This window comes from Bacillus thuringiensis, assembly GCF_022095615.2.
Classification (GTDB): domain Bacteria; phylum Bacillota; class Bacilli; order Bacillales; family Bacillaceae_G; genus Bacillus_A; species Bacillus_A cereus_AG.
Genome location: NZ_CP155559.1, coordinates 1,690,310 through 2,151,682 on the forward strand (window position 1 = coordinate 1,690,310; position 461,373 = coordinate 2,151,682).

Sequence of the window (461,373 nt, forward strand, 5' to 3'; positions counted from 1 at the left end):
CGATGTAACCAGGGAAGCCTAGATGATCGGGGCGCTGTATTAGCAATACTTCATTATTCCGTTGAATCATACACATCGTGTAAATACGGTGCTCTATATCTTTCCAATTGTTGCTCATATGAATCTCTCCTCTTATAAAATCTTATAGTTTTTAACTATAGTCATTTATGACAAAAAATACAATAATAATACAAAATTATACAAACTTAAATTGACTATTACTAATTTTCAGAACTATAATTAGTCTGTTACATAAAAATATTGTACTTGAGAGGGGAATATATTCTATGAAAAATAGAATAATTGCAGCAGGAGTAATCGCAGCTAGTATATTATCTTATTCATCTAGTAGTTTCGCGCAAACACAAAAATTTCCAGATGTCCCAGCTAAACATTGGGCAGAAGATTCTATTTACTATTTAGTAGAGAAAGGTGCAGTTAAAGGTAACGATAAAGGAATGTTCGAGCCTGAAAAAGAAATCACTCGTGCAGAAGCAGCTACAATGATGGCTCAAATCTTAAACTTACCAATCGATAAAAATGCTAAACCATCTTTCGGTGATTCTCAAAACGAATGGTATACTCCATTCATCGCAGCTGTAGAAAAAGCTGGTGTTGTTAAAGGGAAAGGCCCAGGCGTATTTGATCCAACTGGGAAAATTGACCGAGTTTCAATGGCCTCTCTTATTGTAGAAGCTTACAAATTAGATTCTAAAGTAAATGGTACTCCAGCAACTAAATTCAGTGATTTAGAAAAAAGTTGGGGTAAAGCAAAAGCGAACATCTTAGTTGAATTAGGGATTTCTGTTGGGACTGGTGACAGATGGGATCCTGAAAAAATTCTAACTAAAGCAGAGGCAGCTCAATTTATTAAAAAGGCAGATTCTCTTAAAATAGGTAACCCTTTAGTAGAAAAGGTGGTTATTATTGATCCTGGTCATGGAGGATTTGATCCAGGGAATCCAGGACAAGGTGTAGAAGAAAGTGCAATTGTATTTGATACATCTTTAAGATTACAGAAGTTGTTAGAAAAAAATACACCTTTAAAAGCTTTGTTAACACGTGAAGAGAACGGAAATCCAGGAAGTAATAAAAATGAATCTCTTGCGAATCGAGTGAAATTTGGTCAAGAGAACAATGGAGATATATTTGTAAGCATTCATGCAAATTCTTCTGAAAAGCATGATGGTCATGGAACGGAAACATATTATTATAAAAAATCCAAGCGTGGAGAAGAGACACAGATTGAAAAGGATAGCGAAGTATTAGCGAAGAAAATTCAAAAAAGAGTAGTAGAAGCACTACATACAAGAGATAGAACTATAAAAGACGATCATTCACTTTATGTAGTGAATAATAATACAGTACCAGCAGTTTTAACAGAGCTTGCCTTTATTGATAATAATATAGATAATGGTAAATTAGCTACTGAATCAGGAAGACAAATCGCTGCTGAGGCAGTTTATGCTGGGATTTTAGATTATTATGAATGGAAAGGTTTCGATGTTTCCAAATATCGTTTAGCTAAATAATATTGATTGCTAGGCCCATCGTCTATATAGAGGTGGGCTTTTTATGTAAGTTTTTGTAATTTTATATCAAGATAAAAAGATATATCGTATTATACTAATTATGAATAAAATAATGGTAGATTAGTTTATTTTTATCACGTATACTTTTACTGTTGACTAATTAAGAGTTTGTTAGTTTAATAGGGAAAATTATACGATAAAGGGAGGCAAGTTAACACGGGACAAGCATATACATAACGTGTTAAAAAAATATGAAAAAAGTTATTTCTAATGTGTTAGCAGTGACAGTCGCACTTCAAGTAGTGATGGCTCCAGCAACTTCGTTTGCATCTACAAAAGAATTTCCAGACGTTCCGAAAGATCATTGGGCACTTGAAGCGATTACTGATTTAACGTCAAAAGGGGTTATTGCAGGTTACGATAATGGTAAATTTGGCTTTGGAGATGTTGTAACTCGTGAGCAAGTAGCAGCATTAATGTATCGCGCATTAAAACCAGAAGCAAAAACCGATTATAAAAATCCATACTCTGATATTAGTGCGGGAACGACGATGTTCCAAAAAGAAATTTTGGCATTAACAGATATGGGGATTTTTGTAGGTGATGGTAAAGGAACATTTAGACCGAAAGAATCGTTAACTCGTGCTGAGATGTCTGTTATTTTGCAAAAAGCATTTAAACTAGAAGTAAAAGCACCACATACATTTAATGATATAGATGCAGCGCATTGGTGGGCAAAAGAAGCAATTAGTGCATTGCAATCCAATGGTGTAGCGGCAGGGAATAATTTTGGAGGATTTGATCCATCAGGTGTATTAACACGTGAAAGCTATGCACAATTATTATATAAAGCGATGCAAATTAAAAATGATGTTCCTGTTGAACAGCCATCATATATTAATCTAGATGTGACATTACCATCTAACATAACGGCACAAGAGATTGATAATTTCATTAAAAAATGGCATCCTGACAGTCCGCTTATTGGAACGGGTAAAGATTTTATTCAAGCACAAAATGAGTATGGTGTGAGCGCATTATACTTAGCTGCACATGCAATCTTAGAATCTGGTTACGGGAAATCAGAAATTGCATATCGTAAACATAATTTATTTGGCTTAAAAGCATTTGATTGGGATCCATTTGCATATGCAAAATATTTACCATCGTACGGGCAAAGTATTTCATACAATGCTGATTATGTAAGAAAGAACTACTTAGAAGAAGGCGCTCCTCATTTCAATGGTTACACATTACCTGCTATGAATGTTAAGTATGCAACAGATAAAGCATGGGCTGGAAAAATCGCTAATATTATGGAACGTATTAAGCCTTTCAATAACAAAGATTATCAAAATGTAAAACGATTAGCGAAAAATCCTAATACATTAAATGTAAATGCACTAGGCGAAGCGATTCCATATAAAGATTATACAAAAGATGCAAAAGCTACAGTTCAATCGGTAGGATCTTACTACCAAGTTCCATTCCCGTTTAACAATCCAATTAAGAGTGTACCAAATGTTACACAAAATGAAGTTGGAAAATTAGAAAATGGTACGAAAGTAAACGTATATCGTGAAGATCCAAACGGCTGGGTAGAATTTTCACTTGAAAATACTCAAGAAAAGTATTGGACATTGAAGAAGAACTTAAAATTATAGACAAAAAAGGTGTTTTCATTTATGAAAACACCTTTTTATATTTTTACCAATAATTTAACAGATTCATATATAATTAAAAGTATTGGAGATTGAATTTTCTGTTTTATATTCAGTTTTGACTTAATTTGAAAAGAGGATTGAGGTATGCAAGGAGAAATACGAACAGAGAAAAATGAAAGTTATGTCGGTAAATTGTTATTACCAGTTAAAGCGTCATCACATTTTAAATTTTTATGGATTGGGCAATTGCTTTCGGCTTTAGGTAGTTCGATAACGATGGTCATACTGCCAGTCGTTGTATATTCATTGACTGGTTCAACAGTTGTAATGGGAATGACTATGGCAATGTACATGCTTCCTAATATTCTTGCGTTACCGTTTGCTGGATTAGTCGTAGATCGAATGGATCGGGTGAAAGTAATGTTATTTACAGATATAATTCGCTGCGTATTAATGCTATTACTTGCAACACTTATATTTATGGACGTTTTAACAATTCCACTTCTATATGTACTCGTAGCATTGTATGGGCTTATGGAAGGGATATTTCAGCCGGCATATGCGGCTGTAAGAGCGAAAGTATTCGTACCGGATATTCGAAATGCAGCTAATGCATTAACTCAAATGAGTAATCAAGGTATACGACTAATTGGGCCGGCTCTTGGAGGATTGATCGTTTCAGTTGCATCTGCCGGAATAGGATTTGGACTAGATGCAGTAACGTATTTGTTATCATTTTTATGTTTATTATTTTTAAGAGAAATAAAGTTTGGAAAAGTAAAAAACATTGAAAAAAGAAAGATTGATTACAAACAAGAGTTTATGGAAGGTGTTTTCGTTTTAAAAAGTCATCCGTGGCTATGGATTACAATTTTAGTCTTTTCTTTCATCAATATTTGTTATGCCGGCATTATCGTCGTATTAATTCCATGGTTATTTAATGTTCATCATCATTTTGAAGCATACGTGTATGGAATAGGAATGGCATCTTCTGGTGTTGGAGCTGTAATTGCTGCATTAATATTTGGCGGGAAGGAACGGTGGCATAAGCGGGGATTACTTGCCTATGGTGGTGTTTTAATAAGTGGTTGTGCGCTTTTAATAATGCCGTTTATTACTTGGGCACCTGCATTAATTGCATTAATGGCAATTGAAGGGTTCGGTATGATGATATTTGGACTCATTTGGGAAACAAGTTTACAAGAACTCGTACCAGAAGAAGCATTTGGAAGAGTGGCAAGCCTTGATATGCTAGGTTCATTTGCTTTATTGCCACTCGGCTATGTGGTTGTAGGATGGTTAGCTACTGTCATAGGTGGCGAGGTAACGATTATAACACTAGCTATTTTAGTACTTGTAACGATTGGAATAGCATTGGCTGTACCAAGTATTAGGCGGTTCGATTAATTATGTAGGTTAAAAGGGGGGAGGGTATATGAATATAGAAAACCTACATGATTTACTAGTACATGAGTTGGGATGTAAATACATTTTGGGAGAAAAGGTATTTGAAGCAAAAAATTTCACAGTCTATATCGCTACCCATAGAGAAAATAGGCTAGCATATAACCAACTCGTATTAATAAAGCATCTTTATAATGAAAAGCCCTCCGTACATATTTGGCGTAAGAAAATTAGTATGGAAGCAACAGAACTGGAAATTACAAAAGAAGTGGCAGAAGCAATTCAATCTGGTTTTGTAAAAAAAGAGTAGGCCCTAATCAAATTAGAGCTTACTCTTCATTAAATACAAATGTTTGTTTCATTTTTTTACTTTCATTTACTGGATGGCCGTTGTAAGAGAAGTTCTTTTCTTCCCAAGTTATGACGACTTTGAAATTATGGCTGTTAAAGTCTAATGGGAATACGATGTAATCAAAGCTTGTATCACTTTTCGAAACGTTGTTATTTAAAGCGGTAGCATTAAAAGTAGCTTTAGAGGTAGGGGTGTTATCAAGTATTTCCACAGCTACGTTTGATACATCATTACCGATGTTTTTTACGAGTAAACTATATGTATCGTATACACCTTGTTTTGGCTGCAATGCTTGCTTGTTTACGTTATGAGAATTATCAATTTCGATATACCATTGTTTAGACTTTGATGCGATTGGTAGTGATTGAAATGTGTATGCACTAGCTTGTATTGGTAGTGCTAAACAGATTAGTGCAAAGAGAGAAAATATTTTTCGTTTCATTTTTAGAGAACTCCCATTCTTTAATGAATATATTTGTTATTATCTTCTCTTTTTGAGATGATATACCATATAATGTGAAATGCTATTTGTGACACCCATGAATGTAAGTTGCATTTTACATGCAACAATTGGTTTTAATATTCCGTTGAACACATCTTATATTGTAGGTGCGGTTATTACGGTTATATTAACTGCTGTATTCTTTATGAAAGCTGTGTAGAGATTTTCTACACAACTTTTCTAATGTGAGAATTTTCCAATAATATGTTAAAATAGTATTGTCATACAACAAGGGGGATTTGTTTTATGGAAAATGGACATCTTGTTAAAATAGATTTAACGAAAAGAATAGAATCAAAGTCTAAGTATAATAAGAAACTTGAAAAATATCAGAGACGCTTATTAGCACTTCAGCAAATTGTAAAAGAAGAAAAAATTGCAGTTATGCTCGTTATGGAAGGTTGGGATGCGGCTGGGAAAGGCGGGGCGATTAAGAGAGTGACGGAACACCTTGATCCGCGTGGGTTTCAAGTAAATCCAATTGGAGCACCAGCACTTCATGAAAAACGGTACCATTACTTGCAACGTTTCTGGCGAAAACTTCCTCAGTACGGGCAAATTACTATTTTTGATCGCTCATGGTACGGCCGTGTGTTAGTTGAGCGTGTTGAAGGTTTTGCTACAAAGGAAGAGTGGACGAGAGCGTATGATGAGATTAATGATTTTGAAAAATTACTAACAGATGATCATTATATAATCGGAAAGTTTTTCTATCATATTAGTAAAGATGAACAATTAAAGAGGTTTAAAGATAGAGAGAAAAATCCTTTGAAAAGATGGAAAATTACAGACGAAGATTGGCGTAATCGTAACAAATGGGACGAGTATGTAGAAGCAACGGAAGACATGTTTGAAAATACAAATAAGCCAAATGCAAAGTGGCATATTATCGAAAGTAACGATAAATTATATGCTCGTGTGAAAACGTTAAAAGTGATGATTTCGTTAATTGAGGAGTATCTCTTAAAACATAATATAGAACTACCTTCGTATTATTATGAAATAAAAGAAGGTAAGACAGAAGGCTTTGAAGCGAATCAAGTTGTAGTTGTAAAATAGTACAGAGTTTACATGTGAAATATAAAGTCGAGCTACCCTGTAATTTTGAACAATAAAATTACAGGGTGTTTTTTTATTTAGAAACATTTTACAATTAACAGAATAAGTTATATAATCAATAATCATATTAACAATGTTAATGTGATTATTGATTATATATTATGTGGGGGTTTTATTTTGAAGGGAAGAGATGTTGTTTTAGGTTTATTGATGGAAAAAGAATTGTCTGGTTATGATATTAAAATTGTGTTCGAAGACGTATTTACTCATTTTTTTGATGGGAGTTTTGGAATGATTTATCCAACGTTACGACAGTTGGAAAAAGAGGGGAAAATCAAGAAAGAGGTTATTATGCAAGAAGGGAAACCAAATAAGAAAATGTACTTTATTACAGATGAAGGGCGTGAAGAGTTTTATCAATACATGCAAACAGATGTAGAGAAAGATGTTTTACGTTCAGATTTTTTAATGAGGATGTATTTCGGTAATTATAGCGATGATAAGGCGATAAAAAAATGGATTGCGGACGAAATTGAAAGGAAAGAGCTATACATTGCGGATCTTCGTTTGAAATATGAAAAGTGGAGAGAAGGTATTACTTTTGTTGAGGAAATTTCACTCGATATAGGTATCGCATCGTATAGTGCTCAAGTAGAGACGTTGAAAAGAAAACTAGAGCAACTAGAAGCAAAAGAACACAATAAAATGGAAGAATGAAAAATCTGTTCATAATAAATAAAGGGGTAGATGAACATGGAGCAATCAAAGGGTATTAAGGTTGTCTTTTTAATGTGTCTAGGTATATTTCTTTGTATGATTGATACGACAATTATGAATATAGCTTTACCCGCGATACAAACGAGTGTAAATACGTCATTAGAAAAGATGTCTTGGGTATTAAATGTATATACGATGACGATTGCGGTACTCGCCATTCCACTAGGGCGGATAGCTGATATTTTTGGGAAAGCAAAGATGTATATTCTTGGTTTGATAATTTTTGGTGGTGGATCAATACTTTGCGCTTTTGCTAATACGGGCGATTTCCTTATCTTTTCTCGCTTTATACAAAGTGTAGGTGCAGCGATTTTATTTCCGACTAGTATGGTAATTGGTGTATCAGCAATGCCATTAGCTAAGAGGGATGTTGCACTTGCAATTCTAGGAGTATCACAAGGATTATCAGCTGCGATGGGACCAGTAATAGGTGGAATTATTACACAAAATTTCGGTTGGAGATGGGTGTTCTTCGTTAATGTTCCAATTTGTATTCTTGGAATCATTTTATGCTGCATTATGTTACAAATAAAAAATGAAGAACGTATTATCTCAAAAATAGATTGGATAGGACTGCTATTAAGTAGCACAGCAATTTTTTCTTTTACTCTCATATTAGTAAAAGGCAATACATGGGGATGGCAAAGTAATATAGCTGTGTCTTGTTATGCAATTAGCACTATTTCTCTTATTCTATTTGTTCTAGTGGAACGAAAGATTCATAATCCAATGGTGAATTTAAATTTATTTAAAGATCGAATATTTGTTGGAGCATCTATCGTTGTAATATTAAGTAATTTATTTTTAATTGGAGTAACTGTATTACTTCCAACGTTCTTGACGAAAATACAAGGTCGAACGGAAATCGAAGCAGCTTTTTTAGTGACACCTATTTCAGCAATGATATTTTTAGTCTCACCAGTTGCAGCAACTTTAATTAATAAACTTGGAAAAGTAACTATTATTTTGTCAGGCTTTCTTATTATGGGGCTATCTTATTATTGGTTGCAAATGATTGATGTTAATTCAACAAATATAGAAATAATTATTCCATGTATGATATTAGGTGTTGGGTATGGTTTAGTAGTAGGTCCAATTACAGTTTTAAGTGCTTCTTCGTTTGAAGGGGAATTATTAACTGCTTCTCAAAGTGTTGTCTCGATGTTACGACAAGTTGGAATTGTATTAGCAGTTGCAATATTTGTATCTAACTTAACGCACAACATAACTGTAAATAAAGAGAAGGTATATCGTTATGCAGAAAAAAAAGTGCGTAATATTCATGTGAGTAGTGCTCAGCAAGCTGAGATATTACAAATAACAAAAGGAAAAATAGAGAACCAAAGTATAGAAACAAATGTAGAAAAAGATCAAAATGAAGCATTTGTAGAATTAAATAAAGAGAAAAAAGATGAATTAATTCACCAAAAGGTGGATGAAGTATTAAGAGAAGTTCCAGTAGAATATAGAGATGTAAAAAGAGAAGAAGTTATGAGTCAAGTGACAAATGAAGTTGAAAAACAAGAAGAAAGTATAAAGAAAGAAGTACTCGCATTTTCGAATGATGTGAATCATTATGCTAAGAATCAGATGGCTATGAGTTTTACAGATTTATATAAAGTGAGTGTGCCAATTATTTTAGTTTTTGCTTTAGTAAGTTTGTTATTTTGGGAAGGAAAGACTTTGAGTAAAAAGAGAGGGGAAAGAGTTATAGGGGGAGTCTAAGGGAAATAATCTAAAGGTGAGTTATATTCAAATGATGGAATGCTAGCTGTGATAAAATTAGTATAATTATTTTGGGAACCCCTCGGTAATGGGAAAAACATAAACCGTGGGGTTCTTTACATGTATAAATAAATTTCAGCATTTTAAATTTGGGGATTTTGTTGTTCTATAGTACATTAACAAGAGGGTTTCATTTCAAAGGGAGGATGAGGAATTGTTAGATAAGGTGGGGGCTTTAGAGAGTAATCATATATATACAGAAGAAGAACAACAAAAATTATACAAAAGAACATTACTAATCGTAAGCATTTCACAAATGTTCGGCGGGGCAGGGTTAGCTGCTGGAATTACAGTAGGTGCACTACTTGCGCAGCAAATGCTTGGGACAGATGCATATGCAGGATTACCGGCTGCTATGTTTACATTGGGATCGGCGGTAGCAGCTTTCTTTGTTGGAAAGTTATCGCAAAAACATGGTCGTCGCATAGGACTTGCAGCAGGTTTTATAGTAGGTGGACTAGGGGCTATTGGAGTTGTATTAGCAGCTTTAACAAATAGTATTATTCTTTTACTAGTTTCTTTACTCATATATGGCGCGGGCACAGCTACGAATCTACAAGCGCGTTACGCTGGAACGGATTTAGCGAATAAGAAGCAAAGAGCAACCGCTGTTAGTATTACGATGGTAATGACGACTTTTGGTGCAGTCGCAGGTCCAAATTTAGTAGGTGTAATGGGAAGGTTTGCTCATTCAATTGGAATTCCTGAACTTGCTGGCCCATTCATATTATCAGCAGCGGCGTTTATACTGGCGGGTCTTGTCCTTTTTGTTATGCTACGCCCAGATCCGTTACTTATTGCTAATATGATAGAAACATATAAACAAGAGCATACATATAAAGGGCAACCAGTAACAGAAGAAGCGAAAGAAAATAAAAGAGGCATTACGGTTGGAGCTATCGTAATGATACTTACACAAATCGTGATGGTTGCGATTATGACGATGACTCCAGTTCATATGGGGCATCACGGTCATGCTTTAAGTGCAGTAGGACTTGTAATTGGTTTTCATGTAGGTGCAATGTATCTTCCATCTCTCGTTACGGGAATGTTAATTGATAAAATTGGAAGAACTACGATGAGTATAGCTGGCGGAGTAATTTTACTAGCAGCTGGTAGTATAGCTGCAATCGCGCCAAGTGATTCTTTAGTATTATTAATTGTTGCTTTGTCTTTACTTGGATTAGGATGGAACCTCGGTTTAATAAGTGGTACGGCTCAAATTGTTGATGCAACTATACCTTCCACACGTGCAAAAACACAAGGGAAGATAGATGTGTTTATTGCGCTAGCGGGAGCTTCAGGCGGAGCGATGTCAGGTATGGTAGTGGCGAATTCTAGCTATGCGGCATTGTCATTAGCTGGAGGAGTTTTAGCTTTCATGCTTATTCCTGTTGTGATATGGGCTCGGACAGGTAAATAAAATTAAGATAAAAAAAGCTGCGTTCAAAGGGAGGTAACCAATCTTTGAATGCAGCTTTTTTGTAGTTAGTTGTATAAAAGAAAAATTTTAGTTTAAATCCCACTCCACAATAAGCCCTAAATGCGTAAGACCACCACCAAACCCGTATAGTAAAAGTGTGTCTCCATTATTTAATTTTCCTTTTTTTCTAGCTAAATCTAGAGCGAGTGGAATAGAGACAGAAGATGTATTCCCCATATATTCCACACTCGTTAATGTTTTTTGTATTGGAATTTGAGATTTTTCACAAATAGATTCAATCATGCGTAAGTTAGCGCTATGAGGAATGAACCAGTCTATATCATCCTTTTGCATATTAGCGGTATGTAATAGTTCTTTTATACCTGCTGGCACCGTACGTGTTGCCCATTTATATACTTCTCTCCCATTTTGCACGATTTTTTCATTTGTTTGCAGTCGGGTGTCATTCATAGTAGTAGATAAATTTGTTCTGTATAGATGAATTCCGCCGTCACCGTTTGTGCCCATATGATACGCGATAAAGCTTGGTTTGTTTTCATCTTTTTCTAATAAAATGGCTCCAGCACCATCACCGAATAAAATACATGTCGTTCTATCGGTGTAATCAGTAACTTTTGATAATGTCTCTGTCGCTACGACAAGTACTTTTTTATGTGATCCAGAAGTAATCAAGCTATTACCGATGTGCAAGCCATATGTGAAACCAGCGCAAGTGGCATTTAAATCAAATGCCATTGTATGAGGTATGTTGAAGTATTGTTGTATTTGGCAAGCAACACTAGGGAAAACGTAGTCAGCAGTCGTTGTAGCGACGATGATACAGTCGATATCTTCTAAGTTCTTTTTAAATGTTGTACATAAATTTTCAATCGCGTTAATGGCTAAGTGTGAGGAGTATTCGTCTTTGCTCGCAATTCGTCTTTCCTTCATTCCTGTTCTTTGTACAATCCACTCATCATTCGTATCAATCATTTTCTCTAAATCGTTATTAGATAATATTTGATTTGGAACATACGTACCAATTGCAGTAATACGAGATTTAGAATGCATAGGAACATCTCCTAACTTATTTTTATAACCTGATACTAATATCAGGTTATAAAAATGTCAATAAAGATTTTTTGTTTGTAAAAATCATTATATTTTAATAAAACGAAAAGGAATTTGAGGAGTGATGTCCAAATAATATACGGAAAGCTTCGAAAATTGATTATGAAGGGGTTTGAGATTCTTGAAAAGAATCGTATATGTATTGTCTCTAGTTTTAATTTGCAGCCTTACTTATTTTATTTTACCAGAGAAGTCTTACGCTTGTGAGTGTGTGAAAGCATCACCAGAAGAGAAGTTACAAAACAATGATGTAGTGTTTGAAGGTAAGGTATTAGAGGTTCAAGAGAAGGACGGAAAAATGAAAACATTATTTGAAGTGAAGAGAATTTGGAAAGGGACAAGCTCTTCGCAAGTGATTGTATATACAAGTTTTAATAGTTGTACATTTCCTTTTTCAGAGGGAGGAGAGTACTTAGTCTTTTCTTCTTATAGAGGAGAGGAAAACTTAGAGACATCTATGTGTAGTGGAACGAAGAGATTAGATGAGGCAGGAGCGGACAAAGTTGCTTTAAGTCAAATTGCAAAAGAATCTGTTCCGACGAAGAAAGTCGATTTAAAAGGTGGCATGTTGAACGGCCTAAGCTGGTGGCAAGTTGTTACTCTTTCTGTAGGTCTTTTACTGATAGTAGTTCTTGTGATTTTTAGTGTAAGAAGAACGCGCAAAAAATGACGATTAAAGTAAATATATAAGGATTTTCTTTCTGTTTCTATAGGTGGTTTAATCTTGTGAAAGCGAATTACTTATGCTACACTTTATGTAACTTAAAATGAACGGAGGGGCTTCCTTTGATCTTAATCAGATTACGTCTCAATACTTTGTGCCAATAATTGAATAGCGCTCAAAGGCTCTGTCTGTGTACAGAGTGAACGGGATTGGTCTGCCTATTTTAAAGGAACCCTTTATTAAGCTTATATGTGAAAAAGAGGGAGGGACGAATACGCCCTCTTTTTGTTTTGCCTTTATAAATAGAATGGGATCGTATAGGTGAACACTTATTGTGGATACGTATATGATCTTGGGACTTTTTGACTATGAGATAGGATGAAAGCACAGCTTTCTTCTATTTCTTTGGTGAACCCTTATCCGTTTACGAAAACACAGGCAGCGACCTGTGTTTTTTATTTTACGTAATCGAAATGGAGGAATAAATATATGGAAGAATTATTACAAAGAGCAGTTTTAGTTGGAGTAAATTTAGGTAATGAAGATGATTTTGCATATTCGATGGAAGAGCTAACGAATCTTGCAGAAGCTTGTGATGTAGAGGTAATTGGACAAGTGACGCAAAATTTACAACGTGTAAATCCATCCCATTATATTGGAAAAGGAAAGATTGAAGAAGTAGCTGCCTATGTAAATGAAGTAGATGCGAATATGGTAATCTTTAATGACGAATTATCTCCTTCACAAATTCGGAATTTAGAAGCGGATTTAGATTGTAAAGTTATTGATCGTACCATTTTAATTTTAGATATTTTTGCGCAACGTGCGAAAACGAAAGAAGCGCAGCTACAAGTAGAAGTAGCTCATCTTCAGTATATGATGCCTCGTTTAATCGGTCTTCGTGAATCGTTAGGAAGACAGAGTGGAGGTGTTGGTACGAAAAATAAAGGTGTCGGTGAAAAAAAGTTAGAGTTAGACCGTCGTAAAATTGAAGAGCAGATTTCAGTATTAAATAAAGACCTAGAAGCACTTGTTGCACAACGTCAAACGCAGCGAAAGCAACGTAAGAAAAATGAAGTACCAGTTGTAGCATTAGTAGGTTATACGAACGCAGGAAAGTCAACGACGATGAATGCGATGCTTGAAATTTATAATGGTACAGAAGAAAAACAAGTATTTGAAAAAGATATGTTATTCGCGACATTAGAAACATCTGTGCGAAATATTGATTTGCCAGATAACAAATCATTTTTATTAACGGATACAGTTGGATTTGTAAGTAAATTACCGCATCACCTTGTGAAAGCATTCCGTTCAACTTTAGAAGAAGTAGCGGAAGCGGACCTACTTATTCACGTTGTAGATTACGCAAATCCAAATTATGAACAGTTAATTGATATTACAAATGAAACGTTAAAGAAAATTGGAGTAGAAAATATCCCAACCATTTATGCCTATAACAAATCGGATATGGTAGATGTTGAAATTCCGAAAGTACAAGAAGAACGCGTTTATTTGTCAGCGAAGAAACATGTTGGGATAGAAGAGCTTGTCGAAATGATTCGTTCACACATCTATAAAGAGTATACGAAGTGTGAAATGTTAATTCCGTATGATCAAGGACAGGTAGTTTCTTATTTCAATAACTATGCGCATGTTTTATCTACAAGTTATGAAAACGAAGGTACGAAACTAGAAGTAGAATGTAAGACGAGTGATTACGAAAAGTATAAGCGTTTTGCAATTTAATAAAAAATGCGATCCTAATATATGTTAGGATCGCATTTTTCTTATTCTGTAATAGAGGCCCATTTATAAGAATAAATTCCTGCAAATGGACGAATAACAACACCTTTTACTGTTGGACGTTCTAAATATACAAGTCCTGATTGGAAGATTGGAGCGATAGCTGCATCATCTTCAAGTAAGATTTTCTCTGCATCTTGGAACGCTTTCCAACGTGCTGGTAAATCAGTTGCTAAAGTAGAGCTCGTTTTCTCAATTAATTCGTCGTATTGTTTGTTTGAATAGCTCATCTTATTAAACGGTCCATCAGTGACAAACATATTTAAGAATGTTGTAGGATCAGGATAATCTGGTCCCCATGTAGAAAGTGAAATTTCATAGTCACCATTTCCTTCACGATCTAAAAATGCTTTTACTGGAAGGGGCTGTAATGTGATTTTTAATCCAGGTAAGTTTTTCTCCAATTCACCTTTTAAAAACTCGCTAATTTTTTTATCGTTAGACTCATCAGTTGTTATGATTGAAAGAGAAGCGTTTTGTAAATTTGTTTCTTTTTTCGCAGTTTCCCATAGTGTTTTAGCTTCTTTCACATTTGTTTCTACTTTTACATTACTTGTACTGCGAAAATCTTTATTATCAGGTCCTTTTACAAATCCTTTCGGAACGAATGCATTCGCAGGTATAGAACCATTATTTAAAATCGTTGTAGCGATTCCTTGTTTATCAAAAGCTAGCGAAATAGCTTTTCGAGCGTTTTTGTTAGCTAATAAAGAATTTTTTTGGCTAAATCGGAAAAATGTCATAGAAGGGCGTTCCATTTTCTTTAAGCTCGGATCTTTTTGATATTTATCAACAAACTCTGAATTAATCGTAATTCGGTCTACTTGTTTGCTTTCAAATAAATTAACGGCTGTTGAAGTATCTTTTACGATATTTACATTAATTTCATTTAACTTCACATTTTTATTATCCCAGTAGTTCGGATTTTTTGTCATTTTATAACTTGTGTCATGTTTCCATTCACTTAATTGGAACGGCCCGTTATACACTACATTTGCAGCTTCAAGTCCGTAATTTTTCCCCTGCGCTTCTACAACCTTTTGGTTTTGAGGATAAAATGTTGCAAATCCCATTAACCCTAAAAAGTATGGAACAGGGTGTTCTAACTGCACTTCAAGCGTTTTATTATCAATCGCCTTTACACCAAATGAATCAATTGGTAATTCTTTTTTATTTATTTTTTCTGCATTTTTAATATCGAACATAATATGTGCGTATTCAGAAGCAGTTTCTGGATTTACGGCACGTTTCCATGCGTATTCAAAATCATGAGCAGTCACTAGATCGCCATTTGACCATTTTGAATCGTGTAATGTAAATGTATATGTTTTTCCGTCTTCGCTCAGTTTGTATGATTCAGCTGCCGCAGGAACAGGTTTATTGTCAGGGCCAGGCATATATAATCCTTCCATTACGTTGTTTAATGCAGCGTAAGAAAACCCATCGGTTGCGATAGACGAATCAAGTGTAGAAATTTCCCCAGCTTCTACAATATTTAATACGCGTTTTGAAGATTCTTTTTTCTTTTCCCCGGTAGTTGTTGTCTCTTGTTTTTGACCACATGCTGTTAAAAAAATAGATAATGTGATTGAGAGTGCAACGATTCCTTTAGTTTTTTTCTTCATAGTTGTCATCCTTCCCTTCATCTCTGTCCTAGTATAAAAGAAAATATAGAAAATTTCTATAAATAAATCCGATAAAACGTATAGAAAAAATATATTATGTAAGAAGTGATATTTCTGGAAAAAGAAATGAAACCAGTATAGAATATAAATGTTTCAAAAGTCAGAATTTATTACACCTACTGTAATAAATATATATTTTGTACAGGAAGGAGAGATTCATATATGCAGGCAGTTTCGAAAAAAAATACAATGGAAACACCGACGATATATCGAATACTATTTGCGATTAGTTTCGGTCATTTTTTAAATGACTCGATGCAAGCAGTTGTGCCGGCGTTGTTTCCTATTTTGGAAAAAACGATGAATTTATCCTATATGCAAGTAGGATGGATTGCGTTTGCATTAAATATGACGTCATCGATTATGCAACCGGTTTTTGGTATGTATTCGGATAAGAAGCCATCACCATTTTTATTACCGCTTGGTATGTTTTCGAGTATGCTTGGGATGATTGGACTTGCTTTTGCACCGAACTTTATTATTGTTATTATTTCTGTTTTATTTATCGGATTAGGTTCCGCAGTCTTCCATCCAGAAGGTGCTCGCGTTGCTTATATGGCGGCAGGGGCAAAACGAGGTTTAGCACAAGCGATTTATCAAGTGGGAGGAAATACAGGGAATTCCCTAGCTCCTATTTTTACAGCATTAATTTTCGTTCCGCTCGGCCAAATTGGCTCTTTAGGTTTTACAGCTTTTGCAGCAGTAGGAATTGTATTATTAATTTTCGTATCAAATTGGTATAGGAATGAATTAGCAACTGGCGCTGTGAGAAGAAAAAAGAGGGCTGCGCTTGAGGCGGAAAATGCGATTGTAAGTACACATATTAAATTTGTTATTCTACTTCTTGTTTTTCTTACTTTTGTACGTTCTTGGTACGGTGCTGGTATCGGGAATTTTTATCAATTTTACTTAATTGAACATTACGGTTTATCTATAAAAAATGCCCAGTATTTCGTATTCGCATTTATGATTGCCGGTGTATTAGGAACTTTCTTTGGTGGACCGTTAGCAGATCGATTTGGAAAGAAAACAATTATTGTATTTTCAATGCTAGGTTCGGCGCCACTTGCCCTGTTATTACCTCATGTTTCGCTCGTGTGGGTCGTACCGCTATTTTTATGTATTGGTTTTATTAGTTCAAGTAGTTTTAGTGTAATTGTTGTTTATGCGCAAGAGCTTGTTCCTGGAAAAGTAGGAATGGTATCTGGATTAATTGTAGGACTTGCGTTTGGACTGGGCGCTTTAGGTTCTGTAATTCTTGGGAAATTAGCTGATATATATAGTCTACAATTCATTATGTTACTATGTAGTTGTCTACCATTAATTGGACTTACTTCTTGGTTATTACCAAGTGATAAGAAAACGATAGAATAGGGGATGCACTATGAAATTATGTGAAAATGTTACAGAATTAATAGGAGATACACCTGTCGTCCGATTATCTAAATTTATTCCAGAAGACGCAGCAGATGTGTATGTAAAACTAGAAATGTTTAATCCGTCACGCAGTGTGAAAGACCGTGCTGCCTATAATTTACTGCATGTTGCAGAAGAGAATGGTCTCATCAAACCAGGAGATACAATTATTGAACCGACAAGTGGAAATACAGGAATAGGCTTAGCGATGAATGCAGCTGCGAAAGGGTATAAAGCGATTTTAATTATGCCAGACAATATGTCAAAAGAGCGTATAAATTTATTGAAAGCATACGGGGCAGAAGTAGTTTTAACACCGGCAGAACAAAGAATGCCGGGAGCAATTGCGAAGGCATTAGAACTGCAAAAGCAAATCCCAAATAGTTTTATTCCACAACAATTTGAAAATCCAGCAAATCCGAATATTCATCGTTATACGACTGCAATTGAAATTTATGAACAAATGGATGGAGAGCTTGATGCTTTTGTTGCAACGGCAGGAACTGGTGGAACTATTACAGGGACTGGGGAAACGTTAAAAGAGAAACTACCAAACTTATATATTGCAGTAGTAGAACCGAAAGGATCTCCCGTACTATCGGGCGGTGTTCCAGGTCCTCATAAATTAGTAGGAACAAGTCCAGGGTTTATCCCGAAAAACTTAAATACAGAAGTGTATAACGAAATTATTCAAATTGCAGACGAAGAGGCTTTAACGACAATGAGAAACTTAGCTAGACAAGAGGGATTATTAGTTGGGCCGTCTTCAGGAGCTTCTGTTTACGCAGCGATTATGATAGCGAAACGATTAGGCGCTGGTAAAAAAGTTTTATGTATTGCACCTGATACGGGAGAACGATATTTGAGTATGGGATTATTTGAATAAAAATGATGGAAACCCCTTAATGGTGAAATAGCGCTATTAAGGGGTTTGTTATAGGTTATTAAGAGAGGAGAAACACAATGAAACTATTAAAACCGACAAATGAATTTAGCGAACAAATTATGGAGTATCGAGAGGCATTTTTACATGCGGATGAACAACCACACGGCAGTAGTTCTTTACAAAATTTTGATTCTCTCGATGAATGGTTTGAAAAAGTGAGTAAACAAGAAGTGGGAGAAAACTTACAAGGTAATCGAGTACCGTCTAGCCAATTTTTAAGTTTTGAAAACGGGGAACTTATAGGTTTTGTGAATATTAGACATCGATTAAACCAAGAATTATTGCGGGAAAGCGGTCATATTGGATATAGTGTTCATCCGAATAAACGTCGCCAAGGTTACGCGACAAAACAATTGAAGCTCGCATTATATGAAGCGCAAAAGTTAGGGTTGCAGAAAGTGTTAATAACTTGCGATAAAGTTAATATTGCATCGGCAAAAACGATTCACAAGGTTGGCGGTGTGTTAGAAGATGAAGTGGTTTCTTCTCATACAGGTGAAATTGTTCAGCGTTATTGGATAGAAATATGATTTAGTAGGAATTTGAAAAGGTTATATCGAAATAGATAAATGAAAAAGTAACGATGTACTGCAATTTTAGGGGGAAATGAAGTGGGATTAAAAGAGAAAGCAATAGAAATGTCGGAGATTTATAGGAGAAATCCGAAGATCGAAGCTATTATTTTAGCAGGTTCAGTGGCTAGAAAGTTAGAAGATGAACATTCAGATATAGAATTACATATTTTATGGTCAGTACCACCAGAGGATGAGGATCGTAAAGGGCCTATTAATCATATTGGTGGAGCGATTTTGTCATATCATCCTTACGAGGAAGAAGAATGGTCGGAAACATATTTGACAAAAGAGGGAATTAAATTAGAGATTAGTAACTTTTTAACAGAAACAGTAGAGAAAGTTATTTCGGATGTGGTGGATCAATATGATATAAGCTATGAAAAACAATGTATCGTATCATCCGTTCATGACGGTGTTAGTTTGTATGGAGAAGAGAAAGTGAATGAATTAAAAGATAGGGTGGTATCATATCCAGAAGAGCTTGCGGCACAGATGATTTCAGAAAATCTTTGGCTAAGCAATCGCTGGCATAATCGAGAGGCACTTTTAAAACGAAAAGACTGGCTTATGTTATATGATGTTATTTGTGAAGTACAAAGAAATATATTTGGGATCTTATTTGGTTTAAACCGAATGTATGTGCATCACCCGGCGTTTAAATGGATGCCGAATAATGTGGAACGAATGAGTGTGAAGCCTGAAAATTTATATGAGCGTATGGCGAATACGTTAATAGGGAAACCGGAGTATAGTGTACAGGAGTTAGAAGTGTTAATCGAAGAGCTATTACATTTAGTAGAACAACATGCTCCAGAATTACATATTGCTGAACAACAAGAACATATTCAATATGCAAAATAGAAAAGAAGGGATGTAACAATGCGTTACATCCCTTCTTTTTATTTGACTAATTTACCTAGTACGGGTAATCGCTGAATCTTATCACCGAGAATATGTGAAGCAAGTCCGCTTGTTAATACGAATACAAGGTAAACAAGTCCTCCTGCGACGCCACAAATACATACAATAAGCAGTGATTCGATATAAGATTGTCCAGGAATAATCCATTTTAAAATTGCTTTTAATGCAATTACAACAGCAGACATTGCTGCGGAATAAATTGTAATAAGAAGTACTGTTTTTGCCGTTTCGCCAATTTTAAATTTCGCAAACTTAACGATGCAGTACAACATAATAACATTGGAAACGAGGTATCCAAGAATGGTTCCAATTACAGCGCCGTGTCCGCCAAATAAATGTAAGAGCGGTGTATTTACTAAAACTTTAACGAGAATACCGACTGAGAAAGCGATCATCGTTTTTCTTTGATAATCGATTCCTTGTAATATAGCTGCTGAAACTGTGAAAATTGCACTTAATATAGCGGAAGGTGCAAATGAAATTAAATATTGTGATCCACTAAGTGCAATTTCAGGATTTACATAAACCATACGGAATGCATCGTAAGCGATGCTAGCAAGACCGAATGCAGCTGGGATAGTGAAGAATAATAAGACTTGAAATATCTTTGCAATTTGCTCTTGTAATTCTTCTAGTTTCCCGCTTGTATAAGATTTCGTTATAGCCGGAATGATCGTTAACGAGAATCCAGTTGCAAGTGAAGCGGGAATCATAATCAACTTTTGTGCATAGTTCGTTATATAAGCGAACACGGCATTCGCTGTTTCTAAAGGCTCTCCCATCGCTCTAAGGACATCAGCAACAGTATATTGATCTACTAACGTATAGAGCGGAATTGCAATGCCGACAAATACAATTGGGATTGCATATCGAAGTAATTCTATATAAATATTTTTTAATGGGATATTCGAAGCTCTAGATTTTAGTTCTCCTTCGGGAGGCTTTAATCTATTATATTTTTTCCAGTACACCATTAAAATCGAAACGCTAGCAAGCGCTCCGATAACAGCGCCAAACGTAGCAACTGCAACAGAAGAAGCTACGGAACCTCCTAATAGTTTTGAGACGATAAAACTGCCAACTAAAATGAAAACCACCCGCGCAATTTGTTCTACGACTTGAGACACGGCACTTGGTTTCATATGTTGAAAACCTTGGAAATAACCACGTGTAACACTCATAGCTGGTACGATAATAAGTGCGAAACTTAATGCTCGCATCGTAAGTGTTACATCGGCGATAAATTGTGGATCTGGCGTTTTCGAGCGAATAATAAATTGTGATATGTACGGTGCTCCAATAAATAAAGTTAAAAACCCTAAAAAGCCCATAAACAACATTAATTTTACGCTAGAGTTGTATAATTTTTTACTTGTACTATAATCACCGAGCGCATTATGCTTTGCAACAAATTTGGAAACGGCAATAGGAATACCGGCAGTTGAGAAGCTTAATAAAATACCGTACCAAGAATATGCATATCCATATAAAGCGACCCCTTGTGTTCCGACTAATAATTGAAAAGGGAAGAAGTATATAAAACCTAATATACGTGAAATCATTGTTGCACCACTTAATAAAGCAGTACCTTTTAAAACTTTTGAAGTAGACAAAATGCTTTCCTCCTACTCGTGCTGCCTTGCATTCATCGTATACTACTATAAACCTGCTAGAGAAGTTAATACAGTATAAACCATAAATGTTCTAATACTATTCATACAAAAGTCATATTTTGAATTTTTAAATAGAATGTAATACATAAAAATTAAAAATATAAGTTGACACTATTTTTAATGTGTGATAAAAATGATAGTAATCAATTCGGAAAATAATATTTGGGCAATGAAAGGGTATAGTAGTGAATATCTCCCTATTTCAGAGAGCTGATGGTTGGTGTGAATCAGTATATAGATTATTCATGAAGTTCGTCCTGGAGCATCTTTCATAAATCTCACATTATGAGGAAATGAAAGACGGTAGTTTATACCGTTATCAAATAAAGTGGTGAAGATTGTTTCACAACTAGGGTGGTACCGCGATATTTATCGTCCCTACGTATTTACGTAGGGACGTTTTTTATTTAGGTCTTACTTTGTTGTGGCTTCATAACTAGGGTGGTACCGCGATAATTTATCGTCCCTACGTATTTGCGTAGGGGCGTTTTTTATTTAGGTCTTACTTTTGTTGTATCTTCATAACTAGGGTGGTACCGCGATATTTTTGTCGTCCCTACGTATTTGCGTAGGGGCGTTTTTTTATTATTAGGGAGGAAGTGAACGTATTAGAAAAGAGTATGGATAGAACAATATAAATACGGAATTGTAACAAAGAAAAAGAGATAGAGAGGAGATTAATAAATGAATTCACAGCAATGGACATCGAAATTAGGTTTCGTATTAGCTGCAGCAGGTTCAGCGATTGGTCTAGGGGCGATTTGGAAGTTCCCGTATATGGCCGGAATTGGAGGGGGCGGCGCGTTCTTCCTTATTTTCATCGGTTTCACATTATTAATTGGTTTACCGCTATTATTAGCTGAATTTGTTATCGGCAGAAGTACACAAAAAGAGGCCGTTGATGCTTATAGAGAAATCGCACCAAAAACATTATGGCCGTGGTTAGGGAAATTGGGAATTGTAACTTGTTTCATACTACTTTCTTTCTACAGTGTTGTAGGCGGCTGGATTATATTATACTTATGGAATGCAATTACAGGTAGACTATGGGAAGGGAATGGAGCATACGAAGCTACGTTTGGTGAAATCATTTCCAATCCGTATTTAGCAGTTGGATCACAGCTATTATTCATCCTTATTACTATTTTCATCGTAAGTAAAGGTGTACAAAATGGTGTTGAAAAAGTAAATAAATATTTCATGCCAGCATTATTCGTTTTATTCTTTGTTTTAATCGTTCGTGCACTTACGTTAGATGGTGCTGGAGAAGGCGTTCGTTTCTTCTTACAACCTGACTTTTCAAACGTAACATCAGAAGTCATTTTATATGCAATGGGGCAATCGTTCTTCTCGTTATCTGTCGGTGTAGCCGTTATGGTAACGTATAGCTCTTACTTACCGAAAGAAGAAAGCTTACCGCGTTCAGCATTTTCTATCGTTGCCTTAACATTAGTTATTACATTACTTGCAGGACTTGCAATTTTCCCAGTTGTGTTCGCATTTGGAATGGAACCATCACAAGGGCCGGGACTATTATTTATCGTACTGCCAGCTATTTTCAGTAAAATGGCATTCGGGAAATTATTCTTCATCGTTTTCTTATTACTATTCTTCTTTGCGACTATTACATCAGCAATTTCGATGTTAGAAATTAGCGTTGCATCTTTAACTGCAAAAGGTAAAGGGAAACGTGAAAAAATGGCATTAATCGTTGGATTATTAATCTTTGTTGTTGGAGTACCATCAGCATTATCATTTGGTATATTAAGTGATCTGAAGATTTTCGGAAAGACAGTCTTTGATTTAGCAGACTATGCAGTTAGTAACGTATTAATGCCACTTGGTGTTTTATTAGTTTCTATCTTTGTTCCTTTAAAAATGAAGAAAGATGTATTAATGAAAGAGCTGGGTGTAAGTAAAAATAAGGGCTATAAACTGTTCGTGTTATGGTTATTCTTACTTCGCTTTATTGCACCAATCGCGATTATTATCGTATTCTTAAATGTACTTGGGATTATTTAAAAAGAAAGGTAGCGTATCGTTCTATGATACGCTACCTTTTTATTTTGCTCTTTTTTGTAATTCGTTTACTGTTATGAACTGATATCCCTTCTTAGATAATGAGTCTAAAATACTTTCAAAAAGGATGTGGATGCAAGGGGAAGGAATTTATCATATAATAAAATGAAAAAGGTATATTAGGAGGTGTTTATATGGCGATTATAATTCAATTGCCAGACACTGCAACGTCTCATGCAAAGCCAAGTATGGAAATGGCGATACTTTGCGTGAGGTAGATAAGTAATATACAATCGCCTAAATGAGCTCGTATCATTTTTTATATTTGGCTTTGCACCTTATTGAAATGAACCATAAAAAATAAGGGGCGAGCAGAAATGAAATACGTTAAAGCTGCGACGGTTTTACCAGAAAGTTTAATTACTGAAATTCAAAAGTATATACAAGGTGAAACAATTTACATTCCAAAACAAGAAACAAAACGTTATAAATGGGGTACACGATCTGGAGGAAGAAAACAATTAGATGAAAGAAATAAAGCGATTAAAGAAGCGTTTAAAAGTGGGGTTTCTGTTCATCAACTTGCAGAGGAGTATTTTCTTTCCGGAGAAACGATTAAAAAGATAGTGTATTCTAAATGAAGATAAAAGAGTCTAGTTCAAATATTATTTTGAACTAGACTCTTTTTGCTTTGTATGTATCGGATATATTGTGTATGAATGGACAAGATAATAGAAAAAATGTGCCGTTTCTTTACTAGGATATAGAGCATTTGAGTGAAAAGCAGAAAGGTGAGCATATATGAATCATTTAGGACAAATAACGATAGAACTATTTTTTGGTTTTTTTGTGCTATTGATTGCTACTAAAATATTAGGGAAGACACAAATATCTCAGTTAACGCCATTTGATTTTATTTCTGCCATTGTTCTCGGAGAATTAGTTGGAAATACTATATATGATCCGGAAATAAAAATATGGTCTATTTTATATGCAGTACTTGTATGGGTAGTGTTAATCTATTCAATAGAAGTGATAACACAAAAATTTAGAGGGACGAGAAGTTTTTTTGAAGGCTCCCCTTCAATCATTATCCGTAATGGATATATTGATAGGGAACAACTAAGTTCAAATCATTTGGATATTAATCAACTACAACAAATGCTTAGGCAGCAAAAAGACATATTTTCAATCAGAGAAGTTGAATATATGATTTTGGAACCTAATGGAAACATAAGCGTTCTGAAGAAAAGTAAATACGAATCACCCACTATAAATGATTTAAGTTTAAAACATAAGCCTGTATACTTACCGATTTCATTAATTAGTGATGGAAAAGTAGTGAAAGATAATTTGAGAGAAGCTGGCTTTGATGAAGGATGGCTGTATAAACAAATAAAGCAAAAAGGGATTACTAAATTTGAGGATGTATTATATGCAGAATGGAAAACAGACGATGGTTTCTTTTGTCAGGAAATGAAGCGGTAGAACATAATCGAAGTATGTAATATTCGTTTCTAAGTTATCTTTTACATATCAAAAAGCTGAATCTTTGTATACAATAAAACTAGATCAACAATTTGTATGGAGTGATAAAGATGGAAGCTTTTATTAGAAGTGATCAATACAATTTTATAAAATCACAAGCTTATATTTTAGCAAATGGGCATGCAACGGCAAATGATAGAGGTGTAATTCAAGCGTTAAAATCACTTGCGATTGAAAAGATAATACATGTATTTGAGAATTTAACGGATGAACAGAAAGAGTTAATTGATACGGTATTAACAGTTCAAAATAGAGAAGATGCAGAATCGTTTTTAATGAAAATAAATCCGTATGTCATTCCGTTTCAGGAAGTTACAGCGCAAACATTAAAAAAATTATTTCCTAAAGCGAAAAAGTTAAAACTTCCTGATATGGAAGAACTGGATATGAAAGAATTATCTTATTTAAGCTGGATTGATAAAGGGTCAAGCAGGAAATTTATTATAGCGAAAAATGATAAAAATAAGTTTGTTGGTCTGCAAGGTACGTTTCAAAGTTTAAATAAAAAAAGCATTTGTTCATTATGTCATGGGCATGAAGAAGTAGGAATGTTTTTAGTTGAAATTAAAGGTGATGTACCAGGAACTTTCGTTAAAAAGGGAAACTATATTTGCAAAGATGGTGTAGCTTGTAATCAGAATATGAAATCACTTGATAAATTGAACGATTTTATTGAGCGATTGAAGAAATAAAGAAGGAACCTCTAGTATGTGAACTGGAGGTTTTTATTTTTTGAAAAAGTAATTATGGGCTTCTTTTATAGTTGTAGATTTATAAAAAAAGTCATGTCATTTATAATGAAATTTGATAAAAATATCTATTTGGATACAGTTGCTTATATGCAAGGAGGTAGAACATGAATTACGAAGAGATATTAAAAGCGAAACGGTGGCCTAAAGATACGATAACGGCAGGTCGTGGTCATACAGTTGCTCTGAAATCAGATGGAACGGTAGTAGCAGTAGGGCGAAATAAAGAAGGAGAATGTAATGTAAGTAGCTGGTATGATATGGAAGCAGTCGCAGCGGGCAATGTTCATATGGCGACGAACACCGGTAATGCTCATACAATCGCTCTGAAATGTGATAATACTGTGGAAGCGGTGGGATGGAATAAGCATGATCAATGCGATGTTAACGACTGGCATAATGTTGTATCGGTTGCAGCGGGGTGGCGTCGTACTATTGGCCTTAAACCGGATGGCACAGTAATAGCAGTGGGGCGAAATAAAGAAGGAGAATGTAATATAAGTAGCTGGAGAGATATTGTGGCGATCACGGCGGGTGACTGGCATACAGTCGGTCTTAAAATGGACGGCACAGTGACCACTGTGGGGAATAATCGATATGGCCAATGCAATGTAAGTGGATGGCGTGGTATGGTGGAGTTGGCGGCAGGTTATCTTCATACTGTTGGTTTGAAATCGGATGGCAAAGTGATGGCAGTGGGTAATAATAAACTTGGTCAATGCGATGTAAGCAGCTGGAAAGATATTATGGCAATAGCGGCAGGGAGTAATCATACAATCGGACTTAAATCAGACGGTACCGTGGTGGCAGTGGGCAGGAATGAGTATGGTCAATGTAATGTAAGTGATTGGCGCGATATTGTAGCGATAGCGGGTGGTTGTGTGCATACGGTCGGTCTTAAATTAGATGGCACCGTGGTAGCGGTAGGTGACAATACATATGGACAATGCGACGTAAGTAGCTGGCGTAACATCCGATTGCCTAGCAAATAGTTAATTCACAACAAATTACTAGTAATATTATTCTATTTTAGGAGTAATTATAGTAAAGGATATGTAGAAAATAATCAGATTTGCATTTGATGAATAAGAATCTCTTTTCAAAAGGGGTTCTTATTCTTTTTGCGTAAAATGAGTGTCTAAATAGAATTTTTAAACAAGCTTTATTTCAAAGCTACAGTAGAAGAGATAAATAAAGCATAGGAGAGCTGAAGAAATGCTTAAAAAGTTTTTGCTTTCTTTACCGGATGTTTTACTTGTATGCGTTGTTCTCTACATAACATACACAACTACTCTTAGTTTTGGACAGATGTTAGTAATTTCAATTGCAATCGGAATTATTGGTGGTCTTGTTATAAGAATTTGTACGGATGTATTCACGTATATAAGATGGACAATTAAACAGAGGAAATCTTGAATATGTTGTATTGCTATTAGGAGGAGAGGAATTGAATAAGAAAAAGAGTAGAGTGAAAAATGAAATAGCACTTTGGACATTAACAGCGGTTGTTCTCATAATTGTATGGTACTTTTTTCAAAGATAAAAATGCATCGTACTTAAAAGGTACGATGCATTTTTATTATTTTTTTTGCCAATTTTCTTTTATAAAGTCTTCACGGCCAGATTCTTTTTGCTCAGTAGCATATTTCTCTGGATTTTTTTTATAGAAATGTTGATGGTATTCTTCAGCCTCATAAAAAGGTGCAGCCGAGCGAATTTCAGTTACGATTGGCTCTTTAAACATACCGCTTTCTGCAAGAGCTTGTTTTGATTTTTCAGCAAGCTCTTTTTGCGTTTCGTTATGATAAAAAATAGCAGTGCGATAAGAGGGACCACGGTCAAAGAATTGTCCGCCATCATCAGTTGGATCGATTTGTGGCCAATATAAATCTAGTAATTTTTCATATGGAAAAATAGAAGGGTCGAATGTAATTTGTACAACTTCTAAATGACCAGATGTACCAGCTTTTACTTGTTCATATGTTGGGTTTTCTACATGACCACCTGCATAGCCAGAACGTACTTTATAAATGCCAGGAAGTTCATCAAATGGCTTTACCATGCACCAAAAGCAACCGCCTGCGAAGGTTGCGAGTTCGTATGTTTTTTCGGACATTGTTGTAATCCTCCTAAATGTATATGTTTTATATAGTATTATACAAAAATTTTTATTGCGCAATAAAAAAGATTCAAAAATATATGTATTATTGAAAATATTTTCTGAAAACATGTTGACAATGAAAAGAACAACGTCCTATAATACGTTTAACAAATGAAAGTGAATTAAGAATTTTCTAACTTTATATGTTGCATATGCAAAGAAGAGGAAAGTAGATGGTTATGATCGTTTCAGAGAGCTACTCCTAGGCTGTGAGAGTAGTAACAATCGAATCATTGAAGATCACCTCGGAGCATCGCTTGCGAAAGGGAAACTGAGTAGAGGGCGGACGGCATCGTCTCCGGTAAAAGGACGGGGGTCTAATTGGACCTACAAAGCTTATATTTCGCGAGAAGTATAAGGAAGCTGAGTGGTACCGCGAAACTCTCGCCTCAGCAATCAAAGCTACTAAATTGTAGTAGTTGATTGCTGAGGCGAGAGTTTTTATTTTAAAAAATAGAATAAGAGAATGCGTAGAAGAGGAGAGTAAATGATAAAAAATTGTTTCAGAGAGCTGCCCAAAAGCTGTGAGGGTGGTAACAATTTCATCATTGAAGATCACCTTGGAGCATTACTTTTGAAACTAGTAAAAAGTAGCGGAGTTGTTTCCGATAGAAAAACAAAAGTCTAATTGGACTTGCAGAGCTTATATTTTGTGAGAAGTGTAAGGAAGCTGAGTGGTACCACGATTCCCTCGTCTCAGCAATGGATTGCTATAAATATGTAAGTAATCGATTGTTGAGACGAGTATATTTTTAAAATTTATATACTGAATATTCTGTTAAAAATACTCATCTCAGCAATCGATATAGAAATAGATTGCAAAAATAGAGAGAAAAAAGAGGAGCGATGTGAGATGGGAAACCAGTACATTTATATGAATGGGGAATTTGTAGAAAAAGAAAAAGCAGTTGTTTCAGTATATGATCACGGTTTTTTATACGGAGACGGTGTATTTGAAGGGATTCGTAGTTACGGTGGAAATGTATTTTGTTTAAAAGAACATGTAAAACGATTATATGAATCGGCAAAATCGATTTTACTTACGATCCCGCTGACGGTTGACGAAATGGAAGAAGCAGTTTTACAAACATTGCAAAAAAATGAGTATGCTGATGCGTATATTCGGTTAATTGTTTCAAGAGGAAAAGGTGACTTAGGGCTCGATCCGAGAAGTTGTGTGAAACCGAGCGTTATTATCATTGCAGAACAATTAAAGTTATTCCCTCAGGAATTTTACGATAATGGTTTAAGCATTGTATCTGTTGCATCAAGACGTAATACGCCAGATGCATTAGATCCACGCATTAAGTCAATGAACTACTTAAATAACGTACTTGTAAAAATTGAAGCGGCACAAGCAGGGGTGCTAGAGGCCCTTATGTTAAATCAACAAGGATATGTTTGTGAAGGATCTGGAGATAATGTTTTCGTTGTGAAAGATGGAAAAGTGTTAACACCTCCTTCTTATTTAGGAGCGCTAGAAGGTATTACGAGAAATAGTGTTATTGAGCTATGTGAGCGACTTAATATTCGGTGTGAGGAAAGGCCATTTACCCGCCATGATGTATATGTAGCAGATGAAGTATTTTTAACGGGAACGGCAGCAGAATTAATTCCAGTTGTAAAAGTTGATTCAAGAGAAATTGGAGATGGGAAACCAGGAAGTGTAACGAAACAATTGACAGAGGAATTTAAAAAGTTAACGAGAGAAAGAGGAGTACGTGTTCCAGGATTGGTGGAAAGCTTACTGTAGGTAGGGAGAGGAGTTAATTAAAATGGAGCAGCATACAACACGTGAGAAATTACAGTGTGAAGATGTGACAGGTGCCGGACACGTTATTCAATGCTTGAAGAATTTAGGTGTAACGACCGTTTTCGGCTATCCGGGCGGAGCAATTTTGCCAGTGTACGATGCGTTATATGGAAGTGGTTTGAAGCACGTTTTAACTCGTCATGAACAAGCTGCCATTCATGCGGCAGAAGGATATGCGAGAGCTTCTGGAAAGGTCGGGGTAGTCTTTGCTACCTCTGGCCCAGGGGCGACAAATTTAGTTACGGGCTTAGCGGATGCTTATATGGATTCGATTCCTTTAGTTGTTATTACAGGGCAAGTTGCAAAGCCTCTCATCGGAAAAGACGGGTTTCAAGAAGCAGATGTTGTCGGGATTACAGTACCTGTTACGAAGCATAATTATCAAGTTCGTGATGTGAATCATTTATCACGTATTGTACAAGAAGCTTTTTACATCGCCGAAAGCGGGCGACCAGGACCAGTATTAATTGATATTCCAAAAGATGTTCAAAATGAAAAGGTAACAAGTTTTTATAATGAAGTAATTGAGATTCCAGGATACAAAATAGAGCCTATGCCAGACAGTATAAAGCTTAGAGTGGTGGCTAAAGAAATTTCAAAAGCTAAACGCCCACTTCTTTATATTGGAGGAGGTGTCATTCATTCCGGTGGATCTGATGAACTAATCAAATTTGCGAGGGAGAATCGTATTCCTGTCGTTTCCACTTTAATGGGACTTGGTGCATATCCGCCGGGAGATTCATTATTTTTAGGAATGCTCGGCATGCATGGAACGTATGCTGCAAACATGGCAGTAACAGAATGTGATCTACTACTTGCTTTAGGTGTTCGCTTTGATGATCGTGTAACAGGAAAATTAGAGCTCTTTTCTCCGCATTCGAAAAAGGTACATATTGATATAGATTCTTCAGAGTTTCATAAAAATATAACTGTGGAATATCCGGTTGTCGGTGATGTGAAAAAAGCCTTACACAAGCTGTTACATATGCAAATTTGTACACAAACAAAAGAATGGCTTACGAAAATCGAGGAATGGAAAGCAGAATACCCTCTTTCCTACAATCAAAAAGAAAGTGAGTTAAAACCACAGCATGTTATTAGCCTAGTAAGTGAAGTAACGAATGGTGAAGCGATTGTTACGACAGAAGTAGGACAGCATCAAATGTGGGCTGCGCATTTTTATAAAGCGAAAAACCCACGGACTTTTCTAACATCTGGCGGACTAGGAACGATGGGGTTTGGTTTCCCGGCGGCAATTGGTGCTCAGCTTGCAAAAGAAGAAGAACTCGTCATTTGTATTGCAGGCGATGCCTCTTTTCAAATGAACATTCAAGAACTACAAACAATTGCTGAAAATAATATTCCAGTAAAAGTATTTATTATAAATAACAAATTTTTAGGGATGGTAAGGCAATGGCAAGAAATGTTTTATGAAAATCGTTTATCAGAATCAAAAATCGGCTCGCCAGATTTTGTGAAGGTGGCAGAAGCTTATGGAGTGAAGGGATTAAGAGCGACGAATTCAACCGAGGCCAAACAAGTGATGTTAGAAGCCATTGCTCATGAAGGTCCTGTCGTAGTTGATTTTTGTGTAGAAGAAGGTGAAAACGTATTTCCGATGGTTCCGCCAAACAAAGGGAATAACGAAATGATTATGAAGAGGTGGGAAGAATGAGTCATACTTTTTCACTCGTTATTCATAACGAGCCAAGCGTCTTATTACGTATAAGTGGAATCTTTGCTCGGCGTGGTTATTATATTTCTTCTTTACATTTAAACGAGAGAGATACTAGTGGTGTTTCCGAAATGAAACTCACAGCAGTTTGTACTGAAAATGAAGCGACATTACTTGTTGGTCAATTGAAAAAATTAATTGATGTACTGCAAGTAAATAAATTATAAGGAGTGTATGGAATATGAAAACGTATTATGAGAAAGATGCAAATTTAGAGTTATTACAAGGGAAAACAGTTGCGGTAATTGGTTATGGATCTCAAGGTCATGCGCAGGCACAAAATTTACGTGATTCTGGTGTGGAAGTTGTAGTTGGTGTTAGGCAGGGTAAGTCTTTTGAAGTAGCAAAAGCAGATGGATTTGAAGTAATGTCTGTTTCAGAAGCGGTTCGAACCGCGCAAGTTGTACAAATGTTATTGCCAGATGAACAGCAAGCACATGTGTATAAAGCAGAAGTAGAAGAGAATCTCCGTGAAGGGCAAACGCTACTTTTCTCACATGGATTTAATATTCACTTCGGACAAATTAATCCGCCAAGTTATATAGATGTAGCGATGGTTGCACCAAAAAGTCCAGGTCATCTCGTTCGCCGTGTATTCCAAGAAGGAAATGGTGTTCCGGCATTAGTCGCAGTACATCAAGATGCTACGGGCACGGCATTAAGTGTAGCGCTTGCGTATGCAAAAGGTGTAGGTTGTACACGTGCAGGTGTAATTGAAACGACATTCCAAGAAGAAACGGAGACAGATTTATTCGGGGAGCAAGCAGTACTTTGCGGCGGGGTAACTGCACTTGTGAAAGCTGGATTTGAAACATTAACAGAAGGTGGATATCGTCCTGAAATTGCATACTTTGAATGTTTACATGAATTAAAGTTAATTGTTGATTTAATGTACGAAGGTGGTTTAACGAACATGCGCCATTCTATTTCAGATACGGCTGAGTTCGGAGATTATGTAACAGGATCGAGAATTGTTACAGATGAAACGAAGAAAGAAATGAAACGAGTACTTACAGAAATTCAGCAAGGTGAATTTGCGAAGAAATGGATTTTAGAAAATCAAGCTGGGCGTCCAACGTATAATGCGATGAAAAAAGCAGAGCAAAATCATCAGTTAGAAAAAGTAGGAGCAGAGCTTCGTGAAATGATGAGCTGGATTCATGCACCGAAAGAATTAGTAAAGAAATAGAGTAAGTGATTGTAAGTGAAAAATACGTAAGAGGGGATTTGACAAGATGAGAAGTGACATGATTAAAAAAGGTTTTGATAAAGCGCCGCACCGTAGTTTATTAAAAGCAACTGGTTTGAAAGATGAAGATTTTGATAAACCGTTTATAGCTATCTGTAATTCTTTTATTGAAATTATTCCAGGCCATAAGCACTTAAATGAGTTTGGGAAACTTGTTAAAGAAGCAGTGCGTGCAGCAGGTATGGTTCCATTTGAATTTAATACAATTGGAGTAGATGACGGTATTGCGATGGGGCATATCGGTATGCGTTATTCGCTTCCGAGTCGTGAAATCATTGCAGATTCAGTAGAAACGGTTGTAAATGCGCATTGGTTTGATGGCATGATTTGTATTCCAAACTGTGACAAAATCACACCTGGTATGATGATGGCTGCACTTCGTATTAACATTCCAACTGTATTTGTTTCAGGTGGTCCGATGGCGGCTGGAAAAACATCTAAAGGAGATGTTGTCGATTTAAGTTCTGTTTTCGAAGGGGTAGGAGCTTACCAATCTGGTAAAATTTCAGAAGAAGAATTAAAGGATATTGAAGATCATGGCTGTCCATCTTGTGGTTCTTGTTCCGGTATGTTTACAGCGAACTCTATGAACTGTTTATGTGAAGTTTTAGGTTTAGCTCTGCCTGGTAACGGAAGTATTTTAGCCATCGACCCAAGACGTGAGGAATTAATTAAACAAGCAGCAGAAAAATTAAAGATTTTAATTGAAAAAGATATTAAACCAAGAGACATCGTAACGGAAGAAGCAATTGATGATGCGTTCGCGCTTGATATGGCGATGGGCGGTTCAACAAATACAGTGTTGCACACATTGGCGCTCGCGCAAGAGGCTGGATTAGATTACGATATGAACCGTATTGATGCCGTTTCAAGACGTGTACCACATTTATGTAAAGTAAGCCCTGCTTCCAATTGGCATATGGAAGATATTGATCGTGCAGGCGGGATTAGTGCAATTTTGAAAGAGATGAGTCGAAAAGAAGGGGTGCTTCATTTAGACCGTATTACTGCTACTGGGCAAACATTAAGAGAAAATATTGCTCATGCAGAGATTAAAGATAAGGAAGTTATTCATTCTCTCGAAAACCCTCATAGTGAAGAAGGGGGATTACGTATATTAAAAGGAAACCTTGCGAAGGATGGGGCAGTTATTAAAAGCGGGGCAACTGAAGTAAAACGATTTGAAGGACCTTGCGTTATTTTTAATTCACAAGATGAGGCGCTTGCAGGCATTATGCTTGGGAAGGTTAAGAAAGGGGATGTAGTTGTTATTCGCTATGAAGGACCAAGAGGTGGTCCAGGTATGCCGGAGATGTTAGCACCAACCTCAGCGATTGCTGGTATGGGATTAGGTGCAGATGTTGCGCTATTAACGGATGGACGTTTCTCTGGTGCTTCACGAGGTATTTCAGTAGGGCATATTTCACCAGAAGCAGCTGCGGGCGGAACGATTGCACTTCTTAAACAAGGGGATATCGTTTGTATCGATGTTGAGGAGAGATTATTAGAAGTAAGAGTTAGTGATGAAGAATTAAATCAGCGTAAAAAAGAATGGAAACGACCAGAACCGAAAGTGAAAACTGGCTGGCTTGGGCGTTATGCACAAATGGTAACATCGGCGAATACAGGTGCAGTCCTAAAAATCCCGAATTTCGATTGAGCCAATTTAAAAGAGATAAGGATGATATGAAATGGTGCAGAAGGTAAAGGAGAGAGTGAAAATTGAAGATATCTTAATGGCTCATAATTGCATGAAAGATATCGTTATTAAAACACCGTTACAACGTGATACAGTTTTATCTGAGAAATATGATTGTGACGTTTATGTAAAAAGAGAAGACTTACAATTAATTCGCTCTTTCAAAATTCGTGGCGCATACAATTTAATTCAAAGTTTATCGAAAGAACAATTACAAAACGGCGTTGTTTGTGCAAGTGCTGGCAATCATGCACAAGGAGTGGCTTATACGTGTAATTTATTGAAGATTCCGTCAAAAATTTTCATGCCAACAACGACACCTAAACAAAAAGTATCGCAAGTACAGTTTTTCGGTGGTGATTTTGCGGGAATTGTATTAGTTGGTGATACATTTGATAGCTCGTTCCAAGAAGCACAGCGCTATTGTGAGGAAAATAGAATGACGTTCGTTCATCCGTTTGATGATCTGTATGTTATTGCTGGTCAAGGAACAGTGGCAGTTGAAATTATGCATGATATGGATAAACCAGTTGATTATATCTTTACAGCAATCGGCGGTGGTGGATTAGCATCAGGTGTTGGTACATATGTAAAAGGTGTTAGTCCTGCTACAAAGGTCATTGGTGTAGAGCCAATGGGAGCTGCATCTATGAAAGAGGCTTTTCTTCAAAATGAAAATGTCGCATTGGAGAAAATAGATAGTTTTGTTGATGGGGCAGCTGTTAAAAAGGTAGGAAAGTTAACGTTTGAAACTTGTAAAGATGTAATTGATGACATTGTTTTAGTACCAGAGGGAAAGGTTTGTACAACGATTTTAGAACTGTATAAGAAAAATGCAATTGTAGCTGAGCCCGCTGGTGCACTATCTATTGCAGCGCTTGATTTATACAGAGATGAAATAAAAGGAAAAACAGTTGTGTGTACATTAAGTGGTGGGAACAATGATATTGATAGAATGCAAGAAATGAAAGAACGTTCTCTCATTTACGAAGGATTAAAGCATTATTTCATCATTGAATTCCCGCAGCGTTCAGGTGCGTTAAGAGAATTTCTGGATAAAGGATTAGGGCCAGAAGATGATATTACGCGCTTTGAATACATTAAGAAACATAATAAAGAAAATGGTCCAGCGTTAGTCGGAGTAGAATTAAAACATAAAGAGGATTATGAGCAATTAATTACTCGTTTTAAAGAAAATAATATTCAATTTATGGAGCTTAATAAAAATCCTGTTTTGTTTGATTTGCTTATTTAATAGAAGGAAAGAGTTAACATACAGTTGTAATTGAAATAAAAAAGATAGATACAAGTAGCAGAAAAGCTACTTGTATCTATCTTTTTATAGTTAAACTAAATATTTTCCATATTCAAGAAGGATAAAGCTAGTTAACCAAAAGAATATCGCAATACGAATAATTACATACATAGTAAATTCAAAGGTAGTAAGCTTTCGTTCACGTTTTATTTTTTTTAGAAGTCTAACAGAAAAAAATGAACATAAAAGTAGAACGGCTATAGATATTTTATAAATATTCACTAACAAACTTACATTTTCTAATAAGTCTTTCAGCATGTTCATCACCTATTCTGTAAAGTATGTTACAGAGAAATAAATCTTACGTTGTCTAGTTTCGTTTGTTTTTTATGTTCCCTGTATCATCAATTTCTACGTCAGTTGAAATTGTTTGTAAATATTGTAGAGCTTTTTTCTTTTCCTCCTCATTTACAGGGGAGATTTGGTTGTTGCGAATGATGTAAGGATTGAATGACATTTGGACATCCTTTCCTTTAAAAGTTAAAGTTAATACGCCAGTTTCGGCGCTTTTCCCGCTCACATAACTTGGGAATAAAAAGTTTCCTAATGAGTAAGCGATAGGAACTTTATTATAATACTCAAATCCTTGAAGCCAATGTGGATGACTTCCGACAATTGCGTCAGCTCCTGCTTCAACCATTTTAGGGACATATTGTTTTTGGTATTCTACCGGACGATTTGATTTTTCAACGCCCCAATGCATATAGACAATTAAATAGTCTGCATCTTGCTTTTGCTCTTTAATTGTTTTTGTTACAAGATTTAAATCATATCCGTTCGCAACACCAGGTTTATTGTCACCAGCTACCCAATTCGTATCAGGCATAAATCGAACGAAGGAAAGAAATTTGAACTTTTTCCCTTTTACGGTCATTTCACGTGCTGTATATGCATCTTTTGCATTTTTTCCGGCTCCAATGTAAGGGAACTTTAATTTTTCTACGTGAGAAATCGTGTCTAATAATCCATCTTGCCCATAATCAAGTGTATGGTTATTTCCGATATTTACGATGTCATATCCAGTGTTTTTTATCGCTTGTAGTGTGGATGGATCACTTTTAATCCAAAAAAGTTGTCCAGGAGCTTTCTTTTCTCTCGTTGTAAATGCTGACTCTAAATTAACGAAAGAAATATCAGCTTTTGTTATTTCTTCTTTTACATGCTGGAATGGATAATCGGCCCCGTTTTTTTCGATTACAGGACGTAATTGCCAATCGAACATTGTATCACCAGAGAAGGTGAGTGTGATTTCCGGGTCTTCTATTTTCTTTTCACTTGTTGAAGCGGTTTTATTAGATTTGTTTTGCAAATCGGATTTGTCTTTCGCTTTTGAAATAAAAGAGTAGTTAACTAATAAAACAATTGGTGTAATGCAAAAGGCTATTAACAGAAATCGTTTTAGTAAAGTTTTCATAAATACCTTCCCTTTTGAGTTTATACCGCAATTTGTAGGCAGTAAAACCCGCGCTAGTTAAAGTTTCACTTTATGTATAACTACAAAAAATTGCGGTTTATGTTGTGAAAAACATTTGTTAATATTCTCAATATTAAGTTAACATATAGATAACCTGTAAATCAATGAATAAACCAAAATATAGAAATAAAGAATTCGAAGGGTGAAGAATGAGAAATGGTTATATTAGGAGCAGTTGTAAATGGGATTTGTATTATATTTGGTACTTTACTAGGTAAATTATTTAGTAGAATTCCAGAAAGTATGAAGGGAACCATAATGCATGCAATCGGTTTAGCGGTTACTGTGCTTGGACTTCAAATGGCATTGAAAAGTGAAAATTTCCTTGTTGTCATACTAAGTCTTGTAATTGGTACCGTCATCGGGGAATGGCTACAATTAGAGGGAAAGTTAAAACTGTTAGGAGATTGGCTAGAAAATAAAGTTGGATCGAAAGGGAAAGGAAGCATATCAGAAGGTTTTGTAACAGCTACTTTAATTTTTGCAATTGGTGCGATGGGGATACTTGGTGCACTCGACAGCGGGATTCGCGGAAATCATGATATTTTATTTACAAAGGCGATTATCGATGGATTTATTTCTATTATATTAACGACAACTTTAGGAATTGGTGTAGTGTTTTCGGCAATTCCAGTTATTTTATACGAAGGAGGTATTGCGGTTTTTGCAACACAAATTAATAGTGTTGTCCCGAAAGCATTAATGAATCAATTTATAGTGGAAATGACAGCTACAGGTGGTATTATGATAGCCGCTATTGGCTTGAACTTACTTGGTGTTATTAAAATTAAGGTGGCAAATTTGCTACCAGGTATATTGGTAGTTGGTATAATTGTTTCACTTATTTATGGTTACGGTTTACTAGTAAAGTAGTAGGGGATGAAGGTACATATGGAGGAATTTCAATTTACAAAACGTGTTCATAACATATTGAAGATTACAGCAGAAGAGGCGGAAAATAATATTATTCAACCAGTTCATTTATTTATCGGTATGTGTAAAGAAGGCACTGGGGTTTGCAGCGAGTTGTATATGTATTTGTTTCGTAACGTGGGTACGGATTTTTTAGAAAAACTTTCGATACGAAAACAATATGATTCACCGGATCAAGAGTATAAAAAAATAGGACAATATAAGGTATCTTATAAGGTGCTAGAAATTTTACAAATAGCGAAGAAACGTATGGAACGTTTCCAGCAAGTAATAATAAATGAAGGACATGTTATAGATGCACTATTTCGCGCGGATACGTTTATTGGAAATGCACAAATACAAAAAGATATATTACGTATTCTAGCTGATCCAAGAGATTTAGCGGTCGATCTAAAATGTTTTGATCCTACTTATAATGATTTAATTTGTACTGTTAGAAAGGCTAACCCTTCTGATTTTGAAAAATTAGCAAGTTTTGTTAATGAGGAATTTGGTGAACGTTGGTTACATTCAATAGAGTATGGATTTTGTACATATAAAGAAAATGTACCTATTTATATAGCAGAACAAGAAGAAGTGATAGTAGGTTTCGCTTGTTACGATGTAGTGAGAGGGAAGAAAGGATTGTTTGCTCCAATGGGCACAGCGAAGCAAAATCGTGTGAAAGGTGTAGGGAAGGAATTGTTACATCGTTGTTTACATAGTATGAAGCAAGATGGATATGAATATGCAATTATTGGACAAGCAGGTCCGATTGAGTTTTATGAAAGAAATTGTGATGCGCGTTTAATACCGTTAGAGAATAAGTAACCAACTCCATATAGGGGAGTTGGTTTTTTTATGAAAATAATGTAGAGATGTAGTGATTTTTACTAGAAAATAGCGGGTAATGTAGCAAGTTTTACAAATAAAGCAAATTACTAAACTTTTTACATAAAAGGGTGTAGAATGGGTATCTAAAGAAAGAAGGTGTGAAAATGGCCAGCTGGAAACGAAATTTGATAATTTGTTGGCTAGGTTGTTTTACCACTGCAGCCGGTATGAGTTTAGTAATTCCTTTTTTATCTTTTTATATTGAGGAATTAGGAGTAACTGGCACTTCAAGTATTGCACAGTGGTCGGGACTTGCATTTGGTATAACATTTTTAATGGGTGCGATCGTATCACCAATATGGGGGAAACTTGGTGATATACATGGACGGAAATTGATGCTTATTCGTGCGAGCCTTGGTATGGCGATTATTATGACGCTTATGGGATTTGTAACGGATGTGTATCAACTAGTCGCACTAAGATTTTTGATGGGAGCAGTATCTGGTTTCCTTTCAACAGCGATGACATTTATTGCAGCAGAAACTCCGAAAGAGCATTCAGGTTGGGCAATTTCTACAATTTCAACTGGTGGAGTGAGCGGTTCTTTACTCGGCCCATTACTTGGAGGATATTTGTCTGAGTTAATTGGAATGCGCCATGTTTTTCTTGTTACAGGAGCTTTTTTATTCCTTTCTTTTCTCATCGTTTTTTTCTTTCTACATGAAGAAAATCACTCCGCTCAAGCAAAAAAAGTACAACCGAAAAAAGTATGGACGATGGTTCCAGCAAAGCATTTAATTATTAGTTTATTTGTAACAACATTTATTATTCAACTTGCGAACATGTCAATTCAACCTATTATTACATTGTATGTAAAGAATTTAGAAGGCCAAGGAACAGCTCATATTGAAATGATTGCAGGCGCAGTTATGTCAGCGACAGGGTTAGCGGTTATTTTGGCAGCACCAAGACTAGGAAGATTATCAGATCAAATCGGTCCTCAAAAAACGTTAGTTGTGGCGTTGTTTGCTGCAGGAATTATTTTTATTCCGCAAGCATTTGTAACCTCAGCTTGGCAACTATTAATTCTTCGCTTTTTATTAGGTATTGCACAAGCAGGACTATTACCTTCCGTACAAACTCTACTAAAACAACATACACCAACCCCTGTTACAGGAAGAATATTTGGGTATAATCAATCGTTTCAGTTTTTAGGAAATATGATTGGACCAGTACTTGGTGGACAAATTGCAGCACATGCAGGCTTCCAATATGTTTTCTTCTCTACATCAACATTATTATTTATTGCGTGCATTTGGGTTTATTTTCACAATAAGAACGAAGAGGTATCAGAGAAACGGCATTTGGAAGTTAGTTAACTAAGTGAATTTTAAAGAAAAAGGATGAAGCAATCGTTGCTTCATCCTTTTTCTTTAAAATTGGAGACAAAGATAACTTAATGTACCAAGCTCGTAACTGCGGTGAATGACTTCACCGTTATTTTCGCCACTTCCCATAGCGATAAATAAAGGAACGAAATGCTCTGCTCTTGGCACTGCTAATTGTGCATGAGGGGCTTTGTTCTCCCAATTAAATAATGCATCTTTATCAGTAGTCTGCATATGTTTAATAATCCAATCATCAAATTCAATTGCCCATTGTTCGGGTGTCGTTTGATTCCATTTCAAAGCTCGTAAGTTATGAACGGTAACACCGCTCCCGATTACTAAAATATCTTCTTGACCAAGTCCTTTTAGTGCTTCTCCAATCTTAAATTGCTCTTTTGCAGGTAAGAATGGATTGACTGATATTTGGACAACAGGAATATTTGCTTCTGGATACATGCGATGCAGAAGAGTCCATGAGCCATGATCTAACCCTCTCGTCATATTATGATGGACTGGAATACCTTTGTTTTTAAATTTTTTTTCTAACATGGATGCAATGTTAGAAGAGCCTTTCGCACGATATTTGATTTCGTATAACTCAGGAGGAAAACCTCCAAAATCATAAATTGTTTCATATTCGTTATCTGATGAAGAAATCGTTAATACTTCGCTTTCCCAGTGAGCGGTGAAAATAACAATTGCTTTCGGTTTGTATGTTTCTCCGAGTGTTTTTAAAAAACTTGTATATTCTGTATCTTGAATAGCGAGCATCGGTGACCCGTGTGCTAAAAATAATGATGGCATCATAATAGAAACCTCCTAAAAACATAATAATTACTTTATGTAAGTAACTATATAATTTTATTTTTATTTCGTCAACATAATAGTTTGACAGTTGAAGGTATTTGTCATAATGAAAGCAATTGCATATAATACATAATAAGAATAATGAATGGATATTCATTTTTTTGAGATACATAATAGAGTTGGGGGCTGACGAAATGAACGTACAGGAAAGTTTCGTTACGGCATTGGATGGATCGGAAATTTATTTACGCAAGTGGTTACCAGAAGGTGAACCAAAAGGGATTATTCAAATTGCACATGGGATGACAGAACATGCAGGTGTTTATACAGACTTTATTGCTGCGTTATTAGAAGCGGGGTATGGTGTTTATGCACATGATCATAAAGGTCATGGGAAAACAGTGAAAAGAGAAGAAGATTATGGTCATTTTGAACCAAATGTAGGTTGGAGTAAGGCTGTATCTGATGTTATTTTTGTATCAGAAACGATAAGAAAAGAGCAGACATGCCCGTTATTTTTACTTGGACATAGTATGGGTTCTTTTTTATCACGACGTGCTGTACAACTGAAAGGTGAATTATATGATGGATTCCTTATTTCAGGAACTGGTGGAAATCCAGGGATTTTAGGAAGTATCGGTCATAAAGTAGCGACAATTGAGATGAAATTACGCGGGGAAAAAACGAAAAGTCCGATGCTAAACTTTTTATCTTTCGGAAACTTCAATTCACATTTTAAACCAAATCGTACAAAATTCGATTGGTTATCTTCAGATAATAATCAAGTTGATAAATATATTGCGGATCCGTTATGTGGATTCATTTGTACGACGAGTTTTTATCGAGAATTATTTTCTGGTGTATTAGAAGTAAATAAACTAGAAGCGTTCAAGAAAACACCGAAAAACCTTCCAATACATATTTTTTCAGGAGATCGTGATCCTGTTGGGGATATGGGGAAAGGTGTAAAAGAAGTATATGAAAACTATAAAAAATGTGACGTGAAAGATGTAACACTGCGTTTATATGAAAATGGCAGACATGAAATGTTCCATGAAGTAAATCGAGATGAAGTATTTCAAGATTTGATTTTATGGCTAGATAAGCATATTGTATGAGAAGAAACCTCACTTTTTTGAAGTGAGGTTTCTTTAAGGAGATGGAGGAATAGTTATGAGTGAATTTGTAAATAAAGAATATGTAGAAATAGATTTTCAAGATGTTTTGATTAAAGAAGAGGAATTGAAAAATTGTACTTTCATAAAATGCCGTTTTAGAGGGATAGATGCATCAGAAGTTTCTACTGAAAATTGTAATTTCATAGAATGTGATTTTACCGGTGCTCTTTTTAACGCTTCTATCCATCAAGGAACTACATTTGCAAATTGTAAGTTTGTTGGTGCGAATTTATTCGTATCCAAGTTTGAAGAATGTAAAATGACTGGTTCTGATTTTGAAGAAGCGAATTTAGACGGAATAACTATAATATCGGGCGATTGGTCATATACGAATTTAAGGTTTGCGAACTTAAGTAAACAAATGTTAAAGGGTATACGTTTAATTGAAGCTGACCTATATGAATGTAATCTAGAAAAAGCAGATTTACGTGAAGCGGATTTAACAGGTGCAATATTAAGTAAGGCGAAACTTAGCGGTGCAGATTTAAAAGGGGCGATAGTTGATAGAATAGATTTTACAAGTTTTAATTTAAAAAATGTGAAATTAGATATAGCGCAGGCAGTTGCAGTAGCAAGATGTTATGGGGCTAAGGTGAACTAAATTGTTTGTAAAACCGTTCAAATTGCTGAACGGTTTTACAAATTATAATAGATTTAAAAATTACTTTCTATATAAGAAGCTATTTCATTAGCAAGAATCGATGTTAATAGTGTAGATACATTGCTTAAAATGATGATTGTAGCCTCTTTGTCAATTAATCGTAAATAGGAGGACGTAAAGCCGTTAATTCCGCCGTGATGGAATATAAGTTTATTATTTTTTTCAGTCATAGCAATATTCCAACCGTAACCATATCCGTAAGATTCTGCAGTAAACATACGAGACGTCATCATACTTGATAATAAGCGATTTTTTTTTAGCGCTTTATCAAATTTATATAAATCTTCGGCTGTAGAAACTAATCCACCAGCTGAATATGAATTGGACATATGAATAAATGCTGCGTTCTGTAGGCCGTGATTTGGATGTAACTCATACCCAGTTGCTTTATGTTTTTGAATGAAATGATTCAAATCAACACCTGTGTTTATTATAGAGAGTGGGTAGAAAATCCTCTTTTTAAGAAATTCCTCATAAGACATGCCACTTATAACTTCAATAATTTTTCCTAGTATAATATAACCTGAATTCGAATAATTGAATGTTTCACCAGGTCTAGATTCAAAGGGACATGCAATAATCCATTGTATTAATTCATCCGGTGTTCGAGGCTGTAAAGATTGTAATAAAAAGTCATGTTGAGCAGTAATATTACCGACTCCAGCAGTATGATTTAATAAATGCTTGATCATAATTTGATTTCCGTTTGGGAAATTTGGAATGAATCGATCTAAAGTATCATGTAGCTGTAATTTTTCTTCTTCCACAAGCATTAAAATTGAAACTGCTGTGAAGATTTTAGTTATGGATCCGATACGAAACTTCGTTGTAGATGTATTAGGTATGTCCCAATTATAATTAGCTTTTCCAAATGATTGATTATAAAGAGTCTCTTCTTTATGGGCTATTAAAATTGTTCCGTTAAATTTTTCGGCATTTTTATATAAGAATGAATTGATATATGAATTTAACAAATTTCAGGCACTCCTTTAAATGTTGGAATATTCGTTACCTGAAATGGAATCCAACGGCATAGGCAATTCCCCCTAAATGAAATGTTTTTTAGCATACTTTTCTATTTTATAATGCAATTAATATAAGAAGCAAGTTGATTTAAAGACTATGAAAATAACGGTTTTTAAATTGCTTTTCGGAATGTTTGAGTAGTTCATATTTTGAAGGTGGTGGGAAACAATTATGAGAGTGAGAAAATTGATAGTAATTGAAGCTGGTGAAATCAGTGAACTTGCACTACATCTAAAAGCAACAGATACCTATTCAAATAGTAGTATAATAGTGAATGAGGTGTTAATAGGATGGAAGATAAAACATTAGGTTTACTATTAGATGTTGTTGGGGAATTATTTTCAGATGAAATTTCGATTGCTGTATCGAATACGAAAGAATATATATACTATCGGCCAAGTAAACGAATTGATTTAAAGATTAGCGCCGGTGATCCTATAAAGGAAGGCACGATTGCTCATAAAGCAATGGTGACGAACCAAAAAACTTCTGAGTTTATTAACCGGGATGTTTTTGGTATTCCTTATCATGGTATGGCCGTACCATTCTCAAATAATGGAAAGCTTGAAGGTTGCGTGACAGCTATTTACCCAGCTTTAACGGATGGAAAGTCAGTCGTTACTTTAAAAACAACGGACGGTTGGATTCCGGTCCCTTTTTCAAAGGTGATGTATTTAGAGGCGAAAGATAAAAAGACGTATGTGAATTCAGAAGAGTTAACAGGCACACATAAATACTCTCTGCAAGAATTCGAATACTTGCTTCCGAAAGATTCATTTATTAGATGCCACCGTGCCTTTATTGTAAATGTTAATCATATTAAAGCGATTTATCCTGATACGCATTCTACTTTTGTACTTTCGATGGATAACGGAGAGAGGGTACCAGTTAGTCAATCATACGCCAGTTATTTTCGTAAGCTTCTAGGATTCTAAATTATTCTGCTTTAGAACCTAGATTCGCTGTTTTATCTGAATTTTCGGCATTGTATACTGAAATCCCTATTTGGATACTGTTAAAGTGTAAAATAATTATGAATATTCACAGGGAGAGGGATTACATATGGAGAATAATTTGGATAGAATTAGGGATCAACGTCTGAAAAATCGCGTAGTTACACCTGAAGAAGCAGCTTCATGGATTGAAAGTGGAATGACTTTAGGCTTAAGTGGGTTTACACGTGCAGGTGATGTGAAAGCAGTCCCATTTGCGCTTGTAAACCGAGTTAAGAATGATAAATCTTTTAAAGTAAATGTTTATACTGGTGCCTCTTTAGGTTCTGATGTAGATAAATTATTTGCGGAAGCAGGAATTTTAAGGAAAAGATTACCCTTCCAAGCTGATGCGACTATGCGAAAAGGAATTAATAACGGAGACTTTTTATTTGTGGATCAGCACTTATCTCATACAGCAGAGTTACTTCGTGCTGACGTTATGGATATAGATTTCGCTATTTTGGAAGCGGTTGGGATTACTGAAGACGGAATGATTATTCCAACGACTTCAATTGGAAATTCCTTAGCATTTTCCTTAAATGCTAAGTCCATTATCATTGAAATGAATATGGCTCAATCCGCGCAGCTAGAAGGGCTACATGATTTATATGAACCAGGTAAACAAGGGGAAAGGCTACCAATTCCGCTCGTAAAAACGGATGATCGAATTGGAACAATTGGCATTCCGATTGATGTTGAAAAAGTGAAAGGGATTGTGTTTACGAACCAACTGGACTCACCATCGACAATTGTTCCTCCGGATGAAGAAACTGTTATTATGGCACAGCATTTAATAGAGTTCCTTCGAAAAGAAGTAAAAGTAGGTCGATTAACAAATCGTTTAGCACCGCTACAATCGGGAATTGGTTCAGTGGCCAACGCAGTTCTTCATGGAATGTTAGATTCCGAGTTTGAAGATTTAGAAGTGTATTCTGAGGTGTTACAGGATGCGGTCTTTGATCTTATGGATGCTGGGAAAGTCAATTTTGCTTCCTGCTGCTCAATTACGCTTTCTGAAGAGAAAATGCAACAAGTATTTTCCAATTTTGAAAAATATCGTGCCAAATTAATGATGCGCCCGCAAGAGATTTCTAATCACCCTGAAATCATTCGCCGCCTTGGATTAATCTCGATTAATACGGCTTTGGAATTAGATATATACGGAAATGTTAACTCTACTCACGTTTTAGGCACAAAGATGATGAATGGTATTGGTGGTTCTGGTGATTTTGCGAGAAATGCACGTCTAGCTATCTTTGTTACTAAATCGATTGCAAAAGGTGGTAACATTTCAAGTATCGTTCCTTTCGTTTCTCATGTAGATCATACGGAACATGATGTAGATGTTATCGTCACTGAACAAGGGTATGCTGACCTAAGAGGATTAGCGCCAAGAGAAAGAGTGGAACTAATTATTGAGAATTGCGTACATCCAATGTATCGTGACCAGCTAAGAGCTTATTACGAAGAAGCACAAACAAGAGGTGGACAAACTCCTCATGTTTTAGAAAAAGCTTTTTCTTGGCATACGAATTATGCTAAAAATGGAACAATGCTTGAAGGGGTAGTAGAAACTGTTTAGAAGTGCAAAAATGATTCTTAATATAATATGCTATAAAGGTTAAAAGAAAAAGAACGCCAATTTTCAAGAATGGCGTTCTTTTTCTTTTAATAAATTGTTACCTATTCTGAAGAATTATAAAAGTAACCTCTTATTTACGGAAATAAGAGGTTTTTTTAATTACTTTTCGAATCATTTTAATAGGTTACATATTGAAGGTGAGGAGAAAGCATCATGAAGATAAGAAAAGCGTTATTAAGTGAAGCAAATGAATTAAGTGAACTCGCATTACACTCAAAAGCAACGTGGAAATATAGTGAAGCATTCATACTTGCTTGTAAGGAAGATTTAACAATTACAGAAGAGTACATAAATAATAATTTTGTATATGTTTTAGAAAACGATAATACGAAGATTGGGTTTTTCACATTTTTACGTAATGATAAAGCTCTCGACTTTTTATACATTCATCCTCGTTACAAAGGGAATGGATATGGCAAAATAATGTGGAAGTTTGTAATAGAGCAAGCAAATGAACTAGGAATAAAAAGTTTTACGATTGATAGTGATCCGAATGCAAAAGGGTTTTACTTGAAGATGGGAGCAAAATTAATCGGGGAAACACCATCAACGGTTTTTAAGGGGCGATTACTACCTCTTTTGAAATATGATGTGTAAAACAATTAATAGTAGGAGAAGCTGAAAATGGATGACGTAAAGGCAAAAAGAATATATGAAGCACTAATAAAATCGTGGTCGATTGAAACAAGTTCAAAGTGGACTCTTGAAAATCCAGCAAAGGGACAGTGTGGTGTAACGGCTTTAGTCGTTCAAGATATATGCGGAGGAAAAATTAAGAAGACAAAAATAGGGGAGGTGTGGCACTTTTATAACTGTATAAATGGACAGAGGTTGGATTTTACAGAGACTCAATTCAGTCGGAAATTGAATTATTTGGATGAGAAATCAAATCGAGAAGAAGCATTTGCAGATACAAATGAAAAACAATATAGCATTTTGAAGAAAAAGATAATGAAAGAATTCAAATTATCTTTTGACTCTTAATCTTTAATAAGTTACTATAATGGTGGTAACTTATTAAAGGGAACTTCATAGAGTTGAAAGGGGAAATACTTTTGAAAACAACTTATGTAAACGCTACAATTGTAACGATGAATGAACAAAACGAAGTGATGGAAAATGGATATATCATTGTAGAAAATGATCAAATTATAGATGTAAAGAGCGGAGAATTCACTAATGATTTTGCAGTAGATGAAGTAATTGACATGAAAGGAAAGTGGGTTTTACCAGGGCTTATAAATACACATACACATGTTGTAATGAGTCTCTTAAGAGGTATTGGCGATGATATGTTATTACAGCCATGGCTGGAGACGAGAATTTGGCCACTGGAAAGTCAGTTTACTCCAGAGCTTGCGGTCGCTAGCACGGAATTAGGATTACTTGAAATGGTGAAAAGTGGTACAACATCATTTTCTGACATGTTTAATCCAATTGGAGTAGATCAAGATGCAATTATGGAAACGGTATCAAGGAGTGGAATGCGAGCTGCTGTTTCAAGAACTTTATTTAGCTTCGGAACGAAGGAAGATGAAAAGAAAGCAATTGAAGAAGCTGAGAAATATGTGAAGCGTTACTATAACGAAAGTGGCATGTTAACTACGATGGTTGCACCGCATAGTCCATATACATGTTCTACTGAACTGTTAGAAGAATGTGCACGTATTGCAGTAGAAAATCAAACGATGGTTCATATTCATCTTTCGGAAACAGAGCGTGAAGTACGTGATATTGAAGCACAGTACGGAAAGCGTCCAGTCGAATATGCAGCAAGTTGTGGGTTGTTTAAACGCCCAACAGTTATTGCACACGGTGTAGTATTAAATGAAAATGAGCGTGTATTTTTAGCAGAACATGATGTTCGAGTAGCACATAACCCGAATAGTAATTTAAAACTAGGTTCTGGTATAGCGAATGTAAAAGCGATGCTAGAAGCAGGAATGAAAGTAGGAATTGCAACAGATAGTGTTGCATCTAACAACAATTTAGATATGTTTGAAGAAATGCGTATAGCGACTTTACTACAAAAAGGTATTCACCAAGATGCAACAGCGTTACCAGTTGAAACTGCTCTTACACTTGCGACTAAAGGAGCTGCTGAAGTAATCGGCATGAAACAAACAGGATCACTTGAGGTTGGAAAGTGTGCTGATTTTATTACGATTGACCCATCTAATAAGCCGCATTTACAACCAGCAGATGAAGTATTATCGCACTTTGTATATGCAGCTAGTGGAAAAGATATAAGCGATGTAATTATTAACGGAAAACGTGTCGTTTGGAATGGTGAATGTAAAACGTTAGATGAAGAGCGTATTATATTTGAAGCAAGTCGTTATAAACGAGGTTTACAAAGATAGGTATTTGAAAAAGCTATCCTTTTTTAAAAGGATAGCTTTTTTTCTGGAACGAATAAATATTCAAAAGAATGTCGCATCTTTCTGTTCATATTTCTGCTATAATATATAACGCTTTATAATATTTTATACTTAAGGAGAACAATTCATGAAGCGAAAAAAGAGCCATTTAATGGTAATGGCACTTGTTACAACTTTATTATTAACAGCTTGTAATAATAAAGCGAATAAAAGTGACACTGAGGCAAAAAAACAAGTATTAAATGTAACAGTAGCAGAAGAAATTCCTTCTCTTGATACTGCGAAAACAATGGATGGTACATCAACACACGTTATGCAAAACATATTTGAAGGTTTGTATGTATTAGATGATCAAGATCAGCCTATTCCAGCAGTAGCAAAATCGTTCCAAAGAAGTGAAGATGGTAAAAAATATACATTTAATTTGCGTAAAGATGCAAAATGGTCAAATGGAGACAGTGTGACAGCAAATGATTTTATATTTGCATGGAAACGTGCAATTAATCCTGAAACAGCGTCTCAATATGCGTACATGCTCTTTCATGTGAAAAATGCGAAAGAAATTAATAAAGGAACAATGCCTCTTGATAACCTTGGCGTTAAAGCAATAAATGATTATAAGTTAGAAGTGGAACTCGAACAGCCAATTCCGTATTTTTTACAGTTGTTAGCACTGCCGATATACTTACCACAGCATGAATCATTTTTGAAAGAACAAGGAAAGAATTATGCATTGGAACCTAGTAATCTCATATATAACGGGCCATTTGTATTAGAGAAATGGAAGCATGAACAAGAGTTTCAATTAAAGAAGAATGCTACATATTGGGATCAAAAGAAAGTGAAATTAGACGAGATAAACTTTCAGATTGTAAAGGATACAATGACGGCTGTTAATTTATACGAAGCTGGTGATTTAGACCGGGTGCCTATTAATTCTCAATTTGTAGACAAGTATAAAGGGAATAAGGAATTACATATGTCGAGTGATCCTGGAATTGCTATGCTACGTTTTAATGAGAAAAATAGTGCGTTAGCAAATAAAAAGGTGCGTCAATCTATTTCATTAGCGTTAAATAAAGAGGACTTTGTTGCTAACTTTATTAATAATGGGGCAAAATCTGCAAGCGGACTTGTACCAGTTGGTCATGTAAACGAAGAGACTGGTAAAGATTTTAGAAAAGAAAACGGAGATCTGTCTTCATATGATTTGCAAAATGCAAAAAAGATTTGGAAAGAAGCGAAAAAAGAGCTTGGAGTAGAGCAAGTAAACCTCGAGTTTTTAACGTTTGAACAAGATAATGCAAAACGTATGGCAGAATATATAAAAGGTGACTTAGAAAAGAATTTGCATGGATTAACGATACAAATTAAACAACAGCCATTTAAGCAAAAATTACAGTTAGAACAAACCGGGGATTATGATATAACTATGGCAAATTGGGGACCTGATTATAAAGACCCAATTAGTTATTTAGAGCTATTTACGACGGGTAATCCAAATAATAAAATGAATTACTCTAATGCTCGTTACGATGAATTAATAAAGAAAGCGAAAACTGATTTTGTACTAGAACCAGAGAAACGATGGGGAGCATTGCTAGAAGCTGAGCAAGTATTATTAGAAGATGCAGCTGTAGCACCGCTGTATCATATTGGTTCAGCATATGTACAAAAGGATTACGTAAAGGGAATTGAAAAGCATCAATTTGGTGGTGTTTATACTTATAAGAATGCTTATATAATTAAGGAGTAAAAGAGAAAGGCTAAGTGCTTTATATAAGTACTTAGTTTTTTTGTATTTTCAGTATAATAGATATGGTTACTGTGTTTATGTATACTAAAGTATGATTTTTGTTGAGAAAGTTTAAAATTCTTAATATTCTATTTTTATTCTTTTGTAATTTGTTATACTTATATTAATTTTAAGTAAAGGGGAGAATAAATTCCATGAGTATAGACGTGGTTACAATGGAAGAAATGAAAAAATTGCTTCATGGGTGGAATTGTGAAATTCGTTTGAGAAATATAGCAAAAGCAAAACAACATAAGGAAACTATTGAGTACTAGATACTATTAAGGATCTAAATATAAAGTTACATTATGCACTTATTAATTTAAGATATAGTTTGCTTTTTGATGAAATAAGTGGAGTTAAAGAAAGTTTTTGGATATGTAAAAGATTACTCACAGCAAATAGCTTCTCAGTTTTATGAGAAAAGAAATGAAAAAAAAGCTGGAGAGTATTATCACATAGCATATCAAGCAGAGAAAACACTAAATGAAAGAGGGGCATTAAAATGAAAAAAATTGGGGTATTAAGTTTGTTAGCAGTTCTTACGCTATTAAATGTGAATGTATTTAAAGATACACAACAAGTTAAATCAAGTATTACATCTCAAACTGAAATTATTCAATACTCCGAACATGGTACAGGTTGGTAAAAACTTAAAAAATATAATGTTATTTATCCCTATTAAGTAAAGACCTTCCTAGCTATAGGAAGGTCTTTACTTAATAATAGAGTCTATTAAACCGATTTTAATAAAGAATAAAAATTCGTATCATATGGAATATCATCTTGATACATATAATTTTTTAGAACTCCTTCTTTTTCAAAACCTAATTTTAATAGAACTTTATTGGAAGCCTCATTTTCAAGAAATACAATTGCCCCGATACGCTTTAAATGAATGGTATGGAAACCGTATGATATAACCTCAGAAACAGCTTCAGTAGCATATCCATTTCCCCAGTGTTCAGGAAGAAAGGCATAACTTATATTGGCTCGTTTATGCTCAGAAGACCAATCATGAAACCCGATTGTTCCAATGAGTTCTTTCTTGTCTTTTAATTCGATTCCCCATTTTATACCGCTTCTTGCATTGTAACTGAGCTTAAAGTTATGAATGACTTGTTTTACTTGATCAACATCTTGTAATGGTTTTTGGCCATAATAGCGCAGTACATCAGTATTAGAAAAGCATTGTAGTATACCCGGTGCATCTTCTTCGGTAAGTTCTCGTAAAATGAGTCGGTCGGTTTTCAATATAGGAAACATGCTTTCACTCCATTTCTTCTGAAACTAGAATGTGTTGTTATTATATAATGTAATCTGAAAATAAAGATTATTCAAGAGGGAAGTATGGTTTTGATTTGTGATAAAATTAATTGTGGAATATATTTCAAAAAGAGGTTTGTATATGGAGAAAAACTCAATTTTAATTGTAGATGATGATCAAGATATTGTTCGATTTGTTAACGCGAATTTAATGCAAGAAGGTTTTAAAGTTTTTAGTGCTCATAATGGAGAAGAGGCTTTAGAAATAATAAATAATAACAGTATTCAACTTGCTATTCTGGATATTATGATGCCACAAATGGATGGTATAGAATTGTGTAGAAGAATTAGAGAGAAACATAGTTTACCAATTATGTTTTTAAGTGCAAAATCATCGGACTTAGATAAAGTCGTTGGATTTAGTACTGGAGCAGATGATTATATTGTGAAGCCGTTCAGTACAATTGAATTTATAGCGAGAGTGAAAGCTCAATTAAGAAGGTATACATATTTCAATCAAAATGCTGTCCAAGGAATAGAAAAGAAAATAAACATTAGAGGTCTAGAAATAGATGAAGTGTCTAGAACAGTAATGTTATATGGAGAAACCATCAATCTTACGAGAACTGAATATGATATTTTGTACTTAATGGCCGCTGCAAAGAATCGTGTATTTACTATTGAAGAAATATATGAGAGCGTTTGGAAAGAAAGGGCCTATGAAAGTAATAATACAGTAATGGTTCATATTGCAAGATTAAGAAATAAAATTGAAGAGAATCCAAAAGAGCCGAAGTTTATTCAAAATGTTTGGGGAGTCGGATATAAAATTGAAGATTAAATCATTCCAAGGCATTAGAGCTAAGTTTTTTATCGCATTCATATGTAGCATCTTATTAGCAACTGTAAGTATAATAACGTTTCAAATATTAATTGGAAATATATATGGTCAAGTTACCGAATTAGAGAAAAAATATTCATTTTTATATTTAATAGCTTTTTTAACTTTTACTACAATATACTTTGCATTCATGACAAAAACAATGATGAAAAGATTATCTGAAATTAACAAGAGTGTGAAGCAAATAAGTAGTGGTAATTTTGAAATACATATACCTATTTCAAAAAATGACGAGATTGGTGAATTAGCAGCGAATGTTAATAGAATGGCTAAAAGTTTAAAAGAGTCTATCGAAAATGAAAAAAAATCGCAGGAAATGAAAACTGAAATGATTAGTAATATTTCTCATGACTTACGAACACCTGTAACATCTCTAATCGGTTACGCGGACCTGTTAGGAAATCAGCTTCATTCAAATAGAGAAGAATGTGAACAGTATGTAAGTATATTAAAGCGAAAAAGTTATGAATTAAAAAATCAAGTAGATGATTTATTAGAGTATTGTCAAATAAATTATAGGGAGATTGAATTACATAAAAGTGTAGTAAATATGAAAGCGTTCATTGAACAAATCATGATTGATTTTGTACCACAACTAGATGATGCCGATATGAGCTTTTGTATTAATGGTGATAAGGAGTTACATGTGGAAATGGATGTAGCGCTTATGGTGAGACTATTCGAAAATGTAATTAGTAATAGTATTATGTACGGGAAAGACGGAAAGGAGATTTTTATTCAAGTTTCTAAAAGAGGTATGAATGTTGAAATAGAAATTAAAAATTTTGGACAATGCATTTCAAATGAGAGCCTTCCTTACGTTTTTAAGAAGTTTTATCGTGGTGAAAAATCACGTAGCTCTCATACGGGTGGAAAAGGAATGGGACTTGCAATTGCGAGAAGTATAGCAGAGCTTCATAAAGGGGATATCACTGTGTGCAGTAACGAGAAAGAAACTGTTTTCACCACCGTTTTACCGCATTATCAGGAATTGTAAGAAAGTCGTAAGTATTTCTTTTATATGTCGTAATTTTCACTTCGTATCATGTAGAACAAAGATATGAGGGTGGGGGATACAGCATGTGGAAGAAATATGTATTAGTAATTTTAGTTGCGTTTTTAATTATAAGTTGGAGTGTAGTTTATTTAGCACATGGTGTTATATCAGTCATTGTTTGGTGGGGTTTACAAGCCTTTAGCTTAGTATCAATCTTTATTTTGATAGGATCAGTATTACTATTTTTGTGGAAAGGAATTTTCAGAAATCGAATAGATAGAACAATACTCTTCATCGTTCTTTTCTCTATAATTGGAGCTTGGCCTTTAGGATGGTTTGCTAATATAGGGGGACTTGCTTACCCAGCAGATGTACAATCTATGAGTCCTAAAGCAGTCGTTCGCTTTCCTTTGAATGAACGAACATTAGTGGGCTGGGGCGGTGATCGATTAGAAACGAACTATCATGTTATAAAACCAAATGAACGATGGGCATATGATATTCTTATTCCGCCTGCTGAAGTGAAAAGTAGTAATTTAGGGGATTATGGAATATATGGAGCGAAAGTAATGGCACCAGCTTCTGGAACAGTTGTATCTATCAATAATGATGAAATAGATGTAGTTCCAGGAGAGGATGATTTTCAGTCAATGGCGGGGAATCATATTTATTTACGACTAGATGAATCAGGGACATTTTTGATTCTTGCCCATTTAAAAAAAGGATCAATTAAAGTGAGGGAAGGACAACATGTAAATGAAGGAGAGGTTCTTGCCCAAGTCGGTAACTCTGGAAGTTCAAGTGAGCCGCATTTACATATTCATCATCAAAGGCAGGATCCATCCAAGGTGAGCATGTTTTGTTCGGAAGGATTACCACTTTACTTTCGAACTGAGAAAGGTGCGATAATGCCAGAAAGAGGTACATACATAAGTGGTAATGAAAAAAGGTATTCCAGTTTTATTGGAATACCTTTTTCTATTATCCTACAAATGTTTGATACAGTAAGAAAATATTTAAAATGATAACAAGTGCAGCAATGATCCAAGCTATAAAGGTTGTTATGCGGTGGTTGACGAGCGCACCCATAATTTTTTTATTGCTTGTAAACATAATAAGTGGTACTAATGCAAAAGCAATACCGAATGATAAGACGACTTGGCTCATGACTAGAGCGTAAGTTGGATTTACACCTAAAGCGATAATAACTAATGGTGGAATCATTGTAATAAAGCGGCGTAAGTATAACGGAATATGCATTCGAATGAAACCTTGCATAATAATATCACCTGACATTGTACCGACAGAAGAGCTAGATAGTCCTGCTGATAAGAGCCCAATTCCAAATAAAGCAGCCGATACTGGACCGACTAAAGTACTGAACTGGTTAAAAGCAACATCAAGATCTTCAACATGCAAGCCATTTTTAAAGAATAGTGCAGCAGCAACAATTAACATACTCGCATTAATTGCTCCAGCGATAACCATTGCAATAATAATATCGATAAATTCAAAACGGAAAATCTTTTTCTTTTGTTCGTCAGTTGTACCGACCACACGGCGTTGTGTCAATGCAGAATGTAAATAGATTGCATGTGGCATAACTGTTGCACCTAATATCCCTGCTGCCAGTAATATACTGTCTACACCTTGGAATTTTGGAATGAAAAGTCCTGAAAGTAGAGGGCTTAATTCTGGCTTTGCATAAAAAACTTGAATCCCAAATGCTATTACTACAATAAAAATCATCCCTGTAATAATAGCTTCTAGTGGACGAAATCCTCTGCGTTGAAACTCAAGAATAATAAATGATCCGACTGCTGTAATTAAAGCAGCTGGTAACATCGGAATTCCAAATAATAAATACAATCCGAGTGCTGCCCCGATAAATTCAGCTAAATCTGTAGCCATAATAACGAGTTCACCTTGAATCCATAAGCCAATAGACACAGGTTTTGGAAAGTGTTCGCGAGCGATTTCAGGTAAATTATTTCCCGTAGCAATTCCTAATTTAGCTGATAAAGTTTGAATTAATACTGCCATTAAGTTAGAAGCGAATATAACCCATAATAGTAAATATCCATATTGTGAACCAGCTGCGATATTTGTAGCAAAGTTACCAGGGTCAATATAAGCAACTGACGCGATAAAAGCGGGTCCTAAAAAGGGTAACAGTCTTTTCCAACCTTTCGTTTCGCCACTTAAAGCTAAGTGTGCTGATTGAACAGTTGTACTTTGAGAAGGGACTTGTTCATCTTTTGTTATATCTTTATTCATAGTAGTTTTCCCCTTTGAAATGTTAACTTGATGAAATTATTGTATTTATTCTTACACATTATTTCAATACATTTAAATGTATGAGATGATATTTTAATTTGAACATAAATGTTTCCTTAGTGCAAATTATATGCCTTTATGCAATGGATGGTGTGGTGTTATAAAAAATTGGGAGTTTATGGTGTGATGACGTGGGGAAACATAATGAATTAAAGGGCTGTTTTTGAAATTTATGTGAACATAAAGCCGATAATATAGCATATTCATTGATGGAATTGCATTTGTATGATATATAATATATTGGGATTACAACTTAACCATAGTGTTTTGATGTGTAATCTTGTTTTTTATTTTTGTTAACTGATAGAAAATAGTATAAAGAGAAGAAAATGTGAATTCATTTTCTTATTATATATGTTTTGATATGAACGTTAACTTATACATGATTTTAAAAATTAGATAGGTGGTAGAAATACATTGGCAACTACAAAACCATATAGAGTATTACTATATTACATGTACACAACAATTGAAAACCCAGAAGAATTCGCTGCAGAGCATTTAGAATTTTGTAATTCACTTGAGTTAAAAGGAAGAATCCTTGTAGCTAAAGAAGGTATTAATGGAACTTGTTCTGGTACTGTAGAACAAACAGAGAAATACATGGAAGCAATGAACAACGATCCACGATTTGACGGTATCGTATTTAAAATAGATGAAGAAGAAGGACACGCATTCAAGAAAATGCACGTACGTCCTCGTCCAGAGTTAGTTACACTTCGTCTAGAAGATGACATCAACCCACACGAAGTAACTGGGAAGTATTTAGAGCCAAAAGATTTTTATGAAGCAATGAAACAAGAAGACACAGTTATCATTGATGCAAGAAATGATTATGAGTTTGATTTAGGTCACTTTAAAGGTGCGATTAAACCAGATATTGAATCATTCCGTGAATTACCAGACTGGATTAGAGAAAATAAAGAAACACTTGAAGGCAAAAAGATTTTAACGTACTGTACAGGCGGAATTCGCTGTGAGAAATTCTCTGGTTGGTTAGTTCGAGAAGGCTATGAAGATGTAAGTCAGCTTCACGGCGGAATTGTAACGTACGGAAAAGATCCAGAAGTACAAGGTGAGCTATGGGATGGACAATGTTACGTGTTTGATGAGCGTATCGCTGTACCAGTAAACCAAAAAGAACATGTTATTGTTGGTAAAGACCACTTTACTGGTGAACCTTGTGAGCGCTATGTAAACTGTTCAAATCCAGAATGTAACAAGAAAATTTTATGTTCTGAAGAAAACGAAGCGAAACACTTACGCGCATGTTCTCATGAATGTCGTGTAAGCCCACGTAACCGCTACGTAATACAACATGAATTAACGGAAGAGCAAGTAGCTGCTGCATTAGAGAAAATCGAAGCAGGGAAGTAAGTGGAATTCGTGTAATAAAAAAGGGTACTCCAAACTTTATGGTGGAGTACCTTTTTTATATTGTCCGGTTCTGCTTTTTTGTCGTTAAGTCGATATATCTGGAAAATCGCCGATATATTTTGAGCTGCGCTGATATATTTAAAAAATCGCTGATATATTTCGAGTTGCGCTGATATATTCGAAAAATCGCTGATAAAAATTTCATTTACTGAAGCGTACCACGTATTTGTAATTTGAAAATGACCTTCGTTACTTCTTATCATCTTTCTCTTTCACAGCAGAAAGCACAGTTTGTTTTACCCATGCTTTTCTTCGTTTAAGTTGTAGACTCCATTGGTATAAACTTTGTGCACCTAAAATAAATGAAATGGCTATGCCGCTAATTGCTATTAAAAGAGCGAAAAATTCAAGTGGCGACGATATTTTGTTTGAATCGGTGTTTCTTAAAAGATCAATCATTGTAAATCCTAACATTTGGCCTACTACAGAGTATAGCGTTAAAATTAATAGTAAAAGGCTATCTTTTTTAGAAGCGACGTTTTCTTGATATTTAAACAAACTATCAAGATTTTGTTTTGCATTCGAGTATAGTACCTCAATGTTAAATAGATTTCTTAAGCGGAAGAAAATATCTTCACTCTGTGATTGGGATACTAGCTCTAAAGAAAAGTAATTCGCTGTAAATGAATTGATTGAATAAATTAATTTCTCTATTTCATTTGTATCTTGTTCAATATTAAGCTCAGCATAAGCGTTTGCCATTTTTAATAAAACAACTTTATGAAATAGATTTAATAACAAAGCGTAATAAAACTCCCCGTACATTTGACTAGCAAGTTTAGCGAATTCGTGTTCACCTTCGTTTGTTATACATGTGAAAATATGTTCTTCCATAATAAAGTAGCGATTAGGAGCCCATCTTTGATAAGAATGTTTTATTAAATAATCTTGAATATAAGGAACATTATTTGCGCTAATATACGGCTTACCATCGTCTGTTAATCCGGAAAGACTGGAAGCTCGGTATACATCGATTACATGAAGGTCTGACTCTTTGCTTATGGATAATAAAGTTTGTACATACATTCGTTGATCTTCAAAGAAGGGGAATGTTTGGAAGTAAGAACTCCGCAATCTTTTGTTCTCAAAAAAGTCTGTTAAGCCATGAAATAAATCGCCGAATATGAGCTTCTCTACTTGTGAATATTTTTTTCCATTACATTCAATACAGATAGTCTCGTTTGTATCATTTTTAGTTTCAAGTACACGGAAGCGGGCGGCGAATTCAATTGCTTCTGATAATGTTATGTTTGGAGCGGATTCTACTTCTGTTCGAATTGTTAAGAAGCCAAGCTCATAAGGACAAAGTGTTACGTCAATAGAATGAATCTTGAATGGAACAGAAATCAAATTTGTTGTTAAATGTCCAGTTAAGTTAAGGTCTTTAGAATAACGCTGCAATCCTTTTTGATGCTCTGAGTGAGGAAATAGAATTTTATTTGTAAATGAAAGATAGTATGCTTCCATATTTTGATGCGAAACTTGAAACTTTCCGTAGTATGTATTTTCATTTTCAAGATGATCGAGTCGAAAAGGGCGAAAATCATTTTTCTGTAAGAAAGGGAACATATTTTGTTCATATCCAGTTTTAAAAGAAAACGGGAATATAAATTGAAATATAGCTGTTGTTACATCTTTTTCCTCGATTGTTTGTATTGCCTCCATTTACATTGTTTCCTTTCATATATGCTATAAAAACAACATGCCCAAATTTATTTGAAAATAACCACGGTTTTACACTTGATTAAGAATGAAAATTCAGCTTATTTAGCAGGGGACATGTATAATGTTATGTATACTAAATGTTATAAAATTGTATTTTGAAAAGGGGGATGTTTGTATGCGTATTTTAGTATTAGGAGCGGGTGGCGTCGGAGGATTTTTTGGTGGCCGATTAGTCGAAAAAGGGGAAGATGTTACGTTTCTTGTTCGTAGTAAAAGAAAACAGCAATTAGAGGAAACGGGACTTGTTATTCGTAGTGTTAACGGGGATTTTTCCTTTGAACCGAAATTAATAACGAAAGAAGATAGAACTTCTCCGTTTGATGTTATTCTATTTTCAACAAAAGCGTATCACTTAAACGAGGCAATTCAAGATTTGAAGCCGTTTGTAGGTGAAAATACTGCCATAATTCCATTGCTAAATGGTATTGCTCATGTATCACTATTACAAAAAGAATTTGGCGTGGAGAAAGTGATTGGCGGTTTATGCTTTATCGAGACGACGTTAAACGATCAAGGAGAAATTGTACAAACTAGCGCTGCCAACAGACTTCTGTTTGGAGAAATGAATCCTCAAGATTCAGAGAGAATAAAGCATATTGCTAAAGCATTTGCAGGTACGAAATCTAGTTTTGTTTTAAGTGAAAATATTACACAAGATATGTGGCATAAATATTTATTTATTACTGTAATGTCAGGTGTGACAACATTAATGCGTGCACCAATAGGACCGATTCGCGAAAGTGAAGGTGGACGTGATTTTATCCAAAACTTATTTGAAGAATGTGTGCAAATTATGAAATATATAGGGGCACCAGTTAAGGAAGATATTGCCCAGGAACATATGAAAACAATTGATAAAATTTCGTATGATATGAAGTCATCGATGCAGCGGGATATGGAAAAAGGTTCGTCTATTGAAGGGAAGCACTTACAAGGATATTTACTAGATGCAGCAGAACAATTTTCTATAGAAGCGCCGTTATTGGGTGCGGTATATCAAAATTTAAAGGTGTATGAAGAAAGGACCTTTAACAAATCAGCAATAGAATTGGATGTATGAAAAAATAAAAAAGAAAGCAATATATAAGTGTATTGCTTTCTTTTTTATGACAACTTATTTATTTCTTTTCGTTCTATCTGTCAAATTTATTTCCTGTTCACGTTTATCGTATAATTGATTAATTTCATTTGCTAATGCATCTAAATAGGAATCGGAAAAAATAGGCTTCTTTTCTTTAGACATATGGGTCTCCTTTATCGATTTTTTAATATTCATTATGTATATTTATCAGCGGATTATGCGCAATCATTTTAAATTTTTTCTTTTTCAAAATTTTTGTTTACATTTTGAAAATAAAGGAGTATTATAATCCACAGTTTCAATTTTCTAAATCGCTGAAACCGCATGGTACGGGGGACCCGTTCTTATGGATTATTACTTAATCCAATGGGGTGAATCCTTGAAAAAGGTAGGGCTACTCATAGGCCCGAATCCGACAGCTAACCTCGTAAGCGTTATATTGAGAAGGAAGGTGGAGCTTGTGCGACAAAAAAAATAATGTCTACAAGTCTATTTCGTTATGGCTTGTAGACATTTTTTGTTTTCTGAAAAAATAGTTTATCCGCTGTAACTAGCAGAAAAGTTCGTACAAAATTAATGGAGAGTGGACAGCAGTGGTTTCATCAATCAAAAGATTTTTAATTGGAAGGCCGTTAAAATCAACTGAGTTAGGAGAGCAAAAGCTTAATAAAACGAAGGCGCTAGCCATTTTATCTTCTGACGCATTGTCATCGGTCGCATACGGACCAGAGCAAATATTAATCGCATTAGCAGGTCTTGGAGCAATAGCTTATTGGTATTCCATTCCGATAGCTGTTGGGGTATTAGTGTTATTAACTGCTCTTATTTTATCTTATCGCCAAATTATTTTCGCTTACCCGCATGGCGGAGGAGCGTATGTTGTATCAAAAGAAAATTTAGGGATGAATCCAGGGTTAATAGCTGGAGGATCTTTATTAGTCGATTATATTTTAACTGTTGCAGTAAGTGTGTCTGCAGGTACAGATGCGCTCACGTCTGCTTTTCCTAGCTTACATGCACATAGTGTAATTATTGCAGTTGTATTTGTTATATTAATTACGATATTAAATTTAAGAGGGGTAACGGAATCAGCTTCCGTTTTAGCATATCCTGTTTATTTATTTGTTCTAGCACTATTTATATTAATTGGGGTAGGGATATACAATATTTTAACTGGTCACGTGTCGCAGGCCTTACACACGCCGATTGGAACGCCAGTTGCAGGCATTAGTTTGTTTTTACTGTTACGAGCATTTGCTTCAGGAAGCTCTGCCTTAACAGGTGTTGAGGCGATCTCTAACGCAATTCCGAACTTTAAGGATCCTGCACCTAACAATGCAGCGAAAACATTGCTTGCAATGGGGGCATTACTTGCAGTTTTATTTTCAGGAATTGTCTTTTTAGCTTATTATTATGGAATTAATCCAAGTAAAGAAGTAACAGTTGTTTCACAAATTGCTGAACAAACATTTGGACGTAATTTCATGTACTATTTCATACAAGGTACAACAGCTTTAATATTAATTCTTGCTGCTAATACAGGGTATTCTGCATTTCCGCTATTAGCAGTTAACCTTGCGAAAGATAAGTTTATTCCGAGAATGTTTACGATTAGAGGAGACCGCCTAGGCTACTCAAACGGTATTATTATACTTGGAATCGCTTCGATTATTTTAATTGTAGCTTTCCAAGGGCAAACAGAACATTTAATCCCGTTATATGCAGTAGGTGTATTTATTCCATTTACACTTTCTCAAAGTGGTATGGTATTAAAATGGCTTCGTGAAAAACCTGAAGGATGGGCTTTGAGATTAACGGTCAATTTAATTGGTGCAGTTATTAGTTTTATCGTAATGAGCATGTTCTTTTTAACTAAGTTTGCACAAGTTTGGTCGATCCTTATTTTCTTACCTGCCATCATCTTCTTGTTCCATAGAATTAAGAAGCATTACGATGCAGTGGGTGATCAATTAAGTTTAAAAACTTGTGAACCACTTGTTCCAATTGAGGGAAATGTAATTGTCGTTCCTGTAGCGGGTATGACTCATGTGGTGGAAAATTCATTGAACTATGCGAAGGCTCTTTCTGCAGATCAAGTTATCGCTGTATATGTTGCTTTTGACAGAGAAGAAGAAAAGAAATTTGAAGAGAAGTGGAAGAAGTGGCAACCTGAAGTAAGACTTGTTACCTTACATTCTCATTATAGAAGTATTATTCAACCGCTAACAAAGTTTATTGATACAGTGCAATATAAAGCGAGTGAATCAAATTACCGAGTTACGGTCGTTATACCACAGTTCATACCGAAAAAAGGTTGGCATAACATTCTTCATAATCAATCTAGTTTACTCATACGTGCGTATTTACTCTATAAAAGAAATGTTGTTATTACGACAGTTCCATATCATTTGAAAAAATAAGAAGATTTTTAGGGATAGCTTCAAGAAATTGAAGCTATCCCTTTTATGTATATACTATGCATAATTGCATACGGGTTCAAAAGATATATTAATATAATTTTATCAATTGTAAGTAAGTAGTGTTTTTTGTTGTTACATATGGATATTTTCATCGGGAAAGTGAAGCGGATTATATTTTGAAATAAGGACAGAGAATCTTGAAAATAAAGGGAATCAAAATACTTCTTTACGTTATATAAATAGCTGTGTTTAAATGACCTTACAGTACAAAACTTACATGAAAACAAAACGGAATTTCATATTTACGTACGTTATTTAGTTTAAAATGAATAATATTTTTATGTAATATATTCACTGTGTGAATGTGGAAATGGCTATAAAATAGAAATTTTATACAATGTTATTCATACTAATCACATATGAAATGTTTTATAACAATAAGTAAGTACTGTAGCAATAAAAGTTGGGAGAGATGGTTCGTACATGAATCACGGTGAGAACGTTCTCTATTTTAACCATCTCAAATTACGTGCAAGAAAATAGAATAATAAAATGGGATAGTAATAGTTACTAATACATAGGAGGAGTTAAAGTGAAAAAAACTTTAATTACAGGGTTATTGGTTACAGCAGTATCTACGAGTTGCTTCATTCCTGTAAGCGCTTACGCTAAGGAGGGGCAACCAGAAGTGAAAACAGTATATGCACAAAATGTAATTGCTCCAAATACATTATCCAATTCAATTAGAATGTTAGGATCACAGTCACCGCTTATACAAGCATACGGATTGGTTATTTTACAACAGCCAGACATTAAGGTGAATGCGATGAGCAGCTTAACGAATCATCAAAAGTTTGCAAAGGCAAATGTACGAGAGTGGATTGATGAATATAATCCGAAGCTAATCGATTTAAATCAAGAGATGATGAGATATAGCACTCGATTTAATAACTATTATAGTAAACTCTATGAACTAGCAGGAAACATAAATGAAGATGAACAAGCAAAAGCAGATTTTACAGGCGCATATGGAAAATTACAATTACAAGTACAAAGCATTCAAGAGAGTATGGAGCAAGATTTATTAGAGTTAAATCGATTTAAAACGGTATTAGACAAAGATAGTAGCAACTTATCAATTAAAGCTGATGAAGCAATAAAAACACTACAAGGATCAAGTGGAGATATTGTGAAATTAAGAGAAGATATTAAAAGAATTCAAGGGGAAATTCAAGCTGAATTAACGACTATTTTGAACAGGCCTCAAGAAATTATTAAAGGTTCTATTAATATCGGTAAACAAGTATTTACAATTACAAATCAAACTGCGCAGACGAAAACAATTGATTTCGTTTCTATCGGTACTTTAAGTAATGAAATTGTAAATGCTGCCGATAGTCAAACGAGAGAAGCAGCTCTTCGCATTCAGCAAAAGCAAAAAGAGCTACTACCACTTATTCAAAAGTTATCACAAACTGAAGCAGAGGCGACACAAATTACATTTGTTGAAGATCAAGTAAGTAGCTTTACAGAACTAATCAATCGTCAAATTACAACTTTAGAAACGTTATTAACGGATTGGAAAGTTTTAAACAATAATATGATCCAAATTCAAAAGAATGTTGAAGAAGGCACATATACAGACAGTAGTTTACTTCAAAAACATTTCAATCAAATTAAAAAAGTAAGTGATGAAATGAATAAACAAACAAATCAATTTGAAGATTACATTACAAACGTTGAAGTACATTAAACAAAAAAATAATTAGCGATATAGGGAGAGAAGAAAAATGACAAAAAAACCATATAAAGTAATGGCTCTATCAGCACTTATGGCAGTATTTGCAGCAGGAAATATCATGCCAGCCCATACGTATGCAGCTGAAAGCACAGTGAAACAAGCTCCAGTTCATGCGGTAGCAAAAGCTTATAATGACTATGAAGAATACTCATTAGGACCAGAAGGCTTAAAAGATGCAATGGAAAGAACAGGTTCAAATGCTTTAGTAATGGATCTGTACGCTTTAACAATTATTAAACAAGGTAATGTTAACTTTGGTAATGTATCATCTGTTGATGCGGCTTTAAAAGGAAAAGTCATTCAGCATCAAGATACAGCGAGAGGAAATGCGAAGCAATGGTTAGATGTATTAAAGCCACAGCTTATTTCAACGAATCAAAATATTATCAATTACAATACGAAATTCCAAAACTATTATGATACTTTAGTTGCTGCGGTAGATGCAAAAGATAAAGCGACTCTTACAAAAGGGTTAACTAGATTATCAAGTAGTATTAATGAAAATAAAGCGCAAGTAGATCAGTTAGTAGAAGACTTGAAGAAATTCCGAAATAAAATGACGTCTGATACGCAAAACTTTAAGGGTGATGCAAATCAAATTACATCTATTTTAGCAAGTCAAGATGCAGGAATCCCGCTTCTGCAAAATCAAATTACAACGTACAATGAAGCAATTAGTAAATATAATGCAATTATTATCGGTTCATCAGTGGCGACAGCACTAGGCCCAATTGCAATTATCGGTGGTGCAGTAGTTATTGCGACAGGTGCAGGAACGCCGCTAGGGGTCGCATTAATTGCAGGTGGTGCAGCCGCTGTAGGTGGTGGTACAGCTGGTATCGTATTAGCGAAGAAAGAGCTTGATAATGCACAAGCTGAAATTCAAAAAATAACAGGACAAGTTACAACCGCTCAATTAGAAGTAGCTGGATTAACAAACATTAAAACACAAACAGAGTATTTAACAAATACAATTGATACTGCAATTACAGCGTTGCAAAACATTTCAAATCAATGGTACACAATGGGATCAAAATACAATTCTTTACTTCAAAATGTAGATTCAATTAGTCCAAACGATCTTGTTTTCATTAAAGAAGATTTGAACATTGCAAAAGATAGCTGGAAAAACATTAAAGACTATGCAGAAAAGATCTATGCGGAAGATATTAAAGTAGTAGATACGAAAAAAGCATAATCAAATACGAATCGTTAAAGCGTTACGTATTGATGGATGAGTTGAAGCTCCTGTTCAGTTGTGAGCAGGAGCTTTTTATATTCTTATAAAGAAAATAGGTGAAAAGTATGAAGAGAAGCTTTTATAAAAAATGTCTATTGACGCTAATGATTGCTGGGGTGGCAACGAGTAATGCATTTCCTTTGCACCCTTTTGCAGCAGAACAAAACGTAAAAGCATTACAAGAAAGTGCGAAAAGCTATTCTCTCGGACCAGCAGGATTCCAAGATGTAATGGCACAAACGACATCGAGCATATTTGCAATGGATTCATATGCAAAATTAATTCAAAATCAGCAAGAGACTGACTTGAGTAAAATAAGTTCGATTAATGGTGAGTTTAAAGGAAATATGATTCAGCACCAAAGAGATGCAAAAATTAATGCGGCGTATTGGTTAAATAGTATGAAGCCTCAAATTATGAAAACGGATCAAAATATTATAGATTACAATAATACTTTTCAAGCGTATTATAATGACATGTTAATAGCGATTGATCAAAAGGATAACGTAAAGTTAAAAGCGGATTTAGAAAAATTGTATGCCGATATTGTAAAGAATCAAAATGAGGTAGATGTATTACTAAGTAATTTGAAAGCTTTTCGCGATAGAATGGCGAAAGATACAAACAGTTTCAAAGAAGACACAAATCAATTAACCTCGATTTTGGCGAGTACGAATGCTGGTATTCCAGCATTAGAGCAACAAATTAATACATATAACGATTCAATTAAAAAGAGTAATGATATGGTTATCGCGGGTGGTGTACTTTGCGTAGCATTAATAACATGTCTTGCTGGCGGACCGATGATTGCGATTGCGAAAAAAGATATCGCAAATGCAGAAAGAGAAATAGCCAATTTAAAAGATAGAATTTCTGGAGCGCAAGCGGAAGTCGCAATTTTGACAGATGTAAAAAATAAAACAACAAACATGACTGAAACGATTGATGCAGCAATTACAGCACTGCAAAACATATCAAATCAATGGTATACAGTAGGTGCGAAATATAATAACTTACTACAAAATGTAAAAGGAATGAGTCCAGAAGAATTTACGTTTATAAAAGAAGATTTAAATACAGCAAAAGATAGCTGGAAAGATGTAAAAGATTATACAGAAAAATTACATGAAGGCGTGTTGAAATAAACAGTGGACTAGTTCTACTGTTTATTTTTTTATCCTGGTTTTTGTGAGAACCGGGTTTGTAATTTTACCTATAAGCTTGCCATGTGTTTTATCAATGTAGCCTTGGGGTAATGTTTGGTCAAATTGATAATAATAACCTTGCTGCACCACTTGTATTTGTGGACACGGACACATTAGAAGTGATAGGGATTATGCCTGGGAATAATAGTTTTGTTCTTCAACTAACGAGTGTTTTAGCAGAACATGGCTTGGTTTTACCCCTTTAGATATGATTGTCTAAAGGGGTATCTATTATGTTGAAAAGGAAAAGAATATCTGTGGAACTAGTGGTGACAATAGAGTTGTTCCACAAATGAGACAGAAGAATAGTGTGCTCTATATGGAGAAATTGTAATATTTATGATTATAGAAACTGTCGCTATTGAAAATAGAACACATAAAAGCTAAATAACAATAATATAATCTTTTTTCTAGATATGCCTTTATCAAGAATCAAAGAACTTAATACCACTTAGTACAAAAGCATCAGAACTTGGGCTATAACCAACTAACTTTCTTGTTCCTTCAATATCAATTCGTTTAAACCTGTTGTTAGATACACCATGTAAAATTGAAAATGGAGGTAAGTTCTTTGCCGTCATCGACTTTAAGAGAAGGTCCATAAAATCTTCTGGGCTTAAGTATGCACTCATATCTCTAGCTGTTAGTGGTTTACCATATGGATTATAATCATCATATGCACCTATACGAATAGCAAGAATTTGTAACCCTTCTTCATAAGCAAAATAAGAAGCAACAGCCTCTGCAAAACATTTACTTACCCCGTACATATTTTTGGGTCTCGTGGGTGAATAAACATGTGGTTGATAATCCAAAGGATAGCCTTCAATTGTTTGAGCACTGGAAGCAACTATCACTTTGGATACATTATTATCACTAGCAGCTCTAAAAATATTATAGGTTCCCTTTATATGATTTTCTAATAAGGAGCCATAAAAATCAGCATTTGGTGAAGGATTACCTGCCAAGTGTATAACTATATCTATACCTTTCGTAAATTCTTGACAAGCAGCTAAATCAGAAACATCTAAATATATAATTTCGTGATTTGTATCTTTAAAAGTTTCTAAAGCAGATAAGTTAATATCTGCTAGCCGTAACTGGTAATTCCCTTGCTTATCTAGGAACCTTGTAACATCCTGGCCAATCTTACCTGCAGCACCTGTAACTAAAATTTTTTGCATTTCACTTCATCCTTCCATGAAAAATACATCCCTTGTCAAGGGTCATATAATAGAGCATGCACTTATTATATTTTGGTAATGGTATTAAATAAAACGAAGAAATATAATGGAAACATGAATAAAATTCATGAGGAGGACCATAGTGACTTTAACAAAATATGAAATATTTAACAAAGTGGTAGAACTCAATAGTTTTACAAAAGCTGCAGAAGTGTTAGGTTTCACCCAATCTGCTGTAAGTCATGCAATTAGCAGTTTGGAAAAAGAGTTTTCCTTTCCTTTATTTATTCGTAATCACTCTACTTTAACATTGACCAAAAATGCAGAGGAGCTTTTAATTACCGTTCGGAAAATTTTATACTATAACAACATGCTGAAGCAGGAAGTAGCCGCTATCAATGGGTTCCAAAAAGGAACAGTAAGAGTGGGGGTTTTTTCGAGTGTTTCTAAAAACTGGATTCCTGGTATTCTTAAAAAAATGGAGGAAAAGTTTCCAAATATTGAAATCGAATTACTGGAAGGAAACTATGCTGAGGTTGAGAATTGGTTACAAAACGGGAGATTAGATTGTGGATTTATTAATAATGATACTTACTTTGAATCATTTGAAAAATCCTTTGAAATCGTACAATTGAAGAGGGATCGACTTTTATGTGTTGTATCTAACCAATCCCCATTATGTAAGGAAAACCAAGTATCAATGCAACAAATAGAAAATGTACCTTTTATTATGCCAACATATCAGTGTTATGATGATATTCAAAAAATATTTAGGGAGAATAAAGTTAGCCCCAATATTCGATTCGAAAATATGAATGAATACTCAGTGATCTCCATGGTGGAGAATAATCTAGGAATTAGTATATTGCCAGAAATGATTATACCGACATCAAAAATTTCTTTTACAGCCATTCCACTTGAAAGTGATAGCTATCGAACTATTGGATTAGCTATAAGAAAACCAACCGCACTCGCGACTAAGAAATTTTCTGAGATTACTAAAAGGTGGGTATCATTTGAATCAATTTAATTTTGCCAAAATCTGAGTTATTTAAACTGATAGGGTTCTTCTTGAACGGAGCAGATTAGTTCAATAAGCAATGAGAAAAAGTTATATATTATGTGTCGATGTAGTACTATAATATACAAAAATCAGGAGGTAATTATATGGTAATATATACAGATTATACGACAAAACAAAAGCTTGTCATTTGCAGGTTTCACACGCCTGTTTCTTTGTGAAGCCTTGTCAATTGAGTAGCAAATTAGTTTGAAAGAAACACTTGAATTCTACAGGTCGATAAATCAAGAAACTGTATTACTTTGGTTAACCAACATACGTGTTAATTTATAGTATAATGATTGCTTGAAATAATGCGGTGGAAAACAGGGGAAAGAGGGAACCGATGCCTACTATACTAGTTGCTGACGACGATGCGAACATTCGCGAACTCGTCTGTTTATTTCTACGCAACGACGGATTCACAACAGTTGAAGCAGCGGACGGCAAGGAAGCACTGGCCGTCTACATCTCAACGAATGTCGATCTTGTCGTACTTGACATTATGATGCCGATTATGGATGGTTGGACGTTAATCAAGGAGCTCCGAAGAGCCAATCCTGATCTACCTTTACTTATGCTGACTGCGAGAGGAGAAACCTGGGAGAAAGTGAAAGGTTTCGAACTTGGGACGGACGATTATTTAACCAAACCATTCGATCCGTTAGAGTTGACGGTTCGTGTTAGGGCACTACTCAAACGATACAAGATTGGCTCCACGCAGACGATCCATTTCGGAAACGTCATCCTTGATCGACAGACCTATAAGGTGATGAAAGGGACGGAGTCGCTTACATTGCCGCTAAAGGAGTTCGAATTACTGTATAAGCTCGCTGGAACACCCGGACAAGTCTATACGCGCGTGCAGTTGATCGATCAGATTTGGGGTATCGATTACGCCGGAGATGATCGAACGGTTGACGTACATATTAAACGGCTGCGTGAACGGTTCGCGACAACACCCGATTTTCGGATCGAAACGGTGCGCGGGCTTGGGTATCGGCTTGAGGTTTATGAATGATCAGATCGTTATATATACGTGTTGTCCTGACATTTTTAGTCTCCATCATCGGGGGCACGATCATTTCTTTTTTTGTGTCAACTTGGATATTCGAAGATAAATTGAACGAAAATGCTCAAATCAACTTACGTAACTTTGGCCAAGACATCGTCCGGATTTACAAGACCCTTCCGTTACATGAAGCGGACTTGTTCGTAAGTGAAATGAAGCAGCTCGATTCTTATTATATTCGAATTTACGAAGCAACGGGTCAGTTCAAGTCTTACGGTAAACTTCACGGACACAAACCTGCGTCTGTGACGATGGAGCAACTAAAGAAAGTATTAGATGGAGGTGTTGTTCAGGACACTCCTAATGGTATTGCCACGGTCCTCTTAGGGTTGCCGTTGAAAACGGAAATGGGAACGAAAGCGATATTTTTGGAATCGCTCGCCCCTCCTTCAGCCTCTTTTGTCATAAAGTGGGCATTGGTCTTTGCAACATGTTCGTTGATTGCAGGAAGCTTATTGATTCTAGTTGCCTCTGTATTCCTGGTAAGACCGATCAAAAAGCTGACAAAAGCGACCAAGCGGATAGCATCTGGAGATTTCAACGTCAAGTTGAATATTAAGCAAACGAGTGAGCTGGGTACTTTGGCTCGTAGCTTCGAAGAAATGATGCACGATCTGCAGCAACTTGAGCAGATGCGCAGGGAATTCGTAACGAACGTGTCACACGAGGTTCAGTCTCCGCTCACTTCGATATCTGGTTATGCTCTAGTGCTTAAGGAGTCTGAACTTTCAGAATACGAACGAAGCCGTTATCTTGATATTATCATCGCTGAAGCGAAAAGGATGTCCAAAATGAGCGATAGCCTGCTAAAACTGAGTTTGCTTGAATCGCAGTCAAAGCAACTGCGGCTCGTCACGCTCAGCCTCGATGAACAAATCCGACGGATAATCGTGGCAATCCAGCCACAATGGTCTGCTCGCGATATACATTTTGAGCTTGATTTACAGACAGTTAAAGTAACGGCTGATCATGACCTGTTAAATCAGGTATGGACGAATATCCTCAGAAATAGCATCAAATTTTCCGAGGATGCCGGCGTGATTAACGTAAGCATCAAACAAGATATCAAAAACGTGAAAATCCTAATATCCGACACTGGTATTGGTATTCACCTTGACGACCAGAAGCGTATATTCGAGCGTTTTTTTAAGGCCGATCGTTCCCACAGTCGGAAGTATGACGGAAGTGGTATGGGACTCGCTATCGTTAAACAAATCGTGTCGCTTCATCAAGGTGACATCCGAGTGAAAAGTGAACCTGGTCAAGGAACGACCTTCATTGTCACCTTGCCAATCACTACACCAACAGATTAGTTAGATTCATTCTCTATGCTACGACTCATATGCAAGCTTACTTGCATATAGAGCCGTAGCATTTTTTTGACCGTTCATATTCAGTTCATATTGTCGTCATGGGGAGTACATCTTCATTGGTTAAGGTTTCATTACAGGCACATGAAGGAAGGCAAACAAACAGATCAGGACAGGAGAAGATGACAGTGACACAACAAGAGGAAAAGAAAACGCTGAGTGGAATGAAAATAAAGAAAGTGCGAAACATCTTACTTAAAATCATAGGAGCAATCGTTCTAGGCATTGTACTTTTTTTAGGTATTGTTTATATCGTAAATGTGATGAGTAGTCATTCGGAGCAAAAACGAATAGTGCCCTACGGGCAGCACGTATCTGTAGACGGGAAAAACATGAATGTGCTAATTCAAGGCGAGGGCGAGGAAACCATCGTGCTCCTGCCTGGTTATGGAACAGCTACTCCAGGGCTTGATTTTAAGCTTCTTATCGATGAATTATCTCCATTTTACAAAGTTGTTGCGGTAGAGCCTTTCGGTTATGGATTAAGTGATGAAACTGTAAAAGAGCGAACCACGGAGAATATGGTAAGTGAAGTTCATGAAGCTCTACAGCAGCTTAATATTAACAGATACATGCTCATGGGCCACTCCATTACAGGCATTTATGGAATTGATTATGTGAACAAATATCCAAACGAGGTGACTGCATTTGTCGGAATCGATAGCAGTGTTGCAACACAACCGGGTATGGATAGCAATTTCCCATTAAAAACGTTTGCATACCTCAAAAAATCAGGTCTCTTAAGATTGACTATGAAAATCAGTGCTGACCCCTATGCTGGACTGGCATTTGATGAAAAAACCGTAGAGCAAATGAAAATGATTTCGAATAAAAACATGTATAATGACACAACTTTGAATGAGATGGACCATATTTCGTCTAATTTTAAAGGTGCTCAAGGTTTAACCTTCCCTAAATATCTTCCACTTCTTCTCTTTGTACAAGCGAATAATGAAGGTGTAGCAGGATGGATACCTCTGCATGAAGGGCAGATCAAAGACTCGGTACACGGAAAAGTAGTAACCATGGATGGATCACATTATTTACACCATACCAAATTCAAAGAAATCGCTGAAAACGTTAGACTATTTATGAATGAAGTAAAGTAAGTGTTCAGAGAAATGATAGTTAATAAACAGATATTACAATGATAAAATATTTCAAGTGGAAAGTGAGGAATAACAATAGGACTAGGAAATCGTGTTATGGCATTTGAAATGCTTATTAATCTAGCAAATGGAAGTGTATCAAAGAAGGGGAGTGGCGCTTATAAACAAGCGTCCAACTCCTATAAAGGTGTAAAAAGTAAGCAGCGCAATAAAGTTTCATTGTATATACTAAGTGGTGTAGAAGTATAGGTGGATAAAATTCGGTAGTCGAAATTTCTTGCATAAAGCTGTATAATGCTTGTAACGAAAGGGAAATACAGGAAGGGATTTGTAATAAGTTACTATGGATAAAGATAAACAACAATTAAGCGTTGAAGTTGCAAGATTATATTATCAATCAGATTATAGTCAGCAAGAAATTGCTAATAAATTAAATATTTCAAGACCGACGATCTCTAGATTATTAAAATACGCGAAAGAAAAAGGATTTGTTCAAATTAGCATAGCCGATCCATTTGCGGATTTAGATAACGTTGGGAATTTATTGAAAGAAAAGTACAACTTGTTAGAGGCACATGTTGTGTTTTCACCAGTGCCAGAATATGCAACGATTACAGAGTATATTAGTAAATATGCAGCTGAGTATATGGAAAAGACGGTTAAAAACGGTGATATCGTTGGTGTAAGCTGGGGAATGACGATGTATGAAATCGCTAGAAAAATCGTACCGCAACATGTAAAAGGTGTAGAAGTTGTCCAGTTAAAAGGTGGTATTAGTCATTCGAGTGTAAATACATATGCGAATGAGACCATTGCTTTATTTGCAGATGCTTTTCAAACGACGCCGAGAAATCTACCCCTTCCAGTTATATTTGATAATGCAGTGACAAAAGAATTAGTAGAGCAGGATCGACATATTCATCACATTATCGAAATGGGGAAACAAGCAAATATTGCAATTTTCACTGTAGGGACAGTGCGAGACGAAGCGCTATTATTCCGGTTAGGTTATTTCGATAAGGATGAAACAAGTTTACTCAAAAAACAATCGGTCGGTGACATCTGTTCACGTTTCTTTGATGGAGACGGAAATATTAGTAGTGAAGAAATTAATCAACGTACAATTGGGATTGAGTTAGAAGAATTAAAATTGAAGAAACGCTCTATTTTAGTTGCGGGTGGTAATAGAAAAATAAAATCAATTGATGGTGCGTTACGTGGCGGGTATGCAAATGTATTAATTATTGATCAGCATACGGCGAAGGAATTGTTACATTATCAAAAAGATTAGAAATAAAAGGCTTTCTCAAGATTTTAATTTTGAGAAAGCCTTTTATTTTACTATGTATGAATTATGGGAGTGTTTCTGAATACAAATTGCCTTTTTAAAAATAATTATGGATATTGAGATACATACTACCATTGTTAATATAAAAGTTTTCATTTTATATATGAAGTGTTTCTTAGTTTGAATGCGCTTTATTTACTACAAGAGATTCCTTCTAAAAAAGAATGAACAAAATTTCAAAAGTGTATTTACATTTGTTCAACTAAGAGTTAGAATGAAGTTGTTAAAAGATATGAGGAGTGAAGATAATGAATATTGCAAAGTTAATTGACCATACAATTTTAAAAGCTAATACTACAAAAGAAGATGTTATGAAAGTAATCGAAGAAGCAAAGGAATATAAGTTCGCTTCTGTTTGTATTAATCCTACATGGGTGAAGCTAGCTGCTGAAGAATTAGCTGGACATGATGTAGATGTTTGTACTGTAATCGGTTTCCCATTAGGAGCAAGTACGACTGAAACAAAAGCTTTCGAAACAAAAGATGCTATCGCAAAAGGTGCAACTGAAGTTGATATGGTAATCAACGTAGGCGCTTTAAAAGATGGTGATAACGAGTTCGTTGAAAAAGATATTTATGAAGTAGTACAAGCAGCAAAAGGAAAAGCTCTTGTAAAAGTAATCATTGAAACTTGCCTATTAACAGATGAAGAGAAAGTACGCGCTTGTGAATTATCAGTAAAAGCTGGTGCTGACTTCGTAAAAACTTCAACTGGATTCTCAACTGGCGGAGCAACTGCTGAAGATATCGCATTAATGCGTAAAACAGTAGGACCAAACGTTGGTGTAAAAGCATCTGGTGGCGTTCGTACACGTGAAGATGCAGACAAAATGGTAGCTGCTGGAGCTTCTCGCGTTGGAGCAAGTGCTAGTGTTGCAATCGTATTAAACGATGCAAAAGGTGCTACAGATAACTACTAATCATTAATGAAGTCAAAAGCAATAGATACACAAAGTAAAGTGTATCTATTGCTTTAACAACTTTTAAAAAATGTAAGCGGATACGAATGGGAGGAGACGGCTTATGAAATACTTAATTGGTATTTTTGGCCTCGTATTGATTTTAGGTATCGCTTGGCTTGCTAGTAATAATAGAAAGAAAGTCAAATATCGCCCAATCATAACGATGGTTATATTACAATTCATTTTGGGGTTTTTATTATTAAATACAAGTGTGGGGAACATATTAATTAGCGGAATAGCAGATGGTTTTGGAGAGCTATTAAAATATGCCGCTGACGGTGTGAATTTCGTATTTGGTGGATTAGTAAATCAAAAAGAGTTTTCATTCTTTTTAAGTGTATTAATGCCAATCGTATTTATATCAGCTTTAATAGGTATTTTGCAACATATTAAAGTATTACCTATTATTGTGAAGTCTATCGGTCTAGCATTAAGTAAAGTAAATGGAATGGGGAAACTAGAATCATATAATGCTGTTGCTTCTGCGATTTTAGGACAATCTGAAGTGTTTATTTCAGTTAAGAAACAATTAGGATTATTGCCAGAGAAAAGAATGTATACATTATGTGCATCTGCAATGTCTACTGTTTCAATGTCTATCGTTGGATCATATATGGTGTTATTAAAACCACAATATGTTGTAACCGCTTTAGTACTTAACTTATTTGGTGGCTTTATTATCGCTTCTATTATTAACCCTTATGAAGTTACTGAAGAAGAAGATATGTTAGAAGTACAAGAGGAAGAGAAAAAGACCTTCTTTGAAGTATTAGGAGAATACATTATAGACGGATTTAAAGTTGCGATTACAGTGGCAGCTATGTTAGTTGGTTTCGTTGCTCTTATCGCATTCATTAATGCAGTATTTAAAGGTGTAATCGGTATTTCATTCCAAGAAATTCTTGGTTATGTATTTGCACCATTTGCATTTATTATGGGTGTACCTTGGCATGAAGCAGTTAATGCTGGAAATATTATGGCAACGAAATTAGTATCAAATGAATTTGTCGCTATGACAGATTTAGCACAAGGAAACTTTAATTTCTCAGATAGAACGACAGCGATTATATCTGTATTCTTAGTTTCATTTGCAAACTTCTCTTCAATTGGAATTATTGCAGGGGCAGTTAAGAGCTTAAATGAAAAGCAAGGGAATGTAGTCGCAAGATTCGGCTTGAAATTACTTTTCGGTGCAACATTAGTAAGTTTCTTATCCGCAACAATCGTGGGCTTATTATTTTAATAGATTCATATCATATAAAAAGGAATGGTGATTGTAATGAGAATGGTAGATATTATTGCGAAAAAACGTGACGGCAAAGAATTAACGACTGAAGAAATCAAATTCTTTATTAATGGATATACAGACGGAAGTATTCCTGATTATCAAGTGAGTGCACTTGCAATGGCAATCTTCTTTAAAGATATGACAGATCGTGAGCGTGCAGATTTAACGATGGCAATGGTTGAATCGGGAGAAACGATCGACTTATCAGCAATTGAAGGGATTAAAGTAGACAAACATTCAACTGGCGGCGTTGGTGATACAACAACTTTAGTATTAGGACCATTAGTAGCTGCTTTAGACGTACCAGTAGCAAAAATGTCTGGGCGTGGTTTAGGACATACAGGCGGAACAATTGATAAATTAGAAGCGGTAGAAGGATTCCACGTTGAAATTACGAAAGAGCAGTTCATTGATATTGTAAACCGTGACAAAGTAGCTGTTATTGGACAAACAGGAAACTTAACACCTGCAGATAAAAAGATTTATGCATTACGCGATGTAACAGGAACAGTAAACTCAATTCCTCTAATCGCAAGTTCAATTATGAGTAAAAAAATTGCAGCTGGTGCTGACGCAATCGTACTTGATGTAAAAACAGGTGCTGGCGCATTTATGAAAACAGAAGAAGATGCAAAAGAATTAGCACATGCAATGGTACGTATCGGAAATAATGTAGGACGTCAAACTATGGCTGTTATTTCAGATATGTCACAACCTCTTGGATTCGCGATTGGTAATGCTCTAGAAGTGAAAGAAGCGATTGATACGTTAAAAGGTGAAGGTCCAGAAGATTTAACAGAATTAGTACTCGTATTAGGAAGTCAAATGGTCGTACTTGCGAAGAAAGCAAATACATTAGAAGAAGCTCGTGAAATGCTAATTGAAGTTATGAAAAACGGAAAAGCAACTGAGAAGTTTAAAGAGTTCTTAAGCAATCAAGGCGGAGATAGCTCAATTGTAGACAATCCAGAAAAAATGCCACAGGCGAAGTATGTAATTGATGTACCTGCTAAAACTTCAGGTGTTATTTCAAACATTGTTGCAGATGAAATTGGTATCGCTGCTATGCTACTTGGTGCTGGTCGTGCAACAAAAGAAGATGAAATCGATTTAGCGGTAGGATTAATGTTACGTAAAAAAGTGGGCGATGCAGTAAAAGAAGGCGAGCCGTTCGTAACAATCTATGCAAATCGCGAAAATGTAGAGGATGTAAAAGCTAAAATTTATGAAAACATTTCTATCGCTGAAACAGCAGTGGCTCCTAAATTAGTTCATACAGTTATTACTGACTAATTATCATTACATTTATTTTGAGGGGGAAATAATATGGATAAGAAAAAATATATTGAAGAAGCAAATAAGATGTTATCGAAAGCATATATTCCGTATTCTAAATTTCCTGTTGGTGCAGCATTAGTTACGAAAGAAGGTAAAATCTATACTGGTTGTAATATAGAAAACGCTTCTTACGGTTTATGTAACTGTGCAGAAAGAACAGCAATATTTAAAGCAGTATCAGAAGGTGAACGCGATTTTAGTTACTTGGTTATTACAGGCGAAACGGATGGACCGATTTCACCATGTGGTGCTTGTAGACAAGTGATAGCTGAATTCTGTGAACCAAAAATGCCAGTTTTACTAACAAATGTAAAAGGCGATGAAAAAGAAGTGACTGTTGAGCAATTACTTCCAGGCGCTTTCTCAATAGAAGATTTAAAATAAATTGAAAAGCCATTCCACAAATATGAATTGTGGAATGGCTTTTTTATTTTTGAAAGTTGAATGTAATATTTTGTTCATATTCTGTTCATAAACTTTGCTTAAAATAATTGCAGCGAATATAGAAAGTTTACAACAGGAGGAATAGAATGAAGAGATTATATAATACGGCATTCATTTACTTAATTATTGGTCTATTATCAGGAGTATTTGCAAGAGAGTATACGAAAGCACAAGGAATTAAAGGGTCCACAATGTTGCAATTGGTGCATACACATGTATTAGTGCTCGGTTTCGTATTCTTTTTAATTGCTTTAGCTTTATGTAAAGTGTTTCATGTACAAGAAACAAAGAGTTTTTGTGCATGGTTTGTTGTTTATAATGTAGGATTAATTTTTACTATTGCTACAATGTTATGGAGAGGTCTTCTACAAGTAAATGGAACTGACTTTAACGGTTTAAGCCATATGGCTGGATTAGGTCATGTTATTATAAGTATCGGGCTCGTTTGGTTTATGATTTTGCTCAAAAAGTCTGTTAAATAGATAGGAGTGGGGAGAGTATGATAGCACTTTTATCAAGTATTGTAGCGGTTTGTATGGCTGTTGGTGTCATGTTTCTGCGCTTTAAAGCAGCGAAAAAACCGGTAACGAAAAAGAAAATTATATTACCGCCAATTTTTATGAGTACTGGTGCAATGATGTACTTCTTACCGGAGTTTCGATTAACATCGTTAGAAATAGTAGAGGCAATTAGTGTAGGACTTATTTTTTCTATATTTCTAATTAAAACAACTAAGCTCGAAATAAGGGCCGAGCATATATTTATGAAACCGTCAAAAGCATTCATATTTATTTTAGTCGGATTATTGGTTGTACGAGTAGCGTTAAAATCATATTTAAGTCAATCAATTGATTTAGCACAGTTAAGCGGAATGTTTTTCTTACTCGCATTTGCGATGATTGTATCGTGGAGAATTGCGATGTATCGCTCGTTTACTAAATTAGAAAAGACAATAAAAAGAGCTGGAATTTCTATATAGGAAATCCAGCTCTTTTTATGTTTTATTGAAATTCTTTAGCGCGGAACTCATTTGCTTAATTTTAAACGTATTTGAGCATCTTGTAATGCCGCTGGTGTAACGTTAAGACCATGTTGATCAACAATTTTTGTATTTAATAAAATGGAATCTAAGCTTCCACGAAATGTTTGTGTATAGTTTTGACGCAACATTTGTTGTTCTTGTTTTTCATCAACTGTTAATCCAGATGCTTTTTCTTTTTTTGATAATTCATTAATACGGAATAAAATGTTTTTCATTTGTTTCACCTCTAGTTAGATTTAATTACATTAGTTACTTACTAATGTATAGTTATTATAACCTATCTTTCATTAAGTGTCAACGACTATGAAAATTTCTTTTTTTATAAGGGTATGGGATGAGAAAGTATGTAAATGACTTACTAATCTTGAAATGGAAAAGATGTTATCATACAATACCTTAGTAGGGTATGTTTTTGTTTTACATGATGAAAGTAATAAGCAAAAAGGAGTATGTAATAATGAATGCAGTAATTTCAAAGAAAGAAATTATCACCTCATATACGATTGCTATTTTATTTATTTTAGCAATGGTAACAGCAGGTGTGTTATTAAATGATCCAGAAGTTATTTTGCCAGAAATAGCAGCAATGGCAATTGCTTTATGGGCGTATCGTGAGCCAGGCTGGTTAAGACAACCAGAAAAAATCTTTATTGCACCGTCAATAACAGCTGTGATTGGTTTTATGGTGAATCAAATGGATATAGCTTATTTAGGGAAAGTAAGCTTAACGCTTGTACTGATGATGCTGTTTTTACGTGGAATTCAATCTAATTTAGCACCGTCCATTGCAACTGGTTTATTACCTTTGGTAACAAACGCGACGGAATGGTCATTTGTTATCGCGGTATTCACTTTAACATTTATATTAATGGTTGGTGTTCTTATATTTAAATTAAACAACGGTATTGAGCGAAAAGTGCATATACAGTATAAATATATGATTGTATTTCTAATACTAAATTTCGTGTGGATCAGTTTATGTTGGATAACTGGTTATGAACAATTAGCAGTTATTCCACCAATATTAGTTGTCGTGTATGAATCACTTCAAAAGCCGATGTACAATGAAAGAATGGCTTTTAAACAAATAGTAGTACTAACTATATCGGCAACTGTTGGAACGGTATTGTATTTTGCAATTGATTCATGGATTATAGTTACATTATTAAATATGATATTGATGCTAATTTTATTGAAAATCGTCGGTGAACGTATTCCGGTAGCGTATGCATTTCCATTATTGCCGCTCGTATTTCCAGATGAAATGATAAAAATGTTACCAGTAGCTTCATTTGTTGCAGGGGTATTTTTATTTGGTGCAGTACTACTGTATAAAAAGTGGGAGATGAAGCAAAAGGGCATGCAAATGTAGAGAAGAAAATACAATTTCTAGTTAGCATAATAAATAGACACCCGCGGGTGTCTATTTTCATTAAATGAAATTTAGCTTAACTCATTTAAGTAATTAACAAGTTCTGTAGCTTTAGAAAAGAATGGTGAATGATCAGCTTCCAAAGTAATTATTTTCGTGCAAGGGGTCTCTGTATTCATTCGGCGCTGAAAATCAATCGAAATCGCTCTATCTAGAGTTGTTTCGATATAAATCCGATTTATAGTTCCAAAATTCTCTTCTGATATTTTTAGCTCTTGTTGGAACGGTCCTAGTGGTTGAGGACGCATTTGATTAAAAGATGATTCTTTAATAGAACCGTCTTCTGTAGCATTTAAAAATGTTTGTTCAATCAACTCTGGTATAAGTTCTGCAGTCAAGTCATTCTCATTTATAGAGAATTGTGGTCCGTTTTCTCCATTTAATTTACTACCAAGACTTTCTCCGTTTTGTGGTAAGAATGCACAAAGATATACTAATTTATCGATTTTATTTGGTATAAGTTCAGCGGTTTGCGTGATCACAATTCCACCCATACTATGTCCAACAAGAATAACTTTTTCGTTTTGTTGATTGATAGTAGTTGTTACTGCATTAACATAGGAATCTAACGATATATTTTGGGATGGAGTCATATCTTTCCCGCTTCCAGGTAAGTCTAGTGTAATAACAGTGTGACCTAAAGCCTCAAGCTGAGGTTTTACTAATTCCCATGCCCATTCACCTTGCCATGCTCCATGTACTAAAACGTAAGTACTCATTTAATCAACACTCCTCTAATGTTTATATGGTTATTTTTTCGTAATATTGATGATGTATAATTAGTTTATATGAAGTGAGTTGATAAATATAATGAAGCTTATTTATAGATGATATAAATATTTTTTATATAAGGAGAACAGAATGAACGTTTTTGATTTTAAAGTTTTTAAATACGTGGCTCGTTTGAAAAGCATTAGTTTAGCTGCTAAGGAATTACATATGACACAGCCGGCTATAACTCATATCATAAATAAATTGGAGAAACGATATGCTTTAACTTTATTTGATCGCTCTAGACAAGGAACTGTTTTAACTGAAAATGGAAAAGAATTTTTAGTTTGTGTAGATCGACTTCTAATCGAGTATGAAAATCTTGAAGAAACAGCTTTAAAATTGAAAAATAAAAGCCTGTATAAGATTGTATTAGCTACTTATCCATCAGTTACTGTATATTGTTTGGCTGAGTGTATCGAATTAGGTAATTTTGATCACAGTCAGTATGTGCTTGCAGTTCGAGAGGGAAGCTATCAAGAAGTTTTAGATTGGTTGTCTTCTGGAAGTGCAGATTTTTCTATTTCTATAAAAGAAAATTTGATACAAGGATTTCATTATGATGTCATTGGTGAAGATCCGTATGTTATGGTTTCTTCAAAGTTTGTTCCATCTAATCTTACTATTAAAGAGTTGAAAAATTATCCTTTCATTATGCCGCTTTCTGGTTGTAAAGAAGTACTTGAACCATATTTGATGAAAAATGAAATAGTAGTTAATAAAGTAATGGAATCAGAGACTATTAGTTCAGCATTAGCACTTGCTTTACAGGTTAACGGTATAACAATTGTTCCAGTATCAGGACTACATAAGCAAATTATTAATGATTTCATTGTGCAACCGATAGAAATTAGAATTCCACGACAACTTATTATGCAGTGGTCACCTAAAAAAGAGAATGATCCACTGTTTCTGGCGTTTGTTATGAATTTACTAAGCCAACTACAACAAAAGAAAAAATGAATAAATAAAATGATACAAAAGGTAAGCTCATTTCACTGTAGCTTACTTTTTGTATGTATTACCAATATAGAGTAGTATCATATAGGCCAATTAAAATGAGTAATATCCCTGCTATAAGCTGAATGTTTTTTCCTACTTTCCGGCTCTTTTTAAGTAGTGCCCCATTTAATCCAAGGTAGGAGATGATAAACATTAATATAACGATAGGGAGAGCAGTTCCTATCGAAAAGAATGTTGGAAATAAGTATCCATAATTATATGAGAAAGATAAAGGAATTAGCGTTCCGAAAAATAGAACGAACATAGTCGGACAGAAAGCTAAGGAAAAGAAGAATCCAAGTGAAAATGAGCCAACTTCATTTTGTTTTCGTATAAATTTGATCGAGAAGAAATTTCTGCTCTTTATAATACCTGCCAACATTAGCCCCATTAAAATTAATAAAGGTCCAATTATTTTTCGTAACGACGGGAAGTACAAAGTTAATATTTGCTGAATCTCTTTTCCTAAAAACCACACGAATAGTCCAAGTGTTGTAAAAGCTATTATTTTTCCTAAAATGAATAACAATATATGTTTCCATGCATGTCCTTTTTGTAAAGATTGATTGCCATAAAGTGTAATAGCACTAATATTTCCTGTTAATTGGCAAGGAGCAAGGGTACCTACTACGCCTAATAAAAACGCAAATAAAAGAGGTACTGATTTCGTAGCATTCGCGACATCCATTAAAGAAGACATGAGTTGATATCTCCATTCACTAATTGTTGAAAACAAGTTATATTCACCCTTCTAATTAAATTGGAATGCTCCCTCTTTCGTAATCTGCTTCCACGTTTTACCCTCATCTGTAGAAAGGAACACATTTGCTTTCAGTGTAGCAAATACTATTTCAGCTGAATTTTGAGGGTTTTGTGATATGTACATAATTGCATCTTTAGCATCTAAAGATGGAGTTTGTATGTTTGTCTCTTCATTTGTAGCAATTGATTTCTTCGTTATGATTTGTTTATTGATAGGGGCGTAAATAACATCTTCATTACTTAATGTAACTGCTGTCGATTCAAGTGATGTAGAGAATAGTTCAAATGTATTTCCGTAATCTGTAGATAAGTAAACACCGTCTTTAGCACTTACCGCGACTACACTAACTTGATCCGGATGTACGGAAAAGGAATGAATCGTACTTGAAAGACCTTTTAACTTACTATTTTTCCAATCTTGTCCGTTGTTTGTACTGAAATAAAAACCTTGTTGTAATTTAGAATTAGGACGTTCGTTGTATAAATAAATTGCTTCCGTATTGTATCCGACAGCAAGGTTATGAAAATCAGATTCTCCATAGAACGCTAGCTTTTCAAGGGTATTACCGCCATCAGAGCTTTTCATTAACCCTAAAGGATTTTTTAAATTTGCACCTGGTTCAGGATGTCCGCTGGCAAAAAATCCATTTTTCGTTGCCTGAAAGCCCATATAATCGTGTAACTGTGTAGTAGTCTCAAACCATTTTCCATTTTGATAAACTTTTATCCCGCTATGAGTGGCGATAGAAATCCCAGGCATATTTCCTGCATAGCCAATTCCATGAATGTGCTCGATTTTTCCAGATGTAGTTTCCTTATAGAAGTTTTGCGGACTCGTATTTACTGTTTCTGTATGTTTTGGCTGAGATTGCACCGTGTCTTTCTTCACTGGTGCTGTTTCGGCGTTGCTAGAACATCCTGAAATTATGAATAAAGAAGTAATTGCTAATCCTTTTGCCACATAATGCTTCAAATTTGTAGGCTCCTTTCCTATATATGAGATTTTAAGTATATGGAATAAATGTCAAGAAATTGTGGAGTGGTATGCATAATTAAGCTTGAAAGGGGCCCTAATAATGAAAATTTTCCTTTCTCTATGAGTACTATTAATTGACGAAAAATTATAACAATAATAGAATAATTGTATTGGATAATTAGATTTACAAGCATACATAGAACGCTAGGGGGATTATTATGAAATCAACATTTTTTGCTCAAAATAGAGAACGATTAGTAAACATATTACCAGATGAATCTATTACTATTTTATTTGCTGGACAAGCACCTCACATGTCAGCGGATGCACATTATAAATTTGTGCCGAATCGAAATTTTTACTATGTAACAGGAATCGATGAACCAAATGTTATTTTCATGTTGAAGAAGTTTGGAAATAGTGTGGAAGAAACACTTTTCATTGAAAAGTCAGATCCAGTAATGGAAAAATGGGTTGGTAAAACAGTTTCTAACGAGGAAGCAGAGAAAATTTCAGGTATAAAGAAAGTTGTATATTTAGATAGCTTTGAAAAGACAATGTCAAATATACTTTTTACAGAGAATGTGAAGCATCTGTATTTAGATTTAGAGCGTCGTGAGTGGAATGGAGCGGAGACAAAAACGCTTGCGTTTGCTAAACATGTAAGAGAACAGTATCCACACGTTTTAATTGGTAATGTATATCCGCATATTTGTGAATTACGAGTGTTTAAAACAGAAGAAGAAATTGAAATTATTAAAGAAGCGATTGCTGTAACGAAAGAGGGCATTTACAACGTACTTAAGCATGCAAAAGCTGACATGATGGAGTATGAATTAGAAGCTCAGTTTGATTTCACTCTGAAATCATCCGGCATTAAGCATCATGCGTTCAATACAATTTTGGCAAGTGGAAAAAATGCTACAGTTCTTCATTATGAAGATAATGATGCACAAATTCAAAATGGTGATTTAGTACTGCTAGATTTAGGCGCTCAAAAAGACTACTATAATGCTGATATTAGTTATACATTCCCGGCAAATGGAACATTCTCTAGTCGCCAAAAACAAATGTATAATATTGTATTAAAAGCATTGAAAGAAACAACGAAACTCATTAAGCCAGGAGTAAAGTTTGCTGCATTAAATGAGCATACAAAAAAGGTACTGGCAGAAGAGTGTAAAGCAATTGGTTTAATTCAAGAAGACGAAGAGTTATCGAAATACTATTATCACGGTGTCAGCCATTTCCTTGGTTTAGATACGCATGATGTAGGAACATATAAAGAGAGAGTGTTAGAAGAAGGTATGGTTATAACAATTGAACCTGGTCTTTATATTGAAGAAGAATCAATTGGAATTCGTATTGAAGATGACATTCTTGTAACGAAAGACGGACATGAAAACTTGTCAAAAGATATCATTAGAGAAGTTGAAGAGATTGAAACGTTTATGAGAGAAAATAATGTGAATGTAAAAGAAGATGAAGTTGTTACAAAATAATCATTAGTAGAGGCGCTCAATTTTGGGCGTCTTTTTATTTGATCCATTGCACATCTCCATATTTTCTTGAAAATCATTTTTTATAATGATTTTGAAAAAGAAAAAGGAGGGGTTTTCCATGAAGCGATTTGTATTAACAACAGTTACAGTCTCTGTAATATCTTTAATTGCTACATGTTCTTTGACGACAAATACAGCAGGTGATCATAAAAATATGAATGAGATACTTTGAGCTTAAAACCAGGTGAAGAATATGAAACAGCCTTTGTAGCAGACAATCCGGGTGATTGGATGTTCCACTGTCATGATTTACACCATGTTTCAGCAGGGATGGTAACGGAAGTGAAATATACAGATTATAAATCTGATTATGTTCCGGACTCTAACATTCCTGATTAATCTGAATGATGCGAAAATACGCAGTTTATAATGATGTAAAGCAGTTATCTTAATAGATGGCTGCTTTTATATATAATGTTGTGAATGGGGAATATTATTTTTATAAAAGTTTAGACAATAAGAGGGAGCTATCCTGTAGAAAGAGTTTACCAGATGAAAATATTTTTGATTAGAAGTGGGTAGATTTAATGTATTATATTGTAGTTTTAAGAGGTTAAATATTTATATTTGACCATTCTATTATTTTGTACTACAATTCGTAGTGTGAAAGGAGAACTGGTATATTTAATCAAAAGTATAAGTGAAGAAGGTCTAAATTATGATTTTTTTATTTTTGTACTATTGATTATAGGTATTTTTTTTGAAAAATAAAACTACATTATGTAGTGTTAAATTGAAGGAATGAGAAGATTTTCAGAGTGTGATGGATGTAAGTTTCCTTTATTACTAGATATAGATGGTGGAAAATAAATAGGAATTCAATATGAATAATAAAAGAAAAGATATTTTTGCTGAATAGTTAGAATGAAAAATTAATATAAAAACATAATGCTATTTGAATGTGATTATAGGAAGGTGTTATATACTTATGAAAAAATTTTTAGCTAGTGTAGCAGTAGCTTCTGTTACAGGAAGTACATTTATTAATACTGCTCAAGCAGAAAATGTTGTTATACAAAAAGACATGAGGCATGAGCAATCTACTGCTGTAGTAAGATATGAAAATCAAGTAGCAGTAAATACGAATGTTCTACGCGTCCGCATACAGCCAAATATGTCTAGTGCAATAATGGGACGCGTGTATGAAGGAGAAGTTTTACAAGTTATTGGAGAAGAAAACGGTTGGTTGAAAATTAATCATATAGGAGAAATTGGCTATGTAAGTGGTGAATTTGTTTCGGGAAATGGTGTATCAGCGAAGACGAATGTAAGCATGAGTCTTAGTAAAACTGTAACTGCTAATGTATTACGTGTTCGCACACAACCGAATACATCTAGTGCAATAATGGGGCGCGTGTATGAAGGGAAAGTTTTACAGGTTATTGGAGAAGAAAACGGTTGGTTGAAAATTAACCATAATGGAAAATTAGGTTATGTAAGCAGTCAATTTGTGATAGACAGTGGCTCAAATGGAAGTGACAATAACAATGGAAAATTTCAAGTAGCGAGTGGGGATTACAAAGTTAACGTATCCTCCCTCCGCGTTCGTACAGGTCCAAGTACTTCCCATACGATTTTAGGCTCTATGTATAAAGGACAAGTTGTTCCAGTGACTGGTGAAGTGCAAGATTGGTTCAAAATTAACTATAAAGGACAAGACGCTTATATTAGTAAAGATTACATTTCAAAGAGTGGCTCTAATGTAGATGCAGACAAAACAAATGAACAACAAAATAATGTTACGGTTCAATCTGACGGTACATACATTGTAGACGCTACTTCTTTACGTGTGCGTACAGGTCCTGCTATTAACCATAGTGTAATTGGTGGTGTATTAAACGGACAAACATTGCAAGTAACTGGCGTTGAAAATGGCTGGTTGAAAATTAAGCATAATGGAAGAACTGGTTATGTAAGTAGTGAATATGTAAATTTCATTAAAGGCGGTACACCATCAATACCTGAAACCAGTAATCCATCTACTGGAGCAACAGTTGGTGACTACTATGTTAACGTAAACATGTTAAATGTAAGAAGTGGCGCTGGTGCAAATCATGGTGTAATCGGTGCATTATCAAAAGGAATAAAAGTACAGGTTCTATTTGAACAAAATGGCTGGTTGAAAATTAATTACAACGGTAAAAATGGTTATGTATCAAGTAAATTTCTATCAAAAACAAGTGAGACTGATGCAGAGAAGCAGCGGCAATCCCAAGAGGTAAATAAAACAAATGACTTTATTCAACCAGCTCCAGGAAGATATACCTCTAGATTTGAGAAACGTGGTGGGCAAATGCATCACGGATTAGATATTGCTGCTTCAGGAACAGTGCCGGTTGTTGCTGCCGCAGAGGGTGTAATCACTCGCTCTTATTATTCTACAAGCTATGGTAATGTTGTGTTTATTTCTCACAATATTAACGAACAAACATATACGACTGTATATGCTCATTTAAAGAGCCGTTCTGTTTCTCCTGGTCAAAAAGTGAAGCAAGGACAACAACTTGGCATAATGGGGAATACAGGACAATCTGAAGGACAGCACTTACATTTTGAAATCCATAAAGGTGAATGGAATGCACAAAAGAGCAATGCAATAGATCCAAATACATATATTAGTTAAGGGAAGATGTATTATCTCAAGATTGAATTGTAGACTTTCTCAAGCAAAGAGAATTGAATATCTATGAAATTAATAAGTTATCAATTATGTAGATTTAGAAGTTTTGGACTAACGATTCAAAGTGTTTTTTATCTGCATCTGTTAAGAAATAAAAATAATGAAATCGATTCCCTCTAATGTGATGAAATAGTAGAGGGGATCGATTATAGCTGCTAATGTTTATGCTGTTCTTCTGTGGAAGAGGTGGGCGGGATATGCTCTGGGAACGTTACAAATATAGTCAGGATAATTACTATACCAATTGAGAGTAATAATGGAAAATGTCGCTGAATAAAAGCAGAAAAACTTTCTAATAAAAACTGCATTATACATGACATAGTTATTGTAATAGTAAGTAAAATACTAATGAACAGTATACTATGAGCTTGTTGAGCGTTTAGCATTTCGGTAATCATTGCTCCCATCATACTTGCCATTAATCCAGAGAACATTCCTTCTAAAGCAGTGTACAGGTGAAAACGTAGACCGATAAAAAAGCCGATAAATCCACTAATTAAAATAGCAAGCAAAGTAGAATAGAGTAATTCTCCTTTAAATAGAATACCTAAATAAAAACCTATACTTAATCCGATACACATACTAAAAGCCATAATAAATACCATATACTCCATTAGGGTACCACTACGTTTAGTAATATATGATGTAATAAAAATCGAGACACAACAAAGTGTTAAGGCAGTTAATGTGTAAGCAAACATCATGATACCTCCCTGTCCTATCGTTCACTTCATCATATGTGTATTTATGTTAATTTATATCTGCATATTATCTGCACAATTTCATGAATGTAAGCAAGTGGACGCTTGATTTTTCAGGGCGTCTTTTTTGATTGTAAGCATGAGAAAGAAATTGTTATATAATGAGTTTCTATTGTGAAGCCATAAAGAATAAGCGTATAATATTATAGGTCTCCCATTTGCGAGACAAACCGCGAATGATAGATAAGATTGTTGTTTTATCATCGCTTCTAAACATATATACAATGAAAGTACCACTGGAATACAGATAGGGAGTTATAAAATGAAATTAATTATTGCCGAGAAACCAGATCAAGGTTTGGCTCTAGTTTCACAGTTTAAATATCGCCGGAAAGATGGATATTTAGAAGTAGAAGCGAATGAGTTATTTCCAAATGGAGCGTACTGTACATGGGCAATTGGTCATTTGACGCAGTTATGTAATCCAGAGCATTATCACGAAGAGTGGAAAAAGTGGTCACTTAATACGTTACCGATGATTCCAGAGCGTTTTCAATTTGAAGTAACAAAGTCGAAGTATAAACAGTTTAACATTGTGAAACAGCTGTTACATAATCCGGGGGTAACAGAAATTATTCACGCGGGCGATGCTGGACGTGAAGGGGAATTAATCGTACGAAACATTATTAATCTTTGTAACGTGCAAAAGCCGATGAAGCGTCTTTGGATTTCATCTTTAACGAAACAAGCTATATACCAAGGGTTTAAAAATTTACTAGATGAAGCAGATACAATCAATACGTACTATGAGGCATATACAAGGTCATGTGCGGACTGGGTCGTTGGTATGAATGCATCGCGTGTCTTTAGTATTTTGCTAAAGAAAAAAGGAATGAATGATGTATTTTCAGCTGGTCGTGTACAAACACCGACACTTGCATTAATCGTAAAGCGTGAAAAAGAAATAGAAAACTTTAAGTCTGAGCCATTTTGGGAAGTGTTCGCAACCTTTAATATAGAAGGAAAGAAGTATGAGGGGAAATGGGAGAAGGATAGTGAATCCCGCTTAAAAGACCCTGATATGGCAAATAAAATTGCAGCATTTTGCCAAGGGAAACCGGCTGTAGTAAAAGAAATGAAAACGGAGCGTAAAGAGTTTCAGCCACCGTTTTTATTTAATTTATCAGCACTGCAAGCGACTGCTAATAAAGCTTTTAAATTTTCACCGAAAAAGACGCTTGATATAACACAAGCACTATATCAAAAAGGGATAGTTTCTTATCCGCGTTCGGATTCTAACTATGTTACACAAGGAGAAGCAGCGACGTTCCCTGATATTTTACAGAAGTTAAGTCAGTTTGATGAATATAAAGGGTTATTACCAGCACCAATTGAATCGATTATGAATAATAAGCGTTATGTGAATGAAAAAAAAGTTACAGATCACTACGCTATTATTCCGACAGAGCAAGTTACAAATCCAAGCAAACTATCAGGTGATGAAAAGAAAATTTACGACATGATCGTAAGAAGACTGATTGCGGCGCATTATGAAGTAGCAATCTTTGACTACACAACGATTACAACTCTTGTAGACGAACGTGCTGAATTCATTTCAAAAGGAAAACAGCAAATTCAAGAAGGTTGGCGTAAAGTTATTTTCCAAGACGATAAAGATGACGAAACAATTCTTCCAATTGTAGCTGAAGGTGAACAAGGAAAAGTTGTAAAGGTGAAAGTGAAAGAGGGGAAAACACAGCCGCCGAAGCGTTATACAGAAGGACAACTTATTACGTTAATGAAAACGGCCGGTAAGTATTTAGAGAATGAAGAGCTGGAGAAAGTATTAAAGAAAACAGAAGGTTTAGGTACTGAGGCAACGCGTGCAGGTATTATTACGATGCTGAAAGACCGTAAATATATAGATGTGCAGAAGAACCAAGTGTACGCAACCGATAAAGGAAAAGTATTAATTACCGCAATCGGAGACAAAATACTAGCTTCACCAGAAATGACAGCGAAATGGGAGCAGCGCCTGGCAGAAATCGGGGAAGGCACAGCATCCCCAGCTACATTTATGGAACAAACGAAAAAGCTATCAGCTAAAATTATTGAAGATGCAGTGGAAATGTCGGAGAAATGGAATTTCACTGGATTACATGTTGAATCGATTGAGCGAAAAGGATCGAAATTTACAACAGGTAAAAAGGTTGGTAGTTGTAAAAAATGTGATGGAGATGTGATTGATAAGTCAACGTTTTACGGTTGTTCTAACTACAACACGACACAATGTGATTTTACCATCTCAAAGAAGATATTAAGCAAAACAATTTCGCAAAAGAATATGACAAAGCTCTTAAAAGGTGAAAAGACCGATTTAATTAAAGGGTTTAAAAAGGGCGAGAAAACGTTTGATGCGAAGTTAGAGTGGAAAGATAATAAGATGAATTTTGTGTTTGAGAATTAAGTTGTTTCAACAAATAAAAAAAATATGATAATTAAACTGTATCCTATAGAATAGACACTTAAAAAAGTCTATACTATAGGATATTTTTTTTGAATAAGTAGTACTATATATTTTTATTTGAAATGAAATATACAATAAAAAAATCTTTATAATTGATAATTTTTTATTGTAAAACAATAAATTATGTATTAAAATCAATATCATAATAAATCAGTGAGATGCTTTTTATAGAAAGGTAACAACGCTGTTTTTTATTAGAGGAGGTAAAACTATGAACAATCACAACTTGATTATTGAAAATATGGATAACCCTCATGAGTTGGAGAGAATGTATAGAAAAGACCCGAAAGCTTTTAAAAAGTCATTCTCACAAGCATGGGATGAAAACCCTGATTCTCAGGTGCTAGCTGCTTGGTATGAAAGGTTGCATTTCAAGGGAAAGACAAATGCAGTAAAAATATCACTGTTTCAAAAAGGCTTCTTATTCATGGGCATGTTAGCTATTTTAGCTGGGTTAAGCACAAGAATCATTTTCCACTTTGTAGAGCAGGAAGCAATTGCTCCAATTAACCTAGCTTTTGGTGTAATTCCTTTTATTGCTGCTTATTTTATTTACAATAATACTCCGAAAAAAAGTATTATTTATTTCCTTGCGGCGCTGTTTCTAATTGTTGGGTTGTACCTTAATATGTTGCCATTAAATTATAAAGACAGCAGTATCCTTGTGTATTTACATCTTCCTATATTGTTATGGGTCTTATTGGGACTTGCGTTTACAGGAAATGAATATTCAAAAGGCAGTACAAGGTTAGCATATATAAAATTTAATTTAGAATATTGTCTTCTCTACGCAAGCATGGCAGTGAGCGGAATGATACTAGCAGTATTAACCATGCGTTTATTTAGCTTTGTTGACTTGGATATAGGAGAATTCTATTTTAGTAATGTTGTTTTATTTGGTGCTGCTGCTCTCGCTATAGTGGCTGCATATTTGGTATCAATGAATCTAAAACTTGCTAAAAATATTACACCATACATATCTAAAATTTTTAGTCCTCTCGTCCTAATCACATTGTTGATCTATCTTATAACGGTTATATGGGTCGGGAAAAATCCGTTCTTGGACCGCAATTTCCTAATGGCCTTTAATGGAATACTCCTTGGTGTATTAGCTGTTACTATATTTTCTATCGTTGAGAGTGACTCAGAAGAGAAAAAGAGCATTTCAGATTATATAAATTTTGCCTTAATTGTTCTTGCACTTATTATTGATACTGTAGCTTTGTCAGCTATCGTATTTAGACTGTCTTCTTACGGGGTTACACCTAATAGACTTGCTGTTTTAGGCGTAAACATACTGGTTTGGGCAAATCTCATTTGGATAATGTTTTCCTATATGCGTTTTTTACAAAACAAATCAGGACCGACAGCTATCCAAGATGCCGTTACGAAGTATTTGCCAATCTACGGAGTTTGGGCGGCTTTCGTTATATTTACTTTTCCTATAATTTTTAATTAGAAAGGCTTTGTTAACCTAACGACAAAATTGTTAAAAGAGGATGATAGATATCATCTTCTTTTAACTGTATAGAAAAACATATTGAAATTATTTTGATGTAAAATATAATAAATTTAGATAATCAAATAAAAACTTCTTATTAAGAGAGGTGGAGGGACTGGCCCTTTGAAACCTCAGCAACCTAATGTTATATAAAGGTGCTAAATCCTGTAGGATCTAAAAGTCCTAATAGATAAGAAAATGGGTATAAGTAAACCTTCTTCTTATTTTGAAGAAGGTTTTTTCTCATTTAAATAGAGGTTTTGAAAGGTGGTGAGGAAGAATTAAAGAAAATATACAAGGGGAGAATGGAGGGCGCAGTGAATAATGAAGTTGAGAATTTAAAAGAGAATAGCACAAGCATTTGGAGCAATAAAGTTTTTTCTTATTTTTTCTTAGCAAGTTGCATTTCTTTAGTAGGTAATTCTATGGTTACGCTCGTTTTACCGTTATGGGTAATGAAATTAACGAACTCTCCATTACTTGTTTCTGGGGTAAACATTGCAATTGCAACGGCGGCGATTTTGTTTGCACCTGTAACAGGAACGTTAGCAGATCGAATGTCGAGAAGAAAGCTTATGATAATTGCGGATGTTATGAGATGTATTGTTATGATTCTCATCGCGGCAATAGCATTTTATAATAATATGTTGTACATTCCATTACTAATTTTACTGATAATACGTTCAATTGGGAGTTCCTTATTTACACCAGCTTCAAATGCAGCATTAGTAACATATGTGGAAGAAAAGCATGTTCAACAGGCGATTACGCTGAGGCAAATATCAATACAAATCATATCGGTTACCATTCCTTTAATAGCGAGTTTTTTAATTAGTATTTTTAGTTTTCATGGAGTATTTGTATTAGATTCACTCACATTCTTTATATCTTTTTTAATTTTAATGAACATCAAATTTCCACGTGAATTGAAAGTAGAAAAGAAAAAGCCTTTTTACGAAGACTTTAAAGAGGGTTTCTCCATATTTAATAGTAATCAATCATTGAAAACATTGCTTATGAGCGCTGCGGTTATTAATTTACTTGGAGCGGCGTGTATGCTTTCACTACAAGTAATAGTTGTTAGAGAAATGGACCTTTCTACGGGATGGTATAGTATAGTTTTTGCGGCATCACCGATAGGGATTTTAATAGGAGCATTTATTACTAAAAAGATTCGTACATATAAAACGATTACGACTGCTTTTATATGTACTGCTATCATGGGGATTTTTAATGCTGCAATGGGTACGACGTTAAATCCGGTATTATTTTCAGTTTATTATTTTTTATCAGGAATTGCATTTGGAGTGAGTAATGTATATTTTGGAGTACTGTATAGAAAATTAATTCCAAATGAAGTGCAAGGAAGATTTTTCGGTTTTTTAAGTTCGTTATTATTAGTATCAACTCCAGTTGGAATTGCAATAACAGGGTATTCATTAGAGTCAATTTCAGCTTCTATTCTATTTATTATAATTGGTATTATTACGTTTTTAGTTTCGGTTATTTCATTTGTAATGATAAATAAGAAATAAGTGTTGTATGAGATTTTTCAAAAATAAAAAACGTCCTAAAGCAGGACGTTTTTTATTATGTATATTGTTGTTTTTTCTTAATAAGTAACAATACTTGTGAAACACAAGCTAGTACTGGCAACTCAATTAACGGTCCAATAACGAGAGCAAGAGCGATAAGAGGCTCATCTGGAAAAGCAGTTACAGCAATAGCAAGTGCAACAGGTGAGTTTCTGGCTAATGTTGTTAAGTTTAGACTTACTGTATCTTTATAAGATAAACGCATCATGCGTCCGATAAATTGTCCTAGTACAAAATTAATGATGAAAAACAATAGAACAGGAATGAGTAATAGTAAAACGACATTCATATTTTGTAGTAAATATTTACCTTGTGATGCAAACATCGCTACGATTGCTAAACTTAAAAATACAATTTGAGCAGAGCTGAAAAATGGAATGAGTTTATTCTCGAGTGTTTCAGTTTTTTTCAGTTTATTCATAATGAACTTTGTAGCGTGTGCAAGTAAAAATGGTAAGACGATTACGATAACAATGCTTTCTACTAAAACAGAAACCGCTACAGTCTTCATGACACCAGCAAATAAAAATAAATAAATGGGAAGGAGTAGTACTTGCAATATTAAATTTACAGGCAAAATAGCAGTAGAAAGTGCTACATTTCCTTTCGCTATTTCAGTAAAGATTAAGTACCAATCTGTACATGGAGTAACCATTAACATAATAAATCCAACCCAAAGTGCTGGGTGATCTGAAAGAAATAGTGCTCCTAACCCCCAAGCGAGTAAAGGTGTCCATACAAAATTAATAGTAAGGCTCGTCCCAGCGAATTTTAAATTACGGAATCCATTTTTTATTTCTTTCAATGGAATGCTGAGGAATAATCCATACAGCATGAAAAATAAGAATGGGACAATAAAGTGCTCTGAATACATATGTATCAAATTAAATTGTCCGAGTACGATGCCGCATGTAACAGCAAAAAGAATAATAAAAGTTTGAATTTTTTCTATAGTGCTCATGAGTAAATCCTTTCTAAATATGTATTGCCCTCTCTACATCCATTATACAAACAATAAAGTTACAATGGGTCTTTTAATTGTATTGCAGTTTTTGTTTTTAATTCGAGATATTATTTTTTATTTAGAGTTACTTGACTAAAGTAAGTAACTGTATTACAATCACTTACATAAGGTAATTAAATAACAAAAAGTTTTTTGTGTTTGTACTTAAGGTATCTATTGGAACTTTTTATTAGAATAAGAATTTTTCTGATGATGAATAATGAATATGATAAGAAAGTTTAGGTGAATAAAATGGGATTATTTAGCTCGTTATTTGGTAAAAAAGAAGAAAATACAAAAGTAGAGGGGAATAAAACAATGTCAAAAGTATTATTTGTAAAAGCAAACGATCGTCCAGCGGAGCAAGCAGTTAGTTCAAGAATGTATGAAACATTTGTAAGTGCTTATAGAGAAGCGAATCCAAATACAGAAATTACGGAATTAGATTTATTCGCATTAGATCTTCCATATTACGGAAATATCGCTATTTCAGGTGGATACAAACGTAGTCAAGGAATGGAGTTAACAGCAGAAGAAGAGAAGGCTGTAGCTACGGTAGATCAATATTTAAATCAGTTTTTAGAAGCTGATAAAGTTGTATTTGCCTTTCCACTATGGAACTTCACAGTGCCAGCGCCGTTAATTACGTATATTTCATATTTATCTCAAGCTGGAAAAACGTTTAAATATACAGCAAATGGCCCAGAAGGTTTAGCTGGTGATAAGAAAGTCGTTGTATTAGGTGCACGTGGTTCAGATTACTCTTCAGAACAAATGGCTCCTATGGAAATGGCCGTTAATTATGTAACGAATGTGCTTGGGTTCTGGGGAATTACAAATCCAGAGACTGTTGTAATTGAAGGGCACAACCAATATCCAGATCGCTCACAACAAATTGTTGAAGAAGGTTTAGAGAACGTTAAGAAAGTAGCGGCGAAATTTTAATTAATTGATAGTAAAATGGAAAAACCAACATGGATGACCATGTTGGTTTTTTAGTCTATTTTTTATGTTAAAAAATGTATATTTATAAAATAAAAGAAAAGTTTGAAAATAGTATTGCAAAATATTATATAGCAAACTATAATGAGTTCAAGAATAGTTGATACTTAAATTAAATATTCAGAAAATTCAATTAGTTAAAATTGGAAAATAAGATAAGGAAATTTGAATGGGGGTTATATTATGGCGAATAAAGTACCGTTTTCGTTCATAGTAGTTATTGGATTAATGTTATTTGCACTATTTTTTGGAGCAGGAAATTTAATATTCCCGGCAATGCTTGGTCAATCGGCAGGAGAGAATGTATGGATTGCTAATGCTGGATTTTTAGTAACGGGTGTCGGATTACCATTACTAGGAGTATTAGCATTTGGTTTTTCGGGTAAAGATGATTTACAGTCATTAGCAAGTCGTGCTCACCCAGTGTTCGGGATTGTGTTTACAACAGTTTTATACTTAGCGATTGGCCCGTTATTTGCAATACCAAGAACAGGAAATGTTTCTTATGAAATTGGTCTTAAACCGTTTATGCCAGAGGGATTTGGTTCTACACCTTTAATTCTTTTCACAATTGTATTCTTTAGCATCACTTGTTTTTTTTCGCTAAATCCTGCGAAAATTGTCGATATTGTTGGAAAAATCTTAACGCCAATTAAATTAACATTCATCGGTATTTTAGTAATCGTTGCTTTTATTCACCCGATTGGAGAAATGCAAGCACCAGTTGAAGCTTATACATCACACGCATTCTTTAAAGGATTCCAAGAAGGATACTTAACGATGGACACGCTTGCATCATTCGTATTCGGAATCATCATCATTAATGCAATTAAAGAAAAAGGTGCAAAAACGAAAACACAAATTATGGTTGTTTGTGCAAAAGCGACAATCATTGCAGCATCAATTTTAGCAATTATCTATACAGCTCTTTCTTATATGGGTGCTTCAAGTGTTGCAAAGCTTGGACATTTAGAGAACGGTGGAGAAGTATTAGCGAAAGTTTCTAACTACTATTTTGGATCATATGGCGGAGTATTATTAGGATTAATGATTACAGTAGCGTGTTTAACAACTAGTGTGGGACTTGTATCAGCATGTTCTTCATTCTTCCATAAGTTATTCCCAAGTGTTCCTTACAAAGCAATTGCAATCATGCTATGTGTATTTAGTGCAATTGTTGCAAACGTAGGATTAACACAATTAATTGCAGTTTCTGTTCCAGTATTAACAGCAATTTATCCACTAGCAATCGTATTGATTTTCCTAACATTCTTCCATTCATTATTCAAGGGAAGAGCTGAAGTTTATCAAGTGAGCTTAACTATAACATTTATTATCAGTTTATTCGATGGATTAAGTGCAGCTGGAGTTAACATTGAAGTAGTAAGTCAAGTATTTACTAAATTCCTTCCGATGCAGGAAGTAGGATTAGGCTGGATCTTCCCAGCGATTATCGGTGGATTTATCGGATATGGCATTAGCGTTTTAAAAGAAAAAAATCAAGTTCAACCAGCAGCAAACACAAATAAGAAAATAAGTTAAATAAAAAAGTTATAGAACTTGTTTCTATAACTTTTTTTGTTACTATTGATAGGGATAGAAAAAATAAAGTAGTAGGGGAAATAAAATGAAAAAAACAATTGATCATATCGGCATCGCAGTTCGAGATATAGATAGTACGATACGTTTTTATGAAAAGGTGTTGTTAGGAACTTTAATAGATCGTTACGTAAGTGAAGCTCCTGGTGTTGAAAGTGAAGTAGCCATTCTTGAAGTGGATGGAGATAGAATTGAATTACTCGCACCAACGAATAATACGACTTCACCAATTGCCAGATTTATAAAACAAAAAGGTAAAGGTGTTCATCACGTTGCATATCGTGTCGATGATTTAGATGTAGCTTTAGAAGAATTAAAAGAACAAGGTATTCGAACGTTAGAGCATACACTTCGGATTAATAAGCACGGTAGAAGGTTAATTTACCTTAACCCAGCGGATACAGAGGGAACAATCATTGAGTATTGTGATTATCCGGAAGAGAAGTAGAGAAATTTTATGATGGAAGAAAGGCATTACGTAATAACGTAATGCCTTTTTTATTTATGTATTTCACACTTTCTTCACAAATGATTCACGATTACTTTTCTTCTTCAGGAACTTACATAAATATATTTTATGATATAATAACAATCGACTTTAAAAATGTAAGTTGTGTCTATGAAGGTAGTTACTATTGTATTGGAAGTTAAGAGGTGAGAGAGAAATAAAAGAGTTACACTGTATAGAAATTTATATTTAATTAGGTTAATATTTCGCCGGAGAATTGAACTTGGGAAGTTTAAGGAATGAAAGTATAGCGATGAGGAAGAAAGAAGTGAAATGATTGTGAAAGTAATGAAAAGGTTAGGGGCATTGCTATTAATTGCATGTGTGCTTATTATATCGATACCAAAAAGTGCATCTGCTCATGCGTACATTGTGAAATCAAACCCTGCTGAAAATGAAACGTTAAAGAAAGCGCCAGCTGTTGTGAAAATTGAATTCGATGAGGATATACAAGTTTCGCATTTTAATACATTGTTTGTAAGAGATACATCAGGTACAAGAGTAGATTCAAAAGATGCTCATATCGATAAGAAAAATAAAAAAATATTAGAAGTAGGGTTAAAAGAAAACTTAAAAAACGGACTCTACTCTATTCAGTGGAAAGTGATTTCTGCTGACGGGCATCCTATTCAAGGAGTTATTCCGTTCCGAATTGGATCAGAGGAAGCGGGAGCAGACGATGTACAGGTAGAAGAGATGGGATATGTCCCGCAAATAGATATGATTATGGAACGTGGCGTTTTATATACAAGTTTCTCACTATTTATAGGAGTGCTATTCTTTAATCTTATTATGTATAAAGGGAATGCAAGCTCGGTTCGATCTAGGAGTAAAAAAATAATATGGATCTCATTAATTGGTATATTCATTAGTTTACTATTCAATCTACCATTGCAAGCAAAAATAAATGCGGATGTTTCATGGCTAGAAGCATTCGATCCTTTACTATTAAAAGAAACGTTACAGCTTTCCGTTTTTAGTTACGTATGGTTCACTCAAATGACTCTTATTAGTTTACTTATAATCGTTACGTATTTCGCGATGAAGTGTGAGAAGCTATCGTCGTTTAAAGTATGGAGCATTCCAATAGTATTGTTTATTGGGATACTTGTTATGAAAGCCTTTAATAGTCACGCATATGGTTTAAAGTTTAAAGATATTGCAGTCGTTATGGATTTTCTACATTTATTTGCAGCTTCACTATGGATTGGCGGTCTATCATCCATTATTCTTCTTTTACGTAAAGAAGGTGATAAGTGGAATATGTATTGGGATATGATTAAGCGTTTTTCACCGTGGGCGACAGGTGCTGTCATTGTGATTTTAATAACAGGCCTTTTTAACAGTACATTTTTTATTCCAACAATCCACTCGTTATTTGATACGAAGTATGGATTAGCTTTATTAGCGAAGATACTTTTATTCATTTTCATGGGAATATTGGGAATTGTTCACTATGTGAAAGGGAAAATGAGAGCGGAGCAAGGATTAGGCACTACGATGAAAGTAGAGTTTATCATCGGAATTATCATCTTTGTCATCGTAGCTTTTATGACAAACGTACAAACACCGCCGATGCCTCCTACTGGACCGTTTACAGAGAGTAAGCAATTAGATAATGGGTATGAACTTACTTTACATGTAAGTCCTAATAAAGTAGGACAGAATATATTTCATATTACTTTAAAGGATGAAAACGGACAACCCGTTACTGATATGGAGCAAATTATTTTAACTACTCAATCATTAGATATGAATATGGGAAAAGGTTCATTTAAAGTTTCGGCCGTTTCACCAGGAGAATATGAAGCGGAAGGTATGTATATTAACATGACAGGAAACTGGAATATACAAGTGCACGGATTAACAAAATCTCTTGATAGTTTTGATACGGATTATAAATTTATAGTAGGTGGCAGATAAAGAGAAGGTATAGATAAAAAGGAGCTAATAGAAAATGAAACGTATAAAAAAATTAGGAACAACAATGATCGCAACAATAATTGCAATGGGAATTTTTTCGTTACCTGTTAGTGCTCACGTAACTGTGCAACCAGCAACTTCTGACATTGGCTCTTGGGAGACTTACACAATAAAGGTACCAGTTGAAAAAAATGAGGCAACGACAAAAGTTACACTGAAAATCCCGTCTGGCGTTGAGTTTCAGCAGTATGAACCAGTACCAGGATGGAAAGTGGAAGAACAAAAAGATACAGATGGAAAAGTTAAAACTGTAGTATGGGAAGCGACAGGAGAAGGGATTTTATCTGGTCAGTTCCAACGATTTACTTTCGTTGCTAAAAACCCAAATAAAGAACAAAAAATAGTTTGGGATGCATATCAACAATATAAAGACGGAGAAATTGTTGAATGGACAGGCGATGAAAAAGCTGAAAAACCTCATTCACTTACTACAATTGCAAAAGGTACGTCATTAACAGGAGAACATGGAGAAGTGTCTAATGTAGAAAAGAATGAAGGTACTAGTCATATGCAAACAATAGCAATTGTTTTATCTATTTTGGCGATTGTATCGTCGGTGGGAACGTGTATTTTTGTAGTCCGTCGTAAACGATAAGTAACATTGAAAGGTCTCATCAAGAGTAATGAGACCTTTTTATTAGATTTATGGATTAGTAAGAATGAGGATACTGGCACTATCGCAGTCAGTACATAATGAAATTTATTGATGCACGGAAATCAATTGACAGTTACTCTGTCTTCCGGCAGGAAATCATGTTCTAGCCAATTTTCGATTAAACTATTAAATAGGTTTGGGTTTGCTAAAGGAATTCCATGACCGATGTTAGAAATAATAATACCTGTGCAATTAGGGTTGCTTTTAATAATTTCAGTCACCGATTTTTTCATGATATTTTTTTCTTTTTCTCCAACCGTTACTAATATGTTGCTACTAGCATTTTCAAAACCTTTTGGTATTGTAAACGACATATTTTCTTCTAATATCCTCATAAATGTATTTTTACTTATTTGACAACTATCATGATAATAGTTGTCAAAGTTTGTTCCATCTATGTACATTGATTTTGCTTGTATTTTGGAAAACGTCTTACTCTTTATAAGGGAGTAGGTTAAGCCAAGGGAGTTTATTAATGCTTTAGCAAAAGGAATTGGTTGGACTAAGGCACTATTTATCATGGCATATTGGATTAAGTCAGGTTGTATGCTAAGCATGGCAATCAACACTTGAGCACCTAATGAAAATCCAATTACTATAACAGTTTTTCCTTGTCCTTTTTCTTCAATTAGTTCAATGATTTTTTTAGCACTAAAATTTATTGAGAAATGATCTTTATTTCTGTTTTTCCCTTGCTCAGGTAAATCAGGAACAAGGCAGTGAAAGTTAGTAAAATGTTTAATTTGTTTGTCCCACATCCATCCACTGACTCCGCCTCCGTGAATAAAAACCATAAGTGGAGAGCTTGTATCTCCAAATTCTCTATAATGTAAAACCATATAACTCCCCCTTATAATTGGAATTGTAAGTCCATCCATGTGTACTATAATATTTTTACTACTTAATTATCATCATACAATAAAAAAGAAAAAATTTCCTTTTGCTAAGGTTCTAAGTGACTGTACTCATAAAATGATAAAAAAGAAAGAGCCTACAAACAGTAGGCTCTTTCTCAAATTTATTTCACTTCAACCTGTTGCCTTACAGCAATTGTTTTCGGCTTTATATTTACAAAGCAAATACTCACAACAATAAATAATAGTCCGATGAATAAGCTAATAGTAATGGCCTCATGTAAGAAAATTGAACTTACAATAATAGCGATTAGTGGAATAAGAAATGTATAAGCCCCAACTTTACTTGCTTCACCAGCTCCAACAAGAGTAAAGTATGCAAGCCATCCCATTGCAATAACAAAGAATGAAATAAAGAGAAGTACGCTAACAAACGGTATACTCCAAGCGATACTAGACCAGCTTTCAAACTCTGATCCAAATCCAATTAAGCAAAAACCGCCAATAATAAGCTGTAGTGTTACCATCCAAATAGCATTCACACGGTGACCAGTTTTCTTAATAAATACTGTACCTAGTGCCCAGCCAATCGCACATCCTAACGCGAGGAGGATTCCGACAATAGAAATATGTCCAGTTAAACTACTAGAGCTAATAACACCTACGCCAATAAATCCAAGAACAAGCCCGAAAATTTTTAAGCCATGCATAGATTCTTCAAGCCAAATCCATGAGAAAATGCCGAGTAAAACAGGTTGTAGAAATACAATGGCGGAAAATAAACCAGCAGGCATATATTGAAGGCCAACAGTTTGTAATCCGTAAAATATAATGATGTTAAGTAAAGAAGAAATAACGTATAAATGCCAAGTTTCTTTTAAGTGTAACTCTTTGTATTTCGGTAATGCGAAAAGGAGTAAAATGAATCCTCCAATTAAAGTTCGAACGCCTGCAAATAAAACGGGTGGTGTATAATGCAGGGCAAACTTAGATAAAGGCCAATTGATTCCCCACATGAAAACGAGAAAGGTAAGGATTATGGCCGTTTTAGTTCGAGAAAGCTGTGTCACGGTAAGACCTCCTTGTTGTTATTCATTTCACTATGATATGATATCGACTGTAATAAATAAAATGAATCTTTTTTATAAGGAGTATAAGTGATTAGTTATGACCATTACACAACTGCAAGTATTAATAAAAACTGTTGAGCTAGGTAGTTTTACGAAGGCTGCTCGGGTGTTAAATATGACGCAGCCAGCTGTAAGTCACGCCATTTCAAGTATTGAGTCAGAGTTAGGAGTTACGATTCTTATACGTGATAAACGAAAAGGATTAATCGTTACGGATGTAGGAAACAGAATTCTTGTACATATTAGAGAGATTTTGAACGGCGTAGAGAAGATTGAGCAAGAAGTTGCGATGGAGAAAGGGCACGAAGTTGGGACGATTCGAATTGGGAGTTTTCCGAGTGCTTCTGCACATTTCTTACCCAAAATGATAAATCTCTTTAAGGAGAAGTATCCGAACTTAGAAGTCGTTCTTTGTGAAGGAACAATTAAAGAAGTTGAAGATTGGTTAGTATCAAGGGTTGTTGATATAGGAATTGTTATTTTGCCTAATAAAGAGATGGAGATTGTCCCGTTAACGAAGGGAAAAATGGTTGCTATCTTAAGAGAGGATCATCCTCTTTGTAAGAAGGACTCTATTACAATTAGTGATTTAGAGAATGAACCGATCATATTATGTAAGGGTGGATACGAACCACCCATTATTGATATGTTTAAACAAGCTAACGTACCACTTCGGGCTGAATATGTAATATCGACCGTTACTACAGCTTTAAATATGATTCAGGAAGGGCTAGGTATTGCAATATTAGCTGAATTATCTTTAACGAATTTACCACAGAATGTGCAAACGAGAGAATTGGAACCGCAAGTATGGAGAGAAATTGCTTTAGCTGTTCCTTCATTAAAGGATTCTTCAATCGCTGTACAGCTATTTATTGAAGAATTTCAAGCACTATTTGCAGAATGAAAAGAGGTGTCCCATATATCTTAATGGGATACTTTTTAATTTACTTATAAAAAATTTATGAAAAGGATTGACTTATCTTTTTGTTGTAACTATAATGATTACATCGAGGTGGTGATCATGATGAAAATTAGTAGCCGCTTTTCTATAGCTGTTCATATTTTATCTATTTTGAAAAACAATCCATCTTCAATTTGTACTTCAGACTATATGGCTGAAAGTGTAAATACGAATCCAGTAGTCATTCGTAAAATGATGTCGTACTTGAAGCAAGCTGGATTTGTATATGTAAATCGCGGCCCAGGTGGTGCGGGATTATTAAAGGATTTACATGAAATCACATTGTTGGATGTGTATCATGCAGTAAATGTAGTCGAAGAAGACAAGCTATTTCATATTCACGAGCAACCAAATCCAGATTGTCCAATTGGAGCGAATATTCAAGCTGTATTAGAAGTTATATTAATACAAGCGCAATCTGCGATGGAAGAAGTTTTAAGAAATATTACAATGGGGCAGTTGTTTGAAGCTTTGCAAGAAAAAATGAATGCTTAAATCATATTTATATTTTTTTGCCATTAATGTAACTGATTTGATTACAACTATAAAGGTAAGGTGTAAAAATTATGACTGTAAAAATGAAAGTATACTCAGATTTTATATGTCCATTTTGTTTTTTAGCAAAAGGTCCATTAGATGAGGTAGCGAAAGAGAATGATGTAGAGATTGAATGGATGCCATTTGAATTACGTCCAAGTCCATATTCAAAAATAGATCCATGGAATGAGCCAGAAAAATTAGGTTCATGGGATGCTTTCATTCTTCCAACCGCGAAGAAGTTAGGAATCGATATGCGTTTGCCACGTGTTTCTCCGCATCCATATACACATTTAGCTTTTGAAGGATGTCAATTTGCGAAAGAACGTGGACTTGGAAATGAGTATCATCACCGCGTATTCACAGCATTTTTCCAAGAGGAGCAAAACATTGAAGATATTGATGTTTTAACAAAATTAGCGGTAGAAGTAGGTCTTCCTGAAGCCGAATTTAAAGATGCTTTAGTAAATCGAAAATATAAAGAAAAGCACCAAGAAGCAATTCAGCACGCATATGATGAGGCAAATATTATGGCTGTTCCAACTGTCATGATTGGAGATGAAGTCATTCAAGGACTTGCTAGTAAAGAAACGCTACAAAGAGTAATTGATAAAGAAATTGAAAAGGAAAAAACAAATTCATTTGAAGGTATGCAGTGTAATACAGATGGATATTGCTAATTCGCTTGTTATGAAATAACAAAATAAATTATAAAACAAATATTTGGAGGAATTAACATGTCAGCAACTACAACAAACTTAAAAGAAGCAATCGTGAACCGTCGTTCTATTCGTAAAGTAACAAAAAACGATGCAATTACGAAAGAAAGAATTGAAGAAGTTTTAAAAACAGCTTTACACGCACCAACATCTTTCAATATGCAAAGTGGCCGTATGGTTGTATTAATGGATGGAGAGCATGAAAAGTTTTGGGATATTGTTAAAGAAACACTAAGAGCCCGCGTACCAGCAGAAAACTTTGAAGCGACTGTAGAAAGATTAAAAGGTTTCCATACAGGTGCTGGGACTGTGTTATTCTTTGAAGATCAAGCAACAGTAGAAAAAATGCAAGAAAATGCACCATTATATAAAGATCAGTTCCCATTCTGGTCTCATCAAGGAAATGCAATGTTACAACATACTGTATGGATGTTATTAGCAGCTGAAGGAATTGGCGCATCGTTACAACACTACAATCCAATTGTAGATGCTGAAGTTAAAGAAACTTGGAACATTCCAGCCGAGTGGAGTTTAGTAGGACAAATGCCATTTGGTGAGCCAAATGAGCAACCGGGAGAAAGAACATTTTTACCTACTGAAGATGTAGTGAAATTTTATTAAGAAATTTAATATGTAAAGAGTGAAATAAAAGGAGAGTACATATGAGCCATATATGTACTCTCCTTTCGTATGTAATAGTAAACTTTTACTGCAAGAACAAATTCCTTTATATGAACCGAAGTCTTTCCTTACAATTAAAAATCTATTATGTTTTTGAAATGACAGTAAACATCCCCGTCATATTTGGTGAAAAATCTTTAAAATTAAATTTCTCATAGAACGATTCTTTACCTTCTGATGCAAACAAACCGACAAACGCCTTATCAGGGGCATTTTCATGTAAGTATGTAACTAAGCGATGCATGATTTCTTTCCCGATACCATGTTTCTGATAATCCGGATGAACTACTATATCTTGAATATAGAAATAGATAGATCCATCACCAACAATTCTCCCCATGCCGATAATTTGATCATTATCTTTGACTGTGATGCAGTGAATAGAATGCTGCAGTGAAGTATCCGCTACTTCAAAATTCATATAATTAGTCCATCCAACAGAATCACACAAATATTTATATTCTTCTAATGTTGGAATGTTATGTTTAAACTCATATGTTTTCAAAATGTACCCTCCAAGCCCTTAAATTCAATAAATATATACATTCGACATTTTTTTATCTTTTCCTCTTATGTAACTGAATTCCCTTTAGCTATCGAATTTCGTATAGTTTCCTTATTTGTATTAATTTATATGAGTTTAGGGGAAAAATATTAGAAATAATGCTATAGAAAGGGAAGTGGAAAGATGAATGATGAGAAACAATATACAGTAGTGGGTACTGATGTTGAGGAAGTAAAACGTTTAAATAAGAATTCAGGATTAACATATAATCAGGTGAAAGAATTATTAGCGAAGCAAATGCAAAAAAAGAAGTAATGAAATTGAAATTCTTCATTTTTTCATGTAGCATTTTAATTAGAGAGAGTTACAAGGATAACTCTCTTTTTCAATACAATTTAGCAACTTTTAGAGTGGAGGTAACAACATGAAAAGGTGGGTAAAGATAACGTTGTCGATCGCTGGAGGTATTGTCCTGCTGGCATGTGCCGGAGGGTATTACATGTATAAAAATTATTTTCCAAAGGAACCGGAGCGTATCGTATATGATAAAGATAGAGTGTTAAAACCGATACATAATCAATTGAAAGGCATTAACATAGAAAATATAAAGATAAAAGAAAAAGAAGTCGTAAATGCGACTGTAGATGAGCTTCAAAAAATGATTGATGATGGGAAATTATCATATGAAGAATTAACGAGTATTTACCTTTTTAGAATACAAGAACATGACCAAAATGGAATATCATTAAATGCTGTTACAGAGATTAATCCAAATGCAATGGAAGAAGCGCGAAAGTTAGATAAAGAAAGGTCTTTAAAGAAGAAGACGAATTTATACGGTATCCCAGTTATGGTAAAAGATAATGTACAAACGGAAAAGGTGATGCCGACAAGTGCAGGAACTTATGTGCTAAAAGATTGGATTGCAGATGAAGATGCGACGATTGTGAAGAAGTTGAAAGAAGAAGGTGCTTTTGTTTTAGGGAAAGCGAATATGTCTGAGTGGGCAAATTATTTATCCTTTACAATGCCTAGCGGATATAGCGGGAAAAAAGGACAAAATTTGAATCCATATGGTCCGATTACGTTTGATACATCAGGGTCAAGCTCTGGATCTGCTACAGTAGTTGCAGCAGATTTTGCCCCACTTGCAATTGGAACGGAAACGACTGGGTCAATTGTAGCACCAGCGACGCAGCAATCAGTAGTTGGATTACGTCCGTCACTAGGTTTGGTGAGTAGATCAGGCATTATTCCGTTAGCTGAAACACTTGATACAGCAGGACCGATGGCAAGAACGGTAAAGGATGCCGCAACGTTATTTAACATAATGGTAGGTTTTGATGAAAAAGATGCTATGACAGAAAAAATGAAAGATAAAGAAAGAATTGATTATACGAAGGACTTATCAATAGACGGATTGAAAGGGAAAAAAGTAGGAGTTCTTTTTTCAATAAATCGACAAGATGAAAATAGAAAAGAAGTAGCAGAAAAGATTAGGAAAGACCTTCAAGATGCAGGTGCGATCTTGACTGATAATATTCAGTTAAATGCAGAGGGGGTAGATAATCTGCAAACATTAGAATATGAGTTCAAACATAATGTTAACGATTATCTTTCACAGCAAAAAAATGTACCGGTAAAATCGTTAGAAGAAATTATAGCGTTTAATAAAAATGATAATACTAGACGAATAAAGTATGGACAAACATTAATTGAGGGATCTGAAAAATCTTCTATAACGAAAGATGAGTTTGAAAAAATAGTGCAAACGAGTCAAGAAAATGCAAAAAAAGAGCTAGATAGATATTTAGTAGAAAAAGGTTTGGATGCTTTAGTTATGATTAATAACGAAGAAGTTCTTCTATCAGCTGTAGCTGGTTATCCAGAATTAGCGGTGCCAGCAGGATATGATAACAATGGAGAGCCAGTAGGTGTAGTGTTTGTCGGGAAACAATTTGGTGAAAAGGAACTGCTCAATATTGGATATGGGTATGAGCAACAGTCTAAAAATAGAAAATCACCAAAACTGTAAAAGGATAAACGAAAAAAGAGCTCCAATGAAATATGTTGGTGGGCTAATATGAAAAGAATCTAACAATATAAAAAGAAAAAAAGGATTCTTCTCAATTAGTAAGAAAGATTGTCTATAGAAGTTCATAAAATGTAATATATTCAATTTCCATCCATTGAAGGGGGAGGTTAAATCTTAATGAATGAAGTGAAAAATTTCTTTCGAAGTAGAGGGTTCCAACGGTTTCTCGTTTTAATAATAGTAGCGCTTGTATTATATGGCTTAAAAAGTATGATCAATTTAATATTAATTACGTTTATACTGACATTTTTAATGGATCGATTTCAACGTTTTATTTCAAATAAATTGAAAGTGAATCGAAAAATTGTTATCGCATGTTTGTATATAATATTAGTTACTTTTATCGGTACAACATTATATAAATATTTACCTGTGCTAACGATACAAATTTCCCAATTGATTTATCAGTTTAGGTTGTTTTTTCAAAATCCACCGGATAATGAGATCATTAAATATGCACTTTCAACAATTAATGGGATGGAAGTATCAAAATATATAGAACAAGGTGTAGATGTTATATATCAATCGATTGCAAATATAGGAAAAGTCAGTTTGCAAATACTACTCTCTCTTATTTTAAGTTTATTTTTCTTGTTAGAAAAAGAACGCATAATATCATTTACTTCGAAATTTAAAGATAGTAGTCTAAAGGTTTTTTATGAGGAGATTGCATATTTTGGCGAAAGGTTTGCAAGATCGTTCGGTAAAGTAATTGAAGCACAGTTTTTAATTGCAGTTGTGAATTGTATCCTTACTGTCATTGCGCTTGTGATTTTAGGTTTTCCGCAGCTGCTTGTATTGGCTGTCATGGTCTTTCTACTAGGTTTAATTCCTGTTGCCGGTGTAATTATTTCCTTGTTTCCACTTTGTATTATTGCTTATAACGTAGGCGGAGTAATGTACGTTGTATACATACTTGTGTTCATTACAGTAATCCACGCTCTTGAAAGTTATTTTTTAAACCCGAAATTCATGTCTGCGAAAACAAATTTACCAATCTTTTATACATTTATGATTCTCATCTTTTCAGAACATTTCCTTGGAATATGGGGACTTATTATCGGGATACCAATCTTTATCTTTTTATTAGATGTACTTGATGTAAACAATGAGGAATCGATTAAAAAGTAGAAAATAACTGATGTTTTCAATGAGTGAACAATCAAAATGAAAAAGCAATCCAAAATAAATTGGATTGCTTTTTACTATACATATTAAAGAACTGGAGCCATCGTTTCTTTTAATACTTGGACAGAGTGATCGAATTTTAATTCTTCGTCTTCACTTAATTCTACTTCTAAAATTTCACGAACACCGCCGCGGTTTAAAACAGCAGGTACGCCGATATAAACATCCTTTTGACCGTATTGACCTTCTAAGTAAGCTGATACTGTTAATACACTATTTTCGTCGTTTAAAATCGCCTTTGTAACACGTAGAAGTGACATACCAATACCATAGTAAGTTGCACCTTTTCGCTCAATGATATGGTAAGCTGCATCACGAACATTTATGAAGATTTTGTCTAAATCTTCTTGCGTGTATGTGTTGTCTTTATCAAGAAGCGTTTGTAGTTTTTGAATACCAATTGATACGTGACTCCAAACAGGAAGTTCCGTATCACCATGTTCTCCGATAATATAAGCATGAATGTTGTGTGGACCAATATTGAAGTACTCACCTAACATATAGCGGAAACGAGCAGAATCAAGTGTTGTACCAGAACCAATTACGCGTTCTTTTGGTAAACCAGATTCTTTCCAAGTTACGTAAGTTAAAATATCGACAGGGTTTGTTGCGATTAAGAAAATACCATCAAATCCGCTATCCATAATACTACGAACGATTTGTTTAAAGATTTTTGCGTTTTTCTCAACTAAATCTAAACGTGTTTCGCCTGGTTTTTGTGGTAATCCAGCTGTAATGACTACTAGATCAGCATCTTTACAATCTTCATAGCTGCCTTTCCATACTCTAGTTGGAGCTGGAGCGAATGGAACAGCATGACTTAAATCCATTGCTTCTCCCTCAGCTTTTGCCTCGTTTACATCAACTAAAACAAATTCTTCAGCCACAGCTTGGTTAATCATACAGTAAGCATAACTACATCCAACTGCCCCTGTTCCTACTAATACAACACGGTTAATACCTTTTTTCATTTCAAAATTCCTCGCAATTTCATTGATTTTATTATGTAAGATAATACGTCTTACTTCTATAGAGTCATATCTAGTTTATTACATTTTATAAAAGATATTCAAGTATTTGAAAATGTATCCGTGCAATTCTTTGCATGAAACATAGGAAGTAAGTGAACCGAATATAATGCAATAAAATCCTTTATTGAAGGGGAAAAGGGTATGATGCAGCCATTAACGATGGAAAGAATGCTTCATATTATTAATGTGGGGCTCGTTAAAACGAAGAATCCAAAGCAGATTATTATTGCTGGTGCAGGGATTTCGGGCTTAGTTGCAGCATCGTTATTGAAAGAAGCAGGGCATAACATAACAATTTTAGAAGCGAATAATCGAATAGGTGGAAGAATATATACAATCCGTGAACCATTTAGCTCTGGTTTATATTTTAATGCAGGACCGATGCGAATTCCTGAAACACACGAGTTACCTTTAGCTTATATTCGTAAATTTAAATTACCGTTAAATTTGTTTATAAATAAAACTGCTTCAGATATTATTTATACGAATCATATTAAAACGAGATTGAGCATATTCGAAAAAAATCCAAGTATACTTGGATATCCAATTGTAGAGAACGAAAAAGGAAAAACGGCAGAAGAGTTAATGTTAGTAGTATTAGAGCCAATACTTAATTTTATAAAAAAAGATCCTAATAAAAACTGGATCATCGTTGAAAAAAAGTATAAAACATATTCGCTCGGCTCATTTTTAACTGAATATTATTCAGATGGTGCAATCGATATGATTGGGGTACTTCTTGATATGGAAGCATATATGGGAATGTCTTTAATTGAAGTATTACGTGAAATGATCTTTTTTACCTCAACAACAAAATATTATGAGATAACGGGCGGGATGGACGCATTACCAAATTCATTTTTACCGGAGTTAAAAGATAATATTTTTATGTCGTATAAAGTAGAAAAAATTATACAGGAAGATAATAAAGTAATGATGCAAGTAATACATGAAAAAACATTACAGTCATTTATCGTAACAGGAGACAGTGCTATTATTACAATTCCATTTTCAGCGTTACGGTTTGTAGAAGTTCAGCCATACCATTTATTCTCTTATTTTAAAAGACGAGCAATTCGTGAATTAAATTATATTGCTGCAACTAAAATTGCGATAGAGTTTAAAAGTAGATTCTGGGAGAAAGCGGGACAGTGTGGCGGTAAATCTATTACAGATTTACCTATCCGGTTTACATATTATCCGAGTTATGGTATTCATACACCAGGGGCAGCTATCGTTTTAGCAAGTTATACGTGGGCAGATGAGGCGTTAACGTGGGATAGTCTCCCGCAAAGAGATCGCGTTCGTTACGCATTAAAAAATTTAGCGGAAATATATGGTGACATCGTCTATAGTGAGTTTGTTACCGGAACCTCTTTTAGTTGGAGTAAAAACCCGTATTCTTGCGGCGCATTTACAGCTTTCGAACCGGGCCAAGAGCTTGAGTTATTTCCGTATATTACACCACCAGCTGGAAAAGTACACTTTGCAGGAGAGCATACGACATTAACACATGGGTGGATGCAAGGAGCGATAGAGTCTGGAATTAGAGTTGCTTATGAAGTAAACGAACAGTGAAGATATATTTACAAATCACTATTCTTTTAATAAAATAATAAATATAAATCGTAATTATTACGCTTTGAATACGTTTGAAATAAAGAAATGGATGGTCGATCACATGAATAAAGTAGAAATTCATATATTAGGTGGTTTTTTAGGTAGTGGAAAATCAACATTATTACAAAATTTATTGTTAGCAGAGAAAAAGAAGAATAGAAAAGTTGCAGTATTAATGAATGAAATTGGTGAATACTCGGTAGATACAGATATTATTGGAAAAGAGAATGTTTTAAGAGAGCTTCTGAAAGGATGTATTTGTTGTACGTTGAAAGAAGAGCTTGAAATACAATTGCATTCGTTATATCAGCAAGAAAGGCCGGATGTAATATATATAGAAACGACAGGTGTTGCGCATCCAATTGAAGTGTTAGATGCGTGTGTATCACCAATTTTAGCACCTTTCCTAGAAGTGAAATCAATTGTAGTTGTATTAGATGCAGTAAGATGGTTAAATCGAAGTGTATTAAGTGCAAACGTTCAGCAATTATTGCATGAGCAATTGAAGTTTGGTAGCCACATTTTAATTAATAAATCAGATTTACTAACAGATGCGGATAAGAACAAAGTAATTGAAGAAGTGAAAGTAATAAATAATCATGCGAGATTGTTTGAAACAAAATATTGTAATATATCTTTAGAAGATATAGAAGAAGCTGAATTTACGAATGATGGGGAACATGAGACACTACATGTAAAACAGCATTTACATATACAAACGATGACATACCAATTTAAGAAATCGATTGATCAAGATAAATTATACGAATGGCTTTCGAATGTACCAGATAGTATTTATCGTGTGAAAGGTTTTGTGAAATTTCATGGGGACAAATATCCTCACTTATTCCAATACTCGTTCGGGGTACCGACTTTACTGGAACAAGACTTCGGTTTCCCGACAAACTTAGTAGTAATAGGAGAAGGGCTAGATAAGAAACAATTGGCTGAAGGGTTAGAGAAGGTCGAACTTAATTCTAATTAAGATTAAAAGGAGCTGTCCCATAAGTCGGTAAAACCGACTTATGGGCAGCTCTTTTATTTTTATGAGTAACTATTTAGCTACTTGTATTCATGTTAAATAGTCATTCTTTTAGTATTTTCGTTTTCCAAGAGAAACACTTACACTAGTACTAGAGTCTCTTCTAAATTCAATTTTGCGACCGTCTAATTCTATTGTTCGAGAGCTTGCAGTAGGGTTTTTAATTAGACTGTACAGATAATCTGCTTTAGTTGGTAGTAGGGTGTTTAATACTTTTTTTACCGGCTCGTTTAATACAGAATCATCACTATGAATAGACATTCTATATGCGCTGTCATCATAGGGAGAAAAATTAAAATACATAATGCCATCATATGTTTTACCAGTTTTAGTGAATACATAGTTATAATCAGTTTTTAAAAATCCAGAATCAATCAGTATATTCTCAATTTCTTTGTACTTGTCCTCATCTTTTGCAGGAATAGAATCAGGAACAAAATAGGGGTTTACATTAATTGCATTATACATAAACGTTGCAAATTGTTCTCTTGTTACATTCATTTCGCCGCCATATCGATAGTCGCCAATTCCTTTTGTAATGCCATTACTATACAAGGAACGAACAGAGTCTGTTGCCCAAAAATTATTTGGAACATCATAGAAAAGGTCGTTTGTTTTTACAGATAGATGAAACGCTTTTTGTAAGATAACAGCCATTTCATATCGAGTTAATGTATCATCGGGTCTAAATTTGTCAGTGCTACTGTCCCCTGTCATAAGTCCTTTTTGAGCAACTGCTTTAATATTGTTTTCAAACATATGCCCATGAATATCAGAGAAATGTTTACTTGTAGATCCGGTATTTTCTAGTTTTAAGTATCTTGAAATAATCGCAGCTACTTGTCCACGAGTTACATTGTCACCAAATCCAAATTTTCCGTTGCCATAACCACTAATGACCTTTTGTTCAGTTAAGTAGTAAATCGGATTTTTAGACCAGTGATTCATTGGTACATCAATGAAATGTTCAGTTTGTGCATGAGCATTCGTTGCGCCGAATAATGTGGCAGTAATTAAGCCTGTTGCAAGTACATGTTTAAAATTCATTATGATTCCTCCTAAGTATATAAAACAATATTTTTTCACTCATAACCGATGCGTATAAGTGATAATCATTTATACATTATATTAGTATATTTCGTTTTTGTAAAATATGGATTTACTTTTGTACTAGTTTTAAGTATATATGGTGTTATGAGAGGGAGGGGATTGTAAAAAAGTCAACTGACGGGGCGTTTATTCATTCTGATTAGGAATGCGTTATAAAATTCTCGCTAATTAATAGCTAGTCAAAAGAAGCCAACCTGTATTGGGTTATAGAAAAACAGTTGCGGATTTTGTCTAACAATAATAATTGTAAAATTCAGAAATGTATTTATAATCAAATCTAAGAGGTGATTCAGGTGTCAGAAAAAATAATAATGGATGTAAAAAACCTAACAACAAAAGGGTTAGAAACGAGAGAGAAATTATTGTGTGCTGCAGAAGAGGTGTTTGGTAGTAAAGGATATTACGAGGCTTCTATCGTGAATATTACACAAGAAGCAAAGGTAGCGCACGGAACTTTCTATAATTATTTTCCATCTAAAAAAGATATATTTGATGAATTGATTCGCAGATTGAACCGTGAGTTACGCTTAATTATTAAAGAAGAAATGAAGGGAATATCAAGTTATGAAGAGGCACAAAGAAGAGGTTTTCAGGCTTTTTTTCGGTGGGTGAAAGATCGACCTAATCTATATAACATTGTACAACAGGCAGTAGTTGTTGATGATAACTTATATAGATGGTACTATGCAAAGCTCGCAAATGGATTTTTAAAAAGTTTATCGGCTGGTATGGAAGCGGGAGAGTTTAAACAACTTGATAAAGAAACAATTGCGTATTGTCTTATGTCAATTGGGCAATTTCTTGGAATGCGGTGGGGTTATTGGGAAGAGAAAGATGTTCCGGAAGATGTATTTGCAGCAGCGATGTCATTAATATTTGAAGGATTGAGAAAGAGATAAGGGAGTGGGGAACATATGCAAGGCATTGCTTATTGGATTGAAAAACGGGCCTATTTACATCCAGATCGCATTGCCATTATTACAGAAGAGGAGGAAATGACATATAAACAGTTACATGAATATGTAAGTAAAGTAGCCGCATATTTAATTTACGACTTACATGTGCAAAAAGGAGAAAGGATAGCTATTTTATCACAAAATAGCTTGGAATATGTTGTACTTTTGTTTGCTATAGCCAAGGTAGAATGTATTGCTGTTCCACTTAATATACGGTTAACAGAAAATGAACTTATATTTCAGTTAAAAGATAGTGGAACTACAGTTTTATTTGTAGAGGAAACATTTCAAAATATGGCACTGTTAATGCATAAGGTATCGTACGTACAAAGAGTTATTTCGATTAAAAGTTTAAAAGAAATAGAAGATAGAAAAAATGACAACTTTGAAGAGATAAATGAAAGCGCACCCTTTATTATATGTTATACATCAGGTACAACAGGAAAACCGAAAGGAGCTGTACTTACACAAGAAAATATGTTTTGGAATGCGCTTAACAATACATTTGCGATTGACTTAACTATGCACGATCGCTCTATTGTATTATTACCTTTATTTCATATTGGTGGAATTGGTTTATTCGCATTTCCAACTTTATTTGCAGGTGGCGTAATCATTATTCCAAGCAAATTCGAACCAACCACAGCTCTTTCGATGATAGAAAAACATAAAGTGACTGTAGTGATGGGAGTACCTACAATTCATCAAGCATTAATGAATTGTCCAAAGTTTGAAACTACAAATTTACAATCAGTTCGCTGGTTTTATAACGGTGGTGCTCCATGTCCAGAAGAGTTGATGAGAGAATTTATTGATAGAGGATTTTTATTTGGTCAAGGCTTTGGCATGACTGAAACATCACCAACCGTATTTATGCTTTCAGAAGAAGATGCAAGACGTAAAGTAGGTTCAATTGGAAAACCTGTTCTGTTTTGTGATTATGTACTTATTGATGAAAATAAAAATAAGGTTGAAATCGGTGAAGTTGGAGAGTTACTTATAAGAGGGCCAAATGTAATGAAAGAGTATTGGAATCGACCAGATGCAACAAAAGAAACGATTCAAGATGGTTGGTTATATACGGGAGATTTAGCTAAAGTTGATGAAGATGGTTTTGTATACATTGTCGGTAGAAAAAAAGAAATGATAATTTCCGGTGGTGAAAATATTTATCCACTTGAAGTAGAGCAAGTCATTAATAAGCTTTCGGAAGTATATGAGGTAGCGGTCGTTGGTAGCCAACATGTAAAGTGGGGAGAGATTCCGATCGCCTTTATTGTGAAAAAGAGTAGCAGTGAATTAACTGAAAAGGAAGTCATTGAACATTGTCGTTTATTTCTAGCAAAATATAAAATTCCAAAAGAAATTGTATTTCTAGAGAAATTGCCCAAAAATGCAACTGGTAAAATTCAAAAAGCACAGTTAGCAAATCAATTGAAAAGTAGGTGAAGAGATGACGATGTATAGCGCTGGCCAACAGGCGGCATGTAGTAAAACAATAACAGAAACGGATTTTGTATTATTTGCAGGTTTGAGCGGGGATTTCAATCCAATTCATATTGATCATGAGTATGCAAAACAAACTAGATTTAATCAAAGAATAGCACATGGTTTACTAACTGCTAGTCTATTATCGCAATTGCTTGGTATTCATTTACCTGGAAAAGGGTCTGTTTATATGGAGCAAACTATTAAATTTACAGCACCAGTTTTTATAGGAGATACAATTACAGCAACGGCTACAGTACAAGAATTTATGATAGAAAAGAGAGTTTTGAAATTGTTAACGGAGTGTCATAACCAAAATGGAGATTTAGTATTAACAGGTGTAGCTACTATGATGGTGCCAAAAGAAGGAGGAGTAGTATAATGAATATTGGGATTGAAGCGACTGGTGTTTTCTTCCCAAAAGACGTAGAGACGGCTGCAGACCTATCTAAAAAAACAGGTATCCCTGAGAAAATTATTATAGAAAAGTTTGGTTTATATGAAAAACATGTCGCAGACGAAACGATGCATGCATCAGATTTAGCTATTGCTGCTGCAAAGCCAATATTATTACAAGTAGATCCTCAATCTATTGATGTAGTCATTTATTTTGGCAGCCCACATAAAGATTACCACGTATGGTCAAGTGCCCCCAAAATTCAGCATGAACTTGGATTGAAAAATGCTTATGCTTTTGAAATTATGAATGTTAGTTCTTGTTTTCCTATTGCTCTCAAAGTCGCAAAAGATATGCTCTACTCGGATAACTCAATTGAAAATATATTATTAGTAGGTGGATGTAAAGAATCTCAAATTGTTGATTATGATAATCCACGCTCACGTTTTATGTTTAATTTCGCTGATGGCGGAAGCGCAGCTTTAGTGAAAAAAGATGCTAGCAACGGTAAAATATTAGGAAGTGCGATTATAACAGATGGTTCATTTCATGAAGATGTACGTATTCCAGCAGGTGGATCAAAGCAGGTTGCGAGCTATGATACAGTTGAGAATCGACAACATTATATTGATGTAATAGATCCTAATAGTATGAAAGAACGTCTAGACCGGGTTTCAATCCCTAATTTTGACAAGGTTATTCGGGAGGCGTTAAGAAAAAGTGGATGTACTCCTAAAGATATTAAAGTATTGTTACCACTGCATACAAAACGTTCTATGTTAATAGAATTGATACAAGGGCTAGGGCTAGAAGAAGAACAAGTTGTATATTTAGATCATTATGGACATATGTCAGCGCTTGATCCTTGCATTGGTCTTCACTTTGCAAATGAACAAGGAAAATTACAGCCTGGAGATATTGCAGTAGTAGTTAGTGCAGGGACTGGGTATACGTGGGCAGCGACTGTGATTAGGTGGTGAAAAATCTTAGATGAATACATGAGAAATGGAGGTATTTGGAAAGGGGCGGCGAATGTAAAGGTACTTCATTACAGTTTTTTAACAGATTTGTTTGTATGATTCAAAGGAAAAGTCATAATTACGGATGGATAACTTTGGCGTGTTGGATTCTATCAGAAAGTAAAGTATGGGGAGGATCACAATGTCGATGAAAAAACGTAAATGGCTAAAAACGATGTTTACTGGTTGTGTTTTAGGTTCGTTATTAATAACGGCAGCTTGTTCAGGAAAGAAAACAAGTACAGAGGATGAAAAGACGATTAAGGTAGGGGTTCTAGCTTCATTAACAGGTCCATTAGAATCGTATGGGAAACAAACAGTGAACGGATTTGAATTAGGGTTAGACTATGCAACTGGTGGAACTGGGAAAGTGGAAGGGAAGAAGATTAAGTTTGTTGTAGAAGATACGGAAACAAAAGCTGATGTAGCAGTTAAAAAAGCTACGAAATTATTAGAAGAAGAGAAAGTCGATTTTTTAGTCGGATCGTCTAGTTCAAGTGATACATTAGCGGTTTTACCACTAGCTGAAGAATATGAAAAAATAATGGTTGTAGAACCAGCAGTAGCTGATAGTATTACCGGGAAGAACTGGAATAAATATATTTTTAGAACGGGTAGAAATTCCTCTCAAGATGCAGTCGCTGGTGCTGCGGCAATTGCTAAAAAAGATGTGAAAATAGCAACGTTAGCACAAGATAATGCCTACGGCCGTGAAGGAATTGCGGCATTTAAAGCGGGAGCGAAGAAATTAGGTGCGAATATTGTAAACGAACAATATGCAGATACGAATTCGACTGACTTCACTGCAAATATTCAAAATATCATTAGCTCAAAACCGGATTATTTATTTATCGTTTGGGCAGGGGCAAACTCACCTTGGAAACAGTTAAAAGATATGAATGTGGAAGCACAAGGTATTAAAATTTCTACAGGTGCACCAGATATACCGGCATTAAAAACGATGGATGCGTTAGTAGGAATGCAAGGTTTTTCTGTTTATTATCATACACTCCCGAAAAATAAGGTGAATGATTGGTTAGTTGAAGAACATAAAAAACGATTTAATGGTGCGGTGCCAGATTTATTTACAGCGGGTGGAATGTCAGCGGCAATTTCAATTGTAGAAGCTTTAAAGAAAACAAAAGGTGATACAGATGTAGATACATTGATTAAGAAGATGGAAGGAATGGAATTTGATACACCGAAAGGAAAGATGAAGTTTAGAGAAAAGGATCACCAAGCGATGCAGACACTTTATTCTATCACATTGAAAAAGCAAGATGGTGTTGACTATCCGGTGCCAGTATTAGAGCGAGAATTGACGATGAAAGAGACAGAACCACCAGTTCAAAGTAAATAGACTGAATTTTCTGTTGTTTTTTTATAAAGAGGGGATACCCTCTTTATACGTATTTCTTTCATACTTAAAGCTTTAAAAGGAGGGATTTCGTGACACATTTGCTTGAAACGAAAAATCTTAGCGTATCTTTTGGCGAGCATCATGTTATTAAGGATGTGAATTTAACAGTACAAAAAGGAAAGCTCATTTCCATTATTGGACCTAATGGTGCAGGAAAGACAACGTTATTTAATTTACTAAGTGGACAAATTTCTCCAACAAAAGGTGAAGTATATTTTAAAGGACAAGAGATTACAAAGTTATCAATTTCGGATCGAACTCGATTAGGAATCGGCCGTTCTTTTCAGCTTACAAATATATTCCCAGAGTTAACGGTACTTGAAAATGTTCGTTTAAGTGTTCAATCATTTGTTCAAGATTACTATAGTTTTTTTCCTAGTTCGGCAAAATTTAAGCAACAAGTGGGAGAGGCGAGACGTTTCTTAAAAACAGTATTACTTCATGAGAAAGAACATGTATTAGCGAAAGATTTAGCACATGGAGAAAAACGAAAGTTAGAGCTTGCGATGTTATTAGCTTTAAAAACGGATGTGTTACTACTGGATGAGCCGACGGCAGGTATATCAGTTGAAGAGGTACCGGCAATCTTACAAGTAATTGAAAATATTAAGAAACATCCAGAGAGTACAATTGTACTAATTGAACACAAAATGGATATGGTACTAGGTTTGTCAGACCATCTTATCGTTTTATTCCATGGAGAGTTATTAGCTGAAGGTTTGCCCGAAGAAATGATGAAAGATGAGCGCGTACAAAGTGCTTATTTAGGGGGATTATATAGTGGCACTATTACAAGTGAATAATATAGAGACGTATTTAGATCAGTTTCATATTTTACAAGGGGTATCTCTTGCTGTTGAGAAAGGAACGATTACTGTACTGTTTGGAAGAAATGGGGCAGGGAAGACGACGACATTACGTTCGGTTATGGGGTTTCACCATATCGCACATGGTGAAATTTATTATGATAGTACACAAGTAAATGGGTTATCTACACATTTAATTTCAAGGAAAGGAATAGGGTATGTACCAGAAAATCAAGGTATTTTTCACGATCTGACAGTAGAAGAAACATTCGCTCTTGCTAGGGGGAAGGGCGAAGAAGCGGAAGAGAAAATCGAGTGGATGCTTGAATTATTTCCGGATTTAAAGCAGTTTTGGCACAAAAAAAGCGGACTCTTAAGCGGAGGACAAAAGCAAATGCTAGCAATTTCAAGAGCATTTATTAATAGTGATGGTTTATTACTTATTGATGAGCCGAGTAAAGGCTTGTCCCCTATTATGATAGAAAAATTAATGATAGCCATTTTAAAAATGAAGGAGAAAACAACAGTTTTACTCGTTGAACAAAACTTTATGATGGCTAGTCAAATTGGCGATTACTTTTATATTATGGATAACGGAAGAATTGTTCATAACGGTTTTATGCATGAATTAAAAGAGGATAAGGAAATGTGTCACAAATATTTAGGAATCTCTTAACATGAATCCGGGGTGAGAAGGATGGATGTGTTAATCAATTTATTTGTAAATGGGATTTCAACAGGGATGCTTATTTTTTTATTAGCATCAGGTCTTTCACTTATTTTCGGCTTAATGAGCGTTCTAAACTTCGCACATGGTGGTTTATTTGCCTGGGGAGCGTTTACAGGTGTTTGGTTATTTAATATGACAGGTAGTTATGTATTAGCTTTAATTGGCGCAATTGCTATGGGGATGTTTCTTGGATTCATTTTAGAAAGATTCCTTATTAGACCGGTATATGGAAATCATGTTCGCCAGCTACTTGTGACGCTTGGGGGAATGCTTGTACTTAGTGAATGTATTAAAGTATTTTGGGGGCCAAATCCAATTGGTGCTAAATTACCGTTATGGTTACAAGGTAGTTATACATTTGAAGGTATTATATTAATTAAATATCGTCTATTCGTAATTTTAATTGGGATCATCATTTATATTACCTTACTATTATTGCTCAAAAAAACAAAGATAGGTCTAATGATCCGCGCAGGTGTAACGGATAAAGAAATGGTTCAAGCGCTCGGTATTAACGTAAAAGCGATATTTTCTTTCGTCTTTTTATTAGGAGCAGGGATGGCAGCGTTGGGAGGCTTCTTATTAGCACCGTATTCAGGAGTTATTTTCGCTGAGATGGGTATGCAGTATGCGATTTTAGCTTTCATAGTAGTAATCATTGGAGGATTAGGAAGCGTACAAGGTTCAGCGATCGCATCTTTAATTGTCGGATTAGCGGGTGCTTTTACAGCGTATTTTATACCGGATTTATCACTTGCAATCAATATGTTAATGTTACTATTTTTCTTAATAGTGAAGCCAAATGGACTTGTTAGTGAAAAGGGGTGAAATGGTGAACAGGACATCAAATCGAATTAAAGTATACTTCGGAGTATGTATGCTCATTTGTTTAAGTGTATTTCCATTCGTAAATGATTCGCGGAGCTTGTTAATTTTGTTCACTCAAATCTTCATCTTTGCTATTTTTGCAATGAGTTTTGATGTATTGCTTGGATATACCGGAATTGTATCGTTCGGCCATAGTATGTTTTTTGGAATAGGAGCGTATGGCGTAGCGCTTTTATTTGATCGGCAAGGAGTATCCATAACGAATTTTTTAATAGGGATAGTAGCTGCAATTATCATTTCAGCAATTGTTAGTTATATAATTGGTTTGCTTTCGTTACGGCTGAAAAGTCATTTTTATGCAATGTTAACACTTGCTATTTCACAGTTGTTTTTCGTACTTGCTGAAAAATGGCGTGGACTCACTCACGGAGGAGACGGTTTTACATTTGGTGTACCAGATATATTCCGTGATCGTTTTACGTTTTATTATGTAACACTTATATGTTTAATTGCCATTTTTATTCTGTTACGTCTTTTCACAAAATCTTCTATTGGAAAAGTATTAAAGGCAATTTCACAAAATGAGCAACGTGTTGAAGCATTAGGATATAAAGTTCTTCATTATAAAATTATTGCTAGTATTGTTGCAGGAGTAGTTGCTACAATTAGCGGTGGCTTATTTGTTATCACACTACGCTTTGTTAATACGACTGTATTTTCAATTGAAATGACATTAAATGCATTATTGATGACGATGATTGGAGGCGTTGGAACATTAATTGGAGCAATTGCTGGAGCTGGAATTATTGAATCACTAAAATATTATTTATCAGAACTAGCTACAGCGTATCCGATTTTTGAACGATGGACAATTATTCTTGGTTTATTGTACATTATCGTCTTGCTAGTTTTTCCGAAAGGATTAGTTGGCACGATTAAGAGACTGAAGAATGTGAAACAGAGTAAGAAGGAGAAAAGTGCAGAAGTGGAGCAAAATGTGTGAAAAATCAATTGCATAGAATATGAAAATCCCTCTTTTAGATTCGTAAAGGAGGGATTTTTATTGGTGTATGTAATTAGTTAGTTTGTAAAATAGCTATTATATTAATCAAATAGTTCATCAGGGATTTGTTTTAAAGAGTGTTGATTCGTAAAAAAATGAACAGCTAATTTCTCAATTGGAACGTCTTCAATTGGTACCAATGTATCATTTCTAATCGGTAAAAAGGCTATTCCTTTTCCATCCTGAATAAACTCTTCCATAAGCGAATAAGAATCTAATTGTTGAAGTTGACGTTGAGATAAATTATTTTCTTTTAGAAATTGTATCGTCTTATTTCTAAAAGGGCACTTTTTATCATTACTAACGAAGAAGAGTTCCTTTGCATAGTCAATGGTAGGCGTTTCTTTCGCTTTTAATAAGCCTACAAAAATGGCAGTAGTAAATACTTTTTTAAAAGCTGCTTCGGGATCATCCTCGTAAGTAATGACCATATCAACTTTTTGTTGTTGCAGTAATTTATGCAAATGACTGCTATTTTCTACGTATATTTGATAATCCCTTAAATTTTCTTTAATACGCTTACTTAAATAATTAGTCAAAATAGATTGTGACGTCGCTATTACATAAGAAGAACTACTCGTTTTAATTTTATCTTTCGCTTCTTCTACTAGAGTTAATATTTGATTCGTGTAGTCTAATAAAATATCACCAGAAGGTAACAAGGATACTCCTTTGTTATCTCTATGTAGTAAAGGCGTTTCTAATTCTTGTTCTAATTTTTTGATTCGCTCAGTTACGTTCGGTTGCACATAACCTAGCTCTTTAGCAGCTTTACTAATAGAGCCTTCATTCGCTACAGTTTTAAATATGATAAGATCATTTATTTCCATTCATTTCAGCCCCTTATAGGGTATCATTATAAATGATACCAAACATAATTTATACCTATTTTACGTTAGCCAGTCATCGCTTTATCATTATGTATATAAGATAGAAAGTGAGTGATGAACATGATTGGAATGCAATATAAGGTCATTTTGCCAAAGGATTATGACATGGAGATTATTAAAAAAAGGGTAAAGGATAATGGGCATAAAACGGATGGTTTTCAAGAATTGAATTTCAAAGCATATTTAATTACTGAGGCAGGTAAGGATGGGAATTTCTATAATTGCTATGCACCTTTATATATTTGGAATGGCCATGAAGGAATGAACAAATTTATCTTTGAAGGGTATTACGATAATATTTTACAATCGTTCGGGTGGCAACAAATAAATATAGGTGTTCCATTCGTTGTTAATGTAAGTAATGACTTTAGAAAAAGTAGATATGTTGTTGAATATGTAGGGAGTATTTCTCAAAGTAAAACGCTGATTGAGACGCAATTAAATAAAAATGTGCAAAACATAGAAAAATGTTTAGGCAATGTAATCGTTTATAATCCGGATAAATGGGGATATAGTAGGTTTAATTTTTATGAGGAGAAGCCTGACATTGCAGTAAATAAGGGTGTTACAGTATATGAGATTTTACACATTTCACGATGAAATTTTGTCGTATATGAAAAATAAGAAAAGGAATGACAATCTATGCCTTTTGTGAAGGTTTATTATCCTGGAAATATATTAAATAAAGAAGAGTTGAAAAAGATAGGTGAATGTATCCATCTTTCATTAATGGAACATTTTAATATTCCTGAAAATGATTTTTTTCACATGTATTTACCTTATCAACAAAAGCACTTTTTACATAATCCATATTATTTATTAGAAAGAGGAGAAAAGAGAACAGAGAATATGATTTATGTTTCTATTACATGTGGACCGGGAAGAACGATAAAACAGAAAAGGGATCTGTATCAGTCGATATCCTCGAAGGTTTCTAAATGTTCTAGTGTAAAAAGTGCAGATATTTTTATTACGCTAAATGAGACTTCTGCTGAAAATTGGTCATTTGGTCAAGGATTGGCACAATTGGTAAAAGTGAAGGTGGAGTGAAATGATGAATGAATCCATTGAATATTATATTTAAGAGAAAATGAGAGAGATGGCGCCTACATTTATTTATTACAGTAAAAAGATATTATTCGGGGAAGTGTGGCGAAATGACACTTTAACATTAAGCGAAAGAAGTTTATGTACAGTGGCGGCATTAATTAGTCTTAACCAGACAGAACAATTACCATTTCATTTGCGGCTGGCAAAGCAAAATGGAATTATGGAAAATGAAATGATTGCATTAATAACACATATGGCTTTTTATGTTGGCTGGCCAAAAGCGGTGGCAGCTTTAAATATAGCAAGGAATGAAATAGAAAGTTAAGAATAACGATAAGAAAGAATTCATTTAAACATGAATTCTTTCTTATCGTTATTTATGCAATACTCTAATGAGATATTTTTCGCTTTTTCTCTTGCTTTTTTATCACTTGCGTAGTAAAGTGATAGTAAGATTCACGATAGGAAGTGATCAAATATGCGTGATAATACGATAGGATCATTAATATGGTTACGTTTAATACGATTTACGAATCAAAGTAATCAGATGTCAAATGAGTTTTTAAAACGGTTTGATTTAACGACAGCTCAATTTGATGTGCTTTTGCAAATACGTACGTATCAACCACTAACGCAAATGGAGTTAGCTGAAAAGGTAACTGTTACACAAGGCGGTATTTCTCGAATGTTAACTCGTCTTGAAAAAGAAGGATATATTGTACGAAAACAAGATTGGAAAACGAAAACAATTAGTCTTACAGGGCAAGGGGAAGCAGCTTTAGAGAGAGCGTTGCCAGAGCAACTTGCATTTCAATCATCGTTTTTTGATGATGTATTAAATGAAGAAGAGCAGAAAATATTATACGAGCTGATGACGAGAGTTCATAAGCATAGTGAAAAAAAAGAATTACCGCAAGAGTAATTTTTTTTACACCATCAATTGACTAATCAAGTGATGGTGTAAGTAATAGGGAGATACACTTGACTTACAAACATTTTTAGAAGAGAAACTAATATTACTTCATTAAAGGAGAGAGCAACTATGGAAAAATACCGTATGGATACAAGTAAAGGAATAGAGTTTGGATTATATTCAATTGGGGATCATGTTTTAAATCCACATAACGGAGTGAAAATTAGTGCAGAACAAAGAATTCATGAATTAATTGAAACAGCAAAGTTAGCGGATGAAGCTGGACTTGATGTATTTGCTGTCGGTGAAAGTCATCAAACACATTTTACAACGCAAGCTCATACAGTTATTTTAGGAGCTATTGCACAAGCTACGAAAAATATAAAAATTGCAAGTTCAGCAACGATAGTAAGCACATCTGATCCGGTTCGAGTATATGAGGACTTTGCTACAATTGACTTGATTTCTAATGGACGTGCAGAAATCGTGGCTGGTCGTGGGTCTCGTATTGGGGGATATAGTTTACTTGGTTATGACGTGAATGATTATGAAGAATTATTTGAAGAGAAGATGGATCTTTTATTAAAAATTAATAAAGAGGAACATGTAACTTGGAATGGACAGTTCAGAGCACCACTTGCACATGCATCGGTTATCCCGAGAGCTAAAAATAATAACTTGCCAATTTGGCGTGCAGTTGGTGGTCCACCAGCTAGTGCGATTAAAGCAGGACGCGCAGGTGTGCCAATGATGATAACAACACTAGGTGGTCCAGCTATTAACTTTAAAGGGTCAGTAGATGCTTACCGTGAGGCTGCGGCGCAAAGTGGATTTAATCCAGCAAGTTTGCCAGTTGCAACAACGAGTTTATTTTATACAGCAAAAAATTCACAAGATGCATTTAGTGAATACTATCCTCATATTAATGCTGGTATGCTTACACTGCGCGGTGGTGGGTATCCGAAAGAGCAATTTACAAATGCAGTAGATTACCGTGACGCATTAATGGTTGGTAGCCCGCAACAAATTATTGAAAAAATGCTTTACCAATATGAATTATATGGGCAACAACGTTTTATGGCACAAATTGATTTTGGTGGCGTACCACTTAATAAAATTGAGAAAAACATCGAATTAATTGCTACTGAAATTTTACCGGCTATTAGAAAACATACAGCAAAATAATTTGAAAAATACCGAGAGTCTAATCGATTCTCGGTATTTTTTTATGTATGAATTTAGTTTGAAAAAATGGCAAAAAAATGAATTTTTAGTCTAGAAAGAGGGAGGGGATTTTCTATTTTTGAATAACATTATTTTGTGTTTGAATTTTAGAAATATTTTTTTCTCTTGACAAAAAAATAACTGATTTCTCTGTTGGTTTAGAGGACATTTTTTCGCGCGAAAGTCAAGTGTATGTAGAGAAAAATGATTTTTTGATTGATATGAAAGTAAGTCTTATATTAAAAAAATACATTTTATTAATGAGAAAAATCTAATTCAAAAAAATGACAAAAGACATATTTCAGACAAAATGATGTCAATAATACGTCAAAAATCAGCTGAATTTACTATGCAGGTATATTATACAATTCGATTAACGGATAAAACACTACTGAAATAGTGAAAAGGTAAATTTTATGAGAAAGTTCTTTTGTAATTATCTTGAAAACTGAAAATTTATATTTTCTAAAAGTACATAAACAAATTTATCTTTCTATATTTCTAAGATTTGAGTTGTTTTATTCATACAACTCAATTGAAATTACGATATAAAAAATTATGAAGGAAGTGATTGTAGTATGGAAACGCTCGAATTGGCACGAATACAATTCGCCTCAACAACGATTTTCCATTACTTTTTTGTTCCGCTGTCTATTGGTTTAGCTTTTATCATTGCGTTAATGCAAACGTTATACGTGGTAAAAGGACAAGAAATTTATAAGAAGATGACGAAGTTTTGGACACAAATATTCCTAGTTAACTTTGCGGTAGGTGTAGTAACGGGTATTTTACAAGAATTCCAGTTTGGTATGAACTGGTCAACCTATTCACGTTTCGTAGGTGATGTGTTTGGTCCATCACTTGCAATTGAAGGCTTATTAGCATTTTTCATTGAGTCTACATTCCTAGGTTTATGGGTATTCGGTGAGGATAAATTACCGAAGCGAATTCACTTGTTATGTATTTGGCTCCTTTCAATTGGAACAATGTTATCAGCATTTTGGATTTTAACTGCAAGTGCATTTATGCAATCGCCAGTAGGATATGAAATGGCAGCAGATGGACGTGCACAAATGAATGATTTCTTAGCAATTATTCAAAATCCACAATTATGGGTACAATTCCCGCATACAATTACAGCGGCGATTGCAACTGGTGCATTCTTTATTGCAGGTGTGAGTGCATGGAAAATAACGAAAGCTCAAGAAACTGAAGTGTTTAAAAAATCGTTCCGCATTTCTATCATTGTTGGAACACTTACAACTGCGCTAGTATTATTCTTCGGTCATGCGCAAGCACAACAATTAATTAAGACACACCCAATGAAAATGGCAGCAGCTGAAGCATTATGGAATACGAGTGAGGATCCAGCGCCATTTACAGTATTTGCGAAAATTGATGCAGAGAAGCAAGAAAATTCGTTTGAAATTCAAATCCCTTATATGCTAAGTCTATTATCATATGATAAATTTAGCGGTCAAGTAGAAGGGATGAATCAAATTCAAAAGCAATATGAAGAAAAATATGGGCCAGGAGATTATATTCCACCAGTACACACTATGTTCTGGAGTTTTAGAGCGATGGTAATGAGTGGAACATTTATGCTTCTTCTAGGAGCATACGGATGGTTCTTATCAAGAAAAGATCGTTTAGCTGAAAAAACTTGGTATTTAAAATTAATGGTGTATGCAATTGCACTACCGTTTATCGGTAATACAGTAGGATGGATTATGACTGAAATGGGACGTCAGCCTTGGGTAGTTTTCGGTGTTATGAAAACGGAAGATGCTGTATCTCCAAATGTTACGTTCGGAGAAGTATTATTCTCTTTAGTTTCATTCACATCACTATATTTAATTATAGGAGGAATTACTGTTTACTTATTCGTTCGTGTCATTAAAGGACATGAGAATAAGAAAACGAAACAGGATTCTCAAAGCCATGATCCATTTGATAAGGAGGAAGAGTATGTTATCTCTTAATGAGTTGTGGTTTATCATTATTGCAATTTTATTCGTAGGCTTCTTTGTACTTGAAGGTTTCGATTTCGGTGTAGGTATAGTTTCAAGGTTTTTAGGGGAAAACGATTTAGAGAAAAGAATATATTTAAATACAATTGGTCCATTTTGGCACGCGAATGAAGTATGGCTTGTTTGTGCTGGTGGAGCTATGTTCGCGGCATTCCCGCACTGGTATGCAACTTTATTTAGCGGGTTTTACATTCCGTTTGTATTTATGCTTCTTGCTTTAATTATAAGAGGGGTTTCCTTTAAATTCCGTGCGAAAATAGATAATCATAAATGGAAAGGTTTTTGGGATTGGGGTATGTTTTTAGGAAGTTTGCTACCGCCGATCCTTTGGGGAGTTGCCATTGCTAACTTTATGGTAGGTATTCCAATTGATGAGACGAAAAATGCTGTAGGTGGATTCTTACATTTACTTCATCCATTTGCATTACTTGGAGGAGTTATGTTCCTTCTGCTATGTATTGTTCACGGATTGCAATTCCTTACTATACGTACAACAGGTAAGTTAAGAGAACGTGCACGTATTGCTGCGTTGAAAATTGCACCGCTTGCAATTATAGCACTCCTTATTTTTGCCGGATTGGGATTATGGAAAACAGATATTTTCACTGGTCATGGTACAGAGTGGATTATGGTTCCGATTGGAGCTTTTGTAGCATTATGTGCGTCAACATTATTAAATAAAAGAAGAAGAGATGGTTGGGCTTTCGTTATGACGAGTTTAACAATCATTTTGCTAAGTGCGAGTGTGTTTGTCGGTATGTTCCCACGTGTCTTAATTAGCTCGTTAGGGTCAATATACGATTTAACAATTTATAATGCAGCATCAGGAGATTATGCACTAAAACTGATGACGTATTTTTCAATTGCTATATTGCCATTTGTTTTGGGAAGTCAAATATGGAGTTTCTATGTGTTTAGACAACCTGTTAAGTCAGATAAAGATTTGGAGTACTAATGAAAAGAAAAAGAGGACTTCCATCGTATCCTGGTAGCCGAGTTTTATATGTAGTGTTAACAATCATTAGCATTTTAGAAGCTTTAAGTATTATTGCACAAACAGTGTTTTTAGCACGGGCTATTACGTTTTTATTTCAAGGAGAAACTGTGCAATCTGTGTTAAATGAAACGATTTATTTTGGAATCGCGTTTGCAGTACGTCACATGCTAGTTCGAGTATCACAAATATTAGTGGAACGTTTCGCTGAAAAAACAGGATCGCTACTGCGAAAACAATTAATAGAGGCATATTTCACATTAGGTCCACGGTATGTTCAAACTGCTGGAACAGGTCATTTGGTTACGTTATCGATAGAAGGTATTGAGAAATTTAAAACATATATTGAATTAACAATTCCTAAAATGATTAGAAGTAGTATCGTACCGGGGCTAATTGTACTATATGTTTTTACGCAAGATATTGAATCTGGAATCATTTTAGTTGTAACGATTCCTATTGTAATAATATTTATGATCCTACTAGGATTAGCAGCGCAGAAAATGGCGGATAGCCAATATGAAACATATCGTGTTCTTTCTAATCACTTTGTAGATACGTTAAAAGGATTAGAAACACTAAAGTATTTAGGTAAAAGTGAACAACACGAAGGAAAGATTGAAAAAGTAAGTAAAAGGTATAGAAAAGCAACGATGCGTACTTTGCGAGTTGCTTTTCTTTCTTCTTTTGCATTAGATTTCTTTACGAGTTTATCAATCGCATTTGTGGCAGTCGGATTAGGGATACGTTTAATAGATGGGACAATTGTACTATTGCCAGCCCTTACGATTTTAATATTAGCTCCGGAATATTTTCTGCCGATTAAACAAGTTGGAGCGAATTATCATGCTACGCTAGATGGACAACTTGCAATGGAGCAAATAGAAGAGATTTTACAGCAACAAAAAGAAATAGGAAAGAAAGAATCAAATGTAGATTTAATATGGAATTCCTCTAGTAACTTGAATTTACAAAATGTAAAAGTAAAGAGTGATGAATCTGAAAAAGCTATATTAGAGGGAATTGATTTTACTTGGAAAGGCACCGGTGCTATAGGTGTAATTGGTGAAAGTGGGGCAGGGAAATCGACGTTAATCGACGTATTAGCAGGGTTTTTAACTCCTTCGGGTGGAAAGATGATCGTAAATGATGTGGAAATTAACGGGTCTACTCGTGAAGATTGGCAAAAGAATATTGCTTATATTCCGCAGCAACCTTATATTTTCCCACTTTCATTAAAAGATAACATTTCTTTCTATGAGACAAATACAACTGATGAAGAAGTGGAAAGAGTGATTAATGAAGTTGGTCTTCGTTCGCTCGTTACATCGCTTCCGAATGGGATGTATGAAAGAATTGGAGAAGGTGGACGTATGCTTAGTGGCGGACAAGAACAACGTGTCGCTATGGCGCGTGCACTTGTAAGTAAAAAGCCAATTATTTTATTAGACGAGCCTACGGCACATCTTGATATTGAAACTGAATTTGAAATAAAGCAAGCGATGCTACGTCTGTTTGAAGGTAAGTTAGTATTTCTTGCAACACATCGTCTTCACTGGATGAAACAGATGGATCATATTCTTATTTTAAATAAAGGGGAAATGATAGAAAGTGGAACGTATGAAGAACTTTTAAAGAATGAGGCATTACATTTTCACAGGAAAGAGAGGGGATAGAGATGAGTAACTGGATTAAACCTTATATACAACAAAATAAAGGTAGAATGACTGTAACTATTTTCCTTGGTCTTCTTGGAGTTAGTTCAGGTGCGATGTTACTGTTCATTTCAGGTTATTTAATCTCTAAATCTGCTCTTAGACCCGAAAATGTAATGGCTGTATATGTTCCTATCGTTGCAACACGTGCGTTTAGTATAGGACAAGCGGTATTTCATTATTTAGAGCGTTTAGTTGGACACGATGTCGTACTACGCATATTAGAAAAAATGAGAACGAAACTATATAGAATAGTAGAACCGCAGGCGTTATTTTTCCGTTCGCGATTTCAAACGGGCGATATGTTAGGTATATTATCCGAAGATATAGAGCATTTGCAAAACCTATATTTACGTACAATATTTCCTAGTCTATTAGCATTAGTTGTATATAGCATATTCGTACTTGTTATCGGTGCATTTGATATAGTATTTGCACTTATTGCAGCATGTATGTTGGCTATAATCGTCTTTCTTCTTCCGTTTGTATCATTATTTTTAATGAAGCAACACCATGTCACTTTAAAACAAGGAAGAAGCCGTTTGTATCAACAACTAACAGACGCTGTTTTTGGGTTATCTGATTGGCAAGCAAGTGGTAGAAAAGATGAATTCATTGATAAGTATGTAGAGCAAAATGCTCAGTTGTTAAAAACGGAAAAAAGAATGAAGCGCTGGAATCATATTCGGGACAGTATCATTCAATTAGTAGTGGGGATTGTAGTTATTTCAATGATCATATGGACTGGAAATGAGGCGGCAAGTGAACAGATTGCACCTACCGTTATTGCGGCTTTCGTCTTAATGACGTTATCAGTCACAAACGCGCTTATTCCTCTTTCAGATGCTATCGATCGAATTCCATCATATGTAGAATCTGCTCATCGTCTAAATAAAGTAGAAGGTAATGATGTTTTACAGGATGAAAAGGAATTACATGAGGATAAAGATTATGTTGCATCAAAACATATAGACATTGAATTAAATAATGTATCGTATCGTTACCCAGATAGTAATGACTTTGTATTGAAAGAAGTATCACTGCAAATAAAGGCAGGAAAGAAAATCGCCATTTTAGGAAGAAGTGGAACAGGAAAATCTACTTTGTTAAAATTGTTAGCAGGTGCGCTAAACCCGTTACATGGTGAAGTTTTATTGAATGGTGAACATGCTCATACGAATCTTTTATCAAAATATATTTCTGTATTGAATCAAAAGCCGCATTTATTTGATACGACAATTGGAAATAATGTGCGAATCGGTAAACCAGAGGCTACGGATGAAGAGATATGGACAGCTTTAGAGAAAGCACAATTAGCTTCGCATATAGCTTCTCTTCCAGATGGATTGCAAACAAAAATGCATGAAATGGGAAAAAGGTTTTCTGGTGGAGAAAGACAACGGGTTGCTTTTGCTAGAACGTTAATGCAAGAGGCTCCAATTATTGTACTGGATGAACCTACGATCGGCTTAGATCCAAAGACAGAATTATCTTTAATAGAAACGATGTTTTCTGCAACAGAAGAAAAGACTGTTATTTGGATTACGCACCATCTTGTAGGAATTGAGCATGTTGATGAAGTAATATTCCTTGATCGTGGTCAAATTGTGATGCAAGGTAGTCACGAACAACTTCTGAAAGAAAATGAAAAGTATCGTAAACTTTATGAGTTAGATAAAGGAATATAGTTTGAATAAGTAATAATTGTAAAAATAGCTATGCCTAATGGTGTAGCTATTTTTTTGTTAAGAAATATATATTATTCTTTTTAAGGTATAGATTTATCCTGCCATTTGCGGATGGTAAGCCCCTCTGATTAAATATTTGGCTTTACATTATTTTATAATAGTAATTATATGGATAATAAATAGCTAATCAATGGACTGTATTATTGAATGTTTATATATAGGAGTAAAAAGTAGGATATTTTATTTCAGACTTGCATAAAAGTTCTATATGGTTTTAGTCATGTGACTTTGTGTCGCGTACGTATATAAATATTATGCGAAAAGGTGGAGGAATAAGATGAGAAATCGTTTTGGAAAAAGTGAAGAGGCGATAGATCAAATTCCGTTGGTAAGTGTATTAATTCCTACTTATAATCGTCCATGCTACTTTGAACAAGCATTATGTAGTGTGTTAGAACAAACATATTCTAATATAGAAATCATCGTTGGGGATGATAGTACGAATGACGAAACAGAAAAGGTTATACAAAAATATATGTGTAATCATTCAAATATTATTTATATAAAAAATAGGTCAACCCTTGGACAATTCGAAAATGCACTTATGTTATTTAACGAGTCAAACGGCGCTTATATTAACTTTTTAATGGATGATGATATGTTTCATGTAGATAAAATTGAAAAAATGATGAAATATTATGTTAATGATTCGAATAATGAAATTAAACTTGTGACATCCCATCGTCAAGTAATTGATGATAAAGGAAAAGAATTACGACATATTTATTCAACTATACGTCTATTTGAAAATGATACGATTTTAGACGGGACAGAATTAGGAAATAGGGTAATTGTAAATCAAAAGAATTATATAGGAGAACCTACGACGGTGTTATTTCGAAAGAGTGATTTGAAAGAAGCGTATGGTATGTTTGATAACAGGAGGTATTTATGCAACGTGGATATTGCCTCGTGGTTATCTTTATTAAGTAAGGGAAAAGCAGTGTATATAGCGGAGACACTTAGTTACTTCCGATTACATTCAGGTCAACAGTTGAATGAATCCAATAAACTTATGGATGGATTAGAAGATTTTTCACATAGTATTATAATGGGAGAAAAGTATGGTTTTTTATCTACGGAAAAAGAATTATATAAAGCAATAACAAATTTTCTAGATTATGCAAGAAAATTTGTTCCACCATCAACATTATATACATTAGACTACTATCGAAAAATTAAGCTAAAGGAAATAAATATAGAAAAGAAAAAACAGTATAGAAATAACAACTCTCATTTACCGAAAGTTAGTATACTTATTCCTACCTCCAATAAACTTCATTACTTAGAATTAGCTCTAAAAAGTGCATTGAATCAAACATATGAAAATATTGAAATAATAATCTCTGACGAAAGTACGAACGGTGAAGTTCACGCGATGATTCAACCATATTTAAGTGAATATGAATGTATTACTTATGTTAAAAATGAAACTTCATTAGAAATTGAGAGCTTTAATAAATGTATAGAACTTGCAAATGGAAATTATATTAATTTTTTATTAGATGATGACTTATTTCATCCGGAAAAGATTAAAAAAATGATGAATTGTTTTTTTAGAATAGAAAATATTTCATTTGTGACGTCATACAGGGAACGAATCGATGAGAATGGAGAAGTATTGCCACCGTCAGCACTGAATATGAAAATCGCCAAAGAAACTACACTTTTTGAAGGAGAAGAATTAGGGAATTATATGTTGAAAAGTTTAAAAAATGTAGTTGGGGGGCCTACAACAGTTCTGTTTAATCGGAAGTTTTTTGGAGGGGATTTTGGTTGTTTTAAGGGGAAAGCTTATTCTGCTATTCATGATATTGCCACATGGCTAGATATGATGAATAAAGGAAAAGTAGTTTATATAGAGGAACCTCTTAGTTATTTTAGACAATATGGTGGGCAAAATCAAAGTGAAATGCAATGTAAGTTAAGAGCAATGGAAGAATGGATGGAATTAATAATAGATGCGTATAATAGTGGGTTTTTAAATTGTGAGCAAGATTATAAAGAGTGCTTAATTCATTGTCTGGAAAATACAGCGTTCCTAATGAAGGATGCAGTAAAAAATGGACAATTAAATCAAATTTATAATGAAAAGATAGATAAAGGACTAAATAAGCTAGTTAATCGTATATTTGAGAAAGATGTATGTTATTGTCAATTTTGCAATCAACAATTTGAAAAATTTTCTCCTTGGCCAGCACATTACGATTTTCCGAAATATAAATTTGAAATGTGGAATAAAGATACGGGGATTTGTCCGGTATGTGATTCGATGGATCGTGAAAGGTTATATCGTGAATATATTGAAATGGAAACAAATTTATTAGGTGAAAATGCTACTATGCTTCATATTGCACCAGAAGAGAAATTAAGAGGCTGGCTTGGGCAATATAAAAACATTACATATGTATGTGGAGATATTGAACCGAATGATCCATTAATGCAGGAAATTGATGTTACTACAATTCCATATGAAAATGATACATTTGATGTGATTTTATGTGGTCATGTATTACAGCACGTTCAAGATGATGAAAAAGCGATGAGAGAGTTATATAGAGTATTAAAGACAAATGGATGGGGAATTATTCAAGCGCCAATCGTAATGAATGTAGATAGTATTATAGAGAATGAATTAATTGTAACGCCAAAATTGAGAAGATTAGCTTTTGGTCATGAAGAACATGTAAGAATTTATAATCGATCAGGATTTATACACCGATTAATGAATGTAGGATTTAAGGTGGAATTGTATAACATAGCTGAAAAACAAGGAATGAGAAGTGCTAGGAAATTTGGCTTATCTGAAACTGAGGTACTCTATATTGTCCAGAAATGAAGAATTGAGGGGAATTGAAATAATTCGCATAATACGGATTATGGACAGTTAAATCAAAGTTTTGAAGAAGCATTAAACCTTTTAAAAAAAATTAATGCTTCTTATTTTAATTATAGAGCGATGTGCAACTTATTTTTTGGTTTTAAATTTAGCTGACAAAGGCAATACTGAGCCATAGTGAATGTAAAGTTGGAGGGCGAGCGTATATGTTTGATGAGGATGGGATTGTTTTAATTATGGAACCTGTTGATGAACGGAATATGAGGAAATTTATTTTTACTGTGCCGAAGTCAGTTTATGAAACAAAAGAGATTTTATTACATTACGGAACACCTCTAGGCCAAGGATATACAGACATTATAGAAGATATCATTAGTGTACATATAGAAATAGATATTTTAACGATAATAGGGCATGTGAGAAGTGAGTAAGAAACTTTAATTAATAGGGAATTCCCCTACTAAAAATTAGCTCGAACGAATCGGAATAAATGATGAGCTCCAAAAAAGATGTACTTAAAAATAAGTATGTCTTTTTTGTATTTAAATGAAGGGAATTAGAAGGTGGGAAGGTATAAAATTAGTTGGAATGTAAAACTTACTTATAGGTGATACATATGTGGGAAAATATTAGAATAACATTATTTAATGTATATACAATCATAACTATTTTCATTTTATTAATAGTCCCAATACTTGTTTCAAAGGGAAGCACATTGCTTCGAATTATGAATGCGGACAACTATCGTGCTAATCGAAAAGAGAAACTAAAAAATATAAATTTTTCACCAGTATCTCATACGAACAAAGATATGAAAGAGAATTTGAAAACACTTCATTTTACTGAGAAGTTACAATTACTCCGCAAAAATGTCGCAACAGATGCTGATATAACAATTCGGGAATTCAAAATTGGTCAAACAGATGTAAATGTAGCGATAGTGTATGTAAATGGTCTAATTGATAAAGAACTTATTAATGAAAATGTTTTAAAGTCATTAATGGTGAATTTTTTTGAAGTATATAAATTTGAAATTAGCTTGGCGACTAGTGATGAAATTAAAATGTTCCTCAAAAATTATGTGTTAACAATTGGTAGCCTAAAAGAATGCGATATAGTAGATGAAATGTATACAGAATTATTAACAGGATATACAGTGTTACTGATTGATGGAATGAAAGGAGTGCTATTATTAGAAACAAAATTGTGGAAAGTAAGGGGAATCGAAGAACCGATTACAGAAAATCTTGTACGAGGTCCGCGGATTGGGTTTACAGAGTCTTTAGGAGATAATATGTCTTTGTTACGTAGGCAATCTGGAAAAGCGCATGTAACGATTGATCAATTCAGTGTAGGGAACAGAACGAAGAAAAATGTTGTAATTGCCTATTTTAAAGATATTGCAAACGACGAATTAGTGAATGAAGTAAGAAATCGGATATGTTCAATTAATATTGATGATGTTGCAGAATCAGGTTATATTGAGCAATTAATTGAAGATAATTATTTATCACCATTTCCGCAAATTCAGAGTACAGAAAGACCAGATCGTGTAATGGGTGCTTTACTTGAAGGAAGGGTTTCTATCTTATTGGATGGTACACCATTTGCGTTAATAGTCCCAACTGGTTTTTCGATGTTATTACAATCTCCTGAGGATTATTATGAAAGGTGGATACCAGCTTCATTATTACGTAGTTTACGTTATATGGCTGCTTTTATTTCCTTATTTTTACCAGCGATTTATATATCCTTTGTGTCATTTCATCAAGGATTAATTCCAACAAAGCTTGTTATGTCTATGGCTGGAACGAGAATGGGAGTTCCATTTCCATCTTTTATTGAAGCGTTACTTATGGAAGTATCAATTGAAATATTAAGGGAAGCAGGGCTGCGATTACCGAAGCCTGTCGGACAAACAGTTGGTCTAGTTGGTGGATTGGTGGTTGGTGAGGCGGCTGTACAAGCAAATATTGTGAGTCCGATCATGGTTATAGTTGTTGCTTTAACGGCAATTTCCTCATTTGTTATTCCACAATATGGTGCATCAGTTGCGCTAAGAATGCTTCGTTTTGTAACGATGTTTTTTGCCGCGATTTTAGGGTTGTATGGAGTAATACTATTTGTATTACTATTAACAACACATTTAATAAAGCTGAAAAGCTTTAATATGCTTTATGTAACACCAGCTGTGCCATATCGTTTTAGTGATTTAAAAGATTTTATTGTTCGAATGCCTCTTAGGTTCATGAAAGTACGTCCAAAAATGTTGCACCCTAAAGATTCAATAAGAAAACGAGATAAAAGGTGAGATACATGGTACAAAAAGATAGTTTAACAACAGCGCAAGTAATTGTAATAGTGGCATCTACTATTATTGGAGTAGGGACGTTAATTTTACCTAGGGTAATAGCTGATAAAGTGCAAACACCTGATGTATGGATTTCGTTAATAATGGGGGGAGGCCTTGTTGTAGTTGCGGGATTAATTATGGGGAAGTTGAATAAACGGTTTCCTAATAAAACATTTTACCAATACAATACGGAAATAATCGGGAAATGGCTTGGTTATTTATTAACGATTTGTTTTACACTATATTGCGCTTCAATTGCAGCTTTTGAAATTCGAACGATGACGGAAGTTGTTTCTTCATATTTGCTTCCCAATACTCCTAGAGTTTGTATAGTCGTTCCGATGATGTGGATTGGTACATATTTAATTTTTGGAGGTATTAATGCAATTGCGCGATTTTTAGAGTTTTTCTTCGTAATAACTATAGGTCTTTTTTTGTTGTCACTTTTTTTAGGATTCAAGATATTTGAATTGAATAATATAAGACCAATTTTAGGATTAGGGATTATGCCGGTTTTGAAAGGCATACAGCCCACATTTTATGCTTTTACTGGTGTAGAATATATTTTAGTAATAACAGCCTTTATGAAAAATAAGCAATATGTTAATAAGGCAATTTTTATAGGTATTCTTATCCCGTTACTGCTTTATTTAGTTACTTTAATTTTAGTAATAGGTAGCTTGTCAATTGATGAAACTAGAATGCAAACTTGGCCTACAATTTCACTAATTAGGCAGTATGAAATGACGGGGATTTTTTTTGAACGTCTCGAACCTATTTTACTTTCTGTTTGGGTAATACAGATTTTTACTACATTTGTTACCTCGCATTACATCGCAGCTCTTGGTTTATCACAAATAAGTAGAAAGAACATTAATTTTTATATTTACATGTTACTACCTATTATATATATAATTTCAATACTACCTAAAAATATTAATGAGGTATTTAAATTTGGAGATGCATTAGGATATTGTATGCTAATCTTCGCCGTATGTATCCCGGCAGTGCTTCTTTTATTTTCAGTTTTAAGGAGAAAAAAAGATGAGGTATTGTAATCGGAAAAAGAAGTATTTCGTACTATGTATACTATCACTTATGTTGACTGGATGTTGGGATAGTAGGGATGTTGAGAAAATCTCATTAGTGATTGCGACTGCATATGATGAAGTGGAAAAAGGAGAGGGACAAGAAGATTTATTAATGCTTACGAATCAAATTCTTGTTCCGCAAGCATCTAATGGAAATAAAAGTACAGCGCAAAAACCATATTATAATGTATCCGTAACGGGGAATTCCATTAATCAAATGACTCGTGAATTTGCTTCTAAAGTGGATTATCCAATATTTGGACAGCACTTGAAGTTAGTGGTTTTAAGTGATAGGGTCGCCAAGAGGAAGAATATTCAAAAAGTTCTTAATTTGTATCTTCGTGATGAAGAATTACGTAGAAGCTGTATTGTGGTCATTGCTAAGGGAAGGGCAAGTGAAGTATTGGAAGCAGGAAAAAATACAAACATTCCAGCTGAGAGAATACTAAATATTTCAAGTAATGGTTTTGCAACTACTAGAATTATTCCTCAAATAGGAATAGGTAAAGTATCTAGTTACTTTACTGCTGGGAGAAGCTTTCTCTTACAAAGTGTCGAAACGAATAAGAAGAATGTGAAATTTGCGGGAGCAGCTGTAATTGAAGGGAAAACAAAAAAACTATTAGGTTTTCTTAACCAAAAAGAGGTTGACGGAGTATCGTGGATAAAAGGTCAGGGAATGAATGGAGTATTAACAACTAGAGATACAACTACGAAAGCTTTGGTGGTATATGGAATTGATACGATACATAGTAAGGTGACACCTTTTGTAAAAGGGGATGACATTTCGTTTCATATTAACATTACATCAGAAGGAAAACCTTCGGAAGATTGGTTTGAAACGGGAGATGTGTTAAGAAATGAAAAGTTATTAAAAAAAATTGAAAAGAGTCTAGCACAAAAAGTAGAAGGGATAGTGAATGAATCTATACGTGTGGCTCAAGAAGAATATAAAGTAGATATTTTAGGATTTGATGACGTATTAAGAATTCATTTTCCGAGGGTTTGGGAAAAAATTAAAGAAAATTGGGATCAACAATTTAGCAAAGCTACAGTGAAATATAATGTAAAAATAAATATACATGATTTCGGAACGAAAGGATCAAAAAAATGAAGATTCTTACTACGGAATTATGTTTTTTATATAGTTTGACGTATATGCTGAACAGGATAATAATGATTTTTCTAGAATGGTTAATGAGGAAGATTAAAAAATATGATGTGATGAGGTGTATAAGAAGAAAGTAAAGTGTTTATAAATGTATAAAAGAATGACAATTATTTAGGAGGGAAAAATGAAGTTTACAAAAACGATGTTACTTTCAATTGTAGTTACAATTGGTTTAATGGGATGTTCACTAGTTGAACAAGGAAAGAATTCCATAGATTATGCTCAAAAAGCGACAGACTATGTAAATGAAATAAGTGCATTTGCAAATGATGCGCCAGCATTAGCTGAAAAGGCCGTTAATGATAGCGAAGCTCGAAAAGAATTAGAAACGAAGCTTAGTGAAATTAAACAAGATATACCCGCATTCAATGAATTAACGCCACCGGATGTAGCGAAGGATCTTCATCAGCAAATCGTCGGATATAATGAAAAGTTAAATACATTAATTGATACAGCGATGACAAAGGTAGAAGAAGGGAAAGTGGATGTAGAGCAATTTAAAAACTCTGAGCTTATGCAGACGGTAGATCAAGTTCGTGAATTGAAAGACAAGGTCCAAAATTTAGGACAATAATAAAAAAGCTCCGTTTGTGATGAACGGAGCTTTTTTATGTTTTCTAATGGAAAGTTTATAAAATTTTCTTCCTATAATATAGGTGTTTTTTATATCTTCCATTTTTCTAAAATATGTATTGTTTTATTGGTTACATCCATGTTCACTTGAACACCTATCGGCATAGTAATCATCGGATGGGTATGACAACAATCAAAGTCAGCAAGTAAAGGGATGCTTTGGTTTTGCAATACTTCTAATAATATTTCATAAGGTTTGCGCTTTGTACCACAATCATCAAATTGCTCATGTTTTCCAAGAAGTATACCTGAAACTTTATCAAATACACCGTTAATTTTAAGTAATGAAAAGCTTCTTTCAATAGTAGCTGCATCTTTTGAGCTATCCTCAATAAATAAAATATCGCCTTCTTGAATGCTTGGCATATAAGGGCTACCCCAAATGCCTTCTATTGTATTTAAGTTCCCACCAATAATACGTCCAGTAGCTTGTCCGTTTGTTACAGACATCCAACTATTATGTCTACGTTCTTTTTCTTTCGTCTTCATTTCCCAATTAATAAATTCATCTGACCAAAATAAAGGCTGTTTTATGTTGTAAGGAAGCGCTTGATCGTGTAGTAATGTTTCTGCAAAATATTTGTATGTATAATCTACAAAAGGCTCAAATTCTCCAAAGGAGGGAACGAGCGCCGGACCATAAAATGTAGGGATTCCTGTTTTTGCATAAATCCCTAGTAATAAAGCTGTTGCATCTGAATAGCCAATCATTATTTTAGGGTTATTTTGAAAAGCTTCATAATCAATATAGGGTAATAAGGAATTAGAATTCATACCGCCAATTGTTGACATAATACAAGATACATTAGGATTTCTTATTAAAGCATTCAGTTCCTCGGCGCGCTCTTGTATACTGCCAGAACGATAATAATCATATCGACCTGTTAGTGAACCTTCTAATATGTGAAATCCTTTCTGTTGTAAATAAGATTTCGCTCGTTCAAATCTTTTAGGAGAAGTGTAGGTTGCTGGTGAAGAGGGCGAATAAATGCCGATTGTGTCTCCGTATTTTAATGTTTTTGGAAGTAGCATCGTAAGAATCCTTTCTATTAAGTAGTTAAATTACGACAATATAACATTGAATATTCTTATATTTCGGTATTCTAATTATAACATAAATGTATTAGATGAATAAATATGCTTTTTGCCTTGACGATATAAAGTAATTATTGTTATGGTTAAACGTGAGTGTATAAAAGGTTTGCTAAAGGAGTTTTGAAATGAAGCGGTTAAAATGGGGAAGGCTGACGATCCTAGTAGTCATTATTTTAGGGATATGTTGGTTCTTATTCCAAGGAACTCAAAAGAGTGCAACAAATATAGAGGGACAACCTTTACAGGTGGCAGAACTACCTAAAACAGAATTAGCTGAAAAAGTAGTGCCACCAAAGTACATACCACCGGAAATTGATGCGAAAGCAGCTATGATTATCGATGCGAGTAATGGAGATATTATTTATCAACATAATGAAAATGAAGCTTTTGCGCCAGCAAGTATGTCTAAGATGATGACAGCGTACCTACTATTAGAAAATGTACATAATGGGAAAGTTCGCTGGGAAGATCCGGTGAAAATGAGTGCGAAAGCGGCACAAACAGAGGGTGCGAGAATCCCAGTCCAAGTTAATGACGTATTGACTGTTAAAGACTTGTTCCATGCATTAATGATTGAATCAGCAAATAATTCGGCTGTAGCTTTAGCAGAACATATGGCAAAAACGGAGAAAGATTTCGTTCAGCTTATGAATGCAAAAGCGAAGCAGTTAAAAATGTCGGATTATGCTAAATTCGCAAATGCATCAGGACTACAAGAACCTGATGGAAGTGAGACGAAGATGACAGCTGCTGATGTAGCAAACTTGGCGTATCATCTTATAAAAGATTATCCAGAAATATTAGAAGTGACTCATTTACGTCAAAGTCAGTTAGCATTTAATAATATTAATGTTATAAGTACAAATGATATGTTAAATAAAAATAATAAAGCTTTATATATAGAAGGAATAGACGGATTAAAAACAGGATTCACAGATAGCGCAGGGTATTGTTTTACGGGTACAGCAAAACAAGGCGATACTCGTATTATTACAGTTGTAATGGGTACGAAAGGTAAAACGAAGCGTTTTACAGAGACAAATAAGCTAATGTCTTATGCATTTGGCTTAGTTAATTAAGTGAAATACTGAGTTAGATCATCATATAAGAAAGGCAGTTTGTTGTTACTTATTATCGGTAACAATAAATTGTCTTTTTATTTTTAGCATTAGGAAATAAAAAGGTAAAAAATGTGAGTGTTATTATTTGAGTTTAGTATTGTTTGTTGATAGTATAAAGTTAGAAACTTATTAATAATAAGTTTCGAGAGGCGGAACATGATGTATACATATGAAAAAGCCTCAAATGAAAATTGGAGGGAATTAAGATGGCAAAAGATTTTTACTCAGCAATTGAAGACCGAAGATCTATTTATGCGATTAGTAAAGAGCAAGTAGTTTCTGATGAGAAAATTCAAGAAGTGATTTATCATGCCGTAAAACATACACCTTCAGCTTTTAACTCTCAGAGCGCTCGCGTTGTCGTTTTGCTAGGAGAACAACATGATAAGTTATGGGATATTACGAAAGAAACGTTACGAAAAATTGTGCCTGAAAATAACTTTGCATCTACTGAAGAAAAAATGAATGCATTTAAAAGTGGTTATGGAACGGTTTTATATTTTGAAGATAATCAAGTGGTGGAAGAACTGCAAGAAAACTTTGCATTATATAAAGAGAATTTTCCAATTTGGTCTCAGCAATCTTCAGGAATGTTACAATTTGCAATTTGGACAGCTTTAGAAATTGAAGGATTTGGTGCTACATTGCAGCATTACAATCCATTAATTGATGAAGAAGTGAGAAAAGAATGGAAAATTCCAGAAAACTGGAAACTAACTGCCCAAATGCCGTTTGGTAAACGGGTGGTAACTGCGGGTGAAAAAGAATACCAACCTTTAGAAAACCGTGTGAAAATTTATAAATAATGTAGGAACGATAAAGTGAAACTTTAATCAGTGGGGAGTTGTTCATCCCCCACTGATTATTAGCCTTCACCAATCGGGCTTTTATAAATAGTAAGGATTTTTTTGATAGGAATTTTTCATCTGATTTTTTAATTCGTTTTTACGTATTTCAATAGTTGATATTTTTTGTAAGGTAATAATTGAAACGAATTGAAAAAAAGCATAGTACATTTCTATATTTTTATTTATAGGGTCATCTATTATGTTTTTCATAAATATACCTCCTTCTTTAATCCCCATATTTGCAGGTAATAAGACTTCCATCTCAAAATTCAATGCTACGTGGAGAATATCAACCTGTAAAAGTATGATTGGTTTCCGGGTAGGGTGAATCATACTTGTATGGAGTAAGATACCAATATATATATGATAATATATATATCCTAAAAATTCCATATACAGTGAAAAATAGTTAGTGGAATGTACATTTTCGTCAAATTAGAACAGAATTTTTGAAGTTAAATCTTACAAATCGTCAAATCTTTTAAAAACGATAGATAGTATTTAAAAAAAGTTTTCTGAAAATATTATACTGTTGATAAAAAAAGCATTTTTTGTCATGATTAGAGTATGCTTTATGGAAGGAACTTTACTAGGAACTACATTCTTTGCATTGTATTAGATTAATAGAGTTTTTCAAATTGGATAGAAAAAGAAAAATATATATTAAGATAATGAATGACATGTCGAATTTTCAATGAAATACATAAGGGATTTGAAAAAATCATTGCAAAAGCATTGCGTTTAATGGTAAAGTTCACATGAAGTTCACACGGAATTCACTTCATTCATTTAAAATGAACTCTGTGTGAAAAATAAAACTCTTGTTAAAAAATGGAACTTAATGAATATTTTACTTTGATAATATTGTAAAGTATTAAGTTTATAAGTTTTTTAAAGAGGATAGTAGGGAAAGGAAGTAAAGACAACTTATGAAAAAAGTAATTGCAGGTTTAGCAGCAGCTTCAGTAGTGGGTGTTGCAGTTCCAGGTATGGATTCTGCTCAGGCACAAGTTTCAAATGAGGCGCTAAAAGAAATTAATGGACAAAATCAAACTCAAAATCAAACGACTGTAACTGAAACAAAAACTGTAGAAACAAAATCTGACTTAAAATACACAGTAACTGCTGATGTATTAAATGTTCGTTCAGGTGCTGGTACAGGACATAACGTGATTTCTAAAGTGAAATCAGGTCAAGTACTACAAGTAATTGGACAAGAAAATGGCTGGTTCAAAGTAACTGTAAACGGTCAAACTGGTTATGTAAGTGGTGACTTCGTAACGACTGGTGGTAAAACAGGAACTACTGTTCAACAAGGAACTGGTACTTACACAGTAAACGTTTCTTCACTTAACGTACGTACAGGCCCAAGTACATCTCATACAGTATTAGGTTCTGTAAATAAAGGCAAAACAGTACAAGTTGTTGGTGAAGTACAAGATTGGTTTAAAATCAACTTCAATGGTGGAACTGGATACGTAAGCAAAGACTTCGTAACAAAAGGTGGTTCTGCTGTATCTAACCAAACACAACAACCAACTACAAACAACAACACTACTACAGTTCAAACTGGTGGTTCGTATGTTGTTAACACTGGTGCTTTAAAAGTACGTACAGGTCCAGCTACATACAACGCTGTAATCGGTGGCGTAACACAAGGTAAAGTATTAAACGTTACTGGCGCTGAAAATGGTTGGTACAAAATTAACCATAACGGCCGTACAGGTTACGTAAGCGCAGACTTCGTTAAGTTTGTAAAAGGCGGAGTAAACAACGTTACAAATAACAATAACGTTACAAATAACGTTCAACAGCCGGGTAAAGACGTACAAAAACCAACAACAGGTGGAGATACATCTTCAATCGCTGGATTCGCTAGATCTTTAAATGGTTCACCATACAGAACTGCTGGTACAACACCTGCTGGTTTTGACTGCAGTGGATTCATTCATTACGTATTAAATCAAACTGGCCATAAAGGCGCTCGTCAAACAGTTGCTGGATACTGGAGTTCTAAAACAAAAACTAGTAATCCACAACCAGGTGATTTAGTATACTTCCAAAATACTTATAAATCAGGTCCTTCTCACATGGGTGTTTACTTAGGAAACGGTCAGTTCATTAGTGCAGAAACTGATGCAACTGGTGTACGTATTAGTTCTGTAAGCAACTCTTACTGGAGCAAGCACATGTTAGGTTACACAAAAGCATACTAAGAAAAAGTAGTTTTATATACTTTTCGTATAGAGAAAAGGCTTTCCAGGGAAACTTGGGAAGCCTTTTTATAGTTTAATAAATTTGGATGTAATAGTTTTCACTGTAACTTCCCATTTAAAAATCGAGCGTATAGGTCATGGAAATAGTTAGGGCGAAATAAGTTTGCTGCATGTCCTGCTAACGGTATTTCTTTATATAAAACGTTGGGAAGAATGGATTTTAAATCAAAAAGACAAGATTTATAGAGATGATCATGTTCACCCATTACCCATAGAATAGGGTGGGGAAGTGATTTTAATTTAGATTTCAAATCGAATTCTAACCGGTGTCGTAATGATTGGGCAATAATTGATGAATGTAATTGCAATCCGAAACGGTAATAAATATTTCTTGAAATGACTGCGAACGGATTTGCCTTTAGTATGCCACTTGGAAAAATGGTATTTGCGTATTGAGAGAGCCATTTAGAGTAATCGTCTCCCCGCTTCTCCCAAAATTTCTGAAATACGTTATATAAAAGGGATGGATTATTATAATGTCCACCAATGTGACAAATGCTCAATACTTTTTCAGGATGCATTTGTGCAAAAATTGTAGAGATGTAACAGCCGTAACTTAGAGCACAAATATGAGCTTTTTGAATGCCTTCTTTTTCATATAAATTCAATAATTGATCTACGAGACGCTGTAATGAAAATTCGATATCTGCACCTTTATCATCACCGTGACCTAGTAAGTCATAAGTAATAACGTTGTAAGAGGCGGAAAATCGTTTATGCTCTTTTTTGAAGGCACGACGATTGCCAACTAAACCATGAATAAAAATAATTGTTTCCTTTTCGGAATGAATATTTGTTTGCAAAAAGGATACTCCTTTCAATAACGGGAGATTTATATAGTATTGTAAATTAGTTATTTATAATTCACATAGAATAATATTTAGCACTAGGTAATAATATCAGATATTTATATCTGTTGTAAAGATGCGTTTGTATGTATATTTTGTAAAAACAGAAAAAGTGTGTTTACATTCAGTTTACATTTGTATTGTATTCTATTTTTAGAAAGAACAGTTTGGTTTAACACGAGGAGATGAACATAATGGAAGTTAAAAATGAAATGAAGAAAAAAGGGAGTTGGAGGCAGTTTTTACGCCTTATTCAAGATACAAATCCTCCGAAAGGGATTCTTGCTTTTGCGTTATTAATGAGTTTGCTTTCTACGGGAGCGAGTTTATTTATTCCGATGTTAACGAAGGGATTAGTAGATAATTTTTCACTTTCGTCAATAAGTACAGGACAAATTGTTGGGCTAGTTGCATTCTTTATTATGCAAACTATAGCTGCAGGATTGTCTATATATTTACTAAATTATATAGGACAGAAGATCGTAGCTGGACTGAGAGAACGTTTGTGGAAAAAGGTGCTTATATTACCGGTAACTTATTATGATCAAAATAGAACAGGTGATACAATTAGCCGTATGACAAATGATACAGGAGTTGTGAAAACATTAATTTCTGAGCATTTGTCAAACTTATTAACAGGCGGTATTTCAATTGTTGGATCATTAATTGTACTATTTGTTTTAGATTGGAAAATGACACTTTTACTTTTAACCGTTATTCCATTATCAGTACTAATTTTAGTTCCACTTGGACGAAAAATGTATAAGATTTCAAAAGCCCTTCAAGATGAAACGGCTTCTTTTACTAGTGTATTAACACAAGTGTTATCAGAAATTCGTTTAGTAAAATCTTCGAACACAGAAAAAAAGGAATATGAAACTGGAAATAAAGGTATTGAAAAGCTATTACAATTTGGTTTGAAAGAGGGAAAAGTGCAAGCGTTAATTTCACCAGTTATGTCGTTTGTTTTAATGGCATTGCTTGTTATTATCGTAGGATATGGTGGAATGCGAGTTTCTAGCGGTGCATTAACAACAGGAGAACTAGTAGCGTTTATTTTATATTTAGTTCAAATTATAATGCCGATGAGTCAATTATCTATGTTCTTTACACAATTCCAAAAGGCAATTGGTGCAACGGAAAGAATTAATACAATTTTAGAATATGAAGTAGAAGATCATGAAACTGGTGTGAAGGTTACAAATGCTAAGCAGCCAATCGTTCTTGAAAATGTACATTTCGAGTATAACGAAGAAGAGCAAGTTTTAAACAATATTGATTTCACAATTGAATCAGGAAAAGTAACAGCAATCGTAGGACCAAGTGGTAGCGGAAAAACGACGTTATTCTCACTGTTAGAACGTTTTTATGAGCCAACTAGCGGTGCTATTAAATTAGGGAAAGACTCAATTAAGAATTATTCACTACAGTCATGGCGACGTCAAATTGGTTACGTTTCACAGGATAGTCCGTTAATTGATGGAACGATTCGTGATAATATTTGTTACGGTGTTGAGGGCGAAGTGACAGATGAAGAAATTGAAAAAGTAGCAGCGATGGCATATGTTGATGCATTTATTCATGATTTGCCAAACGGATACGCAACGGAAGTTGGAGAACGTGGTGTGAAGCTTTCTGGAGGGCAAAGACAACGAATTGCCATTGCCCGAGCATTACTTCGAAATCCACAAATTCTTATGTTAGATGAAGCAACTTCCAGTCTAGATAGTAAATCTGAGTCTGTCGTTCAAAAGGCATTAAATAACTTAATGAAAGGCAGAACAACGTTAGTTATTGCACATAGACTTTCTACTGTCGTGGATGCAGATAAAATTATCTTTATAGAAAAAGGGAATCTTACAGGAAGCGGTACACATGATGAATTATTACACACACATGATATGTATCGCGAATTTGCAACGCAACAATTGAAAATTAAAGAGGGTGCATTATAAAATGAATAATCAGTGGGGCTTATACTCCGCTGATTATTCATTTTTAAAGGTTTTATTAAGGATGCTAATTAGAAAGGAAATGGTTTCTTTGATACCTAACATTTTAATAGTGGACGACGATCCACATATTAGAGAACTAGTTTCTGTTTTTTTAGAACGCGAAGGTTTTCAAACATATGAGGCAGTTGATGGTCTAGATGCACTTCAGAAAATAGATGAAGTAAAAGTTGATATGGTTATTCTTGATATCATGATGCCGAATATGGATGGATTTGATGTATGTTTTGAATTAAGGAAGTACTATGATATTCCGATTTTGATGCTAACTGCTAAAGGGGAAACATCTCAAAAAGTAAAAGGATTTCACCTCGGCACGGATGATTATCTTGTAAAACCATTTGATCCGATAGAACTAGTAGTGAGAGTAAAGGCACTACTGAAACGTTACCAAATTACAGTATCACAATCGATTCAAGTTGGAAATGTACTGTTAAATCGTAAAACATTTGAAGTTTCAGTTGGAGAACAAACAGTTACATTACCGCTAAAAGAATTCGAATTGCTCTTTACTTTAGGTTCTAAAGCAGGAAGAACTTGTTCGAGAGAGCAATTAATTGAAGATGTATGGGGATATGATTTTGAAGGGAATGAACGTACATTAGACGTTCATATTAATCGGCTACGTGAGAAGTTTCAAGAAGAGAAGTCGAAGTTCAGTATTAAAACGATAAGAGGTTTAGGGTATCGCTTAGAGGTAAGTAAATGAGAAAAAGAAAAGAAATGAGTAAGTTGAAGATGTTGAAAGTAACGGGAGCGATAATAGCGCTCTTTTCTTTTCTCACTATAATTTGGTCTATCGCATTTTATGTAGCAACTAGTATATTGAATGCTTTTGAAATAAATGTATCGCCGTTTGTTGCCTTTCTAATTAGTGATATGGTCGGTTTTGTATTTATTGTTCTTATTTGGACATTGTTTGGGATATTAATGAGGCCAAAACGACAGGCAATGATTTGGACTATTATTGAACCGATACAAAAAATTGCAAAAGGAGACTTCTCCGTAAAAATACGAAATGAAGAAAAGTATGATGGAGAAATTGGTGTGCTCGTAAAAAGTATAAATGATATGACAGATGAATTGAATGCAATGGAGAAAATGCGTCAGGAATTTGTATCAAATGTTTCTCATGAAATACAGTCACCATTAACTTCTATAAAAGGATTTGCTAGAGCGCTACAAGATGACAAGCTTTCAGAGGAAAAAAGAAAGCATTACCTTACCATTATTGAAACGGAAACAACAAGATTATCTAAACTGAGCCAAAATTTACTGAAACTAACTCTTTTAGAGTCGGAAGAGTATACACCAGAAAGAGTGACTTATCGATTAGATCAACAGTTAAAGCAAATTGTGTTAAATAGTGAACCGCTCTGGGCTGAAAAAGAAATTGAGCTAGAACTTAATTTAGAGAAAGTGCACATTACTGCTGACCAAGAAAGTATGAGTCAAGTTTGGATTAATTTAATTCATAATAGTATTAAATTTACTCCAAGTGGTGGCACAATTACAATCCAGTTAAAAGAATGTGAGAAAGTAATGGAAGTACGTATTCGTGATTCGGGAATTGGTATATCTGAAAAGCAAAAACAACATATTTTTGAGCGTTTTTATAAAGTGGACTCTTCACGAAATCGTGCTTATGGAGGAAGTGGCTTAGGTTTAGCGATTGTGAAAAAAGTACTCGACCTTCATCAAGGAGAAATAAAAGTCGAGAGTGAGGAAGGGAATGGTACGGAATTTATTGTGTGTATTCCTAAGTATAAAGAGAGATAGTGTTAGGGGGGATATCTTCTAACACTATTTCTCTTTAAAAATACATTTACCGTTACTGCAACTATATTGATAAGCTTTTCCTTCGCTATTCATACGGTATGAGTAATCTGATTCTTTATCTTTCTTAAAGTCAACATATGCTTCTGCACCGTTTTTATCATCATCTACATCAATGAATTGAACGCTGCGTATAGAATAATCTTTCTTTTCTCTTAAACCTCTTCCTTGCAAGTTTGTATGAATACCATCTACTAACTCGTCAAACAATGACCATTTTAAATTAAGATGGTCAAATGACTCAGTATGTCTTCCTAAAATGCTGTCGTCTTGTATTATTTTTTTATTATTATCGTATGTATAAGAGTATGTAAAATAAGGTTCGTCTTTATATACTACTATTGCATAATAGCCGATATTATAAAGGGGAGTATATTTTCCGGTGATACTTTGTATATCTTCTTGTTTGTAGCCTTTTATAGTATGAAGGTAATCACTAGTATCTTTTTCTATAACTTTATAGTTTAGAGGATTACCAAATGCAAAGTATATCCCGAAAAATATGATGCAAAGTCCGACTGCAGTTAGTGATAAGAACCATTTTTTTCTTTTCATACACATACACTCTCCTAGGCTGGATTTATTTTTATTTTACATGAATAATGGCAAAAATATGAGACTTATAAATAAAAACTTTCTATAGTTACCTATAAGTAACCTACGCACATGAAAGTGCATCATTGCCTTTTTACATAAACATAGATACAATTTTAATATAATAAACAACTGAAATGATTAAGGAGTGTTATACTTGGCAGAATTATTACAAGGTAAAAATGCTTTAATTACAGGAGCAGGTAGAGGGATTGGTCGTGCTGTAGCGATCGCATTAGCGAAAGAAGGCGTAAATGTCGGTCTTTTAGCTCGTTCAGAAGAAAACTTAAAAGCTGTAGCGAAAGAAGTAGAAGCAGAAGGCGTAAAAGCTGTTATTGCGACTGCTGATGTATCTTCATATGAAGAGGTAACGACTGCAATTGAAACGTTAAAAAATGGTTTAGGATCTATCGATATTTTAATTAATAACGCTGGTATTTCTAAATTCGGTAAGTTTTTAGAATTAGACGTTGCTGATTGGGAAAAAATCATTCAAGTAAACTTAATGGGTGTATACTATGCAACTCGTGCCGCTTTACCAAGCATGATTGAACAACAATCTGGTGATATTATTAACATTTCATCTACAGCAGGACAAAAAGGTGCACCTGTAACAAGTGCATATAGTGCTTCTAAATTTGGTGTTCTTGGTTTAACAGAATCGTTAGCGATGGAAGTTCGTAAGCATAACATTCGTGTAACAGCTTTAACGCCAAGTACAGTAGCAACTGATATGGCTGTAGATTTAGGATTAACTGATGGAAACCCAGATAAAGTAATGCAAGCAGAAGATATTGCAGAGTTTATCGTAGCGCAGCTGAAATTAAATAAACGTACATTTATTAAATCAGCTGGACTTTGGTCTACTAATCCGTAAGGGATAACTGTATAAACAAAAGAAGGGACATCTATTCTGTAATGGAGGAGATGTCCTTTCTTTATTTTTGTATATAAGACAAAATTTTCGGTATAATCGAAAGTGAATGGTAAAAAAGTATTGAGAAATTGAAGGGGATGGTATTTACATGAGTACGATTGAGAAATGGACGGCTGTTGATCAATATGTGAGTGATGTATTAATACCGAGAGATTCTACATTAGAAGAAGTTCTTCAAGCAAACGTTGCAGCTAATTTACCAGCACATGATGTATCGCCAACGCAAGGGAAGTTTTTGCAACTATTAGTACAAATTCAAGGAGCTCGGAACATTTTAGAAATTGGTACTTTAGGCGGATATAGCACAATATGGCTTGCAAGAGCATTGCCATCTGGAGGCCAAGTTGTTACATTGGAAGCAAGTGAAAAACATGCAGAAATAGCACGTAACAATATTGAACGTGCTAATTTGACTGATAAAATTGAAATGCGAATAGGGTTAGCATTAGATTCTTTGCAACAAATAGAAGATGAGAAGTATGAACCGTTTGATTTTATCTTTATAGATGCTGATAAACAAAATAATCCTGCTTATTTTGAATGGGCACTGAAACTATCACGCCCGGGTACTGTAATCATTGGGGATAATGTAGTACGCGAAGGAGAATTAATTAATAACACTAGTAGCGACCCTCGTGTACAAGGGATACGTCGCTTCTATGAATTAATAGCTGCTGAGCCACGTGTAAGTGCTACAGCGCTTCAAACTGTAGGAAGTAAAGGGTACGATGGATTTGTGATGGTAGTCGTAAAAGAATGACGAAAAGGTGGCAAAAAGATGAAAAAGAAGTTTCAAAAATTATAACGTGTATCATGTGCAACACAGCTAGCTCGTGGGCCTCCAACACACATAAAAATATAAGTTTATATAAAAATTGGAGGTTAGGAATAGATGAGAACTGAAAAAGAAATGCTAGACTTAATTATTAATACAGCAAAAGAGGATAAAAGAATTCGGGCTGTTATCATGAATGGATCACGTATAAATCCAAATGTGAAAAAAGATTGTTTTCAAGACTATGATATTATGTATGTTGTACATGATATACAATCTTTTACGTCTAATCATAATTGGATTCATAGATTTGGAGAAATAATGATTGTACAAATGCCGGAAGAAATGTCATTAGTTCCAGCAGATGAAGACGGAAAATTTCCATATTTAATGCAGTTTATGGATGGAAATCGAATTGATTTAACGCTCGTTCCATTTGATTTGATAAATAAGTTCGTTGGACAAGATAGTTTAAGTCAACTACTTCTGGATAAAGATAATTGTATTGTTGAATTTCCACCTGCAAGCGATAAAGACTACTTAATAAAAATGCCTACAGAAAAAGAGTTTTTAGATTGTTGTAATGAATTTTGGTGGTGTAGTACGAATGTGGCAAAAGGGTTATGGAGAGAAGAACTTTCTTATGTGAAAGGGATGCTTGATGGTCCGGTGCGAGATATGTTCATCGTAATGCTAGAATGGCATATTGGTATGAAAACAGATTTTACAGTTAATGCAGGGAAGTTTGGGAAGCATTTTAAGCAATACTTTGAAGAAGATGTGTGGGAGCAATTTAAGAAAACATTTTCTAATGCAGAATATGAAGACATATGGGAGTCATTTTTTGTAATGGGAGATATGTTTAGGAAAGTTGCGAACGGATTTGCGAACGCTTATGGATATCAATACCCGCAAGGTGATGATGACAGAGTGACAAGTTATTTAAAACATGTGAGAACATTACCGAGAGATAGTAAAGTAATGTATTAATTTTATTGAGTAATAGGACTGTCCCAATAATGGACAGTCTTATTTTTGTTTATGAATAACAATTTCTCTAACAAAGTGCAGATGAATCACATATGAAATTTTAGGGAGGTTTTTTATCATGTATTATTTTTATTCGTCAGAAATGTTTGCTCCATATCAATGGGGACTAGAACGAGATGTTTCGTATGCCTATATGCCATATAGCTCATTTTATTATGGAGACTATATAAGCTCATTGCCATACGCATATATCCCAAGGAACTATGAAGTACAAATGAAAGCTGATGAGCGTGGATCGTGGACACCATTTTCGTGGGTCGAAAAATATGCGTACGCATTTTCAGGACCGTACAATAAAGCGGAAGTCGCTCTTACATTTGATGATGGACCAGATTTAGAATTTACGCCAAAAATTTTAGATAAGTTAAAACAACATAATGTAAAAGCGACTTTCTTCTTGCTTGGTGAAAATGCAGAGAAGTTTCCAAATGTAGTAAAACGTATTGCGAATGAAGGGCATGTAATTGGCAATCATACGTATAGCCATCCGAATTTAGCGAAAGTAACTGATGCTGAGTACCGTAATCAAATTATAAAAACAGAAGAAATATTAAATCGTTTAGCTGGTTATGCACCGAAATTAATTCGTCCGCCGTACGGTGAAATACTTGAAAATCAATTGAAGTGGGCAACAGAGCAAAATTTTATGATTGTACAGTGGAGTGTTGATACAGTTGATTGGAAAGGTGTAAGTGCCGATACGATTACAAATAATGTGTTAGGGAATTCATTTCCAGGTAGTGTCATCCTGCAGCATTCAACTCCAGGTGGGCATTTACAAGGATCTGTAGATGCGCTAGACAAAATCATTCCGCAGTTAAAAACGAAAGGGGCACGTTTTGTAACACTTCCAAGTATGTTCCAGACATCGAAAGAAAGAAATTGAATATGTTATAAATTGGAAACGATAGGGTTGTGTCGTATAATGAGAGTGTAAGGTAGGGGGGATATAATTGATTGAGGCACTAGTAAACATAGGAATGAGCATATTGATTGGTGTTATATTTATACTTGCGGCACTTATACTTCAAAAAAATCCACCGACAGATATTAACGCGGCATATGGTTATCGTACGAAGCGATCTATGAAAAATAAGGAACTATGGGATGCGGGTAATAGGTATAGTGCAGAAGTGATGAAACAAAATGGTTTCATCATGATGTTAATTGGAAGTGTTATTAGTATACTGTTTAGATATCCGCATACAATGATAGCGGTTATGATTGTTATGCTGTTGTTAATTATTCGCTTATTTATACAAGTAGAGAAAAGGCTGAAGCTCCTTGAACAATGATGATAAATAAAATAGGACTCCCTGGATATTATAAACTAGGGGTCCTATTTTATTTATAAATTATTATTTTTTTAGTGATTTTTTTCCTTGTTTTATAACAAATTCGTAATATTGAAGGTCATAAGGGTAAATATCTTCAAATGTTATCGTTATCGGTTTATTGCTTAAAACAGAAATAGCCGTAAAAGATGCAATCTCTTTTTTTAATAGTTGTAAAAAAGAGGTTGCATGTACTTTCATTACATCATCTACTTCTTCACCTGGTACAAATGGAAGTGGATTGATGACATTGTGGAAATACATATGACAAAACTCGCGATCTGTAAGATTTGAAATTTCATAATCTATTTGAAAGATGCCTTTGTATGCTAAATCAGTCGTTTGAAAAGAAAGCCCCAATTCTTCTTCAATTTCACGAAGACCACCAATTTGTACATCTTCATCATGCATAATATGTCCGGCTGAAGTAATATCCCATATACCCGGAGCTTCTTTTTTATTTTTAGAGCGTAATTGGAAATATAAAAACATATCTTCAGCATCTTTTTCTACAAACCAACAATGAAATGTTTCGTGCCAATCACCGTCACGATGCACTTCATCACGCAATTTCTTCCCAAGTGTATTTCTTTCAGGATCAAATATTGTTAACCACTCTGTCATTTTAATTCCCCTTTCTGCAAATTTTATTATACAATATTCGTATTGAATTTTGGGAAAATAAAGAAAAAGGAGTGTTTATAAGTGGGGATAGAGAGTAAGGAAATAAAATCGATTATTTCAACAGAGGAAGAATTACGACAAATATTGGGGCAACCAAGTGAGCGAGCTTTGAAAAAAGTTATTTCATCACTAGACCACCATTGTGTAGATTTTCTGTCTAAATCTCCTTTTCTAGTATTATCTACTGCAAATAAATTAGGAGAGTGTGATGCTTCGCCGAGAGGAGATGCACCTGGATTTGTATATGTATTAAATCAAAATAAAATTATCATCCCTGAAAGACCGGGTAATCGTCGCATAGACTCTATTTTAAATATTATTTCGAATCCGCACGTAGGATTAATCTTTTTTATTCCTGGTCTTGGGGAAACACTCCGAATAAACGGTAAAGCATATATTACAAACGATGAAGAAATTTTGAAAGAAATGCAGGCGAATGGACGTAATCCGTTACTTGGAATCGTTGTTGAAATAGAAGAATGCTACATACATTGTGCAAAAGCTTTTATTCGCTCTAAGATGTGGGATCCAGAATCTTGGTTACATAAAAAAGAGTTACCTTCAGCAGCAAAAATGTTAATGGAACATGCGAAAGTGAATGCGTCAGAAGAGGACGTTGCACGTTCTTTAGAAGAAAGTTATAAGAAAAGATTGTATTGAAAAAACTTTATTCATATAGTTTTACAAAGTGGATGTGTACGTGATTTAGAATGGGATATTTATATTATGAAGGATTGATGTACAAGGTGGAGAAATAACAAAATAGGTAAATCGAGCGGTAGTGGCATAATACTATTGTAAAATATAATAGAAATTGATTTTGAAAATTGTTAGTAAAAATAGGCTTGCTTTTTAAAAAGTTGATAACTATAATAAGTTAACAAATAGACATGAACGAAAAAGTAACGATAAGGACATGAAATCATTTTTACGGTTTACAGAGAGGGAAGTCTAGGGTGTGAGCTTCCTAACACGAGAAATGGTTTTACCACCTTTGAACTTCAATAGTGAACGAGTAATCTAGTAATTATTGACGGAATCAGCCGTTATCTGAACTTGAGCAATCTAGAAGGAAATAAGTCTGGATTGGAACAAGGGTGGAACCACGAAAACACATTCGTCCCTTTCCTAGGGATGAGTGTGTTTTTTTATGGAATCAGAGATTGAAAATTAAAATAATTTAAAAAATAGTATTGATTTTGTTGTTTATACGAGTATAATGAGTTAACAAATAAACATGAACGAAAAAGTAACGATAAGGACATGGGATCATTTTTACGGTTTACAGAGAGGGAAGTCTAGGGTGTGAGCTTCCTAACACGAGAAATGGTTTTACCACCTTTGAACTTCAATAGTGAACGAGTAATCTAGTAATTATTGACGGAATCAGCCGTTATCTGAACTTGAGCAATCTAGAAGGAAATAAGTCTGGATTGGAACAAGGGTGGAACCACGAAAACACATTCGTCCCTTTCCTAGGGATGAGTGTGTTTTTTTATTACTTTGAAAGGAGGTGCTGTAACATGAAACGATTTGTACGTACGGAAATAACCACCACCTGCATGATTAAAAAACAGAGCAAGGTGATTGATAGAGATAAAAAATAAAAATGTAGGAGGAGATTAGAAGATGAATAACGTTATTAATGTTGGGGTGTTAGGCTTAGGTACGGTCGGAAGTGGTGTTGTCCATATTTTGAAAGAACATTATAAAAAAATTGCACTTGATACAGGGTATGAAGTGAAGGTAAAGACAGTCGTTGTACGTGACGTAGAAAAAGAACGTGATGTTTGCATGGATGGGATTGTAGTAACAAGTCATGTCGATGAAGTTCTAAATGATCCAAATATTGATATTGTAGTAGAGGTAATGGGCGGAATTAAAGAAGCAAAGCAACATATTGTTAAGGCTTTACGAAATAAGAAACATGTCGTAACAGCAAATAAAGATTTAATGGCTGTATACGGTGCAGAGCTTCTCCAACTGGCGAACGATAATGATTGTGATTTATGTTATGAAGCAAGTGTAGCGGGCGGTATTCCGGTGTTAAGAGGATTAACAGACGGATTAGCTTCAGATCAAATTGAAAAAATAATGGGGATTGTAAATGGTACAACAAATTACATGTTAACAAAGATGAGTCAAAATGGATGGTCGTATGAAGAGGCTTTACAAGAAGCACAAAAATTAGGTTTCGCAGAATCGGATCCAACAGCAGATGTAGATGGGCTAGATGCGGCGAGAAAGGTAGCTATTCTTGCAAACTTAGGTTTTTCGATGAATGTTTCTTTAGATGATGTACAAGTAAGAGGGATTCGAAAGGTCGAAAAAGAAGATTTACAAATGGCAGAAAAGTTAGGATTTACTATGAAATTAATTGGGAAAGCAGAGAAACAAGGATCAGCCATTCATTTAAGTGTAGAACCGACACTTTTACCAAGCCATCATCCATTATCGAATGTAAATAATGAATTTAATGCAGTATATGTTCACGGTCAAGCGGTAGGAGAAGTAATGTTTTACGGACCTGGAGCTGGGAAATTGCCGACTGGTTCTGCTGTAGTAAGTGATATTATTTCAATCGTTAAAAATATGAATCAAGTTCAGAAAAATAAAAGTGCATTAAAAGAACCAGAACCGTATGAATTACAGGGGGATGAAGAAGTCGTTTCGAAATATTTCTTACGTATTTCATTACGAGATGAACCTGGGATGTTGCAAAAAGTAACAGAATGTTTTGTTAATTATTCTGTAAGTTTAAAAGAAGTTATTCAATTACCTTTAAATCGTGAACTTGCAGAAGTCGTTGTTGTGACACATCAAACTTCAAAGTATCAATTTGAACGGGTTCTAGGAGCGATAGAAAATGTCGCAAGTGAAATAAACAGTTATTACATTATTGAGGAGGAAAAACAATATGTATAAAGGATTATTAAAACAGTATGCTTCTTATTTACCGGTGAATGAAAATACACCTGATGTTAGCTTAATGGAAGGAAATACACCTCTTATTCCGCTATTAAATATATCAAAACAATTAGGGATTCAGTTATACGGTAAGTACGAAGGGGCGAATCCGACAGGTTCTTTTAAAGATCGTGGTATGGTAATGGCTGTTGCGAAGGCGAAAGAAGAAGGTTCGGAAGCAATTATTTGTGCATCAACAGGTAATACTTCGGCATCGGCTGCAGCATACGCGGCACGCCTTGGAATGAAATGTATAATCGTAATCCCGGAAGGAAAGATTGCACATGGAAAATTAGCGCAAGCAGTCGCTTACGGAGCTGAAATCATTTCAATAGAAGGAAATTTTGATGATGCACTTAAGGCTGTAAGAAATATTGCTGCGGAAGAGCCGATTACATTAGTAAACTCAGTGAATCCGTACCGAATTGAAGGGCAAAAAACAGCGGCATTTGAAATTTGTGACCAGTTGCAAAAAGCGCCAGATGTTCTCGCTATTCCTGTTGGGAATGCAGGGAATATTACAGCATACTGGAAAGGGTTCTGTGAATATGAGAAAGAAAAAGGCTATAAGAAGCCGAGAATTCACGGATTTGAAGCGGAAGGAGCAGCTGCTATTGTAAAAGGACATGTCATTGAAGAACCTGAAACAATTGCAACAGCGATTCGTATCGGTAACCCCGCAAGTTGGCCATATGCAGTAGAGGCTGCTGAACAGTCTCACGGTGAAATAGATATGGTATCAGATGAAGAAATATTAGATGCGTATAGATTATTAGCAAAAACGGAAGGAGTTTTCGCTGAGCCAGGATCAAATGCTTCATTAGCAGGTGTAATTAAACATGTTCAATCTGGAAAAATCAAAAAAGGAGAGACAGTTGTTACAGTTTTAACTGGAAACGGCTTGAAAGATCCTGATATCGCAATTTCTTCTAATACATTAGACATTGCAAGTGTTTCAAATAATATAGAACAAATTAAAGAACATATTAAAGGGGTGATTATGTCGTGATACCATTAAGTATTCGTGTTCCTGCTAGTACAGCGAATGTTGGACCTGGATTTGATTCAGTAGGAATAGCTTTGTCATTATATTTAAATGTAGTAGTAAAAGAGAAAGCTGATAAATGGCAAGTAATCCATTCCTTTGATGATTCAATTCCGACGGATGATAAAAATTTAATCGTTAGCACGGCATGTAAAGTGAGTCCTACTTTATCACCCTATATAATAGAAGTTACTAGTAATATCCCACTAACAAGAGGACTAGGAAGTAGTGCATCAGCAATTGTAGCAGGGATAGAGCTTGCGAATCAACTTGGCAATTTGAACTTAACGACTGATCAAAAAGTTCAAATTGCAACAAATTTTGAAGGGCATCCAGATAATGTTGCGGCTTCTATATTAGGAGGAACTGTAATCGGAGCACTTGATGGAAAGAACGTTTCGGTTGTAAGAATTGAAAGTAAGGAATTAGGCGTAATTTCTCTTATTCCGAATGAAGAGTTAAATACAGAGGAAAGCCGATCTGTATTACCAGATATGTTTCCGTTTCATGAAGCAGTTAAGGCTAGTGCAATCAGCAACGTATTAGTAGCTGCGTTTTGTCAAAAGAAGTGGGAAGTTGTAGGGGAAATGATGGAAAGAGATCATTTTCACGAGCCGTATCGTTTAGAACTCGTACCGCTATTACCCTCAATTCGTAAATGTGCAAAAGAGTTTGGCGCATACGGCACAGCGCTTAGTGGTGCAGGTCCATCCATTTTTATATTAACGCCATATGATAAACGTCAAGAAATTGCTGAGCAATTAGCGAGAGTATTTACGTCTATGAAAGTGTGTGAGCTAGAAATCGATCATAGAGGAATTACTGTAAATAAAGAAGAACATATAGGGCTATAAAAAGCTAGCATTGCTAGCTTTTTTTGTTGTAAATATCTTTTCAGTTGGCATATAAAAGAAAAGTAATAATGTATAATTTAGTAAAGTGTGTATTCATTTGGAGGTGATCGTATGAAGAAAGAGTCACCAGAAGAAAAAAGAGAGCGTATAAGGCAAAGTGAATTGAAAAATAACCCTACCGGTTCTTTAAAGGATGGATTAAACAGAGCTGAATCAGTTAGTCCAGTTGATATGACAGGTGGTATGAATTGGAAAGGTACAGCGCTAGTAATTTTAGTGCTAGTTCTAGGGTATATTATATACAGTTACTTTTTCAGGTGAAGAAATCTGGAGTTATTTGAAGTTATAATTAGTGGAAATGAACTTAATATTATACTTTTAAGAGAGCTGTTCCCAAAGGTTTTTGGGACGGCTTTTTATTAATAGGTAGGATATTAATTTCATATTTTGCAGCTAAGTCGATATTCTTTATCAAAACGTCGATACAAATAGAATTCTGTTTTAGCGTAATTTCATGTGCTATTGCAACTTTACTCAAACAGAACGTGATTCTATTTCAAAGTCGGATTTTTGCCACATTCCTGTAACAAAGCACCTGTATATTCAGTGGTGGAGGTGCAGAAGATGAAAAAAATGATAGCAATATGTCTTCTTACAACTATGTCACTTTCGACTTTAGTCGGGTGCGATGTAAAAGGTAGCAATGCTGTACAAGAGTCTAAAATAAAGAAAGCGACGTATAAAGAGTTTACTTACGATGTAAATCCAGAGACTTTCACGTTAACCGTAGAACATGATGGTGTAAAAGAACAGGCGTCACAGCCGTTACCGAAAATGAAGGTGTCGAATGTAAAAAAAGACAAGGATCGCACATCTTGGGAATATCCAGATCAAAAAGTAAAAGTGAATCTAGAAAAGAAAAAAGATCACTTAAATATTGAAGTGGAATCGACTGGTGCAGAAAGTTTTACATGGCCGAAAGTACAAGCTGAAAATTATACACTTCCGTTATGGGAAGGTAAGCAAATTCCAAGTAATGATGAGAATTGGAAGAAGTTTTTAAAGGATGATGCATATTCATTTGCTGAATCATTTTCTATGAAGTTTTTTGCATTAAATGGTTCTAAATATTCGATCGTATATATTGCGAATAATATGTTTAATAATGAATTGAAATTTCATTCAGATCCGAAAATAGGGTTTGATTTTACACATGAATTCCCGAGTATAAATAAAAATAAAACATATGGCTTTCAATTATATGTGACAAATAATGATGCAGTAAGTATCGCAAAACTATACAAGGACAATATTATTGAAAAAGGTGAATTTAAAACATTACAAGAGAAGGCAAGAAAAAATAAAGAAATTGAAAAACTTTACGGTGCAGGTCATTTTTATTTTTGGAATCAAAATGGTTTATCAGAAAGTAATGTAAATTGGCCAAAGCTAAGGGAGCAAATAAATAGTCCGCTGTTTAGCCATATAAAAGAGCTTATTCAAAAGAATAGTTCAGAGCCTGGGGAGCTGAATGTATTTGAACAAGTAAGTAAACAAGATTTCATTGATAAGTATCAAAAAAATGTTATTTTGCGTTATGTAAACGAAGCATTATCAATGAAGGAATTGTATAAAGATGATATTTTCCCGAAAGTTGATCAGGAAGCTAGTGTGTTAGTAAAGAAAGGTGTAGATCACTTATCGAAGACAGAGCTGTATAGCTTAAATAAACATTTACTAAAGTCAGTACTCGGTGATGCAGTTGAAGAGGTAAGTAAATGGGGTAATGCAGATGGAACGGATATTATAAAGGAAATGAAAGAGGCCGGGATAGACAAGGCGTGGATTGGTCTACCGAACTGGGAACAAGGATATATGCAACCTAATTTTGTTACAGAAGCTAAGAAAATGGGATATTTAGTTGGTCCGTATGATTCTTATCATTCCATTCACGAACAAGGTGATAAAAATTGGAACACAGCTTCCTTTAATGATCCATCATTATACGAAGAGGCTACTGTAACTAAGAAAAATGGAGAAAAGGTACAAGGGTTTTTAGGTAGAGGGCGAAAATTAAATCCGACATTATCACTTCCTAGTGTAAAAGAACGAATGAATGATATATTACAAAATGGCCCTAAATATAATTCATGGTTTATTGATTGTGACGCGACGGGCGAAATTTATGATGATTATTCAACAAAACATTTAACGACACAAGAACAAGATTTACAAGCAAGATTAAAACGAATGGATTATATTGCACAAGAAAAAGGTATGGTAGTTGGCTCTGAGGGCGGAAATGATTTTGCGAGTAGTACGATTGCATTTGCTCATGGAATTGAAACACCTGTAATTAAATGGGACGATGAAGATATGAGAAAAAACAAAACAAGCCCGTATTATGTAGGTGGATATTGGTCACCAAATCAAAATGTTCCCGAAAAATATGCAAAACAAGTACCGTTGAAAGAAGAATATAGACAAGTATATTTAAATCCAGTATATTCGGTACCATTATATAAATTAGTATACAACGATTCCGTTATTACAACGCACCATTGGGAATGGGGAAGTTTGAAGGTGAAAGATGAAGTTGGAAATCGTATGTTATATGAGTTATTGTATAATGTTCCTCCGTTGTACCATTTAGATGAAGTAGAGTGGAATAAGCATAAAAAAGAAATTACACAGCATCTGAAAGTTTGGAATGAAGTTCATGAAAAAGCAGTAAAAGAAGAAATGACGAACTTTGTATATCTGTCAGAAGATAAGCTAGTACAATCTGCTTCATATGGAAAAGATATTAAAATTATTGTGAATTTTTCAAATAAAGATGTAGAAATAGAAAAAACGAAAATACAAGCAAAATCAGCTTTAATTAATAATAATGGGAAGCAAATGATATACACACCAAATGAGAAATAATAAGGTGAAACTTTAATCAGTGGGGGTGTTCATCTCTCACTGATTATTAGCCTTTAATCGAGCTTTTACGGCAAAAATTTGACTTTTATTCTTACTGAAATTCGAGCCTCTTACTACCTGTAAATAACAGAATGATAAATCTGTGAATTTGAATGTTTTGAAGTGTTGAATTTTTGAAGTTGATAAACAGTGACTTGCCAAAAATAAGCACGAGAGTATAATGTGAAATGGAATACATATTGGATTCATGATGTAACCTTACAAAAATGTAAGGTGATTGAAAGGAAATTCAATATGAAGATTACTAGACATACATTATACTAGGAAAAGAGAAAGAGAGGAGAATGAACATGAGCTCTGAATTAGAACAAAACACGAGAAGCAATAAAAAACGTTCTAAACGAAAGTCAATAAAATGGTTCATTTTAATTCCATTTTTCCTACTTATTTTTGGAGGCGTAGGATATGGATCGTTTATATATAACAAAGCAAAAGCTGTTGTAAGTGATGCGTATGCAAAAATTGATAAGTCATCAAAGCGTGATAAAGAAGTTGAACCTTTAAAGGATAATATTTCAATATTAATCATGGGTGTAGACGGAAGTGAAATGAGAAAAAGCCAATACGGCGAAGCAGTTCGGACAGATGCACTGTTATTAGCGACAATTAATAAAGATGATAAGTCAGTTAAATTAGTAAGTATTCCACGTGATTCACGTGTTTATATTCCATCTAGAAAAAAATTAGATAAAATTACACACGCACACGTATTTGGTGGTGTTGAAAGTACACGAGATACAGTGGAACGATTTTTAAATGTTCCAGTTGATTATTATGTGAAGTTTAACTTCGAGTCATTTGTACAAATTGTAGATTCGCTTGGTGGTATCGATATTGATGTACCGGTTACTTTCACAGAACAAGATAGTAAAGACCAAGCAGGTATGATCCATTTAGAAAAAGGTTTCCAACATTTAAATGGAGAGCAAGCACTTGCACTTGCGAGAACGCGTAAAATTGACAGTGATACAATGCGTGGTCAAAGACAACAACTTGTAATTGAAGCAATTGCGAAAAAAGCAATGTCTGTTCAATCTATTAGTAAAATGGGCTCTTTACTTGATGCAGTTGATAAAAATATGAAAACAAATTTAACATTTGATGATATGCTTGCTATTACGAAAAATATGGCAGGATCAGATCTGCAAATGGAAAAGATGCAAATAGAAGGAACGGATAAACGTATTGGTGGTATTTATTATTACATTCCAAATGAAAAAAATGTAAAAGATATTTCAAATAAGTTGAATCAACATCTAGGTGTAACGCCAAAATCAGTTCGAAACGAATAGTAAAAAAGATTGGCGGAGGCCAATCTTTTTTTATGGAAATGGATTTGTAACTTTTCTGTAACGATTTTTTATTTTAGAAAAATTATACTCATATGTATGAGAATATTGGAGAAGCAAAAAGTAAAGAGAAATATTGAAAATCTGTAATAAGGAAAGATATCATATGCAGAAATGGATAGGCATTATGGGAATCATTTTTATGTTGACTGGATGTAAAATGTCTGAAGCTCCAACAAGTTTAATGGGTGCTCCTGCCAATGAAAAATGGATTAATGAACTAAAAGAGCAAATAGATAAAGATTTGCCTGTTACTTATCGATTGCTTACTCCAATGTCTAATAAAGATAAACAGATGATTTGGTCAATGGATTTTAAACAAGATAATAAGAAAGAAGCCATCTTATTTTATAAATTACCGAATGAAGATCATAGCGTATATTTAGCTGTCTATGAAGAAATCGGAAATGGCTGGAAAGTAAAGTCCACGCATAGATTTGATGGTGGAGATGTAGATATCGTTGAAGTCGGTGATTTTACAGGGAACGGGAAGCGAGAGTTATTAATCGGAATTTCTGTCAATCGTGAATCGTTAGAACATGTTATGTATGTTTTTTCGGAAGAAAATGAAGATATGAAGGAAATATATAATCGAAGTTATACGAAGTTATTCATAGAGGATCTAAATAAAAATGGACTGAAAGATATAAGCCTTGTTACGTATGAAAAAGATGAGAAGTTGACAGTTGAGTTCATGGAACAATTTAAAACTTTATCTGAAGTATCATTCGATCCATTTATAAATAGCATTCAAAGAATACAAATGGGGCGTATTTCTAAATCACTAAAGGCGGTTGTAATTGATGCAGGAGTTGGCGCTCATTCAGGGATAACGTATGTAGCAAAATTTGATAAGAATCATTATGAGACACTACTTATAGATGGGAAAGAAGATTTATTCAATGATTATGTAGTGGAGAGCAAAGATATTAATGAAGACGGCATTATTGAATTTGTTCGTACAGTGCGTCCAAAAGGTTGGGAAGAGGTATCGTACGGAGAGAGTACGATGTTTGAACGTTATATTCAGTGGAGTGAAGATGAGGTTAGACCGATAGAAGAAAGATATGTAAATATAGAGAAAGGTTATTTTGTCAAAATCCCGCAAACGTTAATTGGAAAAATAACTGTTCCAGTTCAGGAAGAAGCATCAGATGTTCAAAAATTTATAGATACTACGACAAATGAACTATGGCTTGAAGTCCATATATTTAAGCGGAAAGAATGGTTCAAAATAAAAGGATACGAGGCAGCAGTCAAAACGGCTTCTCACGTATATGCCGTACCGAAACAACCACATTTTGAAAAAGTAAAAGCATATGTAAAACCGCTAGCGGATTATCAACAAGAGTAGGGAGGTGGAAATTATGCCAACAATTTTAGTCTTAGAAGATGAAATGCCTATTCGTAGTTTTATTGTCTTAAATTTGAAACGTGCTGGATTTGATGTATTAGAAGCAAGTAAGGGAGAAGAGGCGTTACAGATTTTATGTGAACATACTGTTGATGTAGCATTGCTCGATGTAATGTTACCGGGAATTGATGGTTTTCAAGTTTGTAAAGCTATCCGGGAAGAAAATAAAAAAATCGGTATTATTATGTTAACCGCACGTGTACAAGATGAAGATAAGGTACAAGGATTAGGAATTGGTGCAGATGATTATATCGCAAAGCCGTTTAGTCCAGTGGAATTAACTGCACGTATACAATCGTTATTAAGAAGAATAGAAGTACATGATGAACAAGTGAATACAATCACATCTGGCCCGTTTTCGTTACATGTTATAGAAGAAAGATTATATAAAAGTGGACAATTAGTTGATTTAACCCCTACAGAGTATATGATATTACAGTATTTAATGAATCAGGCTTCAAAGCCGGTTTCACGTGATGAAATTTTAAATATGATTTGGGGAACGAATTATGTAGGTGAGACGAAAGTAGTAGATGTAAATATGAGGCGGTTACGTCAAAAGATAGAATGTAATCCATCAGAACCTGAATTTATTCTTACTGTGTGGGGAAAAGGATATGTGTGGAAGGAAAGTATAAGATGAAAAGAAAAGTGACTTTATATTTTATGACGGTCATTATACTTATGCTTGTATTATTTGAAGTCGTATTTTCAGTCTCCATTTATCGATATTATTATAATGGTATTGTGCAATATATAGAATCTCATGCGAAGACAAGTACACGATTTTTCTCTGAATACAATTCACTATACTTTATTCGTTTGCAAGAATACAGCGGGGATATAATTGAGAGCTTTCAGTTAGAAGGAACTGAATTACAATTAATTGATCGACATGGTACGATTATACAGTCGTCAAGTGGACAAAAGGTCGAAGGTAAAGTAATTATTCCGTATTCGTTACTAGAAGGAGAAATGTACCATCAAGTGACTACTACGAAAGAAAATGTGAAACAATTAGAAGTGATTAGTCCACTTATTCATCAAGGACAAACGATAGGTGTTTTGAAATATACGACTGTTTTAACGAATGTAAATGCAAAGATTATCGAAATCATTATGTTTACTATTTCTGTAGGTATTGTTATTTCAGGAATTGTATTCTTAATCAGTAGACGATTAGCGAATTCATTTGTTAAACCAATCGAATCTATTATTCATGCTTCTTCACAAATTGCAGAAGGTACATTAAAGAAGAAAATTAAAGAGGATTATCCTGGTGAGTTAGGTGAGTTAGCACATAGTTTAAATCATATGTCTAATAAAATAGAAAAAGCGGAACAGATGAAAAATGAATTCATTGCTTCGATTTCTCATGAAATACGAACGCCTTTAACTGGAATTAAAGGTTGGAGTGAGACGTTAAAAACGATAGATCATTTAACGGAAGAAGAGATAAAGCAAGGTATGGGAATTATATCAGGTGAGACAGACCGATTGATTCATTTAGTAGAAGAATTGCTAGATTTTTCAAGATTACAATCAAATCATTTCAATTTATATAAACAAAAGGTACAAATATACGATATACTAGAGGAGACGATTTGGCAATTAACTCCTAACGCTGAAGAGAAACAAATTCAATTTATTAATACGATAGAAAGAATTGAATTGATGGGAGATCGAAATAGGCTAAAACAAATTTTCTTGAATATTGTTCAAAATGCTATTAAATATTCACATGAAAAAGGTACAATCCACATTGAAGCGACTAAAAATGAAGGACAAGCAGTAATCAAGGTGAAAGACGAAGGGATTGGAATTGCTAAAGAGCATTTATCATATATAGAACAGCCATTTTACCAGATTAATAACAATGCTACAGGTGCCGGTCTTGGTTTAGCTATCGTAAAAAAAATGGTAGATCTTCATGGAGGTACACTTAGTTTTATAAGTAAAGAAGGAATCGGAACAACCATTTTGATAAAACTCCCATTATAATACATATATAGGTCTGTTTATATAGTGTAATAAAATAAATAGATGTATAATTATATTGGGTGATTTATATATAAGATTAATAGGGAGAGGAATTAGATAGAATGGAAAAAGCTTTTAAAATTAAACGAGTAGTAGTCGTTTTAATAGCGATTGCAGCAGTAGCTATTGGGTATTTCATGTTTCAATCCATTACTTCACCAGCAAAGGCTGTTGCAAAACAAGAAAACGTAGTACAGCTTGCAAGTGAACAACCGAAAGTAGAAATGAATAAAACGGCACCAAGTCGTTTTAATGGGAAAGAAAGAAAAGTTGCTTATCTTACATTTGATGATGGCCCAGGGAAATATACGGCTGAATTGTTAAATATGTTAAAACAGCATGATGCGAAGGCGACGTTCTTTTTAATTGGAGCGAATGTAAAAGAATTTCCGGATTTAGTGAAACGTGAAGATGCAGAAGGTCATTATGTAGGTATGCATAGTATGACACATAATTTTGCAAAGTTATATAAAAATGGCGAGTATGTAAATGAAATGAAAGAAGATCAAAGCTTAATCGCAAATATTATTGGAAAATCACCTAAATTAACACGTCCACCATACGGTTCGATGCCTGGATTAAATGAAGGTCTTCGAAATAAAGTGGTAGAGGGCGGTTTTAAAGTATGGGATTGGACAATTGATTCATTAGACTGGAAATATAACAAAGTGCAAGTTGATGCAGCGGCAGCACAAATTGCTCAAAACGTAATAACACATGCAACAAAACCACAGGAAGTTATTTTAATGCATGACATTCACCCACAATCAGTTGCTGCTGTGCCAGCAATTTTAAAAGGGTTAAAAGAAAAGGGTTATGAGTTTGAAGCTTATCATGAAGAGAGTCACTTCCCAGTGAATTTCTGGCATGATAACCGTATGTAATGGAGGAATGAACATTGAAGTATGGAAAAGTAGCAGTAGTTGGAGCACTATCAGTAGGACTATTAACAGGTTGTTTCGGTGAAAAACCAGAAGAAAATCTTTATACAGCTTTTGAAACAGCAGCAACACAAGAAAAATCATTAGTTGATGAAGCGAAGAAGTTAGAGAAGTTAGAGAAGGAAGGTCAAGAGCTATATTCTCAAATTTTACAAGAAGGTAAAGATCATAATGACGCTGTTATGAAGAAGATAGAGCAAGCTACTGCAAATGTAGATGACCGTGAAAAAGTATTAAAAACTGAGAAAGAAATGCTAGAAAAAGCTCAGAAAGAAACGAAATCTGTACAAGGAAATATAGAGAAGCTTGAAGATAAGAAGTTACAAAAACAAGCGAAAGCAGTAGAAGAGTCGTATAAAAACCGTTATGATGCATTCCAGAAGATGAATGAAAATTATACGAAGGCGTTAGCGACTGAAAAAGAACTGTATGAAAAATTAAAAGTAAAAGAAACGAAATTAAAAGAGATTGGCGAAAAAGTTAAAGCTGTTAATGAATCAACTGTGGAAGCACAAAAATCAAAAGAGCAATTTAACAATTTTACAAAAGAGTATAATGACAGTAAGTTAGCATTCTACAAAGATGCAGAGATTAAGATTAAAAATCAGAAATAAAGAAGAATCTTAAGCATAATAAAAAGCCGGAGAAACATCGTTACAAATGTTTTTTCGGCTTTTTACGTTAAATGAATAGAAAAGGCTGGAATTGATATCATAAAAGAGTTATAGTGAATTATTCCAAGGGAAACATTGTAAAGTAAGGAGAATGGAAATATGTCATATGAATTTTTACTCAAATTAGGTTTAGCACTCTTTTTAGGATTATTCATCGGGATAGATAGGCAGCTAAAGAATAAACCGCTTGGTGTGAAAACAAGTATGGTTATTTCTGTAGCAAGTTGTTTAATTACGATGGTTTCAATTGAAGCCGTACATGTATATTCTGTTCCAGGGCATACAAATATGGATCCAATGCGTCTAGCTGCTCAAATTGTGAGTGGGATTGGTTTTCTTGGGGCAGGTGTTATTTTACGAAGAAGTAATGACGTTATTTCTGGATTAACGACAGCTTCTATGGTGTGGGCTGCGTCAGCTTTAGGTATAGCAATTGGGGCGGGATTTTATTTACAAGCGACGGTTGCTATGATTTTAATTATTTTAGCAATTAACGTACTTCCACAACTTGTGAAAATCGCAGGTCCGTATTCATTAAGACAAAAGGATTTATCTATAAAAATTACTGTAAAAGAGCATCATGAGTTAGATGGTATATTTAAGCAAATCAAAAATTTAGGTATGCATGTGAAACGAGTGAAAATTAAAGATATAGATAGTGGAGCATTTCAGCAACTGGAAATGGTTATTTTAGCTCCAGAAGATTTATATACAACAGAGTTATATAGTTCCCTGAAAGAGATTGATCGTGTTGTTTCAGTTGAAGTGGAAAGTAGATAATTGTGAAAAAAAGAGTGAAGTGAATTCACTCTTTTTTTATTTGGATTTTTAAGGGAATAAATTGATATAATGATGAATAACAAGGGGGAGAAATGATGGAAATACATATTAGAAGAGCAATAAAAGATGATATACCAGGTATAGCGAAGGTGCATGTTGATAGCTGGAAAACAACGTATAAAGGGATATTTGCTGACGAAATTTTAGAAAATATAACATATGAGCAACGAGAAAAACAATGGGAAAACATTTTTCAGCAAGAAGATAAATACCAATATAGATTTGTATCAGAGGCGTTAGATGGAACGATAATTGGATTCATTGACGGGGGAGTGGAAAGAAGTGGTGCATATAATTGTGACGGGGAATTATATGCGATCTACCTTTTACAAGAGTATCAAGGAATGAAAATAGGACAAAAGTTATTTCAAGCTTTACTATCGGAATGTATAAACAATGATATGCAATCACTTTTAGTATGGGTTGTTACGAATAATCCTTCTAAAAAGTTTTATGAAAAATATAATCCAGAAAAAATTGACACGAAATTTTTAAAAAGACTAAATATAGAAGAAACAGCGTATTGTTGGAGAAATATAAATAATATTATTATGTAAACTTATTATTTGAAAGAGGTATACCAAATTAGGTATACCTCTTTTGTTTAACTATTTCGAAGGGAATTACTAATGAAAAAAGTAAGTATGTAGTTTGAAAGTGAGAATTTTTCTTGTGTATTTTTAATTAGATTAAAGAAAGGCTGAAAAAAAGAAATATTTATTCGGATTCAAAAATTCTGAAATAAACTATTGAATTGATAATGATATTCAATTAGAATTTTAATTGATAACGATATTCAATTATAGATTGTAATATGAAATTTCGATAGTGTTCATATAAAGAGGAGGACAAGTATGCAGCATGCGAAACAAATCGCGGAACATGCAACAATACAAAGTTTTTTAAATTGTTATTTAAGAGAAACAGGAAGTGGAGAATGGATTACAGAGGATAAAAGGATAGAGGATATTTTCTACCATTCATTTCAACGAGATACTTGCTCTACTTATTTATGCTGTCGGTTATCGGCACAAAACATTACTTTGTATGGAGAAGTTATATATAAATCAGCAACAGATCGCCATTTGTTTGGAGAACAATTTTATTATCAAATGGGAGAAAATAAGAATGTTATAAAAGCAGATTACGTTACAGTTATTACATTCTTAATAAAAGAGATGTCTATCAACTACGGAGAAGGGACGAATCCTGCTGAACTTATGCTTCGAGTTATTCGTAGTTGTCAAAATATTGAAGAATTTACAAAGGAGAGAATAGAAGATACATCTGCATTATACGGTTTCCATACATCCTTTATAGAAGCGGAGCAATCTTTATTATTTGGACATTTAACGCATCCAACCCCAAAGAGTAGACAAGGTATTTTGGAATGGAAAAGCGCAATGTATTCTCCAGAATTAAAAGGAGAATGTCAGCTTCATTATTTTAGGGCACATAAAAATATAGTAAATGAAAAATCATTATTGTTAGATTCTACAACAGTAATTTTAAAAGAAGAGTTACGTAATGATGAGATGGTTTGTAAAGAATTTATATCGAAGTATTGTAATGAAGATGAATATTCATTACTTCCAATTCATCCGCTTCAGGCAGAATGGCTATTACACCAATCATACGTACAGGATTGGATAGATCAAGGAGTACTTGAATATATCGGCCCTGTCGGTAAGTATTATATGGCAACATCATCACTTAGGACGTTATATCATCCTCAATCAAAATATATGCTTAAGTTTTCATTTCCAGTAAAAGTAACAAATTCAATGCGTATTAATAAATTGAAGGAACTAGAGAGTGGTCTTGAAGGAAAGGAAATGCTAAATACAGCAATTGGTGAAGTGTTAGAGAAGTTTCCAGGTTTTGATTTTATTTGTGATCCAGCATTTATTACATTACATTACGGGGCAAAAGAATCTGGATTTGAAGTAATTATACGAGAGAATCCTTTTTATAGTGAACATGCAAATGACGCTACTTTAATTGCTGGATTAGTGCAAGATGCTATACCTGGGGAACGTACTCGTTTATCGAATATTATTCATCGACTAGCAGATTTAGAAGGTAGAAGCTGTGAAGAAGTAAGTTTAGATTGGTTTAGACGATATATGAATATTTCTTTAAAGCCGATGGTATGGATGTACTTACGTTATGGTGTTGCATTAGAAGCGCATCAGCAAAATAGCGTTGTTCAGCTAAAGGATGGTTATCCGGTCAAATATTATTTCCGTGATAATCAAGGGTTTTATTTCTGTAATTCAATGAAAGAGATGCTTCATAATGAGTTGGCTGGCATTGGAGAGCGTACTGGAAATTTATATGACGATTATATTGTAGATGAGAGATTTCGTTACTACTTAATTTTTAATCATATGTTTGGTCTCATTAACGGTTTTGGCACAGCAGGATTAATTAAGGAGGAATTTCTTCTCTCTGAATTAAGATCTGTACTTGAATCGTTCCTTCCTTATAACCGTGAACCTTCTACCTTTTTAAGAGAATTGTTAGAAGAGGATAAGTTGGCATGTAAAGCAAATTTATTAACGAGATTTTTCGATGTCGATGAGTTAAGTAATCCTTTAGAACAAGCAATTTACGTACAGGTACAGAATCCGCTCGTTAGAGAAGTGGCTGTTCGTTCATAAATAACGTTAAAATTTCACGTAATACAAATAATGGTATTTTTTCGTAAGGCGGAGGGAGTTATGAGAGTGGATATGTATCATACGAGAATATTGAAAGCGCTCGAATCAGAAGATTACATTTCAGTGCGAAGAAGAGTGTTACGTCAATTAGTAGAATCGTTAATTTATGAGGGGATCATTACACCAGTTCGCATTGAAAACGAAGAACAAATTCTTTTTCTTATACAAGGACTTGATGAAGACAACAAAAGTGCCACGTACGAATGTTACGGAAGAGAACGAATGACATTTGGACGTATCTCTATAGATTCATTAATAGTAAGAGTTCAAGAGGAAAAACAAGAAATACAATCAGTCTCACAATTTTTGGAAGAAGTTTTTCGAGTTGTTAACGTGGAAAAAACGAAATTAGATTCTTTTATTCATGAATTAGAACAAACGATATTTAAAGACACGATTGCACAATATGAAAGACATAATAAGGTGAAATATACCCAAAGATTGTATGATGACTTTGAAAGCCATTTAATAGACGGTCATCCATATCATCCTAGCTATAAAGCGCGCATTGGGTTTCAATATCGTGACAATTTTCAATATGGATATGAATTTATGAGGCCAATAAAACTCATATGGATTGCAGCTCATAAGAAATATGCGACTGTAGGTTATGAAAATGAAATGATCTATGACAATATTTTAAAAGGTGAGATAGGCGCGCATACATTAGAAATGTATATGGAACGAATTCACAGTGCGGGATGTAATCCAAAACAGTACGTGTTTATACCTGTTCATCCTTGGCAGTGGGAGAATTTTATCATTCCAAATTACGCTGATCATATACAGGATAAAAATATAATTTATTTAGGACAATCAGTGGATAATTATTGCGCGCAACAATCGATGAGGACGTTAAGAAATGTTACGAATCCAAAGAGACCATATGTAAAGTTATCGCTGAACATACTTAACACTTCAACACTCCGTACGCTGAAACCATATTCAGTTGTGAGTGCACCAGCTATATCGAATTGGTTAAGTGATGTCGTAAGTCAGGATTCTTATTTAAGGGATGAATCGCGCATTATTTTGTTAAAGGAATTTTCGAGTGTAACGTATGATACGAATAAGAAAGCCACATATGGTTCATTAGGATGCATTTGGCGTGAAAGCGTTCATACATATTTAGATGAGCAAGAGGATGCGGTTCCCTTTAACGGCTTATATGCAAAGGAGAAAGACGGAACACCAGTTATTGATGCATGGTTAAACAAATATGGGATAGAAAATTGGCTACGATTACTGATTCAAAAAGCGATCATACCAGTTATACATCTTGTTGTAGAGTATGGGATTGCGCTAGAATCACACGGACAAAATATGATTTTAGTTCATAAAGAAGGGCTACCTGTCCGTATTGCATTAAAGGATTTCCATGAAGGACTTGAGTTTTATCGTCCATTCTTAAAAGAAATGAATAAATGTCCGGATTTTACTAAAATGCATAAAACATATGCAAATGGAAAAATGAATGATTTCTTTGAAATGGATCGTATTGGATGTTTACAAGAGATGGTACTAGATGCACTGTTCTTATTTAATGTAGGAGAATTAGCTTTCATACTTGCGGATGAATATGATTGGAAAGAAGCAATTTTTTGGATAATAGTGGTCGAAGAAATTGAAAATCATTTTAGAAAATATCCACACTTGAAAGATAGATTTGAAAGTATTCAGCTATACACCCCTACATTCTATGCTGAGCAATTAACGAAGCGTCGATTATATATGGATGTGGAATCGCTTGTTCATGAAGTTCCAAATCCATTGTATAGAGCAAGACAACTTAACAAACAAAAATCAGTTGTTACAGGGGGAAATTATGCTAATCGTTAATAAACAAGAGTATAGCAAAAGTGATTTTAATTTGAGATTACAAGTTTATGAGGAAACGGAACAATTTCAAGAAGCGGCAGGAAATAAATTTGCGCTTTGTCTGAAAGATCCATTCGATATTATTACGCTTGTGTTTTTCTTAAAAGAAAAGAAATCCTCAGTATTGCTTATACATGAAGATACGCCAAAAGAAACGGCTATTGAAATGGCAAAGCGTGCAAATTGTACCGGGATTTTATATGGAGAATATAGCGATTTTACGAAATTAGAAGTAGTGAACGATTTACTAGAAGAGCCCTCTTTATTGCAATATAGTTCTGGAACAACAGGAGAACCGAAACTGATTCGTAGAGCATGGACGGAAGTGGATACAGAAATTACTGCTTATAATGAAGCTTTAAACTGTGAAGAGGATGAAGTGCCGATCGTTATGGCTCCTGTTTCACATTCATACGGATTAATATGTGGTACGTTATCTGCAATTACGCGGGGAAGCAAACCTATCATCATTACGAATAAAAATCCTAAATTCGCATTAAATATAGTTCGCAATACAGAAAAACATATCATATATGCAGTACCACTTATGTTACATATTATGGGGAGTTTCCCGCAAGGAACGTTTCAGTTTCATAAAATTATGACATCCGGAGCGCCTTTGCCAGAAGCATTGTTTTATAAACTAAAAGAAACGACAACATATATGATGCAGCAATATGGTTGTTCTGAAGCGGGTTGTATTAGTATATGTCATGATATGAAAAGCCATTTAGATTTAGGAAATCCACTACCTCATGCGAGTATAAGCATAGGTTCAGATGAAAATATGCCTGAAGAAATCGTAGTGAAAATGAACGATAAGAAAATTTTCACGAAAGATTTGGGATATAAATCTGAGCGTGGTCTGCATTTTATAGGACGCATGGACGATGTGATTAACGTTTCAGGATTAAAAGTCTTTCCGATAGAGGTAGAAGAAACAATACTTCGATTAGAAGGTGTGCAAGAGGCAATTGTATATCGAGGGAAACATCCTGTCATGGGCGAAATTGTTAAAGCGAAAGTAATCTCTCATATTGATCCAGTGCGAATAAGAGAATGGTGTATGCAGCATTTACCATCTTATAAAGTTCCGCATGAGATTGAAAGTGTAATTGAAATTCCGAAAAATAAAACTGGAAAAGTAAGTAGAAAGTTACTAGAGATGGGAGAGGTTACAGCATGAGACGTGAAACATTAAAAAATGAAGTGTTGAAAATTATGACAGGGAAAATGGAACTCAAAAACGTTACGCATTTAGAAGAAACGATGCGCTTAAATCAAGATTTATATATAGATTCGGTAATGATGTTACAGCTCATTGTATACATAGAAATGGATTTAAAGTTATGCGTTCCGGAGGATGAGGTAGACCCAAAAGCATTTCTTACTGTAGGATCTTTACTTGATTTTATGGAGGAGTTACAGCCGGTATATGAAGTAAATGTGAATAATTAACCTTTAGGAAAGTGGAGGAGAATATGACTTCAATTAAAGTGCACTGTTTAGTGAGTTGTTTTTGCGAAATTATAAAAAGGCGTAGCGATATAGATTTTCGTCCCTTTTATTTTGGACTATGGGACGGAGATTTTGATATAACAGAAGGCGGTATTATATCGTATCACTCCGAAAATATTAACCATAATAATTATTTATTATGGTATGAAAAGTTGTATGGCATGAAAGTGAACGAATGGTATGATCATGCAAAAGATAAAGCTAGCAATGTAGAAACGTTTTTGCAATTAGTTGAAAACAAGCCAGAAAATCGCTATGTCATTGTAATGGTTGATATGTCTCTATTGCCAGAGCGGGAAAACAAATTCCATCAAAAACCGTTTCCGCATTATTTAATGATATCGAAGACAGAGAAAGAAGAAGAATGGTTCATGTTAGATCCTGATTTTCGCTGGGAAGGGTATATGGAAAGAGAAAAAGTGCTTCACTCTGTTCAAGATAACCCATTTGGTGGAGGGTATTTCATTGATGTAGAAGAAATTCAGGGGCCAACAGAAGAAATGGTAGCGAGTTATTTCATAGAAACTTTCAAAAGAAATGACAATGAACTGACTATGGAGCTGAAAAATTTAATTATAAAAATGGCAAATGAAGAAGAAGGCTATTCGCTTTCTGGTCTTGTAGCGGCAGTCAAACAAATACCAGTACTTGCAATTCGTAAATATAGTTATGAACATGCCTTTGCATACTTCCGTGAAACGTTGCGATATTCGGAGCAAGAATTTGATTATTGGTGTGATCGGATAGAAGATATTGTACAAGGATTTACAAATGTACAGTATCGTGCAATTAAAATGGCAATGACGAATAATAAAGGTATGTTATTATCAATTGTTGAAAAGTTGGATGAAATGAATGCAATTGAACTGCAAATTAAGGCTGAATTAGAGAGACAGTTTTTATTATGGAAAGAAATAGAAAAAAACCAGTCTGTCTTAGCGTATTAAAAAGCTAGCTGAATTTAAAATAAGGGAGTTCAAACCTATGAGATATTCGTTATGTACTATTTCCTTTCGTCATCAATTAATTTCATTTACTGATATTGTTCAATTTGCATATGAAAACGGCTTTGAGGGCATTGAATTGTGGGGGACTCATGCACAAAATTTGTATATACAAGAGTATGAAACGACAGAACGAGAATTGAATTGTTTAAAGGATAAAAACTTGGAAATTACGATGATCAGTGATTATTTAGACATATCATTATCGGCAGATTTTGAAAAAACGATAGAGAAATGTGCACAACTTGCAATACTAGCTAATTGGTTTAAAACGAACAAAATTCGTACGTTTGCTGGACAAAAGGGAAGCGAAGATTTCTCGGAACAGGAAAGGAAAGAGTACGTAAAGCGAATTCGCAACATTTGTGATTTATTTGCTCAGCATAATATGTATGTACTTTTAGAAACACATCCAAATACGTTAACGGATACGTTGCCTTCTACTTTGGAATTATTAAAGGAAGTAAATCATCCGAATTTGAAAATAAATCTTGATTTTCTTCATATATGGGAGTCTGGTGCAAATCCAATAGACAGTTTCCATCGACTAAGGCCGTGGATACAACATTATCATTTTAAGAATATATCGTCAGCAGATTATTTACATGTATTTGAACCTAATAATGTATATGCAGCAGCGGGAAGTCGAATTGGTATGGTTCCATTATTTGAAGGTGTGGTAAATTATGATGAGATTATTCAGGAAGTGAGAGATACTGACCATTTTGCTTCACTCGAATGGTTTGGACATCATGCGAAAGATATATTAAAAGAAGAAATGAAAGTATTAACAAATAGAAATTTAGAAGTAGTAACCTCTTAATATAAAATGATGTAAGAGTCTCTCATTGTAGAGACTCTTTTTTAAAAAATATAAATAACCAAAAATTACCATGTATTTAAATTAAAATTTAACACAATTTATATATAAATAAGGAGGTGATTGGTAATGGCTAGAAATCGTAATTCTAATCAATTAGCATCACATGGAGCACAAGCAGCTTTAGATCAAATGAAATATGAAATTGCACAAGAGTTTGGTGTACAACTTGGAGCTGACACTTCTTCACGTGCAAACGGTTCTGTAGGCGGTGAAATTACAAAACGTCTAGTAGCGATGGCAGAACAACAACTTGGTGGCGGATATACTCGCTAATTGTAGAAGGTTATAGGAGAAAGGAAGGATTCTTCCTTTCTTTTTTTTCAATTAATTGGTATGGATATATTGCGAACTGGATTCAAAGAATAGGAATAATACTATATTTTCCCCAATTTCTTTTGTTGTAAATGGGAAGTAGTAAAGATGTAATAGCCCTGGTGGAATGAAAAATTACGTTCCACCAGGGCTATTATATGGTAAGAAATATACGATGAAAGGGTTCCGAAGCCAACATGTTAAAAAAAGAAAACTGTTGTTTGATTGCGCTTGCATCAGTTCCACTTGTTATGACATTAGGGAATTCAATGCTTATTCCAATCCTACCGACTATCGAAAAGAAATTACATATTTCATCGTTTCAAGTATCCATGATAATTACAATTTACTCCATCGTAGCCATTTTACTTATACCGATTGCTGGTTACTTATCAGATAGATGGGGACGAAAGATGGTAATGGTTCCGAGTTTGCTGATTGCGGCTATAGGCGGAGCGGTAACTGGTTGGGTATCATGGAAAGTTGATAACCCCTACACTTGGATACTGATCGGTAGAGCGATTCAAGGTATTGGTGCAGCTGGTGCAATGCCGGTTGTTATACCTTGTGTTGGTGATTTATACAAAGATGAAAAACAAGTTAGTGCAGGTTTAGGAATCATTGAAACATCCAATACATTTGGAAAAGTGCTGAGCCCTATTTTAGGATCTGCTCTTGCTGCCATTGTATGGTTCTTACCATTTTGGGCGATTCCAGTTTTATGCGTAGTATCAATTGTTTTATTACTTGTTCTAGTAAAGGCAAAGAAACAAGAAGGAGAAGTACCACCACTTAAAGAGTTTATTCAATCTATTATCTCTACGTTTCGAGAAAAGGGAAGATGGTTAGTTGCCATTTTTGTATTAGGTGCAATTATTATGCTTATTTTATTCGGAATTCTCTTTTATTTGTCGACGATACTGGAATCAAAGTATGACATTCATGGTATATGGAAAGGCTGTGTACTTGCTATCCCATTACTTGTACTATCACTTAGTTCATATATGGCCGGTAAAAAAATTGGAGATAATCAAAACGTTATGAAGAAGTGTATTTATATTGGTTTTTTAATGGCAGCTGCATCAGTCATCATTCCTTTATTTATAAAAGGGATCTATTTACTACTTCTTTGTCTCGTTATTATGGGGATAGGAATTGGTATGGCACTCCCATGTTTAGACGCCCTAATTACACAAGGGATTGAAAAGGAGCAAAGGGGGACGGTTACGTCATTTTATAGTTCCATGAGATTTATCGGTGTAGCAGCTGGACCACCTCTATATTCTTTTTTCATGAAAGGTGCTGACCATGAAGTGTTTTATTTAACAAGTATTTTCGCTGGTATTGGTGCTGTTATAGCAATGATTTGGATTAAACCAGCAAAAAATGCAAAGACCGTAAAACAGAAAACAGAACCTACTTCATAATTTGTAAGAGAATTGCATGATGTTTTATGGAACATCATGCAATTCTCTTTCGTTCATTAAGAATACATAACTTGTGTTAACATATAAAGTGCGACACCCCAAATGATGAGACCCGAAAATTTATTTAATAATACGATTGTCTTTCCAGTTGAGTCTAGTCTTTTTAAAAATTTCCCCGCTAAAGCTAAGCTTATAAACCAAATCCAAGAAACGATAATAGTTGCAAGTGTGAAAGCCCATTTTTCACTTCCTATGTATTGAATAGAATTCGTTCCAATTACACCGATTGTATCTAAAATTGCATGTGGATTTAATAACGAAACCGATGCAGCGAAAAGAATTTGCTTTTTTAATGGCATGCTGTTTTTTTGTTTTAAATCATTGGAAGGGTTACTTCTCCAAACAACAAAGCCCATATATAGGAGAAAGAAAAATCCAATTATATATAACGTGTTAGTTAGCCAAGAAAAAGTAAGGAGTACAAGGGAGACACCTTGCACCGCAATCAATATGAGTAACGTATCACATATAGAGGCAGTTAATATTACAGGGGCTGCCCTCCAAATGTTTGGTTGGCTTGCACCTTGGTTAAAGACGAAAACATTTTGGACACCTAATGGAATGATTAGGCCAAATGCAAGAATGATACCATGAATAATTGCTTCACTCATCATATTACCTCCTATTTTATTTCATTATGATAGTGTATATTTTATAGAAGAAATGAAAATTTGTATCCATCCATATGGTTGGGGAGGTTACCAACCAAAAAGAATATAAGGTGATATGATGGAAAGATTCGTTTGGAAACCGAATATGTCTCTAACGACTCCTCTGTATAAACAAATAGAAACGTATGTAAAAGAAAGAATCGTTAATGGAGAATGGACTATTGGAACGAAATTACCTTCACAAAGAGATTTGGCACATACATTTGGGGTAAACCGGAGTACAATTGTAATGGCTTTCGATGAGCTAGTGGCAAAGGGATACATTGAAGGGAATGGCAGGAAAGGGACAATTGTTATAAATAATAATGAGAATGCTTCAACGTACGCACCCCCGCCTAATTGGCAGTCTTATGTAGAAACAGGACTTCATTATCCGAATCTGCCTGCTATTCAAGAGATTAATCAAGCTGAATTTTATCCACATGTAATTCGTTTAGGAACAGGTGAGCTCGCACCAAGTCTTTTACCTGAAAAAAAGATGAAAGATATTATGAATAAGCTTTTAAAGTCGAGCATGATACTTGGGTATGAAGAACCGAAAGGAAATTTCTATTTAAGGAAGAAAATTGCGGACTATTTAAAGGGACATGGTGTATATGTAACTCCTGATTCTATATTAATTGTTTCAGGAGCAATTCAAGCGTTGCAACTGATTTCTATGGGGCTTCTTCCAAAAGGGGCATCCATCTTATTAGAAAAACCATCTTATTTATATTCTCTTAATGTTTTTCAATCTGCAGGAATGCGTTTAATTGGTATACCAATGGATGAGAACGGTTTACATGCATCATATATTACAAAATATAAGAAGCAATTTAATGCATCTATTTTATATACAATTCCGTCTTTTCATAATCCGACGAACTTTAGTATGAACGCAAAGAAACGGACAGAAGTGATGGAAATATGTAACGAAATTGGATTGCCTATTATAGAGGACGCGGTGTATCAAGACTTATGGTTTGATGGGCCTGTTTCAAAGCCTTTAAAAGCATATGATAAAAATGGGATTGTACTACATATCGGGAGTATGTCTAAAGTCATTAGTCCAGGATTAAGAATTGGATGGATTGTTGGATCAGAGCCAGTCATTCAAAGATTGGCAGACATAAAAATGCAAACAGATTATGGTTCAAGTTCTATATCCCAACAAATTGCAGCGGAATGGTTTGCCGATGGATTGTATGATGAACATTTACAGTTTGTAAGAACTAAGTTGAAAAAACGCAGAGATTTTATGATACAAATGTTAGAGAAATACTGTCGTGATATAGCAACTTGGTATGAACCGTCAGGTGGTTTTTATATTTGGTTACATATGAATGTACCCGTTTCGAACCGTAGCTTATTTGACAAAGCTTTGAAAGAAAAGATTTTATTAAATCCAGGTACTTTGTATGATAGAAGTGCAAACCAATTTTTGCGTCTATCCTATTCATACGCACCGTTAGAAGAAATTGAAATAGGTATCAAAAAACTTGCACAACTAATGAAAAAGTAAGAGGAGAAAGTAATGAAACAATATGTAATTTGCCAAATTATCAATGGAGAAAAATATTTAGCTGCTTATGCGGAGACGAAGCAGGATGCAATTGAAAAAGCAGAATTGTTAGGATTACGAACAGGAAATCGATACACCGTTATTACTGCCGAGGAAGCGGAAGGGTTAACGTATCCTTAAGCAACGAATAATAATGATGCAGCAGGAAGTAAATAAGCCTAGTAATATATGATATTACTAGGCTTATTTTTTTTGAAAGCGTTACGTGTTCTCGTATGAAAAATAATAGTATTATGAGTCAAGTTGACGGAAATACCGATTTGTTGTTCGGTCCTGATTTCCATTTCTATATGCATCAATATATTGTCTGAAGTTCCAAGATTGTAAAAATTTATTTGCGGCGTTATAACCAGAATTGTAAAGCCACTCTTTTTCTTCCTTTGTTAACTCAAAGTTTGTACTAGTAATGGACCCTGTTGGAATTGTAATTGTCCTTGCTTTTGATTCCTTGTCTAAATGACGTAAATCATGGGCTTGCATCATTGTTTTAAATAGTCCTTTAAACATGGAGATAGGCTCGTTATAGTGGGCAGGATCAGCTTGAATCTCATCTTTTACGAAATGAAACCCAAAAGTCGGCCAGCGAGGAGAGGTAGGTGAGTCGAAAATCCAAATAGGATAATTACTTAAAATCCCTCCATCAACCATATAACAAGGTTGCTTCCATTTAGGGGTTCTCCATTTTACAGGTTCAAAGAAGAAGGGGATTGTAGTACTCATTCTTACAGCTTTAGCAATAGAGAAGCGATAATTTAAAAATCCGTAGTTCGGCAAATCATCGGGGAAGACAACCATTTTACCATTACTTATATCAGAAGCGATAATTTTAAGCTTATTTAAATCAGGTAAATCTGTAAATAAGTGTACTCCTTTTTTTCGAAGTAATTCTTCAATCCATTCTTCTATAAAAATATTAGAGTAAATACCAAGAGTAGTCCATGCACTTAATCCTTTGCCGATAAACGGGATTCTGTCAATAAAGGTTTTCTTCGTAAATTTATTATAATCAATATCAGTTATAATTGTTTTTAACTCTGAACAAGAATATCCTGCTGCTAGGAGTGCAGCGATAATAGAACCAGCTGATGTTCCAGCTACACGCTCCCATTCATAGCCTTTTTCAGCTAACGCGCAAATTGCCCCTACATGCGCAATTCCGCGTACACCGCCTCCTTCAAAAACACCATCAATCTTCATCAATCATACTTCCTTTCGAATAAAAGATTTGAAAATGGCAAAAAAGCACGTATTGTACGTGCTTTTTTACAATAGTTTTTAAAATTTACTAGCAGCCTACAAAGCCGCCCCAACAGCTAGCTCCGATGATGATTAGAAGGATAAATAAAACGATTAATAAAGCGAAACCTCCATAACCACATCCACCACAACTGCCGCCGTAACCGTAACCGCCGCAACTATATCCGTAACCCATGTGGAATTCCTCCTTAAATTAAAAATAGAAATGAACGAGGGGAAAATGTACTGGAAGAAATAATGAACTATCGTGTTTGTAGGAACAATGTATACTATGCTTTTTTAAACTTGTTCGCGTATGGAGGAAGAGCCCGTTTTTTTGGAGGCTTGTTGTTTTTACAAAGAATGGAGTATAATTTTTGTGCGATGATACAAATAAATATGTAAATATAAGGAGAATTTATGAATAACCAAATTGAAGTATTAATTGATAAATATGGGCTGACGCATTTAAAAGAGGAACTTATTAATACTGTATTTCCTTGTATAAAAGTCGTACCAAAGCAGGAGGAAACAGTTGCGATAGGTAGTTCGAAAATGGGAGGAGTTCCTGATTTATCAGCTGCATTTGAATACCCAACGCACAAAGGAAATCCGTTACAGTTTATCGCTCAATTTAACTTAAATGATTTACAAAATGTTAGTATGAATCACAATCTTCCAAAGACAGGGATGTTATATTTCTTTAGCATTGAAAATTACTTTGAAGAAGATGTGAAACCAACTGAAGCGGGACGTGTACTTTATTATGATGTTTCTGTAGAGCAATTACAAAGAGCAGATGAATTCGAAACGAATTATAACCAGTGTGCAGCTACTTTTGAACTGACATATAAATTGCCAGAGCTTTTCATTGAAGATGAGGCTGATTCAGATCGATTCTTACAATTGCTTGAAGAACTAATCCCAGACAATTACGATAATCATCAAATGTTTGGAGAGCCATTCTCTGTACAAGATGAGGTATTGCACGAGACTGCACAATATATGGACATAAACCCGCAGCAAATGACGCTTTTATTCCAAATTGATTCAGATACTAAAAATTGTAATATGATGTGGGGAGATTTAGGAATGCTTTATTTCTGTATTGGAAATGAAGACTTAAAAAATCGACGTTTTGAAAATACATGTTGTGTATTACAAACTTGTTAATGAAGAAGGTTGTTCTTGTAAAAAGAACAACCTTTTTACAATGTTAAATATGCATAATCTCATATGACCTATACGAAAAAGTATTGTATACTCTGAAACTATACGATACTTTTTTCGTATAGTTATAGAATATAAGGAGTGACGAGATGGGAAAGACAAGTAAGTATGTGACAGCTACCCTGCTTTGTTCAACTATAGTAATGGGAGGCTTACATGCGTCAACGGTATCTTATGCAGCTACGAATCCGTCTGTAGCGACAACACAATCAGATGCAAAGCTGTTAAATAATTTCCGAAAAGAATTAAAAAAACAGGTTGATAATCGAGAAGAAAATATTACAATCACATATAAAACAAAAGATAGCAATGCTAGAAATGTTATGGACCAATTGTATGGCGAGTTTAATAAAATTGTAGATGCAGATGAGTATGTAAAATATAATGTAGCCTCTACTAAATATTCTATTAAAGGGTTACCAGGAAACTATACGTTTACATTGGAAGTGAAATACCGTGAATCAAAAGAGCAAACAAATTATGTGAAATCTCAGGTAAAAGCAATTATCGGTTCAATTGTAAAACCTGGAATGGATGAGCATGAGAAAGTAAAAGCTATTCATGATTACGTTGTAAAACATGTATCTTATGATACGTCTTATAAAGCGTATACAGCATATGAAGCATTAGCGAATCGTTCTGCCGTTTGCCAAGGATATACGTTATTAACATATGAATTGCTAAAAGAAGCGGGTATCCAAAACCATATTGTAACAGGTACAGGAAATGGACAAGCTCACGCATGGAATATAGTAAACATTGAAAACAAATGGTATCATCTTGATACGACATTCGATGATCCAGTACCAGATAAAGCTGGGCGCGTAACATATTCATATTATAATATATCTGACGAGCAATTAAGTAAAGATCACGACTGGGATCGTAGTAAATATCCGGCAGCAACTACAAGTTACTATGGTGAATTAACAAACAAAATAGAAGCGGGTAGTTCAAAAACTACTGCATACAAACAAATGTTGAAAGAAACAAATTTAAAATATTTGTCTGCACAATACGGGGCAGACAATTACAGTGAATTTAAGAAAAAATTACAGCAACAATTTGCTACTAAGCCAGAAAAGGTAGAAGTACGATATAAGCAGTCTATGGATGGAACAATGCAAGATATAAAGAAAGTGTTAAATGAAATAAATTGGCCAAAAGGTGCAAAACGTGTATCTTATGAAGTAGCACCTTATAGCGCGATGGCAGATTATTCATTAGCGACAATTACATTTACTTATTAATTAAGAAGAGCATCTTGGAAAGGTGCTCTTTTTCTTATGTATCGCTTTAAAAAACAGAATTGTGTGATAAAATATAAAAAGGAAGGATGTGGAATCTGAATGGATTTGTTCGAAAGTAATATTTTTACATTGATATATACTTGTTTAGTAATCGGACTTATCGTTTTGTTTTTCCTATCATTTACTTTGTTTGTTAGAAGGTTATTGCAAAACAGCGCTGCAAAAAAACAACATGTAATTAATATGAATAAGAAGCTAGACCGAATGATTGAATTGCTTGAAAAAGATAAGAAATAATGATTGAAGATGTATGAAAAGGGGAAGAGGATGGCTAATTATATAAAAGAATTACGTGAAAAAGTAGGGCACGACTGTGTTCTCATAAACTTTGCGGGTGGTTGTGTGTTGAATGAATATGGAGAAGTATTACTGCAAAAAAGAGGTGATTTTAATGCTTGGGGATTCCCTGGCGGTGCAATGGAAATCGGAGAATCTGCCGCTGAAACAGCGATTCGAGAAATAAAAGAAGAAACAGGCTATGATGTAGAAATAAATGAACTTATCGGGGTGTATACAAAATATTTTCAAGCGTATCCAAATGGAGACAAAGCCCAGTCCATTTTAATATTCTTTTCATGCTCGATTGCCGGAGGAGAGCAAAAAGTAGACGGTGATGAAACGTTGGATTTGAAGTTTTTCCCGTTAAGCAAAATGCCACCATTGTTTAATCAACAACATGAGGATTGTTTACAGGACTTACTAGAGAAAAGAGTAGGAATATATCGTTAACATAAAAAAGAAGCTAATGAGATTAGCTTCTTTTTTATGTAATTTATTTCCACCAATCATCAAACATAGACGCTGGTACTTGTCTTTTATGCTCGCTCACTGCGTAACGTTTTTCAATTTTTTCTGCAACGTCAGCTGGAACTGCTTTACCTTCTAAATAGTCATCTAGTTGATCATACGAAATACCTAACTCTGTTTCATCAGCTTGACCTGGTTTTTCATCTAATAAATCAGCTGTTGGCATTTTTAAGTAAAGTCGCTCGTCCGCACCTAATTCTTGTAATAGAGCGCGTCCTTGGCGTTTCGTCAATCCGGTTAATGGTAATAGGTCTGCACCACCATCTCCGAATTTTGTAAAGAATCCTGTTACAGCTTCTGCCGCGTGATCTGTTCCGATAACAAGTAGACCTTTTTGTCCACCAATTGCATATTGTGTAACCATTCGGATACGTGCTTTCACGTTACCTTTATTGAAATCTGTTAATGATTCACCTAATAAGTTTTCGTATTGGTTTGAGAAAGAGTCAACTGTTGAAGCGATATCAAATGCAACAGATTGATCAGCTTGAATAAATTGTAATGCTAATTGTGCATCATCTTCGTCTTTTTGCACTTTATAAGGAAGGCGCACGGCGATAAACGTTGCGTTACCACCTTCATTACGAATTTCCTCGACTGCAAGCTGAGCTAAACGTCCAGCTAATGTAGAGTCTTGTCCGCCACTAATGCCAAGTACAAATCCTTTTGCACCTGTTTTTTTTACATAATCTTTTAAGAAATCAACACGTTTACGGATTTCTGCTTTCGGATCAATTACAGGCTGAACATGTAATGCTTTCATAATCTGTTCTTGTAATGTCATTATGTTTCCTCCTATTCATATTAAAGCGGTAAATAAGTTTATATGTATATTGGTACATACTTCTATCCTTTATTATTTCGCAAAACTAACGAATATACAATAGGATGCGTGTATGAATATGAATGTAGTCATTATAATGAAACTGTTTCATATAAGCAATTTTTTTGAAACCTTTCAATAATGTAAGGTTTTTGTCATTTGAATCGATGGAAGGTATTTCCGTATTTTACTAATATAAAAACATAGTTAGTAGAAGGGCGGAGAAGTAATATGAACATTAGAGAACTCGCATACCGGAATGTAACACGAAATAGACGAACATACTCAGCATATTTTTTAAGTAGTGCATTTGCCATTATGGCCTTTTTTGTGTATTCATTTTTTGCGTTTCATCCGGCATTAAGTGCTGGAGAACTGGGGCAATACGTGTTCGTAAGTATGTCTTTTGCACAGTCCATTATTTACTTATTTACATTTTTCTTTATTTTATATTCGATGGGAATGTTTTTAAAAACGAGAAAGCGTGAATTAGGAATTTTAATGATGTTAGGTATGACGAAATATCAATTAAAGCGTCTTATCTTCTTTGAAAATATTATGATTGGGATAGGGGCAATTATTTTTGGGATTCTTGCAGGAATGTTCTTTTCTGGCATATTAATATTTGTAGCTCCGATGATATTAAAATTAGATATTTCCTTAGCTTATTACATACCAATGAAAGCCATTGTTGTAACAAGTATTATGTTTTTCGTGTTATTTATGATCATTTCATTGTTTAGTGCAGGAATGATTCGAAAAAATAAAATTATGAAATTGTTTAGAGGATCAGCAGAAGCGAAGCCAGAACCGAAAGCGTCTATTATTTCTTCTATATTAGCAGTCATATTACTTAGTGCGGGATATGCAGGGGCGCTGATGTCACACGGTGCAATGGTATTTGTCATGATGATTCCTGTTACAACGGTAGTCATTATTGGTACGTATTTGCTGTACAAGCAGTTGAGTGTCTTTATTATTAGACTATGTAAAAAAAGTAAACGTTTCTATTGGACACAGACAAATATTATTACGTTATCAGATTTAGCTTACCGTATGAGAGACAACGCCAGAATGTTCTTTATTGTAACCATTATTTCAACTGTGGCGTTTTCTGCAATAGGTACATTAGTTGGCTTTACATCAATGACAAAGGAGATTATGGAGAGACCAATTGCGTTTCACTACCAATCTAAGCAAGGGAATAATATTGAATCACAGCATATGCAAATGATTGACGAAGGATTAAAGAAATATAATATAACAGCTTCAAAAACTAAAATTTCGACGAAGAAAACAGAGGAGCAGTCGTTAAGAAGCGCCACCTTTATAAAAGAATCAGACTATAAGGGATATGCAAAGTTAACAGGAGAACCCTTTCATGCGGTATCAAATAAAGACGCTTTATTTTTGTCAGTCGATATACCAGGACCTCCGATGAAAGAAAGAAATGAAATTACGTTACCAAATATGAATGAACCTTTAAAAGTGAAAAAAGTTAATACTTCTTCATTAAGCAAAATACTAAGAGGAAACGTTTATGTAATCTCTAAAAATCAGTATGATGCATTACAAGATGGATTTAAAGAGGAAAAAGATTATGTATACAAAACGGAAGGAACGAAAGATGAAATTGAGGTTGGTAAAGAACTTACTAATCAGATGAAGCCTTATGAAGAACATGCAACGTTTCGTGCAGAAGAGTACGAACAAAACCAAAGTTTACAAATCGCAGGACCAATTTTATTTGTAGGTTTCTTTATTGGTATAGTATTTTTCGTATGTGCAGGAAGCTTCCTTTACTTCCGCTTGTTTTCAGATTTGGAGGATGATACTCGTTTGTTTGAGATGATTCGAAAAGTCGGCTTAACGAGTGGGGAATTATCGAAAGTGGTTACAATCAGATTGGCACTGTTATTCTTCGTTCCAATAGGTGTTGCAACGTTACATGGAGCAGTAGCGTTAACTGCACTGGGACAGATGTTTGAGTACTCACTATTTAAAGAAAATGCAATTGTATTAAGTATTTTCTTAGGAATTCAAGTTGTATATTTCTTACTGATACGATCTCGTTATTTAAAACAATTGAAAGAGAGATTACGTATGCGTTAATTGTTTTATTTTAACTTGAGTACAAAATTTTCTAAAAAGAGACAAGTATTACCAAAAAGTGATAAAATGGAAAGAGCGAGGTGGAAAAAATATTAATAAGTAAGGGGGGAGTAATATGAAAGCAACAGGAATTATTCGAAAAGTAGACGAATTAGGACGAATTGTTATTCCTAAAGAGTTACGAGAAGTATTAGGAATACAAATTAAATCACCACTTGAAATTTTCGTAGAAGAAGAAAAAATCATTTTACAAAAATATCAACCTTACAATGCTTGTCAAATAACAGGTGATGTTTCAGATCAAAACATATCATTAGCAAATGGAAACATTACTGTTAGTATAGATGGAGCGAAACATTTAATAAAAGAAATAGAGAAGTTTTTAAATAAGAGTGAGGCTTAGTCTTAATTTATTTTATTTTATTTTTAAAATTTCATATCATTCTTTAAAAACTATGAAAGGACCATTAAATTGGTCCTTTTATTTTGGTTATTGGTTGTACCAATTGAATTTTTGGTGAATAAAAATTACGAGATACATAAAAAGAGTAGTATAAAATTAGTAAGATATATTGAGAAATATTTTTAAGGAAGGAAAACGAAACGAATAAAACGAATGTTACATTTAAACCTTTTCAAAAGTGGTCTGAAATGAAAATAATATATTTTCAGGAGGGATTACGATGAATAGTAGTACAGCGAATAAACAAAAAGGTATACAATTGATTCCTTTTACAGTAGATAAGGTGGTTGAACAAGTAAATGAAATTCCACCAGGTGTACAACTCATTCATGCTCCACAAGTATGGGAGAAGAGTGCGAAAGGAAAAGATATTGTTGTTGCCGTATTAGATACAGGCTGTGATGTGAATCATATAGATTTAAAGGATCGCATTATCGGCGGAAGAAATTTCACGAAAGATTACGAAGGGGATCCAAATATTTATCTTGATAATAACGGACACGGTACTCATGTAGCGGGGACAATTGCAGCGACTGAAAATGGTGTCGGTGTTTTAGGAGTCGCACCACTTGCTAAAATGTTAGTATTAAAGGTTTTAGCGGGAGATGGTTCTGGAAGTTATGAGCAAATTATTGAGGCGATTCATTATGCTGTAAATTGGAGAGGGCCTAATAAAGAAAGAGTTAGAGTCATTTCAATGTCACTTGGTGGCCCGCAAGACGTTCCGGAATTACATGAAGCAATTCAAAACGCGGTAAAGCAAGATGTTCTTGTCGTATGTGCTGCTGGGAATAATGGAGATTGTAATGATAACACGGAGGAACTAGATTTCCCAGGTGCGTACGCAGAAGTAATTGAAGTCGGTGCTGTCAATTTAGAACGGAAAATCGCATGTTTTAGTAATTCGAATCAAGAAATTGATTTAGTGGCGCCAGGCGATGAAATATTATCTACGTATCCTGAAGGGAAATATGCGGTATTAAGTGGAACTTCTATGGCGACACCGCATGTTGCTGGAGCGCTCGCATTACTCATTCAGCAGTGTGAGAGGGAATATGGTAGAAAGTTATCAGAGCCAGAAATATATGCACAACTTATTAAAAGAACTGTACCTTTAGGGTATGAACGTACATCTGAAGGGAATGGATTAATAGATTTATTAAAAGAATAGTAAATACGAAAAAACATCTCATATGAATATGAGATGTTTTTTCGTATGGTTCTGTCACATGTACTTGGGAATCTAGTATTTCATTCTTTTTCACGAATTGTTGGACACAGATATATCTGTTTTTTCTGAAGTAGAAGCTATGCATATAATTAAAAAGAAGAGTTTGTTTTACTGGGCCAGTTTGTTCAAAATTAGAGAAAATTCATCCATTAATTATTACGAATACGTTGTTCGGTGGCGATATCGAAAAAGTGTGCTTTCGTTAAACTAAAAGCTAATGGAAGTGCATCGTTAGCTTTAATCTCGGAACGAGCATTAATTCGCGCAACAAAGTTTTGATTCGAAAGTTTTCCATGAATCATCGTTTCAGCACCTAATAATTCAGCAACTTCTACTGTAATTTCGACTGTGGATTCAGGTGAAGATTGAAGAACGATTGGTTCATCATGAATGTCTTCAGGACGAATGCCAAGTATGATTTTTTGTCCATTATATCCTTTTTGCTTTAATGTTTTTAGTTGGCCATCTGGTACTTTGAAGCGAATATTTTCTATATAGAAATAGTTCTCTTGTAATGTCCCGGTAAAGAAATTCATAGCTGGAGAACCAATGAATCCACCAACAAATATGTTTTCAGGAGTATCATATACTTCTTTTGGAGTACCAACTTGCTGGATGAGCCCATCTTTCATAACAACAAGGCGTGATGCCATTGTCATGGCTTCTGTTTGATCATGTGTTACATAAATAGTGGTCGTATTTAAACGACGATGCAGTTTGGAGATTTCTGAACGCATACTGACGCGTAATTTTGCGTCTAAATTCGATAGAGGCTCGTCCATTAAAAATACTTTTGCGTCACGGACGATAGCTCTTCCTAGTGCAACCCGTTGGCGTTGTCCACCTGATAATGCTTTTGGTTTTCGTTGTAAGTAATCTTCAAGCCCTAAGATTTTCGCTGCCTCCGTTACTCGGCGATTAATTTCATCTTTTGGAAGTTTGCGTAGTTTTAAGCCAAACGCGATATTGTCATAAACAGTCATATGCGGGTATAGTGCGTAATTTTGAAATACCATCGCAATGTTGCGATCTTTTGGAGCGACATTATTCATACGCTCTCCATCAATATAAAACGAACCATCGGAAATGTCTTCTAGACCTGCGATCATGCGTAGAGTTGTTGATTTTCCGCATCCAGAAGGACCGACAAATACGATAAACTCTTTATCTTCAATATGTAAATGAAAGTCAGAAACAGCAGTGGTTTTATTATCATACACTTTAAAAATATGATCTAATACAAGTTCGGCCATACATATTCACTCCTTATTGATTAATTGATTGAATTATAAGATCATTAGAAGCGTAAGTAAATTGGCACTGTGCACAAAAGAATGGGAGGCTTTTATGCAAGTTTACAGATTTAAGATACGAGAAAGCATCTGTAGGACTTAAGTTCATCTATAGATATGGGATGAAAGTATTACTTTTTCATAAAAAAATATGTTAAAAGAGTGTCCGAGTCACGCAAGAGAGACTATAAAACGATGATGGTATGAAAAAATGAATATTGTAACGTCTTTCATGAGAGTTTCACGAGATATCTAAAGAAAGAAACGCCATATAAACTGCTACTGCACCTTCAAAAGTTTTTATATTAATTCCTGTCTTTTCAATAAATTTATCAATTCGATATTGTAAAGTATTACGATGTAAATATAATTGTTTAGCTGCAAGTGATACATTTAAATTACATTGGAAGAATACTTTAACACTATCTATTAGTTCTTTGTTATTAGAAAGGTGTGCTAATAATTGATTCGTGTATTTTTCTTTTACTTCTTTCGGTAATGAGATCATTAATTGATAAGGAAGTAGTTGTTCAATGTATGTAATTTTTTGGGATAAATAGGGAGAAAGCAGAGAAAATAAATTTCGCTCCCATTGATATAGTTGAGCAATGTCATTTGTTTGCGTATAGTGTCTACCCATAAAAAAGGATAGGGATATAAAAAAATCTGTTTCTAGTGTGTCAAGGGCTGCTTGCAATACAGATTCTGGTACATTTTCTTCTAAGACGAGCACGCCGGTTTGCGAAGTTTCCCATATTGTTGTAGTGGTGACAGGAAACATAGACTGTAAAGCGTATTGAAATTCTTCTCTTTCTACTATAGGATGCGTTGTGAAGAAGTGTAAAAAACGGACAAATACTATAGGGATGTTCTTATTTTTATATAATACTTCATACCACGATTTTTCTTTCTTTGTTTCATAAAATGTATCAGTATGAATGGGCGTTAAGATGAATGAAAGCAATTGATGTTCCTTTTGATGTAATCGAGTTTTTCGAATCCCAACTTTGTTTCCTTCAACTACAAACCAGCTATAATCCTCAGATAGAACAACTTCATTGATTTTGATATCCTTACCATAATATGTTTTTAATTGTTGAATCATAGGAACACTACCCTTTCTAAAATAATAGTAACAATATTTTAAATAAGTATAGATTCATTGTAATTCTCCCTAAATTTTCGCACTAGAATCTGGTATATTTTTGCTAGAATTTATAGCGCTTCTGTATTGTGAAGGAGATAGATTCGTTTCTCGTTTAAATGATTGTGCAAAGAATGATTGGGAAGAAAACCCGGTAATAGTTGAAATATTAGAAATCGAATAATTGGTAGTTTCTAATAATATTTTACTTTCTCTAATACGAGTTTGAATTAAGTATTCAATAGGCGAAACGCCGACGAATTTCCTGAAAGAATGGGATAGGTAATATTTGTTTATATGACTAATTCGAGCTAATGTATCCAGGCTAATATTTTCGTGAAAATGCTGCTTAATATAGTTTTTAATAAATTCAATATCTTTATTGATTTTTTGAGTAGATGTTTTCTCTACATTAAAAGATTTTTTTCTCATCATTTTAAGTAGTAATATTTCCAGAATATTTTGTATAATTAAATCATAATCTTCCTGATGGTTTTCTACTTCCTCGACCAATTGCTGAAGATAGAAGAGGAAGTTTTTTTGATCCTGTTTATAGTTATGAATGGTGACTGGACTAGGATTTTCTATGGATGAAAAGGACAGACCTTGAATACCAAGTGCGATGTATTCGAGTGGATGATTCGTATCAGACTTTTCTGTGTGCTCGATATTTGGATTGATGATAATCAAATTGTGCTCTTGGACGGGAATCTCTTCTTTGTAAAAGATAAAAGTTCCTTTGCCCTTGGTAATATATAATAGCTCTGTAAAGTGATGCGCATGAATGGTGCTATGCCAATCTTTATCGTATTTTGATTTTGTTATATAAAGAAGTTTTACTGAAAGATGGTTTCGTTGAAATTGTGGAATCTCATATACTTCATTGGACAAATGAATCCCTCCTTCGTAGACTTTTTATCTATTTTATAAAGATTTTAGTGGGATATTCAGCAAAAAGCAAGATATCTAAAAAACAGAACAAGATGTTTATTGTGAAAGCGTTATCTATTTTGTATGCTTTCATTATGAAAGGAAGATTAGGAGATGGGGGTAAGATAGATATGAAAAAAAAGTTTTTGTTGTCTGGAATGACGGCTTTGTTATCTCTTAGTTTAATAGCTTGCCAAGGTAATACTACAAAAGTTGATGACTCTAAGGGTGGAAAAGGCTCCAGTGAAAAACAAACCCTTCATGTAGCAACACTTGAATCGGCTTATGGTAAAGAGATGTGGAGCAAAGTAATTGACGCATATGAAGCTGCTAATCCAAAAGTTGATGTTAAATTGACAGTGGACAAAAATCTTGAGGATGTCATAGGCTCAAATATGAAAGCAGGAAAGTATCCGGATGTTGTGTTGTTGGCAACTGGGAGAAAACAGGCACTAACAGAAACTTTAATTAAAGATAAAGCATTAGAAGACATTACTGATGTTTTTGATAAAAATGTTTATGGTGAAGATGTTAAAGTCAAAGATAAGTTAGTACCAGGGCTTACTGGTACACCTGCGACTAATCCTTATAATGACGGTAAAATTTATATGGCACCGATGTTCTATAGTCCAACTGGATTATTCTATAATGCTAGCTTATTAAAAGAAAAAGGTTGGGAAGTGCCGAAGACTTGGGATGAGATGTGGGCTTTGGGAGATAAAGCGAAAGCAGAAGGGATTTCATTATTTACTTATCCTACAACAGGCTACTTTGATACATTTTTCTACTCTTTATTACTAGGGGTGGGTGGACCTGAGTTGTTTAATAAAGCTATGAAATATACAGATGGTGTTTGGGAAAGTTCTGAAGCAACGAAATCGTTTGAAATTATCGGAAAATTGGGAAAATATACAGAACCAACTACTGTTGCGAATGCAAATGATAAAGACTACAAGAAAAATCAACAATTGGTTCTCGATAACAAAGCTTTGTTTATGCCAAATGGTACATGGGTAGTTGGTGAAATGAAAGAAGCTCCTCGATCTAAAGGGTTTGAATGGGGCATGATGCCTTTACCAACAATTGATGCTAATAGCGACCGTTATGCATTTACTTTCTTTGAACAAATGTGGATTCCTTCGGCAGCTAAAAATAAACAACTTGCTAAAGATTTCATGACGTTTGTTTACTCGGATAAGGCAGCTGAAATTTTTGCTGAATCGAGTGCGATTCAGCCTATAAAAGGCCTTTCTAATAAACTGACAGGTGAAAATAAATCATTCTATAGTATCTATGATAATGGAGTGAAAGTGGGAATAGGTGGCTTTGCTGCAACGAAAGCCGTTGAAGGTGTAAGTATGTCAGATACATTATTTAGAACGATTGACAGTGTTATTTCTGGTGATAAAAAGGTGAAAGATTGGCAAAGCTCTGTTGAAAAAGTAAGTGACCAATTACGATCTGCATTAAAATAAATTAGTTTTCACTACGTACAATGGTGAGCAGCTAGTCTCACCGTTGTACTTATTAACTGAGGTGATGGCATGAATAAGACAACAGAAAAAAGAATTTTTATTTTTGTTTGCACTGCACCGGCACTACTACTATTAGCCATTTTTATGATTGTTCCTACAATTGAGGTATTCAGGATGTCCTTATATAAGTGGGGAGGATTTTCTAATAATAAGGTATTTGTTGGATTAGAAAACTTCAAGATTTTATGGAATGATATGAATTTCTTTCGATCTCTTCAAAACAGTATCGTATTAATTGTTATTGTTACACTTATCACGATGGTGATGGCGATCTTGTTTGCCACTTTGTTAACGAGAGAAAAAATAAAAGGTAAAAGTTTCTTTCAAATTATTTTTTATCTCCCTAATATTTTATCCGTTGTAGTTATCGCGGGAATATTTTCTGCAATTTATGATCCGACTACAGGATTGTTAAATAATATACTTGCTTTATTTAACCTTGAAAATCTTCAAAAGATGTGGCTCGGTAATCAAAAGATTGCCATTTATAGCATTGGCGGGGCACTCATTTGGCAAGCGATTGGTTATTATATGGTCATGTATATGGCGGCAATGGCAAGTATTCCGGAAAGTTTTTATGAAGCATCTGCTTTGGAAGGTGCTGGACGGGTCAAACAATTTTTCAGTATTACGTTACCGTTAATTTGGAATAACATTCGGACGACTTTAACTTTCTTCGTTATTAGTACGATTAATTTAAGCTTTCTACTCGTTCAAGCGATGACTGGCGGGGGACCTGACGGATCGACGGAAGTGTTTTTAAGCTACATGTATAAGCAGGCTTACACGAATTCTTCTTACGGTTACGGTATGGCAATTGGGGTGGTAATTTTCCTGTTTTCATTCGCATTATCTGCAATTATAAGCGGTGTCACTAAAAGGGAAGTGTTGGAGTATTAAGGAGGTCCAAAACGATGGAAACACAAAAAAGAATGACTACAGAAACAGCTTATCGAGATCCGAAAATGATGGAAACCGAAAAAGAAATGATTGTAGAAGCAGCTTATAAAGCCCCAAAAATAGTTAAGCCCAAAAAAGGTATGACTACAGAAGTGATATATCGTTGTTTTATATATGTAGCACTGATTACGTTAGCAATTTCTATTATTATTCCTGTTGCATGGGTTTTCTTAGCCTCAGTGAAGAAAAACTCGGAGTTTTATGGAAGTCCTTGGGCCATGCCGAAAAGTTTCTATTTTCAAAACTTTATCGATGCTTTCCAAAAAGCAAACATGGGTACCTATATGTTGAATTCAGTCATGGTAACTGCGTTGGCTCTGCTCATTTTATTGATTGTGGCCTTACCAGCAGCCTATGTGTTGGCAAGGTATACCTTTAGAGGAAGCAAGTTAATAAATACTTTTTTTAAAGCTGGATTATTCATCAATGTGAACTATATTGTTGTTCCAATTTTCTTGATGTTATTGGACGGAGATACCTTTTTACGAGGCCAACTGGGTGATGGATTTTTACTAGACAATTTATTTATTTTAGCTGTGGTATATGCGGCGACGGCATTACCATTTACCATTTACTTGCTGTCTAGTTTTTTTCAATCACTTCCATCTACGTATGAGGAAGCAGCGTTGGTCGATGGTGCAGGATATTTCAAAACAATGATTTTAGTCATGATTCCGATAGCTCGTCCAAGTATTATTGCCGTTATTTTATTTAATTTTCTTGCCTTTTGGAACGAATATATTATTGCCTTAACATTAATCCCGGGACCGAATAAAACGTTACCTGTTGGGTTAATGAACTTGATGGCAGCTCAGAAATCTGCTGCGAACTATGGTCAAATGTATGCAGGCATGGTTCTTGTCATGCTGCCAACTTTGATTTTATACATCATTGTTCAAAAAAAATTAACACAAGGAATGTCCCTTGGTGGTTTAAAGGATTAGAGGAGGATTTACATGAAAAAGAAAAAAGGCCGTGTTACTTTACCGAGTGAAGAAAATTTTCTTAAGGAAACAAAAGAATTGATGGAACGATGGGGTGCGGATGCGATTCGCGATAGTGATGGAACGAAACTAGACGATGATATTAAACAATTGGATGCGAAAATTTATACGACCTATTTTGTTGCTCGAGCTCACAATGAGTTTGCAGAGAAGCACATGGATGAATGCCAGCAGCTTTATTTAATGAGCTTATTCAATACAGCGCTTACTGACAGCCTTGAAATTGATTTTATGAAGGGCTACTTTGAGGAACAATTAAAGCCGGATTACATTCACAGTCCTAAAAAATACTGGGAGGTTATCGATCGGACGACAGGAGAAATTGTTGACGCTAATGATTGGGAAGTAAACGAAGAAAAAAATCGTGTCTTGATTACGAATGCGATTCCTTGGCATGAATATACGGTTTCATTCCTAGTTTATGCGATTTGGGATCCAACCCAAATGTACAATCATATTACTAATAATTGGGGCGATAAGCCACATGATATTCCTTTTGATGTCAGGCGGCCACATTCCAATGAATTTATGAAAACCTATTTAAAACAATGGCTGACAGAAAATAAAGATACAGATGTGGTCAGGTTTACAACATTTTTCTATCATTTTACCCTTGTGTTCAATAATCTTGGTAAAGAGAAATTTGTCGATTGGTTCGGATATGGTGCTAGTGTTTCAGTTGCTGCTTTGGATGCTTTTAAAAAAGAAAAGGGTTATCGCTTAAGACCAGAGGACATTGTTGATCAAGGTTATTATAATACTGCGTTTCGAATTCCAACTACCGCATTTTTAGATTATATAGATTTTGTTCATAAGTTCGTTGCTGAAGAAGCAAAGAAACTTGTGGATATTGTCCATGAAAGTGGAAAAGAAGCAATGATGTTCCTTGGTGATAACTGGATTGGTACAGAACCATATGGGAAATACTTTGAAAATATCGGATTGGACGCAGTTGTAGGCAGTGTGGGAGGCGGAGCCACACTACGTATGATTGCAGATATACCACATGTTCGTTACACAGAAGGGCGTTTCTTACCTTATTTCTTCCCAGACACTTTTTACGAAGGTAACAACCCGACGATTGAAGCGAATGAAAACTGGTTAACGGCACGCAGAGCGTTACTACGGAACCCTGTTGATCGTATCGGATATGGTGGTTATTTAAGCCTAGCTTATCAATTCCCGGAATTTATCTCCTATATTGAAAAAGTTACCGAGGAATTTCGTGAAATTCATGACACGATTAAAGGTGTTCAGCCATACAGCGGTCTTAAAGTTGCAATTTTGAATTCTTGGGGCAAGTTGAGAACTTGGCAAACACATATGGTTGCTCACGCTCTATGGTATAAACAAATTTATTCTTATTTAGGTGTTTTGGAATCTTTGAGCGGGGCTGCTGTGGAAGTTTCGTTCATTAGTTTTGATGATGTCATTAACGAGGGGATACCTGAGGGGATTGACGTTATCATTAATGCCGGTGATGTAGGCACAGCTTTCTCAGGAGGGGCTAATTGGATTAATGAAAAGTTAGTCACTACAATTAGGGCCTGGATGTATAACGGTGGAGGTTTCATAGGTATTGGCGAACCGACAGCCTATCAGCATGAAGGACATTATTTTCAATTGGCGAACGTCTTAGGTGTTGACAAAGAATTAGGATTTAGCTTATCAACAGATAAATATTTTATTAATCCTGTCGAAAATCACTTTATTTCTACTGACAGCACCCAATTTGATTTTGGTGAAGGAATGAAAAACATTTATGCGTTATCAGACAAAACCGAAATAATAGAATATTCAAATGGAGAAGTTCATCTTTCAAGTCATCCGTTTGGAGAAGGTAGAGCAGTCTATATAGCAGGGCTGCCATACAGTGAAGAAAATACACGTCTTCTGATGCGCGCGTTATACTATGCTGCTAATAAAGAAGGAGAATTTCAAAAGTATCATGCGAGCAACATTTATTGTGAAGTCCATGCATATCCATCTATTCAAAAAATGGCGATTGTTAACAATTCAATGATCGAACAAACAACGGCTGTCTACGACGGACATGGAAACAGGAAAGAAGTAACATTGGCACCTAGTGAAATCAGATGGGAGGATTTTTCAAATGAAGGCTAATATTTTATTCATTATTAAAATTGTTGTGTTTATCGTATGCCTGTCTTTAATTATCATCTACCAAAAGACAGCTGGTAAATTCGAATTAGGTATGATGTTAATTGGATTAGCTGGTCTCTTAGGGCTACTTTATGACTACAATCGGAAATACGTATAAATCAACCAGGGCAAGTGAATTGATCAAGGAATCGCACATATATGTTCAACGATAACAATTATAGAAAATTACTCAATACTTCAAATACAAACCTAGGGGTGCGGACAAATGAAAAAGGCAGTCGGCATTGATATTGGGGGAACGAAGATTGCAGCGGGAGTCATTTCGGACACAGGCGAAATGCTTGAACGAGCGGAAATAAAAAGTGATCCTTCAGACCGAGAAAAAATGTTTGGTAAAGTTGTAGAATCTGTGGAACAAGTCCTCAGAAAATCATCGATTTCCATCGCTGATATCGAGGGGATTGGTGTTGGGGTACCGGGAAAAGTGGATTGCGAGAAGGGAATTGCCGTTTTTCAAAACAATTTACCTTGGAGGCAGTTTCCTATTTCGGTCCGTTTGCAAGAGAAATTTGGTATTCAGCGGATCACGATTGACAATGATGTCTATATGGCGGCTTATGCGGAATGGAGAGCAGCACATGTAAAAGAGGATGAAACCTTTGTCTACGTGACTATAAGTACGGGAATATCTTGTTCTATCATTCATAAAGGCTCATTTTTTAGAGGGGCAGGATTTGCTGGAGAACTAGGTTTGATTCCCGTCCTCACGAGAGGGGGCAATGAACGATTAGAAAAAATTGCTGCTGGGCCAGGGATTCAGAGAATAGCCGAAAGGGACTTACAGGTAGATACGATTTCAACAAAGGATGTTTTTGCTAGTTATATAAATGGGGTACAAGAATATCAGTCCATCATCAATGAGGTAACTGATTATTTAGCTCAAGGTCTTTATAAGATTTCCTGTTTATTAGATCCGCATAAAATGGTTTTTGGTGGCAGTGTCATTGTGAAAAATCCATTTCTACTAGAGTTGATTAAAGCGAAGCTGAAAAGGTATCAGCTTCCAGAGCAACAACATCTTTTGGAACAGATGAGCATCAGTACATTGGCACAAAATAATGGAGTTACTGGTGCAGGATTACGAGTATTTGAAGGTATGTAATGGGGCGCACCAGTCTTCTTTTATGGAGAGCATGATGGCAAATAGGTAGAGGAGTGGACAAATATGTTTACATTAAGTCAAGAAAACTTAGTTTCGTTAGGTGCATCGATAACAACAGCGGAAATAAAACGGCAGCCTGATTTATGGGCCGAAACCTGTGCTTTGTATATGGAGAAAAGAGAGGGAATTGAAGAGTTTTTGCAAAAAATAGTAATGAAACACAGCCGGGTTCGAGTTATTTTTACAGGCGCTGGAACATCTGCCTATGTTGGTGATACAGTCACCCCTTATTTAATAGAAAAAGTCGATGAACAACAGTGGGAAGTACTAAGTATTCCGACAACCACGTTAGTTTCGAATCCCTACCAATTTTTCAAAAAGGATTATCCAACCTTACTCGTTTCATTTGCAAGAAGCGGGAACAGCCCGGAAAGTGTTGCTGCCGTACAATTAGCTGAGCAAATAGTAACGGATTTGTATCAAATAACGATTACTTGTGCGAAAGACGGTAAATTAGCCAAACGGGCCGTGAATAATGAAAAAAATTTATTGCTATTGATGCCTGAAAAATCGAATGATCAAGGATTTGCTATGACAGGAAGTTATACTTGCATGGCGTTAACGGCATTACTCGTTTTTGATTCTATATCGGCCGAAGAAAAATCAAAGATAGTGAAAAAAATTCATCAAATGGGTGAAAGTGTCATTCAAAGAGAAGACGTCATCAAAGAGATAGTAGATTTTGATTTTGACCGAATTATTTACTTAGGTTCTGGTAGTTTAGAAGGCTTAGCGAAAGAATCACAATTAAAAATATTAGAACTGACAGCTGGAAAAATTGTTACCGCATTTGATTCACCGTTAGGATTCAGGCACGGTCCAAAATCATTTGTAAACGAAAAATCATTAGTTTTCGTGTTTGTTTCTAACCATCCGTATACACGTCAATATGATTTAGATATGTTAAAAGAAATGCAGCAGGACGACGTTGCCAGCTATATTTGTGCCATCGAGGTTGATGGAGAAACTAATTATGCTGGAAACAGATTTGTATTCGGCAGCGAGGCTCAGTCTGTACCAGATGCATACTTAGCATTACCTTTTGTCATGATTGGGCAGACTGTCTCACTGTTAGCTTCCGTGAAAGTAGGCAATACACCGGATACACCTTCACCGACAGGAACAGTGAACCGTGTCGTTAAAGGTGTTACCATCTACGAATATGAGTAACTAGGATAGGAGAAACATATATGTCTATTTTTATCTTTGCAGATAAGTTTTTTCTTGAGGAGATGGTTACGGGGCCTGGATTTTTAGAAATAAAAGACGGAAAATTCTGTGTTTTTTCGGAAACTAGGCCAGAGGACACGGCAGAAATTATTGAGTATAGAGGAAATTGGATCGCTCCAGGCCTAGTAGACACACATATTCATGGATTTAGAAATCACGACATTATGGACAATAGTTTTGGGGGGCTGAACCAAATTTCGGTAGGACTCCTTTCTTGCGGCGTTACATCCTTTTTACCGACAACTTTAACATCCTCAATAGAATCGTTAAATCATGTCGTTGAAATGATTGGTGCCAACTACACAAAAGTGCAAGGTGCAAAAATTAAAGGAATCTTTTTAGAAGGACCGTTTTTTACTGAAAAGCATAAAGGAGCACAAAACACGAAATATTTTTGTGACCCATCAGTTGAAATGTTGAAAGTTTGGCAGGAATTATCAAATAATGCTATTAAAAAAATCGCGATTGCACCTGAAAGAAAAGGGGCAGCGGAATTTATTGAATATGCTGTAGGGGAAGGAATTGCTGTGGCGTTGGCCCACAGTGACGCAACTTATGAAGAAGCAAAGCAAGCGGTAGAAAAAGGAGCTTCCATTTTTGTTCATACTTTCAATGGAATGAGTCCATTACACCATCGTGAGCCAGGGATGGTCGGAGCGGCCATGAATCTAAAAGATGTTTTTGCCGAAATCATATGTGATGGACATCATGTTCATCCTGTTGCCTCAAATGTTTTAATGAATATCCGCGGCAGAGAAAAGGTAGTAATGGTGTCCGATTGTATGATGGCTGGAGGTATGCCTGAAGGAACTTATCAACTGGGAGAATTTCCTGTGAAAGTAAAAGAGGGGATGGCTCGTTTGGAAAGTGGAAGTTTAGCAGGTAGCATTTTGCAATTAAAAGATGCTGTCAAAAATGTCGTCGAGTGGGGAATTGCCACGCCTGAGGAAGCGATTTACATGGCGAGTACTGCACCAGCCAAAAGTATGCAGCTCGATGGCGAATGCGGGAAGATTGCCGAGGGATATGCTGCGGACTTTATTGTGATTACGCCAACGATGGATGTAATTGCTACTTATCTTGATGGTGTATGTCGTTTTCAAGCTTAAACAATTTTCTGAAAGAGGGATTACTAATGATTTTATCTGTCACCATGAATCCATCGGTCGATATTTCCTATCCGATTCATGAATTAAAGTTAGATGTTGTTAACCGTGTGGAAACGGTTCATAAAACTGCTGGTGGAAAAGGCTTGAATGTTGCGCGAGTGATCGCTCAAATGGATGAAGTTGTCCTAGCGACAGGTGTGCTTGGTGGTACGATTGGTGAATACATTATTCAAGAATTAAATAAAGTCAATATTCCAAATGACTTTTTGAAAATCAAAAAAGAATCAAGAAATTGTATTGCCATTCTTCATGAAGGGATGCAAACAGAGATTTTAGAATCTGGTCCAACACTATCCAAAGAAGAAGGGGTTAGTTTTTTAGAGAAATTCGAATTTTTACTTACAACAGTTTCACTTGTGACAATTTCAGGCAGTTTGCCGAAAGGGTTACCGACTAATTTTTATTATCAAATGCTAGAAATCTGTCATAAAAATGAAATTCCAGTAATTATGGATTCGTCAGGAGAATCTTTGAAACAAGCGATGGTGCATAAAGAAAAACCATTTGCCATTAAACCAAATATAGCGGAATTATCTCAGCTGTTGGGCATAAACATGGAAGCGGGAAGCATAGATCTGAAGCAAGCATTAAACCATGAACTATTTACTGGAATTGAGTGGGTTCTCGTATCAATGGGTGGTGAAGGTGCATTTGTTAGGCACAGCGATGATTATTACAGAGTTACGATTCCAAAAATAGAATTGGTCAATCCTGTAGGGTCTGGTGATGCGACAGTTGCCGGGTTAGCTGTGGCACTACATCAACATAAAACAATCGAGACTGTTCTTAAAACGGCGATGACGACAGGAATGTTAAATACGATGGAAGCTGGAACTGGTTATATTAATGTGAATAAGTTTAAACAATACTTTGATCTCGTTAAAGTTGAAAAAATAGATTGATAGAGGAGAATGTTGATGTTAGAACTAACCAAAAATAAATTGGAAGCTCTAAAACGTTTATCTGCTGAAAATGGCATAATTGGAGCATTGGCTATTGATCAACGTGGTTCATTAAAAAAAATGATTGCGTCTGGCGGTGCAGGTCATGTTGGAGATGAGGGTATTATCCGTTTCAAAGAATTAGTTTCTGAGGAATTAACACCATTTGCTACAGCGATTCTTTTGGACCCTGAATACGGTCTGCCAGCGGCTAAGGTCCGCGATAAAGAATCGGGCTTAATCGTAGCGTATGAAAAAACTGGATACGATGCATCAGAAGTAGGTCGGTTGCCGGATTTATTACCAGAATGGTCAGTGAAACGATTAAAGGAAGCAGGTGCCGATGCTATTAAATTTTTACTCTACTATGATGTCAATGAAGATGAAAAAATTAATAATTATAAACATGTCTATATGGAACGTATCGGATCAGAGTGTGTAGCTGAAGACATACCATTTTTCTTAGAGATTGTTACTTATGATGCTGACAATGATGAGGTGAAAAGTAAAGCATACGCAAAAATAAAACCGTATAAAGTGATTGAGGGCATGAAGGAGTTCTCGAAACCACAATATAAAGTAGATGTATTAAAAGTAGAAGTTCCAGTAGATATGAACTATGTGGAAGGATATACAGAAGGTGAATTTGTTTACAGTAAAGAAAAGGCAGCTTCCTATTTCAAAGAACAAAGTGAAGCAACCGAGTTGCCATTTATATTTTTGAGTGCAGGAGTAAGCGCAAAATTATTTCAAGAAACATTAAAATTTGCTAAAGACTCCGGATCTACCTTTAACGGAGTGTTATGTGGTCGGGCAACTTGGAAAGACGGTGTTATACCGTTTGCTATAGGCGGTGAACAAGCAGGTCGTGATTGGTTAAAAGATATTGGTAAAAGGAATACTGAAGAACTGAATATCGTATTGAAAGAGACAGCTAACTCATGGTTTGCTAAAGTAAAAGTAACAGCTGAGCTTCAAAGTTAGTACAATATCTTTTCCTCCATATGTCTTTCATTCCTTGAACATATATTTGTACCAGAACGACTTTTTAAATGGAATGAAGAAAAATGAGTAGGCATTCGTCTGCTCATTTTTTTATGCGTTCAATATGGTCACACATTTTGGGGTGAAAGCCCAGAACAGTTAAGGTAGTAGTAATCATGACTAAGGGGAGGGGGGATAATTTTTTCGTATATATAAACCGAAGAATATTAATTATCGTGTAACATCAAATCGATTGAATTTAGTAAGATTCAAAAATACACATAAAAAGGTGAAATTACCCTTATTTTGTAAGCGTTTTAAAAAGACAATATAACTAAAAAAAGAAACAATATCTTTATTGAGTGGGCACTTGAAAAAAACTATTCTAAAGATAAGTAAAAGCGGTACCTTTCAGGTTTTGGTATATTTTAAAAATGAATGTGCAGGTATTGTTTTTAACTAAAATTTAAATTTCAAAGGGGGAGAAGAATTGGAGAGTAAGCATTTCAAGAGAGCTTTTAATACCCTTCTTGCACTTGTGCTAATTGTGCCGATATTTTTAGTTAGCATGATTGTGCCATTACATGTAGGAGCAAATGTGTCTAATCCATGGGTTACAATTTCATCTGGAGGAAACGAAATCAATGCAATAATAGAACAAAATGGGAAGTCCTATGTAAGGCTTGGAGCAGGTGCCGGAAATGATAATGGGGCTAAAGCTGCAATTTTTCAAGACCAAAATAAAATCGCTAAAGAATCGGGAACGATGGCGTATACCTTTACTCCAGAAACCAGTGGAGAAGATACTAGATTTGGTTTCTATCCTCACTATATTGACAATAATAACTTCGTTTTTGTAGGCTACGACTCACTTGGATGGTTCTATGAATACAAATATCAAGGAAAAGGTGATTGGTTAAAAACGAGACCGAATGTTCCACTTCCAGAGGCTGGAACTTCGCACTCTATTAAAATTGATTATAATAAAACCACTTTGAATATTACATTAGATGGAAAAGATTTATTTGGACCGGTTACTTTATCTAATGATGTAAATAATCTCCTTACAGGTAAGGAAGCGGTTAAACTTGGTGCTTTTGGAGGTAAAAACAGTCAAGTACTCATTGAATTAGGAAATGCGCCTGGGGATGGAGGTACAGATCCAGGAGATGAAAAACTTGTCGATATTACAGATAATAAACTGGAAGAAGGCGACCTTAAAATTATCTCAGGCGACGGAAATGTTACTTATAATGAAGATGGTTCAGCAACTTTTGGTGTTACATCTACCCAAAAGAATCGAATTGTATACAACCAAATGAAAGCGATTAAAAATGGTGTTTTTGAAGCGGATGTTACTACTAATACTGATAAGATGAATCGCTTTGGATTAATCTATCGTGTTCAAAATCCATCTACATACACATATGTGGGAACAGGGGATACGAACGATCAGTATTTTGGTGAAACATTTGGATCTATAAACAATTGGACGTCGATGACTTCAAATGTGCCGTTAAAAGCAAAACAAACATACCATTTACGCTTAGTATTCATGGACGATGTTGCAACGTTATACATTGATGGTAAAAAGGTAGATTCTTGGACTTTAACAGGTGGTGTAGATCAAGCGGGCTTACTAGGGTTTGAAAAAAGCCGAGGTGCTGCCGATATTACGATTTCAAATGTCAAAATAAAGGAATATAGTGCACCAAAACCTCCAGATACTCCACCAGTAGAAGATACATTAAGGTCAAAGTATATGGACGTCACAATTGATCAAGTATTCCCGCGGATTGTGAAATACAAAGTTGGCGATAAAGTAATGAGTGGACAGGAAGCTCCTGTTTACGGATTGAAAGTAAATGGCGGACTCTACTATCCTAAAGTAAACTTTGAAAAGTTAAACGATAGTGAAGCGCTATATACATTAAAAGTTGTGGATGAAATGAAAAACCTTGATGCTGTATTTAAAGTATCTTTGAAGGTGAATGATAATAAGGTTGTTTATAGTTTCGATGAAATTAAAAATAATGGTAGTGCAAAAATTGAAACAGTTGAGTTTGCTGATATGAACGTTATCTCAGTAAATTCGGAGCAAAAAGGTGCCAAAGCTAAATTAACGAATATAAGTACTGATGTTAGGAAATCAGGAGATGTGGATGTAAGCGTAGATTCTTCCATGGGGGAAATAGGTACATCTACTAAAAATTATACTGCATTTTTGTCAACTGACGAATTGAGTGCGGGTGTATGGTCCAGTTCAGAAGTGGATGGCTATAAAAACTTAGTTGCAAATCGATATGTAAATAAAAATGGTGCTAAGGCAATGGGGATAGGTTCTAGTGCACTCTATTACCAAAGAGATTTTATGTCAGAACCACAAAAAAATAAACCAACTATTAAAATAGCTATTGCTAAAGATTTGAATAATGATAATAAGACAGATTGGCAAGATGCGGCGATTGCATACCGTGATATTATGCAAGATATTAAAGGATATCAAGATGTAAACAATAATGTTGGAATGCGTATTGCAATGAATTTCGGATCACAAGCACAACAACCATTCTTAAAAACCGCAGATAATGTTAAAAAGGTTGCTCTTGCTACAGATGAATTGGGGCAAGCTGTAATATTAAAAGGATATGCAAACGAAGGACATGACAGCGGTCATCCAGATTATGGTGATGTGGGTGAACGTATGGGCGGCGTTAAAGATTTAAATACGCTTATTAAAGAGGGGCGTAAGTATAATACCCAATTTGGTGTCCATATAAATGCGCAAGAAACTTATCCTGAAGCGAAAGCTTTCAATAATGATTTTATTGATCGTCCAAGTTCTTTAGGATGGGGATGGTTAGATCAATCTTATACAATTAATAAATTAAAAGATTTGTATTCTGGAGCGCGTGCGAAAAGACTAGACGAATTGAAAACTGCTGTTCCTGATCTTGACTTTATTTATTTGGATGTATGGTATCAAAATCAATGGGAATCAAATAGAATAGCAGATCAATTTAAAGATAGGGGCTGGAGACTAACAACGGAATTTGGTGGTTCTATGGCCAATTATTCAACGTGGCAACACTGGGCTACCGATAAAAACTACGGTGGACCGGAAAGCAAAGGTATCAACTCAGAAGTACTACGCTTTATTAGCAATCACCAAAGAGATTCTTGGGTATTGAATTGGCCTGAAGTAGGAGGAACTGCTGATCATCCATTGCTTGGTGGATTTGAATTAGCTGGTTTCGAAGGGTGGCAATCTGATAAGAATTTTGATAATTTTATTCGCATGACATTTGATACAAATCTACCTACTAAATTCTTACAAAAATATTATGTAACGAATTGGACAGCTGTAGAAGGGGATAAAAGTAAGACAAACTTAGAAAAGGAAATAAAATTGAAAGACCCAAGTAATAGTGATGTTGTCGATGTAACTAGAAAAGACAATTCTAGGGAGCGTGTTATTACACTAAATGGAAATGTTATACTTGATGGCCACACTTATTTAATTCCTTGGGTGAAACAAGACTTTAAAAATCCAACTTCTGATTCTGAAAAACTATATCACTGGAATTTGGAAGGTGGTACAACTACTTGGACACTTCCAGATGAATATAAGAATGTATCTAGTGTCTATGTATATAAACTGACAGATCTCGGTAGAGCAGATATGAAAGAAGTCAAGGTCGTAAATAATAAGGTAACTTTGACAGCTAGTGCGGCAACTCCTTATGTTGTTGTACCAAAAAGAGATAAAGGTTTGGAAATCCTTGACTATGATTGGAGCAAGGGTGCTCATATATATGACACGGGATTCAATACAGGAAAAGTAAGTGCATATACAACTATTCAAGGTGATAACAAAGCTGTAAGCGCCGTTAGAACGAATCAAACTGGAAGCAACCGTAATGTAAGTAGTGGAGATTACTACTTGAATATTGATAGTCCGTCAAAAGATACAACTGTTTCCCGTGTCCTTACTGGTTTGGAACCAGGTAAAGAATATGTAGCAGAGGTATATGTTGAAAACAATAGTGATGTAAAGGCCGGAATTACAGTAACAGGTGGGAAAGAAGACGTTAACAATTACACACTTCGCAGCCTGCAAAAGAACTATGTCAAGGCAGATTCACATGCCTCAAATGATGGATATAATAGCAAAATGCAAATCATGCAAGTAAGCTTTACAGCTGTAACTAATAAAGCTAAATTAACTCTCAGCCGTGATGCTGGAAAAGGAAACACAAGATTTGATGATATTCGGATCGTTCAAAAGTCCTTAAAAAATTATGCCTCACCGACGGAATTTAAACAAGATTTTGAATCGGTAGTACAAGGTATTTACCCATTCGTTATTGGTAACACAGAAGGGGTAGAAGACAACAGAATTCATCTGTCTGAGCTGCATGCTCCATATACGCAAAAAGGCTGGGCAGGTAAAAAATTAGTCGACGATGTATTAGGTGGGAATTGGTCCGTTAAAGTGAACACTGGAAATAAAGGTTTGCTGTACCGTACTATTCCTCAAAATTATCGTTTCGAACCTGGCATAACTTATAAAGTATCATTTGACTATCAAACAACAGCAACTGCATTCCGCTTTATTTCAGGGGATCAAGAAATTGATGTTCGAGACATTGCGAGTGCAAAGGGATTGAGTGTGAATAACACTCTTACTGCATCTACTGATACAAAAACAGCAGAGTTTACTGTGACAGGTTCTGAGAACGGTCAAACTTATGTCGGAATTTTCAGTGATGGAACGAATTTAAACGGGGATACCGGAGCAGGTACGTTTATTTTAGATAATTTACGTATTGAAAGGCTAGCAGCAGGGGGACAGACACAGAGATAAAGAGCAGGGTTTAAGTTAAAGGTAGTTTTATAGCTAGTGTAATATCGTAAATGAAAGGCCTATCTCGGTGGAGATAGGCCTCATTGTGTTCATTGAATCGTCTGAAATCGTTCTTCCAGAAATGTTACTTTTTATGTGTTTAGTGAGATGTTAAAAATGAAAAGCAAGATGTCTAAAAAATATGACAAGATGTTGATTGTAGAAGTGTTTTTACGTACGTATAATGTAACAAAATAGCTTCTTCGGAGAAAACAAAATGTATATTAGAATGGTGGTTATCCCATACGCCTATTCATAAAATTATAAAAGGTACATAGAATTTGCATCGTAACAATACAAACCGCTATAAGGTTAGAGGAGGTATATACTGATGATATATCAAGCTATCCAGCAGTTAATCGATCGTGCTATTGAAGTTCAATTGATTGAAAAAGAAGATGAAATATATACAAGGAATCAAATCCTTTCCTTACTTCGTTTAGATGACTTTGTAGTGGAAGCGTCAGCGCCCGTAAAGAAAGCAATTTCGGAGTTATTGGAAGAGTTAATTGAATATGCTTGTATGCATAAAGTCATTGAGGCAGTAATGGACGAGAAGGAGATTTTAGCAAGTGCAATTATGGATGTTTTTATGTCTAAACCGTCCGTTATCAATTCTCAGTTTTATGAAAAATACGAACAAAATCCGAAGGCTGCGACAAATTACTTCTATGAGTTAAGTAAAAACAGTAACTATATCCAAATGAAGCAAATTGCCAAAAATATAAATTATAAAGTAAATATGGAATATGGACCTATTGATATTACAATTAATTTATCAAAACCGGAAAAAGACCCGAAACAAATTGCTAGAGAGAGAGTATTGGAAAGTACAAATTATCCAAAATGTTTACTATGTATTGAGAATGAAGGATATAGAGGCAGAAGTGGACATCCAGCACGTTCGAATCATCGTATGATCCGTATGAATCTTACAGATGAAAGCTGGTTTCTACAGTATTCTCCGTATATATATTTCAATGAACACTGTATTGTATTGTCTTCCGAACACCGGGATATGAAAATTGACCGTCAAACATTTTTACGTTTGTTAAAATTTGTAGAAAAATTCCCGCATTATTTCCTTGGTTCCAATGCAGATTTGCCAATTGTAGGAGGATCTATTCTTACACATGACCATTATCAAGGTGGAAACTATGAATTTGCTATGGCTAATGCATCAAACGACCTAATTTTTGAACTCACTAACTTTCCAAAAATGCAATGTTCTATTATTAAATGGCCTATGTCAGTTATTCGCTTAAGAAGTAACGACATAGAACAAATAGTAAATGCAGGGGAGTACATATTAGAGAGTTGGAAGGGATATAGTGATCCTTCTGTTCATATATTTGCATTTACGAATGATGTTCTGCATAATACGATTACGCCGATTGCTCGCTATCGGAATAATATGTACGAATTGGACCTTGTTTTGCGGAACAATCGTACAAGTGACGAACATCCACTAGGTATTTTCCACCCCCATGCGGAAATACAGCATATTAAAAAGGAAAATATCGGTCTGATTGAAGTAATGGGGTTAGCTGTACTTCCTGCTCGATTAAAAATAGAGCTTCAGGAAGTAGAGAAATTCTTACTTCACATTCCAAGTGATATTCCAACGCCTCATATACGATGGGCAGAACAATTAAAAATCAAATATGACAATCGGATACATGAACAAAATGTACAGGAGATTATAAGAGAAGAAGTGGGAAGAAAATTTATACAGGCGCTTGAAGATGCTGGTGTTTTTAAACGAGATGAAGAAGGGATATCGGCATTTAAACGTTTTATTCAGACCTTAAATTAGGAATGGACTTAGTAGTTATAGTAATTACAAAATGACCTAATTAAATGATAAGGGAGGTAATAATATGGGGAAGTGCGAGCATAAGCAACTACAGGAATTGAAACAGGTAGGTGGTCCTATATTAATGGTGTGTATAAAATGTAATCAAATCCTTAAAGTGTCCAAAGGGGCCAGTACAAAAATAAAGTAAAAAAGAATGAAACGCATGTATTCCTAGTGTGTGATGAACAAAATCCCAACTGATTGAAGTTTCACTTTATGAAAAGAAAAGAATAGAAAGATCTAAAAAAAACATCTCATATCATATGGGATGTTTTTTAGTATGGTTCTGTCGCATGTATTACGACGTCTAATAAACCGGGGAATCTAGTATGTAAGTCATCTTCACGAATTGAAATGAAACGCTGTGTTCCTTCAAGGCGTGTATACATAACACCGGATTCACGTAAAACTTTGAAATGGTGAGATAAAGTTGATTTCGCAATTGGAATGTTTAACGCACCACAAGATTGTTCATGTTTCTCTAGTAGCATAGTTACAATTTGTAAACGAATTTGATCGCTAAGTGCATATAAGACTGAAGAGAATTGAATTTCTTCTCGATTCGGATGGTATAGTGTTCGCATTATTTCACCTACTTGTATAAGTTGTTCTAGTTGCACTATAGCATATAAAGTGATATATTTCTATTGTTCGATTATATTCGAACAATAGAAATATAGGGGGAGAAAAAATGAAGTATACAAAATTGCAAAAGGCAGGACTAAATATTTCAAAGTTAGGGTTAGGAACAAACGCTGTAGGGGGACATAATTTATATGCTGATGTGAATGAGGAAGAAGGAAAACGATTAATAGAAGAAGCTATCCAGCAAGGGATTACATTTTTTGATACAGCAGATTCATACGGTTTCGGTAGATCAGAGGAATTAGTAGGAGAAGTATTGAAAGGAAAACGCCACGAAGTTGTACTTGCTACAAAAGGTGGAATACAGCCGTTATTAAATGGAGAGGTTTATATTAATAATGAGCCAAGCTATTTAAGAAATGCTGTGGAAAATAGCTTAAGAAGATTACAAACTGATTATATTGATTTATATTATTTACATTTTACAAATCCAGAAACAAGTTACATAGATTCAATTGGTGAGCTTAATCGCCTAAAAGAAGAAGGTAAAATTCGTGCAATTGGAATATCTAATGTTAATGTAGAGCAATTAAAAGAAGCGAATCAGCACGGACATATAGATGTTGTACAATCACCGTATAATATGTTGGATCGTGCTGCTGGGGAAGAACTTTTGCCATATTGTATAGAATCAGGTATTTCATTTATTCCGTACGGGCCTCTTGCTTTTGGGATACTAGGCGGAAAATATACAGAAGATTTCAAATTGAGTGAAGGAGATTGGCGTCAAAGTGTAAATCTATTTGAAGAAAATACATATAAGAGTAACTTTAAGAAAGTTGAGAAGTTAAAAGGCTTAGCTAAAGAAAAGAATCTCGAAGTATCGAAGTTAGCTTTAGCGTGGTTATTAAACAAAAAAGGAATTGATACTGTTATTCCTGGCGGGAAGCGAGCGGAGCAAATAAGAGAAAGTGTAAGAGCAGTGGATGTTTCATTGAATGAAAAGGTAATGAAAGAGATTGGATCTATATTAGAAGATTAGTTGAAAAGAGGGACAGTGCCCTCTTTTTATATAAAAGGAGAAGAAATACATGAAAGAGCTTTGGAGTGTAGAGGTTAAAGAAAGTAGACAAATAGTAGGAATATATTGTAACAAAATTATGAGGAATCCAAAAATAAAAAATCCCTATAAAGATAGGGATTTATATATCGGCATATAGTTCCTTGGAAAAGGATATACTTAGTTTAGCATATAGGGTTACTTTTATTTGTGAAATAGATGTGAAAGTAATGTGAAAAATACTGTAAGAAAGACACTATTTAAATAGAGGATAATGTAGATAAGAGTATGGGTTTCACATGAATATTATATTTCTACTTACTTGTTAAAAATTACATATTTTTACTTTGTTAGGAGTAAAAGGGAGAGGTTTAAATGCAATGGTATTTGAAAGCTCTAAAGAATTATGGGAATTTTAGTGGTAGAGCTACGCGAAAAGAGTACTGGATTTTTAGTTTATCCAATATCGTAATTTTTTGGCTATTGTTATTCTTATCATCATTTTCAGAGATGTTAGTTGCTATTTATGTTAGTAATGATTATACCAAGTTTTTCGGTTGGTGCACGATGATTACATGATATTGGGAAAACAGGATGGTGGCAACTATTAAATTTTGTCCCGTTTGGTAGCGTTGTTTTACTTGTATTTTTTATCATTGAAAGTGAAGAAAATGATAATCAATACGGACCAAATCCGCATTCAGATTTAAAAGAAGCGATTTAATAAATTTATTTAGTTTATCTATTATTAGGTTGATCTCTAGTCCTATATGACTTTTGAAACTGTAAAAATGGAGAGGATAAAGGCGGAGGGAATATAGCATGGCAAGAAGAAAAATTTCTAAATAAAAAGCACTGATTTAGCTAATGAACTAAAACAGTGCTTTTCTCTTTGATTGAACTGTTGCCGCATTTTCATCATGTATGCCTGCATCTTTAATAATTCGTTGTTTTGCTTTATTTAATAGATGGTCTACTGCTTCACCAAAATAGTTAGCTTCGCTTTTTGTGCGGGCTTCTCGTAAACATTTATAGTTTTCTAGCAGTTCCTCTTTTTCGGTGTTTGTTAAGAAATCTTCTATTTTCTTTTTTGTCATACGAAACACCCTTTCTTCTGACAAACGACGCAATAGAAAATATTTATTGTTTATTATAGCAATAATTTTTAAAGAAAGTATAGACTAACGTCGTAATAATTTGTCAATTTCTTGAATCTTCTCATCAGCTTTCCCAATTTGTGTATTTTTAGCCTGCTCACCACCAAGCGCTTGGTGCAGTAAGAAAGTCTGACCGGAAATAGCAGTCACAATGGATACTTTAATAATTTCTTTTATTAAGGTGACATCGAATAGAACGAGTCCAAGTAGTGCAGCTAAGCTACCAGTGAAAATATCAGTCAAAAACCCAAAGTGAAAAAAAGTTTTCAAACGGCGTGGAAGCAATAACTTGCCTTGGTTATTGATAAGATGGGAAACGAAACCAGTAATGCCACCAACGAGAACAGCAGTTAGCCATTGATACATTTCCATCGAATCCACTCCTTTTAGTGAATAAGATTCGATTCTTTTATATTGATTCCTTTTAATATTTCATAGAAGCATATTGAGAAAGTTTGTTTAGGTTTATTACGTATTCAATATAATTATAACAGAAAAATCTGATATCTTTTAGTCTATTATATGAAGCGGTTATTCCTTAATATGAATGTAGAAAGGGGTGCGTGATATGAATATAGATTATCGAATAAGAAGTGTAGATGGTTATACAAAAAATATAGGGGAATTAGTAAGCATGCTGGAGCATACGAGGGCTGTAACATTACAGGAAATAAACGATCTATCTGTTGAGCAATTAGATTTAATTATGACGAGTGGAGGGAATTCCATCGGAGCGTTACTAAAGCATATAGCAGCTATAGAAAAAGCTCATCAACTTATTTCATTTCAAGAGCGCGACTTTACAAAAGAAGAATTAGAAATATGGGAAGACGCACTGTATTTAGGGAAAGCGGGGAGAACAATCCGTGGTCATGAAATACAGTATTATGTACAACTTCTACAAAGTGTTCGAGAAGAATCTCTGAAGTATTTGAATGAACAAGATGATGAATGGCTTATGTCAGAAAGAAAGTGGCCTAACGGTGTAGCGTATAACCAGCACTATCTGTGGTTTCATGTGCTAGAAGATGAGGTTAGTCACCGTGGACAAATTAGAATGATGAAAAATAAAATATTTGAAAATTGCGTTAAATAAGGTAGCTTTTTAAATAAATATTCCATATAATGAGAGTAATTAAAATGAGAACGGAGTGATGTATTATGGCGAAAATAACGTATATGAATAATAAAACAAATACAAAGGTGGATGGAAAGGGCGAGACTGTATAAGTGAGCGCACGATCCTTCCGCTTAGCTTAAACTAGGGAGGATATCAATTTGAATCAAAATATTTTAGAATCATTCGGCTGGGATTCTTTTTTTGAAGAACAAGCTGTAGAGAACTTTGAAGTAGGGCGTATTTTACTTGAGCATAAACATATATATCGAATTATTTGTAATGATGGTGAATATATGGCGGAGCTGTCTGGAAAGTTTCGGCATGAAGCAGTAACGAAGGGAGATTATCCAGCGGTTGGTGATTGGGTGTATATAAAGAAAATAGAGAATGAAAAGAAAGCAATTATTCATCGTATTTTTCAAAGAAGAAGCTCTTTTTCTAGACAAGAGGCTGGTAATCGAACGGAAGAACAAGTAATAGCAGCAAATGTAGATTATCTATTTTTAGTAAATGCGCTTAACCATGATTTTAACGTAAGAAGAATAGAACGTTATTTACTATTAGCGTATGAAAGTGGTGCAATGCCTGTTATTGTTTTAACAAAGAGTAGCTTATGTGAAGACGTGGAACAGAAAATTGTTGAAACGGAAGCTGTGGCAATTGGTGTTCCGATCTTCGTCGTTGATAGTTTAGAGCATACTGGTATTGAATCGTTGCAGCAATTTGTTTCTTCAGGAAAAACAATTGCTTTAGTCGGGTCATCGGGGGTTGGAAAATCCACTTTGTTAAATGCACTCATAGGACTTGAAGTGGCAAAAACGGGAGATATTCGTGAGGAAGATAGTAAAGGAAGGCATACGACAACTCATCGTGAATTGTTCCGATTACCGAGTGGTAGTTTAGTTATTGATACTCCGGGTATGAGGGAGCTGCAGCTTTGGGAAGGAAGCGATGCAATTCAAACAACATTCTCTGATATTGAAGAATTAGCAAAAACGTGCCGTTTTAGGGATTGTAAACATGAAAATGAGCCAGGGTGTGCAGTGCATAATGCAATTGATAACGGAATTATTACGTTAAATCGTTTGCAAAGCTATAAAAAATTACAAAGAGAACTGGCGTACTTTATGAGAAAACAAGATGCTATTCTTGCGAGAGCAGAGCGTGATAAGTGGAAAAAGATTTCTAAACAGCATAAAAAAATATGAAAAGCCAAAGGGTGGTTCCCTTTGGCTTTTTTTGCATTTGTAAATTTTATAATAATATTATTCAAATATATAGACAAAGAGAATTTAATTGTTTAAACTTTACAAAGTATTCATCGTAATAGATTATGAAAATAATAATTTAGGGATAGGAAATGTTTACAACTCACTAGATTTAACTTTTGAAATTGAAAAGCAGGAGGTTTGTAATGGGTAGACTATTAAATTGGTTTCGTGATATGAAAGTAGCAAAAAAGTTATTAATTTCATTTTTTGTAATTTTAATTGCGGCTGGCTCTATTATCGGAGGCATGTCTTATCAAACAGCTAAAAAGAATTTTGAATCACAAATTACGAGCAGTGCTCACGACAATATAAAAATACTGGATAATTTAATCAATCAAATGATTGAAGCGAAATTTAATGACGTGAATAATTTTGCACGGGTGATTCAAGGTAATATGTATCAAGGGGATAATCAAGATGAATTAAGAAAAATGCTATCTCAATATATCAATTTGAATAAAGATGTTGAACAAGTATATGTTGCTGGGAATGATAAGAAATTTGTGCAAGAACCAAATATACAAATGGCAGCAGACTATAATCCAACAGATCGTTCTTGGTATAAAGATGCAGTGGCAAAACAAGGTGGTATTGTCATTACTGAGCCGTATAAGGCGAAAGGAAATGGACATATTGTCGTAACGATTGCAAAACAAACAGAAGATAAAAACGGTGTTGTAGCAATAGATTTAAGTTTAGATAATTTATTAAAAACAACAAAGTTAATCAATATTGGTAAAAAAGGATATGCTTTCATTTTAGATGGGAAACAAAAAATAATTGCTCATCCACAAGAAAAATCAGGAGAAAAAGCATCTGATTCTTGGGCGAAGAAAATTTATGAAGATAATCATGGCGCTTTTTCATATACGTATGACGGTAGTGAAAAGCAAATGGTATTTGCTACAAATGTAAAAACAGGTTGGAAAATCAGTGGGACGATGTACTCAAATGAAGTAATTGAAGCTGCGCAGCCTGTATTTTATAATATGTTAATTGTTATGTTCATTTCATTAGTTATAGGCGGAGCACTTATTTATTTTGTGACACTTTCTATAACGAAGCCTTTAAAAAGATTAGTTGCCACTTCTAAAGAAATAAGTGAGGGAGATTTAACGCAAACCATCGAAATTCATTCTAATGATGAAATTGGTCAACTTGCAAAAGGATTTAATGAGATGACTGATGCATTGCGAACGTTAATCGGGAGAATTAATACTTCGGCTGGACATGTTGCAGCAGCATCAGAAGAGCTAACGGCAAGTGTAAGACAAGCGAGTGAAGCGACTGAGCAAATTACAATGGCAATGGATGAAATATCGAGCGGGGCAACAACGCAAACAACGAGCGTAGAAAATGGTGCAATGTTATTATTTGATGTAACAGAAGGAATTCAGCATGTAGCAAATAGTTCATCATCAATTAGTACGGCTTCTGCTCATACTCGTGAAAAAGCAGAAGATGGTGGAGAACTAGTCGGAAAAACAGTAAATCAAATGCAGTCTATTGCAGAATCTGTGTCACAATCAGATGAAGTTATACAGTTGTTAAATAATAAATCAAAACAAATTGGTGACATACTAGAAGTCATTCAAAATATTGCAGATCAAACGAATCTTCTAGCTTTGAATGCGGCAATTGAAGCTGCAAGAGCAGGAGAGCATGGAAGAGGATTTGCAATTGTTGCAGATGAAGTACGTAAATTGGCGGAGAAGTCTAGTGTATCTTCTAGTGAAATTAGTAAATTAATATGTGAAATACAAGATGACATGAGTAAGACGGTAAAATCTATGGGGCATGTAAATGAAGAAGTTCAATCTGGACTTGTTATTGCGAATGAAACGAAGCAAAACTTTACTGAGATTTTACTATCTACAAATGAAATTGCAGATCAAATTAAAACGATGGTTGAAACGGCTAATGGGATGTCAAAAGGTGCAAATGAAGTGTCTATTTCAGTAGGTCAAATTGCAATGACAGCACAGAACAATGCGACGAGTACTCAAAACGTTGCAGCATCAGCAGAAGAACAACTAGCGTCCATTGAGGAGATTAGTTCGGCGGCGGGTACATTATCTCAAATGGCTGAAGAGTTACAAGGGTTAATTGAAAGATTTAAAGTTTAACAGAGGACAGACTATCTCCAAAATAGCAGTATGCTATTGGAGTAGTCTGTTTTTATTATGTAAAATGAAATGAGATTGAGAGTATCTTTATAATATTTAAAGGTATATTTTGTATAATATTTGTCGAAAAATAGAGGTATTTGTTTACTTTGTGTATAATTATAATCGTATAAAATGCAAATAAAGGAGATTACTATGGGAGTTTATTGGGGTACCAAAAGACATTCTTGGCTTAGTTATGTCTCATTTTGGTTAAGTATTTCATTTTTTATTGTCTTTTTAATTGAAGTGTTTATTTTAAAAACACTTTCGAATAGCTCGGTGCAAATTGTTAAATATTTTTATTTTATACTTGTACCAGTAAACATCTTTCTTAGTTTAAAGTTACTCTTTAAGAAGAATGAAAAGAAAGCATTACCTATTTTTAGTTTCATTGTATCATTATTATTTACAATTTTAATACTTGTATTAGCGTTAGCAGCTACGGGGAAATTCTTTTAAGGGGAGTGATAAAAGTCACTCTTCTTTTTTTGTTATTGTAAGGAAATACTAAGTGGAGGATGGACAAAGAGTGCATTTACTTATGTTTGATATGATTGGAAAGCGTTAGAAGCATATTAAGAAATATAATGAGAGACAATTCATATAGTAATGAAGAAAATCAGTTGTTTTATATGCAGTTATGGAGCAAATGAATACGGTAAGAACGGTGATATATGGTACAATACATATGGATAGTGATAGAGATAAAGGGTATATAAAATACTCATCGTTTTTTAGTAAGAGAGGGGTTATCTTATGCTATACGAGGATTTGATGACATTATTTCAAGCAGCTCCGAAAGAAGAAGGTAGAGGCGGCTGGAAATATATAATCCAGGAACGAAATGATAAATATGAAATTGTTGATGAAATGTTGAAAAATCAAATGAGTGTTGAATTGTATTTTAATGAATATGATGAGGTGAAAATCACTTTATATAAAGATGGAATGCCTATTTCTATTATGCAAAGAATTGCGATTGCAAAAGTTGAATTAGACGAAGATGAAGAAGGGATTCAATTCGTTTTAGAACGCATGCCTAGTCGGATGATTCGCTTGCAATTAAAGCCATATTTAGCAATCGAAATGGGGCCGTACTGGGAAGTATGCGATGATTGTGAATGAACATAAAAGAAGCATCCAATAACATGGATGCTTCTTTTATGTTTTTTGAAGTTGTTTAAAAGCAATAATTGGCAGTAAAATGATGCTGACCCATCCAATTATAGGATACAGAATGTGGAGTAATTCACTGTAACCAATGTAACTAAAGCAATAACTAATTAGTAAAATGAAGAAAATAATATTGTTACTTTTCCATCCGGTGATGGATTGCATTTGTTTTGTCATTCCGAACACATTACCAACTAAAGTTGTGAACACTTCACCGAAAATGATAAGAACAAAGAAAAAGTGAAAAGTTGCATTGAATTTTCTTATGACTTCAGCCATTGGGATATTATATTGATAAAATTGATCGACTGATAAAATAGCTAAATGGCTACATAATAAAATTAAAGAAAGTCCTGCGCCGCCTAAAATACCGCCCCAGAAAATGGCCTTTCGATCTTTTACTTCACTGGCTAACGGGACGAGAACGCTTTGGGCGAGAGAAAGATTTAAGGCGACATATGTAATAGGACTAGTAATCCACTTCATATTCCAACTTTCTGCAGGAATAGTGTCACTAATAGGAGTTGTACCGTGAAGAAAAGTTGTAATAGCAAGTCCGATAATAAAAATCATCATAATAGGTACGACAAGTGTATTAACTTCAAAAACCCCTTGTAACCCGCGACTACCTATAATGAGACAGGCGATCAATATAATGAAAATACCAAGTTGTCTTGGTAAACGAAGTTGCTCTTCAAATACCGCCCCAGCTCCTGATAACATAACGCTCGTTACACCAAATAATACGAGTAATAATAGTGTGTTTACAACATTGCCAAATACATCTCCAAATAAATATTTGTTGAATTCTTGCGCTGAAAATGCACCAATTTGTGATGAAAGTAACATCATCTTTGTGCCAAGCCAAATAAAAAAAAATCCACTTACACATATGCCAATTGTTCCATATAATCCGTTCACTGTAAAAAATTCAACAATTTCTCGTCCAGTAGCAAATCCAGCTCCAACGACTGTTCCAATATAAGTAGCAGCGACTTTCTTTGCTACTTGCCATTGTTGATTGTCCATGTTATCCCTCTTTCTACTACGATGAGCTTGATTTACTATTATGCATATGTATGAGCTTGGACAATTAGACGTATGAAGTGTTTGAAAACATACATGAATTAATAGATATTAGGGAAGTATTAAAGGTGTTAAAACTTTGTTACATATGAGCCAATCGTTCGAAAAGGTAGGAAATGTATGGTAACATGTAACTAGGTTATTAAAAGATAAACATTATGAAATGATAAGAGGAGTGGATTGTATGAGTACGAAAACAAATGTTGTTGAAGTATTAAACAAGCAGGTAGCAAACTGGAATGTGTTATATGTGAAACTACATAATTATCACTGGTATGTGACAGGACCACACTTCTTTACGTTACATGAGAAATTTGAAGAGTTTTACAATGAAGCTGGAACAAATATTGATGAATTAGCAGAACGTATTTTAGCGTTGGAAGGTAAACCGCTAGCGACAATGAAAGAATATCTTGCAACATCTAGTGTGAGTGAAGGGACGAGCAAGGAATCTGCAGAAGAAATGGTGCAAACATTAGTGAATGATTACTCTGCACTTATTCAAGAATTAAAAGAAGGCATGGAAGTTGCTGGTGAAGCTGGCGATGAAACATCAGCGGACATGTTGTTAGCGATTCATACAACATTAGAACAACATGTATGGATGCTAAGTGCGTTCTTAAAATAAATATAAGTATATAAAGAAAAAAGTCATTGAAAAATTCTTTCAATGGCTTTTTTTGTAATTTTTCAGTTTTCTTTTATGCTATAATATAGTAAAAAGGAGGCGATGCAATGTTTCGCTTTTTCAGAACTGGAAAAGAAGAGCGTGAAATTACGAAAGATGAATTAGAACAAGCGATGGCTAAGTTTCTAGAAAAGAATGCTAATATTGTTTATACAGTATTAGTAAATGATGATTATACAGTAAATTATGATTTATTAAAGCCGTATTTACTTGCATTTCCAACAAATAGTTTTCTTATTACGAAGGAAACGCTTGAGGTATTTGAACATACAGAAGAAAATCTAAACCTAGTTAAAGAAATTGATATCGTACAAAAAGCAGTAGATCAATACGTAACAGAAAAAGAAATGTTTCCAATTGTTGAAGGTAGTGAAGATCGCCTTATATGCGGAATGAAATTAGGGCCTTATTTAAATCGTATATTAAAAAGAGACTTATATATTTCAGAAAAACATTATTTAGTTTCAAGTAAACCAGACAGAAAAAAACAAAAGAGTGGGTAGATGTATTGAAAACAACAATAAAAATATATTGTTGTCTTTTTTTGTTCGTTAAAATATTAATTTTTCAGTTTATTAAAATGTATACTAAACTTTTTGGACGAAGAGAAGTAATGATTAAGTATTGTTAGCGTGAGTTATATACAATGATTACAGAATGGTATAAAGGTTTGAGAAATAAATATGATAAAAGATTACGGGGGAATGGTTGTATGAAAAATAGTATAACTTACATTCAATTATTAAATGAAACGTTACATTGTTACGCAAATAAAGGAAGTTTGGAAGCGTACACTTATATAATGGAGCATGCTAAAGGTATAGTGGGGAATGAGGCACAAATATATAATTTTAAATATGCACTAGCGGGTGCGGCAGGCCTTGAAGAAGAAGCGCTACATCTAATGAAGGAAGCTATTATAGAAAAGGGTTTTTGGTATGGAAATGAGTATTTAATTTCCGATGACGATTTAAAACCACTACATAAATTTGAAGAGTTTCAAAAAATGGTTCAATTATGTAAAGAAAGAGAAGAATTAGCAAAGAAAACAGAACGAGCAGACGTGAAATATATAGATAGTAAGAAAAAAGAAAAACTATTTATTGCAATGCACGGTGATCAAGAAAATATAGGGATAATAGAACCATATTGGAAAACTGTTTTGACACAAGATTATACGTTAGCTTTACCACAATCTTCGCAAATTCAGTTTTCAGATGGGTTTGTGTGGGATGATATACATAGAGGGGAAGAAGAATTAAAAGAGCATTACGTTACGTTTATAAAAAATCATACAGTAGAAAGTGTAATAATTGGTGGTTTTTCTGCTGGTGCAAGAGTAGCTTTGTATACGATTTTACAAAAAAATATAGATGTAGATGGTTTTATTTTTATGGCGCCGTGGCTTCCAGAAATTGAAGAATGGCATGAGTTATTGGAAGTGCTACAAGATAAAAATATAAAGGGCTATATAGTGTGCGGGGATCAAGATGAAGATTGTTTCGAATGTACGCAGCAATTTGTACAATTATTAAGAGATAAGAATATAGAACATGAGTTTAAAGTTGTACCTAATTTAAAACATGATTATCCTGAGGATTTTGATGAACTATTAAAAGAAGCTATTGAATATATAGACGACAAACATAATAAGTAGTAAAAAAGGGAGATGCATCATAATTGATGTATCTCCCTTTTGTCATTATAAATGAAAAGCATTTGCTAGTAAGCGATAAGAATTCAATTTATCTTCAAATCGATGAGTAATTGTGACAATCATAAATTCATCAGTATTGTACGCTTTGCTTAAGTTTACGATTTGTTCTTTCACAGAAGATGGATCACCGACGATCATACGTTGACGATTTTCTTTTATACGGAATAAATCATAAGCGCTGTATGAATAATTTTGTGCAGTTTCGATAGAAGGAGTACCAGTTGTACGCTTTCCTTGTTCTAGTAATAAGATCGATAAATCTAAACTAGAAGCAATTTTTTCCGCCTCTTCATTCGTTTCTCCGCAAATAACAAAAATAGAGACGATTGATTTTGGTTTATCTCCTAAATAAGAAGGTTGGAACTGTTCCTGATAAGCCTTCATTACTTCAGGGCCACCGTATCCGTTAATGAACTGTGCGAATGCAAAAGAAGCACCTTGTTTTGCGGCGATCATTGCACTCTCTCCGCTAGAACCAAGCATCCACATCTCGGGAGATGTTGGAATGACAGGAGTAGCCTTTAAATTTGCATAATGATGGTTTTCTGGTACTTGATCATGTAAGTACATTGCAACATCTGCAATTTGCTCTGGGTATTGATCAAGTGAGATCATTTTTCCTTCTTGAAGTGCGCGAGTTGCAATTGGCATACCACCAGGTGCTCTGCCGACACCAAGGTCAATACGATTTGGATAAAGCGCCTCTAAAACGCGGAAATTCTCAGCAACTTTATAAGGGCTATAGTGCGGCAACATAACACCACCTGAACCAACTCTCATACGATCCGTTTTTGCTGCAATATGAGAAATAAGTATTTCAGGGCTTGAACCAGCAAGGCTGATGGAATTATGATGCTCAGATACCCAAAAACGTGTGAATCCTAATTTTTCAACTTCTTGTGCAAGTGTAACTGTATGAGAAAAAGCTCGGGCTGCTGTACTACCATCTGAAATAGGTGATTGGTCTAATACACTTAATTTGATCATAGAATATACCTCTCAATCTTAATGTACATCCTATTATATATTTACTTACGAAAAATGCGTAATAAAATGCTCAAAATGAAAAGTGGATACACCTTTATCCACTTCTAACGAGAAAAGCCCCGTTCATAATGATTCATTTCGACTAAATTTAAAATATATTCGTAGTTATCAATCTCAAGTTTTAGCTGTGCATGCTCTTTTTTAGATAGATGCTTACTGCTAAGTTTGTTGCATAGTTGTTGTTTCTTTCCTTCTAAATACTTCTTTGTAGCGTGGTAGTCGTAAGTTTTTTTCATTTTCAACCACTCCTTCGTTGCTGTTGCTATATTATACGAAGCGTGAAGAGATGTGAAAGCTACCTCTTATGTACTTTTAGTGAATATTCCACTTGCTATGTTGTTATGTTTATAGGAATTTATGAATAAAATGCACTAAACCACTAATGCCCATTTTATGAAGTAAGGGGTGGAATTGTGCAGAAAGATATAATGTATAACACTGAGATGGATGAAACGTTAAAAGTTATAAATAAAGGGTTAAAGAAGACGACACGTTCGAAACAAATTATAGTAGTAGGGGCCGGTATGGCTGGGTTGGTTTCGGCATCTTTATTAAAGGCTGCAGGACATGATGTGAAGATTTTTGAAGCAAACAACCGGGTAGGTGGCCGCATAGAGACGGTTAGAATGGAAGATACCGGATTATATTTAGATGTTGGGGCAATGAGAATTCCGTATTCGCACACATTAACGATGGCATATATAAGAAAATTTGGGCTACAGGTGAGCCCGTTTATTAATAGGAATGAGACTGATATTATTTACGTAAATGGCCGAAAAACGACATTAAAACAATACGAAAAAGATCCAAGTATATTAAAGTATCCTGTAGAAATGAATGAGGTCGGGAAAACGTCTGAAGAGCTATTATTGCTAGCGGTACAGCCCATTATAAATTTTATAAAAAAGAACCCAGAGAAAAATTGGGATGTTGTAGTAAAGGATTTTGGGAGATACTCTACAGGACAATTTTTAAAGTATCATCCTTATCAATATAATACGTATTTCTCGCCAGTAACAATTGAGATGATCGGTGTCCTATTAGATTTAGAAGGTTTTTTAGAAAGGTCATTTGTTGAGACACTACGCTTTTTATACATTATGCAGGAGGAGAGTGGATTTTGTGAAATAGTAGGCGGAAATGATAGATTACCAAAGTCTTTCTTACCACAATTAGAAGAAAATATTATATATAATCAAAAATTAATGAAGCTACATCAGCACGATAACGGTGTGACAGCTTTTTACCGGAACGAGGAAACTTTTGAGTATAGTAGTATTACAGGGGATTTAGTTATTATTACAATTCCATTTTCGACAATGCGATTTGTGGAAGTAGATCCATTTGATTCTATATCTCATGAAAAATGGAAAGCAATTCGTGAATTGCATTATATGCCAGCAACGAAAATAGGAATTCAATTTAAAAGTCGATTTTGGGAAGAACAAGGACAGTTAGGTGGAAGAATTATAACGGATTTACCAATTCGTTATGCCTATTATCCAAGTCACGGAATTGGAAAGAAAGGACCTGCTATGATGTTAGGCAGCTATACATGGTCTTATGATGCGTTGTTATGGGATGGGTTATCAAAGGGAGATCGTATCTATTACACATTACAAAATTTAGCGACAATATTAGGCGGTCAAGTATATGATGAGTTCATGTCTGGCATATCAAAAAGTTGGACATTGGATCCATATGCACTTGGAGGATTTGCGCTATTTCAGGCAGGTCAAGAATCTGAGCTACAACCAGCGATTGTCAAACCAGAAGGAAGAATATTCTTCGCTGGAGATCATACAACGTTATATCATGGATGGATACAAGGTGCGATTGAATCTGGAGTTCGTGTAGCGGTAGAGGTGAATAATTAAAATGTGTAAAATTCAGAAATTTCTTTACTGTATAGGTTGAGATGGATATTATTATATATAAAAGAATTAAAAGGAGTGTTGAAAGTGAATCCGTTATTATTCGATTTTCCTTCTGAATTTTATACTGAAAGGCTATTTATTCGAATGCCGAAACCGGGTGACGGTAAAGCTGTATACGATGCAATTCAAGCTTCTATGAAAGAATTAAAACCATGGATGGTTTTTGCACAAAAAGAGCAATCAGAGGAAGAAGTAGAAGTGAGTATCAGAAAATCGCATATTCAATTTTTGCAGCGTGAGGATTTAAGATTACTAGTTTTTTCGAAAGAAACAGGTGAATTTATTGCATCAGCTGGATTGCATCGTATTAATTGGGATATACCTCAATTTGAAATTGGGTATTGGATTGATTCAAGGTTTAGTGGAAAGGGTTATATGCTAGAGGCTGCAAAGGGTATAACGGATTATGCTTTTTCTGAGCTGAAAGCAAACCGCGTAGAAATTCGATGTGATTCTTTAAATAAGAAGAGTAGAGCGATACCTGAGAAATTAGGATTTAAGTTAGAAGGTACATTGGAAAGTGCGAGTGTAGCAGTAAATGGAAAGGGATTAAGGGATATGTGTGTATTTGCCATGACTAGAAATACATATGAAAAAGAAGAGCTGTAAAGAAACAGCTCTTCTTTTTGTGTATTATGGTACAGGATGTCCATTAGAACTTTCGAAAATTGTAAACCATTGTTGACGATCTAAATCAACTTTTGTAGCAAGAGCGGCTGTTTTAACACGATCTAATTTACCAGATCCAACGATTGGCATCATGTTAGCTGGATGAGCAAGCAGCCATGCATACATAACTGTATCGATGCTAGTAACATCTAGTTCAGTAGCAACCTTCTGTAAAGTTTCACGTAAACGTACGGTACGTTCTGATTGACCAGTAAAGATTTCTCCGCCAGCAAGAGGTGACCAAATCATAGGATTGATTCGCTTTTCTTGGCATAAATCAATTGTCCCTTTTTCGAAATGTTCAAGATGCATCGCAGATACTTCAATTTGATTTGTAATGATCGGGAAATCTAAATAAGAACTTAACATATTAAACTGTGAAGGTAAAAAGTTAGATACACCGAAGTGACGGACTTTTCCTTCTTGCTTTAAGCGTGAGAACGCTTCTGCTACTTCATTTGGATCCATAAATGGATCAGGGCGATGAATGAGCAGTACATCAATATAATCTGTATGTAAGTTTTGTAATGAATCTTCCGCGCTTTTTATTATATGTTCAACACTCGTATTGTAGTGCGCAACATATCGCTCTGGAAATTTTGGTGATGGGGGAGCGATTCCACATTTTGTGATGATTTGCATGTTTTCACGTAAGGAAGGCTTTAATTGTAATGCCTCTCCGAACAGTCCTTCACACGTATAACCACCATAAATATCAGCGTGATCGAAAGTAGTAATCCCCATATCCATGCATTCTTCAATAAAAGAAAGTAATTCTTGTTTCGTCATATTCCATTCTGCTAAACGCCAAAAACCTTGAATAATACGAGAAAATTCTAGTGTTTCGGCCATTTGAACTCGTTCCATTATAAGTACCCCCTTGATGAATGAATAATATTTTGAAAAGGCTTTCTTACTACATATTATTATATAGTTAGAGGGGCGTACAAACAATAAATATGTTTTGCTATAAAAACGATTTTTTCTATCGTGCCTTTCGAGAGGACTCCCACCTCTAAACGTAAATGAAGGTGGTGAGGTGAATCGAAAGAAATATTTTATTTTCAAGAAAAAAACAGAAACGTATGTTCCGTTTTTGCTATAATATCCTTAACAAGGAGGTGAATAAAATGACAAAGGAAAATCCATCAAACTATAAAACTCTTCAAATTTGGATTAAAAAAGGGCATCGTATGTATTCTTACTTTCAAGAATCTTGTCATAACGCTAAGAATATGTACAACACCACAAACTTTTATATACGCCAGGTGTACACTGGATTAACACAAGAAAAAGAGTTGCAGCCTTTGCAAAAAGAAGTTCTGGATAATATTCATAAAAATATTGGTAAGATGAATGACACACAACTTCTTGCCTATCAGAAGAAATTGGAAAAAGAGAAATTAAAGCCTAAAGAAGAACAGAAAGAGATTACATGTAATTTGTTTTCAGAACCTAATTTTGAAAAACCTTATGTAGATTACAACTTTCTAGATGCACTATTTAAGGCTATGATTCAAAATGATTATCGAGCTTTGCCTACGCAATGTAGCCAGTCAATCATGAAAGGTTTGTTCCAAAATTGGAAATCTTTTTTTGCTAGTTTAAAAGACTATAAAAAGAATCCAAACAAATATGCTAGAACGCCTAGGATTCCAAAGTATATTCGTTCTTCTGAAAAAGAGATTCTGTATACAAACCAAGATTGCATCATTAAAAACGGTAGATTTTTAAAGTTTCCAAAGACGAAATTGCAATTAAATATTGGGAAACTAGGTTTCACTGAAGGTAAACTGAAACAAGTTCGTGTGATTCCAAAATACAATGAATATGTAGTGGAATTGGTAATTGATGTTCTTTCTGAACAACAAATGATTGAAGAGAATGCTCGTTATATGAGTATTGATTTAGGGATTGATAACCTTGCAACCATCGTAACAAACACAGGTATGAAACCTGTCCTTGTTAAGGGCAAACATGTCAAAAGCATAAATCAATATTACAACAAAATGAAGAGTCATTTTACAAGCGTTCTTAGAAATGGAAAACAAACTAATGAAGGACCTTTTACTTCTAAAAGGATAGAAAAACTTCATCAAAAACGTTATTTGAAAATAAAAGACGTCTTCCATAAAGTTAGTCACCATATCGTAAAACTAGCTCAAGAAGAAGTTTGTAAAATCGTTATTGGTCAAAACAAAAGTTGGAAACAAGAAACGAATATGGGAAAAAGAAATAACCAATCGTTTTGTCATATCCCACATAGTTTACTGATTCAAATGATTACATACAAAGCAAATGCTGTAGGCATTCAAGTTGTTGTAACTGAAGAATCATATACATCGAAAGCAAGTTTTCTGGATAACGACTTCATTCCAACGTATGGAGAAAATGACCAAAATACAACTTTTTCAGGAAAACGAATAAAGCGCGGCATATATCGTTCAGCAAATAAAACTTTAATTAATGCAGATGTAAATGCTGCGGCTAACATTTTACGAAAAGTAATCCCAAATGCATGGACAAATGGGATAGAGGGGTTAGGCGTGAAACAGCTCGCTAATCTGTTAACTCCCCTGACGTTAATCGTCCGTTAGGTCGAAACGTTAGAAACCCCCACTTCAAGCTTTGCTAAGTGGGGGAGTGTTCATATGCTATAATGTAGAAACATATAGCTAGAAGGAGAGGACGAAATGATTCCAGTAACAATATTAACTGGTTTTCTTGGATCTGGGAAAACAACATTATTAAATCGTATTTTAACAGAGAATCACGGTAAGAAATTAGCGGTAATTGTAAATGAAATAGGGCAAATTGGTATTGATAATCAGTTGATTATGAATGTGGAAGAAGAAATTATGGAAATGACAAACGGTTGTCTATGCTGTACTGTACGGGAAGATTTACTTGTCGCTTTAAAACAATTATTGGACGTAAAAGCAGAAGGGAAAATGGATTTTGATGGATTAGTAATTGAAACGACTGGTCTTGCAAATCCAGGTCCGATTATTCAAACATTCTTTTTAGATCCTGTGATTCAATCTGCATACCAAATTAACGGTGTTGTAACAGTAGTAGATAGTTACCATATACATAAACATTTTGAAAAAGGACTAGAAGCAAAGGAACAAATTGCATTTGCTGATGTCGTTTTAGTAAATAAATTAGATTTAGTGGATGAAAGTGAAAAGGAAAATCTATTGCAGGAACTGCAAGGTATTAACCCAACTGCAAAGTTAATCGAGGCGACTAACTGTGATGTAGATATTCCATCGTTACTACAAATTCAAACGTTTAAAACGAAAGATACGTTACAAATTTATCCTCATAAAGAGCATAATCATCTAGAAGGCGTAAAGTCGTTTGTACTACGCGAAGAGCGACCGTTAGATTTACAAAAACTAAATGAGTGGATGTCAGCTGTCGTTCAAGAGCTAGGGGAGTATTTATATCGCTACAAAGGAATTTTATCGATTGATGGAGTAGATAAACGTATCGTTTTCCAAGGTGTGCATACGTTATTTGCCGCTTCGTACGATAGAGAGTGGCAAGAGGGTGAAGAGCGAGTAAGTGAAGTTGTTTTTATCGGAAAAGATATTAATAAAGAATGGTTCCAAGTACATTTTGAAGAGTGTGTGAAATAAGCCTGCGTATATTGCAGGCTTTTTTGTTTACTAAAATTGGGATTTGTATTAAAATATTCTAAAGATACTAAACGTTTAGTATTTTGTTAAGGTAGGGGGATAAAAAGTGCGTTTAATGATTCTTGGATTGCTTACTAAAAGGGAGTCGCTATCTGGTTATGAAATACAGCAGGCGCTACATATGGTGCAAAGTAGTAAATGGGCAGAGGTGTTCCCGGCTTCTATTTATCACGCGTTAAAAAAAATGACAAATGAGGAATTAATTCAAGTAAAAGCAATTGAAATGACTGGTAGACGTTCAAAAACGATATATTGTATTACAGAAAAGGGAAGTCAAGAATTTAAAAGACTATTAAAGGAGTCGTTTCAAAAGTCATCAGTTGTGTTTCCGAAACATTTATATACAGCATTAACTTTTTTCTCAGAAGAAGAGGGGATGAGAGAAGAGATTTTAGAAGCTCTAGATGAACAGAAAAGAGAAATATTAGCTACTTATGAAGAAATGAGGGAAGGAGAAAGACTGAAAGATCATGTGCCAGAGTATGTGAAACTTATTTTCGAAAATATGTATGAACAATGTGAGATGCAACTTCGATTTATTCATAAGTTAGAAAAACTATTGTAAAAATAAAAATATGGTGGGAAGAATATGAAAATCGATCATCTTGTTGTAAATGTAAATAAAGAAATACAAGAAAATAAGGAAATGATTAAAAACGTACATTCTATTGGACTTCCATATGTTCCGAAATGGGGAAAGGGAACGAAGGGCTTTAAAGTATCTAACGTATGGATTGGAAAAGAATATTTAGAATTAGTAAGAGTAAAAACAAAAGATGGTGGTGGCTGGCTACAAGAGTGGGTTCAGAAATATTATGCTGGCCATCGAGGACTTATCGGATTGGCAATTGATGTTGAAAATATAGATAAAGTGTATGAAAAAATGATAGAAGGTGGAATTGAAATTACAAAACCAGAACCATTACAATATAAGTGGGTTTTTAATTTGTTTAAGAAAACTATGCCATGGAAAAATGCATACATACAGCCGATGAAGGGGATGCCGTTTCAATTCTTTCTACAACAAATGGACGATCAAAAGAGCAGAGAATATATGGAGAAATATATGTATCCAAATAGTGTGGAACAGGGCATTTCAGGAATAATTGCGGTGAAACTGTATGGAGAAATAACAAATGAAGATAGAGAAATAATTAGTTGTCTATTTTCAGATGTTACAAATGAGGAAGAAGAAATAATAATTCATTTAAACAATCAAGTAATTCATTTAATTCAATCGAATGAGCATTTTACGGAGGTAATACTAGATTGCAAAAGCGAAGCACATAGGGAGAAGAAATTAAATATAGAAAATGTGACATTGATAAATAAATAATAAAAAGCCTGTTTTCACAGGCTTGTATGTTCATCTAATAATAACTCCATTACAACACCTACAACTGGGCCTTCGTCATCAATATCGCCATTTAAGCGGAAGCCAAATGACTCGTATAATCCCATTGCGAGTTTGTTGTCTGGATGTAAACTTAAATAAATTATTTTACATTCAAATTTATCTTGTAAGAATTGAATGAGTATGCGAAGGAAACGTTTTGCATATCCTTTTCCTTGATATTGCTCGTCAATCATAAAGCGATCTAACCATACGCTTTTACGTTTTTCCGAATACCATCCGTACATTGCATATCCTACAAGTGTTTCTCCATCGTATAAACCTATTGACGTTCCGTTTCCTTCAAATAATGATTCTGCTAGAGAAAACGCATTGCTTTCAATAAATTGCTGCTGGTCTTTTGCGACGTTTAAAGCAGCTACTGAACGCCAATTTTTTTCTGTTACTTCACAAATGTGAAGAGTCATAATTCCAACTCACCTTCTAAATTAATATAGCTTAAAAGCTAATATGGATAATTTTACTTGTTATTTTGGTCAAGTCAAGTAAGAACAAATAAAAAAGAAGCTGCATGACATATGCAGCTTCTTTAAAAAAATGATTAGTTAGTAGCTTCTTTCAATGTGTTTACGTTTTCTTCCATTAAAGTGAAGTAGTCTTTATTGTTCTTCGCATCGTCTTCAGAAATAGTAGCAAGATGATTTAAGCGCAAAATTTTTGTACCCGTTTCTTTTTGAATGACAGATGCTACTTTTGGAGTAGAGAAAGTTTCAAATAAAATATATTGTAGATTATGTTCTTTTACTGTTTTTGTAATGTCAGCAAGCTGTTTTTGAGATGGTTCATCAGAAGCTGAAATACCCGCGATAGCAATTTGTTTTAGGCCATAGCGTTGCTCCCAGTATCCATAAGCCGCATGAGAAACTAAAATATCTTTCGTTTTTGCATTCGCAACAGCTGCTTTAAATTGATCATCTAAATCAGTAAATTTTGTTTGCAGTGCTGCGAAGTTTTTTTCGAACTCTTGTTTATGGTCAGGTTGTAATTCTACAAGTGCATTTTTAATTTTTTCTGCCTGTTTCATTGCTAAAGTAGGATCTAACCAAATGTGAGGGTCTTTATCGTGATGATGTTCATCCTCTTTATGGCCGTCTCCGTGATCATGATGCTCTTCTTCAGTAGAAGTACGCAGTTCAATACCTTTTGATGCATTTACAATTTTAACATTCTCTTTTTGCAATGCTTTTTCCATTTTTTCAGCAAATGGTTCTAATTCAGCGCCGTTATAAACGAATAAATCGGCTTTTGCAACTTGTACGGTTTGTTTTTGACTTGGTTCAAATGTATGAGAATCTGCACCAGGCGGGTAAATCGCTTCAACAGTTACATAGTCGCCACCAATTTTTTTTGCGAAATCAGCAAGAGGAAAAATAGTTGTATAAACAGTTAGTTTTCCGTCTTTCTTGGCCTGACCTTCTTTTTTATTTGAGCAGCCAGTAAAAATTAAAGTGAAAATAAGTAAGAATGAAAATATAGTCAATCTTTTAGGCATGAAGTTCTCCTCTTTTCTTTTTTTACGGATATATTTTCCCCAATTATAGAAGAAAAATATCATTTTAATACAAAACGGAATAATTACGTTTTAGTTTGCGAACTTAGTATAATACATCTTTTATAAAGTTGCAATAAATAATAATCATTCCGATTTGTTTTTGTTATAAAGTTGTCAACTTTGGATGTATTATTTTTAGGAATGCATGCATATGTGACAACGCTACGTTCATATATTTGAAAGGAGGGTGTAGAGGGGGATGAGTGTTTGGGCTACTTAATGGAAGCTATTTTATTAATATTAGCGGTAGTATTCCCATTAGCATTAGTCTTAATTTTTTTAAGAAGATTAATAAGTAATTTAGGAGATGCATCAACAGTAACAAAATTACGAGAGAGAGATGAGAAAAAAGAGTGAGTAAAGCACTATGCGTACGCATAGTGCTTTACTTGTGGTAAAATGAGAGAAGGAAACTCCTAAAAGTTGTATTTTACTGAAGGAGAGAAAAGTAAAATAAGAGGTATATGCATATATGAATAAGCGAACAGCGTTAGTACTTGGTGCAAGTGGTTTAGTTGGACAAGAGATAACGCGTCTATTACTTGAATCAGATTACTACGATTCGGTTACTATTTTTGTAAGGGAACCAATGCAATGGCAACATGAAAAGTTACAGCAAAAGCAAATAGATTTTTCGATGTTAGAGGAATATAAAGAGTTTTTTGCTGTAGATGACGTATTTAGTTGTCTAGGAACAACAATCAAAAAAGCAAAAACAAAGGCAAATTTCAAAAAGGTAGATTATGAATATACGTTACGAGCTGCTTGTTTAGCTGAAAAACAAGGGGTACAAAATTTCCTTGTTGTGTCCTCAATGGGAGCAAATCCTAAATCGTTTTTCTTTTATTCGCAAGTCAAAGGGAAAATGGAAGAGGAATTACAAAAGTTAGTGATTGGTGGTATTCACATTTTTAGGCCCTCATTATTAGTAGGAAATCGACAAGAATTTCGTTTCAGTGAACGAATGGCTGAAAAGTTATCTCGTATGATTCCTTTTATATTTAAAGGGGCTTTCAAAAAGTATAAACCAATTTCAGCGAAAGATGTGGCGAAAGGGATGTATATCACTGCATTGCGAGAAGAAACGGGTATCTATTTTTATAACTCAAATGAAATTACAACGATAGAATAACATGTGTTAAAAAAGTTTAAATCTTGAATGAATAGTAAATACATGTAGTTTAGCAATTATAAGAAAGTAAAAAAGGAGTGGGAAGCCCACTCCTTTTTTACGATAATTTATTATGCAAATCGCATTTTTATCCCGCTATTTGTGGACAGCAACCCCCCGCGGATTAAAGTTTCACTTTATACATCTCCAATACTCTTAATCTTGTACGACAAGTGACCTCATCTATTACAATGCTATTTTTAGAGCCTGATTATACTAACGAATGATTTCGTTTTATAAGAATTTTTCACCTCATTTGAAAATATACTACTATCATGTATCCTTTGTTTTTAATGCCAAGAAATCATTAGAATATACTTCCCATTTGAAAGTAATCTATTTATATATTTGTCTGAGTGAAATCTGAAGGCGATTGAGTTCCGAAGATATAAAGGTCATATATATGTATTATTCTGTATTGCTTGAGCGATTGCAAAAGGAGGATATACGGATGAGTAAAAAAGAAATGTTGCAAAATGGAATTAAGCAAGTTTTTTACGAAGAAGCATGGTATCCACCTATATCAGATGCGTTAAAGGATCTTACCGCTACACAAGCGTGTTGGCAACCAGAAGGAAAGGCTAGTAATACAATTTGGGAAATTGTAAACCATTTACTTCTTTTTAAAGAACGCCTACTTGCCCGCTTACACGAAGATGAAACATTTGTTGCATCACAAAATAATGATGAAACGTTTGTCCAAGGTGGATGTAATGATGAGGACTTTTGGCAACAAACAGTGTTGCGAACAATTCAAGTGCATGATGCTTTACAATCTGCATTAATATCCCTTCAAGAAGCAGAACTAAATCAATTAACTCCTTCTCTACCAATTTGGCAACAATATATGAACATCCTTTTGCACGATGCTTATCATACAGGACAAATTGTACAACTTCGCAAGCTTCAAGGTTCATGGCCAGCACATCGTCCTTATTTGTAAATGATACTTAAAATTGTTGGAGTTTCAAACTAAACAAACGAATTAATATGTAAAATACTACTATATCAAAAAACAATTTCTCACTTAATCTGAGAAATTGTTTTTTTCGTAATCACGATTGTGGAATTTGATTTTTAACCCTGTAACATATTCAGAACGGGAGATAAATACATAAAAAAATAGGCGTATCAAGCAAAATGTTGATACACCTTAAAACGATATTATGAAATAATATACATTGTCTTGTAGTATACTTTTAATTTCTCTGTAAGTAGTCGTACATAATATTCTCGGTTTTATTTATTCGTATGGATTTTCCCTGGTGCTCGCTTGTATTGGTACGGTTCTTGTAACTCAAAGCCAAGTTCATTGGCGGCTATTCTTGGGAAGTAAGGATTGCGAAGTAACTCACGTCCGATAAAAATTAAATCTGCTTCGTTATTATTTAAAATTTGTTCTGCTTGTGCCCCGGTCGTAATCAATCCAACAGCCCCAGTTGCAATGTTAGCATGCTCTTTAATATGTTTCGCGTATTGTACTTGATACCCGGGATATACATCGATGTGTGCCGGTACAACAGCCCCAGAACTACAGTCGATTACATCTACCCCTTGTTCTTTCATCCATTTTGTATACTGAACGTAATCTTGAACCGTTAACCCATCAGGATGATAGTCATTTGCTGAAATACGAACGAATAACGGTCCGTTCCAAACTTCATTTATTGAGTCAATAATTTCACGTAAGAAACGATAGCGATTTTCAGGTGAGCCCCCATATTCATCAGTCCGCTTATTAGAAAGTGGAGAAAGAAATTCATTAATAAGATAACCGTGAGCACCATGTATTTCAATAACGTCAAATCCAGCTTTTTTTGATCGTATTGTAGCCTGCTGAAAAGCTAATATAGTATTTTTTATTTGCTGTATATTCAATTCTACTGGTATTTTCATTGTTTCATTAAACGGAATTGCTGATGGAGCGAGAGCATCCGTTTCTAATTCTGCTTTTCTTCCGGCGTGAGCGAGTTGAATGGCAGCTTTTGCACCGTTATCATGTATAAAAGTTGTCGTTTTATGTAAGCCTTCAATTAGGCTGTCATCCCATATACCTAAGTCTTTGTTAGAAATTCTTCCTTCAGGTAACACGGCTGTCGCTTCAATCATAACTAAACCAACTTGACCGGCAGCTCTCGTTCCATAATGAACGAGATGGAAATTAGTTACTTGGCCATCCTCGTTTTCTGAAGAATACATGCACATAGGTGACATAACGATACGGTTTTTTAATGTAACGTCCTTAATTGTATAAGGTGAAAAAAGTTCGGAATTCATCCAACAGCCTCCTAGATTGAATTTTCTTACATTGTATCATTCTCTTTTTTGTTTTTCCTAATAAAACGCTTATACGAAAAATTTTGTCTATTCGTGTTACAATAATTAATATGAATTGAATTGGAGGATGACATATGTACCAGGCTTATTATGAAAGTGAATTAGGTTTGCTTGAAATTACAGCGAACGATAAAGGAATTACGTCTGTTATATTTGTTGATGAGAGACAAGAAGAATATAAAAATGAAACGATAGATCAATGTATAAATGAGCTAGATGAATATTTTAAGGGGAAAAGAAAAGAGTTCACGGTCCCGCTGTCTGCTGAGGGAACAGCATTTCAAAAAAATGTATGGGATGCGCTCTATACTATTCCTTATGGCGTAAGTGCTTCATATTTAGATATTGCAGAAAAAGTCGGAAATACGAAAGCTGTACGAGCGATAGGAGGAGCGAATAGTCGTAATCCAATTTCAATTATCGTTCCGTGTCATCGTGTAATAGGAAAGAGCGGGAAGCTTGTTGGGTATGCGGGTGGTTTATGGAGGAAAGAGTGGTTATTAAAACACGAAGGTATTTTGAAATGACGTATGGATGAGAAGAGGGATTGTTTTGAAGTGTATAAATTGTGGGCAACTTTGCAAGGGAAATCAGTTGAATTGTGAAAGTTGCCAGCGGACCTTGCATAATGAACAAGGTGAAGGAAGCTCGCTAATAGACAAGGAATTAGAAGTATATGTAGGGAGACAATATCCGTATTACAAAAAGAAATGGGAGCTTGAGGATAAGCGGATTGCTAGGTGGAGCTGGAATGGTTGGGCAGCTATTTTTAATGTAGGTTGGCTTGGATATCGTAAGTATTATGTACCTGCAGCTTTGTTTGTATTGTTATTACTAGCATGCGATGCATTTTCTTATTATATGGGTTTCAACGTAGCACTGCCGATCATTAATATGGTGCCTCTAACGTTTCTATTACTTGTTTTTATTTTATTTGGAATGGCGATTTTTGCGAATGGATTATATTATCAATTTGCAGAAAGGCGTATATATCGAATAAAAGCACGAGAGATTCAAGATGAATCGGTTGAGAAGTATCTCATTCGTGATAGTGGTGGAACGAGTAAAATGGGAGCAACAATTGTTACGATTTTAGCAGTTGCTAGTATCTTTTTCAGCCATTTCTTTTTCCCGACTGATCGAGATATTATTCAAAAGGTCCGTGCAGGCTCACTATATGAATATCCGTTCTTTTCAATTGGTGAATCGTTTGAAAATTATTTTAGAAATCCAGGTTGGGTATATTATCGTGGCACCGAAGGATTAGAATTGGTAGAGTTTCAAGGAGAAAGTCCTGATATGCCAAGGAAAAAGGTGACGATCCAGTTTGTTGTTGATTATAAATTGGGTGAGATTGAGCCGTACTCACTTACAATTAATGGAGAATCCAAAAATGAGGAAGAGTTTTTGAAGATAATGGACGAAATATTTAAAGTTCAAAATCCATTTGACATAGAGGATGGATTACAAGTAAAAGCAATAGAAAAAGAAGCGGATAGAAGGGTGTTCTATCCGCTTCTTTTTTTACTGTACAAAAATAATATTTGAAATAATCTGAATCTTTTGTATAATAATATATATTATACTGGCTTTCATTTATACATATAGATTGGGGGAAGGAAGAATGAAGAGAAAGGTAACAACGATTGCTGCAGTTGCATTATCAACTAGTGTATTAATTGCAGGTTGCGGAAATGGGGAGAAGGCATCTACAACGAAGAAAGAAGCAGGTAAGGGAGCAGCAGATAAGCAAGTATTAAACTTACTAGAATCAGCAGAAATTCCTTCAATGGATACGTCAAAATCGACAGACTCTGTATCATTCCGTGCCTTTGTCAATGCAATGGAAGGGTTATATCGTTTGGACAAGGATAATAAGCCAACTCCAGGTATGGCAAAAGATGTGAAGATTAGTGAAGATAAAAAGACATATACATTTGAATTACGTGATGCAAAGTGGTCAAACGGCGATCCCGTTCGAGCGCAAGATTTTGTATATGCATGGCAACGTACATTAGATAAAGCACTAGCTGCAGAATATGCATTCATTTTATTTGATGTGAAAAATGCACAGAAAGTAAATAAAGGAGAATTACCGTTAGATCAATTAGGAGTGAAAGCGAAGGATGATAAAACGTTAGTAGTAGAATTAGAACAACCAGCACCATATTTCCTTGAGCTTACTTCATTCCCAACATTTTTCCCTTTAAATGAAAAATATGTGAAAGAACAAGGGGATAAATATGCATTAGAAGCAGATAAACTATTATACAATGGACCATTTACGATGAGTGAATGGAAACATGAACGAAGTTATCAGTTAAAGAAAAACCCTAATTATTGGGATAAAGATACTGTGAAGTTAGAAGAAATTAATGTGAATATTGTGAAGGAAACGAGCACGGGAGTAAATTTATATGATAGTGATCAAGCAGATCGAGTTATTTTAAGTTCTGAATTCGTTGATAAATATAAAAAGAATAAGCCAGATGAATTTAAAACGAAGTTAGATCCACGTATGTATTTCTTACGTTTTAACCAAAAAAATGCAACGTTTAAAAACCAAAAAGTTCGTGAAGCGATTGATCTGGCATACGATAAAAAAGGAATTGCCAATGTTATTTTAAATGACGGATCATTACCAGCATATTTCTTAGTACCTGAGAAATTTACGACAGGACCAGATGGGAAAGATTTCCGTTCTGTAAATAAAAATTTCCGTGATAGTAAAGACAATGCAGAAAAAGCAAAAAAATTATGGGAAGAAGCGAAGAAAGAGCTTGGCCAAGATACAATTACAGTAGAATTTCTAAATGATGATAACGGTAGCCGTAAAAAAGTGGGCGACTTTATTAAAGAAGAGTTAGAGAAAAATTTACCTGGTATTAAAGTGAATTTGAAACAACAACCATATAAGCAGAAGCTAGAATTAGAAAAGAAATTTGAATATGAATTCTCATTATCGGCATGGAGTCCGGACTATCCAGATCCAATGACTTATATTGATATGTTTGTTACTGGAAGCTCATTTAATGAAATGGATTATTCTAACCCGAAGTATGATGATTTAGTAGCGAAATCAAAAGGAGAGTTATTAAAGGATGATAAAGCACGCTGGAATGCACTTGCGGAAGCTGAAAAAATCTTAATTGGTCAAGATGCTGCTATTTCTCCTACGTACCAACAAAGTACGGCATATTTAGAAAAACCATACGTGAAAGGTATTGCGAATCATACGTTCGGTGGGGACTTTAGTTATAAATGGGCATATATTACAAAGAAATAGTATAATAAAAGATGAGTGAATTTTCGCTCATCTTTTATTTGTATAGGAGGAACTAGAGTTGTTAAAGGGAATCAATCATCTTTGTTTTTCAGTGTCTAATTTAGAACAATCTATTATATTCTACGAAAAAGTACTAGAAGGAGAATTATTAGTTAAAGGAAGAAAACTCGCATATTTCAATATATGTGGGGTATGGGTAGCACTTAATGAAGAAACACATATTCCGAGAAATGAGATTCATCAATCTTATACGCATATTGCGTTTTCAGTTGAACAGAAAGACTTTGAACGTCTACTGCAGCGATTAGAAGAAAACGATGTTCATATTTTACAAGGAAGAGAACGGAATGTAAGGGATTGTGAGTCTATCTATTTTATTGATCCTGACGGCCACAAATTTGAGTTTCATTCAGGGACATTGCAAGACCGACTTAATTACTATAAAGAAGATAAACCTCACATGGCATTTTACTAAGGGGGAAAGAAGTTGCATGCGCTAGTAATTGGCGGAACAGGAATGCTAAAGAGAGTTTCTATGTGGCTTTGTAAGCAAGGATTTCATGTCTCTATTATTGGACGAGATGAAGTGAAATTAGAAAATGTTAAGCGAGAGAGTGCCGCGCCAGAAAGTATCACATGCCTTTCGTTAGATTATCATAATGACGGCGATATAAAGCTAGCTATTAAAAGTACAATTGAGCGGAATGGCCCAATAACATTAGTTATCGCATGGATACACGCAAGTGCGAAGGGGACGTTATCACTCATTTGTAGAGAATTAGACTTATCGTCTGAAACATACAACGTTTTTCATATTCTAGGTAGTAAAGCGTCGCGTATGCCCGCACAAAAAATAGGAGGTACGCGGTGTAGCTACCATAGAATAATATTAGGTTTTATATTAGAAAATACATACGGGAGATGGCTTACCCATGAAGAAATATCGGATGGTGTAATAAAAGGAATTGAGAGTAAATGTGATGAATGGATTGTAGGACGAGTAGAACCGTGGGAATTGCGGCCAACATGGTAAGGGGGAATGAGAAATGAAAACAACTGTATATGTAACAAGGCACGGTGAAACGGAATGGAATGTAGCGAAGCGAATGCAAGGGCGGAAAAATTCTGCTTTAACTGAAAATGGTATGCTACAAGCGAAGCAATTAGGAGATCGAATGAAAGATTTATCTATCGATGCGATCTATAGTAGTCCGAGTGAAAGAACCCTTCATACTGCAGAGTTAATAAAGGGAGAGCGTGATATACCGATAATCGCGGATGAGCATTTCTATGAAATTAACATGGGTATATGGGAAGGACAGACAGTCGATGATATAGAAAGGCAATATCCAGACGAAATACAATTGTTTTGGTATGAGCCACATCTTTTTCAGTCAACATCAGGAGAAAATTTTGAGTCTGTTTATAAAAGGGTAATTGAGGGGATACAGCTTCTTTTAGAAAAGCATAAAGGAGAAAGTATATTAATTGTTTCCCATGCGGCAGCGGCAAAACTACTTGTAGGACATTTTGCGGGTATTGAAATAGAAAATGTGTGGGATGATCCATTTATGCATAGTGCTAGTCTAAGTGTAATAGAATTTGAAGAAGATAAAGGTGAAGTGAAGCAATTTGCAGATATAAGTCATTTTCAATGAACGTAAAAAAGGCCGCAAAACGGCCTTTTTTTGTAGGCATAAAAACTAGCAATTACGTTTTTTATACCAGAAGTGATCGAATTTCTTGTTTTTGCAAGATGGGAATTTATGTCCGCCTTTGCAATCATTCCATTTGTGTCCATTATCGTGACAGTCTCTGCCATGATCACATGAATCATCGCACGAGTGACCGTCTCTATGCGGGAAGAATTCGCACTTTTTACAGAAGCTTCGTTTTGTCCAGAAAAATTTCTTTTCAAAGCGTATGCATTTTGTAACGAACGTACAATGCTTCCTACGCGTCACTTTCGTAACTAAAACGCATTCTTTTCTACGCGTTACTTTCGTAACAAACGTCCATTTTTGAACGCGTACACGAGTGCATTTCGTAACAAATGTCCATTTTTTTACATGCGTACATTTTGTAACGAACGTACAATGTTTCACACGAGTACATCTTGTTCTTGGACATTTACCCCCAGTTGTACATTTACATCCTGTTGTACATCGATGATGAGAGAATTTATCATCATCGCACTCAAAAACACTTGGATCTTGATGTAAAAAATCCTCCATCCCAGCACTTTTGATTTCTTCAACCGCTTTTCTAATATCACGTTTCATAGAAATCCTCCTTATCATGTATTAAGTTGAAAAGGTATTCTTTTTCCTTAACATGATATGAGATATGACGTCTTTCTGAACAGGACAAGAGTGTAATTTTATATAAATAGATGATAGCGGATGTATGGACAAGGCAAGGCGCATACATTGAATGAAGAGAACTGAGAAGGGATGAGAAAATATGCTACCTTCATATGATTTTTTTATTCACCCAATGTACGTAGTGGAATTGAAAAAAGACATTTGGTCAGAAAGTCCAGTACCAGCAAAATTAACTTATGGAAAAAAGAAGTATGATATTGATATCGTATACCGAGGTGCTCATATTCGTGAATTTGAGAAAAAGTCTTATCATGTTATGTTTTATAAACCGAAAAAATTTCAAGGTGCGAAAGAGTTTCATTTAAATTCGGAGTTTATGGATCCATCTCTCATACGAAATAAATTATCTTTAGACTTTTTTCACGATATTGGTGTGCTTTCGCCAAAATCACAACATGTATTTATGAAAATTAATGGTCAAATTCAAGGTGTATATTTACAGTTAGAATCAGTTGATGAAAATTTTTTGAAAAATAGAGGATTACCAAGTGGCTCTATTTATTATGCGATAGATGATGATGCGAATTTTTCTTTAATGAGTGAGAGAGATAAAGATGTGAAGACTGAGCTCTTTGCGGGTTATGAATTTAAATGTTCGAATAAAAATAGTGAAGAACAACTGAGTGAATTTGTCTTTCAAGCGAATGCTTTGTCGAGGGAAGCTTATGAAAAAGAAATTGGGAAGTTTCTACATGTCGATAAATATTTAAGGTGGTTAGCTGGCGTTATTTTTACACAAAACTTTGATGGTTTCGTTCATAACTATGCACTATATCATAATGATGAAACAAATTTATTTGAAGTGATACCGTGGGATTATGATGCGACTTGGGGGCGAGATGTACAAGGGAGACCACTTAATCATGAATATATTCGTATTCAAGGTTATAATACGTTAAGTGCAAGGTTATTAGATATACCTGTATTTAGAAAACAATACCGAAATATTTTGGAAGAAATATTAGAAGAACAATTTACCGTTTCGTTTATGATGCCGAAAGTTGAAGGTTTGTGTGAATCGATTCGTCCATATTTACTACAAGATCCATATATGAAAGAAAAGTTAGAAACATTTGATCAAGAAGCCGATATGATTTATGAATATATAAATAAAAGAAGAAAGTATATACATGACCACTTACATGAATTGGATTAATTTTGAAAGAGATTGGAACATTATCAATCTCTTTTTTTGTATAATAAAGATGTATCAATAAAACTGACTTACTATTCAATTAAAAGAGTATGGGGGATGTGGAAACATGACGGTAAAATGGATTGATTGGGTAAAACAAATACAAGCTATAGCCCAAGCGGGTTTAACGTATTCTAAAGATGTGTATGATATAGAGCGTTTCCAACAATTACGGGATATTTCCATTTCGATGATGTCACATTACACAAAGACAGATTGGGAAGTTGTAGAGAAGTTATTTGCAAGTGAGACAGGCTATCAAACACCAAAAGTTGATATAAGAGCAGTCGTTTTTCAAAATGAAAAGTTATTATTTGTGAAAGAAAAAAGTGATGGGAAATGGGCATTGCCAGGTGGATGGGCCGATATCGGCTATACGCCAACAGAAGTAGTAGCGAAAGAAGTTATAGAGGAGACGGGTTATGAAGTGGATGATTTTAAGCTACTCGCTATATTTGATAAAGAAAAACATCAACCATCGCCTTCAACAACACACGTATACAAAATTTTTATTGCCTGTAAGATTATTGGTGGCGAAAAGAAAACTAGCATTGAAACAGAAGATGTGGAGTTCTTTGGCGAGAATGAATTGCCTAATTTATCGATTGCTAGAAATACAGAAGAGCAAATTAAAGAAATGTTTGCCTACATGAAAGAACCTGAGAAAGAAACATTAATAGATTAATCATGCTTATGACGATAATATTGTTGGAATGAAGATATTGGCAGAATGCGACCTTTATGTAATAATGGGATGGTATGTGAAGAAAAAAGGAGATAGAAAATAAAATGTTAGCAAGCATAATAGATCAGTTATTGCAATTTTTTGCAAGCTTAGGTTACTTTGGAGTAGCGCTAGCTTTAATGATTGAAATTATCCCGAGTGAAATCGTACTTTCGTATGCTGGATTTTTAGTAGCGGATGGTAAAATTAGTTTTGTTGGTGCAGTTATCGCCGGAACTATTGGTGGTACGTTAGCCCAAATCTTTTTATACTGGCTTGGATATTACGGAGGGCGTCCGGTTGTAGAGAAATATGGGAAATATCTACTTATCAATAAACACCATTTAGACATAGCGGAAGGTTGGTTTAAGCGTTACGGAGCAGGAGTGATCTTTTCTGCACGCTTTATCCCAGTCGTACGTCATGCAATCTCTATCCCAGCAGGATTAGCTAAGATGCCATTAAAACTATTTACACTGTATACTGTGGTTGCGATTATTCCATGGTCAATACTATTTATATACTTAGGTGAAAAGCTTGGTGGAAATTGGAGACACATTAAAGAGTATGCATCTGATTACACACATTACATAATTATAGGAGCTGTTCTCTTTGTTGCTCTATACTTCGGTTTAAAGTATTTCAAAAAGAAAAAAGCAGCGCGTTAAAGTCAATGATTGTTCATTGGCTTTTTTTATTTGTTTCGGTTCTAAAAAAAAAGAGTTGTCCATAATGTATAATAATAAAGCGTAGCGGAGGAATGTGATGAAAGGGTCACCGTTTATACGTGGAACGATATTTTTAACGATGGCAACGATGATATCTAAAATGTTAGGATTTATATATGTTATACCGTTTACAGCAATGGTCGGTACGAGTGGGTACGTTTTATACACGTATGCTTATCGTCCATATACGATTATGCTCAGCATTGCGACGATGGGACTACCACTTGCAGTTTCAAAAATGGTATCAAAATATGATCAACTGAATGATTATCATACCGTTAAGAGAGTACTTAAGAGTGGTATCTTTTTTATGTTAATAATGGGAGTCATCTCATGTTTTGCGCTATATATATTAGCTCCACATTTAGCTAAACTTGTAATCGATGGAAATGATCAAACGGGGAATAGTATAACAGCTGTCACTAATAATATTCAAATTGTAAGTTTTGCGTTAATACTTGTACCAGTAATGAGTTTATTAAGGGGCTTCTTTCAAGGATTTCAATCGATGGGGCCTTCTGCTCTAAGTGTAGTTGTCGAGCAATTTTTTCGGGTCTTAACCATATTAATAGGAAGCTTTGTCGTTTTATATATTTTAAAAGCTTCTGTCTCGCTAGCTGTTGGTATTTCAACGTTCGGTGCTTTTATGGGAGCGATAGGTGGATTAACAGTTTTAAGTGCGTATTATATAAGAAGGAGAAAGCACTTAAAGAAAAAAGAGATGGCAAGTATACCGCAAACAACAAAATCTTTCTTCTCGCTGTACAAGGAGCTCTTTACATATTCAATACCGTTTGTTGTGGTTGGTTTAGCAATTCCGTTGTATCAGACGATTGATACATTTACAATTAATAAACTACTTATACAAATAGGGTATATGCAAGGAGAAGCGGAGAAGATTAATGCGATAATTGGTCTTGTCCAGATGGTTGTACTTATCCCGGTTTCCGTTGCGACTGCTTTTAGTATGTCTCTCGTACCTGAGATGACAAAAGCCTATACAGCAGGGAATGTGAAGTTACTGTACAAACATTTTACGAGGACGAATGTATTAGTAGTAGGTATTACGGTACCAGCGGCGATTGGAATGATGTTGTTAGCAAAACCAGTATATACTCTTTTATTTGGTGCCGGAAATGATCCGGAGATGGGGAGAGTTATTTTACAGTATTATGCTCCTGCCTGTATACTATTTTCGCTTTTTACAGTAACAGCTGCGATGTTACAAGGAATTAATCAACAACAGAAAACAGTGCTAGGATTAGTAATTGGTATTATTGTGAAGATAGTTTTAAATATCGTATTGCTTCCGTATTTCGATTATGTAAGTTTTATTATTTCAACATACGCTGGTTATACGATTTCAGTGGGCTTTAACTTGTGGATGCTTTCTAAATATGTTATAAAGGCAACATAAGCTTTTTAAGGCAGAGAGCGCTCTGTCTTTTTCTTTGTTTATAATATTTTTCTTATAAAAACGTTTTCAAAATAATTTTTCTATTGAAATTTAAACGTATGTTTCATATGCTGAGAATGGCGGTTCAAAAACTGTTATGTAAGAGAGGTAGATTCCTACATGTAAAAAGAATCGGGGTGATAGTATGTTAAATATTTATTTAACAGACCGAAACGGAAAACTACAAGAGGTTGAGGAAATGCAAAAGGGTTGCTGGATTAATGTACTTCATCCAACGGAAGAAGAAATTCAATATCTAGTACAAACTTTAAATGTAGACTTAGATTTCATTAAAGACCCTTTAGATGATGAAGAACGCTCTCGTATTGAAAAGGAAGACAATAATACTTTAATAATCGTGGATATTCCAACAGTTAGACATGATGAAGAAGGAAATTCGATTTATGACACGATTCCAATAGGTATGATTGTAATGCCAGATTGCTTCGTGACAATTTGTTTAGAAGAAAACCCAATTTTTGAACGTTTTATTAATCAACGTATTAAAGAATTTTATACGTTTAAAAAGACACGCTTTGCACTGCAGCTCTTATATACGATTTCTACTTATTATTTAAGATACTTAAAGCAAATTAACAGAAAAACAATCGATTTAGAGCATCAATTAAATAAGTCGATGAAAAATAAAGAGATTTTCACATTGTTAGGCCTTGAAAAAAGTTTAGTATACTTTACAACATCATTAAAGGCGAATAAAATTGTAATTCAAAAATTAATGCGAAATAGTACATTTTTAAAAATGTATGAAGACGATCAAGATTTATTAGAAGATGTATTAATCGAAAATAAACAGGCTATTGAAATGGCGGAAATATATAGTCACATTTTAAGTGGAATGATGAATACTTTTAGCTCTGTTATATCGAATAATTTAAACAGTGTTATGAAACTGTTAACGTCTATTACAATCATTTTATCGTTACCAACAATGGTCTCTAGTTTCTTTGGAATGAATGTAAAGGTTCCCTTTGAAGGTGAGGCTCAAGGTTTTGTAATTGTACTTATAATATGTTTAACATTATCTTGCGCTTTAGCATTTGTATTTTGGAAGAAACGATACTTTTAACGATAAGAAAGCTGCTCTAGCATAGTTGTATAACTGCGCTAGAGCAGCTTTTTTGCTATGAAATCCAAAGTTTTGAATAGAATATAACTTATAAAATGTAATGTATATGAAGGGAGTGAATTCCGTATAAGTCTTGTCCAATTCATAAAATGGGGTTAAAATTACATATTGTTAATGAAAAGTTGGAGGAAATACATCATGGAATTGTTTCAATTACCGAAAGCATTCCTGCAGATGAATACAATCTTTATCTCCATATTGATCGAAGCACTTCCTTTTGTGCTTATTGGTGTATTTATTTCAGGATTTATTCAAATGTTTGTGACAGAGGATATGGTAGCAAAATGGATGCCGAAAAATCGTTTTCTGTCCGTTTTAATGGCTACTTTTTTAGGTATGTTGTTTCCAGGTTGTGAATGTGGAATTGTTCCGATTGTAAGGCGATTAATCGGAAAAGGGGTTCCGCCATATGCCGGGATTGCATTTATGTTAACGGGGCCAATTATCAATCCGGTCGTATTATTTGCAACATATGTTGCCTTTGGAAGTAGTATGCACATGGTATGGTATCGTTCTATTGTAGCGATTATCGTAGCAATTATCGTTGGAATTATATTATCATTTATGTTTAAAGAACATCAATTAAGAGATGATCACTTCCCAGAAGTGAATCATAAGCGTCCATTACGTAAAAAAATGTGGGATGTATGTACGCATGCTGTTGAGGAATTTTTCTCGATGGGAAAATATTTAGTGTTAGGTGCGTTAATTGCAGCTGCAGTTCAAACGTTCGTACAAACTTCAACACTTCTTGCTATAGGACAAGGACCGTTTTCTTCACCAGCTGTTATGATGGGACTAGCTTACATTTTATCACTTTGTTCAGAAGCGGATGCATTTATTGCTTCGTCATTCCAAAGTACGTTTTCAACAGCATCACTTGTCGCGTTCCTCGTATATGGACCGATGGTGGATATTAAAAATATGTTTATGATGCTTGCGACATTTAAAACGAAATTTGTAATTGTCGTTACAGTTACAGTTACACTTGTTGTTTATGCAAGCTCACTACTCATTTATGCGATGGGGTGGTAGGTTATGTTTCGAGCATATATATTATTAGGTTTTACAATCTTAATCGCGCAGCTTCATATTTCAGGTAATATTACGAAGTATATCAATATGAAGTATGCCTATTTATCAAAAACAGCAGCAATTATTCTAGGTTTCTTAACGATTGTACAAATTATTATCGTTTTCCAAAAAGAGCATCAAAAAGAAAAAGAAAAAGAAAAAGAAAAAGAACAGCACAATTGCGGATGTGATCATAGTCATTGTGGGCACGACCATTCAAAAGATGAAAATACATGGTGGAAACGAACATTTTCGTATACTTTGTTCTGTTTTCCAATTGTCTCAGGATTATTTTTCCCGATTGCGACACTAGATTCGGATATTGTTAAAGCGAAGGGATTTCATTTTCCAGTAGCACAAGCAGAAAGTAAAGATCCGTTTATGACAAGGCAATTTCTAAGACCGGACACGAGTATTTATTACGGAAAAGAAGGATACCGTGGTGTAATGGAAAAAGGGAAGAAAGAGTTTGTTACGAAAGACAATATTGCTTTAAAAGACGAGGACTTCTTAAAAGGTATGGAAACGATTTATAATTATCCTGGCGAATTTACTGGGAAAAAATTATCTTTTAAAGGGTTTGTGTTCAAGGATGATTCTTCTAAAAAAGAACAATATTTCTTATTCCGCTTCGGTATTATACATTGTGTAGCGGATTCGGGTGTATATGGTATGTTAGTGAAAAAACCAGAAGGGGTAGAATGGAAAAATGATGATTGGATTCAAATAGAGGGAGAAATTTCTACTGAATTTTATCAGCCGTTCCATGCGAATATCCCTGTTTTAGAAGTAACGAAATGGAATAAAGTTGAACAGCCAAAAGAACAATATGTATTTAGAGGAGCCGATTGATCACATCGGTTCTTTTTTGTGGACTAAGAGTTCTGAATGTTGTTAATATTAAACATGTAGTGATAATCAGCTCATACTGTTCTAGTGTTCATGGGAAATGGAACTCTTACTTGAACTTCTTTGCTCCAGTTGAACCTTGTAGTGGGAGTCTTAATGTCTGCAAATAGCGGATTAAATAATCAAAGGGGTGATAATAATGACTGAAGTAAAGGGAAAAACAGCTAATGAGTCTAGAGTGTTTAAAACGAGCCGAGTATTTCCAACAGATTTAAATGATCACAATACGCTATTTGGTGGAAAGATATTAGCCGAGATGGATATGGTTGCTTCTATTTCAGCAACGAGGCATGCAAGAAAAGAATGTGTCACAGCATCTATGGATTGGGTAGATTTCTTACATCCTGTTCGTTCTTCAGATTGTGTTAGTTATGAATCCTTTGTAATTTGGACGGGTAGAACTTCGATGGAAGTGTTTGTGAAGGTAGTAGCAGAAGATTTAATTTCAGGTGAGAAGCGTATAGCAGCAACGTCATTTGTTACTTTTGTTGCGCTTAGTAAGGAGAATAATCCAGTTCCTGTACCGCGAGTAATCCCTGAAACAGAAGAAGAGAAAGAATTACATCGCATTGCAGTCTTACGTGCCGAACAACGTCATATACGTAAGGCAGAGAGTAAGAAAGTAGCTACATTACTAACTTTTTGAGTTGAATATGTAGTCGTTAACGGTATTATAACAGACCGAAATGTTTTCATATGAAAAGCGGACACCTAAAAATAGGTGTCCGCTTTTATAGTTTTTTCATCCACATATCATCTGACGATAGCTACTTAGCAGAAGCAAGCAGCACCGACGATGATTAAGAGGATAAATAATACGACTAATAGCGCGAATCCATTACCATGTGCGAAGCCCATTGTTATTTCCTCCTTTTATTTTAAGATACAACATACAATATGCAAATGAGCTATTGTTTGATATGGACATATATCATGTAATGACGCATTTTCTTGAATGATAATGTATTAAAAAAGGGAAGATATAGAAATAACAGTAAGTGGAGAAAGGAAAATATCCATGAAACACTTTTTCGTTGTAATCCTTTGTTTAATAGGTGTATTCATTTGGATGAACATCGATGTGGAAATGGGGAAAAAAATGGCTAGTGAAGATGAATTAGGACAAGTTCGATTAGGTGAATTTCAACTTTATACGAACGGTGAAGAGTTATATACGAAATTATTTGAGGATATACGTAATGCAGAAAAGTACATATATGTCCATTTTTATATTGTAGGTAAAGATGAAATAAGTAAAGAGTTTTTGCAGTTGCTTGAGAAAAAGGCATCGAGTGGAGTAGAAGTGAAATTGTCAGTTGATCGAATAGGTGGATATAAGCTGAAGAAAAAGATAATTCGTCAACTAAAAAGTAATGGTGTCCAGTTTACGTTTAGTAAAAAGCCTAAACTACAACGTATATTCTATTCGCTGCATCAACGGAACCATAGACGCATTGTTACGATAGATGGAAAAGTATCATACATCGGCGGATTTAACATTGGAAAGGAGTATCTTGGACAAGATCCGAAATTTGGTCCGTGGCGTGATTATCATGTACGAGTCAATGGGAATGGCGCCACGGATATGGAAAGAAAATTCGCTGCTGACTGGAAAGAAGATACGGGAGAAAAAATGCCTGTACATGAGAGTTTACCTGCAATAGGGAATGTGAAATATCAATATTTATTTTCAGATGGAAAAGGTTTATGGAGAAAATATGGAGCGCTTTTAAAGCAGGCTAAAAAGTCTTTAGTTATTGCTACGCCATATTTTGTACCAAGTAAAGAAATGATGAAAGAGTTAAAAGATGCATTAAACCGCGGTGTCAATGTGAAAATTCTCGTACCATTTAAAAGTGATGCAGTATTGTTAAAACAAGCTGCCTATCCGTATTTGAGAGAGATGAACCATGCTGGAGCGGAGATTTATCAATATCGAAATGGTTTTTTTCACGGGAAAGTAACAATCATTGATGGAGAAATCGTTGATATAGGTACAGCGAATTTTGATAATAGAAGTTTTTATTTAAATTGTGAATCTAACTGTGTCATATATGATAAAACAGTTGTTGCTGACGTATGGAACAGATTAAAAGAAGACTTCCATAAATCAAAAAGATTTTCGGAAGAAGATTTTGAGAAAATTAGTAAATGGGATTGGTTATTAGCAAGAATAGCAAATGTTATAGCATCATATTTATAGCATATAGACAAAAGAGAAGGGAGGCACTTTCATGGATTGTATGAAAGAATTAATGAGATGTAGTTATATGCTTATTTATAAGGTTGGGGAGTATACAGGAGAGGTAAGAGACGAAGAATTAAAGAAGCTATTACAGTTTCATTTGCCATATATGTTGCAAGCATATAATGAACAAGTGAATTTTCAAGAAGGAGAGAATGTACAGCAAATAACTTGTGAACCAATTCCATTTCATTTTCATGAAATGGAAAAGGAAACTGATAGTAAATATACAGGGGATATTTATATTGCAACTTGTTATATTTCGCATTTAAAACGGTTAGCACTAAAGTTTGCTCAAATGGCAGTTGAAGTTGCAAATCCAGAATTCCGCTCTTTTTTAGAAAACTGCTTTTTGAAAATGAACCGTTACGCCTATAGTGTATGGCAATATGTTGTGAAGAAAGAGTATAAGATCAAACATGTATATGAAAATGAGAAGTTTGCATAAGAAACTAAGGCGGAAAGATAGGGCCTTAGTTTTTTACTTTTCATGGAGAAAAAGACTAGGTAGCTATGTTTATTATCAGAAAATTTACAAATATTTACCGTTTATTTACTATTTTTCAATCTTTCCTTTAAAAATAGAGAGTAATATGGGGTTGTACATATTCTATCTAAAGGAGGAAACGCAAATGAACAAATGGGTTAAATCATTAACTGCTATGGCACTTGCAAGTTCTTTATTAATGGTAGGTTGTAGTAAAGGTGAGGACAAAAAGAAAGAAGACGATACAACAACACAACAAGAGGACAAAAAGGATAAAGAAACAAGTGGAACTGAGAAGTCTACGGATTCTAAAGAAAAGAAATAAAATAATAATAGAGCTTCCTCTTATAAATGAGGAAGCTTTTTTGTTGTAAATTGATTAAGATTATTGAAAAATAGAGAAAGAAGGAAAGAGGGGGAAAACAAATGAAAGTATGTATATTGGGAGCAACTGGGCGAGTAGGTTCAAACATAATAAAATTAGCATTAAAGGATTCAGCTGAAGTGACAGCATTAGCGCGTGATGTAAATAGAATAGAAATAAATCATGAAAGGTTACGAGTGATAGAAGGTAATGTATTGAATGAAAATGATATAAAGAAAGTGATAGAAGGAAGCGATATAGTAATTAGTGCACTTGGAACGGATCAAAATGGAACATTAGCGAAGAGTATGCCACATATTATAAAGCAAATGGAAGAAGTAGGGGTTCATAAGATCATTACAATAGGAACAGCTGGTATTTTACAAGCAAGAACAGATCTAAATTTATATCGTTTTCAATCAACGGAATCAAAAAGGAAAACGACAACAGCAGCAGAAGATCATTTAGCTGCATATAAGGTACTAAATAATAGTAATAATTTATGTTGGACAGTTGTTTGTCCGACACATTTAATAGATGGTGAGGCGACAGAGGTATATCGAACTGAAAAAGATATATTGCCAGAAGGTGGATCGAAAATTACAGTGGGTGATACAGCACACTTTGCATGGGATCTATGTAAGAAAAACATATATGAAAATAGTCGAGTAGGTATTGCATATTAAAAAACCATCCCGAAGTCGGGATGGTTAAAAGATGATATAACACAAGAAGATGATAATCATAATGATTTGGAGAATTGCTTTCGCTACTGTACTGCTTAAAAAACCAACTACAGTAGCGACTCCTACTAAAAAGGCGTCTTTTGGCGCTTTTTTATGCATGAGTTCTGTAATAAATACCGATAAGAACGGTATGATAATTAAACCGAATGGTGGGAAGAAGAAAGATCCGACAATGATAGAAAGCATACCGACACGTTCTCCCGATTTAGAACTCCCGTATTTCTTTAAGAAATATCCATTTGCAATAAAATCAGCAACGAAAATGAATAGTGTGAAAATGACTTGAATAATCCAAAAGGAAGTTGTTAGTTCTCCGCCATTTATACCAAAATGGTAAATGAAATATCCGGCCCAGACAGCAAGGATGCCTGGAATGATAGGATAAATAAAGGCGAGAAATGAAACAATGAAACAGGCAATGATACATATTGTTAATAATACTGTCACTTTATAACTCCTTCTTCGTGTCTAATTTATGTACCGCAATTTTTTTCACTTGATGTCCATCAAGTTCTAGTGCTTTAAATTGAAAACCGGCAAATTCAATGGAATAACCAGCTTCAATATTTAAGTCAACTGCTTGAGAGAGGAGCCAGCCTCCAATTGTATCTAAATCGCTATCATCAATATGTAGGCCAAATATATCATTTACTTCAGAAATGAGCACCTTCCCATCTAAAACAGTAAGCTTCGGCGTACGTTTTTCAATCATAGGTGATTCATCTGCATCAAATTCATCTTGAATTTCTCCAATGATTTCTTCAAGAATATCTTCCATTGTTAAAAGCCCAGCAGTACCACCATATTCATCCATAACGATTGCCATCTGAACACGATTCTTTTGTAGATGTACTAATGTTTTGCGAATTGGAACAGTTTCAAATACCGTTAGTACGGGATGTATGTAAGATTCAAGTGGTTTATGAATGCCTTTCGTTTGATCATGAAATATTTCTTTCGTATTAATCATACCGATAATATCATCTTTATCTTTTTCGATGATCGGATAGCGTGTATACTTTTCAGTTGCGACGATGTCCATATTTTCTTCTAACGTATTTTCAGTAGACAAGCAAATCATTTCTGTACGAGGGACCATAATTTCTTTCGCGACCCGGTCGTCAAATTCAAAAATATTATTTACATATTTATATTCGGTTTGGTTTATTTCGCCGCTTTTGAAGCTTTCACCTAAAATAAGTCGTAGTTCCTCTTCAGAATGGGCAAGTTCATTTTCTTTCGCAGGCTCTAAACCGAGTAGTTTTGTGAAAAAGATTGCCGTACTATTAAGTAGCCAAATGAATGGATACATAATTTTATCAAATAAAATAAGTGGTCGTGCAAACTTAAGTGTGATTGCTTCTGCTTTTTGAATGGCGAAAGACTTTGGAACTAATTCACCTAATACAACATGGAAAAATGTAATAAAACTAAAAGCAATAATAAAGGATAAAGTATTCGCCATTGTTCCAGTAATATTAATCTTTTCAAAGAGCGGTCGTAATAAATGTTCCACAGTTGGTTCACCAAGCCAACCGAGGCCTAAAGAAGTAATCGTAATCCCGAGCTGACAAGCTGATAAATAAACATCTAAATTAGATAGGACACTTCTTGCAGCTAAAGCTTGTTTATTGCCTTCGTTTGCAAGTTGGTCAATTCGACTTTTTCGTACTTTTACAACAGCGAATTCTGATGCAACGAAAAAGCCGGAAATAAGGATGAGTACAAAGATGAGAAAAATATTTAATATGTCCAAGTGTGTTCTCTATTCCGTAGTTTGGAATAAAGATGTCACCTCCTGCAATTATGTTATACTTTTATAATAAATCTAAACGAAAAGAATAGTCAAAGAAAAAGGGTAAATATTGGTATGTTTCTGCAATAGTTTTTGAATTTGCTGTTATTTTGTCCGCTATACAAAAGGAATAACCCCCTACTTTCAGATTCTAGAGGGTTATTTCAAATTAAGGTTTTGGAATACTTCTCGTTAAAGTGTATGATTGTTGTTTAACGTGATTTGTCGTCCATAGTGTTTGAAGGAATGAGAGTATGCAATACGGGATATACAAAAGTAATAAGCTAATTGTAACAATAACAGGTGCATTTCCGCCGAATTGAACGATAAATTGCAATAGTCCGCTTGCGTGAAAAACGCATTCCATAAAAACGAATGAAAGAATAATGGAGCCTAGAATAGATTTATGATTCGAGGTAAGCGCCAAAAATAATGTATCTACAAGGAAAGAAGATTGTTTTATTTCATATTCATTTGTTTTACTTAAGAAAGGAATCCATTTTTTTATTGCTTGCATAACGATAACCATGGAAGTACTACAAACGATGATAAAAGATGAGTAGTAAGGAAGTTTTATCAATTTTGCGATGTATAGAAGTAGTAATAAGACTGAGCATTGTAATAATACAGTACAAAAAGAGTACGGAATCCATTTTAATAAAGAAGTAAACTTCTTAACCGAATTAGGTGCTTTAAAAAATAAATGGCCAATCCCTAAACTGATGAAGAATCCGATTGCAAGAGTAAAGGTAAAACGAACAATCGATAAAAAATATATTTCCCATATGTAAGGGAATAACGGCGTTGAATGATTAGAAGTATGTACCATCTGATTTGCTGAGAAAAAGATAGATTCGTGCATCCAATCAATCTTTGGAATTGTCATAGAAGAAAGCTGTGCGAAGTTATGAAAAATGCTTATAAAGCCAGTTAAGTATGAATATTTATGTGTAATGAATAATGCAGGAATAGGACTAATGATAAATATAATGAGAACACCAACTATAAATTTACAAATATGTGAGCGCAATAAAGACATGTAATCACCTACTCTTAGAATATTCAGAAAATTCTTATTCTTATTTTAGCTTTTTTCGGCGTAAGTTACAATATATTTTCTTAAAGAAGTTTAGAGAGAATGTTTGATATAGTAGGGGGACATAGGTGAATGAAACGTGAATAAATTATGACAAGAAAATGAACAATTTTCAGAAAAATAAAATAAATTATTTATTTTTTTCTGAAAATATAATATAGTTATGGCACAGAAAGTATTTTAACATAAGGAGGCTGTTTATGAGGATTAAAGGGAATTATGTGCCGAAAAGGGAAGTTTTATTTTGCTCAAGTTCAATTACAATAGGGGAAGCGCTGGAGCATTTAAATAAAACTGGCTATCGTTGTGTACCAGTTTTAGATGAAAAAAAAGAGAAACATTTAGGGAATATATATAAAGTAGATATTTTAGAATATAAAGGTTCGCTGGAAGAGAGTGTATTACAATTATTAAACGATAAAGAAGGATATGTCAGAGAAGATTCTTCGTTCTTTAAAGTATTTTTTACAATTAAAAAATTACCTTATTTATCAGTGGTTGATGAAAAAGGAGTCTTCCTTGGAATTTTAACGCATAAAAAAGTTTTTGAGTTATTAGAAGATGCTTGGGGGGTTCATTCTAGTAAATATTCTGTCATGATTGGAACACAAGATTATAATGGGGCCATTCAAAAATTATCGACAGTATTAAAAAAATATACAGGTATCCAAAGTTTAATGACTTTTGATAATGATGCCTTATTAGTTCGTAGAATTATGTTTACATTAGGAGAAGAGTTTAATGACGGTGAATTAGAGACTTTATTGAAAGATTTAGAAGATCACGGATTTAGAGTTGTGTATGTGGAAGAGATGAAAAATCCACGTGAAGTTGAAACGATAGAATAACATACAAAAGCCATCTAATTATGTTGGATGGCTTTTGCTATGTTACGCGTATAAAATTATTTGAAAATAACGATAGGATAAAAGAAGAGATTGTAACAATATTTGTGTAAAAGAATAAAAAATGTAGATAATTTTGATTTTCAAAAAAATCAATTTGAAAATATGTTTTTATTTTTCAACCAAATATGTTACTATATGTGTGATAAAAACAAAGAGGTCTGACAACTATACTCCACGCAATACCACTCTAATGAGTTGAAAATTCAAAAAAATCAAAAATTAATAGTTAGAGTAAGAATAAGGGGAATGGAGAAATTATGGAGAAAGACACTGCTTTGTAAGGGGCATATTTTATCATCTTGAGCAGAGAGGAGGATGCATAGCATATTGTGAAAATAGAGATAAACAATGAAAAAGTGCTATGCAAATGAAAAGTATGAAGGGACGTTTAAAGCCAGGTGATACGGTAGCAATTGGTTTAATGTTATTTGCACTATTTTTAGGAGCAGGAAATTTAATTTTCCCACCTGTTTTAGGGCAACAAGCTGGAGAGAATGTTTGGGTTGCTACAATTGGATTCCTTGTAACGGGAGTCGGATTACCCCTATTAGCTGTAACAGCTGTCGCGTTTGTAGAGGGGGACTTGAAAGCGCTATCTTCTAGAGTTCACCCTATATTTGCGTTTATTTTCCCATTGATTAGTTATTTAGCGATTGGACCATTTTTCGCGATTCCGCGTACGGGAGCCGTTTCATTTGAAATGGGTATGAAGCCATTTCTATCAGAGGCATTGGTTTCAGAATGGTACATGCTATTTCTATTCACAATAGTTTTCTTCGGAATAACGTGGTATCTATCATTAAATCCATCTAAATTAGTGGATTGGTTCGGAAAATTTCTTACACCATTGTTAGTATTGATTGTTGCTGTTATTGTCGGAAAGGCAATTATTGATCCAATTGGAGAACCAGCTGCGCCCCTAGCGGCATATCAAGAAAATGCTTTCTTTGGTGGATTTATACAAGGATATTTAACGATGGATGCAATTAGTGCTCTCGTATTTGGAATTGTCGTTGTACAAGTTATCCGCTCTAAAGGGATAAATGAGAGTAGTCAAATTGCAAAAACAACAGTAGTATCAGGTATTATTGCTGTATTTGGTTTAACGTTAATCTATTTATCACTTGCTTATCTTGGTTCAACAAGTACATCGCTTGGGGTATCAGAGAATGGTGGACTTATTTTAACGAATGTTGTAAATGAGTTATATGGAACAAGTGGTAAAATTTTATTAGGGCTTGTTATTATACTCGCTTGTTTAACAACTTCTGTTGGATTAACATCTGCTTGTGCGGGCTTTTTTACAAACTTATTCCCAAAACTTTCGCATAAAACGATCGTAACAATGGTATGTGTGTTTAGTCTAATTGTATCTAACTTAGGTTTAACACAATTAATCGCAGTTACTTTACCAGTGCTAATGATCATTTATCCAGTCGCAATCGTATTAATCGTACTTTCTTACTTCCATAAATGGATTGGGAAGCGTAATACCATTTATATTGGAGCGATTTTAGGCGCATTATTAATTAGTTTCTTTAACGGTTTAGAAAGTGCGGAAATTAAAATTGACGCGATTTCTAACGTATTACAAATGTTACCATTATATAAAGAAGGAATAGGATGGTTAATCCCATCATGTATTGGCGGGATTCTCGGTTTCTTCTTCTATAAATCAAATGAATCAAGTGAACTACAAAAGAAAGGTGCTTAGGCACCTTTCTTTTTTTAAAGGGGATTTTTGTATCTTGTCTAAGTAATAAATGGGAGGAATGATAAAATGGCTAATTTTGAAGATTTTTTAACTTTGGATGTAAGAATTGGAACTGTAACACATGCAGAGGAATTTAAAAAAGCTAGAGTTCCAGCAATTAAACTAGAAATTGATTTTGGAGAGCTTGGAATTAAGCAGTCGAGTGCTCAAATTACGAAGAGATATACCCCGGAAGATTTAATCGGTCAGCAAATCGTTGCTGTTGTAAATTTTCCGCCAAAACGTGTAGCTGGATTTAAATCAGAAGTGCTTGTTTTAGGAGGAGTACCTGAGGCTGGTGATGTCGTATTACTTCAGCCTAATATGGAATTACCAAATGGAACGAAAATTAGTTAGTGTAAAGGCAGGGGCTAATATGGATATGGGACGAGAATATCTACAATGTGCCGTTTCAAATTTTGAAGCAACAAAGAAGCAAGGAGAACGGGTGCTTTCACAATTATCATATGAACAGATTGAATGGTCTTCTCATGAAGAAACAAATAGTATAGCGGTTATTATAAAGCATCTGCATGGTAATATGCGTTCTAGATGGACGGACTTTTTAACGTCTGATGGTGAAAAAATAGATCGTAACCGAGATGCTGAATTTGAAGGTGGGTATCATTCTAAGGAAGATGTTCTCGCAGCATGGAATGAAGGATGGGAATATGTTTTTAAAACGATGCATGTGATAACGCCGGAACATTTATTACAGACGGTATATATTCGCGGTGAAGCACATACTGTCATGCAAGCAATTGAAAGACAAATTGCTCATTATGCTTTGCATATTGGACAGATTATTTACATTGGGAAGATGTTAAAAGAAAATGAGTGGGAATGTTTAAGTATTCCTAGAGGACAGTCTACACGTTATGTAGAGAAAAAACGTTCAACATAATAATAGGAAAGAAACCGATATAAAATGGGAAATAAGAAAATCAGCCATATGATAGATGGTTCTGTAACCATAAGAATGCTGCCAAAAATAAGTCCATATATAATAAGAAAGAAATTAAAAAGTGTATTCACAGGGATAAATCGTGAGATGAACACTTGTTGGCGTTTAAAACAATCACTGTGAAATACATAAAAGCGGAAGTACCATGTGGCAGTAATAAGATCTTTCTTTCGCGCAATTCTTTTTTTACATGTATGACAGATGAACGGTGGTTGCATATTATTACGCTCCATTTTTTATATTTGTAATCATGTAAGACAAAAGTAAGTATAAAGTGTATATCCCTATATACGCTCCTGAGATAAGAAAAAATGGATTTAATAAAATTCCATGAATGCTTGTCATGAAAACTAAATTTTGTATTAAAACATCATATATATGAATAGAAATAATTGTACCGAGTACATAAAGTGCTAAGTACGCTGAAATATGTAAAGTAACACGTATTGTAGGATACTTAGCAAGCCAATAAAAAATAAATGATAGTACAATGGGTAATGTTCCTATTAGTAGCTTCAATTCATTTCACCTCATTAACAATATAGCCGGAATTTATACGGTCTATTCTCTAGAGCTTGTACATAACTTGAAATAGAGAGGGTGATAGTATGAATCGAGGCTTTTTTTATGTGAAGTTCACGAGTGTACGTAAGTTAGTTTTATTTATTATTGCTACAGTACTAGCGACTTTTGTTCTTATTAGTATGATGGTAACTTCTATGAAAGAGACAAAGTCAACGTATTTATATAATTGGTTAAATGAGTTATCGATGAATGGTTACATGTATGTTCTTGGGAAAGAGAATCATTATTTTACACAGGAATATCGAAATTTAAATCAAGATTTTTCAATTTCTTCGTTTCTTTTTTCTATGGCTACGAATATTCGTTTTAACGATGTACGCAGTTTTGTCGGCAAAGAGCTACCTGGTTTTGGTAAGTACGATACAGAAATTGTTATTGCGGGTGAAGGGACAAATTATTCTAACTTACCGATAGAGTCGAGCGTCCCACTTGAAGAAGTAGTGAAAGAACGGACTGGAGAAGGTGGACAGGCTCCAAAGCCGGATACGAACAAAGAGAAAAAGCAACCGGCTCAAACGACAGGGAAAAGACAAGTTGCGTTTATTTATCATTCGCATAGTTGGGAATCTTATTTGCCGTTACTAAATTTAGCAAACGATCCAAATCCGAATAAAGCGACAAGTTCCGTCACGAATATTTCAATAGTCGGCGACCGATTTCGTGAACAATTAGAAAGTGAAGGGATCGGAGCTACTAACGATAAGACTGATGTCGGTCAAAAGTTGATTAGTAAAGGGTTAAATAGTAATAGTTCTTACAAAATGTCACGGGAAATTGTGCAAGAAGCAATGGCCGGCAATAAAGAACTACAATACTTTTTTGATTTACATCGTGATAGTGCTCGGAAAGATGTCACGACAAAAGAAATTGGTGATAAATCATATGCGAAGCTTGCGTTTGTAGTAGGGAAAGGCAACAAAAACTATGAAAAAAACTTACAATTAGCAACAGCTTTACATGAGACGATTAGTAAGAAGTATCCAGGCGTTAGTCGTGGTGTCATTCAAAAAGGATTCCAAACAGGAAATGGTGTCTACAATCAAGACTTATCAGGACAAGCGATATTAATTGAAGTTGGTGGCGTAGATAATACAGAGGAAGAACTAAATCGATCGATTGATGTACTTGCTAAAGCGTTTGGTGAATATTTCTGGCAGGCGGAAAAGGTGAATGGATAAAGTGAAACATAAATTAGTGGGAGAGTCTGAAAAAACGTGAGTGTAATGCTTGCGTTTTTTTTGTAATGATGAGGCGTCACAGAATAGACATAATTTGTCGTTGTTATAGTAATGTTGAAATTTGTCAAATTATACTGGGAGATTTACAAAGGGATTTTCGGAAAAGTAGAGAAAATCTTTTTACAAGGAAAACTTTTTATTATGAAACTGGTAGGGTGATTGAAGTGATTAGGGAGATCAAAATAGAAGATGCAGCACCATTTTTGCAATTAAGTAAGCAACTAGATGAAGAAACGAAATTTATGTTATATGAACCAGGAGAAAGAAAATTTACAGTCGAGCAACAAGAACAAATGATTCATCGCTTTATAGAAAATGAATATGCAATAATATTTGTAGCAGTGGAAGAAGAGAGAATAGTAGGGTTTATTTTAGTGAATGGAAATCATATTCAAAGAAAAAGGCATGTAGCAGGTATTGTAATTGGTATTCTGCAAGAATATAGCGGGCGAGGTATTGGGACGAGATTGTTTAAAGAGGTTGAGAAGTGGGCAAAATTACATGATGTATGGCGTTTAGAATTAACGGTAATGGCCCACAATACAAGAGCTCAGGCACTATATAAAAAAGCTGGATTTGAGAAAGAAGGTGTCAAAAGAGCTGCTCTTATTATCGATGGAGAGAACATCGATGAGTATGAAATGGCCAAATTATTAAAATAAGAGGTCGTTATATGAAAAAAAGATGGATACTACTTGGTATCGTAGCGATGATACTCATTGTTGGAGTAGCGGGAATCAATTATAAAATGTATAAGGATAAGCAGGCGCGCGAGGTAAATGTAAATAACATATTTCCGAAAGCGAAAGAAACGATTGCGAATATGGATGGAGATATTGCGGTAATTAGTAATCCAAATTCGATGCTTGTGCTTGTGAATAAAAGTAGGCGTTTACCAGATGGGTATAGACCGCCAGATTTAGTTGTTCCGAAAGTACGTTACTCAAGTGAAGGTGATCAAGAAAAGAAAAAAATGAGGAAAGAGGCAGCTGGGGCGCTGGAGGAAATGTTCCAACAAGCTGATAAGGGGCGTATTTTTTTATTTGCAGTCTCTGGATTTAGATCTTTTGATCGACAAAAAGCATTAAATACGATGTATAAAAAACAAGATGGAGAAGCAAAAACAGCAATGTCGAGTGCAGTTCCTGGTACGAGTGAACACCAAACGGGGCTTGCTATGGATATTACATCGCAATCTGCTAAGTTTCAATTAGAGACAATTTTTGGCGAAACGAAAGAAGGGCAGTGGCTTTCTGAAAATGCTCATAAATTTGGTTTTGTCATTCGATATACGAAAGAGAAAGAATCGCTTACGGGTTATCGATATGAACCATGGCATGTGAGGTATGTGGGGAATCCACAAGCTACATATTTATATGAAAATCAACTGACACTTGAAGAAGTAACAGAGTGAACAATTGAGGGGAGAGAAGGATTATGACGGTGTTATATAAGAAAAAAGTACACGCATATGTAACAAGAGAAAAAGAAGGAGTTATGCAACTGCTCGTTTTTAAACATCGTGATATACCTGAAGCTGGTATACAAATACCAGGGGGAACAGTTGACGAAGGGGAAACGTTAGAAGCAGCACTTTTACGTGAAGTACAAGAAGAATCCGGATTACGCCATTTATGCATAGAAAGATTCCTATCCGATTACATCATACTTGTGAAAGACAAAAAAGAATATCAAAAGCGTCATTTCTTCCATGTAACGTTACTAACAGATGTAAAAGATGATTGGGAACATATTGTAAGTGCCGGTGAGGAAGATCAGGGCTTAGTGTTTTGCTACGAATGGATTGATATTGCAAAATGCCCTGAATTAGCCGGGAAACAGGGTGAGTTTTTACATTTGTTAGATGAGGTATATGTAAAGTAATAAAAAGAGTCTGAAGCGAAAACCCATTCGTTTCAGATTTTTTTTATTTTTCAGGAAATAAAAGGTTTTTACATTGGTAAGTTGAATTCTTTGAAAGGGATTGTAGTCGTATATGTGAGGAGCGGAGAAAATGAAAAAGTAATAGATACATGTTAGCAATAAAAACTTTTAAAGAAGGAGAATGAAGGTGGAGATTCAGTTTAATGCACGATTACAAAAAGAATTAAATATTCATGATATACAAGCGGCGATGGAAGCTGGGCAATTAACTTCAAAAGAATTAGTTATGTATTACTTCCATAGAATCGCAAAATATGATCAAGATGGACCAAAAATTAATTCTATTCTAGAAGTCAATCCAGATGCTATCTTTATTGCAGAAGCATTAGATTATGAAAGAAAGATAAAAGGTATAAGAGGTCCATTACATGGTATACCTGTGTTACTTAAGGACAATATTGAAACGAATGATTCCATGCATACAAGTGCAGGTACGATTGCTCTAGAACAAAATATTAGTAGTGAGGATGCATTTCTTGTTACGAAACTGAGAGAAGCAGGAGCAGTGATAATAGGGAAAACAAATATGACAGAATTAGCAAATGCAATGTCATTTGACATGTGGGCTGGATATAGTGCAAGAGGTGGGCAAACAATAAACCCTTACAGTACAGGTGAGGATGATATGTTTGTTGGTGGCTCAAGTACAGGATCTGCGATAGCAGTTGCTGCTAATTTTACAGTAGTATCTGTTGGGACAGAAACGGATGCTTCTATTTTAAGTCCAGCTGTTCAAAACTCTGTAGTCGGTATTAAACCGACTGTTGGTCTAATTAGTCGTAGAGGCATTATTCCGTTTACGTATTCACAAGATACAGCGGGTCCATTTGCTAGAACAGTAACAGATGCTTCTATTTTACTCGGGAGTTTAACTGGGTTAGACGAGAAAGATGTAGCTACTTATAAAAGTGAAGGTATAGCAGAACATGATTATACAAAATATCTTGATGTTAATGGCTTACATGGAGCAAAGATTGGTGTATATAGTAATGCGCCAAAAGATTATTATGAATCTGGTGAGTATGATGAAAAATTGCTTCAGGAAACAATTGAAGTATTGCGTAGTGAGGGAGCGACAGTAGTAGAAAATATTGATATTCCGTCTTTTCATAGAGAATGGAGCTGGGGAGTACCGCTTTATGAACTAAAGCATAGTTTAGATAACTATCTTTCTAAATTACCTTCTACGATTCCAGTGCACTCTATTTCGGAGTTAATGGAGTTTAACGAGAACATAGCAGAAAGAGCTTTGAAATATGGGCAAACTAAGTTAGAAGGAAGAAAAGGTTTTCCTAATACGTTAAGAAATCCTGAATATTTAAATGCAAGATTAGAAGATATATATTTTTCGCAAGAACAAGGCATTGACTTCACACTGAAAAAATATAATCTTGATGCGATTCTATTCCCTTCCTATATCGGCTCCACTATATGTGCGAAGGCAGGTTATCCATCTATAGCGATACCAGCAGGATATATGGATAACGGGAGACCGTTTGGAATTACTCTTGCAAGTACTGCTTTTTCTGAGGGGACCTTGATTAAACTAGCATACGCTTTTGAACAAGCGACAAAGCATAGAAAAATTCCCAATTTGTCATAAAAAGAATAAACAAATAGGACAGGAATTTCTGTCCTATTTGTTTTGTTAATTAAAGTGAAATATCTTTTTGCTCTGTCTTATCATATTTAAATAAGTTAAATGATAAACAAGCAGAGCACAATATAAGGATAGAAGCGAGAATATAAATCGTACGAACACCGAACAGGTCGGTAATAATTCCAACGCTAAGCATAGAAAGACCAGAAGCTGTCGAGAGGAGTGCACCATGAGCTGTATACATTTTTGATAATAAAGTAGGGGGAACACTAGATTGTAACACTGTTGTTTGAGAAATATCTCTAATTTGATAACATGGCCCCATTAGAACGCATAGAAAAAGCGCAATAAACCCGCTACTTGTCATACCATATAAAAATGTAAGAATACTAAACGTAAGAGAGCCTATTGCCATGGAGCGTATTAAATTATTTTGAATGTATGTACTCATTTTCCACGCTAATATCCCGCCAATTAACGTCCCTACATAATAACTTGTGTTAATGTATCCCCACCATTCTTCTCCTTTATGAAGGATAGTTGTTACATAAGCCATTGTAATAGCGCCGATCCATATTGTCCCTGCGAAAGTTTCAATTAAGTCCATACATGTAACAGTGCGGAGAGAAGGGTTCTGAAATAAGAGTTTCCAACCTTCCAATAAAGCAGCACCTTTTGAAGAAGAAGGCTCTATTACTCGTTCAGTATGTATGGAACGTAATGCAAGGTATAGTGCAAAACATCCAAAAATCATCAAAATGTTATTCATCATGAGTGTAGAAGTAGCACCGATAAGAAGAACTATAACACTTGTAAATGAATAAGCAGCGGCTTGCGCAATTTGTGTGGAAAAAGAAAAAATACTATTTACTTTTACTAATTGTTCTTTTCGTGTAAGGCGAGGAAGGATACCGTATAATAATGGCGCGCTCCAACCGCTACATAATGAAATGAAAAAAATGAAAATGAATAGTGCTACAATGTTTGTGGACAGGGATGGGAATAATATCATTAATAAAAATAATAGAGCAGTTTTTGTCCATTGTAGTGTGAAAAGTAATGAATAAGATGAAAAACGATTCATTATAAGTGGTGCAGATGTATTTGCTATAAGATTAGTTATGACTTGTACTAATGGAAAAAGAGCAGTTAATGTAGCTGATTTCGTTGTGATATACATATGAGTTGTAATAATCATGATGTATACGATATCAGCGAGAGTAATGCATATTTTCGCTCCTAAATAGTAATTTAATGAACGACTTTGCAACAAGTACACCACCTTCCTAAAATAATATTTTAGTAGTTAAAATAATTATAAAATGAAAATTAAATTTTCGAAAGAATTTCATTTTTTGTCGCTTTTTGAAAGGGATTTTCATGTATAATGAAGAATATATTAATATAGTATTTTTAAAATACTCATTATAACAGTGAATATGTACAATAGCTTGTAGTAAGTGCCCACGTATTAGAAAGGGCGGATAAACCATTCTTTTCTTCATATACATATAGAAAATGAGAAAGAAAGTGAGGGTTGCATATGGCTGCTTGGGTAATTTGGTTTATAATAGCTGGTATTTTATTTATCGCAGAAATGTTGTCGATTACGTTTTACATGCTTTGGCTTGGAATTGGAGCTGTTGTCGGAGGTCTTATTGCTTTATTTGCTCCTGAAGCACTACTGTTACAAGTTGTTGTTGGTGCGATTGTAAGTTTAACATTGACGTTCTTTACGAAAAGAATTTCAAAAAACTTTCGAGAAGCAAAAGGTTTTACTGATACAGTAGATATGCTAGTCGGTAAAAAAGGGATCATTATGCAAGCGATTACAAATGAAGCGAATGGCATTGTGAAGGTGGATGGAGATACTTGGACAGCTATTGCGGATAATCCAATTGATGCTGGAGAAAAAGTTATTGTTATAAAGAGAAATAGTACTATATTACAAGTAAAAAAGGAGAGTGAATAAATATGGTAGTAGGATTGACATTAACCATTATTTTAGCACTAATTGTTGTGACATTTATCGCATTAACAATTAAAATTATTCCACAGCAAAAAGTTGGAGTTGTTGAAAGATTTGGTAAGTTCCAGCGTATTATGGAGCCAGGATTAAATATTTTAATCCCAATTGTAGACCGCGTTCGCGTATATCACGACTTACGTATTCAGCAAACGAATGTACCACCGCAGAAGGTAATTACGAAAGATAATGTACAAGTAGAAATTGATACAATTATTTTCTATCAAATTGTGGAACCAGAACTTGCGACATATGGTATTTCGAACTATGAATATGGTGTTCGTAACATTACTTCTGCAACGATGCGTCAAATCATCGGTAAAATGGAACTGGATGAAACGTTATCTGGTCGTGAAAAAATTTCAACAGAAATTCGCTTAGCACTTGATGAAGCAACAGAAAAATGGGGCGTTCGTATTGAACGTGTTGAAGTTGTTGATATTAATCCGCCAAAAGATGTGCAAGCATCAATGGAAAAACAAATGAAAGCAGAACGTAATAAACGTGCGATCATTTTAGAAGCTGAAGCTGCAAAACAAGATAAAGTCCTTCGTGCTGAAGGGGAAAAGCAAAGTAAAATCTTAATGGCTGAAGGGGATAAAGAAGCACGTATTCGAGAAGCTGAAGGTATAAAAGAAGCAAAGGAACTAGAAGCGCAAGGGGAAGCAAGAGCGATTGAGGAAATTGCAAAAGCAGAACAAAATCGAATTGAATTACTTCGTGCAGCAGATTTAGATGAACGCGTACTTGCTTATAAATCATTTGAATCATTGATTGAGGTTGCGAAAGGACCAGCAAATAAAGTCTTTATTCCGTCTAATGCAATTGAAACACTTGGTACTCTCGGGGCAATTGGAGAAATCTTTAAAGAAAAACAGGCGAAGAGATTACCTTCTTCAGATACACCAAAAGAACAATAAGAGTGAAAAAGAGAAATGGGATGCCATTTCTCTTTTTATTTTTTAGCATTGTTTTAATTTATAGATTACATTTTTCATTCTTATATGAATAGGATTGTTTTTATTGTTTTGAAAAATTTTAATAATATGTTAAAATTTAACCTTAGTTTTAAGGAGATAAGGGGGAATATACGTGCAAATACTACTAATACGCCACGGAGAATCAGAAGCTGATATCTTAAACGTACATGAAGGACGAGCTGACTTTGAATTAACAGAAAAAGGAAGACGACAAGTGCAAAGGCTTGTACAGAAAGTGAAAGCAGATTTTCCGCCAGATTTCATTTGGGCAAGTACATTAAAGCGTGCTCGTGAAACTGGTGAAACGTTAGCTGAAGGAATTGGATGCCCAATTCAACTAGAAGAGGAATTAATGGAGTTTAATAACGGAGTGCAAGCAGGTTTATCTTTTGAAGAAGCAAAGAAATATCCAGAGCCAAAGTTTCTTCATGATCGTTTTGAAAACGGGGAATCATTTATTGAATTTAGAATGAGAATAGAAGGGATTTTTTCTAAAATCGTGACAGAGAATACATATGACCGAATTGCAATCGTTGCACACGGTGGTGTAATAAATAGTCTATTACGTGCGTTTTTCAAAATGCCAATTTCAATGGATTATTATTTTAAAATGGGAGATACCGGAATAAGTTTAATTGAAATTGATGGGGAACAAAAAACGGTACATTTCATTAATGATACGAATCATTTAGACGGGATGTAAAGACCTATGTACAAAGTAGTGTTTTTTGATGTCGACGGTACTCTTTTAAGCGAGATTGATAGAAGTATGCACGAAAGTACAAAAGAAGCGATACAAAGATTAATAGATAAAGGGATTCATGTAGTTGTTACAACAGGGAGACCATATAGCTTATGCTCGCAATTTAAAGAGCTGGGCATACATACAATTATTTCTGCAAATGGTGCGCATATCAAGTGTGGAGAAACAGTTATACATAAATCGGTTCTTTCAAGTGAAATCGTTCATGATATCTCAGAGTTTGCTGAATTACATGGTCACGGCGTTTCTTATTTTACTGAGGGTTTTACAATGAACGGAATAGCCTCAGATAATGAGCGTGTAATGCAAGCGCTTAGCGAGACGTTAAATTTAGGAGAGTACCCTGAAAAAAGCAAGGATTTGTCTGAAGAGATCTATTGTTTATGTCTGTATGCGGATGAAATAGAATCTCAAAAATTTATTGAAAAATACCCAATGCTTACATTCGACCGTTTTCATGGTTATGTCATAAATGTATTGGAAGATAATAAAGTATCGAAGCTCACCGCAATTCAAAAAGTATTGGATCACTTAAACATTTGTAAATCAGAAGCAATTGCTTTTGGTGATGGTGGAAACGATATTGAGATGTTGCGATATGTAGGATTAGGAATTGCGATGGGGAATGGCGGAGAAGAGTTAAAAACAAGAGCGGATTTCGTTACAAAGAAATCAAGTGAAGGTGGTATTTCTTTTGCTTTAAAGGAGTTTCGGATAATTTAAAAATAATAGCTAGTCAGTTTGAAAGATCCTGTTTGAATTGCAGGATTTTTTTGTCAAACAATATTCTTGCAATAAAAGGAAAAATGTGAGTATAATAAAAAGTAGTTAGGTAAGCTAATTAATTAAAGGGAAAGGAGGGTGAAGATGAATGAATTCAAAAAATGATTCGCTTCCTTTAGGGATTGGGCCGTATGCAGAGCTAATAAATAAGACGGCATCAGCGGATACGGATCCAATCGCAGCAAAACTTGGTTTGTTAATGTTATGGACATCTGATAATGTTCTTGATGCGGTTGATGTAGATTTAGCTCCGCTTGGTATATCGGAAAGTAAATTAGATTTTTTACTGTTGTTTATTTTGCGTGAAATGGAATCAAATGGGGAAGAAGTGAACATGAGTCCTTCGGATATTGCGAGTCGATTAGGGATAACACGTGCTTCTGTCACTGGCTTATTAGATTGGATGGAAAAACGAGAGTTAATCGTAAGATTCCATCATTCTGAGGATCGAAGAAGATTAAAAGTGAAAATTACTCCGAAAGGAAAAGAGCTAGTTACGCACTCTTTACCAACTTTTTGGTTATCTTGCGCTTCGTTAGTTGACGACTTTAATCAAGAAGAGCGTCAAATTTTAGAGAAGCTATTAAATAAAATGCAAGTAAATATGCAGGTGAAATTAGGAGAAGGTAGGTAAATAAGTTGATTATGAGGATCAACTTATTTATTTGGGAATATAGTTAGCTTGCCTTATTATATGTTTAACTAACTTTTGGTGTAGTCATATTTTTTACGATGTAATTAAAATAAGTAGCAGTTAAAGAAATACCTTCTTGCGTACTTTAGAGGTTTTAAATTGGTAAAAATTGTAATAAGGGAGAGATATTATGATGGAAATAGGAAAGGAAATAAATAGTGAAAAGAATTACACAATAATGACCGTTGTATTATGTTGGTCGGGTATGGTAGTTATGTCTAGCTTATATGTAACAATCCCTTTAATTGCACTATTTTCAGAATTTTTTAATGTTTCACTAGCACAATCTGCAGCTACAGGCAGTATATTTTCTGTTGGCTTTGCTATAGGTTGTTTGTTATTTGGAGCAATCTCTGATAAATATGGGCGAAAAAAAGTGATCTTCATTGGATTACTTGCTCTGTCGATTATTTCGTTTTCCTTAGGGTTTGTGGATAGTATATTGTGGCTTGTTATTTTTAGGGGCTTACAGGGTATTGCAGCAGCTACATTTTCTCCGGTAGCGTTAGCTTACGTTGTAGAAATGTTTCCAGTAGAAAAAAAGGTTACAACAATAGGATTTGTTAGTACCGGTTTTTTAGTAGCTGGAATTGTAGGTCAGGTAATAAGTACGGTTGTTAGTCAACATTTTGGATGGCATATGGTGTTCTTTCTTCTTAGCGTTGTCTATATGATTACTGCTGTATGGGTTCATTTTTCTCTTCCGAAAGGGGGAATATCTCAATCCTATACTGATATTTTGGGACCGATTAAACAGATGGGTAAAGTCTTTACACATAAAAGCTTAGTATTGAGCTATATGATTGCGTTTGTTTTATTGATGGCTTTTGTTAATATGTATACTGTTTTAGGGAATTATTTGAGCTCTTCTACTTACAATTTAACTGCAGAACAAATCCTTTATTTTCGCTTAGCGGGGCTATTTGGTATGATGATGTCACCGATTGCGGGTCGTTTAACAAAGAGGTTCGAAGTAAGGAAAGTTCTTCAAGGTGGATTGTTGGTCGCTATTTTTAGTCTAAGTGCAATGGGCTTTGTTTCGTATCTGCCTCTTCTTGTCATAATGAGTGTTTGTTTTGTAATAGGTATTGCTATATCCGTTCCGTCTTTAGTTGCTCTTGTCGGCCAATTGGGAGGGAAAGCAAGGGGAATAGCAGTTTCTATCTATACCTTTATTTTATTTTTAGGTACTAGTATAGGCCCCTTCGTTTCTATTTATCTTATGAAAATAGGAAGTTATACTCAAACATTTATTTTATTAGGAATGTTATTTTTTATTGGATTTATTGCTTCTCTATTTATTAGTAATGAACGTGTATTTGATGATATGTAGATTGGATAATGAATGAGTGGAAAATCACTCAAATAAAGGAATGCGAGGATCTTTCATATGCTCGCACAGTAAAATATGAATTTGTCCACGATGATGATAAAAGTGTGCAACAATTTCAAGTAACCATTCAAATCGAGAATAAGAAACACCCCAATAGGCAGTCATAACTTCTGCTAATTCTTCTTGGGAATAGGAAAGAAATGTTTTAGAGAGAAGGTTGAACCCTTCAAGCATTGTTTGTTGCATGTACGCAATTGTTTCTGGTGTATGTTCTAAATAAAAGGTACGTAACTCTTTTTCCGTACTACCATTTAAAATGAGTAAATCCGCATGGCAAATAAGAGAAAGATGTGCACACATTTCAAATACTGATCGCTTCGAGTGAATTGGTTGTATTTTTAAACTATCTTCATTATATTGGTTAAGCATTTGAATAGAAGTGTCAACAGCAATTTTTAGTTGATGTAAGGCAGATTGTACAAACATTGTAATTCGCCTCTTCTACGTATATAATAGTTTCTTAAGGGTATTATATCATACTCAAAATTCCGAAAATTCTAGTAGTTTGACTAGCATATTGAAAAGTATTATATTGTAAAAGGTCATATGAAACATGAAATAGAATGGAATGCAATTATTGAGTTAGGAGTTAGACCAATGAGTTTGAAATATGGAAGAGATACAATTGTTGAAGTTAACTTAAATGCAGTAAAACATAATGTAAAAGAATTTAAAAAGCGTGTGAATGATGAAAATATTGCAATGATGGCTGCTGTAAAAGCAAATGGGTATGGCCACGGGGCAGTTGAAGTTGCGAAAGCTGCTATTGAAGCAGGAATAAATCAGCTTGCAGTTGCATTTGTAGATGAAGCGATAGAGTTAAGAGAAGCAGGAATTAACGTGCCGATTTTAATTTTAGGTTATACATCAGTAGCAGCTGCGGAAGAAGCAATTCAATATGACGTTATGATGACTGTTTATAGAAGTGAAGATTTACAAGGTATAAATGAAATCGCAAACGGTCTTCAAAAGAAAGCGCAAATTCAGGTGAAAATTGATACAGGAATGAGTCGTATCGGTTTACAAGAAGAAGAGGTTAAACCATTTTTAGAAAAATTAAACCGTATGGAGTATGTAGAGATAGTAGGAATATTTACGCATTACTCTACGGCAGATGAAATTGATAAATCATATACGAATATGCAAACAAGTTTATTTGAAAAAGCTGTCAATGCAGCAAAAGAATTAGGAATTCATATTCCATATATTCATAGTTCAAATAGTGCCGGGTCAATGGAACTCAGCAATACATTTCAAAATATGGTCCGTGTAGGTATTGGGATTTATGGAATGTATCCTTCAAAAGAGGTAGATCATTCGGTTGTTTCTTTACAGCCTGCGTTGTCATTAAAATCAAAAATAGCTCATATTAAACATGCGAAGAAGAATCGCGGTGTAAGTTATGGGAATACGTATGTAACGACTGGTGAAGAATGGATTGCAACTGTACCAATTGGCTATGCTGATGGCTATAATCGTCAGTTATCTAATAAAGGGCATGCATTAATAAACGGAGTTCGAGTACCTGTTATTGGCCGTGTTTGTATGGATCAGCTCATGTTAGACGTTTCAAAAGCGATGCCAGTACAAGTTGGAGACGAAGTAGTATTCTACGGTAAACAAGGTGAAGAGAACATCGCAGTAGAAGAAATAGCGGATATGTTAGGTACCATTAACTATGAAGTTACATGTATGTTAGACAGAAGAATTCCACGTGTTTATAAAGAAAATAATGAAACGACTGCTGTCGTAAATATATTAAGAAAAAACTGAATCGTTATGATTCAGTTTTTTTATTTTTGACAAATGAAAAAAGCTCTATTTGTACCGTGTAATTGAATGTTCTTAAAACCTACAGATTTCAACGAAGAAATTATTTCTTCATTGGAATAACAAGCTTCTTCAAAAGAAAAGTCACTTCTTGTCCAATTATTATCTATATCATGTTGAAATAGTATAAAGTTCATTTCTGCTTTTTTATTTTCGTTATCATATGTAGAATCAATCGTACATACATATTCTTCCGCTGAAATATGAAACGAAGCAATCCAATTTTCAAGAAAACTTTTCTCCATATTCATATCAAATGCAAATGTACCTCCATCATATAATGCTAAATAAACATGTTGAAAAGTATCTTTTAGCTCATCTAATTGCAGTATATGATTTAAACTATCACCGGCTGAGATGACATAGTGGAAAGGCTCATCTACTTTGAAAAAACGTGCATCGTCGACGATAAAGGACGCATCTGGTGCATTGTGAAGTGCATGTTCAATCATTTGAGCAGAACCGTCTATACCAGTTACTACAAAATTATGATCAAGTAGTTTCCTAGTAAGATGACCAGTACCGCAGCAAAGGTCTAATATACGAGAGTGGGGAAGTGCATCTTGTAAAACGAGTTTATGATAGGCTGGATAGGAGTGTTCAGCAAAATGTCCCCAATGTTTATTATAAATGTCTGCAAAAATATCATAATTAGAATAAATTGGTTTTTTACACATATGTATTCACCTCGAAATTCATTACATTATAATAGTCATGCTTCGTTTTAATTTCAAAACCACATTGTGTATATAGTTTTAAAGCATTGTTATTTTTTGTTTCAACGTCTAATTCAATTGTTGAAACTCCTTCTGTAATAAGGGTGTGTACCATGTACCTAAGAATATCTTGGCCGTATCCTTTACCTTGATAAGAAGGATGAACTGCGAATCCTGATAGAGTAGTAGATTGCTCTTGCTCAGAAACTGTAATCGTTCCTATCACTTTTTCCTCGATACGAGCACTATAAACTTGATGAGAAGATGAATTCATCATCTTTTGTAACCATGTAGTGGTATTTTCTACTGAATCTCCAAAAGCTTTACTGGAAATTTCAATAAGATCAAGAAATGATTCTGAAGATGCAAGAGTAAGGTGTATAGTATTCTGTGCTGTTTTTTGAACTTCTTTTGCTTTGAACTCCATACTATATTCACTATATAAATAGGGTAACTCCATATGTTTTGCAAATTCTTTCCCAGAAGTAGAATCCCCATTCATAATAATAAGCGCTTCATCTGCCGCTCTTATTCGTATTTCTTTCATTGCGGTTTGTAAAAGAGTCGTGCCTATATGTTGTTTCCTATAGTTTGGATGAACAAACCCCATTAACTCCAATTTTGTTGGTCTTTCAAAGTCATACATACTTAATGCACCGATTAATTGAGTATCGTCATAAAATAGAAAATCATTTATCTCTTCTTTGTTACGAGTAGTTAAAAAGTTTACATGTAAATCTGACGAATAATCAATTTGATCGTGTTGTCCGCATATATGAGCTAAATTTTTCATGTGCTGAATTTCGTTTACTGTTAAAGATTTCTTTTGTTCAATATTCATTTCATAACCCCTCACATTCTTATTTAAAAATAGGATGGATGACTTAGCCACTTTTGTAACTCCACACTGCCTTGAACAGATAATAATCGGTACAAATATCGATAGGGGGGCCTACATTCTTCAAGATGAGGAATAGGCATAATAGTTTCGTAACCTTGTTTAAAAGCATGAGCCTCTTTTTCTGTAAATACATATTCTAAGCCGATAAAATCAAATTCCCGAGGAGCAACTGCATAGGCTTCTGTATCTACTAAGCCCGTAATAGTTGCGCCATCTGATAAAAACTGAGTAGGGTCCATATCAATTAAAATGAGCGTAGATTCCCTTGGTGTTGGCAAGGAAGAAAGCTGTGACTCAAAAGTAGGAAATGCGTTACGGATGCTCGCATTATCGGAATAAAACCTATTTACAAGTTCTTTACTGACTTTTAATATGTGAGACTTAAATTTTTCTAGTGGAACTTGGAAAGTACTTGATGGGTTTCCGATAAACTCTGCTTGAAACGAATGAATTTCTGCTAGTCCTTTTCCAAGGCAGAATAAAATGGAATCAGATTGTCCGATAAAAGAGTGAATTGTGTTACCTATTAACTTTTCGGCTACAACGAATTCACGGCCATTTAAAATATGTTTTTCTAATATTGTTGGTATGGGTAGATTAGTACGTTCTTGCAGCAATGTATGTACAGTTTCTAAATGATGGACGCTCCTTGGATCAATTCCAAAAAGGTTTTTGCATCCCCACCAAAAATCATTGTTTGGTTCTTCAGTCATTTTTGAGGAACGAACGATAACCTCTTCAGCTACTGTTTTAACAAGAAACACATCGCTTGCATGGTCTTCATAACCTGGATGTAAAGTTTGAACAGATAAAATAGGTGAAGTGAATAGTTGTTGTAGCACGAAGGTACTCCTTTATTCTATAAATTCTATAAATTCATTATATAACAGAATATGTTCCAAGTGGATAATGATGAGGACAACATAGAACTTAAATAAATCTATTGTGAGAAATTGATGTGGAAATTATATTTTTCTAGTTTTGTATGAATTATCAAAATAATGTTTTTGATGATACACCTGTAAAAATGCCTGAATGTAAATCTTGTATTTTTCAGTAAATGAAGAGTTTAGCGTACTTTTATGAGGATTATAATGTAGGTTTTGAAAAATATTTCTCAATAATAAAATGAAGAGAAATATATGAAGAAGTAGAATAGATTCCTTTATAATAGTTTTAAATTAATTAATATAATTAATTATTAATTATATTAGATAGGAGAGAATATGATGGCAAATGTACTCGTAATAAATTTCCCTGGAGAAGGTCATATTAATCCGACTTTAGCTATTGTAAGTGAGTTAATTCGGCGAGGGGAGACAGTTGTTTCGTATTGTATTGAAGATTATAGAAAGAAGATTGAAGAAACAGGTGCAGAATTCCGAGTGTTTGAGAATTTTCTCTCTCAAATTAATATTATGGAACGAGTAAATGAAGGTGGGAGTCCTTTGACGATGCTATCTCATATGATTGAAGCATCAGAGCGTATTGTGACTCAAATTGTAGAAGAGACAAAAGGGGAAAAATACGATTATTTGATATACGATAATCATTTTCCCGTAGGACGTATTATAGCTAATGTTTTAAAATTACCTAGCGTTTCTTCTTGTACAACATTTGCTTTTAATCAGTACATTACTTTTAATGATGAGCAAGAATCAAGACAAGTAGATGAAACGAATCCATTATATCAATCTTGTTTAGCGGGAATGGAAAAATGGAATAGGCAGTATGGAATGAAATGTAATAGTATGTATGATATTATGAATCATCCTGGTGATATTACTATCGTATATACTTCAAAAGAATACCAGCCGCGTTCAGATGTATTCGATGAATCGTATAAGTTTGTCGGCCCATCAATTGCTACTCGAAAAGAAGTAGACAGCTTTCCTATGGAAGATTTAAAAGATGAAAAATTGATTTTCGTTTCTATGGGAACAGTTTTTAATGAACAACCGGAGCTATATGAAAAATGTTTTGAAGCGTTTAAAGATGTAGAAGCGACAGTCGTATTAGTTGTTGGTAAGAAGATAAATATAAATCAATTTGAAAACATTCCGAATAACTTTAAGTTATATAATTACGTGCCGCAATTAGAAGTCTTACAGCATGCTGACGTATTCGTGACACACGGTGGTATGAATAGTTCGAGTGAAGCACTATATTACGGTGTCCCGTTAGTTGTAATTCCGGTAACAGGAGATCAGCCTTTAGTTGCGAAACGAGTGACTGAAGTAGGGGGGGGAATAAGGATTAATCGTAAAGAATTAACTTCTGAATTGTTACGTGAGACTGTAAAACAAGTAATGGAGGATGTGACATTTAAAGCAAATAGTCGTAAAGTTGGTGAGTCTCTTAGAAATGCTGGTGGATATAATAGGGCAGTTGATGAAATATTTAAAATGCGGATGAATTCATATTTAAAACTTAAATAAATGTTTGGAGCACACTTACTGTAATACGTAAGTGTGTTTTTTAAATAAATTACATAAAAAATCACTGTAAAGGTGAAACTTTTGTGTATATAAACTCATATCTTTGAATTAGTAGTAAAATTACGTTAAAATAATACTAAGAAAATATATAAGTTTTGGGGGTAATGAATGAAAAGATTATTTGAATACGTATTATTAACAATTGGGTCAATTATTGTAGCTGGTTCATTAGAACTTATTTTAGCACCTAATGGATTAGTAGATGGCGGGGTAACGGCCATTGCTATTATGGCGAATAAAGTTGCAGGGTTGCCACTGTATGGAGTGTTCTTAGGAATTAATATCCCGATTTTATTATTTACTGCAAAAGTAATGGGGAAGAAGTTCTTTATCCGTACATCCTATGCAAATGTTGTTACAACACTCGGATTGATTTATTTAAAACCATTTCCAGCGATTACAACTTCTGAATTGTTAATTGTTCTTTATGGAGGAGTTCTATTTGGTGTTGGTGTAGGGATTGTAGTAAAAATGGGCGGAGCAATTGATGGATCAGAAATGTTAGCTGTTTGGATGAATAAACATTTTAAAGTGCCGATTAGTACATTTTTACTTGCTGTAAATGCTGTTATTTTCATTTTTGTTGCCATTTTATTTTCAATTGAACAAGCGATGTTCTCATTAGCAATTTTCTATATTGTTACGAAGATGATTGATTTCATATTAGATGGTATTAATCAAGGAAAGAGCGTTATGATTATTTCTGGTAAAAATAAAGAAATAGGCGATCTACTTATGAAAGAATTGCAATTATCTGTTACGTATCTACATGGAGAAGGTGGTTTTTTAGGAGAAGAAAAGAGAATTATTTATTGTATTACAAACCGTTTCATTTATCCGAAAATGAAAGATCTCGTTCTCTCTGTAGATCCAACTGCTATCATTGAAGCTTCCTATTCAACAGAAACAACTGGTGTCAAACGTCCGGGAAGGGCAGCGAGATCAGAAAAATAGTGAATGAAAATAGCTCCACGTAAGTATAACTTACGTGGAGCTATTCTTATTTAGGGAACCAGGCCTTTTTCAGTAATTTGACAACAGTTTCGATACAATCCTCTGGAATACTGCCAAAACCGAGCAATATATACGACTCTTCCCGTGCATTATGAACAGAATCGTATGTGGAAAGAGGATATAACTTAATGCGTTGTTTAGCGGCTGCATGAATAAGTTCTTGTTCATTCATCTCATTATGAACGTGAAGTACAATATGAAGTCCGGATTGTTCACCGAGTATATGAATGTTATTTCCCATTTCGTTTGTAATAGATTTAATTAAAGAAAGGTGTTTTCTTTTATATAACGTACGACTTCTGTTAATATGGCGTTCCCAGTCACCATTTTGAATAAAGGTGGCAAAGGTAAGTTGTTGCAGCGTAGAAACTGTTTGTTTAAACATACCACCAAGTTCTTTATAGGCTCTTAAAAGATGAGGTGGTAAAACGATATATCCCATTCGTAAAGAAGGTAAAAAAGATTTCGAGAAAGTTCCCATATAAATAACACGTTCATTTGAATCTAACCCTTGTAAAGAAGGAATGGGTTTTCCTATATAACGAAATTCCCCATCGTAATCATCTTCAATAATATATCCGTTACAATCATTCGCCCATTTTAATAACTCGAGTCTTCTAGATAACGGCATAATGATTCCAAGTGGAAATTGGTGAGAAGGAGTGACATATGCTACATTGGAACCCGATTCACGTAAAGCGGAAATATGAATCCCTTTATCATCTAAAGGGATAGGGTGAACGGGAAGGCCAGAACTTTGAATCATAGCAGGGATACGGTGAAATCCAGGATTTTCGATTCCGTATTCTTTTTTTGGACCAAGTAGTTGAAGTAGTAACCAAAGAAGAGGCTGCGTACCTGCTCCGATAATAATTTGATCAGGTGAAGAATGTACCCCACGAGCATGATATAAATACTTTGAAATATGTTCTCGTAGAACGAGCTCACCTTGTGGATCTTCTTTAGCAAATAATTCATTTTCGTACTGAAATAAAGTTTCGTGTAATGCTCTTTTCCAGCTTGTTATCGGAAAAGCTTTTTGATCAATAAGTCCTTGACTACAATCATAATCATATTGTTCTTTTTCTTTATCGTTAGCACTGTTTGACGCAATTTGATGTTTCGCTTGAATGACATCAATATCAACTTCTGCAACAAAAATCCCGCGTTTCGGTTTGCTTTCTACATAACCTTCAGCTAGTAATTGTTGATAAGCAGATTCAACTGTAATACGGCTCACATTAAGTTGCATAGCTAAATTTCGGTGAGAAGGAAGGCGTGTACCGGCACGTATTGATCCATGAGAGATTTCTCGTTTCATATATTCGTAAATTTGTAAGTAAAGGGGTATTTTACTTTGTAATTGCAATGGGATAGTCAGATCCATTTGTATACGCTCCTTTTTATACTGGCCTTATAAAAAAGAATAAAACTGTCACTTAAGTTAAGGGCAGTTGCTATCTATAATGATGATATAACATTTAGAAAATTATATAAATAGTAAGGGGAGAATTATAATGAATATTAAAGCAGTAGTAACAGAAGCGGATTTACATGATGTATTTCCCGTACTACAGCAGTTACGAACGAAACTTTCAAAAGAAGAAGCAAGTTCTTTATTTCAAAAAATGCAAGAAGAAAACTATAAACTATTTTCGCTACGTAATGAAGAGGATGAAGCTGTTAGTCTAGCTGGTGTAGCGATTTGTACGAATTTTTATAATGAGAAACATATTTTCGTATATGATCTTGTAACTGCGGAAGCTCACAGATCAAAAGGATATGGTAAGGTTCTGCTGTCATATGTAGAAAAATGGGGGGGGAGAAAAAGGGTGCAGTTCTATCGTTCTTACATCTGCGTTTCCAAGAATGGATGCACATCGTTTTTATGAAAGAGAGGGCTATAGTAAGGTAAGTTATTCTTTTTATAAAGAGTTATAATACGAAGTAGGTTCCGTGTGTAAAAATATATGGAACCTACTTTCTTTTACGGATTGGAGCTAGGAACAGGTCTAGTAATATAATTTGTCGAATATTAGAACTTAACAAGGCAATGTTGAATTTGGAGAATGTTAGGAGCGTTTATACTTGGAAAAAATAAAGAAATTATCTATACCAAATGATGTAAGAGTCATCAATATTTCTGATATTCATGGAGAATTAGATCTTTTTAAGGAATTATTACATAAAGTTAATTTTAAAGAAGAAGATTATTTAATTATTAATGGTGATCTATGTGAGAAAGGAAGAAATAGCGTTGGCGTCGTAGACTATGTGATGGATTTGGTAGTTAGCAAGCCAAACGTTTATGTAGTCGAAGGGAATTGTGAAGTTATAGTTGAAGCACTAGTAAATGAAAATCCTGCGCTAATACATTATTTATGTACGCGGAAGAATACAATTTTTAATGAATGGTTAGCGAAATTGAACGTTACCGTTAATGAAGCAAGTGATATTTGTGAAGTGAAAAACATATTGATGAGCCATTTTTCAAAAGAAATACAGTGGCTAACAGAATTACCAACAGCGATTGAAACAGAAGATTATATCTTTGTACATGCTGGCCTTGAAGATAGAGAGGATTGGAAAGAAACAGAACGAAAAAATGCGATAGCAATGCCGGAGTTTTTCAATAAAACACATAGCGCAAATAAGTATGTAGTTGTAGGTCATTGGCCTGTTGTGAACTATTCTGATGAAGCACCGTCTAACAATCCAGTTATTGATGAGGAGAAAAAGATTATTGCGATTGACGGCGGAAATGCGATTAAAGAAGCAGGACAATTAAACGCATTTATCATTCAGAGGGAAAGTGCAAGTGATACGTTTTCCTATACATATGTAGACTATTTTCCAGAGTATGAAGTAATAGCAGATTTTAATGCGAACTCAGAAATGCAGGGCGGGGTGACATATCCGTATTATTACATAGAGCCTATGGAGAAGATGAAAGATTATACGGTATGTAAGCAAAGAGAAACGAATAAATTACTCTCTGTGAAAAATGAATATATTAGGCAACTTGATTCAGGTGAATACACAGTGAAAACCGATATTTCTTGTGCACAAATAAGTGTAAGAAAAGGGGACATGGTTTCTCTCGTTGATAACAGCTGTTCAGGATATGATTTAATAAAAAAAGATGGAGTAGAAGGTTGGATAGAGAAAGGGATTTTAGTCGAGATAGAAAAGGTGAAATAGGAGGGATGTAACCTCCTATTTTTTATTAACTAAGTAATGGTGACGTACCTTAATTGATACCTTATAACAAAATTATACAATATAATAAATGATATTAGTTTTGATTTTTCTGAAAAAATATTATAATTATATATGAAATAAAGAGGATTGTAGGAGGGAATTATGCAAAACGTAATATTAAAAGGGAATAAAGTTACAATTCGTACAATTAAAGAATCAGATATAAAAACATTATGGGATCTTGTATTTAAAGAAGAAAATCCAGAATGGAAAAAATGGGATGCACCGTATTTTCCGTTTTCAATGCAAGAATACCCGTCTTATAAAGAGGGGATGCAAACCCGTTTAAAAGAAGAACCTCTATCCAATTTAATTATAGAACATAACGGTCAAATTATAGGGACAGTCGGGTTTTATTGGGAATATAAACCGACGCGTTGGTTGGAGATGGGGCTTGTTATTTACAATCCAAATTACTGGAATGGTGGCTACGGTACAGAAGCTTTAACTCTATATCGAGATTTACTATTTGAAAAGATGGAAATTGGTAGGGTAGGAATCACGACTTGGTCTGGTAATGAACGAATGATGAAAGTAGCGGAGAAAATAGGAATGACTTTAGAAGGTAGAATGCGCAAATGCCGATACTATAACGGAACGTACTATGATTCTATTCGAATGGGAATGATTCGTGAAGAATGGGAAGCGCTATGTGTAACGAAGGGGTGAGAAATCATGTATGTTATGATTGCTACATTTGATCGTGTGTTTACTAATAAAATTATAGAATTGCAAAATGAAATAACAAATATCATTGGCACAAATCAATTAGCAGGAGTCGAACCTCATATTACATTGGCTGATTACAATGCGTTAGATGTTAATTTATATACTAAGAAACTAGAGGAGTTTGTAGCTGTTCAAGAGAATATGGCTGGGGTAACTTTTCCTTCTGTTGGAATTTTCCCTACTAATGGAACGATTTTTCTAGCACCGACCATTACCGATGAATTGATAAGGTTTCATCATTCTTATCATGATTATTTTAAAATTTTTCATGATAATTTAAATTCATATTATGTGCCTGGAAAATGGGTTCCGCATTGCACGATTGCAAATAGGTTACATGCAAATCAGTTTTTAAGTGTAATGGAATATATATATGAAAAATTTGATTACGCAATAGCTTCAATTGAGAAATTAAAATTAATTAAGGTGAATTATGAAAATGGTTCTGCCATTTCTTCTAGTATATTAGCAGAATATAATTTAAAGAGAATGGGGACAACGAGATGACATATGTAATTAGAGAGATGAAGCAAGAAGATATTCATGCTGTACAATCCGTAGCGAAAATAGCTTGGCATGATACATACGAAGGCATTATTCCGAGAGAGATTCAAGACAGTTTTTTAGACGAGGCCTATTCGGATGAAAAAATGAAATATCGTCTCGAAAATACACATTTATTCGTTGCGGAAGAAGAGGGAGAAGTAATTGGCTTTGCGAATTTCTCTCCAGTTAGACTGCAAAACGAAGCAGAATTAGGAGCAATTTATTTGTTACCAGATCAGCAAGGGAAAGGGGTAGGAAGTGCTTTATTAAAAAAAGGGTTAACGGAATTAAAAGGACTTCGGAAACTATACATTCATGTAGAAGCAGCGAATGAAAAAGGAAAACGTTTTTATGAAGCGAAAGGTTTTGCACAATTAGAGGAATTTGAAGAAGATTTTGATGGACATATGATGCAGACAGTAAGGATGGTTTTATACGTATAAGGAGGACCCGTAATGCAAATTTTTGATTTTGGTGAAAAAGTAGGAAAGTAAATCTCAGCATTTCAATCAAATTTCATAATGTCGAAAATATTAAATCATAAAGGAAATGTACATATCGGTGCTATGCATTTACAAGAGAATGGAATAATCGGATATCATGAAGCAGTTGTATCGCAACTGCTTCTTATTGTGGACGGAGAAGGATATGTATGTGGAGCAGATAAAGAAAAAGTGAAGATGAAAGCGGGACAGGCTGTGTTTTGGGAGAAGGGCGAATTTCATGAAACGAGTACGGAAAAGGGATTGATGGCAATTGTAATTGAGTCGGAGGAACTTGAACAAGCGATATTAATGTCGGGGAGTTGTGAAAAATGATAATTAAGGCAAATCAAGAAGATACAAATGAAATATTAAGATATGCAGCTCAAGCGCTTTTTGAAGGCACGAGAGGAAATTGTCAATTAAGTACCGAGAAAGCGATTGAAATTACAAAGCCGATTGTAGAAAAAGGAGCATTTTATTTAATTATTAAAGAAGAAAATAAAGTAATGGGATGGATATTAATAGGGGAAAATACAGACTATTTTTCTCGTGAAAAACTTGGATTTATATATGAATTGTACGTTTTCCCAGAATATCGCGGGAAAGGATTATCGAGAGAACTGATGGAAGCTGGTATTAAGGAATTGAAGGAGAAGTATTCAGAAATTCGTTTGAATGTATTTGCTGGAAATTTTGCAAAAGAGATATATGAAGAGTTTGGTTTTGTTGAAAGACAGGTAATTATGACTTTGAAGTGAGAACATTAAGTAGGAGAAAAAATAAAAAAGGTCATTTAATATGAAGTGTGTCCTAAAAAGGTTAGGTGCAACAATTTTTCAAATCTAATAAATTGTTCAATGCATGTAAGGGTGCGCAGATTTACACTTTTATATCTTACTTATTTTCATTCTTCATATCCGTGATTTTATATATAAAATCAAAAAGTAGAAAGCTATAGCTCTCTACTTTATTTAGCAATGAATCGTTTAGCTTTAATTATATGTTTCATTTCTATACGAGGTGTTACACCTTGTACCCAATCGGGATCAAATTCTATCCAATCCTTATCTAGGCTTTGTAACCAATCAAAGTCAAAAATTCTGGGCCAGGTAGCTAATATTTTATCTTTTGGAAAACCTTCTGTTTCAAATTGATTCCATTCTTCCTCCGATTTAGCTATAGGACCATTATTTAAAATAGAGTGCCAAGTATTAAAACAAGACCAAAGAATATCTTCATCTGGTATGTCTAATGTAAGAATGACGCCTTTTTGACCTTTAGATAAAAGTGCTGGGCGGTTTTGATCAGGCCTTTTATTCCAAAACCATACAGGGTAAGTTCGACCATCATAATTAGGTATTCTCTCTTTCATCTGTTCCATCATCCATGCATATGGAGATTTGAAATGAGGCCAAACATATTTCTCATTTCCCTGATAAAAACCTTCTTCTTGCATTTTTCTATAAATGTGAAGTGGTTGTACAGTATATACTATCAAATAGACACTTCCAATCTAATCTAATTATGTAATGAATTTTTATTTACTTAATTATCTTGCATGGAAAAACACAAAATATCAAATTTGAAGTGCCCTTGAATTGTTAGAGACATCCTTACAATTCAAGGGCGTTTTTTTATTCTTGCGGAGATTATAAAAATATTTTTGAAATCAATATAAAATTTTATGTTTAGTTCACCAACTTTCGGAAAAACTAGGAAAGATATGACAAAGGAGGTTATGAACGGTGGATCATCCAATTCAAGGATTAATGAAAGCGGCAATGGAAAATTTAAAAGAAATGGTCGATGTAAATACGATTGTTGGAGAGCCTGTTCAAACGGCTGACGGTGGTGTGGTGTTAACGGTTTCTAAAGTAGCGTTCGGGTTTGGAGCAGGAGGTTCTGATTTCCAAACGAATGATGGACAAAGAGCGAACGGTAACCCTGCATTTGGTGGCGGTAGCGCAGGTGGTGTTTCTATTACACCAGTAGCATTTCTTGTGGTGAATAAAGATGGAGTAAATATTCTACATCTACAAAATGCGACACATTTAGCAGAAAAAATGATTGAATTAGCTCCACAAACAATTGATAAGATTCAATCGATGTTCCAAAAAGATGAAAAGAAAGAGGGAAATCATCATCCTCAAAACCCAGATGAAATCCTTTAAAAACGCCTGCTCACGAGCAGGTGTTTTTTCTTGTAATCACTATGTAATAAAACACATGAAATTGTAAATAGTTTTTGAATTTTTTTCTATGTTTCTAAAATTTTTCATGTTAAAATATGCTATAGAATTGAAACATATAAAACGAAGGTGGCTAGGTGCTTTGTCTGGAGGATCTGACCAAGTAAAGAATATGATATATATTAATGGTAATCGTCGGGGTCATTGTTTTATTACATCAGGAATTACGTTTAAAGAGTTTGCAAGTAACATCCCTTCACCGCTTCATCAAGTGTTGCTTTTGAAGCACAACTTTGAATGGACAGATTTTCACTATCATACTTTATTTGAATATGTTGAGGAAGAAAATATACATAAGTTAATTCAAGCAGAGATTGATGAATTTGATGAATTTTGTTGGGTAGATTTTGATGATGCAAGCGATTTAGATGAACTAGAGCCAAAAGAAATTGCAGAGCTTTTATATTTGGCTCACAAAAAAGAACCACTTGCAAGAACATTCTTTCCGCTATTGAAAAATAGATTTGTTTATTTTTCACATGATGACGGATGGTACAACAAAGTGTATTATCGTAGAATTGCTGACTTTGTAGGAATGTTAAGTAAAGTCATTCCTTATAAACTCGGTGCTTTCGGTAAGAAACGTTTTTCTTTGTTCCAAAAATCAAAAATTTTCCCAGCAATTTCGAAAGAATTGATCATGGGGCTTATTCCATTAATGGAAGATGGTCTTTATATTGATCTAGCAGGGAAAATTGAGTCAAGAAGGGGTCTTGAAATTCCGGTATATGTAGTTGGTTCGTATGAAAGTACGGATGAGGTACTAGATAATATCGATGAATTGAAAGAAGAAGCAACAGAGACAGGTTGGCTCATTTTTGATAAGAAAGAACAAGAATGGCAATGGGTTGTGGACTAAGAAAACTTGGCGCATGAAGTCAAGTTTTCTTGTCATTTGAAAGGAGTACAAATGAAGAAATATTATACAATTGTGGGTATTGTAAGTATTATTCTCGTGGCGATTTTACTTATTACTTGTCCGAAAGAATCAGATTTTAAAGTGTATGTAGAGGATAAGTATGCATTGAAATGTGATGAGAGTAGTTTTGAATGCACACAAAATGTAGATGGTAAAAAAGAAAAATTAAAATTTGAAAGTACAGATGCACGAAATGGTGTATTCTTTATGACTGTAAAGCAAACATTTAAAACTGAAGCTGATGTTACGAAAGAATATAGCGGAGTAGGAATGTTTGGTACATTTCTTTTTGTTTCAGAGAAGACTTTCTAGCAATAGAAGGTCTTTTTCTTATGCTTATGTTCATATAGATGAAGTAAGACAAGCATAGGAGGGGTAGTAATGAAGAATACATGTATCGTTTGCGGTGGTGAGGAGTTTTTTTCCTCCACTTTGTATGCACGTACGAAACAAGATTGGGCATATGCACAAAATATGTATCGATTTGAAAAGGTGTTTATTGAGCATCGGGATGAAGAGAATTATCCAGTGTTTCAAGAAATTACAGCGAAACATTGCTGTGGATGCGGTCATATTATGTTGTATCACGAATGAACACACCAAGTATAACTTGGTGTGTTTTTTTTAAAACGCTGACAAAGCAAGCGGATAGAGTAAAGTAAATAAAACAGAAAAACTTCCAAAACCAATTGCAGTATATCCAAGTGTTCTTGCTCCGAAATTGACAGCTAATAAGCCGACTAAAATCGCAAGAGAGCCGAGTGTAACCGGATAAAATGCAATTGAGAAAAGCGAAAGAAATAAAGCGACATAGCCTACCATTGCACCGGTATTTGTACCTTCTATTTCATTTGCAATTTCTTTACGCTTATGTCTAATCGGAATGCCAGCTGGTGATATTTCAGCTGCATACTCTTCGTTTTTTTCACCACTTTTAAAATGATGATTTCTCTTTCTTCGCATGTACATCCCTCTCTTTCAATTGGGTGTACCTATAGTATCTTACATAAAGAGAAGAACATGAGTATGAGTTAAACCCAAGTAAAGCAAAAATTGGAGAATAAAGATTCCATTATTAGCTTGTACATCTCCTAATGAAGATAAACAGGAATTTTGGAAAATGATGTAGAATGAAATGAGTGATAAAACGTGAAGGCAGGGGAATGTATGACGAAATTTAATTGGCATGAATCAGCAGAGAAAAAATGGGATAGTAGTGCAGAATTTTGGACTCAGAATAGTCAGGAGATGTGGGACAGCGGGAGCAGAAGTACAATTATTCCATTTTTTGAACAGTATGTGAAGAAAGAAGCTCAGGTGCTTGATGTTGGTTGTGGGGATGGATACGGTACATATAAATTAAGTCGAGCGGGCTATAAAGCAGTTGGAGTAGATTTATCAGAAGTAATGATTCAAAAAGGGAAGGAGCGCGGAGAAGGACCGAATTTATCTTTTATAAAAGGAGATCTTTCTTCCTTACCATTTGAAAATGAGCAATTTGAATCAATTATGGCAATTAACTCTTTAGAATGGACCGAGGAGCCATTACGAGCATTAAATGAGATAAAGCGCGTTTTAAAAAGCGATGGGTATGCATGTATTGCAATTTTAGGACCGACAGCCAAGCCTCGAGAGAACAGTTATCCTCGTTTATACGGCAAAGACGTTGTTTGTAATACGATGATGCCGTGGGAATTTGAACAGTTAGCGAAAGAACAAGGTTTTGAAGTGGTAGATGGCATCGGTGTATATAAGCGCGGAGTAAATGAGAAGATGCTAGGTCAACTACCTATCGAATTACAACAATCGTTAACATTCTTATGGGTATTTATGTTAAAAAACGCATAAAGAAATGAAAGAATTTTTAGGAGGTAAATAAGTGCAGAAAATACAAAAAACTGATACAATATCATCAGAACCAATTAAAGGGGGACTAGGGTATATGACAACTACTACAACAGTTAAATCCGACATTGAAATCGCACAAGAAGCGAGTATGAAGAAGATTCAAGAAATTGCAGCTGAATTAAATATTTTAGAAGATGAATTAGAGCCATACGGGCATTATAAAGGTAAGTTATCTCTTGACATTTTTAAGCGCTTACAGAACGAGAAAGACGGTAAAGTTGTTTTAGTAACAGCGATTAACCCAACTCCAGCTGGAGAAGGTAAATCAACAGTAACAGTTGGTTTAGGTCAAGCTTTTAATAAAATTGGTAAGAAAACAGTAATTGCACTTCGCGAACCATCTCTTGGACCAACGATGGGACTAAAAGGCGGAGCAGCAGGTGGTGGTTTTTCACAGGTAGTACCTATGGAAGACATTAACCTTCACTTTACTGGAGATATCCATGCGATCACAACTGCTAATAACGCGTTAGCGGCGTTTATTGATAATCATATCCAACAAGGAAACACACTTGGAATTGATACGCGCAAAATCGTTTGGAAACGCTGTGTTGACTTAAATGATCGTGCCCTACGTAACGTAGTAATTGGTCTTGGTGGACCAGTTCAAGGTGTACCACGTGAAGACGGTTTCGATATTACAGTAGCATCTGAAATTATGGCCGTATTCTGCCTTGCAACAGATATTCAAGATTTAAAAGCACGTCTATCTCGCATTGTTGTTGCTTACAACTTTGCAAATCAACCTGTAACGGTTAAAGATTTAGGTGTAGAAGGTGCGTTAACATTACTACTAAAAGACGCATTAAAACCAAACTTAGTACAAACGTTAGAAAATACACCTGCTATCATTCACGGCGGACCATTTGCGAATATTGCTCACGGCTGTAACAGTGTTATCGCTACAACAGTGGCAGCAAAATTAGGTGATTATGTTATTACAGAAGCTGGATTTGGTGCAGATTTAGGTGCTGAGAAGTTTTTAGATATTAAAGCTCGTGCAGCTGGCATTAAACCAGAAGCAGTTGTTATTGTTGCGACTATTCGCGCGCTTAAAATGCATGGCGGCGTAGCAAAAGACCAATTAAAAGAAGAAAATGTAGATGCACTAGCAAAAGGTATGGAAAACTTACAGAAGCATGTTGAAACAATTCAAAGCTTCGGTGTGCCTTTCGTAATTGCAATTAATAAATTCATTACAGATACAGATGCAGAAGTTGCATACTTACAAGAGTGGTGTAATGAGCGTGGCTATGCAGTATCCTTAACAGAAGTTTGGGAGAAAGGTGGCCAAGGCGGAGTTGACCTTGCTGAGAAAGTGTTAAAAGAAATTGAAAAAGGTGAGAACAACTACGCACCACTTTATGAATTAGAATTACCATTAGAAGAAAAAATTCGTACGATTGCTCAAAAGGTGTACGGCGCAAAAGATATTGAATTTGCTCCGAAAGCACGTAAGCAATTAGCTCAATATGAAGGAGAAGGTTGGAGTAACCTACCAGTTTGTATGGCGAAAACACAATATTCTCTTTCTGACGATGCAACGAAATTAGGTCGCCCATCTGACTTTATCGTTACAATTCGTGAGTTAAAACCATCTATTGGTGCAGGGTTTATTGTTGCGTTAACAGGAACAATGTTAACAATGCCAGGCCTTCCAAAACAGCCAGCAGCACTACAAATGGATGTAAATGAAGATGGAAAAGCAGTAGGTTTATTCTAAAAGGTTGTAATTCATCTCGTTTATCTGTAAACTATATATACATCAAGTGGCGCCTTTCCATCGAAAGGCGCCTGTTTTTTGGAGGAAATTATGTTTGATCCAACTGCTTTTGATAATTTAAAAGTAATCGTAGAAGGCGCTGTTTATGATTTTGATTTACATGGAGATATTCTTGTAACAGATCGAAAGGATATGATGGACCTTGCTTCATTAAGTCGTATATATCATATTTCATTTCAACTAACAGAACCATTAGAGTTAGTAGAAGCAACATTTTCACTATCTGTGGATGCAAAGAACTTGTCTGGTGAAATATTAGAAGTACCACAATTTACACCAGGTTGCGAAATGAAGTTAGCATTTTCATTCCCGATAGAAAAGCCAGAGGTAGTATGCGAGGAAATAGAAACTTTCATGCATTCTATATGGGGAAAAGAAAGAATGATTACGCAAAAACTTTCATACGAATATAATAAGCAAGCGATTTCATATCATAATAAGGTAGAGGTTTTATTTCAAAAAGCGATTACAGAAGACCATGTTGATGATTTAATAGCTGTTATTTCACACATGATAGAAACGGTGCGAACAATACAACATTTTCTTCAAAAATAGAGATAAAGGAGAAAAACAAATGATAAAAGATATGCAACCATTTTTACAACAAGCTTGGGAGAAGGCTGGTTTTAAAGAATTAACTGAAATTCAAAAACAAGCGATTCCAACTATTTTAGAAGGACAAGACGTTATAGCTGAATCTCCAACTGGAACAGGAAAAACATTAGCGTACTTATTACCCCTTTTACATAAAATTAATCCTGAAGTAAAACAACCACAAGTTGTTGTTTTAGCGCCAACACGTGAGCTTGTCATGCAAATTCACGAAGAGGTTCAAAAGTTTACAGCAGGGACTGAAATTTCAGGGGCATCTTTAATTGGTGGTGCAGATATTAAGCGCCAAGTTGAAAAATTAAAGAAACACCCGAGAGTAATTGTCGGTTCACCAGGACGTATTTTAGAATTAATTCGAATGAAAAAGCTAAAGATGCATGAAGTGAAAACGATTGTATTTGATGAGTTTGATCAAATTGTAAAACAAAAGATGATGGGCGCAGTACAAGATGTAATTAAATCTACAATGCGAGATCGTCAATTAGTATTCTTCTCGGCGACAATTACAAAAGCGGCAGAAGATGCTGCACGTGATTTAGCAGTTGAACCACAATTAGTACGTATAACACGTGCAGAGTCAAAAAGCTTAGTTGAGCATACGTATATCATTTGTGAGCGACGCGAAAAAAATGATTACGTAAGAAGAATTATGCATATGGGCGATGTAAAAGCAGTTGCTTTCTTAAATGACCCATTCCGTTTAGATGAAATTACTCAGAAATTGCAATTCCGTAAAATGAAAGCAGCAGCTCTTCATTCAGAGGCAAGTAAGCAAGAGCGTGAAGCAACGATGCGTGCTTTCCGCAGCGGGAAATTAGAAATTCTACTTGCTACTGATATTGCAGCACGCGGTATTGATATCGATGATTTAACACATGTAATTCACTTAGAGTTACCAGACACAGTAGACCAATATATTCACCGCTCAGGACGTACAGGACGTATGGGTAAAGAAGGAACAGTCGTTTCTCTTGTAACAGAACAAGAAGAGCGTAAATTACTTCAATTTGCAAAAAAACTAGGTATCGTGTTTACGAAGCAAGAAATGTTCAACGGATCATTTGTAGAAACGAAACCGAAAGCACCAAAGAAAAAGAAACCAGCATTTACTGGGAAGAAAAAGCCTAGATAAGTGATGGGGAAGGCGTAACTATTTGTAGTTACGTCTTTTTGATTGTAATTGAATGAAAAAGGAATAATAATAGTACCTGTAGAAACCTACAGAGAATATAAAAACCATTAGGGGGAAAAACGATGATTCATAAAGTCGGTCAAATTATGTTATATGTAAACAATCAAGATGAGGCGGCCAATTTTTGGACAGAAAAGGTAGGGTTTCATGTAATTGCAGAGGAAGATAATAAGCAAGGAATGAGATGGATTGAAATCGCTCCGAAAAGCGGTGCAGAAACGAGCATTATATTACATAATAAAGAAGTGATTTCTAAGATGAGTCCAGAATTAAATCTTGGTACACCATCTTTAATGTTCTTCTCGGAAAACCTTGATCAATTATATACAGATTTAAAAAATAAAAATGTTACTGTTGGCGAAATGGTAACTATGCCTTCTGGTAAAGTGTTTAACTTTGCTGATAGTGAAGGCAATTATTTTGCGGTTATGGAAAAGAACAAATAATAATATTGTTTTGTGAAAATCCCCCTCAAATATATTGAGGGGGATTACATGTTTGAAGGGGATTTTTCATTAGAGAGTTGATTAATATAAAATACGCCTTTTTCAATAGCTGTCTCAATATAACCAACGATTTGATTAAACGTAAACACTTGTAAGTCTTCATGCAAATGTTGCTCTGGATACAACATATCTTCAAAAAGATACTTTCGAAAAGCTAATACGTTTTCTTTAGAAAGCTCTTCAATATCCATAATGTGAACCTCTTGATTGAGAAGAGAGAAGAGTTGTTGTTCTTTATCGTAATGATGAAGCAACTTTGCATTTAACAATTTAAAATCGTTATAGTACATAGGTGCGATCGTTTCGTCATTTTCTATTCTATTTTTTAGCCAAGGTAGAAAAAAGCCACTTAGCCAATTATCATCGGCAATGAGATGGGTGTAATAACCTAAGAGAAAAGGGGAATCCATATGAACTTTATATTTTTGAAAAAAAGAATTGAAATCTATCCTTCTCGTATAGTTTTTCGTTGTGCCAGCGTAAAAGTGTGAAGCGCCTTTTTCTTCTGCTGAATGAACAGCATCAGGGGCTACACCTCCAAGTATGAAAGAAGTTTTATCTTGAATAGATAATTTCTCGGCAATCCTGTTAGCAATAATAGCATGCATAATTCGTGATCCCATGAATGACACCTCGGTTTCAAGTATTCATTTCAGGAAGAGGACTGGACAGCTAGTATGACTTTCCCTGTACTTTTTCTACTTTCGACCCATTCATGTGCTTTCCCTGCATCTTGAAGTGGAAAAGATTTCGTAGCCTTAATTTGCAAACTTCCATCACGCAAATAACGGAAAACTTCATTTGCAGTTCTTTGGAGGAGTTCAGGACGTTTTTTTCGTGTAGTACCAAAGCTAAAACCAAGTATAGAGCGGCAACTTGCATGTAAATCTTTCGTTTGGAAGTTGCCAATTTCACCACTGGCATTTCCGAAATGAACGAGGCGACCATAATAAGCAAGACATTTTAAACTTCTTTCCGAAACCGTTCCAGACATAGAATCTAAAATTACATCGACCCCTTCACCATTTGTCAGCTCATTGACCTTCTCTACAAAATCCTCATTTTGATGACAAATAACATAATCAGCTCCAGCGTCTAAAGCGATTTTACTTTTCGATTCATTTCCGACAGTACCGATAACAGTTCCAGCCCCTAATAGTTTTGCAAGTTGAATCGCTGTAGTACCAATTCCACCAGCCGCTGCATGAATGAGTACAGAATCATCTTGTTGAAGTCTTGCAACATTTGCGAGTAAATTAAAGCTTGTAAAAGATACAATCGGACAAGCAGCTGCAGTTTGAAAATCGACTTTATCAGGTAAACCGAAAGTAAGGTTTTCGTTTGCGACAGCGTATTCTGCGTAAGATCCATTTTGAGGAAAAGCAATGACTCGCTGACCAGGATGAATATTTTTAACTTGAGAACCGACACGTTCTACAATACCAGCGACATCTATCCCTGGTATAAAAGGTAGTGCTGTATTTCCTTTTTTTCCATAACGGGACTTAATATCAGCGAAATTTACACTAGTAGCAACAACGCGAATCAAAACTTGATCTTCTGAAATAGTCGGTATATCCACATCTGTATATTTCATCACTTCAGGACCGCCGAACGACGTTACAATGATAGCTTTCATTATATATCCTCCTAAAATCGATTATATAAATCATTTTAAATCGTCATTAGAAATTGGAAAATTATATAATAGTTATGTGTGATTATAAGTGAAGCTTATGAACTGATTGAATCATTATATTAATTTATATAAAAAAACTTTTGAAAAATCGAACGAAATATCAATTACTTGCCAATATAAAGTGTAAGACAAAGGAGGGAAGGTAAATGAAGGATGAAACATTGTATACAAATTTAATCCAATTAACTTTATCAGGCAATAAAGAGGCGTATGGCGAATAGTATGATAAAACGATTCAAGAAGTATATAAAACAGCACACTTTTTAATAGGTGATAAAACGGATGTAGATGATGTCGTTCAAGAAATATACATACAGCTATATGAATCGCTTCGTAAGTATGATAGCGAGAAGTCATTTCGCCCTTGGCTAATTGGACTTGCGATTAAACAAATTCACTCTTATAGAAGAAAGAGGTGGATGCGACTACGGATTATAAAAAAAGCAGAAGAGCAAAGAAAACCAGTACAAATTGATTTTTCTAACGATGTTGTAAGTAAAATATCAAACAAAAAACTAATCGAACTCATTCATAAATTACCGTATAAATTGAAACAAGTTATTATCTTAAGATACTTACACGATTATTCACAAGAAGAAGTAGCACAAATATTACATATTCCAATTGGTACTGTGAAATCTAGAATTCACGCAGCATTAAAAAAACTACGTCAAAAAGAGCAAGTAGAAGAAATCTTTTTAGGAGAGGTAGGGGGAATGTGAAATGAGTTTAGATTGCAGAGTTAGAGAATCTATACAAGAAGAAGCGAAGGGGATTATCGCCCCGCCGGATTTAAAAGAGAAAGTAATTATTCAGATTAAAATGAATCGCGGGGGGAACAAAAGGAAGAAGCGCCTTATTGCAGGAGTGCTTGCGGCAGCATTTTTACTCCCAACGACTGGTTTTGCGTATCAATCTATTATGGCGGATGGTATATACGGATCGTTTGAGAATTTAAAAAAACATGCTGGAGCAATGACGTTAGAAGCATATATGCGTTTTAATGCAAAATTATCAGAAGCGAAAGATGAAATGGGTGCGAAGGAATATGAAGAATTTACAAAAGAACTAAAAAAATTAACAAATGCAAAGCTTGCGTACGGGGATTCGAACGGTAATATTGATTATGATCAATTATCACCAGAAAAAAGAGAAGAAATGAAAAAGGTAAGTATGGGGCTTCAACCATACTTTGATAAATTAAATGGTCATAAATCTAGTAAAGAAATATTAACACAAGAAGAATTTGATCACTATATGGAAGCATTAATGACACATGAAATCGTACGAGTGAAGACAAAATCAACTGGTGGAATGAAAGTAGAAGACGTACCTGAGGCGTACAAAGAAAGATTTATTCAAGCAGAGCAGTTTATGGAGTATGTAGATGAAAAGGTGAGATAAGTAAAAAAGCTCATAGCCTAAGCTGTGAGCTTTTCTTATTGAAATGTAAATATATTAACCACCTATTCCTTTTGCTAGCAATAGGAAGTATACAACTACTAATATTACGCCATTTAATGCAGTACCAACTATTCCGAATAACCAATTCTTTGATGCGATTGCAAATATAATACCGAGTAATGAAAGTATACCTAGGATTGCAATAATTAAAGTTAAATTTGCATGAGGCCCTCTTAAAATAAAGAAAGAACATACACTCCCGATAAACGTTAGAAATGAGAAAGCCCCTAATCTATACATAGTAAGTCTCCCTTGGCTAAAATGTAATTTGATTTAATGTACGATATTCTTTAGTTTAACATAAATTCCCTTTTATACATTAAATATATAAATAATAAAAACGAGTAAAAAATCTGAGTGATTTCATACTCGTTTTTGCTATTTATTAAATTTCCTTACTGCATGTATGCCGACTCTTACGAGTAATAGTGTACTTATAAATAAAGCGCCGTAACCAACTACTATAAAAAAATTGGTCATCAATTATATTTTTTTATAGTTGCATAATCTTTTTGTATAAAACAATCTAAAAGGGAATAGCCAGCTATTAAACTAATAATCGTAACAAAAGTCGTATTTATAAGAATAATATTAGTTAAATAAGGTAGGTATGCACCAACTGGTGAAAAGAGTAGAGCTGGAGAAAAGGAAATGAATAGCGTAGGCACAGTAATAGCGATAAATTTATCCGGTTGAAAGCGCCAGTTTTGTTTACTTGTTTCTCGATTAATGGATTGAAGGAATCGTAATAAAATGCCAACTATAAGAGGGAAGAGTGTAAAGTAGAATAATCTTGGATAAACGTTAAAACTCACCTGCGCATCTGTATCTAAATAAAATTGAATTTTCACTCCGACAAATAATAATAAGACGATAAATAATGTAAAGCAGAGGTATAGCATCACTTTTTGCATTGCATTCCACCATCCTTTACTCAAAATATATTCAAAAAAAGAAGAGATATACAATAACTACTGTTGTATATCTCTTCTTTTACTGTTAGTTAATAGTGGAGTTTGCCTTTTCTTGCTTCGTGAAATAATCAATAATGCCCATCGCGCTAATTTCTATATCTAGATGTAAAATGTTATAAACGGAATGATCTGATGGAACGTTTAACATTGTAAGGTGAGAAGAAATCTTATCCATTAATACAATTTGTAAAGCTTTAGTCGCTGCATCGAAATCATTATACTGTTCAAAGACCTCTTTACCAGTATGAACGAAAATAGGTAGCCAATGTTCCAGTTGGTTGTATACTTCTGTAACATTGGATGATGCACCGTAATGGCCGAAATAAATAGTATCTACATTCATACTTTGAATATGATTTTTAGAAGCAATCATCGCATCTGGTTGGAATTGTGAAGGAGACGTTGATGGTAGATATAGTTCTACACCAAGGTCTGCGAGTTCTCTATAATAAATTCCAATTGTATCGCCAGTGAAAATACCGTTTGTTAATGAATCATGAATGCTAATATGGTGCTTAGCATGTCCCGGTGTATCGTAAAATGTAAGTGTACGGTCTGCGGCAATTTTTAACGTATCACCATGTTGTACAATACGAACACGTTCTTCTTCTATAGGAAGAATTGGATCAAATAGTTTATCGAAATCTTCTTTGTATACAGCTTTTGCGCCTAAAATGAGTTTTGTTGGATCAATCATATGACGAGCACCGCGAGAATGCACATATAAAGTAGCGTTTGGGCATTTTTCCATCATTAAACCAGCAGCACCGGCGTGATCTAAATGAACATGTGTAACGATAATGTTTTTAACTTCGTTTAAATCAATATGTAATTGTTGTAAGCCGTCTAAAATATACGGAAGAGAAGGGGCTGCACAAGTTTCAATTAAAGTAATATCGTCACCTAATAAAACGTACGTACCAGTTCGTTCATTATGTTGTAAATCGAAATCATCAATAAGATATAGGTGAGAAGATAATTGCTCTACTTTTTTCATCTTTACCACTCCTTATATACGGTATGTAACTATTATACGCTAAAAATACAAAAAGGCAGAAAACGAAAGTTTCGTCTTCTGCCTTTTTAAAGTGTTGTTATTTTGTTTGTTCTTTATTGATAGACATAACAAACAGTCCAACAATGCCACCAACGATTGGAAGCATAATCTCTCCTGCTAAATTAAAGTAGGAGCTTAAAAATAAACCATTAACATCGATTACCCAGCCAATCACATACAATAACATCATATATAGTACGAAATAAAACTCGCGATTTGAAATCGTTTCATGTTGTGCAGTTTTCATAATGAACACCATCCTTTTCTTTTATAATGGAATATAAACTGTCACATTTTGTTCACAAATCAATTGTAAAACTTTCCAACATAAAAGTCTAGTAGTTTGTGTCGAATTTTCGAACGAAAATAAAGCGTTATCATTTTTGTGGTAAATACGTAATAAGAGCTGTATATTCACGAATGTAGTATAGTATAAACATAGAATGATAGTGAAGAGAGGGGCAAGGACAATGACAGTTTATGATTTTTCAGCTAAAACGATAACAGGAGAAGATAAGTCGTTAAAAGATTACGAAGGAAAAGCACTTCTTATTGTAAATGTAGCTAGCAAGTGTGGTTTTACACCGCAATATAAAGGGTTACAAGAAGTATATGATAAGTATAAAGACCAAGGATTAGAAATACTCGGTTTCCCTTGTAACCAATTTGGAGGACAAGAACCAGGTACAGAAGCAGATATTACTAGTTTTTGTGAGTTAAACTTCGGTGTAAATTTCCCGATGTTTGCAAAACTCGATGTAAAAGGTGACAAGGCTCATCCTCTGTATACATATATGACAGAACAAGCACCAGGTTTACTCGGTATGAAAGCAGTGAAATGGAATTTTACGAAGTTTTTAATTGGAAAAGACGGGAAAGTAGTAGGGCGTTTTGCGCCGCAGACGAAGCCGGTAGATTTAGAGGTTGAGATTGAGAAGGTACTTGGAGAATAAATAGAAGTTTCCCTTTATTAAAAAAGCCTCAAAGAACTACCTTGTTCTTTGAGGCTTTTTCCTTCAACTCATATTATCAAGATTAAATCACTGAATGGAAGTCATTTGATTTTGGCGGAGAAGCTGCTTTTTTCATAAGAATTTCCCATAACTGTACGGATTTTTCCCATTCTGCTGCGGATTGTCCCTTTTGATACATAGCGTTCTCATAACTGAAAGTAAGTTGTTGCATATGAGCCGAGTTGTAAAGTGTATCGATGTGGAGTGCATATTCTCGGAATGTTTGACTTTCACCTCGTCGTATACCGATTCGCGCAAATTGTTTTAAAAGTGCACCGTAAGCTTTGCTATAAACAGCATCATCTTTTCGGTATTTATAGAAAAGAATGATAAAAAATGTAATCCATTTCATTCTAGTAGCGAAGAGAGTGTATCCTATAATACTAATTAGTATCGAAGAAAGGAATACGTACCACCAAGAAAATCTATTTTTAGCATTTGTAATCTTCTTAGTAGGAGCTTCTTCTGTATTTTCTATTAAACTTTTAAGCTTTGCTTCATTGTTTCTTTGGTGCATTTGCGCGTTTTGAGAATTAGTTTCTTCGCTATTTTGTATAGTAGGAGCAGGAGTATTATTTGTGAAATTATAGGGATTAGTAAATCCTTTTGTTGGTTCGAATGGAATCCATCCGTATCCAGGGAAATATACTTCGACCCAAGAGTGTGCGTTATCGTTCGCGATTTTATAAACATCCTCGCCTTCAGCACCCACAAGCGTATTATCAAGAGTTCCTTCTGTATACCCTTTTACCCAGCGAGCAGGAATCCCGGCAGAACGAAGTAACACGATCATAGACGTCGAGAAATTATTACAGTAGCCGCTTTTTGTATCAAAAAGGAATTGATCTACATAATCTTGGTTTTGGGCAGGGAACGAGACATTCATTGTTTCATATACGAAAGAATGGTCGGTGAAGTAATTTTCAATAGCTAATGCTTTATCATATCGGTTGTCTTTATCATTTGTTAGATTAGCAGCTAAGTCTTTTACTCGCTGCGGTAATGATCTGGGAAGTTGCGTGTACTTTGTCATGAAATAAGGATTTGTTTCTTGGCCTTCATTCGTTTTTACAACTTTCAAGTTTTCTATGGAAAATTCCGGGACCTCATATGTTACTTTATATGAATGTAAAGTAGTAGAAGAACCTCCATCCATCGTATAAATTTTTTCTGAAAATGGGTCAACACTGTATGATACATTAGAAGAAGCTTCAACTGATACTAGCCCTGCTGGATAGGTAAGGTGAGGATAACTTTTTTGCATGGTAATTGTCGCCTCAGTTGCCTCTGTTTTTGTATTTTGTTCGTACCAGCTCACGACGTCATTTTTATTTTTAAAAGAAACATTTTTTTGATTTTCAGAAACTTCCCAGCCTTTTCCTGTATAAAAATCTTTCGTTTCGACTCTCCAATATTGTTTGTTTTGCGTTTGTGCTGTGAAAACAATTGTAGGATCAGCCTTAAAAGGACCACCTAATCTCGAGTCATCTAAACCATACCCAATTTTAGAAACTTCTTGCTGTTTACTTGCTTCGGATGTGTTGAATTTTAAAAAATCCATTGGGTTTGGCCATTGAGGACCAAATTTTGGAGCGAAGTATGCGATGGTTGCTGACAATACAATAAACACTGTAAGAGGTCTAAGTAATTTTGAGATTTCTCTAGCATAATGTTGTAAGTGTTCCATCTCTTTTATTCGTTCTATGCGAAGAAGACTAAGCATAAAAAAGCCGATGACAACAGTACGAATAATAGCGAAGTTTGCATTGTATAAATGTAAGTTATGAAAAACGGTGATATAAATAATAGTCAATATAAGAAATAGCAGCCCACGTTTTTTATGAATCATCCAAAAAGAAATGAAAGCACTTAAAAACCAAAATGATAAAAAAAATAAAAGTGTTGGAAAAACTGGAGAGATATCCAGCAAATTCCCTTGAAATAACAGGGAGGAATTTTGAGAAATATCAGTGAAAAATTTCGTTAGCCAAGATGGATTTATAAAAGCATTTTTATAATATAGGAAATGAATGATGAATAAAATCGTGATAATCTTTATTGGAATCTGCCACTTTGTTTGAAAAAAAGAGAGGGTGAAGCAAATTCCTATAAATATTACAAAAACGTCTAATCTACCTACGTTTGTAATACCTAGAAGGGGTCTTAGCCATTCTAGTAAAAGTAGAAATGCGCATGCATGCATGAAGAATCTACTCATATCCCATTGTTTTTTTGTTTGTAATGTTATCATTTGCTCACCTCAAAAAATACGTTTGTATAGCGGTTTTCATAAACAGCTTTTACAAATATTTTTCGTTTTTGTAGAGTTTCTAGAATACTGAGTTCTCGATGTGAGAGTTGATTCGGTTTTTCTTTTACGACAAACACCATTAATTTTCTATTTTTAATAGCAGCATGGTCAGCCGCCTTTTGAATATCGGGAGAAAGATCGCTTGTCACGAGTATAATCGTGACAGGCTCATAAATTTTTCTTAATTCCATTTCTACACTCCGGGAGAGTGGGAATACACTATCTGCTTGTACTTTCGCTAAATGACAAAAGATTTGATGCAACTGACTATCTCCATTGTCTAAAGGGAAAAAAGTTCGTTCTTTTCCGACAGATACGAATGACGCTGGTGAATTTTGCTTCAAGACAGACCTGACAATAGAGGCAGTAAAGGTGACGACTGATTCGAATAGAGGGGATGGGGTTCTGTCCATGAACATCATAATATTATGGCTACGCTGTTGTTCAAACTCTTTCGTCATAATGGTGTTTGTTCGTGCAGTTGCATTCCAATCAATCCATGAAAAGCGGTCACCAGGTTTATAGTCTCTCACACCGACAGAAATGGTAGAGTCTTTTACTAAATTTATATTTGCTGAAAGTGCTCCTTGTTCGAAATGATTTTCCATTTGTCGATATGTTATATCTACATACTGAGGATAGACTAAAAATGTATCTGGAACTGAAAAAGTTATTTCTTTCGCCATCATTCCGAATAAATCACCAGTTTTGACACGTACGCTTGAAAAAGTGTGCTCTCCTCTAGGGATTGTGTCTATAGCATATTGAAACGAAATCTTTCGTTTCAATCCTGGAAAGAGTATAACCTTATTTATCTTCGTTTGTTTACAATTTGTAAATTGTGATGGTAGCACATCTTCTATAATTAAATAAAGTAAGGGAAAAGGAAAACTTCTTTTTATTGTAATCGTACTTAAAAATAGTTCTCCTGCTACATATTCAGCTTGATTTGTTATTCGTTTTACTTCGGCGTTCCGTAAAGCATAGAAGGGGAGCAGTAGTGAATAAAGACCAATAGGAATCGCACTGTAAAACAAAAACCAACTTACAAATCCTCCTTGAAGCATAGCGTATACAAATGTTAAGACTAGACATAATGGAATGAGTGATAACTTAGTAAAATGATAGAGTGCTCGTAGTATCCGTTTCATCAAAGGTTCATTTTCCTTTGAGTAGGTACGGTAGTTCGCGCAACGATCTTTGCGATGACTTGTTCGCCTGTTATTCCTTCAAATTTTGCTTCCATTTTTAAAATGAGTCTGTGAGCCAACACGTAAGGAGCTAAAAATTTAACATCGTCTGGAATAACATAATTTCTTCCATGGATGAATGCATAAGCTTGTGAAGCTTTCATTAAAGCGATCGAGCCACGCGGACTTGCACCAAGTTGTATAGAACTATAAGAACGCGTCTGACTAACAAGCTTTACAATGTAATGCTTGATTGCTTTGTCCATACTTACTTCCCGTACGATTTGTTGTAAATAAAGTAATTCTTCTATTGTAGTAATAGCTTGCAAATGAGAGAGGGGATTTGTTTTTTCCATTCGGTTTAAAATTTCAAATTCTTCTTCTGGTGTAGGATATCCCATTTTTAATTTCAATAAGAAACGATCGAGCTGTGCTTCCGGTAAAGGATATGTTCCCTCATATTCGACCGGATTTTGTGTAGCCATTACAAAGAACGGTTTTGGTAACGGTCTAGTCATGCCATCTATTGTAATATTGCCTTCTTCCATACTTTCAAGTAAGGCAGATTGTGTTTTTGGTGATGTACGATTAATTTCATCAGCAAGTATAAAATTCCCCATGATTGGTCCAGGTTTGAACTCAAATTGGAGCTCTTTTGGATTATAAATAGAAACACCTGTTACATCTGATGGCAGTAAATCAGGTGTAAATTGAATGCGCTTGTAATCAGCATCTATAGATTTAGAGAGAGCACGTACTAACATTGTTTTTCCGACACCAGGAACATCTTCTAATAGTACATGCCCTTCAGCTAATAGGGCTGTCAAAGCTAAGATCGTTTCTTTTCGTTTTCCGACCATTAACTTTTCAATATTGGTAATTATTTTTTCTATAATGGGATGTAATGAATCGAGCTGGTGCATCGTAATCCTCCTAATTTTATTATCGTTTTCTAATCTCTTTAGTGGACAATAGAATTTATAATTCTATGTGTGGGTAGTAAAACTTCTATCTTAAATTCTGAGAATATTCAGATTATTTATTGTGATTACATCTAGTATAATTGTTTCCGTAACTTAGGGCAATATGGTAAATAATGATTTCTAGTTTTATGTGAAAAGAGAAGCGGATAGGAAATTTAGTTATTTGGATTGAGAGGGTGATGAAGCATAAATAAAAACAGGACATGAGCATTGCTACTCATGTCCTGTTTTTATTTATGACTTTGTAATAGCACGCGGAAATAAAATGTTATTTTCTAAATGAATATGCTCAAATAAATCAGACTCTAGCGATTCAAGACGTTGGTACACAAGTCGATAAGTGCCGCATGCTCCTTCTGGAGGAGTAAAGTCATTTGTCACTTTACGAAGTTCTTTTATAATATTTCCAGCATGAGTGTGCTCATTTTCTAGTTCATCTACTACTTTACGTAACTTTGCATAGTTTTCATCAATTGGATTTTGTTCAAATTCTAAAATTAATGGAAAATCTTCCGTTTCTTCTTTAATTAAATGCTGTTCTAATTCCATTTTAAGTTCATGAAATAGCTTATGAATTTGAGCTAAATGAGGCTGATTTGCTCCATGAACGCGTAATACTTTCGTCACATATGGGCTTAGCTGTGGCAACTCTTCATTTAAATAGCGATGATGTTTATTAATTACATAATCAATCAATTCGCGATAAGAAGCATTTTTCCAATCAATTTCAGATTCATTTAATCGTTTCGTATTATGATAAAGCGTATTTAACTCTGTAATTACTTCAGAAGCTGATAAATTTCTTTCATGAATTGCATCAATAAGTGGCTTATTACCACCACAACAAAAATCTATTCTATATGATTTAAAGAGATCACTAGCTTTCGGAAATTGTGTAACAATCTCACCAACAATTGAAGTTTCAGTAAATGTATGTTCCATATGAATGCCTCCATAAAGTTTTAATATAGTATCTAAATTAAGAATAGCGATAAATGAAAAACAATGTGGTGATTGAAATCACTTATAATGTGTCAGTTTTGAGAATAATAAATTGAGTTTTAGAAAAAGAGAGGGAGAGTAGGTAATTAATTGCAATACTATTTGATGTAAAAAAGAAGCTTACTAGAAGCTTCTTTTTTATTACTATTTTTCACATGCGACTCCATCGCCATCACGATCAAGGTGAGAGCTATATCCTGGTTGATCTCTATATAATGGAGCTTTTCCAGCAGCTCTAACTGCAGCGCAATTTTTGTAGTATGCATTACTAGTATTTCCGGAAGCAGGTTGTGTTTGAGCTTGCTGTGCTTTTTTCTGTTCCTCTTGTTGTTTACGAACTTGTTCATCAGCCTGGCGTTTTTGTTCTTCTTGTTGTTTACGAGCCTGTTCATCAGCTAGACGTTTTTGCTCTTCTTGTTGTTTACGAGCTTGTTCATCAGCTAGACGTTTTTGCTCTTCTTGTTGTTTACGAGCTTGCTCTTCGGCTTGGCGTTTTTCATCCTCTTGCTTACGAGCTTGTTCTTCCGCTTGACGCTTCTCATCTTCTTGCTTTTGAGTTTTTTCGTCCGCTTCTTTCTTTTCTAATTCTTTTTTCTTCTCGCTCTCTTTTTGTTCTGCATTGTTAGAAGCAACTTTTTTACTAGTGGCTGCCGTCTTTTCAGAAGAAGGAGCTGAAATACTTGATAATGCAACAAAAATGACAAATAAAATAGCAGTGATAATAAATTGTTTTTTTGCTACACCTGTCTTTTTAATTACGGATAAGATTGCTAGAACAAGGAAAAAAATAAATAAAATGAAACTTAAAGTAGCAAAAAAATCGATGACTGGGTGTTCAGATTTTGTAGTGCCCATTCCTATTAAGAGAATTGAAATCATAAAAAGAATAACAGTAGGACGACCATATTGTTTTGCTGTTCCATTTTTCTTAAAGAATGAAATGATACATAGTATTAAAAGAATAAAAGCAATAAAAAATAAAGCTGTACCAATATTACTCAAAATCGCCATTTTTATACCTCTATTTGTAAGATTTTCACTATTGATTATATAGGAACTTATTGGATATTACACGATTTATATAAATTTAGAAAATTAGTATTTTTAATAGACTTATAAACATTTATTTTGTATATAAGGAAAAATAGATATATTTCCTATTACATTTTTAAATAGAATTCATAAAGTATAATATAACGATTGAAAGGAGGGGGTTTAAATGGAATTTCAATTATTGGTAACTTGCATATTACAAGAAAGTAATGCTTTCTTTTTAGTAACGAAAGTAGACGATGTTATTACGTTAAAAGTACCGATTACTGCGGGAGTAGCAGGTTTATTCTTAGCTTTAGGTGTACCAAGATGTTCTTAATTTAAATTTCTAGAGTAGAAGGGAAGGGATATACCTTTCTCTTCTACTCTTACATAATATGATTATGTAAACTAATATATTGTTTTGTAATAGCACGTTTAAAATGGACATGCATATACTATAATGTTTCATTGGATGTTAGTGATGAAAGGTAGTTTTCACACGTGCATGTAATGATGTTCATTAAGTTATGAAATTAAAGAGGTGCTATTATATATGAAAAGAAGAACATTTGATATTCCAGTTACATTACGAAGAGAGTGGTTTTTAATAGAATTAGCCCATTTAACGAAAAAATATGGAATTGAAATTGCAACTAGCAAAATGGAAGCTGCACCGTTTTTAAGAGATCAAGTTACGGAATCAAAAATAGGGTCAGGGCTCCAATATGATAAATATGATGATGAGTATATCATTGAAAATTAAAGGGTAACAGCAAAAAAGATTCGTTATAACAAAATATAAAATAAAGCAGATTCTAAATGTGGAATCTGCTTTATTATGAAATACTTCTAGTCAACTAGCCTCTTTCTAGTGTTTTCCCTACATATTTCCCTTGCGTTATTCCAAAAGATTCACGAAGAATGCGAGCATAATCTTTTGATTCTATTGGTCGTTTATTTTTGGTGCCTTTAAAGGTTTCTGTATAATTTTTATTTGTTAATGATACGTGACCATAATCAGTTAATTTACAAGTAATAGCGCCTTTATTAAAAGGAGATTCTTTATGCTCTACAATTATTTTTTGAATGTTATTCACTTTTTTTTCATCTATTGGATCTAAAGTGAAAGCATAGCCTATTTTCCATTTATGTGAAGGTTCAGATTGCAAGAAGTTTGTAGATTCCCCGTTAGCCCCTTTTTTCATTTCTAAAATGTGTGTACCTTTTCGGGTAGTTCGTTTGCGGATTCGATATTCTCCCGTTTGAGAAGAGATGACTTCTCCGCTAAAAGGGACTGGATGTAAAGGGAGATGAGATGCAAAACCTGCATCTATAACATAATCTTTATGATTATGATTTAATATGATAATGACATGACCATCATCGGGTTTCCATTTATTATCGTAAAGATCATAAACAGTACCGGCTACTTTATATACTTGAAAACCACAATCCATTAAAAAGTAATACAATAAGGAGTTTAATTCATAACAAAGACCGCCGCGTTTTTGAATAAGTAACTTTTCTACTAAATTCTTTTTTGAGATGTTTTTAATAGTACCAGCTATAATATCAAGATTTTCATAGGGGAGAATCAATCCCATTTTTAAGAGGATTTCATCTAAATCATCAAATGTTATTTCTTTTGCAGGAATTTTTAATCGTTTAAAAAACTCCTTTTGTAACTTGGTCATCATAAAGCATTCTCCTTTCTTTTTGCAGAATTTTCTTCTGCTCACCGCTAGGTTAGTACTTCTAAAAGTTTAATTCAAGTCTGAAAAAATTATCATAATATATGTTTCTGGAAAAAATATTTTTTATTCTGAAATTTCAGTTTAATTATTGATCGTAGGAAAGTCTTGCAATATAAGCTTCTATTTCTTTAGTTTGTATGTAATTAAATAAAAGTACATATCTTCATTAATCTTTTTTATAATTAGCTGGTAATAAAGTGTTTTTTTACTAAAGTTTTTTCAAGATTTGTATACTTTATATAAACAATGATGGTTTAGGGATATTTGGATTTAGTACAGTTAAAAATTATTGAGAAACTTTTTTGTAGTGTTCTCTCAAAAGGAAGAGATAGAAACAAAGAGAATAACGTGTGTTAAGGAAGAGGGTGTACTAGTAATCTTTTGAAAATAGGGCAAGATCTTGTTTAAGTAAAAAGATTATCTATTATTAAGAGAGAAGATAAAAAATATTACAAAGAGCACCTTCTTTCAAAAAAAGTAGAGGGAATAACATGCGATTGATGAGAAGATGTGTTACTTTACTAATTGTATTTTTTATCATGGCTCCAATGATTAGCACGAATGTACGGGCAGAAGTTGTAAAAGAGCTTGGAAAGGGATTTCCTGATACAGAAGTATTTACACCTGGAGAATGGTTTTTAGGGCAAAAACCTGCTAATTATGATGAGAATAAGCCTCCAATTCTCTTTGTACAAGGGAGGAATGGGAATGCTGATAGTTGGTATGGAAAGACAGTGTATCACGATATAAATGATATGTATGACTATGCTTTAAAAGCAGGTTATCAAACAGTATTTATCCAATTATATGATGCCGCCGGGAAAGGATCAGCTAGTCAGTGGGATAACGGAAAATTGTTAGCACAAAAATTAGAAGAAATATATAATCATTTCGGTAAAAAAGTTAATATTGTTGCACATAGTAAAGGCGGTATCGATACACAAGCTGCGTTAGTAGGATATGGTGCAAATCGATTTGTCGGAAATGTTATTACGCTTGCGACGCCACATCATGGTTCAAATTTAGCGGATTTATCATATAGTTGGTGGGCAGGATGGCTGGCTTCTATATTAGGTCAAAAAGATGAGGGTACGTATTCATTACAAATGGGCGAAATGGCAAAATTTCGTTCAACGATTGATAATAATCCAGCAGCTAAATTAAATCGTTATTATACGGCTACTGGGACTAGCTGGGGACCAGTATTTTCTGCGCTATCTATGGGCGGGTTATATTTGTCATCATACGGTTCAAATGATGGACTAGTAAATGAGTGGAGTGCTAAGTTGCCGTATGGAACACATTTATTTACAGATTCCAAATTTGATCATGATAATATACGAAAAGGATCTGCTGTTTTCTCTCGAATTGAACCATATTTACGTACAGCAAATGTAGCCGTACCAGCTTTAGTAGCATCCAGCACTAGTTCAAATGAATATATAGAACAATTAAATACAACTTCAAATCAAAATATTTTAGGAGGAGAATTGCCAAAAAATCAGTGGATTGAGCAAACCGTTACAGTTGATAAAAAGGCTGAAGGAATCGTTTCTATATTAACAGCGTATTCTGATGTAGAAGTACAAATGATATCTCCAAAAGGAAAAATGTATACAAATAAGGACAGCGCTATAACTACCGGTGAAGGTGAATCTTTCTTTGGTGGTGCGACTATTAGAACATTTAAATTTGATAAAATGGATGTAGGAGAATGGAAAGTTAAAATGATGGCGAAGCAGTCGAAAGATGCATTTTTAATTGTAAGCGATTACAAGGGTGACGCGCCATTTATTCTCCAAATGCCTACAAAAGTTAAAGCGAATAAATCTGAGTATAAATTGAAAAAATCACCTGTGGCACCTGAAATGAAAGGGGATCTTTCTATAACGGTAAGAGTCGTGAATAAAGAAGGGAAACTAGTCTCTGAATACAATGAATTACAAAATGGTAATAACAATACGTTTACTGGTGCTTTGAAGGACATAAAGCAACCAGGAGTATATAACGTTACGATGGATATAAAAGGGACGAATAAAGAAGGACAACCGTATAATCGTACAATTGTTAAGTCGGTTTATGTGGAGAAGTAAGAAAGAATGAGAAGTTTTTAATATAAAAAGTACCGAACTTTTGTAGTAGAAGAGTTCGGTACTTTTTTCATGTTTATTAGATGAACAGAAACGTACAATGGAATTTATGTTTGATTATAGGAATCAAAAGAACATTATTCAATAAAAAAAGATGCTGAAATAGCATCTGAACGTGAAGAGGATTATTAACTTAGTTTTATAACTGTTAATTCAACTGAATTAATACCATTATCACAAGTTGCAATACTTTGACGATTAAAACCACTATTATTTTTCAGTTGAAGAGTGGAATTAGCTGTCACTGTAACAATCGTTTCGCCTGCTAGTTGAAGACATTCGTTATTTGATGAAGTATTCATTTGGAAAGCGAAATCACCTTGACTATTAGCAAGTGGATTATTATTTAAAAATATAGTCATGACTGGAATATGTGGAAATACAGGAATTGAAGTAGTGTTAATCGTTGAAATGAAAGAAACTCTATAATCACCAGCTTGACTAAATTGTATAGTAGTAGGATTTAGTAAGGAAACTCCTCCTGCTATAGGACCAACGTGATTAAATGGAAAAGGATCTCCAAAAGGAACTGTTATAAACTCAGTTTGCCAAAAAGTGCCGTATGCGGGACAGCTTTTTTTACAGGAACTAGAAGAGGAATTGCATGAGCATTTTTTATATGAGCTAGAAGAAGATTTACATGAACATTTTTTATTGGAGTTTGAAGAATGATAGTACGAACCCAATATATTACCCCCTATTATGAATGAAGTGTATACTCGTAGTATTTTATGCCTGTCTTATATAAAAGGTGATAGATTTGGAGTATAAAGTGCTAATACGATGAAATATAGTAATAGAATAGTAGATGTAACAATTTTGGAAGAAGAAAAGGTTAATGATTTAGTAAAAATAACAGTGGAATATCTTGAAAGATTGAAGTAAAGTGGGCACGCATATTTTACTTTTACATGTAAAAGTAAAACCATTATCATTAGTTGCAATGATGGGATCGTTTAAGCGAATGTCTATTTTTAAAAGTATTTGTATATTAGAGTTTACGGTTGTTTCTCTTTATTTACGTAGTGGGGCAGGAAGAAGACGAAAAGTATCGAATGAATGTACATATGTAGCATTGTTTGCTTTTGGTGTGAATAGTAGTAAAAGATACGTTGAACTATTTTAAACGGTAACAAAAGAGCGATTAAATAATAGAGGGAGCAACTTACATGGAAAATATATTAAAAGTATCTTCAAAATCAAAACCAAATTCAGTGGCAGGTGCAATTGCAGGTGTACTAAGAACAAGTGGAAATGTAGAAATTCAAGCGATTGGGGCGGGTTCTTTAAATCAAGCAATAAAAGCAATTGCGATTGCAAGAGGATTTGTCGCACCAAGTGGTATTGACTTAGCCTTTGTTCCGGCATTTCAAGAGGTTACTATTAATGATCAAGAAAGAACGGCGATTAAATTAATTATAGGCCCTAGAAGGAAAAGGTAATTGCAGCAATTCAGTATTGAAATGACATTTTAAATAACAAACAAAAAGTGTCACAAATGCTTATAAAATAGGCATTTGTGACACTTTTATAGTTTTGTGAGAATAAAAACTTCTAAAACTGCTCATTCTTCTCCCAAGATTCCACAATATAATGTGCAATCGTCGGATTAAATCCTTTCCCAACTAAAAACATAATCGCAGCAACTTCTGTCAAAGCATGTTTGTGTGATGTATGTTTTGCTTCATTTAAACCGTAATCTACCCAAGGTTTTACAAAATCTAGTACAGGTTTCTTTAAAGGTAAAAACTGTGTACCGACAACTTGTTGAATTTGTTGTTGCGTTGGTTCTGTAATTGGTCCAGGTGGTAAGATTTGAGGCTGTGTAATATCGAATGTAGGTCCAGGTGGTAAAATTTGTGGTTGAGTTGGATCAATTGTTGGTGGTTTAGGTGGTGAGACACGTGCGTCGTAGTTTGGTTGATACATTTGTTGTTGGTATTGCGGTTGTTGAGACTGAGTTTGGTATGGGTTTTGTTGAAATTGTTGTTCTTGATTTTGTGGTGCTGTATATGGATTTTGTTGATATTCAGTTTCTTGAGTTTGCGGTGTTGCAAATGGATTTCGCTGAAATTGTTGTTCTTGATTTTGTGGTGCTACATATGGATTTTGTTGCTCTTGATACTGCGGTGCTGCATATGGATTTTGAGGGTATTCATAATTTGGGCGTGTGTCGTATGCGTTTTGTTGATAATTAGCTTCTTGGTTTTGCGTTGTTGCGTATGGATTTTGTTCGAATTGTTGTTCTTGTTCCTCATATTGTTCTTCATACCGTTGTTCCTGTTGTTGAGGATAAAATGGTTGCCTTGGGTAAGGCGGTTGATTATTATAGAACATGTTTATTCCTCCTTCATGATGATGCCTACCACCCAGTGTATGGGCGGACAAGAAAATATGTGATGAAAAAATGCGGGCGTGTTACAATAAGTAACTGGGTGAAGATAAAATGACAAAACAAGAAAAGATTCAAAAAACAATTACTTTTGTAAAACATATTTTAGAAAAAGATGCGAGTGGGCATGATTGGTATCATATTGAGCGCGTACATAAACTGGCGATTTCTTTATCCGAGCAAGAAGGGGGAAATCGTTTTATAATTGAAATGGCAGCATTACTTCACGATGTGGCAGATGAGAAGTTAAATGAAAGTGAAGAAGCTGGAATGAAAAAAGTTTCTGATTGGTTAGAAGAGTTACATGTGGAAGAAGAGGAAAGTAAACATGTTCTTCATATTATTGCCAATATGTCTTATAAAGGTGGTCATGGCGGCAAAGTGGGGTCACTTGAAGGGAAGATTGTTCAAGATGCGGATCGCTTAGACGCTCTTGGAGCAATTGGAATAGCTCGTACATTTGCGTATGGTGGAGCGAAAGGGAGATTAATGTATGATCCAACTATTCCGCCGCGTGAAGTGATGACGAAAGATGAATATAGAAAAAATAACGATCCATCTTTAAATCATTTTTATGAAAAACTTTTAAAACTAAAAGACTTAATGAACACGAACGCAGCGAAACAAGAGGCTGAAGTTCGTCATCGTTATATGGAACAGTTTATTGAACAATTTATGAAAGAGTGGAATGCACAAATATGAAAATGTTAACTGTGGAAAACTTATCGAAATCATACGGAGAAAAACCGTTATTTGATGGATTATCATGTAGTATTACAGAAGGACAACGTGTTGGAATTATTGGTGTAAACGGTACTGGTAAATCGACATTATTAAAAATTATTGCAGGGTTAGAAACTCCTGATACAGGAGATATGACGCATTCACGTGGTTATACAATTAGTTATTTATCACAGCAACCAGAGTTTGATGAAAAACTAACAGTATTAGAGCAAGTGTTCCATGGTGATACACCTTTAATTCGTCTTCTTCGTGATTATGAACAATCGTTATTAAATATCGAAAAAGATCCAAGTAATGAAAAAGTACAGGAACAATTATTTGCAGTGCAGCAACGTATGGATGCAATGAGTGCATGGGAAGCAAATGCAAGTGCGAAATCTCTTTTAACGAAATTAGGAATTACAGATTTCACTGCAATTGTTGGGAATTTATCTGGTGGACAGAAAAAACGTATCGCAATGGCACAATGTTTTATTGAAACACCTGATTTATTAATTTTAGATGAGCCTACGAACCATCTTGACCATGAGACAGTTGAATGGTTAGAAGAATATTTAGCAAGATATACAGGTGCGGTATTACTTGTAACCCATGATCGTTATTTCTTAGATCGTGTGACGAACCGTATTTTTGAATTAGATAATGGTAAACTATATAGCTACGAAGGAAACTATAGCACATTTTTAGAAGCGAAAGCACTTCGTGAAGAGCAAGAAATTGCGCAAGAATCAAAACGTCAAAACTTATATCGCCGCGAACTAGCATGGATTCGCCGTGGTGCAAAAGCTCGTTCTACGAAACAAAAGGCACGTATTCAACGATTTGATGAGTTAAAAGGTCAAGAAGGCCCGGCTGCAAAACAGTCAGTTGATATTGCGCTTAGCGGGAGTCGCCTTGGCAAAAAAGTACTTGAGTTAAAAGATGTAACGAAAAAATTCGGTGATAAAACGGTATTACACAACTTTAATCATATTGTGAAACCAGGAGATCGTATCGGAATCATTGGAGCGAATGGAAGCGGAAAATCTTCTCTATTAAATATGCTTGCAGGTAAGTTAGCTCCTGATAGTGGTGAAGTTGAAGTAGGACAAACTGTAAAAGTTGCTTATTATACGCAAGAAAATGAAGAAATGAATTTAAATCAGCGTATGATTGAATACATTAAAGAGATTGCAGAAGTTATTCATACGACAGATGGAAAAGTAATTGGTGCATCTCAAATGCTAGAACGTTTCTTATTCCCGACGCATTCACATGGTACACCGCTTGGTAAACTATCTGGTGGTGAAAGAAGACGTTTATATTTATTACGTATTTTAATGGGAGAACCAAACGTACTATTACTTGATGAACCTACGAATGATCTAGATACACAAACATTAACAGTACTGGAAGATTATTTAGAAGATTTCCCAGGTGTCGTTTTAACTGTATCGCATGACCGTTACTTCTTAGATAAAGTAGTAGATGAATTGTTCATCTTTAGTGGCAGAGGCGAAGTGCGTGAATTCCTAGGTAGTTATACGGACTATTTAGAAATGGAAAAGATGAAAGAACTTATTGAGAAGGCCGAAGTTCAAAAAGAGAAAAAAGTGGTAGAAGAAGCTCCGAAACAACAACGTAAACGTAAACTTTCATACAATGAGCAGCGTGAATGGGAAACGATTGAAGATACAATTGCCGAGCTTGAAGAGAAAATTGAGTCAATTGGAGAAGAACTTGCGAAAGTTGGATCTGACTTCACAAAGGCACAAGAATTATCTGAAGCACAGCAGAAAACAGAAGAAGAGCTAGAAAAAACGATGGAAAGATGGAGTGAACTATCAGACATCGTTGAAGGATTAAAATAAAAACAAGCTGCATATATTGAAAAGTAAAGAGAAAAACTTTACACTATTGGTAGAACCTATTTTAGGAGGGAAAAAATGAGAACATCTAATCCAATGTTGAAAAAAGAGGCATTCCGTAAAGAGGGAGCAAGCGCTTCTGCGATGACAATTGGCGGAACAGTAGGCAAAACGTTTATTATGCTTATCTTGCTACTTGCAACGTCTGTCTATTCATACATACAGATGATTGAGGGCACGATGAAAATGCCGGTGCTAATTGGTGCATTAGTAATTGCAGCAATCATCGCATTTGCGTCTATGTTCTTCCCACGTATTTCACCTTTTGGTGCACCAATCTATGCAGCAGTAGAAGGGGTTGTATTAGGAAGTATTTCAGCGGTTTATACAATGAAATTTGGCGATTCTATCGTTTTAAATGCTGTATTACTAACAATCTCAATTCTATTTGCAATGTTAGTGTTATATGCAACACGTGTAGTAAAAGTAACGGATAAATTCCGTACAGGCGTGATGGCAGCAACACTTGGAATTATGGTTATGTATTTAGTCGTATTTCTTCTAAACATGTTTGGTGTAACTGTGCCGTACATTCACCAAGGTGGTACAATTGGTATTATTATTAGTGCAGTTGTTATCGTAGTTGCTGCATTAAACTTATTACTAGATTTCGATTTAATCGAAAATGGTGTACGTAGTCAAGCTCCGAAATATATGGAGTGGTACACTGCGATGGGACTAATGCTTACATTAGTTTGGTTATACTTAGAAATTCTTCGTTTCGTTTCTTACTTTACGAAAAATGACTAATAAAAAATCCTGCATGAAAAATGCAGGATTTTTTTATTTTCAAAGATATATTGAACGTATGGTATAATATGGATGTTATCAACGTGAATTGAAGGAGATGGAATATGATGAAAGAGAAGAAGGGGATTATGAAAAAACTATTTTCTAAAAGTTTTTTCATAGAACTAGATGAAGATTTAGCGTATCCATCATCAGAAGTTATTACTTCAGCGATTGAAGGATATGCAACTGAATGCAATGAAAGACTAAAGTTTGAGAGTAAAGTTAAACCGATTACTTTCTACTTAGAAAATGTAATGTACCGTGCTGAAATAAAGATGGCTCGCGGAGGGTATTACATATCTTGTAGTGAAGTGTAATAAATTTTGAAACCATACATGTTTGAAATATGTATGGTTTCTTTTTTTGTTTTGTAAGGTCTAAAATAATATTTTCTACTTACGGATATATCATTTTGTGCTTTTTACCATTCATATTTTTCTCCTTACAATGAAGAAAAATATGTGAGGTGGTATAACTTATGATGAATCGAGTTGTATTAATCGGTAGATTGACAAAGGAGCCAGAATTATACTACACAAAGCAAGGCGCCGCTTATGCAAGAATATGTGTTGCGGTGAATAGAGGTTTTCGAAATAGTTTAGGTGAGCAACAAGTAGATTTTATTAATTGTGTCGTTTGGAGAAAATCGGCTGAGAATGTAACTGAATATTGTAAGAAGGGATCACTCGTTGGGATTACAGGGCGTATTCAGACGAGTAATTACGATGATGAACAAGGCAAGAGAATATATAGAACTGAAGTTGTGATTGAGAGTATTACCTTTTTGGAGAGAAGGCGGGAGGGGCATCACAATAAGATGGGACTTTAAATAATGGATTTGGGAGAATTAGGTGGAAAGGGAAAGTATGATGATGGAAAGAAATCAGCAAAATAAAGCATCCGAGTAGGTTTAGAGAGGTGGAACATGTTACAATACACGTAAGAACACGCAATAAAGGAGAGTTTTTTACGTGAAGATTAAAGCAATTGAACCGACGCCAAGTCCAAATACAATGAAAGTTATTTTGAATGAAGTATTACCATCAGGAGCGCGTAATAATTATACAAATGAAAATAAAGAACAAGCACCAATGCAAGTGCAAGAAATTTTGAAAATTGAAGGCATTAAAGGTGTATATCATGTAGCCGACTTTTTAGCAGTGGAGCGAAATGCGAAGTATGACTGGAAAGTTTTATTACAACAAGTTCGTGCTGTTTTCGGTGAAGAGGTAGTAGAAGAAAGTGAAGAACAACAACTTGCTCATTTTGGGGAAGTGAAAGTGTTTGTTCAAATGTTCTTTACAATTCCAATGCAAGTAAAGTTAACAGATGGAACAACAGAAGAGCGTGTGGGCTTACCTGATCGTTTTAAAGAATCAATTATGAAAGTACAAATGTCTGCACCAAACGTTGTAAAAGAGCGTAAATGGGTGGAACAAAGTACACGTTACGGTAATTTAGAAGAAATAGGGAAAGAAGTAGTAGAAGAGATTGTTGCTGCTTATTCAGAAGAACGTGTAAATGAGACGGTTAAAGAATTATTAAATCAGGCAGGGGCTGTTGAAGTAACGATTCAAAAGCGTGAGCCATATAAAGTAACAGAAGAGATGATGAAAGATGCTGACTGGAAAAAACGTTTTGCAGCATTAGAACAAATGGATCCTACTGAAGAAGATATGCCAGTGTTAAAGATGGCGTTAGATGATGAAAAAGTTTCGATCCGCCGCTTAGCAACAGCGTATTTAGGTATGGTAAAAGGTGATGGAGTATTGCCGTTATTATATAAAGCGTTATTAGATCGTTCAGTAAGTGTTCGCCGTACAGCGGGCGATTGCTTATCAGACGTAGGTGATCCAGCAGCGATGTTCGTTATGATTAAATCTCTGAAAGATTCAAGTAAATTAGTACGCTGGCGTGCAGCGATGTTCTTATTTGAACTTGGAGATGAAAGTGCGATTCCTGCATTAAAAGCAGCGCAAGATGATCCAGAGTTTGAAGTAGCGATGCAAGCGCGTCTAGCATTAGAGCGTATTGAAGGCGGAGAAGAAGCAAAAGGCTCTGTATGGAAACAAATGACGGAGTCTCGTAAAGGGGAATAATGTATGATTATTTTCTATGATAGTTGGTGTCCGATGTGTACGGCGGTTGCAGAACGTACGAAAAAACTAGATAAAAAGGGTAAGATGAAATTTGTTTCATTTCGAGATGAAGATGTAGTTGAGAAGTATGAACTTTCTCAAGAACTACAAAGTAAGATGGAACAAAGATTGTATATTTTAAAAAATAATAAGTGGTATGATGGAATTCATAGCATACATGTATTAGCAAAGACCGTTCCATCTTACTGGTTTGCTGTGCCTTTTATAAAATTATCTATCGTACTCGGATTTGGCAGTAAAGTATACGATTATATCGCTAATAATAGAAAACTTGTCCCAGTTGGACATTGCCGTGAAGGGGTTTGTGAAATTCCTACAAAAAAATGAAATCATCGTAATCTTTCTTTTGCACCTAGTAATAGAGCGTGATATGATGAATTTGGAATGAAAGTTGAAGGAGAGATTACAAGATGTCAAATGCTTATGAAGAATACATGCGCCAAATGGTAATCCCAATGCGTCAAGAATTAGTGCGTTCTGGGTTTGAAGAGTTAACTACAGAAGAAGCTGTAACAGAATTTATGGAAAACACAGCAGGTACAACTTTAGTAGTTGTAAACTCAGTTTGTGGTTGTGCAGCTGGTTTAGCACGTCCATCAGCAGGTCAAGCAGTTGTTCGTGCTGAAAAACAACCCGAGCATCTTGTAACTGTATTCGCAGGCCAGGATAAAGATGCTACTGCAAAAATGCGTGAATACTTCGGAGAAATTCCTCCATCTTCACCATCTATGGCATTGTTAAAAGGAAAAGAAGTTGTTCACTTCATTCACCGTCATGAAATTGAAGGTGCAACTATGGACGAAATTATTACGAACTTAGAACAAGCTTTCGAAAAGAATTGCTAAAGAAGGGGGAGAGTAAATCTCCCTCTTTTCTTTATATAGAGGTGAAAAAATGATCGTAACAACAGCAGGAAGAACCAACAAAGAAATGACAGATTATGCAAGCAAGGTAGCAGCAGAATTAAATCGTTCTTTCGTTAAACGTAATGACATACCAGTACATAAACTACATGAGCAGTATGAACAAGATGTACTTGTTGTAGGGAAAAACCGATTAGCTATTTATCCGAGAGGAACGGAAGAGTCGTTTTTCTTTCATCCAAACTCAGCGATGTTTCGTGTGAAAAGGTTAATGCGCGGAGAACATGATCCGTTTGTACAAGCCACGCAATTAGAGAGCGGAATGACAGTGTTAGATTGTACGCTTGGCATGGCATCAGATAGTATTGTAGCTAGTTATATTGTTGGTGAAAGCGGAAAAGTAACGGGACTTGAAGGCAATGAGTATATGGCTTATATTATGGAAAATGGTTTGAAAACATGGTCTTCATCTGTTTCTGAAATTGATGAGGCAATGCAACAAATCGATGTGAAGCAAACGGAGCATTACTCATTTTTAAAACAATGTGAAGATAATAGTTATGATGTCGTTTACCTTGATCCAATGTTCGAAGAAACTGTTATAGAATCAGATGGAATAAAAGGATTAAAACACTTCGCTTTGTATCATGATATTACTGACGAAACAATTGCGGAAGCGAAGCGTGTGGCGAGAAAGCGTGTCGTTTTGAAAGATCATTTCCGTAGTTCTAGATTTGAAAAACATAATTTTCAAGTATACAAAAGAAAAAGTGCTAAGTTTCACTTTGGTGTAATTGACCCTTGCTAATTGTTTGAAAAGATGTATAATAAGCAATAATTAATTAAATATACTGTCTGTGATGAAGAGAGTAGTCTTTTTTTGAAGGAAAGCGAGCTAGGGATGGTGTGAGCCTAGTGCGGAAGAAAAAGATGAAGCGCACTTCGGAGACGCTTCTTGAACGAATAGTAGAGTAAGCCGAGGCCCCCTGTCCTCGTTATAAACGGGAAAGTGGTTCTTAACGAACAACAAGGGTGGTACCACGGGTTAAAACTCGTCTCTTTTTTAGAGACGAGTTTTTTGTGTTTTAAAAAATAAGGAGGTTAAATCATGGATTATAAAATGCAGTTTGCGGAAAGTTTATCTAATACTTTCACGAATGAATTAACGCAAAAACAAATTTTGGATTTAATTGAAACACCGAAACAAGATGAATTTGGAGATGCAGCGTTCCCATGCTTTTCATTAGCGAAGCAATATAAAAAAGCACCGGCTATTATTGCAAAGGAAGTTGCTGAGAAATTAAATGATCCGTTTTTTACGAAAGTAGAAGCCGTTGGTCCTTATGTAAATGTATTTTTTAATCGTGAAACTGTCAGTGATGCAGTATTGAAAACGGTTTTAGCGGAGAAAGAAGAGTACGGTCAAAACCATTTTGGATGTGAAAAAACAGTAGTAATTGATTATTCCTCTCCTAATATTGCAAAGCCTTTTTCGATGGGGCATTTACGTTCTACGATGATAGGTAATTCACTGAAACATATCGCTGAAAAATGCGGCTATGAAGTTGTAGGAATTAATTATATTGGGGATTGGGGAACGCAGTTTGGAAAGTTAATTACTGCTTATAAAAAATGGGGAAATGAAGCAGTAGTTAAAGAGGATCCAATCCGTGAATTATTTAAGTTATACGTTCAATTCCATGAAGAGGTAAAAGACGACGAAGAACTAGAAGAAGAAGGGCGTGCTTGGTTTAAGAAATTAGAAGAAGGTGATGAAGAAGCTGTTGAGCTTTGGAATTGGTTCCGTCACGAATCCTTAAAAGAATTTTCTCGTATTTATGAACTTCTCGGTGTTGAATTTACTAATTTTCAAGGAGAAGCTTTTTATAACAATTTAATGGAAGATTTTATTGGGATTTTAGAGGAGCATGATTTGCTTGAAGAGTCAGAAGGCGCGTTAGTCGTTAATTTAGAAGAAGAGGGAATGCCGCCTTGCTTAATAAGAAAATCAGATGGTGCGACGATTTACGCAACACGTGACTTAACGGCAGCTGTATACCGTCAAAACACATATGCGTTCGATAAAGCGTTATATGTAGTTGGCCCAGAACAAAGTTTACATTTTAATCAATTTTTCACTGTATTAAAAAAGCTTGGTTACAATTGGGTTGAGGGTATGGAACATGTACCGTTTGGGTTCATTTTAAAAGACGGTAAGAAAATGTCGACACGTAAAGGAAGAGTTATTTTACTCGAAGAAGTACTTGAGGAAGCAATCGAACTTGCAAAACAAAATATTGAAGAGAAAAATCCAAACTTAAAACAAAAAGAAGAAGTAGCAAAGCAAGTTGGTGTTGGAGCAATTATCTTCCACGATTTAAAAAATGAGCGTATGCATAATATTGAATTTTCATTAGAAAACATGCTGAAATTTGAAGGTGAAACAGGGCCGTATGTACAGTACACACATGCACGCGCTTGCTCTATTTTAAGAAAAGAAAGTGTAGAATTTGAAACGTGTACGTTTGCCTTAAAAGATGATCATAGCTGGAGCGTTGTAAAATTACTGAATAAATTCCCACAAGTAATTGAAGTAGCCTTCAACAAAAATGAGCCATCGGTTATTTCAAAATATGTATTAGATGTAGCACAATCGTTTAATAAATATTATGGAAATGTGCGTATATTAGAAGAGAGTGAAGAGAAAGACAGTAGACTTACATTAGTGTATGCTGTGACAGTTGTGTTAAAAGAGGGATTACGTTTACTTGGGGTGGATGCTCCTGAGGAGATGTAAAGCAGATAGGTATACGTATCATAGTAGATATGTATGCCTATTTATTTTGATAGAAAATGTGAAAGCAGAAGTTTAAATGTATTACATTTAAACTTTTCTAGAATTGTTTTAAGTGTAGGAATGTCCATATTAAATGGAGAATTGTAATGTCATATATATAAAGGAGGCGTTAAATTTGGAAACGTACGATTGGAACAGTAAACTAACATATTTAAAAAACACAAGAGATTTATATTACAATGACGATTATGTAAGCTTTTTAGTAAATACAGTTTGGAAGATTACTAAGCCCGTACATATCGTAGATTTCGGTTGTGGATATGGCTATTTAGGTTTAGTTTTGTTACCTTTACTTCCAGCAGGTTCAAAGTATACAGGTATTGATAGTGGAGAAACATTACTAGCTGAAGCGAGAGAGTTGTTTCGTTTACTTCCGTACGAGTCAGAATTTCTAGAGGGAGATGCTATAGAAATTGAATTGAACAATACATATGATATAGCAATCTGTCATGCCTTCTTATTACATATGAGTTCACCAAAAACGATGCTACATAAAATGATGCATTCAGTTAAAAGGAACGGAAAAATAATCTGTTTTGAACCACATTGGATATCAAATATGTCTTCATACTCTTTAGGTGGAGAGAATCAATCGGAAATTATTAGGCTAGGAGCTTTGCAAAAGTTATTTGAAAGTGACACGCAGAGAAGCGGAAAAGATGGAATATTGGTATGAAAATACCGATGTTTTTAAGTGAACTAGGTGTAAAAAATATTCAATGTAGAGTAAGTGATAAAGTAAACTTTTTAGATTCTAATATGCATCGTAATGGTAAAGAAAAGTTGTATCACTCCTTAAAAGAAGAGGGGATTGCAGGAGATCCAGGTGATAAACAGCAATTTATAGAACGTTTAATGGCTAGAGGGTTAACATATGATGATGCGCTAGCTCAATATGAAGCAGAACTACGATTTTTTAAAGTCTTTCATCTACATTCCTCTTTAGTATATGCTCCGAATATGAAAATTACATTTGGTGAAATAGTATGTTAAAAGGCAGCTATATGTTGAGGGGCGTCATTATATGTCGGTAAATCGATATCCACCGTATAATCGCCGATATATTTTCATGTACGGATTTCAGCTTCCAAAAGATAAGATCCTCATGTTACGTTATTCCATATAATCAAACAAAATACAGAGAAAAACAATCATTTTTACTATATTTTGTTATAAATTCGAATAATATTAAATAATACTATCCATTATAGGATATTTTAGTTGAATACCGACAATATGATGTGTAAAATCTAAGCAAGTAGCAGTATAAATAAATATTCGAGGTGAATACATGCTAGATTTTAAGCAGTTAGATGCTTGTTTGAAAGACAAGAGATTTATAGATGGATTACAGGAAATAAATAATGAAATTTTATATATAAAAGAAAAGAATACTTTATCTTATTTGAAGAACTGGCTTGCTAATATTCCTTCGCATAAGGAGTTTGATATATTAATACGCCTGACTGATGAAGGGCTTATGCACCAATACAGTTCATTCCTCATTCGCTACGCCTATAAAAAATTCCCAAATTTGAGAACGCTCTCTTTATATTGTGATGAGTTAATTGATGAACGAAAAATACTTGAAGTAGAACAGTTGTTAAAAGAATCATTAGAAGAGGTAAATAAAGAAGAAATAGAAGTTGATCTTTTAGCGAAAACATATTTTACGTTAGTACGATGTTTGTTGGAAATGAAACGAAATGAAGAAGCCCTAATCTATATGCAAAAGGCAGAGGAGTACAGTGCACGTGCCGTATTTGATAAATGGGGCTACGTTTATATGCATACAGGTGAATGGGAGAAAGCAGAAGAACAATTTATAGCTGGTATGCAGCATAAAGATTGTGAAGAGCTATCTACCTATTTATTATCACAGTTATATGCGAATCAAGGAGAACAAAAACGTGCATTACAGCTAATTGATGATGCGATTGTAAAGTTCCCGCAAGTACCATATTTTCATTTTGAAAAGGTAAAATATTTATTAGATTTAAGGAAGTATGAAGAAATGTTAGCGGTAATAGATAATATAAATAATCAGCTTCCTTATCATGCGTATAAAGCTTACTTTGTACATTTACGTGCAGAAGCGCTTTACAAAATGAATAAACTTGCAGATTTACAACAGTTATTAAAAGAAGAAAAAAGTTTAAAAGAGTCTTTATATCATAATTTAGAAAAAAATCCAGATGGAAAAAAGGTGCACTTACCTATAGTTCCTATTGTACAAAAGGATAATTATTGTGTTCCGACAAGTTTAGAAATGATGTTGCAGTTATGGGGAGAAAAACGTACACAAGATGAAATAGCAGAGTTTATTTTTGAGATGACAGGCTCGAAGTTTTCAGATACTGTTTCGTATTTAGAACAATTAGGTTATGAATATCGTTATTTTAAAGGTAATGAGGAAAATTATAAGAGACTGCTGGATGAAGGGATTCCTGTTTTATTAAGTATAGATATTGAGCATGCTTCACATGTGCAAGTACTATCTGGATATGATGATACGTTACAAGCTTTTTATGTTCAAGATCCAAACTTTATCGAACCAGTTATTGTGGAATATAGTAAGTTGCAAGAAAAATATCGTTACACAGGATGTTTAGCGATTACGTTTGTTCCGAAAGGAAAGAAGGAGCAACTAGCATTTTTAAATGAAGGAGAAAATCATTATTTTAAATCTATTTTTTCTCTTACGGATCATTTAGATGAACATGATAGAGAGGGGATTCATAACTTAGTACAATTTTTAAAAGAGACGAGTGATAATCCGAATACGTGGTTATATACGGTTAAGCACTTAGATGTTGAGGTAGATAATGAGTTTATTTTATCTTGTATTGAAAAGTTAATGGAGAAGTTTCCGAACTCAGATTTTGTTAAATTGCATGGTGCACAGTGCTTTATCCGCCTTCAAGAATTAGAAAAAGCTGGACAAATGCTCGCGAGTGTGGAGAAGAAAAATAATCGTGCTTTATATCATTTAATAAACGGAAGATACGCTTTTGAACAGGAAAGTTATATAGAAGCGATTTCAAGTTTTCGTTCCTCATTACAATTAGATGCAGATCAGCCGATTGCATGGAGTTTTCTCGCTTTATCATATACGTATATTGACCAATCTGAAAAGGCGTTGCAGTTTTCTCAAGTTGCTTTAGAACGTAGTCCAGAAAGATTCACTTTAACGAATCATGGGTTAATATTAATAGATTTAGAAAGATATGAAGAAGCGTATGAAATCTTTAACGATCTGTTAAAAGAGTATAAAAATGAGGCACATGTATGGTATGAGCGAGCGAGATGTGCACATCATTTAGGGAAATTACATCTAGCGATAAAAGGGCTTAAAATAGCGATTCAGTTGGATAGTAATGCACCTTACATTTATACGAAACTTTCGGAAATATACGAATCTGATTTGAAGGATGAGGAAAGTACGAAAGAAATTTTATTAAAAGGTATTGAGAATTGTGACGATAAGGCACCTTTATACGTAAAATTAGGTGACTATCATTTTCAAAATGATAGTCTGGAAGAAGCGGAAGTATTGTATAAGCGTGCTTTAGAAGAAAATGATGAGGATGTTTATTCTCATTTCGGACTTACACAAGTTTATATGGCAAGAGAACAATACAAGGAAGCGAAAGAATATATTCTCGGTATTGAAAAACAAATTGAAAAGAGTCAAGATTTTCTAATGAATGCGGGAATGGTTTTATGGGATGCTGAAGTTGAACTTGGTGGAAGTGAAGAAGGATTTAAAGTAGCATTGTCTAAGTTAGAGAATGGTATAAAGCAGAGTGAATATAATGTAGCAAGTGCGTTAGATGAATATGTGAATCGAATTAAAGGAACGGTATTTGTACAAAGAGGAATAGCATTCTTAAGCACGTTATACAAAGAAAGAAATGAAGTAAGTGAATACGGTTGTTATATAGGTATTTTATATGAATCTATTGGGCAGTACGGCCAAGCGATGAAAAGATATAAAAGGGTGATAGAGCAAAAAGAAACGGCATTACCGTATTACCGAATTGGTGAAACACTTATGGCATTAGGGCAATTGACAGAAGCGAAACAAGCGTATGAAACATGTTTAGAGCTTGATGGGAATTTCGTAGGGGTACATTTACAGCTTGCGGAAATATACGAAAAAGAAGAAAATCGTTCTAAAGAACAAAGTCATATGGTTCAGGCGATGAAAGAAGAGCCGTTGCATATTAATATGGAATATTTGGCACAGCTTTCAGTAGAAATGAATCTTCAGGAAGAATTGCTGACGGAATTAGAACAATTAACGGACGAAGTACCTGAAATATGGCGATTAGATGCGATTGCATATGTGTATGGAGCGATGGATGAAATAGATAAAGAACAGGCATGGATTGAATACGCGCTACAATTAGATGGTGAGCATACAGAAGTTCTATATCATTATGCAAAAGTGTTAGTGAAAAATAGAAATGAAAAAGCAATTGAGATTGCAATGAAAGTGATACAAAAAGATGTAAATAATGAACGTATATTTGAGGTATACGTAAAAGCGATAGAACAACATAAGAAATTGTCTAACATACGAGATTTTCTTCATACAGTAAAAGTGAAAAAAGCAGAAAGAAGTATGGCATTTATGTATGCTGCATCTGCGGTGACGGAAAGATGGATTGAACGTCAACAAAATGAACAGCCGAAGAAATCCATAATTACGAGAGCTTTTTATCGAATGAAAAACCGTGCGAAAGAAATTTCGATTATTACTACAATTATTGATTTGTATGAAATTTCGTTAAAGTTAAATCAAAAAAATAGTATGGCAGCGCAGCGATTTGCACTATTTTACGGGAATGTGGCGATGTATAAAGAGGCGATAGATGTATTGCAAACATCGTTAGAAAATCAATGGGATTACGATGTAGCGAAGCAACTTGTAAATCTTTTCATAGAGTGTGAGGAAGAAGATATGTTACGGGATGCTTCAGAATTAACGAAGCAAATGGTTCGAGAGTTACCAGATGATTATGATACGCTTCTTTTACAAGCACAAGTATTCTTTAAAATAGGGGAAGAAAGAAAAGCAGAAAAGATTACCTTACAGTTAACGGAGCAAACACCGTTTGTAAGTAGAGCGTTTCTTGCTTTAGGAGAAATGTATCAAAGTCAAGAAAGGTTTGAAGAGGCGATTCATATATTAGAAAATGCTTCTATACATCATCCGAATGAAACAGCAATTCTTCTTTCTTTAGCGTCTTCATATCATGGTGCCGGACAAACACTAAAGTCAGAAAAAATAACAAATGATGTATTAACAATGGATGCAAGTAATTTGTTAGCAAGATACGATCGTGCTTGTTATTTAGCACAGTTAAACAGAATTGAAGAGGCGAAGGAAGAGCTTGAAATTGTTCTTCGTGAGGATGAATCAGGATTCTTTGCTGAGCTTATTGAAGAAGATGAAGATTTAGCTGGAATACGAGAATTTGAAAAGTAATTGTATAACAATCGCGAAAAAGGGCATAAATAAAAATATATTTTGAATTAGTTGACAATTCATTGCCTAATGGCATAAAATAGCTTTTAACAAAGTATACAAATCTGAAGACGAGAAAGAGTAAAATAGTGTACTGTTCCCCAGAGAGCCGGTATGTTGCTGAAAGCCGGTGTTCAGACGTTATTTGAAAATCATCTCCGAGGAGCCGAGGCTGAAAATAAGTAAGCCCGGACGGATGTCTACCGTTACAAAGAACACGTATGACAGTACGTTGCTAAGTGCTATTAGTTAAGAGCTAATAGAATTAGGGTGGTAACGCGGGTAAACCCGTCCCTACTTTATAGGGACGGGTTTTTTGTGTGCTTTAAAACATTCAAAGGAGTGATTGTAGATGAAGAAAGTAGATGTAAAAGAGTCAGCTGTAGGGAGAGAAACACGTATTCGTAAGCAGTGGAACGAGCAAAGTATTTTCGAGCAATCAATTCAGAATCGAGAAGGCGCACAATCTTTTGTGTTTTATGAAGGACCACCAACGGCGAATGGATTACCGCATGTAGGTCATGCACTTGGACGGACAATTAAAGATGTAGTAGCAAGATATAAAACGATGGCTGGTTATAAAGTGTTAAGAAAAGCGGGATGGGATACACACGGTTTACCTGTAGAATTAGGTGTTGAGAAGCAACTCGGTATTTCTGGTAAACATGAAATCGAAGAGTATGGAATTGAGCCATTTATTCAGAAGTGTAAAGAGAGTGTATTCACATATGAGAAGCAGTGGCGTGAATTCACTGAAAGCATCGGTTATTGGGTAGATATGGATGATCCATACGTTACGTTAGAGAATCCATATATTGAAAGTGTATGGCATATTTTAGGAACGATTCATGAAAAAGGCTTATTGTATAAGGGACATAGAGTTTCACCATATTGCCCAAGTTGTCAAACTTCACTAAGTTCACATGAGGTTGCACAAGGGTATAAAACAGTAAAAGATTTAAGTGCAACAGTTAAGTTTAAAGTGAAAGATAGTGAAAATGAGTATTTCCTAGGTTGGACAACGACACCTTGGACACTTCCAGCAAATGTTGCGCTCGCTGTACATCCAAATATGGAATACGTGAAAGCGAAACAAGAAGGTCATGTATACATTGTTGCGAAAGAACGTGTACAAGATGTATTAAAAGAAAACTATGAAGTACTATCTGTCCATAAAGGTGAAGAATTAGTAAACACATCTTATGTGCCGCCATTTCTAATGAAAGAAGTTACAAATGGCTACCACGTTATCGCAGCAGATTTTGTCACGGCAGATAGTGGTACAGGACTCGTTCATATCGCTCCAGCATATGGGGAGGACGATTATAGAGTCGTTCAAAGTGCAGGATTGTCATTCTTACATGTTGTAGATGAGAAAGGTGAGTATACAGAAGCAGTACCATTTTTGAAAGGGAAATTTGTAAAAGATTGTGACGTGGATATCGTTCGTTATTTAGCGAAGGAAGGCTTACTATATCATAAAGAAAAGTATGAACATAGCTACCCACATTGCTGGCGTTGTGATTCACCACTTCTTTATTATGCAGGAGAGAGTTGGTTAATCCGAACAACTGCAATTAAAGATACATTTTTACAAAATAACGATTCTGTTACTTGGTATCCAGATCATATGAAACATGGACGCTTTGGTAAGTTTTTAGAAAATATGGTGGACTGGAATATTAGCCGAAATAGATATTGGGGAACACCATTAAACGTATGGGAATGTGAAAGTTGCGATCATCAATTCGCACCGAAAAGCATTGCTGATTTAAGAAAGCACAGTACGAAAGAAACACCGGAAGATTTAGAATTGCATAAGCCATATGTAGATGAAGTGCAAGTATGCTGCGAAAAATGCGGAAGTACAATGAATCGTACACCAGAAGTAATTGATGTTTGGTTTGATAGTGGTTCCATGCCATTTGCACAATATCATTATCCATTTGAAAATAAAGAGTTATTTGAAGAACAGTTTCCAGCAGATGTAATTGCAGAAGGCATTGATCAAACACGCGGATGGTTTTATAGTTTATTAGCAGTATCAGCACTATACACAGGAAAAGTACCGTATAAACGCGTTCTATCACTTGGGCATGTATTAGATGAAGAAGGACAGAAAATGTCTAAGAGTAAAGGGAATGCACTAGATCCAGTTGATTTAGTCAATCAGTTTGGTGCAGATGCTTTAAGATGGGCGCTACTCGTTGATAGTGCTCCGTGGAATGCGAAGCGTTTTTCTGAAAGAACAGTACTAGAAGCAAAATCTAAATTTGTGGATACATTAGTCAATGTGTATAGCTTCTACGTTTTATATGCAAATTTAGATGAGTATAATCCGAAAGAAACGTATGATGTAAAGCGGACGAAATTAGATGAATGGGTATTATCAAGATTGCATAGCACAACGAAAAAAGTGAGAACAGCACTTGATGATTATCAATTTACGAATGCAGCTCGTGAAATCGCGGCACTTGTAGATGAAGTAAGTAACTGGTACGTAAGACGATCACGTAATCGTTTCTGGGAATCTGGTATGAATGCCGAAAAAGCAGCTGCGTATGAGACACTTCATGAAGTGCTTGTGACAATTAGTAAATTAATCGCACCATTTACACCGTTTGTCGCTGAAGATATTCATTTAAATTTAACTGGAAGTAGCGTTCATTTAGGGGATTATCCAGTTGTGAATGAATCACTACTTCAGCCGAAATTAGAAGCAGAAATGGATGCAGTTTTACAAGTTGTTGAACTTGGAAGAAGTAATCGTAATCAGCATTCTTTAAAAGTAAAACAGCCATTAGCGGAACTTGTATTACTAGCACATAATGAGAATGATATGGATTGGGAATCGTATCGTGATATCGTCATGGATGAACTAAATGTCAAAGCGTTCCATGTTGAACTCGATGAAACGAAATATACGTCCTATCAATTAAAGCTGAACTTTAAAACAGCTGGGCCGAAGTTTGGTAAAAATGTGAACGCAGTAAATACATGGCTAAAACAATTATCAAAAGAAGAAGTAGAGCACTTTGTATCTACAGAAAGAGTAGTTTACGAAGCTGCACCAGGAGAAGAAGTAGTTGTAACAGCTGAAGATGTAGTAGTCGAGAAAGTCGCGAAATCAGGATTTTCTAATACGACTAACGGACAATATACAGTTATGTTAGATACGAATGTAACGGAAGAATTGTTACAAGAAGGAGTAGCGCGTGAATTCATTCGAGCAGTTCAAGAATATCGTAAACAGTTAAATTTACCGGTTAATTTACGAGTAGATGTTATTCTTGATACAGAGGAAGAACTACAACGAACATTAACGAACCATAAAGATTTATTGGAAGAAAATTTACTCGTTAAGCAATTTACATTTGATCACTTAACGAATGAAGACGATGAACTATCTTTAGGTGAAGAGAAAGTTCGAATTAAATTAAGTGCGGCTCATTAAAGAAAAAGGAAGTTGGAATGATTCCAACTTCCTTTTTTGTATGATGGAACTTTATCCGGCTAATTTCCTCATAATCCATTCGATAGGGCCTCTAGAAAATTTCTTTCTCCATAACACACTAATTAAAATGCTGAAAATGAAAAATGCAGTAGCAAATAATAAAACGAATAGTAGTGATTGATGTTCCATTCTATTTAATAGAATTAATGTCCCAATACCGATAAATACATGACTGACATAATGAGTTAATGTTAATTGTCCTGTTTGTACAATGGAGGTGACAAAAAAATTATTTGTATATTTTTCAGCGATATTGAGGCAAATGATTAATATAGCAATAGCGGATCCTGTAGCAGATAAAATATATAATATGTTTGGTAAGATGGGTCCTGTATTAAATAAAAATGTGGCGGCCTCTTTGCCGATGTATGGAATAAAAAAGTGTGTAAGTCCTTTTGATAAAAGTTCTGTCAATATTGTGATTGTAATACCGAGTAAGAGTAATCTTTCTCTAATTTTCTTATTATGAAGATCTAACCTGCCAATTAACATACCGATTAAGAAGAACGAGAACCAAGGAAAAATTGGGTGATATCCATTAAAGAATAAATTGCGAAGAAAACCCTTTATTGTCCAGAAGTCTACATAGTTTATAAATGGAGTTGGACCTCCCCAGCCCTCGAAAGTATTAAAAGTAAGCTGAAGAGATTGTGCGATGAGTAGGATAATAATAGATAGCAATAGTAATACTTTTTTGCGTACTGTAATAAGGAATGCAGCGACGAAAAGGTAAACACCGTAGTAGTGTAATATATCCCCAGTCCACTCCATTACATATAGTAGTAATCCTAAAATAAATAAGAATAGTGATCGTTTCCATATGGTCTTTCGACTACTAGAAATGTTTATTTGTTCATTGCTAGCAACGGCTGACCTAGTCATTAAAGTTATACCGATGCCTGCAAGTATGACAAACAAAGCAGAAGCTCTACCTTCAAATATTGACATGAAGGTTATTAAAAAAGGGGGACCATTTCCTTCTGCACCTGTTATCACCATGAAATTGACAAGTAGCATACCAAACATCGCCAAAGCTCTAGCAAAATCTAAGCCGATAATGCGCTTATTTGTATTCACTTCAATCCCTTCTTTCAAAAATGCTATTTACAGCTTCAATCCAAATTTGTTTATAATCTATCTTTGCGTCAATCATCATAAAATTTCCGATATTATCAAGCACTAATGCTAACATATGAGCTTTTGAAACTAGATTTTTATTTTCAATTAATTGAAGTTCATTTGCTTTTGTAAGGAGTACTTCAAATCCATGTAAATATTCTGTTTGCACAGTTAGTAATCGATCTTTGTACATATTGTTTCTGGAAGATAGTAATACAAATTCTTGCAACACAAGATCAAAATAAGGGTCGTTTCGCTGTTCATCAATTATTTTAAGGCCAATTGCAATACATTTTTCAATAAAATTTGATTTTGTAAACTCTTCTGTATGGAAATACGAAGAGAACTGTATAGCGTTACATAATTCAGTAAACATACATTCAATTAAAGCATCTTTAGACTTAAAGTAGTAATATATAGATGGTTTTGCGATACCAACCTCCTCACCAATCATCGTATAAGTTGTTTTAGCAATACCGTACGTAGCAAAAAGGCGATAACTTGCTTCCATTATTGAAGAGAGTGTTTCTTCACTTTTACTCATATAGATCCTCCTAAAAAAGGTTATTTAAATCGTATCATTTATAAATGATTTTTTCAACCTACCGTTAGGTAAAAAAATAGTTTGTTTCTTTAGACCGTAATATGAAAAGTTTCAGGGGGAAGGAATGGATTTAGAAATTTCTTTCTAAAGTATTGTTTTCACTTTACACATAAATATTGAGAAAATTTCACTTACCCTAAATGGAAAGGTAATAGAATTGTTTATAGAGAATTACTCGTAGATTCAATTTTTATCCCCCCCATTTTGTGGGGAATACTTGCCTAGTGGTAATGGGATAAGGTTGGGCTACTTTATTAGGGGGAGTGGTTCTATGTTTAATAAAAAAATGGTGGCAATGGCGATGACTGTGCCGTTAGTTATGGGGACGATTTCTACGGTTTCGGCATTGGAAAAACAACAGCAAGTAAAGCTAGAAGCTTATTCGCCACAGAAGAAAGCAACTGAATATTTAAAAGAAAATGCTGTGCAGTATGGATTAAAAGCAGACCTTTCAGACTTACAATATATTTCTACAACAGAAACGTCAGTAGCTTCATATGTTAGGTTCCAACAAGTTGTGAATGGTGCACCTGTATTTTCCAAACAAATTACAGTTACTCTTAACGGAGAGGGAAAGGGAGTACTTGCTGTTTCTGATTATCAATCCGTCAAAGGTGTGAAGGAAGTAACGACAAAAATTAGTGAAAAGGATGCAATACAAAAATCAATGGCGTATGTTGGAGAAGCAAGTGAACAAAACTTATGGGCTCCTACAGAGAAAGAATTCGGATATATTGTTGAAGAGGGAATTGCTCGTCCAGTATATAAAGTGGTAGTCCATTCTAATAATCCATTTGGTGCATGGGAAACATTTATTGATGCAGAAAATGGAAAGTTAATTAAAAAGGTTGATATAAACCGAAAAGCTGAAGGGTCAGGAAAAGTATTTTTACCTAACCCAGTCGTATCTAGCGGTAGTAAAGTAGGTTTAAAAGATAATAATGATGCAGATTCAACTGCGCTAACGAACCAATTGAAGACTGTTACGTTAAAAGGCTTAGATGGAACAGGATTTTTAATTGGAGAGTATGTAACGATTTCTTCAAAGGCAAAAACAAAATCTACAAATTTACAATTTAACTATACACGTGCATATGATAGCTTTGAAGATGTTATGTCCTATTATCATATCGATACATTACAGCGTTACATTCAAGGGTTAGGTTTTAAAAATATTAATAATCGCTCTATTAAAGTGAATGTGAATGGAACGACAGATGACAACTCATTTTATTCTCCGACAACGAAAGCTTTAACTTTTGGTACTGGCGGAGTAGATGATGCAGAAGATGCTGGTATTATCGCACATGAATACGGACATTCAATTCAAGATAACCAAGTTCCTGGCTTTGGTAGTTCAGCAGAAGGCGGAGCGATGGGAGAAGGATTTGGTGATTTCTTAGGTGCTACGTATGAAGATGCAGTATCAACTACAGGATACGGAAAAGCATGTGTTGGAGAATGGGATGCGACTGCTTATTCTAGTTCAGATCCAACGTGCTTACGCCGTTTAGATACGAATAAAGTGTATCCGAAAGATGTTACAAATGAGGTACATGATGATGGTGAAATTTGGGCTCAAGGTCAATATGAGATGGCACAAGCTTTTGGACGTGATGTTGCAACGAAAATTATTTTACAATCACACTGGTCATTAACACCAAACTCTAAATTCAATGATGGAGCAAAAGCGATTAAGCAAGCGGATGCTCTTTTATATGGCGGACAACATGCTGCTGATATCGATCGTATTTGGGCAGCGAGAGGAATTAGTACGAATTAATATAAAAAGTCGTGGCGTTTATAAGCCACGACTTTTTAATTTGCTTAAGAACTGGTACTGGTAAAGTAAGCTATATGAATGCTAATGTAAATTCATCCGTATTCTAGTTATTTTTTTCATCTTTAAAAACAAAATGCTCTTTAAATTTTCTAGACTCAACTTTTTGACCGTTTCTCATAGAGCGGAAAGGGTGTTCTTGCCAAGTAATGATTACATCAACTACATCTGCTTTTGTAGCAACTGGAAAATTAGCATGTCTAAATCCAGTTTTTCCACTCGCTAAACGACTTTCCTTTAGGGAAAAGAGTTCATATTTCGTTTTTGTTTTTGGCTCGTTGCGGAATACTTCGACTTGCACGTTATATACTTCACTGTTTCCAACATTTTTTACTGAAAATTGATATGTTTGAAATTCATCTTTTTTAGCTTGAAGCGTCTTTTTTCTTATTTTTTTTGGTTCATCAATATTCACTTGCCATTGATCAGAGTTTTGGGAGATTGGTAAAGCTTTTGGTGAGTAGGCGTACGTTTCATTCACTACAATTAGACATAACAAAAGAAGAAAGAAACTAATCGCTTTTTTCATATAAACACCTCGCTATGAAATTTTTATCCCGCTATTTACCGGACAGTCAGACCCTCCATCTCAAAATTCAGGGAAAGCAAAGAAGTTAGGTGGGGGGCTGTCCGTAAAAGCCCGATTGGTTCAACTAATAATCAGTGGGGATGAACCCCTACTGATTAAAGTTTCACTTTATTAATATGCGTAAATGAAAATGAATTTATGTAATAAAATGGAAAAAGGTGATGATTTGATTCAAATGAATTTGAAAAAACTTGAAGAGATAGTAGATGGAGAAGGATTACACGAATCGTTTCATCATATAGAAATACATGGTGTCTGTATAGATTCCAAAAGCATTAAAGAAGGAAATTTATTTGTTCCAATCATTAGGGTGAAAGATGGACATGATTATGTGAAAGAGGCAATGGATAATGGAGCTGTCGCTTCCTTATGGAAAAAGTCTTATGGTACTCCGCCAAAAGGGCTGCCGATTATATTTGTAGATGACACTTTGTTTGCTTTGCAACAATTGGCAAAATTTTATCGGAATGAATTAGGTGTAAAAGTAATTGGTATTACAGGTAGTAACGGAAAGACAACAGTTAAAGATATAATAGGAGGCATTTTAAGTTCAACTTATAGAGTGCATAAAACGAAGGGAAATTTAAATAGTCAAATCGGTTTGCCGTTAACAATTTTAGAAATGAAACGAGATACAGAGTTTTTAATACTTGAAATGGGAATGAGTGAAAAAGGACAAATTCGAAATCTATCACGAATAGCGCAGCCGGATGTAGCGATCATTACAATGATTGGACAGTCACACTTAGAAACGCTTGGATCAAGAGAAGAGATTGCGAAGGCTAAATTAGAAATTATTGATGGTTTAAAAGATGAAGGACTATGTTTGTATAATGGTGATGAACCATTGCTTTTGAAAAATAAGAATCTATCGAGTATAAATTGTAAGGCATTTGGTGAAAAGTATACAAACGATTTGTTTCCAACAAACGTGCAATTAGATGAATATGGTGTTCATTTTAAATTAAATGATTCAAAAATACAGTACGATGTTCCCTTACATGGAAAACATAATGTTTTAAATACGATTGTCGGGATCGCTATAGGTCAATATCATAATGTCCCTACAGAAAAAATACAGGAAGCATTGCGTCAAGTAAATATTACTCATATGCGCTTTCAATTTTTAACTGCTAAAACAGGTTTTACAATTATTAATGATGCGTGGAATGCTAGTCCCTCTTCAATGAAGGCTACAATTGAAACGTTTCAGAGATTAAATGCTTATAAGAAAAAAATCATAGTAATTGGGGATATGTTGGAGTTAGGGAAGAATGCTGAAACATATCATAGAGAAATTGGTAAAATGCTAAATCAAGAGAGCATTCAATATGTATTCACTTTTGGAGAATTAGCTGAAATTGTAGCGGAAGAAGCGAGAAAGAAATATGATACAGGAAAAATACAGTCATTTAATAACAAAGCCAAGATAGCAGAGGAAGTATTAAAAGTTATAACGAAAAAGGACATCGTATTATTAAAAGGCTCACGTGGAATGGCGTTAGAGGAGATTGTACAAAATTGGATATGAAAAATGAAAATATATTTAAAAAGGCTTGCGTTTTACAAAACAAAGAGATAGAATACTCTGTAAATATAAAAAGTGAGGATCAGGAAAAGTACATGATGCAAAGGTCTACAGAGAGCAATCGGTTGCTGAGAAGATTGCGATACCGCATGATGGAAAGACACCTGTGAGTGTTGCTTTGAACGTGATAATTAGTAAAAGCAAACGGTACCTACCGTTATCAGGGCTAAGATGGTCATTATGACAATTTGGGTGGTACCGCGGAAAAATCCGTCCCTATTTATAGGGGCGGATTTTTGTATTCTTTGAAGGGAGGTGAGTGACCGTGGATGATGACGATGACAACAACAATAACGTAAATAAATATACAATTAATGGAGGGAAATGTAATGGGTCAAATAATGAAGCGTTCACTCACAAAAGAATGTACGGAGCAAAGTGGAAAGGTTGTATTACTTCAAGGATGGGTAAAAAAGATTCGTCATCTAGGTAATGTTAGTTTTTTATTAATAAGGGATCGATCAGGAGTTATGCAATGTGTATTAGAAAATGAGTTAGCTGGGTTTAAAGTAGATGTGGAAAGTGTTGTGCAAGTAGTTGGTCAAATAGTAGAGACTTCGAAAACAGAATTAGGGGTTGAAGTTCTTGCTCATGAAGTGAAAATATTAAATGGCGCAGAACCGCTTCCATTTGAAATAAATAAAAAGAAATTGCAAGTTGGCTTAGATCAACTACTGAATGAGCGGGTATTATCATTAAGACATGAGAGAACCGCGGCGATATTTAAAGTGAAATCTACACTTGTTCAGGGCTTTAGTGAATTTCTAATAGAGAACGATTTCACACGTATATTTACTCCGAAAATTGTTTCACAAGGGGCAGAAGGGGGAGCAAATGTTTTTAAACTTCCATACTTTCAAAAAGAAGCCTATTTAGCACAATCACCACAGTTTTATAAACAGATGATGGTAGCTGGAGGGTTAGAACGTGTTTTTGAAGTTGCACCTGTTTACAGAGCGGAACATCATAATTCTTCCCGTCATTTGAATGAATATATATCGTTAGACGTAGAACTTGGATTTATTCATGATTTTTATGAAGTGATGCAATTAGAAACGGATGTTTTACGATATATGTTTCAACAAGTAGCAAAAAACTGTGAAAAAGAACTACAACTATTACAAATAGAAGTACCTGTTATTACAGAAATACCGAAAATTACATTGTTAGAAGCGCAAGAAATTTTGAAAAATAAATACCGGAAAGAGTCGCCAATTGGGGATTTAGATACAGAAGGTGAAAAGCTACTAGGCAAATATGTGAAGGAAACATATAAGAGTGAGTTAGTTTTCATTACACATTATCCGAAAGAAGCTAGGCCGATGTATACGATGTGGAATAATGAGAATCCGTCTATTACTGATTCGTTCGACTTACTATATAAAGGGTTAGAAATAACATCAGGGGCACAGCGAATTCATGATTATGAAATGTTACTTGCTTCTTTTAAAGAAAAAGGATTACATCCAGATACATTTCAATCTTATTTAAACACTTTCCGATATGGTTGTCCACCGCATGGTGGTTTTGGAATTGGGTTAGAACGAGTTGTATATAAATTTTTAGAATTAACAAACGTACGAGAGGCGAGTGCTTTTCCAAGGGACTGTACAAGACTTATCCCTTAATAATAGGGGAAGGAAATGTATCCGTTGTGCTATTTTATAGTACAACGGATTTTTTAGTTCATAAAATTCAGCACTTTCTCATCAAATTTTAATATAGCCCTTGACAGTTATAAATATAACCGATATACTTCATATTAATTTCAAAAGAAAATATATTCTAAATATTAAAATGTGTTGAATAGGAGTAGTAAGGTCATGTATTTGTACAGAGAGCTATGGGTTGGTGCGACATAGTCAAATGACATCCTGAACTCGCCTAGGAGCAGTAAGGTGGAACGGAATTACATTCTTAGTAAATCTTAACGGTTAACCTTCGATATTAGGTTTGTAATCAAACGATTACTACTAAGGTGGATTCATAATGGAATCAATAAGGGTGGTACCGCGTTAAGTAAATGGCTTAGCGTCTCTTTATATAGAGACGTTGAGCCATTTTTTTTATTTTATGGAAATAGAAATGGAGGGTTTATTTGGATTAGTTTATAAAATTTAATTATTTATATAAAAAGATTTAATTAGGAGGAAAATAAGATGAAACAGACGGAGCAATGGACTTCGAAATTAGGTTTTATAATGGCTGCAGCAGGATCGGCAATAGGACTTGGCGCAATATGGAAGTTTCCTTATATCGCTGGGAAAAGCGGGGGAGGAGCATTCTTTTTAATCTTTATATTATTTACTGTATTAATTGGGTTACCGCTACTTATAGCTGAATTTATGATTGGTCGCAGTACACAGAAACAAGCGGTTGGAGCATTTAAAAGTATCGCGCCGAATACAGGATGGCACTGGATTGGACGACTTGGCGTTGGAACGTGTTTTATATTACTTTCGTTTTATAGCGTTGTAGGTGGTTGGGTATTCATTTATTTATTCAGAGGAGTAACGGGACAACTAATTACACCGGGACAAAATTACGGTGCATTATTTACTGAAACAATTGGAAATCCCGCTTGGGCGATTATGGGACATTTCGCTTTTATGTTTATTACGATTTGGGTTGTATCAAAAGGTGTACAAAACGGAATTGAAAAAGCAAGTAAATATATGTTGCCAGCATTGTTCGTTTTATTTATCGCTCTTATAGTTCGCTCACTAACACTTGATAATGCAATGAAAGGTGTGAAGTTTTTCTTACAACCAGATTTCTCAAAGATTACTTCAGAAAGTATTTTGTTTGCAATGGGCCAATCATTCTTTGCAATTAGTATCGGGATTTCGATTATGGTCACGTATAGTTCCTATTTAAATAAAAAAGAAAGTTTACCAAAATCAGCAATAACAATTGTTGGATTAAATTTATTTGTTTCATTATTTGCGGGTCTTGCTATTTTTCCAGCCGTATTTTCATTAGGAATGGAACCAACAGAAGGGCCTGGATTACTATTTATCGTATTACCATCGGTATTTAGTCAAATTCCATTCGGTGGGTTTTTCTTAACAGTATTTCTTGCATTATTTACATTTGCAACATTAACATCGGCATTTTCTCTACTAGAGACAGTAGTGTCAGCATTAGCAAATGGTGAACAAGAAAAGAGAACGAAATTATCATGGATAATCGGTTTCGGCATTTTCTTAGTAGGTATACCATCCGCGTTATCATTTGGAATATGGAGTGATATTACGATTTTCGGAAAGAATATTTTTGATGCAGTAGACTTCTTATCTAGTAATATATTAATGCCACTTGGAGCACTATTTATTAGTATTTTCGTTTCATTCAAAATGGAAAAGAAGGTGCAAGAAGCAGAGTTTTTTGTAGGTGGAAATTATGGAAAGAAAGTATTTACTTGTTGGGCGTTTTTACTTCGATTTGTAGCGCCACTTGCAATAATCATCGTCTTTTTAAATGTAATAGGGATTATTTAATATAAAGTGTTATAATATTCAGTAAAAAAGAAGGTGATGATTATAAAGGCGAATTTGATGGGAACAGGGAAATACATGAACATTAGAGGGAAAAAGCTATACGTTGAAACGTATGGAAATCTTAAAAATAAACCAGTCCTATACTTGCATGGTGGACCAGGAGAAAGTTGCTATGATTTTTCATTTCATCAAGCGGAACGTTTAAAAGATTCTTTATATGTAATAATGATAGATCAAAGAGGTGTTTGTCGATCAGAAGAAATTACTGAGGACGAAGCTTTTGGATTAAATGATTTGATTGAAGACTGTGAGGAACTAAAAAAAGTATTACAAATTGAGAGGTGGTCTGTAATTGGACATTCTTTCGGTGGATATGTAGCGTTGTTATATGCATCGATATATCCTAGTTCAATAGAAAAAATAATATTTGAAGGGCCAACTTTCGATTTTGCATTAACAAGTAGAGCTTTGTTACAAAAGGCAGGGGATTTATTAAAAAAGTATGGAAAAGAAGAAGTAGCAGAAGAGTCCATCGCTTATTCATCTAGCAATGCGAGTTCAGAAGAGTTGCTAGAAGCTTATATAAGACTAAGCAATGAATTAGAAGAAAATAGAATGGAGATTTACAATTATAAGGAAGATGCGACAGACGAGAGTTTATATAGTGATGAAGAGTGGGAAGTGTTTTCAAATCGTTCCAAAATTCATTTTGATAAATTAAAAGTAGAAGGAGCAGTTCATACTTCATTATTACAAAAAATAAAAGAGATACAAAATCCAATGTTATTAATTGTAGGAAAACATGATGTAGTAACGTGTAAGAAACAAATTGCAACATTTAATAAAGATGCTCGAAACGGAAAATATATCGTATTTGAAGAGAGTGGTCATTCACCTCATTATGAGGAAGCAGATAGATTCGCAGAAACAGTCATGCATTTTTTGAAATGAAGAAAAGGGTGCTTCTATACATGAGAAGCACCCTTTTCTATATTTCTGGATATGTGATTGTAATATTAGGCCATTTGTTTTGCCAATGCTTTTTATTAACTCTAGCGTTGTACATATGTAATCGTTCTTTTGTTTCAAGAAAATGATCTGTTGGTCTCACTTGTAAGGAAAGCACATCTTCAACACCGCATGGGGCCGTTAATATGACGTTGTTTAATTCATCAAGTGTAACTCCTAAAGCCGTTGCTGTTTCAGGAAATTTAGAAATAGCATCAACAGAAGAAGAATATGGTGGCATATTATTCACTACATGCATACGAGCTTGATTCTTTACCGACCAAGGGATCGTAGCATCAATATTCATTAATTTCGTTTCTAATAATTGTTCATATATCTCGTCTTTTTGTAAACCATTATAATAAATTACATCAACATCAGGCATAGTTGTTCTAGCTTCATAGTTATGTAAAGTATCCCAAATTTTAGAACGAACAAATCCGGCGCAAATCCACCAATCAGGTAACTCTAGTGATTTTGCCATTTTTAATACGTTCATCATCCATTCGTCGTTTTCTATTAAGCGAATTATATCTTGCTCTGTTTGTATTGTCATTTGTTATCCCACCTGCTTTTTAATTGAGGACTAATTCATTAGTTTTATAATCCATGTGATCCAGTAAGCACCTGGTATGAATAATAGTTGTGCTAATAACGTACCGAAAAGTCTAGAAATCATTAACCAGCCATACATTTTACTCATTGCTTCAGCACCTTCTTCTGATTGAAGGGCTCGCTCTGTTAAAAGAGCGATACGTGGATCTAGTAGCACTGTTAATAAAATAGTAGCAAAACCATTAATAAGTCCAGAAGCTGTAGTAGCTTTTGTCGCGTAAGCTGGAAGTAAAAAAGAAGCATATAGGGCTGAAAGAACACCAGCTGTATAAATAGCAGTAGCAAACATGTTAATAAGCATAATACGTTTTGGAATACCACCAATGCGTAGTCTATGAATCATTTCTAATTTTGGGAAGCGTACATATTTTTTTGTGTACTTTAATTTTTGAATGTTATTTGTTTTCATCATTCGAATGAAAGAACCGTCTGTTTCAAAGTTTTGAATGACATATCCAAATAGTTTGGTTAAAGTCGGATATAGTATAATCGTAATCAATGTACCGACAGAGGCGGATAATAGAACGAGCCGTATAATATGTTCTAAATTAATGGATGCGTCTCGTTTTGCCTCATCGACAATCCCACCGATCAAAAAGGCTTGTAGCATGTTAGATGTTCTTGAAATAAGTAACACCATGCCTACGACAGACAAAGCAACAGCAATTCTCTTTAAACGCACTCCAGCTAATCGAATACTATAGGAGCTTGTTTCAACCGCGTGAATAACAATTGTGAAAGCCATTATAACAATTAACGTAATTGACATTAGATTCACCAGTTTCTATTAAAATAATTGTAACTTTTTTACTTTATCATATGTATTACACTTTGTAACTGAAAGTATGTGACATAGAAGGAGTAATTTTTTGAAAAGATAAATAATGGTAGTATAGTAAAAGGTAGGCATGAAAAAGCCTTCTATATAATATGTAAAGTAAATAGAAGCGGGGGATTAAATTTGTATACAACATTTCTATTTGATTTAGATGGAACATTGACGGATCTGAAAGAAGGAATTGTATGCATTAAAAAAGATTGGAATTGAAGAATTGCATGTAAGCGAGTTAGATTCATTTATTGGTCCACCCATCCAGCAATCATTCGTAGAAAGATACAATATGAATGAAGGAGAAGTAGAACGAGCTGTTTTTTATTTCAGGGAATATTTAAAGCAGCGTGGATTGTTAGAAAATAATGTGTACGAGGGTATTCCAAATCTTTTGAAACAATTAAAAGATACCGGAAACCGTTTATTTATAGCAACTTCCAAGCCTACTATATTTGCTGCACAAGTTATAGAGCATTTTCAACTAATGAATTATTTCGAAGGTATCATTGGAAGTAATTTAGATGGTACGAGAATAAAAAAAGAAGAAATTATTGCGTATATTTTACAAACAAATGAAGAACTTAATAAAGAAAACATTGTTATGATTGGAGATAGAAAGCACGATATAATAGGTGCAAATCATAATGGAATTGCTTCAATTGGCGTTTTATATGGTTATGGTAGTAAAACAGAATTGACTGAAGTTGGTGCGACTCATATAGTAAATGATGTAAAAGAACTTCATCATTTTTGTGTAGATAATAGTTTGGTAAAGAAGTAAATATAGAGACTAAAAATCCCTTTATAACGTATGACGATGAAATCGTTTTTGTTTAAAGGGATTTTTCATATGTAATCGAATATTTATAATTAGACATTTTTAGCATGAAAAATTTGTATGAATAAGAGGAGGGATGTCAGAATCAAAAGATAAGTAGAAGTTTATCTGTAAAATTTTGAATTTTCCGTTTAAAGGAGGGGTATAATTGGAGCTAGTTATTATATTATTAGCACTTAGTTTACTAATGTTTGTAGCTTATAGAGGGTTTTCTGTTATTTTATTTGCACCGATATTTGCATTATTTGCGGTATTTTTGACAGAGCCTAGTTTTGTATTACCTTTCTTTTCGAATATCTTTATGGAGAAAATGGTAGGTTTTATTAAACTATATTTTCCTGTATTTTTACTTGGGGCAATATTTGGGAAAGTAGTAGAAATGTCAGGAATTGCGGACTCGATTGCAAAGACAATTATAGAGTTAGTTGGTGAAAAACGTACGATATTAGCGATTGTATTAATGGGTGCTATTTTAACGTATAGTGGTGTTAGTGTGTACGTAGTAGTGTTTGCTGTATATCCGTTCGCAGCTAAGTTGTTTCGACAAGCGGATATTCCAAAGCGTTTAATCCCTGGAACAATTGTTCTTGGAGCAGTCACGTTTACAATGGATGCGCTACCTGGATCACCACAAATTCAAAATGTAATACCTACAACATTTTTTAAAACGGACATTTATGCAGCGCCGATACTTGGTATTGTAGGGGCAATTTTTGTACTCACGTTAGGTTTACTATATTTAGAGCGTAGACGTAAGAAGGCGAAGGCAGCAGGAGAAGGGTATTTTGGTTTTAACGATGGGAATACTGAAATGGCAGCCTCTTTGCAAGTGCAAGTAGAACAAAAAGATATGCCAATGCTTAAAGGTATTGAAATTACAAGAGTTCAGCAAGTGATTGCTTTTATACCACTTATTTTAGTAGGTGTAATGAATAAAGTTTTTACTATTATGATACCGAAATGGTATCCGAATGGTTTTGATTTTTCTGCAATTGGTATGAAAGCATTTGGAAAAGTAGAATTAAGTGCAGTAGTTGGAATCTGGTCAGTAGAATTGGCACTTATTATAGGTATTGTAACAACGTTATTATTATATTGGAAACGAGTAGTAACAGGATTTCAAGCTGGATTGAATACAAGTATTGGTGGAGCGTTACTTGCAACGATGAATACAGGAGCTGAGTTTGGATTCGGTGGTGTCATCGCAGCACTTCCAGGATTCGCGATTATGAGAGATGGTATTTCTGCCACATTCACAAATCCTCTAGTGAATGGAGCAGTAACGACGAATATTTTAGCCGGTATTACAGGCTCTGCATCAGGAGGAATGGGAATTGTTTTAAGTGCAATGGGAGATAAGTTTATTGCAGCGGCCAATCAATTTGATATTCCATTAGAAGTAATGCATCGTATCGTGTCAATGGCATCGGGAGGAATGGATACATTACCACATAATGGGGCTATTATTACTATCCTTACAGTAACTGGATTAACTCATAAACAATCTTATAAAGATATATTTGCTATCACAGTATTGAAAACGCTTGCTGTATTTTTGGTTATTGCATTCTATACTTTAACAGGAATTTATTAAAATTAGGTACGATATGAATTAAATAGATTTATTAAATAGATATTTTATAGACTAAAACATTAATTAGGGTAAGAAGGGGTGGAGTACTTGCAAGAAGTTGCTGAGTTTCGTATGCCGAAGTCTGTGTTATATGGGAGAAATTCGCTTGAAAAATTGGGGGAACAATCCAAGAAGCTGGGAAAAAGAGCGTTTATAGTTACTGATACAATTATGGAGAATTTAGGATATGTTGAGAGGTGTATACAACAATTAAATACGAAAGGTATTACTGTTATTACATATAATAAAGTAAATGCTGAGCCTACCAATATGCACGTGTTAGAAGCGTTATCAATTTGTAAAGAAGGAAAGTGTGATTTTATTATCGGTATTGGTGGTGGAAGTTGTATTGATGCCGCAAAAGCAGTTGCCGTGTTATATACAAATGGTGGAGAAGTGGAAGATTATGTCCAAAAGGATATGGAAATAGACAATGATCCGCTACCACTAATTGCAATCCCGACAACTTCTGGTACTGGATCGGAAGTAACAAGTGTAGCAGTAATTACGAATAAGCGAACAGATGTAAAAATGATGATGAAGCATCCAAGTTTTACCCCACAAGTAGCAATTATTGACCCAATTTTAACACGTTCTGTACCACCTCATATTACGGCTGCAACAGGGATAGATGCATTATGTCATGCGGTCGAAGCATATATTTCTAAAGTTTCACAATCACTTACAGATGTACTTGCTCTTTCCGCTATTGAAAGTATTATGAAATATTTACGTATTGCATATGAAGATGGAGAGAATATGGAGGCAAGAGAGGCGATGATGATTGCGTCCTTACAAGCTGGAATAGCATTTTCAAATGCATCTGTTACGCTCGTTCATGGAATGTCTAGGCCAGTAGGAGCGTTATTTCATGTACCACATGGTATATCGAATGCAATACTATTACCTACAGTGTTGGAGTTTACGAAAGAAAGAGCGGTGAAAAGATTAGCAAAAATTGGACGTAGTTTAAATAAAGATTTATATTCGAATTCTGATGAAGAAGCAGCTGACTACACGCTGGATGAAATCAAAAAACTTTGTTCTGATCTTCGTATTCCAAATTTAAAAGAATACGGAATTGGGGAAATTGAATTTGAAACAGCTATTTCTAAAATGGCATCAGATGCAATTGAAAGTGGAAGTCCAGCAAATAATCCACGTGTACCATCATATGATGAAATTAAACAGTTGTATCGAGAATGTTTTCATTATCAATATGAAGATTCAATAAAAACATTTGAAGGTTAATTTCAGAATATTCTTATAAAATTTCCTTGGAAATAGTTAAAACAAGACTTTATATTTCAAACGTAAAGTCTTGTTTTATTGTGTATAATATACATAATAAAATGTTGTGATTCACTTAAAAAATAGTGTAAGGTAGGTGTTGGTTTTAATGAAAACAATAGGTTTAATTGGTGGTATGAGTTGGGAATCAACTACTGAATATTATCGAATCATAAATGAAGAAATAAAAGAGAGATTAGGGGGGTTACATTCAGCAAAATGTATGATTTATAGTGTGGACTTTGAAGAGATTGAACGATTCCAGTCTAGCGGAGATTGGAATGGAGCAGGAGAAGTATTAGGGAATGCAGCATATTCGTTACAGAGTGGGGGAGCAGAGTTTATAATTATTTGCACAAATACAATGCACAAAGTAGTTGAGAAAATAAAGGAAAATATTCATATTCCAGTCTTACATATCGCTGATGCAACTGCGAAAGAAATTAAAAGGAAAGATATTCAAAAGGTTGGTTTACTTGGAACTAAATATACAATGGAGCAAGACTTTTATAAATTACGCATAGAAGAGAATCATATAAAAGTAATGGTTCCATCAGAAAAAGCTAGAGATAAGATAAATGAAGTAATATATACAGAATTATGTTTAGGAAAGATAACATCTCAATCTAGAGAGTATTATAAAAGAGTTGTAGAAGAGTTAGTACAACAAGGGGCACAAGGAATTATATTAGGCTGTACAGAAATAGGATTATTAATAAAGCAGGAAGACGTATGCATTCCGATATTTGACACAACTCATATACATGCAGTTGAAGCAGTTAATTTCGCTTTACGAAATAGAATATAATTATATTATGTAACCTAATTCATGTTTGTGGAAAACATTCTGAAAATATTTTATAATGTAAGTGGTTACATTTAAGGGGGAATGCGTATGTTTTCAGTTCAGCCAATCGCATTTGTACATAATGAAAGAAAGGAAATAAAAGATGATGAGTGGGGAGAAGTAAGATCCTATATTACTTTAACTGAAATGTATACAGAGGAAAGTATACAAGGGATTGAAGATTTTTCTCATATTGAAGTTATTTTTTATTTTCATAAAGTAACTGATGAACAAATTCAATATTTTGCTAGACATCCTAGAAATAATAATGATTATCCTAAAGTAGGCATTTTTGCACAACGCGGGAAAAATCGTCCGAATCGCATAGGAGCAACAATTGTAAAGGTAATCAAAAGAGAAGGAAAATCAATTATTGTTGAGGGGTTAGATGCCATTGATGGCACACCTATATTGGATATAAAGCCGATAATGAAAGAGTTTATGCCGAAAGAAGCAATTCTACAGCCTAAATGGGCAACAGATATAATGAGACAGTATTGGAAGGGGAATGGAGTAAAATGAGAATATATGAAGCAACAATTGCAGATTTAGATGGACTAGCATCAGTTTTTAATAACTATCGTATGTTTTATAGACAAGATTCCGATATAGAAGGAGCAAAAGTATTTTTACGAAATCGAATTGAGAGAAAAGAATCCGTTATTTTTGTGGCAGTTGAAGACGGTGAATATATTGGATTCACACAATTATATCCATCATTTTCTTCCATTTCGATGAAAGAATTATGGATTTTAAATGATTTATTTGTACAAGCAACTAAGCGCGGAGCAGGAACAGGTAAAAAATTATTAGAAGCTGCTAAAGAATTTGCATTAGAAAATGGTGCAAAAGGTGTAAAATTACAAACAGAGATTGATAATTTATCAGCACAGCGATTATATGCTGAAAATGGTTATTTGAGAGATAATCGTTATTTCCATTATGAATTAACATTTTAAAAAAATATAAGATTAAAAAAGACTTTTTCATTGTGAAAACGTCTTTTTTAATTTGTATTATAGTTGTTTTAGAACCCAATTTGTGGCATCTTCAAAGTTCTCTGCAATGTAGTTTGGTTCAATATGAGCCCATTTGTCTCGGTGTGTATGTAAAGCATCATATCCAGCGCCTGTTCGTACTAAAATCGTTGTCGCGTTTACTTTTGCTCCTGCAACGATATCAGTCCAGCGATCACCAACTACAGCACATTGTGTTAAATCAAGCCCATGTTTTTCCGCTGCTTGCAGAAGCATACCTGTACTTGGTTTCCGGCATTCACAACCATCACCATGTTTATGAGGACATACGTAAATATCATCAAAACCGAAGCCTTTTAATTCTTGTGAAAAATCGGCTATAGTCGCTATTCCATCCGCAATACCTGGTTGATTTGTGAAAGAGAAAATTTTTATATTATTAGCTTTTAGTTTTTGTAAGGATGTTTTTGTAAAAGGAAATAATGTAAATGCTCCTGGATAATGTATAGTAGTGTCGCCGCCAATTGTACCGTCACGATCAATGAAAATTGCTTTAATGTTTGTCATATTTATAGTCCTTTCAATTAAAAAGTAGTTTAAAAATGTTTTACAAATCGATAACCATTTACTTCATATCCTAATTTTTTGTAAAAAGGATGAGCTTCTACTCTTTTTGTTCCACTAACTAGCCATGTGCCAATGCAATTATGCTTCTTTGCTAATTGCTCTGCATAATCCATTAATACTTGTCCAATGCCTTTTCGTCGTATTGTAGAATCAACGCTAATAATTGAAATTTCTCCATACCGAGTTACATCTTCTAAATTTTCACGTATACGAAACCCAAGTAATCCACATATAGTTTCTTCTTCCTCATAAACATATAAAAAATCAAAAGGACTCATTTGTACGAATTGCAACCGGTTGTTCATATCTTCATAAGAAATAGAGGAACCTTTTAATTCTGTGGTTAAAGAACAAAGTGCATCTATATCGTCTATCGTAGCTTCACGAATTTGAAAAGACATATTATCCACTCCAATAAAATGTAATCAAACATTAAGTATTCTGTTAAAAAATATTTATTCCTGCTATGAAAATAAATATTTTATAATGATATATAGATAGTTATATGTTATTCTTTTCCTTGTTTGTATTGGGAATGGAAAGAAGGGGAATGTATGTTAGAAGTAAATATCTGCTCTGCTGGATATGAAATAGGAGAAAAAACAATTTATGATATCGCTTTTTCTATTGAAAAAGGTGAATTAGTTGCTCTTATTGGTGCAAATGGTGCCGGGAAAAGTACGACGATTAAAACGATGCTCGGTTTACTTGTAAATATGAATGGTGAAATATCATTCGGTGAAAAAAAGAACCCATATGCATATGTGCCGGAGCATCCGACATATTATGATTATTTAACGCTTTGGGAACATATTGAACTATTAATGGCTGCTCGTGAGAATGAGATAGGAAGCTGGGAAAGGAAAGCGGAAGAATTATTACATATGTTTCGAATGGATAAACATAAACATGAGTATTTATCAAAGTTTTCAAAAGGAATGAAACAAAAATCGATGCTCATTTTGGCGTTTTTAACTGAACCAGATTTTTATATCATTGATGAACCTTTTATCGGCTTAGATCCAGTAGCTACGAAAGAGTTTTTAAGTTATTTATATAAAGAGAAAGAACGTGGGGCAGGAATTTTACTTTGTACGCACGTATTAGATACAGCTGAAAGAATTTGTGAGAGATTTTTACTCATTTCACAGGGTACATTAGTCGCAGATGGACATTTAGAATCTATCCAAACGTTAGCGGAAATGCCAGGGAGTTCACTATTAGACTGTTTTGATGTAATCGTAAGGCGTGAACAGCATGATTAAACAACAATTTTATAAAAGATTGCGTCATGAACTGAGACGTAAATGGAAGTCCATACGTTCTATAACTGACTGGACAGTTGCGCTATATATTATAATTCCAGCACTTATATTTATGGGGATTTATTATCGCTCGCTATGGATAGAAGAATTATCGATGGGAGAGACAGTTTATTTCGGGTTAGGTCTATTCGCATTTTATATGATTACATATTCGAGAGGAGTTCGTTCATTTTTTGAACAAGCGGATAGTTTATTTTTAATTTCGTATCCCGCTCACATGCAAAAGTTAATCCAGTATGGTATGACATATACGTTTATTCGAATAGCGATAACGAATGTAGTGGTAGTAGTTTCTATGTTACCAGTGTTGATGAAAAGTATTGGAGTGACGAAGGTACAAATCGTATTATTTTGGCTATTCTTTACTGCATTTCGATTTATGATGTCGTTATTAACGAGATTTATTCATGTACGTGTGGGGAAACGCTGGCTACTATGGATAATAAAAAATGTAATATTTTCTATAAGTCTATCCTTTTTTGGATTGAGCCTGTTTCTTATTTATAAAAATCCATTCTATTCTATACTATGTATTGGACTAGCAGCTTTTCTAATTCTCGTATTGATAAAAGAAAAACTAAACTATAAAAATTGCTTTTTTAAAGAAGTTGAGAAAGAGAAAGAAGAAAGTATGCGCTGGACGAGTGGGATTATGCAAGTTGGTGGTCATGCGTCGAAACCGAGTAGTTCGAATAAAAAACCGTGGATGTTTCCTCGTTCTAAAAAGTTTTTAGGGAAGAAAACTGATTCTCGTATTGTTGAATCCTTTTTAAAAGAATTTTTCCGTACAAGTAGTGCGCGAATATTTTATATTCAAATTGTATGTATAAGCACTGTAAGTATTATTATGAGTCCAAGGTGGATTGCAGCTATTATTCTTGTATTTGCTTTAGTTGCAATTTCTCGCTATGCACGTGATTATTGGAATGAATTTACGAAAAAAATGTTTCTTCATTTATATTGTGCTGAAGGAAAATTACTACTGTTAAGATGGAAGGCAAATCGCTATTTATTGCTTCCAGTAATACTTTTGTATGGAATAGTTATATTTTCTCATTTTTATTTATTAGCAGCTGTGGTCAGCGGCGTTGTTTTTATTTTATTAATTGTGTGGATTGTATTTTTACCATTAAAAAAGAGCCAATGACGGCTCTTTTTCTAATCTGTCACACATTGATAAATAAAATATACTAAAACGAGTATACTTGCGGCGGAATACAAGACATCTAAAGTCATCTGGTTGCCTCCTCATTGTTGTTGTATTTTTATTGTATGAAACCTTACAATTTCATATTCAAGTGAAAAATATGTGAACGTTAACAAAATTGTAAAGTGCAAAAATTACAATCATTTTGTATAATAGAAGAAACAACCGTTATATAAAATATAATGAGTGAAAGGGAGGGAACATAGATGCCAAATTGGTTTAGAAAAACCTTAGTCGCATTAATTACCGTATTTACATTTGGTTTAGTGACGCCTCCTTCCATATTGCTTGATAATGCCAAAGCTGCGGACAAGCCTACGAGTACAGCTGGGCAACAAAATTTGGAGAGTACGTCCTATACATATGAAGAAACGAATGACAGGTTAACCACCGATACTTTTATTACTTATGCAATGCTAGAAGCAGAGAAGCAGTCGATGCAAAAGTTTGGAACTAAAATTGGTCCAGTAATCGAAGATGAGTTTAAAGATGTAATATTACCGAAAATTGAAGAGGCAATTGCTGAGCTTGCCAATGATGTACCAGAAGATTCGCTGCAATCATTAGCGATTTCTCAAAGACCAGCTGGTGGAAATAACGAAAAGATTTTTCACGTTTATGACACGAAATCAGGAAATGATTTATTACGATTTCATGTAAGACGAGATCATCCACCGCAAGATGGTTATTATTTTAATTTCCACTATCATCGATTTGATGATGGGTACTCAGGACACCATGAGCTAGGAAATATTTATTGGAATACGAATGTACCGCCGAAATGGCTTTCTTAAAAAGAACAAGAGAAAATCTTGTTCTTTTTTATGCTTATAGAAGGGTAAGACAACTATGTTGTTGAATAAGATAGGTTTAGAAAAAAGAAGCAAAGGGAGAATGGGAATGCAAAAATATATTGTTTTTGACTTTGATGGCACATTAGTAGATTCACAAAATATATTTGTACCAATTTATAATCAACTTGCTGAAAAGCATGGATATAAAACCGTAAGAGAAGAAGAAATTGAGTATTTACGTAAATTAACGATGCCGGAGAGATGTAAACAACTCGATGTACCACTGTATAAACTACCTATATTAGCATTGGAGTTTTATAAATTGTATCAACCTGCTATAAAAGATCTCATTTTGTTCCATGGGATGAAGGATGTATTAGATGAACTACATAAGAAAGGCTACGGAATCGCAGTCATATCATCGAACTCGGAAGAGCATATTCGAGCATTTTTACACAATAATGATATAGAAAATATTCAAGAAGTGTATTGTTCAAAAAATTTGTTCGGGAAAGATAAAATGATAAAACGGTTTTTAAAATCTAAAAAGATAACAGAGAAAGATATGTTATATGTTGGTGACGAACAGCGAGACGTAGCAGCATGTAAAAAAGCTGGGGTGAATGTAATTTGGGTATCTTGGGGATATGATGTTATTGAAACAGTGAAAAAAGATGCACCGGATTATATGGTCAATACACCGATGGAAATTGTGCAAGTAGTGCAAGGGGCGTATTCTTAATATGCATACACTTCGAGCAGGTATTGATCATATTGAATTTTGAGTAGCAAATTTAGAGGAATCCATTTCTTTTTACGATATTTTATTTTCCATAATTGGATGGGGAAAGTTAAAGGAAGTATCTTATAGTACAGGAGAAAGCGAAATATACTTTAAAGAAGTAGACGAAGAAATCGTAAGAACGTTAGGGCCTAAATAACAAGCTATTAATAGAGAAGTAGCGTATACACCAAATGTAGAAATGTAAGGGGAATAAAAATGAAAACAGTTACAGCATGGCAAAACAATATACAAATAATAAAAGATGCAGCAAATATTGAAGAAATTTCTAAAGGTTTCTCTCCTGATAAGAAATATGTAATTACGAATGCGAATAAAGAAAAATATTTATTGCGGACAGGCGATATAAAAGAGTATGAAAGAAAGAAAATAGAGTTTCAAATTTTAAATGAAATGCAAAACCGTAGTGTGCAAGCGCAAAAGCCAATTGAAATGGGTTTGTTGGCAGAAGAAGGTTTATGTTATGGGATTTTTTCATATTTAGAAGGGGAAGATGCGAAGAAGCTATTGCCTACGTATTCACCAAAAGAACAATATGAGATTGGTATAGAGGCAGGAAAAGATTTAGCAAAAATGCATACATATGAAGCTCCTGATGATATTCTACCATGGTATGAAAGAGCAATGAAAAAACATCAAAAATATGTAGAGGCATATAAAACATGTGGAATAAAAATAAAAAATGATGATAAAATCATAAAGTTTATAGATGAAAATGAAATATATTTAAAGAACCGCCCAAATCGATTTCAACATGATGATTTTCATTTAGAAAATATAATTGTGCGAGATGGGAAATATGTAGGTGTTGTTGATTTTAATGGCTATGACTGGGGCGATCCACTTCATGATTTCGTAAAAATTGCACTGTTTGCAAGGGACATTAGTATTCCGTATTCAATTGGACAAATAGAAGGATACTTTAGTGGGAGCATACCAGAGGAGTTCTGGAAATTATATGCGGTGTACGTTGGCATGACAGTATTCTCATCAGTTGTCTGGTCATTACGAGCAGCACCACATATGTTAGATGATACGTTAGAACGTCTTACTATCGTTTTAGAGGACCATAAAAACTTTGAGTTATTAAAGCCAACCTGGTTTCAACCAGAAAAGATTGATATGAAATAGAAAAGGTAGGTGTGATTCACATCTACCTTTATTTTTTTACCATTCTTCGTTTTGAAGCAGTTGTAATGCTAATTTTAAATCTATATCTTCTTGTATATGTTCCGGAGTCCACGGGATATGTATATGCGGTTGTATACCAATTCCGGACATTCCTTCGCCTTTATCTATAATGGAAAGCCGTGAAGTAGGATAGTAAAGAGCGAATGTATCAGCCCATTCCATTACCGCTAAATTTGAATAATCATTTAAACCAGCAGTAGGACGACCTATTACTTTTACTTTCAATGATTTTTTTGCAACTTCTACAAAAGAATCACCAGAACTTCCACATGTAACATCTGTTAATATAACTACTCTATTAGGTGATTTGCTTCCGTGTATTTTTAATGATTGAAGTTCTGTTGGTAACTCAGAAGTATCAAATGTAACGAATCCTTTTTTATAATTCCTTTTTAAATCTTGAATAAATATATCAGTGAATAATTTGGAAAGTTCGTCTAAAGAATCATAATCTTCCATTTCGATGTCTTTCATACGTAAATGAAAGTTTCGTTCTGTATGATTCAATTGCATTGTATCTGAAGAATCTAAAAGAGAGATCTCTTTGTCTTCAAATAAGTAAGGAAGTAATTTGAAAAATGCATCATCACTTCCACCACGATTCAAACGCACATCAATAATTAAGTTTGGAAAAGAATTGAGCTCATTTTTGTGTGAGTCTAATAATTTATTAATAGCTTCAGTATTTGCAAAATCAGTCAAAGTAAGTAAGAGTGTGTCTTTATTATGCTGTTTAAATGAATAAATAGGCGTGTATTCATTTTGTTTATACTGTTGTAAAGTAATGGTTTCGGTTACGCCGTCTTCATCTATAAGTGTACAAGTTGATGATTGTAATAAAACAAAATCCCATTTTTCACGTTCATATGTATTCGCATTTAAATACTTACTATATTTTATTAATAACTCAGGAATTTTCATATTATCTAATGCCAGAATAGACTGCCCTTTTTTCACTCTTATTTCTTGTGAAGTGGATGTAATATATAGGCGGTCTTCGTACCTTTTCACTTGGAAGCCAACACTGTTAAGAGGTTGATTGTTAGTGAGAATTTTGAAAAACATATGATTATCTTTAAAGTCTAGTAAGTAATCACGTACAATTTCAGTAAATTGTATTGGTGTTAGTTTTCCGAGTTTCTCTAGTTTCGCAACTGTTTGTAAATAAGTAGCAGGATCGTCCCATCCTTTCTTATCTATACAGCCTGAATAATCGTGATGAGTAATTGAAACAATTTCTTTGAAAATTCCTGTATACACGGCTTTTCCTCCTGATAATTTAATTAGTTGAATAATAGAATTCTGTATCCTTTCCGTATTATCCTTTATTTGGATGGAGATTGTAATGAAAAATAGAGGGAAGTGTTATCATCCCTCTATTAAAAATTCATTTAACTTTCTTAAAAACAAGTGGCTGAGTACTTAGCGTAGCTGGCACATGTAACTGAAGGGATAGAAATTCACCACTCACACTCATTTCATAAGCGAATAATAAGCTCATTTTCATTCGGAATAAGTCAACTTTTGCAGAGAAGATGTCGTAATGATGATGCGTTAATTGAATGTCCATCTCCATAAATTGTACAAATAATGAATCATCTCGTTTGTATACTTGTAATGTTCCGTATGCAGGGTGTTCGAAAGTACCAGTATAATCCTCTAATTTATGAGAAGGTGTAGTCCCTTTAATTTGTTCTGGAATGGATTCAGTTGCTTCTTTCATCATTTCTTTCATTTTTTCACTATCTTCTACAGCACGTTTATGCCAGTCGATGGACTCTAATCCGAGTAGTTCGTCGTAAATTTGGTTTGCTAGATAAATAGGAAGTAATGTACCTCCAGCATTCGTTAATATGACAAGACCTACATTTTCATTTGGCATAAATGAAACAAACGCTGAAAATCCATCGATATTACCACCGTGATGAATCATTTTATAACCACGATAAGCGCTAATAAACCAACCAAGCCCATAACTATTTAATGGCGATTCAGGAAGTGATAAAGCTGGTTGATCTGGAATTGAATTGTGTGGTGTATACATTTGTTGTAATAATTCTGGAGAAATTAATTCATGATCTCCAAACTTTCCTTGTTTTAAGTGAAGAAGGACCCAATTTGCCATATCTTCAATTGTAGAATTGATACAACCAGCAGCGCCAACCGTATCGATGTTGCGGAATGGAACTTCTTTTATTTCACCGTCATTTTCGATGTAAGGTAAAGCATAATCATTTGTAGTTTGTGAATCTGTAACAGAGAAGTTTGTATGCCTCATATTTAAAGGTTCTAAAATATGTTCTGTAGCATATTGTTCCCACGTTTGATTCGTGATGTTTTCTACAATATAGCTAATTGTCGCATACATTAAGTTGTTATATAGAAATGCTGTGCGGAACGGTGCATCAAGTGGTAAATGTTTTATTTTTTCAACGAGATCTTTTCGAGATAAGGAAGAGCTGTACCAAAGAGCATCATGACGACTTACCCCAGTACGATGAGAAGCTAAATCTCGTCCTGTAACTTGTGAGCTAGCAAGTAGTTCAGATAAAGAGAAGTTAGGTATATAAGACTGAACAGGAGTATCCCAATTAAACTTTTTTTGCTGTGCTAACAAACTTAATGAAAGTGTGCCAAAAGCTTTCGTTGAGGAACCGATTGCAAATCGAGTACTCGGTGTAACCTCGTCTTTTGTCTCTAGATTTCGATAGCCAAATCCTTCTGAAATAATGACTTCACCGTCTTTTATAACAGCCACAGCAGCTCCAGGAACATTTAAATCCTTCATCATTTTTTCAACTGTCGTTTGTAAAGAATTCATAACAGGCGTTTCAATTTTAGACATACATCTAACCTCCAACTATAAATTTTTCCCTACCGCACTATACTTTCGGTAATAGAAAATGAAAACCTTTTTAAATGTGGAAAGTTAATAATTTTGTAAGAATGAATGAAATTATTATTTATTTAGAATTTTATTTTTATTATAATTAATTTAAATTAAGATTTAGAAAAGATGGTGAAGAAGTATGCTAACAATAAAGAAACTGCTTTGCGATAATAAAAAAAATCCGATTGGTATAGATTCAAAAGTTGTTAAAATGAGTTGGATACTTGAGTCGAGTAACCGAAATGTAAAACAACTTGCTTATCAATTGCAGGTTGCGAAGGATAGAGATTTTGAGATTATAATGTTTGATTCGCAAAAAGTAGAAACAGATCAAAGTTTACATATACCAATCAATTCATTTTCATACAGAGCAGAAACGCGTTATTTTTACCGGATAAAGGTATGGGATAATTACGGAGAAGAATCACCTTGGTCAGAAGTAGCATTTTGGGAGACTGGGTTACAAGGGCAAGATAATTGGAGTGGAAACTGGATCGCTGTGAAAAAAGAACGAGCGCAAGTTATGTCCTTTAATAAAAATTTTACTATTAAAAAAGTAGTTAAAAAAGCGCGTTTATATATCACAAGTTTAGGATTATACGAGGCTTCTATAAATGGAGAGCGTATTGGAGATTGTTATTTTACCCCTGGATGGACAAGTTATGATAAGAGGGTACTGTATCAAACGTATGATATAACGCATTTATTAAAGGGTGAGCACAATACTATTTCGGTTCTGGTAGGTAATGGCTGGTATAAGGGGCCACTTACCATGCATCATGTACGTAATTATTACGGTAGAAGACGTATGATAATTGCTCAAGTGCATATAACGTATGAAGATGGAACGAAAGAAAAAATTGTAACAGACGAAGCATGGAAGGTAACTCCAAGCCCAATTTTGTATTCAGAAATTTATGAAGGGGAGGTTTACGACGCTAGGCTAGAAGAAAGTGGGCAAGGGCTAGAAGGTGTTGAAGTAATTGAGCATTCCAAACAAATAATTGTTGCGCAAGAAAACGAAGCGATTCGTAAAATGAAAATTATTAAACCGATTTCTATTTCAAAACTACCGAATCACGAATGGCTCATTGATATGGGGCAAAATATGGTAGGTTGGGTTCAATTTACAGTCCGTCATGTTTATATTGGCCAAAAGATAGAATTGCATCATGCTGAAATCTTGAATAAAGACGGTAGTTTTTACACCCGAAATCTCCGAAAGGCAAAACAAAAAATAGTGTATATAGCAAAAGGAGAAGAAGAGGAAACGTTTGAACCTCACTTTACATATCAAGGCTTTAGGTATGTGAAAATAAGTGGATTAACCCAGCCGCCTCAAATAGCAGATTTTGAAGGGATTGTATTACATACGGATATGGAAAAAGCAACTGAATTTGAAACGTCTAATCCATTAATCAATCAACTTCATCATAATGTGGAATGGTCTCAAAGAGGGAACTTTTTTGATGTGCCAACAGATTGTCCGCAGCGAGATGATCGACTTGGATGGACCGGAGATGCACAAATGTTCATTGGGACAGCTACGCAAATTATGAATGTACAATTGTTCTTTAAAAAGTGGCTCCAAGATTTATCATTAGATCAAAATGTTAATGGAGCTGTGCCTTTAGTCATTCCAGATGCTTTTGGGAAAAGAGCGGATTTTGATGTACATACTTCTGGTGGTTGGGGCGATGCAGCAATTATATGTCCGTGGGTTCATTATTTACATTACGGAGATGTATCGATTTTAAAAGAACAATATGACAGCATGAAGAAGTATATAGATTACATACGTTCACAAGGTGAGAACGAGTATTTATGGGATACAGGCTATCATTTAGGGGATTGGCTCGCATTAGATACGAAACCAGATGTATATGAAGGCGGAACAGACAAGCATTTTATTGCGACAGCTTATTATGCGTATTCTACATCACTTTTACGAAGGATTGCTGAAATTTTAGGTGAAAATACAGATGCTAAGTTTTATGCAGAGTTACATGGGAATATTGTTCAAGCATTTCAAAATGAATTCGTTACACCAAATGGTAGGTTAATTTCAAATACACAAACAGCCCACATATTAGTACTTCTTTTTGAACTAGTGAAAGATGATGTGAAGGCGAAAGTATTTAATCGCTTAATTGAGTTATTAAAAGAAAATAAAAATCATTTAACAACAGGTTTTATAGGAACACCGTATTTGAATTTAATATTAAGCAAGTTTGACCGGCATGACCTTGCTTGTAATCTTCTATTTTATGAAGATTATCCATCATGGCTATACCAAGTGAAAAAAGGTGCCACAACGATTTGGGAACATTGGGATGGCGTGAAAGAGGATGGAACACTTTGGAATGATAGTATGAATTCTTATAATCATTACGCATATGGCTCTATTGTTGAATGGATATACCGATATATTATTGGATTAGAAATGGATGAGACAAAACCTGCATATAAACATTTTTATGTACAACCACATTTTGATTCGAATATAGAATGGGTTAAAGTAAAACGTGAGACAGCTTATGGAGAAATTAAGATTGAGTGGCGGGTAGAAAAGGAACAAGCCTTTTTACATATTTCTGTACCACCTAATACAAGCGCTACATTACGGATAGACGAAACAAATTGGAAAGTAGAATATGACGTTGGAAGGGATTTAGGGTCAGGCGATTATAAATTTACATTTTGTAAAAATATATTGAAGTAGAATTCTGTTTATATAGAAATATTTTTTATTCATTAGGATTATTTAATTCACTGTTTTTCATGTTATGATAAATTTCATATAAGATTGAAAGAAGGTTTTACTACATATGAAACATGCTGAATATGAATACTTAAATTTATGCCGCCATGTAATGGAGCATGGTACGAAGAAAGAAGATCGTACAGGGACAGGCACTGTATCTGTATTTGGATATCAAATGCGTTTTGATCTAAGTAAAGGTTTTCCTTTATTAACGACAAAGAGAGTGCCGTTTCGCCTTGTAGCAAGTGAACTGCTTTGGTTTATGAAAGGTGATACAAATATTCGTTATTTATTGCAGCATAATAATAATATTTGGAATGAATGGGCGTTTAAGAGCTGGGTAGAAAGCGATGAGTATACTGGTCCCGATATGACTGATTTCGGTCTTCGCTCACAACAAGATGAGGAATTTAAAGTGCAGTACGATGAGCAAATGGAATTGTTTAAAAAGAACGTTTTAGAAAATGATGATTTCTCGAATAAATATGGTTATTTAGGAGATGTATACGGAAAGCAGTGGCGTGCCTGGAAAACGACGGCTGGTGAGACGCTTGATCAATTAAAAGATGTAATTGAAATGATTAAAAAAACGCCAGACTCCCGTCGCCTAATTGTTTCTGCCTGGAATCCTGAAGATGTACCAAGTATGGCATTACCACCTTGTCATACGCTATTCCAGTTTTATGTAGCGGACGGCAAACTTTCTTGTCAGTTATATCAAAGAAGTGGTGACATATTCCTTGGAATTCCATTTAACATTGCAAGTTACTCTTTACTAACACATTTAATTGCACATGAATGTGGTCTTGAAGTGGGAGAATTTGTTCATACAATTGGAGATGCACACATTTATACGAATCATTTTGAACAAGTAGAAAAGCAATTGGCACGTGAACCACGTCCATTCCCGAAACTTACATTAAATCCAGATGTGAAATCTGTGTTTGATTTTGAAATGGAAGATTTAACGATTGAAGGATATGATCCACACCCAGCAATTAAAGCACCGGTTGCAGTATAATTGTAGAGGAGATGAAAAAATGATTGTTTCATTTATGGTCGCAATGGACGAGAATAGAGTAATTGGCAAAGATAATAATTTACCTTGGCGTTTACCAAGTGAATTGCAGTATGTAAAGAAAACAACGATGGGCCATTCACTTATTATGGGCAGAAAGAACTACGAAGCGATTGGTAGACCACTGCCTGGAAGACGTAATATTATTGTAACTCGTAATGAAGGGTATCATGTTGAAGGTTGTGAAGTAGCACATTCTGTAGAAGAAGTGTTTGAATTATGCAAAAATGAAGAGGAGATTTTTATTTTTGGTGGAGCGCAAATTTATGACCTCTTTTTACCTTACGTAGACAAGTTATATATAACAAAAATCCATCATGCATTTGAAGGAGATACATTCTTCCCAGAAATGGATATGACAAATTGGAAAGAAGTTTTTGTTGAAAAAGGTTTAACGGATGAAAAGAATCCGTATACGTACTATTATCATGTATATGAGAAGCAACAATAATAATAAGGATTGATGTGGTATTCACATCAATCTTTTTATTTGTATTCATTAATATAAGTTTATAGATGATATTCAATAGTGCTATAATGAAATCTAGCATGTAAAAATGCTAAAATTTTCAAAAGTATTCCTATAGAAAGAGGAGGAGAATCGATTGAGAAAGATATGGGGGATTCTTTTTCTTTGCTTAACGTTCATGTTAGTTGGATGCGGTAAAGAAGAAAAACCACAAGAAGCGTTTGATACATATACAAAAGCATGGAATAAACAAAAATTTGCAGATATGTATGATCAATTGTCAGAAAAGGCAAAAAAAGATATTTCAAAGAAAGAATTCACTGAGAAATATGAAAAGATTTATTCTGGTATTGAAGTGAAAGATTTAAAAGTAGAAACAGGGGAAGTAAAAGAAGATAAAAAAGATGAAGGTCCTGTTCCTTTTAAAGTAAGCATGGACACAGTTGGTGGTAAAATCACTTTTGGTTATGAAGCAAAAATGGTGAAAGAAAAAGATGGAGATAAAGAATCTTGGAAAATAGATTGGACTCCTGACTTTATATTCCCAGGTATGACGAAAGATAGTAAAGTACGTATGCAAACGACACAACCAAAACGTGGTGAAATATACGATCGTAATGGAAAAGGTCTTGCAACGAATGGGAAAGCTTCTGAAATCGGATTGGTTCCTGAAAATTTAGGCGATGCTGCTCCGCAAACGAAAGAAACAGTAGCCAAGTTGTTAAATATGACTGTAGAAGAAATTGATCAAAAATTAGCTGCTAAATGGGTAAAACCAGGATATCTCGTACCAATTGGGATTTTACCTGAAGGAGCAACGCAAAATACGTACATTGATTTACCAGGTGTTGCAACAAAACCAGTAAATGTTCGTTCATATCCGTTAGGAGAAGCAGCAGCACATCTTACCGGTTATATTGGAAAAGTGAATGCTGAAGATTTAAAAACGCTTCAAAAGAAAGGCTATCAAGCTGATGATCCAGTCGGTAAAGCTGGTTTAGAGCAAGTGTTAGAGGAAAAGCTACGTGGTAAAAAAGGTGGACGTGTCTTTCTAGAAGATGCACAAGGAAAAGAAATTAAAAACTTGGCAAAAACAGATGCTGTTGATGGAGAAAATGTAACTTTAACGATTGATAGTGCTGTTCAAGATAAAATTTATAATGAAATGAAGGGAGAAGCTGGTTCAAGTGCAGCAATTAATCCGAAAAGTGGAGAAACAATTGCGCTTGTAAGTAGTCCAGCATATGATCCTAATATAATTGCGCGAGGGACATCGAAGGCACAACGTGAAGCTTGGAATAATGATCCGAAAAAACCGATGACAAATCGCTTTACTCAATTATCAGTACCAGGTTCTGTATTTAAACCAATTACAGCTGCAATTGGTCTTGAAACAAAAACGATTGATCCAAAAGAAGAGTTGAAAATTGAAGGATTGAAATGGACAAAAGATTCTTCTTGGGGTAATTATTATGTAACGCGTGTAAAAGATGCAAATCCGATTGATTTTGATAAGGCGATGAAATATTCTGATAATATTTATTTCGCACAAGAAGCTTTGAAAATCGGAAAAGATAAATTTATGAGCGAAGCGAAAAAATTCGGATTCGATGAGAAATTACCAATTGAATATGGATTCCCAGCTTCTAAAATCGCAAATGACGGTATTAAAAATGATATTCAAATGGCAGATACAGGTTATGGACAAGGACAAGTGTTAATGACGCCACTCCATCTAGCATTAACGTATGCACCAATTGTTAATGATGGAAACATACCTTCTCCATATATTATTAAAACAGATAAGCAACCAAAAGTTTGGAAAGAGAATGTAATTTCAAAAGGCAATCAGGATATATTAAAGACTGCTATGACGAAAGTAATTAATGATCCGGATGGTACAGGGAAAATTGCTAAGATTGATGGAATGACTCTTGCTGGAAAAACAGGTACAGCGGAATTAAAAGTATCTAAAGAAGCCGAAGGAAAAGAACTAGGCTGGTTCGCTGCATTTGATTTGAATTCGTCAGATATGGTCATTACAATGATGATTGAAGATGTAAAAGGTAGAGGTGGAAGTAACATTCCAGCTGAAAAAGTAAAACATGTTTTTCAAAAATAATATGTAATAAAGTAAAACTTTAATCAGTGGAGTTCATCCACTGATTGTTAATGGAAGCAATCGGGATTTAACGTGCAGTTAATGCGGGATAAAAGGCTATCTCTATCATTTGTAGAGATAGCCTTTTTGTATGAAAATCTCTAAATATCTGTATACTGAATTTTAAAGAAACAAAATAAATCATTAACTTACGAAAAAAAAGTAGCTATTTTTTATTGACATCGAACAAGACTTTTTGTATTATACTTACATAAGGTAAGTTATTTACTTTCGAATTATAAATCTCGAATTGAAGATAAAATGTTTAAAAGGGAGAGAATACAATGACAAAAGTACTATTTATTACAGCAAATCCAAATTCAGCAGAAGGTTCTTTCGGAATGGCAGTAGGAGAAGCTTTCATCGAAGCTTATAAAAACGAACATCCACAAGACGAAGTTGTAACAATTGATTTATTCAACACTACAGTACCAGCAATCGATGCAGATGTATTTGCTGCTTGGGGTAAATTTGCAGCAGGTGAAGGCTTTGAAACTTTAACTGAAGTTCAACAACAAAAAGTTGCAGCAATGAACACAAACTTAGAAACATTTATGCATGCGGATCGTTATGTATTCGTAACTCCAATGTGGAACTTTAGCTATCCACCAGTAGTAAAAGCATACTTAGATAACTTAGCAATCGCAGGTAAAACATTCAAGTACACTGAAAATGGTCCAGTTGGCTTATTAGAAGGCAAAAAAGCACTTCACATTCAAGCAACAGGTGGCGTTTATTCTGAAGGAGCATATGCAGCTGTAGACTTCGGCCGCAATCACTTAAAAACAGTATTAGGATTCATTGGTGTAAATGATACTGAATATATTGCAGTTGAAGGTATGAATGCAAACCCTGAAAAAGCACCAGAAATTAAAGAAGCAGCAATTGCTAATGCTCGTGAATTAGCAAAACGTTTCTAATATAGAATACTTAAAAATGTCCAAGCACCTGCTGTTTGGACATTTTTTCTTCTTTTTCCTTCGTTTGTCTAGTATAATGAAGGTCGGAATGATAATAGGTGGGGGTTCTGTATGATTCAAACGTTTTTTAAAATCTTTTATTTAATTTTAATCGTAATTGCGATTACACCGAGAATGTGGCGTCTGAAAAGACAAGTAAATACGATGTCGCCACAAGAAAAAGATAATGCTGTGTACAAAACGACAAATTGGTTTGGTAAGAAAATGGTACGTGTAGCTGGGGGAACAGTCGAAGTAAAAGGACTTGAAAATGTTCCAAAAGATAAGCCAGTACTAGTTGTAAGTAATCATCAGAGTAATATGGATATTCCTGTTTTACTAGGTTACTTAAATAAACCAATTGGATTTGTTTCAAAAGCAGAGATTAAGAAGTTTCCAGTTGTACCAACTTGGATGGAACTTATGAATTGTGTATTTATGGTTCGTAATGATCGTCGTCAATCTCTTCAAGCGATTAAAGATGGAATTGAGCTATTAAAGAACGGGCATTCTATCGTAATCTTCCCAGAAGGGACGAGAAGTAAGGGTGGCGAAATTGGAGAGTTTAAGGCTGGGAGTTTTCACCTTGCAGTAAAATCTGGTGTAGCAATCTTACCTGTAACATTAGATGGGACATATAAAATGTTTGAAGCGAATGGAAACCGTATGAAGCCAGCTCATGCAACAGTAACCATTTCGAAGCCGATTACACCTGAAGAGTATGCCAATATGGATATAAAAGAGTTAACGAAGCATACACAGGATGTTATCGCATCACAATTACATAAGTAATAAAAAAGGTGTCAGCTTATATTAAGCTGACACCTTTTTTATGCTGTAGGTAAGACGTAAAAGAGTACGCAGAAGAACATCATCGCACTACCACCTAAAACGAAAAGATGCCAAATGGCATGATTGAAAGGCAATTTTTCCCAAAGAAAGAATATAGCCCCTACAGAATATAAAATTCCGCCCGCTAAAAGTAGTGAAAAACCATGTCCAGTTAGATTTTCATAAAGTGGTTTAATAGCGATGATTATGAGCCATCCCATTATGATATAACATAATGTTGATGCCTTAATAAAGCGACGTACAAAGAAAATTTTGAAGATGATACCTCCGAGTGCTAGTGTCCATATAATAGCGAGTAACGTCCAGCCTAATGGTCCACGAAGCGTAATCAGTAAAAAAGGAGTGTATGTGCCAGCGATTAATAAATAAATGGCTGAGTGATCTAGTATAGTAAATAATTTTTCTACTTTTGGATGATGAATGCTATGTAACAAGGTCGAAAACAAGTACAGTAAAAACATGCTTACACCATAAACCGTAAATGCAACTACAGCAGATGCGGTACCATGCTTAGAGGCATGAATAATTAATATAATTAAGGCAGGGATGCTTAAAATGGCACCGATACCATGTGTAATTGCATTTGCAATTTCTTCTTTCACAAAATGTGTCATTCGTGTCATTTTTTCAGTCATAATGCAAATCCTTTCTACTATCATAAAATAATATGTCGTTTCCCTTACCATATCATACACAAGGGCAATAGAAAATGAAATTTGTATAATTGATTATATTTTTGAATTTTTTTGACAAAAGGCAATGGATTTGTTGACGTTTTCAAACTTTTTTGACAAAATAAAATTATGCAATAATAGGACAAGGAATCTACTAATAAAGGGGATGGAGAAATGTTTTCAAATATTGGCTTTCCAGGATTAATTTTAATTTTAGTAGCTGTACTTATTTTGTTTGGGCCGAAAAAATTGCCGGAAATCGGAAAGGCTTTAGGGGAAACGTTAAAAGAGTTCAAAAAATCAACGAAAGAATTGACTGATGATGCATTTCAAGAGAAGGAAAAGAAAGAAAAAATGTAATGAATTTTCCTCGAAATGGATAAATAAAGTGTGGTGAACGAAATGGAAGATCGGGAAATGAGCGTAGTAGAACATATTGTTGAGCTTCGCAAACGAGTAATATATACGGTGTTATCCTTTGTACTATTTTTAATTATCGGATTTACTTTTACGAAGGATATTTATTTTTGGCTAGTAAAAGATTTACCAATGAAATTAACTGTTCTCGGTCCAAGTGATGTATTATGGATTTTTTTCTCGATTGCTACAGTATTTGCTATCGTTTGTACAATTCCTTTTGCTGCTATACAAATTTGGTTATTTGTAAAACCGGGTTTACATCCAAATGAACAAAAGATGACAGTAATGTATATACCGGTATTGTCTATATTATTTATTGCAGGTTTATGCTTTGGATATTTCGTTGTAATGCCGTTTTTATTTCATTTTTTAACTACGATAGGTAATGAAATGTTTAATACGATGTTTACGACAGAAAAGTATTTTCATTTTGTTCTTAATTTAACAGTTCCATTTGCTGTAATTTTTGAATTACCTGTAGTTGTCATGTTTTTAACGAGTATTGGGCTGTTAACGTCGGAATTTCTAATAAAAATAAGAAGGTATGCTTACGTAGCATTGATTATCATTGCATCGTGTATATCACCGCCTGATTTTTTATCTCATAGTTTAGTAGCGGTACCGCTTATTTGTATTTATGAAATTAGTATCGCTTTATCAAAGATTGTTAATAAACGAAAAAAGAAAAGAGAAGAAGAAATACAGTCGAAAAGTGCCTCGTTATAAAGGCACTTTTTTTATATATTTGTTATACTTTAGACATAAATGTATACAATATATAGAAGAAAAAAATTATAGAATCTCCAAAATTTAGACAAACTTTGCGCTTTGCTAAGTTTATACTAAAATTATTAAGCAATATACGGATAACGGGATTCCTGTCTTATCGGATATTTAGGACGGAGGATGAATAGAGTATAAATCTTCTAACCAAAAGGACTACAGGGATTGACTAAGGATACTTTTGTATTCATAGAAGTCTCCACTTTAAACAACGTGTTACAGCGTAAAGTAGAGGAAGTTCAAAAATCCAATGAAAAAGAGGATTGATATTGTGATTACGAAAAGTTTTTATTTCACTCATTCAACAGGGGATTGTATTAAAATATTCGAAATCCCTGTCCTACAGGCACAGCATCCATTATCGTTTCTAATTCAGTCTCGTCTTCAATTATTTATTGCAAAAATTCAAAAACAAAAGCACCCAAGATTTTCGTATTCTTTCCGTGAATATTTGCAAAATTGTTTGAAGTGGAATGATTATTTAAATGTATATAAAACAAATACCCTTGAAAAAAATGCATGATACAGAGTATGGACAGGGTTAGTAAACTCTGTCTTTTTCATTTTAGGTATAAAAATATAATTAATTTGGTGAAATTTGTTCGAAATTGTTGAAAGCACAGGGAATGCTAGTATAATAACAAGGAGAGCGTATTGGAAAGGGAAGAATATAATATGCAAAAAATTAAAATTGTAACAGATTCAACTGCAGATTTAACGCAGGATGTAATCGAAAAGTATGGCATTCATGTGCTACCATTATCAATCTCTGTAAATGGACAAACATATTTAGATCGCGTTGATTTACAACCTGATGAATTTATTGAAGAAATGATCAAATCAGAGGAATTACCAAAAACATCACAGCCGGCAATGGGTACATTTGTAGAAATGTATGACAAGTTAGGTGAAGATGGAAGTGAAGTACTTTCCATTCATATGACAAGTGGAATGAGTGGTACTGTTGCAACTGCGAATAGTGCTGCAACGATGACTGATACAAAAGTAACAGTTGTTGATTCTCAATTTATTACACATGCTTTAGCATATCAAGTAATTGAAGCTGCAAAAATGGCAAATGAAGGGCGCTCACTAGAAGATATTATAAAGCGAATTGATGAAGTGAGAAAAAATACTCGCTTATATGTAGTTGTAGATACATTGGAGAACTTAGTGAAAGGTGGACGTATTGGTAAAGGAAAAGCATTTATCGGTTCTTTACTGAACATCAAACCAATTGCTAACCTTGAAGGTGGAGCATACAATCCAGTGACAAAAGTTCGTAGTCAAGGACAGATTGTAAAGACACTAACAAAAATATTTGAACAAGATACAGCAGGAAAGTCTATAAAAGCTGTTGCAATTCCGCATGCAAAAGCAATTCCATTAGCTGAAAGTGTAAAAGCAGCGGTTGAAAAAGTGAGTGGATTTACTCAATCAGAAATTTTCTATACAACACCTATTATTAGTACTCATACAGGTCCAGGTGCAATCGGATTTATGTATTTAGCAGAGTAATAAAAAGCTACTTGAAACTTATTTCAAGTAGCTTTTTTATGTGAATAGAAAGTAAGAAATAAGAAGGGCTATACAGGCACTACCGCTAATGATATAGCGAGTCTGCAAATATTCATTCATAGAAAACACCTACTAATTAAAGTTTCACTTTATGACTTTCTATAGTATATGTTGGATATTGAAAATAAGTAGTTACGTTATACTTGTAATGTTTCAATTTTTTCATTTGTTTGCTTATCATTTGTTACGCTATTATAAGTGAAAGTTTGGCCTAAAAAGAGTACATGCAGTTGTTCCCACGGTAACATACGTAAATTCCAATTATTTCGAAGCCTTGTTACTGCCTCGCGGGGTGTTTCATCGGCGAGGGCAAAAGCTCCGTAATGCATTGGTATAAAGTGTGTAGCGTTTAAATCTAAATAAGCTTGCACTGCCTCTTCAGGTGAAACATGAGATACTTTCATAAACCATTCTGGTTCATAAGCACCAATTGGCATGAGGGCAATATCAATTGAAAAGCGTTTGCCAATTTCTTTGAAACCTTGGAAATAGCCACTGTCACCACAAAAATAAATGGTTTCTTTCGTTGTTTCATTATTAATAATCCATCCACCCCAGTGAGATGTATTCATATCAAATAAGGATCTTCTCGTCCAGTGCTGGGCAGGGACAAAGTGAAAGGAAACCGCACTAATTGTTGTATTTTCCCACCAATTATACTCTTCTACGTTAGTAAATTTTTTGCGAGTAAATAATTTTTTCAGCCCAATAGGTACTAGGTATAAAACATCATCATTTAGCTGGCGAAGCGTTGAAAAATCTAAATGATCATAATGACCGTGCGAAATGAGGACAATATCAATTTTAGGTAGTTCTTGTAAAGAAAGACCAGGTTCTGTAAGTCTAGGAACTAATTTTAATTTTGAAGCCCATACTGGATCTGTTAATATATTTAATCCATTCATTTGGATAAGGAATGTTGAATGACCAATCCAAGTTACAGTCGTCTTTTCAAAGTTGTTTTGTAGGAATTTACTTTGTTTAACAGGTGATTGTTCTACTAAAAAAGAAAAATCCTTTTTATTTTGTTTTCGCTCTTTTCGCCAACGTAGGAAGGAACGAATTGATTTTTTTGTGCTTATATTATCCATATTTTCATAACGTTTTGTCATGAACATCACCTCATTTAAAATCGTTGTAATTGTATTGTACCGAAATGTTGTTAAGGAATACAGTGTATAACATGGATGAATGTTTAAAGAATTGTTAAAAAATAGGGGGATGCATTTACAAAAGTAACAATTAAATTCGTTTGCAACTTCTATTTAGAGAAATAATAGTAAAAAATAAATTTTGTCTAGTAATTGGCTTGAAATAAAGAAGTAACATACGTAAATTCGTACGATTTCGTGAACAAATGTAGTAAACAATTTTCTCATAGTGTTAACTTTTGTTATGATAAACATAACCTATTTAAATTTAGGATAGAGAAAAGAGGTTTGTTTATAAATGAAGCGTTATCAAAAAATAATTGGTCTTATGGTTGTATTTTGTCTCTTTGTACTTGCTGGATGTAGTGAATCAGGTTCAAAGCTTCGTAAACCATTGAATTGGGATTTAGAAACTTTCCAATTTACAAATCAAGATGGAAAGTCATTTGGTACAAAAGATTTAAAAGGGAAAGTTTGGGTTGCAGATTTTATGTTCACAAACTGTCAAACAGTTTGTCCGCCAATGACTGCTAATATGGCAAAACTGCAAAAGATGGCAAAAGAAGAGAAATTAGACGTTCAGTTTGTTTCATTTAGTGTAGATCCAGACCTTGATAAGCCGGAGAATTTGAAGGCTTTCATTCAAAAGTTCACAGAGGATACTAGTAACTGGAATTTATTAACGGGTTATTCGTTAGAAGATATTACAAAGTTTGCAAAAGATAATTTCCAATCACTTGTAGATAAACCTGAGAATGGTCAAGTTATGCATGGTACATCATTTTATTTAATTGATCAAAATGGAAAAGTAATGAAAAAGTATAATGGTATTAGTAATACGCCGTACGAAGACATTATACGTGATATGAAGCGATTAGCGGATTAAAAAGAAGGGTGCATAGCACCCTTCTTTTTTTTACATTAGTCTATGGATAAAATGTCATGCTGTTGTGGAAGTTTTGGTGCACGAATTTCTAACACGCCATTTCGATACGAAGCTTTCGCTGCTTTTTTATTAATTGAGTACGGTAATTTAATTAATCTGGATGCTTCTGAAATAGAACGTTCTCGGCGATAATAGTTATGAGATGTTTCTTCCTCTGCTTCTTCTAGAATCTCTTCTTTTACAGAGACCTTAAAGTATTCACTTTGTATTTCAATTTGAATTTGTTCTTTTTGTATACCTGGTAGTTCAGCTGTAACAACGAGTTCTTCACCAACTTCATATAAATCTACAGGGAATGTTAATAAACGGTTTCCTTTTTGGAAAAAATGATTTAAATCAGCGATTACATTGCGAAGTGGTGTTTGCTCGAAGAAATCATCAATTTGTTTTAAATAATTTCGAACCGGTGGGCGAGAAGAGTCTTTTTTTTCTTCACTCATGGTATTCCCTCCTAGAAATCAATTTGCAATATCATATGACAAAAGCGGAGAAAGGTGATTGCCTAGTTTTCATGTTTTCATAAAAAATTGTTAAAAATGTGAAATGGAGTGATTTTTTTATAGTTTTTGGTCGCCATATTCAATTGATTATGCTAGTATAAATAGGGTTGATATAGTAGTATATAGACAGAATGAAAACTGAAAGAGGGTAAGAAGTATGTGTGGTTTTGTAGGATGTTTATGTGAAAACCCTAGAGAGTTTTCAGAAACAGAAAAACATCAATTTGAAAATATGAACACGATGATTTTCCACCGCGGTCCAGATGACGAAGGATATTTTCGTGATGAACATGTACAATTTGGCTTCCGCCGTTTAAGCATCATTGACTTAGAGGCAGGACATCAGCCGCTAACTTATGAAAATGATCGATATGTAATTATTTTTAATGGTGAAATTTACAACTATGTAGAATTACGTGAAATGTTACTTGAAAAAGGTGCAACGTTTGCAACACAATCGGATACAGAAGTTATCATTGCATTGTATGCGCATATGAAAGAAAAATGTGTAGACTATCTTCGTGGTATGTTTGCATTTATGATTTGGGATCGTGAAGAGAAGAAACTTTTCGGTGCACGTGACCACTTCGGTATTAAACCTTTATACGTCGCACAACAAGGTGATACTACATTCTTCGCATCTGAGAAGAAAAGTATTATGCATGTGATGGAAGATAAAGGCGTTAATCCAACGTCACTACAACATTACTTTACGTACCAATATGGTCCAGAGCCAGAAACATTAACAATTGATGTTAATAAAATCGAGCCTGGTCATTATTTCGTAAAAGAAATCGGTAAAGAGATGGAAATCCATCGCTACTGGAAACCTTATTTCAATGCTTCAAGCGCAACGAAAGAGGAGCATATCCAAGCAATTCGTGATGTGTTATATGATTCAGTAAAAGTGCATATGCGCAGTGATGTACCAGTAGGTTCATTCTTATCTGGTGGTATCGATTCATCTATTATCGCTTCTATCGCAAGAGAAATGAATCCAAATCTTTTAACATTCTCTATTGGTTTTGAACAACGTGGTTTCAGTGAAGTTGATGTTGCCAAAGAAACTGCTGAGAAATTAGGCGTTAAAAATCATAACGTATTCATTTCAGCGAAAGAGTTTATGGATGAGTTCCCAAAAATCATTTGGCATATGGATGATCCTTTAGCAGATCCAGCAGCTGTACCATTGTACTTCGTTGCAAAAGAAGCACGTAAGCATGTAACAGTTGTTCTTTCAGGTGAAGGTGCAGACGAGCTATTTGGTGGTTATAATATTTATCGTGAGCCAAACTCACTAAAAATGTTCTCTTACATTCCTAGCCCAGGTAAGAGCGTTCTAAAAGCATTAAGTGGTGCTCTTAAAGAAGGCTTTAAAGGAAAGAGCTTCCTAGAGCGTGGATGTACGCCAATTGAAGAGCGTTACTACGGAAACGCGAAAATCTTCCGTGAAGAAGAGAAAGTTGAATTAATGAAGTATTACAATGAAAGTGTTAACTATATGGATATCACGAAACCATTGTATAACGAAATTAAAGATTATGATGATGTAAGCAAAATGCAGTACATTGACATGTTCACATGGTTACGCGGTGACATTTTATTAAAAGCTGATAAAATGACAATGGCAAACTCATTAGAACTTCGTGTACCGTTCTTAGATAAAGAAGTATTTGATGTTGCATCTAAAATTCCAACTGAATTTAAGATTGCTAACGGAACTACGAAAGCTATTTTACGTGAAGCAGCACGCGGAATCGTTCCAGATCACGTATTAGATCGTAAAAAACTTGGATTCCCAGTACCAATTCGTCACTGGTTAAAAGACGAAATGCATGATTGGGCTATCAATATTATAAACGAGAGTAAAACAGAGCATTTAATCGACAAACAGTATGTATTAAACTTACTGGAAGCACATTGTGCAGATAAAGGCGATTATAGCCGTAAAATTTGGACTGTACTTGCGTTTATGGTATGGCATCAAATTTATGTTGAGCATAAATACGATACGAATAAGTTCCACGAAGAAACGAAACGTGCGTATAGCTTAGTTTAATTAGAAAAACCTTAAGATCGCATACGATCTTAAGGTTTTTTTCATAAATAGAACGAATTATTGATACAATAATAGTAAAAGGATGGACAACATATGATTACGTTTGAAAAAGTAAATGTAGAAAATGAAAACGTTGTTAATGAAATGTTTCGCTCACATAGTTTAAGTGAGAATCAGGTACAGTATTGTGTGAAAGTTGATGATACATATATTGGTGTAATAGATTATCGTGTTCAAGAGGAGAGTGCGGTTTTATCTCAGTTAATTATTCACTTTGATTATCAAAGTTATGGTTATGGGACGAATACGTATTTTACATTTGAAACGATGATGAAAGAAAGAAATGTGAAAGAGATAAAAGTAATACAAACGGAATTAACGGAACAAGCTAAATCTTTTATAGAGAGCTTTGGTTTTAATGAAGAAGATGGAATATATGTGAAAAAAATATAACGATGGGTAGTTACGCGAGATAAATATAAGGCAGGTGGATATATGACGATGACTTCTGGTCTTGTATTAATTGGAGGGTGTTTTCTAGTAGCAGAGCTAATCCATATGTTCATTCGAAAAAGAATGAATAAGAAGAAAAAGCCGTATGAATTACAATATGCCCCTGTATTTTTCTTTTTATTTTGTATGCTGATTACATTACAAAACATAACGAACTTCCCGCCGCTTTTAAATATTTTTTTGAAGTTCGGTTTGCTGTATAGTAGCACTGGAATAGCCCTTTTATTTCTTTTATTTTGCATACGTTATATTCACTATCAATCGTATATATTTATTTTAAATTGGTTAAAGCAAAATGATAGAAACCGCCTTACATAAGGCGGTTTTTTTATTTGTAATTGTAATGGCTTTGAAAGTCATATGTATATTGCTTTATTTAATAGTAGTTCCATAGATCAAAAAACAACGAGGTGCAATTTGACATGAAATATAAATAAATGGATAACAAGATACAGATGTTTTTGTATATAAAGCTCAAAAATTTATTAGAATTTATAAAAATGATTAGATGATTCAACATATTATCTGTTATTAGTATGTGATAATATATATTCTTAATCTGTAACGTAAGTAGGTGTGTAAATTTGAAATGTGAATCAACTACTCTATATTAAATGCTTGCAAATAGCAGGATTAAATTTTTGGGAGGTATCGTTTTTGTATGTTTAATTTTGATATTTTATTTCTTGAATGGATGACCAGTCTGGAGGGAAGTGTGCTTACAATACTTTTTAAACTTATATCCAATATTGCAAATGAAACGTTGTATTTAGTCATTATTTCCATGTTATATTGGTGCGTCTCTAAAAGAAAAGCATTTCATATGATTGTTATGCTTTGTTTCTCTGGGTATATAGGGCTAGTGGTAAAAGAATTCATGAAAATCCCGCGACCGTATACATACGACGGAATTCAGGCTTTATATGAAAAATCAGCCGCAGGTTATTCTTTTCCAAGTACACACGTCCAGTTAGCGACAACATTTTGGGGCTCTTTTATGATGATATGCACAAAGAGAATCATTTGGATCATTGGAATTATTTTTATAATATTGGTTGCTACTTCTCGTCTATATTTACGTGTCCATTGGCTCAGTGATATAATAGGTGCCATTTTAATTAGTGTCATAGTTGTTTATTTATATACGAGAGTAACAGGGGAATTAAGTGATAGGAAATTTATATTGTTACAGCGAATTGTATTGGCAGTTTCACTCATTATGTATTTTATAACAGACCAAATAGATAATTTTAAATTACTTGGAGTTTTGACAGGTTCTACGATGGGTATCATGTTAGAAAATCATTTTATTAAAATGAATGAAAATAATGATTTTAAAATACAAGTAGTAAAAACAGTATTAGGTCTTAGTTTCATGTTCATGATACAGCTCATACTAAAAAAAGTAATACCTGATATGTATTATGTACGTTATGTATTGACTGGAATTACAATTACTTTCTTAGTCCATTTCTTTTTCACATGTTACGGTTGAAAAATGTGAGTAGCAAATAAGTACAAAAATATTTTGAATAAAAATGAGATCTAAATTATATATATTGAAAAAGTTTTCTGATATATCTATTGACAATGTATGAGATATACATTAGTCTTTAAATGTAAATGATAATCAATTTCAACTTGGAGGACTTATGACACGCACTAAAAATATTCTTATACTTTGCGTTATGTTACTAATGGTCGTAATCGCAGGGTGCGGTAAAGAAGAAGAGAAGAAAGATAAAGATACATCTGTAAAGGCAAAAGATTCATATAATGTAAAGCATGCAATGGGCGAAACGACAGTAAGTGGTACACCAAAAAGAGTTGTTGTTTTAACAAATGAGGGTGCTGAGGCACTTTTAACTGTTGGGGTAACGCCAGTTGGAACGACAAAACCACGAGCTGGTGATGAATGGTATCCTCATGTAGCAAAAGAGTTAAAAAATACGAAAGTAGTAGGAACTGAGCGTGACATTAATTTAGAAGCAGTAATGAAGCTTCAGCCAGATTTAATTATCGGAAATAAAATGCGTCACGAAAAAATATACGAGCAGTTAAAAGAAATCGCACCAACAGTATATGCTGAAACATTACGCGGTGATTGGAAAGAAAACTTTACACTTTATACTAAAGCTGTAAATAAAGAAAAAGAAGGGCAAAATGCTCTTAATGATTATAAAAAGCGTATTGCGGGAATAAAAGAACAATTAGGTGATAAAGTTAACTCTAAAGTTTCAATTATTCGCTTCGTCCCTGGTGATGTTCGTATTTATCAAAAAAATTCATTCTCAGGCGTTGTATTAAATGATATCGGATTTAAACGACCACCATTACAAGATAAAGATGAATTTGCGATAAAAGGAATTACAAAAGAGCAAATTCCAAATATGGACGGGGATTATTTATTCTATTTCACATCGGATAAAGATGCGGATAAGAATAATGAAGGAAACACGTTAGCGAAAGAATGGACAGAAGATCCACTATTTAAACAGTTACAGGCTTCTAAAGATAATAAAGTATTCCAAGTAGATGAAGTGATTTGGAATACCGCAGGTGGTATTGTAGCTGCAAACCTTATGTTAGATGATATTGAAAAATATTTTCTAAAGTAAATGAATGGTCGAGTACATCACTGGAAATAGGTGATGTACTTTTTTATTTATAAAAATACAGAAAATTCCTTCTTTTAGGTGTGGATAAGTTGTACAATTAAACCAATCATGGAATAAAGGAGTGGGAATAAATGAAAGCTACTCATAAAGATTGGATTTTGTTTAACGGAAGAATTGTAAACACGAAGGAAGAACAGCCGATGATTCCATTAGAGGAGAGAGGATTTCAATTTGGTGATGGTATATACGAGGTATTCAGACTATATGATGGGAAGCCACATTTATTAGATTTACATTTGGAACGATTCTTTAATTCTATGGAAGAAATAAAACTAATTCCGCCGTTTACAAAGGAGGAGTTAGTGGAAGAGTTACATCAAATGATTGAAAAAAATCAATTTCAAGAAGATGGGAATGTATATTTACAAATATCAAGAGGTGCTCAAGCACGTAATCATGTATATGAGTCTAATATGCAACCAACATATTTTGCAAATATTGTTTCGTTTCCAAGACCAATTGCTGCTATGGAACGAGGAATAAAAGTTACTGTAGAAGAGGATATACGCTGGAAGTTCTGCCATATAAAATCTTTAAACCTGCTACCTAATATTATGATTAAAAATAAAATAAACGAACAAGGCTATCAAGAAGCGATATTAGTACGAGATGGAATTGTAACTGAAGGGTGTCATTCAAATTTCTTTATGGTGAAAAATAATAAATTGATTACACATCCGGCTGACAATTTCATTCTCCACGGCATTACACGTCACTTCGTTATTACATTAGCGAAAGAGTTACATATTGAAGTAGAAGAACGAGAATTTTCACTACAAGAAGTTTATGAGGCTGATGAGTGCTTCTTTACAGCGACACCACTTGAAATATTCCCAGTCGTTCAAATTGGTGATGAACAGTTTGGAACCGGCGAAAGAGGACTAATTACAAAGAAACTTCAAATTGCATATGAAGAAAGTATTCGTTTGTTTAAAGTAACGAATTAATATTGAAGAAAAAAGCTGGTATTCCGCCAGCTTTTTTTCATGATATAATTCAAGCATAGGACAAGTTTTGAAAACGCTGTAAAAAGGGGATTTAATGTATGAATTATGAAGATTTTAAAGAAGTAATTCACGGTAGACGAAGTGTTAGAAAGTTTACAGAACAAGAAGTATCCACTAGTGATATAAAAGAAATTATTGATTGTGCTCGTTATGCACCAAGTGATACGAACTCACAAACGTGGGAGTTCTTGGTCATTATGAACCGAGAGAAAATTAAAGAAATTGAACAAATGACATGGGATGCATTACATAAACTTGCGGCAAAAGCGGCAGAAAACGGAGAAGAGAAAGCAGGGAAATTACTTACACGTTCTTTCGGACCATATGCAACAGCTTTCTCGGAGGCGCCAGTATTAATCGTATGTTTGGCAACGCCATATGAATCAAAGTTTCGTGAAAAGATATTTGATCCAATTGCTTTTGTTCCAGATTCAGTTTGGGAAGAAGAAGGAATTAAGAGTAGCTGTTTAGCAGCACAAAATTTAATGTTGGCTGCACATGCGAAGGGGCTTGGTACTTGTCCGATGACAGGACCAGTATTGTTAGCTCAAGATGAACTACGACAATATTTACAGATTGAGCCTGAAAAACAAATAAACATGGTTGTTTCACTTGGTTTTCCGAAAGATAAGCCGAAGAAACTTCCAAGAAAAGAAGTAGATGAGATTACAACATTTGTTTTTTAAAGCCCAAAATAAAAAGACATTGAATGAACAATGTCTTTTTATTTTGGACAGGTATGTAATTAATTTGTTGGGCTAAAATGATAGATAAGAGGGAATTACTATTTATTTCATAAAAAAAATTAATGTTCTATTAAGGAAAGTATGATACATTAATCGTGAGCAATATTCTATTTGTTCATGAAAGTGTTGAAAGTAGTCTTAAAATGTAAAAGTTATTTTTGTATAATAAATTATAATGAAATGACAGGGGGGATGAATTTTGAAAAAATTCATAATCACTGGATTGTCTGTATTGTTACTAGTTGGTTGCGGTACTCCACAGGAAAAAGGGGATACACAATCAAAGCAGGAAGAAAAAGTTGTAAACGCAAGTAATGAGAATATAGTTGTATTTCCTGAAGGAGCGGTGCCAGTCGGAGAAGGCAAAGTGAAAGTTATTACTCCAGATGGCACCTCTGAAAATGGAAATATCCCGGCTGTGTTTATCAAAAAGGATACTTTAATTCAGCAAGTTGAATTAGAGCTTTCTAATTTTCAAAACGATAAAGAAACATTTATATTTGTAGATCAAGTATATGCAGATAAACATCAAGTCACTAGTACAACACAGACAACAGTACAATTAAAAGACAAGACGCTTGAGACAGGTAATCATACGGTTACTGCAGTTCAGTATGAAAACAATGACCCAAAAGGAAAGGTTATTAGTTTTAATCAAGCAACATTTGAGACAAAACCTGCGTCTTAATAAGAATAAAAAGCACATTACTCAAAAAGTAGTGTGCTTTTTTGTTTGGATTGAACAATATAATAGAGAATACTTTGTTTCACTTTCTAGTATGAATAGGAAGCTGTTATTCTTTATTATATAAGAGAAAGGAATTGAAAGCTTGAAGCGATGTATTCGTATTTTCTTATTCATTATAATAATGTCGATAATTTGGTTTACTTTACAAGAGACAATAGAAGTTACGCTCAATTATCAAATTTATGATTTGTTAATTGGAGCTGTATGTTTTACAATTGTGTACCTGTTCTATGATAAACTCAGATTAAGATAAATTTTTGTAAGAAAAATGTAGGATTTATATTTAATATGTCGAATAAAACATATGGTGTCGTAATAACAAATTTTCTATTGTTTACTGTGAAACAGAAGAAGGGGAGAGAGTAGTTATGAAACGAGCTCTTATTAATATTGATTATACATATGATTTTGTAGCTGAAAAAGGTGCTTTAACATGTGGGAAACCAGGACAAGAAATTGAGAAGGAAATTGTACATATAACGAAGCAATATATTGAAAATGGAGATTACGTTGTCTTTGCGATTGATAAACATGAAGAAAACGATGTATATCATCCAGAATCAAAGTTATTCCCGCCTCATAATATAGCAGGTACTAATGGAAGAGGTTTGTTTGGTGAATTACAAGATGTGTACGAAACATATAAAAATGCAGAGAATGTATATTATATGGATAAAACACGATATAGTGCATTTGCAGGAACAGACTTAGAGATGAAGTTAAGAGAAAGAGGAATAGAAGAGGTTCATCTTGTTGGTGTTTGTACTGATATTTGTGTTCTCCACACAGCAGTAGACGCTTATAATAAAGGATTTAAAATTGTAGTTTATGAAAAGGCGGTTGCATCTTTTAATGAGCAAGGACATGAATTTGCACTTGGACATTTTAAGTCATGCTTACATGCAGAAGTAAAGTAAAAAAGAGGCCTTTAAAAAGGCCTCTTTTTACGTTTAAATTGAGACGAGGTTTTGCTCGATTAGTTTTTTATGAACGGACTAATTTTTTCAGGTAACTCATTTAAATCAAAAAATTGTACATGTAATGATTCAATTCCATCAGCTTTTAACGTACCGCCTGTAATGTCTTTGCAAAGATATGCGATTGTTATAGGGTAAAATTCATGTCCGTTCGGTAATTTTACAAAAAATTCTTTTCCAGAAAATACGTTTATTAACTGTAAAGTTCCTATTTCAATCCCTGTTTCTTCAAGCACTTCTCGTCTTCCAGCTTCTTCTGTTGATTCACCAAGTTCAACGAATCCACCAGGGACAGCCCAAATACCACTTTGTCTTTGTTGAAGTAATATTTGTCCTTGTTCATTGAAAACAGCTACAGCAACGCCAGCTAGATTGATTGGTCTTGATCCAATAACTTCTCTTAGTTCTTCGATATAGCCCATTGTTACTAACCTCCGCAAGTCAAAATATTTTCAAATGAACTATTCGATGTCATGTAAATGTTTTCCTTTTATTAAGATGAGTAGTGTAATCTTAAAGTAAAGTCATTAAAAAAATTTTAATGGTCAGCTCCCTTTAGATAATGAAAAAGGGTATATTTATAGAAGAGTGTGTCACATGTTTTAAGGAAATCAAAAATTATGAAAATAAATTAGTTTTGCATGAAATTTTCATTAGTTAAGGAAGTGGTTGGATGAGTGTATTAACGTATACTGAAGAATTTTTTAATTATGTAAGAGAGTTTTTACTTTTAAGATTTTTACTATTTGCTTTAGTTCTAATCATTATCTCATTTGTAATCAACCGTATTATTGATTGGTTTTTTAGGAAATCAAGCTTTTTTGATGAAGAGGTAGAGCAAACGATTCAAAGTGTGATTCGATCTATTTTTAGATACATCATTATCATCAGTCTAATCATATATTTAATTAGCCAATTTGTAGATATAAAAAGTATCATTGCAGGTGCAGGGATAGCGGGGGTTGTTATCGGTTTTGCTGCACAACAGATGCTGAAAGATGTTATATTAGGCTTTGCGAGATTAGCGGACAAAGAGTTTCGTGTTGGCGATTTTGTTACTTTTAACGGAACAAACTCAGGAACGATTGAGGAAATTAGTATTCGTTTTATGCAAATTCGTGAATGGTCAGGAAAACTCCTTACCATACCGCATGGAGAGATTAGAACGATACAAAATTTTAATAAAGGCTGGATGCGAGTAATTGAACGGATTACGGTAAGTTATCAGGAAGATCCTACAAGAGTAAAGGAATTGTTAGAAGAGGTTTGTGTGAATTGTAATGAAAAATTGGCTCCAAGTCTTTATAAAGTAGATGATGAAGCTGTTGAACCATTTAAATATGTTGGTGTTACAGATTTAAACCCGAACCTGAAATACGTTGGATATGAATTTTGTATGACAGGTTTAATAAAGCCAGAAGATTATTTTGAAACTTCTAGACAAGTAAGATTTGAATTAATGTCTATGTTCCATAAGAATCAAGTACAAATGCCAGCAGCCAATATGTTCGTTACTACTGAAAGTTTACATAACCATGGTGGACAATCTTTATCGGACAGCTAAAGTAGAACAGTTTATTAACGAGAATTTTGCTTTCAACATTGGATAGAAAAATAATAATAAAATGATTGATATAAAGAAAGAGCTGAAGGAATTCAGTTCTTTTTAATTTGTAGAATTTAGAAATTTCTTAATGTTATAATGGTAGTTGGTGATGAAAATGAACTTTGAAGAAAAAGAGATGCATCGTTTAGAAGCATTAAAAGCAATTGCTGAATTATTAAATGAAGCAACAGACTTACAGGACATGTTAGAAAAAGTGTTACATACATTGTTACAAGTTATGAATTTACAAACAGGGTGGATCTTTTTTATTGATGAAAGTGGAAAGCACCGTATGCTTGTAGATCAAAACTTACCGCCAGCTCTTACGTGGCAAGAAAAGAAGCCGATGTGTGAAGGAGACTGCTGGTGTGTAGAGCGTTTTGTGAATGGCAGATTGGAAAAAGCGACAAATATTATTGAATGTAAGCGAATAGAGGATGCGATTGAATGTAATTGGGGAGATACCGAAGATGTTACGCATCATGCGACAATTCCCCTTAGATCTGGATCGGAGAAGTTTGGTCTATTAAATGTCGCCTCTCCTCAAAAAACACATTTTTCAGAGGAAGAATTAGCATTATTAGAATCAATTGCATTTCAAATTGGAACGACAATACAGCGTATTCAGTTAGTGGAAAGAGAGCGTAAATACGTGGTTGTAGCAGAACGAAATCGATTAGCTCGTGATTTACATGATTCAGTAAAACAATTGCTATTTTCTATTATGCTAACAGCAAAAGGTACTCTAAATATGACGCAAGATAGAGACTTGCAAGAGATGTTGAGCTATATTGGAGAATTATCACAGGAAGCATTACAAGAGATGACACTTTTGATTTGGCAATTAAGACCGGAAGGGTTAGAGAAAGGTTTAGCAGAAGCAATTAAAACTTACGGAAAGTTGTTAGGGATTCATGTGGAAGTTCGAATTGATGGAATGGTTTCAATTGGGGATGAAATAGAAGAAGTTTTATGGCGTATTAGTCAAGAAGCAATACATAATTGTAAAAAACATGCTTCATGTGAAAAGGTAAATATTCTTTTGAAAATAGAAAATAACCAGCTATATTTTTACATAGAGGATAACGGAATAGGATTTATACAAGATCACGTAAGAGAGACAGCGCTCGGTTTAAAAAGTATGAAGGAACGTATTCAGTTAATGAGGGGATCATTTCAAATAAAAACGGAGCTGAAAAAGGGTACGAAAATTGAAATTCAATTGCCGGTTTGAAGGAGAGAAGAAGGTTGAAGATTAAATTACTTTTAGTTGAGGATCATCATATCGTCCGAAGAGGACTTGTATTCTTTTTGAAAACGAGAGAAGAATTTGAAATTGTTGGGGAAGCAGAAAATGGTGAAGAGGCATTAACATTCGTCCAAACAAAAAGACCAGATGTAGTATTAATGGATCTATCCATGCCGAAGATGGATGGTATTGAAGCAACAAAACGGATAAAACAATATGATGAGACAATAAAGATACTTATATTAAGCAGTTTTTCAGAGCAAGATTATGTTTTACCAGCACTAGAAGCTGGAGCAGATGGTTATCAATTAAAAGAAGTACAACCTGAGCAACTTGTAGCTTCTATCATTGCAGTACATGAAGGAAATGCGAATTTTCACCCGAAAGTAACACCAGCACTCTTAGGACGGTCAGCAGTTAAAAAAGAAAAAGAAAACCCTTTTTCTATGTTAACGAAAAGAGAGCAAGAAGTACTTCGTGAAATTGCGAAAGGGAGAAGCAATAAGGAAATTGCAGCAGAGCTTCATATTACAGAACAAACTGTAAAAACACATGTTTCAAATGTTTTAGCTAAGTTGGAAGTAGATGATCGTACGCAAGCTGCATTATATGCGGTGAAACATGAGAAGAAGTAATATTAAGTATGAATAATATAGTCATATGTTATGACAGAATACATAGAAGCAATTAAAAATGTATAGTGATTTTGAATAAAGGTTTTTCTTCTTTCAATAATTAGGTACAATAAAGTGAAACTTTAATCAGTAGGGACCATCCCCACTGATTATTAGCCCGCATCAATTGGGTTTTTATGGGTAGCACGACTCCCTCCTAACTCCCTTGCATTCATCGGATTTTGAGGTGGGGGTCTTATTGCTCGTTAATATGGGATAAAGCTACGATGGAAGGGGAAGATATGCTATGCCAGGTACAAGAAGTGGGCTTGGGAAGATTCAGGCTTCGTTAAACGGTTTATCACCGAAATTGCGAAGTATTGCTGAACATATATTGGAACATCCACAAGATGTTGTACATAAATCTATTACAGAATTAGCTGAAGTTACGAATAGCTCCGAAGCTACGATATTCCGCTTATGTAAGCACCTTGGTTTTCAAGGGTTTCAAGATTTAAAGATTACATTAGCTCGTGAAATTGTACATACTCCAATGCAAAATATTCATGAAGAAGTATCGGCGGAAGATAGTATGGTAACTGTTGCTAAAAAAGTTTTTCATTCGCATATTACAGGACTGCAAGATACATTGCATTTGCTAAACGATACAGCACTAGAGCAAGCTGTAAAAGTATTGCAAGATACAAGCCGTATTGAGTTTTATGGAAATGGTGGTTCCGGTATTATTGCGATGGATGCATATCATAAATTTATGAGAACTGGTATTTCTTGTATTGCTCATACAGATTCACATTTTCAAATTATGGGTGCGGGTTTACTAACTAAAGAAGCAGTGGTCATTGCAATTTCTCATTCTGGTAGCAATAAAGGGTTACTGGAAGCGTTAGAAGTAGCAAAAGCAAGGGGAGCTCGCATTATTGCGATTACGAGCTATCAGAAATCAGCATTAAGTCAACTTGCTGACATAACACTTTATACTTCTACACGCGAGACGGAATTCCGTACAGAAGCTAGTTCATCAAGATTAGCACAGTTAAGTTTATTAGATACTTTATATGTTGGATTATCGTTACAACGCCAAGAAGAAACATTGCAAAATTTACAAAGCATACGTGAAACAATTTCGATGAAACGAATATAAAAAGTCCTTCAGTTGAAGGGCTTTTTATATTGGTCAATAGTTTGATGATATATAATCTAGGTTTACTCGTTATAATCTTTTTTGAAAATATGATGATTATAATTTCCTGCTAAAAAAACTTTATTTTTGTACCCTCTAAATACTCCTCATTTAGAATTCTAATAAACTATACATGGATGAAATTTCAGTTTCCCTTCAAATATAGTAAGAAAACATTTGGTTAATAATTCAAATATTGTTCAATATTTAACAATAAGCTTTTAAAATTACATGTTATGATGAACGTGTAATGATGATTGAACATTTAAATTTGGCATAATGATTAGCCAAATCAGTGAAGAAAGAAGTTTTGAGATGTACTCATTAAAATTCTAAAACACTAAAGGGGAGATCACATATGAAAGCAGTAGTAGTTAATAAAAATAGTAAAGCAAACATTGAAGTTATTGAAAAGGAATTACGTCCGTTACACTCAGGTGAAGCGTTAGTAGATGTAGAGTATTGTGGGGTTTGTCATACTGATTTACACGTTGCAAATCATGATTTTGGAAACACAGATGGCCGTATTCTTGGTCATGAGGGTGTAGGTATTGTTACGAAAATTGCTAATGATGTTACTTCACTAAAGATAGGTGATCGTGTAAGTATTGCATGGATGTTCCAATCTTGTGGACGTTGTGAATATTGCGTAACTGGTAGAGAAACATTTTGCCGTGAAGTTAAAAATGCTGGTTATTCAGTAGATGGCGGTATGGCTGAACAATGTATTGTTACAGCTGACTATGCGGTGAAAGTACCAGAAGGATTAGATCCTGCTCAAGCATCATCAATTACATGTGCGGGCGTAACTACATATAAAGCAATAAAAGTATCAGATATTAAACCTGGTCAACCTATCGTCATCTATGGTTGTGGTGGATTAGGTAACTTAGCTATCCAATATGCTAAAAACGTATTTGGTGCAAAGGTAATTGCAGTAGATATTAATGACGATAAATTAGCCTTAGCAAAAGAGGTTGGCGCTGATATGACTATCAATCCAATTTCACAAGGTCCTGCTGATAAGATTGTTCAAGATGAGTTTGGTGGTGCTTATGCTGCTGTAGTCACAGCTGTTTCTAAAGTAGCATTCAATTCAGCGGTTGACGCAGTACGTGCGTGTGGTAAAGTCGTTGCGGTAGGTTTACCAGTAGAAACTATGGATTTAAACATTCCGCGACTTGTATTAGATGGAATTGAAGTAGTTGGTTCTTTAGTCGGTACTCGTAAGGACTTAGAAGAAGCATTTATGTTCGGTGCAGAAGGAAAAGTTGTACCGGTTGTTCAAACTTGTTCCCTAGATAAAGTACAAAATGTATTCGAAGAAATGGAAGAAGGTAGAATTCAAGGACGTATGGTAATCGATTTTAAACAGCATAATTGTGATTGTAAATAATTCACTTTAAATATACAAAACATAAGTCTAGCAAAGGACATGTAAAAAAGTTAGACGGCATAAAGAAGCTGATCCCTGTATTCAACAGGGATCAGCTTCTTTTTTATCAATGCCGATTAATGAGAAATGATTAAAGGTTTAATTTATTTGCAAATGAAAAAGAATCTTTATGTTTAACAAATTTCTTTTGATCTGGAACGGATTGAATTGCTACAGTTTGCGAATCTCTTGCTTTTAGTGCATCTTGAATCCCGATTGTCATAAGTTTAATAAATAGAATCGTAATAAAGAATGAAACGAGAGTATAAAAAATAATCCACCATGAAAGATTCATTTCATAACGATTTAATCCAATAAGGCCTGCCCAATCATTAGATAAAGAAACAGGTTTGAGCACTCCGTCATAGAGTTCCCGCATTTGTATCCCGCCAATTACAATGTCAAGCAACGCTAAATGGATAACGAGTATGAGTGTTTGGACGATATGTTCCATGAATAACACAAATAAGCGGTCAAGTAATAAGACTCGTAAGTGTTTTTTGATAATATGAAAACGGCTGGCACCCAGTAATTGTGAACTTAAAATGTAATCTTGTTTCATAAATTCATCAACCTCTGAGGATATATATATAGAAAGTGTAGGCAGAGCGACGAAAATAAGTACGAGTACTTGATAAAACGCAAATGAAATATTTGGATCTAATCTATCAGCATTTGATATGATTACAATATTAACAGGTGTGATGAGTATAAATGCGATAAATAAAGTAGGAATATAGTAAAAAACTTCTGAGCATGCCTGGAAAAATCTCTTGAATTTTGGAGCATATAAACTTAAGAGAATTCCTATACATGTTCCGAATATAATTCGAAAGAAGCTAATTGCCACGGCTAATAATATAGTGAATTTTGCTCCTTCTATAATTTGTAAGAAAACAGACTCTCCAAAACGATCAGATCCAAAAGGCGGTATTAACGATGGCGGAAAGGGGGCCTTTCCAAGTAATTCGTTATTGTCATTGTAAAGTAACTGAGGAGGTTTTGGGATGTTATCTTTAAAGAACCAGCTATAAATAAAGCTAGCTGAAACAAGTATGAATAAATAAGTAAAGCCGATTAAAAAGCGTTTTGATTTCCAAATAGATTTCATAAAGCTGCTCCTTTCAATTGCTTTTGCCATCTAATCATCATGAGAGAAATTATTTGAAAAATGGCATAAAACGGTAAAATAATCATAACAAGTATGATAAATGCAGCTGGAGGTGAAATAAACGCCTTCTTAAATAAAAATTGAATAATGCCTTGCATATTAAAAACAAATTCTAAAATGAATAAGTTAGAAAGTAAGAAAACAAAAATCGTTTTTAAATGGTGGAAAAAGTGGATAGATATATTTTTGAATAAATGAATGCACAGTATATAACTTGATGAAAGGCCTTTTCCATATGCAACCTCTACGTAATGTTTTCCATGTTCTTCTTTTATGTATAACACCATCATCCGAAACATTTGTAATGTAGGTAAGACAGCTAAAGATAAAATAGGGAGTAAATAAGCTCGATTTTCATTAAAAGAAATAATAGTGAAAGGGGCTTCCCCGAATTTCTGAAGTACCCATATGAAAAATATTTGCAAACAAATCATTATCATCATATCGGGGACAGCTTCTAATATGAACACAATTCGGTTTATCCATTTTTTTATATAATCTTTTGCTAAAAAATAAAAAAATGCCATGCTAGATGATAGAAAGAGCGCAACCAAAAAGGCTACAAATAATATAGTAAATGAATATAGGTAAGGTTCTAAAACAGTTGGGAATAATGGTGTTGTTTTTAAATGACCAAACTTTGGGTCTGACCCTATAACCAACAATGATTCGGGTGAGAAAACCTGTTTTAACATAGTAACGATCTGGTTAAAAAAATAAATGGGTTGAAAGGTGAATCCTTGTTGAGTGATAAATAAATAAGGTAAATTTAATAATAGTAACAGTGATAAAAGAATTGATGAAAGCTTAATTGTGAATTGAGATATTGTATGTAACATTAAATCCCTCCGACATCTTTTTACAACATTATACAATAAAGTCTAAAATATTGTTTTATTTTTCTGAAAAATATAAATACTATTAGATTTTATAGTATGGAACATATATTTACAAGTTAATAAAGTGATAGTAGGATCCGCACTCTAAGACTATTAAGATAAAAGGACGAGTGAACTTAATACAATAAAAACGAGAAAAGTGCACAAAAATTCCATTGCGGAGGTAGTTGCTGTACAACTCCTTTTTCAAGCAAATGAGTAGAACGTACGGAAGGACTATATATGTGTTGTTAATGAAAGAAAAAGAATGTGTTGCGAAACGAATATAATGCAACTTTACCGCACGGAAAATCTAAATTTAGTATGGAAGTGAAATGGAATGAGGGGATTTATTTTTTTGGTTTGAAAAAAATTTTCTTCTTAAAACTTGATTAAAGAAAAAATATTTTATATACTAATTCATGTAAACGGTTTACTAAATCGTATTTTGCTAGAAACGAAGGGAAGATTCGCATGGAAACAAGGGGGAGAGTAATCGGGATTGATATCGGTACCACAAGTACAAAAACGGTTGTGTTCACAGAAAATGGAAAAGTCGTTGCATCACATGCAGTGGATTATCCAATTATACAACCGAACGTCGGATGGGCTGAGCAAGATCCTGATATAATATGTGCTGCTGTTTACAAAACTGTAAGCGTTGCCATTGAAAGGGGTAATGTATTACCAGAAGATATTTCTTCAATCGGTATTAGTACAGCAATGCACGCATTAATTGCAGTAGATGAAAATGGTGCGCCGTTAACGCACTCTATCATTTGGGCAGATAATCGGAGCACGAAACAAGCAGAAAAATTATTACAACATATGAATGGACATGAAATTTATAGACGTACTGGTACACCAATTCATCCGATGTCACCACTATCTAAATTGTTATGGATGAAAGAAGAGGAACCAGAATTATATAAAAGTGCTTATAAATTTATTTCTATTAAAGAATACGTTGTTTACCAATTATTTTCACGTTACGTAGTGGATTATTCGATAGCATCAGCTACTGGGTTATTTAATTTAGAAACATTAAACTGGGATGAAGATGTTTTAACGATGTTACATATGTCACCAGAACAATTATCAACACCTGTGCCAACTACATATATTTTATCTGGTATGAAACCTGAATTAGCACAAAAGATGGGCATTCGTGAAGATACTCCAGTTGTTATTGGTGCAAGTGATGGTGTTCTTGCAAATGTAGGCGTTGGGGCAATATCGCCTGGATCGGCTGCAATTACGATTGGAACCAGTGGTGCGGTTCGAACAATTTCATCAAGTGTTAATACAGATGAAAAAGGAAGAACGTTTTGTTACGCATTAACAGACGAGCACTGGGTGATCGGCGGGCCAACGAATAACGGGGGAATATTATTGAGATGGTTACGTGATGAATTCGGTAGCCCAGAACAAGAAGTTGCAAGGAAGCTTGGAATTGATCCGTATGATCTATTAATTAAATATGCGGAAAGTGTACCAGCTGGAGCGGGTGGATTGCTATTTTTACCGTTTCTATCTGGAGAACGTGCACCTTACTGGAATGCAAATGCTCGTGGTACATTCTTTGGAATAAACCTTCAGCATAAACGAGAACATTTTATACGAGCAGTCATGGAAGGTGTTTGTATGAGCGTATACTCTGTTGCACTCGCAATCAGGGATTGTACAGGGCCACTTACTGAAATACGCGTTTCAGGAGGATTTGCGAAATCTGCATTTTGGAGACAAATGTTATCCGATATGATGGGAAAAGAATTGCTTGTTCCTGAAAGTCATGAAGCATCTGCGCTTGGGGCAGCGGCACTTGCTTTATATGCTGTAGGAAAAATTGATTCTCTTGAAGAGGTAAAGGATTGGATTGAAATTGTTCATCACCATGTACCGAATAAAGAAAATACGGCAATATATTTAGAAATGTTTTATATGTATGAACGACTTTACAATCGCTTGAAAGAAGAATTTGATTGTATAGCTGCTTTCCAACGTAAACAATAGGGGGATTGGGAGAAATGGTAGTTGGAATCGTACTAGCGGCAGTTGTCATACTACTTTTACTTATTACGGTAGTAAAATGGCATCCATTTGTCGCGTTAATTTTAACAGCAATTGGTGTAGGGTTAGCAATGGGAATGCCATTGATTGGAACTTCACCAAAAGATCCAGGGATTATCGATTCTATTAAATTAGGGCTTGGTAATACGTTAGGGTTTTTAGCGATAGTTTTAGCATTAGGAACGATGCTTGGAAAAATGATGGCCGAATCTGGCGGTGCTGAACGAATTGCTAACACATTAATTGGTCGTTTTGGGAAGAAACGTGTTCACTGGGCAATGATGTTCGTTGCATTTTTAGTAGGAATTCCAGTATTTTTCCAAGTTGGATTTGTACTACTAATTCCATTAGTATTTACAATTGCGTTAGAAACTGGGGTATCACTTATTACAATCGGTATTCCGCTAGTAGCAGGACTATCCGTTGTACACGGACTCGTGCCACCGCATCCAGCAGCGATGGCAGCGGTAGGGATTTTTAAAGCAGATGTAGGGAAGACAATTTTATATGCATTAATTGTCGGACTTCCAACTGCAATTATTTCAGGTCCGCTTTACGGGAAATGGATCGGTGCTCATATACATAAAGAAGTACCGTTAGATATAGCGGAACAATTTATTGAAAGAGATAAGAAGAAGGAACTTCCTAGTTTCGGAAATACATTGTTTACGATTTTACTTCCAGTATTTCTAATGCTAGGTGCGTCGATTGCGGAAGTAGGGCTAAACAAAACAAGTCAACTTGCACAAGTATTACACTTTATTGGAGATCCAATCGTCGCATTATTAATTGCAACGATATATTCTTTCTTTAGTCTTGGTTATGCAAAAGGTTTTTCAAAAGATAAAGTATTACAATTTACAAATAGTTGCTTAGGACCTATTGCGAACATACTGTTAGTTATTGGTGCAGGCGGTGCGTTTAATAAAGTATTATTAGATTCTGGAATTGGAACGACAATCGCAGAAATGGCGAAAGAATCTCATATTTCACCGATATTATTAGGTTGGGGAATTGCGGCACTTATCCGAATCGCGACTGGATCTGCTACAGTTTCTATGATGACAGCAGCTGGAATTGTAGCACCAATTGCAGCAAGTACACCAGGTGTAAATGTTGAACTACTAGCACTTGCAACAGGTGCAGGATCATTAATTTTATCACATGTAAATGATTCTGGATTTTGGATGATTAAAGAGTATTTTGGAATGACTGTGAAAGAAACATTATTAACATGGACTGCAATGGAGACCATATTATCTGTTGTAGCACTTGGATTAATTTCGTTATTAAATATATTTGTATAGAATGGGAGATTGATTAATATGAAACTAGGTTTAATTGGATTAGGAAAAATGGGATTCCCATTAGCAGAACATTTATATGAAGACAAGCATGAAGTAGTTGTATACGATGTAAATAAAGAGCTTGTTGAAAAGGCTGGGGCTTTAGGGATTACTGCTCGCCATACATTAAAAGAAATGATTGCTGAACTAGAAGCTCCTCGTACAATTTGGGTAATGGTACCTGCGGGAGAAGTTGTTGAGTCAGTATTAAAAGATGTATATCCATTATTAGAGGAAGGCGATATCGTTATTGAAGGTGGAAATTCATTCTATAAAGATACGTTACGCCGTGCGGAAGAAGCGAAAAGCTTTGGTTTACATTACGTAGATATAGGAACATCAGGCGGTGTAGAAGGAGCTAGATACGGTGCTTGCTTAATGGTTGGTGGAGAAAAAGAAATTTACGATCAATTGGAACCTTTATTTAAAGATTTAGCAGTAGAGAATGGCTATTCCTATGCTGGCCGCGTTGGAAGTGGTCATTTCTTAAAAATGGTTCATAACGGTATTGAATACGGTATGATGCAAGCAATCGCTGAAGGCTTTGAAGTGTTAGATAAAAGTGATTTTGATTTCAATTATGAAGATGTTGCAAAAGTATGGGCAAATGGATCAGTTATCCGCGGTTGGTTAATGGACTTAACTGAAAAGGCATTTGCAGATGATCCTAAACTAGATGGTATTAAAGGGGTAATGAACTCTTCAGGTGAAGGCAAATGGACTGTTGAAACGGCACTTGAACTTCAAGCGGCAGCACCGGTAATCGCAATGTCATTATTTATGCGTTACCGTTCTCAAGAAGATGATACATTCCATGGAAAAGTAGTTTCAGCTCTTCGTAATCAGTTCGGTGGACATGAAGTAGTCAAAAAATAGGGAATAATTTTGGAGAAGAAACTTGTGCATAAGCGCAAGTTTCTTTTTTTTATAGTTTAAAAATAGCAATCAATCTTTTTATATTTGTACTGATTGTATCAAATATAAAGGCAAGCATGAAAGATGTCCTAACATAAAAATAAGAATAAATAAAATGAAGTTTTCATAAATAGTAAAAGGGTGGTTATGTCATCAGTGTAGCTATGAAATAGTGTTACATACGAGAAGAGCGTGTTAATAAAATATGAGGTGGTTAAATGGGAAATGAGCAAGTGAAGAATGTGGGGAAAGAAAAGAAGTTATGTCTTTGTATGATTGTTAAAAACGAGTCTAGAATTATGGAAAGGTGTTTAAATGCTACAAAATCAATTGTAGATTTTGTTTCTATTTGCGATACGGGATCAACTGATAATACACCTGAAATTATTGAAAATTGGTGTAAAGAAAATGAAATCCCTGGAACAGTTCATCATGAACCATTTCAAAACTTTGGTTATAACAGAAGTTTAGCTGTTTCATTGGCACAAAAAACATATCCAGAAGCGGATTATTTATTAATATTAGATGCGGATATGATATTAGAAGTTGATCCTGATTTTGATAAGACTAGTTTAACGGAAGACCATTATCTTACATTGCAATATGATATTCATATTAAATATTGGCTTACACGCCTTTTAAAAGCTTCTTTACCATGGAAATCAGTAGGTGTTACTCATGAGTATTGGGATATAGATCGTTCCAAAGTTGATGCGAACTACATTGCAAGAGTAGCAAGGCTAGAGACGCTTGTCGTTAACGATCCTGGGGATGGTGGTAGTAAAGCTGATAAGTTTGAGAGAGATGAGAGGCTGTTATTACAAGGATTAAATGATCCAGAAACAACGCCAGATTTGCATATAAGATATTTATTTTATTTAGCCCAAACTTATTTTCATTTAAGTCAATTTGAAGATTCTATTAAATGGTATAAAAAACGAGTGGAAGCAGGGGGATGGGTTGAAGAGGTGTTCTATTCGTTATTGCGAATAGGATTTTGTTATGAACAATTAGCAAACCGTTCAGCAAATGAACAATATGAAGTAACAGAAGCGGATGAAAAAGAAAATGCTAAGAAACAAGAAGAGCAATATACAGCATTAGCTGTTCTTTATTTTCAAAAAGCGTGGGAATATCGACCAACTAGGGCTGAGCCATTATACCAACTTGCAAGAATGTATCGATTAAAATCCGAAAATAATATTGCTTTGATGTATGCCTTACAAGGGAAGGAAGTTCCTTTTCCAAAAGATGATCTTCTATTTGTAGATTATCATGTGTATGATTACTTATTTGACTATGAGATTTCTATCAGTGCTTTTTATATACCACATAAAAAACATTTAGGTGCAGTATCACAAAAATATTTGGAATCGAAAAAAGAAGAGTTACCGTTTCATATAGCAAATATGGTAGAAAGTAATGCAAAATTTTATTAAATACAATTTTGGTTAAAGGAGTAGTGGAGTAATCATGGAGTTAATACGATGGGCGCTTGAACTAGGTGAATCTGTGCATGGAAATACGTATGAAGAATTGATGCCACTACTAGACTACTATTATGATCGTGATCATTTAAAAGCGTATTGTGTCGCAAACCTTCTTTTAAACATGGACGCCCCAGATGAGCATCGACAAAAAATCGAATTAAGAAGGTGCATTGCTGCTTATTATGCTGGATTATATAAAGTAGCAAAAAAACATGCAAATGAGCTTTTACTTAAATATCCGGATGTGGATTTATATAAAAATAATTTAAGGTTAATGGAAGCTTATTTGAATAAAGAATATGATTATTGTCTTTTTATATGCCCAAAGACGTATGGTAGTTTTATAGATGTTGCACGAGCTTTGAAATGGCGATTGGAGCAGGAAGGAAATACAGCAATTATATCAGAAACAATACTAGAAAATGTAAAAAATACAATTGTATTTGGAGCGCATACATATGCATTTAATCCAAATTTACTTCCGAAAAATGCAATTATTTATAATTTAGAACAGCTATATGAAGGAAGCCCGTATGCGCATCCACTTTATTTAATATTATTAAAAGATAAGGAAATTTGGGATTATAGTAAACAAAATATAGAATGGTTAAAACAAAAAGGAATAGGAAAAGAAATAAAACATGTAGGAATGAACTATGCACCAACTTTAGAAATAAAAAAAGATGCATTTGAAGATGAAATTACTGAAGACATTGATATACTGTTTATAGGTGCTCTTAATCCGAGGCGGCAAGCTATTTTGGATCAATTAAAAGCAGTTGCCCCCAATTTAAATATTGTTTTTAAAAATAATGCTTGGGGAATTGCTAGAAATGAGCTAATTGCTAGGTCTAAAATTATTTTAAATATTCATTTTTACTTATCAGGAATTCTTGAGACACCTCGTGTTTCTTATGCAGTGGCAAATAAGAAGTTTATTATTTCAGAAAATAGTAATCCGGAAGACGAGATAGAGTGGCCGGGAATTGTATTTACTTCGTACGAAAAAATAATAGACAATATAATGAAATATGTAGCCTTACCAGAAGAACGTATCAAATTAGCAGAAAAAGCGTATAACCATTTTGAAGCTAAAGGTAGTATAGGCATACTGAGTCCTAAAGGGGAGAAAAAGTAATTGTGAAGAACTCATACTTTCGTATGAGTTCTTTTTTCGTCTATCATACTATTTTATCAAGCTAGTTCCCTCTTTATATCGTGTTTTGTATAGAAATTTCTGATAATATATAAATATAACTTGAAAACAAAGGGGAGAAATAATGATGAAACTAGTTGTTATTAACGGTACACCAAGAAAATTCGGAAGAACTCGCGTAGTGGCAAAATATATTGCAGATCAATTTGAAGGGGAATTATATGATTTAGCGATAGAAGAGTTACCATTATATAACGGAGAAGAATCACAACGTGAATTAGAAGCGGTAAAAAAATTAAAGGCGTTAGTGAAAGCTGCTGATGGGGTAGTACTATGTACACCTGAATATCATAATGCAATGAGTGGGGCATTGAAAAATTCGTTAGATTACTTAAGTAGCAGTGAATTTGTTCATAAACCTGTCGCGTTATTAGCAATTGCTGGAGGCGGTAAAGGTGGAATTAACGCATTAAACAGTATGCGCACTGTTGCTAGAGGGGTATATGCAAATGCAATCCCAAAACAAGTTGTGCTTGATGGACTTCATGTACAAGACGGTGAACTGGGAGAAGATGCAAAACCATTAATTCATGATTTAGTTAAAGAATTAAAAGCATATATGAGCGTATATAAAGAGGTGAAAAAACAACTAGGAGTTGAGTGATATGCCATCTCTGTATAGAGATTCTCGCTTGTATTTCATTCTGGGGGCCAATAGTCTATCAGCTATTGGTTCTGGAATTGTAATGATAACGATTCCGTGGTTGTTAATTAAAGAAAGTGGAGGGGAGACAACGTTTGGCTATATTTCCATCATCTCAACTCTAATTATGTTTTTATTAACGCCGTTTATCGGGCAAAGTATTGATCGCTTCTCAAGAAAATCTTTATTGTTATGTAACGAAGGAATCGGGATAGCCGTAATCGGAATAATGGTTATATGGGGATTTGCTGGGCAATCTTATTATTCTATTCACTATATTCTTATTTATATAGCAGGATCTTTTTACTATCTGTTATTTTATCCTACAATTTTTGCATTTAACCAAGAAATTTTTCAAGCTGAACATTATAAAAGTTTAAGTGGGGCGATGGAAATACAAGGACAGTTAACACAAGTTATTTCAGGAGCAGCCGCGAGCTTCCTAATTGAAATTGTGTCTTTGAAGTGGATTTTGTTAGTAGATATGTTAACTTTTGTAGGAGCATTTTTCCTGTTCTTATGTATACCATACGTAAAGAAAAAGGAAGTAAAAAAGAAAGTAACATTTAAGAAGCAATTGTTCGAAGGAATTCACTTTATGAAAAAACATCCTAAGCTCTTTTGGTTCTTACTTGCCACTTATATGCCGTTTATCGGTGTCATGATGGCAAATTATTTAATACCAGTTTATATTTCGGATATACTCAAAGCCAATGCCTCTGTCTATGCAATAGAGGGCATGATGTACGGTGTCGGAGCGGTTGTTGCAGGGATCTGCATTCCACTCATAATGAAATATGTGAAAACAGAAGTTTCAATCGTTATGACGATGTTCATTTATGTAATTTCAATTACCGTAATGATTATTGAACCTTCCGTAATGTTGTTATATGGACTTGCGATTTTTCATGCGATTGGAAATGCGGGTACAAGAGTAGCGAGAAATGTATTGATGATGGAGGAAATTCCAAACGAAGTAATGGGACGTGTAGACAGCTTATTTCGATTAATTGGTACAGGAATACGAATTGTATTATTAATGCTGTTTACAGCTGGTGTATCTAAAGCTGGGGTAACGCTTCCTTTTTACGTATTAAGCTGCATATTGATCTTTTCATTAGGAATTGCTATTTATTATGTACTTTCACAACGTAAAGTAGGGACGAACGTTTCTAATAAATCAATCGTATAAAAAGTACTTCTGCCTTCCTATCTTTTTCTATATAATATAAAGAAAGGGAGTGCAAACTTATTTATGAACAAATGGATCTTGCTTATAATCTTATTATTACCACCACTATACATTCTTTATATGACGTTTCGAATGAAGAATGTTGCTCGTGAAAAATTGAGTAATCACTCTCCGTACGTTCTTATATTAGGCGCGAAGTTATTTGGAGATAGACCGTCTTTATCTCTTCAAAACCGTTTGGATGTAGCGTTGGAATATTTATATTCCCATCCTGAAGCGAAAGTAATTGTTTCAGGTGGTCAAGGGGAAGATGAAGATATACCGGAAGCTCATAGTATGAGAAACTATTTAATGGTACATGGTATAGATGAGAGTCGTATTTTAATAGAAGATCAATCTACAAATACGTATGAGAATGTAAAGTTTAGCATGGATTTATATGATGTGAAACATGCGGTAGTGGTAAGTAATACGTATCATTTATATAGAACGAAAATAATTGCAAAGCGTTTAGGTATGAAGATGGAGGCGCTAGCTGCTGAAACACCAATGCGCTCTAAGAAAAAAATGTATGTACGTGAATATGCTGCAATAATGAAAACCATATTGTTCGACCGTTAGAGCTCAAATGTGAGCTCTTTTTTTGTACAATAATGCGTATCATTTGAAATGAATTCCATATTCCATCAAAATAAAGGAAACAACATTAAAGGAGTTGTATTTGTGATTCAATTTAATCATGTGTCAAAAGCGTATGAAGATGGCACGAAAGCAGTGGATTCATTGCATTTAGAAATTAAAAAGGGAGAATTTTTTGTTCTCATTGGTCCGAGTGGTTGCGGGAAAACAACGACAATGAAAATGATTAACCGTTTAATTGAAACGACTGAAGGATCTATTTTAATCGATGGAAAAGATATTCAACAATATAATATTAATGAATTGCGTTGGAATATAGGATACGTATTGCAGCAAATCGCTTTGTTTCCGCATATGACAATTGCTGAAAATATTGCAGTTGTTCCTGAAATGAGAAAATGGAGTAAAGAAAAAATAAAAGCTCGTGTCGATGAGTTACTACAGATGGTTGGGCTAGATCCAGACGTATATCGCGATCGTATGCCGGATGAATTGTCAGGAGGGCAAAAGCAGCGCGTTGGTGTCGTAAGGGCATTAGCCGCAAATCCGAAAATCGTTCTTATGGACGAACCGTTTAGTGCGTTAGATCCGTTAAGTAGGGAACAACTTCAGAAGGATATCGTACAACTGCAAAAAAAGATTCAAAAAACAATTGTATTCGTAACACATGATATGCAAGAAGCATTATCGCTTGGAGATCGCATTTGTATTATGAAAGAAGGAAAAGTTGTCCAATTAGATACACCAGAAGGAATTATACATAATCCGAAAAATGAATTTGTAGAGGAGTTCATTGGAAATCGTGGACGACCTTGGTATGAGGGGAAAAGTATAGAAGATGTATTGCCACTTGATGAAAGTATGCGGATAGAAGGGGATGCACTATCATTACATTCTTCTTTACAAGAAGCATTAGTTCGTGTGCGAGCTGACGAAGTCGTTCCAGTTGAAGAAAATGGTCAATATGTTGGAGCTTTAACAAGTCGTCATATTGTCAATTATATTGTTGAACAAATGAAGGAAAGAGGCTAAACAGTGACTGATTTTATACAAACGTTCCAAGAACGAAAAATAGAATTACTAACTGCATTAAGTGAGCATTTACAAATATCACTTATTTCATTATTTTTTGCAGTAATTATTGCAGTACCGCTTGGCATTTTATTAACGAGAAAAGAACGAATGGCTGAGTTTATTATAGGAACTTCTGCAGTTATGCAGACGGTCCCATCACTGGCATTACTCGGACTTTTAATCCCATTGGTAGGAATTGGAAAACTCCCAGCCGTTATTGCATTAGTTGTGTATGCACTATTACCCATTTTACGAAATACATATACAGGAATAAGGGAGTTGGATGAATCTTTAATCGAAGCAGCGAGAGCTATGGGGATGAATAGCTGGAGAAGACTGTGGAAGGTAGAGCTCCCTCTTGCATTACCAATTATTATGGCCGGTATTCGTACGGCGATGGTATTAATTGTTGGAACGGCTACATTAGCAGCCCTTATAGGTGCTGGTGGGCTCGGTAAACTCATATTACTTGGTATCGATCGAAATGATCATGCACTTATCATTTTAGGGGCCGTACCAGCCGCGTTACTCGCTTTATTCTTTGATGTAGTACTTCGGGTGCTTGAGAGTCCCAAACGCTCTTCTAAGCGTGTTATATTGACGATATGTATTGTTTGTATAATGATTGCTTCTCCATTTCTTTGGAATACACAAAAGAACGATATTGTTATTGCCGGCAAACTTGGATCAGAACCTGAAATTTTAATTCAAATGTATAAGCAACTTATCGAACAAGATACCGATTTACACGTAGAATTAAAACCAGGTCTTGGAAAAACAGCATTTGTATTTGAAGCGTTGAAATCAGGTGAAGTAGATATATACCCGGAATTTTCGGGAACAGCTTTATCTACTTTCGTGAAAGAAGAGCCAAAAAGCACAAATCGGGATGAAGTATATGAGCAAGCTCGCGCTGGAATGGAAAAGAAATATAATATGGTAATGTTGAAGCCGATGGAGTATAACAATACGTATGCACTAGCTATGCCGAAAAAAATAGCAAATCTAAATAATATAAATACAATTTCTGATTTAGGAAAAATTGCACAGGATGCAAAAGTAGGATTCACATTAGAATTTGCTGATCGTGAAGACGGTTATAAAGGAATGCAAAAGTTATATAACTATAAGTTTTCAAATGTGAAAACGATGGAACCGAAACTACGTTATAGTGCAATTCAATCAGGAGATGTTAACGTAATTGATGCATATTCAACTGATAGTGAACTTGAGCAATACGGACTTAAAGTGCTAAAAGATGATAAAGGATTATTCCCACCATACCAAGGTGCACCGTTATTAAGAAAAGAGACGTTACAGAAATATCCTGAACTTGAAAAAGTATTAAATACATTATCTGGGAAGATTACAGATGAAGAAATGCGAAAAATGAATTATGAAGTAAATGTGAATGGTAAAAGTAGTGAAGAAGTAGCAAAACAATTTTTACAAAAAGAGAATTTACTTCGTTAATTTTACAAGAAATATACAAATTTATATGTATGAAATGACCGTTCATTACAAAATGAACGGTTTTTTTGTGCATACTTATACATTTTTTCAAAAAAGTATTCCATTTTTCTTCATTTTCTTTTAGAATAAGTAATGTTTTCCTGAAAAAATATAAGAGAAACGTCTATTAGAGAAAAAGGTGACTTTAATAGTTGAACGAACATAACACCTAGAATGACAGATGGGGTGGTACAAATAGAAAAGAAGTTAGGGTTTTTTCCATTAATTGCATTAGTAGTCGGAACAATGGTTGGTGGCGGTGTTTTTAGTTTACCGCATGATTTAGCAGTAGGAGCAAATAGTGGCTCTATAATAATTGGTTGGTGTATTACAGCGATGGGAATGATTCCACTCGCGCTCGTATATCAAACGTTAGCAAGACAAAAACCGGAGCTTGAGGGCGGAATTTATAGTTATGCACGTGCTGGTTTCGGAGAATATATCGGATTTAACAGTGCTTGGGGATATTGGCTAGCAGGAATTTTAGGAAACGTTGCAACAATCATGTTACTGTTTAGTACATTAGGTTATTTCTTCCCTATTTTTAAAGGAGGAAATAATGTTGCATCTATCGTAGGAGCATCACTTTTATTATGGACACTTCATTTTCTAATTTTATTTGGAATTCGTGAAGCATCTATTATGAATGTTATTGCAACGATAGGGAAATTGGTTCCAATCGTATTATTTATTGTTGTAATGGTAACAGCGTTTCGCTGGGATACGTTTACACATGATTTTTGGGGAGAAGGAACTATATCAGTTTCCTCTATACTCGGTCAAGTGAAAAATACAATGCTTGTAACTCTTTGGGTTTTCATTGGGGTTGAAGGAGCGGTTGTATTATCTGGTAGAGCGAAAAATAGCCGAGATGTTGGTAAAGCGACAGTACTTGGACTTATTTTAGTAATGTCTATTTATATTTTAATTTCTGTCTTGTCAATGGGAGCGATGACAAGAGGAGAGCTTTCCGTATTAGAAACTCCGTCAATGGGACATGTATTAGAGCATGTTGTTGGGACATGGGGTGCAGTTGCGATTAATATCGGGTTAGTTGCTTCACTTGTAGGTACATTAATAGGCTGGTTTTTACTTGTTTCTGAAATTTCCCACGTAGCAGGAAAAGATGGCGTGTTTCCGAAAGTCTTTACGAAAACAAATAAAAAACAAACGCCACATATGGCATTATGGATCTCAAATGGCGTTGCCCAAATTATATTTATAATCGTTCTGTTTTCAGAATCAACATATCAAATTATGTATTTCATAGCGTCAACATCAATTTTAGTACCATATTTATTATCAGCGTTATTCCAATTCAAATTAGTTATTACAAACGAACTAAAAGATGCAAAAGTAAAAAACGGCTCGTTAGCTTTAATGGCTTCTATTTATTCTGTATGGCTTCTATATGCAGCAGGTTTGAAAAATTTATTACTTGTTTCAATCGTATATGGAATCGGGATTATTGTTTACATGTATGCAAGAAAAGAAAAAGGAAATCGTTGTTTTAGAGGTATTGAGAGATATGTAATGTGGGCAATTGTTATTGCAGCTATCACATCAATCTATATGTTATTGACTGGAAATATAAAAATGTAAAAGTCCTTTTAAATAAAGGGCTTTTTTCTTTGTCTAGAGAATATTTAATACATAAGATATTCAGGAGGGATGAAAATGGAAGAAAAAGAACAGTTAACCAGAATTGTTGATTTAGCGAGTGAAGTAAGGAAAGTATTAGTGCAAGAATCCTTTTTTAATCATCATCCTGAACTACGAGGAGTAATTGAAAATTTAGCGAGTGCTGTAGAGAATTTGGCGGAATTACAGCAAAATACAGATGAAAACGCTGAAGATCGATTACGATATGTACTTGCTAAAATGAAAATTGCACATAATGCCATTTTACAAGAGAAAAAAGCATTTCCATCTCATTAATATACGTTTTCATTATGAACCTGGCGGATAACGTCAGGTTTTTTGTTTCTAGTTTTTCGTTTCTTTCATACACTAAGAATAGTATGAAAAAAGAAGGTGACGAAGGTGAAATTACATAAAGCTCTTCAGCCAAGTTTTATAAAAAGAATGTACTATATGAGGTTTGTCGGAAAGTTTACAAAAGCAGAGAGGGAAAAGAATGGAGAGAACTTCTTTGTACAATGCCTATCGCCAATACCATTTACGTTACAAGAGCAATTAAAAAATGAACCATATGTATTTGAAGGTTTATGTAGCAATAAAAAGAATGAAAAAGTCTTTTCGGAATTAAAGAAACGAAAATTAGAAAAGCAACTGGTTATGTTTCGTCTCTATTACGAGAGAGGACATATATATGTGGAGTTAATTTATGCAGAAGAACCGCGAGAAATGGCAAATGGCTATAAAATGATTCCAGTACCTAAAGTTTCCGAATACAAAAAAGGAGAGTCTTTAGAAAGAAAACTTGGAAATGGTTATTTGTCATTTCTAATGCCAAAATATCCGAAAGACTTTGAGCCTCCTGAATTATTGTGGCACGATGGAAGGTTATATGGAAATATATCTTTAAAGTCATCATCAATTAGTTCAATTGCCTATTTTGAACAGCAGCGAGAATGTAAGTATATAGACTTTAATGACTGGGGGAAGCATGTAGAAATAGCGGTAGAAGATCAATTGTATTTTGTAAGTAATCACATGTATGAGCAATTAAAAAAACGAATGACTGAAGAAGGTAAGCGTGTAGAAGTAGAGGAAATAAAAGTGCACAAGGATGAATGGGAATGGGATGAGCGTGAATCCGTCTTTTTACAGTATGTAAAAAGTTTTGTACGTAATAAAGGGCTATATTTGGATGAAACGGACATTTATAATTTCCATATAAGTGCGAAAACAAATATGTTGACGATTTTAGGTGGTATACCAGGCGCTGGGAAATCCCGATTCGTGCAAGCTTATGCAGAAGCACTTGGATTACAGTATGGGGAAGAATTAGTTTGGATTCCGATTTCACCATCGTATCAAGAACCACATGATTTACTTGGTTACCTTCACCCAAATGGTACTTTTATTGAAAGTGAAACAAAATTAGTTAGGGCGTTAATGAAGGCAAAAGAAAATCAAAATCAGCTATATATAATCGTTTTTGATGAAATGAATATGTCACATATTGAGCATTGGTTTACTCCATTTCTATCTGTTCTTCAACTTGAAAAGCAAAAACGTATTCTAAATTTGTATGAAGGTGTACAAGAAAAAGAAAATCCAATTCCATCAACAATTGAAATTGGTGAAAATATTATATTTGTAGGTACAGTAAATTTTGATGAAACAACGAAAGAACTCTCAGATCGATTATTAGATCGGACGAATTTAATAACGTTACAAAAGATTCCGTTTTGTGAGATGTGTATGGAACAAGAGAAAATTGTATTACAACCACCTCTGAAAGTAACTGCAGGAGAATTTCGTATAAGCTGGGTCAGAAATAAAGCGATGATTGAGGTGTTTTCTGAAGAAGAGTTAGAACTATTAGATAAGTTACATGTTGTATTGTCATCACACGATATGTCAAAAGGAATTTCATTTCGATGTGCAAACGCAATAGCTACTTATTTGCAAAATATACCGTTTCAAAATAATCATTCCTATATGATCAGTAGAGAAGAAGGATTTGATTTACAAATCAAGCAGCGTGTATTGACGAAAATAAGAGGAACAGAAATGATGGTTGGCTCTTTGCTTTCTGAAGACGTAAAAAGGGGGGCGACATTACTACCTCTTTTGCAATCGCCACTTGCAAACAGAGTATCTACATTTGAACACTCTTTAGCATATATTAGAGAAAAGCGTAGAGAACTGGAGTTGTATGGCTATGCAAAATGAAGGGCGATATGAAACAGAAATCGTTGATACGAAAGAAACACTCCCTTTTGTATTAAAGTTAATCATTGGAACTGAGGCAAAAGGGGAATATATTTTATTAAATCGTCTTTGTACATCTACTACAGCATTAGTTCAATGTATTTATAAAGTACAAGAATTAAAACCAATCAGATTGCATTACCATTATGAAAGTCCAATGAATATTACTTTTATATGGAATAAAGTATATGAGGGACAGAAAAATATAAAAGAGTCAAAATATGAAATAAATGAAAAAAAACAAAAGGTATTAATATATGAACATGGAAAAACGGAATTCTTTTATCCATGGCGTTGTGGCTTATATCATTTTGAAGTGAATATAGAAGATAAAACGTATTATGGCGCTTTTCAAGTCGTTCCCAAAAATTTTTTTGATGATCAATTTGAAATGATTCAAAACTATGTAAAGTCAATATTAAATGAGTTGATTTTAGATAGAGGTTATTATAAAAAGACCTTCTCTGCACTCAGTGATATTGAAGATTCTTCTTATCTAGTGTTACTTAGAAAGTTGCCACAAAAAATGAAAAAGATAAAGCAAATTTTTAAGAAAATAGAATCAAGTTCAAAATTTATACATGAATATAAATGGGAAGAAAAAGAACGGAAAGCAACGAGAAAAGGAGCCATAGTGGCGGAAAGAAAACCGTATGCAAAATATTATAATCGTAAGTTTATAGAACAAAAAAATAGTAAGGAAAATGCATTTCTTAAATTTAAAGCGATGCAATTTTATTTCTATTTACTTGAAGCTGAAAGTTTTTTACGTCAAACAATTGAAATATTAGAAAGAGCAAAAAAGAAGAAATCAGAAGAGTTTCAAGCTGTAAAAACGATTATACAAACAATTGAGCGTAATGGATCAGTGACGGATAGAGAGAAACAAAAATATAAAAATATACATTTACTAAAAGAGGCGGACTTACGAAAAAGTTCCATGAAGATACAAGAATATAAAATATTATCGCATTTTGTACATGATAGTGTACAATATTTTCAAACTTTAATGCATTCTCCATTTTGGAGAGAAGTTGTTGAAACGGTTAACATGAACTCACATAATTTACCGATACCACATCAACAACTACTACAGCATTTAGATGTACTTCCACAATATACAGATCAATCTCCATCATTATTATTTGTTTATAAGCCAACATTTTTAGTGTATGAATATTACGCTTTTTTTATCGTTATTTCCATGTTAGAGCAAATTGGTTTTGAGGCCAAAAATTCCATTCGTGAACAAATTCAAGGACATTTTTATGTAGATGGATTACAGGATGGAACGACAGTAGTTGTACATCGAGATGATATTAGAGTACATGTCGCATTTAATGATTTAATTGAAACACATCCGCTTATTGCTTTAAGTAAAGGGAGTAATTTTTATAATGGAGAAGACACGAAGAAGCCAGATATTCGCTTAGATTGTTATGTAAAGGAAGAAGGGAAATATGTATATCAATCTTCTATTATTATTGAAGTCAAGTATAGCCCCATGTACAATATTTTTCAGCACGTTGGAAATACGAAAGCAACTGAGCAAATGTATAAGTATTGGTCTATAAAATATGTAGAAGAACAGAATGGAAAGCGAGTCTATTATAGAAGGGCCATTTATGAAGTCATTTGTGTATATCCAGGAAGTCATATGCATAGTAAAAAAATTGAGTCTGGATGTGGTGTGTTCTTGCAATTATATCCATATAAAACGAAACAAGGGGAAGAGAAATTAGCTGGAAAACATGGAATGGTACAAATTTTTGAGAAGTGGTTAAAAAGCATGAAGAAGTAAAAGAAATCCTTTTTTATAAAGGATTTCTTTAGATTAAGAAGAATTATATGCTGTATGGAAGACAGCTTCATGCGATTTGAATTTGAAAGTAATATAAATATGTTGTTAGAAGAACGGTACATGAGAGATAAAAGACGATTAAGATGGAATTTAATTCGTTTTACAGAATATAATAAGTCATAAATATTTTTAGTTGCATACGAAGATTTGTTCTTATATGATAGATAGTGAAAGCGTTATCAAAAACAGAGCGGCGATGGGAAAGGCGGGTAAATATGTTCCAGCGTGTTCAAACAAAGGAAGAACATTTTTGGTTCGAGCAACTATGGGGAGATTTTTGTGAAGAAAGAAACTTAATGTTTGTAGAACGTAATTTAAATCCATCACGATTTTTATTAATAGAAGATGAACATCATATCGGTACAGTAGAATGTATTAAGTATACGGAACCAGAGCAATCAAATTCTGAGTTTTTCTATCCGTTTTCTAAAAATGATTTAGTGAAAGATTTGAAAAATGTGTATGAAATAGGCAAGTTAAGTATTGCGAAAACGTCTCGTGGGAGAGGACACTTCAAAAGACTAACAGCTATTTTATTTATGCATGCATTAGAAACGAAAGCAGAATGGTATATTGCAGCAGTTACAAAAAGGATGTATATGTATTTATTAACACTCGGTTTCCCAATTGAACCGATAGATAAGCCATTTCAGTTTCATGATACTTTACAAGGTGTACCAGTGCGAATTCATGCCCGAAAAGGGGCTACGCATTTGTATTCTTTAAAAGAATTTCGAGATGTGATTCAAGGGAATGCTCATGCACAGGCATTAATTGCAGAATACAGTAAAAACATTATGTTAACAAAATAAAGCGGAATGAATATGTATAATAAAGAAAATACTATTTTAATATGAAATCATTCTTCATGAAAAAAAGACCCTTATTATTTTAATAAGGGTCTAAAATTTATAATCCAAATATACTAAAAATCATTTTGCGGCGCTTCGGTTTCTTTTCACGTTCATATGTTGGTTTAGTATCGGGAGTTATATATATTGGTTCTTCTTTCTTGAGGGCAGCTTCTAGCTTTTGAATTCGCTCTAACATTTCCTCCATTTCACGGCGATGTTGTAAAAGTTGGTACGTAACTACATCATTTGCCTTATCTTGCATTTGTTCTTCCATTCGATCTAGCCTTCTCGTAATAGTGTTTAATTGAGCTGCTAATTGCTCAAATTCATGTGATGATTTGTTTTGAACAATTGTATTTACTTGAGTTTTTAATTCTTCAACATCATTTGATGATGTTTTTTGAGTAGGGTGAGAGTTTTGAGACTGCTCTATTTGTGAAAGATGGAATTCTAACATTTGATCTAAATCTTCTTGTGTGAAAATAAAGTGACCATATTTATTTTTTTCTATCGTAAGATTTAATTGTTGTGCAATCCGGACAACAGCCTTTGGGCTAACACCTAATTTTTTTGCGATAAATGGTGTTTTATATTCCAAAATAATCCCTCCTATATATATCCTGTTGAATGATTTCGATCTATGAAGGAAGTTCCCTTCTAGTGTGACAAAAGAAGTGTGGAATCGGCAAAGAAAGTGTTTTTTCACGAAATGAAGCTGTGAAGAATATATCGTTTATATAAAATGTTTTATCTTAAGATTTAGAACTATTTGACTAAGGGAAATGAATTAGATTATCATAATGATAAATATCTTTTTTATGTATGCATATAATATATAAAAAGGTGGTTGCTAATGTAGAATTTTGTTAGAGTATTAGAATGCTTACTTCACTTGAATAAAATTAAGTAGGAGGTGGCTTCCTTGCTTACAATGTAAGTAAGGAGAAGTATTTGGACATATATAGTATAAGTATAGTGATTGTTTTAATTGCCTTAACGGCATTTTTCGTTGCAGCAGAATTTGCAATTGTTAAAGTGCGAAGTTCACGAATTGACTATTTAATTGCAGAAGGAAATAATCGCGCAACATCTGTCAAAACAGTCATTACAAACTTAGACGAATATTTATCTGCTTGTCAGCTAGGTATAACAGTTACAGCTCTGGGGATTGGGTGGTTTGGTAAACCTGCGTTAAAGCAAATGTTTGACACTCTTTTTGTAAATTTGAACATTTCTACTCAACTAGCAGACATTTTTGCTGTAATTTTAGTGTTTTTGTTTATTACATTTTTACATGTTGTAATAGGGGAATTGGCCCCAAAGACATTCGCGATTCAAAAAGCTGAACAAGTGAGTTTGTTTGTTGCTAAACCGTTAATTTTCTTTTATCGTATGGCGTTTCCATTTATTTGGATCCTAAATGGATCAGCCCGAATTATTACGAAGTTGTTAGGGCTGAAACCACCGAAAGGGCACGATGAGGTTCATTCAGAAGAAGAATTACGGTTGTTAGTTTCGGAAAGTTACAAAAACGGAGAGATTAATCAGTCTGAATATAAATATGTAAATAAAATTTTTGAATTTGATGATCGTATAGCGAAAGAAATAATGGTACCCCGAACTGAGATGCATATTATAAGTAAAGAAATGCCTGCTGAAGAAGCTTTGCAAAAAATGTCTCGGGAAAAATATACGAGATATCCAGTTGTAGATGGAGACAAAGATCACGTAATAGGCTTTGTAAACTTTAAAGATATTTTCACAGATTTTGTGCAGCATAATGCAGTCAGTAATAAGAAAGTAGAGCAATATATTAGGCCAATTATTTTAGTTATCGATTCTATCCCAATACACGACTTATTTTTAAAAATGCAAAAAGAAAGAACGCATATTGCTATATTGATAGATGAATATGGTGGTACGTCTGGACTTGTTACAGTTGAAGACATTTTAGAAGAAATAGTGGGAGATATTCAAGATGAGTTTGATACGGATGAACAGCCAGAAATTCAACAAGTTAGTGAAACGAAAACAATACTAGAGGGAAAAGTGCTTGTTAGTGAAGTGAATACGTTATTAGGTTTAACGATTGATGATAATGGTGTTGATACAATTGGTGGTTGGATTTTAACGAAGAATATAGAAATTGCTGAAGAGGATTTCATTGAAATTGAAAATTATAAGTTCTGTGTAAAAGAATTAGATGGACACTATATAAAGAGATTAGAAGTTACAAAAACTGTAGAATCAATTGTTATTTTAGAAGATGAAAAACAAATTCCATTTCAAGAACAAATTAGTTCGTAGACTCTGCTATATGGCAGGGTTTTTTTGAGCATAATGTTTTTGGCAGAATAAGGGCTATGATACAATGACATAAGTCAGACCTTTCACTAGGTGAAATATTATTGTATGCATATGTTTGGAAGGAGAAGAATTATGAAAAAGCATTTATATATAAATGGAGATTGGAAGCCTGTAAACATTTATAAACCATTATACGCACCATATTCTGAAGAAACGCTAGCGGAAATTGCACAAGGAACGGAAGAAGATGTACAAGAGGCTGTTACTGCTGCAAAAAATGCAATGAAAAAAATGAAAACATTATCTGCATATGATCGTGCGACTATTTTAGAGAAGGTTGCACAAAAAATGGATGAAAGAAGAGAAGAATTTGCAGAGATTATTGCAAAAGAGGCTGCAAAACCAATTCGTGCTGCGAGGGGAGAAGTAGATCGTACCGTTCAGACATACAAATTTGCAGCGGAAGAAGCGAAGCGTATATACGGCGAGACACTGCCACTTGATGCAGCACCTGGTGCAGATGGGCGTATTGCATACACAATACGAAAACCAATTGGGGTTATAGGAGCTATTACACCATTTAATTTCCCATTAAATTTAGTGGCACATAAAGTCGGTCCTGCAATTGCTGCCGGAAATACAGTTGTGTTAAAACCAGCTGATCAAACGCCATTATCGTCTTACGCATTAATTGAATTATTTGAAGAGGCAGGATTGCCAAAAGGAGCTTTAAATATTATTTCTGGTCCTGGTTCAACTGTAGGTGAGGCGATAGTTACAAATGATGATGTTGCTTCCATTACTTTTACGGGAAGTCCGAAAGTTGGAATTGGAATTAAGACAAAGGCTGGGTTAAAGCGAGTTACGTTAGAGCTAGGATCAAATGCTGCTGTTATTATTGATGAAGATGTAGAATTAACAGATGAATTAATTGAACGCGTAAAATGGGGAGCATTTGTTAATAATGGACAAGTTTGTATTTCGGTACAACGTGTTTTTGTACATGAAAAGAGAATGGATGAATTTCTTTCAAAGCTAAAGAAAGCGATGGAAACAGTTGTTATTGGGGATCCATTGCTTGAAAACACGGATGTATCGGCTTTAATTTCGAAAAAAGATGTAGAGCGTATTGAAATGTGGGTGCAAGAAGCAATCAAGGAAGGTGCAGCTGTTTTATATGGTGGCAAGAAACATGATGCAAGGATTTTTGAACCAACTGTATTAACAAATGTTCCAGAGTATGTATCTGTTCAGTGCCAAGAAGTATTTGGTCCACTTATGACAGTAAATACATTTAAAGAATTTGATGAGGCAATAGAGCAAGTAAATAATTCACGTTACGGTCTACAAGCAGGTGTATTTACAAATAATTTGTTTAAAGCAATGCGTGCAATTGATGAGCTAGAAGTTGGTGGTGTCATGATTAATGACATTCCAACGTTTAGGGTAGATCATATGCCTTACGGTGGTGTGAAAGAAAGCGGCACGGGGCGTGAAGGAATTAAATATGCAATAGAAGAGATGACAGAAATGAAATTAGTGTGTATTAAAAAATAAAGTAGATCAAGCTTAAATATCATAATAAAAAACGAGCAGGAAATGTTTACGATTCCATACTCGTTTTTTATTGTTTGTTTTATATTTCTCGATACGATTTCATTTAATCAAGTGTACCTTTTACTTCATTTCTTGTTTAAAAATAGCATCTTCTACATAAATTTGTTCTTTGTCAACAGCAGTACTATGGGATAATACTAAACCGATTGGTGTTTCTATGCCTTTATTTTGAACAATTGTAAAAGGAACATTTTTTTCATTTGCTAATTTAATGTATTTTGATAAATGTGGGTAAGCAATGCCACCATTTAGGAATATTTGTAATGATTGAGAAGAGCGCATGCTACTAGCTACTTCAGAATATACATTACTTTGCATTACTTGACCGATAGTTAAAGCGACTTCTACACGCTCACGTAATGTAGTTAAATACATATTACGTTCTTCTGGTTTGTTCTGCTTTTGGCCATAAATGCCTTCTTGGAGATAATCTTCCACATTTTTATTTACCATATTTTTCACACCTTTCATTTTCTATTGTACGAAAGAATGAAGCAGGATGCAAAAAAAGTCGCATCGAATATTAAAAAATTTGAATGAAAGGAAGGAAAATAGAATGTATCAATCTAACCAATTCATAAAGACATTAAAAATTTTATCAACACATATTAACAAAATGTGACAATAATCTATTAACGAATCGTACTTTTTGTGTTAATATTCAAAATATAAAGGGTGTTCGTCGTATGGAAATGGAGGGAATGGGGGTTTTTCCAATCGATAAGGATATTAAAGAAGTATTTTGTTCGCACTTGAAAAACAACAGGCACCAATTCGTTGAGAACTGGAAAAACAAAATGATAATTTCCGATAAAGATCCATTTAAACTAGAAGCAGTTCAAAATGGAGAGGATTTATTAGAGTTAATTATCGAACTTACTATGGAAGAAAAAGATATAGATTATCTTCAGCCATTATGCGAGAAAATTGCTATTGAACGTGCAGGAGCAGATGCGAATATTGGAGATTTTGTTTATAATGCAAACGTGGGAAGAAATGAGCTTTTTGAAGCGATGTGTGAATTAGAGGTTAGCGCACGTGAATTGAAACCAATTATGGCTCAAATACATACTTGTTTTGACAAATTGATCTATTATACTGTTTTAAAATACTCGGAAATTATATCAAAAAATTTAGAGGAAAAACAGCAATATATTAACGAAACACATAAAGAAAGGCTGACGATTTTAGGACAAATGTCAGCTAGTTTTGTACATGAATTTCGTAACCCACTTACTTCCATTATGGGATTCGTCAAATTATTAAAGGCAGATCATCCTAGTTTATCGTATTTAGATATTATTTCGCATGAATTAGACCAATTAAATTTTCGTATTTCGCAATTTTTACTCGTATCGAAAAAAGAAATGTGGACTGAATCAGAACAATTTTGGCTTAATGATTTGTTTCAAGATATTATACAGTTCTTATATCCGAGTTTGGTCAATGCAAATGTTTCGATTGAAAAGAATTTGCCGTACCCAATTCCGCTTGTTGGTTATCGGAGTGAAGTGAGACAAGTATTTTTAAATATATTAATGAACTCAATTGACGCTCTTGAATCGATAAAAGAAGAACGAAAAATTATCGTTGATGTGTTTGAAGAAGATCAAGAAATTCGAATTGTAATAAAAAATAATGGACCAATGATTCCAGCTGAAAATGTAGAAACGATTTTCGAACCATTTGTAACTACTAAAAAGTTAGGAACTGGTATTGGCTTATTTGTATGTAAACAAATTGTAGAAAAACATAATGGGTCCATCATGTGTCGTTCAGATAACGAGTGGACAAAATTTCAAATTGTATTTCAAAAATAAACAGTCTACACCAAATGAATGGTGTAGACTGTTTTAATTCGTAAGTATAACGGCTTCTAATTTAGGATCTTTCGTTGAATAACCTAAAAGTGAAATGGTATAAATGATGTTCGGTTCGACTTTGAAATTCGGTAAAGTTAGCAAGACACTTGAATTATCTGCGAGTGAAACTTCAATATCTGCTGTACCAGGGCTAACTTCTAAAAAATCTGTAATTTGTTTAAAGAGTACATTCTCAAATAAATGATCTCCACCTTTTAAATCTACATTTACAACAGGGGTATCTGGAGAAAAATGTGCAAAACGTATTTTTGCTTGACCAGCTGGTAAATGTGTATTATCAAGCATAGGTTGTAATTGTAGATGATTGTCACTATTTATTGCGACAAAAGTATAAGTGTGATTCCCCATTATTGGTACTAAAGCTGAAAAGATGGGAGTTTCATTTCCTACAGGAACAATATCTATACGATATTTCCCTTGCACTAATGTTAAATAGGGACTAAATTGTTTAAAAGAAATATTTTTAATAATTTTTTGCCCGTTTACTAAAATGTTAACTGCAGGTATATATGAAGCAGAGTGAAAAAACCTTATGTGTGACGGTAAAGCAGCTTCTTGCGAATCTCTTTTTTCATACGCCTGTACAAGTTTTGTAAGCGTATCGTAATATTTCATATATAGTTCTACATATTTTTTCGGATTATTAAATTGATAGTAACGAGCGAGCTGTTCGTAACGTGCAGCTTCTTGTCCATATTTTTCGATTTCAGATTGAGACATGAACATTCCTCCTTTGTCATCATTAAAACTATATGCAAAGTAAGAAAGAGGTTATGCGAAAAAATTGTTTTTTGAAGGAGAAAAGTTGAAAATTAATAAGAAGTAGGGCTTACGGATAAGTGTAGTTTAGGTGAAAGAGGGCTATAATTTTCTAGAGTATATAGCAATATATCATCTATGTTTGGTGATGATGTACTGATTACAATGTATATTTCGAAATAAAAAACCTTAAGAGCGTATCAAGTGACATATCGAAAACATGTCCAAAAATCCTTAGGAAACTAGGGATTTTTTTAATAATGGGCAAATACACATACAAAGTGATAATTGTCCTACATAAATTATAAAGGAAAGGTAGTTTAAATATAAGGAAAGGAATGGAATATTGGGATGGGGATATCCCGAAAGGAATTGTGAATGGAGTTATGGACGATTTTGTGCTTTAGGATGTAGGATGAATTTTGAATTTGTAACATTATTTTTTCTATTTACGTTAGCAAGGGGAAGTATTAACCAATAAAAGAGCGTCGTGCCGAACTGATTAATGCGGTTAATCGGTTCTTTTTTTATTGTATAAAACGGAGGAGAATGTATGTGAAATATTGGTTTCTATAAAAATAATTGCTATGCATTTAGTAGGATTAATTGTCGATATTTGTTTGAAAATATGCAATATAAAGTAGGAGAATAGGAAGGAGTTTAAAGGGAGTTTCGTCGAAGTTTACACAATGTCGGCAATTGAGGGAAGCTGATATTATGTTAAGAAAATATGTAGTGAAGCGTTTATTTTATATAAAGGAGGGGTATTTGAGCGTATAGATAAGGGTTGGTCTTCGTTTTAAGTTCTGAATTTTCTGTTTTTAAAAATGATATTTAGCACTCATTTGTATATTTTATAATAGTTTTTTGATAAAATCACTGCTTTCGCAGAGGGTTCTTTTTTATGAAAGAAACGTCAATTTTCTTCATATATATATACAAATTGGAGAAATGGGGGAGCGCTATGCGCGATTACTTAATTAAACCACTTGTTGGTCAGCCGTATCCAATGATTTCACATGGAAAAGGTGTGTATTTGTATGATCAAAACGGAAATAAATATTTTGATGGCTCATCAGGGGCAATTACGGCAGGTATTGGGCATGGCGTAAAGGAGATTGCAGATGTTATAAAAAAGCAAGCAGAGGAGATTGCTTTCGTTTATAGATCACAGTTTACGAGTGAACCAGCTGAAAAATTAGCGAAGAAATTAAGCGATTTAAGTGTAGGAGATTTGAACTGGAGCTTTTTTGTGAATAGTGGTACGGAAGCAAATGAAACAGCTATGAAAATTGCAATCCAGCATTTTCAAGAGCGAGGTATTCAAGGGAAGCATAAAATTTTGTCACGATGGATGAGTTATCACGGTATTACGATGGGAGCCTTATCAATGTCTGGGCATCCACTGCGCAGACAACGTTTCGTGTCAATTTTAGAAGATTATCCAACTATTCCAGCTCCATATTGTTTTAGATGTCCGGTGCAAAAGGTATATCCAACTTGTCAGCTTGCTTGTGCAACTGAACTAGAAAGGTCAATTGAAAGAATTGGTGCAGAACACATCGCAGCTTTTATCGCTGAACCGATTATCGGGGCAGCTGGAGGCGCAGTCGTTCCGCCGAAAGAATATTATAAAGTCATTAAAGATATTTGTAGTCATTACGATATTTTATTTATTGCTGATGAAGTAATGACAGGGCTTGGGCGTACTGGCGCATGGTTTGCGATGGAGCATTGGGGGGTAGAACCGGATATTATGACTCTTGGTAAAGGTTTAGGAGCTGGATATACACCGATGGCAGCGACGATTGTAAGTGACCGTGTTATGGAGCCGATATTACGTGGGTCGCGTTCTGTAATGAGTGGGCATACGTTAAGTGCAAATCCATTATCTGCAGCAACAGCTCTAGCTGTGATTGAATATATGGAGAAACATAATCTACCTGAAAAAACAGCAGAAAAGGGAGAGTATTTAATAAAAGGACTACAGAAAGTTCAGCAACAATCGACAATCATTGCTGATGTGCGCGGAAAAGGGTTGCTGATTGGAGTAGAATTGCAACCGTTTACAAAAGCGTCAGAACTTATTTCGGTTGCAGCTAAAAATGGTCTTCTTTTATACCAAGCTGTTTCAGGGCAAGCAGGAAAAGAAGATAGTGCACTGCTTGTGGCACCGCCAATGACAACTACATATTCCGAGTTAGATGAATTACTTTCAATCTTTGCAAAAAGTGTAGAAGAAATGATGCAAAAAGGAGGGCATAGTATCGCATGACAACTATTACGAATACATTCGGTAAATTAAAAGAGATAGAGGAAGTAATTTCTTTGTTCCACGATGATATGACATTAATGTTTGGGGGATTTGGGGGGATTGGATCCCCTCCATCTTTAATACAGGCGATTTTAGAAAAAGGAGTTACAAATTTAAATTTAATAGGAAATGACACGGGATTTCCTGATGTAGGAATCGGTCGTCTTGTTACGAATGAAAGAGTAAAATCATTAATTACTTCACATATTGGTTCAAATCCAAATGCAGGAAGACAGCTAAACGAAGGAAGGTTACAAATCGAGTTTTCTCCTCAAGGAACATTAGCAGAGCGTATTCGCGCTGGTGGTGTAGGACTTGGAGGCGTATTAGTTGATGTAGGTGTTGATACGATTGTAGAAGAGGGAAAGCGTACAGTTGAAATGAATGGTAAGACGTATTTAGTTGAAACAGCATTAACTGCTGAGGTTGCGATTGTATATGCGAAAAAAGCGGATCCATTTGGTAATCTTGTGTTTGATAAAAGCGCTCGTAACATGAATCCTCACGTAGCTATGGCAGGGGATATAACGATTGTAGAAGCAGAAGAAATCGTCCCACTTGGGAGTTTAGATCCAGAAGAAATTGTTGTCCCAGGAGTATTTGTAAATTATATCGTACCGTCGGAAGGAGTGAATTGGAAATGGGTATGGGCGTAGAAGTGAGAGATAAGATTGCTAGGCGCGCGGCGAAAGAAATACAAAATGGTATGATTGTAAATTTAGGTATTGGTATACCATCGCTTGTACCGAATCATCTTCCTGACGATATAAACGTTATGTTTCATGCGGAAAATGGAATTGTAGGTATGGGACCTACGCCAAGAAAAGGGAATGAAGACGAAAATTTATGTAACGCAGCAGGTTTACCGACTTCTCTTATTACAGGAGCGAGTTATTTTGATAGTTGCACAGCGTTTGGAATGATTCGAAAAGGTTTATTAGACATAACGATTCTTGGTTCATTACAAGTAAGTGAGAATGGTGATTTAGCGAACTGGATTGTACCAGGAAAACGCGTTCCAGGAATTGGGGGAGCGATGGATTTGGCACAAAAAGCGAAGCGGGTCGTTGTTGTGATGAATCATGTCGATAAATACGGAAATGCAAAAATTGTTTCGGAGTGTACATTACCATTAACTTCAAAGAAATGTGTAGATTTAATTATTACGGATATGGCAGTTATGGAAGTGACGCAGGGTGGACTCGTTTTACAAGAATTAATGAGCCCATACACAGTGGAAGATATAAAACAACATACAGAAGCTGATTTTAAAATTGGCTCTAACTTACTAGTAATCGAATGAGGGGAGATGGAATATATGGAGCAATTAAAAAAGAAAATTTGTGATTATATCGAGAGTCATGAAGAGGAAAGCGTAAAATTTTTAAAACGATTAATTCAAGAAAAAAGCGTATCTGGTGATGAAAGTGGTGCGCAGGCAATTGTGATTGAAAAATTACGTGAGCTAGGTTTAGATCTTGATATTTGGGAACCTTCATTTTCTAAAATGAAAGATCATCCTTATTTTGTATCACCACGTACAAGTTTTTCAGATAGCTCGAACATAGTGGCAACTTTAAAAGGAAGTGGCGACGGGAAATCTATGATATTAAATGGGCATATTGATGTCGTACCAGAAGGAGATGTGAATCAGTGGGACCATCACCCTTATAGCGGTGAGCAAATAGGGAATCGTATATATGGTCGTGGAACAACGGATATGAAAGGTGGCAATGTCGCACTGATGCTTGCGATGGAAGCCATTATTGAATCTGGTATTGAATTAAAAGGAGATATTTATTTTCAAAGTGTAATTGAAGAAGAAAGCGGCGGGGCAGGAACATTGGCGACTATATTACGAGGATATAAAGCAGATGGTGTCATTATTCCAGAACCGACAAATATGAAGTTTTTCCCGAAACAACAAGGGTCCATGTGGTTTCGTCTACATGTGAAAGGAAAAGCAGCACACGGTGGTACACGTTATGAAGGAGTAAGTGCAATTGAAAAAAGCATGTTTGTTGTAGATCATTTGAGAAAATTGGAAGAGAAGAGAAATGACCGAATTACAGACCCGTTATTTAAAGGAATCCCGATTCCAATTCCAATTAATATTGGGAAAATTGAAGGCGGGAGCTGGCCAAGTTCTGTTCCTGATTCGTTAATTTTAGAAGGAAGATGTGGTATTGCGCCGAATGAGACTATAGAGGCAGCAAAAGAAGAGTTCGAGAATTGGATCGCTGAATTAAATAATGTGGACAATTGGTTTGTTGAAAATCCCGTAGAAGTAGAATGGTTTGGAGCGAGATGGGTTCCTGGTGAACTAGAAGAAAATCATGAGTTAATTACGACACTCGAGCATAACTTTGTTGAAATCGAAGGGAACAAACCAATTATTGAAGCATCTCCGTGGGGGACTGATGGAGGTTTATTTACACAAATCGCAGGTGTACCAACGATAGTATTTGGTCCAGGAGAGACGAAAGTAGCACATTATCCAAACGAATATATAGAAATTGATAAAATGATAGCTGCCGCAAAAATTATTGCATGCACATTACTAGATTGGTGTGAGGTGAAAAAATGAAATACTATGAATCTTTTAGAGAACAGACGAATGGCTATACAGTAGAAGGCGTTTTAGATTATTTTAATAAACGTATTCGAGTAGACCACTACACAGGGAATATTGAGAGGATTATCCAAACAATTGACGAATTAGCAGAGAAACATTCTTTCACTAAATGTATTATTAAAGGAAAGGGAGAGCATGTTTCTACATGGCTCTCTTTCGGTTTTTTATTTGAAGCAACAATACCGCATTATTTTCAAGGTCACGATGCATACTTCTTCGTGAAATTTATTAATGATGAAAGACGAAATAGTATTCATTGGACTGAGGAAGATACTATTTTAAGCGGTGTTAAAGCAAAAGAAGTAAAGGGAAACATAGTCCCAGAGAAATTTCTATTAAGAAAAGCGACAGAAGAGGATGCGGAAGAATTAGCAGCTGTCTTTGGAAAAGTATTTGAAGTGTATCCGACACCTTTAAACGAAGCGAGTTATGTAAAACAAACGATGAAGGAAGACGATACAATATACTATGTGTACGAATTCGAGGGGAAAATAATTAGTACAGCATCTGCAGAAATGAATATAAAAGAAGGAAATGCAGAATTAACGAATTGTGCTACTTTACCCGAATATCGTAAGCATGGGTTTATGAAAAGTTTACTAATTAAGTTAGAAGAAGAACTGCAAGAAAAATCGATTTTCTGCTCCTATACAATTGCTCGATCGCTTTCTTTCGGAATGAATGCGGTCTTTCATCAGTTAGGTTATACGTATACAGGAAGACTGGCGAACAATTGCTACATTTTCGATAAGTTGGAAGATATGAATATATGGGTGAAAGATTTGTCTAAATAGTACAGTATAAAAATAGAACGGAATCGTCATGCTTATAATCGCACATAGATATGCCGAAAATCCGGCATGTGATTGCTGGATTTTCGGCAAAAGGGGGGATGACATTGCTAGCAGTTTCGACACAAGAAGTCATTGAAGCGATTTTGGGCAGTATTGATGAGGCTATACACGCAGTAGATGAAAATGGTATTACAATTTTCTATAATACTGTAGCTGCAAAACACGATGGGTCAAAAATCGACAAAGTGTTAGGTAAACATTTGTTAGAAGCGTTTCCCTCTTTATCTAGGGAAACAAGTACGTTAATGAAAGTGTTAGATACAAAAAAACCAATTGTTCATCAAGTTCAGCATTATCAAAATTTAAATGGGGAAGACATTTGTACAGTAAATACGACGTTACCTATTTTTATAGATGGAAATATTGCTGGAGCTGTTGAAATTGCAAAAGATTATTCCACAGTTCAAAAACTTACGGATACAATTGTAGATTTGCAGTCAAAAATAAAGCGGTCATCTAGAAAAAAAGCAATCAAAAAGCATGTTGCATTTGAGACGATCGTGACGGATGACGCTCGGTTTAAACAGACGAAAGAATTAGCACAAAAAGTAGCGCCAACTGATGCAAATGTTTTAATATATGGGGAAACAGGGACAGGGAAAGAGTTATTTGTACAAGCGATTCATGAAGCTTCTAAACGGAAGAACAAGCCATTTATTGCACAAAACTGCGCAGCTTTGCCAGAGTCGCTATTAGAAAGTTTATTGTTCGGAACGACGAAAGGTAGCTATACTGGGGCAATTGAACGAGCGGGATTATTTGAACTTGTAGATGGTGGGACATTGTTTTTAGACGAACTGAATTCAATGCCTCTCGATTTACAAGCGAAAATGCTACGTGTATTAGAAGATGGTGTTATTCGTCGAATTGGTGATAATAAGACGAGAAAAGTAGATGTTCGCGTTATTACCGCAATGAATCAGCCACCAGAAGTATGTTTAAGAGAAAATAAAATTCGTACTGATTTATATTATCGATTAAATGTCTTTTCATTATATATTCCGCCGCTACGTGAAAGAACTGAGGATGTCTTATTATTAGCGTCTTATTTTTTGAACGAATATAATAAAAGTTATAAAAAAGGTGTACTTCAAATGGATAAGGAAGCGAAAGAAAGACTACAAGCTTATCAATGGCCTGGCAATGTTCGGGAGCTAAAACATACGATTGAACATGCCGTCATTATTGCAGAAGGGGATACACTAACAGCCGATTGTTTACCGCGTACATTTCGGAAAGAGAAGCTGCCAAAGAAGAAGAGCATATTGCCACTTAGAGAAGCACTTCATCAAACGGAAAAGGAATTAATAGATCAAGCGTTAATTGAAACGGAAGGGAATATATTACAAGCTGCAAAAATGTTAGGTATCCCTCGCCAAACGCTGCAATATAAACTGAGTAAGTACGACAAAACCGCCGAATAATTGGCGGTTTTTGTGTGTTTGCACCAATAAAAGAGCGTTTACATATATAAAAAGTAATGAATATGATAGTATGTATGGATTTCATACAGTGCTTACAAATATTTTTTCGTTTATGTAATAGCGTTCTCCGTACATTTACTTATCAATAATGTAAAGTTGGCATAACTATTGCTTATATAAAGGATGAGCGTATAAAAAGGGGGAATAGCAATGTTACATGATGTATACAAACCAAATCGTCACTGGAAGGATATCGAATTATGGAAAGATGTTACTGAAGAGCAATGGAATGATTGGGTTTGGCAATTAACGAATACGATCAAAACGTTAGATGACTTAAAGAAAGTGATTAACTTAACACCTGAAGAAGAAGAGGGTGTTAAAATTTCAACGAAAACGATCCCGTTAAACATTACACCGTACTATGCTTGGTTAATGAATCCTGATGATCCACGCTGTCCGATTCGGATGCAATCTGTACCGATCTCGGAAGAGTTATATAAAACAAAATATGATTTAGAAGATCCGCTTCATGAAGATGAAGATTCACCAGTTCCAGGGCTAACGCATCGTTATCCAGACCGCGTATTATTCTTAGTAACGAATCAATGTTCTATGTATTGTCGTTACTGTACACGCCGTCGTTTTAGTGGACAAATTGGAATGGGTGTGCCGAAGAAACAATTAGATGATGCAATTGGTTACATTCGTGATACACCACAAGTACGAGATGTATTAATTTCTGGTGGTGACGGTCTTCTTATTAACGATAAAATTTTAGAATATGTATTAAAAAATTTACGAGAGATTCCGCATGTCGAGATTATTCGTATCGGAACAAGAGCGCCGGTAGTATTCCCGCAGCGTATTACAGAAAACTTATGTAACATTATTAAAAAATACCATCCAGTATGGCTGAATACACATTTCAATACTTCTATTGAAATTACAGAAGAGTCGAAAAAAGCATGTGAAATGCTAGCGAATGCTGGTGTTCCAATCGGAAACCAAGCAGTAATTTTAGCTGGTATTAACGACAGCGTTCCAATTATGAAAAAACTGATGCATGACTTAGTAAAAATCCGTGTACGTCCATACTATATTTATCAATGTGACTTATCTGAAGGTATTGGTCATTTCCGTGCACCAGTATCTAAAGGTCTTGAAATTATTGAAGGTTTACGCGGTCATACATCTGGTTATGCGGTTCCAACATTCGTTGTGGATGCACCAGGAGGAGGCGGCAAAATTGCGCTTCAACCAAACTATTTAATTTCGCAAAGCGCAGATAAAGTTGTGCTTCGGAACTTTGAAGGTGTTATTACAACGTATCCAGAGCCAGAGAGCTATATCCCAGGAAGAGCAGAAGGGTACTTTAAAGAAATCTATCCAAACTACGAAGAAAAACGTTCAGATGTTGGTATCGCAGGTCTTATGAGTGATAAGAAATTTAACCTTGTTCCAGACGACTTACAGCGTATGAGCCGTCGTAAAGACTATGAAGATAATGACACTCATGCATCACTAAAAGATAAACGTGATAAGCGCGATCAACTTAAAGATAAAAAGTATCAATCACAAATGGCTAAATTAGAAGAAAATGACAAAAAAAATGAGGGTGATGCAGTATGAATTGTATGTGGTGTGACAGTACAGAAGCGAAAGAAAGCTTGAATACTGTATATTGGGAATTACCAGATGGTACGAAAGCCATTGAAATCCAAGAGACACCATGCATTTCTTGTTCCTCATGCGGTATGGACTATCAAGCAGATCAAACAGTGAAAGAAATAGAAGATCAATTGTTTCTAATTTATACGAAAGATTTACCAAAACAACTAACATATGAAGAATTAATGGGAAGACCACGTCTATTAAAAAGAAATTATTTCGATTTTTAACCAGCTTTTATGCTGGTTTTTTTCTTTTTTGCCTTGTATAATGTATCCAAGTTAGAAAGGTAGGGAATATTTTTGAAAAAGACATTTTACCACTATATGATGAAGCATCGTGCAGCTTTATTTAGAAATGAAATTTCAGATTTAGCAGAGGCGATGTATGATGATTTAAGTTTTCCGAAGCAATCTGATGACTATGATGAAATTAGTTCATACTTAGAATTGAGCGGAATGCTAGAAAGTATGTCTATATTTGATGAAGCTTGGGATTTATACATACAAGAGAGATAAAAACTATATGAAATTTTTGAAGTGAAGCTAGTCTATTTGCTAGCTTTTTTACGTTGTAAATAAATTTTTTATATTGTGATATTTTTTATTGAAAAAATTTATGAATATACGCTTCTGTGATAAGCGTTTTTAAGTAGGTTGCATATACTGTTATCAAAATCACGACGTCAAAAAAAGGAGAGATATAGATGGCAAGAAAAAAGCAACCTAAATATAACGTAGGGGACATAGTCGTGATTACGCTATATGGAACCGTTGGGAAAATCACAAATATGAAGGTTTTGGATGGAGTTTACGTATACGAAGTCAATAATCACGATGGATTTTACGTAGAGCAAACATTGCAGCACGTTTCAGAGCAAGATATGAAAAAAGGTGAAACTGAGTGGATTGAATTAAACTATAATTTCACTTTTGGTGATCTCGTGCAAGTAACAGGATATGATAAAGATGTTTTTCGAATTGTTGGTTTTCGTACAGAAGTATGGAGATATAAAAATGACGCATGGGAAGATACAATATACGAATTGTCACGAATTACGGACGGTGAATGGTTAGAAGCAGATGAATCAGATTTAACGTTACTTGCCAATGCTCAAACGGCAAATGCAATTTTGAAGAAAATGAAACAAGACAAAGCTGGTATGAATAAATTAGATTTAGGAAAATTAAAGTCAATTAACAACTCAAAAAAAGTGAGTGTTAAGACAAATCGTCAAGAAATCATTGATGGATTACTTGATATTTATAACGATTATCAATTGTTATTTGATACATTTAAAGATGAAGAATACAAAATTGTTATGGATGTTGTTCATAATTATTTAGTTAAATTGACAGAGAAAAAATAGTTAACTAGAAAGAGAGAATGAATTGAACAACAACATATGCAGTATAAGGTATGCCTACAATTATTAAAAAAATAAAAAGCCATTTAATAAGAGAGTCTGCCCATTGATCTTCATGCATGAACTCTTCTTTTGTTTGCCCAACTTCTTGCTCTACCTCATATTGGTATTCCATAATTAAATCCCCCTTTTTGATAGCTTGTACTACCATCGTATGCGTCTCGTCCAAAGGATATGACCTATAAAAAAGAAAAACTATTTTTCTAATCTCATATACATATTTTTGAGATTTTTTCATAAAACAGAAATAAAGGAGTGATGCTCATGAAGGAAATTGAAGTCGTAATTGATACGGAAGAGATTGCGGAGTTTTTTTATGAGCAACTAATTGAAAGAGGATACGTCCCAAAACGAGAAGAAATTGAAGATCTCGCAGATATTACATTCGAGTACTTATTAGAGAAATGTATGATTGATGAAGTTTTTGATGAAGAGGATGAGTGAAAGTAACGACGGGCTTAACTCGTCGTTTTTTACTCTTTACAAACTTGTCACAAATATAGTCGGTAATAGTTGGTATAATTAAAAGAAAATTTTACTCAAGAGGTGAAGGGATGTTCAAAAAAATTATTGATTCTTTATTAGGTAGGAAAAAATATCGTTCGTATTCTAGTAGTGATTATCGCCATAGAGGTCGCTCTTATTCAAGTAGCGATTATAAACGACGTTCATCTGGTTATGGGCATCAGCATTATAAGAGAAAACGTAAAAGCCGTAGTTTCTTTTCAAGTAGTTGATGAAATGGCGTCGTATACTAGCTTTATTTGATAGACCACTGCGAAAAAATACAATCGTTGCAGAACGTTATAAAATTGAATCAGTAATTGGAATGGGCAGTTATGGGGTTACATATGTCGTTAATGATTTACAAATAAATAGATATAAAGTCTTAAAACAATTAAGACAGAGTAAACAAAGGTATGAGTCTGGTAGAAAATCATTTGAACAAGAGAAAATGATTTTACAAACATTAAATCATCATGCGATTCCTAGTTTATATGATCATTTCGTATGGGAGAAAAAAAGCTTTTTTGTGATGGAATATATGCCTGGTAAAAATTTCGAAGATTATATTTTCCTAGATGGGTATGTATATACAGAACGTGAAGTTTTAAAAATTTTATACGAAATATTAGAAATTGTATCGGTGTTTCATAGTAAAGGTATTATTCACCGAGATTTACGTATTCCGAATATATTAATGAAAGAAAATCAAATTAGTATCATTGATTTTGGATTAGCTAAATGGAAAGGTGAAGGTGACGAACGAGCTACAACTTATGAAGGTGAACAAGCTTTGATGCGAGAAATTCACTTTCGTAGCGATTTTTATGCGCTTGGTCATTTCTCGTTATTTTTATTATATGCAGGCTATGAATCTAATGAAAAACATGAAAAACCATGGTATGAAGAATTAACTTTGGAAAAGTACAACCGTGAAATGCTTATGCGAATGTTACAAATAAAAACGCCGTACTATGAGAATGTACAAGATTTAAAAAAAGATGTAGCTTTTGCTTTAGAAAGGATGGAGGTTCCATGTTTCAAAAGTTTTTAGCAAGCGTTGGTATTGGTAATGCAAAAGTGGATACAGTTCTTGAAAAAGATGAGTATATTGTTGGAGAAGAGATACTAGGGAAGGTTCATATAACTGGTGGTTCAGTTGGCCAACAAATTGAAAGCATTTACTTAACGTTATCAACATCGTATGTACGAGAAGTGGATGATAAAAAAGTAACAGCAACATATGATTTAGAGCGAGTTCGTTTAACAGAACCTTTTTCTGTTGAGCCGAATGAAAAAAAAGAAATTCCATTTTCATTTATAATGCCAGTTGAAACGCCGCTTACACTTGGAATGAAAACAGTTTGGGTGCATACAGGCCTTGATATTAAACGCAGTATAGATCCGAGTGATCGTGATTACATTCAAGTGTTGCCAAATGTATTATTAAATAGTGTGTTAGAGAGTGTAAATCAATTAGGTTTTAAATCGCGTCATATAGAATGTGAAGAATTACCGTATCGATTACGTAAGCAAGTTCCATTTGCACAAGAATTCGAGTTTGTGCCTGTTTCCGGAGAGTATTATGGGAAATTAGATGAACTAGAATTATTAATCTTGCCAAGCGCTTACAATCGCTTAGAGATTATTATGGAAGTAGACAGAAAATCTCGTGGATTAGCAGGTTTATTTGCAGAAGCGCTTGATCTTGACGAGAAAGTGATTCGCTTTACAGTAACGAATGAAGATATTCCAGCGATGAAAGAAAAAATTAACAATTATATTTTTTAATAAACTATGCATAAAAAAGAAATGGAGAGGAAAACTAAAACAACCGCTCCATTTTTTTGCATAGTGAGGTTATGTATGTGAAACGATATCGACATTTATACTTGTTAAGTTTTACGCTACTCATTTGTTTTGTCGTATTATCACTTTCGTATCATACCGCTTGTATTGAGAAATTTGACAATATAGTCGCGCATTTTATTCAAAGTTTTCGAAACGATTACTTGACAGCCTACTTTACTTGGATGTCTTTTATCGGTTCCAAAAGAATATATTTTCCTTTACTCATTATTCTTGTAATGTATTTTCTCGTTAGAAAAAAGTTGCTTAGTGCATTACTTCTAACAATTAATTATTATGGATCTCGTTATTTAAACAGTATGCTTAAACTATGGTACGAACGAGCAAGACCTGATGTAACGCAGCTTGTTACGGCAACTGGATATAGTTTTCCGAGCGGTCATACGATGAATGCTACTGCTTTTTTAGGATTTATTGCATACGTCACCATTACTGAAGAACGAATTACATTGCATAAAAAATTGTTGATTATTTTTATAGCGAGCTTTGTTGTATTATCTATTTCAGTTAGCCGAATATATCTTGGCGTGCACTATCCATCAGACATATTAGCAGGATGGGCAGCTGGGGGTAGCTGGCTCGTTTTATGTGTTATATTTCATAAAACGTTCATTAAAAAAGAACCTATGTCATAATAGGTTCTTTTTCCATTGGTTCAACATGAATGTGTGCATGGTAAATGCCAAACTTTTTCCGAAGCATAGCCTCGATGTTGTCAGTAATACAATGACTTTCACCAACATCCATACGAGCATCTACCTCGATTGTAATATCAACGTACGTTTGATTCCCATACATACGAGCGCGAATATCTACGATGTTTTCCACGCCACCAATATGTTCAATAGCATCAGTGTACTCTTCCATCTTATCTGGATCGATTCCATCCGTTAACATATGAGAAGCTTCTACGAAAATCTCCCATGCAGTTTTACAAATAATAAGGCCGACAATTAAAGCAGCAATAGGATCTAAAATGGGCATTTGGAACTGCGAACCGACAATACCTACTACTGTACCGATACTCACGAGAGCATCTGATAAATTATCCTTCGCAGCGGCTTCTAATGATTTACTATTTGTGCGTGCTGCAATCTTTTTCGTATACAAATACACAAAATACATAACGCCAGCAGAAAATAAGGCTACCCATGCAGCAAGTACATTAGGCGCTGCTTGTTTCGGATTAAAAAAAGATTGAATGGCACTAATAACAACTTCTAAACCGACCGTTGCCATAATAAAAGAAGCAACAAGTGATGCAATTTGTTCTGCGCGCGAATGCCCATAAGGATGATCTGGGTCACGAGGTTTACGAGAGATTTTTAGACCAATTAATATCGCTAAAGAAGCACCGATATCCGTTAAGTTATTTAAACCGTCAGCACGTAATGCGCTAGAGAGGGTAATATAACTGATGATGATTTTCATAGAGGATAAAAATATGTAGGCCATAATGCTGACAATTGCACCTTTATCAGCTTCTTTATGAGAAAGAGTATCCATTTTAATCACTCACCTTTCTACAAGGAATTTCTTTCTATAAATAGAGTACCAAACGAAACTCGTGTGGGTCTATACAAACATTGTTGACGTTTTTTAGCTTTTTAAGAAGGGGATAACAAAGTTTCGTGAAGGAAAAATATGTTGTAAAGTGCAAAGTTAGAGTATAAACGCGATTTGGATCGAGGGGATAGGGGAAGGGATACATTTATTATGATGAATCCGTATACTACACAACTGAAAGATGATTGGGCAAAATAAAAACCCTCTAGAAAATATTTTTCAGAGGGTTTTCATCCTAGTATGCTTCTAAAAACTCAGTAACTTGCTCTTCAGTTTTTGCGTTAGCACTATGTAAGTGGCCTAGCTTCTCGCCATTTTGATATACAAGTAAACTTGGAATACCCATTACTTGATACTCTTCAGCGATACTTGGGAACTCATCTTTATTAATAGAATACCATTCAAACTTATTGAACTCTTCCATTACATCTCCGATAAAGTTGTCCATACGTACGCAATCGGGGCACCATGTAGTAAAGAACTTAACAACTACTGGCTCCTCGCTTGCGATGATGTCTTTGAATTCCTGTTCAGATTTGATTTCTTTCATGTTTTGTTTCTCCTTTTTCACTATTCATATTTTTGGTTGTTTAGTTGGTGTATTTGCTATGAAACGAAAACTTCTGACGAAAGTTTTCTTTCCAAATAATTCGTTTGCAAATTGATTCACCGCAGTTTCTTGAAGTTCTGGTATAACATGTGAGTAGATATCCAGTGTGATTCTACTCTTTTATGTCCTAGTCGTTCATTTGCTATTTTCAGATATGCATCTTAAATCTAGAAATGAGTATTAGGAACCTCACTTTTCTTTATAAGCTTTTTCGTGAGCTGTGTCAAACTTCTGAAATTGTAAGGTTACTATTATAAGTGGGGGAAATTAAATTGTATTCATGATAGCCATTGCTATCACGTTCTTTTCCTCAAATATTTTTATGAGATGTTTTATGAAGCACCTGTAATGTAATGTCGGATAAAGCAAGCAATCTTTTTCCGGTACTTAGAGAAGGAAAACGGTGGATGATCATTACTCATAAATGGGGTGAGTGAATTGAACAACAAGCAGGGAATTCCAAAAATGATGTAGGGGATACATGTATGAATTTAGAGGAATCGTTATAAGAACTTGTTCGTGAAGTTGTAAGAGAAGCGCGGCTAACAAGAGGGGGAATTGCTGTCCTGTATAGAGCGAAAGAAATCGTAAGAACATCTTAGGAGTTATTCAGCGGTTAATAAGTGAGGAGGGAATTATAGATGTGGTAGAAGGAGATCATTATATTATTCTTTCAGAGGGAGAATTAGGATGTTGAAATGGGAAAAGAAACTGTTTTCAAAAAACGCCCACCCTGCATTGTTTGTGAGAAACAAGAAGGTGAGCTTCATTTAAAAGAAACGAATTGGATTTGTGAAAATTGTGTCCAAATTACGCATGAACAAGGTATTGAAATAGCTATACCCTTTTACACCTTATTCCATAAATAAGAAAGCTGGTGGGCTTCGGATTCAAGAGCTATTAAATGATCATTATTAATAGAGTTATTTGTATACATTCTGTTCTTTTGGATGTTAAGGACCGTATAATTCACATCGTTATATTCATTTGAAAATGTTGATTCATTTAATAATGTCAGTGTTGAGTTGATGTTATATTTATCAATTCGCTCTTTTTTTCCTTTGAAAAACAGTTTAATAAGATGCGGCTCATCATTAATGAGCAAACCAAGTTCAGGTGATGAGCGGACGATTAAATTATTTGATAACCAATGTGATTTACCTGGATCAAACCAAGAGACGTCTTTGTTTTTAATGAATTTTTTGTACTGCTTTATAACATCAATATAGTTTTGCTTTTTCTTCTGGTCAACAGTTTGTATTAATGTTTCAAAACATTCAAAAGGAAGTTCGTTTTTATGAAATTTAATAACAGTTTCTCGTAATTGTTTCCAGTAATCAAAAACTGGGTGATATTCAGGTTGAGATTTTAGATTCTTTACAAAATTCGTTTTTGCTGCACTACTTTTCAGTGTGAAGTCTAAAAATTGTGTAAGTCCCACCTTAATTTCCGCCATGTTACACCCCCTTTCCAAACATTATTAATTCGATATTGAAAAGGGAAATCCTGCATTTTTAAGGAGGTGAACTAGATGCTAGATGATGAAGAGCTGAAGGAACAAGAACGGCTTTTTTGTTTATATTACGTGAAATACTTTAAAGGGAAACAAGCTGTACGGGAAGCTGGGTATGTAAAGAGAGGCATGCATAGTACGAGTAGCCGATTACATAGAAGAGAACGTGTAGCATTGTAAATCCGAGAATTGAAAGGTGAAATGGTTGAAAATATATTTTTGGAAGTGATGAGTGGGTTGAATGAGTAAATCAATATTGCTTTTGCTAATACGAAAAAAGGTCCTGTTGTTTCCAACAGGACCTTTCCTAAAATGGCAAAGAGTAACTCTTACCTTACTCTTCTCGTATATAATACCTGAAAAAGATAGATGTGTATACAACAAGAAATTCCAATATAATTATTCGAATATAGTGTTTAAAAATAAAAAGGTGGGATTTAAAATAAGGAATTAAATTACAAATGTTGATTTATCAATTGGTTTGAACGTTTTTCTGTTAACTTATAGCGAATAAAGTGATATTGAGATAATAAGATATGTAATTTTGCATACCGGATTGTACAGTTGAATAAGGGTGTAAATAATCTAAATAATACGGAAGTTGAGGAGAGTAATACTGAAATTTCATTAACCTGTTAACTGTGTGAAATAAATTCATCTGAATAGAAGCAAAAATAGAGGTTTGCCTTAGACATTTATGAAGGTTAAGAATATTTATAAAGAAAGGAGTAAATACACAGGTCCGATTTTTGTAATGATGGAGGGAATTGATGTGGACATAACTCAAAGTATGGCGCGAATAGTGGTTAATGGGAAAGATCTTCCGTTTCGTTCAGTTAGTACTTCTGTATGGAATCAAGGGCCTGTAAATGATTTAATTGTTTCAACAAGCCAGAGAGTCGAGGAGTTTTATCAATTTATGTGGTCGCAAGTACCAGTAATGCTTGCGATGTATTTTCTTCAGGGTGCGGACTTAATGAGGTTTGCTAGAATTATTGGAATTAATCAAAGTGTAACGGGAGAATATATTTATCATTTCTCTTGGGGATAAAACGAATGTAAAGTAGCTTAACAGCTGGTTTTTTATTTTGTGAAATTTTAGGGGGTGATGAATAGGAGGTTAAGAAAATAAGATTAGAGCGTGATATAGATAATTTGTGACTCTATTTAAGCTCGTAAAGATACTCGGTTACTTCTTTTAATACAATGGATTTTACAAACAAATGTATAGAAGTATACATAAGAAAAATGTAATGAGTCGAATAATATCCCCTCCATATGTATATTGCAATTAACATGAAGCACGTACAGGGGTCTGTTATGAATATGAAGTTTTTAAGGAGCACAAAAAATAAAAAAACAGAGAGACATATGTTTTGTCTCTCTATTTTTTTATTTTATTCACAAATAGTTCCGGTTGCTATACCAGTTGGAGCAACACCTACTGGTACCGTATCTATAACCGTATTTGTAGCAGTATTGATAACAGAAACAGTATTACTAGCTTGGTTTGTAACATAGGCACGAGTGCCATCTGGTATGATGGTTACTTGATCCGGGGATAAAGCAACAGGAATTGTATCGATTACTGCATTTGTTGCTACGTTTATTACCGATACATTATCGCTAACTTTATTTACAACATAAATACGAGTGCCATCCGGTGTAATATCTATACCAACCGGTTCAGTACCTACGTTAATTGTATTAATAACGGAATTAGTAGCGGTGTCAATAACAGAAACCGTATTGCTATTTTGATTTGTGACATATGCACGAGTGCCATCTAGTGTAAAGACGATTATCCTAGGGCGAATACCAACAGGAATCGTAGCGCTAACTGTATTTGTAGCAGTATTAATAACAGAAATTGTGTTGCTTAATTCGTTTGCAACATATGCAAAAGCTCCATTTGGAGAAACAGTGATTCCTTGTGGAGCGTTGCCGACAGGAATTGTATCAATGACAGTGTTAGTAGCAGCATTAATAACAGAAACCGTATTATTACCGTGATTTCCAACATAAACAGTTGTGTTATTTGGAGAAACAGCTACACCGATTGGATTAGATCCAACAGGGATGGTAGCGACAACTATATTGGTGGCAGTATTAATAACAGAAACGGTGTTTGAAAAAATATTAGTAACATAAGCGCGAGTCCCATTTGGTGAAACTGTTACTTCGAGAGGTGCATTATCTACAGTAATTGTAGCAACAACGGTATTTGTTCCGGTGTTGATTATAGATACAGTATCATCGGTAGGATCATCTATGACTCCTGCGTTTGTAACATAAACAAGGAAATTACATACAGGTCCAGTGGGTCCGGTTGGCCCAGTGGGTCCGGTTGGCCCAGTCGGTCCAGTCGGTCCTGGTGGACACTCACAATCCCCAGTCGGCCCAGGTGGTCCTTCCGGCCCTTGAATTCCTTCCACGCCTTGAGGCCCAGTAGGTCCTGCGAGTCCTTCTGGTCCTTGAATCCCTTGCACACCTTGAGGTCCAATCGGTCCTTCTGGTCCTTCTGGTCCTTGAATTCCTTGCACACCCTGGGGGCCAGTAGGTCCTGGTGGTCCTGGAACTCCCATTCCAGTGCCAGAACCAGTTGGCCCAGGTGGTCCTTCTGGTCCTTGAATTCCTTGCACACCTTGAGGCCCAGTCGGCCCAGGTGGCCCTTCCGGCCCTTGAATTCCTTCCACACCTTGAGGCCCAGTCGCTCCTGCGAGTCCTTCTGGTCCTTGAATCCCTTGCACACCTTGAGATCCCTGAGCTCCTCTAGGTCCTTGAAATCCTCTAGGTCCAGTCGGTCCAGTCGGTCCCGGTGTTCCAATAATATTTAATAGCGAACTATTCAATATTCCTTGCAAAATTAAGTTGAATGTTTGCTGCAGAAGGGGGTCTGATATATTTGAACAACTAATAAGTGAAGATAAGTTTTGGAATAGAAATTGGAACAATGCTGAAATTTGAGTAAGAGATGCAGTTGGCAAGGAATTGATTAATTGAGTTATAGTTCGTATAACTAAATTTCTATTTGGAGTATTTGGTTGTACTGTAATTAATAAATCATTTAAATCCTGTAATGATGATTGGAGTATTTGTATAGTTGTTGGATTTGGTGTTGTGAAAAAAGAAAAGATAGCTTGGCTTAATTGGTTAATTAGGGACAATAATTCTTGTTGCTGAGAAGATGAGAAAAAAACAGGTGTACAACAATTAGTTTGATCACAAGAGGATATAGAAATAAAACAAGGGAATCGGAACTTTTCGCACGGATCGTTTGAGTTTGGATTATGTTTCATAATTACCTCCTTTTTAAAAAGTTTAATAGTAAGTACGGTTTGATGACTAATATTTATTTCTAGATTCAAAGTGTTTATGAGTATATGTTTTATGTGAAATATCCAGGAATGTTTTTTAAAAGTATATGTCAACAAAATGGAGGTGTTCTTATGAGACTAGTATTATTGTAATGGTTAGATTTGGTGATAATGAAAAGTTTAATTAAGCTAGGATCTAATCCAGTTCTATATAGAATGTTATTTATGATTATTCATTCTGTTTTTTTATATAAACTTCTTTGAAATATGAAATTGAAGACATGAAAAGATATAATTAAAATGAAAAAGTTACTAAAAGCTAGTGTACTAGATTTCAGCACTCATCGAAATAAAGAATCATAACATAATTTGTAATAACTTATATGGAAGTGAGCTGACAATAATGTTTTATTCGTATTTTTATTCTCAAGCAGGTATGCGACCAGCGTATGGTACATCTATAACGTATAGCGGAGCACAAAGTACAGTTCAAGCTGTTCAACAAGCGTTACAAATGCAACAACAAATGCAAATGCAGCAACAAGGTATCCAACCGTATTATTCATCTATGGAGTATTTTTATCCAATGCAAACAATTACACCATATGGAAGTTCTTTTCTTACGATTCCATATGGAACTGTATTTAATCTATAAAGAAAAATTTTTATTAGTTGGGAGCGGGTTCCAAATCGATTATTAGCTCTTACCAATCGGGGGGCAGCACGGCTCCCACCTAACTTTCGCGTATGTGCCGAGTTTTGAGGTGTGAGTCTTATTGCTTACAAATGGCGGGCACAATTGAGGGAGATGAAATTGTGTTTATGTAAGCGTCAAATAGTCCCCATATATAATTTGTAAATAATCCATGAGACAATCTTCGTACATACTACAAGTGGCGTTTTTTTGTGAGAAGACACCGATTAAAGAAAGAATGGGAATTACCGTATCATGATAAATGATGGTTAGTGGCTTTGTATGAAAGGGGATACATGAACATTTACTTACACGAACCAGGTCGATATGCAGCAACGAAATCCTATCTGTGGTTATTTTGTATAGGGCTATTTTCCTATGACTATCAGCTTACAAGAATAGGAGAAGATCCGAACTGTCTTTTAACTCTTTTTTTATGTATTGAAAGTAAAATAGATAAGAGAAGAATCTATCAGCTTTGAATGGAGTGTACTATACATCTAGGTTGTGTTTTTATTGATATGTTTTCCCCTCATGTGTATATAAATAGGCGACAAGTATAGGGCTAAAGCAATAACTCGTCCAAACATTGAGAATCTCTCTTACATAATATGTAGTAATAAGCATGAAAGGGGAACTAGTATGTCTTGCTATAACTACTGTAAGTATTGTAAAGAGTATAAAAAGAAACAGCATGACTGTTGTAAGAACACGAGTAAGTGTAATGACAACAAGGATAAGCTTGTTAGGGCATCAGCATTTAGGGCTAGAAATACGGTGGATCAAACGGTTCCTGCCAATACTTTTGTAAAGGTATTGTTCCAAGATGAACAATTTGATTTAGCAAATGAGTATAATCCAGCAACGTCTATCTTTATTCCGAAGACTAGAGGGGTTTACTCTATTATTGGAACGATTGGTTTTTTTCCCAATGATTTTAACTTAAATTATAGAGCTCGTGTAGAAATTCGTGTGAATGGAAACGCAGCAATAGCTATAGATAATGACTTTTTTGGTCCAATAAGTTTTGGAAATGTAGTAAGTGTTTCGACGATCGTTCAATTGGATGAAGGAGACCGAGTTGAGGTTTATGCACAAAGTAGCATAGACGGAGTTTTAAGTTCTTCGGAAGATGGCTCACATTTTGAAGCTGCAAGATTCCCTTCTCCAATTAAATAAATTTGGTAAACTATGAATATACGGAAGATAAAGGATAATCCTCACCAAAATGGTGGGGATATTTTATTCTATTGAAAATAGGAATAGTTTGTCCAAACTATTCTTATCCAAGTTACATAGTATGTAATAATAAGTTTAAAGGGGGACTTACTACGTCGTATTATTACTGTAAGTATTGTAAGGATTACAAAAAGAAAAGTCATGATTGCTTTAGAAAAAATAGTCAATGTGATAGAAAGTATGTAAAAGTGAATTGTTGTGAGGATAAGAAAGAAAAGCTTGTTAGGGCGTCTGCATTTAGAGCTGTTAATACAATGAATCAACCTGTTCCGGAAAATACTTCGGTTAAAGTATTGTTCCAAGCTGAACAGTTTGATTTAGCGAATGAATATAATCCAGTAACATCTATTTTTATTCCGAAGACTAAAGGGGTATATAGTGTATTAGGGAATATAACGTTCTCTCCAAATGATTTTAATGTAAATTACAGAGCTCGAGTTGAAATTCGTGTGAATGGAAATCCAGCAATAGCAATAGATAATGATTTCTTTGGGACTGGGGTATTTTTTAATAATGATGTTTCAGTAACTTCTATTCTTCAATTAGAAGCAGGGGATTCAGTTGAAATTTTTGCTGAGAGTAGTGTTGCTGGAGTGATTGTTCAAAATGTTAATGGTTTAAATACGGTTCACTTTGAAGCTGCAAGATTCCCTTCTCCAACTGAATAATGAAGACAATAAAGTACTTTTCAGTAGGTTTAGTTAATCCCCTTCACCAAATGGTGGGGGATTATTATTGCTTTTCTACAATATATAAGTAAATAGGTTGAATGTAGTTTATTTCAGGAGCATTTCGCATGCTAGGATGTAATGATGAAAGTGAAAATAAAAATGGCAATGAGGTATAACATATAAAATGAAAGATAAAGTTTCAAAATTATTTTTTGCAGTTTTTGAGATTGAAAGGGCTATTTGATCTTCTACAGATAATAAAAAAAGAGTACAACGAAAATAAGTAATATGGTGGTGAAAGTTCTTTAGCATCACATTTGCTAGTTGTTTTACGGGCTTTTTCTTTGCTATATAAAAATTACATATTTAACATAGGTATATGTAGGTATTGCTAATGTATGGAAAGGATATTAAGGCGATTACACTATATAAAAATAAAATAAATCCTAAGATGAGTAGTATGGGATGCAACTTGAACCTATTTGACCCCCTTGAGTATATAAAGAATTTTAATGCATATTTGGTCAATTTAGAAGGGGAATATATGAATGAATGATGATTGAATCAATACACTAATTTAACAGAGTAGTGAACGTATAATAAATAAAGGAGCATTGCTGAATACACATTGATTAGGTTGTGTATAAGTACCAGATGGGTTTACCACTCATGAAATATAAAAGTAAACAGGTTTATGTGCACAGAATGAGAGATAAATAAAAAAAGAGCATACATAAAAAGTACGCTCTAAAGAAAGATAGGTTTTATGAGTGGATAATCTCCATACGATAATATATGCTCGGTTAATAAAAACGTGTGAAAAATCAATAGATTATCAATGGAATATCATGAAATGAGTAATTTTAGTCTATTACCGAGGTCGTCTAGCTAACCAAATTGTAAGGATTGTAAATAGAACAGATTAACAACTGGATAATGATCGCACTTCAGTTTCGTATTTCTTATAGTCTGGATATTGCGCAATAGTATGACACTTAGTTGTAGAAAGTTGATTAATTATAGAAACATTTGTAATTACCTCGTTACAAGGACCGAAAAATGTAACTTTTAGTTTTGAATTTGGTGGAACTTTGAACACGATAGGTTTTTTTTTCATGAAATCAGCTCCTAATATGCAGTATCGTATACTGCGTTTTTTCGTTCAGATGATAAAGACGTATTAATATAATATGAAATTTTAGTTGAGTTGATAATGATATGGAATTTTATAGTGTAGTAAAAATATGGGAAATTCAGTAGAAGCTGAGAATGTTCTATAAATGTTTAATCGATATAATAGGTAAAAGTGAAAAATAAGTAATTTATCTAATACACTTTTTTCCTTACTGCATATTATAATAGTAAGAATTGTATTAGGAGGTAATGAAAGAGTGCAAGAAAATGTACAAGCTCAACCTCAGCTTTCACCACCATGGATCACATATTTCAATGAGTTGAAAAATTCAATTGGTGCTGATCCAACTGTTACAGTTGGTCCGCTGATTCCAGTTGGCGGGAATTATATTATTTTGGTGCACGCGTTAAGTAATGAAAAAGCGATAGCGTTAGCGACGCTTCTAAAATCTTTTGTAGAATTTGGGAATGTAAGTGTAACGGTTATTGTAACGAATAATGAAAACAACATTGTAAACCCACTTCCATGCCCGCTAGATGCATTTGAAATTGCTCATTTATTTCAAGTGGCATTAGAAAATAATCCTTATTTTGAACAAGTTGTTGTACAGCCTCAGCTTCCTGGTGGGCCAAATGCTGTCTTTCCAGTTTTTGCAGCGCAAGTAATTCAATTTTTTAACGATGATATTTCAAATTTATGTCAAACATTTACTGGTGTTGCTGCAAATGTATTTCATGATGTAATGAACGATGACGTTTGTGATATCCCAATTTTATTCTCCACAAGCTGTGTTCTGAGCGGTGAGAGTGCACAATTACAAAATGCAGATTTAACACCAAAACTGTTTTACTAGATTGTAAGTAGACATTTTCATTAATAGAAAATGTCTTTTTTGTATGCATTAACGTTACTTTGTCTAGCTAATTACAGGCTAACAAGCAGTGAATGATGAACGAAACTGCCACTGATGAAAGAGTTACAAAATTTCATATAGCATGTAAAAGTAGTCTGTTTGAATTGAAAATATATAAGAAATGAGAGGGAAGTCATTTTCGTGAATATAGAATAATAGCAAGAAACACAGTAAGTTAGCAGTCATACATATGTTTCTTAATCTAAAGAAGGTGAATACCGATGAGTAGTAATATTGAAAACGTTTCTAATATTAGCGCTAATGAAAGATTGATTAACTGATATTATTTACTAATGGATGTTAGTGCATATTTCGAATTTGTGAATGAACTGTATGAAATATAAATAAAATTAGTGGAAGTTTAATTAAAAGATTATATGTTTTGAAAAATAATATAGATTCCCTTTATTTATATTATAGCTAGCTAGTGTTAGGCATAAGGGGCTTTCAATAAAGCTAGCTTTGAATATGATAATAAAAAGGGGTTGAATTGTATTGGGGTATATTATCGATATTTCAAAATGGAATGGAACGATTAATTGGGATATTGCAGCATCTCAGCTAGATTTAGTTATTGCTAGAGTTCAAGATGGTTCGAATACGGTAGATTTTATGTATCAAAATTATGTGAATGAAATGAAGAAACGCAGTATTCCATTTGGTAATTATGCATTTTGTCGTTTTATATCTATTGCTGATGCAAGGAAAGAGGCACAAGATTTTTGGAGTCGCGGCGATAAATCTGCTAAGTTTTGGGTGGTGGATGTAGAAATTCAAACGATGATGGATATGCAAGGGGGGACACAAACATTTATAGACGAATTACGCCGTTTAGGTGCGAAAAAAGTAGGGCTATATGTGGGACATCACACGTATGTATCATTTGGAGCACGTAATATTGAAGTTGATTTTGTATGGATTCCTCGTTACGGTGGGAATAAGCCAGCATATCCATGTGATATTTGGCAATATACTGATTCGGGAAATGTTCCTGGTATTGGGAAATGTGATTTAAATCAATTAATAGGAAATAAGGCGCTTTCTTGGTTTATAGGTTCGGATCAAGTAAATCAATCTATTCAATTTAACAAAGAAAATACACAGCAATCGAATGGTATTGGTATTGCAGTTCCAAAATATTCTGATGGGTATGCTATAAACTTATATGAACATCCTGCGAATCCTCAGTTTACAGGTACAATCACTCAAAAAAATCCATATTTAGTCTTACATGGTTATTGGGGAGGCACAGATAAAGATATGATTTGCTTAGGAAATGATAAACAGTGGGTATATGTAAAACATTTTGATGTGAAATGGTTTTATGCATCCTCAAAATATCCTGATGGGTATGGAGTAAATTATTATGCAGAGCCTGAATGTATAAATTATAAAGGGAATATTGATGGATCAAAATCTTTTCGTGTGTGGGGCAGAGCGAAAAATGCGGTAGATATCGGGCAAAATAATTGGATACCGGAAGAACATGTAACTATTAAGTATCTATAAGTAGTTACATGTTTTTAGAAAAAAGTAAAGGGTCATCTTACTGATACATAGTAAGATGACCTTTTACTTTTTGAACAAAAGGACATGATACATAGTTTTTCAAATGAAATGAATTACATGTGGAAAACACACTGTTTACACAAGTACACTGTATAGTTATTCTTGTATAATAATAAAAGTGAGGTATTTTGAATTGAAAAAGAACAAGCTATTTTTAGGAACAATTATTTCATGCGTAGTACTGGCATTATCTGCATGTGGTTCCTCAGACAACGTAGTAACATCAAAAGTAGGAAATGTTACAGAGAAAGAATTAAGTAAAGAATTAAGACAAAAATATGGAGAAAGTACTTTATACCAAATGGTGTTAAGTAAGGCGTTGCTAGATAAATATAAAGTTTCAGATGAGGAAGCCAAAAAACAAGTAGAAGAAGCAAAAGATAAAATGGGTGACAACTTCAAATCGACTTTAGAACAAGTTGGATTGAAAAATGAAGATGAATTAAAAGAAAAAATGAAACCCGAAATTGCATTTGAGAAAGCGATTAAAGCGACTGTCACAGAAAAAGATGTAAAAGATAACTATAAACCAGAGATGAAGGTAAGTCACATTTTAGTGAAAGATGAAAAGACTGCTAAAGAAGTGAAAGAGAAAGTAAATAATGGTGAAGATTTTGCGGCTTTAGCGAAGCAATATTCAGAGGACACTGGTTCAAAGGAACAAGGCGGGGAAATAACTGGCTTTGCTCCAGGGCAAACGGTGAAAGAATTTGAGGAAACTGCATATAAATTAGATGCAGGACAAGTAAGTGAGCCAGTAAAAACAACTTACGGTTACCATATTATTAAAGTGACAGATAAAAAAGAATTGAAGCCATTTGATGAAGTAAAAGATCAAATTCGTAAAGATTTAGAACAGCAAAGACTACAAGATACGACAGGTAAATGGAAACAACAAGTAGTCAATGATTTATTGAAAGGTGCTGATATTAAGGTGAATGATAAGGATTTTAAAAACACATTTGAATTTTTAGAAAAGAAATAATGATTGTAATTAGAAAAAGGGAACCTATATAGGTTCCCTTTTTCTAATTAGTGTGTGAGTTATAAATAAATAGTAAGACAATACAATATTACATTTAAATATTAAGAATTACAATAGAAAATTATGTAATTTATCAAAGTGGAATGATCAATACTTCATAGAATATTGATATTATAATGTTTTGTTTGCTTAATTTCATTAAATATAAAGCAAATTTATTAATTTCATCCCACTATTTGCAGGCAATTTGATTGGTGTAGGCTAATTATTAGTCGAGAATGAACAAAATCCTAATTGATTTAAATTTTACTTTATTGAAGTGGATAAGCATAATTTGCAGAATGAAACATACAATATTATTGAAAAAATATTGATGCTAAATGAAGTGAAAAGCAGAGCATTCTACTAAAAGGGATGTTCTTTTTAGTATGAAATTTTTAGAATAAAGAAAGAATGCTTTTAAACAAATTATTTAATAGATAAATATATTACGTAGGAGGAGAAAATATGAAAGTAATTTTTCAAAGAGAAAGTGGAGGGAAGGTTTTTGAATCGTATGATGAAGATATAAGCAACTTATTAGCTATTTTAAAAGAAACGAAAGGGATTAAGATTGGGATGGTTGAATATGAAGTATTAAAATACGAATTAGAGTATTTTCGTAACCCGAAAAAAGCAGTAACAGAGAGGGAGTTACATATAATAGTACAACCAAAATATATGTAATAATAAGGGACAATTATTTATAAATAGTTTTATACAGTACGTACGAAAAGAGAGTGTTTAAATTGCTCTCTTTTCATAGAAATTCATAAGGAACGCATTGTGTTCTGTTATAAATCCCTTAAATTTTGTGAGTTCGTTCTTTATAATATATGTTTTCATTTATAGATGCTTAATAAACTCGAAAAATTAAAACTTTTTAGTTTAGGCAGGGATTTTATATTTGAGTAGATAAATATTCATATAAGGTATTTTGTATACGGATATTGGAGGAGTAAAAATGAGTTTAGCAAGTTATATAGGGTGTAATATAGAAATTCCGTTAACGGATCCAGATTCTAATGATGTAATTGTTTTTGGACCGTGTTTTTCAGATGAAAGTATGCTTAACATTGTACAAGAGTTTCAATTTCAAACAAGTTACACGTATGAAATTTCAACAATGTGGGGCATTGAACTTGATGAGTGGCAAAATGAAAAGGAGAAGAAAGAAGCTAAGAAAAAGCTATTAGCTTTATGCTCAATTATGGAAGGGTATTTAAATGATGGGGATTATTTTGAATTATTCAGTTGTTGGGTTGGTGATGAAGATAAGGAACGAGTAGGAGAATTAAAATTAAAAATAAATCATTTTAATATAGATGAAATTTGTATTCCGGAAAGAACACTTGTCAGGATAGAAAAATAAATATAGAAATTTACGTTATTAGAAAAAAGCGACTTCACTTTGTATGAAGTCGCTTTTTTAGTAGATATGTGAACTTCCTTTTAAATAGGAAGTGAAAAGCTCATTTGATGAAGAAAAAAATCAATGGTGGATAAATGTATAAGGAAATGATTTGAATTATATTTTGTTGAAAATATAATTATATCTCTTCTCAAAAGAATATATGTTCGTGTATAATTAGAACGAATGTTCCTTTTTGGTGTAGATAGTATACGATTTAGAAATAAAGTGAAACTTTAATCAGTAGGGGTGTTCATCGTCCAGTGATTATGAGCTTTCACCAATCGGGCGTTTACGGGCGGTTGATTCTCGACTTATATACCTCACATGTGCCGAATTTTGAGATGGGAGCTTTACTACCTGTTAATGCGGGGTAAATATGCCTAGTATTATGAAAGAATAATCAAGGAACAATATATGTGAAATAGAATGGATAAATGATCAAGGAGATAAAGAAATGAATGATGTAAAGGTGCAGAAAGCAGAAAAAGAATGGGTTCCATTTACAGTAATGTCGGAACAGTTGTTAAGTATGCAAAAGATTGTTGGAGAAAAGTTTAAAGTACAAAAACCACTCTTAACAAAAGAAGCAAAAGAGAGAATTTCTGATAAATTATTAACGTCGTTATTGTCTGAGAAAGAAATATTAGTGACATATTTTGAAGAGGGCTACATACTTACAAGCTATATGACAGTTGTGCATATAAACCCGCTAAAGCGCATTGTAATATGTACTGACGCATTTTATAAAACTTACGTATTTAATACTGCGGATATTATTGAAATAACGTAAAGGAAGCTGAAATTTAAATTTTAGCTTTTTATTTTTGTTAGATGAGGAAGAGAAAAATTGAAACGAAAAGCAGCTAGATTCATACTAGCTGCTAAGCCCCAGGGAAAGGGAGAAAAAGATAGGGTACTCAAAAAATCAACAATAGCTGTGTAACAGCCTGATTATAGTATAGACAAATTTAAAATTCCTAAACAGAACGATGAAAAAATAGGACTAGGCGGTACCAACTTGGTTTTGATCTGCAAGGTCAGAATCAAATGTATTAGTCGCGCTCACGCCACTAAAAGTATTAACAACAAAACCAACGTTTGAAGCACCAGATCCATTATAAGCCTTCGTATTTTCTTTCGGAGAAACGTTGTAGAAATCACCTAAGTTAAATGAACCGTTACTATTTTGTACAACTAAATTCCCTACAACTGATGGCATAGTTTTCACCCGCTTTACAATCATTTGTTAACACTACTATATGGTGTTATAGTCCAAATGGTTCATGGAATAAAAATTGTGGAATAGTAAAACGTTTGAAGTGTAGTTTAATCCAATCCGGCAATAAAAGTATGTTAAAATTAATGTAAGGTTGAGTAATTAAAAATAATTATTGTATAATTAATATATGCGAAAGCAAAGGAGGCAAAATGTAATGAATAATGTTATAAAAAAAGTAGATTTAACAGATGCAAAATCAAGTAATCTTGTTGCAATTATTTATAGCAATGAAGTTATATTGGTTGAAGAAGCATTTTGTCCAAATGAAATAAAATTAAAGTTTAATGAAATTGCAATTTTATCGGCAATTAAAACAGCACATATAATGAAAGTATCCATCAGAAAAGAATTGGAAGCAATTTTTCATGACACTGGTGTTTTATTTGTGAAGCATAGTGTTGATTATGGTAACAGTCAATCTATCACTATGCATTTTGAACAATTCAAAAAGTTGCAAAATGAGATTGAGAATTTAAATAAAAGTAGGTAATCTAGGTGTAGCTTATATGTATCGGTGTTAGAAATGCGGAAAAAAGAAGCTGAAATATAAAAGCAATAACGAAATAAATAATGATTTTTTTGATATATAAGCAAGAGTAACTGTTATGGTTACTCTTTTTGCTTACATAAAAATTCCTACTAAAGTATGAAATGAGTTGATACTTTAGTAAATGGCTGAATGAAAAGGAAGAGTGTAAAATTTTATAAAGGAGGAGAGGTATATGAAGCGAAACGAAACTGGAAAAATTGTAATGATTACAGGAGTGACGCAAGGATTAGGTCGTGCAATGGTTGATCGATTTCATGAATTGGGATGGAATATATATGGCTGTGGACGTTCAAAAGATAAAATCGAAGAATTGAAAAAATATTACGGTAATATACATGATTTTCAAATACTTGATGTTTCAGACTCCCATCAAGTAAGTAATTGGGCAAATTATATACTTCATAGATATAGAGCACCTGATTTGTTAATAAATAATGCATCGATTGTTAATAAAAATGCGCCACTGTGGAAAGTAACAGCTCAAGAATTCGAAAATGTAATGAATGTAAACGTAAATGGTGTAGTAAATGTAATTAGAGCATTTGTCCCAGCGATGGTAGCTAGGAAAGAAGGAATGATTATTAATATGAGTTCTAGTTGGGGCCGAGAGGGAGAAGCTGAGCTGGCGCCATATTGTGCCTCAAAGTTTGCAATTGAAGGTATCACGAAATCTATGGCACTTGAATTGCCCTATGGCATGGCTGTTGTCGCTTTAGATCCAGGCGGCAGCATTAGCACTCCAATGCTGTATTCATGTGCACCACAGTATGTAAATGAATCACCCACACCTGAAATGTGGTCGCGTAATGCGATTAAATATATATTAAATATAACAGTAGATAAAAATGGAGCTTCATTGACATGCCCAGAATGTATGTAAATATACATTCTGGGCATATTTTTAGTGATACACACTTTGTCTAAAAAAGTAGCTTAAAGGTGCTTTTTTGTATTTTTAACACATTATAGAATGCACAAAATTACATATAGAAAATAAATATGAGAAAGAGGATGCCATTTATGTATTTCGAAAGTAGTAGAAAATTTCTAAATAGGTGATAAGAATGAATCCAAGTGGTTTAAAAGTGACGGGAGCATGGTTTCAAGTAGGAGGGAATCTTACGGCGGCTATTGGGACGACAAGAGGATTTATTGGGGAAGAGAAAATTGAATCAGATCTTGTAATTGTAGGAGGCTCATTACAAGCCCTTGGGTATATATTGCAAATTATAGCGAGTAATGATACCGAGGAAGAGGATGAAAATCAAAATATGTGTTTGGAGAATAAAAGTGAAATGCTCGATAAAATGGGCATTGAGTTATTAGCCTTAGGAAATATATCGAATGTAATAGGAACATATTTTAATATAAATGAACAATTGAAAGAGAATGATTATCTCATTATTGTCGGGAACAGTTTACAATCGATAGGTGCTTTTTTAGGAGTAGAAGCAGCTTTTCTTCAGATGAAAGCAATACAAAGAATTATAATACTAGGCAATTCTTTGCAAAGTTTAGGCGCTGGACTTCAAGCGTATCAAGGGATTATTAATGTATCAAAGAACGAAATAGAACATGAAGACAGTATGGTTGATAAGAAAAATGAGAGAATAATAGCGCTCATTGGTGTTTGGATACAAGCGATAGGCACTGCTATTTCTGCGATTGGATTAACTATAATAGAAAAAGAAGAAAGAGTAGAAAAAAATAAAAGTATGAAATTGTTCATGTAAAGGAGGTATGTAAAATTTCAATTTTACATAAGTAGAAAAGTTGAAGTGGTAGGTTTTTTGGTATTAGAATAGAATGTATAGCAGTAGAAAAGATATTAGTGGTAAATAAAAATAATTGGTTTTATTAGTGTACGAAGAGAAGAGAGATAAAAAAATACAAAACAAGGAGTTTTCAAGAGATGATGTATTTATTGGCAATTCTACTACCACCTGTAGCCGTATTAATTTGCGGAAAGCCATTTCAAGCAATAATTAACTTCATATTAACATTAATATTTTGGGTTCCAGGAGTTATTCATGCGATATTAGTTGTACATGATAAAAAAGCAGACCGGAGATTAAAAAAACAAATTCAAGCATATGATGAAATTAACAAGAGGAATAGAAGATAGCTAAGTCGTGAAATGATTGTAAAAAGAAAGGGGGACTACCTCCTTTCTTTTTTTATGCTGTTTAAGTTTAAATTTTAGTATAGCGGTAAGAATTTTTAATATAAGTATTGTGATAATTAGTTTTAGAATGTGCGTTTAATAAACCGGTGTAAATATTTTCAGGCACGTTAAAGAAATCATACATTCCATTCTTTAATTGAATGCGTAAAATCATAGAAAAAGGATTATAGCCAACAGCAACTATATTTTTTGAAATCACGGGAGATAGCTTCATCATTACGCAACGCCTCACTTTTTATTTTTAATAATTTCTTGTAAATGTTGAGGTTGTGGTGTTGAAATCCCTATAATTAAAGAGGTATTATATTTATATGCAATATATTAAATGTTCGTTATACGTAATTATAAGGAAGTTCACACGAAGTACATATCGTTGTGCTATTTTTATTTCACCTTTGATTTATAAATAAGAAAATATTGACCATTTGAAAAAAAGGTATATTATTTATACGAGGTATGAAAAATTCACTTTTTACATTCTATGCTTAAAGGGGCAGCATTATTAGGAAAAATAGAAGTGAAAATAGTTTGTATAAGAAGTATTCTAAAATTTATAATCTGTGAATTAGGAAAATATTGAATGCTCCAGGTCAATATACTTTCTTAATTAACTTCAGTTTAGAAAGTGACCTCAATATTTTTAAGTAAATCAACGGGAGAATTGAAAGGCAGGAGAAAGTAACATGTCAGAAAATTATCGTTCTCGAGAGGAGCGACGACAAGTTAAAAAGAAAAAACAACCAGCTTCTAAAGCAAAAAAACCAAAAGGTAAAACATCATTCTTTCGTAAGTTTTTAATTACATGTTTATTACTTGGCATTGTTGGTTTAGTGGCGGGGGTTGCTACCTTTTTCGTAATGATTAAGGATGCACCAAAACTTGAGAAAGCAAAACTTGTTAATCCGTTATCCTCAAAAATTTATGATAAAAATGGCGATTTGGTATATGAATACGGGAAAGAAAAACGGACGAATGTTACGTATGATCAAATTCCTAAATTAGTAGAAAATGCATTTTTAGCAACAGAGGATGCACGTTTTTATGAGCATAGTGGAGTAGACTTTAAAGGTACTGCTCGTGCTGTTTTGGTGAGTCTTAAAGGAGATTACGGTTCACAAGGTGGAAGTACAATAACGCAGCAGGTTATTAAAAACTACTTCTTATCGATGGAAAAAACATCAAAACGTAAGGTTCAGGAAATATATTTAGCGTATAAGTTAGAACAACAGTATTCAAAACATGAAATTTTAGAAATGTATTTAAATAAAATTAATTTAGGAAACCGTTCATATGGTATCGCAACAGCAGCACAAAACTACTATGGTAAAGAATTGAAAGATTTAACATTACCAGAAGTTGCGATGCTTGCAGGTTTACCGAAAGCACCGAATAACTATGATCCAACGAAAACAGAAAATATTCAAAGAGCAACAGAAAGAAGAGATGTTGTACTAAAATTAATGAATCGACATGGTTATATTACGAAGACAGAAATGGAAGAAGCTTCGAAAGTCAAAGTAATAGATGGACTTAAAACTGCAACTGTTCAGGCAATGCCATATCCTGCATTTATGGATGCGGTTGTGAAAGAAGTTGAAAAAGAATTGCCAGATGCTAACATTGGTTCTGACGGTTTAGAAATTTATACAACTTTAGATATAGAAGCACAAAAGGCTGCTGATAGGATATTAGATGAAAATATTATTAATTATCCAAATGATAAATTCCAAAGTGCTTTCACATTTATGGATACGAAAACAGGTGAGATTCGTGCTATAGGCAGTGGGCGCGGTGAAAATAAAGCAGTATTTAAAGGGCATAATATGGCAATTGAATTAGATCGTGCGGCTGGTTCAACTATGAAGCCAATCTTTGATTACGGTCCTGCAATTGAATATTTAAAATGGGCTACGTATCATCAAATCGATGACTCTCCATTTAAATATTCAACGGGACAAGAACTTCGAAATGCGGACAGAAGTCATTTAGGCCCAATTACTATGCGCGAAGCGTTAAAAATGTCGCGTAACGTTCCGGCAGTTAAAACTGCAAAAGAAGTAGGACTTAATAAATCAAAGGAATTCTCTGAGAAATTAGGTATTACATTTAATAAACCGCCGGCAGAATCTACAGCTATTGGTACGAACGAAGTATCACCAACTGAAATGGCGGGTGCTTATGCGACATTTGGTAATGGTGGTAAGTATACGAAACCGCATTTTGTTAAGAAAGTAGTTTATCCAGACGGCAAGTCACAAAGTTTTGGGCAAAAACCAAAACAAGTTATAGCTGATTCTACAGCATATATGATTACTGATATGCTTCGTTCAGTAGTGACATCAGGTACTGGTACAGCGGCAAATATTAGTTCTTTAGATGTAGCTGGTAAAACGGGTACAACAAACTATGATTCAAAACAATTGGCGAAATATAACATTCCAGAAAGTGCAACTCGTGATAGTTGGTTTGCGGGTTATACACCACAATATACGATGGCAGTATGGACTGGATATATGAAAGATGGTAAAGACGAGTATATTAGTAGTAAAAATACGAAAGTTGCACAGTTGATCTTCAAAGAAATGATGAGGGAGTTTGCTACTGACAAATCAAGATTTAAAATGCCAAGTAGTGTTATTCAAGAAGGTAGTGAGCTACGTATAAAAGGTGAAAAACGTGATTCTTCTCCAAATACGAGCGTACCGGATACAACAGAGCAACCAAAACAAGATCAGCAGCAAAAAACTGAAGAAGAGCAAAAGCAAGAAGAATTAAAAAAACAGGAAGAACTTAAAAAACAAGAAGAACAAAAGCAACAAGAGGAACTGAAGAAGCAAGAAGAACAAAAGAAACTAGAAGAGCAAAAGAAACAAGAAGAAGAAAAGAAACAAAATAACGGAAATGGCCAAGGAACGACGCCTCCAGCAAATAACGGAGGAGGCCAAGGAAATACAACACCTCCAGCAAATAACGGAGGAGGCCAAGGAAATACGACACCTCCAGCAAATAACGGAGGAGGTCAAGGAAATACGACACCTCCAGCAAATAACGGAGGAGGCCAAGGAAATACGACACCTCCAGCAAATAATGGAGGAGGTCAAGGGAATACAACTCCACCAGCGACCACACAACCAGATGCTGGCGGGAATACAGGAGAAGCTCCTGCTAATAATGTACAATAAGAAAAATTTGTAAAAAATATAAAAAAGCATTTAAGATTTGTAAGAATTACGATCTTAAGTGCTTTTTTATCGTTAAAATCAAAATGTTAATTAGCGCTTTACTACAGAAAATTCTATAGTAAGTCCTTTATGTGGGATAAGGAATAAATAGTTGTTATGTGAAATCGCTAAATAGTTTCCATACTATTAGTTGACGAGCTTTATATGTTCTTTTACACTTGGATATGTGAATTTCAGCTGAAAAAGAGAATTGCCTTATTACATATATGTTGAAAAAGCTAGTATACAAAGTTTTAAATGATTTGAAAAGATAGAGGGGCGTTTCATATTGACAAATAGCAGAATGAATCCTAAAGTTGATGAATTTTTAAATGGCGCAAAAAAGTGGAGAGAAGAATACGAGAAGTTAAGAAGCATTGTTCTTGACTGTGAATTAACAGAAGATTTTAAGTGGATGCATCCTTGTTACACGTTTGCGAAAAAAAACATAGTTTTAATTCATGGTTTTAAAGAATATTGTGCGCTTCAGTTTCATAAAGGTGCATTGTTGCAGGATACTCATAGGATTTTAGTCCAACAAACGGAAAATACACAGGCGGCGCGGCAGATTCGGTTTACTAATATACAAGAAATCATTGAAATGGAATCCATTTTGAAGAAATATATTACTGAAGCTATTGAAGTTGAAAAAAGAGGTTTGAAAATAGAAAAGAAAGAGCATAAAGAAACTATAATTCCAGAAGAGCTTCAAAATAAATTTGATGATATACCTACTTTTAAAGTTGCCTTTCAGTCGCTTACACCGGGACGCCAAAGAGCATACATCCTTTATTTTTCGCAAGCTAAACAAACTAAAACTCGAACATCCAGAATAGAAAAATATATGGAGAGGATTTTGGATGGTAAGGGACTAAATGATTGTACGTGCGGGCTGTCTCAAAAAGGGACTAATTGTGATGGATCACATAAATCTTTGAAACAGTAAGATTTGTAGTTAAATCTTTGATTCATGTATTTTATTAACAGTGTATTTATGTTTGTAAATTACATAAAAAGTCGAATTCCGAGTTATTAGGAGTTCGACTTTTTGTATATTGAAAATAAATTGACATATTATTTTCGTTAAAATGAAGCAATGCAATGATGAATTTAAATGTTAAAAGTACCGTAGAAATTTTGAAAATAAATTGATGGAAAATGATAAAAAACTTGAGCCTGAGGCAATGGAGTATAACTGGGATTGTAATAGGTAGTACTACTTGGATGTGCGCCATGATGCCAAAATGAGGGAGTAACTTGACCGGGAATTTGATATTGTTGCCAAGTTGCGGGAAGTTCAATTCCGACATCAGAACTAGCTGTATGAACGGCGGGAGCGTGTATTTCGGGAATCGAAGGAACAACCACGGCAGTAACTCTTGATGATATCCACATAAAAATAATCACTCCTAAGTTGTGATAATAAAGTAGTATATTCTTTTCACACGTATAAAGGTACATTCTAGATAGGACTTTAGGCTAAGGTATACGTATAAAGTTGTAAGACTAATTTAAATGGATGATGGACCATTTATTATAAAAAGATACGTCTATTTACGGAGGGCAAAGGGGTTAAGAAAATGTAAAATGGAGGTGTTAATTGCAATAACTTACGTGTTTATGGAGGAATTTTAATGGAACGATTATGGACGAAATCATTTATTCAAATGACTTTCGCAATGTTATTTTTATTTACAGGATTTTATTTACTTGTACCAACGCTCCCTCTCTTTATTAAAGAGATAGGTGGGAATGAATCACAAGTTGGACTTATGATGGGGATGTTTACAATAGCAGCAGTTGTAATACGACCAATTATCGGAGGAATGTTAGATCAATATGGTAGAAAATCTTTTATTATTTTCGGACTCATCTTTTTTGGGTTAACGATGTATTCTTATAATTTAGCGTCGACTATTGTCCTTTTAGCTGTTTTGCGGGTTATTCATGGAGTAACATGGGCTGTTTCTACAACAGCTGTTGGAACAGCGATAACTGATATTATTCCAGATTCACGCCGTGGTGAAGGGATGGGGTGGTACGGGATGGCCATGACAATTGCAATGGCCATCGGCCCAATGATTGGATTATCGGTGGTACAACATTATTCATTTCACGGCCTATTCTTGTTAGCAACTCTTTTATCCTTTATGGCAGTCCTATTATCGTTCATGACGAAAATGCCATTCACACCCCAAAAAGAAAAAGGGAAAATGCAGTTGTTTGAAAAATCGGTTCTATCCATTACGATTGTTGTTTTCTTTTTATCATTTGCATATGGAGGGATTACGACGTTTTTACCGCTATTTGCATCGTCAATTGATGTGAATCCTGGGACATTCTTTCTTGTATATGCAGTTGCTTTAACAATTGTACGACCAATTTCAGGAAAACTATTAGATAAGTATGGTGAAGTATTTATCATACTCCCGGCACTATGTATTACTATTATCGCAATAGTTGTATTAACACTTTCAAATAGTTTAATGGGTGTAATTATCGCCGCTGCATTATACGGTGTTGGGTTCGGTTCAGCGCAACCGGCATTGCAAGCAGCGATGATTACAATTGTTGACCGGAGTAGAAGAGGAGTTGCTAACGCTTCGTTCTTTACCGCATTTGATCTAGGGATTGGACTTGGTGCGATTTTACTTGGAGTTGTTTCGCAAATGTTTGGTTACCGTATTTTATTTGCAGGTAGTGCAATTTCAGGATTACTTGCTTTAATTATTTTTGTCGTTTTTGTAAAACAGCGATTAGGTAAAAAAGAATTTGCGTAAGCGGGAGTAACAAAGATGAAAATTTCAATTGAACTTAACGATTTGCAATGGTTAAAGGATAACATATTAATAGTTCAATTCAGCCGGACTATTCTTTAGGGATAGTTTCTGAGAAATCAGATGGGGAAATCGTATCAGTTGAGAAAGAAGACATTCTATTTTGGGGGATGTTTATAATTTTTGGTACTTTAAAAACTATCATTTAGTTAAATGTTACTATGAGGAAACGGAAGAAATTCAATTTAATTATGTAAAATAATAACTTTTTTAAAAATAAATAAATTTTATATAAAAATCATATTGAAGAGATAGTGAAATAAATATCATGTGGAAACGAGTTGTAGATGTATACAACTCGTTTTTTTTATTTTCTTAAAAAAATCGGAAGAATGATATATTTAGTAGGATTTCTTGAATCATCCTTATATTTTGTTTTAATAAAAAACAAAAAGAAGTCTGTCCTTTCTTTATAAAATATGAAAATTATTCTTAAAAAATTGTATTGTTACATCGGAAAAAGTATAGGAAACTTATCATTATAAAATAAATTGAAATCTTCTAAAAACTCTGATACATTGAAATAGAAATGTAGTTTCACGATAATGTAAAGGCTTACAGTTATGTGCACGAAGATCTATTAGGATTGGAGGAAATAATGATGAAAGCTGAAGAAAAATTTTCCCCGGGATTAGATGGTATAGTGGCAGCGGAGACGAAGATCTCGTTTCTTGACACAGTGAAAGGTGAAATTGTAATTCAAGGGTATGATTTAATCGAACTCTCAAAAACAAAAGAGTATTTAGACATTGTGCACCTTTTATTGGAAGAACATCTACCAAATGAGGATGAAAAAGCAAAACTTGAAAAGAAATTAAAAGAAGAATACGCGGTACCAGAAGGTGTATTCAACGTATTACAGGCATTACCGAAAGAAACGCACCCGATGGATGGATTGCGTACAGGTGTGTCCGCATTAGCTGGTTACGATAATGATATCGAAAACCGCTCGTTAGAGGTAAACAAAAGCCGCGGGTACAAATTATTGAGTAAAGTACCAAACATTGTAGCGAATAGCTATCATATTTTAAATAATGAAGACCCAATCGAGCCTCTTAAAGAATTATCATATAGCGCGAATTTCTTCTATATGTTAACAGGTAAAAAACCAACTGAACTTGAGGAGAAGATCTTTGATCGTTCCCTTGTTTTATATAGTGAACATGAAATGCCAAACTCTACATTTACAGCACGCGTTATTGCATCAACTCAATCCGACTTATATGGTGCTTTAACAGGTGCAGTTGCATCTTTAAAAGGTAGCTTACACGGCGGAGCAAACGAAGCGGTTATGTACATGCTTTTAGAAGCTGGTAATGTTGAGAAGTTTGAAGAGTTGTTACAGAAGAAACTATATAACAAAGAAAAAATTATGGGCTTTGGACATCGTGTGTATATGAAGAAGATGGATCCAAGAGCACTTATGATGAAGGAAGCTTTAAAACAGTTATGTGATGTAAAAGGTGATTATACACTATATGAAATGTGTGAAGCTGGAGAAAAGATTATGGAGAAGGAAAAAGGAATTTATCCAAACCTTGATTATTATGCAGCTCCAGTATATTGGATGCTAGGTATTCCAATTCAACTTTACACACCAATCTTCTTTAGCTCTAGAACAGTGGGGTTATGTGCGCACGTTATTGAGCAACATGCAAATAATCGTTTGTTCCGTCCGCGTGTAAATTATATTGGCGAGCGACATGTACTTAGTAAGTAAGAACAACTGGGGAGTTGTTAGCGCCGCCCGCCAGATGGGTGTTTGACCGACACCCATCATTAATAATAACGAATTTTCGACAGAAAGGGAAGAATAGCATGATTAAAACAAATGAAATTAAACAAAAAGATGCATTATTAGAAGAAATTGCGGATTATGTATTAAATAAAGAGGTAACTAGCGCAGAAGCATTCAGTACTGCTCGTTACGTATTACTTGATACGCTTGGATGCGGAATTCTAGCACTACAATATCCAGAGTGTACGAAATTACTAGGACCAGTTGTACCAGGAACAATCGTGCCAAATGGTACACGTGTACCAGGTACGTCATATGTGCTTGATCCAGTGAAAGGTGCATTTAATATCGGATGTATGATCCGTTGGTTAGACTATAACGATACTTGGCTTGCAGCAGAGTGGGGACATCCATCTGATAACTTAGGCGGAATTTTAGCAGTTGCAGATTATATTAGCCGTGTTCGTATTTCAGAAGGAAAAGAACCATTAAAAGTACGTGAAGTATTAGAAATGATGATTAAAGCACATGAAATTCAAGGTGTATTAGCTTTAGAAAATAGTTTAAACCGTGTTGGTCTTGACCACGTATTATACGTAAAAGTAGCAACAACTGCTGTAGTTGCGAAAATGCTTGGCGGAACACGTGAAGAAATCTTTAATGCATTATCACATGCGTGGATTGATAATTCTAGTCTTCGTACATATCGTCATGCTCCAAATACTGGATCACGTAAATCATGGGCAGCAGGTGATGCAACAAGCCGCGGTGTTCATCTTGCAATGACTGCTCTAAAAGGTGAAATGGGTTATCCAACAGCATTATCTGCACCAGGTTGGGGATTCCAAGATGTATTATTCAATAAACAAGAATTAAAGTTAGCAAGACCACTAGAGTCATATGTAATGGAAAATGTATTATTTAAAGTTTCATATCCAGCAGAATTCCATGCACAAACAGCTGCAGAGTGTGCTGTGAAGTTGCATCCTGAAATTAAAGAAAGATTAGATGAAATTGATCGTATTACAATTACAACTCATGAATCAGCAATTCGTATTATCGATAAAGAAGGTCCATTAAATAACCCAGCTGATCGTGATCATTGCTTACAATATATTACGGCAATCGGTTTATTAAAAGGAGATATCGTTGCAGACGATTATGAGGATGTAGTAGCAAATGATTCACGTGTAGATGAATTACGTAATAAGATGGTTGTTGTCGAAAACAAGCAGTACAGTTTAGATTACCTTGACCCGAACAAGCGCTCAATCGCCAACGCTGTTCAAGTTCACTTTAAAGATGGTACTGTAACAGAAAATGTGGAATGTGAATACCCACTTGGTCACCGTTTCCGTAGAGACGAAGCGATTCCAAAAGTTGTTCAAAAATTCACTGCAAATATGGCAGGTCATTATTCTAGTAAGCAACAAGAACAAATTCATGAAGTTTGTTTAAATGAAGAAAAACTAGAAAATATGAATGTAAACGAATTTGTAGATCTATTCTTAATTTAATAATAGGGGGAATCTAGAATGGCTTGGGTTGTGAATAAACAGTCAACACAAGAAGAGCTTGCGAATCGCTTCCGAGCTTTAGTAGAAGCAAATGAAATTTTGCAAATTCCAGGTGCTCATGATGCAATGGCAGCTCTTGTTGCGAAAAATACAGGTTTTTCAGCTCTATATTTATCGGGAGCTGCTTACACTGCAAGTAAAGGGCTACCAGATTTAGGAATCGTGACGTCTACTGAAGTAGCAGAGAGAGCAAGAGATCTAGTAAGAGCTACAGATTTACCAGTTCTTGTCGATATTGATACAGGATTTGGCGGTGTATTAAACGTAGCGAGAACAGCGGTAGAAATGGTGGAATCGAAAGTAGCAGCTGTTCAAATTGAAGATCAACAATTACCAAAGAAATGTGGACATTTAAATGGTAAGAAACTTGTTACGACAGAAGAATTAGTTCAAAAGATTAAAGCGATTAAAGAAGTTGCACCAAGCTTATATATTGTAGCACGTACAGATGCTCGCGGTGTAGAAGGCTTAGATGAAGCAATCGAAAGAGCGAACGCTTATGTAAAAGCAGGTGCAGATGCGATATTCCCTGAAGCGCTTCAATCAGAAGAAGAGTTCCGTCTATTTAATAGTAAAGTAAATGCGCCTTTACTTGCGAATATGACTGAGTTCGGAAAAACGCCGTATTATAGTGCAGAGGAATTTGCAAATATGGGCTTCCAAATGGTTATTTATCCTGTAACTTCACTTCGTGTTGCAGCGAAAGCATATGAGAATGTGTTTACTTTAATTAAGGAAACAGGTTCTCAAAAAGATGCACTTTCAAGTATGCAAACGAGAAGTGAGTTATATGAAACAATTTCATATCATGACTTTGAAGAATTAGATACTGGAATTGCAAAAACAGTATTATCAGAGGATCAATAGATAAAACAACTAAGGCGATGAGAATACATCTTTGGCAAAACGAACTGCTTGATGTGAAAATTCATCGCCTTCTGTTTTCAAAAATAAGAAATTCCACTCATCGTAGACGAGCATACGTAGTAGCAAGTAAGGTCGAAATGATAGGGGGATTCAGATGGAGAAAACGAAGTTACCGTGGGATGAATTTTTTTCACTTAATAAAGATGTGAATCATGCTTTCTTTACGCCAGAAGATTTTTCAGGTGATGAAGATTTAATTGCAAAAACGACAGAACAATTTGTTAAACAAGAAATTGTTCCACAAATTGAGAACATTGAACAACATAACTATAAAGTTTCTCGTCAATTATTTGAGAAAGCTGGGGAACTTGGATTATTAGGCATTGAGGTACCAGAAGATTATGGCGGGTTCGAGTTAGGAAAGGCTGTCTCAGGTCTTGTAGCAGAGAAAATGGGCTACGCTGGTGCATTTAGCGTTTCTTTTAATATACACGCCGGTGTAGGTACATTGCCTTACATATATTACGGAACGAAAGAACAGAAAGAAAAATATTTACCAAAAATCGCATCGGGAGAATGGATTGGGGCTTATGCTTTAACTGAGCCAAATGCTGGTTCTGATGCATTAAGTGCAAAAACGAGTGCAGTATTGAATGAAGAAGGTACTGCTTGGAAGTTGAATGGTGAGAAGCAGTGGATTACAAATGCTCATATGGCAGATGTATACGTTGTTTTTGCGAAGACAAATAAAGGAATGACAGCGTTTATTGTCGAAAGAACATGTGAAGGTGTATCAATAGGATTAGAAGAAAAGAAGATGGGGATTAAAGGTTCTTCAACAGCGACGCTTATTTTAGAAGATGTTTTCATCCCTGCTGAAAATGTTTTAGGGGAAGTTGGGAAAGGGCATCACGTAGCTCTTAATATTCTTAACTTCGCTAGACTAAAACTTGCTTTTGGAAATATTGGAACAGCAAAACAAGCAATCGGTT

General features: G+C 34.5%; 445 protein-coding genes, 15 pseudogenes, 2 riboswitches and 8 other annotated features (2 of these 470 only partly in view). Of the genes and pseudogenes, 353 read left to right on the forward strand and 107 right to left on the reverse strand.

Features of this window, described 5'->3' with window-relative positions:
- Window positions 1–118 carry the beginning of an 8-oxo-dGTP diphosphatase gene (locus tag KZZ19_RS08795; RefSeq protein ID WP_237981433.1) on the reverse strand. 368 nt of this gene lie to the left of the window's left edge, so only the first 118 of its 486 coding nucleotides appear in the window; it begins with the start codon at window positions 116–118; its stop codon lies beyond the left edge, outside the window.
- Window positions 119–287: 169 nt separating this feature from the next.
- On the opposite strand from KZZ19_RS08795, the gene KZZ19_RS08800 reads away from it, so the two are divergent.
- The 4 genes from KZZ19_RS08800 to KZZ19_RS08815 all read left to right on the forward strand — a co-directional run bounded on the left by KZZ19_RS08800 (window position 288) and on the right by KZZ19_RS08815 (window position 4,910).
- Window positions 288–1,532 carry an N-acetylmuramoyl-L-alanine amidase gene (locus KZZ19_RS08800; protein ID WP_237981432.1) on the forward strand — a complete coding sequence of 415 codons (1,245 nt, stop codon included), beginning with the start codon at window positions 288–290 and terminating at the stop codon, window positions 1,530–1,532.
- 251 nt (window positions 1,533–1,783) lie between these two features.
- Window positions 1,784–3,196, forward strand: a complete 1,413-nt coding sequence (locus KZZ19_RS08805; RefSeq protein ID WP_237981431.1) for an S-layer homology domain-containing protein — start codon at window positions 1,784–1,786, stop codon at window positions 3,194–3,196.
- Window positions 3,197–3,340: 144 nt separating this feature from the next.
- Window positions 3,341–4,603, forward strand: a complete 1,263-nt coding sequence (locus KZZ19_RS08810; RefSeq protein ID WP_237981430.1) for an MFS transporter — start codon at window positions 3,341–3,343, stop codon at window positions 4,601–4,603.
- A gap of 28 nt (window positions 4,604–4,631) precedes the next feature.
- Window positions 4,632–4,910, forward strand: a complete 279-nt coding sequence (locus KZZ19_RS08815) for a hypothetical protein (protein ID WP_237981429.1) — start codon at window positions 4,632–4,634, stop codon at window positions 4,908–4,910.
- Between the two features lie 19 nt (window positions 4,911–4,929).
- Here the strand turns inward: KZZ19_RS08815 and KZZ19_RS08820 are convergent, their stop codons facing one another.
- Window positions 4,930–5,394: a hypothetical protein gene (locus KZZ19_RS08820; protein ID WP_088095959.1), complete on the reverse strand. Its 465-nt coding sequence runs from the start codon at window positions 5,392–5,394 to the stop codon at window positions 4,930–4,932.
- A gap of 82 nt (window positions 5,395–5,476) precedes the next feature.
- On the opposite strand from KZZ19_RS08820, the pseudogene KZZ19_RS08825 reads away from it, so the two are divergent.
- The 5 genes and pseudogenes from KZZ19_RS08825 to KZZ19_RS08845 all read left to right on the forward strand — a co-directional run.
- A pseudogene (locus tag KZZ19_RS08825) lies at window positions 5,477–5,614 on the forward strand (carbon starvation CstA family protein); the annotation flags it as partial.
- A gap of 86 nt (window positions 5,615–5,700) precedes the next feature.
- Window positions 5,701–6,513 carry a polyphosphate kinase 2 family protein gene (locus KZZ19_RS08830; RefSeq protein ID WP_237981428.1) on the forward strand — a complete coding sequence of 271 codons (813 nt, stop codon included), beginning with the start codon at window positions 5,701–5,703 and terminating at the stop codon, window positions 6,511–6,513.
- Window positions 6,514–6,690: 177 nt separating this feature from the next.
- The gene (locus tag KZZ19_RS08835) at window positions 6,691–7,230 is read left to right on the forward strand and encodes a PadR family transcriptional regulator (RefSeq protein WP_237981427.1); all 540 of its coding nucleotides are present in this window, start codon (window positions 6,691–6,693) and stop codon (window positions 7,228–7,230) included.
- Window positions 7,231–7,266: 36 nt separating this feature from the next.
- On the forward strand, window positions 7,267–9,015 hold the full coding sequence (locus tag KZZ19_RS08840) for an MFS transporter (RefSeq protein WP_237981426.1): 1,749 nt from the start codon (window positions 7,267–7,269) through the stop codon (window positions 9,013–9,015).
- Between the two features lie 214 nt (window positions 9,016–9,229).
- On the forward strand, window positions 9,230–10,498 hold the full coding sequence (locus tag KZZ19_RS08845) for an MFS transporter (RefSeq protein WP_237981425.1): 1,269 nt from the start codon (window positions 9,230–9,232) through the stop codon (window positions 10,496–10,498).
- 87 nt (window positions 10,499–10,585) lie between these two features.
- On the opposite strand, the gene KZZ19_RS08850 is transcribed toward KZZ19_RS08845, so the two are convergent.
- On the reverse strand, window positions 10,586–11,569 hold the full coding sequence (locus tag KZZ19_RS08850; RefSeq protein WP_237981424.1) for a ketoacyl-ACP synthase III: 984 nt from the start codon (window positions 11,567–11,569) through the stop codon (window positions 10,586–10,588).
- A gap of 181 nt (window positions 11,570–11,750) precedes the next feature.
- On the opposite strand from KZZ19_RS08850, the gene KZZ19_RS08855 reads away from it, so the two are divergent.
- Both KZZ19_RS08855 and hflX read left to right on the forward strand, forming a co-directional pair.
- On the forward strand, window positions 11,751–12,299 hold the full coding sequence (locus tag KZZ19_RS08855; RefSeq protein ID WP_237981423.1) for a cobalamin biosynthesis protein CbiN: 549 nt from the start codon (window positions 11,751–11,753) through the stop codon (window positions 12,297–12,299).
- Window positions 12,300–12,782: 483 nt separating this feature from the next.
- Window positions 12,783–14,042, forward strand: a complete 1,260-nt coding sequence (gene hflX, locus KZZ19_RS08860; RefSeq protein WP_237981422.1) for a GTPase HflX — start codon at window positions 12,783–12,785, stop codon at window positions 14,040–14,042.
- Window positions 14,043–14,083: 41 nt separating this feature from the next.
- On the opposite strand, the gene KZZ19_RS08865 is transcribed toward hflX, so the two are convergent.
- Window positions 14,084–15,724 carry a peptide ABC transporter substrate-binding protein gene (locus tag KZZ19_RS08865; protein WP_237981421.1) on the reverse strand — a complete coding sequence of 547 codons (1,641 nt, stop codon included), beginning with the start codon at window positions 15,722–15,724 and terminating at the stop codon, window positions 14,084–14,086.
- A gap of 222 nt (window positions 15,725–15,946) precedes the next feature.
- On the opposite strand from KZZ19_RS08865, the gene KZZ19_RS08870 reads away from it, so the two are divergent.
- From KZZ19_RS08870 to KZZ19_RS08885, 4 genes are all read left to right on the forward strand, one after another.
- Complete coding sequence (locus KZZ19_RS08870) at window positions 15,947–17,158, forward strand: MFS transporter (RefSeq protein WP_237981420.1); 1,212 nt, start codon at window positions 15,947–15,949, stop codon at window positions 17,156–17,158.
- A gap of 10 nt (window positions 17,159–17,168) precedes the next feature.
- A complete protein-coding gene (gene cysK / locus KZZ19_RS08875; protein ID WP_237981419.1) occupies window positions 17,169–18,086 on the forward strand; it encodes a cysteine synthase A in 918 nt (305 codons plus the stop codon).
- Window positions 18,087–18,163: 77 nt separating this feature from the next.
- Window positions 18,164–18,676: a GNAT family N-acetyltransferase gene (locus KZZ19_RS08880; protein ID WP_237981418.1), complete on the forward strand. Its 513-nt coding sequence runs from the start codon at window positions 18,164–18,166 to the stop codon at window positions 18,674–18,676.
- Window positions 18,677–18,757: 81 nt separating this feature from the next.
- Window positions 18,758–19,582 carry a DUF4037 domain-containing protein gene (locus tag KZZ19_RS08885; RefSeq protein ID WP_237981417.1) on the forward strand — a complete coding sequence of 275 codons (825 nt, stop codon included), beginning with the start codon at window positions 18,758–18,760 and terminating at the stop codon, window positions 19,580–19,582.
- Between the two features lie 38 nt (window positions 19,583–19,620).
- Here KZZ19_RS08885 and KZZ19_RS08890 read toward each other — a convergent pair whose 3' ends face one another.
- Window positions 19,621–21,255 carry a putative polysaccharide biosynthesis protein gene (locus tag KZZ19_RS08890; protein ID WP_237981416.1) on the reverse strand — a complete coding sequence of 545 codons (1,635 nt, stop codon included), beginning with the start codon at window positions 21,253–21,255 and terminating at the stop codon, window positions 19,621–19,623.
- Window positions 21,256–21,475: 220 nt separating this feature from the next.
- Window positions 21,476–21,698: a binding site (T-box leader), on the forward strand.
- A 301-nt stretch (window positions 21,699–21,999) separates the two neighbouring features.
- Here KZZ19_RS08890 and KZZ19_RS08895 point away from each other — a divergent pair.
- Entirely contained in the window at window positions 22,000–23,337 is a 1,338-nt protein-coding gene (locus KZZ19_RS08895; protein WP_098887614.1) for a sodium-dependent transporter, read from the forward strand.
- 39 nt (window positions 23,338–23,376) lie between these two features.
- Here KZZ19_RS08895 and KZZ19_RS08900 read toward each other — a convergent pair.
- Window positions 23,377–23,454 (reverse strand): annotated as a pseudogene (locus KZZ19_RS08900) (polysaccharide deacetylase family protein); the annotation flags it as partial.
- A 257-nt stretch (window positions 23,455–23,711) separates the two neighbouring features.
- Between KZZ19_RS08900 and KZZ19_RS08905 the strand changes: the two are divergent.
- The 5 genes from KZZ19_RS08905 to KZZ19_RS08925 all read left to right on the forward strand — a co-directional run bounded on the left by KZZ19_RS08905 (window position 23,712) and on the right by KZZ19_RS08925 (window position 27,047).
- Window positions 23,712–23,975 (forward strand): CD3324 family protein, encoded by a 264-nt coding sequence (locus KZZ19_RS08905; protein WP_088095973.1) that lies wholly within the window; start codon window positions 23,712–23,714, stop codon window positions 23,973–23,975.
- Window positions 23,976–24,135: 160 nt separating this feature from the next.
- Window positions 24,136–24,822 carry a DUF421 domain-containing protein gene (locus tag KZZ19_RS08910; protein WP_088095974.1) on the forward strand — a complete coding sequence of 229 codons (687 nt, stop codon included), beginning with the start codon at window positions 24,136–24,138 and terminating at the stop codon, window positions 24,820–24,822.
- 110 nt (window positions 24,823–24,932) lie between these two features.
- Window positions 24,933–25,574 (forward strand): FusB/FusC family EF-G-binding protein, encoded by a 642-nt coding sequence (locus KZZ19_RS08915; RefSeq protein ID WP_000387067.1) that lies wholly within the window; start codon window positions 24,933–24,935, stop codon window positions 25,572–25,574.
- A gap of 164 nt (window positions 25,575–25,738) precedes the next feature.
- Window positions 25,739–26,623 (forward strand): RCC1 domain-containing protein, encoded by an 885-nt coding sequence (locus KZZ19_RS08920; RefSeq protein WP_237981415.1) that lies wholly within the window; start codon window positions 25,739–25,741, stop codon window positions 26,621–26,623.
- A gap of 223 nt (window positions 26,624–26,846) precedes the next feature.
- Window positions 26,847–27,047 (forward strand): hypothetical protein, encoded by a 201-nt coding sequence (locus KZZ19_RS08925; protein WP_046959071.1) that lies wholly within the window; start codon window positions 26,847–26,849, stop codon window positions 27,045–27,047.
- Window positions 27,048–27,210: 163 nt separating this feature from the next.
- Here KZZ19_RS08925 and msrA read toward each other — a convergent pair whose 3' ends face one another.
- The gene (gene msrA, locus KZZ19_RS08930) at window positions 27,211–27,747 is read right to left on the reverse strand and encodes a peptide-methionine (S)-S-oxide reductase MsrA (RefSeq protein ID WP_237981414.1); all 537 of its coding nucleotides are present in this window, start codon (window positions 27,745–27,747) and stop codon (window positions 27,211–27,213) included.
- A 507-nt stretch (window positions 27,748–28,254) separates the two neighbouring features.
- Window positions 28,255–28,494: a binding site (T-box leader), on the forward strand.
- 151 nt (window positions 28,495–28,645) lie between these two features.
- Here msrA and ilvE point away from each other — a divergent pair.
- From ilvE to ilvA, 6 genes are read left to right on the forward strand one after another with little or no spacing between them, the layout of a single operon-like run.
- The gene (gene ilvE / locus KZZ19_RS08935) at window positions 28,646–29,545 is read left to right on the forward strand and encodes a branched-chain-amino-acid transaminase (RefSeq protein ID WP_237981413.1); all 900 of its coding nucleotides are present in this window, start codon (window positions 28,646–28,648) and stop codon (window positions 29,543–29,545) included.
- 22 nt (window positions 29,546–29,567) lie between these two features.
- On the forward strand, window positions 29,568–31,280 hold the full coding sequence (gene ilvB, locus KZZ19_RS08940) for an acetolactate synthase large subunit (RefSeq protein ID WP_237981412.1): 1,713 nt from the start codon (window positions 29,568–29,570) through the stop codon (window positions 31,278–31,280).
- Window positions 31,277–31,507 (forward strand): ACT domain-containing protein, encoded by a 231-nt coding sequence (locus KZZ19_RS08945; RefSeq protein WP_000019914.1) that lies wholly within the window; start codon window positions 31,277–31,279, stop codon window positions 31,505–31,507. The genes ilvB and KZZ19_RS08945 overlap by 4 nt, the downstream gene beginning before the upstream one ends.
- Window positions 31,508–31,521: 14 nt before the next feature.
- Window positions 31,522–32,529 (forward strand): ketol-acid reductoisomerase, encoded by a 1,008-nt coding sequence (gene ilvC, locus KZZ19_RS08950; RefSeq protein WP_237981411.1) that lies wholly within the window; start codon window positions 31,522–31,524, stop codon window positions 32,527–32,529.
- A gap of 46 nt (window positions 32,530–32,575) precedes the next feature.
- Window positions 32,576–34,249, forward strand: coding sequence for a dihydroxy-acid dehydratase (ilvD, locus tag KZZ19_RS08955; RefSeq protein ID WP_001255794.1), 1,674 nt, complete (start codon window positions 32,576–32,578; stop codon window positions 34,247–34,249).
- A 31-nt stretch (window positions 34,250–34,280) separates the two neighbouring features.
- A complete protein-coding gene (gene ilvA / locus KZZ19_RS08960) occupies window positions 34,281–35,543 on the forward strand; it encodes a threonine ammonia-lyase IlvA (RefSeq protein WP_237981410.1) in 1,263 nt (420 codons plus the stop codon).
- A gap of 90 nt (window positions 35,544–35,633) precedes the next feature.
- Here the strand turns inward: ilvA and KZZ19_RS08965 are convergent, their stop codons facing one another.
- Both KZZ19_RS08965 and KZZ19_RS08970 read right to left on the reverse strand, forming a co-directional pair.
- A complete protein-coding gene (locus tag KZZ19_RS08965; RefSeq protein ID WP_098343018.1) occupies window positions 35,634–35,861 on the reverse strand; it encodes a hypothetical protein in 228 nt (75 codons plus the stop codon).
- Window positions 35,862–35,913: 52 nt separating this feature from the next.
- Window positions 35,914–37,017: a CapA family protein gene (locus KZZ19_RS08970; protein ID WP_237981409.1), complete on the reverse strand. Its 1,104-nt coding sequence runs from the start codon at window positions 37,015–37,017 to the stop codon at window positions 35,914–35,916.
- 216 nt (window positions 37,018–37,233) lie between these two features.
- On the opposite strand from KZZ19_RS08970, the gene KZZ19_RS08975 reads away from it, so the two are divergent.
- The 3 genes from KZZ19_RS08975 to KZZ19_RS08985 all read left to right on the forward strand — a co-directional run bounded on the left by KZZ19_RS08975 (window position 37,234) and on the right by KZZ19_RS08985 (window position 40,202).
- On the forward strand, window positions 37,234–37,950 hold the full coding sequence (locus tag KZZ19_RS08975) for a DUF554 domain-containing protein (RefSeq protein WP_237981408.1): 717 nt from the start codon (window positions 37,234–37,236) through the stop codon (window positions 37,948–37,950).
- Between the two features lie 18 nt (window positions 37,951–37,968).
- Window positions 37,969–38,820: a GNAT family N-acetyltransferase gene (locus KZZ19_RS08980; protein WP_237981407.1), complete on the forward strand. Its 852-nt coding sequence runs from the start codon at window positions 37,969–37,971 to the stop codon at window positions 38,818–38,820.
- 167 nt (window positions 38,821–38,987) lie between these two features.
- Window positions 38,988–40,202, forward strand: a complete 1,215-nt coding sequence (locus KZZ19_RS08985) for a multidrug efflux MFS transporter (RefSeq protein WP_237981406.1) — start codon at window positions 38,988–38,990, stop codon at window positions 40,200–40,202.
- A gap of 54 nt (window positions 40,203–40,256) precedes the next feature.
- Here KZZ19_RS08985 and KZZ19_RS08990 read toward each other — a convergent pair whose 3' ends face one another.
- The gene (locus KZZ19_RS08990) at window positions 40,257–41,018 is read right to left on the reverse strand and encodes a DODA-type extradiol aromatic ring-opening family dioxygenase (RefSeq protein ID WP_237981405.1); all 762 of its coding nucleotides are present in this window, start codon (window positions 41,016–41,018) and stop codon (window positions 40,257–40,259) included.
- A 194-nt stretch (window positions 41,019–41,212) separates the two neighbouring features.
- Between KZZ19_RS08990 and KZZ19_RS08995 the strand changes: the two genes are divergently transcribed.
- Together KZZ19_RS08995 and KZZ19_RS09000 are read left to right on the forward strand one after the other, a co-directional pair.
- Window positions 41,213–42,136: an alpha/beta hydrolase gene (locus KZZ19_RS08995; RefSeq protein ID WP_237981404.1), complete on the forward strand. Its 924-nt coding sequence runs from the start codon at window positions 41,213–41,215 to the stop codon at window positions 42,134–42,136.
- Window positions 42,137–42,191: 55 nt separating this feature from the next.
- Window positions 42,192–42,797 (forward strand): pentapeptide repeat-containing protein, encoded by a 606-nt coding sequence (locus KZZ19_RS09000; protein WP_088095988.1) that lies wholly within the window; start codon window positions 42,192–42,194, stop codon window positions 42,795–42,797.
- A gap of 53 nt (window positions 42,798–42,850) precedes the next feature.
- Here the strand turns inward: KZZ19_RS09000 and KZZ19_RS09005 are convergent, their stop codons facing one another.
- Window positions 42,851–43,831 carry a serine hydrolase domain-containing protein gene (locus tag KZZ19_RS09005; RefSeq protein WP_237981403.1) on the reverse strand — a complete coding sequence of 327 codons (981 nt, stop codon included), beginning with the start codon at window positions 43,829–43,831 and terminating at the stop codon, window positions 42,851–42,853.
- Between the two features lie 342 nt (window positions 43,832–44,173).
- Here KZZ19_RS09005 and KZZ19_RS09010 point away from each other — a divergent pair, with 342 nt between their 5' ends.
- From KZZ19_RS09010 to KZZ19_RS09040, 7 genes are all read left to right on the forward strand, one after another.
- Entirely contained in the window at window positions 44,174–44,818 is a 645-nt protein-coding gene (locus tag KZZ19_RS09010) for a LytTR family DNA-binding domain-containing protein (protein WP_088095990.1), read from the forward strand.
- Window positions 44,819–44,945: 127 nt separating this feature from the next.
- Entirely contained in the window at window positions 44,946–46,460 is a 1,515-nt protein-coding gene (locus KZZ19_RS09015; protein WP_088095991.1) for an acetyl-CoA hydrolase/transferase family protein, read from the forward strand.
- 213 nt (window positions 46,461–46,673) lie between these two features.
- Entirely contained in the window at window positions 46,674–47,117 is a 444-nt protein-coding gene (locus KZZ19_RS09020; RefSeq protein ID WP_088095992.1) for a GNAT family N-acetyltransferase, read from the forward strand.
- A 27-nt stretch (window positions 47,118–47,144) separates the two neighbouring features.
- Window positions 47,145–47,504 (forward strand): YunG family protein, encoded by a 360-nt coding sequence (locus KZZ19_RS09025; RefSeq protein WP_237981402.1) that lies wholly within the window; start codon window positions 47,145–47,147, stop codon window positions 47,502–47,504.
- Between the two features lie 53 nt (window positions 47,505–47,557).
- Entirely contained in the window at window positions 47,558–48,883 is a 1,326-nt protein-coding gene (locus tag KZZ19_RS09030) for a bifunctional S-methyl-5'-thioadenosine deaminase/S-adenosylhomocysteine deaminase (protein ID WP_237981401.1), read from the forward strand.
- A gap of 145 nt (window positions 48,884–49,028) precedes the next feature.
- On the forward strand, window positions 49,029–50,657 hold the full coding sequence (locus KZZ19_RS09035) for a peptide ABC transporter substrate-binding protein (RefSeq protein WP_088095995.1): 1,629 nt from the start codon (window positions 49,029–49,031) through the stop codon (window positions 50,655–50,657).
- Window positions 50,658–51,201: 544 nt separating this feature from the next.
- Window positions 51,202–51,345 (forward strand): hypothetical protein, encoded by a 144-nt coding sequence (locus tag KZZ19_RS09040; RefSeq protein WP_170930128.1) that lies wholly within the window; start codon window positions 51,202–51,204, stop codon window positions 51,343–51,345.
- Window positions 51,346–51,431: 86 nt separating this feature from the next.
- Here the strand turns inward: KZZ19_RS09040 and KZZ19_RS09045 are convergent, their stop codons facing one another.
- Window positions 51,432–51,962 (reverse strand): GNAT family N-acetyltransferase, encoded by a 531-nt coding sequence (locus tag KZZ19_RS09045; RefSeq protein ID WP_237981400.1) that lies wholly within the window; start codon window positions 51,960–51,962, stop codon window positions 51,432–51,434.
- Between the two features lie 142 nt (window positions 51,963–52,104).
- Here KZZ19_RS09045 and KZZ19_RS09050 point away from each other — a divergent pair, with 142 nt between their 5' ends.
- The 3 genes from KZZ19_RS09050 (at window position 52,105) to KZZ19_RS09060 (ending at window position 54,885) form a co-directional block, all read left to right on the forward strand.
- Window positions 52,105–52,803, forward strand: a complete 699-nt coding sequence (locus KZZ19_RS09050) for a response regulator transcription factor (protein ID WP_237981399.1) — start codon at window positions 52,105–52,107, stop codon at window positions 52,801–52,803.
- Window positions 52,793–53,860: a sensor histidine kinase gene (locus KZZ19_RS09055; RefSeq protein ID WP_140392421.1), complete on the forward strand. Its 1,068-nt coding sequence runs from the start codon at window positions 52,793–52,795 to the stop codon at window positions 53,858–53,860. Before KZZ19_RS09050 ends, KZZ19_RS09055 begins: the two co-directional genes overlap by 11 nt.
- Window positions 53,861–53,943: 83 nt before the next feature.
- Window positions 53,944–54,885 carry a M23 family metallopeptidase gene (locus tag KZZ19_RS09060; RefSeq protein ID WP_088096000.1) on the forward strand — a complete coding sequence of 314 codons (942 nt, stop codon included), beginning with the start codon at window positions 53,944–53,946 and terminating at the stop codon, window positions 54,883–54,885.
- Here KZZ19_RS09060 and KZZ19_RS09065 read toward each other — a convergent pair.
- Window positions 54,842–56,137: an Nramp family divalent metal transporter gene (locus KZZ19_RS09065; RefSeq protein WP_088096001.1), complete on the reverse strand. Its 1,296-nt coding sequence runs from the start codon at window positions 56,135–56,137 to the stop codon at window positions 54,842–54,844. The two genes, KZZ19_RS09060 and KZZ19_RS09065, sit on opposite strands and share 44 nt — an antisense overlap.
- A gap of 477 nt (window positions 56,138–56,614) precedes the next feature.
- Here KZZ19_RS09065 and KZZ19_RS09070 point away from each other — a divergent pair, with 477 nt between their 5' ends.
- On the forward strand, window positions 56,615–57,574 hold the full coding sequence (locus tag KZZ19_RS09070) for a rhodanese-related sulfurtransferase (protein ID WP_088096002.1): 960 nt from the start codon (window positions 56,615–56,617) through the stop codon (window positions 57,572–57,574).
- 249 nt (window positions 57,575–57,823) lie between these two features.
- On the opposite strand, the gene KZZ19_RS09075 is transcribed toward KZZ19_RS09070, so the two are convergent.
- On the reverse strand, window positions 57,824–59,299 hold the full coding sequence (locus KZZ19_RS09075; protein WP_237981398.1) for a hypothetical protein: 1,476 nt from the start codon (window positions 59,297–59,299) through the stop codon (window positions 57,824–57,826).
- Between the two features lie 175 nt (window positions 59,300–59,474).
- Here KZZ19_RS09075 and panE point away from each other — a divergent pair, with 175 nt between their 5' ends.
- Window positions 59,475–60,419 (forward strand): 2-dehydropantoate 2-reductase, encoded by a 945-nt coding sequence (panE, locus tag KZZ19_RS09080; protein ID WP_237981397.1) that lies wholly within the window; start codon window positions 59,475–59,477, stop codon window positions 60,417–60,419.
- A 54-nt stretch (window positions 60,420–60,473) separates the two neighbouring features.
- Here the strand turns inward: panE and KZZ19_RS09085 are convergent, their stop codons facing one another.
- Window positions 60,474–60,602: a hypothetical protein gene (locus KZZ19_RS09085; protein WP_255260280.1), complete on the reverse strand. Its 129-nt coding sequence runs from the start codon at window positions 60,600–60,602 to the stop codon at window positions 60,474–60,476.
- Window positions 60,603–60,742: 140 nt separating this feature from the next.
- A riboswitch (cyclic di-AMP (ydaO/yuaA leader) is annotated at window positions 60,743–60,889 on the forward strand.
- Between the two features lie 144 nt (window positions 60,890–61,033).
- On the opposite strand from KZZ19_RS09085, the gene KZZ19_RS09090 reads away from it, so the two are divergent.
- The 4 genes from KZZ19_RS09090 to nheC all read left to right on the forward strand — a co-directional run bounded on the left by KZZ19_RS09090 (window position 61,034) and on the right by nheC (window position 67,046).
- A complete protein-coding gene (locus KZZ19_RS09090) occupies window positions 61,034–62,860 on the forward strand; it encodes an APC family permease (RefSeq protein ID WP_088096005.1) in 1,827 nt (608 codons plus the stop codon).
- A 592-nt stretch (window positions 62,861–63,452) separates the two neighbouring features.
- Complete coding sequence (nheA, locus tag KZZ19_RS09095; protein ID WP_237981396.1) at window positions 63,453–64,613, forward strand: non-hemolytic enterotoxin NHE subunit A; 1,161 nt, start codon at window positions 63,453–63,455, stop codon at window positions 64,611–64,613.
- A gap of 37 nt (window positions 64,614–64,650) precedes the next feature.
- The gene (gene nheB, locus KZZ19_RS09100; protein WP_000162968.1) at window positions 64,651–65,859 is read left to right on the forward strand and encodes a non-hemolytic enterotoxin NHE subunit B; all 1,209 of its coding nucleotides are present in this window, start codon (window positions 64,651–64,653) and stop codon (window positions 65,857–65,859) included.
- A gap of 107 nt (window positions 65,860–65,966) precedes the next feature.
- On the forward strand, window positions 65,967–67,046 hold the full coding sequence (gene nheC, locus KZZ19_RS09105; protein WP_237981395.1) for a non-hemolytic enterotoxin NHE subunit C: 1,080 nt from the start codon (window positions 65,967–65,969) through the stop codon (window positions 67,044–67,046).
- Between the two features lie 485 nt (window positions 67,047–67,531).
- On the opposite strand, the gene KZZ19_RS09110 is transcribed toward nheC, so the two are convergent.
- On the reverse strand, window positions 67,532–68,290 hold the full coding sequence (locus KZZ19_RS09110; protein ID WP_237981394.1) for an NAD-dependent epimerase/dehydratase family protein: 759 nt from the start codon (window positions 68,288–68,290) through the stop codon (window positions 67,532–67,534).
- 142 nt (window positions 68,291–68,432) lie between these two features.
- On the opposite strand from KZZ19_RS09110, the gene KZZ19_RS09115 reads away from it, so the two are divergent.
- The 12 genes and pseudogenes from KZZ19_RS09115 (at window position 68,433) to KZZ19_RS09170 (ending at window position 79,260) form a co-directional block, all read left to right on the forward strand.
- A complete protein-coding gene (locus KZZ19_RS09115) occupies window positions 68,433–69,320 on the forward strand; it encodes a LysR family transcriptional regulator (RefSeq protein WP_237981393.1) in 888 nt (295 codons plus the stop codon).
- A gap of 376 nt (window positions 69,321–69,696) precedes the next feature.
- On the forward strand, window positions 69,697–70,371 hold the full coding sequence (locus tag KZZ19_RS09120; RefSeq protein WP_237981392.1) for a response regulator transcription factor: 675 nt from the start codon (window positions 69,697–69,699) through the stop codon (window positions 70,369–70,371).
- Entirely contained in the window at window positions 70,368–71,735 is a 1,368-nt protein-coding gene (locus tag KZZ19_RS09125) for a sensor histidine kinase (protein ID WP_237981391.1), read from the forward strand. Before KZZ19_RS09120 ends, KZZ19_RS09125 begins: the two co-directional genes overlap by 4 nt.
- Window positions 71,736–71,920: 185 nt before the next feature.
- Window positions 71,921–72,901: an alpha/beta hydrolase gene (locus KZZ19_RS09130; protein WP_237981390.1), complete on the forward strand. Its 981-nt coding sequence runs from the start codon at window positions 71,921–71,923 to the stop codon at window positions 72,899–72,901.
- Window positions 72,902–72,976: 75 nt separating this feature from the next.
- A pseudogene (locus KZZ19_RS09135) lies at window positions 72,977–73,091 on the forward strand (Holliday junction resolvase RecU); the annotation flags it as partial.
- Window positions 73,092–73,244: 153 nt separating this feature from the next.
- On the forward strand, window positions 73,245–74,192 hold the full coding sequence (locus KZZ19_RS09140; RefSeq protein WP_071721768.1) for a sugar-binding transcriptional regulator: 948 nt from the start codon (window positions 73,245–73,247) through the stop codon (window positions 74,190–74,192).
- A 305-nt stretch (window positions 74,193–74,497) separates the two neighbouring features.
- Complete coding sequence (deoC, locus tag KZZ19_RS09145) at window positions 74,498–75,169, forward strand: deoxyribose-phosphate aldolase (RefSeq protein ID WP_001017444.1); 672 nt, start codon at window positions 74,498–74,500, stop codon at window positions 75,167–75,169.
- A gap of 103 nt (window positions 75,170–75,272) precedes the next feature.
- Entirely contained in the window at window positions 75,273–76,454 is a 1,182-nt protein-coding gene (locus tag KZZ19_RS09150; protein WP_000876173.1) for a NupC/NupG family nucleoside CNT transporter, read from the forward strand.
- Between the two features lie 36 nt (window positions 76,455–76,490).
- Window positions 76,491–77,792 carry a pyrimidine-nucleoside phosphorylase gene (locus KZZ19_RS09155; RefSeq protein ID WP_001983022.1) on the forward strand — a complete coding sequence of 434 codons (1,302 nt, stop codon included), beginning with the start codon at window positions 76,491–76,493 and terminating at the stop codon, window positions 77,790–77,792.
- A gap of 33 nt (window positions 77,793–77,825) precedes the next feature.
- A complete protein-coding gene (locus tag KZZ19_RS09160) occupies window positions 77,826–78,221 on the forward strand; it encodes a cytidine deaminase (protein ID WP_000358539.1) in 396 nt (131 codons plus the stop codon).
- Between the two features lie 146 nt (window positions 78,222–78,367).
- Entirely contained in the window at window positions 78,368–78,763 is a 396-nt protein-coding gene (locus tag KZZ19_RS09165) for a DUF2871 domain-containing protein (RefSeq protein ID WP_088096015.1), read from the forward strand.
- Between the two features lie 17 nt (window positions 78,764–78,780).
- Window positions 78,781–79,260: a CcdC family protein gene (locus KZZ19_RS09170; protein WP_088096016.1), complete on the forward strand. Its 480-nt coding sequence runs from the start codon at window positions 78,781–78,783 to the stop codon at window positions 79,258–79,260.
- 47 nt (window positions 79,261–79,307) lie between these two features.
- On the opposite strand, the gene KZZ19_RS09175 is transcribed toward KZZ19_RS09170, so the two are convergent.
- The gene (locus KZZ19_RS09175) at window positions 79,308–79,538 is read right to left on the reverse strand and encodes a DUF896 domain-containing protein (protein WP_063224254.1); all 231 of its coding nucleotides are present in this window, start codon (window positions 79,536–79,538) and stop codon (window positions 79,308–79,310) included.
- 242 nt (window positions 79,539–79,780) lie between these two features.
- Here KZZ19_RS09175 and KZZ19_RS09180 point away from each other — a divergent pair, with 242 nt between their 5' ends.
- Window positions 79,781–80,695, forward strand: coding sequence for a hypothetical protein (locus tag KZZ19_RS09180; RefSeq protein WP_237981389.1), 915 nt, complete (start codon window positions 79,781–79,783; stop codon window positions 80,693–80,695).
- Window positions 80,696–80,766: 71 nt separating this feature from the next.
- Here KZZ19_RS09180 and KZZ19_RS09185 read toward each other — a convergent pair whose 3' ends face one another.
- Window positions 80,767–81,474 carry an alpha/beta fold hydrolase gene (locus KZZ19_RS09185; RefSeq protein WP_237981388.1) on the reverse strand — a complete coding sequence of 236 codons (708 nt, stop codon included), beginning with the start codon at window positions 81,472–81,474 and terminating at the stop codon, window positions 80,767–80,769.
- Window positions 81,475–81,616: 142 nt separating this feature from the next.
- Here KZZ19_RS09185 and KZZ19_RS09190 point away from each other — a divergent pair, with 142 nt between their 5' ends.
- Window positions 81,617–82,489, forward strand: coding sequence for a LysR family transcriptional regulator (locus tag KZZ19_RS09190; RefSeq protein WP_237981387.1), 873 nt, complete (start codon window positions 81,617–81,619; stop codon window positions 82,487–82,489).
- Window positions 82,490–82,547: 58 nt separating this feature from the next.
- Here the strand turns inward: KZZ19_RS09190 and KZZ19_RS09195 are convergent, their stop codons facing one another.
- Both KZZ19_RS09195 and KZZ19_RS09200 read right to left on the reverse strand, forming a co-directional pair.
- Entirely contained in the window at window positions 82,548–83,264 is a 717-nt protein-coding gene (locus KZZ19_RS09195; RefSeq protein WP_237981386.1) for a sulfite exporter TauE/SafE family protein, read from the reverse strand.
- Between the two features lie 15 nt (window positions 83,265–83,279).
- Window positions 83,280–84,263, reverse strand: a complete 984-nt coding sequence (locus tag KZZ19_RS09200) for a F510_1955 family glycosylhydrolase (protein WP_237981385.1) — start codon at window positions 84,261–84,263, stop codon at window positions 83,280–83,282.
- A gap of 221 nt (window positions 84,264–84,484) precedes the next feature.
- Here KZZ19_RS09200 and KZZ19_RS09205 point away from each other — a divergent pair, with 221 nt between their 5' ends.
- The 3 genes and pseudogenes from KZZ19_RS09205 to KZZ19_RS09215 all read left to right on the forward strand — a co-directional run bounded on the left by KZZ19_RS09205 (window position 84,485) and on the right by KZZ19_RS09215 (window position 88,451).
- Window positions 84,485–85,768, forward strand: a complete 1,284-nt coding sequence (locus tag KZZ19_RS09205; RefSeq protein WP_237981384.1) for an aminopeptidase P family protein — start codon at window positions 84,485–84,487, stop codon at window positions 85,766–85,768.
- A 222-nt stretch (window positions 85,769–85,990) separates the two neighbouring features.
- Window positions 85,991–86,167 (forward strand): annotated as a pseudogene (locus KZZ19_RS09210) (multicopper oxidase domain-containing protein); the annotation flags it as partial.
- Between the two features lie 589 nt (window positions 86,168–86,756).
- The gene (locus KZZ19_RS09215; protein ID WP_237981383.1) at window positions 86,757–88,451 is read left to right on the forward strand and encodes an SH3 domain-containing protein; all 1,695 of its coding nucleotides are present in this window, start codon (window positions 86,757–86,759) and stop codon (window positions 88,449–88,451) included.
- 212 nt (window positions 88,452–88,663) lie between these two features.
- On the opposite strand, the gene KZZ19_RS09220 is transcribed toward KZZ19_RS09215, so the two are convergent.
- Window positions 88,664–89,209: a hypothetical protein gene (locus KZZ19_RS09220; protein ID WP_237981382.1), complete on the reverse strand. Its 546-nt coding sequence runs from the start codon at window positions 89,207–89,209 to the stop codon at window positions 88,664–88,666.
- A gap of 322 nt (window positions 89,210–89,531) precedes the next feature.
- Here KZZ19_RS09220 and topB point away from each other — a divergent pair, with 322 nt between their 5' ends.
- From topB to KZZ19_RS09235, 3 genes are all read left to right on the forward strand, one after another.
- Complete coding sequence (topB, locus tag KZZ19_RS09225; protein WP_237981381.1) at window positions 89,532–91,676, forward strand: DNA topoisomerase III; 2,145 nt, start codon at window positions 89,532–89,534, stop codon at window positions 91,674–91,676.
- 271 nt (window positions 91,677–91,947) lie between these two features.
- Complete coding sequence (locus KZZ19_RS09230; RefSeq protein ID WP_237981380.1) at window positions 91,948–93,195, forward strand: DUF4153 domain-containing protein; 1,248 nt, start codon at window positions 91,948–91,950, stop codon at window positions 93,193–93,195.
- Window positions 93,196–93,328: 133 nt separating this feature from the next.
- A riboswitch (SAM riboswitch) is annotated at window positions 93,329–93,434 on the forward strand.
- 108 nt (window positions 93,435–93,542) lie between these two features.
- A complete protein-coding gene (locus KZZ19_RS09235) occupies window positions 93,543–94,772 on the forward strand; it encodes an MFS transporter (RefSeq protein WP_265413091.1) in 1,230 nt (409 codons plus the stop codon).
- 55 nt (window positions 94,773–94,827) lie between these two features.
- Here the strand turns inward: KZZ19_RS09235 and KZZ19_RS09240 are convergent, their stop codons facing one another.
- Window positions 94,828–95,793, reverse strand: a complete 966-nt coding sequence (locus KZZ19_RS09240) for an arsenic resistance protein (protein WP_237981378.1) — start codon at window positions 95,791–95,793, stop codon at window positions 94,828–94,830.
- Between the two features lie 294 nt (window positions 95,794–96,087).
- Between KZZ19_RS09240 and KZZ19_RS09245 the strand changes: the two genes are divergently transcribed.
- The 5 genes from KZZ19_RS09245 (at window position 96,088) to KZZ19_RS09265 (ending at window position 101,522) form a co-directional block, all read left to right on the forward strand.
- A complete protein-coding gene (locus KZZ19_RS09245; protein ID WP_098343049.1) occupies window positions 96,088–96,780 on the forward strand; it encodes an FMN-dependent NADH-azoreductase in 693 nt (230 codons plus the stop codon).
- A gap of 240 nt (window positions 96,781–97,020) precedes the next feature.
- Window positions 97,021–98,379, forward strand: coding sequence for a branched-chain amino acid transport system II carrier protein (gene brnQ / locus KZZ19_RS09250; protein ID WP_237981377.1), 1,359 nt, complete (start codon window positions 97,021–97,023; stop codon window positions 98,377–98,379).
- Between the two features lie 85 nt (window positions 98,380–98,464).
- Window positions 98,465–98,884 carry a VOC family protein gene (locus tag KZZ19_RS09255; RefSeq protein ID WP_000750833.1) on the forward strand — a complete coding sequence of 140 codons (420 nt, stop codon included), beginning with the start codon at window positions 98,465–98,467 and terminating at the stop codon, window positions 98,882–98,884.
- Between the two features lie 333 nt (window positions 98,885–99,217).
- Entirely contained in the window at window positions 99,218–100,867 is a 1,650-nt protein-coding gene (locus KZZ19_RS09260) for a copper resistance CopC/CopD family protein (protein WP_237981376.1), read from the forward strand.
- A gap of 34 nt (window positions 100,868–100,901) precedes the next feature.
- A complete protein-coding gene (locus KZZ19_RS09265) occupies window positions 100,902–101,522 on the forward strand; it encodes a YcnI family copper-binding membrane protein (RefSeq protein WP_237981375.1) in 621 nt (206 codons plus the stop codon).
- Between the two features lie 122 nt (window positions 101,523–101,644).
- Here KZZ19_RS09265 and KZZ19_RS09270 read toward each other — a convergent pair whose 3' ends face one another.
- Complete coding sequence (locus KZZ19_RS09270) at window positions 101,645–102,421, reverse strand: alpha/beta fold hydrolase (protein ID WP_237981374.1); 777 nt, start codon at window positions 102,419–102,421, stop codon at window positions 101,645–101,647.
- Window positions 102,422–102,600: 179 nt separating this feature from the next.
- Window positions 102,601–103,506: a DMT family transporter gene (locus KZZ19_RS09275; protein WP_088096032.1), complete on the reverse strand. Its 906-nt coding sequence runs from the start codon at window positions 103,504–103,506 to the stop codon at window positions 102,601–102,603.
- Window positions 103,507–103,603: 97 nt separating this feature from the next.
- Between KZZ19_RS09275 and KZZ19_RS09280 the strand changes: the two genes are divergently transcribed.
- The 4 genes from KZZ19_RS09280 (at window position 103,604) to KZZ19_RS09295 (ending at window position 106,407) form a co-directional block, all read left to right on the forward strand.
- On the forward strand, window positions 103,604–104,473 hold the full coding sequence (locus KZZ19_RS09280; protein ID WP_088096033.1) for a LysR family transcriptional regulator: 870 nt from the start codon (window positions 103,604–103,606) through the stop codon (window positions 104,471–104,473).
- 120 nt (window positions 104,474–104,593) lie between these two features.
- Complete coding sequence (locus tag KZZ19_RS09285; protein ID WP_237981449.1) at window positions 104,594–105,025, forward strand: Rrf2 family transcriptional regulator; 432 nt, start codon at window positions 104,594–104,596, stop codon at window positions 105,023–105,025.
- A 71-nt stretch (window positions 105,026–105,096) separates the two neighbouring features.
- Window positions 105,097–105,747 carry a DsbA family oxidoreductase gene (locus KZZ19_RS09290; RefSeq protein ID WP_000216687.1) on the forward strand — a complete coding sequence of 217 codons (651 nt, stop codon included), beginning with the start codon at window positions 105,097–105,099 and terminating at the stop codon, window positions 105,745–105,747.
- A gap of 57 nt (window positions 105,748–105,804) precedes the next feature.
- On the forward strand, window positions 105,805–106,407 hold the full coding sequence (locus KZZ19_RS09295; protein ID WP_226545423.1) for a nitroreductase family protein: 603 nt from the start codon (window positions 105,805–105,807) through the stop codon (window positions 106,405–106,407).
- Between the two features lie 145 nt (window positions 106,408–106,552).
- On the opposite strand, the gene KZZ19_RS09300 is transcribed toward KZZ19_RS09295, so the two are convergent.
- The gene (locus tag KZZ19_RS09300) at window positions 106,553–106,972 is read right to left on the reverse strand and encodes a GNAT family N-acetyltransferase (RefSeq protein WP_237981373.1); all 420 of its coding nucleotides are present in this window, start codon (window positions 106,970–106,972) and stop codon (window positions 106,553–106,555) included.
- Between the two features lie 183 nt (window positions 106,973–107,155).
- On the opposite strand from KZZ19_RS09300, the gene KZZ19_RS09305 reads away from it, so the two are divergent.
- The 3 genes from KZZ19_RS09305 (at window position 107,156) to KZZ19_RS09315 (ending at window position 110,198) form a co-directional block, all read left to right on the forward strand.
- Window positions 107,156–107,287, forward strand: coding sequence for a hypothetical protein (locus KZZ19_RS09305; RefSeq protein WP_088096037.1), 132 nt, complete (start codon window positions 107,156–107,158; stop codon window positions 107,285–107,287).
- Window positions 107,288–107,396: 109 nt separating this feature from the next.
- Window positions 107,397–109,007, forward strand: a complete 1,611-nt coding sequence (locus tag KZZ19_RS09310) for an amidase family protein (protein WP_237981372.1) — start codon at window positions 107,397–107,399, stop codon at window positions 109,005–109,007.
- Window positions 109,008–109,184: 177 nt separating this feature from the next.
- The gene (locus KZZ19_RS09315) at window positions 109,185–110,198 is read left to right on the forward strand and encodes an AI-2E family transporter (protein ID WP_088096039.1); all 1,014 of its coding nucleotides are present in this window, start codon (window positions 109,185–109,187) and stop codon (window positions 110,196–110,198) included.
- A gap of 83 nt (window positions 110,199–110,281) precedes the next feature.
- Here the strand turns inward: KZZ19_RS09315 and KZZ19_RS09320 are convergent, their stop codons facing one another.
- Window positions 110,282–111,226 carry an L-lactate dehydrogenase gene (locus KZZ19_RS09320; RefSeq protein ID WP_088096040.1) on the reverse strand — a complete coding sequence of 315 codons (945 nt, stop codon included), beginning with the start codon at window positions 111,224–111,226 and terminating at the stop codon, window positions 110,282–110,284.
- Window positions 111,227–111,427: 201 nt separating this feature from the next.
- On the opposite strand from KZZ19_RS09320, the gene KZZ19_RS09325 reads away from it, so the two are divergent.
- Window positions 111,428–112,864 (forward strand): flavin monoamine oxidase family protein, encoded by a 1,437-nt coding sequence (locus KZZ19_RS09325; protein WP_237981371.1) that lies wholly within the window; start codon window positions 111,428–111,430, stop codon window positions 112,862–112,864.
- Between the two features lie 103 nt (window positions 112,865–112,967).
- Window positions 112,968–113,891 carry a CobW family GTP-binding protein gene (locus tag KZZ19_RS09330; RefSeq protein ID WP_237981370.1) on the forward strand — a complete coding sequence of 308 codons (924 nt, stop codon included), beginning with the start codon at window positions 112,968–112,970 and terminating at the stop codon, window positions 113,889–113,891.
- A 108-nt stretch (window positions 113,892–113,999) separates the two neighbouring features.
- Here the strand turns inward: KZZ19_RS09330 and KZZ19_RS09335 are convergent, their stop codons facing one another.
- Window positions 114,000–114,995 (reverse strand): S-layer homology domain-containing protein, encoded by a 996-nt coding sequence (locus KZZ19_RS09335; protein WP_237981369.1) that lies wholly within the window; start codon window positions 114,993–114,995, stop codon window positions 114,000–114,002.
- 356 nt (window positions 114,996–115,351) lie between these two features.
- Between KZZ19_RS09335 and KZZ19_RS09340 the strand changes: the two genes are divergently transcribed.
- From KZZ19_RS09340 to KZZ19_RS09380, 9 genes are all read left to right on the forward strand, one after another.
- Entirely contained in the window at window positions 115,352–115,957 is a 606-nt protein-coding gene (locus KZZ19_RS09340) for a TetR/AcrR family transcriptional regulator (RefSeq protein WP_237981368.1), read from the forward strand.
- Window positions 115,958–115,972: 15 nt separating this feature from the next.
- Window positions 115,973–117,463 (forward strand): o-succinylbenzoate--CoA ligase, encoded by a 1,491-nt coding sequence (locus KZZ19_RS09345; RefSeq protein WP_237981367.1) that lies wholly within the window; start codon window positions 115,973–115,975, stop codon window positions 117,461–117,463.
- Window positions 117,464–117,467: 4 nt separating this feature from the next.
- A complete protein-coding gene (locus KZZ19_RS09350) occupies window positions 117,468–117,884 on the forward strand; it encodes a MaoC family dehydratase (RefSeq protein WP_237981366.1) in 417 nt (138 codons plus the stop codon).
- Window positions 117,884–118,879: a 3-oxoacyl-ACP synthase gene (locus KZZ19_RS09355; RefSeq protein WP_237981365.1), complete on the forward strand. Its 996-nt coding sequence runs from the start codon at window positions 117,884–117,886 to the stop codon at window positions 118,877–118,879. The genes KZZ19_RS09350 and KZZ19_RS09355 overlap by 1 nt, the downstream gene beginning before the upstream one ends.
- A 181-nt stretch (window positions 118,880–119,060) precedes the next feature.
- Entirely contained in the window at window positions 119,061–120,278 is a 1,218-nt protein-coding gene (locus KZZ19_RS09360) for a substrate-binding domain-containing protein (RefSeq protein WP_237981364.1), read from the forward strand.
- Between the two features lie 89 nt (window positions 120,279–120,367).
- A complete protein-coding gene (locus tag KZZ19_RS09365; protein ID WP_098561118.1) occupies window positions 120,368–121,141 on the forward strand; it encodes an ABC transporter ATP-binding protein in 774 nt (257 codons plus the stop codon).
- Window positions 121,119–121,820, forward strand: a complete 702-nt coding sequence (locus tag KZZ19_RS09370; RefSeq protein WP_073518033.1) for a branched-chain amino acid ABC transporter ATP-binding protein — start codon at window positions 121,119–121,121, stop codon at window positions 121,818–121,820. The genes KZZ19_RS09365 and KZZ19_RS09370 overlap by 23 nt, the downstream gene beginning before the upstream one ends.
- A gap of 21 nt (window positions 121,821–121,841) precedes the next feature.
- Entirely contained in the window at window positions 121,842–122,702 is an 861-nt protein-coding gene (locus tag KZZ19_RS09375; RefSeq protein ID WP_237981363.1) for a branched-chain amino acid ABC transporter permease, read from the forward strand.
- A 49-nt stretch (window positions 122,703–122,751) separates the two neighbouring features.
- Window positions 122,752–123,705 carry a branched-chain amino acid ABC transporter permease gene (locus tag KZZ19_RS09380; protein WP_237981448.1) on the forward strand — a complete coding sequence of 318 codons (954 nt, stop codon included), beginning with the start codon at window positions 122,752–122,754 and terminating at the stop codon, window positions 123,703–123,705.
- A 101-nt stretch (window positions 123,706–123,806) separates the two neighbouring features.
- Here KZZ19_RS09380 and KZZ19_RS09385 read toward each other — a convergent pair whose 3' ends face one another.
- Entirely contained in the window at window positions 123,807–124,595 is a 789-nt protein-coding gene (locus KZZ19_RS09385) for a LysR family transcriptional regulator (RefSeq protein ID WP_237981362.1), read from the reverse strand.
- Window positions 124,596–124,715: 120 nt separating this feature from the next.
- On the opposite strand from KZZ19_RS09385, the gene KZZ19_RS09390 reads away from it, so the two are divergent.
- From KZZ19_RS09390 to KZZ19_RS09460, 15 genes are all read left to right on the forward strand, one after another.
- Entirely contained in the window at window positions 124,716–125,255 is a 540-nt protein-coding gene (locus KZZ19_RS09390; protein WP_237981361.1) for a DUF4865 family protein, read from the forward strand.
- Window positions 125,256–125,297: 42 nt separating this feature from the next.
- The gene (locus KZZ19_RS09395) at window positions 125,298–125,705 is read left to right on the forward strand and encodes a tautomerase family protein (RefSeq protein ID WP_237981360.1); all 408 of its coding nucleotides are present in this window, start codon (window positions 125,298–125,300) and stop codon (window positions 125,703–125,705) included.
- Between the two features lie 40 nt (window positions 125,706–125,745).
- Entirely contained in the window at window positions 125,746–126,030 is a 285-nt protein-coding gene (locus tag KZZ19_RS09400; protein WP_237981359.1) for a carboxymuconolactone decarboxylase family protein, read from the forward strand.
- 153 nt (window positions 126,031–126,183) lie between these two features.
- A complete protein-coding gene (locus KZZ19_RS09405; RefSeq protein WP_237981358.1) occupies window positions 126,184–126,627 on the forward strand; it encodes a MarR family winged helix-turn-helix transcriptional regulator in 444 nt (147 codons plus the stop codon).
- A gap of 120 nt (window positions 126,628–126,747) precedes the next feature.
- Window positions 126,748–127,803: an LLM class flavin-dependent oxidoreductase gene (locus KZZ19_RS09410; protein ID WP_237981357.1), complete on the forward strand. Its 1,056-nt coding sequence runs from the start codon at window positions 126,748–126,750 to the stop codon at window positions 127,801–127,803.
- A 617-nt stretch (window positions 127,804–128,420) separates the two neighbouring features.
- Complete coding sequence (cydA, locus tag KZZ19_RS09415; RefSeq protein ID WP_237981356.1) at window positions 128,421–129,824, forward strand: cytochrome ubiquinol oxidase subunit I; 1,404 nt, start codon at window positions 128,421–128,423, stop codon at window positions 129,822–129,824.
- Window positions 129,811–130,827, forward strand: a complete 1,017-nt coding sequence (gene cydB / locus KZZ19_RS09420) for a cytochrome d ubiquinol oxidase subunit II (protein ID WP_237981355.1) — start codon at window positions 129,811–129,813, stop codon at window positions 130,825–130,827. The genes cydA and cydB overlap by 14 nt, the downstream gene beginning before the upstream one ends.
- Window positions 130,827–132,542 (forward strand): thiol reductant ABC exporter subunit CydD, encoded by a 1,716-nt coding sequence (gene cydD, locus KZZ19_RS09425; protein WP_237981354.1) that lies wholly within the window; start codon window positions 130,827–130,829, stop codon window positions 132,540–132,542. Before cydB ends, cydD begins: the two co-directional genes overlap by 1 nt.
- Before the next feature lie 2 nt (window positions 132,543–132,544).
- Entirely contained in the window at window positions 132,545–134,269 is a 1,725-nt protein-coding gene (cydC, locus tag KZZ19_RS09430) for a thiol reductant ABC exporter subunit CydC (RefSeq protein ID WP_237981353.1), read from the forward strand.
- A gap of 337 nt (window positions 134,270–134,606) precedes the next feature.
- On the forward strand, window positions 134,607–137,168 hold the full coding sequence (locus tag KZZ19_RS09435; RefSeq protein WP_237981352.1) for a glycosyltransferase: 2,562 nt from the start codon (window positions 134,607–134,609) through the stop codon (window positions 137,166–137,168).
- 206 nt (window positions 137,169–137,374) lie between these two features.
- Window positions 137,375–137,599, forward strand: a complete 225-nt coding sequence (locus tag KZZ19_RS09440) for a hypothetical protein (protein ID WP_237981351.1) — start codon at window positions 137,375–137,377, stop codon at window positions 137,597–137,599.
- A 296-nt stretch (window positions 137,600–137,895) separates the two neighbouring features.
- Window positions 137,896–139,479, forward strand: a complete 1,584-nt coding sequence (locus tag KZZ19_RS09445; protein ID WP_432442726.1) for a spore germination protein — start codon at window positions 137,896–137,898, stop codon at window positions 139,477–139,479.
- A 5-nt stretch (window positions 139,480–139,484) separates the two neighbouring features.
- Window positions 139,485–140,579, forward strand: coding sequence for a GerAB/ArcD/ProY family transporter (locus KZZ19_RS09450; RefSeq protein ID WP_237981350.1), 1,095 nt, complete (start codon window positions 139,485–139,487; stop codon window positions 140,577–140,579).
- Window positions 140,566–141,726, forward strand: coding sequence for a Ger(x)C family spore germination protein (locus tag KZZ19_RS09455; RefSeq protein WP_237981349.1), 1,161 nt, complete (start codon window positions 140,566–140,568; stop codon window positions 141,724–141,726). Before KZZ19_RS09450 ends, KZZ19_RS09455 begins: the two co-directional genes overlap by 14 nt.
- 181 nt (window positions 141,727–141,907) lie before the next feature.
- Window positions 141,908–142,357 (forward strand): DUF6376 family protein, encoded by a 450-nt coding sequence (locus tag KZZ19_RS09460; RefSeq protein ID WP_237981348.1) that lies wholly within the window; start codon window positions 141,908–141,910, stop codon window positions 142,355–142,357.
- A gap of 89 nt (window positions 142,358–142,446) precedes the next feature.
- Here the strand turns inward: KZZ19_RS09460 and KZZ19_RS09465 are convergent, their stop codons facing one another.
- Entirely contained in the window at window positions 142,447–143,448 is a 1,002-nt protein-coding gene (locus KZZ19_RS09465) for a S66 family peptidase (protein WP_237981347.1), read from the reverse strand.
- A 188-nt stretch (window positions 143,449–143,636) separates the two neighbouring features.
- On the opposite strand from KZZ19_RS09465, the gene KZZ19_RS09470 reads away from it, so the two are divergent.
- The gene (locus KZZ19_RS09470; protein ID WP_237981346.1) at window positions 143,637–144,590 is read left to right on the forward strand and encodes a D-alanyl-D-alanine carboxypeptidase family protein; all 954 of its coding nucleotides are present in this window, start codon (window positions 143,637–143,639) and stop codon (window positions 144,588–144,590) included.
- Between the two features lie 248 nt (window positions 144,591–144,838).
- On the forward strand, window positions 144,839–145,438 hold the full coding sequence (locus tag KZZ19_RS09475; protein WP_237981345.1) for a nitroreductase family protein: 600 nt from the start codon (window positions 144,839–144,841) through the stop codon (window positions 145,436–145,438).
- Window positions 145,439–145,519: 81 nt separating this feature from the next.
- Here the strand turns inward: KZZ19_RS09475 and KZZ19_RS09480 are convergent, their stop codons facing one another.
- Window positions 145,520–145,690: a DNA mismatch repair protein MutT gene (locus KZZ19_RS09480; protein ID WP_237981344.1), complete on the reverse strand. Its 171-nt coding sequence runs from the start codon at window positions 145,688–145,690 to the stop codon at window positions 145,520–145,522.
- Window positions 145,691–146,409: 719 nt separating this feature from the next.
- Between KZZ19_RS09480 and entFM the strand changes: the two genes are divergently transcribed.
- Complete coding sequence (gene entFM / locus KZZ19_RS09485) at window positions 146,410–147,696, forward strand: enterotoxin EntFM (RefSeq protein WP_237981343.1); 1,287 nt, start codon at window positions 146,410–146,412, stop codon at window positions 147,694–147,696.
- A 98-nt stretch (window positions 147,697–147,794) separates the two neighbouring features.
- Here the strand turns inward: entFM and KZZ19_RS09490 are convergent, their stop codons facing one another.
- The gene (locus tag KZZ19_RS09490) at window positions 147,795–148,559 is read right to left on the reverse strand and encodes an alpha/beta fold hydrolase (protein ID WP_237981342.1); all 765 of its coding nucleotides are present in this window, start codon (window positions 148,557–148,559) and stop codon (window positions 147,795–147,797) included.
- Window positions 148,560–148,798: 239 nt separating this feature from the next.
- Between KZZ19_RS09490 and KZZ19_RS09495 the strand changes: the two genes are divergently transcribed.
- The 3 genes from KZZ19_RS09495 (at window position 148,799) to hitS (ending at window position 152,395) form a co-directional block, all read left to right on the forward strand.
- Window positions 148,799–150,559, forward strand: coding sequence for an ABC transporter ATP-binding protein (locus tag KZZ19_RS09495; protein WP_237981341.1), 1,761 nt, complete (start codon window positions 148,799–148,801; stop codon window positions 150,557–150,559).
- An 88-nt stretch (window positions 150,560–150,647) separates the two neighbouring features.
- A complete protein-coding gene (gene hitR, locus KZZ19_RS09500; protein WP_237981446.1) occupies window positions 150,648–151,325 on the forward strand; it encodes an envelope stress response regulator transcription factor HitR in 678 nt (225 codons plus the stop codon).
- Complete coding sequence (gene hitS, locus KZZ19_RS09505; protein WP_237981340.1) at window positions 151,322–152,395, forward strand: envelope stress sensor histidine kinase HitS; 1,074 nt, start codon at window positions 151,322–151,324, stop codon at window positions 152,393–152,395. Before hitR ends, hitS begins: the two co-directional genes overlap by 4 nt.
- Before the next feature lie 24 nt (window positions 152,396–152,419).
- Here the strand turns inward: hitS and KZZ19_RS09510 are convergent, their stop codons facing one another.
- On the reverse strand, window positions 152,420–153,013 hold the full coding sequence (locus KZZ19_RS09510; protein ID WP_237981339.1) for a DUF3139 domain-containing protein: 594 nt from the start codon (window positions 153,011–153,013) through the stop codon (window positions 152,420–152,422).
- Between the two features lie 190 nt (window positions 153,014–153,203).
- Here KZZ19_RS09510 and KZZ19_RS09515 point away from each other — a divergent pair, with 190 nt between their 5' ends.
- The 5 genes from KZZ19_RS09515 to KZZ19_RS09535 all read left to right on the forward strand — a co-directional run bounded on the left by KZZ19_RS09515 (window position 153,204) and on the right by KZZ19_RS09535 (window position 157,103).
- Window positions 153,204–153,923, forward strand: a complete 720-nt coding sequence (locus KZZ19_RS09515) for a 3-ketoacyl-ACP reductase (protein WP_000818985.1) — start codon at window positions 153,204–153,206, stop codon at window positions 153,921–153,923.
- A gap of 148 nt (window positions 153,924–154,071) precedes the next feature.
- Window positions 154,072–154,743: an O-methyltransferase gene (locus KZZ19_RS09520; protein WP_237981338.1), complete on the forward strand. Its 672-nt coding sequence runs from the start codon at window positions 154,072–154,074 to the stop codon at window positions 154,741–154,743.
- A gap of 132 nt (window positions 154,744–154,875) precedes the next feature.
- Window positions 154,876–155,748, forward strand: coding sequence for an aminoglycoside 6-adenylyltransferase (locus KZZ19_RS09525; protein WP_237981337.1), 873 nt, complete (start codon window positions 154,876–154,878; stop codon window positions 155,746–155,748).
- A gap of 118 nt (window positions 155,749–155,866) precedes the next feature.
- Window positions 155,867–156,694 carry a peptidoglycan-N-acetylglucosamine deacetylase gene (locus KZZ19_RS09530; RefSeq protein ID WP_237981336.1) on the forward strand — a complete coding sequence of 276 codons (828 nt, stop codon included), beginning with the start codon at window positions 155,867–155,869 and terminating at the stop codon, window positions 156,692–156,694.
- A 70-nt stretch (window positions 156,695–156,764) separates the two neighbouring features.
- Window positions 156,765–157,103, forward strand: coding sequence for an SdpI family protein (locus tag KZZ19_RS09535; RefSeq protein WP_140392440.1), 339 nt, complete (start codon window positions 156,765–156,767; stop codon window positions 157,101–157,103).
- Between the two features lie 63 nt (window positions 157,104–157,166).
- Here the strand turns inward: KZZ19_RS09535 and KZZ19_RS09540 are convergent, their stop codons facing one another.
- On the reverse strand, window positions 157,167–157,766 hold the full coding sequence (locus tag KZZ19_RS09540) for an NUDIX hydrolase (protein WP_237981335.1): 600 nt from the start codon (window positions 157,764–157,766) through the stop codon (window positions 157,167–157,169).
- Window positions 157,767–157,847: 81 nt separating this feature from the next.
- Between KZZ19_RS09540 and KZZ19_RS09545 the strand changes: the two genes are divergently transcribed.
- From KZZ19_RS09545 to KZZ19_RS09650, 22 genes are all read left to right on the forward strand, one after another.
- The gene (locus KZZ19_RS09545; RefSeq protein WP_237981334.1) at window positions 157,848–158,486 is read left to right on the forward strand and encodes a pyridoxamine 5'-phosphate oxidase family protein; all 639 of its coding nucleotides are present in this window, start codon (window positions 157,848–157,850) and stop codon (window positions 158,484–158,486) included.
- Between the two features lie 236 nt (window positions 158,487–158,722).
- Window positions 158,723–158,954 (forward strand) — a binding site (T-box leader).
- A 115-nt stretch (window positions 158,955–159,069) separates the two neighbouring features.
- Window positions 159,070–159,301, forward strand: a binding site (T-box leader).
- 154 nt (window positions 159,302–159,455) lie between these two features.
- Entirely contained in the window at window positions 159,456–160,751 is a 1,296-nt protein-coding gene (locus KZZ19_RS09550; protein WP_237980907.1) for a homoserine dehydrogenase, read from the forward strand.
- Entirely contained in the window at window positions 160,744–161,802 is a 1,059-nt protein-coding gene (gene thrC, locus KZZ19_RS09555; protein ID WP_088096073.1) for a threonine synthase, read from the forward strand. The genes KZZ19_RS09550 and thrC overlap by 8 nt, the downstream gene beginning before the upstream one ends.
- Entirely contained in the window at window positions 161,799–162,692 is an 894-nt protein-coding gene (gene thrB / locus KZZ19_RS09560) for a homoserine kinase (protein WP_088096074.1), read from the forward strand. The genes thrC and thrB overlap by 4 nt, the downstream gene beginning before the upstream one ends.
- Window positions 162,693–162,803: 111 nt before the next feature.
- Window positions 162,804–163,013, forward strand: a complete 210-nt coding sequence (locus tag KZZ19_RS09565; RefSeq protein ID WP_237980908.1) for a DUF6366 family protein — start codon at window positions 162,804–162,806, stop codon at window positions 163,011–163,013.
- A 303-nt stretch (window positions 163,014–163,316) separates the two neighbouring features.
- The gene (locus KZZ19_RS09570) at window positions 163,317–165,620 is read left to right on the forward strand and encodes a glycoside hydrolase (RefSeq protein WP_237980909.1); all 2,304 of its coding nucleotides are present in this window, start codon (window positions 163,317–163,319) and stop codon (window positions 165,618–165,620) included.
- A gap of 344 nt (window positions 165,621–165,964) precedes the next feature.
- Window positions 165,965–166,972 carry an LCP family protein gene (locus KZZ19_RS09575; protein ID WP_170930130.1) on the forward strand — a complete coding sequence of 336 codons (1,008 nt, stop codon included), beginning with the start codon at window positions 165,965–165,967 and terminating at the stop codon, window positions 166,970–166,972.
- 163 nt (window positions 166,973–167,135) lie between these two features.
- On the forward strand, window positions 167,136–168,383 hold the full coding sequence (locus KZZ19_RS09580; protein ID WP_088096078.1) for a hypothetical protein: 1,248 nt from the start codon (window positions 167,136–167,138) through the stop codon (window positions 168,381–168,383).
- Between the two features lie 13 nt (window positions 168,384–168,396).
- Window positions 168,397–169,086, forward strand: a complete 690-nt coding sequence (locus KZZ19_RS09585) for a response regulator transcription factor (RefSeq protein ID WP_088096079.1) — start codon at window positions 168,397–168,399, stop codon at window positions 169,084–169,086.
- Window positions 169,083–170,444, forward strand: a complete 1,362-nt coding sequence (locus KZZ19_RS09590) for a sensor histidine kinase (RefSeq protein ID WP_088096216.1) — start codon at window positions 169,083–169,085, stop codon at window positions 170,442–170,444. The genes KZZ19_RS09585 and KZZ19_RS09590 overlap by 4 nt, the downstream gene beginning before the upstream one ends.
- Before the next feature lie 101 nt (window positions 170,445–170,545).
- Window positions 170,546–171,367: a peptidoglycan-N-acetylglucosamine deacetylase gene (locus KZZ19_RS09595; RefSeq protein ID WP_088096080.1), complete on the forward strand. Its 822-nt coding sequence runs from the start codon at window positions 170,546–170,548 to the stop codon at window positions 171,365–171,367.
- 14 nt (window positions 171,368–171,381) lie between these two features.
- The gene (locus KZZ19_RS09600) at window positions 171,382–172,038 is read left to right on the forward strand and encodes a YkyA family protein (protein ID WP_237980910.1); all 657 of its coding nucleotides are present in this window, start codon (window positions 171,382–171,384) and stop codon (window positions 172,036–172,038) included.
- A 159-nt stretch (window positions 172,039–172,197) separates the two neighbouring features.
- Window positions 172,198–172,878 carry an MgtC/SapB family protein gene (locus KZZ19_RS09605; protein ID WP_000119503.1) on the forward strand — a complete coding sequence of 227 codons (681 nt, stop codon included), beginning with the start codon at window positions 172,198–172,200 and terminating at the stop codon, window positions 172,876–172,878.
- Window positions 172,879–172,973: 95 nt separating this feature from the next.
- Window positions 172,974–173,495: a GNAT family N-acetyltransferase gene (locus tag KZZ19_RS09610; protein WP_140392425.1), complete on the forward strand. Its 522-nt coding sequence runs from the start codon at window positions 172,974–172,976 to the stop codon at window positions 173,493–173,495.
- A 297-nt stretch (window positions 173,496–173,792) separates the two neighbouring features.
- The gene (gene asbA / locus KZZ19_RS09615) at window positions 173,793–175,601 is read left to right on the forward strand and encodes a petrobactin biosynthesis protein AsbA (RefSeq protein WP_088096083.1); all 1,809 of its coding nucleotides are present in this window, start codon (window positions 173,793–173,795) and stop codon (window positions 175,599–175,601) included.
- 60 nt (window positions 175,602–175,661) lie between these two features.
- Window positions 175,662–177,500, forward strand: a complete 1,839-nt coding sequence (locus tag KZZ19_RS09620) for an IucA/IucC family protein (RefSeq protein ID WP_237980911.1) — start codon at window positions 175,662–175,664, stop codon at window positions 177,498–177,500.
- Window positions 177,487–178,725, forward strand: a complete 1,239-nt coding sequence (gene asbC / locus KZZ19_RS09625) for a 3,4-dihydroxybenzoic acid-AMP ligase AsbC (protein WP_237980912.1) — start codon at window positions 177,487–177,489, stop codon at window positions 178,723–178,725. Before KZZ19_RS09620 ends, asbC begins: the two co-directional genes overlap by 14 nt.
- Entirely contained in the window at window positions 178,722–178,997 is a 276-nt protein-coding gene (gene asbD, locus KZZ19_RS09630) for a petrobactin biosynthesis protein AsbD (RefSeq protein WP_237980913.1), read from the forward strand. Before asbC ends, asbD begins: the two co-directional genes overlap by 4 nt.
- 23 nt (window positions 178,998–179,020) lie before the next feature.
- Window positions 179,021–180,004 (forward strand): petrobactin biosynthesis protein AsbE, encoded by a 984-nt coding sequence (gene asbE, locus KZZ19_RS09635; RefSeq protein WP_237980914.1) that lies wholly within the window; start codon window positions 179,021–179,023, stop codon window positions 180,002–180,004.
- 37 nt (window positions 180,005–180,041) lie between these two features.
- A complete protein-coding gene (locus tag KZZ19_RS09640; RefSeq protein WP_237980915.1) occupies window positions 180,042–180,884 on the forward strand; it encodes a sugar phosphate isomerase/epimerase family protein in 843 nt (280 codons plus the stop codon).
- 126 nt (window positions 180,885–181,010) lie between these two features.
- On the forward strand, window positions 181,011–181,217 hold the full coding sequence (locus KZZ19_RS09645; protein WP_000113545.1) for an alpha/beta-type small acid-soluble spore protein: 207 nt from the start codon (window positions 181,011–181,013) through the stop codon (window positions 181,215–181,217).
- 236 nt (window positions 181,218–181,453) lie between these two features.
- Window positions 181,454–182,683, forward strand: a complete 1,230-nt coding sequence (locus KZZ19_RS09650) for an MFS transporter (RefSeq protein WP_237980916.1) — start codon at window positions 181,454–181,456, stop codon at window positions 182,681–182,683.
- A 56-nt stretch (window positions 182,684–182,739) separates the two neighbouring features.
- Here the strand turns inward: KZZ19_RS09650 and KZZ19_RS09655 are convergent, their stop codons facing one another.
- Window positions 182,740–183,354, reverse strand: coding sequence for a LysE/ArgO family amino acid transporter (locus KZZ19_RS09655; RefSeq protein ID WP_237980917.1), 615 nt, complete (start codon window positions 183,352–183,354; stop codon window positions 182,740–182,742).
- Window positions 183,355–183,472: 118 nt separating this feature from the next.
- Here KZZ19_RS09655 and KZZ19_RS09660 point away from each other — a divergent pair, with 118 nt between their 5' ends.
- Together KZZ19_RS09660 and KZZ19_RS09665 are read left to right on the forward strand one after the other, a co-directional pair.
- Complete coding sequence (locus KZZ19_RS09660) at window positions 183,473–184,915, forward strand: PLP-dependent aminotransferase family protein (RefSeq protein WP_237980918.1); 1,443 nt, start codon at window positions 183,473–183,475, stop codon at window positions 184,913–184,915.
- Window positions 184,916–184,927: 12 nt separating this feature from the next.
- Window positions 184,928–185,095 (forward strand): DUF3933 family protein, encoded by a 168-nt coding sequence (locus tag KZZ19_RS09665; RefSeq protein WP_016088270.1) that lies wholly within the window; start codon window positions 184,928–184,930, stop codon window positions 185,093–185,095.
- A gap of 111 nt (window positions 185,096–185,206) precedes the next feature.
- On the opposite strand, the gene KZZ19_RS09670 is transcribed toward KZZ19_RS09665, so the two are convergent.
- Both KZZ19_RS09670 and KZZ19_RS09675 read right to left on the reverse strand, forming a co-directional pair.
- On the reverse strand, window positions 185,207–186,172 hold the full coding sequence (locus KZZ19_RS09670; protein ID WP_237980919.1) for a patatin-like phospholipase family protein: 966 nt from the start codon (window positions 186,170–186,172) through the stop codon (window positions 185,207–185,209).
- An 88-nt stretch (window positions 186,173–186,260) separates the two neighbouring features.
- Window positions 186,261–186,407 (reverse strand): YjcZ family sporulation protein, encoded by a 147-nt coding sequence (locus KZZ19_RS09675; RefSeq protein ID WP_000540425.1) that lies wholly within the window; start codon window positions 186,405–186,407, stop codon window positions 186,261–186,263.
- 224 nt (window positions 186,408–186,631) lie between these two features.
- Here KZZ19_RS09675 and KZZ19_RS09680 point away from each other — a divergent pair, with 224 nt between their 5' ends.
- From KZZ19_RS09680 to KZZ19_RS09695, 4 genes are all read left to right on the forward strand, one after another.
- Window positions 186,632–187,384: a YwqG family protein gene (locus tag KZZ19_RS09680; RefSeq protein ID WP_237980920.1), complete on the forward strand. Its 753-nt coding sequence runs from the start codon at window positions 186,632–186,634 to the stop codon at window positions 187,382–187,384.
- Window positions 187,385–187,530: 146 nt separating this feature from the next.
- Window positions 187,531–188,691 (forward strand): transglutaminase domain-containing protein, encoded by a 1,161-nt coding sequence (locus KZZ19_RS09685; RefSeq protein ID WP_237980921.1) that lies wholly within the window; start codon window positions 187,531–187,533, stop codon window positions 188,689–188,691.
- A 99-nt stretch (window positions 188,692–188,790) separates the two neighbouring features.
- On the forward strand, window positions 188,791–188,988 hold the full coding sequence (locus KZZ19_RS09690) for a DUF4083 domain-containing protein (RefSeq protein WP_087980271.1): 198 nt from the start codon (window positions 188,791–188,793) through the stop codon (window positions 188,986–188,988).
- A 30-nt stretch (window positions 188,989–189,018) separates the two neighbouring features.
- Window positions 189,019–189,480 carry an NUDIX hydrolase gene (locus KZZ19_RS09695; protein WP_088096095.1) on the forward strand — a complete coding sequence of 154 codons (462 nt, stop codon included), beginning with the start codon at window positions 189,019–189,021 and terminating at the stop codon, window positions 189,478–189,480.
- Between the two features lie 43 nt (window positions 189,481–189,523).
- On the opposite strand, the gene nadE is transcribed toward KZZ19_RS09695, so the two are convergent.
- Entirely contained in the window at window positions 189,524–190,342 is an 819-nt protein-coding gene (gene nadE / locus KZZ19_RS09700) for an ammonia-dependent NAD(+) synthetase (RefSeq protein ID WP_088096096.1), read from the reverse strand.
- Between the two features lie 270 nt (window positions 190,343–190,612).
- Here nadE and KZZ19_RS09705 point away from each other — a divergent pair, with 270 nt between their 5' ends.
- The 3 genes from KZZ19_RS09705 to KZZ19_RS09715 all read left to right on the forward strand — a co-directional run bounded on the left by KZZ19_RS09705 (window position 190,613) and on the right by KZZ19_RS09715 (window position 194,127).
- Window positions 190,613–192,493: an ABC transporter permease gene (locus KZZ19_RS09705; RefSeq protein WP_237980922.1), complete on the forward strand. Its 1,881-nt coding sequence runs from the start codon at window positions 190,613–190,615 to the stop codon at window positions 192,491–192,493.
- A 115-nt stretch (window positions 192,494–192,608) separates the two neighbouring features.
- Window positions 192,609–192,896, forward strand: coding sequence for an AbrB/MazE/SpoVT family DNA-binding domain-containing protein (locus tag KZZ19_RS09710; RefSeq protein WP_000648284.1), 288 nt, complete (start codon window positions 192,609–192,611; stop codon window positions 192,894–192,896).
- A gap of 280 nt (window positions 192,897–193,176) precedes the next feature.
- Window positions 193,177–194,127 carry a serine protease gene (locus KZZ19_RS09715; RefSeq protein ID WP_237980923.1) on the forward strand — a complete coding sequence of 317 codons (951 nt, stop codon included), beginning with the start codon at window positions 193,177–193,179 and terminating at the stop codon, window positions 194,125–194,127.
- Window positions 194,128–194,336: 209 nt separating this feature from the next.
- Here KZZ19_RS09715 and KZZ19_RS09720 read toward each other — a convergent pair whose 3' ends face one another.
- The 3 genes from KZZ19_RS09720 to KZZ19_RS09730 form a co-directional block, all read right to left on the reverse strand.
- Window positions 194,337–195,440, reverse strand: a complete 1,104-nt coding sequence (locus KZZ19_RS09720; RefSeq protein ID WP_237980924.1) for an ABC transporter ATP-binding protein — start codon at window positions 195,438–195,440, stop codon at window positions 194,337–194,339.
- A 280-nt stretch (window positions 195,441–195,720) separates the two neighbouring features.
- Window positions 195,721–196,584: a PucR family transcriptional regulator gene (locus tag KZZ19_RS09725; RefSeq protein ID WP_237980925.1), complete on the reverse strand. Its 864-nt coding sequence runs from the start codon at window positions 196,582–196,584 to the stop codon at window positions 195,721–195,723.
- Window positions 196,585–196,653: 69 nt separating this feature from the next.
- On the reverse strand, window positions 196,654–197,514 hold the full coding sequence (locus tag KZZ19_RS09730) for an AraC family transcriptional regulator (protein WP_088096101.1): 861 nt from the start codon (window positions 197,512–197,514) through the stop codon (window positions 196,654–196,656).
- A gap of 170 nt (window positions 197,515–197,684) precedes the next feature.
- On the opposite strand from KZZ19_RS09730, the gene KZZ19_RS09735 reads away from it, so the two are divergent.
- The 12 genes from KZZ19_RS09735 (at window position 197,685) to galT (ending at window position 215,444) form a co-directional block, all read left to right on the forward strand.
- Entirely contained in the window at window positions 197,685–199,028 is a 1,344-nt protein-coding gene (locus tag KZZ19_RS09735; protein WP_237981137.1) for a carbohydrate ABC transporter substrate-binding protein, read from the forward strand.
- A 69-nt stretch (window positions 199,029–199,097) separates the two neighbouring features.
- A complete protein-coding gene (locus KZZ19_RS09740) occupies window positions 199,098–199,988 on the forward strand; it encodes a carbohydrate ABC transporter permease (RefSeq protein ID WP_237980926.1) in 891 nt (296 codons plus the stop codon).
- Window positions 199,989–200,002: 14 nt separating this feature from the next.
- Window positions 200,003–200,992 carry a carbohydrate ABC transporter permease gene (locus KZZ19_RS09745; protein ID WP_237980927.1) on the forward strand — a complete coding sequence of 330 codons (990 nt, stop codon included), beginning with the start codon at window positions 200,003–200,005 and terminating at the stop codon, window positions 200,990–200,992.
- 12 nt (window positions 200,993–201,004) lie between these two features.
- Complete coding sequence (gene gnpA, locus KZZ19_RS09750; protein ID WP_237980928.1) at window positions 201,005–203,176, forward strand: 1,3-beta-galactosyl-N-acetylhexosamine phosphorylase; 2,172 nt, start codon at window positions 201,005–201,007, stop codon at window positions 203,174–203,176.
- Window positions 203,166–203,333, forward strand: a complete 168-nt coding sequence (locus tag KZZ19_RS09755; RefSeq protein WP_237980929.1) for a DUF6903 family protein — start codon at window positions 203,166–203,168, stop codon at window positions 203,331–203,333. The genes gnpA and KZZ19_RS09755 overlap by 11 nt, the downstream gene beginning before the upstream one ends.
- Before the next feature lie 108 nt (window positions 203,334–203,441).
- Window positions 203,442–204,338: an ROK family protein gene (locus KZZ19_RS09760; RefSeq protein WP_237980930.1), complete on the forward strand. Its 897-nt coding sequence runs from the start codon at window positions 203,442–203,444 to the stop codon at window positions 204,336–204,338.
- A gap of 63 nt (window positions 204,339–204,401) precedes the next feature.
- Complete coding sequence (locus KZZ19_RS09765) at window positions 204,402–205,568, forward strand: SIS domain-containing protein (protein WP_237980931.1); 1,167 nt, start codon at window positions 204,402–204,404, stop codon at window positions 205,566–205,568.
- A gap of 20 nt (window positions 205,569–205,588) precedes the next feature.
- Window positions 205,589–206,737 carry an N-acetylglucosamine-6-phosphate deacetylase gene (gene nagA, locus KZZ19_RS09770; RefSeq protein ID WP_088096107.1) on the forward strand — a complete coding sequence of 383 codons (1,149 nt, stop codon included), beginning with the start codon at window positions 205,589–205,591 and terminating at the stop codon, window positions 206,735–206,737.
- 26 nt (window positions 206,738–206,763) lie between these two features.
- Window positions 206,764–207,699, forward strand: a complete 936-nt coding sequence (locus KZZ19_RS09775; RefSeq protein WP_237980932.1) for a hexose kinase — start codon at window positions 206,764–206,766, stop codon at window positions 207,697–207,699.
- A gap of 15 nt (window positions 207,700–207,714) precedes the next feature.
- Window positions 207,715–208,722, forward strand: coding sequence for a tagatose-bisphosphate aldolase (gene lacD / locus KZZ19_RS09780; protein ID WP_237980933.1), 1,008 nt, complete (start codon window positions 207,715–207,717; stop codon window positions 208,720–208,722).
- A 490-nt stretch (window positions 208,723–209,212) separates the two neighbouring features.
- Window positions 209,213–213,589: an endo-alpha-N-acetylgalactosaminidase family protein gene (locus KZZ19_RS09785; protein WP_237980934.1), complete on the forward strand. Its 4,377-nt coding sequence runs from the start codon at window positions 209,213–209,215 to the stop codon at window positions 213,587–213,589.
- Between the two features lie 370 nt (window positions 213,590–213,959).
- Window positions 213,960–215,444, forward strand: coding sequence for a UDP-glucose--hexose-1-phosphate uridylyltransferase (galT, locus tag KZZ19_RS09790; RefSeq protein ID WP_237980935.1), 1,485 nt, complete (start codon window positions 213,960–213,962; stop codon window positions 215,442–215,444).
- 317 nt (window positions 215,445–215,761) lie between these two features.
- Here galT and KZZ19_RS09795 read toward each other — a convergent pair whose 3' ends face one another.
- A complete protein-coding gene (locus KZZ19_RS09795) occupies window positions 215,762–216,070 on the reverse strand; it encodes an ArsR/SmtB family transcription factor (RefSeq protein ID WP_237980936.1) in 309 nt (102 codons plus the stop codon).
- Between the two features lie 107 nt (window positions 216,071–216,177).
- Between KZZ19_RS09795 and KZZ19_RS09800 the strand changes: the two genes are divergently transcribed.
- From KZZ19_RS09800 to KZZ19_RS09810, 3 genes and pseudogenes are all read left to right on the forward strand, one after another.
- Window positions 216,178–217,113: an aldo/keto reductase gene (locus tag KZZ19_RS09800; RefSeq protein ID WP_237980937.1), complete on the forward strand. Its 936-nt coding sequence runs from the start codon at window positions 216,178–216,180 to the stop codon at window positions 217,111–217,113.
- Window positions 217,114–217,162: 49 nt separating this feature from the next.
- A pseudogene (locus KZZ19_RS31170) lies at window positions 217,163–217,367 on the forward strand (hypothetical protein).
- 139 nt (window positions 217,368–217,506) lie between these two features.
- Window positions 217,507–217,855: pseudogene (locus KZZ19_RS09810) on the forward strand (DUF805 domain-containing protein).
- Window positions 217,856–218,003: 148 nt separating this feature from the next.
- Here KZZ19_RS09810 and KZZ19_RS09815 read toward each other — a convergent pair.
- Window positions 218,004–218,228, reverse strand: a complete 225-nt coding sequence (locus tag KZZ19_RS09815) for a hypothetical protein (RefSeq protein ID WP_000162604.1) — start codon at window positions 218,226–218,228, stop codon at window positions 218,004–218,006.
- Between the two features lie 84 nt (window positions 218,229–218,312).
- Entirely contained in the window at window positions 218,313–218,660 is a 348-nt protein-coding gene (locus KZZ19_RS09820) for a DUF4257 domain-containing protein (RefSeq protein ID WP_000426320.1), read from the reverse strand.
- Window positions 218,661–218,856: 196 nt separating this feature from the next.
- Between KZZ19_RS09820 and KZZ19_RS09825 the strand changes: the two genes are divergently transcribed.
- The 5 genes from KZZ19_RS09825 (at window position 218,857) to KZZ19_RS09845 (ending at window position 223,972) form a co-directional block, all read left to right on the forward strand.
- Entirely contained in the window at window positions 218,857–219,384 is a 528-nt protein-coding gene (locus KZZ19_RS09825) for a DinB family protein (protein ID WP_237980938.1), read from the forward strand.
- 182 nt (window positions 219,385–219,566) lie between these two features.
- A complete protein-coding gene (gene rsgA, locus KZZ19_RS09830; RefSeq protein ID WP_237980939.1) occupies window positions 219,567–220,616 on the forward strand; it encodes a ribosome small subunit-dependent GTPase A in 1,050 nt (349 codons plus the stop codon).
- Between the two features lie 206 nt (window positions 220,617–220,822).
- Window positions 220,823–222,805: a HAMP domain-containing methyl-accepting chemotaxis protein gene (locus tag KZZ19_RS09835; protein WP_237980940.1), complete on the forward strand. Its 1,983-nt coding sequence runs from the start codon at window positions 220,823–220,825 to the stop codon at window positions 222,803–222,805.
- A gap of 195 nt (window positions 222,806–223,000) precedes the next feature.
- Window positions 223,001–223,306 carry a hypothetical protein gene (locus tag KZZ19_RS09840; protein ID WP_060490078.1) on the forward strand — a complete coding sequence of 102 codons (306 nt, stop codon included), beginning with the start codon at window positions 223,001–223,003 and terminating at the stop codon, window positions 223,304–223,306.
- Window positions 223,307–223,603: 297 nt separating this feature from the next.
- Window positions 223,604–223,972: a DUF3979 family protein gene (locus tag KZZ19_RS09845; protein ID WP_087980853.1), complete on the forward strand. Its 369-nt coding sequence runs from the start codon at window positions 223,604–223,606 to the stop codon at window positions 223,970–223,972.
- Between the two features lie 36 nt (window positions 223,973–224,008).
- Here the strand turns inward: KZZ19_RS09845 and KZZ19_RS09850 are convergent, their stop codons facing one another.
- Complete coding sequence (locus KZZ19_RS09850; protein WP_237980941.1) at window positions 224,009–225,049, reverse strand: YkvI family membrane protein; 1,041 nt, start codon at window positions 225,047–225,049, stop codon at window positions 224,009–224,011.
- 241 nt (window positions 225,050–225,290) lie between these two features.
- Between KZZ19_RS09850 and KZZ19_RS09855 the strand changes: the two genes are divergently transcribed.
- The 3 genes from KZZ19_RS09855 to KZZ19_RS09865 all read left to right on the forward strand — a co-directional run bounded on the left by KZZ19_RS09855 (window position 225,291) and on the right by KZZ19_RS09865 (window position 227,451).
- Window positions 225,291–225,734, forward strand: coding sequence for a Dps family protein (locus tag KZZ19_RS09855; protein ID WP_000105195.1), 444 nt, complete (start codon window positions 225,291–225,293; stop codon window positions 225,732–225,734).
- A 107-nt stretch (window positions 225,735–225,841) separates the two neighbouring features.
- Window positions 225,842–226,297 (forward strand): DUF3939 domain-containing protein, encoded by a 456-nt coding sequence (locus tag KZZ19_RS09860; protein ID WP_048543159.1) that lies wholly within the window; start codon window positions 225,842–225,844, stop codon window positions 226,295–226,297.
- 209 nt (window positions 226,298–226,506) lie between these two features.
- Window positions 226,507–227,451 carry an alpha/beta hydrolase gene (locus KZZ19_RS09865; RefSeq protein WP_237980942.1) on the forward strand — a complete coding sequence of 315 codons (945 nt, stop codon included), beginning with the start codon at window positions 226,507–226,509 and terminating at the stop codon, window positions 227,449–227,451.
- 45 nt (window positions 227,452–227,496) lie between these two features.
- Here the strand turns inward: KZZ19_RS09865 and KZZ19_RS09870 are convergent, their stop codons facing one another.
- Together KZZ19_RS09870 and KZZ19_RS09875 are read right to left on the reverse strand one after the other, a co-directional pair.
- Window positions 227,497–228,498 (reverse strand): LLM class flavin-dependent oxidoreductase, encoded by a 1,002-nt coding sequence (locus KZZ19_RS09870; protein WP_237980943.1) that lies wholly within the window; start codon window positions 228,496–228,498, stop codon window positions 227,497–227,499.
- 104 nt (window positions 228,499–228,602) lie between these two features.
- Window positions 228,603–228,794 (reverse strand): DUF3896 family protein, encoded by a 192-nt coding sequence (locus KZZ19_RS09875; protein ID WP_237980944.1) that lies wholly within the window; start codon window positions 228,792–228,794, stop codon window positions 228,603–228,605.
- 177 nt (window positions 228,795–228,971) lie between these two features.
- On the opposite strand from KZZ19_RS09875, the gene KZZ19_RS09880 reads away from it, so the two are divergent.
- Entirely contained in the window at window positions 228,972–230,435 is a 1,464-nt protein-coding gene (locus KZZ19_RS09880; RefSeq protein ID WP_098342802.1) for a flavin monoamine oxidase family protein, read from the forward strand.
- 84 nt (window positions 230,436–230,519) lie between these two features.
- A complete protein-coding gene (locus tag KZZ19_RS09885) occupies window positions 230,520–231,104 on the forward strand; it encodes a GNAT family N-acetyltransferase (RefSeq protein WP_237980945.1) in 585 nt (194 codons plus the stop codon).
- 24 nt (window positions 231,105–231,128) lie between these two features.
- Here KZZ19_RS09885 and KZZ19_RS09890 read toward each other — a convergent pair whose 3' ends face one another.
- A complete protein-coding gene (locus KZZ19_RS09890; protein ID WP_237980946.1) occupies window positions 231,129–232,031 on the reverse strand; it encodes an aldo/keto reductase in 903 nt (300 codons plus the stop codon).
- Between the two features lie 263 nt (window positions 232,032–232,294).
- Here KZZ19_RS09890 and KZZ19_RS09895 point away from each other — a divergent pair, with 263 nt between their 5' ends.
- The 4 genes from KZZ19_RS09895 (at window position 232,295) to KZZ19_RS09910 (ending at window position 236,204) form a co-directional block, all read left to right on the forward strand.
- Window positions 232,295–233,761 carry an RNA-guided endonuclease InsQ/TnpB family protein gene (locus tag KZZ19_RS09895; RefSeq protein WP_237980947.1) on the forward strand — a complete coding sequence of 489 codons (1,467 nt, stop codon included), beginning with the start codon at window positions 232,295–232,297 and terminating at the stop codon, window positions 233,759–233,761.
- Window positions 233,762–233,857: 96 nt separating this feature from the next.
- A complete protein-coding gene (locus tag KZZ19_RS09900; RefSeq protein ID WP_237980948.1) occupies window positions 233,858–234,808 on the forward strand; it encodes a CobW family GTP-binding protein in 951 nt (316 codons plus the stop codon).
- A gap of 106 nt (window positions 234,809–234,914) precedes the next feature.
- Window positions 234,915–235,433 (forward strand): PadR family transcriptional regulator, encoded by a 519-nt coding sequence (locus tag KZZ19_RS09905; protein ID WP_088096127.1) that lies wholly within the window; start codon window positions 234,915–234,917, stop codon window positions 235,431–235,433.
- Window positions 235,434–235,457: 24 nt separating this feature from the next.
- Window positions 235,458–236,204: a VOC family protein gene (locus KZZ19_RS09910; protein ID WP_088096128.1), complete on the forward strand. Its 747-nt coding sequence runs from the start codon at window positions 235,458–235,460 to the stop codon at window positions 236,202–236,204.
- Between the two features lie 14 nt (window positions 236,205–236,218).
- On the opposite strand, the gene KZZ19_RS09915 is transcribed toward KZZ19_RS09910, so the two are convergent.
- Entirely contained in the window at window positions 236,219–236,689 is a 471-nt protein-coding gene (locus KZZ19_RS09915) for a GNAT family N-acetyltransferase (protein WP_088096129.1), read from the reverse strand.
- A 134-nt stretch (window positions 236,690–236,823) separates the two neighbouring features.
- Entirely contained in the window at window positions 236,824–237,774 is a 951-nt protein-coding gene (locus KZZ19_RS09920) for a metal ABC transporter substrate-binding protein (protein ID WP_088096130.1), read from the reverse strand.
- A 267-nt stretch (window positions 237,775–238,041) separates the two neighbouring features.
- Here KZZ19_RS09920 and KZZ19_RS09925 point away from each other — a divergent pair, with 267 nt between their 5' ends.
- The 3 genes from KZZ19_RS09925 to KZZ19_RS09935 all read left to right on the forward strand — a co-directional run bounded on the left by KZZ19_RS09925 (window position 238,042) and on the right by KZZ19_RS09935 (window position 239,948).
- Window positions 238,042–238,191: a hypothetical protein gene (locus tag KZZ19_RS09925; protein ID WP_170930132.1), complete on the forward strand. Its 150-nt coding sequence runs from the start codon at window positions 238,042–238,044 to the stop codon at window positions 238,189–238,191.
- Window positions 238,192–238,306: 115 nt separating this feature from the next.
- The gene (locus KZZ19_RS09930) at window positions 238,307–238,966 is read left to right on the forward strand and encodes an oxidoreductase (RefSeq protein WP_237980949.1); all 660 of its coding nucleotides are present in this window, start codon (window positions 238,307–238,309) and stop codon (window positions 238,964–238,966) included.
- Between the two features lie 490 nt (window positions 238,967–239,456).
- Complete coding sequence (locus KZZ19_RS09935) at window positions 239,457–239,948, forward strand: DinB family protein (RefSeq protein ID WP_237980950.1); 492 nt, start codon at window positions 239,457–239,459, stop codon at window positions 239,946–239,948.
- A 296-nt stretch (window positions 239,949–240,244) separates the two neighbouring features.
- On the opposite strand, the gene namA is transcribed toward KZZ19_RS09935, so the two are convergent.
- A complete protein-coding gene (gene namA / locus KZZ19_RS09940) occupies window positions 240,245–241,282 on the reverse strand; it encodes an NADPH dehydrogenase NamA (protein ID WP_237980951.1) in 1,038 nt (345 codons plus the stop codon).
- 134 nt (window positions 241,283–241,416) lie between these two features.
- Here namA and KZZ19_RS09945 point away from each other — a divergent pair, with 134 nt between their 5' ends.
- The 6 genes from KZZ19_RS09945 to KZZ19_RS09970 all read left to right on the forward strand — a co-directional run bounded on the left by KZZ19_RS09945 (window position 241,417) and on the right by KZZ19_RS09970 (window position 246,286).
- The gene (locus tag KZZ19_RS09945; protein WP_088096134.1) at window positions 241,417–241,869 is read left to right on the forward strand and encodes a methylated-DNA--[protein]-cysteine S-methyltransferase; all 453 of its coding nucleotides are present in this window, start codon (window positions 241,417–241,419) and stop codon (window positions 241,867–241,869) included.
- Window positions 241,870–241,876: 7 nt separating this feature from the next.
- Complete coding sequence (locus tag KZZ19_RS09950) at window positions 241,877–242,890, forward strand: DUF2628 domain-containing protein (protein ID WP_237980952.1); 1,014 nt, start codon at window positions 241,877–241,879, stop codon at window positions 242,888–242,890.
- A gap of 76 nt (window positions 242,891–242,966) precedes the next feature.
- Complete coding sequence (locus tag KZZ19_RS09955; protein ID WP_237980953.1) at window positions 242,967–244,628, forward strand: peptide ABC transporter substrate-binding protein; 1,662 nt, start codon at window positions 242,967–242,969, stop codon at window positions 244,626–244,628.
- 58 nt (window positions 244,629–244,686) lie between these two features.
- Window positions 244,687–245,103, forward strand: a complete 417-nt coding sequence (fosB, locus tag KZZ19_RS09960) for a FosBx1 family fosfomycin resistance bacillithiol transferase (protein ID WP_088096137.1) — start codon at window positions 244,687–244,689, stop codon at window positions 245,101–245,103.
- Between the two features lie 12 nt (window positions 245,104–245,115).
- Window positions 245,116–245,661: a short-chain dehydrogenase gene (locus tag KZZ19_RS09965; RefSeq protein WP_237980954.1), complete on the forward strand. Its 546-nt coding sequence runs from the start codon at window positions 245,116–245,118 to the stop codon at window positions 245,659–245,661.
- Between the two features lie 13 nt (window positions 245,662–245,674).
- Window positions 245,675–246,286, forward strand: coding sequence for a phosphoserine phosphatase 1 (locus KZZ19_RS09970; protein ID WP_237980955.1), 612 nt, complete (start codon window positions 245,675–245,677; stop codon window positions 246,284–246,286).
- A gap of 45 nt (window positions 246,287–246,331) precedes the next feature.
- Here KZZ19_RS09970 and exsB read toward each other — a convergent pair whose 3' ends face one another.
- On the reverse strand, window positions 246,332–246,910 hold the full coding sequence (exsB, locus tag KZZ19_RS09975; protein WP_237980956.1) for an exosporium protein ExsB: 579 nt from the start codon (window positions 246,908–246,910) through the stop codon (window positions 246,332–246,334).
- A 181-nt stretch (window positions 246,911–247,091) separates the two neighbouring features.
- Between exsB and cotH the strand changes: the two genes are divergently transcribed.
- The 8 genes from cotH (at window position 247,092) to KZZ19_RS10015 (ending at window position 254,891) form a co-directional block, all read left to right on the forward strand.
- Window positions 247,092–248,168 (forward strand): spore coat protein CotH, encoded by a 1,077-nt coding sequence (cotH, locus tag KZZ19_RS09980; protein ID WP_237980957.1) that lies wholly within the window; start codon window positions 247,092–247,094, stop codon window positions 248,166–248,168.
- A 106-nt stretch (window positions 248,169–248,274) separates the two neighbouring features.
- A complete protein-coding gene (locus KZZ19_RS09985; RefSeq protein ID WP_237980958.1) occupies window positions 248,275–248,892 on the forward strand; it encodes an NUDIX hydrolase N-terminal domain-containing protein in 618 nt (205 codons plus the stop codon).
- A gap of 104 nt (window positions 248,893–248,996) precedes the next feature.
- Window positions 248,997–249,599, forward strand: coding sequence for a DedA family protein (locus KZZ19_RS09990; protein WP_000881202.1), 603 nt, complete (start codon window positions 248,997–248,999; stop codon window positions 249,597–249,599).
- 97 nt (window positions 249,600–249,696) lie between these two features.
- Window positions 249,697–251,076 (forward strand): putative polysaccharide biosynthesis protein, encoded by a 1,380-nt coding sequence (locus KZZ19_RS09995; RefSeq protein WP_087980887.1) that lies wholly within the window; start codon window positions 249,697–249,699, stop codon window positions 251,074–251,076.
- 184 nt (window positions 251,077–251,260) lie between these two features.
- Complete coding sequence (locus KZZ19_RS10000) at window positions 251,261–252,202, forward strand: magnesium transporter CorA family protein (RefSeq protein WP_060630554.1); 942 nt, start codon at window positions 251,261–251,263, stop codon at window positions 252,200–252,202.
- Between the two features lie 198 nt (window positions 252,203–252,400).
- A complete protein-coding gene (locus tag KZZ19_RS10005) occupies window positions 252,401–253,297 on the forward strand; it encodes a permease (protein WP_088096143.1) in 897 nt (298 codons plus the stop codon).
- 3 nt (window positions 253,298–253,300) lie between these two features.
- Entirely contained in the window at window positions 253,301–254,188 is an 888-nt protein-coding gene (locus KZZ19_RS10010; protein ID WP_237980959.1) for a TIGR03943 family putative permease subunit, read from the forward strand.
- Between the two features lie 196 nt (window positions 254,189–254,384).
- Window positions 254,385–254,891 carry an acyl-CoA thioesterase gene (locus KZZ19_RS10015; RefSeq protein ID WP_000141167.1) on the forward strand — a complete coding sequence of 169 codons (507 nt, stop codon included), beginning with the start codon at window positions 254,385–254,387 and terminating at the stop codon, window positions 254,889–254,891.
- Window positions 254,892–255,016: 125 nt separating this feature from the next.
- Here KZZ19_RS10015 and KZZ19_RS10020 read toward each other — a convergent pair whose 3' ends face one another.
- On the reverse strand, window positions 255,017–255,103 hold the full coding sequence (locus tag KZZ19_RS10020; RefSeq protein WP_000505094.1) for a YjcZ family sporulation protein: 87 nt from the start codon (window positions 255,101–255,103) through the stop codon (window positions 255,017–255,019).
- 160 nt (window positions 255,104–255,263) lie between these two features.
- Between KZZ19_RS10020 and cls the strand changes: the two genes are divergently transcribed.
- The 4 genes from cls to KZZ19_RS10040 all read left to right on the forward strand — a co-directional run bounded on the left by cls (window position 255,264) and on the right by KZZ19_RS10040 (window position 258,027).
- Window positions 255,264–256,448, forward strand: coding sequence for a cardiolipin synthase (gene cls, locus KZZ19_RS10025; protein ID WP_141532608.1), 1,185 nt, complete (start codon window positions 255,264–255,266; stop codon window positions 256,446–256,448).
- 31 nt (window positions 256,449–256,479) lie between these two features.
- Window positions 256,480–256,938: a spore coat protein gene (locus KZZ19_RS10030; protein WP_237980960.1), complete on the forward strand. Its 459-nt coding sequence runs from the start codon at window positions 256,480–256,482 to the stop codon at window positions 256,936–256,938.
- Window positions 256,939–257,122: 184 nt separating this feature from the next.
- Window positions 257,123–257,302: a hypothetical protein gene (locus KZZ19_RS10035; RefSeq protein ID WP_001045960.1), complete on the forward strand. Its 180-nt coding sequence runs from the start codon at window positions 257,123–257,125 to the stop codon at window positions 257,300–257,302.
- A gap of 101 nt (window positions 257,303–257,403) precedes the next feature.
- Window positions 257,404–258,027: an NAD(P)-dependent oxidoreductase gene (locus tag KZZ19_RS10040; protein ID WP_237980961.1), complete on the forward strand. Its 624-nt coding sequence runs from the start codon at window positions 257,404–257,406 to the stop codon at window positions 258,025–258,027.
- A 24-nt stretch (window positions 258,028–258,051) separates the two neighbouring features.
- Here the strand turns inward: KZZ19_RS10040 and KZZ19_RS10045 are convergent, their stop codons facing one another.
- The 3 genes from KZZ19_RS10045 to KZZ19_RS10055 form a co-directional block, all read right to left on the reverse strand.
- A complete protein-coding gene (locus KZZ19_RS10045) occupies window positions 258,052–258,534 on the reverse strand; it encodes a DUF456 domain-containing protein (RefSeq protein WP_088096148.1) in 483 nt (160 codons plus the stop codon).
- A 1-nt stretch (window position 258,535) separates the two neighbouring features.
- Window positions 258,536–259,843, reverse strand: coding sequence for a hemolysin family protein (locus KZZ19_RS10050; RefSeq protein WP_098342812.1), 1,308 nt, complete (start codon window positions 259,841–259,843; stop codon window positions 258,536–258,538).
- 208 nt (window positions 259,844–260,051) lie between these two features.
- Entirely contained in the window at window positions 260,052–260,921 is an 870-nt protein-coding gene (locus KZZ19_RS10055; RefSeq protein WP_237980962.1) for a hypothetical protein, read from the reverse strand.
- Window positions 260,922–261,178: 257 nt separating this feature from the next.
- On the opposite strand from KZZ19_RS10055, the gene cbpA reads away from it, so the two are divergent.
- From cbpA to KZZ19_RS10075, 4 genes are all read left to right on the forward strand, one after another.
- On the forward strand, window positions 261,179–261,826 hold the full coding sequence (gene cbpA / locus KZZ19_RS10060) for a cyclic di-AMP binding protein CbpA (RefSeq protein WP_237980963.1): 648 nt from the start codon (window positions 261,179–261,181) through the stop codon (window positions 261,824–261,826).
- A gap of 436 nt (window positions 261,827–262,262) precedes the next feature.
- Complete coding sequence (gene brnQ4 / locus KZZ19_RS10065; protein WP_432442727.1) at window positions 262,263–263,600, forward strand: branched-chain amino acid transport system II carrier protein BrnQ4; 1,338 nt, start codon at window positions 262,263–262,265, stop codon at window positions 263,598–263,600.
- Between the two features lie 66 nt (window positions 263,601–263,666).
- Window positions 263,667–263,996 (forward strand): chaperone CsaA, encoded by a 330-nt coding sequence (gene csaA / locus KZZ19_RS10070; protein ID WP_088096153.1) that lies wholly within the window; start codon window positions 263,667–263,669, stop codon window positions 263,994–263,996.
- A gap of 19 nt (window positions 263,997–264,015) precedes the next feature.
- Window positions 264,016–264,543: a DUF1572 domain-containing protein gene (locus KZZ19_RS10075; protein WP_237981138.1), complete on the forward strand. Its 528-nt coding sequence runs from the start codon at window positions 264,016–264,018 to the stop codon at window positions 264,541–264,543.
- Here the strand turns inward: KZZ19_RS10075 and KZZ19_RS10080 are convergent.
- Window positions 264,516–264,821 carry a permease gene (locus tag KZZ19_RS10080; RefSeq protein WP_140392430.1) on the reverse strand — a complete coding sequence of 102 codons (306 nt, stop codon included), beginning with the start codon at window positions 264,819–264,821 and terminating at the stop codon, window positions 264,516–264,518. The genes KZZ19_RS10075 and KZZ19_RS10080 overlap by 28 nt on opposite strands.
- A gap of 4 nt (window positions 264,822–264,825) precedes the next feature.
- Entirely contained in the window at window positions 264,826–265,122 is a 297-nt protein-coding gene (locus KZZ19_RS10085) for a hypothetical protein (RefSeq protein WP_237980965.1), read from the reverse strand.
- A gap of 89 nt (window positions 265,123–265,211) precedes the next feature.
- On the opposite strand from KZZ19_RS10085, the gene spoIIP reads away from it, so the two are divergent.
- From spoIIP to KZZ19_RS10110, 5 genes are all read left to right on the forward strand, one after another.
- Complete coding sequence (spoIIP, locus tag KZZ19_RS10090; RefSeq protein ID WP_237980966.1) at window positions 265,212–266,366, forward strand: stage II sporulation protein SpoIIP; 1,155 nt, start codon at window positions 265,212–265,214, stop codon at window positions 266,364–266,366.
- A 224-nt stretch (window positions 266,367–266,590) separates the two neighbouring features.
- Window positions 266,591–267,088, forward strand: a complete 498-nt coding sequence (locus tag KZZ19_RS10095; RefSeq protein ID WP_237980967.1) for a GNAT family N-acetyltransferase — start codon at window positions 266,591–266,593, stop codon at window positions 267,086–267,088.
- A gap of 11 nt (window positions 267,089–267,099) precedes the next feature.
- Window positions 267,100–267,840 (forward strand): M15 family metallopeptidase, encoded by a 741-nt coding sequence (locus tag KZZ19_RS10100; RefSeq protein ID WP_237980968.1) that lies wholly within the window; start codon window positions 267,100–267,102, stop codon window positions 267,838–267,840.
- A 23-nt stretch (window positions 267,841–267,863) separates the two neighbouring features.
- Window positions 267,864–268,310 carry an NUDIX hydrolase gene (locus KZZ19_RS10105; RefSeq protein WP_237980969.1) on the forward strand — a complete coding sequence of 149 codons (447 nt, stop codon included), beginning with the start codon at window positions 267,864–267,866 and terminating at the stop codon, window positions 268,308–268,310.
- 187 nt (window positions 268,311–268,497) lie between these two features.
- Entirely contained in the window at window positions 268,498–269,973 is a 1,476-nt protein-coding gene (locus tag KZZ19_RS10110; protein ID WP_237980970.1) for an amidase family protein, read from the forward strand.
- A 49-nt stretch (window positions 269,974–270,022) separates the two neighbouring features.
- On the opposite strand, the gene KZZ19_RS10115 is transcribed toward KZZ19_RS10110, so the two are convergent.
- Complete coding sequence (locus KZZ19_RS10115; RefSeq protein WP_237980971.1) at window positions 270,023–271,240, reverse strand: MFS transporter; 1,218 nt, start codon at window positions 271,238–271,240, stop codon at window positions 270,023–270,025.
- A gap of 273 nt (window positions 271,241–271,513) precedes the next feature.
- Between KZZ19_RS10115 and KZZ19_RS10120 the strand changes: the two genes are divergently transcribed.
- The 6 genes from KZZ19_RS10120 (at window position 271,514) to KZZ19_RS10145 (ending at window position 276,549) form a co-directional block, all read left to right on the forward strand.
- Window positions 271,514–271,942 carry an NfeD family protein gene (locus tag KZZ19_RS10120; RefSeq protein WP_237980972.1) on the forward strand — a complete coding sequence of 143 codons (429 nt, stop codon included), beginning with the start codon at window positions 271,514–271,516 and terminating at the stop codon, window positions 271,940–271,942.
- A 2-nt stretch (window positions 271,943–271,944) separates the two neighbouring features.
- Window positions 271,945–272,916 (forward strand): SPFH domain-containing protein, encoded by a 972-nt coding sequence (locus tag KZZ19_RS10125; protein ID WP_237980973.1) that lies wholly within the window; start codon window positions 271,945–271,947, stop codon window positions 272,914–272,916.
- 172 nt (window positions 272,917–273,088) lie between these two features.
- A complete protein-coding gene (locus tag KZZ19_RS10130; RefSeq protein WP_237980974.1) occupies window positions 273,089–273,679 on the forward strand; it encodes a histidine phosphatase family protein in 591 nt (196 codons plus the stop codon).
- Between the two features lie 6 nt (window positions 273,680–273,685).
- The gene (locus KZZ19_RS10135; RefSeq protein ID WP_237980975.1) at window positions 273,686–274,462 is read left to right on the forward strand and encodes a Cof-type HAD-IIB family hydrolase; all 777 of its coding nucleotides are present in this window, start codon (window positions 273,686–273,688) and stop codon (window positions 274,460–274,462) included.
- A 148-nt stretch (window positions 274,463–274,610) separates the two neighbouring features.
- On the forward strand, window positions 274,611–275,156 hold the full coding sequence (locus KZZ19_RS10140) for a MarR family winged helix-turn-helix transcriptional regulator (RefSeq protein ID WP_237980976.1): 546 nt from the start codon (window positions 274,611–274,613) through the stop codon (window positions 275,154–275,156).
- 193 nt (window positions 275,157–275,349) lie between these two features.
- The gene (locus KZZ19_RS10145; protein WP_237980977.1) at window positions 275,350–276,549 is read left to right on the forward strand and encodes an MFS transporter; all 1,200 of its coding nucleotides are present in this window, start codon (window positions 275,350–275,352) and stop codon (window positions 276,547–276,549) included.
- Between the two features lie 24 nt (window positions 276,550–276,573).
- Here KZZ19_RS10145 and KZZ19_RS10150 read toward each other — a convergent pair whose 3' ends face one another.
- Window positions 276,574–277,035 (reverse strand): DinB family protein, encoded by a 462-nt coding sequence (locus KZZ19_RS10150; protein ID WP_237980978.1) that lies wholly within the window; start codon window positions 277,033–277,035, stop codon window positions 276,574–276,576.
- Window positions 277,036–277,206: 171 nt separating this feature from the next.
- Between KZZ19_RS10150 and alr the strand changes: the two genes are divergently transcribed.
- Entirely contained in the window at window positions 277,207–278,382 is a 1,176-nt protein-coding gene (gene alr, locus KZZ19_RS10155) for an alanine racemase (RefSeq protein ID WP_237980979.1), read from the forward strand.
- Window positions 278,383–278,402: 20 nt separating this feature from the next.
- On the opposite strand, the gene KZZ19_RS10160 is transcribed toward alr, so the two are convergent.
- The 3 genes from KZZ19_RS10160 to KZZ19_RS10170 are packed head-to-tail and all read right to left on the reverse strand — an operon-like array spanning window position 278,403 to window position 280,898.
- On the reverse strand, window positions 278,403–279,116 hold the full coding sequence (locus KZZ19_RS10160; protein ID WP_237980980.1) for a class I SAM-dependent methyltransferase: 714 nt from the start codon (window positions 279,114–279,116) through the stop codon (window positions 278,403–278,405).
- Window positions 279,109–279,996, reverse strand: a complete 888-nt coding sequence (locus KZZ19_RS10165; protein WP_237980981.1) for a GNAT family N-acetyltransferase — start codon at window positions 279,994–279,996, stop codon at window positions 279,109–279,111. The genes KZZ19_RS10160 and KZZ19_RS10165 overlap by 8 nt, the downstream gene beginning before the upstream one ends.
- Before the next feature lie 23 nt (window positions 279,997–280,019).
- On the reverse strand, window positions 280,020–280,898 hold the full coding sequence (locus KZZ19_RS10170) for a nitrate reductase (RefSeq protein WP_088096168.1): 879 nt from the start codon (window positions 280,896–280,898) through the stop codon (window positions 280,020–280,022).
- 387 nt (window positions 280,899–281,285) lie between these two features.
- Between KZZ19_RS10170 and KZZ19_RS10175 the strand changes: the two genes are divergently transcribed.
- Entirely contained in the window at window positions 281,286–282,494 is a 1,209-nt protein-coding gene (locus KZZ19_RS10175; RefSeq protein ID WP_237980982.1) for a macrolide family glycosyltransferase, read from the forward strand.
- Between the two features lie 168 nt (window positions 282,495–282,662).
- The gene (locus tag KZZ19_RS10180) at window positions 282,663–283,508 is read left to right on the forward strand and encodes a YitT family protein (protein WP_088096170.1); all 846 of its coding nucleotides are present in this window, start codon (window positions 282,663–282,665) and stop codon (window positions 283,506–283,508) included.
- Window positions 283,509–283,554: 46 nt separating this feature from the next.
- Here the strand turns inward: KZZ19_RS10180 and KZZ19_RS10185 are convergent, their stop codons facing one another.
- The gene (locus KZZ19_RS10185; RefSeq protein ID WP_237980983.1) at window positions 283,555–284,955 is read right to left on the reverse strand and encodes a PLP-dependent aminotransferase family protein; all 1,401 of its coding nucleotides are present in this window, start codon (window positions 284,953–284,955) and stop codon (window positions 283,555–283,557) included.
- A 130-nt stretch (window positions 284,956–285,085) separates the two neighbouring features.
- Between KZZ19_RS10185 and KZZ19_RS10190 the strand changes: the two are divergent.
- The 7 genes and pseudogenes from KZZ19_RS10190 (at window position 285,086) to KZZ19_RS10220 (ending at window position 289,347) form a co-directional block, all read left to right on the forward strand.
- Window positions 285,086–285,509, forward strand: a pseudogene (locus tag KZZ19_RS10190) (GNAT family N-acetyltransferase).
- Between the two features lie 147 nt (window positions 285,510–285,656).
- Window positions 285,657–286,769 carry a metallophosphoesterase gene (locus KZZ19_RS10195; RefSeq protein ID WP_237980984.1) on the forward strand — a complete coding sequence of 371 codons (1,113 nt, stop codon included), beginning with the start codon at window positions 285,657–285,659 and terminating at the stop codon, window positions 286,767–286,769.
- 162 nt (window positions 286,770–286,931) lie between these two features.
- Window positions 286,932–287,498 carry a GNAT family N-acetyltransferase gene (locus KZZ19_RS10200; protein ID WP_237980985.1) on the forward strand — a complete coding sequence of 189 codons (567 nt, stop codon included), beginning with the start codon at window positions 286,932–286,934 and terminating at the stop codon, window positions 287,496–287,498.
- Window positions 287,499–287,504: 6 nt separating this feature from the next.
- On the forward strand, window positions 287,505–288,065 hold the full coding sequence (locus KZZ19_RS10205) for a 2'-5' RNA ligase family protein (RefSeq protein WP_237980986.1): 561 nt from the start codon (window positions 287,505–287,507) through the stop codon (window positions 288,063–288,065).
- Window positions 288,062–288,547 (forward strand): GNAT family N-acetyltransferase, encoded by a 486-nt coding sequence (locus KZZ19_RS10210; protein ID WP_237980987.1) that lies wholly within the window; start codon window positions 288,062–288,064, stop codon window positions 288,545–288,547. The genes KZZ19_RS10205 and KZZ19_RS10210 overlap by 4 nt, the downstream gene beginning before the upstream one ends.
- Window positions 288,548–288,598: 51 nt before the next feature.
- Window positions 288,599–288,922 carry a cupin domain-containing protein gene (locus KZZ19_RS10215; RefSeq protein ID WP_237981139.1) on the forward strand — a complete coding sequence of 108 codons (324 nt, stop codon included), beginning with the start codon at window positions 288,599–288,601 and terminating at the stop codon, window positions 288,920–288,922.
- On the forward strand, window positions 288,919–289,347 hold the full coding sequence (locus KZZ19_RS10220; protein ID WP_237980988.1) for a GNAT family N-acetyltransferase: 429 nt from the start codon (window positions 288,919–288,921) through the stop codon (window positions 289,345–289,347). Before KZZ19_RS10215 ends, KZZ19_RS10220 begins: the two co-directional genes overlap by 4 nt.
- A gap of 209 nt (window positions 289,348–289,556) precedes the next feature.
- Here the strand turns inward: KZZ19_RS10220 and KZZ19_RS10225 are convergent, their stop codons facing one another.
- Entirely contained in the window at window positions 289,557–290,087 is a 531-nt protein-coding gene (locus tag KZZ19_RS10225; RefSeq protein WP_237980989.1) for a DUF3841 domain-containing protein, read from the reverse strand.
- 247 nt (window positions 290,088–290,334) lie between these two features.
- Between KZZ19_RS10225 and ytfJ the strand changes: the two genes are divergently transcribed.
- From ytfJ to KZZ19_RS10245, 4 genes are all read left to right on the forward strand, one after another.
- Window positions 290,335–290,760 carry a GerW family sporulation protein gene (ytfJ, locus tag KZZ19_RS10230; protein ID WP_000349987.1) on the forward strand — a complete coding sequence of 142 codons (426 nt, stop codon included), beginning with the start codon at window positions 290,335–290,337 and terminating at the stop codon, window positions 290,758–290,760.
- A gap of 160 nt (window positions 290,761–290,920) precedes the next feature.
- Entirely contained in the window at window positions 290,921–291,697 is a 777-nt protein-coding gene (locus tag KZZ19_RS10235; protein ID WP_061678612.1) for a hypothetical protein, read from the forward strand.
- Between the two features lie 51 nt (window positions 291,698–291,748).
- Entirely contained in the window at window positions 291,749–292,069 is a 321-nt protein-coding gene (locus KZZ19_RS10240) for a hypothetical protein (RefSeq protein ID WP_061678611.1), read from the forward strand.
- A gap of 69 nt (window positions 292,070–292,138) precedes the next feature.
- Window positions 292,139–292,351: a hypothetical protein gene (locus tag KZZ19_RS10245; RefSeq protein ID WP_000798748.1), complete on the forward strand. Its 213-nt coding sequence runs from the start codon at window positions 292,139–292,141 to the stop codon at window positions 292,349–292,351.
- A 30-nt stretch (window positions 292,352–292,381) separates the two neighbouring features.
- Here the strand turns inward: KZZ19_RS10245 and KZZ19_RS10250 are convergent, their stop codons facing one another.
- Window positions 292,382–292,720 (reverse strand): hypothetical protein, encoded by a 339-nt coding sequence (locus KZZ19_RS10250; protein ID WP_001253201.1) that lies wholly within the window; start codon window positions 292,718–292,720, stop codon window positions 292,382–292,384.
- A 204-nt stretch (window positions 292,721–292,924) separates the two neighbouring features.
- Here KZZ19_RS10250 and KZZ19_RS10255 point away from each other — a divergent pair, with 204 nt between their 5' ends.
- The 5 genes from KZZ19_RS10255 to KZZ19_RS10275 all read left to right on the forward strand — a co-directional run bounded on the left by KZZ19_RS10255 (window position 292,925) and on the right by KZZ19_RS10275 (window position 297,698).
- Window positions 292,925–293,605, forward strand: coding sequence for a class I SAM-dependent methyltransferase (locus KZZ19_RS10255; protein ID WP_071721661.1), 681 nt, complete (start codon window positions 292,925–292,927; stop codon window positions 293,603–293,605).
- Window positions 293,606–293,699: 94 nt separating this feature from the next.
- Window positions 293,700–295,388: a formate--tetrahydrofolate ligase gene (locus KZZ19_RS10260; RefSeq protein ID WP_265413071.1), complete on the forward strand. Its 1,689-nt coding sequence runs from the start codon at window positions 293,700–293,702 to the stop codon at window positions 295,386–295,388.
- Window positions 295,389–295,478: 90 nt separating this feature from the next.
- The gene (locus tag KZZ19_RS10265) at window positions 295,479–296,003 is read left to right on the forward strand and encodes a hypothetical protein (RefSeq protein WP_237980991.1); all 525 of its coding nucleotides are present in this window, start codon (window positions 295,479–295,481) and stop codon (window positions 296,001–296,003) included.
- 19 nt (window positions 296,004–296,022) lie between these two features.
- Complete coding sequence (locus KZZ19_RS10270; protein ID WP_088096226.1) at window positions 296,023–297,192, forward strand: DEAD/DEAH box helicase; 1,170 nt, start codon at window positions 296,023–296,025, stop codon at window positions 297,190–297,192.
- A gap of 122 nt (window positions 297,193–297,314) precedes the next feature.
- Window positions 297,315–297,698 (forward strand): VOC family protein, encoded by a 384-nt coding sequence (locus tag KZZ19_RS10275; RefSeq protein ID WP_237980992.1) that lies wholly within the window; start codon window positions 297,315–297,317, stop codon window positions 297,696–297,698.
- A 44-nt stretch (window positions 297,699–297,742) separates the two neighbouring features.
- On the opposite strand, the gene KZZ19_RS10280 is transcribed toward KZZ19_RS10275, so the two are convergent.
- Window positions 297,743–298,381 (reverse strand): zinc dependent phospholipase C family protein, encoded by a 639-nt coding sequence (locus KZZ19_RS10280; RefSeq protein ID WP_237980993.1) that lies wholly within the window; start codon window positions 298,379–298,381, stop codon window positions 297,743–297,745.
- 29 nt (window positions 298,382–298,410) lie between these two features.
- Complete coding sequence (locus tag KZZ19_RS10285; RefSeq protein WP_237980994.1) at window positions 298,411–299,397, reverse strand: quinone oxidoreductase family protein; 987 nt, start codon at window positions 299,395–299,397, stop codon at window positions 298,411–298,413.
- A 206-nt stretch (window positions 299,398–299,603) separates the two neighbouring features.
- Here KZZ19_RS10285 and KZZ19_RS10290 point away from each other — a divergent pair.
- Window positions 299,604–300,179 (forward strand): annotated as a pseudogene (locus tag KZZ19_RS10290) (sigma-70 family RNA polymerase sigma factor).
- Between the two features lies 1 nt (window position 300,180).
- On the forward strand, window positions 300,181–300,861 hold the full coding sequence (locus KZZ19_RS10295) for a DUF3600 domain-containing protein (RefSeq protein WP_237980995.1): 681 nt from the start codon (window positions 300,181–300,183) through the stop codon (window positions 300,859–300,861).
- Window positions 300,862–300,915: 54 nt separating this feature from the next.
- Here KZZ19_RS10295 and KZZ19_RS10300 read toward each other — a convergent pair whose 3' ends face one another.
- The 4 genes from KZZ19_RS10300 to KZZ19_RS10315 form a co-directional block, all read right to left on the reverse strand.
- Window positions 300,916–301,161, reverse strand: a complete 246-nt coding sequence (locus KZZ19_RS10300; protein WP_098342844.1) for a hypothetical protein — start codon at window positions 301,159–301,161, stop codon at window positions 300,916–300,918.
- 239 nt (window positions 301,162–301,400) lie between these two features.
- Entirely contained in the window at window positions 301,401–301,835 is a 435-nt protein-coding gene (locus KZZ19_RS10305; RefSeq protein WP_098342846.1) for a hypothetical protein, read from the reverse strand.
- 85 nt (window positions 301,836–301,920) lie between these two features.
- Window positions 301,921–302,892: an MBL fold metallo-hydrolase gene (locus KZZ19_RS10310; RefSeq protein WP_237980996.1), complete on the reverse strand. Its 972-nt coding sequence runs from the start codon at window positions 302,890–302,892 to the stop codon at window positions 301,921–301,923.
- A 97-nt stretch (window positions 302,893–302,989) separates the two neighbouring features.
- The gene (locus KZZ19_RS10315; protein ID WP_002127081.1) at window positions 302,990–303,199 is read right to left on the reverse strand and encodes a DUF3925 family protein; all 210 of its coding nucleotides are present in this window, start codon (window positions 303,197–303,199) and stop codon (window positions 302,990–302,992) included.
- 223 nt (window positions 303,200–303,422) lie between these two features.
- Here KZZ19_RS10315 and bsaA point away from each other — a divergent pair, with 223 nt between their 5' ends.
- The gene (bsaA, locus tag KZZ19_RS10320) at window positions 303,423–303,905 is read left to right on the forward strand and encodes a glutathione peroxidase (RefSeq protein ID WP_348638034.1); all 483 of its coding nucleotides are present in this window, start codon (window positions 303,423–303,425) and stop codon (window positions 303,903–303,905) included.
- 82 nt (window positions 303,906–303,987) lie between these two features.
- On the opposite strand, the gene KZZ19_RS10325 is transcribed toward bsaA, so the two are convergent.
- The 5 genes from KZZ19_RS10325 to KZZ19_RS10345 all read right to left on the reverse strand — a co-directional run bounded on the left by KZZ19_RS10325 (window position 303,988) and on the right by KZZ19_RS10345 (window position 310,462).
- Window positions 303,988–306,216, reverse strand: a complete 2,229-nt coding sequence (locus KZZ19_RS10325) for a transglutaminase TgpA family protein (RefSeq protein WP_237980997.1) — start codon at window positions 306,214–306,216, stop codon at window positions 303,988–303,990.
- Entirely contained in the window at window positions 306,213–307,427 is a 1,215-nt protein-coding gene (locus KZZ19_RS10330) for a DUF58 domain-containing protein (RefSeq protein ID WP_237981140.1), read from the reverse strand. Before KZZ19_RS10330 ends, KZZ19_RS10325 begins: the two co-directional genes overlap by 4 nt.
- Window positions 307,427–308,389 (reverse strand): AAA family ATPase, encoded by a 963-nt coding sequence (locus KZZ19_RS10335; RefSeq protein WP_098342850.1) that lies wholly within the window; start codon window positions 308,387–308,389, stop codon window positions 307,427–307,429. The genes KZZ19_RS10330 and KZZ19_RS10335 overlap by 1 nt, the downstream gene beginning before the upstream one ends.
- 294 nt (window positions 308,390–308,683) lie before the next feature.
- Window positions 308,684–309,391 (reverse strand): iron-sulfur cluster repair di-iron protein, encoded by a 708-nt coding sequence (gene ric, locus KZZ19_RS10340; protein WP_237980998.1) that lies wholly within the window; start codon window positions 309,389–309,391, stop codon window positions 308,684–308,686.
- Between the two features lie 204 nt (window positions 309,392–309,595).
- Window positions 309,596–310,462, reverse strand: coding sequence for an excalibur calcium-binding domain-containing protein (locus tag KZZ19_RS10345; protein WP_237980999.1), 867 nt, complete (start codon window positions 310,460–310,462; stop codon window positions 309,596–309,598).
- Between the two features lie 208 nt (window positions 310,463–310,670).
- Here KZZ19_RS10345 and exsG point away from each other — a divergent pair, with 208 nt between their 5' ends.
- A complete protein-coding gene (exsG, locus tag KZZ19_RS10350) occupies window positions 310,671–310,823 on the forward strand; it encodes an exosporium protein ExsG (protein ID WP_088063171.1) in 153 nt (50 codons plus the stop codon).
- A gap of 216 nt (window positions 310,824–311,039) precedes the next feature.
- A complete protein-coding gene (locus KZZ19_RS10355; protein WP_000830253.1) occupies window positions 311,040–311,249 on the forward strand; it encodes a hypothetical protein in 210 nt (69 codons plus the stop codon).
- A 94-nt stretch (window positions 311,250–311,343) separates the two neighbouring features.
- Here the strand turns inward: KZZ19_RS10355 and KZZ19_RS10360 are convergent, their stop codons facing one another.
- Window positions 311,344–312,183: an arylamine N-acetyltransferase family protein gene (locus KZZ19_RS10360; protein ID WP_088096241.1), complete on the reverse strand. Its 840-nt coding sequence runs from the start codon at window positions 312,181–312,183 to the stop codon at window positions 311,344–311,346.
- Window positions 312,184–312,731: 548 nt separating this feature from the next.
- On the opposite strand from KZZ19_RS10360, the gene KZZ19_RS10365 reads away from it, so the two are divergent.
- Entirely contained in the window at window positions 312,732–314,333 is a 1,602-nt protein-coding gene (locus tag KZZ19_RS10365; protein ID WP_237981000.1) for an esterase/lipase family protein, read from the forward strand.
- A 185-nt stretch (window positions 314,334–314,518) separates the two neighbouring features.
- Here the strand turns inward: KZZ19_RS10365 and KZZ19_RS10370 are convergent, their stop codons facing one another.
- Window positions 314,519–315,076 carry a preprotein translocase gene (locus KZZ19_RS10370; protein WP_237981001.1) on the reverse strand — a complete coding sequence of 186 codons (558 nt, stop codon included), beginning with the start codon at window positions 315,074–315,076 and terminating at the stop codon, window positions 314,519–314,521.
- A 200-nt stretch (window positions 315,077–315,276) separates the two neighbouring features.
- Here KZZ19_RS10370 and KZZ19_RS10375 point away from each other — a divergent pair, with 200 nt between their 5' ends.
- Window positions 315,277–315,516: a hypothetical protein gene (locus KZZ19_RS10375; protein WP_088096244.1), complete on the forward strand. Its 240-nt coding sequence runs from the start codon at window positions 315,277–315,279 to the stop codon at window positions 315,514–315,516.
- A 43-nt stretch (window positions 315,517–315,559) separates the two neighbouring features.
- The gene (gene spoVS, locus KZZ19_RS10380; RefSeq protein ID WP_088096245.1) at window positions 315,560–315,832 is read left to right on the forward strand and encodes a stage V sporulation protein SpoVS; all 273 of its coding nucleotides are present in this window, start codon (window positions 315,560–315,562) and stop codon (window positions 315,830–315,832) included.
- Window positions 315,833–315,944: 112 nt separating this feature from the next.
- On the opposite strand, the gene KZZ19_RS10385 is transcribed toward spoVS, so the two are convergent.
- Window positions 315,945–316,727 carry a hypothetical protein gene (locus KZZ19_RS10385; protein WP_088096246.1) on the reverse strand — a complete coding sequence of 261 codons (783 nt, stop codon included), beginning with the start codon at window positions 316,725–316,727 and terminating at the stop codon, window positions 315,945–315,947.
- Between the two features lie 109 nt (window positions 316,728–316,836).
- Here KZZ19_RS10385 and KZZ19_RS10390 point away from each other — a divergent pair, with 109 nt between their 5' ends.
- The 13 genes and pseudogenes from KZZ19_RS10390 (at window position 316,837) to ileS (ending at window position 335,091) form a co-directional block, all read left to right on the forward strand.
- A complete protein-coding gene (locus KZZ19_RS10390; RefSeq protein WP_088096247.1) occupies window positions 316,837–317,484 on the forward strand; it encodes an HD domain-containing protein in 648 nt (215 codons plus the stop codon).
- On the forward strand, window positions 317,481–319,376 hold the full coding sequence (locus KZZ19_RS10395; RefSeq protein WP_237981002.1) for an ABC-F family ATP-binding cassette domain-containing protein: 1,896 nt from the start codon (window positions 317,481–317,483) through the stop codon (window positions 319,374–319,376). Before KZZ19_RS10390 ends, KZZ19_RS10395 begins: the two co-directional genes overlap by 4 nt.
- A gap of 75 nt (window positions 319,377–319,451) precedes the next feature.
- Window positions 319,452–320,183 carry a Bax inhibitor-1/YccA family protein gene (locus KZZ19_RS10400; RefSeq protein ID WP_088096249.1) on the forward strand — a complete coding sequence of 244 codons (732 nt, stop codon included), beginning with the start codon at window positions 319,452–319,454 and terminating at the stop codon, window positions 320,181–320,183.
- Window positions 320,184–320,287: 104 nt separating this feature from the next.
- A complete protein-coding gene (locus tag KZZ19_RS10405; protein ID WP_237981003.1) occupies window positions 320,288–320,542 on the forward strand; it encodes a DUF4318 domain-containing protein in 255 nt (84 codons plus the stop codon).
- A gap of 161 nt (window positions 320,543–320,703) precedes the next feature.
- Window positions 320,704–321,054, forward strand: coding sequence for a single-stranded DNA-binding protein (locus KZZ19_RS10410; RefSeq protein ID WP_088096251.1), 351 nt, complete (start codon window positions 320,704–320,706; stop codon window positions 321,052–321,054).
- 142 nt (window positions 321,055–321,196) lie between these two features.
- Window positions 321,197–322,324, forward strand: coding sequence for a conserved virulence factor C family protein (locus KZZ19_RS10415; protein WP_237981004.1), 1,128 nt, complete (start codon window positions 321,197–321,199; stop codon window positions 322,322–322,324).
- 3 nt (window positions 322,325–322,327) lie between these two features.
- Window positions 322,328–322,711 carry a thiol-disulfide oxidoreductase DCC family protein gene (locus KZZ19_RS10420; RefSeq protein WP_237981005.1) on the forward strand — a complete coding sequence of 128 codons (384 nt, stop codon included), beginning with the start codon at window positions 322,328–322,330 and terminating at the stop codon, window positions 322,709–322,711.
- Between the two features lie 83 nt (window positions 322,712–322,794).
- Window positions 322,795–323,229 carry a BrxA/BrxB family bacilliredoxin gene (locus KZZ19_RS10425; protein ID WP_088096254.1) on the forward strand — a complete coding sequence of 145 codons (435 nt, stop codon included), beginning with the start codon at window positions 322,795–322,797 and terminating at the stop codon, window positions 323,227–323,229.
- Between the two features lie 49 nt (window positions 323,230–323,278).
- On the forward strand, window positions 323,279–324,055 hold the full coding sequence (locus KZZ19_RS10430; RefSeq protein WP_237981006.1) for a class I SAM-dependent methyltransferase: 777 nt from the start codon (window positions 323,279–323,281) through the stop codon (window positions 324,053–324,055).
- 40 nt (window positions 324,056–324,095) lie between these two features.
- Window positions 324,096–324,310 (forward strand) — a binding site (T-box leader).
- A gap of 45 nt (window positions 324,311–324,355) precedes the next feature.
- Entirely contained in the window at window positions 324,356–326,044 is a 1,689-nt protein-coding gene (gene argS, locus KZZ19_RS10435; RefSeq protein ID WP_237981007.1) for an arginine--tRNA ligase, read from the forward strand.
- A 175-nt stretch (window positions 326,045–326,219) separates the two neighbouring features.
- A pseudogene (locus KZZ19_RS10440) lies at window positions 326,220–327,097 on the forward strand (methyltransferase domain-containing protein).
- 298 nt (window positions 327,098–327,395) lie between these two features.
- A complete protein-coding gene (locus KZZ19_RS10445; protein ID WP_098342604.1) occupies window positions 327,396–331,598 on the forward strand; it encodes a bacteriocin-processing peptidase family protein in 4,203 nt (1,400 codons plus the stop codon).
- Window positions 331,599–331,696: 98 nt separating this feature from the next.
- Window positions 331,697–331,936 (forward strand) — a binding site (T-box leader).
- A 53-nt stretch (window positions 331,937–331,989) separates the two neighbouring features.
- Entirely contained in the window at window positions 331,990–335,091 is a 3,102-nt protein-coding gene (gene ileS / locus KZZ19_RS10450) for an isoleucine--tRNA ligase (RefSeq protein WP_237981008.1), read from the forward strand.
- Between the two features lie 51 nt (window positions 335,092–335,142).
- Here ileS and KZZ19_RS10455 read toward each other — a convergent pair whose 3' ends face one another.
- Window positions 335,143–336,228, reverse strand: a complete 1,086-nt coding sequence (locus KZZ19_RS10455; protein WP_237981009.1) for a DUF418 domain-containing protein — start codon at window positions 336,226–336,228, stop codon at window positions 335,143–335,145.
- 1 nt (window position 336,229) lies between these two features.
- Window positions 336,230–336,814: a TetR/AcrR family transcriptional regulator gene (locus KZZ19_RS10460; RefSeq protein ID WP_237981010.1), complete on the reverse strand. Its 585-nt coding sequence runs from the start codon at window positions 336,812–336,814 to the stop codon at window positions 336,230–336,232.
- 331 nt (window positions 336,815–337,145) lie between these two features.
- Here KZZ19_RS10460 and KZZ19_RS10465 point away from each other — a divergent pair, with 331 nt between their 5' ends.
- Window positions 337,146–338,657, forward strand: coding sequence for a M36 family metallopeptidase (locus tag KZZ19_RS10465; RefSeq protein WP_237981011.1), 1,512 nt, complete (start codon window positions 337,146–337,148; stop codon window positions 338,655–338,657).
- Between the two features lie 103 nt (window positions 338,658–338,760).
- On the opposite strand, the gene KZZ19_RS10470 is transcribed toward KZZ19_RS10465, so the two are convergent.
- The gene (locus KZZ19_RS10470; RefSeq protein WP_098342599.1) at window positions 338,761–339,243 is read right to left on the reverse strand and encodes a hypothetical protein; all 483 of its coding nucleotides are present in this window, start codon (window positions 339,241–339,243) and stop codon (window positions 338,761–338,763) included.
- Window positions 339,244–339,451: 208 nt separating this feature from the next.
- Here KZZ19_RS10470 and KZZ19_RS10475 point away from each other — a divergent pair, with 208 nt between their 5' ends.
- From KZZ19_RS10475 to KZZ19_RS10490, 4 genes are all read left to right on the forward strand, one after another.
- Entirely contained in the window at window positions 339,452–340,834 is a 1,383-nt protein-coding gene (locus tag KZZ19_RS10475; RefSeq protein ID WP_237981141.1) for a UDP-N-acetylmuramoyl-tripeptide--D-alanyl-D-alanine ligase, read from the forward strand.
- A gap of 66 nt (window positions 340,835–340,900) precedes the next feature.
- Window positions 340,901–341,112 (forward strand) — a binding site (T-box leader).
- 108 nt (window positions 341,113–341,220) lie between these two features.
- Complete coding sequence (gene aspS, locus KZZ19_RS10480; protein WP_237981012.1) at window positions 341,221–342,519, forward strand: aspartate--tRNA(Asn) ligase; 1,299 nt, start codon at window positions 341,221–341,223, stop codon at window positions 342,517–342,519.
- Between the two features lie 165 nt (window positions 342,520–342,684).
- Window positions 342,685–342,933, forward strand: a binding site (T-box leader).
- A 117-nt stretch (window positions 342,934–343,050) separates the two neighbouring features.
- Window positions 343,051–344,391: a sodium-dependent transporter gene (locus tag KZZ19_RS10485; RefSeq protein ID WP_088096265.1), complete on the forward strand. Its 1,341-nt coding sequence runs from the start codon at window positions 343,051–343,053 to the stop codon at window positions 344,389–344,391.
- A 36-nt stretch (window positions 344,392–344,427) separates the two neighbouring features.
- On the forward strand, window positions 344,428–345,342 hold the full coding sequence (locus KZZ19_RS10490) for an alpha/beta fold hydrolase (protein ID WP_098342597.1): 915 nt from the start codon (window positions 344,428–344,430) through the stop codon (window positions 345,340–345,342).
- A 37-nt stretch (window positions 345,343–345,379) separates the two neighbouring features.
- Here KZZ19_RS10490 and KZZ19_RS10495 read toward each other — a convergent pair whose 3' ends face one another.
- Entirely contained in the window at window positions 345,380–345,955 is a 576-nt protein-coding gene (locus tag KZZ19_RS10495; RefSeq protein WP_098342596.1) for a nucleotidyltransferase family protein, read from the reverse strand.
- A 30-nt stretch (window positions 345,956–345,985) separates the two neighbouring features.
- Window positions 345,986–346,783 carry a lipid II flippase Amj family protein gene (locus KZZ19_RS10500; RefSeq protein ID WP_088096268.1) on the reverse strand — a complete coding sequence of 266 codons (798 nt, stop codon included), beginning with the start codon at window positions 346,781–346,783 and terminating at the stop codon, window positions 345,986–345,988.
- A 192-nt stretch (window positions 346,784–346,975) separates the two neighbouring features.
- On the opposite strand from KZZ19_RS10500, the pseudogene KZZ19_RS10505 reads away from it, so the two are divergent.
- The 6 genes and pseudogenes from KZZ19_RS10505 to KZZ19_RS10530 all read left to right on the forward strand — a co-directional run bounded on the left by KZZ19_RS10505 (window position 346,976) and on the right by KZZ19_RS10530 (window position 352,413).
- A pseudogene (locus KZZ19_RS10505) lies at window positions 346,976–347,627 on the forward strand (HAD family hydrolase).
- A gap of 205 nt (window positions 347,628–347,832) precedes the next feature.
- Entirely contained in the window at window positions 347,833–349,278 is a 1,446-nt protein-coding gene (locus tag KZZ19_RS10510) for a GntP family permease (protein ID WP_088096269.1), read from the forward strand.
- Window positions 349,279–349,365: 87 nt separating this feature from the next.
- Window positions 349,366–350,568: an alcohol dehydrogenase EutG gene (eutG, locus tag KZZ19_RS10515; RefSeq protein WP_088096270.1), complete on the forward strand. Its 1,203-nt coding sequence runs from the start codon at window positions 349,366–349,368 to the stop codon at window positions 350,566–350,568.
- 148 nt (window positions 350,569–350,716) lie between these two features.
- Window positions 350,717–351,415: an aspartate/glutamate racemase family protein gene (locus KZZ19_RS10520; RefSeq protein WP_088096271.1), complete on the forward strand. Its 699-nt coding sequence runs from the start codon at window positions 350,717–350,719 to the stop codon at window positions 351,413–351,415.
- Between the two features lie 87 nt (window positions 351,416–351,502).
- Complete coding sequence (locus KZZ19_RS10525) at window positions 351,503–351,976, forward strand: SAM-dependent methyltransferase (protein WP_237981013.1); 474 nt, start codon at window positions 351,503–351,505, stop codon at window positions 351,974–351,976.
- Window positions 351,973–352,413 carry a GNAT family N-acetyltransferase gene (locus KZZ19_RS10530; protein WP_073518498.1) on the forward strand — a complete coding sequence of 147 codons (441 nt, stop codon included), beginning with the start codon at window positions 351,973–351,975 and terminating at the stop codon, window positions 352,411–352,413. The genes KZZ19_RS10525 and KZZ19_RS10530 overlap by 4 nt, the downstream gene beginning before the upstream one ends.
- 57 nt (window positions 352,414–352,470) lie before the next feature.
- Here the strand turns inward: KZZ19_RS10530 and KZZ19_RS10535 are convergent, their stop codons facing one another.
- Together KZZ19_RS10535 and KZZ19_RS10540 are read right to left on the reverse strand one after the other, a co-directional pair.
- On the reverse strand, window positions 352,471–352,998 hold the full coding sequence (locus KZZ19_RS10535) for an HAD-IIIA family hydrolase (RefSeq protein ID WP_237981014.1): 528 nt from the start codon (window positions 352,996–352,998) through the stop codon (window positions 352,471–352,473).
- A 29-nt stretch (window positions 352,999–353,027) separates the two neighbouring features.
- Window positions 353,028–353,459 carry a GNAT family N-acetyltransferase gene (locus KZZ19_RS10540; protein WP_088096274.1) on the reverse strand — a complete coding sequence of 144 codons (432 nt, stop codon included), beginning with the start codon at window positions 353,457–353,459 and terminating at the stop codon, window positions 353,028–353,030.
- 153 nt (window positions 353,460–353,612) lie between these two features.
- Here KZZ19_RS10540 and KZZ19_RS10545 point away from each other — a divergent pair, with 153 nt between their 5' ends.
- The 6 genes and pseudogenes from KZZ19_RS10545 to KZZ19_RS10570 all read left to right on the forward strand — a co-directional run bounded on the left by KZZ19_RS10545 (window position 353,613) and on the right by KZZ19_RS10570 (window position 358,317).
- Window positions 353,613–354,323 carry an ABC transporter ATP-binding protein gene (locus tag KZZ19_RS10545; protein ID WP_098342594.1) on the forward strand — a complete coding sequence of 237 codons (711 nt, stop codon included), beginning with the start codon at window positions 353,613–353,615 and terminating at the stop codon, window positions 354,321–354,323.
- A complete protein-coding gene (locus KZZ19_RS10550; RefSeq protein WP_237981015.1) occupies window positions 354,316–355,530 on the forward strand; it encodes an ABC transporter permease in 1,215 nt (404 codons plus the stop codon). The genes KZZ19_RS10545 and KZZ19_RS10550 overlap by 8 nt, the downstream gene beginning before the upstream one ends.
- A 266-nt stretch (window positions 355,531–355,796) precedes the next feature.
- Entirely contained in the window at window positions 355,797–356,384 is a 588-nt protein-coding gene (locus KZZ19_RS10555; RefSeq protein ID WP_001134411.1) for a YpjP family protein, read from the forward strand.
- A gap of 106 nt (window positions 356,385–356,490) precedes the next feature.
- Window positions 356,491–357,126: an HAD family hydrolase gene (locus tag KZZ19_RS10560; protein WP_001174998.1), complete on the forward strand. Its 636-nt coding sequence runs from the start codon at window positions 356,491–356,493 to the stop codon at window positions 357,124–357,126.
- Between the two features lies 1 nt (window position 357,127).
- Window positions 357,128–357,322 (forward strand): annotated as a pseudogene (locus KZZ19_RS10565) (VOC family protein); the annotation flags it as partial.
- 62 nt (window positions 357,323–357,384) lie between these two features.
- Window positions 357,385–358,317: an aminoglycoside phosphotransferase family protein gene (locus tag KZZ19_RS10570; protein ID WP_237981016.1), complete on the forward strand. Its 933-nt coding sequence runs from the start codon at window positions 357,385–357,387 to the stop codon at window positions 358,315–358,317.
- Between the two features lie 36 nt (window positions 358,318–358,353).
- On the opposite strand, the gene KZZ19_RS10575 is transcribed toward KZZ19_RS10570, so the two are convergent.
- Together KZZ19_RS10575 and KZZ19_RS10580 are read right to left on the reverse strand one after the other, a co-directional pair.
- Window positions 358,354–359,637 (reverse strand): S41 family peptidase, encoded by a 1,284-nt coding sequence (locus KZZ19_RS10575; protein ID WP_098342592.1) that lies wholly within the window; start codon window positions 359,635–359,637, stop codon window positions 358,354–358,356.
- Between the two features lie 127 nt (window positions 359,638–359,764).
- Window positions 359,765–361,222, reverse strand: coding sequence for a serine hydrolase (locus tag KZZ19_RS10580; protein WP_237981017.1), 1,458 nt, complete (start codon window positions 361,220–361,222; stop codon window positions 359,765–359,767).
- Between the two features lie 184 nt (window positions 361,223–361,406).
- Here KZZ19_RS10580 and KZZ19_RS10585 point away from each other — a divergent pair, with 184 nt between their 5' ends.
- The 6 genes from KZZ19_RS10585 to KZZ19_RS10610 all read left to right on the forward strand — a co-directional run bounded on the left by KZZ19_RS10585 (window position 361,407) and on the right by KZZ19_RS10610 (window position 369,490).
- Window positions 361,407–363,989, forward strand: a complete 2,583-nt coding sequence (locus KZZ19_RS10585) for an alpha-L-rhamnosidase (RefSeq protein ID WP_237981018.1) — start codon at window positions 361,407–361,409, stop codon at window positions 363,987–363,989.
- Window positions 363,990–364,095: 106 nt separating this feature from the next.
- Window positions 364,096–365,052 (forward strand): thymidylate synthase, encoded by a 957-nt coding sequence (locus tag KZZ19_RS10590; protein WP_088096281.1) that lies wholly within the window; start codon window positions 364,096–364,098, stop codon window positions 365,050–365,052.
- Between the two features lie 19 nt (window positions 365,053–365,071).
- A complete protein-coding gene (locus tag KZZ19_RS10595; protein ID WP_000637214.1) occupies window positions 365,072–365,560 on the forward strand; it encodes a dihydrofolate reductase in 489 nt (162 codons plus the stop codon).
- A gap of 154 nt (window positions 365,561–365,714) precedes the next feature.
- Window positions 365,715–367,700, forward strand: a complete 1,986-nt coding sequence (gene pbpC, locus KZZ19_RS10600; protein ID WP_237981019.1) for a penicillin-binding protein 3 — start codon at window positions 365,715–365,717, stop codon at window positions 367,698–367,700.
- A 323-nt stretch (window positions 367,701–368,023) separates the two neighbouring features.
- Window positions 368,024–368,659, forward strand: coding sequence for an FMN-dependent NADH-azoreductase (locus KZZ19_RS10605; RefSeq protein WP_151630574.1), 636 nt, complete (start codon window positions 368,024–368,026; stop codon window positions 368,657–368,659).
- Between the two features lie 111 nt (window positions 368,660–368,770).
- The gene (locus KZZ19_RS10610) at window positions 368,771–369,490 is read left to right on the forward strand and encodes a lysophospholipid acyltransferase family protein (protein ID WP_237981020.1); all 720 of its coding nucleotides are present in this window, start codon (window positions 368,771–368,773) and stop codon (window positions 369,488–369,490) included.
- 38 nt (window positions 369,491–369,528) lie between these two features.
- Here KZZ19_RS10610 and trhA read toward each other — a convergent pair whose 3' ends face one another.
- Window positions 369,529–370,185, reverse strand: coding sequence for a PAQR family membrane homeostasis protein TrhA (gene trhA, locus KZZ19_RS10615; protein WP_237981021.1), 657 nt, complete (start codon window positions 370,183–370,185; stop codon window positions 369,529–369,531).
- A gap of 213 nt (window positions 370,186–370,398) precedes the next feature.
- On the opposite strand from trhA, the gene KZZ19_RS10620 reads away from it, so the two are divergent.
- The 4 genes from KZZ19_RS10620 to KZZ19_RS10635 all read left to right on the forward strand — a co-directional run bounded on the left by KZZ19_RS10620 (window position 370,399) and on the right by KZZ19_RS10635 (window position 372,945).
- Window positions 370,399–370,584, forward strand: coding sequence for a twin-arginine translocase TatA/TatE family subunit (locus KZZ19_RS10620; RefSeq protein ID WP_000492443.1), 186 nt, complete (start codon window positions 370,399–370,401; stop codon window positions 370,582–370,584).
- Window positions 370,585–370,626: 42 nt separating this feature from the next.
- Window positions 370,627–371,370: a twin-arginine translocase subunit TatC gene (tatC, locus tag KZZ19_RS10625; protein ID WP_088096283.1), complete on the forward strand. Its 744-nt coding sequence runs from the start codon at window positions 370,627–370,629 to the stop codon at window positions 371,368–371,370.
- 328 nt (window positions 371,371–371,698) lie between these two features.
- Window positions 371,699–371,950, forward strand: coding sequence for a DUF2535 family protein (locus tag KZZ19_RS10630; protein WP_000629012.1), 252 nt, complete (start codon window positions 371,699–371,701; stop codon window positions 371,948–371,950).
- 152 nt (window positions 371,951–372,102) lie between these two features.
- On the forward strand, window positions 372,103–372,945 hold the full coding sequence (locus KZZ19_RS10635) for a DegV family protein (RefSeq protein ID WP_088096360.1): 843 nt from the start codon (window positions 372,103–372,105) through the stop codon (window positions 372,943–372,945).
- A gap of 197 nt (window positions 372,946–373,142) precedes the next feature.
- Here the strand turns inward: KZZ19_RS10635 and KZZ19_RS10640 are convergent, their stop codons facing one another.
- Window positions 373,143–374,117 (reverse strand): MBL fold metallo-hydrolase, encoded by a 975-nt coding sequence (locus KZZ19_RS10640; protein ID WP_098342587.1) that lies wholly within the window; start codon window positions 374,115–374,117, stop codon window positions 373,143–373,145.
- A gap of 337 nt (window positions 374,118–374,454) precedes the next feature.
- Here KZZ19_RS10640 and KZZ19_RS10645 point away from each other — a divergent pair, with 337 nt between their 5' ends.
- Complete coding sequence (locus KZZ19_RS10645) at window positions 374,455–375,042, forward strand: SCO family protein (RefSeq protein ID WP_237981022.1); 588 nt, start codon at window positions 374,455–374,457, stop codon at window positions 375,040–375,042.
- 35 nt (window positions 375,043–375,077) lie between these two features.
- Here the strand turns inward: KZZ19_RS10645 and KZZ19_RS10650 are convergent, their stop codons facing one another.
- Window positions 375,078–375,542, reverse strand: a complete 465-nt coding sequence (locus KZZ19_RS10650; RefSeq protein ID WP_088096287.1) for an Hsp20/alpha crystallin family protein — start codon at window positions 375,540–375,542, stop codon at window positions 375,078–375,080.
- A gap of 217 nt (window positions 375,543–375,759) precedes the next feature.
- Here KZZ19_RS10650 and asnB point away from each other — a divergent pair, with 217 nt between their 5' ends.
- The 10 genes and pseudogenes from asnB (at window position 375,760) to KZZ19_RS10700 (ending at window position 384,270) form a co-directional block, all read left to right on the forward strand.
- Window positions 375,760–377,661 (forward strand): asparagine synthase (glutamine-hydrolyzing), encoded by a 1,902-nt coding sequence (asnB, locus tag KZZ19_RS10655; protein ID WP_000333826.1) that lies wholly within the window; start codon window positions 375,760–375,762, stop codon window positions 377,659–377,661.
- A gap of 93 nt (window positions 377,662–377,754) precedes the next feature.
- Entirely contained in the window at window positions 377,755–378,114 is a 360-nt protein-coding gene (locus KZZ19_RS10660) for a GNAT family N-acetyltransferase (RefSeq protein ID WP_088096288.1), read from the forward strand.
- A 48-nt stretch (window positions 378,115–378,162) separates the two neighbouring features.
- Window positions 378,163–378,492, forward strand: a complete 330-nt coding sequence (locus KZZ19_RS10665; RefSeq protein WP_088096289.1) for a hypothetical protein — start codon at window positions 378,163–378,165, stop codon at window positions 378,490–378,492.
- Between the two features lie 343 nt (window positions 378,493–378,835).
- A pseudogene (locus KZZ19_RS10670) lies at window positions 378,836–379,689 on the forward strand (phosphatase PAP2 family protein).
- A 137-nt stretch (window positions 379,690–379,826) separates the two neighbouring features.
- Window positions 379,827–380,792, forward strand: a complete 966-nt coding sequence (locus KZZ19_RS10675) for an ABC transporter substrate-binding protein (RefSeq protein WP_237981024.1) — start codon at window positions 379,827–379,829, stop codon at window positions 380,790–380,792.
- 131 nt (window positions 380,793–380,923) lie between these two features.
- Complete coding sequence (gene dat, locus KZZ19_RS10680) at window positions 380,924–381,799, forward strand: D-amino-acid transaminase (protein WP_088096292.1); 876 nt, start codon at window positions 380,924–380,926, stop codon at window positions 381,797–381,799.
- 98 nt (window positions 381,800–381,897) lie between these two features.
- Window positions 381,898–382,545 carry a nitroreductase family protein gene (locus KZZ19_RS10685; protein WP_088096293.1) on the forward strand — a complete coding sequence of 216 codons (648 nt, stop codon included), beginning with the start codon at window positions 381,898–381,900 and terminating at the stop codon, window positions 382,543–382,545.
- Window positions 382,546–382,804: 259 nt separating this feature from the next.
- Complete coding sequence (locus tag KZZ19_RS10690) at window positions 382,805–383,293, forward strand: hypothetical protein (protein WP_088096294.1); 489 nt, start codon at window positions 382,805–382,807, stop codon at window positions 383,291–383,293.
- 133 nt (window positions 383,294–383,426) lie between these two features.
- Window positions 383,427–383,606 (forward strand): hypothetical protein, encoded by a 180-nt coding sequence (locus KZZ19_RS10695; RefSeq protein WP_226545510.1) that lies wholly within the window; start codon window positions 383,427–383,429, stop codon window positions 383,604–383,606.
- A 115-nt stretch (window positions 383,607–383,721) separates the two neighbouring features.
- On the forward strand, window positions 383,722–384,270 hold the full coding sequence (locus KZZ19_RS10700; RefSeq protein WP_088096295.1) for a cysteine hydrolase family protein: 549 nt from the start codon (window positions 383,722–383,724) through the stop codon (window positions 384,268–384,270).
- 33 nt (window positions 384,271–384,303) lie between these two features.
- On the opposite strand, the pseudogene KZZ19_RS10705 reads toward KZZ19_RS10700, so the two are convergent.
- Window positions 384,304–384,752, reverse strand: a pseudogene (locus KZZ19_RS10705) (NUDIX hydrolase).
- Window positions 384,753–385,003: 251 nt separating this feature from the next.
- Here KZZ19_RS10705 and KZZ19_RS10710 point away from each other — a divergent pair.
- The 5 genes from KZZ19_RS10710 (at window position 385,004) to adhP (ending at window position 390,396) form a co-directional block, all read left to right on the forward strand.
- Window positions 385,004–385,894 carry a mechanosensitive ion channel family protein gene (locus KZZ19_RS10710; RefSeq protein WP_226545377.1) on the forward strand — a complete coding sequence of 297 codons (891 nt, stop codon included), beginning with the start codon at window positions 385,004–385,006 and terminating at the stop codon, window positions 385,892–385,894.
- Window positions 385,895–386,072: 178 nt separating this feature from the next.
- Complete coding sequence (locus tag KZZ19_RS10715) at window positions 386,073–387,170, forward strand: sensor histidine kinase (protein WP_170930136.1); 1,098 nt, start codon at window positions 386,073–386,075, stop codon at window positions 387,168–387,170.
- A 14-nt stretch (window positions 387,171–387,184) separates the two neighbouring features.
- Window positions 387,185–387,820: a two-component system response regulator CasR gene (gene casR / locus KZZ19_RS10720; RefSeq protein WP_237981025.1), complete on the forward strand. Its 636-nt coding sequence runs from the start codon at window positions 387,185–387,187 to the stop codon at window positions 387,818–387,820.
- Window positions 387,821–388,106: 286 nt separating this feature from the next.
- Window positions 388,107–388,961: a MurR/RpiR family transcriptional regulator gene (locus KZZ19_RS10725; RefSeq protein ID WP_088096299.1), complete on the forward strand. Its 855-nt coding sequence runs from the start codon at window positions 388,107–388,109 to the stop codon at window positions 388,959–388,961.
- Window positions 388,962–389,358: 397 nt separating this feature from the next.
- Window positions 389,359–390,396, forward strand: coding sequence for an alcohol dehydrogenase AdhP (gene adhP / locus KZZ19_RS10730; RefSeq protein ID WP_237981026.1), 1,038 nt, complete (start codon window positions 389,359–389,361; stop codon window positions 390,394–390,396).
- A gap of 130 nt (window positions 390,397–390,526) precedes the next feature.
- Here the strand turns inward: adhP and KZZ19_RS10735 are convergent, their stop codons facing one another.
- Together KZZ19_RS10735 and KZZ19_RS10740 are read right to left on the reverse strand one after the other, a co-directional pair.
- Window positions 390,527–391,546, reverse strand: coding sequence for an ABC transporter permease (locus KZZ19_RS10735; RefSeq protein ID WP_237981027.1), 1,020 nt, complete (start codon window positions 391,544–391,546; stop codon window positions 390,527–390,529).
- Window positions 391,543–392,445 (reverse strand): ABC transporter permease subunit, encoded by a 903-nt coding sequence (locus KZZ19_RS10740; RefSeq protein WP_237981028.1) that lies wholly within the window; start codon window positions 392,443–392,445, stop codon window positions 391,543–391,545. The genes KZZ19_RS10735 and KZZ19_RS10740 overlap by 4 nt, the downstream gene beginning before the upstream one ends.
- 513 nt (window positions 392,446–392,958) lie before the next feature.
- Here KZZ19_RS10740 and gntK point away from each other — a divergent pair.
- The 15 genes from gntK to KZZ19_RS10815 all read left to right on the forward strand — a co-directional run bounded on the left by gntK (window position 392,959) and on the right by KZZ19_RS10815 (window position 411,157).
- Entirely contained in the window at window positions 392,959–394,497 is a 1,539-nt protein-coding gene (gene gntK, locus KZZ19_RS10745) for a gluconokinase (RefSeq protein WP_237981029.1), read from the forward strand.
- A gap of 14 nt (window positions 394,498–394,511) precedes the next feature.
- Complete coding sequence (locus tag KZZ19_RS10750; protein WP_237981030.1) at window positions 394,512–395,861, forward strand: GntP family permease; 1,350 nt, start codon at window positions 394,512–394,514, stop codon at window positions 395,859–395,861.
- Window positions 395,862–395,879: 18 nt separating this feature from the next.
- Window positions 395,880–396,776, forward strand: coding sequence for a phosphogluconate dehydrogenase (NAD(+)-dependent, decarboxylating) (gnd, locus tag KZZ19_RS10755; protein ID WP_000765992.1), 897 nt, complete (start codon window positions 395,880–395,882; stop codon window positions 396,774–396,776).
- A gap of 257 nt (window positions 396,777–397,033) precedes the next feature.
- Window positions 397,034–398,254: a tetratricopeptide repeat-containing glycosyltransferase gene (locus KZZ19_RS10760; RefSeq protein ID WP_237981031.1), complete on the forward strand. Its 1,221-nt coding sequence runs from the start codon at window positions 397,034–397,036 to the stop codon at window positions 398,252–398,254.
- A gap of 34 nt (window positions 398,255–398,288) precedes the next feature.
- Complete coding sequence (locus KZZ19_RS10765) at window positions 398,289–399,443, forward strand: glycosyltransferase family 1 protein (protein ID WP_237981032.1); 1,155 nt, start codon at window positions 398,289–398,291, stop codon at window positions 399,441–399,443.
- 145 nt (window positions 399,444–399,588) lie between these two features.
- Window positions 399,589–400,125, forward strand: a complete 537-nt coding sequence (locus KZZ19_RS10770) for an NADPH-dependent FMN reductase (protein WP_237981142.1) — start codon at window positions 399,589–399,591, stop codon at window positions 400,123–400,125.
- Window position 400,126: 1 nt separating this feature from the next.
- On the forward strand, window positions 400,127–401,356 hold the full coding sequence (locus KZZ19_RS10775; RefSeq protein WP_237981033.1) for an MFS transporter: 1,230 nt from the start codon (window positions 400,127–400,129) through the stop codon (window positions 401,354–401,356).
- Between the two features lie 63 nt (window positions 401,357–401,419).
- Window positions 401,420–401,977, forward strand: a complete 558-nt coding sequence (locus KZZ19_RS10780; protein WP_001045797.1) for a YdcF family protein — start codon at window positions 401,420–401,422, stop codon at window positions 401,975–401,977.
- A 102-nt stretch (window positions 401,978–402,079) separates the two neighbouring features.
- The gene (locus tag KZZ19_RS10785) at window positions 402,080–403,027 is read left to right on the forward strand and encodes an ABC transporter ATP-binding protein (RefSeq protein ID WP_088096309.1); all 948 of its coding nucleotides are present in this window, start codon (window positions 402,080–402,082) and stop codon (window positions 403,025–403,027) included.
- 3 nt (window positions 403,028–403,030) lie between these two features.
- Window positions 403,031–404,542, forward strand: a complete 1,512-nt coding sequence (locus tag KZZ19_RS10790; protein ID WP_237981034.1) for an ABC transporter permease/substrate-binding protein — start codon at window positions 403,031–403,033, stop codon at window positions 404,540–404,542.
- 213 nt (window positions 404,543–404,755) lie between these two features.
- A complete protein-coding gene (locus KZZ19_RS10795; RefSeq protein WP_088096311.1) occupies window positions 404,756–406,183 on the forward strand; it encodes a basic amino acid/polyamine antiporter in 1,428 nt (475 codons plus the stop codon).
- 75 nt (window positions 406,184–406,258) lie between these two features.
- Entirely contained in the window at window positions 406,259–406,519 is a 261-nt protein-coding gene (locus KZZ19_RS10800) for a hypothetical protein (protein ID WP_000391452.1), read from the forward strand.
- A gap of 105 nt (window positions 406,520–406,624) precedes the next feature.
- Window positions 406,625–408,445, forward strand: coding sequence for an AAA family ATPase (locus KZZ19_RS10805; RefSeq protein WP_237981035.1), 1,821 nt, complete (start codon window positions 406,625–406,627; stop codon window positions 408,443–408,445).
- On the forward strand, window positions 408,435–410,285 hold the full coding sequence (locus KZZ19_RS10810; protein WP_237981036.1) for a hypothetical protein: 1,851 nt from the start codon (window positions 408,435–408,437) through the stop codon (window positions 410,283–410,285). Before KZZ19_RS10805 ends, KZZ19_RS10810 begins: the two co-directional genes overlap by 11 nt.
- Before the next feature lie 275 nt (window positions 410,286–410,560).
- Window positions 410,561–411,157 (forward strand): hypothetical protein, encoded by a 597-nt coding sequence (locus KZZ19_RS10815; RefSeq protein ID WP_088096314.1) that lies wholly within the window; start codon window positions 410,561–410,563, stop codon window positions 411,155–411,157.
- Between the two features lie 97 nt (window positions 411,158–411,254).
- On the opposite strand, the gene racA is transcribed toward KZZ19_RS10815, so the two are convergent.
- On the reverse strand, window positions 411,255–411,797 hold the full coding sequence (gene racA, locus KZZ19_RS10820) for a chromosome-anchoring protein RacA (protein WP_237981037.1): 543 nt from the start codon (window positions 411,795–411,797) through the stop codon (window positions 411,255–411,257).
- A gap of 353 nt (window positions 411,798–412,150) precedes the next feature.
- On the opposite strand from racA, the gene KZZ19_RS10825 reads away from it, so the two are divergent.
- On the forward strand, window positions 412,151–413,506 hold the full coding sequence (locus KZZ19_RS10825; RefSeq protein ID WP_002108356.1) for a hemolysin family protein: 1,356 nt from the start codon (window positions 412,151–412,153) through the stop codon (window positions 413,504–413,506).
- A 132-nt stretch (window positions 413,507–413,638) separates the two neighbouring features.
- A complete protein-coding gene (locus KZZ19_RS10830) occupies window positions 413,639–415,063 on the forward strand; it encodes an aldehyde dehydrogenase family protein (protein ID WP_237981038.1) in 1,425 nt (474 codons plus the stop codon).
- A gap of 120 nt (window positions 415,064–415,183) precedes the next feature.
- On the opposite strand, the gene KZZ19_RS10835 is transcribed toward KZZ19_RS10830, so the two are convergent.
- On the reverse strand, window positions 415,184–415,576 hold the full coding sequence (locus KZZ19_RS10835; RefSeq protein ID WP_237981039.1) for a YueI family protein: 393 nt from the start codon (window positions 415,574–415,576) through the stop codon (window positions 415,184–415,186).
- A gap of 233 nt (window positions 415,577–415,809) precedes the next feature.
- Here KZZ19_RS10835 and KZZ19_RS10840 point away from each other — a divergent pair, with 233 nt between their 5' ends.
- On the forward strand, window positions 415,810–416,943 hold the full coding sequence (locus tag KZZ19_RS10840) for a BA2291 family sporulation histidine kinase (protein ID WP_348638035.1): 1,134 nt from the start codon (window positions 415,810–415,812) through the stop codon (window positions 416,941–416,943).
- 33 nt (window positions 416,944–416,976) lie between these two features.
- Here KZZ19_RS10840 and KZZ19_RS10845 read toward each other — a convergent pair whose 3' ends face one another.
- Window positions 416,977–417,726: a DUF4397 domain-containing protein gene (locus KZZ19_RS10845; protein ID WP_088096319.1), complete on the reverse strand. Its 750-nt coding sequence runs from the start codon at window positions 417,724–417,726 to the stop codon at window positions 416,977–416,979.
- 1,003 nt (window positions 417,727–418,729) lie between these two features.
- On the opposite strand from KZZ19_RS10845, the gene KZZ19_RS10850 reads away from it, so the two are divergent.
- The 10 genes from KZZ19_RS10850 (at window position 418,730) to KZZ19_RS10895 (ending at window position 428,032) form a co-directional block, all read left to right on the forward strand.
- Entirely contained in the window at window positions 418,730–420,040 is a 1,311-nt protein-coding gene (locus KZZ19_RS10850) for an aspartate aminotransferase family protein (RefSeq protein ID WP_001205889.1), read from the forward strand.
- Entirely contained in the window at window positions 420,037–420,735 is a 699-nt protein-coding gene (gene atoD, locus KZZ19_RS10855) for an acetate CoA-transferase subunit alpha (protein ID WP_000208105.1), read from the forward strand. The genes KZZ19_RS10850 and atoD overlap by 4 nt, the downstream gene beginning before the upstream one ends.
- Window positions 420,720–421,382, forward strand: coding sequence for a CoA transferase subunit B (locus tag KZZ19_RS10860; RefSeq protein ID WP_000525267.1), 663 nt, complete (start codon window positions 420,720–420,722; stop codon window positions 421,380–421,382). Before atoD ends, KZZ19_RS10860 begins: the two co-directional genes overlap by 16 nt.
- 15 nt (window positions 421,383–421,397) lie before the next feature.
- On the forward strand, window positions 421,398–422,666 hold the full coding sequence (locus tag KZZ19_RS10865; RefSeq protein WP_237981040.1) for a peptidase: 1,269 nt from the start codon (window positions 421,398–421,400) through the stop codon (window positions 422,664–422,666).
- Complete coding sequence (gene ablB, locus KZZ19_RS10870; protein ID WP_088096322.1) at window positions 422,663–423,508, forward strand: putative beta-lysine N-acetyltransferase; 846 nt, start codon at window positions 422,663–422,665, stop codon at window positions 423,506–423,508. Before KZZ19_RS10865 ends, ablB begins: the two co-directional genes overlap by 4 nt.
- Before the next feature lie 98 nt (window positions 423,509–423,606).
- On the forward strand, window positions 423,607–424,992 hold the full coding sequence (gene rocR / locus KZZ19_RS10875) for an arginine utilization transcriptional regulator RocR (protein WP_237981041.1): 1,386 nt from the start codon (window positions 423,607–423,609) through the stop codon (window positions 424,990–424,992).
- A gap of 210 nt (window positions 424,993–425,202) precedes the next feature.
- A complete protein-coding gene (gene ablA, locus KZZ19_RS10880) occupies window positions 425,203–426,624 on the forward strand; it encodes a lysine 2,3-aminomutase (protein WP_088096323.1) in 1,422 nt (473 codons plus the stop codon).
- Window positions 426,621–426,893 (forward strand): YokU family protein, encoded by a 273-nt coding sequence (locus KZZ19_RS10885; protein ID WP_000995761.1) that lies wholly within the window; start codon window positions 426,621–426,623, stop codon window positions 426,891–426,893. Before ablA ends, KZZ19_RS10885 begins: the two co-directional genes overlap by 4 nt.
- 72 nt (window positions 426,894–426,965) lie before the next feature.
- Window positions 426,966–427,181 (forward strand): YozE family protein, encoded by a 216-nt coding sequence (locus KZZ19_RS10890; RefSeq protein ID WP_237981042.1) that lies wholly within the window; start codon window positions 426,966–426,968, stop codon window positions 427,179–427,181.
- Window positions 427,182–427,369: 188 nt separating this feature from the next.
- Window positions 427,370–428,032, forward strand: coding sequence for a hypothetical protein (locus KZZ19_RS10895; RefSeq protein WP_000101496.1), 663 nt, complete (start codon window positions 427,370–427,372; stop codon window positions 428,030–428,032).
- Window positions 428,033–428,036: 4 nt separating this feature from the next.
- On the opposite strand, the gene KZZ19_RS10900 is transcribed toward KZZ19_RS10895, so the two are convergent.
- Complete coding sequence (locus tag KZZ19_RS10900) at window positions 428,037–428,204, reverse strand: DUF3930 family protein (protein WP_000456535.1); 168 nt, start codon at window positions 428,202–428,204, stop codon at window positions 428,037–428,039.
- Between the two features lie 149 nt (window positions 428,205–428,353).
- Between KZZ19_RS10900 and KZZ19_RS10905 the strand changes: the two genes are divergently transcribed.
- From KZZ19_RS10905 to KZZ19_RS10925, 5 genes are all read left to right on the forward strand, one after another.
- Window positions 428,354–428,533 carry a YozD family protein gene (locus tag KZZ19_RS10905; RefSeq protein ID WP_000658451.1) on the forward strand — a complete coding sequence of 60 codons (180 nt, stop codon included), beginning with the start codon at window positions 428,354–428,356 and terminating at the stop codon, window positions 428,531–428,533.
- Between the two features lie 110 nt (window positions 428,534–428,643).
- Window positions 428,644–428,826, forward strand: coding sequence for a hypothetical protein (locus tag KZZ19_RS10910; protein ID WP_000473374.1), 183 nt, complete (start codon window positions 428,644–428,646; stop codon window positions 428,824–428,826).
- The gene (locus KZZ19_RS10915; protein WP_237981043.1) at window positions 428,826–429,647 is read left to right on the forward strand and encodes a serine/threonine protein kinase; all 822 of its coding nucleotides are present in this window, start codon (window positions 428,826–428,828) and stop codon (window positions 429,645–429,647) included. Before KZZ19_RS10910 ends, KZZ19_RS10915 begins: the two co-directional genes overlap by 1 nt.
- Window positions 429,629–430,384, forward strand: a complete 756-nt coding sequence (locus tag KZZ19_RS10920) for a sporulation protein (RefSeq protein WP_237981044.1) — start codon at window positions 429,629–429,631, stop codon at window positions 430,382–430,384. The genes KZZ19_RS10915 and KZZ19_RS10920 overlap by 19 nt, the downstream gene beginning before the upstream one ends.
- Before the next feature lie 77 nt (window positions 430,385–430,461).
- Window positions 430,462–431,097: a phosphatase PAP2 family protein gene (locus tag KZZ19_RS10925; RefSeq protein ID WP_000833363.1), complete on the forward strand. Its 636-nt coding sequence runs from the start codon at window positions 430,462–430,464 to the stop codon at window positions 431,095–431,097.
- Here KZZ19_RS10925 and KZZ19_RS10930 read toward each other — a convergent pair.
- The 3 genes and pseudogenes from KZZ19_RS10930 to KZZ19_RS10940 all read right to left on the reverse strand — a co-directional run bounded on the left by KZZ19_RS10930 (window position 431,087) and on the right by KZZ19_RS10940 (window position 433,011).
- Window positions 431,087–431,968: a cation diffusion facilitator family transporter gene (locus KZZ19_RS10930; RefSeq protein ID WP_237981045.1), complete on the reverse strand. Its 882-nt coding sequence runs from the start codon at window positions 431,966–431,968 to the stop codon at window positions 431,087–431,089. The two genes, KZZ19_RS10925 and KZZ19_RS10930, sit on opposite strands and share 11 nt — an antisense overlap.
- A 295-nt stretch (window positions 431,969–432,263) precedes the next feature.
- On the reverse strand, window positions 432,264–432,578 hold the full coding sequence (locus KZZ19_RS10935; protein ID WP_000658777.1) for a thioredoxin family protein: 315 nt from the start codon (window positions 432,576–432,578) through the stop codon (window positions 432,264–432,266).
- A gap of 24 nt (window positions 432,579–432,602) precedes the next feature.
- Window positions 432,603–433,011 (reverse strand): annotated as a pseudogene (locus tag KZZ19_RS10940) (site-specific integrase).
- A gap of 325 nt (window positions 433,012–433,336) precedes the next feature.
- On the opposite strand from KZZ19_RS10940, the gene KZZ19_RS10945 reads away from it, so the two are divergent.
- Window positions 433,337–433,507, forward strand: coding sequence for a hypothetical protein (locus KZZ19_RS10945; RefSeq protein ID WP_237981046.1), 171 nt, complete (start codon window positions 433,337–433,339; stop codon window positions 433,505–433,507).
- Here KZZ19_RS10945 and KZZ19_RS10950 read toward each other — a convergent pair.
- Window positions 433,486–434,094 (reverse strand): hypothetical protein, encoded by a 609-nt coding sequence (locus KZZ19_RS10950; protein ID WP_237981047.1) that lies wholly within the window; start codon window positions 434,092–434,094, stop codon window positions 433,486–433,488. The two genes, KZZ19_RS10945 and KZZ19_RS10950, sit on opposite strands and share 22 nt — an antisense overlap.
- A 75-nt stretch (window positions 434,095–434,169) precedes the next feature.
- Between KZZ19_RS10950 and KZZ19_RS10955 the strand changes: the two genes are divergently transcribed.
- Together KZZ19_RS10955 and KZZ19_RS10960 are read left to right on the forward strand one after the other, a co-directional pair.
- On the forward strand, window positions 434,170–434,331 hold the full coding sequence (locus KZZ19_RS10955; RefSeq protein WP_432442720.1) for a terminase small subunit: 162 nt from the start codon (window positions 434,170–434,172) through the stop codon (window positions 434,329–434,331).
- A gap of 517 nt (window positions 434,332–434,848) precedes the next feature.
- Window positions 434,849–435,202 carry a hypothetical protein gene (locus tag KZZ19_RS10960; protein WP_237981048.1) on the forward strand — a complete coding sequence of 118 codons (354 nt, stop codon included), beginning with the start codon at window positions 434,849–434,851 and terminating at the stop codon, window positions 435,200–435,202.
- Window positions 435,203–435,548: 346 nt separating this feature from the next.
- Here the strand turns inward: KZZ19_RS10960 and KZZ19_RS10965 are convergent, their stop codons facing one another.
- Window positions 435,549–437,450 (reverse strand): collagen-like repeat preface domain-containing protein, encoded by a 1,902-nt coding sequence (locus KZZ19_RS10965; RefSeq protein WP_237981049.1) that lies wholly within the window; start codon window positions 437,448–437,450, stop codon window positions 435,549–435,551.
- A 421-nt stretch (window positions 437,451–437,871) separates the two neighbouring features.
- Here KZZ19_RS10965 and KZZ19_RS10970 point away from each other — a divergent pair, with 421 nt between their 5' ends.
- The 3 genes from KZZ19_RS10970 (at window position 437,872) to KZZ19_RS10980 (ending at window position 440,069) form a co-directional block, all read left to right on the forward strand.
- Entirely contained in the window at window positions 437,872–438,123 is a 252-nt protein-coding gene (locus tag KZZ19_RS10970; protein ID WP_237981050.1) for a DUF3947 family protein, read from the forward strand.
- Between the two features lie 681 nt (window positions 438,124–438,804).
- Window positions 438,805–439,341, forward strand: a complete 537-nt coding sequence (locus KZZ19_RS10975; RefSeq protein ID WP_237981051.1) for a complement C1q domain-containing protein — start codon at window positions 438,805–438,807, stop codon at window positions 439,339–439,341.
- Window positions 439,342–439,457: 116 nt separating this feature from the next.
- Window positions 439,458–440,069: a hypothetical protein gene (locus KZZ19_RS10980; protein ID WP_237981144.1), complete on the forward strand. Its 612-nt coding sequence runs from the start codon at window positions 439,458–439,460 to the stop codon at window positions 440,067–440,069.
- A gap of 925 nt (window positions 440,070–440,994) precedes the next feature.
- Here KZZ19_RS10980 and KZZ19_RS10985 read toward each other — a convergent pair.
- Entirely contained in the window at window positions 440,995–441,189 is a 195-nt protein-coding gene (locus KZZ19_RS10985) for a hypothetical protein (RefSeq protein ID WP_237981052.1), read from the reverse strand.
- Window positions 441,190–441,463: 274 nt separating this feature from the next.
- Between KZZ19_RS10985 and KZZ19_RS10990 the strand changes: the two genes are divergently transcribed.
- From KZZ19_RS10990 to KZZ19_RS11015, 6 genes are all read left to right on the forward strand, one after another.
- Complete coding sequence (locus tag KZZ19_RS10990; RefSeq protein WP_237981053.1) at window positions 441,464–442,060, forward strand: hypothetical protein; 597 nt, start codon at window positions 441,464–441,466, stop codon at window positions 442,058–442,060.
- A 555-nt stretch (window positions 442,061–442,615) separates the two neighbouring features.
- Window positions 442,616–443,629 (forward strand): glycoside hydrolase family 25 protein, encoded by a 1,014-nt coding sequence (locus KZZ19_RS10995; RefSeq protein WP_237981054.1) that lies wholly within the window; start codon window positions 442,616–442,618, stop codon window positions 443,627–443,629.
- A gap of 193 nt (window positions 443,630–443,822) precedes the next feature.
- On the forward strand, window positions 443,823–444,674 hold the full coding sequence (locus tag KZZ19_RS11000) for a peptidylprolyl isomerase PrsA (RefSeq protein WP_237981055.1): 852 nt from the start codon (window positions 443,823–443,825) through the stop codon (window positions 444,672–444,674).
- Window positions 444,675–445,181: 507 nt separating this feature from the next.
- Window positions 445,182–445,400, forward strand: a complete 219-nt coding sequence (locus KZZ19_RS11005) for a hypothetical protein (RefSeq protein ID WP_088096340.1) — start codon at window positions 445,182–445,184, stop codon at window positions 445,398–445,400.
- Window positions 445,401–445,677: 277 nt separating this feature from the next.
- Complete coding sequence (locus tag KZZ19_RS11010) at window positions 445,678–446,085, forward strand: hypothetical protein (protein WP_237981056.1); 408 nt, start codon at window positions 445,678–445,680, stop codon at window positions 446,083–446,085.
- 496 nt (window positions 446,086–446,581) lie between these two features.
- Window positions 446,582–446,917, forward strand: a complete 336-nt coding sequence (locus KZZ19_RS11015) for a YolD-like family protein (RefSeq protein WP_237981057.1) — start codon at window positions 446,582–446,584, stop codon at window positions 446,915–446,917.
- Between the two features lie 213 nt (window positions 446,918–447,130).
- Here KZZ19_RS11015 and gerPF read toward each other — a convergent pair whose 3' ends face one another.
- Window positions 447,131–447,346: a spore germination protein GerPF gene (gene gerPF, locus KZZ19_RS11020; RefSeq protein WP_001141569.1), complete on the reverse strand. Its 216-nt coding sequence runs from the start codon at window positions 447,344–447,346 to the stop codon at window positions 447,131–447,133.
- A 214-nt stretch (window positions 447,347–447,560) separates the two neighbouring features.
- Here gerPF and KZZ19_RS11025 point away from each other — a divergent pair, with 214 nt between their 5' ends.
- The 4 genes from KZZ19_RS11025 (at window position 447,561) to KZZ19_RS11040 (ending at window position 450,081) form a co-directional block, all read left to right on the forward strand.
- On the forward strand, window positions 447,561–447,896 hold the full coding sequence (locus KZZ19_RS11025) for a hypothetical protein (protein WP_088096343.1): 336 nt from the start codon (window positions 447,561–447,563) through the stop codon (window positions 447,894–447,896).
- Between the two features lie 232 nt (window positions 447,897–448,128).
- On the forward strand, window positions 448,129–448,836 hold the full coding sequence (locus KZZ19_RS11030; protein ID WP_237981058.1) for an SDR family oxidoreductase: 708 nt from the start codon (window positions 448,129–448,131) through the stop codon (window positions 448,834–448,836).
- 184 nt (window positions 448,837–449,020) lie between these two features.
- The gene (locus KZZ19_RS11035; RefSeq protein WP_088096345.1) at window positions 449,021–449,689 is read left to right on the forward strand and encodes a DUF6944 family repetitive protein; all 669 of its coding nucleotides are present in this window, start codon (window positions 449,021–449,023) and stop codon (window positions 449,687–449,689) included.
- Between the two features lie 179 nt (window positions 449,690–449,868).
- On the forward strand, window positions 449,869–450,081 hold the full coding sequence (locus KZZ19_RS11040; protein ID WP_088096346.1) for a YqaE/Pmp3 family membrane protein: 213 nt from the start codon (window positions 449,869–449,871) through the stop codon (window positions 450,079–450,081).
- Between the two features lie 67 nt (window positions 450,082–450,148).
- Here KZZ19_RS11040 and KZZ19_RS11045 read toward each other — a convergent pair whose 3' ends face one another.
- Window positions 450,149–450,358 (reverse strand): KTSC domain-containing protein, encoded by a 210-nt coding sequence (locus KZZ19_RS11045; protein WP_140392450.1) that lies wholly within the window; start codon window positions 450,356–450,358, stop codon window positions 450,149–450,151.
- Between the two features lie 466 nt (window positions 450,359–450,824).
- On the opposite strand from KZZ19_RS11045, the gene KZZ19_RS11050 reads away from it, so the two are divergent.
- Both KZZ19_RS11050 and KZZ19_RS11055 read left to right on the forward strand, forming a co-directional pair.
- Window positions 450,825–453,323 carry a PBP1A family penicillin-binding protein gene (locus KZZ19_RS11050; RefSeq protein WP_237981059.1) on the forward strand — a complete coding sequence of 833 codons (2,499 nt, stop codon included), beginning with the start codon at window positions 450,825–450,827 and terminating at the stop codon, window positions 453,321–453,323.
- A gap of 328 nt (window positions 453,324–453,651) precedes the next feature.
- Entirely contained in the window at window positions 453,652–454,308 is a 657-nt protein-coding gene (locus tag KZZ19_RS11055; protein ID WP_237981060.1) for a DUF1801 domain-containing protein, read from the forward strand.
- Window positions 454,309–454,472: 164 nt separating this feature from the next.
- Here the strand turns inward: KZZ19_RS11055 and KZZ19_RS11060 are convergent, their stop codons facing one another.
- Window positions 454,473–454,757 carry a hypothetical protein gene (locus KZZ19_RS11060; protein ID WP_237981061.1) on the reverse strand — a complete coding sequence of 95 codons (285 nt, stop codon included), beginning with the start codon at window positions 454,755–454,757 and terminating at the stop codon, window positions 454,473–454,475.
- A gap of 239 nt (window positions 454,758–454,996) precedes the next feature.
- Here KZZ19_RS11060 and KZZ19_RS11065 point away from each other — a divergent pair, with 239 nt between their 5' ends.
- The 6 genes and pseudogenes from KZZ19_RS11065 to KZZ19_RS11090 form a co-directional block, all read left to right on the forward strand.
- On the forward strand, window positions 454,997–456,142 hold the full coding sequence (locus KZZ19_RS11065) for an MFS transporter (RefSeq protein WP_237981062.1): 1,146 nt from the start codon (window positions 454,997–454,999) through the stop codon (window positions 456,140–456,142).
- Between the two features lie 68 nt (window positions 456,143–456,210).
- A pseudogene (locus KZZ19_RS11070) lies at window positions 456,211–456,401 on the forward strand (hypothetical protein); the annotation flags it as partial.
- A gap of 396 nt (window positions 456,402–456,797) precedes the next feature.
- On the forward strand, window positions 456,798–457,919 hold the full coding sequence (mmgD, locus tag KZZ19_RS11075) for a citrate synthase (protein ID WP_237981063.1): 1,122 nt from the start codon (window positions 456,798–456,800) through the stop codon (window positions 457,917–457,919).
- A gap of 98 nt (window positions 457,920–458,017) precedes the next feature.
- Window positions 458,018–459,454, forward strand: a complete 1,437-nt coding sequence (gene prpD, locus KZZ19_RS11080) for a 2-methylcitrate dehydratase (RefSeq protein WP_088096352.1) — start codon at window positions 458,018–458,020, stop codon at window positions 459,452–459,454.
- An 18-nt stretch (window positions 459,455–459,472) separates the two neighbouring features.
- Entirely contained in the window at window positions 459,473–460,381 is a 909-nt protein-coding gene (gene prpB, locus KZZ19_RS11085) for a methylisocitrate lyase (protein ID WP_088096353.1), read from the forward strand.
- Between the two features lie 154 nt (window positions 460,382–460,535).
- Window positions 460,536–461,373: the 5' portion of an acyl-CoA dehydrogenase family protein gene (locus tag KZZ19_RS11090; RefSeq protein WP_237981064.1), read on the forward strand. It continues 872 nt past the right edge of the window; only the first 838 of its 1,710 coding nucleotides appear in the window; the start codon lies at window positions 460,536–460,538; its stop codon lies beyond the right edge, outside the window.

Excerpts from the sequence above, each read along its gene's own strand:
- KZZ19_RS08800 (WP_237981432.1), top strand. The coding sequence starts at position 288 with ATGAAAAATAGAATAATTGCAGCAGGAGTAATCGCAGCTAGTATATTA.
- KZZ19_RS08805 (WP_237981431.1), top strand. The coding sequence starts at position 1,784 with ATGAAAAAAGTTATTTCTAATGTGTTAGCAGTGACAGTCGCACTTCAA.
- KZZ19_RS08810 (WP_237981430.1), top strand. The coding sequence starts at position 3,341 with ATGCAAGGAGAAATACGAACAGAGAAAAATGAAAGTTATGTCGGTAAA.
- KZZ19_RS08815 (WP_237981429.1), top strand. The coding sequence starts at position 4,632 with ATGAATATAGAAAACCTACATGATTTACTAGTACATGAGTTGGGATGT.
- KZZ19_RS08820 (WP_088095959.1), bottom strand. The coding sequence starts at position 5,394 with ATGAAACGAAAAATATTTTCTCTCTTTGCACTAATCTGTTTAGCACTA.
- KZZ19_RS08830 (WP_237981428.1), top strand. The coding sequence starts at position 5,701 with ATGGAAAATGGACATCTTGTTAAAATAGATTTAACGAAAAGAATAGAA.
- KZZ19_RS08840 (WP_237981426.1), top strand. The coding sequence starts at position 7,267 with ATGGAGCAATCAAAGGGTATTAAGGTTGTCTTTTTAATGTGTCTAGGT.
- KZZ19_RS08850 (WP_237981424.1), bottom strand. The coding sequence starts at position 11,569 with ATGCATTCTAAATCTCGTATTACTGCAATTGGTACGTATGTTCCAAAT.
- hflX (WP_237981422.1), top strand. The coding sequence starts at position 12,783 with ATGGAAGAATTATTACAAAGAGCAGTTTTAGTTGGAGTAAATTTAGGT.
- KZZ19_RS08865 (WP_237981421.1), bottom strand. The coding sequence starts at position 15,724 with ATGAAGAAAAAAACTAAAGGAATCGTTGCACTCTCAATCACATTATCT.
- KZZ19_RS08870 (WP_237981420.1), top strand. The coding sequence starts at position 15,947 with ATGCAGGCAGTTTCGAAAAAAAATACAATGGAAACACCGACGATATAT.
- cysK (WP_237981419.1), top strand. The coding sequence starts at position 17,169 with ATGAAATTATGTGAAAATGTTACAGAATTAATAGGAGATACACCTGTC.
- KZZ19_RS08880 (WP_237981418.1), top strand. The coding sequence starts at position 18,164 with ATGAAACTATTAAAACCGACAAATGAATTTAGCGAACAAATTATGGAG.
- KZZ19_RS08895 (WP_098887614.1), top strand. The coding sequence starts at position 22,000 with ATGAATTCACAGCAATGGACATCGAAATTAGGTTTCGTATTAGCTGCA.
- KZZ19_RS08905 (WP_088095973.1), top strand. The coding sequence starts at position 23,712 with ATGAAATACGTTAAAGCTGCGACGGTTTTACCAGAAAGTTTAATTACT.
- KZZ19_RS08910 (WP_088095974.1), top strand. The coding sequence starts at position 24,136 with ATGAATCATTTAGGACAAATAACGATAGAACTATTTTTTGGTTTTTTT.
- KZZ19_RS08915 (WP_000387067.1), top strand. The coding sequence starts at position 24,933 with ATGGAAGCTTTTATTAGAAGTGATCAATACAATTTTATAAAATCACAA.
- KZZ19_RS08920 (WP_237981415.1), top strand. The coding sequence starts at position 25,739 with ATGAATTACGAAGAGATATTAAAAGCGAAACGGTGGCCTAAAGATACG.
- KZZ19_RS08925 (WP_046959071.1), top strand. The coding sequence starts at position 26,847 with ATGCTTAAAAAGTTTTTGCTTTCTTTACCGGATGTTTTACTTGTATGC.
- msrA (WP_237981414.1), bottom strand. The coding sequence starts at position 27,747 with ATGTCCGAAAAAACATACGAACTCGCAACCTTCGCAGGCGGTTGCTTT.
- ilvE (WP_237981413.1), top strand. The coding sequence starts at position 28,646 with ATGGGAAACCAGTACATTTATATGAATGGGGAATTTGTAGAAAAAGAA.
- ilvB (WP_237981412.1), top strand. The coding sequence starts at position 29,568 with ATGGAGCAGCATACAACACGTGAGAAATTACAGTGTGAAGATGTGACA.
- KZZ19_RS08945 (WP_000019914.1), top strand. The coding sequence starts at position 31,277 with ATGAGTCATACTTTTTCACTCGTTATTCATAACGAGCCAAGCGTCTTA.
- ilvC (WP_237981411.1), top strand. The coding sequence starts at position 31,522 with ATGAAAACGTATTATGAGAAAGATGCAAATTTAGAGTTATTACAAGGG.
- ilvD (WP_001255794.1), top strand. The coding sequence starts at position 32,576 with ATGAGAAGTGACATGATTAAAAAAGGTTTTGATAAAGCGCCGCACCGT.
- ilvA (WP_237981410.1), top strand. The coding sequence starts at position 34,281 with ATGGTGCAGAAGGTAAAGGAGAGAGTGAAAATTGAAGATATCTTAATG.
- KZZ19_RS08965 (WP_098343018.1), bottom strand. The coding sequence starts at position 35,861 with ATGCTGAAAGACTTATTAGAAAATGTAAGTTTGTTAGTGAATATTTAT.
- KZZ19_RS08970 (WP_237981409.1), bottom strand. The coding sequence starts at position 37,017 with ATGAAAACTTTACTAAAACGATTTCTGTTAATAGCCTTTTGCATTACA.
- KZZ19_RS08975 (WP_237981408.1), top strand. The coding sequence starts at position 37,234 with ATGGTTATATTAGGAGCAGTTGTAAATGGGATTTGTATTATATTTGGT.
- KZZ19_RS08980 (WP_237981407.1), top strand. The coding sequence starts at position 37,969 with ATGGAGGAATTTCAATTTACAAAACGTGTTCATAACATATTGAAGATT.
- KZZ19_RS08985 (WP_237981406.1), top strand. The coding sequence starts at position 38,988 with ATGGCCAGCTGGAAACGAAATTTGATAATTTGTTGGCTAGGTTGTTTT.
- KZZ19_RS08990 (WP_237981405.1), bottom strand. The coding sequence starts at position 41,018 with ATGATGCCATCATTATTTTTAGCACACGGGTCACCGATGCTCGCTATT.
- KZZ19_RS08995 (WP_237981404.1), top strand. The coding sequence starts at position 41,213 with ATGAACGTACAGGAAAGTTTCGTTACGGCATTGGATGGATCGGAAATT.
- KZZ19_RS09000 (WP_088095988.1), top strand. The coding sequence starts at position 42,192 with ATGAGTGAATTTGTAAATAAAGAATATGTAGAAATAGATTTTCAAGAT.
- KZZ19_RS09010 (WP_088095990.1), top strand. The coding sequence starts at position 44,174 with ATGGAAGATAAAACATTAGGTTTACTATTAGATGTTGTTGGGGAATTA.
- KZZ19_RS09015 (WP_088095991.1), top strand. The coding sequence starts at position 44,946 with ATGGAGAATAATTTGGATAGAATTAGGGATCAACGTCTGAAAAATCGC.
- KZZ19_RS09020 (WP_088095992.1), top strand. The coding sequence starts at position 46,674 with ATGAAGATAAGAAAAGCGTTATTAAGTGAAGCAAATGAATTAAGTGAA.
- KZZ19_RS09025 (WP_237981402.1), top strand. The coding sequence starts at position 47,145 with ATGGATGACGTAAAGGCAAAAAGAATATATGAAGCACTAATAAAATCG.
- KZZ19_RS09035 (WP_088095995.1), top strand. The coding sequence starts at position 49,029 with ATGAAGCGAAAAAAGAGCCATTTAATGGTAATGGCACTTGTTACAACT.
- KZZ19_RS09040 (WP_170930128.1), top strand. The coding sequence starts at position 51,202 with ATGAAAAAAATTGGGGTATTAAGTTTGTTAGCAGTTCTTACGCTATTA.
- KZZ19_RS09045 (WP_237981400.1), bottom strand. The coding sequence starts at position 51,962 with ATGTTTCCTATATTGAAAACCGACCGACTCATTTTACGAGAACTTACC.
- KZZ19_RS09050 (WP_237981399.1), top strand. The coding sequence starts at position 52,105 with ATGGAGAAAAACTCAATTTTAATTGTAGATGATGATCAAGATATTGTT.
- KZZ19_RS09060 (WP_088096000.1), top strand. The coding sequence starts at position 53,944 with ATGTGGAAGAAATATGTATTAGTAATTTTAGTTGCGTTTTTAATTATA.
- KZZ19_RS09065 (WP_088096001.1), bottom strand. The coding sequence starts at position 56,137 with ATGAATAAAGATATAACAAAAGATGAACAAGTCCCTTCTCAAAGTACA.
- KZZ19_RS09075 (WP_237981398.1), bottom strand. The coding sequence starts at position 59,299 with ATGGAGGCAATACAAACAATCGAGGAAAAAGATGTAACAACAGCTATA.
- panE (WP_237981397.1), top strand. The coding sequence starts at position 59,475 with ATGCGTATTTTAGTATTAGGAGCGGGTGGCGTCGGAGGATTTTTTGGT.
- KZZ19_RS09085 (WP_255260280.1), bottom strand. The coding sequence starts at position 60,602 with ATGTCTAAAGAAAAGAAGCCTATTTTTTCCGATTCCTATTTAGATGCA.
- nheB (WP_000162968.1), top strand. The coding sequence starts at position 64,651 with ATGACAAAAAAACCATATAAAGTAATGGCTCTATCAGCACTTATGGCA.
- nheC (WP_237981395.1), top strand. The coding sequence starts at position 65,967 with ATGAAGAGAAGCTTTTATAAAAAATGTCTATTGACGCTAATGATTGCT.
- KZZ19_RS09110 (WP_237981394.1), bottom strand. The coding sequence starts at position 68,290 with ATGCAAAAAATTTTAGTTACAGGTGCTGCAGGTAAGATTGGCCAGGAT.
- KZZ19_RS09120 (WP_237981392.1), top strand. The coding sequence starts at position 69,697 with ATGCCTACTATACTAGTTGCTGACGACGATGCGAACATTCGCGAACTC.
- KZZ19_RS09125 (WP_237981391.1), top strand. The coding sequence starts at position 70,368 with ATGATCAGATCGTTATATATACGTGTTGTCCTGACATTTTTAGTCTCC.
- KZZ19_RS09140 (WP_071721768.1), top strand. The coding sequence starts at position 73,245 with ATGGATAAAGATAAACAACAATTAAGCGTTGAAGTTGCAAGATTATAT.
- deoC (WP_001017444.1), top strand. The coding sequence starts at position 74,498 with ATGAATATTGCAAAGTTAATTGACCATACAATTTTAAAAGCTAATACT.
- KZZ19_RS09150 (WP_000876173.1), top strand. The coding sequence starts at position 75,273 with ATGAAATACTTAATTGGTATTTTTGGCCTCGTATTGATTTTAGGTATC.
- KZZ19_RS09155 (WP_001983022.1), top strand. The coding sequence starts at position 76,491 with ATGAGAATGGTAGATATTATTGCGAAAAAACGTGACGGCAAAGAATTA.
- KZZ19_RS09160 (WP_000358539.1), top strand. The coding sequence starts at position 77,826 with ATGGATAAGAAAAAATATATTGAAGAAGCAAATAAGATGTTATCGAAA.
- KZZ19_RS09165 (WP_088096015.1), top strand. The coding sequence starts at position 78,368 with ATGAAGAGATTATATAATACGGCATTCATTTACTTAATTATTGGTCTA.
- KZZ19_RS09170 (WP_088096016.1), top strand. The coding sequence starts at position 78,781 with ATGATAGCACTTTTATCAAGTATTGTAGCGGTTTGTATGGCTGTTGGT.
- KZZ19_RS09175 (WP_063224254.1), bottom strand. The coding sequence starts at position 79,538 with ATGAAAAACATTTTATTCCGTATTAATGAATTATCAAAAAAAGAAAAA.
- KZZ19_RS09180 (WP_237981389.1), top strand. The coding sequence starts at position 79,781 with ATGAATGCAGTAATTTCAAAGAAAGAAATTATCACCTCATATACGATT.
- KZZ19_RS09185 (WP_237981388.1), bottom strand. The coding sequence starts at position 81,474 with ATGAGTACTTACGTTTTAGTACATGGAGCATGGCAAGGTGAATGGGCA.
- KZZ19_RS09190 (WP_237981387.1), top strand. The coding sequence starts at position 81,617 with ATGAACGTTTTTGATTTTAAAGTTTTTAAATACGTGGCTCGTTTGAAA.
- KZZ19_RS09205 (WP_237981384.1), top strand. The coding sequence starts at position 84,485 with ATGAAATCAACATTTTTTGCTCAAAATAGAGAACGATTAGTAAACATA.
- KZZ19_RS09215 (WP_237981383.1), top strand. The coding sequence starts at position 86,757 with ATGAAAAAATTTTTAGCTAGTGTAGCAGTAGCTTCTGTTACAGGAAGT.
- KZZ19_RS09220 (WP_237981382.1), bottom strand. The coding sequence starts at position 89,209 with ATGTTTGCTTACACATTAACTGCCTTAACACTTTGTTGTGTCTCGATT.
- topB (WP_237981381.1), top strand. The coding sequence starts at position 89,532 with ATGAAATTAATTATTGCCGAGAAACCAGATCAAGGTTTGGCTCTAGTT.
- KZZ19_RS09230 (WP_237981380.1), top strand. The coding sequence starts at position 91,948 with ATGAACAATCACAACTTGATTATTGAAAATATGGATAACCCTCATGAG.
- KZZ19_RS09235 (WP_265413091.1), top strand. The coding sequence starts at position 93,543 with ATGGAGGGCGCAGTGAATAATGAAGTTGAGAATTTAAAAGAGAATAGC.
- KZZ19_RS09240 (WP_237981378.1), bottom strand. The coding sequence starts at position 95,793 with ATGAGCACTATAGAAAAAATTCAAACTTTTATTATTCTTTTTGCTGTT.
- KZZ19_RS09245 (WP_098343049.1), top strand. The coding sequence starts at position 96,088 with ATGGGATTATTTAGCTCGTTATTTGGTAAAAAAGAAGAAAATACAAAA.
- brnQ (WP_237981377.1), top strand. The coding sequence starts at position 97,021 with ATGGCGAATAAAGTACCGTTTTCGTTCATAGTAGTTATTGGATTAATG.
- KZZ19_RS09255 (WP_000750833.1), top strand. The coding sequence starts at position 98,465 with ATGAAAAAAACAATTGATCATATCGGCATCGCAGTTCGAGATATAGAT.
- KZZ19_RS09260 (WP_237981376.1), top strand. The coding sequence starts at position 99,218 with ATGATTGTGAAAGTAATGAAAAGGTTAGGGGCATTGCTATTAATTGCA.
- KZZ19_RS09265 (WP_237981375.1), top strand. The coding sequence starts at position 100,902 with ATGAAACGTATAAAAAAATTAGGAACAACAATGATCGCAACAATAATT.
- KZZ19_RS09270 (WP_237981374.1), bottom strand. The coding sequence starts at position 102,421 with ATGGTTTTACATTATAGAGAATTTGGAGATACAAGCTCTCCACTTATG.
- KZZ19_RS09280 (WP_088096033.1), top strand. The coding sequence starts at position 103,604 with ATGACCATTACACAACTGCAAGTATTAATAAAAACTGTTGAGCTAGGT.
- KZZ19_RS09285 (WP_237981449.1), top strand. The coding sequence starts at position 104,594 with ATGAAAATTAGTAGCCGCTTTTCTATAGCTGTTCATATTTTATCTATT.
- KZZ19_RS09290 (WP_000216687.1), top strand. The coding sequence starts at position 105,097 with ATGACTGTAAAAATGAAAGTATACTCAGATTTTATATGTCCATTTTGT.
- KZZ19_RS09295 (WP_226545423.1), top strand. The coding sequence starts at position 105,805 with ATGTCAGCAACTACAACAAACTTAAAAGAAGCAATCGTGAACCGTCGT.
- KZZ19_RS09305 (WP_088096037.1), top strand. The coding sequence starts at position 107,156 with ATGAATGATGAGAAACAATATACAGTAGTGGGTACTGATGTTGAGGAA.
- KZZ19_RS09310 (WP_237981372.1), top strand. The coding sequence starts at position 107,397 with ATGAAAAGGTGGGTAAAGATAACGTTGTCGATCGCTGGAGGTATTGTC.
- KZZ19_RS09315 (WP_088096039.1), top strand. The coding sequence starts at position 109,185 with ATGAATGAAGTGAAAAATTTCTTTCGAAGTAGAGGGTTCCAACGGTTT.
- KZZ19_RS09320 (WP_088096040.1), bottom strand. The coding sequence starts at position 111,226 with ATGAAAAAAGGTATTAACCGTGTTGTATTAGTAGGAACAGGGGCAGTT.
- KZZ19_RS09325 (WP_237981371.1), top strand. The coding sequence starts at position 111,428 with ATGATGCAGCCATTAACGATGGAAAGAATGCTTCATATTATTAATGTG.
- KZZ19_RS09330 (WP_237981370.1), top strand. The coding sequence starts at position 112,968 with ATGAATAAAGTAGAAATTCATATATTAGGTGGTTTTTTAGGTAGTGGA.
- KZZ19_RS09335 (WP_237981369.1), bottom strand. The coding sequence starts at position 114,995 with ATGAATTTTAAACATGTACTTGCAACAGGCTTAATTACTGCCACATTA.
- KZZ19_RS09345 (WP_237981367.1), top strand. The coding sequence starts at position 115,973 with ATGCAAGGCATTGCTTATTGGATTGAAAAACGGGCCTATTTACATCCA.
- KZZ19_RS09350 (WP_237981366.1), top strand. The coding sequence starts at position 117,468 with ATGACGATGTATAGCGCTGGCCAACAGGCGGCATGTAGTAAAACAATA.
- KZZ19_RS09355 (WP_237981365.1), top strand. The coding sequence starts at position 117,884 with ATGAATATTGGGATTGAAGCGACTGGTGTTTTCTTCCCAAAAGACGTA.
- KZZ19_RS09360 (WP_237981364.1), top strand. The coding sequence starts at position 119,061 with ATGTCGATGAAAAAACGTAAATGGCTAAAAACGATGTTTACTGGTTGT.
- KZZ19_RS09375 (WP_237981363.1), top strand. The coding sequence starts at position 121,842 with ATGGATGTGTTAATCAATTTATTTGTAAATGGGATTTCAACAGGGATG.
- KZZ19_RS09380 (WP_237981448.1), top strand. The coding sequence starts at position 122,752 with ATGCTCATTTGTTTAAGTGTATTTCCATTCGTAAATGATTCGCGGAGC.
- KZZ19_RS09385 (WP_237981362.1), bottom strand. The coding sequence starts at position 124,595 with ATGGAAATAAATGATCTTATCATATTTAAAACTGTAGCGAATGAAGGC.
- KZZ19_RS09390 (WP_237981361.1), top strand. The coding sequence starts at position 124,716 with ATGATTGGAATGCAATATAAGGTCATTTTGCCAAAGGATTATGACATG.
- KZZ19_RS09395 (WP_237981360.1), top strand. The coding sequence starts at position 125,298 with ATGCCTTTTGTGAAGGTTTATTATCCTGGAAATATATTAAATAAAGAA.
- KZZ19_RS09400 (WP_237981359.1), top strand. The coding sequence starts at position 125,746 with ATGAGAGAGATGGCGCCTACATTTATTTATTACAGTAAAAAGATATTA.
- KZZ19_RS09405 (WP_237981358.1), top strand. The coding sequence starts at position 126,184 with ATGCGTGATAATACGATAGGATCATTAATATGGTTACGTTTAATACGA.
- KZZ19_RS09410 (WP_237981357.1), top strand. The coding sequence starts at position 126,748 with ATGGAAAAATACCGTATGGATACAAGTAAAGGAATAGAGTTTGGATTA.
- cydA (WP_237981356.1), top strand. The coding sequence starts at position 128,421 with ATGGAAACGCTCGAATTGGCACGAATACAATTCGCCTCAACAACGATT.
- cydB (WP_237981355.1), top strand. The coding sequence starts at position 129,811 with ATGTTATCTCTTAATGAGTTGTGGTTTATCATTATTGCAATTTTATTC.
- cydD (WP_237981354.1), top strand. The coding sequence starts at position 130,827 with ATGAAAAGAAAAAGAGGACTTCCATCGTATCCTGGTAGCCGAGTTTTA.
- cydC (WP_237981353.1), top strand. The coding sequence starts at position 132,545 with ATGAGTAACTGGATTAAACCTTATATACAACAAAATAAAGGTAGAATG.
- KZZ19_RS09435 (WP_237981352.1), top strand. The coding sequence starts at position 134,607 with ATGAGAAATCGTTTTGGAAAAAGTGAAGAGGCGATAGATCAAATTCCG.
- KZZ19_RS09440 (WP_237981351.1), top strand. The coding sequence starts at position 137,375 with ATGTTTGATGAGGATGGGATTGTTTTAATTATGGAACCTGTTGATGAA.
- KZZ19_RS09445 (WP_432442726.1), top strand. The coding sequence starts at position 137,896 with ATGAATGCGGACAACTATCGTGCTAATCGAAAAGAGAAACTAAAAAAT.
- KZZ19_RS09450 (WP_237981350.1), top strand. The coding sequence starts at position 139,485 with ATGGTACAAAAAGATAGTTTAACAACAGCGCAAGTAATTGTAATAGTG.
- KZZ19_RS09455 (WP_237981349.1), top strand. The coding sequence starts at position 140,566 with ATGAGGTATTGTAATCGGAAAAAGAAGTATTTCGTACTATGTATACTA.
- KZZ19_RS09460 (WP_237981348.1), top strand. The coding sequence starts at position 141,908 with ATGAAGTTTACAAAAACGATGTTACTTTCAATTGTAGTTACAATTGGT.
- KZZ19_RS09465 (WP_237981347.1), bottom strand. The coding sequence starts at position 143,448 with ATGCTACTTCCAAAAACATTAAAATACGGAGACACAATCGGCATTTAT.
- KZZ19_RS09470 (WP_237981346.1), top strand. The coding sequence starts at position 143,637 with ATGAAGCGGTTAAAATGGGGAAGGCTGACGATCCTAGTAGTCATTATT.
- KZZ19_RS09475 (WP_237981345.1), top strand. The coding sequence starts at position 144,839 with ATGGCAAAAGATTTTTACTCAGCAATTGAAGACCGAAGATCTATTTAT.
- KZZ19_RS09480 (WP_237981344.1), bottom strand. The coding sequence starts at position 145,690 with ATGAAAAACATAATAGATGACCCTATAAATAAAAATATAGAAATGTAC.
- entFM (WP_237981343.1), top strand. The coding sequence starts at position 146,410 with ATGAAAAAAGTAATTGCAGGTTTAGCAGCAGCTTCAGTAGTGGGTGTT.
- KZZ19_RS09495 (WP_237981341.1), top strand. The coding sequence starts at position 148,799 with ATGGAAGTTAAAAATGAAATGAAGAAAAAAGGGAGTTGGAGGCAGTTT.
- hitS (WP_237981340.1), top strand. The coding sequence starts at position 151,322 with ATGAGAAAAAGAAAAGAAATGAGTAAGTTGAAGATGTTGAAAGTAACG.
- KZZ19_RS09510 (WP_237981339.1), bottom strand. The coding sequence starts at position 153,013 with ATGTGTATGAAAAGAAAAAAATGGTTCTTATCACTAACTGCAGTCGGA.
- KZZ19_RS09520 (WP_237981338.1), top strand. The coding sequence starts at position 154,072 with ATGAGTACGATTGAGAAATGGACGGCTGTTGATCAATATGTGAGTGAT.
- KZZ19_RS09525 (WP_237981337.1), top strand. The coding sequence starts at position 154,876 with ATGAGAACTGAAAAAGAAATGCTAGACTTAATTATTAATACAGCAAAA.
- KZZ19_RS09530 (WP_237981336.1), top strand. The coding sequence starts at position 155,867 with ATGTATTATTTTTATTCGTCAGAAATGTTTGCTCCATATCAATGGGGA.
- KZZ19_RS09540 (WP_237981335.1), bottom strand. The coding sequence starts at position 157,766 with ATGACAGAGTGGTTAACAATATTTGATCCTGAAAGAAATACACTTGGG.
- KZZ19_RS09550 (WP_237980907.1), top strand. The coding sequence starts at position 159,456 with ATGAATAACGTTATTAATGTTGGGGTGTTAGGCTTAGGTACGGTCGGA.
- thrC (WP_088096073.1), top strand. The coding sequence starts at position 160,744 with ATGTATAAAGGATTATTAAAACAGTATGCTTCTTATTTACCGGTGAAT.
- KZZ19_RS09565 (WP_237980908.1), top strand. The coding sequence starts at position 162,804 with ATGAAGAAAGAGTCACCAGAAGAAAAAAGAGAGCGTATAAGGCAAAGT.
- KZZ19_RS09570 (WP_237980909.1), top strand. The coding sequence starts at position 163,317 with ATGAAAAAAATGATAGCAATATGTCTTCTTACAACTATGTCACTTTCG.
- KZZ19_RS09575 (WP_170930130.1), top strand. The coding sequence starts at position 165,965 with ATGAACATGAGCTCTGAATTAGAACAAAACACGAGAAGCAATAAAAAA.
- KZZ19_RS09580 (WP_088096078.1), top strand. The coding sequence starts at position 167,136 with ATGCAGAAATGGATAGGCATTATGGGAATCATTTTTATGTTGACTGGA.
- KZZ19_RS09585 (WP_088096079.1), top strand. The coding sequence starts at position 168,397 with ATGCCAACAATTTTAGTCTTAGAAGATGAAATGCCTATTCGTAGTTTT.
- KZZ19_RS09590 (WP_088096216.1), top strand. The coding sequence starts at position 169,083 with ATGAAAAGAAAAGTGACTTTATATTTTATGACGGTCATTATACTTATG.
- KZZ19_RS09595 (WP_088096080.1), top strand. The coding sequence starts at position 170,546 with ATGGAAAAAGCTTTTAAAATTAAACGAGTAGTAGTCGTTTTAATAGCG.
- KZZ19_RS09605 (WP_000119503.1), top strand. The coding sequence starts at position 172,198 with ATGTCATATGAATTTTTACTCAAATTAGGTTTAGCACTCTTTTTAGGA.
- KZZ19_RS09610 (WP_140392425.1), top strand. The coding sequence starts at position 172,974 with ATGGAAATACATATTAGAAGAGCAATAAAAGATGATATACCAGGTATA.
- asbA (WP_088096083.1), top strand. The coding sequence starts at position 173,793 with ATGCAGCATGCGAAACAAATCGCGGAACATGCAACAATACAAAGTTTT.
- KZZ19_RS09620 (WP_237980911.1), top strand. The coding sequence starts at position 175,662 with ATGAGAGTGGATATGTATCATACGAGAATATTGAAAGCGCTCGAATCA.
- asbC (WP_237980912.1), top strand. The coding sequence starts at position 177,487 with ATGCTAATCGTTAATAAACAAGAGTATAGCAAAAGTGATTTTAATTTG.
- asbD (WP_237980913.1), top strand. The coding sequence starts at position 178,722 with ATGAGACGTGAAACATTAAAAAATGAAGTGTTGAAAATTATGACAGGG.
- asbE (WP_237980914.1), top strand. The coding sequence starts at position 179,021 with ATGACTTCAATTAAAGTGCACTGTTTAGTGAGTTGTTTTTGCGAAATT.
- KZZ19_RS09640 (WP_237980915.1), top strand. The coding sequence starts at position 180,042 with ATGAGATATTCGTTATGTACTATTTCCTTTCGTCATCAATTAATTTCA.
- KZZ19_RS09645 (WP_000113545.1), top strand. The coding sequence starts at position 181,011 with ATGGCTAGAAATCGTAATTCTAATCAATTAGCATCACATGGAGCACAA.
- KZZ19_RS09650 (WP_237980916.1), top strand. The coding sequence starts at position 181,454 with ATGTTAAAAAAAGAAAACTGTTGTTTGATTGCGCTTGCATCAGTTCCA.
- KZZ19_RS09655 (WP_237980917.1), bottom strand. The coding sequence starts at position 183,354 with ATGAGTGAAGCAATTATTCATGGTATCATTCTTGCATTTGGCCTAATC.
- KZZ19_RS09660 (WP_237980918.1), top strand. The coding sequence starts at position 183,473 with ATGGAAAGATTCGTTTGGAAACCGAATATGTCTCTAACGACTCCTCTG.
- KZZ19_RS09665 (WP_016088270.1), top strand. The coding sequence starts at position 184,928 with ATGAAACAATATGTAATTTGCCAAATTATCAATGGAGAAAAATATTTA.
- KZZ19_RS09670 (WP_237980919.1), bottom strand. The coding sequence starts at position 186,172 with ATGAAGATTGATGGTGTTTTTGAAGGAGGCGGTGTACGCGGAATTGCG.
- KZZ19_RS09675 (WP_000540425.1), bottom strand. The coding sequence starts at position 186,407 with ATGGGTTACGGATATAGTTGCGGCGGTTACGGTTACGGCGGCAGTTGT.
- KZZ19_RS09680 (WP_237980920.1), top strand. The coding sequence starts at position 186,632 with ATGAATAACCAAATTGAAGTATTAATTGATAAATATGGGCTGACGCAT.
- KZZ19_RS09685 (WP_237980921.1), top strand. The coding sequence starts at position 187,531 with ATGGGAAAGACAAGTAAGTATGTGACAGCTACCCTGCTTTGTTCAACT.
- KZZ19_RS09690 (WP_087980271.1), top strand. The coding sequence starts at position 188,791 with ATGGATTTGTTCGAAAGTAATATTTTTACATTGATATATACTTGTTTA.
- KZZ19_RS09695 (WP_088096095.1), top strand. The coding sequence starts at position 189,019 with ATGGCTAATTATATAAAAGAATTACGTGAAAAAGTAGGGCACGACTGT.
- nadE (WP_088096096.1), bottom strand. The coding sequence starts at position 190,342 with ATGACATTACAAGAACAGATTATGAAAGCATTACATGTTCAGCCTGTA.
- KZZ19_RS09705 (WP_237980922.1), top strand. The coding sequence starts at position 190,613 with ATGAACATTAGAGAACTCGCATACCGGAATGTAACACGAAATAGACGA.
- KZZ19_RS09710 (WP_000648284.1), top strand. The coding sequence starts at position 192,609 with ATGAAAGCAACAGGAATTATTCGAAAAGTAGACGAATTAGGACGAATT.
- KZZ19_RS09715 (WP_237980923.1), top strand. The coding sequence starts at position 193,177 with ATGAATAGTAGTACAGCGAATAAACAAAAAGGTATACAATTGATTCCT.
- KZZ19_RS09720 (WP_237980924.1), bottom strand. The coding sequence starts at position 195,440 with ATGGCCGAACTTGTATTAGATCATATTTTTAAAGTGTATGATAATAAA.
- KZZ19_RS09725 (WP_237980925.1), bottom strand. The coding sequence starts at position 196,584 with ATGATTCAACAATTAAAAACATATTATGGTAAGGATATCAAAATCAAT.
- KZZ19_RS09735 (WP_237981137.1), top strand. The coding sequence starts at position 197,685 with ATGAAAAAAAAGTTTTTGTTGTCTGGAATGACGGCTTTGTTATCTCTT.
- KZZ19_RS09740 (WP_237980926.1), top strand. The coding sequence starts at position 199,098 with ATGAATAAGACAACAGAAAAAAGAATTTTTATTTTTGTTTGCACTGCA.
- KZZ19_RS09745 (WP_237980927.1), top strand. The coding sequence starts at position 200,003 with ATGGAAACACAAAAAAGAATGACTACAGAAACAGCTTATCGAGATCCG.
- gnpA (WP_237980928.1), top strand. The coding sequence starts at position 201,005 with ATGAAAAAGAAAAAAGGCCGTGTTACTTTACCGAGTGAAGAAAATTTT.
- KZZ19_RS09755 (WP_237980929.1), top strand. The coding sequence starts at position 203,166 with ATGAAGGCTAATATTTTATTCATTATTAAAATTGTTGTGTTTATCGTA.
- KZZ19_RS09760 (WP_237980930.1), top strand. The coding sequence starts at position 203,442 with ATGAAAAAGGCAGTCGGCATTGATATTGGGGGAACGAAGATTGCAGCG.
- KZZ19_RS09765 (WP_237980931.1), top strand. The coding sequence starts at position 204,402 with ATGTTTACATTAAGTCAAGAAAACTTAGTTTCGTTAGGTGCATCGATA.
- nagA (WP_088096107.1), top strand. The coding sequence starts at position 205,589 with ATGTCTATTTTTATCTTTGCAGATAAGTTTTTTCTTGAGGAGATGGTT.
- KZZ19_RS09775 (WP_237980932.1), top strand. The coding sequence starts at position 206,764 with ATGATTTTATCTGTCACCATGAATCCATCGGTCGATATTTCCTATCCG.
- lacD (WP_237980933.1), top strand. The coding sequence starts at position 207,715 with ATGTTAGAACTAACCAAAAATAAATTGGAAGCTCTAAAACGTTTATCT.
- galT (WP_237980935.1), top strand. The coding sequence starts at position 213,960 with ATGATATATCAAGCTATCCAGCAGTTAATCGATCGTGCTATTGAAGTT.
- KZZ19_RS09795 (WP_237980936.1), bottom strand. The coding sequence starts at position 216,070 with ATGCGAACACTATACCATCCGAATCGAGAAGAAATTCAATTCTCTTCA.
- KZZ19_RS09800 (WP_237980937.1), top strand. The coding sequence starts at position 216,178 with ATGAAGTATACAAAATTGCAAAAGGCAGGACTAAATATTTCAAAGTTA.
- KZZ19_RS09815 (WP_000162604.1), bottom strand. The coding sequence starts at position 218,228 with ATGACAAAAAAGAAAATAGAAGATTTCTTAACAAACACCGAAAAAGAG.
- KZZ19_RS09820 (WP_000426320.1), bottom strand. The coding sequence starts at position 218,660 with ATGGAAATGTATCAATGGCTAACTGCTGTTCTCGTTGGTGGCATTACT.
- KZZ19_RS09825 (WP_237980938.1), top strand. The coding sequence starts at position 218,857 with ATGAATATAGATTATCGAATAAGAAGTGTAGATGGTTATACAAAAAAT.
- KZZ19_RS09835 (WP_237980940.1), top strand. The coding sequence starts at position 220,823 with ATGGGTAGACTATTAAATTGGTTTCGTGATATGAAAGTAGCAAAAAAG.
- KZZ19_RS09840 (WP_060490078.1), top strand. The coding sequence starts at position 223,001 with ATGGGAGTTTATTGGGGTACCAAAAGACATTCTTGGCTTAGTTATGTC.
- KZZ19_RS09845 (WP_087980853.1), top strand. The coding sequence starts at position 223,604 with ATGCTATACGAGGATTTGATGACATTATTTCAAGCAGCTCCGAAAGAA.
- KZZ19_RS09850 (WP_237980941.1), bottom strand. The coding sequence starts at position 225,049 with ATGGACAATCAACAATGGCAAGTAGCAAAGAAAGTCGCTGCTACTTAT.
- KZZ19_RS09855 (WP_000105195.1), top strand. The coding sequence starts at position 225,291 with ATGAGTACGAAAACAAATGTTGTTGAAGTATTAAACAAGCAGGTAGCA.
- KZZ19_RS09860 (WP_048543159.1), top strand. The coding sequence starts at position 225,842 with ATGTTTCGCTTTTTCAGAACTGGAAAAGAAGAGCGTGAAATTACGAAA.
- KZZ19_RS09865 (WP_237980942.1), top strand. The coding sequence starts at position 226,507 with ATGAAAAATAGTATAACTTACATTCAATTATTAAATGAAACGTTACAT.
- KZZ19_RS09870 (WP_237980943.1), bottom strand. The coding sequence starts at position 228,498 with ATGATCAAATTAAGTGTATTAGACCAATCACCTATTTCAGATGGTAGT.
- KZZ19_RS09875 (WP_237980944.1), bottom strand. The coding sequence starts at position 228,794 with ATGAAAAAAACTTACGACTACCACGCTACAAAGAAGTATTTAGAAGGA.
- KZZ19_RS09890 (WP_237980946.1), bottom strand. The coding sequence starts at position 232,031 with ATGGAACGAGTTCAAATGGCCGAAACACTAGAATTTTCTCGTATTATT.
- KZZ19_RS09895 (WP_237980947.1), top strand. The coding sequence starts at position 232,295 with ATGACAAAGGAAAATCCATCAAACTATAAAACTCTTCAAATTTGGATT.
- KZZ19_RS09900 (WP_237980948.1), top strand. The coding sequence starts at position 233,858 with ATGATTCCAGTAACAATATTAACTGGTTTTCTTGGATCTGGGAAAACA.
- KZZ19_RS09910 (WP_088096128.1), top strand. The coding sequence starts at position 235,458 with ATGAAAATCGATCATCTTGTTGTAAATGTAAATAAAGAAATACAAGAA.
- KZZ19_RS09915 (WP_088096129.1), bottom strand. The coding sequence starts at position 236,689 with ATGACTCTTCACATTTGTGAAGTAACAGAAAAAAATTGGCGTTCAGTA.
- KZZ19_RS09920 (WP_088096130.1), bottom strand. The coding sequence starts at position 237,774 with ATGCCTAAAAGATTGACTATATTTTCATTCTTACTTATTTTCACTTTA.
- KZZ19_RS09930 (WP_237980949.1), top strand. The coding sequence starts at position 238,307 with ATGAATAAGCGAACAGCGTTAGTACTTGGTGCAAGTGGTTTAGTTGGA.
- KZZ19_RS09935 (WP_237980950.1), top strand. The coding sequence starts at position 239,457 with ATGAGTAAAAAAGAAATGTTGCAAAATGGAATTAAGCAAGTTTTTTAC.
- namA (WP_237980951.1), bottom strand. The coding sequence starts at position 241,282 with ATGAATTCCGAACTTTTTTCACCTTATACAATTAAGGACGTTACATTA.
- KZZ19_RS09945 (WP_088096134.1), top strand. The coding sequence starts at position 241,417 with ATGTACCAGGCTTATTATGAAAGTGAATTAGGTTTGCTTGAAATTACA.
- KZZ19_RS09950 (WP_237980952.1), top strand. The coding sequence starts at position 241,877 with ATGAGAAGAGGGATTGTTTTGAAGTGTATAAATTGTGGGCAACTTTGC.
- KZZ19_RS09955 (WP_237980953.1), top strand. The coding sequence starts at position 242,967 with ATGAAGAGAAAGGTAACAACGATTGCTGCAGTTGCATTATCAACTAGT.
- KZZ19_RS09970 (WP_237980955.1), top strand. The coding sequence starts at position 245,675 with ATGAAAACAACTGTATATGTAACAAGGCACGGTGAAACGGAATGGAAT.
- exsB (WP_237980956.1), bottom strand. The coding sequence starts at position 246,910 with ATGAAACGTGATATTAGAAAAGCGGTTGAAGAAATCAAAAGTGCTGGG.
- cotH (WP_237980957.1), top strand. The coding sequence starts at position 247,092 with ATGCTACCTTCATATGATTTTTTTATTCACCCAATGTACGTAGTGGAA.
- KZZ19_RS09985 (WP_237980958.1), top strand. The coding sequence starts at position 248,275 with ATGACGGTAAAATGGATTGATTGGGTAAAACAAATACAAGCTATAGCC.
- KZZ19_RS09990 (WP_000881202.1), top strand. The coding sequence starts at position 248,997 with ATGTTAGCAAGCATAATAGATCAGTTATTGCAATTTTTTGCAAGCTTA.
- KZZ19_RS09995 (WP_087980887.1), top strand. The coding sequence starts at position 249,697 with ATGAAAGGGTCACCGTTTATACGTGGAACGATATTTTTAACGATGGCA.
- KZZ19_RS10000 (WP_060630554.1), top strand. The coding sequence starts at position 251,261 with ATGTTAAATATTTATTTAACAGACCGAAACGGAAAACTACAAGAGGTT.
- KZZ19_RS10005 (WP_088096143.1), top strand. The coding sequence starts at position 252,401 with ATGGAATTGTTTCAATTACCGAAAGCATTCCTGCAGATGAATACAATC.
- KZZ19_RS10010 (WP_237980959.1), top strand. The coding sequence starts at position 253,301 with ATGTTTCGAGCATATATATTATTAGGTTTTACAATCTTAATCGCGCAG.
- KZZ19_RS10015 (WP_000141167.1), top strand. The coding sequence starts at position 254,385 with ATGACTGAAGTAAAGGGAAAAACAGCTAATGAGTCTAGAGTGTTTAAA.
- KZZ19_RS10020 (WP_000505094.1), bottom strand. The coding sequence starts at position 255,103 with ATGGGCTTCGCACATGGTAATGGATTCGCGCTATTAGTCGTATTATTT.
- cls (WP_141532608.1), top strand. The coding sequence starts at position 255,264 with ATGAAACACTTTTTCGTTGTAATCCTTTGTTTAATAGGTGTATTCATT.
- KZZ19_RS10030 (WP_237980960.1), top strand. The coding sequence starts at position 256,480 with ATGGATTGTATGAAAGAATTAATGAGATGTAGTTATATGCTTATTTAT.
- KZZ19_RS10035 (WP_001045960.1), top strand. The coding sequence starts at position 257,123 with ATGAACAAATGGGTTAAATCATTAACTGCTATGGCACTTGCAAGTTCT.
- KZZ19_RS10040 (WP_237980961.1), top strand. The coding sequence starts at position 257,404 with ATGAAAGTATGTATATTGGGAGCAACTGGGCGAGTAGGTTCAAACATA.
- KZZ19_RS10055 (WP_237980962.1), bottom strand. The coding sequence starts at position 260,921 with ATGTCTTTATTGCGCTCACATATTTGTAAATTTATAGTTGGTGTTCTC.
- cbpA (WP_237980963.1), top strand. The coding sequence starts at position 261,179 with ATGAGGATTAAAGGGAATTATGTGCCGAAAAGGGAAGTTTTATTTTGC.
- brnQ4 (WP_432442727.1), top strand. The coding sequence starts at position 262,263 with ATGAAGGGACGTTTAAAGCCAGGTGATACGGTAGCAATTGGTTTAATG.
- csaA (WP_088096153.1), top strand. The coding sequence starts at position 263,667 with ATGGCTAATTTTGAAGATTTTTTAACTTTGGATGTAAGAATTGGAACT.
- KZZ19_RS10075 (WP_237981138.1), top strand. The coding sequence starts at position 264,016 with ATGGATATGGGACGAGAATATCTACAATGTGCCGTTTCAAATTTTGAA.
- KZZ19_RS10080 (WP_140392430.1), bottom strand. The coding sequence starts at position 264,821 with ATGCAACCACCGTTCATCTGTCATACATGTAAAAAAAGAATTGCGCGA.
- spoIIP (WP_237980966.1), top strand. The coding sequence starts at position 265,212 with ATGAATCGAGGCTTTTTTTATGTGAAGTTCACGAGTGTACGTAAGTTA.
- KZZ19_RS10100 (WP_237980968.1), top strand. The coding sequence starts at position 267,100 with ATGAAAAAAAGATGGATACTACTTGGTATCGTAGCGATGATACTCATT.
- KZZ19_RS10105 (WP_237980969.1), top strand. The coding sequence starts at position 267,864 with ATGACGGTGTTATATAAGAAAAAAGTACACGCATATGTAACAAGAGAA.
- KZZ19_RS10120 (WP_237980972.1), top strand. The coding sequence starts at position 271,514 with ATGGCTGCTTGGGTAATTTGGTTTATAATAGCTGGTATTTTATTTATC.
- KZZ19_RS10125 (WP_237980973.1), top strand. The coding sequence starts at position 271,945 with ATGGTAGTAGGATTGACATTAACCATTATTTTAGCACTAATTGTTGTG.
- KZZ19_RS10135 (WP_237980975.1), top strand. The coding sequence starts at position 273,686 with ATGTACAAAGTAGTGTTTTTTGATGTCGACGGTACTCTTTTAAGCGAG.
- KZZ19_RS10140 (WP_237980976.1), top strand. The coding sequence starts at position 274,611 with ATGAATTCAAAAAATGATTCGCTTCCTTTAGGGATTGGGCCGTATGCA.
- KZZ19_RS10145 (WP_237980977.1), top strand. The coding sequence starts at position 275,350 with ATGGAAATAGGAAAGGAAATAAATAGTGAAAAGAATTACACAATAATG.
- KZZ19_RS10150 (WP_237980978.1), bottom strand. The coding sequence starts at position 277,035 with ATGTTTGTACAATCTGCCTTACATCAACTAAAAATTGCTGTTGACACT.
- alr (WP_237980979.1), top strand. The coding sequence starts at position 277,207 with ATGAGTTTGAAATATGGAAGAGATACAATTGTTGAAGTTAACTTAAAT.
- KZZ19_RS10160 (WP_237980980.1), bottom strand. The coding sequence starts at position 279,116 with ATGTGTAAAAAACCAATTTATTCTAATTATGATATTTTTGCAGACATT.
- KZZ19_RS10165 (WP_237980981.1), bottom strand. The coding sequence starts at position 279,996 with ATGAATATTGAACAAAAGAAATCTTTAACAGTAAACGAAATTCAGCAC.
- KZZ19_RS10175 (WP_237980982.1), top strand. The coding sequence starts at position 281,286 with ATGGCAAATGTACTCGTAATAAATTTCCCTGGAGAAGGTCATATTAAT.
- KZZ19_RS10180 (WP_088096170.1), top strand. The coding sequence starts at position 282,663 with ATGAAAAGATTATTTGAATACGTATTATTAACAATTGGGTCAATTATT.
- KZZ19_RS10185 (WP_237980983.1), bottom strand. The coding sequence starts at position 284,955 with ATGGATCTGACTATCCCATTGCAATTACAAAGTAAAATACCCCTTTAC.
- KZZ19_RS10200 (WP_237980985.1), top strand. The coding sequence starts at position 286,932 with ATGCAAAACGTAATATTAAAAGGGAATAAAGTTACAATTCGTACAATT.
- KZZ19_RS10205 (WP_237980986.1), top strand. The coding sequence starts at position 287,505 with ATGTATGTTATGATTGCTACATTTGATCGTGTGTTTACTAATAAAATT.
- KZZ19_RS10210 (WP_237980987.1), top strand. The coding sequence starts at position 288,062 with ATGACATATGTAATTAGAGAGATGAAGCAAGAAGATATTCATGCTGTA.
- KZZ19_RS10220 (WP_237980988.1), top strand. The coding sequence starts at position 288,919 with ATGATAATTAAGGCAAATCAAGAAGATACAAATGAAATATTAAGATAT.
- KZZ19_RS10240 (WP_061678611.1), top strand. The coding sequence starts at position 291,749 with ATGAAGAAATATTATACAATTGTGGGTATTGTAAGTATTATTCTCGTG.
- KZZ19_RS10245 (WP_000798748.1), top strand. The coding sequence starts at position 292,139 with ATGAAGAATACATGTATCGTTTGCGGTGGTGAGGAGTTTTTTTCCTCC.
- KZZ19_RS10250 (WP_001253201.1), bottom strand. The coding sequence starts at position 292,720 with ATGCGAAGAAAGAGAAATCATCATTTTAAAAGTGGTGAAAAAAACGAA.
- KZZ19_RS10255 (WP_071721661.1), top strand. The coding sequence starts at position 292,925 with ATGACGAAATTTAATTGGCATGAATCAGCAGAGAAAAAATGGGATAGT.
- KZZ19_RS10260 (WP_265413071.1), top strand. The coding sequence starts at position 293,700 with ATGACAACTACTACAACAGTTAAATCCGACATTGAAATCGCACAAGAA.
- KZZ19_RS10265 (WP_237980991.1), top strand. The coding sequence starts at position 295,479 with ATGTTTGATCCAACTGCTTTTGATAATTTAAAAGTAATCGTAGAAGGC.
- KZZ19_RS10270 (WP_088096226.1), top strand. The coding sequence starts at position 296,023 with ATGATAAAAGATATGCAACCATTTTTACAACAAGCTTGGGAGAAGGCT.
- KZZ19_RS10275 (WP_237980992.1), top strand. The coding sequence starts at position 297,315 with ATGATTCATAAAGTCGGTCAAATTATGTTATATGTAAACAATCAAGAT.
- KZZ19_RS10280 (WP_237980993.1), bottom strand. The coding sequence starts at position 298,381 with ATGGGATCACGAATTATGCATGCTATTATTGCTAACAGGATTGCCGAG.
- KZZ19_RS10285 (WP_237980994.1), bottom strand. The coding sequence starts at position 299,397 with ATGAAAGCTATCATTGTAACGTCGTTCGGCGGTCCTGAAGTGATGAAA.
- KZZ19_RS10295 (WP_237980995.1), top strand. The coding sequence starts at position 300,181 with ATGAGTTTAGATTGCAGAGTTAGAGAATCTATACAAGAAGAAGCGAAG.
- KZZ19_RS10300 (WP_098342844.1), bottom strand. The coding sequence starts at position 301,161 with ATGTATAGATTAGGGGCTTTCTCATTTCTAACGTTTATCGGGAGTGTA.
- KZZ19_RS10305 (WP_098342846.1), bottom strand. The coding sequence starts at position 301,835 with ATGCAAAAAGTGATGCTATACCTCTGCTTTACATTATTTATCGTCTTA.
- KZZ19_RS10310 (WP_237980996.1), bottom strand. The coding sequence starts at position 302,892 with ATGAAAAAAGTAGAGCAATTATCTTCTCACCTATATCTTATTGATGAT.
- KZZ19_RS10315 (WP_002127081.1), bottom strand. The coding sequence starts at position 303,199 with ATGAAAACTGCACAACATGAAACGATTTCAAATCGCGAGTTTTATTTC.
- bsaA (WP_348638034.1), top strand. The coding sequence starts at position 303,423 with ATGACAGTTTATGATTTTTCAGCTAAAACGATAACAGGAGAAGATAAG.
- KZZ19_RS10325 (WP_237980997.1), bottom strand. The coding sequence starts at position 306,216 with ATGATAACATTACAAACAAAAAAACAATGGGATATGAGTAGATTCTTC.
- KZZ19_RS10330 (WP_237981140.1), bottom strand. The coding sequence starts at position 307,427 with ATGAAACGGATACTACGAGCACTCTATCATTTTACTAAGTTATCACTC.
- KZZ19_RS10335 (WP_098342850.1), bottom strand. The coding sequence starts at position 308,389 with ATGCACCAGCTCGATTCATTACATCCCATTATAGAAAAAATAATTACC.
- ric (WP_237980998.1), bottom strand. The coding sequence starts at position 309,391 with ATGGAACATACATTTACTGAAACTTCAATTGTTGGTGAGATTGTTACA.
- KZZ19_RS10345 (WP_237980999.1), bottom strand. The coding sequence starts at position 310,462 with ATGGCGATTTTGAGTAATATTGGTACAGCTTTATTTTTTATTGCTTTT.
- exsG (WP_088063171.1), top strand. The coding sequence starts at position 310,671 with ATGGAATTTCAATTATTGGTAACTTGCATATTACAAGAAAGTAATGCT.
- KZZ19_RS10355 (WP_000830253.1), top strand. The coding sequence starts at position 311,040 with ATGAAAAGAAGAACATTTGATATTCCAGTTACATTACGAAGAGAGTGG.
- KZZ19_RS10360 (WP_088096241.1), bottom strand. The coding sequence starts at position 312,183 with ATGATGACCAAGTTACAAAAGGAGTTTTTTAAACGATTAAAAATTCCT.
- KZZ19_RS10365 (WP_237981000.1), top strand. The coding sequence starts at position 312,732 with ATGCGATTGATGAGAAGATGTGTTACTTTACTAATTGTATTTTTTATC.
- spoVS (WP_088096245.1), top strand. The coding sequence starts at position 315,560 with ATGGAAAATATATTAAAAGTATCTTCAAAATCAAAACCAAATTCAGTG.
- KZZ19_RS10385 (WP_088096246.1), bottom strand. The coding sequence starts at position 316,727 with ATGTTCTATAATAATCAACCGCCTTACCCAAGGCAACCATTTTATCCT.
- KZZ19_RS10390 (WP_088096247.1), top strand. The coding sequence starts at position 316,837 with ATGACAAAACAAGAAAAGATTCAAAAAACAATTACTTTTGTAAAACAT.
- KZZ19_RS10395 (WP_237981002.1), top strand. The coding sequence starts at position 317,481 with ATGAAAATGTTAACTGTGGAAAACTTATCGAAATCATACGGAGAAAAA.
- KZZ19_RS10400 (WP_088096249.1), top strand. The coding sequence starts at position 319,452 with ATGAGAACATCTAATCCAATGTTGAAAAAAGAGGCATTCCGTAAAGAG.
- KZZ19_RS10405 (WP_237981003.1), top strand. The coding sequence starts at position 320,288 with ATGATGAAAGAGAAGAAGGGGATTATGAAAAAACTATTTTCTAAAAGT.
- KZZ19_RS10410 (WP_088096251.1), top strand. The coding sequence starts at position 320,704 with ATGATGAATCGAGTTGTATTAATCGGTAGATTGACAAAGGAGCCAGAA.
- KZZ19_RS10420 (WP_237981005.1), top strand. The coding sequence starts at position 322,328 with ATGATTATTTTCTATGATAGTTGGTGTCCGATGTGTACGGCGGTTGCA.
- KZZ19_RS10425 (WP_088096254.1), top strand. The coding sequence starts at position 322,795 with ATGTCAAATGCTTATGAAGAATACATGCGCCAAATGGTAATCCCAATG.
- KZZ19_RS10430 (WP_237981006.1), top strand. The coding sequence starts at position 323,279 with ATGATCGTAACAACAGCAGGAAGAACCAACAAAGAAATGACAGATTAT.
- argS (WP_237981007.1), top strand. The coding sequence starts at position 324,356 with ATGGATTATAAAATGCAGTTTGCGGAAAGTTTATCTAATACTTTCACG.
- KZZ19_RS10445 (WP_098342604.1), top strand. The coding sequence starts at position 327,396 with ATGCTAGATTTTAAGCAGTTAGATGCTTGTTTGAAAGACAAGAGATTT.
- ileS (WP_237981008.1), top strand. The coding sequence starts at position 331,990 with ATGAAGAAAGTAGATGTAAAAGAGTCAGCTGTAGGGAGAGAAACACGT.
- KZZ19_RS10460 (WP_237981010.1), bottom strand. The coding sequence starts at position 336,814 with ATGAGTAAAAGTGAAGAAACACTCTCTTCAATAATGGAAGCAAGTTAT.
- KZZ19_RS10465 (WP_237981011.1), top strand. The coding sequence starts at position 337,146 with ATGTTTAATAAAAAAATGGTGGCAATGGCGATGACTGTGCCGTTAGTT.
- KZZ19_RS10470 (WP_098342599.1), bottom strand. The coding sequence starts at position 339,243 with ATGAAAAAAGCGATTAGTTTCTTTCTTCTTTTGTTATGTCTAATTGTA.
- KZZ19_RS10475 (WP_237981141.1), top strand. The coding sequence starts at position 339,452 with ATGGAAAAAGGTGATGATTTGATTCAAATGAATTTGAAAAAACTTGAA.
- aspS (WP_237981012.1), top strand. The coding sequence starts at position 341,221 with ATGGGTCAAATAATGAAGCGTTCACTCACAAAAGAATGTACGGAGCAA.
- KZZ19_RS10485 (WP_088096265.1), top strand. The coding sequence starts at position 343,051 with ATGAAACAGACGGAGCAATGGACTTCGAAATTAGGTTTTATAATGGCT.
- KZZ19_RS10490 (WP_098342597.1), top strand. The coding sequence starts at position 344,428 with ATGATTATAAAGGCGAATTTGATGGGAACAGGGAAATACATGAACATT.
- KZZ19_RS10495 (WP_098342596.1), bottom strand. The coding sequence starts at position 345,955 with ATGACAATACAAACAGAGCAAGATATAATTCGCTTAATAGAAAACGAC.
- KZZ19_RS10500 (WP_088096268.1), bottom strand. The coding sequence starts at position 346,783 with ATGTCAATTACGTTAATTGTTATAATGGCTTTCACAATTGTTATTCAC.
- KZZ19_RS10520 (WP_088096271.1), top strand. The coding sequence starts at position 350,717 with ATGAAAACAATAGGTTTAATTGGTGGTATGAGTTGGGAATCAACTACT.
- KZZ19_RS10525 (WP_237981013.1), top strand. The coding sequence starts at position 351,503 with ATGTTTTCAGTTCAGCCAATCGCATTTGTACATAATGAAAGAAAGGAA.
- KZZ19_RS10530 (WP_073518498.1), top strand. The coding sequence starts at position 351,973 with ATGAGAATATATGAAGCAACAATTGCAGATTTAGATGGACTAGCATCA.
- KZZ19_RS10535 (WP_237981014.1), bottom strand. The coding sequence starts at position 352,998 with ATGACAAACATTAAAGCAATTTTCATTGATCGTGACGGTACAATTGGC.
- KZZ19_RS10540 (WP_088096274.1), bottom strand. The coding sequence starts at position 353,459 with ATGTCTTTTCAAATTCGTGAAGCTACGATAGACGATATAGATGCACTT.
- KZZ19_RS10545 (WP_098342594.1), top strand. The coding sequence starts at position 353,613 with ATGTTAGAAGTAAATATCTGCTCTGCTGGATATGAAATAGGAGAAAAA.
- KZZ19_RS10550 (WP_237981015.1), top strand. The coding sequence starts at position 354,316 with ATGATTAAACAACAATTTTATAAAAGATTGCGTCATGAACTGAGACGT.
- KZZ19_RS10555 (WP_001134411.1), top strand. The coding sequence starts at position 355,797 with ATGCCAAATTGGTTTAGAAAAACCTTAGTCGCATTAATTACCGTATTT.
- KZZ19_RS10560 (WP_001174998.1), top strand. The coding sequence starts at position 356,491 with ATGCAAAAATATATTGTTTTTGACTTTGATGGCACATTAGTAGATTCA.
- KZZ19_RS10570 (WP_237981016.1), top strand. The coding sequence starts at position 357,385 with ATGAAAACAGTTACAGCATGGCAAAACAATATACAAATAATAAAAGAT.
- KZZ19_RS10580 (WP_237981017.1), bottom strand. The coding sequence starts at position 361,222 with ATGTCTAAAATTGAAACGCCTGTTATGAATTCTTTACAAACGACAGTT.
- KZZ19_RS10585 (WP_237981018.1), top strand. The coding sequence starts at position 361,407 with ATGCTAACAATAAAGAAACTGCTTTGCGATAATAAAAAAAATCCGATT.
- KZZ19_RS10590 (WP_088096281.1), top strand. The coding sequence starts at position 364,096 with ATGAAACATGCTGAATATGAATACTTAAATTTATGCCGCCATGTAATG.
- KZZ19_RS10595 (WP_000637214.1), top strand. The coding sequence starts at position 365,072 with ATGATTGTTTCATTTATGGTCGCAATGGACGAGAATAGAGTAATTGGC.
- KZZ19_RS10605 (WP_151630574.1), top strand. The coding sequence starts at position 368,024 with ATGACAAAAGTACTATTTATTACAGCAAATCCAAATTCAGCAGAAGGT.
- KZZ19_RS10610 (WP_237981020.1), top strand. The coding sequence starts at position 368,771 with ATGATTCAAACGTTTTTTAAAATCTTTTATTTAATTTTAATCGTAATT.
- trhA (WP_237981021.1), bottom strand. The coding sequence starts at position 370,185 with ATGACTGAAAAAATGACACGAATGACACATTTTGTGAAAGAAGAAATT.
- KZZ19_RS10620 (WP_000492443.1), top strand. The coding sequence starts at position 370,399 with ATGTTTTCAAATATTGGCTTTCCAGGATTAATTTTAATTTTAGTAGCT.
- tatC (WP_088096283.1), top strand. The coding sequence starts at position 370,627 with ATGGAAGATCGGGAAATGAGCGTAGTAGAACATATTGTTGAGCTTCGC.
- KZZ19_RS10635 (WP_088096360.1), top strand. The coding sequence starts at position 372,103 with ATGCAAAAAATTAAAATTGTAACAGATTCAACTGCAGATTTAACGCAG.
- KZZ19_RS10640 (WP_098342587.1), bottom strand. The coding sequence starts at position 374,117 with ATGACAAAACGTTATGAAAATATGGATAATATAAGCACAAAAAAATCA.
- KZZ19_RS10645 (WP_237981022.1), top strand. The coding sequence starts at position 374,455 with ATGAAGCGTTATCAAAAAATAATTGGTCTTATGGTTGTATTTTGTCTC.
- KZZ19_RS10650 (WP_088096287.1), bottom strand. The coding sequence starts at position 375,542 with ATGAGTGAAGAAAAAAAAGACTCTTCTCGCCCACCGGTTCGAAATTAT.
- asnB (WP_000333826.1), top strand. The coding sequence starts at position 375,760 with ATGTGTGGTTTTGTAGGATGTTTATGTGAAAACCCTAGAGAGTTTTCA.
- KZZ19_RS10660 (WP_088096288.1), top strand. The coding sequence starts at position 377,755 with ATGATTACGTTTGAAAAAGTAAATGTAGAAAATGAAAACGTTGTTAAT.
- KZZ19_RS10665 (WP_088096289.1), top strand. The coding sequence starts at position 378,163 with ATGACTTCTGGTCTTGTATTAATTGGAGGGTGTTTTCTAGTAGCAGAG.
- KZZ19_RS10675 (WP_237981024.1), top strand. The coding sequence starts at position 379,827 with ATGACACGCACTAAAAATATTCTTATACTTTGCGTTATGTTACTAATG.
- dat (WP_088096292.1), top strand. The coding sequence starts at position 380,924 with ATGAAAGCTACTCATAAAGATTGGATTTTGTTTAACGGAAGAATTGTA.
- KZZ19_RS10685 (WP_088096293.1), top strand. The coding sequence starts at position 381,898 with ATGAATTATGAAGATTTTAAAGAAGTAATTCACGGTAGACGAAGTGTT.
- KZZ19_RS10700 (WP_088096295.1), top strand. The coding sequence starts at position 383,722 with ATGAAACGAGCTCTTATTAATATTGATTATACATATGATTTTGTAGCT.
- KZZ19_RS10710 (WP_226545377.1), top strand. The coding sequence starts at position 385,004 with ATGAGTGTATTAACGTATACTGAAGAATTTTTTAATTATGTAAGAGAG.
- KZZ19_RS10715 (WP_170930136.1), top strand. The coding sequence starts at position 386,073 with ATGCATCGTTTAGAAGCATTAAAAGCAATTGCTGAATTATTAAATGAA.
- KZZ19_RS10725 (WP_088096299.1), top strand. The coding sequence starts at position 388,107 with ATGCCAGGTACAAGAAGTGGGCTTGGGAAGATTCAGGCTTCGTTAAAC.
- adhP (WP_237981026.1), top strand. The coding sequence starts at position 389,359 with ATGAAAGCAGTAGTAGTTAATAAAAATAGTAAAGCAAACATTGAAGTT.
- KZZ19_RS10735 (WP_237981027.1), bottom strand. The coding sequence starts at position 391,546 with ATGAAATCTATTTGGAAATCAAAACGCTTTTTAATCGGCTTTACTTAT.
- KZZ19_RS10740 (WP_237981028.1), bottom strand. The coding sequence starts at position 392,445 with ATGTTACATACAATATCTCAATTCACAATTAAGCTTTCATCAATTCTT.
- gntK (WP_237981029.1), top strand. The coding sequence starts at position 392,959 with ATGGAAACAAGGGGGAGAGTAATCGGGATTGATATCGGTACCACAAGT.
- KZZ19_RS10750 (WP_237981030.1), top strand. The coding sequence starts at position 394,512 with ATGGTAGTTGGAATCGTACTAGCGGCAGTTGTCATACTACTTTTACTT.
- gnd (WP_000765992.1), top strand. The coding sequence starts at position 395,880 with ATGAAACTAGGTTTAATTGGATTAGGAAAAATGGGATTCCCATTAGCA.
- KZZ19_RS10760 (WP_237981031.1), top strand. The coding sequence starts at position 397,034 with ATGGGAAATGAGCAAGTGAAGAATGTGGGGAAAGAAAAGAAGTTATGT.
- KZZ19_RS10765 (WP_237981032.1), top strand. The coding sequence starts at position 398,289 with ATGGAGTTAATACGATGGGCGCTTGAACTAGGTGAATCTGTGCATGGA.
- KZZ19_RS10770 (WP_237981142.1), top strand. The coding sequence starts at position 399,589 with ATGAAACTAGTTGTTATTAACGGTACACCAAGAAAATTCGGAAGAACT.
- KZZ19_RS10775 (WP_237981033.1), top strand. The coding sequence starts at position 400,127 with ATGCCATCTCTGTATAGAGATTCTCGCTTGTATTTCATTCTGGGGGCC.
- KZZ19_RS10780 (WP_001045797.1), top strand. The coding sequence starts at position 401,420 with ATGAACAAATGGATCTTGCTTATAATCTTATTATTACCACCACTATAC.
- KZZ19_RS10795 (WP_088096311.1), top strand. The coding sequence starts at position 404,756 with ATGACAGATGGGGTGGTACAAATAGAAAAGAAGTTAGGGTTTTTTCCA.
- KZZ19_RS10800 (WP_000391452.1), top strand. The coding sequence starts at position 406,259 with ATGGAAGAAAAAGAACAGTTAACCAGAATTGTTGATTTAGCGAGTGAA.
- KZZ19_RS10810 (WP_237981036.1), top strand. The coding sequence starts at position 408,435 with ATGCAAAATGAAGGGCGATATGAAACAGAAATCGTTGATACGAAAGAA.
- KZZ19_RS10815 (WP_088096314.1), top strand. The coding sequence starts at position 410,561 with ATGTTCCAGCGTGTTCAAACAAAGGAAGAACATTTTTGGTTCGAGCAA.
- KZZ19_RS10830 (WP_237981038.1), top strand. The coding sequence starts at position 413,639 with ATGAAAAAGCATTTATATATAAATGGAGATTGGAAGCCTGTAAACATT.
- KZZ19_RS10835 (WP_237981039.1), bottom strand. The coding sequence starts at position 415,576 with ATGGTAAATAAAAATGTGGAAGATTATCTCCAAGAAGGCATTTATGGC.
- KZZ19_RS10840 (WP_348638035.1), top strand. The coding sequence starts at position 415,810 with ATGGAAATGGAGGGAATGGGGGTTTTTCCAATCGATAAGGATATTAAA.
- KZZ19_RS10845 (WP_088096319.1), bottom strand. The coding sequence starts at position 417,726 with ATGTCTCAATCTGAAATCGAAAAATATGGACAAGAAGCTGCACGTTAC.
- KZZ19_RS10850 (WP_001205889.1), top strand. The coding sequence starts at position 418,730 with ATGCGCGATTACTTAATTAAACCACTTGTTGGTCAGCCGTATCCAATG.
- atoD (WP_000208105.1), top strand. The coding sequence starts at position 420,037 with ATGACAACTATTACGAATACATTCGGTAAATTAAAAGAGATAGAGGAA.
- KZZ19_RS10860 (WP_000525267.1), top strand. The coding sequence starts at position 420,720 with ATGGGTATGGGCGTAGAAGTGAGAGATAAGATTGCTAGGCGCGCGGCG.
- KZZ19_RS10865 (WP_237981040.1), top strand. The coding sequence starts at position 421,398 with ATGGAGCAATTAAAAAAGAAAATTTGTGATTATATCGAGAGTCATGAA.
- ablB (WP_088096322.1), top strand. The coding sequence starts at position 422,663 with ATGAAATACTATGAATCTTTTAGAGAACAGACGAATGGCTATACAGTA.
- rocR (WP_237981041.1), top strand. The coding sequence starts at position 423,607 with ATGACATTGCTAGCAGTTTCGACACAAGAAGTCATTGAAGCGATTTTG.
- ablA (WP_088096323.1), top strand. The coding sequence starts at position 425,203 with ATGTTACATGATGTATACAAACCAAATCGTCACTGGAAGGATATCGAA.
- KZZ19_RS10885 (WP_000995761.1), top strand. The coding sequence starts at position 426,621 with ATGAATTGTATGTGGTGTGACAGTACAGAAGCGAAAGAAAGCTTGAAT.
- KZZ19_RS10895 (WP_000101496.1), top strand. The coding sequence starts at position 427,370 with ATGGCAAGAAAAAAGCAACCTAAATATAACGTAGGGGACATAGTCGTG.
- KZZ19_RS10900 (WP_000456535.1), bottom strand. The coding sequence starts at position 428,204 with ATGGAATACCAATATGAGGTAGAGCAAGAAGTTGGGCAAACAAAAGAA.
- KZZ19_RS10905 (WP_000658451.1), top strand. The coding sequence starts at position 428,354 with ATGAAGGAAATTGAAGTCGTAATTGATACGGAAGAGATTGCGGAGTTT.
- KZZ19_RS10910 (WP_000473374.1), top strand. The coding sequence starts at position 428,644 with ATGTTCAAAAAAATTATTGATTCTTTATTAGGTAGGAAAAAATATCGT.
- KZZ19_RS10915 (WP_237981043.1), top strand. The coding sequence starts at position 428,826 with ATGAAATGGCGTCGTATACTAGCTTTATTTGATAGACCACTGCGAAAA.
- KZZ19_RS10920 (WP_237981044.1), top strand. The coding sequence starts at position 429,629 with ATGTTTCAAAAGTTTTTAGCAAGCGTTGGTATTGGTAATGCAAAAGTG.
- KZZ19_RS10930 (WP_237981045.1), bottom strand. The coding sequence starts at position 431,968 with ATGGATACTCTTTCTCATAAAGAAGCTGATAAAGGTGCAATTGTCAGC.
- KZZ19_RS10935 (WP_000658777.1), bottom strand. The coding sequence starts at position 432,578 with ATGAAAGAAATCAAATCTGAACAGGAATTCAAAGACATCATCGCAAGC.
- KZZ19_RS10945 (WP_237981046.1), top strand. The coding sequence starts at position 433,337 with ATGGGAAAAGAAACTGTTTTCAAAAAACGCCCACCCTGCATTGTTTGT.
- KZZ19_RS10950 (WP_237981047.1), bottom strand. The coding sequence starts at position 434,094 with ATGGCGGAAATTAAGGTGGGACTTACACAATTTTTAGACTTCACACTG.
- KZZ19_RS10955 (WP_432442720.1), top strand. The coding sequence starts at position 434,170 with ATGCTAGATGATGAAGAGCTGAAGGAACAAGAACGGCTTTTTTGTTTA.
- KZZ19_RS10960 (WP_237981048.1), top strand. The coding sequence starts at position 434,849 with ATGAAGGTTAAGAATATTTATAAAGAAAGGAGTAAATACACAGGTCCG.
- KZZ19_RS10965 (WP_237981049.1), bottom strand. The coding sequence starts at position 437,450 with ATGAAACATAATCCAAACTCAAACGATCCGTGCGAAAAGTTCCGATTC.
- KZZ19_RS10970 (WP_237981050.1), top strand. The coding sequence starts at position 437,872 with ATGTTTTATTCGTATTTTTATTCTCAAGCAGGTATGCGACCAGCGTAT.
- KZZ19_RS10975 (WP_237981051.1), top strand. The coding sequence starts at position 438,805 with ATGTCTTGCTATAACTACTGTAAGTATTGTAAAGAGTATAAAAAGAAA.
- KZZ19_RS10985 (WP_237981052.1), bottom strand. The coding sequence starts at position 441,189 with ATGAAAAAAAAACCTATCGTGTTCAAAGTTCCACCAAATTCAAAACTA.
- KZZ19_RS11005 (WP_088096340.1), top strand. The coding sequence starts at position 445,182 with ATGAAAGTAATTTTTCAAAGAGAAAGTGGAGGGAAGGTTTTTGAATCG.
- KZZ19_RS11010 (WP_237981056.1), top strand. The coding sequence starts at position 445,678 with ATGAGTTTAGCAAGTTATATAGGGTGTAATATAGAAATTCCGTTAACG.
- KZZ19_RS11015 (WP_237981057.1), top strand. The coding sequence starts at position 446,582 with ATGAATGATGTAAAGGTGCAGAAAGCAGAAAAAGAATGGGTTCCATTT.
- gerPF (WP_001141569.1), bottom strand. The coding sequence starts at position 447,346 with ATGCCATCAGTTGTAGGGAATTTAGTTGTACAAAATAGTAACGGTTCA.
- KZZ19_RS11025 (WP_088096343.1), top strand. The coding sequence starts at position 447,561 with ATGAATAATGTTATAAAAAAAGTAGATTTAACAGATGCAAAATCAAGT.
- KZZ19_RS11030 (WP_237981058.1), top strand. The coding sequence starts at position 448,129 with ATGAAGCGAAACGAAACTGGAAAAATTGTAATGATTACAGGAGTGACG.
- KZZ19_RS11035 (WP_088096345.1), top strand. The coding sequence starts at position 449,021 with ATGAATCCAAGTGGTTTAAAAGTGACGGGAGCATGGTTTCAAGTAGGA.
- KZZ19_RS11040 (WP_088096346.1), top strand. The coding sequence starts at position 449,869 with ATGATGTATTTATTGGCAATTCTACTACCACCTGTAGCCGTATTAATT.
- KZZ19_RS11045 (WP_140392450.1), bottom strand. The coding sequence starts at position 450,358 with ATGATGAAGCTATCTCCCGTGATTTCAAAAAATATAGTTGCTGTTGGC.
- KZZ19_RS11050 (WP_237981059.1), top strand. The coding sequence starts at position 450,825 with ATGTCAGAAAATTATCGTTCTCGAGAGGAGCGACGACAAGTTAAAAAG.
- KZZ19_RS11060 (WP_237981061.1), bottom strand. The coding sequence starts at position 454,757 with ATGTGGATATCATCAAGAGTTACTGCCGTGGTTGTTCCTTCGATTCCC.
- KZZ19_RS11065 (WP_237981062.1), top strand. The coding sequence starts at position 454,997 with ATGGAACGATTATGGACGAAATCATTTATTCAAATGACTTTCGCAATG.
- mmgD (WP_237981063.1), top strand. The coding sequence starts at position 456,798 with ATGATGAAAGCTGAAGAAAAATTTTCCCCGGGATTAGATGGTATAGTG.
- prpD (WP_088096352.1), top strand. The coding sequence starts at position 458,018 with ATGATTAAAACAAATGAAATTAAACAAAAAGATGCATTATTAGAAGAA.
- prpB (WP_088096353.1), top strand. The coding sequence starts at position 459,473 with ATGGCTTGGGTTGTGAATAAACAGTCAACACAAGAAGAGCTTGCGAAT.